At 68.1% G+C, this 412,329-nt stretch carries 329 protein-coding genes, 3 tRNA genes, 2 rRNA genes, 37 pseudogenes, 2 riboswitches and 1 other annotated feature (2 of these 374 running past the window's edge); of the genes and pseudogenes, 148 read left to right on the top strand and 223 right to left on the bottom strand.

What is annotated here, in order from left to right:
* The 3 genes from CK951_RS18245 to CK951_RS18235 form a co-directional block, all read left to right on the top strand.
* Positions 1–1,173 (top strand): 23S ribosomal RNA (locus tag CK951_RS18245) (it extends 1,695 nt beyond the left edge of the window).
* Between the two features lie 99 nt (positions 1,174–1,272).
* Positions 1,273–1,387, top strand: a 5S ribosomal RNA gene (gene rrf, locus CK951_RS18240).
* A 78-nt stretch (positions 1,388–1,465) separates the two neighbouring features.
* Positions 1,466–1,542 (top strand) — tRNA-Met (locus CK951_RS18235).
* On the opposite strand, the gene CK951_RS22015 is transcribed toward CK951_RS18235, so the two are convergent.
* The 4 genes from CK951_RS22015 to CK951_RS18215 form a co-directional block, all read right to left on the bottom strand.
* The gene (locus CK951_RS22015; protein ID WP_096787955.1) at positions 1,499–3,226 is read right to left on the bottom strand and encodes a recombinase family protein; all 1,728 of its coding nucleotides are present in this window, start codon (positions 3,224–3,226) and stop codon (positions 1,499–1,501) included. The two genes, CK951_RS18235 and CK951_RS22015, sit on opposite strands and share 44 nt — an antisense overlap.
* Positions 3,227–3,927: 701 nt before the next feature.
* Positions 3,928–6,273: an AAA family ATPase gene (locus CK951_RS18225; protein ID WP_198402472.1), complete on the bottom strand. Its 2,346-nt coding sequence runs from the start codon at positions 6,271–6,273 to the stop codon at positions 3,928–3,930.
* 100 nt (positions 6,274–6,373) lie between these two features.
* Positions 6,374–7,207, bottom strand: coding sequence for a GIY-YIG nuclease family protein (locus CK951_RS18220; RefSeq protein WP_096787640.1), 834 nt, complete (start codon positions 7,205–7,207; stop codon positions 6,374–6,376).
* A gap of 378 nt (positions 7,208–7,585) precedes the next feature.
* Positions 7,586–8,134, bottom strand: coding sequence for a hypothetical protein (locus CK951_RS18215; RefSeq protein ID WP_096787639.1), 549 nt, complete (start codon positions 8,132–8,134; stop codon positions 7,586–7,588).
* 110 nt (positions 8,135–8,244) lie between these two features.
* Here CK951_RS18215 and CK951_RS18210 point away from each other — a divergent pair, with 110 nt between their 5' ends.
* Entirely contained in the window at positions 8,245–8,427 is a 183-nt protein-coding gene (locus CK951_RS18210; RefSeq protein ID WP_096787638.1) for a ribbon-helix-helix protein, CopG family, read from the top strand.
* Positions 8,428–9,348: 921 nt separating this feature from the next.
* On the opposite strand, the gene CK951_RS18205 is transcribed toward CK951_RS18210, so the two are convergent.
* The 9 genes from CK951_RS18205 to CK951_RS18165 all read right to left on the bottom strand — a co-directional run bounded on the left by CK951_RS18205 (position 9,349) and on the right by CK951_RS18165 (position 26,560).
* Positions 9,349–10,725, bottom strand: coding sequence for a hypothetical protein (locus CK951_RS18205; RefSeq protein WP_096787637.1), 1,377 nt, complete (start codon positions 10,723–10,725; stop codon positions 9,349–9,351).
* A 569-nt stretch (positions 10,726–11,294) separates the two neighbouring features.
* Positions 11,295–15,083: an SIR2 family protein gene (locus CK951_RS18200; protein WP_096787636.1), complete on the bottom strand. Its 3,789-nt coding sequence runs from the start codon at positions 15,081–15,083 to the stop codon at positions 11,295–11,297.
* Between the two features lie 267 nt (positions 15,084–15,350).
* A complete protein-coding gene (locus CK951_RS18195) occupies positions 15,351–18,200 on the bottom strand; it encodes a DUF3427 domain-containing protein (RefSeq protein WP_198402471.1) in 2,850 nt (949 codons plus the stop codon).
* A 214-nt stretch (positions 18,201–18,414) separates the two neighbouring features.
* Complete coding sequence (locus tag CK951_RS18190; RefSeq protein ID WP_096787635.1) at positions 18,415–21,150, bottom strand: relaxase/mobilization nuclease domain-containing protein; 2,736 nt, start codon at positions 21,148–21,150, stop codon at positions 18,415–18,417.
* Complete coding sequence (locus CK951_RS18185) at positions 21,147–21,512, bottom strand: plasmid mobilization protein (protein WP_096787634.1); 366 nt, start codon at positions 21,510–21,512, stop codon at positions 21,147–21,149. Before CK951_RS18185 ends, CK951_RS18190 begins: the two co-directional genes overlap by 4 nt.
* A 1,081-nt stretch (positions 21,513–22,593) precedes the next feature.
* Positions 22,594–23,193, bottom strand: coding sequence for a hypothetical protein (locus tag CK951_RS21205; protein WP_157764667.1), 600 nt, complete (start codon positions 23,191–23,193; stop codon positions 22,594–22,596).
* 262 nt (positions 23,194–23,455) lie between these two features.
* Positions 23,456–24,202: a hypothetical protein gene (locus tag CK951_RS18175; protein WP_096787632.1), complete on the bottom strand. Its 747-nt coding sequence runs from the start codon at positions 24,200–24,202 to the stop codon at positions 23,456–23,458.
* Positions 24,174–24,776 (bottom strand): NUDIX hydrolase, encoded by a 603-nt coding sequence (locus CK951_RS18170; RefSeq protein ID WP_096787631.1) that lies wholly within the window; start codon positions 24,774–24,776, stop codon positions 24,174–24,176. The genes CK951_RS18175 and CK951_RS18170 overlap by 29 nt, the downstream gene beginning before the upstream one ends.
* An 8-nt stretch (positions 24,777–24,784) precedes the next feature.
* Positions 24,785–26,560, bottom strand: coding sequence for an inositol monophosphatase family protein (locus CK951_RS18165; protein WP_096787630.1), 1,776 nt, complete (start codon positions 26,558–26,560; stop codon positions 24,785–24,787).
* Between the two features lie 89 nt (positions 26,561–26,649).
* Here CK951_RS18165 and CK951_RS18160 point away from each other — a divergent pair, with 89 nt between their 5' ends.
* Positions 26,650–27,264 (top strand): recombinase family protein, encoded by a 615-nt coding sequence (locus tag CK951_RS18160; RefSeq protein WP_096787629.1) that lies wholly within the window; start codon positions 26,650–26,652, stop codon positions 27,262–27,264.
* A 557-nt stretch (positions 27,265–27,821) separates the two neighbouring features.
* Here CK951_RS18160 and CK951_RS21200 read toward each other — a convergent pair.
* Genes CK951_RS21200 through CK951_RS18140 form a run of 3 tightly spaced genes read right to left on the bottom strand, consistent with a single transcriptional unit; the run spans position 27,822 to position 32,291 of the window.
* Complete coding sequence (locus tag CK951_RS21200; RefSeq protein WP_157764666.1) at positions 27,822–28,223, bottom strand: hypothetical protein; 402 nt, start codon at positions 28,221–28,223, stop codon at positions 27,822–27,824.
* On the bottom strand, positions 28,224–31,523 hold the full coding sequence (locus tag CK951_RS18145; RefSeq protein ID WP_198402470.1) for a TM0106 family RecB-like putative nuclease: 3,300 nt from the start codon (positions 31,521–31,523) through the stop codon (positions 28,224–28,226).
* A 9-nt stretch (positions 31,524–31,532) separates the two neighbouring features.
* Positions 31,533–32,291 carry a hypothetical protein gene (locus CK951_RS18140; protein ID WP_096787628.1) on the bottom strand — a complete coding sequence of 253 codons (759 nt, stop codon included), beginning with the start codon at positions 32,289–32,291 and terminating at the stop codon, positions 31,533–31,535.
* 240 nt (positions 32,292–32,531) lie between these two features.
* Between CK951_RS18140 and CK951_RS18135 the strand changes: the two genes are divergently transcribed.
* The gene (locus tag CK951_RS18135) at positions 32,532–33,530 is read left to right on the top strand and encodes a YafY family protein (RefSeq protein WP_096787627.1); all 999 of its coding nucleotides are present in this window, start codon (positions 32,532–32,534) and stop codon (positions 33,528–33,530) included.
* 162 nt (positions 33,531–33,692) lie between these two features.
* Here CK951_RS18135 and CK951_RS18130 read toward each other — a convergent pair whose 3' ends face one another.
* Entirely contained in the window at positions 33,693–34,160 is a 468-nt protein-coding gene (locus CK951_RS18130; RefSeq protein ID WP_096787626.1) for a hypothetical protein, read from the bottom strand.
* 202 nt (positions 34,161–34,362) lie between these two features.
* Between CK951_RS18130 and CK951_RS18125 the strand changes: the two genes are divergently transcribed.
* The 7 genes and pseudogenes from CK951_RS18125 to CK951_RS18095 all read left to right on the top strand — a co-directional run.
* Positions 34,363–37,872: a protein NO VEIN domain-containing protein gene (locus tag CK951_RS18125; protein WP_096787625.1), complete on the top strand. Its 3,510-nt coding sequence runs from the start codon at positions 34,363–34,365 to the stop codon at positions 37,870–37,872.
* Between the two features lie 13 nt (positions 37,873–37,885).
* A complete protein-coding gene (locus tag CK951_RS18120; protein WP_096787624.1) occupies positions 37,886–38,518 on the top strand; it encodes a hypothetical protein in 633 nt (210 codons plus the stop codon).
* A gap of 9 nt (positions 38,519–38,527) precedes the next feature.
* The gene (locus CK951_RS18115) at positions 38,528–41,341 is read left to right on the top strand and encodes a DUF1156 domain-containing protein (protein WP_096787623.1); all 2,814 of its coding nucleotides are present in this window, start codon (positions 38,528–38,530) and stop codon (positions 41,339–41,341) included.
* Positions 41,342–41,351: 10 nt separating this feature from the next.
* Positions 41,352–44,654 (top strand): DUF499 domain-containing protein, encoded by a 3,303-nt coding sequence (locus CK951_RS18110; protein ID WP_096787622.1) that lies wholly within the window; start codon positions 41,352–41,354, stop codon positions 44,652–44,654.
* A gap of 26 nt (positions 44,655–44,680) precedes the next feature.
* Positions 44,681–47,995, top strand: coding sequence for an STY4851/ECs_5259 family protein (locus CK951_RS18105; RefSeq protein ID WP_157764665.1), 3,315 nt, complete (start codon positions 44,681–44,683; stop codon positions 47,993–47,995).
* Position 47,996: 1 nt separating this feature from the next.
* Positions 47,997–54,005, top strand: a complete 6,009-nt coding sequence (locus CK951_RS18100) for a DEAD/DEAH box helicase (RefSeq protein WP_096787620.1) — start codon at positions 47,997–47,999, stop codon at positions 54,003–54,005.
* A gap of 525 nt (positions 54,006–54,530) precedes the next feature.
* Positions 54,531–55,561 (top strand): annotated as a pseudogene (locus CK951_RS18095) (IS5 family transposase); the annotation flags it as partial.
* Positions 55,562–55,581: 20 nt separating this feature from the next.
* Here CK951_RS18095 and CK951_RS18090 read toward each other — a convergent pair.
* Both CK951_RS18090 and CK951_RS21935 read right to left on the bottom strand, forming a co-directional pair.
* Positions 55,582–56,927: pseudogene (locus CK951_RS18090) on the bottom strand (IS5 family transposase).
* A gap of 626 nt (positions 56,928–57,553) precedes the next feature.
* Positions 57,554–57,685, bottom strand: a complete 132-nt coding sequence (locus CK951_RS21935) for a hypothetical protein (protein ID WP_269770572.1) — start codon at positions 57,683–57,685, stop codon at positions 57,554–57,556.
* Positions 57,686–58,090: 405 nt separating this feature from the next.
* On the opposite strand from CK951_RS21935, the gene CK951_RS21930 reads away from it, so the two are divergent.
* Complete coding sequence (locus CK951_RS21930) at positions 58,091–58,219, top strand: hypothetical protein (RefSeq protein ID WP_269770571.1); 129 nt, start codon at positions 58,091–58,093, stop codon at positions 58,217–58,219.
* 185 nt (positions 58,220–58,404) lie between these two features.
* Here CK951_RS21930 and CK951_RS18085 read toward each other — a convergent pair whose 3' ends face one another.
* Positions 58,405–59,187, bottom strand: a complete 783-nt coding sequence (locus tag CK951_RS18085; RefSeq protein ID WP_096787619.1) for a class I SAM-dependent methyltransferase — start codon at positions 59,185–59,187, stop codon at positions 58,405–58,407.
* A gap of 46 nt (positions 59,188–59,233) precedes the next feature.
* Between CK951_RS18085 and CK951_RS18080 the strand changes: the two genes are divergently transcribed.
* Together CK951_RS18080 and CK951_RS22150 are read left to right on the top strand one after the other, a co-directional pair.
* Positions 59,234–60,307, top strand: coding sequence for an AraC family transcriptional regulator (locus CK951_RS18080; RefSeq protein ID WP_096787618.1), 1,074 nt, complete (start codon positions 59,234–59,236; stop codon positions 60,305–60,307).
* An 825-nt stretch (positions 60,308–61,132) separates the two neighbouring features.
* Positions 61,133–62,262 (top strand): annotated as a pseudogene (locus CK951_RS22150) (tyrosine-type recombinase/integrase).
* Between the two features lie 15 nt (positions 62,263–62,277).
* On the opposite strand, the gene CK951_RS18070 reads toward CK951_RS22150, so the two are convergent.
* The 7 genes from CK951_RS18070 to CK951_RS18040 form a co-directional block, all read right to left on the bottom strand.
* Positions 62,278–62,354 (bottom strand) — tRNA-Met (locus CK951_RS18070).
* Between the two features lie 50 nt (positions 62,355–62,404).
* A complete protein-coding gene (locus tag CK951_RS18065) occupies positions 62,405–64,396 on the bottom strand; it encodes a hydantoinase/oxoprolinase N-terminal domain-containing protein (RefSeq protein ID WP_157764663.1) in 1,992 nt (663 codons plus the stop codon).
* Positions 64,397–64,487: 91 nt separating this feature from the next.
* On the bottom strand, positions 64,488–65,783 hold the full coding sequence (gene rpoN, locus CK951_RS18060; RefSeq protein WP_096787617.1) for an RNA polymerase factor sigma-54: 1,296 nt from the start codon (positions 65,781–65,783) through the stop codon (positions 64,488–64,490).
* A gap of 54 nt (positions 65,784–65,837) precedes the next feature.
* The gene (selD, locus tag CK951_RS18055) at positions 65,838–68,021 is read right to left on the bottom strand and encodes a selenide, water dikinase SelD (RefSeq protein WP_096787616.1); all 2,184 of its coding nucleotides are present in this window, start codon (positions 68,019–68,021) and stop codon (positions 65,838–65,840) included.
* Complete coding sequence (mnmH, locus tag CK951_RS18050) at positions 68,022–69,074, bottom strand: tRNA 2-selenouridine(34) synthase MnmH (protein ID WP_096787615.1); 1,053 nt, start codon at positions 69,072–69,074, stop codon at positions 68,022–68,024.
* A 378-nt stretch (positions 69,075–69,452) separates the two neighbouring features.
* Positions 69,453–69,770 (bottom strand): hypothetical protein, encoded by a 318-nt coding sequence (locus CK951_RS18045; RefSeq protein WP_096787614.1) that lies wholly within the window; start codon positions 69,768–69,770, stop codon positions 69,453–69,455.
* A 37-nt stretch (positions 69,771–69,807) separates the two neighbouring features.
* Positions 69,808–71,103, bottom strand: coding sequence for a hypothetical protein (locus tag CK951_RS18040; RefSeq protein ID WP_096787613.1), 1,296 nt, complete (start codon positions 71,101–71,103; stop codon positions 69,808–69,810).
* Between the two features lie 250 nt (positions 71,104–71,353).
* Here CK951_RS18040 and CK951_RS18035 point away from each other — a divergent pair, with 250 nt between their 5' ends.
* A complete protein-coding gene (locus tag CK951_RS18035) occupies positions 71,354–72,388 on the top strand; it encodes a hypothetical protein (RefSeq protein WP_157764662.1) in 1,035 nt (344 codons plus the stop codon).
* A gap of 340 nt (positions 72,389–72,728) precedes the next feature.
* Here the strand turns inward: CK951_RS18035 and CK951_RS18030 are convergent, their stop codons facing one another.
* The 3 genes from CK951_RS18030 to CK951_RS18020 form a co-directional block, all read right to left on the bottom strand.
* The gene (locus CK951_RS18030) at positions 72,729–73,022 is read right to left on the bottom strand and encodes a zf-TFIIB domain-containing protein (RefSeq protein WP_096787611.1); all 294 of its coding nucleotides are present in this window, start codon (positions 73,020–73,022) and stop codon (positions 72,729–72,731) included.
* Between the two features lie 537 nt (positions 73,023–73,559).
* On the bottom strand, positions 73,560–75,656 hold the full coding sequence (locus CK951_RS18025; protein ID WP_096787610.1) for an alkyl/aryl-sulfatase: 2,097 nt from the start codon (positions 75,654–75,656) through the stop codon (positions 73,560–73,562).
* Positions 75,657–75,686: 30 nt separating this feature from the next.
* On the bottom strand, positions 75,687–76,424 hold the full coding sequence (locus CK951_RS18020; protein WP_096787952.1) for a hypothetical protein: 738 nt from the start codon (positions 76,422–76,424) through the stop codon (positions 75,687–75,689).
* Between the two features lie 156 nt (positions 76,425–76,580).
* Here CK951_RS18020 and CK951_RS18015 point away from each other — a divergent pair, with 156 nt between their 5' ends.
* The 4 genes from CK951_RS18015 (at position 76,581) to CK951_RS18000 (ending at position 80,666) form a co-directional block, all read left to right on the top strand.
* The gene (locus CK951_RS18015; protein WP_096787609.1) at positions 76,581–77,264 is read left to right on the top strand and encodes a Crp/Fnr family transcriptional regulator; all 684 of its coding nucleotides are present in this window, start codon (positions 76,581–76,583) and stop codon (positions 77,262–77,264) included.
* 352 nt (positions 77,265–77,616) lie between these two features.
* A complete protein-coding gene (locus CK951_RS18010) occupies positions 77,617–77,838 on the top strand; it encodes a hypothetical protein (protein ID WP_096787608.1) in 222 nt (73 codons plus the stop codon).
* A 337-nt stretch (positions 77,839–78,175) separates the two neighbouring features.
* A complete protein-coding gene (locus tag CK951_RS18005; protein WP_096787607.1) occupies positions 78,176–79,828 on the top strand; it encodes a methyl-accepting chemotaxis protein in 1,653 nt (550 codons plus the stop codon).
* 325 nt (positions 79,829–80,153) lie between these two features.
* Complete coding sequence (locus CK951_RS18000) at positions 80,154–80,666, top strand: chemotaxis protein CheW (protein WP_157764660.1); 513 nt, start codon at positions 80,154–80,156, stop codon at positions 80,664–80,666.
* 103 nt (positions 80,667–80,769) lie between these two features.
* Here CK951_RS18000 and CK951_RS17995 read toward each other — a convergent pair whose 3' ends face one another.
* The gene (locus tag CK951_RS17995) at positions 80,770–81,987 is read right to left on the bottom strand and encodes a PAS domain-containing protein (protein ID WP_096787605.1); all 1,218 of its coding nucleotides are present in this window, start codon (positions 81,985–81,987) and stop codon (positions 80,770–80,772) included.
* Positions 81,988–82,293: 306 nt separating this feature from the next.
* Entirely contained in the window at positions 82,294–82,641 is a 348-nt protein-coding gene (locus CK951_RS17990; protein WP_096787604.1) for a helix-turn-helix domain-containing protein, read from the bottom strand.
* A gap of 481 nt (positions 82,642–83,122) precedes the next feature.
* On the opposite strand from CK951_RS17990, the gene CK951_RS17985 reads away from it, so the two are divergent.
* A complete protein-coding gene (locus CK951_RS17985) occupies positions 83,123–84,547 on the top strand; it encodes a cytochrome P450 (RefSeq protein ID WP_157764658.1) in 1,425 nt (474 codons plus the stop codon).
* Between the two features lie 374 nt (positions 84,548–84,921).
* Here the strand turns inward: CK951_RS17985 and CK951_RS17980 are convergent, their stop codons facing one another.
* The 3 genes from CK951_RS17980 to xth form a co-directional block, all read right to left on the bottom strand.
* Positions 84,922–85,788, bottom strand: a complete 867-nt coding sequence (locus CK951_RS17980; RefSeq protein WP_096787602.1) for a DUF2189 domain-containing protein — start codon at positions 85,786–85,788, stop codon at positions 84,922–84,924.
* Positions 85,789–86,042: 254 nt separating this feature from the next.
* On the bottom strand, positions 86,043–88,238 hold the full coding sequence (locus CK951_RS17975; RefSeq protein ID WP_157764648.1) for a bifunctional diguanylate cyclase/phosphodiesterase: 2,196 nt from the start codon (positions 88,236–88,238) through the stop codon (positions 86,043–86,045).
* Positions 88,239–88,565: 327 nt separating this feature from the next.
* Complete coding sequence (xth, locus tag CK951_RS17970; protein WP_096787601.1) at positions 88,566–89,357, bottom strand: exodeoxyribonuclease III; 792 nt, start codon at positions 89,355–89,357, stop codon at positions 88,566–88,568.
* Positions 89,358–89,587: 230 nt separating this feature from the next.
* Between xth and CK951_RS17965 the strand changes: the two genes are divergently transcribed.
* A complete protein-coding gene (locus CK951_RS17965; RefSeq protein ID WP_096787600.1) occupies positions 89,588–89,905 on the top strand; it encodes an H-NS family nucleoid-associated regulatory protein in 318 nt (105 codons plus the stop codon).
* A 193-nt stretch (positions 89,906–90,098) separates the two neighbouring features.
* Here the strand turns inward: CK951_RS17965 and CK951_RS17960 are convergent, their stop codons facing one another.
* The gene (locus CK951_RS17960) at positions 90,099–90,278 is read right to left on the bottom strand and encodes a hypothetical protein (RefSeq protein ID WP_096787599.1); all 180 of its coding nucleotides are present in this window, start codon (positions 90,276–90,278) and stop codon (positions 90,099–90,101) included.
* A 367-nt stretch (positions 90,279–90,645) separates the two neighbouring features.
* On the opposite strand from CK951_RS17960, the gene CK951_RS17955 reads away from it, so the two are divergent.
* The 3 genes from CK951_RS17955 to CK951_RS17945 are packed head-to-tail and all read left to right on the top strand — an operon-like array spanning position 90,646 to position 94,949.
* On the top strand, positions 90,646–91,371 hold the full coding sequence (locus CK951_RS17955; protein WP_096787598.1) for an ABC transporter ATP-binding protein: 726 nt from the start codon (positions 90,646–90,648) through the stop codon (positions 91,369–91,371).
* A complete protein-coding gene (locus CK951_RS17950) occupies positions 91,368–93,731 on the top strand; it encodes an ABC transporter permease (protein ID WP_232520784.1) in 2,364 nt (787 codons plus the stop codon). The genes CK951_RS17955 and CK951_RS17950 overlap by 4 nt, the downstream gene beginning before the upstream one ends.
* Positions 93,732–93,737: 6 nt before the next feature.
* Positions 93,738–94,949, top strand: coding sequence for an efflux RND transporter periplasmic adaptor subunit (locus CK951_RS17945; protein ID WP_096787596.1), 1,212 nt, complete (start codon positions 93,738–93,740; stop codon positions 94,947–94,949).
* A gap of 661 nt (positions 94,950–95,610) precedes the next feature.
* Here CK951_RS17945 and CK951_RS17940 read toward each other — a convergent pair.
* From CK951_RS17940 to CK951_RS17910, 7 genes are all read right to left on the bottom strand, one after another.
* Positions 95,611–96,300, bottom strand: a complete 690-nt coding sequence (locus CK951_RS17940; protein ID WP_096787595.1) for an HAD family phosphatase — start codon at positions 96,298–96,300, stop codon at positions 95,611–95,613.
* A gap of 31 nt (positions 96,301–96,331) precedes the next feature.
* Entirely contained in the window at positions 96,332–97,393 is a 1,062-nt protein-coding gene (locus CK951_RS17935; RefSeq protein ID WP_096787594.1) for an ABC transporter ATP-binding protein, read from the bottom strand.
* Between the two features lie 12 nt (positions 97,394–97,405).
* The gene (locus tag CK951_RS17930; RefSeq protein WP_096787593.1) at positions 97,406–98,458 is read right to left on the bottom strand and encodes an NAD(P)-dependent alcohol dehydrogenase; all 1,053 of its coding nucleotides are present in this window, start codon (positions 98,456–98,458) and stop codon (positions 97,406–97,408) included.
* A gap of 4 nt (positions 98,459–98,462) precedes the next feature.
* On the bottom strand, positions 98,463–98,711 hold the full coding sequence (locus CK951_RS17925) for a DUF2160 family membrane protein (RefSeq protein WP_096787592.1): 249 nt from the start codon (positions 98,709–98,711) through the stop codon (positions 98,463–98,465).
* Positions 98,712–98,714: 3 nt separating this feature from the next.
* Positions 98,715–99,551 carry a carbohydrate ABC transporter permease gene (locus tag CK951_RS17920; protein ID WP_096787591.1) on the bottom strand — a complete coding sequence of 279 codons (837 nt, stop codon included), beginning with the start codon at positions 99,549–99,551 and terminating at the stop codon, positions 98,715–98,717.
* Positions 99,552–99,555: 4 nt separating this feature from the next.
* Complete coding sequence (locus CK951_RS17915) at positions 99,556–100,434, bottom strand: carbohydrate ABC transporter permease (protein WP_096787951.1); 879 nt, start codon at positions 100,432–100,434, stop codon at positions 99,556–99,558.
* A gap of 121 nt (positions 100,435–100,555) precedes the next feature.
* Complete coding sequence (locus CK951_RS17910; RefSeq protein ID WP_096787590.1) at positions 100,556–102,007, bottom strand: extracellular solute-binding protein; 1,452 nt, start codon at positions 102,005–102,007, stop codon at positions 100,556–100,558.
* A gap of 204 nt (positions 102,008–102,211) precedes the next feature.
* On the opposite strand from CK951_RS17910, the gene CK951_RS17905 reads away from it, so the two are divergent.
* The 10 genes from CK951_RS17905 (at position 102,212) to CK951_RS17860 (ending at position 112,845) form a co-directional block, all read left to right on the top strand.
* The gene (locus CK951_RS17905; protein ID WP_096787589.1) at positions 102,212–103,198 is read left to right on the top strand and encodes a sugar-binding transcriptional regulator; all 987 of its coding nucleotides are present in this window, start codon (positions 102,212–102,214) and stop codon (positions 103,196–103,198) included.
* Positions 103,199–103,232: 34 nt separating this feature from the next.
* On the top strand, positions 103,233–104,117 hold the full coding sequence (locus tag CK951_RS17900) for a sugar phosphate isomerase/epimerase (RefSeq protein WP_096787588.1): 885 nt from the start codon (positions 103,233–103,235) through the stop codon (positions 104,115–104,117).
* Between the two features lie 123 nt (positions 104,118–104,240).
* Positions 104,241–105,221, top strand: coding sequence for a sugar kinase (locus CK951_RS17895; RefSeq protein WP_096787587.1), 981 nt, complete (start codon positions 104,241–104,243; stop codon positions 105,219–105,221).
* Complete coding sequence (locus CK951_RS17890; protein WP_096787586.1) at positions 105,218–106,498, top strand: D-tagatose-bisphosphate aldolase, class II, non-catalytic subunit; 1,281 nt, start codon at positions 105,218–105,220, stop codon at positions 106,496–106,498. Before CK951_RS17895 ends, CK951_RS17890 begins: the two co-directional genes overlap by 4 nt.
* Before the next feature lie 4 nt (positions 106,499–106,502).
* Positions 106,503–107,267 carry an SDR family NAD(P)-dependent oxidoreductase gene (locus tag CK951_RS17885; RefSeq protein WP_096787585.1) on the top strand — a complete coding sequence of 255 codons (765 nt, stop codon included), beginning with the start codon at positions 106,503–106,505 and terminating at the stop codon, positions 107,265–107,267.
* 121 nt (positions 107,268–107,388) lie between these two features.
* Positions 107,389–108,117 carry an SDR family oxidoreductase gene (locus tag CK951_RS17880; protein ID WP_096787584.1) on the top strand — a complete coding sequence of 243 codons (729 nt, stop codon included), beginning with the start codon at positions 107,389–107,391 and terminating at the stop codon, positions 108,115–108,117.
* A gap of 35 nt (positions 108,118–108,152) precedes the next feature.
* Positions 108,153–108,884, top strand: a complete 732-nt coding sequence (locus tag CK951_RS17875) for an SDR family oxidoreductase (protein ID WP_096787950.1) — start codon at positions 108,153–108,155, stop codon at positions 108,882–108,884.
* A 432-nt stretch (positions 108,885–109,316) separates the two neighbouring features.
* Positions 109,317–110,369, top strand: coding sequence for a GlxA family transcriptional regulator (locus CK951_RS17870; protein ID WP_096787583.1), 1,053 nt, complete (start codon positions 109,317–109,319; stop codon positions 110,367–110,369).
* Between the two features lie 118 nt (positions 110,370–110,487).
* Complete coding sequence (locus tag CK951_RS17865; protein WP_096787582.1) at positions 110,488–111,804, top strand: cystathionine gamma-synthase family protein; 1,317 nt, start codon at positions 110,488–110,490, stop codon at positions 111,802–111,804.
* Positions 111,805–112,563: 759 nt separating this feature from the next.
* Complete coding sequence (locus CK951_RS17860; RefSeq protein WP_157764646.1) at positions 112,564–112,845, top strand: hypothetical protein; 282 nt, start codon at positions 112,564–112,566, stop codon at positions 112,843–112,845.
* Between the two features lie 8 nt (positions 112,846–112,853).
* Here CK951_RS17860 and CK951_RS17855 read toward each other — a convergent pair whose 3' ends face one another.
* The 4 genes from CK951_RS17855 to acs (CK951_RS17840) form a co-directional block, all read right to left on the bottom strand.
* Positions 112,854–113,252 (bottom strand): response regulator, encoded by a 399-nt coding sequence (locus CK951_RS17855; protein ID WP_096787580.1) that lies wholly within the window; start codon positions 113,250–113,252, stop codon positions 112,854–112,856.
* 118 nt (positions 113,253–113,370) lie between these two features.
* The gene (locus CK951_RS17850) at positions 113,371–115,131 is read right to left on the bottom strand and encodes an MFS transporter (RefSeq protein ID WP_096787949.1); all 1,761 of its coding nucleotides are present in this window, start codon (positions 115,129–115,131) and stop codon (positions 113,371–113,373) included.
* Between the two features lie 215 nt (positions 115,132–115,346).
* On the bottom strand, positions 115,347–116,000 hold the full coding sequence (locus CK951_RS17845; RefSeq protein ID WP_096784843.1) for an adenylate kinase: 654 nt from the start codon (positions 115,998–116,000) through the stop codon (positions 115,347–115,349).
* Between the two features lie 259 nt (positions 116,001–116,259).
* Positions 116,260–118,221: an acetate--CoA ligase gene (gene acs / locus CK951_RS17840; protein WP_096787579.1), complete on the bottom strand. Its 1,962-nt coding sequence runs from the start codon at positions 118,219–118,221 to the stop codon at positions 116,260–116,262.
* Between the two features lie 398 nt (positions 118,222–118,619).
* Between acs (CK951_RS17840) and CK951_RS17835 the strand changes: the two genes are divergently transcribed.
* The 11 genes from CK951_RS17835 (at position 118,620) to CK951_RS17785 (ending at position 131,234) form a co-directional block, all read left to right on the top strand.
* Positions 118,620–119,360: a metallophosphoesterase gene (locus tag CK951_RS17835; protein ID WP_096787578.1), complete on the top strand. Its 741-nt coding sequence runs from the start codon at positions 118,620–118,622 to the stop codon at positions 119,358–119,360.
* A 3-nt stretch (positions 119,361–119,363) separates the two neighbouring features.
* Positions 119,364–120,830 carry a bifunctional serine/threonine-protein kinase/universal stress protein gene (locus CK951_RS17830; RefSeq protein WP_096787577.1) on the top strand — a complete coding sequence of 489 codons (1,467 nt, stop codon included), beginning with the start codon at positions 119,364–119,366 and terminating at the stop codon, positions 120,828–120,830.
* A gap of 304 nt (positions 120,831–121,134) precedes the next feature.
* Positions 121,135–122,172: a polysaccharide biosynthesis protein gene (locus CK951_RS17825; protein WP_096787576.1), complete on the top strand. Its 1,038-nt coding sequence runs from the start codon at positions 121,135–121,137 to the stop codon at positions 122,170–122,172.
* A 90-nt stretch (positions 122,173–122,262) separates the two neighbouring features.
* Positions 122,263–122,682 carry a hypothetical protein gene (locus tag CK951_RS17820; protein WP_096787575.1) on the top strand — a complete coding sequence of 140 codons (420 nt, stop codon included), beginning with the start codon at positions 122,263–122,265 and terminating at the stop codon, positions 122,680–122,682.
* Between the two features lie 3 nt (positions 122,683–122,685).
* Positions 122,686–124,869, top strand: a complete 2,184-nt coding sequence (locus tag CK951_RS17815; protein ID WP_096787574.1) for a NosR/NirI family protein — start codon at positions 122,686–122,688, stop codon at positions 124,867–124,869.
* Positions 124,862–126,799 carry a TAT-dependent nitrous-oxide reductase gene (gene nosZ / locus CK951_RS17810; protein ID WP_096787573.1) on the top strand — a complete coding sequence of 646 codons (1,938 nt, stop codon included), beginning with the start codon at positions 124,862–124,864 and terminating at the stop codon, positions 126,797–126,799. Before CK951_RS17815 ends, nosZ begins: the two co-directional genes overlap by 8 nt.
* A 2-nt stretch (positions 126,800–126,801) precedes the next feature.
* Positions 126,802–128,118: a nitrous oxide reductase family maturation protein NosD gene (locus CK951_RS17805; RefSeq protein WP_096787572.1), complete on the top strand. Its 1,317-nt coding sequence runs from the start codon at positions 126,802–126,804 to the stop codon at positions 128,116–128,118.
* Positions 128,093–128,977, top strand: coding sequence for an ABC transporter ATP-binding protein (locus CK951_RS17800; RefSeq protein WP_096787571.1), 885 nt, complete (start codon positions 128,093–128,095; stop codon positions 128,975–128,977). Before CK951_RS17805 ends, CK951_RS17800 begins: the two co-directional genes overlap by 26 nt.
* Entirely contained in the window at positions 128,974–129,795 is an 822-nt protein-coding gene (locus CK951_RS17795) for an ABC transporter permease (protein WP_096787570.1), read from the top strand. Before CK951_RS17800 ends, CK951_RS17795 begins: the two co-directional genes overlap by 4 nt.
* Positions 129,792–130,334, top strand: coding sequence for a nitrous oxide reductase accessory protein NosL (locus tag CK951_RS17790; protein WP_096787569.1), 543 nt, complete (start codon positions 129,792–129,794; stop codon positions 130,332–130,334). The genes CK951_RS17795 and CK951_RS17790 overlap by 4 nt, the downstream gene beginning before the upstream one ends.
* Before the next feature lie 3 nt (positions 130,335–130,337).
* Positions 130,338–131,234: an FAD:protein FMN transferase gene (locus tag CK951_RS17785; RefSeq protein WP_096787568.1), complete on the top strand. Its 897-nt coding sequence runs from the start codon at positions 130,338–130,340 to the stop codon at positions 131,232–131,234.
* An 85-nt stretch (positions 131,235–131,319) separates the two neighbouring features.
* On the opposite strand, the gene CK951_RS17780 is transcribed toward CK951_RS17785, so the two are convergent.
* The 11 genes from CK951_RS17780 to CK951_RS17730 form a co-directional block, all read right to left on the bottom strand.
* Positions 131,320–131,502 carry a hypothetical protein gene (locus CK951_RS17780; protein WP_096787567.1) on the bottom strand — a complete coding sequence of 61 codons (183 nt, stop codon included), beginning with the start codon at positions 131,500–131,502 and terminating at the stop codon, positions 131,320–131,322.
* A complete protein-coding gene (locus CK951_RS17775; protein ID WP_096787566.1) occupies positions 131,499–131,714 on the bottom strand; it encodes a hypothetical protein in 216 nt (71 codons plus the stop codon). The genes CK951_RS17780 and CK951_RS17775 overlap by 4 nt, the downstream gene beginning before the upstream one ends.
* 10 nt (positions 131,715–131,724) lie before the next feature.
* Positions 131,725–131,976: a hypothetical protein gene (locus tag CK951_RS17770; RefSeq protein ID WP_096787565.1), complete on the bottom strand. Its 252-nt coding sequence runs from the start codon at positions 131,974–131,976 to the stop codon at positions 131,725–131,727.
* Between the two features lie 23 nt (positions 131,977–131,999).
* Entirely contained in the window at positions 132,000–132,158 is a 159-nt protein-coding gene (locus CK951_RS17765; protein WP_157764644.1) for a hypothetical protein, read from the bottom strand.
* Between the two features lie 478 nt (positions 132,159–132,636).
* The gene (locus tag CK951_RS17760) at positions 132,637–133,668 is read right to left on the bottom strand and encodes a siderophore-interacting protein (RefSeq protein ID WP_096787563.1); all 1,032 of its coding nucleotides are present in this window, start codon (positions 133,666–133,668) and stop codon (positions 132,637–132,639) included.
* A gap of 22 nt (positions 133,669–133,690) precedes the next feature.
* Complete coding sequence (locus tag CK951_RS17755) at positions 133,691–134,470, bottom strand: ABC transporter ATP-binding protein (protein WP_096787562.1); 780 nt, start codon at positions 134,468–134,470, stop codon at positions 133,691–133,693.
* Complete coding sequence (locus CK951_RS17750; RefSeq protein ID WP_096787561.1) at positions 134,467–135,435, bottom strand: iron ABC transporter permease; 969 nt, start codon at positions 135,433–135,435, stop codon at positions 134,467–134,469. Before CK951_RS17750 ends, CK951_RS17755 begins: the two co-directional genes overlap by 4 nt.
* Entirely contained in the window at positions 135,432–136,415 is a 984-nt protein-coding gene (locus CK951_RS17745; RefSeq protein ID WP_096787560.1) for an iron ABC transporter permease, read from the bottom strand. Before CK951_RS17745 ends, CK951_RS17750 begins: the two co-directional genes overlap by 4 nt.
* The gene (locus tag CK951_RS17740; protein ID WP_096787559.1) at positions 136,412–137,428 is read right to left on the bottom strand and encodes an ABC transporter substrate-binding protein; all 1,017 of its coding nucleotides are present in this window, start codon (positions 137,426–137,428) and stop codon (positions 136,412–136,414) included. The genes CK951_RS17745 and CK951_RS17740 overlap by 4 nt, the downstream gene beginning before the upstream one ends.
* A 65-nt stretch (positions 137,429–137,493) precedes the next feature.
* On the bottom strand, positions 137,494–139,590 hold the full coding sequence (locus CK951_RS17735; protein ID WP_096787558.1) for a TonB-dependent siderophore receptor: 2,097 nt from the start codon (positions 139,588–139,590) through the stop codon (positions 137,494–137,496).
* A gap of 204 nt (positions 139,591–139,794) precedes the next feature.
* The gene (locus CK951_RS17730; protein WP_096787557.1) at positions 139,795–140,898 is read right to left on the bottom strand and encodes an alpha/beta hydrolase; all 1,104 of its coding nucleotides are present in this window, start codon (positions 140,896–140,898) and stop codon (positions 139,795–139,797) included.
* Between the two features lie 286 nt (positions 140,899–141,184).
* Here CK951_RS17730 and CK951_RS17725 point away from each other — a divergent pair, with 286 nt between their 5' ends.
* The 3 genes from CK951_RS17725 to CK951_RS17715 all read left to right on the top strand — a co-directional run bounded on the left by CK951_RS17725 (position 141,185) and on the right by CK951_RS17715 (position 143,833).
* Positions 141,185–141,967 carry a DeoR/GlpR family DNA-binding transcription regulator gene (locus CK951_RS17725; protein ID WP_096787556.1) on the top strand — a complete coding sequence of 261 codons (783 nt, stop codon included), beginning with the start codon at positions 141,185–141,187 and terminating at the stop codon, positions 141,965–141,967.
* 22 nt (positions 141,968–141,989) lie between these two features.
* Positions 141,990–143,123: an MFS transporter gene (locus tag CK951_RS17720; RefSeq protein ID WP_096787555.1), complete on the top strand. Its 1,134-nt coding sequence runs from the start codon at positions 141,990–141,992 to the stop codon at positions 143,121–143,123.
* Between the two features lie 101 nt (positions 143,124–143,224).
* The gene (locus tag CK951_RS17715) at positions 143,225–143,833 is read left to right on the top strand and encodes an alpha/beta hydrolase (RefSeq protein ID WP_096787554.1); all 609 of its coding nucleotides are present in this window, start codon (positions 143,225–143,227) and stop codon (positions 143,831–143,833) included.
* A gap of 97 nt (positions 143,834–143,930) precedes the next feature.
* On the opposite strand, the gene CK951_RS17710 is transcribed toward CK951_RS17715, so the two are convergent.
* Complete coding sequence (locus CK951_RS17710; protein WP_096787553.1) at positions 143,931–144,482, bottom strand: NADPH-dependent FMN reductase; 552 nt, start codon at positions 144,480–144,482, stop codon at positions 143,931–143,933.
* Positions 144,483–144,681: 199 nt separating this feature from the next.
* Positions 144,682–145,641 carry a LysR family transcriptional regulator gene (locus tag CK951_RS17705; protein WP_096787948.1) on the bottom strand — a complete coding sequence of 320 codons (960 nt, stop codon included), beginning with the start codon at positions 145,639–145,641 and terminating at the stop codon, positions 144,682–144,684.
* Between the two features lie 164 nt (positions 145,642–145,805).
* Between CK951_RS17705 and CK951_RS17700 the strand changes: the two genes are divergently transcribed.
* From CK951_RS17700 to CK951_RS17650, 11 genes and pseudogenes are all read left to right on the top strand, one after another.
* A complete protein-coding gene (locus CK951_RS17700) occupies positions 145,806–147,002 on the top strand; it encodes a muconate/chloromuconate family cycloisomerase (protein ID WP_232520782.1) in 1,197 nt (398 codons plus the stop codon).
* Positions 147,003–147,004: 2 nt separating this feature from the next.
* Positions 147,005–147,295, top strand: a complete 291-nt coding sequence (gene catC / locus CK951_RS17695) for a muconolactone Delta-isomerase (protein ID WP_096787552.1) — start codon at positions 147,005–147,007, stop codon at positions 147,293–147,295.
* Between the two features lie 69 nt (positions 147,296–147,364).
* Positions 147,365–148,303 (top strand): catechol 1,2-dioxygenase, encoded by a 939-nt coding sequence (gene catA / locus CK951_RS17690; RefSeq protein ID WP_096787551.1) that lies wholly within the window; start codon positions 147,365–147,367, stop codon positions 148,301–148,303.
* Positions 148,304–148,415: 112 nt separating this feature from the next.
* Positions 148,416–149,798, top strand: coding sequence for a Rieske 2Fe-2S domain-containing protein (locus CK951_RS17685; protein WP_096787550.1), 1,383 nt, complete (start codon positions 148,416–148,418; stop codon positions 149,796–149,798).
* On the top strand, positions 149,795–150,310 hold the full coding sequence (benB, locus tag CK951_RS17680; RefSeq protein ID WP_269770567.1) for a benzoate 1,2-dioxygenase small subunit: 516 nt from the start codon (positions 149,795–149,797) through the stop codon (positions 150,308–150,310). The genes CK951_RS17685 and benB overlap by 4 nt, the downstream gene beginning before the upstream one ends.
* Before the next feature lie 37 nt (positions 150,311–150,347).
* On the top strand, positions 150,348–151,376 hold the full coding sequence (gene benC, locus CK951_RS17675; protein ID WP_096787549.1) for a benzoate 1,2-dioxygenase electron transfer component BenC: 1,029 nt from the start codon (positions 150,348–150,350) through the stop codon (positions 151,374–151,376).
* On the top strand, positions 151,373–152,158 hold the full coding sequence (benD, locus tag CK951_RS17670) for a benzoate diol dehydrogenase BenD (protein ID WP_096787548.1): 786 nt from the start codon (positions 151,373–151,375) through the stop codon (positions 152,156–152,158). The genes benC and benD overlap by 4 nt, the downstream gene beginning before the upstream one ends.
* Before the next feature lie 40 nt (positions 152,159–152,198).
* Positions 152,199–153,527: an aromatic acid/H+ symport family MFS transporter gene (locus tag CK951_RS17665; protein WP_096787547.1), complete on the top strand. Its 1,329-nt coding sequence runs from the start codon at positions 152,199–152,201 to the stop codon at positions 153,525–153,527.
* A gap of 61 nt (positions 153,528–153,588) precedes the next feature.
* Positions 153,589–154,458 carry a 3-oxoadipate enol-lactonase gene (gene pcaD, locus CK951_RS17660; protein WP_096787546.1) on the top strand — a complete coding sequence of 290 codons (870 nt, stop codon included), beginning with the start codon at positions 153,589–153,591 and terminating at the stop codon, positions 154,456–154,458.
* Positions 154,455–155,282, top strand: coding sequence for a 3-keto-5-aminohexanoate cleavage protein (locus tag CK951_RS17655; RefSeq protein WP_096787545.1), 828 nt, complete (start codon positions 154,455–154,457; stop codon positions 155,280–155,282). Before pcaD ends, CK951_RS17655 begins: the two co-directional genes overlap by 4 nt.
* Positions 155,269–155,445, top strand: a pseudogene (locus CK951_RS17650) (IS5/IS1182 family transposase); the annotation flags it as partial. The gene CK951_RS17655 and the pseudogene CK951_RS17650, both read left to right, overlap by 14 nt.
* Before the next feature lie 95 nt (positions 155,446–155,540).
* Here the strand turns inward: CK951_RS17650 and CK951_RS17645 are convergent.
* Both CK951_RS17645 and CK951_RS17640 read right to left on the bottom strand, forming a co-directional pair.
* The gene (locus CK951_RS17645; protein ID WP_096787544.1) at positions 155,541–156,542 is read right to left on the bottom strand and encodes an NAD(P)H-binding protein; all 1,002 of its coding nucleotides are present in this window, start codon (positions 156,540–156,542) and stop codon (positions 155,541–155,543) included.
* Between the two features lie 181 nt (positions 156,543–156,723).
* Positions 156,724–158,013, bottom strand: a complete 1,290-nt coding sequence (locus tag CK951_RS17640; RefSeq protein ID WP_096787945.1) for a sorbosone dehydrogenase family protein — start codon at positions 158,011–158,013, stop codon at positions 156,724–156,726.
* A 196-nt stretch (positions 158,014–158,209) separates the two neighbouring features.
* Here CK951_RS17640 and CK951_RS17635 point away from each other — a divergent pair, with 196 nt between their 5' ends.
* Positions 158,210–159,271, top strand: a complete 1,062-nt coding sequence (locus CK951_RS17635; RefSeq protein ID WP_096787543.1) for a YeeE/YedE family protein — start codon at positions 158,210–158,212, stop codon at positions 159,269–159,271.
* On the opposite strand, the gene CK951_RS17630 is transcribed toward CK951_RS17635, so the two are convergent.
* The 11 genes and pseudogenes from CK951_RS17630 to CK951_RS17580 form a co-directional block, all read right to left on the bottom strand.
* Entirely contained in the window at positions 159,272–160,174 is a 903-nt protein-coding gene (locus tag CK951_RS17630; protein WP_096787542.1) for an MBL fold metallo-hydrolase, read from the bottom strand.
* A gap of 64 nt (positions 160,175–160,238) precedes the next feature.
* Positions 160,239–161,492 (bottom strand): NAD(P)/FAD-dependent oxidoreductase, encoded by a 1,254-nt coding sequence (locus CK951_RS17625; protein WP_096787541.1) that lies wholly within the window; start codon positions 161,490–161,492, stop codon positions 160,239–160,241.
* A gap of 61 nt (positions 161,493–161,553) precedes the next feature.
* Positions 161,554–162,177 (bottom strand): annotated as a pseudogene (locus tag CK951_RS17620) (c-type cytochrome); the annotation flags it as partial.
* Positions 162,161–163,423 (bottom strand): sulfite dehydrogenase, encoded by a 1,263-nt coding sequence (soxC, locus tag CK951_RS17615; RefSeq protein WP_096787539.1) that lies wholly within the window; start codon positions 163,421–163,423, stop codon positions 162,161–162,163. The pseudogene CK951_RS17620 and the gene soxC, both read right to left, overlap by 17 nt.
* A 15-nt stretch (positions 163,424–163,438) precedes the next feature.
* On the bottom strand, positions 163,439–165,130 hold the full coding sequence (gene soxB, locus CK951_RS17610) for a thiosulfohydrolase SoxB (RefSeq protein ID WP_096787538.1): 1,692 nt from the start codon (positions 165,128–165,130) through the stop codon (positions 163,439–163,441).
* Positions 165,131–165,234: 104 nt separating this feature from the next.
* Positions 165,235–166,092, bottom strand: a complete 858-nt coding sequence (soxA, locus tag CK951_RS17605; protein ID WP_096787537.1) for a sulfur oxidation c-type cytochrome SoxA — start codon at positions 166,090–166,092, stop codon at positions 165,235–165,237.
* Positions 166,093–166,151: 59 nt separating this feature from the next.
* Positions 166,152–166,481: a thiosulfate oxidation carrier complex protein SoxZ gene (gene soxZ, locus CK951_RS17600; protein ID WP_096787536.1), complete on the bottom strand. Its 330-nt coding sequence runs from the start codon at positions 166,479–166,481 to the stop codon at positions 166,152–166,154.
* Between the two features lie 18 nt (positions 166,482–166,499).
* Positions 166,500–166,916 carry a thiosulfate oxidation carrier protein SoxY gene (soxY, locus tag CK951_RS17595; protein ID WP_096787535.1) on the bottom strand — a complete coding sequence of 139 codons (417 nt, stop codon included), beginning with the start codon at positions 166,914–166,916 and terminating at the stop codon, positions 166,500–166,502.
* Positions 166,917–166,944: 28 nt separating this feature from the next.
* Positions 166,945–167,415 (bottom strand): sulfur oxidation c-type cytochrome SoxX, encoded by a 471-nt coding sequence (soxX, locus tag CK951_RS17590; RefSeq protein WP_096787534.1) that lies wholly within the window; start codon positions 167,413–167,415, stop codon positions 166,945–166,947.
* Positions 167,416–167,507: 92 nt separating this feature from the next.
* Positions 167,508–168,062, bottom strand: a complete 555-nt coding sequence (locus CK951_RS17585; RefSeq protein ID WP_096787533.1) for a thioredoxin family protein — start codon at positions 168,060–168,062, stop codon at positions 167,508–167,510.
* A gap of 11 nt (positions 168,063–168,073) precedes the next feature.
* Positions 168,074–168,811 (bottom strand): cytochrome c biogenesis CcdA family protein, encoded by a 738-nt coding sequence (locus tag CK951_RS17580; protein ID WP_096787532.1) that lies wholly within the window; start codon positions 168,809–168,811, stop codon positions 168,074–168,076.
* A 236-nt stretch (positions 168,812–169,047) separates the two neighbouring features.
* On the opposite strand from CK951_RS17580, the gene CK951_RS17575 reads away from it, so the two are divergent.
* The 4 genes from CK951_RS17575 (at position 169,048) to CK951_RS17560 (ending at position 171,670) form a co-directional block, all read left to right on the top strand.
* Positions 169,048–169,398, top strand: coding sequence for a SoxS (locus tag CK951_RS17575; RefSeq protein WP_096787531.1), 351 nt, complete (start codon positions 169,048–169,050; stop codon positions 169,396–169,398).
* 84 nt (positions 169,399–169,482) lie between these two features.
* A complete protein-coding gene (locus CK951_RS17570; protein ID WP_096787530.1) occupies positions 169,483–169,851 on the top strand; it encodes a helix-turn-helix transcriptional regulator in 369 nt (122 codons plus the stop codon).
* Between the two features lie 36 nt (positions 169,852–169,887).
* Entirely contained in the window at positions 169,888–170,934 is a 1,047-nt protein-coding gene (locus tag CK951_RS17565) for a YeeE/YedE family protein (RefSeq protein WP_096787529.1), read from the top strand.
* 52 nt (positions 170,935–170,986) lie between these two features.
* Positions 170,987–171,670, top strand: a complete 684-nt coding sequence (locus CK951_RS17560; protein ID WP_096787528.1) for an NAD-dependent deacylase — start codon at positions 170,987–170,989, stop codon at positions 171,668–171,670.
* A 53-nt stretch (positions 171,671–171,723) separates the two neighbouring features.
* Here the strand turns inward: CK951_RS17560 and CK951_RS17555 are convergent, their stop codons facing one another.
* Positions 171,724–172,269 (bottom strand): hypothetical protein, encoded by a 546-nt coding sequence (locus CK951_RS17555; RefSeq protein WP_096787527.1) that lies wholly within the window; start codon positions 172,267–172,269, stop codon positions 171,724–171,726.
* Between the two features lie 107 nt (positions 172,270–172,376).
* On the opposite strand from CK951_RS17555, the gene CK951_RS17550 reads away from it, so the two are divergent.
* Entirely contained in the window at positions 172,377–173,402 is a 1,026-nt protein-coding gene (locus CK951_RS17550) for a lysine-2,3-aminomutase-like protein (RefSeq protein WP_096787526.1), read from the top strand.
* 138 nt (positions 173,403–173,540) lie between these two features.
* Complete coding sequence (locus tag CK951_RS17545; protein WP_096787525.1) at positions 173,541–173,936, top strand: cupin domain-containing protein; 396 nt, start codon at positions 173,541–173,543, stop codon at positions 173,934–173,936.
* Here the strand turns inward: CK951_RS17545 and CK951_RS17540 are convergent.
* The 7 genes from CK951_RS17540 to CK951_RS17515 form a co-directional block, all read right to left on the bottom strand.
* On the bottom strand, positions 173,933–175,177 hold the full coding sequence (locus tag CK951_RS17540; protein WP_096787524.1) for a lytic murein transglycosylase: 1,245 nt from the start codon (positions 175,175–175,177) through the stop codon (positions 173,933–173,935). The genes CK951_RS17545 and CK951_RS17540 overlap by 4 nt on opposite strands.
* 172 nt (positions 175,178–175,349) lie before the next feature.
* Entirely contained in the window at positions 175,350–175,502 is a 153-nt protein-coding gene (locus CK951_RS21190; protein ID WP_157764642.1) for a hypothetical protein, read from the bottom strand.
* A 49-nt stretch (positions 175,503–175,551) separates the two neighbouring features.
* Positions 175,552–176,640, bottom strand: coding sequence for a calcium/proton exchanger (gene cax, locus CK951_RS17535; protein ID WP_096787523.1), 1,089 nt, complete (start codon positions 176,638–176,640; stop codon positions 175,552–175,554).
* A 200-nt stretch (positions 176,641–176,840) separates the two neighbouring features.
* Positions 176,841–178,535, bottom strand: a complete 1,695-nt coding sequence (aspT, locus tag CK951_RS17530) for an aspartate-alanine antiporter (RefSeq protein WP_096787522.1) — start codon at positions 178,533–178,535, stop codon at positions 176,841–176,843.
* A 127-nt stretch (positions 178,536–178,662) separates the two neighbouring features.
* On the bottom strand, positions 178,663–180,354 hold the full coding sequence (gene aspT, locus CK951_RS17525; protein ID WP_096787521.1) for an aspartate-alanine antiporter: 1,692 nt from the start codon (positions 180,352–180,354) through the stop codon (positions 178,663–178,665).
* 61 nt (positions 180,355–180,415) lie between these two features.
* Complete coding sequence (locus CK951_RS17520) at positions 180,416–183,157, bottom strand: decarboxylase (RefSeq protein ID WP_096787520.1); 2,742 nt, start codon at positions 183,155–183,157, stop codon at positions 180,416–180,418.
* 142 nt (positions 183,158–183,299) lie between these two features.
* Complete coding sequence (locus tag CK951_RS17515; protein ID WP_096787519.1) at positions 183,300–183,560, bottom strand: hypothetical protein; 261 nt, start codon at positions 183,558–183,560, stop codon at positions 183,300–183,302.
* Positions 183,561–183,682: 122 nt separating this feature from the next.
* Between CK951_RS17515 and CK951_RS17510 the strand changes: the two genes are divergently transcribed.
* The 3 genes from CK951_RS17510 to CK951_RS17500 all read left to right on the top strand — a co-directional run bounded on the left by CK951_RS17510 (position 183,683) and on the right by CK951_RS17500 (position 187,762).
* A complete protein-coding gene (locus tag CK951_RS17510; protein WP_096787518.1) occupies positions 183,683–185,290 on the top strand; it encodes a tetratricopeptide repeat protein in 1,608 nt (535 codons plus the stop codon).
* A 238-nt stretch (positions 185,291–185,528) separates the two neighbouring features.
* Positions 185,529–186,635, top strand: coding sequence for a porin (locus CK951_RS17505; protein WP_096787517.1), 1,107 nt, complete (start codon positions 185,529–185,531; stop codon positions 186,633–186,635).
* A gap of 29 nt (positions 186,636–186,664) precedes the next feature.
* Complete coding sequence (locus CK951_RS17500) at positions 186,665–187,762, top strand: AI-2E family transporter (protein ID WP_096787516.1); 1,098 nt, start codon at positions 186,665–186,667, stop codon at positions 187,760–187,762.
* A gap of 253 nt (positions 187,763–188,015) precedes the next feature.
* Here CK951_RS17500 and CK951_RS17495 read toward each other — a convergent pair whose 3' ends face one another.
* The 7 genes from CK951_RS17495 to CK951_RS17465 form a co-directional block, all read right to left on the bottom strand.
* Positions 188,016–188,753, bottom strand: coding sequence for an ABC transporter ATP-binding protein (locus CK951_RS17495; protein ID WP_096787515.1), 738 nt, complete (start codon positions 188,751–188,753; stop codon positions 188,016–188,018).
* Positions 188,750–189,799 (bottom strand): iron ABC transporter permease, encoded by a 1,050-nt coding sequence (locus CK951_RS17490; RefSeq protein ID WP_232520781.1) that lies wholly within the window; start codon positions 189,797–189,799, stop codon positions 188,750–188,752. The genes CK951_RS17495 and CK951_RS17490 overlap by 4 nt, the downstream gene beginning before the upstream one ends.
* Positions 189,796–190,884 (bottom strand): ABC transporter substrate-binding protein, encoded by a 1,089-nt coding sequence (locus CK951_RS17485; protein ID WP_096787513.1) that lies wholly within the window; start codon positions 190,882–190,884, stop codon positions 189,796–189,798. The genes CK951_RS17490 and CK951_RS17485 overlap by 4 nt, the downstream gene beginning before the upstream one ends.
* Positions 190,885–190,930: 46 nt before the next feature.
* Positions 190,931–191,311 carry a hypothetical protein gene (locus CK951_RS17480; RefSeq protein WP_096787512.1) on the bottom strand — a complete coding sequence of 127 codons (381 nt, stop codon included), beginning with the start codon at positions 191,309–191,311 and terminating at the stop codon, positions 190,931–190,933.
* 343 nt (positions 191,312–191,654) lie between these two features.
* Positions 191,655–192,884 (bottom strand): PAS domain-containing protein, encoded by a 1,230-nt coding sequence (locus CK951_RS17475; RefSeq protein WP_232520780.1) that lies wholly within the window; start codon positions 192,882–192,884, stop codon positions 191,655–191,657.
* Between the two features lie 207 nt (positions 192,885–193,091).
* Positions 193,092–194,081 (bottom strand): SH3 domain-containing protein, encoded by a 990-nt coding sequence (locus CK951_RS17470; protein WP_096787510.1) that lies wholly within the window; start codon positions 194,079–194,081, stop codon positions 193,092–193,094.
* 124 nt (positions 194,082–194,205) lie between these two features.
* Positions 194,206–194,742, bottom strand: coding sequence for a hypothetical protein (locus CK951_RS17465; RefSeq protein WP_096787509.1), 537 nt, complete (start codon positions 194,740–194,742; stop codon positions 194,206–194,208).
* A 487-nt stretch (positions 194,743–195,229) separates the two neighbouring features.
* Here CK951_RS17465 and CK951_RS17460 point away from each other — a divergent pair, with 487 nt between their 5' ends.
* Entirely contained in the window at positions 195,230–195,742 is a 513-nt protein-coding gene (locus tag CK951_RS17460; protein WP_096787508.1) for a hypothetical protein, read from the top strand.
* A 132-nt stretch (positions 195,743–195,874) separates the two neighbouring features.
* On the opposite strand, the gene CK951_RS17455 is transcribed toward CK951_RS17460, so the two are convergent.
* The 9 genes from CK951_RS17455 to CK951_RS17415 all read right to left on the bottom strand — a co-directional run bounded on the left by CK951_RS17455 (position 195,875) and on the right by CK951_RS17415 (position 206,261).
* Complete coding sequence (locus CK951_RS17455; protein WP_198402502.1) at positions 195,875–196,660, bottom strand: helix-turn-helix domain-containing protein; 786 nt, start codon at positions 196,658–196,660, stop codon at positions 195,875–195,877.
* Between the two features lie 795 nt (positions 196,661–197,455).
* Positions 197,456–198,490: an IS110 family transposase gene (locus CK951_RS17450; protein ID WP_096786879.1), complete on the bottom strand. Its 1,035-nt coding sequence runs from the start codon at positions 198,488–198,490 to the stop codon at positions 197,456–197,458.
* Between the two features lie 191 nt (positions 198,491–198,681).
* Entirely contained in the window at positions 198,682–200,295 is a 1,614-nt protein-coding gene (locus tag CK951_RS17445) for a methyl-accepting chemotaxis protein (RefSeq protein ID WP_232520779.1), read from the bottom strand.
* A 298-nt stretch (positions 200,296–200,593) separates the two neighbouring features.
* Positions 200,594–201,373, bottom strand: coding sequence for a pyrroline-5-carboxylate reductase (locus CK951_RS17440; protein WP_096787506.1), 780 nt, complete (start codon positions 201,371–201,373; stop codon positions 200,594–200,596).
* Positions 201,374–201,413: 40 nt separating this feature from the next.
* The gene (locus CK951_RS17435) at positions 201,414–201,854 is read right to left on the bottom strand and encodes a cytochrome c (protein ID WP_096787505.1); all 441 of its coding nucleotides are present in this window, start codon (positions 201,852–201,854) and stop codon (positions 201,414–201,416) included.
* 137 nt (positions 201,855–201,991) lie between these two features.
* Positions 201,992–202,651 carry a phosphoribosyltransferase gene (locus tag CK951_RS17430; RefSeq protein ID WP_096787504.1) on the bottom strand — a complete coding sequence of 220 codons (660 nt, stop codon included), beginning with the start codon at positions 202,649–202,651 and terminating at the stop codon, positions 201,992–201,994.
* A 549-nt stretch (positions 202,652–203,200) separates the two neighbouring features.
* Entirely contained in the window at positions 203,201–203,878 is a 678-nt protein-coding gene (locus CK951_RS17425; RefSeq protein ID WP_096787503.1) for a hypothetical protein, read from the bottom strand.
* Positions 203,879–203,881: 3 nt separating this feature from the next.
* A complete protein-coding gene (locus CK951_RS17420) occupies positions 203,882–205,282 on the bottom strand; it encodes a selenium-binding protein SBP56-related protein (RefSeq protein ID WP_096787502.1) in 1,401 nt (466 codons plus the stop codon).
* A 358-nt stretch (positions 205,283–205,640) separates the two neighbouring features.
* On the bottom strand, positions 205,641–206,261 hold the full coding sequence (locus tag CK951_RS17415) for a class I SAM-dependent methyltransferase (RefSeq protein WP_096787501.1): 621 nt from the start codon (positions 206,259–206,261) through the stop codon (positions 205,641–205,643).
* Between the two features lie 351 nt (positions 206,262–206,612).
* On the opposite strand from CK951_RS17415, the gene CK951_RS17410 reads away from it, so the two are divergent.
* A complete protein-coding gene (locus CK951_RS17410) occupies positions 206,613–207,926 on the top strand; it encodes a D-amino acid dehydrogenase (RefSeq protein ID WP_096787500.1) in 1,314 nt (437 codons plus the stop codon).
* A gap of 124 nt (positions 207,927–208,050) precedes the next feature.
* Here the strand turns inward: CK951_RS17410 and CK951_RS17405 are convergent, their stop codons facing one another.
* Positions 208,051–208,332 carry an acyl carrier protein gene (locus CK951_RS17405; RefSeq protein ID WP_096787499.1) on the bottom strand — a complete coding sequence of 94 codons (282 nt, stop codon included), beginning with the start codon at positions 208,330–208,332 and terminating at the stop codon, positions 208,051–208,053.
* 565 nt (positions 208,333–208,897) lie between these two features.
* Here CK951_RS17405 and mgtA point away from each other — a divergent pair.
* Positions 208,898–211,468, top strand: coding sequence for a magnesium-translocating P-type ATPase (gene mgtA, locus CK951_RS17400; RefSeq protein ID WP_096787498.1), 2,571 nt, complete (start codon positions 208,898–208,900; stop codon positions 211,466–211,468).
* A 237-nt stretch (positions 211,469–211,705) separates the two neighbouring features.
* Entirely contained in the window at positions 211,706–213,931 is a 2,226-nt protein-coding gene (locus tag CK951_RS17395) for a heavy metal translocating P-type ATPase (RefSeq protein ID WP_096787497.1), read from the top strand.
* A 34-nt stretch (positions 213,932–213,965) separates the two neighbouring features.
* On the opposite strand, the gene CK951_RS17390 is transcribed toward CK951_RS17395, so the two are convergent.
* From CK951_RS17390 to fabA, 6 genes are all read right to left on the bottom strand, one after another.
* Positions 213,966–214,041: transfer RNA gene (locus CK951_RS17390), tRNA-Gly, on the bottom strand.
* A 172-nt stretch (positions 214,042–214,213) separates the two neighbouring features.
* Complete coding sequence (locus CK951_RS17385) at positions 214,214–214,963, bottom strand: hypothetical protein (protein WP_096787496.1); 750 nt, start codon at positions 214,961–214,963, stop codon at positions 214,214–214,216.
* 70 nt (positions 214,964–215,033) lie between these two features.
* Positions 215,034–215,456 carry a VOC family protein gene (locus CK951_RS17380; protein ID WP_096787495.1) on the bottom strand — a complete coding sequence of 141 codons (423 nt, stop codon included), beginning with the start codon at positions 215,454–215,456 and terminating at the stop codon, positions 215,034–215,036.
* A 68-nt stretch (positions 215,457–215,524) separates the two neighbouring features.
* A complete protein-coding gene (locus CK951_RS17375; protein ID WP_096787494.1) occupies positions 215,525–216,313 on the bottom strand; it encodes an enoyl-ACP reductase in 789 nt (262 codons plus the stop codon).
* A 10-nt stretch (positions 216,314–216,323) separates the two neighbouring features.
* Positions 216,324–217,553, bottom strand: coding sequence for a beta-ketoacyl-ACP synthase I (gene fabB, locus CK951_RS17370; protein WP_096787493.1), 1,230 nt, complete (start codon positions 217,551–217,553; stop codon positions 216,324–216,326).
* 18 nt (positions 217,554–217,571) lie between these two features.
* On the bottom strand, positions 217,572–218,081 hold the full coding sequence (gene fabA / locus CK951_RS17365) for a bifunctional 3-hydroxydecanoyl-ACP dehydratase/trans-2-decenoyl-ACP isomerase (RefSeq protein WP_096787492.1): 510 nt from the start codon (positions 218,079–218,081) through the stop codon (positions 217,572–217,574).
* 158 nt (positions 218,082–218,239) lie between these two features.
* Between fabA and irrA the strand changes: the two genes are divergently transcribed.
* Together irrA and CK951_RS17355 are read left to right on the top strand one after the other, a co-directional pair.
* The gene (irrA, locus tag CK951_RS17360) at positions 218,240–218,671 is read left to right on the top strand and encodes an iron response transcriptional regulator IrrA (protein ID WP_232520778.1); all 432 of its coding nucleotides are present in this window, start codon (positions 218,240–218,242) and stop codon (positions 218,669–218,671) included.
* A 133-nt stretch (positions 218,672–218,804) separates the two neighbouring features.
* Positions 218,805–219,620: a transglutaminase family protein gene (locus CK951_RS17355; RefSeq protein WP_096787491.1), complete on the top strand. Its 816-nt coding sequence runs from the start codon at positions 218,805–218,807 to the stop codon at positions 219,618–219,620.
* Here CK951_RS17355 and CK951_RS17350 read toward each other — a convergent pair.
* The 6 genes from CK951_RS17350 to CK951_RS17325 form a co-directional block, all read right to left on the bottom strand.
* Positions 219,610–220,776, bottom strand: a complete 1,167-nt coding sequence (locus CK951_RS17350; RefSeq protein ID WP_096787490.1) for a CaiB/BaiF CoA-transferase family protein — start codon at positions 220,774–220,776, stop codon at positions 219,610–219,612. The two genes, CK951_RS17355 and CK951_RS17350, sit on opposite strands and share 11 nt — an antisense overlap.
* Positions 220,773–221,909 carry an acyl-CoA dehydrogenase family protein gene (locus CK951_RS17345; RefSeq protein ID WP_096787489.1) on the bottom strand — a complete coding sequence of 379 codons (1,137 nt, stop codon included), beginning with the start codon at positions 221,907–221,909 and terminating at the stop codon, positions 220,773–220,775. Before CK951_RS17345 ends, CK951_RS17350 begins: the two co-directional genes overlap by 4 nt.
* Positions 221,906–222,667, bottom strand: a complete 762-nt coding sequence (locus tag CK951_RS17340; protein ID WP_096787488.1) for an SDR family NAD(P)-dependent oxidoreductase — start codon at positions 222,665–222,667, stop codon at positions 221,906–221,908. The genes CK951_RS17345 and CK951_RS17340 overlap by 4 nt, the downstream gene beginning before the upstream one ends.
* Positions 222,667–223,827, bottom strand: a complete 1,161-nt coding sequence (locus tag CK951_RS17335; RefSeq protein WP_096787487.1) for an acetyl-CoA C-acyltransferase — start codon at positions 223,825–223,827, stop codon at positions 222,667–222,669. The genes CK951_RS17340 and CK951_RS17335 overlap by 1 nt, the downstream gene beginning before the upstream one ends.
* A gap of 207 nt (positions 223,828–224,034) precedes the next feature.
* A complete protein-coding gene (locus tag CK951_RS17330; RefSeq protein ID WP_096787942.1) occupies positions 224,035–225,360 on the bottom strand; it encodes a cobyrinate a,c-diamide synthase in 1,326 nt (441 codons plus the stop codon).
* Between the two features lie 134 nt (positions 225,361–225,494).
* Positions 225,495–226,172 (bottom strand): energy-coupling factor ABC transporter permease, encoded by a 678-nt coding sequence (locus CK951_RS17325; protein ID WP_096787486.1) that lies wholly within the window; start codon positions 226,170–226,172, stop codon positions 225,495–225,497.
* 47 nt (positions 226,173–226,219) lie between these two features.
* Positions 226,220–226,429, bottom strand: a riboswitch (cobalamin riboswitch).
* Positions 226,430–226,691: 262 nt separating this feature from the next.
* On the opposite strand from CK951_RS17325, the gene CK951_RS17320 reads away from it, so the two are divergent.
* From CK951_RS17320 to CK951_RS17310, 3 genes are all read left to right on the top strand, one after another.
* The gene (locus CK951_RS17320; RefSeq protein WP_096787485.1) at positions 226,692–227,042 is read left to right on the top strand and encodes a hypothetical protein; all 351 of its coding nucleotides are present in this window, start codon (positions 226,692–226,694) and stop codon (positions 227,040–227,042) included.
* Between the two features lie 111 nt (positions 227,043–227,153).
* The gene (locus CK951_RS17315) at positions 227,154–227,813 is read left to right on the top strand and encodes a response regulator transcription factor (protein WP_096787484.1); all 660 of its coding nucleotides are present in this window, start codon (positions 227,154–227,156) and stop codon (positions 227,811–227,813) included.
* Entirely contained in the window at positions 227,810–229,126 is a 1,317-nt protein-coding gene (locus tag CK951_RS17310) for a HAMP domain-containing sensor histidine kinase (protein ID WP_096787483.1), read from the top strand. Before CK951_RS17315 ends, CK951_RS17310 begins: the two co-directional genes overlap by 4 nt.
* Here the strand turns inward: CK951_RS17310 and CK951_RS17305 are convergent.
* Both CK951_RS17305 and CK951_RS17300 read right to left on the bottom strand, forming a co-directional pair.
* On the bottom strand, positions 229,108–229,488 hold the full coding sequence (locus tag CK951_RS17305) for a diacylglycerol kinase (RefSeq protein WP_096787482.1): 381 nt from the start codon (positions 229,486–229,488) through the stop codon (positions 229,108–229,110). The genes CK951_RS17310 and CK951_RS17305 overlap by 19 nt on opposite strands.
* Before the next feature lie 10 nt (positions 229,489–229,498).
* Positions 229,499–231,160: a phosphoethanolamine transferase gene (locus tag CK951_RS17300; RefSeq protein WP_096787481.1), complete on the bottom strand. Its 1,662-nt coding sequence runs from the start codon at positions 231,158–231,160 to the stop codon at positions 229,499–229,501.
* A gap of 251 nt (positions 231,161–231,411) precedes the next feature.
* Between CK951_RS17300 and CK951_RS17295 the strand changes: the two genes are divergently transcribed.
* On the top strand, positions 231,412–231,912 hold the full coding sequence (locus CK951_RS17295) for a DUF4405 domain-containing protein (RefSeq protein ID WP_096787480.1): 501 nt from the start codon (positions 231,412–231,414) through the stop codon (positions 231,910–231,912).
* A 153-nt stretch (positions 231,913–232,065) separates the two neighbouring features.
* Here the strand turns inward: CK951_RS17295 and CK951_RS17290 are convergent, their stop codons facing one another.
* Positions 232,066–233,535 carry a glucan biosynthesis protein gene (locus tag CK951_RS17290; protein ID WP_394341574.1) on the bottom strand — a complete coding sequence of 490 codons (1,470 nt, stop codon included), beginning with the start codon at positions 233,533–233,535 and terminating at the stop codon, positions 232,066–232,068.
* A gap of 525 nt (positions 233,536–234,060) precedes the next feature.
* Between CK951_RS17290 and rarD the strand changes: the two genes are divergently transcribed.
* On the top strand, positions 234,061–235,026 hold the full coding sequence (rarD, locus tag CK951_RS17285) for an EamA family transporter RarD (RefSeq protein ID WP_096787478.1): 966 nt from the start codon (positions 234,061–234,063) through the stop codon (positions 235,024–235,026).
* Here the strand turns inward: rarD and CK951_RS17280 are convergent.
* Positions 234,962–235,399: an Rrf2 family transcriptional regulator gene (locus CK951_RS17280; protein ID WP_096787477.1), complete on the bottom strand. Its 438-nt coding sequence runs from the start codon at positions 235,397–235,399 to the stop codon at positions 234,962–234,964. The genes rarD and CK951_RS17280 overlap by 65 nt on opposite strands.
* 264 nt (positions 235,400–235,663) lie before the next feature.
* On the opposite strand from CK951_RS17280, the gene CK951_RS17275 reads away from it, so the two are divergent.
* On the top strand, positions 235,664–237,109 hold the full coding sequence (locus tag CK951_RS17275) for a tryptophanase (RefSeq protein WP_096787476.1): 1,446 nt from the start codon (positions 235,664–235,666) through the stop codon (positions 237,107–237,109).
* 1 nt (position 237,110) lies between these two features.
* Here the strand turns inward: CK951_RS17275 and CK951_RS17270 are convergent, their stop codons facing one another.
* Both CK951_RS17270 and CK951_RS17265 read right to left on the bottom strand, forming a co-directional pair.
* Complete coding sequence (locus CK951_RS17270) at positions 237,111–237,920, bottom strand: GNAT family N-acetyltransferase (protein WP_096787475.1); 810 nt, start codon at positions 237,918–237,920, stop codon at positions 237,111–237,113.
* Entirely contained in the window at positions 237,917–238,612 is a 696-nt protein-coding gene (locus CK951_RS17265) for a GntR family transcriptional regulator (RefSeq protein WP_096787474.1), read from the bottom strand. The genes CK951_RS17270 and CK951_RS17265 overlap by 4 nt, the downstream gene beginning before the upstream one ends.
* 227 nt (positions 238,613–238,839) lie before the next feature.
* Between CK951_RS17265 and CK951_RS17260 the strand changes: the two genes are divergently transcribed.
* The 6 genes from CK951_RS17260 (at position 238,840) to CK951_RS17235 (ending at position 245,040) form a co-directional block, all read left to right on the top strand.
* A complete protein-coding gene (locus CK951_RS17260; protein WP_096787473.1) occupies positions 238,840–239,817 on the top strand; it encodes an ABC transporter ATP-binding protein in 978 nt (325 codons plus the stop codon).
* 25 nt (positions 239,818–239,842) lie between these two features.
* The gene (locus CK951_RS17255; protein ID WP_096787472.1) at positions 239,843–241,108 is read left to right on the top strand and encodes a PotD/PotF family extracellular solute-binding protein; all 1,266 of its coding nucleotides are present in this window, start codon (positions 239,843–239,845) and stop codon (positions 241,106–241,108) included.
* Positions 241,109–241,203: 95 nt separating this feature from the next.
* Positions 241,204–242,067, top strand: coding sequence for an ABC transporter permease (locus tag CK951_RS17250; protein ID WP_096787471.1), 864 nt, complete (start codon positions 241,204–241,206; stop codon positions 242,065–242,067).
* Between the two features lies 1 nt (position 242,068).
* Complete coding sequence (locus CK951_RS17245) at positions 242,069–242,905, top strand: ABC transporter permease (protein WP_096787470.1); 837 nt, start codon at positions 242,069–242,071, stop codon at positions 242,903–242,905.
* Positions 242,906–243,571, top strand: a complete 666-nt coding sequence (locus CK951_RS17240; RefSeq protein WP_096787469.1) for an aspartate/glutamate racemase family protein — start codon at positions 242,906–242,908, stop codon at positions 243,569–243,571.
* 320 nt (positions 243,572–243,891) lie between these two features.
* A complete protein-coding gene (locus CK951_RS17235; protein ID WP_096787468.1) occupies positions 243,892–245,040 on the top strand; it encodes a glycosyltransferase in 1,149 nt (382 codons plus the stop codon).
* A 21-nt stretch (positions 245,041–245,061) separates the two neighbouring features.
* Here the strand turns inward: CK951_RS17235 and CK951_RS17230 are convergent, their stop codons facing one another.
* From CK951_RS17230 to CK951_RS17225, 3 genes are all read right to left on the bottom strand, one after another.
* Entirely contained in the window at positions 245,062–246,840 is a 1,779-nt protein-coding gene (locus CK951_RS17230) for an SLC13 family permease (RefSeq protein WP_096787467.1), read from the bottom strand.
* Positions 246,841–246,908: 68 nt separating this feature from the next.
* Positions 246,909–247,280 carry a hypothetical protein gene (locus tag CK951_RS21185; RefSeq protein WP_157764638.1) on the bottom strand — a complete coding sequence of 124 codons (372 nt, stop codon included), beginning with the start codon at positions 247,278–247,280 and terminating at the stop codon, positions 246,909–246,911.
* A gap of 86 nt (positions 247,281–247,366) precedes the next feature.
* Positions 247,367–248,050: a DUF2306 domain-containing protein gene (locus CK951_RS17225; RefSeq protein ID WP_198402500.1), complete on the bottom strand. Its 684-nt coding sequence runs from the start codon at positions 248,048–248,050 to the stop codon at positions 247,367–247,369.
* A 163-nt stretch (positions 248,051–248,213) separates the two neighbouring features.
* Here CK951_RS17225 and CK951_RS17220 point away from each other — a divergent pair, with 163 nt between their 5' ends.
* The 3 genes from CK951_RS17220 to CK951_RS17210 all read left to right on the top strand — a co-directional run bounded on the left by CK951_RS17220 (position 248,214) and on the right by CK951_RS17210 (position 250,782).
* Positions 248,214–248,387 (top strand): YdcH family protein, encoded by a 174-nt coding sequence (locus CK951_RS17220; RefSeq protein ID WP_096787465.1) that lies wholly within the window; start codon positions 248,214–248,216, stop codon positions 248,385–248,387.
* A 289-nt stretch (positions 248,388–248,676) separates the two neighbouring features.
* Entirely contained in the window at positions 248,677–249,882 is a 1,206-nt protein-coding gene (locus CK951_RS17215; protein WP_332461075.1) for an acyltransferase, read from the top strand.
* Positions 249,883–250,038: 156 nt separating this feature from the next.
* Positions 250,039–250,782, top strand: a complete 744-nt coding sequence (locus CK951_RS17210; protein ID WP_232520777.1) for a rhomboid family intramembrane serine protease — start codon at positions 250,039–250,041, stop codon at positions 250,780–250,782.
* A gap of 3 nt (positions 250,783–250,785) precedes the next feature.
* On the opposite strand, the gene CK951_RS17205 is transcribed toward CK951_RS17210, so the two are convergent.
* The 13 genes from CK951_RS17205 to CK951_RS17145 all read right to left on the bottom strand — a co-directional run bounded on the left by CK951_RS17205 (position 250,786) and on the right by CK951_RS17145 (position 264,431).
* Complete coding sequence (locus CK951_RS17205; RefSeq protein WP_096787463.1) at positions 250,786–252,291, bottom strand: lipopolysaccharide biosynthesis protein; 1,506 nt, start codon at positions 252,289–252,291, stop codon at positions 250,786–250,788.
* Between the two features lie 147 nt (positions 252,292–252,438).
* Entirely contained in the window at positions 252,439–252,921 is a 483-nt protein-coding gene (locus tag CK951_RS17200) for a prepilin peptidase (protein WP_096787462.1), read from the bottom strand.
* Between the two features lie 3 nt (positions 252,922–252,924).
* Complete coding sequence (locus tag CK951_RS17195; protein ID WP_232520776.1) at positions 252,925–253,698, bottom strand: helix-turn-helix transcriptional regulator; 774 nt, start codon at positions 253,696–253,698, stop codon at positions 252,925–252,927.
* A 335-nt stretch (positions 253,699–254,033) separates the two neighbouring features.
* Positions 254,034–255,023, bottom strand: coding sequence for a type II secretion system F family protein (locus tag CK951_RS17190; protein WP_096787460.1), 990 nt, complete (start codon positions 255,021–255,023; stop codon positions 254,034–254,036).
* Between the two features lie 17 nt (positions 255,024–255,040).
* Complete coding sequence (locus CK951_RS17185) at positions 255,041–256,006, bottom strand: type II secretion system F family protein (protein ID WP_096787459.1); 966 nt, start codon at positions 256,004–256,006, stop codon at positions 255,041–255,043.
* Between the two features lies 1 nt (position 256,007).
* Positions 256,008–257,384, bottom strand: coding sequence for a CpaF family protein (locus CK951_RS17180; protein WP_096787458.1), 1,377 nt, complete (start codon positions 257,382–257,384; stop codon positions 256,008–256,010).
* Positions 257,385–258,569 (bottom strand): AAA family ATPase, encoded by a 1,185-nt coding sequence (locus CK951_RS17175; protein ID WP_157764634.1) that lies wholly within the window; start codon positions 258,567–258,569, stop codon positions 257,385–257,387. It lies immediately after the preceding gene.
* Between the two features lie 40 nt (positions 258,570–258,609).
* A complete protein-coding gene (locus CK951_RS17170; RefSeq protein WP_096787456.1) occupies positions 258,610–259,236 on the bottom strand; it encodes a TadE/TadG family type IV pilus assembly protein in 627 nt (208 codons plus the stop codon).
* Positions 259,233–259,736: a TadE/TadG family type IV pilus assembly protein gene (locus CK951_RS17165; protein WP_157764632.1), complete on the bottom strand. Its 504-nt coding sequence runs from the start codon at positions 259,734–259,736 to the stop codon at positions 259,233–259,235. The genes CK951_RS17170 and CK951_RS17165 overlap by 4 nt, the downstream gene beginning before the upstream one ends.
* A 4-nt stretch (positions 259,737–259,740) precedes the next feature.
* A complete protein-coding gene (locus CK951_RS17160) occupies positions 259,741–261,162 on the bottom strand; it encodes a Tad domain-containing protein (RefSeq protein ID WP_096787454.1) in 1,422 nt (473 codons plus the stop codon).
* Between the two features lie 13 nt (positions 261,163–261,175).
* Positions 261,176–262,000, bottom strand: coding sequence for a Flp pilus assembly protein CpaB (cpaB, locus tag CK951_RS17155; protein ID WP_096787453.1), 825 nt, complete (start codon positions 261,998–262,000; stop codon positions 261,176–261,178).
* A gap of 87 nt (positions 262,001–262,087) precedes the next feature.
* Complete coding sequence (locus CK951_RS21430) at positions 262,088–262,288, bottom strand: Flp family type IVb pilin (RefSeq protein ID WP_096787452.1); 201 nt, start codon at positions 262,286–262,288, stop codon at positions 262,088–262,090.
* Between the two features lie 340 nt (positions 262,289–262,628).
* A complete protein-coding gene (locus tag CK951_RS17145; protein WP_096787451.1) occupies positions 262,629–264,431 on the bottom strand; it encodes an NAD(P)/FAD-dependent oxidoreductase in 1,803 nt (600 codons plus the stop codon).
* Positions 264,432–264,667: 236 nt separating this feature from the next.
* On the opposite strand from CK951_RS17145, the gene CK951_RS17140 reads away from it, so the two are divergent.
* Both CK951_RS17140 and CK951_RS22145 read left to right on the top strand, forming a co-directional pair.
* A complete protein-coding gene (locus CK951_RS17140) occupies positions 264,668–266,512 on the top strand; it encodes a sigma-54-dependent Fis family transcriptional regulator (protein WP_096787450.1) in 1,845 nt (614 codons plus the stop codon).
* Positions 266,513–266,709: 197 nt separating this feature from the next.
* Positions 266,710–266,811, top strand: a pseudogene (locus tag CK951_RS22145) (IS481 family transposase); the annotation flags it as partial.
* A gap of 859 nt (positions 266,812–267,670) precedes the next feature.
* On the opposite strand, the gene CK951_RS21745 reads toward CK951_RS22145, so the two are convergent.
* The 3 genes from CK951_RS21745 to CK951_RS17120 are packed head-to-tail and all read right to left on the bottom strand — an operon-like array spanning position 267,671 to position 269,981.
* Positions 267,671–268,336: a YsnF/AvaK domain-containing protein gene (locus CK951_RS21745; protein ID WP_232520775.1), complete on the bottom strand. Its 666-nt coding sequence runs from the start codon at positions 268,334–268,336 to the stop codon at positions 267,671–267,673.
* Between the two features lie 51 nt (positions 268,337–268,387).
* Positions 268,388–268,816 carry a YsnF/AvaK domain-containing protein gene (locus tag CK951_RS17125; protein WP_232520774.1) on the bottom strand — a complete coding sequence of 143 codons (429 nt, stop codon included), beginning with the start codon at positions 268,814–268,816 and terminating at the stop codon, positions 268,388–268,390.
* A gap of 49 nt (positions 268,817–268,865) precedes the next feature.
* Positions 268,866–269,981 (bottom strand): hemerythrin domain-containing protein, encoded by a 1,116-nt coding sequence (locus tag CK951_RS17120; RefSeq protein WP_096787449.1) that lies wholly within the window; start codon positions 269,979–269,981, stop codon positions 268,866–268,868.
* Between the two features lie 856 nt (positions 269,982–270,837).
* On the opposite strand from CK951_RS17120, the gene CK951_RS21175 reads away from it, so the two are divergent.
* On the top strand, positions 270,838–271,197 hold the full coding sequence (locus tag CK951_RS21175) for an ATP-binding protein (protein ID WP_157764630.1): 360 nt from the start codon (positions 270,838–270,840) through the stop codon (positions 271,195–271,197).
* 310 nt (positions 271,198–271,507) lie between these two features.
* Here the strand turns inward: CK951_RS21175 and CK951_RS21740 are convergent.
* Positions 271,508–271,735 (bottom strand): annotated as a pseudogene (locus CK951_RS21740) (N-6 DNA methylase); the annotation flags it as partial.
* On the opposite strand from CK951_RS21740, the gene CK951_RS21735 reads away from it, so the two are divergent.
* The 3 genes from CK951_RS21735 (at position 271,647) to CK951_RS17100 (ending at position 272,867) form a co-directional block, all read left to right on the top strand.
* Positions 271,647–272,018 carry a hypothetical protein gene (locus tag CK951_RS21735; protein WP_232520773.1) on the top strand — a complete coding sequence of 124 codons (372 nt, stop codon included), beginning with the start codon at positions 271,647–271,649 and terminating at the stop codon, positions 272,016–272,018. The pseudogene CK951_RS21740 and the gene CK951_RS21735 overlap by 89 nt on opposite strands.
* 76 nt (positions 272,019–272,094) lie before the next feature.
* The gene (locus tag CK951_RS17105) at positions 272,095–272,259 is read left to right on the top strand and encodes a hypothetical protein (RefSeq protein ID WP_157764629.1); all 165 of its coding nucleotides are present in this window, start codon (positions 272,095–272,097) and stop codon (positions 272,257–272,259) included.
* Positions 272,260–272,573: 314 nt separating this feature from the next.
* The gene (locus tag CK951_RS17100) at positions 272,574–272,867 is read left to right on the top strand and encodes an integrase core domain-containing protein (RefSeq protein ID WP_096787446.1); all 294 of its coding nucleotides are present in this window, start codon (positions 272,574–272,576) and stop codon (positions 272,865–272,867) included.
* 17 nt (positions 272,868–272,884) lie between these two features.
* On the opposite strand, the pseudogene CK951_RS21730 reads toward CK951_RS17100, so the two are convergent.
* Positions 272,885–273,349, bottom strand: a pseudogene (locus tag CK951_RS21730) (DDE-type integrase/transposase/recombinase); the annotation flags it as partial.
* A 68-nt stretch (positions 273,350–273,417) separates the two neighbouring features.
* Here CK951_RS21730 and CK951_RS17095 point away from each other — a divergent pair.
* A pseudogene (locus CK951_RS17095) lies at positions 273,418–274,446 on the top strand (IS110 family transposase).
* Positions 274,447–274,715: 269 nt separating this feature from the next.
* On the opposite strand, the pseudogene CK951_RS17090 reads toward CK951_RS17095, so the two are convergent.
* From CK951_RS17090 to CK951_RS17080, 3 pseudogenes are all read right to left on the bottom strand, one after another.
* Positions 274,716–275,021 (bottom strand): annotated as a pseudogene (locus tag CK951_RS17090) (transposase); the annotation flags it as partial.
* A gap of 396 nt (positions 275,022–275,417) precedes the next feature.
* A pseudogene (locus CK951_RS17085) lies at positions 275,418–276,564 on the bottom strand (IS5 family transposase).
* 408 nt (positions 276,565–276,972) lie between these two features.
* Positions 276,973–278,002, bottom strand: a pseudogene (locus tag CK951_RS17080) (IS110 family transposase).
* 61 nt (positions 278,003–278,063) lie between these two features.
* Between CK951_RS17080 and CK951_RS17075 the strand changes: the two are divergent.
* A pseudogene (locus tag CK951_RS17075) lies at positions 278,064–278,501 on the top strand (IS5 family transposase); the annotation flags it as partial.
* A 316-nt stretch (positions 278,502–278,817) separates the two neighbouring features.
* On the opposite strand, the gene CK951_RS21165 reads toward CK951_RS17075, so the two are convergent.
* The 5 genes from CK951_RS21165 to CK951_RS21155 form a co-directional block, all read right to left on the bottom strand.
* Positions 278,818–279,684, bottom strand: coding sequence for a hypothetical protein (locus CK951_RS21165; RefSeq protein WP_157764625.1), 867 nt, complete (start codon positions 279,682–279,684; stop codon positions 278,818–278,820).
* Positions 279,685–279,698: 14 nt separating this feature from the next.
* Entirely contained in the window at positions 279,699–279,872 is a 174-nt protein-coding gene (locus CK951_RS21160) for a hypothetical protein (RefSeq protein WP_157764623.1), read from the bottom strand.
* Positions 279,873–279,909: 37 nt separating this feature from the next.
* Positions 279,910–280,158: a hypothetical protein gene (locus CK951_RS17070; protein ID WP_096787445.1), complete on the bottom strand. Its 249-nt coding sequence runs from the start codon at positions 280,156–280,158 to the stop codon at positions 279,910–279,912.
* Between the two features lie 153 nt (positions 280,159–280,311).
* Complete coding sequence (locus CK951_RS17065; RefSeq protein ID WP_157764621.1) at positions 280,312–280,776, bottom strand: transposase; 465 nt, start codon at positions 280,774–280,776, stop codon at positions 280,312–280,314.
* Between the two features lie 70 nt (positions 280,777–280,846).
* Entirely contained in the window at positions 280,847–281,251 is a 405-nt protein-coding gene (locus tag CK951_RS21155; RefSeq protein ID WP_157764619.1) for a hypothetical protein, read from the bottom strand.
* A 205-nt stretch (positions 281,252–281,456) separates the two neighbouring features.
* On the opposite strand from CK951_RS21155, the pseudogene CK951_RS17060 reads away from it, so the two are divergent.
* The 3 genes and pseudogenes from CK951_RS17060 to CK951_RS17050 form a co-directional block, all read left to right on the top strand.
* Positions 281,457–282,084, top strand: a pseudogene (locus CK951_RS17060) (transposase); the annotation flags it as partial.
* Positions 281,729–281,880 (top strand) — a sequence feature (AL1L pseudoknot). It overlaps the preceding pseudogene by 152 nt.
* Positions 282,085–282,321: 237 nt before the next feature.
* Entirely contained in the window at positions 282,322–282,975 is a 654-nt protein-coding gene (locus tag CK951_RS17055) for a biliverdin-producing heme oxygenase (protein WP_232520772.1), read from the top strand.
* 85 nt (positions 282,976–283,060) lie between these two features.
* The gene (locus CK951_RS17050; RefSeq protein WP_198402499.1) at positions 283,061–285,886 is read left to right on the top strand and encodes an EAL domain-containing protein; all 2,826 of its coding nucleotides are present in this window, start codon (positions 283,061–283,063) and stop codon (positions 285,884–285,886) included.
* 359 nt (positions 285,887–286,245) lie between these two features.
* Here the strand turns inward: CK951_RS17050 and CK951_RS21150 are convergent, their stop codons facing one another.
* Positions 286,246–286,443, bottom strand: coding sequence for a hypothetical protein (locus CK951_RS21150; protein WP_157764617.1), 198 nt, complete (start codon positions 286,441–286,443; stop codon positions 286,246–286,248).
* Positions 286,444–286,629: 186 nt separating this feature from the next.
* Here CK951_RS21150 and CK951_RS17045 point away from each other — a divergent pair, with 186 nt between their 5' ends.
* Genes CK951_RS17045 through CK951_RS17035 form a run of 3 tightly spaced genes read left to right on the top strand, consistent with a single transcriptional unit; the run spans position 286,630 to position 288,658 of the window.
* Positions 286,630–287,160 (top strand): methanogen output domain 1-containing protein, encoded by a 531-nt coding sequence (locus CK951_RS17045; RefSeq protein ID WP_198402498.1) that lies wholly within the window; start codon positions 286,630–286,632, stop codon positions 287,158–287,160.
* Positions 287,160–288,197, top strand: coding sequence for a sensor histidine kinase (locus CK951_RS17040; RefSeq protein WP_096787440.1), 1,038 nt, complete (start codon positions 287,160–287,162; stop codon positions 288,195–288,197). Before CK951_RS17045 ends, CK951_RS17040 begins: the two co-directional genes overlap by 1 nt.
* Entirely contained in the window at positions 288,194–288,658 is a 465-nt protein-coding gene (locus CK951_RS17035) for a response regulator (RefSeq protein WP_096787439.1), read from the top strand. The genes CK951_RS17040 and CK951_RS17035 overlap by 4 nt, the downstream gene beginning before the upstream one ends.
* A 627-nt stretch (positions 288,659–289,285) precedes the next feature.
* Here the strand turns inward: CK951_RS17035 and CK951_RS17030 are convergent.
* Positions 289,286–289,957 (bottom strand): annotated as a pseudogene (locus CK951_RS17030) (IS5 family transposase); the annotation flags it as partial.
* A gap of 202 nt (positions 289,958–290,159) precedes the next feature.
* On the opposite strand from CK951_RS17030, the pseudogene istA (CK951_RS22140) reads away from it, so the two are divergent.
* A pseudogene (gene istA, locus CK951_RS22140) lies at positions 290,160–291,628 on the top strand (IS21 family transposase).
* Complete coding sequence (gene istB / locus CK951_RS17020) at positions 291,625–292,440, top strand: IS21-like element helper ATPase IstB (protein ID WP_096787438.1); 816 nt, start codon at positions 291,625–291,627, stop codon at positions 292,438–292,440. The pseudogene istA (CK951_RS22140) and the gene istB (CK951_RS17020) overlap by 4 nt, the downstream one beginning before the upstream one ends.
* A 95-nt stretch (positions 292,441–292,535) precedes the next feature.
* Here istB (CK951_RS17020) and CK951_RS17015 read toward each other — a convergent pair.
* Positions 292,536–292,903, bottom strand: a pseudogene (locus tag CK951_RS17015) (transposase); the annotation flags it as partial.
* Positions 292,904–293,430: 527 nt separating this feature from the next.
* Between CK951_RS17015 and CK951_RS17010 the strand changes: the two are divergent.
* Positions 293,431–293,776 (top strand): annotated as a pseudogene (locus CK951_RS17010) (transposase); the annotation flags it as partial.
* Between the two features lie 230 nt (positions 293,777–294,006).
* Here the strand turns inward: CK951_RS17010 and CK951_RS17005 are convergent.
* Positions 294,007–295,036: pseudogene (locus tag CK951_RS17005) on the bottom strand (IS110 family transposase).
* A gap of 61 nt (positions 295,037–295,097) precedes the next feature.
* Here CK951_RS17005 and CK951_RS17000 point away from each other — a divergent pair.
* Positions 295,098–295,388, top strand: a pseudogene (locus tag CK951_RS17000) (transposase); the annotation flags it as partial.
* A 21-nt stretch (positions 295,389–295,409) separates the two neighbouring features.
* On the opposite strand, the pseudogene CK951_RS16995 reads toward CK951_RS17000, so the two are convergent.
* A pseudogene (locus CK951_RS16995) lies at positions 295,410–296,556 on the bottom strand (IS5 family transposase).
* A 67-nt stretch (positions 296,557–296,623) separates the two neighbouring features.
* On the opposite strand from CK951_RS16995, the pseudogene CK951_RS16990 reads away from it, so the two are divergent.
* Positions 296,624–296,812 (top strand): annotated as a pseudogene (locus tag CK951_RS16990) (transposase); the annotation flags it as partial.
* 299 nt (positions 296,813–297,111) lie between these two features.
* On the opposite strand, the pseudogene CK951_RS21725 reads toward CK951_RS16990, so the two are convergent.
* Positions 297,112–297,396, bottom strand: a pseudogene (locus CK951_RS21725) (LPD7 domain-containing protein); the annotation flags it as partial.
* Positions 297,306–298,418: pseudogene (locus tag CK951_RS16985) on the bottom strand (type IV secretory system conjugative DNA transfer family protein); the annotation flags it as partial. The pseudogenes CK951_RS16985 and CK951_RS21725, both read right to left, overlap by 91 nt.
* A 134-nt stretch (positions 298,419–298,552) precedes the next feature.
* On the opposite strand from CK951_RS16985, the gene CK951_RS16980 reads away from it, so the two are divergent.
* Positions 298,553–300,184 carry a calcium-binding protein gene (locus CK951_RS16980; protein ID WP_096787437.1) on the top strand — a complete coding sequence of 544 codons (1,632 nt, stop codon included), beginning with the start codon at positions 298,553–298,555 and terminating at the stop codon, positions 300,182–300,184.
* 132 nt (positions 300,185–300,316) lie between these two features.
* Here CK951_RS16980 and CK951_RS16975 read toward each other — a convergent pair whose 3' ends face one another.
* From CK951_RS16975 to CK951_RS16940, 8 genes and pseudogenes are all read right to left on the bottom strand, one after another.
* The gene (locus CK951_RS16975; RefSeq protein ID WP_096787436.1) at positions 300,317–300,592 is read right to left on the bottom strand and encodes a type II toxin-antitoxin system RelE/ParE family toxin; all 276 of its coding nucleotides are present in this window, start codon (positions 300,590–300,592) and stop codon (positions 300,317–300,319) included.
* Entirely contained in the window at positions 300,592–300,861 is a 270-nt protein-coding gene (locus CK951_RS16970) for a type II toxin-antitoxin system ParD family antitoxin (protein ID WP_096787435.1), read from the bottom strand. Before CK951_RS16970 ends, CK951_RS16975 begins: the two co-directional genes overlap by 1 nt.
* A gap of 118 nt (positions 300,862–300,979) precedes the next feature.
* A pseudogene (locus tag CK951_RS16965) lies at positions 300,980–302,127 on the bottom strand (IS5 family transposase).
* Between the two features lie 302 nt (positions 302,128–302,429).
* Positions 302,430–303,431 (bottom strand): HupE/UreJ family protein, encoded by a 1,002-nt coding sequence (locus tag CK951_RS16960; RefSeq protein ID WP_096787434.1) that lies wholly within the window; start codon positions 303,429–303,431, stop codon positions 302,430–302,432.
* Positions 303,428–304,264: a peptidyl-prolyl cis-trans isomerase gene (locus CK951_RS16955; RefSeq protein WP_157764615.1), complete on the bottom strand. Its 837-nt coding sequence runs from the start codon at positions 304,262–304,264 to the stop codon at positions 303,428–303,430. The genes CK951_RS16960 and CK951_RS16955 overlap by 4 nt, the downstream gene beginning before the upstream one ends.
* A gap of 86 nt (positions 304,265–304,350) precedes the next feature.
* A complete protein-coding gene (locus CK951_RS16950) occupies positions 304,351–306,249 on the bottom strand; it encodes a DUF3604 domain-containing protein (protein WP_096787432.1) in 1,899 nt (632 codons plus the stop codon).
* An 861-nt stretch (positions 306,250–307,110) separates the two neighbouring features.
* Positions 307,111–307,332 (bottom strand): annotated as a pseudogene (locus tag CK951_RS16945) (transposase); the annotation flags it as partial.
* Between the two features lie 124 nt (positions 307,333–307,456).
* Positions 307,457–308,604 (bottom strand): annotated as a pseudogene (locus CK951_RS16940) (IS5 family transposase).
* A 205-nt stretch (positions 308,605–308,809) separates the two neighbouring features.
* On the opposite strand from CK951_RS16940, the gene CK951_RS16935 reads away from it, so the two are divergent.
* Together CK951_RS16935 and CK951_RS16930 are read left to right on the top strand one after the other, a co-directional pair.
* Positions 308,810–309,229: a BLUF domain-containing protein gene (locus CK951_RS16935; RefSeq protein WP_096787431.1), complete on the top strand. Its 420-nt coding sequence runs from the start codon at positions 308,810–308,812 to the stop codon at positions 309,227–309,229.
* A gap of 84 nt (positions 309,230–309,313) precedes the next feature.
* Positions 309,314–310,461, top strand: a pseudogene (locus tag CK951_RS16930) (IS5 family transposase).
* Positions 310,462–310,752: 291 nt separating this feature from the next.
* On the opposite strand, the gene CK951_RS16925 reads toward CK951_RS16930, so the two are convergent.
* From CK951_RS16925 to CK951_RS16915, 3 genes and pseudogenes are all read right to left on the bottom strand, one after another.
* Complete coding sequence (locus tag CK951_RS16925; protein WP_096787430.1) at positions 310,753–313,074, bottom strand: nucleoside hydrolase-like domain-containing protein; 2,322 nt, start codon at positions 313,072–313,074, stop codon at positions 310,753–310,755.
* Positions 313,075–313,608: 534 nt separating this feature from the next.
* Positions 313,609–314,540: pseudogene (locus tag CK951_RS16920) on the bottom strand (IS5 family transposase).
* A gap of 9 nt (positions 314,541–314,549) precedes the next feature.
* Positions 314,550–314,924, bottom strand: a complete 375-nt coding sequence (locus CK951_RS16915) for a hypothetical protein (protein ID WP_096787429.1) — start codon at positions 314,922–314,924, stop codon at positions 314,550–314,552.
* A 153-nt stretch (positions 314,925–315,077) separates the two neighbouring features.
* Here CK951_RS16915 and CK951_RS16910 point away from each other — a divergent pair.
* Positions 315,078–315,422: pseudogene (locus CK951_RS16910) on the top strand (transposase); the annotation flags it as partial.
* A gap of 230 nt (positions 315,423–315,652) precedes the next feature.
* Here the strand turns inward: CK951_RS16910 and CK951_RS16905 are convergent.
* From CK951_RS16905 to istA (CK951_RS16895), 3 genes and pseudogenes are all read right to left on the bottom strand, one after another.
* Positions 315,653–316,682, bottom strand: a pseudogene (locus tag CK951_RS16905) (IS110 family transposase).
* Between the two features lie 102 nt (positions 316,683–316,784).
* Entirely contained in the window at positions 316,785–317,648 is an 864-nt protein-coding gene (gene istB / locus CK951_RS16900; protein WP_096784779.1) for an IS21-like element helper ATPase IstB, read from the bottom strand.
* Entirely contained in the window at positions 317,645–319,111 is a 1,467-nt protein-coding gene (gene istA / locus CK951_RS16895) for an IS21 family transposase (RefSeq protein WP_157764584.1), read from the bottom strand. Before istA (CK951_RS16895) ends, istB (CK951_RS16900) begins: the two co-directional genes overlap by 4 nt.
* A gap of 278 nt (positions 319,112–319,389) precedes the next feature.
* On the opposite strand from istA (CK951_RS16895), the pseudogene CK951_RS16890 reads away from it, so the two are divergent.
* Both CK951_RS16890 and CK951_RS16885 read left to right on the top strand, forming a co-directional pair.
* Positions 319,390–319,815, top strand: a pseudogene (locus CK951_RS16890) (IS5 family transposase); the annotation flags it as partial.
* A 6-nt stretch (positions 319,816–319,821) separates the two neighbouring features.
* Positions 319,822–320,274 (top strand): annotated as a pseudogene (locus tag CK951_RS16885) (hypothetical protein); the annotation flags it as partial.
* Positions 320,275–320,482: 208 nt separating this feature from the next.
* Here the strand turns inward: CK951_RS16885 and CK951_RS16880 are convergent.
* The 8 genes and pseudogenes from CK951_RS16880 to CK951_RS21720 form a co-directional block, all read right to left on the bottom strand.
* Positions 320,483–321,538 carry a 2,3-butanediol dehydrogenase gene (locus CK951_RS16880; protein ID WP_096787938.1) on the bottom strand — a complete coding sequence of 352 codons (1,056 nt, stop codon included), beginning with the start codon at positions 321,536–321,538 and terminating at the stop codon, positions 320,483–320,485.
* A 71-nt stretch (positions 321,539–321,609) separates the two neighbouring features.
* Entirely contained in the window at positions 321,610–323,409 is a 1,800-nt protein-coding gene (locus tag CK951_RS16875; protein WP_096787428.1) for an NAD(P)/FAD-dependent oxidoreductase, read from the bottom strand.
* A 143-nt stretch (positions 323,410–323,552) separates the two neighbouring features.
* Positions 323,553–325,202, bottom strand: a complete 1,650-nt coding sequence (locus CK951_RS16870; RefSeq protein WP_096787427.1) for a sigma-54-dependent Fis family transcriptional regulator — start codon at positions 325,200–325,202, stop codon at positions 323,553–323,555.
* Between the two features lie 79 nt (positions 325,203–325,281).
* Positions 325,282–326,043, bottom strand: a pseudogene (locus CK951_RS16865) (IS5 family transposase).
* A gap of 27 nt (positions 326,044–326,070) precedes the next feature.
* On the bottom strand, positions 326,071–326,694 hold the full coding sequence (locus CK951_RS16860; RefSeq protein ID WP_096787426.1) for a recombinase family protein: 624 nt from the start codon (positions 326,692–326,694) through the stop codon (positions 326,071–326,073).
* A gap of 175 nt (positions 326,695–326,869) precedes the next feature.
* Positions 326,870–329,506, bottom strand: coding sequence for a cation-transporting P-type ATPase (locus tag CK951_RS16855; RefSeq protein WP_096787425.1), 2,637 nt, complete (start codon positions 329,504–329,506; stop codon positions 326,870–326,872).
* Entirely contained in the window at positions 329,503–330,273 is a 771-nt protein-coding gene (locus tag CK951_RS16850) for an SDR family NAD(P)-dependent oxidoreductase (protein ID WP_096787424.1), read from the bottom strand. Before CK951_RS16850 ends, CK951_RS16855 begins: the two co-directional genes overlap by 4 nt.
* 40 nt (positions 330,274–330,313) lie before the next feature.
* On the bottom strand, positions 330,314–330,703 hold the full coding sequence (locus CK951_RS21720; RefSeq protein WP_232520771.1) for a hypothetical protein: 390 nt from the start codon (positions 330,701–330,703) through the stop codon (positions 330,314–330,316).
* 340 nt (positions 330,704–331,043) lie between these two features.
* Here CK951_RS21720 and CK951_RS16840 point away from each other — a divergent pair.
* Together CK951_RS16840 and CK951_RS16835 are read left to right on the top strand one after the other, a co-directional pair.
* Positions 331,044–332,307: pseudogene (locus tag CK951_RS16840) on the top strand (Tn3 family transposase); the annotation flags it as partial.
* A 2-nt stretch (positions 332,308–332,309) separates the two neighbouring features.
* Positions 332,310–332,633 (top strand): annotated as a pseudogene (locus CK951_RS16835) (ABC transporter ATP-binding protein); the annotation flags it as partial.
* A gap of 36 nt (positions 332,634–332,669) precedes the next feature.
* On the opposite strand, the gene CK951_RS16830 reads toward CK951_RS16835, so the two are convergent.
* The 5 genes and pseudogenes from CK951_RS16830 to CK951_RS22130 form a co-directional block, all read right to left on the bottom strand.
* Positions 332,670–333,809: a PLP-dependent aspartate aminotransferase family protein gene (locus CK951_RS16830; RefSeq protein ID WP_096787423.1), complete on the bottom strand. Its 1,140-nt coding sequence runs from the start codon at positions 333,807–333,809 to the stop codon at positions 332,670–332,672.
* Positions 333,802–334,311 carry an OsmC family protein gene (locus tag CK951_RS16825; protein ID WP_096787422.1) on the bottom strand — a complete coding sequence of 170 codons (510 nt, stop codon included), beginning with the start codon at positions 334,309–334,311 and terminating at the stop codon, positions 333,802–333,804. The genes CK951_RS16830 and CK951_RS16825 overlap by 8 nt, the downstream gene beginning before the upstream one ends.
* Positions 334,308–336,257, bottom strand: a pseudogene (gene acs / locus CK951_RS16820) (acetate--CoA ligase). The gene CK951_RS16825 and the pseudogene acs (CK951_RS16820) overlap by 4 nt, the downstream one beginning before the upstream one ends.
* Complete coding sequence (locus CK951_RS22135) at positions 336,254–336,898, bottom strand: methionine ABC transporter ATP-binding protein (RefSeq protein WP_394341573.1); 645 nt, start codon at positions 336,896–336,898, stop codon at positions 336,254–336,256. The pseudogene acs (CK951_RS16820) and the gene CK951_RS22135 overlap by 4 nt, the downstream one beginning before the upstream one ends.
* Positions 336,895–337,227, bottom strand: coding sequence for an ATP-binding cassette domain-containing protein (locus tag CK951_RS22130; RefSeq protein WP_394341572.1), 333 nt, complete (start codon positions 337,225–337,227; stop codon positions 336,895–336,897). Before CK951_RS22130 ends, CK951_RS22135 begins: the two co-directional genes overlap by 4 nt.
* Before the next feature lie 429 nt (positions 337,228–337,656).
* Here CK951_RS22130 and CK951_RS16810 point away from each other — a divergent pair, with 429 nt between their 5' ends.
* Complete coding sequence (locus tag CK951_RS16810) at positions 337,657–338,451, top strand: MetQ/NlpA family ABC transporter substrate-binding protein (protein ID WP_096787421.1); 795 nt, start codon at positions 337,657–337,659, stop codon at positions 338,449–338,451.
* 14 nt (positions 338,452–338,465) lie between these two features.
* Positions 338,466–340,115 carry an AMP-binding protein gene (locus CK951_RS16805; protein WP_096787420.1) on the top strand — a complete coding sequence of 550 codons (1,650 nt, stop codon included), beginning with the start codon at positions 338,466–338,468 and terminating at the stop codon, positions 340,113–340,115.
* A gap of 274 nt (positions 340,116–340,389) precedes the next feature.
* Here CK951_RS16805 and CK951_RS21140 read toward each other — a convergent pair whose 3' ends face one another.
* The 9 genes from CK951_RS21140 to CK951_RS16765 form a co-directional block, all read right to left on the bottom strand.
* Entirely contained in the window at positions 340,390–340,719 is a 330-nt protein-coding gene (locus CK951_RS21140) for a hypothetical protein (RefSeq protein ID WP_157764612.1), read from the bottom strand.
* A 42-nt stretch (positions 340,720–340,761) separates the two neighbouring features.
* Positions 340,762–341,274 carry an Lrp/AsnC family transcriptional regulator gene (locus CK951_RS16800; protein WP_198402496.1) on the bottom strand — a complete coding sequence of 171 codons (513 nt, stop codon included), beginning with the start codon at positions 341,272–341,274 and terminating at the stop codon, positions 340,762–340,764.
* A complete protein-coding gene (locus tag CK951_RS21135) occupies positions 341,271–341,732 on the bottom strand; it encodes a hypothetical protein (protein WP_157764611.1) in 462 nt (153 codons plus the stop codon). The genes CK951_RS16800 and CK951_RS21135 overlap by 4 nt, the downstream gene beginning before the upstream one ends.
* 3 nt (positions 341,733–341,735) lie before the next feature.
* Complete coding sequence (locus CK951_RS16790; RefSeq protein ID WP_198402495.1) at positions 341,736–342,455, bottom strand: sulfate/molybdate ABC transporter ATP-binding protein; 720 nt, start codon at positions 342,453–342,455, stop codon at positions 341,736–341,738.
* A gap of 11 nt (positions 342,456–342,466) precedes the next feature.
* Positions 342,467–343,330 (bottom strand): sulfate ABC transporter permease subunit CysW, encoded by an 864-nt coding sequence (gene cysW / locus CK951_RS16785; RefSeq protein WP_096787417.1) that lies wholly within the window; start codon positions 343,328–343,330, stop codon positions 342,467–342,469.
* Positions 343,327–343,539 (bottom strand): hypothetical protein, encoded by a 213-nt coding sequence (locus tag CK951_RS16780; protein ID WP_096787416.1) that lies wholly within the window; start codon positions 343,537–343,539, stop codon positions 343,327–343,329. Before CK951_RS16780 ends, cysW begins: the two co-directional genes overlap by 4 nt.
* A gap of 11 nt (positions 343,540–343,550) precedes the next feature.
* Positions 343,551–344,390: a sulfate ABC transporter permease subunit CysT gene (gene cysT, locus CK951_RS16775; RefSeq protein WP_096787415.1), complete on the bottom strand. Its 840-nt coding sequence runs from the start codon at positions 344,388–344,390 to the stop codon at positions 343,551–343,553.
* Positions 344,390–345,397, bottom strand: a complete 1,008-nt coding sequence (locus CK951_RS16770; protein ID WP_096787414.1) for a sulfate ABC transporter substrate-binding protein — start codon at positions 345,395–345,397, stop codon at positions 344,390–344,392. Before CK951_RS16770 ends, cysT begins: the two co-directional genes overlap by 1 nt.
* Before the next feature lie 85 nt (positions 345,398–345,482).
* On the bottom strand, positions 345,483–345,746 hold the full coding sequence (locus CK951_RS16765) for a hypothetical protein (RefSeq protein ID WP_096787413.1): 264 nt from the start codon (positions 345,744–345,746) through the stop codon (positions 345,483–345,485).
* Positions 345,747–346,175: 429 nt separating this feature from the next.
* Here CK951_RS16765 and CK951_RS16760 point away from each other — a divergent pair, with 429 nt between their 5' ends.
* Positions 346,176–346,652 carry an Rrf2 family transcriptional regulator gene (locus CK951_RS16760; protein ID WP_096787412.1) on the top strand — a complete coding sequence of 159 codons (477 nt, stop codon included), beginning with the start codon at positions 346,176–346,178 and terminating at the stop codon, positions 346,650–346,652.
* Between the two features lie 337 nt (positions 346,653–346,989).
* Here CK951_RS16760 and CK951_RS16755 read toward each other — a convergent pair whose 3' ends face one another.
* Together CK951_RS16755 and CK951_RS16750 are read right to left on the bottom strand one after the other, a co-directional pair.
* Complete coding sequence (locus CK951_RS16755) at positions 346,990–347,769, bottom strand: SDR family oxidoreductase (protein WP_096787411.1); 780 nt, start codon at positions 347,767–347,769, stop codon at positions 346,990–346,992.
* The gene (locus CK951_RS16750; protein ID WP_096787410.1) at positions 347,769–348,089 is read right to left on the bottom strand and encodes a nuclear transport factor 2 family protein; all 321 of its coding nucleotides are present in this window, start codon (positions 348,087–348,089) and stop codon (positions 347,769–347,771) included. Before CK951_RS16750 ends, CK951_RS16755 begins: the two co-directional genes overlap by 1 nt.
* A 98-nt stretch (positions 348,090–348,187) precedes the next feature.
* Between CK951_RS16750 and CK951_RS16745 the strand changes: the two genes are divergently transcribed.
* Complete coding sequence (locus CK951_RS16745) at positions 348,188–349,078, top strand: LysR substrate-binding domain-containing protein (RefSeq protein ID WP_198402494.1); 891 nt, start codon at positions 348,188–348,190, stop codon at positions 349,076–349,078.
* A gap of 408 nt (positions 349,079–349,486) precedes the next feature.
* Here the strand turns inward: CK951_RS16745 and CK951_RS16740 are convergent, their stop codons facing one another.
* From CK951_RS16740 to rsgA, 4 genes are all read right to left on the bottom strand, one after another.
* Positions 349,487–350,263, bottom strand: coding sequence for a MetQ/NlpA family ABC transporter substrate-binding protein (locus tag CK951_RS16740; RefSeq protein ID WP_096787408.1), 777 nt, complete (start codon positions 350,261–350,263; stop codon positions 349,487–349,489).
* A gap of 23 nt (positions 350,264–350,286) precedes the next feature.
* Positions 350,287–350,961, bottom strand: coding sequence for a methionine ABC transporter permease (locus tag CK951_RS16735; protein WP_096787407.1), 675 nt, complete (start codon positions 350,959–350,961; stop codon positions 350,287–350,289).
* Positions 350,951–352,012: a methionine ABC transporter ATP-binding protein gene (locus tag CK951_RS16730; RefSeq protein ID WP_096787406.1), complete on the bottom strand. Its 1,062-nt coding sequence runs from the start codon at positions 352,010–352,012 to the stop codon at positions 350,951–350,953. The genes CK951_RS16735 and CK951_RS16730 overlap by 11 nt, the downstream gene beginning before the upstream one ends.
* Before the next feature lie 463 nt (positions 352,013–352,475).
* Positions 352,476–353,513, bottom strand: a complete 1,038-nt coding sequence (gene rsgA, locus CK951_RS16720) for a ribosome small subunit-dependent GTPase A (RefSeq protein WP_096787405.1) — start codon at positions 353,511–353,513, stop codon at positions 352,476–352,478.
* Positions 353,514–354,044: 531 nt separating this feature from the next.
* On the opposite strand from rsgA, the gene CK951_RS21130 reads away from it, so the two are divergent.
* The 13 genes from CK951_RS21130 to CK951_RS16660 all read left to right on the top strand — a co-directional run bounded on the left by CK951_RS21130 (position 354,045) and on the right by CK951_RS16660 (position 368,562).
* Positions 354,045–354,188, top strand: coding sequence for a hypothetical protein (locus CK951_RS21130; protein ID WP_157764609.1), 144 nt, complete (start codon positions 354,045–354,047; stop codon positions 354,186–354,188).
* A 58-nt stretch (positions 354,189–354,246) separates the two neighbouring features.
* Positions 354,247–355,197: a hypothetical protein gene (locus CK951_RS16715; RefSeq protein WP_096787404.1), complete on the top strand. Its 951-nt coding sequence runs from the start codon at positions 354,247–354,249 to the stop codon at positions 355,195–355,197.
* Between the two features lies 1 nt (position 355,198).
* Positions 355,199–356,479, top strand: coding sequence for an HlyD family secretion protein (locus CK951_RS16710; protein WP_198402493.1), 1,281 nt, complete (start codon positions 355,199–355,201; stop codon positions 356,477–356,479).
* The gene (locus CK951_RS21715) at positions 356,476–358,824 is read left to right on the top strand and encodes a peptidase domain-containing ABC transporter (RefSeq protein WP_096787402.1); all 2,349 of its coding nucleotides are present in this window, start codon (positions 356,476–356,478) and stop codon (positions 358,822–358,824) included. The genes CK951_RS16710 and CK951_RS21715 overlap by 4 nt, the downstream gene beginning before the upstream one ends.
* Positions 358,751–360,175 carry an ATP-binding protein gene (locus CK951_RS16700; protein ID WP_332461076.1) on the top strand — a complete coding sequence of 475 codons (1,425 nt, stop codon included), beginning with the start codon at positions 358,751–358,753 and terminating at the stop codon, positions 360,173–360,175. The genes CK951_RS21715 and CK951_RS16700 overlap by 74 nt, the downstream gene beginning before the upstream one ends.
* A gap of 8 nt (positions 360,176–360,183) precedes the next feature.
* The gene (locus CK951_RS16695; protein ID WP_096787400.1) at positions 360,184–360,858 is read left to right on the top strand and encodes a response regulator transcription factor; all 675 of its coding nucleotides are present in this window, start codon (positions 360,184–360,186) and stop codon (positions 360,856–360,858) included.
* A 514-nt stretch (positions 360,859–361,372) separates the two neighbouring features.
* On the top strand, positions 361,373–362,971 hold the full coding sequence (locus CK951_RS16690; protein WP_096787399.1) for an ABC transporter substrate-binding protein: 1,599 nt from the start codon (positions 361,373–361,375) through the stop codon (positions 362,969–362,971).
* A gap of 67 nt (positions 362,972–363,038) precedes the next feature.
* Positions 363,039–364,046, top strand: coding sequence for an ABC transporter permease subunit (locus tag CK951_RS16685; protein ID WP_096787398.1), 1,008 nt, complete (start codon positions 363,039–363,041; stop codon positions 364,044–364,046).
* A gap of 7 nt (positions 364,047–364,053) precedes the next feature.
* Positions 364,054–364,947, top strand: a complete 894-nt coding sequence (locus CK951_RS16680; RefSeq protein WP_096787397.1) for an ABC transporter permease subunit — start codon at positions 364,054–364,056, stop codon at positions 364,945–364,947.
* Position 364,948: 1 nt separating this feature from the next.
* Complete coding sequence (locus CK951_RS16675) at positions 364,949–365,797, top strand: ABC transporter ATP-binding protein (protein WP_096787396.1); 849 nt, start codon at positions 364,949–364,951, stop codon at positions 365,795–365,797.
* Positions 365,797–366,645, top strand: coding sequence for an ATP-binding cassette domain-containing protein (locus tag CK951_RS16670; protein WP_096787395.1), 849 nt, complete (start codon positions 365,797–365,799; stop codon positions 366,643–366,645). Before CK951_RS16675 ends, CK951_RS16670 begins: the two co-directional genes overlap by 1 nt.
* An 83-nt stretch (positions 366,646–366,728) precedes the next feature.
* On the top strand, positions 366,729–367,124 hold the full coding sequence (locus tag CK951_RS16665) for a VOC family protein (protein ID WP_096787394.1): 396 nt from the start codon (positions 366,729–366,731) through the stop codon (positions 367,122–367,124).
* Between the two features lie 67 nt (positions 367,125–367,191).
* Positions 367,192–368,562, top strand: a complete 1,371-nt coding sequence (locus CK951_RS16660; protein WP_096787393.1) for a hypothetical protein — start codon at positions 367,192–367,194, stop codon at positions 368,560–368,562.
* On the opposite strand, the gene CK951_RS16655 is transcribed toward CK951_RS16660, so the two are convergent.
* Both CK951_RS16655 and CK951_RS16650 read right to left on the bottom strand, forming a co-directional pair.
* Positions 368,549–369,928, bottom strand: a complete 1,380-nt coding sequence (locus tag CK951_RS16655) for an ATP-binding protein (protein ID WP_096787392.1) — start codon at positions 369,926–369,928, stop codon at positions 368,549–368,551. The two genes, CK951_RS16660 and CK951_RS16655, sit on opposite strands and share 14 nt — an antisense overlap.
* Complete coding sequence (locus tag CK951_RS16650; protein ID WP_096787391.1) at positions 369,925–370,599, bottom strand: response regulator transcription factor; 675 nt, start codon at positions 370,597–370,599, stop codon at positions 369,925–369,927. Before CK951_RS16650 ends, CK951_RS16655 begins: the two co-directional genes overlap by 4 nt.
* Positions 370,600–370,832: 233 nt before the next feature.
* On the opposite strand from CK951_RS16650, the gene CK951_RS16645 reads away from it, so the two are divergent.
* Together CK951_RS16645 and CK951_RS16640 are read left to right on the top strand one after the other, a co-directional pair.
* Positions 370,833–372,281, top strand: coding sequence for a DegQ family serine endoprotease (locus tag CK951_RS16645; RefSeq protein WP_096787390.1), 1,449 nt, complete (start codon positions 370,833–370,835; stop codon positions 372,279–372,281).
* 93 nt (positions 372,282–372,374) lie between these two features.
* Complete coding sequence (locus CK951_RS16640; RefSeq protein WP_096787389.1) at positions 372,375–373,028, top strand: hypothetical protein; 654 nt, start codon at positions 372,375–372,377, stop codon at positions 373,026–373,028.
* A 72-nt stretch (positions 373,029–373,100) separates the two neighbouring features.
* Here the strand turns inward: CK951_RS16640 and cutA are convergent, their stop codons facing one another.
* The 4 genes from cutA to CK951_RS16620 all read right to left on the bottom strand — a co-directional run bounded on the left by cutA (position 373,101) and on the right by CK951_RS16620 (position 376,248).
* Positions 373,101–373,412 carry a divalent-cation tolerance protein CutA gene (gene cutA / locus CK951_RS16635; protein ID WP_096787388.1) on the bottom strand — a complete coding sequence of 104 codons (312 nt, stop codon included), beginning with the start codon at positions 373,410–373,412 and terminating at the stop codon, positions 373,101–373,103.
* A 102-nt stretch (positions 373,413–373,514) separates the two neighbouring features.
* On the bottom strand, positions 373,515–375,086 hold the full coding sequence (locus tag CK951_RS16630) for a GMC family oxidoreductase (protein ID WP_096787387.1): 1,572 nt from the start codon (positions 375,084–375,086) through the stop codon (positions 373,515–373,517).
* A gap of 11 nt (positions 375,087–375,097) precedes the next feature.
* Positions 375,098–375,619: a Twin-arginine translocation pathway signal gene (locus CK951_RS16625; RefSeq protein ID WP_096787386.1), complete on the bottom strand. Its 522-nt coding sequence runs from the start codon at positions 375,617–375,619 to the stop codon at positions 375,098–375,100.
* A 347-nt stretch (positions 375,620–375,966) separates the two neighbouring features.
* On the bottom strand, positions 375,967–376,248 hold the full coding sequence (locus CK951_RS16620) for a ribbon-helix-helix domain-containing protein (protein WP_096787385.1): 282 nt from the start codon (positions 376,246–376,248) through the stop codon (positions 375,967–375,969).
* 412 nt (positions 376,249–376,660) lie between these two features.
* Here CK951_RS16620 and CK951_RS16615 point away from each other — a divergent pair, with 412 nt between their 5' ends.
* Positions 376,661–378,334 carry a methyl-accepting chemotaxis protein gene (locus CK951_RS16615; RefSeq protein ID WP_096787384.1) on the top strand — a complete coding sequence of 558 codons (1,674 nt, stop codon included), beginning with the start codon at positions 376,661–376,663 and terminating at the stop codon, positions 378,332–378,334.
* Between the two features lie 36 nt (positions 378,335–378,370).
* Here the strand turns inward: CK951_RS16615 and CK951_RS16610 are convergent, their stop codons facing one another.
* The 6 genes from CK951_RS16610 to CK951_RS16585 all read right to left on the bottom strand — a co-directional run bounded on the left by CK951_RS16610 (position 378,371) and on the right by CK951_RS16585 (position 384,397).
* Positions 378,371–380,041 carry an FAD-dependent oxidoreductase gene (locus tag CK951_RS16610; RefSeq protein WP_096787383.1) on the bottom strand — a complete coding sequence of 557 codons (1,671 nt, stop codon included), beginning with the start codon at positions 380,039–380,041 and terminating at the stop codon, positions 378,371–378,373.
* Positions 380,042–380,113: 72 nt separating this feature from the next.
* Positions 380,114–381,187 (bottom strand): sulfotransferase, encoded by a 1,074-nt coding sequence (locus CK951_RS16605; protein WP_157764607.1) that lies wholly within the window; start codon positions 381,185–381,187, stop codon positions 380,114–380,116.
* The gene (locus tag CK951_RS16600; RefSeq protein ID WP_157764605.1) at positions 381,180–381,551 is read right to left on the bottom strand and encodes a hypothetical protein; all 372 of its coding nucleotides are present in this window, start codon (positions 381,549–381,551) and stop codon (positions 381,180–381,182) included. Before CK951_RS16600 ends, CK951_RS16605 begins: the two co-directional genes overlap by 8 nt.
* A 15-nt stretch (positions 381,552–381,566) precedes the next feature.
* Complete coding sequence (locus tag CK951_RS16595) at positions 381,567–381,797, bottom strand: hypothetical protein (protein WP_232520770.1); 231 nt, start codon at positions 381,795–381,797, stop codon at positions 381,567–381,569.
* Positions 381,779–383,149, bottom strand: a complete 1,371-nt coding sequence (locus tag CK951_RS16590; protein ID WP_096787379.1) for an arylsulfotransferase family protein — start codon at positions 383,147–383,149, stop codon at positions 381,779–381,781. The genes CK951_RS16595 and CK951_RS16590 overlap by 19 nt, the downstream gene beginning before the upstream one ends.
* A 765-nt stretch (positions 383,150–383,914) precedes the next feature.
* Positions 383,915–384,397, bottom strand: a complete 483-nt coding sequence (locus tag CK951_RS16585) for an Rrf2 family transcriptional regulator (RefSeq protein ID WP_096787378.1) — start codon at positions 384,395–384,397, stop codon at positions 383,915–383,917.
* Positions 384,398–384,558: 161 nt separating this feature from the next.
* On the opposite strand from CK951_RS16585, the gene CK951_RS16580 reads away from it, so the two are divergent.
* Entirely contained in the window at positions 384,559–385,170 is a 612-nt protein-coding gene (locus CK951_RS16580; protein ID WP_096787377.1) for a hypothetical protein, read from the top strand.
* A 60-nt stretch (positions 385,171–385,230) separates the two neighbouring features.
* Here the strand turns inward: CK951_RS16580 and bluB are convergent, their stop codons facing one another.
* Positions 385,231–385,947, bottom strand: a complete 717-nt coding sequence (gene bluB / locus CK951_RS16575; protein WP_096787376.1) for a 5,6-dimethylbenzimidazole synthase — start codon at positions 385,945–385,947, stop codon at positions 385,231–385,233.
* 44 nt (positions 385,948–385,991) lie between these two features.
* Positions 385,992–386,171: riboswitch (cobalamin riboswitch) on the bottom strand.
* 234 nt (positions 386,172–386,405) lie between these two features.
* Here bluB and CK951_RS16570 point away from each other — a divergent pair.
* The gene (locus tag CK951_RS16570) at positions 386,406–386,918 is read left to right on the top strand and encodes a hypothetical protein (RefSeq protein WP_232520769.1); all 513 of its coding nucleotides are present in this window, start codon (positions 386,406–386,408) and stop codon (positions 386,916–386,918) included.
* 16 nt (positions 386,919–386,934) lie between these two features.
* On the opposite strand, the gene CK951_RS16565 is transcribed toward CK951_RS16570, so the two are convergent.
* Genes CK951_RS16565 through CK951_RS16545 form a run of 5 tightly spaced genes read right to left on the bottom strand, consistent with a single transcriptional unit; the run spans position 386,935 to position 392,479 of the window.
* Entirely contained in the window at positions 386,935–388,569 is a 1,635-nt protein-coding gene (locus CK951_RS16565; protein WP_096787374.1) for an FGGY-family carbohydrate kinase, read from the bottom strand.
* Positions 388,570–388,596: 27 nt separating this feature from the next.
* Positions 388,597–389,325, bottom strand: a complete 729-nt coding sequence (locus CK951_RS16560; protein WP_096787373.1) for an SDR family oxidoreductase — start codon at positions 389,323–389,325, stop codon at positions 388,597–388,599.
* A 13-nt stretch (positions 389,326–389,338) separates the two neighbouring features.
* The gene (locus tag CK951_RS16555) at positions 389,339–390,580 is read right to left on the bottom strand and encodes a sugar ABC transporter permease (protein WP_096787372.1); all 1,242 of its coding nucleotides are present in this window, start codon (positions 390,578–390,580) and stop codon (positions 389,339–389,341) included.
* Complete coding sequence (locus tag CK951_RS16550; RefSeq protein ID WP_096787371.1) at positions 390,577–391,377, bottom strand: ATP-binding cassette domain-containing protein; 801 nt, start codon at positions 391,375–391,377, stop codon at positions 390,577–390,579. Before CK951_RS16550 ends, CK951_RS16555 begins: the two co-directional genes overlap by 4 nt.
* Positions 391,378–391,429: 52 nt before the next feature.
* Positions 391,430–392,479 (bottom strand): sugar ABC transporter substrate-binding protein, encoded by a 1,050-nt coding sequence (locus CK951_RS16545; protein WP_096787370.1) that lies wholly within the window; start codon positions 392,477–392,479, stop codon positions 391,430–391,432.
* Between the two features lie 242 nt (positions 392,480–392,721).
* Between CK951_RS16545 and CK951_RS16540 the strand changes: the two genes are divergently transcribed.
* The 3 genes from CK951_RS16540 (at position 392,722) to CK951_RS16530 (ending at position 395,244) form a co-directional block, all read left to right on the top strand.
* A complete protein-coding gene (locus tag CK951_RS16540; RefSeq protein WP_096787369.1) occupies positions 392,722–393,735 on the top strand; it encodes a LacI family DNA-binding transcriptional regulator in 1,014 nt (337 codons plus the stop codon).
* Between the two features lie 353 nt (positions 393,736–394,088).
* On the top strand, positions 394,089–394,697 hold the full coding sequence (locus CK951_RS21125; RefSeq protein WP_157764603.1) for a YceI family protein: 609 nt from the start codon (positions 394,089–394,091) through the stop codon (positions 394,695–394,697).
* 1 nt (position 394,698) lies between these two features.
* Complete coding sequence (locus tag CK951_RS16530; protein WP_096787367.1) at positions 394,699–395,244, top strand: cytochrome b; 546 nt, start codon at positions 394,699–394,701, stop codon at positions 395,242–395,244.
* 126 nt (positions 395,245–395,370) lie between these two features.
* On the opposite strand, the gene CK951_RS16525 is transcribed toward CK951_RS16530, so the two are convergent.
* Positions 395,371–395,904, bottom strand: a complete 534-nt coding sequence (locus CK951_RS16525) for an Hsp20/alpha crystallin family protein (RefSeq protein ID WP_096787366.1) — start codon at positions 395,902–395,904, stop codon at positions 395,371–395,373.
* A gap of 141 nt (positions 395,905–396,045) precedes the next feature.
* Positions 396,046–396,855 carry a Crp/Fnr family transcriptional regulator gene (locus CK951_RS16520; RefSeq protein WP_232520768.1) on the bottom strand — a complete coding sequence of 270 codons (810 nt, stop codon included), beginning with the start codon at positions 396,853–396,855 and terminating at the stop codon, positions 396,046–396,048.
* A 282-nt stretch (positions 396,856–397,137) separates the two neighbouring features.
* On the opposite strand from CK951_RS16520, the gene CK951_RS16515 reads away from it, so the two are divergent.
* Positions 397,138–397,752, top strand: a complete 615-nt coding sequence (locus tag CK951_RS16515) for a Crp/Fnr family transcriptional regulator (protein ID WP_232520767.1) — start codon at positions 397,138–397,140, stop codon at positions 397,750–397,752.
* A gap of 92 nt (positions 397,753–397,844) precedes the next feature.
* The gene (locus CK951_RS16510; protein WP_096787363.1) at positions 397,845–398,294 is read left to right on the top strand and encodes a host attachment protein; all 450 of its coding nucleotides are present in this window, start codon (positions 397,845–397,847) and stop codon (positions 398,292–398,294) included.
* Positions 398,295–398,433: 139 nt separating this feature from the next.
* On the opposite strand, the gene CK951_RS16505 is transcribed toward CK951_RS16510, so the two are convergent.
* The gene (locus CK951_RS16505; RefSeq protein WP_096787362.1) at positions 398,434–399,600 is read right to left on the bottom strand and encodes a PHB depolymerase family esterase; all 1,167 of its coding nucleotides are present in this window, start codon (positions 399,598–399,600) and stop codon (positions 398,434–398,436) included.
* A gap of 31 nt (positions 399,601–399,631) precedes the next feature.
* Entirely contained in the window at positions 399,632–400,042 is a 411-nt protein-coding gene (locus CK951_RS16500) for a CopG family transcriptional regulator (protein WP_096787936.1), read from the bottom strand.
* Positions 400,043–400,789: 747 nt separating this feature from the next.
* On the opposite strand from CK951_RS16500, the gene CK951_RS16495 reads away from it, so the two are divergent.
* A complete protein-coding gene (locus CK951_RS16495) occupies positions 400,790–401,683 on the top strand; it encodes a DMT family transporter (RefSeq protein ID WP_096787361.1) in 894 nt (297 codons plus the stop codon).
* 277 nt (positions 401,684–401,960) lie between these two features.
* Entirely contained in the window at positions 401,961–402,278 is a 318-nt protein-coding gene (locus CK951_RS16490) for a hypothetical protein (protein WP_096787360.1), read from the top strand.
* A 32-nt stretch (positions 402,279–402,310) separates the two neighbouring features.
* Here CK951_RS16490 and CK951_RS16485 read toward each other — a convergent pair whose 3' ends face one another.
* The 7 genes from CK951_RS16485 to CK951_RS16450 all read right to left on the bottom strand — a co-directional run.
* The gene (locus CK951_RS16485; RefSeq protein ID WP_096787359.1) at positions 402,311–402,820 is read right to left on the bottom strand and encodes a lysozyme inhibitor LprI family protein; all 510 of its coding nucleotides are present in this window, start codon (positions 402,818–402,820) and stop codon (positions 402,311–402,313) included.
* Positions 402,821–402,916: 96 nt separating this feature from the next.
* Complete coding sequence (locus CK951_RS16480) at positions 402,917–404,236, bottom strand: AarF/ABC1/UbiB kinase family protein (protein WP_096787358.1); 1,320 nt, start codon at positions 404,234–404,236, stop codon at positions 402,917–402,919.
* A gap of 586 nt (positions 404,237–404,822) precedes the next feature.
* Entirely contained in the window at positions 404,823–406,475 is a 1,653-nt protein-coding gene (locus CK951_RS16470) for a methyl-accepting chemotaxis protein (protein WP_096787356.1), read from the bottom strand.
* A gap of 92 nt (positions 406,476–406,567) precedes the next feature.
* Positions 406,568–406,933 carry a response regulator gene (locus CK951_RS16465; protein ID WP_096787355.1) on the bottom strand — a complete coding sequence of 122 codons (366 nt, stop codon included), beginning with the start codon at positions 406,931–406,933 and terminating at the stop codon, positions 406,568–406,570.
* 279 nt (positions 406,934–407,212) lie between these two features.
* The gene (locus CK951_RS16460) at positions 407,213–409,333 is read right to left on the bottom strand and encodes a M10 family metallopeptidase C-terminal domain-containing protein (protein ID WP_157764600.1); all 2,121 of its coding nucleotides are present in this window, start codon (positions 409,331–409,333) and stop codon (positions 407,213–407,215) included.
* Between the two features lie 490 nt (positions 409,334–409,823).
* A complete protein-coding gene (locus CK951_RS16455) occupies positions 409,824–410,861 on the bottom strand; it encodes a TAXI family TRAP transporter solute-binding subunit (protein ID WP_096787353.1) in 1,038 nt (345 codons plus the stop codon).
* Between the two features lie 26 nt (positions 410,862–410,887).
* On the bottom strand, positions 410,888–412,329 hold the 3' portion of the coding sequence (locus tag CK951_RS16450; protein ID WP_157764598.1) for a hypothetical protein. 310 nt of this gene lie beyond the right edge of the window; the window shows 1,442 of its 1,752 coding nt (coding positions 311–1,752); its start codon lies off the right edge, out of view; it ends in the stop codon at positions 410,888–410,890.

The following is a 412,329-nucleotide window of genomic DNA, read 5'->3' as shown; positions in this document are numbered from 1 at the left end:
AAGTTCGCGAGAAGGAGGCCCCGTCTGTGCGCAAGCATGGGCGGGGGGCACAAACCAGGGGGTGGCGACTGTTTACTTAAAACACAGGGCTCTGCGAAGCCGTAAGGCGACGTATAGGGTCTGACGCCTGCCCGGTGCTGGAAGGTTAAAAGGAGAGGTGCAAGCCTTGAATTGAAGCCCCAGTAAACGGCGGCCGTAACTATAACGGTCCTAAGGTAGCGAAATTCCTTGTCGGGTAAGTTCCGACCTGCACGAATGGCGTAACGATCTCCCCGCTGTCTCTGATGTGGACTCAGCGAAATTGAACTGTGTGTCAAGATGCACACTTCCCGCGGTTAGACGGAAAGACCCCATGAACCTTTACTATAGCTTCGCACTGGCATCAGGAATGTGATGTGCAGGATAGGTGGTAGGCATCGAAGCGGGGACGCCAGTTCCCGTGGAGCCAACCTTGAGATACCACCCTTCGCATTCTTGATGTCTAACCGCGGTCCGTCATCCGGATCCGGGACCCTGCGTGGTGGGTAGTTTGACTGGGGCGGTCGCCTCCCAAACAGTAACGGAGGCGCGCGATGGTGGGCTCAGACCGGTCGGAAATCGGTCGTCGAGTGCAATGGCAGAAGCCCGCCTGACTGCAAGACTGACAAGTCGAGCAGAGACGAAAGTCGGCCATAGTGATCCGGTGGTCCCGAGTGGAAGGGCCATCGCTCAACGGATAAAAGGTACTCTGGGGATAACAGGCTGATGATGCCCAAGAGTCCATATCGACGGCATCGTTTGGCACCTCGATGTCGGCTCATCTCATCCTGGGGCTGGAGCAGGTCCCAAGGGTATGGCTGTTCGCCATTTAAAGAGGTACGTGAGCTGGGTTTAGAACGTCGTGAGACAGTTCGGTCCCTATCTGCCGTGGGTGTAGGAGACTTGAGAAGAGTTGCCCCTAGTACGAGAGGACCGGGGTGAACGAACCACTGGTGGACCAGTTGTCGTGCCAACGGCAGTGCTGGGTAGCTATGTTCGGACAGGATAACCGCTGAAGGCATCTAAGCGGGAAGCCCCCTTCAAAACAAGGTCTCCCTTGAGGGCCGTGGAAGACCACCACGTCGATAGGCCAGAGGTGTAAGCGCGGCAACGCGTTCAGCTGACTGGTACTAATTGCCCGATTGGCTTGATCTGACCCGGTAACAGCAAGGCTCGAAACCTCGCTCTGCCCCAGATCAGAAAGCAGCACGACCTGGAACAAGCATAAGCCTGATGTTGTCGTTTCTTCTCCGGTCTGGTGGCCATAGCACGAGCAAAACACCCGATCCCATCCCGAACTCGGCCGTTAAGTGCCGTCGCGCCAATGGTACTGCGTCTCAAGACGTGGGAGAGTAGGTCGCCGCCAGACCTGAAAAGAAACGAAATCTCCAGAACGATCAAAATCATCCGCGTCAGAAGCAAACAATCGCTCAAGACGCAAAACGGCCGCGGGGTGGAGCAGCCCGGTAGCTCGTCAGGCTCATAACCTGAAGGCCGCAGGTTCAAATCCTGCCCCCGCAACCAACACTAATTTGTCAACAAATTCAACGGCTTCGGAAACACCATCCGAGGCCGTGACGCTATTTGCACCGCCCGCTGCCCGTCGCGGGACATCGGCCATCGGCAGTCCCGTCGCCAGGCGCAGGAGGCTCGCCAGCGCCCCGTGCAGGTCGATCGCCAGTTCCGTCTTGCCGTCAGGCCCCATCACTGGCGTCAGCACGATCTTCTCCACCATGGCCCGGATCGCCTCCTTCGCCTCTTCCATCCCCTCCGGTTCCCGCAGCGCCCGGATCAGCGCCCCGATCCGCTCGCGGTAGGCGCCCGACATCGACGGGTGGAACCGCACCGGGTCCGGCGCGGCCTCCGCCGAGAGCTGACGCTCGAGCTCCTTCCGCCTTGCGTCGAGCGCGTTCATCCGCTCCTTCACCTGCTCGACCGGCACGCCGGCGATGATCGCATCCACCAGCTTGGCGTGGTCGCGCTTCACCTGGGCCAGCTCCTTCTCCAGCCCCTTGCGGTTCGCCGTGGCACCCGCCGCCAGCCGGTTCCGCTCCGCGGCGTATTCCTCGCAGAAGATCCGCACCGCCGCCTCGTCCATCAGGTGATGCTCGAGCGCGTGCAGCACCCGGCCTTCCAGGTCGGCCTGCTTGATGACGGTCCGGTTTGTGCAGACCGCCGCACCCTTGCTCCGCGCCGCCGAGCAGCTGAAGCCGTCCCGCCCTTCCTTCGAGACGCCGGAGCCGCAGCAGCCGCACTTCATCAGCCGCGAAAACAGGAACTTCGGCCGCCGCCGGTCCCAGACGGCCACCTGCGTTCCCTTTGACGTCAGCGCGCCCTGCCGTGCCCGAACCCGCTGCCAGAGGTCGTCGTCGACGATCCGCAGATGCGGGACGTCCGTGGTGACCAGGACGTCGCCGGCGTTCGGCCTCGACATCCGCTTGCCGGTGTCCGGATCCTTCCTGTACTGAAGCCGATTCCAGACCAGCCGTCCGATGTAGAGCTCGTTGTTGAGGATCCCGGTTCTGCGCTCGCGGTTGCCGTGCAGCGTCGAGGCGCCCCAGGCGCGGCCCCGGGGTCCCGGAATGCCTTCCGTGTTCAGCGCCTCGGCGATCCTTCTCGGTGACAGGCCGCGCGCGTAGTCCTCGAAGATCCGGCGCACCACCGCGGCCTTGCCCGGGTTGATCGCGCGCTCACCGCCCTCGGTCCGACCCTTGCCGTCCGCGGGTCCCGCGACGACGTCGTAGCCATAGGAATTGCCGCCCGCGACCTTGCCCTGCCGCACCCGGCCGCGCTGGCCGCGCCGGGTCTTCAGCGCGATGTCGCGCAGCTGCATCGCGTTCATCGTGCCCTTGAGCCCGATCTTCATGTCGTCGACGTCTTCCTCGGTGATGGTCCAGATCCGGACGCCCGCGTGTTCCATGCGCTCGTGGAACCGCGAAATGTCCGAGAGCTTGCGCGACAGTCGGTCCATGCCCTCCGACAGCACGATGTCGAACCGGCCGGCCTTCGCGTCGCGCTGCAGCGCCTCGATCCCGGCGCGGAACATGCTGGCACCGGAGGTCGCGCGGTCGCTATACTCGGCTACGACCTGCCAGCCCTGCCGCAGCGCCGCCTCGCGGCAGGATACCAGCTGGTCCTCGATCGAGGCCTCCCGCTGCAGGTCGGTCGAGAAGCGGGCGTAGATCGCCACGCGATTGCCCTTGCTCATGGCGAGGCTCCTTCGTCTGGATCCGGTTCGCTCTTCGGACCCATGATCATCATTTGCATCTGGTCCGGCAAGCAACGGGTGCGGAGTGTTCGACATCCGCGGATCTTCCCGGCACGGCTCCGACAAGTTCCTGCAGCAGCGCCATGCCTCATCGTTGTCGCTCTTACCGCTTCCCCTCCCCGGCCCCCCCAGCCCGGAGATGATCGGCCCGGGCCGCCTCCCGGGCCAACGCGCGGAGAAAGTCCGTGAAGCGCTCCGACGCGGCTGCCCTGTAGGCCGCCTCCGTCAGGCGTTCCGGTGGCGCATCGGCGGGCGGCGGGGCAGAAACGCTGCCGCCCGTCGCCGGCGCGTCGGCTCCGGCCCTGGATCGGGCATGCGTCTTCCGTGCTCGGGCCATCGGCCGAGATGCTCCGCTTGCGGCGAACGGGCGTCCGTTCGCGGGTCTGAGGGTCTGCTGGGGAGGGGATCGAGGACCCGCTCCCTTGCCTCCAGTTTACCCCAGCCCGCGGTGCCGCGAAGCGGCGATTCCGTCTCGGGATCGCCAAGCCTGTGGAAAACCTCCCCGCCCGCTGCCGGAAATCGTCGGAAAACAATGATTTGCGGCGACCCCTCCCGCGACAGGTTCCGCCGCAGCCTCAGGCGGATCGCTGTGAGGAACGAAGAGTGATGGCTAAACCCCGGGTCGGGCTCCCGCTGCCGTCTCACGCGGATCCCTCAGGAGCCTGATTGCCGATCGAGGCCGGGACACGGAGAACTTCGCCGCCGTCCGGTGGGGCGAGCGGAGGGACGTCGGGCGGGGCGATCCGGCCTCCGACTTCCGGATGGAGCGGAGGGGCGTCGGGTCGGGCCGTCCTGCCGGTGCCGTCCGGCTTGGACGGGCGGATGGCGGGCGAGGCCGTCTCGTCGTCCGGCGCCCGTCGCGCCAGCGGCGTGAGCACCTCGGCGATCCGGCCTGCATCGAGCTCGCGCTCGCGCAGCAGGGCCGCGGCCATCCGCTGCAGGTCGTCGAGGTGGCCTCGGATCAGCCGGGTCGCTTCCGCCTCCGCCGCTCCGAGCCGCGCCTCGACGCGGGCGCGGAGCGTGGGATCGGCGCGGAGGTCCACCCGGTCCGGGTCGTGCCAGGAGAGACCGCCGCTGCGTTCGCCATCGTCCTCCGCGAGCCGCCAGGCGGTCTCCATGTCGAGCGCCAGCCGCGTCGCCTGCGCCAGATCGCTGGCCGGTCCCGCGCCGGCGCCGCTCGAGGGTGCGCCGAGAACCAGCCGCTCGGCGACCCGGCCGGCCATCAGGCAGGCCAGCCGCGCCTTTGCCGTCGGGAGGGTGTAGACCGGCAGGAACGGGCGCTCGACCAGGCCGCCGTGCGGCGTCAGGCGGGCGAGCGTCGCCGGCGGCAGGTCTGTGAGGTGGCCGACCACCAGGTGCCCGGCCTCGTGCAGCGCCGCGCGGCGCTCGAACGCGGGATCGGCGGGCGGGGACAGCCGCTCGGCCGACGCGGCGAGATCGGCGGCGGTGAGGCCCCGGCCAGCGGCGCGCGCCCGGCCAGCCGCATCGCGCACCAGCGCCGCCACGTCGGCGCCGCTGCAACCGACCAGCCGCCGGGCGAGGGCGGTGATCGCCTCGACCGCGATCTCCGGCACGGCGCCGAGCCGGGCCAGTTCCGCCCGCAGCAGGTCTTCCAGGCCCTGCCGGTCCGGCAGGGTCATGGCGACCTTCAGGTCGAGGCGGCCCGAGCGGGTGACCGCCGGGTCGACGATCTCGGGGAAGTTGGTCGCCGCGATGACGATGACCCCTTCGGCCAGCGCCAGCCGCGACAGCTGCTCGAGCAGGCCGTTGACGATGCCCCTCTGGTATTTGCTGGAATGGTCGGTGCCGCCGCGGGTCTCATAGGAATCCACTTCGTCGATGAAGAACACTGACGGCGCCCTGCCGATGGCCTCTTCCACCCGCGCGTTCAGCTCGGCCAGGGCATCGCCCTGGTGGCCCATCTTCTGGCAGGCGCTGTAGCTGGTGGCAATCAGCGGCACGCCGGCCGATCCGGCGAGCGCCTCGGCGGCCATCGTCTTGCCGACGCCCGGCGGGCCGGCCAGCAGCGCCGAGGCCGTCACCTGCGACCAGGGCAGGCTGCCCGCCCGCCAGGCGGCGAGATCGGCCGCCATTCGGCGCAGCACCGTCACCGCCTCCGGCTGGCCCTGGAGGTCGTCGAGCGTCACCCGCGGCACCTCGAGGCCGGCGTGGGCGATCTCGCTCAGCCGGTCCGCCACCTCGGTGGCCTCGGCCAGAGCGAAAGCCGCCGTGATCTGCAGCGCACCGAGCCGCGCCAGCGCCTCGCGGTCGGGCAGGCGCGCCCGGACCTCGGCTTCCTCGAAGCTGCCCCGGTGGGTGCGGCTCAGCACCTCGAGCACGAGGTCGGGCGACAGGCGCGGCAGCTGCAGCGTGAGGTTCGCGAGGGCCGCGAGATCGCCGTCCGGCAGGTCGGGCTCGGCGGTGACCAGGATCAGCGGGTGACCGGCTTCGACGAGGCCCGCGAGCTGCTCGCGAAACCGCCGCTTCTCGGTCGCCGTGTCCCGCGGGCTGGTTCCGCCCTTCGCCGCGAAGCTCCGGAGCTTCGGATCCGGCGCCTCGTCCTCGGGCAGCCCGGCACGGGCGCGAAGGTGGCGCAGCAGCCGCAGCGTCACCGCCTCCTCGAGCGGCTTCTCGAAGCCGGGCGCGGGCGGGCGGAGCAGGGTCAGCGTGCCCGGGCGGAACAGGCGGGCGATGTCGATCTCCGCCAGCGTCGCGGCGAGGCCGGCGAGCATCAGGAGCGTCACCGCCTCGCGGCGCGACACCGCCCGCAGCCCCGCGCCGCTGTCGCGTGGCGCCGCGAGGGCGGCGGTGGGAGGCTCGGGGTCGGACGCCAGCCGGCCAAAGCGCGGCCGGTCCTCCGGGTCCGGTGCGCCGAGTTCGGGCAGCTCCTCGGGAAGCGGCGGATCGAGCGCGAGATGCACGGCGAAGACTTCCGCAATCTGGGGCGAAGGGAAGGGCAGGGTGACGGGCAAGACAGGCTGGGTCATCGGAAAACACCTCGGCAGAAAATCCGGAAAAGGCCGGCCCGACGCGATGCCGGACCGGGAGCGCCGGGACCGCCCGGCGAAAATGCGGAAGTTCGTGAGATCAGGCGCCGCGGCGGCGGGAGCGGCGGCGGCGCAGCCCGGCCTTGACCGCGTCGAGCGCCGCGAGGAGGATCGGCTCGAGCGCCGCGTCATAGATCTCGGTCTTGACGTTGATCACGCCGCGGAAGCGCTCGGCCGGCAGCACCGCCCAGGGGCAGCGGCGCCTCAGGGCGGCGTGCAGCCGCTTCTCGGTCCGGAGCGCTGCGGCACCGCTCGGCATCGGCACCACCTGCAGGATCTCGGCCGGCAGGTCGCGGCGCAGCTGCAGCTGGTCGTGCAGCCGGCTCTCGACGTTGTTGGAATGACCGAGCTTCACCGCGACGCCGCCATCGGCGAGGCCGAAGCGCAGGACATAGAGGTTGTTCGGCGCCGCTGGCCAGGCCAGCCCGCAGCCGCCGCAGGTGAACCGTCCCGAACCCATGTTGACCCGCGCCACGCGCTGCTCGTGGCCGCAGGTGTGGCGGTAGAGCCGGTAGCTCGGGTCACCTTGCAGGTCCGGGCCCACGAGCTGCCAGCCCCGCCGCTCCGCCTCGGCGGCTACCTTCGCCGCGTGGCAGGTCTCGCAGCGGACGCCGGTCTCGCCACGCGCCATCCGCTCGACCAGTTCGCGTTGGCGCCGCACTTCGTGGCCGCAAGGCGCGCGGTAGTAGCCGTAGGCGCGGTTCCCCTTGTCGCGGCGGAGGAAGGTGAGCCCGGCGGCTTCCGCCGGACCGGTCCAGCGCGCCTTCAGGCAGTCGGCGCAGCTTGGCTGATGGCTCGTCAGCACGTTGGTCCGCACCACCGTCCGGCCGCCGCAGATCTTGCATTCGAGCACGACGTGCTGGTGATCGCGCACCCGAGTGATCAGGGTGAAGCCCTTGGCCTCGGCGGCCTCGATCCACTGCGGGTGGAGCGGGCCGGGATGGATGGGTTCCGGAACGCCGGAAATCAGGATTGTTCGGTCGTTGAAGATGTATGTCCTTCTGGCAGGTGAGGGGGCAGGAGAGCGAAGGGCGGCGCGGATGCCGCTCCTCGAGAAAACAGAAACGGGAAAGCGAAATCCGGATATTGCGGACGAGGGACGGCGGCAAACGGTGCCCGGGACTCTGGAAGATTGCGGAATTCAGGATCGTCGCGCTCGCCCGAAATCCGGAGAGCCTCCCGGGCCTGCTGACCAGTGCCCGCCAAGTGGTGCGGGCTCGCGAACCGGTTGGCGGGCGGCGGCTGCGTTCTCTCAGGCTGCGCAGGCGATGACGCCCGCGTCGGACTCATTGCTCGGACCCGTGTCCGGATCGTTCAGCAGCCGGCAGAGCGTGCCCATGTGATCGATCGTGACATGGATGAGATCCTCGGCGGCGCGGCCGATCCGCCCGCGGGTATCCAGCCCGAGAAGGGGAAGGCTCACCGCGAGGCAGGCCTGCAGGCGCTCGCGTTCGGCGAGCTCGTTGGTCGCGAGGATGCAGTGCATGAGCCGAGCCATCAGGACGAGCGGACCGTCGGAGCGAAGCAGGACAGGAGCCTGACCCGCGAGATGCGCCGCATCCATCGCGCGGTCGACGGCTCGGCTCGCGTCATCGGCGAGCGCGGGGCAGGCCGGATCGTGCGAGTGCGGTCCGGCCAGGAACTCCTCGGCGTCGATGGCGTCGACGAGCGCCGTCTTCAGCGCAACGAATGCCAGATGCGCGGGCGATACGCGCGGCAGCGGCGCCGGAGCGGGCGGGGCCGCGTGAGGCCCGGGCGCTTTGACACCGCCGGCGAGCGTGATAGGGCTTTTCTCAGCCATGGTTCCATCTCCTCAGAAGATTGGGCTCTGGTTGGCAGGTGGGAGCTTGCATCTCCTGCCTGCCAGACTAAAATATATAAATAAATAATCCATGTCAAGAGGCGAACTGCATGGCGAAGATCGGGCGCCCGCGAGCAGAGGGTGAGAATATCATGTTGCGCCTCCCGCTCGACATGGCGGCCGCGCTTGATGAAGTTCGTAAACAGGAATCCGACCTTCCGACGCGGCAGGAACTGATCCGGCGAATTGTGGCGAGATATCTTGAGGAAAGAGGCGTTCTCAGCGGCGACTGAGTGGTCGAGGAGCGCCGCCGCCCGGACCATGCGCTTCGCATGGCCGCAGATCCCGTGCCTGTGGGTGCCGACTCCGCTTGGCGTAGCACTGGCACTAGCCAGCATGACAGGCGGAGGACTGTCCGTGCGAGGCGGCGGGCGCCGGCCCATGCCACCGCTAGCGTTCTTCGCCAGCCTGAAATGGCGGCGGTGTCCTGTCGGAGTCTTCCCTCACGGTGCTTGTTTTACCGATGTTCAGCGCCCACCTGCCCGCCGCGTAACTGCTGACCTTTGCGCTGCCCTCTTCCGGAAGCAAGCGACTGCCCTAGCTGATGGCCGCCGGCCTGGTTGCGAGCATCCTGATTGAAGCCGCTCCGTTGTGGGCCTCCTGATCGACGGTCGGCAGAACCCGCTGTGACGCACACCCAGTTGTTCCGAACCGACATCTCCCTACGCGGCCCGCTCCTTTCCTAGTACCAGTACCTGTGTCTGCCGCTAGCGCCACCAACGTCGGCGTCGCGATCGCCAACATCCTGCTCCACCTCGTCCTCGGCTTCATTGCCGCCGACATACACTCGCTTTGGCCGATCTCGAGCACCAGGCTGAACATCGTCTCTGTCCCGGCAGCACACGCATGCTGTGTGTGGAATCTCGTGCTGCATTAAACTTTCCTGCTGGAGGTCTCGATCTACGCCGGAGCTTGCAACGCGGCCGCGGCCGCGGCCGCGGCCCGGAGCGAGGCGCGTATCGGCTTAGGCAGCAAACCGGCCGCGCCTCGCGAGGTTGCGAGAACCAGAACGGCCCTTAACGGACGTTCGTCGGCGCACGAGTTCCGCGGCGCAGCTTCGCTGAAGCGGTCGTTCGCCGCCAGCGCACCCTATAGGGCGCGTGTTCGACACTGACTGGAATTTACGCCGAGTGTAAATGCCTTGGAAACTGAAGTCAGAGTTTGCTGGCAGAAGCACGTCGGGTACCGTCCACAAAAATGACAGGAGATACCTGCTCACCTCGTTCGGCGGCTTCATTCTTAATTTGCAGGAGCCGTGTGTCTTTCTCGCCCATCTGGCCCACATCGACTACGACATAGAAGCCGTGCAACGTTTCTTCTGCAGTCTTGTAGGCCTCCAGCTGCTTCGTATAGCCGCTGACGAGCTTCCCGTTACGGGACAGCTTGATCTCGACCAGCACCCGGCCCGCGTACCCTTTCGACACCTTAAAATCGACCGGGCCATTGCCGGTATCGGCTTCGGGTGTAAGGTCCAGATCGTTGGCCTTGCAGTAGGCATGGGCGGCAGCGAAAAAAAGACGCTGCGCAGCCTTCTCCGGTCGCGGCTCGCCTGCGTGATATAGCTCTTCTGAGAACCGCCGGTCTTCGACTAGGAACCGGAATTGCTCGATGATCTGCTCGACTACACTCACGACCCCGGCGTAATCAAAGCTGGGCGGTTTTTTAATCGTCAGGGGCACCTGATCCGCAAGCGTCGCTGCCAACCTGCGCCAGAACATCTCCCCGAGCGGGTCGCCTGATAGGTCGTAGGGCCGGGGCTTGGCTCCCTTTATCATATCTAGGAAGGTCTCGAATTCCTCTCGGCTGGTTAGCGCCCACCGGCGCAACTTGCCCTTGTCCTTGCGGCTCCGGACTTCCCATAGCTTGGCGATCTGCTCGTTCACTCGGCTTCGTAGCTGTTCGTTTTCCGAGGCTGCGTCGGCAACTTCCGACCAGTCCGTGGCCACGGGGAGATGGCGGAGAACGTCGGCAGGAACTAGAATGACCGGCCCGCCATCAGGCAGGTATGGGTTGACCGGCAACGTGGCCTCGTAGGCCTTACCGTTGCGAAGCCTGAGCTGCATCGGCTTCCCGGGTACGCCTAATTCGGCGAGCACACGCGTATTGAACCGAAGCAGATCGCCTAGGATGACGTTCGTCGTCATATCGCTGATGCGATCTGGGCCGACGCCTTCTTCAAACAGCGCCATCGCAACGAAAAGGTCGGGATCGTCCACGCCCAACGAGACGATTTGCCGAGCCGTCTCGATGAATTGGCCGGTCATGTTTGTGCCCGATCCACTGCCCGACACGGACTCAGCACCGTATCCTAGGCAGGTCCACTTGATCTCGGGGAAGGACAGCAGGCGCTGCGCGCTACGCCAGGCAACATCGGTTGGCCCGGTCGCCTTGCTCAGAAACTTTATAATGGTCGTGAAATGCTGCTCGTATGTTCTCCGCGACCCTTCTGCGATTTCTGGGTGGCTGCTCTTGTCAAGCATTAGAGGGTCGATGAACAGACGCGTATCAACATTCAGCGTCGGATCGAGCACCCCGGCCTTGGCAACCGCTTCCGAAGATACGCCAAAGTGATCGGAGAAGCGCTCCGGATTTCTTCACTTACTCATTGACATTTCACTAAACTTACACCCCGCCGCAATCTGTTTAGCTGGTGACTGCTGAGTCCTTCAGGATTCCTGAACGATCTTGCGGGACTGCAATTGGCATACGCCATAAATTACGGGCCACCGCAATACAGCGCTGCCGGCCCAGTTATCCGCCGCCTCGCGGTTCCATTACGGTCATCTTGCGGCTTGTCTTACCGTGCTTCTCCGTCACACAGTGACCGCTGATCGCGCTGCAATAACTGCCGCCTCCTGGCTTCTTTGCTATTCTCGTAGTCTCCACATGATGTGTGACTGATCCCGCGCATTCATCATATCTATCACGAAAAGGCGCGAAACACAAAGCGAGATCCTTATTCGGTGGCTGAAGGCTGCGTTGACGCTGATCTCTTGCTGACCGTCGGCCAAGATATCAGCAGGCTGAGGCCCGCTTTCGGGGCGTGGCGCATCATTCTTGACCTGCCGCAAGTCCGCTTTCCGCCCTTCTTTTAATAGGCTCACCGGCGCCGTAGTTCTGACAGGCGGGGATCGGCCTTTGTTTCGCCTGCCTCGGCAAGAACGGCGAGAATCTCCTCGGTTTTGTACGGCCAGAGCGTCGGGTCCTCGGCGAGGATTGCCCAGAGGAGGTCCAGAGTGGCGGTGGGATAGATCAACACTGGATGACCCTTGGCATCCGTGCGGCCCACGAAAGCGTGCAGCATTCCGCCCCTGACTGGCACTAACTTTGGCAGGACCACTTGCACAAGCTCTGCAAACAGGTCGCCGCTCGCAAAGACGAGATTGGCGAGCCGGATCGACATTTCCGGCGTCCGTACCGCTCGGTGCCTCGGCCAGACGTCTGTGAGGAACGGGATTAGGCGCGCACGCCACTTGGACTCAGGATCAGCCGACCAGTGCTCTAAATGCTGCAGCACCTGCCCTCGTAGGTCGTCATCGCTCTCGATGAGGATCTCGCGAAGCTCGGCGCTCGTGACGAGCTGTTCGGGCGGTTTGGCGCCAGCGTCATCGCTCCAGCCGCTCAGCAGTAAGCCAGCGATGACATTAGCCTCGGCGCGACGACGCTTTGGCGATTTGGCCCGCGCGAGAAGTCCCGCCTTCAGGCGTGCGTAAAGCGCTCGGCTCGGCACCCTTGCTGCCCAGAGGATGCCATCCCACAGAGCGTCTCCGTCCTCGCCCTCGTCATCCACCACTTTCAGCAAGTTCGCCGTGGTCCAGTCGGGTGCAATGTTGAACAGCCAGTTGATTTGGAAACCGAGCATCACGAGCGCATGGCGGCGCATATCGCCGGGCAGCACAAGCAACTGCTCGTAACGGCGTGTCCACGCCTCGGAGAAGCCTTGGCCAGGATCCCGGCCTTTGCTCGATGGGTCCTTCATCAGAAGGCTGGCGAGCTTGCCGGCGGGAGCGTTCAGCGCGTCGTTCGCCCAACTGCTATCGACGCGGTGCTTGCGGTCGTCGTCCCGCAGAGGAAGTGCAGCCATCAGCGGGTCCCACAAGCGGTCCAGAACACCAGTGAGCTCGCCGAATAGCCGCTCACCCAAGCCTTGCAGCCATTCGGTCACTGGATAGGCGATGGTGCTGAGGCTAGCAGGCGGCAAGGATGCAAGACGGCCGCCGATCGCTCTTACGAGCCGCGCCCTGTCGGTCTTGCGCTTCTCGGCGTAGAGGAAGGCCTTCCAGAAGGAGACCGGGACATCCCCTTGGCGCGCGGCATCGGTGAGCGCCGCGAGCGCGCGGGTGGGCCTATCCTCGGCCAGGCCAGCGAATGGGCGGCGATCGAAACTTTCGAAGACGTCAATGCGGCTAGCTTCTCGAGCGCGCTCAAGGATCTCGCCGATCGGCACATTGTAGAGCACCTGCGGATCCGCTTCCGTTCCAACGCTTCGAACGACCGGCGCATGCGAGTTTGCGGCTTCCTCACCGGAGCGCTCTGACCATCCTTCCGCAATCCGACGAAGCGCAGCCATTTCCGCTTCGACGTCGAATGAGAACGTTAGCCCTTGGCGCGAAAGCCAATGCAAACGATCGAGCCGACGATGAGCCTCGGCCCGCGCCTTTCCGCCGGGCGTGCTCTCGGGCCAAGGGAAGGAGGAGGTTAGGATGCGCTGCTCTACTCGAGATCGATCCTCTGGCGAAAAATCGGGCCATCGGTCGCGGATCGCGTAGAGAAGGTCGCGCTGCTGCTCAGAGCCCCAGAATATACTGTCGGGAAAGCCGAGCAAAATGTCCGCCGCCTCTGTTGCTGAGACGATCCTCTTGCTCGCTGCCCAGATGCGCAGACGGCCGAAGATATAGTGGTCGCCTCCTGACCAAAGGGCGATCTCGCCACGCGCGCGCTCGGGCGCAATTTCCACCAGTCGTTCCATAAGCTGGAGGAACAGCGCGATCAGACCAGTGATGCCAAAACTATCGTAGGCAATCGGAGGGGCGCCGTCGTCCTGCCGTGTCGTCTCCATATAGACATAGTCGTGGCCGGAGATTTCGGCCTCCAAGGAACGGGCCAAGTCGAGGTTCTCGCGAAAGCGCGTTACGGCGTAAGCGAGCTGCTCGTCGGGTATCGGCAGCAGTTCGTACGGATGCGGATAGTCGACATCGTAATAGACTACCGGATTCGGCCGGTCGCTGTCGGTCCAGATGAGAGGATGCTGCGCGTCGAACCTACGAGTGACCTTCAGCCTAGGGAGAAACAGCTGCGCATACTCACGCACTCGCGCTTCTGACCAGCCCTCGCGCGCGACCAGCTGACCGAGCTCGAAATAGCCTTGGTCGGGTTCCGCCCGGCGATCGGACCAATTCTCGATCAGGTAGCGCCAGCCGCGCCAAATGTCGTCGGGCCAGCGGTTTGGTTCCTGGCGGAGCGCGGCGTCGATCACCTCAGATACGCGAGGGTGGAGGGGACCACGCGCCGCGGCCCACCACAGAGCAATCGGCTGATGGGCGACGCGGTGGAACCAGATGCCGAGGTGGCCGAGGCGCGTGCTGAGCGCTCCGCTAGTGTTCGCTTCGCCGCCACAGAAATGGCCGACTCCAGTAGTCGGCGCATCCTCCTGATCGAAACGTGTTGGCGCGAAGGCGCTCCACGAGTCTTCGGGCACTTGGCGCTCTTGAAAGTCATTGTCTCCGTCAACTGGCCGCGGCGGTGTGTCGAAGTCGAGCGATAGGCTTTCATAGGGATCGATCCGCCCGCTGACCTCACCGTAAGGATCGATGGGACCCGGTTTGTCGAAGCGTTGGCGCGGATCGAGCGCGAGCAGCCATGATGCCGGTAGAGGCGTGTCAGCGACGCTCACACGCCGAACGCCCTCTCGGGTCGAGAATACATGGGCGATTTGACCACGGATATGCGGATCGAGTGCGGCGGGTCCCGCAGCCGCGGTTTCGAGTAGCTTGGCATACCAGCCATCGACATTACGCGCGCGCTCCGCCCAAGCCGCAAGGCTATTCCAAAGCGGGTCATAGCCTTGGCTGTTATCGAACGGGATAGCTCGTACGCCGCGGTGCTCCCAAAGCGCGGCATCGTCGGCATTGTTCCCCGGCTGGAATGCGAACAGCCGGCTACGACTACCTGCGTGGAGATTGAGCGCTTCGAGCAGATACTGGACGGGTGGATCGTCGGCGCCGTAGCCGACGAAGACGATCTGGTAGCGCGCAAGCAGCGACTGCATGAAGCGGGCCGCCCAGCCATCGGATAGATAAGCGCGGCCAAAGTCGGCACTGGAGACGATGAACTCCTCGTCGCCCGGACCTGAGTAGTCGGCATTCACGCGGCCGTGGAGATGAACAATCCCGCCGAAGCCGGCGCCACGGGGATCGGGTAGCACCGGCGGTCCGGAGCAGGCTATGTCGGGAGCCGCCAACTCGAACAGCAGGTCGAAATTGGTGGTGATCAAACGGACCGTGCCATCTCGGCCGCGAGACAGGTCTATCAGAATCTGATGCGCGCTGAGGTCTGGATCGTTCGGCGGCTGAATGGCACGCGCTACGGCATTGTAGACATCGCGCTTCTCGAACTCGCGTTCAAGCAGGCTGAAGATGCGATCCGTGGCGATGAGCCCGCCGACGCCGTTAATCGGGTCAAGTCCCTTAATTCGGTGGAACAGCTTGCGGGCGAGGCTTCTTTCGCTGGCTCCAAGGAGATCGATGACATCGCCGCCTAACTTGAGAAAATCCGGAAGGTTTGCGCGGTGGCGGGAAACTCCTGCGCCGCAGAAAAAGATGACGTCGCCCGCGTCGCGCGCGATCAAGAGATCATCTGGAATTGAGGGGCCGTTGGCGAAGAAGCGCATAAGCGACTATTAACTCGGATCCGCTGGTCGTACATCACCGAATCTTGCAAGCCCTCTGGTGTCAGTGCGGTAGACGCCCGTACACGCCGAGATGGGCGCTGAGCTGCTACCCACACCGTGGGTGCGAGTTGCCGGTATCGTTAAATTCTGTGGATGCGATGCGGCAGCGGCGACAGGCCGCTCTCCGCCCTTCTCGTCCGGACACTGGGGGCGCCCCTGGATGGTGGGCGTGTCTGCGAGACATTGGCAGCAATGTGTGAGGGGGCCTCAGTCCGAGGCGATGCCGAGCCCGGGCCACATGTGCGGGGGAACGGGCTCCTTCAGGCGCCAGGTGACGGTAATCGGTTTTTCGCCTTCCCAGCCGAGGAACTTGGGCTGGCCGCAATAGAGAAACGGAGCCGCCTTGCCGTTTCTGAGCTTCCCTGATCGGACAAAGAGGTGGACGCGCGTGCCGGGCTCGGTTCCGGCCAGCATCCTGCCGATCTGGCTGTCACGACGGGTTTGGGTCTGGCTTTGCCACTGCATGCGGTCGGGCGCGAGGAAGCGGTCCTCGTAGTGGTTGCCAGCGGAGAGGCTGCCCTTCTTCAGGGTCGTCAACAGGATTAGGTCGTGTCCCAGCCGTACAATCCCGGCGTTCCAGCTGCCGGTGTTGAAGTTGGCGCCGAAGAGCGGCGGGATCGCCTCGCGCAAGTACTCGCGCCAGAGCTCGGGACCCGCCGTGATGAACGGTGTCGCAGGCTCTTGCAGCACGGGTTCCCGCAGTTGCCCGGCGCGCCACTCGAGCAGTTCGGCGATCATCGCCGCCGCGGTGCCGTCCGGGTCCGGTCGGGTCAGGGTCAGGCGGCTCCCGTCGCGGCGCAGGAGCGGGTTCAGGGCCCAATAGGCCAGCCCTTCCTCCGACGCGCTTCGGCCAGGGCGGAGGGTTTCCAGCGCCGCGATCGCCTGGGGCGTCAGTGCCCGGTCGGTCTCGATCTGCCGCAGCAACCCCGCAACCGTGGTCTGCGCACGCGGATCGACCGGATCGCCCATGTCGCGCACGAAGTCGAACCAGCTGCCATGCCCGGATCGTGCCGGGTCGAAACCCATGCGGGCGATCTCGGCCGCCGTCGGGCGCTGGCCGTGGCGCAGGCGGAAGTCGCGGTATTGCGCCTCGAGGTCCTCCATCCCCGACTTCGGCCGCAGGAGATCGCGCAGGATCTCGATCACCCGCAGATCGTAGGTGACGCTGCATCCCGGCGGCAGCGCCAGCGTGCCGGAAGCCGCCTGCTCCAGCCGCTGGGCCAGAGATCGGTCGCCGGGGCCAGCCACAAGCAGCGCGCGCAGCTTGGTCAGGAAGACGCGGTGGTTGCCGATGTAGTCGATGACGCGCAAGAGCTTGCCCTCGACCCGCCGCAGCCCCCTGCCCAGTTGCTGGAGCCAGAGGATCACGCTTTCGGTCGGGCGCAGCATCATCACCGTGCCGATGCTCGGCACGTCGACGCCCTCGTTGAACATGTCGACCGCGAAGAGGATGTCGATCTCGCCGCGGCCCAGCCGGTCGAGCGAGGTCGCCCGCGGCGCCGATCCGGGGCCGGAATGGACGGCGACGGCCCGCAGGCCGTGCGCCTGGAAGAAGGCCGCCATGAATTCGGCGTGCCGCACCGAGCAGCAGAAGCCGATCGCCGGGCCGTCGCGATGGCGGTGGAACTGGTCGAGGGCGTTGCGAGCGCGGGCTTCGGTCGCCAGTGCCGCCTCCAGCGCCTCGGGGTCGAACTGGTTCGACCGCCACGGGATCTGGGCATAGTCCACCTCGTCCGGCACGCCGAGGTAGCGGAAGGGCGACAGGAGTCCAGCCTCGATCCCTTCGAAGAGATCGCAGTGATAGACGAGGTTGTCCCCACAGAGCGCCAGCAGATCGGCCCCGTCCGACCGATCCGGCGTGGCGGTCAGGCCCAGCAGGAACCGCGGGGTGAAGTGATCCAGCAGGCGGCGATAGCTGGCTGCCGAGGCGTGGTGGAATTCGTCCACCACGATGTAGTCGAAGGTGTCCGGCGCGAAGCGGCGCAGGTGGTTGGCCCGACCCAGGGTCTGGATCGAGGCGAAGAGGATCTCGGCGCCATCGTCCTTCTGGGTGCCGTCGTAACGGCCGAACCGCGCCTCGGGGCGGACGCGGCGAAAGGAGGACATGGCCTGGGTCAGGATCTCCTCGCGATGCGCGACGAAGAGGACCCGGGAGAAGGGCCGGCTGTCGAACGCGGCGAGCCAGGTCTTGCCGAGGCCGGTCGCCAGCACGACGAGACCGGTGCAGTGGCCCGCCCGCCGGGTCGCCGCCAGCGCGGCCAGGGCGGCGCGCTGGATGGGGTGCGGCTCGGGCGGCGGCGCGTGCGGTTCATCCGACACGATGCGCTGCGCGAGATCGGTCAATGGTGTGGCGCGGCGCCGGGCGGCATAGGCGGTGATCCAGTCGGGCGTCAGCGGCCGCGTCTGCGGATGGGCCAGCAGCGCCTCGAAGGCCGTGGCCACAACGTCGGCGGCGCCTTCGGAATGCAGGTTCCATTCGATACCGCTGGTCAGCGCCGTTCGCGACAGGTTGGAGCTGCCGACGATCGCCGACCCCTGCCGGTCGGTGGCGCGGAAGAGCCAGGCCTTCGGATGGAACGACCCGGTGCCGGTTTCGAACACCCGCAGCTGTGCGCCCTCGAGATCGGCCAGCCGACTCAGCGCCGCCGGCTCGGTCACGTCCATGTAGTCGCCGACGACGATCCGCAGCCGACCGCCGCGGCCGAGCAGGTCGCGGAACCAGGGCTCGACGAGCTGGACGCCGGACTCCATGGCGAAGGCCACCGCCAGATCGACGCTGTCGGCGCGGTCGATTCCTTCTGCGATCAGCGGCAGCAGGGGGTCATCGGCGCCGGTGGCGAGGCGGCTGACACTGGCTTGTGTCTCACGCAGGACAAAGTGGCCGTGCTCGGTCGTGACGGCAAAGCCCCTGGCTCCCGCGGCAAGGGCTTCTCCCATTTTTGCCAGCAGCTGGAATTGCTCTGCCGAGGTCAGGTTAGACCAGCTTCCGACATGTCGCGGGGCGGCCAGCGGGCCGGGCGATTGGCAGATCGGGCAATCGGGCGACGGATCGGACAAGGACAAACCTCAAGCACCGGGCCAGGTTAGGGATTTTTGTCAGGGTGTCCAGGAGGAGACGCGGCCGGACCTGCCCGTCCGAGGCCGTGCGAGCAAGGGGAGTCGGACCCCATGGGGATAGCCGGTGAACGGCGGCGGGCAGCGTGGTCCAAGCCCTTGACGGCCCCGAGCGGCAGCCTCGGTGGCGATGCGGGTAGCCTGTCTGAACGCCGCATCAGTCGAAGCCGGGTGACGGACAGCCATCCTGGGGCGGAGCGGGCAGGGGAGCCTGCGACGGGTGCGAGGGGCTGTCGGCTGGTGGGTGTAGAGGGCGGGTCCTCTTCGTTGCGTTCAGCGCCTCAAGCCAATCCTTGCAGATCCGGTTCGATTCAGCGACTTGGCCCGGCGGGGCGAGCCGCCGCGCGCTGGGGACGATGGTCACAAGGCGCGCGTGCAGCGTCTCGCCCGCCAGGTCGGCGTCGAAGGCGCCGAACACGCGGCGGCCCTCGGCCAGTCGGGCCAAAGCCCGTACCGTCTCCGGGCCGAAGCCGCCGCCGGTCGAGACGTAGATCGTGTCGGTGCGGTTCTCGATCTCGGCCACCGCGAGGGCGTCGAGGCCGCCTTCGCAAACCACCATCCGAGTGCTGCCGCGCCGGTCGCCCAGAACGCACAGCGACTTCCGGCCGCCCTTCGCGAACCGCGCCCGGTTCTTCGCGCCGTCCTTCTCCCAGCGCTGCTCGAAGCCCTGGATGTCGCCGCTCTCGAGGTTGCGGTGGGCGAAGAGGATGCCGCCGAACGGGCCGCGGCGCAGCTCGGCCGCGAAACGGCCGAGGGTGCTGCGCGCGATACCACGGACCTCGGCATAGGTCCCGCGCCGCCCGAGCATGCCCGCCTGCTCCCATCGCTGACGGGCCGCGGTGTGGTCGTGATCCTCGGGATCGGCGGGCACTGCAGGAACCGGACGGCCGGCCGGGGCCGGCACCGGGGTCGTTCCGGCCAGCTGGCGCAGAGCGGCGCGGGCGTGGCCGAGGCTCCGGCCCGGGTTGTCGAGGCGCCAGAGGTCGAACACCGATCCGGCCCTGCCGCTCTTGTTCGACGTCCAGAGCCAGTGGCCCGCCTTCGTCAGCGTGCATTTGATCGTGTCACCACCGCGCTGGTAGATGCGGTAGCGCCGACCCTGCCGGTCCGAACTGTCGGGATGCGTGGCCGAGACGTCGGACCAGCCGCCCGCCGCGGCTATCATGCCGATGTCGAGGCGCTTCAATTCGTCGAGTTCCCGTGCATCGTTCTCGCGCAGTTGGCGTTGGATGCGGCGGGCACCAGCGGGATCGGAGTTCGCTGCGTCCGGTGCCGGCTGCGGCTTCGGCGCTTTCCGCGCGTCGGGCAGGCTCGCGAGCAGGCGGTCGCGCACCTCGCGGACCACTCGCCGTTTCTCAGTGGCGGCCGGCTCACGTCCAGGCCCGATGACATCGATCACCGCCTGGGCCTCGGCGCTGACCTCACGTTTCTGGTCGGCGACATGCTTCCGAGCAGCGGCGTTGTCCCGAACGGCCGCCTCCCGGTCGGCCTGGTCCTCCAGATGCGCCTGCCGCGCCGCCTCGGCGTGGTGGTCGATCATCGGCCGGATCGCCTGCCACCGAGCGTAGATCCGGTCCGCCTCGGCCTGCACCTCCGGCGGAACATCCATGACCCGCAGGCCGGCCGCCGCCGCCTCGAGCGACATCTGCCTGATGTAGTCGGCATCCTCGCCGGAGGGGACCACCGTCGTCCAGCCCTTGGCCTTCGCCATGGCGATCATCGTCGCGCGGGCGGCTCGGGTGGAGGCGGAGGTCGTCAGTTCCGGCCCGTGATCGCGCACCGTCGTGCCGTCCCGGAACGCGATCCGCGGCGGCTTCTCGTCGAGCGCGACCAACCGGATGTCGCGGGCAATGCGCGGGTCGACGTGGATGTTGACGTAGAGGCGGCGCAGCAGGGTCACCTTGAACGCCGCCGCCCGGGTTGCCTTCTCGTCCTCCGGCGCCGGTGCGCCTGCAAGACCGATCGGGCTGGCGGGGACGGGGTGATCCAGGTGGGCATCCGCGTCCGGTTCCGGATCGCCGACTGCTGGGACATGGGGTCCGAGGCGCTTTTCCATCCGGGAAAGCGAGAACCACGCCCCGAACGAGCTGGCCTTGGCGTATTCCGTCGAGCCGACCAGGTGGACCCGGGCGCCCGAGCCAAATGGCTCGTAGCACAGCCCGAGCTCGCGCAGCGCCAGATGCAGGGTCGGCCAGTCCGCGGATCCCTCCACCGCCGCTCGCACCTTCGCCTTCAGCGGATCGGGGAGGCTGTGATCGAAGGTCTCGAACCCGGTCCGCTTCTCGGTGCGGATCTCGGCCGAGGTCTTCGGGCGCCGCCCGGCCTCGCGGTCGGCCCTGACCTTGTCCCAGTGCGCGGCGGGCTTCGGCAGCAGCTGGGCGACACGGCGGCCCTCGGTCACGACGACCGTGAGGTCGAAATGGCCCCGGTCGTGGCTCCAGCCCTGGTCCAGCTCGATTTGGCGGCAGGCAAGCTCGGCCTTCTCGTGGTCCTTCGACTTCGACCAGACCTTGCCCGTGACCGGATGCACGGTGTTGATCACCGCATGGATATGGCATCGCGGCGTATCGCGATGGGTGCCGATCACCGCCTGGTGCTCCTCAAGCCCGAGGCTGCGGATCAGCTGGTCCATCGCCGCGACCTGCTGGTCATCGGTCGGCCGCTCATGTTCGTGCCAGGAGAGGACGAGGTGGTAGTAGGGCTTCCTGACCGTCTCGGACAGCTCGGCCGTCAGCCGCATATCCGCCGCCGCGTCCCGCCAGTCGCGGGATGCCAGGTTGCGGAGTTCGACGCGGGAGGCTTTCTGGCAGACATAGTGAACGCCCGGCTCGAACGCGTCCGCTCCGGCACCGGAGCCCGGTTCCCCGGGCACCTTGATGATCTCGCAGATCACCCGAGGCTCCCGCGGATAGCGCGGCCGATCCCCTCGACCGCTTCCCGCAGTTCCTCGAGCACCCGCTGCTCGACGGGACCGAGAACCGCCACACGCCCCGAGTTGATCGCCCGGGCGACCTGGTTCAGGTTCGACCCGATCCTTCCGAGGTGACCCAGAAGCGTGATGGCGTCCTTGCGCCGGATGCGATCATCGGCTTCACCAAGGATCAGCGCGGAGAGATAGTCCTGCGCGGTCTCGAAGCCCGCGATCTCGGCGCGGATCTCGAAGCGGCGCATCTGCTCCTCGGTGATCCGCTTCGTCAGCCGCACTGTCGTTCGACGGGAGTTCGAGCGGGGTTTTCCATCTCCGGGGCGGGCCATGCCTTGTCTCCTTGACCTCAATCGACGGAGTCTAGGCGACGGCTCCGAAAATCCTTTCACGCCCCTTCCCTCTACCGCCCCCTTCCCCTGAGGCGCGGAGGGGCTTGCCCCCGACAAGCCTCGGCCTCATCCGTTCGGCATGTCCATGGAACGGCAGCTCGAGGACCGGAATCCGGATGGGCTCGCCCGGACCGGCGGGTCTCAGCCCACGGTGGGCATGACCTGAAGAAATGGATGCGCTTGAGCTGATCGGGCTGGTCTGCCGTGGCTCCTTGCGCGTGGCCCGTTTCGTCCTCGGGTAAAACCTGTCATGATGCGTTACCCCCACCACGGAAAGGGTTGGCCCTGTCTGAAGCAGGGTATGGGGACGGGTTCCCGTCCCCCGGCTGCACGCAGCCGCCCTGTTCCCGATCATCGGCGCCGCTGAGGCGGCTACTCCATCGGGAAGAGATCAGCCCTTCGGCGCGCATCGTTATGCGCTTCTCGGGTGGGGGAGGGGGCGGTAGGGGAGGGAATGGCGATTGGAGCGGTTCTATCACTGCCAGGTTCCGGCGGGCGCTGGAGTCGGTCCGAGATCGGAAGTACCGCCAACCTTGCCACGCTTGAACACTTGTCCACGGTTGTGACCGAGCACCCGTTAGGTCGGCGGGCACTGTAAGATGACGTTAGCCAAAGACGCTGCGGCATCGGGAATGGTGGGCGTGTCGAAGGATGCCGTCCTCATACTCGGCCGAAGCCGGACCTGGTTTGCCACCTGCGGCTGCTGCCGACTGCTACGGAAGTTTCATGGTTGCGCACCACGCAGGTCGAATCAGGGCACCGACTGCAGGCAAGTGCGCATGAACCTGATCAGCCCTCCGACGACAACTGGAAAGCGACCGACCACGTGCAGCCCCTTGGGACGGACGTGCTCCGCGAGAAGTCATGCACCTTCGGCCCGGCGAGCAACTCGCCGGGGTCGGTGGTTTTCCGCTTGAGAACGCTATGGTGGTCGCGAAGGAGCAAACCCGTCGGTAAGCAGCCCGCTCGCTGGTCGAAGCGAATGCCGACCGTTCCGATGCCTGCTCGTGTCTGATGCCAATCAACGGCCATGCGAAATCGCGACCACCCCGTCGGGCGGCCCCCGCGCCGCATGCCCTGCGCGACAGCGAATGTTGCGTTGCGTCCTGATTACTCGTTCGATCAGCGGTAGCTGAAGTAAGGTCCTCACGCGAAGCAGCTGTGTTGTCGCCGCCGCGCCGCGCTGGCCCGTGACGGCCCTGCCATGGGCCGAAAGCCTGCTGTCCGGTCCGATGCCGGTGCGAAGGTCCGCAAAAGGGATGGGCATTGATCCCGGCGAAGCCGTAATCCCATCATCACCCTCGAGACATTCACCGTCGGCGTCCGGCAGGTCACGCACCTCTGTCGCGGCGCCGAGGGCGGCAAGGCGCCTGGCTGCGCGACAGAGATCCAGGACGTCCTCATGCAATCGCGCGGTCTCGCCCTCACTGTGGCCAGCGCCTTGTTCGAGGTGATCATACCCCGCGTCCTCGCCCGGACAGGTGGAGAAGAGACCTCGGGCCTCGAGCCACCTGGCAACATGGATGTCGTTGAAGAGATCGGAGGTCTCGATGGCTGGTCGGCGGTCGACGTCGAAGTCGTCCTTCCGGTTCGGTTCTGAATTCTGCGAGAGCGGGGACATCTTGCCGGGCACCTTAAGAAACTGCCACGACAGTCTCGGCGCAGGCGACGAAAACGCAAAATGGTGGCAGGGAGTGCTGCGCGGGCGTTGCGCGAGCTTCGATCGGAAGCCCGCAGACATTGGTACGCGATCACTCCTGCCGCAATCCGCCGTGCCGATCCCGGGGATGGCGGCGGTATCATCCGATCCTCAAGATTATCGGCTGCTCGGAGGATTACTGAGGGCAAGGAGCTCGAGTTTCTCCCGAAGTAGCTTTATCGACTCACCCTTCTCCTGCCTCCACCCAACCGAAATCGTCGATCGTTCGGCTGGGATGCAGGAGATCGCTGGTGCCGAGGAATACCGTCACCGCCCGGTCGTGAAGCGCGTTGATTCGGGTCGGCGCGTGGGGGTTCCACGTGGCCGCGGGATCGGCCTCTAAGGCCAGCACCATGTCGCGCACCTTGAGAAATAGCGCCATCAATGCCTCGCAGACCGGATGATCGAGGTCACCGTCGAAGAGCGGCTCGCGCGGGATGGCGAAGCACTGGCAGAGACGCTGGCCCAGAGCCCCCGCGGTATGCCAGCCCGGTATCCGGACATACTGCTCGCCCGAGGCGATTTCCTGGCTCAGGGTCCAGACCGCATCCCAGACGACGGTGAAGCTCATTTCGCGCTTCCCGAAGGCAATCGCGGCCTCGATCACCGTATGCAGCAGGCTTGACACGACCGCGGGCGAGCCGAGGTAGTTCGGCTGCGCCAGTGCCTTGAAGGCTTCGGCAAAACTGTCCAGAGGCCGCTCGTCCGGGCTCAGCACGAAGAGGCCGTCGATCACCTCCAGCACCAGCCGGCGATCGGCCGTGTCGTCGGTTTCGAGGTATTGCGCAGGCTCGCGGTTCACCAGCACCGAGACGGCGCGCAGGCCGTCGCCCTGCGGCGCGAAGCCGACCCGGAAGATGCAGACGCCGGTCCAGCTGCGGTGCAGGTGCAGGACGGAGCCGTCAAACCAGGCGAACCACTTCTGCTCCATCGCCACCGGGAAGAAGCCCTTGCGGATCCGCCAGGCCGCCGCCGCATCGTAGATCTGGTCGAGCGCGAGACTCGTGCCGTTTCGGCAGCGGCTTCGTCTTCCAGTCCTCCCTGCAGCAGGCGGGACGCCGCGCCCAAGGGAGGGCCGCCATCGCCGCCTCTGCCGCACGCAGCACCGCGAGATCGCGCGCGCGGCCGGCCTTGCTGGTGGTCTGGCCGATCAGCCCGGCCGCCTCGTCGAAACCGACCCAGCGGGTCGTGGCAGTCTCTGCGCCGGCTTTGCCCTGCTTGCCGAGCGGTCCCATCAGGAAGAAGGCGGTGGTGGAGGTGTCGCCGGGATAGGCGTCCGGCAGGGCGCCGAGGATCTCGGCACGGTAGCCGGTTTCCTCGAACACCTCGCGCAGTGCCGCCTCGGCCGGGGTTTCGCCCGGATCCGGGCGGCCCTTGGCGAAGGTCCAGGCATAGCCGCCGTAGTGGTTCGTCGGTTCGCGCAGGAGGATCTTGCGGTCGATGCTGATCAGGACGCCGCCATATGCGGTGGCTTCGGGAAGGTGGACCATGGGTGTCTCGGTCATCTCGGGTGTCACTTTTCGGCCGCGAGAAGCGCTTCGGCAAGGGCCAGCGCATCGTCGGGCCAGTAGGTCGCGGGGCGCGGATGCCTCACGCCGGGTGCGCGCACCGGACGGCAGGTGAGGATCGCGTTGCGCCAGCGCAGCGGCACGGCGTCTCGCCCCTGGGCCGCCCCGAGCAGTGCGCCGCAGACAGCGCCATTGGTGTCGGTGTCGCCGCCTGCCGCGACGGTGGCGATCAGCGCGGCCTCCAGGGTGGCGCCGCCAAGCAGCTGGTGGAAGGCGTTCTGCAACGCCGTCAGCACCCAGCCCATCTGGCGCTGGAACTCGGCGGGCGGCGCCGTCTGGGCCGCGGTCAGACGCGCGCGCACGGCCTCTGCCGCGGCGCCGCTGCCGGCGTGATCGAAGGCGGCCTGCGCCATCTCATTCGGTTCAGCCCCGGCAATTCCAGCGGCGATGGCGGCGGCAAAGGCGGCGCTGGCAGACTGGCAGACCGGATGTGGGTGGGTCAACCGCGCGTCCTCGGCGCCGAGCCGCGCCGCCCGGACCGGATCGCCGGCGCAGAGGATGCCGATCGGTGCCACCCGCATCAGCGCGCCGTTCGACTGGCTGTCGGAGCGTGTTGCTCGACCCTCGGCCAGCGCCGCGATCCCGACCGCCGTGGTGGAGCCGATGTCGAACGGCCCGGAGCGGCGCCAGTCGACGTAAGCCTGTCCCACCGCCTCGGGGCGGAAGCCGCCCTCGGCCACCAGCGAGCGCGCCAGCGCCAATGCCATCTCGCTGTCGTCGGTCGGCTGGCCAGCGATCAGGTCCCAAGTGCCGCCGTCGGCAAGATCCCGCACACCGCCGGGATGGCTGCGGGCGATCGCGGCGGCGCTCTGGAATTCCACCGCCGAGCCGAGCGCGTCACCCGCCAGCTGGCCGAGCAGACTGCCCTGGGCGCGAGAGAGCCGCAGGACATTCGGCTCGGGCGCTTTCGGCCGGGCGGGCTGCCGAGAGCGGCGGGGAACGCTCGGGATCGGCTGCGCGGCCAGCTGCGCCACCAGAGCCGGCGCGCCGCCGATCACGCCGTTGAAGTGGTCGCGGGCGTGGTCGATCGGCCGGCCCGCAAGATCGACGAGCAGCCTGCCGGCACCGATCAGCAGCGCGTGGCCGCCGGCGATGTCCCAGGACCTGAGACCGAAGGCATGGCTCAGCGCGGCATCGACCTCGCCGACGGCCGCCAGCGCCAGCCGGTAGGCCGGGCTCGGCAACGCCCGGATGCGCAGGCCGGGAAAGGCCTCGCGGTGGACGGCGGCGCCATCCGCCGAACTGGCGTTCAGCGCGATCACCGGTGCGGCGCCAGCTGCCTGTGGCTGAATTTCTCGACCGTTGCGGGTCAGTGCCGTGCCTTCGGCCCAGGCGATCAGGTCCCCGGCATCATCCGGCGCCACCGGGGCGAAGACCACGCCCAGCACCGGCGCGCCCCGCCTGAGCAGCGCCACCGAGATCGCCGAGCCGCGCCGGCCGACGAGAAAGTCCCGCGTGCCGTCCTGCGGATCGACCACCCAGGCATCGAGGCTGCGGCAATCGACGCCCGCGGTCTCCTCGCCGCGCCAGCCGCAGGGATGCAGCCGCATCAGCCGCGCCTTCAGCAGTTCCTCGACCTCGGAGTCGACCGGCGCGTGGTCAAGGTCGCCGCGCGGGCCGCCCGGGCGGTGGAACTCGGCGCGGATCAGTGCGCCGGCCTCGGTCACGGCGCCAACAACTTCGGGCAACAGCGTCGCGGGTGCGGTTTGGCTCTGGATCATCAGATCCTCCTTTGCTTCGATGCCCGAGGCTTAGCTCGGATGCGGAGCAGCGCGGAAAGCTCGGGATTTTCCGCATTGGGAGGGACGGGATGCGCAACGCGGTCGGCTTCTACTGGACCCTGCCGGTGCCGTGGCAGGGCTTCACCGCCCTGCCGCGCGAGGCCGATGCCGCGGCAAGGCTCAGCACCACCGTGCGCTACCAGGTGCAACTGATCCGGCGGCACGCGAAGACGAACGACCTGAAGCTCGTCCACGAGGAGGTGTTCATGGAGCTCGCCCCTGACCGCGGCACACGGCATGTCGCCGATGGGCTGAAGCGGGTGGTGCCGATCTGCCGCGAACACCGGGCCGTGCTGCTGGTGGTCGATTTCGCGCAAGTCCAGAACTGGCGCGGCCACGCGCCGCTGCATGACGCCTGCGCGAACCTCGGGCTGGAGCTCGAGACGGTCTACCCGGACGAGATCGACCTCGACGGCCAGCGCTTCGAGCCGCAAACGCATTTCGCCCGCTGGCGCGAGCGGCAGCGCGACTGGAGCGACGGAAAAGAAGCGCGCCTCACAGCCGCCGTTGCCCGCGCCGCCGCCCTGCGCGAGGCGGGGCTAAGCCTGTCGAAGACTGCCACGCAGCTGAACGACGAAGGGCTGAAGAGCGCCACCGGCCGGGCCTGGACCGCGGACGGGGTGCGGAAGCTGCTGGCAGAATAAAGGGCTGCGAGACTGTCGCTGGAGGAGAATTGCCTCCACCAGCGAGGTCAGACACGAGGCGCTGCGGCACTGGACGAGAGGCCACGATGCAGAACGCCGCGATCTCGAAACGCTGCGCGCGGCCATCAAGGCTGGGCTCACAGCTGCCCGGTCGACCAGGGATTAGCAGAGGTGCGCGAACTAAGCCAGGAGCTGAGCGTAATTTGCCTGACCATCCTGCCGACGGCGCGCGGGGTCTCATCGAGATCGACAACTTCGTTGCGCTCGACAGCCCGCGCCGCGCCGTCTCGTTCATTGCCGAGATCGAAGCACGACTGCGGAAGGTAGCGGAACGGCCAAGCAATTCTTCCGAGCGCCGCGATCTTTGCAGAGGTTGCGCGCCGCTCGGCATGGGGCTACCTGATCTTCTTCATCGCGGCGACGGAAAGGTTCGTATCGTGCGCGTTCTGCATCGCACACTGCGATCTGCCACAGGTCCTTGCGCCAGGTTTACCGTCCTGAAGAGTGTGCATCCACTGCGCCTTCGACAGCATGGCGGGAAATATTGACGCATTTTCCTAATTCGGGCCCGCGAGTGCCTTCAATAGCGCAGCAAGATCTTGCGAAGTGGTGATCTTCACTTTCAAACAGGCTGCCTGAGGAAAGGACCACGGCCGGTTCAAAGCGGAATGGCGACCGCCATCCTTCACTCCGTCGAGGTAAAGCTTGTCCTCATAAGGAAGCTTCGCCTGATGGACCGCGTCTTTGCATTTCGAGGCTACGAAAAAGTTCACTGCCTGGCCGGTCAGCTCCCAAGCCAGCGTATGCCCTTTCGGGTCGGTCAACCCGACCATTTTTTTCGTTGCTCCACCGTTCGGCACAAGGCCGGACGCGCGGATCGCTGCCATCAACGCGCGACGCCGCGGGTTTCGCCCCTCCGCATCATTCTTGGCGATACATGCTTCAATGTCTTCCCACATTCACTTTCCCTTCCATTTCGGCAAAGCGCACAAAGTATTTACCAGTCGCATCGGTTCCACCGTAGTGCATTTCGCCTCGCGCAAGCGGGGCGCGCCAAAGACCAGCGCGAGACCCTTGGCGCGCGAGACGGCGACGTTGATGCGGTTGAGCGAGAACAGGAACTCCATGCCGCGCGGGGTCTCCTCGACCGAGGAGGCGGTCATCGAGACGAGGCACACCGGCGCCTCCTGCCCCTGGAATTTGTCGACAGTGCCGACGCGGATGGCATCGGGCAGTGCCTGGCGCAGCGCGTTCACCTGCGCGTTGTAGGGTGCGACGACGATGATGTCGGAGGCTCGCATCGGCCGCGAAGTGCCGTTCCTGTCGGACCAGCGGCCCTTCAGCAGATCGCCTGCGGCGGCCGCGATGGCGGCCACCTCTTGCGGCGAGGTCTGGGCGTTGCCCTCGTGCGTGACCGGCAGCCAGAAGGCTCCGGCCTCGGGGAAGGATGTTCCGGTGACGCGCTGGCGGGCGGTGTCGGGGTGGCTTTCGAGCCGGCCTTCATAGACCTGATCCGAAATGAAGCGGCAGACATCGGGGTGCATACGGCGCGACTCCGGCAGGAAGATGCCGCGGTCGGGCGGGATGGTGGCGTGCTCACCGAGCATCCAGTCGAGGCAGGAGAGGTTCGCGGGCTCGGGATGGGCACCCTGGATCACCTGTGGCAATTGGCGCGGGTCGCCGACCAGCACGATGTTGCGCGCCGCCCGCCCCATCGCCACCAGGTTGGCAAGGCCGACCTGCCCCGCCTCGTCGACGAAGAGCCAGTCGAAGCGCTGCTCCATCTCGGGACGGGCAAAGAACCAGGCGGTGCCGCCGACGACATGCGCGCGGGTCAGTGCCGCATCGTCGTTGGACGTGGCGCGGGTGATGCCCTTGAAGCCTTCGGGATAGCCGTTCTCGCCGGTGCTGACCTTGTGAGCCAGTTCGGCGTTCTCCAGCGTGATGTCGGGATCGGCCTCTTCAAGGGCCGAGAGACATCCCATCAGCACGTTGCGGATCGCCTCGTGGCTGTTCGAGGCGACGCCGACACGATGCCCCTGGCGCACCAGCGTAAGGATCGCCCGGGCGGTGACATAGGTCTTGCCGGTGCCGGGCGGGCCCTGGATTGGCAGGACGGTGCCGTCCATCGCGGTCACGGCAGCGATGGTGCCGGCGACCAGATCGGCGCCCGCCAGCAGGTCGGGCCGCGGGCCCGTGGTCAGGCGCGGCACGGCGCGCGACAGAAGATCGTCGACGGCGGTGAAGCGGCGCGGCCCGCATTGGTCGGCGATGACCTCGCGCAGGGCGGCGGCGATCACCTTGGTGTCGAGCGGCCAGTCCGGGTGCAGCGTCAGCCGGTCGGTCAGGAGATGCGCCTTCGCCTGTCCGGTCTTGAGGGTGATCTCGCCCGAGCTGGGGTCCAGCGCCTCGATGGTGACGGTCGCCGGCGGACCATCCTCCACCGGGACCGTCGCACTGCCGCCGCCGCGCAGCTTTGTCTCCTGCGGCGGAAAGCGGTAGCTGCGCGCCACTGATCGCTTGACCGGAACCGCCGGGCCCAAGGCCTCCAGTCCGCCTAGCGCATCCAGATCGTCGAGCAGTTCGTCCTCATCCTTGCCGACGCTGTCGAACACCGCCCATTGCGCGGGTTTGGCCTCGCGCTTGTGAAAGAGGCCGAGGTTGAACAGCATCTCCTGCCGGTCCGGCGGCAGGCCGGAGGCGGCAAGGCTTGCGCGCAGGGCCGCCGCGTCGGCGTCCTCCTCGGCTTCCTTGCTGGCGGCGTCGTCATCGCGCACCGGCCACGGACCTTCCGGCCGGATGCCGACCAGCCAGTCGCGCAATTCCTCGGTGGAGACGCAGTCGACGCGGTTGTAATCCTCGATCTCGTCGAGGATCTGCTGCTCGCCGGTCTCGCGCCAGCGTTCGTAGGCCACGACCGAGCCGCCCGCGGTCTTCACCTCGCCCTCGCGCTTGCGGCCGTAGAACGCCTCCATCGACTTGATCGAGTAGTTCGGCTCCGACCCGATCAGCCCGCCGCGCACCACGGCGAAGAGATCGACGAAGCGGCGCTCGCGCAGCAGCCGGTCGAGGAAAGCTTCGCCGATCCCGTACTTCGTGGTCAGGCGCTTCAGCGCTGTGATCTCGTAGGCGGCGTAGTGGTAGATCCGCGCGGCGGGATGGGTGGCAAGGCGGGCGCGGAAGAAGTCGAGCAGGTCGGAAAGCGCCTGCGCCTCGGCGGCATGGTCATGGCCCCAGAAGGCGTGGAACGCGCCGTCCGTCCAGACACCGTGCAGGTATTCCAGACCGCCCTCGTAATGCGGATCGCCCTCGATGTCATAGAAGAGGTCGCCCAGCTGCGGTTCGGGCAGCAGATCGAAGCCCTTGCCCGGTGCGGGCGGGCGCAGCTCGAACGCGGGCGCGCCGGTCTTGCGGGCGTGCTGCAACCGGGCCTGCGTCACGAGACGCAGGCGGGTGGTCTCCGCCATGCCGCGGATCGGATGGTCGAGATTTGCCAGCCCCTCCATGGTGCCGATCCCGGCGGCCTCCAGCTTTCCAACCTGCAGGCGCGTGATGTTGGCGACCGTGAACAGGCTGTCCTCGGCCTTCCAGCGTTCGGCGCAGTGATCGCCCCAGCGGCAGAGGCCACAGTCGGCGGTCGGTGTGGGACGCGTGGGACCCGGCGCTGCGACGAAGGTTTCCAGACGCGCCCGCGCCTGCCGGGCATAGGCGGCGTAGTCGTCAAGACGCAAGGTCGCCCGTTCGCCGCTGCCGAGTTCGACATGGGCGTGCTCCGGCGCCACGCCCTGAATGCCGGTCAACAAATCCGAGTAGAGCACCAGCTGCAGCACATGCTTCGGCGAGGGCTTGCGCTTCAGCTTGGTGTCGGTGACCTCGTAGCTGAACGGGCCGAGGTCGGAGGGTCGCTCTACACGTTCGAGGAAGTCCGACCAGCCGCCCCAGTTGCCGGCAAAGAGCGCACCCTGGAACACCACCTCGGCGCCCGTGGCCAGGGCCGCCCGCGTCGCCTCGGCGTCACGGACCAGACTGCCGCGGGCGATCTCGATCACGCGCCTCCCTGTCGACTTCAGGCGGCCGAGATGGGCCGCCTCATGCGCATCGCCCTGCTTCTGCAGGAGCTGCGCATCCTCGCTGTCCTCGCGTGGTGCCGGACCCTCGCCCCGGAGATGGGCCAGATCGAGCGCGGTGGCATGAGCGCAGCCCATGAACCGCATGAGGTCGGTGGCGGACAAAAGGATGCCGGTGTCGAGCCTTTTCATCGTCCCGCCTCAGGCCGCCAGCGACAGCCGCGGATCGTCCTGCCAGCGCAGCCAGACGCAGGGCTTCATCTCGTCCGGCTCGAGAAAGGTGCGGACCGAGAAGGTCGGCACCCGCGCCTCCGGTTGCGTCAGCACGCCCCAGTCGGCCTCCGGCAGGGTGAGGTCGAGGCTGCCGGCCCAGACGCCCTCTTCCTTCGCGCGCAGGTAGCTGTCACCGTCATGCTCGATCATGCCGCCGGCAAGGCACCGCTTCAGGAGCGCCGCCGCCTCGCCATCCACCACGCCGAGGAAATCTGACCCCAGAGCGCAGGTGCTGCGCTCGACCAGCCGCTCCAGCGCATGCAGGCTGAATCTCGCCCGGTTGATCCAGCTCTGCATGCGTGCCCTCCCCGGTTCCACCGTCAGCCGGGTGTAGATCAGCGCGTCTTCGGCGAAGACGTCCATCCCCTCCGACCGCGTTTCCATTGCACAACTGTTCCGCAGCACGATCACCAGCCGGTCACCGGCGATGCCGGCCAGGACAAGGCCGGGCAGCCGGCGCAGCCGCAGGACCCCGCGCTCCATCGCCCGCCGGTTGGGGGCCACCTGCCGCAGCAGGGCGAAGACTGCCGCATGATCGGCCTCGGCGGCTTTGCCCTCGCCAGGGCATCGCGGGCAAAGCCGCGCTTCAGCGAGCGGCGCAGCGGGCGGGACGCGTTCGGGTTCGGGAACTGAAGGGTCATCGGCGGGCTCCTCGGCAAGGATAACCAGTTCACCCTGCCGCGGCATCCTGTCAGATCCTGTCATGCTCGCGGAGCGGGCGTTTCCTGGACAGGGACTGCGGCAAACCCGCCACTGCGGCTTCTGCCGGACAGGAGCCGGGCCGCGATGAGGGAATGGTGCGGCCTGCCGACCCCTCGCTGTCGCTGAAGGAGGATCGTGCTGAAATGGTCCCGAGGGAGAATCGTGTCGACAGACCGCAGGGATCCCAATAGTTTGCCTTGGTGTCAGTTCCTGTCATGGTGCAACATGTCCTTCGCCAAGGCAGCCGACCTCCTGCGTCTCGCCGAGATGGCCGCCTCGCGCCACATGGGCGTCGGCCTGCAGGACATCGAGGAGGAGTTCGGCGTCGATCACCGCACCGCGCAGCGCATGACCAGGGCGCTCGAAGAACGCTTTCCGAACGTCGAGACCGTCACCGACGACCAGCGGCGCAAGTTCTGGAAGCTGAAGGCCGGCGATGCGCGGCTGATGCTGGCCCAGGGCATCCGCGACAGCGAACTGGCGGCTCTGGAGATGGGCATCCGCCGCGCCGGCCGCGACGGCGCCACGAACGAGGTGGCCGCGCTGACCTCGCTGCGCGACCGGCTGCTGTCGGTGATGCCCGGACCCCATGCCCGCCGGGCCGAGGCCGATGCCGAGGCGATGCTGGAAGCGAACGGCTTTGCCTCGCGCCCCGGGCCGCGGGTGCGCCGTGACCCTCTGGCGCTCGCCACCATCGCCGAGGCGCTGAAGGGCCCGTATGTGCTGACCATCAGCTACGCCGGCAGCCGCGACAATTCCTCGCGCGAGCGGCTGCTCGAACCCTACGGCCTGCTGCTCGGCACCCGTCGCTACCTCGTCGCCAAGGTTCAGGGCGGCGACGGCCAGTTCCGGCACTTCCGGATGGACCGCATCGCCTCTGCCCGGCTGGAGCCCCACTCCTTCTGCCGCGACCCGGCGTTCAACCTCGAAGACCACGCCGCCCGGGCTTTCGGCTCCTACCACGCCGAGCCCGAATACGGCGAGGTGGTCTGGCGCTTCGCCCCCGCGGCCGCCGACGTCGCCCGCGAGTTCGTCTTCCACCCGCGCCAGCAACTGACCGATGAGCCGGACGGCGCGCTTACCGTCCGCTTCCATGCCAGCGGCTGGCTGGAGATGGCCTGGCACCTCTACCAGTGGGGCGACGCTGTGGAGGTGCTGGCGCCGGAGGAACTGCGCCGGATGAGCGAAGGGTTCCGTCGTGGAGATTTCGCGGCGCTGCCGTAGGCGGGACGTCACCGGATGACCCGCCAGGACCTGACCGGCATGAGGCAAAATGACGCGCCCGCTGCGGTGGTGCTCGTTTTGTAGCTATGACCTCGAAGCGGCCAGTGCTTAGGTTTTCGTTGGCTTGCTTCTGCCTGACAGGCAGCACGAAAGGGTAGTTGGCTAGGCACCCAGTTCTGCCGCGTGGATCAGCACGCGCCTAAACCGCATCCGCTCGTAGGTTTCCGCGAATGAGGTGGCCATCGGTCCCAGCCAACTGCCCAGATGTGAGCCGCGCGCTACCAGATCCCGCGTCCAGAGCAGGCCCAAGATCATGTGGGGCAGAAGAGACATGATCTCATCACGTGCAATCTCTTGACTTTGCAGCCCCGTCAAAGGTTCGTTGCCAGCTCGAAGCTTCAGGCGCCCGCTCCCTTTGCTCCAAGTACCAATCTGGCATCTGCCAAACATCAGGTTTGCGCCAGATGGCGTGTCGATGATCGCGAGCCTCTCGGTCTCACCGTCCATCCAGGTCTGGATGGTGCGGATGCGGTCGGCCTCGCTGCTGGAACTTGTCGGATCGAAGGCCCTTAGCAACTGCTGAGTTTGGTGCATGAGGTTGCCGAAGTCCATCTCTTCCTTGGAGGCCAACGCGGCTTCCTGCCTGTCAGTCAACAATCAGCCTGAGCCGCACGGTGACCAATAGTTGCCGCAGGCGTGCCATTTTGCAGCCTGAGGTTCGCCTTTCACTCTATCACTGGAGTCGCCGGCTCTTTCAGGTCAAGAAGCCGGGAAAGGTCTGCGACAGGCCGAGGTTTGCCCTGATCGCGACGACTGGAAGATGGAGGGAGTCATGACAGTGCTGGAAGACATCAGGAACGGCGCGAGCGTCCGTGGTGTTCTTCCCGGTCAATCGGTTGACGTGGTGTCGGTCGAGTGGATCGGCAACCAAGCGATCAACCTCGTCTACCGTTTGGCTGGCGGGAGCGTCGCCGAAACCACGCTCTACCGTGACGACCAGGCACGGATCGAGATCGACGCTCGCGGGCGGGCTTGGTCGTTCGATGCGGATGGTGCCCTTCTTCGGCTGGTGACGGAAGCGAACCGCATCAAGTTGGCGCATTACTTCGACCCCTACCTCGCCATCCACACCAGCTTGGTGGATCCGCTGCCCCATCAGATTTCGGCTGTCTATGAAGAGATGCTGCCGCGCCAGCCCCTGCGCTTTCTCTTGGCCGACGACCCCGGCGCCGGCAAGACCATCATGGCGGGACTTCTGATCAAGGAGCTGATTGCGCGCAGTGACCTCGAACGCTGCCTGGTCGTAGCGCCGGGCAGCCTGGTCGAGCAGTGGCAGGACGAACTTGGCGAAAAGTTCGGTCTCGAGTTCGACATCCTGACGCGGGACATGATCGAGAACTCACGCTCGGGGAATCCGTTCAGCGACCGCAGTCGGCTGATCGCTCGACTTGACGTCCTAGCGCGTAGCGAAGAGCTACAGGAAAAGCTGGCTCAGGCCGCTGATTGGGATCTGATCATCTGCGACGAAGCCCATCGCATGTCGGCAACCTATTTTGGCGGTGAGGCCAAATATACCAAGCGCTATCGGGTCGGCCAGCGGCTCGGCGAAGCCTGTCGCCACCTGCTTCTAATGTCTGCAACGCCGCACAACGGCCATGAGCAGGACTTCCAGCTGTTCATGGCGCTGCTGGATGGCGATCGCTTCGAAGGCCGGTTCCGCGACGGCGTCCACTACGCGGACACCGCGGACATGATGCGCCGCCTTACCAAGGAAGAGTTGCTGCGCTTTGACGGTAGGCCGCTGTTCCCGGAGCGCCGGGCCTACACCGTGAAATACGACCTGTCGCCCGAAGAGGCGGCGCTCTATTCGGCGGTGACGGAATACGTTCGCACCGAGATGAACCGGGTCCAGCGTTTCGCAGCAGAGGATGGCAAGAAGCGCAACAATGTCGGCTTTGCGCTGCAGATCCTGCAGCGTCGCCTGGCCTCCTCCCCGGCCGCCATCTACCAGTCACTGAAGCGACGGCGGGAACGGCTGGAGGCCGAGCTGGCCGAGGCGCGGCTGGTGGTGCGTGGCGCACGATCCGGCTTTGACCTGCCGGATGTGGCGGAGGATGCGCTTCAGAACCTCGAAGAGTTCGGTCAGGACGAGATCGATGACATCGAAGACCGGATCTCGACAACTGCCACCACGGCTGAAACCGTGGATCAGCTGGCGCTCGAGGTCGAGACGCTGAAGGGACTTGAGCGGATGGCGCTCGGCGTTCTGGGTTCGGGCCATGACACGAAGTGGTGCCAACTGAACCGGATCCTCGACGACGAACTGATGGTCGACACTCATGGCAATCGCCGGAAGCTGATCATCTTCACCGAGCCGAAGGACACGCTCTTCTACCTGCACGAGAAGGTTCGGGCGCGGCTGGGGCGATCGGATGCCGTTGAGGTCATCCACGGGGGTGTGTCGCGCGAGGATCGCCGCAAGATCGTTGAGCGGTTCATGCAGGACCGCGACATGCTGGTGCTGATCGCCAACGACGCGGCGGGCGAAGGTGTCAACCTTCAGCGTGGGCACCTAATGGTCAACTACGACCTGCCGTGGAATCCGAACAAGATCGAGCAGCGCTTCGGTCGGATCCACAGGATCGGGCAAACCGAAGTCTGTCATCTTTGGAACCTGGTGGCCAGTGACACGCGCGAAGGCGAAGTTTATGCCCGGCTGCTGGAAAAGCTGGAGGCCGCTCGCGAGGCGCTCGGCGGCAGGGTCTATGACGTACTTGGCGAACTCTTCGAGGGAACGGCCCTCAAGGATCTGTTGTTTGAGGCGATCCAGTATGGCGAGCAGCCGAGCGTCAAGGCAAAGCTGCTTGAGGCAGTCGACGGCGCGGTCAACCAGCAACACCTTCTTGACCTGCTGGCACGCAGGTCGCTTACCAATGAGACAATGCCTGCTGCCAAGGTTCAGGAAATCCGCCTAGACATGGAGCGCGCCGAAGCGCAGCGCCTGCAGCCCCATCATATCCAGAGCTTCTTTGTGGACGCATTCCGCCGGCTAGGCGGACAGATCAAGGCCCGGGAAGACGGGCGCTGGGAAATTACCCATGTGCCGGTGAGCATCCGCGAACGGGACCGACAGATCGGGACAGGGTCGCCAGTGCAGAAGAAGTACGAACGCATCTGTTTCGAGAAGGCCAAGGTCAATCAGCAGCCGGTGGCCACATTCGTCTGTCCCGGTCATCCACTTCTTGAGGCGCTGATCAGCATCATTCGCGAACAGTACGACCACCTGATGAAGCAAGGCGCCGTCATGGTCGATGAGACCGATCCTGGCCAGAAGATCTCGGCAGTCTTCCTGCTGGAGCACAGTATTCAGGATGCCCGGCCCACCAGCACAGGCAGGCCTCACGTCGTGTCAGAAAAGCTCCAGTTCGCCTTGATCGACAAGTCAGGCGTTGTGTCGAACGCCGGCACCGCGCCGCACCTGAACCTGCGACCGGCAACGGCGAAAGAGATAGAAGAGGTTTCGGACAAGCTTCACGAGGATTGGTTACGAAAAGACCTTGAGAAGGCGGTCGCCCATTTCGCCACTGTGGAGTTGGCCCAGAGTCACGTCGCAGATGTCAGAGCGCGGCGCTTGCCCGAAATCGCCAAGGTCGAACGAGAGGTGAAGGCTCGGCTGAAGAAGGAAATCAACTTCTGGGACAATCGTGCCTTCGAGCTGCGTGAAGACGAGAAGGCGGGCAAGAAGACGCGGCTGAACTGGCAGAATGCGACGCGTCGCGCTGAGGACTTGGCCGATCGCCTGAAGCGGCGGATGGAGTTGCTAGAAAAGGAGCGGTTCATCTCGGCACAGCCACCGCGCGTCCGAGGCGGCATGGTTGTGGTTCCTCAGGGTCTGCTGGACGCGCAGTTCTCTACCCCAGTCACAACCGGTGCAGGCGCGTTCGCCGAAGATCCCGAGGCGCGGAGGGTGAGTGAGTTGATGGCGATGAATGCCGTCATGGCTGCCGAACGCGCGTTGGGGAACGAGCCGCGCGATGTGTCGGCGCAGAAAGTGGGCTATGACATCGCCTCTTACGATCCGCGCACCCAGCATCTGCGCTTCATAGAGGTCAAGGGTCGGATCGATGGCGCCGACACGGTCATGCTGACCCGGCAGGAGATCATCACTTCCCTTCATGAACCCGAAAAGTACATCCTGGCCATCGTCCAGATCGAGAGTGGCTACGCACAGGAACCTCGTTATGTCCGGGGGGCGCTGTCTGACCACGAACCCTCGTTCGAGCACACAGCCATCCAGTTCCACCTGAAGCGCCTGCTTGAGCGGGCGGAAGCGCCTCGATAGGCAGGCAAACGCTATGCATCAGAACACCCGCACGACATACACCGTCCCGGCCCGTGCCTTTATCGAGGAGCCGAAACCCTTTGTCGACGAATACTGGCGACGAGCGTTGCGTCTTTTGCGGATGGTTGGAATCCTCCATGGCAAGGGGTTTCAGGGGCTCCGGGTCTTTCCCTACGAATACCCTCTCGCCTATCGCATCTACCTTTTCCCGGGCGAGTACGCCGACCAGTCTGGTGTGCGGTGCCGACCAGAGTTTGAAGCCGCCGATAACCGACTTCTCGCCCGGCATACTTGCGCCAACGGATCGAAGTACTTCGAATGGGAAGATGCACCCGGCATGTCCGCGCACCAGCTGGCGCTGAAGTTCATCGAGCGTTTCCCGGAAATCGCCCGCGCCGCCTTCCGCCTGGATTACGCCTATGCCGGGTGGTACGCGACACTTCTCGCTGTCTGCGAGTACGGCTATGTCCCTTACCTGTTCAGTGAATTTGAGCCTGAGTACGGCGCGCTGCGCATGCGCAAGGTGACAGACTCTGGCACCCACGAGATGGAATGGTTTCCCTTTCCACCTGCGGCCAACTATGGGTCATACCTGACCCCGCAGCCCGCGCCTCGTTGGCTTGCCGACAACGACGAGAACTTCTGAAAGACCACCATGCCGCAGTCCCAAGCCTACAAGAAGAAGCTGATCGAAGTCGCCATCCCGCTGGAGGCCATCAACGCTGCCTCGGCGCGGGAGAAGTCGATCCGGCATGGGCACCCCAGCACCCTGCATCTGTGGTGGGCGCGGCGGCCGCTCGCGGCGTGCCGGGCGGTGCTGTTTGCTCAGTTGGTGGATGATCCCTCCAGCCATTCCGACCAGTTCCCCACCCATGAGGATCAGGAGCGCGAGCGGCAGCGGCTGTTTGCCATCATCGAAGACCTGGTGAAGTGGGAGAACTCGACCAACGAAGAGGTGCTGGAACGCGCGCGGGCGGAAATCCGGCGCGGTTGCGGCGGGGTGCTGCCGCCGGTCTATGACCCGTTCTCGGGCGGCGGGTCGATCCCGCTCGAGGCGCAGCGGCTGGGCCTGCCTGCCTATGGGTCAGACCTGAACCCGGTGGCGGTGATGATCGGCAAGGCGATGATCGAGATCCCGCCGAAGTTCAAGGATATGCCCCCCATCCACCCCGGCATCAAGGAGCGGTCGTTCTATCGCAACGCCGAAGGGCTGGCCGAGGATGTGAAATACTACGGCGAATGGATGCGCGAAAAGGCGTGGGAGCGCATCGGGCATCTTTACCCGCAGGTAGACCTGCCTAAGGAGTATGGCGGCGGCAAGGCGACGGTGATCGCCTGGATCTGGGCGCGGACGGTGCCTAGCCCGGACCCGGCCTTTGCGGATGTGGAGGTGCCGCTGATCTCCAGCTACACCCTGCGAAACAGCGAAGGACAAGAGGTTTGGTTGCGCCCAGTTATTGATAAGGCAAACAAGGCCTATCATTTCGAAGTTGATTCCGCGCAGAATGATCGCTTCCATGACGATTTTAGCAGCGGTACGAAAACTGGTAGCGCGGCCTTTAAGTGTATTCTCACTGGAACACCTATCCCAGCGAAATACATTGACGATATGGCGTTGAAAGGCAGGATGGGACGTCGGCTAATCGCTGCCATTGCAGAGATTAAATCCGCAAAGGCCTACATTTCTGGCGTCAACGTTGATCTTCTCTATCAGGAACAGAATATCAAGCAACTGCTGTCGAATCCGGACATTGCGGAAAAACTCCCTCAGCAGGTTTGCCGCGGTACCTTTGCGAGTAACGCTCAGGGTCGAAGGTATGGCATTAACGTCTTTTCGGACTACTTCATTCCCAGGCAGCAAGTTGCGATGTCGACACTGGTTGCCTGTATTGCCGAGGTGCATAAGCAGATCAAGGATGACCTGCTTTCTTCCAAATGTGAGGATTCCCGGACTAGCTTTGAGGTGGCGGATCAATACGCATCAGCCATTTGCCTGTATCTTGCCTTTGCCATCGATCGAGTTGCTGACGCTGGCAGTAGTATGGCTACTTGGGCTGCTGATGGGTTCATTCGTTTCACATTCGCTCGTCAAGGTATTGCAATGACTTGGGACTTTGTTGAGGCGAATCCGTTTAGCGAAAGCACCGGAAACTTCTTGGGCGCTGTAACTTGGGTAGGAAAGGCTATCGAAAATTTCGTCCCTGCGAGCACTGGCCAAGTAATTCAGGCTAGTGCAGAGGCAGCGCCGATACCCGAGAATGCTGTGATCTCAACCGATCCGCCCTATTACAGCAATATCAGCTACGCAGACCTTTCAGACTATTTCTATGTATGGATGAAACAAAGCGTCGGACATTTGTTCCCAGACCAGTTTGGGACTCTACTAGTGCCGAAGGCCGAAGAGCTTATCGCGGATCGATATCGACAAGGCTCAGACGCAAGTGCGCGACAGTTCTTCCTCACTGGGATGACGCATGCGCTGACGTCAATCCAGTCCAAAGATCGGAATGATAGTCCTACGGCAATCTACTATGCCTTCAAGAAGAGTGAAATTGGCAAGGAGGGCATGACATCGTCTGGCTGGATCACCTTTCTTCAGGCCGTTCTAGAGGCTCGGTATCAAATTGTCCGAACTTGGCCTGTGCGAACGGAGCGATCTGCTCGCACTGTGGCTATCGGGAATAATGCTCTTGCGAGCTCGATCGTTCTTGTCTGTCGCAAGCGGCCATCTACTGCTGAAACTTGCACTAGGGCTGAATTCATCCGTGCGTTGAAGCGTGAGTTGCCAACTGCCATAAGGGAACTGCAGGAGGCCAACATATCACCTGCAGATATGCCTCAGTGTGCAATAGGACCCGGAATCGGAGTGTTTTCGCGATATCGCGCCGTGTTGGAGTCCGACGATAGTCCAATGTCTGTTGATGTCGCTCTTCAGCTGATTAACCGCGAGCTCGACGAATACCTCGGCGGCATCCAGGGCGAGTTCGACGCCGACACCCGCTTTGCCATCACCTGGTTCGAACAGAACGGGTTGAAGGTGGGCGATTATGGCACGGCGAACAACATCGCCACGGCGCGCGGCATCTCGGTCGAAAGCGTGAAGCATGCCGGGATCGTGGAAAGCGCGGCGGGGAAGGTCCGGATCCTGAAGCGTGACGAGATGGATGCGGAGTGGGAGCCGGATGCCGATGGCCACCTGACCGTCTGGGAATGCTGCCAGCATCTGGTGCGGCTGCACGAGGCGCATGGGCTTGGCTACGAGACCGCCGTCCTGCTCAGGAAGATCGGGGCCAGAGCGGATGAGGTTCGGGACCTTGCCTACGTGCTCTACAACATCTGCGAGAAGCGAGGTGAGGCGAAAGAGGCGACCGCCTACAACGCTCTGATTGCCGACTGGACGGACCTCACCCGAGAGGCCGCCGCCGTGACGCTGTCGAACCGCAGCGGTCAAATGAGATTCGAGATCTAAGGACGCCAGGATGGCCAAAAGCACGCGCCAGCACGTTTTTGAAGGCATGGAGTTCATGCGCGACGGCCTCCATGGCTACGTGATACGATCGCTTGAGACCGGCCTCGGCGCCGGCTGGCCACAGAAGGTGATCGCCGAGTTCCCGACGTGGCGGCCTGAGCAGAACGGCAAGTTCACGCTCGACACCCAGAAGCTCCTGCAGATCATGGAGCGGTTCTGGAACGAGTGCTTCCGCACGACGCTGGAGCGGACTCACCGCTCGATCGTCAACGAACTGGTCGACGTCCGCAACAAGCTCGCCCATGACGGCACCTTCACCTACGACGACGCGGAACGGGCCTTGGACAGCATGCGCCGCCTGTTGGAGGCGGTCAGTTCAAGCGAAGCGGCCGACAAGATCGCAGCCATGCGCGACACCATTCTGCGGACCAAGTTCACCGAGTTGGCGCGGAACGAAGAGCGGAAGAAAAGCCAGAAGTCGGATATCTCCGTCGAAACGGTGGCGGGGCTTTTGCCCTGGCGCGAGGTGGTGGAGCCGCATCAGGACGTGGCCACGGGCGAGTTCCAGCAGGCCGAGTTCGCGGCCGACCTGGCGAAGGTCCACAACGGCAGCGCGCCAGCGGAGTATCGCAACCCGCGGGAGTTCTTTTCGCGCACCTATCTGACCTCGGGCCTGTCGACCCTGCTGATCGGCGCAGCGAAACGGCTGTCGGGCACCGGCGGCGATCCGGTGGTGGAGTTGCAGACGAACTTCGGCGGTGGGAAGACCCACTCGATGCTGGCCCTTTACCACATGGCGGGTGGCACGAAGGTCGAGGATCTGCCGGGGCTGGACCAGCTGTTCTCTCGCGAGGGGCTGAGCGTGCCGGGGAAGGTGAACCGGGCGGTGCTGGTCGGCACCTCCTATGGTCCCTCGGATGCGGCGAAGCGACAGAAGGACTACGGACGGCCGATCCGCACGACTTGGGGAGAACTGGCGTTCCAGCTGGGCGGCGAGGCGGGCTACGCGCTGGTGGCCGAGAACGACGAGAACGGCATCGCGCCGGGCTCGAACCTGCTGGAAGACCTGTTCCGGCAGTGCGCTCCGTCGCTGATCCTGATCGATGAGTGGGTCGCCTACCTGCGCCAGATCTACAAGGTCGAAGGCCTTCCCTCTGGGTCGTTCGACTCGAACCTGTCCTTCGTTCAGTCTCTTACCGAGGCGGTGAAGGCGAGCCCGGGCACGCTGTTGGTGGCATCGCTGCCTGCGTCGCAGATCGAGGTCGGTGGGGAAGGTGGCCAGGAGGCACTGTCGCGCCTGAAGCAGACCTTCAGCCGGGTCGAGACGGGCTGGCGCCCGGCCGACCAGGAGGAAAGCTATGAGATCGTCCGGCGGCGCCTGTTCAAGGATATCCCGGGTGACAAGTTCCACCATCGCGACAACACGCTGAAGCAGTTCGCTAAAATGTATCGGGACAGCCCCAACGAGTTCCCGCAGAACTGCGAGGGCGAGGATTACCGTCGTAAGCTGGAGAAGGCCTATCCTATCCATCCGGAGCTGTTCGACCAGCTTTACACCAGCTGGGGCTCGCTCGAAAAATTCCAGCGCACCCGTGGCGTGCTGCGCCTAATGGCGCAGGTGATCCACGAGCTGTGGATGAACAACGACCCTTCAGTGATCATCATGCCGGGCAGCGTGTCCATCAATTCAGCGCGGGTCGAACCGGAGTTGCTGCATTACCTCGACGTGTCGTGGCAATCAATCATTGCGGGTGATGTTGATGGGCCTAACTCAACTCCGTACCGGATCGACCAGTCAGCACCGAACCTCAATCGCTATTCGGCCACCCGCCGTGTGGCGCGGGCGATCTTCATGGGGACCGCGCCGACCCACGGACAGGACAACAAGGGGCTGGATGACCGACAGATCCACCTTGGCGTCGTGCAACCCGGCGAGCGTCCTGCCATCTTCGGTGACGCCCTCCGACGCCTCGCGAACAACGCGCGGTTCATGCATGGCGACCTTGGCCGTTACTGGTACTCGATGTCGGCGAGCCTCAATCGCCTTGCCGCGGATCGAGCAGGGCAGATCGAGGAAGCGCTCGTCCTGCTGGAGATCGACAAGGCGCTGGCGGCCTACATCAACGGCTTGGGTGACCGGGGGCATTTCGATACGGTTCAGGTCGCACCCAGCAATTCGGCTGATGTTCCGGACGAACCCGGCGGGGTTCGCGCGGTTGTGCTCGGCGTGGCCCATCCCCACTCGGGGCGCGACAACTCCGAGGCGATGACCGAGGCAAAGGACATTCTGCTTCAGCGCGGATCCACCCCGCGGGTCTATCGCAACATGCTCATCTTCCTCGCCGCCGAGTCGCGCCAGCTTGACGGACTGAAAGAGGCAATGCGCGCCTCGCTTGCCTGGACGGGAATCGTCAAGGACACAGATCGCCTGAACCTGACGCAGAGGGACAGTGCGCTGGCCAAGGCGAAAGTCACTGAGGCTGCGGAGACGGTAAAGACGAGGCTGAAGGAGACGTGGTGCTACCTGATCTACCCGATGCAGGATGGTGCGCAGGCGGATCTCGAATGGATCACTTCCAAGGTTCCGGCGCAGGATGGTTTGTTGTCACGCGCCAGCAAGAAGCTGGCCAGCGACGAGGGCCTCCTGCCTGAGCTCGGCCCAGCTCGCCTCGACCGCGAATTGCAGAAGTACATCTGGAACGGCAAGGGCCATCTCTCGCTCAGGGACCTCTGGGAATACCTGAACCGCTATATCTATTTACCGCGTGTCAAGGATCGGAACGTGCTGATCAAGACGGTGCGGTCGTCAGTCAGCGCGATGGTACCTGGACCCTTTGCCTACGCGGAGCGTTGGGATGAAAAGGCAGGCCGCTATGTTGGACTGGTCTCGCAGAGCGGAGCGAGCGCGCCGGTAGTGATCGACGCCGACAGTGTTATCGTAAAACCCGATGTGGCAGAGAAGCAGACTGTCGAAACTGCCGCGGCCGCAGCGGCGACGGCTGAACCGGCACATATACCGACGAAAGCGGCCGCTGAGCAAACTGGCCTTCGACCGACTGGACCTGTCGTTCAGCCGGAGCGGAATCCAACTCGTTTCATTGGCACCGTCATGATTTCGCCGGAACGTCCTGCGCATGAAATGCGGCAAATCATAGAGGCAATTGTAGAGCAGTTGACGATATTGCCCGGCAGCGAGGTGGCTCTGCGCTTGGAAATCGATGCGGAAGTGCCTTCTGGCTTGGACCGCAGCAAGGTTAGGACGCTCCTGGAAAATGCAAACACGCTCGGGTTCATCGATAAGTGCGTGAAGTAGTTCTAGAGGTCATCGCACTTTGATGGGTGGGCCAGTTTCACAGCCATCCGATACCTATTTCTGCCGAAGCAAAACAACTCCGCTTCAGAACCAAAAATGCCGTGGATACTATGACACCAAATTTTCTGAAGCAAGTATTTGAAAGGGCGGAAATAACTGGTCCCGATGGGCGACAGCTTCATGCCTACGGCTTGTCGGACGAGATTTACGACCAAATCGAGGCTACGCTGGCATCCCTGCCGCGCGCGCTCAAGCGCAAGTCCGGCTGGGCTGGGCTCTATGTGCTCTGGGCGGCCGAGCGGATCCGGCGGCACTACGATGGCGCCGGGCTTAGCTGGGAGTTCATCAATGCCCCGATGCCAAGGATCTTCGAGGGCACGTCGGGAGCAGGCGTCGTTCAGCTTGGGCTCGACTATTGGTTCCGCCCCCTGCGGCGTGGTCTGAGCGGGCACCGGCTCTTCATGTATAGCCTGATGGCCGAAGGAGGAATTCCCTTGGCCGTCCTGGAGAAGGCGAAGCTTCACGCTCAGGTGCTGCGTGACATGATCGACGAGATTGGTCGACGCGGGGGGGTGACGACGCTTGGCTACGAGACGGCGCTGGACATCGCCCAGCAGAAGATGCGCTACCTGCCCTATACGCTGAAGGGGCCGGACACGGTCGCGCTCTTCGTCGATCTTGCCCAAGCGATTTATGACCTGCGCGAGGCGCTTCCGAAGGGTCTATCCCAAGACCAGATCGAGGACTGGCTGAACCGCGAAAGGTCAGGCTGGGAACGTGATCTGCCGCTGCGACTGACGCCAGCGATCATCGAGAACATCATTCGCCCAAGCCTTGCCGTCGTCCACAAGGAACGTCCCAAGGCTCCACTGGCCCGGCGCGAGATTCATCTTGGCACCGATGGCCGAGCCATGCCCGTCGCGATTCTGTCAGCCGAGGCGAAACTGCCCCTCGCGGCGCTGCCCGGTTCCGACAAGGCGATGCTGCGCCTTGTGCCCCGCTTCATCTCGCGCAGGCCCCTTGTCTATCGAGTAATGAAGGCCACCGAAGGAGGCACGCGCGATCTTGAACGACTAGGCGCTACGGGACCCGAGGTACTGCCGCTCGACCTTGGCGCGTCGCTGGACTTCGACGTGATGGACGACAACCAGATCCTTGGCCCTTGGACGGCACTATCCGCCCTCCCGCCGCCAGAGGAGGCGCCGAGCTTCTGGGCGGGGCAGGAGACCCTCGGTGATCGGCTTCGCCTGCGCCAGCTCTCGGGCGGCAAGACCCGGGCCGAGAGCATTTGGGTGGCGCTGGCCCCCGATGCTGACGCCGAACTCTCCGAGGGGCTGGTTCCCGGGCGCGAGGTCGAGGTGGTGGGGGCGCGGCTGGTCGAGCTGAACGGTTCTGGCCATGTGCGGCTGGGGGCGCAAACTCTGAGGATCGAGACGGGCGCGGAAAGCGATAGTGAGCCTGCCGCACTCTACTTCCTTGGCAAGCTCCTGTCGGGCTGGCGGCTGGTCAGCGGAGATGCGATCTATCTCGGGCGGCCCACGGTCCACGGCCAGCGGGGAGAGGGGCCGTTGATGCCTCTTGGCCCGGGTCAGGTTCGGCGTGGTACGCGGCCGAACAGCCTGTACGGGGCTGAATTCTGGGAGTGGGTTGCCGATGACGAGCAGCTTGCCGTCGCGCGCACTGTCTCGGTTCCGTCCGACGTAAAGATCCTGGCGACAGAAATCCCGACCGGAGGGCTGAATCTCATCGCCTCGGGCCTGCCGCCGGGCCTCATTCTTGATCTTCGCGCCGGAGATTTGGTAGCGCATGGCCGGACCGGCACTGCCCCCCTCGCGCTGTCCCTGCCGACGCGGGCGCCCGAGACTGCCTTTGTGACCCTGACCTTGACCGAGATCGCCAGCGGCAGGTCGCTGGAGTTGACGGCCCCTTGGCCCGCCACGCAGCCGCATTTCATCCGTGATGGTCGGGTCCTTCCGCCGCGCGACCTTGATCTGTCCTTCGACCAGCTGGCGGGGATCAGCTACCTTGCCCCAGGAACGAAGTGCGGGTTGGCAATCGACCTGGTCAATGGCCGAGGTTTCGACCTGCGTATCTCGGGCATGGCGCCCTTGGTGCGGCAAGAGGACTTGCTGCGGAGGCTTCTCGCACAGGGGACGGCAGACAATTCGGCCAGTGTCTCGCTGCACAACTCGGCCGGGCGCAGCGGCCGGATCAACTTACGCCGCTATCATGGCCAAATGCACCTGCAAGGCGACCTGCTGACACTGGGGCTTGCCGCGGACTTGGCGCGGGGAGCCATGCTGGCACCCGAACAACGTCCCGGCACGGCCGAGCTTCACCTTCTGCAGCTTGAGACCGGGGAGGTTCGCGAGCTTTCTGCCACTATGAAGACCGAAGCGCTGAACCTGCGCGAGGCCAGCGGCATCGAAACCGGGCTCTGGCTGGTCCAAGGTCGGTTTGATGGCCTGCAGCAGCGCCCGGTGGCTTGGACCGCGACCCCGCCCGAGGCGGCGGAACCCACGCCGCGCAGCACGCGGGACGCGCGGATCGAGGCCTATCGCCGCGACTTCGAGGTGCAGGCAGAGGCGGGCAGCGCCGCTACCGGGGCGTGGCGCAAGCTCTTGCAGTTGATCCTTTCAGCGCGAGATGGCGGAGATCCAGCCATGCTGGACCAGTTTCACGCCCTCGCACAGTGCCCGGCAGCGCTTGCGGCTATGCTGGTGACCCTGCGCCCGCCCGAGGTCTCGGCCCTTTTTGCACTCGAAGGGTACTGGAGCGTCTTCTGGCCAGCCTTCCCCCTGCGCGTCTTGGTGGAGGCGGTGACGAGACACCTGCAAGCGACGATATCCGCGTTGATCCTCGCAGGGCAACACGAGCAGGATGCGACTGCCATGACCCGGCAAGCGATAATTGGCCGCTTGGCGCTTTTGCGGGATCTGCGGCCTGATCTGGCGGGTCATGTCGCTGTCGTCCTGATCGAGGCCGGCCTTCTCGCCGATGTCGCTCGCGACCAGCGCTTCGACGGTCTCCTGCTGCCCAATCCGCAAAAAGCGCTGGCCGAGGCGGTGCAGGTGATCGCTCGCTCTGACCCGAGCCTGCCACGCGGGATCAATCCCCTCACGCCCAGGTGCCTCGCGCGACCGGACGCCGACTTCCAACGCACGGTTCAGTTGGTTGTCGGGGCGGCGTTGGCTACGGCCGAAGTGTCCATGGGCCTCGCCCCCTCCTTCGGTCCATCGAGCCGACTCGACGCCGTTCTGGTCGAGGCCGCTGCACCCGATCTTTTTGCGCGCGCCCTTCATCCGGCGCTGTTCCTGGCTATGACCACTTCGAGAACCTGACATGCTGACTTCCAACCTGGGCGCCACGATGGCCCGCATCGCCGATCAATCGGCCGAGGCAATCGGAGACTTTCTGCGTTCGAACAATGGAGCGCTGAACCGGCACATCCGCCGCGCGCTCTCAGCCCCGCCGGGCCGCCCCGGAAGCCTGCTGGCGGATCCGGTCATCGAGGTGGCGCAGGACTGGGCGCCTGCATCCGAGACTTTCGGCGCCATGGCGGGCAAGCTTCTCGACGAACGGCTCGTCCGTGCGCTCGATCAGGCCGCTCGTGAACGGATGCCCGCCAGCCGCAAACCCTACCTACATCAGGTTCGCGCGTGGGAGGCAGCTGGGGCAGGACATTCGGTGCTCGTCTCCTCTGGGACGGGGTCGGGCAAGACCGAATGCTTTATGATTCCAATTCTGAACGACATCCTGCGCGAACCTCATGTGGGCGGCGGGATCCGCGCGATCATCGTCTATCCGCTGAACGCGTTGATCCAGAGCCAGCGTGACAGACTCTCTGCTTGGGCGGAGGGCCTGGGTGGCAAGGTGTCCTATGTTCTCTACAACGGCGACACGCCCGAGAAGAACAGCGGGACGATCGGAGCGCTTGGCGAGGTCCTCGACCGCAAGTCGCTGCGCGAGAAGCCCCCGTCTATCCTCGTGACCAATATCACGATGCTGGAGTACATGCTTCTGCGAGCCGAGGATCAATCGATCCTGAAGAAGTCGCAGGGCCTACTGCGCTGGATCGTGCTTGACGAGGCTCATAGCTATGTCGGCGCCCAAGCTTCTGAAATGGCGATGCTCCTGCGCCGCGTCAGGGCGGCCTTCGGTGTCGAGCCCGAAAATGTGCGGTTGATGGCGACTTCTGCCACGATCGAGGATGACACGGGCACACGCTTGTCGGAATTTATGCAGGGTCTGTCCGGGGCAGGGGCCGACAAGGTGACCGTGATCCAGGGGGAGGCTGTCGAGGCGCCCTTCCCCGAGGCGGCGGCCGACACGCCCCTGGACCTCGGTTCGCTGAAGATGCTTCCCGACGATGCCGCACGCTGGGAGGCTTTGGCCCCGCATCCTCGCATCCAGGCGCTGCGCCCCCGGTTGAAATCCGGCCTGACCCTGGGCGAGATCGCCCTGCACGCCTTTGGTCGGGCGGATGCCCATGACGAGGCCGAGACGCTTCTCGACCTCGTGGCGCAGGCATGCGCTACGCCTGAGAGCCTGCCCCTCTTGCGCTGGCGCGGTCACCTCTTCCTGCGGGCTTTGGGTGGGGCCTGGGCCTGTCTTGACCCGGCCTGTCCCCATGCTGCGGCCGAGCTGCGCGATGGAGAATGGCCATTTGGCCAAGTGCATTTCACTCTGCGCGAGCGCTGCACCTGTGGCGCGCCGTGCATGGAATTGGCGATCTGCAATGATTGCGGCACACCCCATCTGAAGGCGCAGCAAGAGTTCGGTGCCCAGCACCGCCTCGTCCTGCCCCAAGCTTTGGTCGAAGACGACTACGCCACTGACATCGAGGAGGACGGCACGCAAACCGGCCCTGCGCCTCAGACCGACTTTTGGGTCACCAGCGCTGCGACGGTCGGGCGGCTGGTCTATGTCAACGCCGAGACGCTCGAAATCTTCTCGAACCTTGCTGAACTGCCGCCAGGCCACCTTCCGTTGCGCGTCGTCGACGCCGAGCCAGTTTGCCCCTGCTCCGAGACGCGCGACACGAGCTCTTTCAAACACTTGCGCTTCAGCCCGGCCTATCTGATGGGCCAGAACATGCAAACGATGATCGAGGCCTTCAGCCTGCCCGACTCAGAGCCCGCAGCGAAACCCTTGGCCGGCCGTGGCGCGATCAGCTTCACCGACAGCCGTCAGGGCGTGGCGCGGCTCGCTGCCAAGCTGCAAGCCGAAGCAGAGCGAAGCCTGACGCGCTCGTTTCTCTGGCACGAGGTTCAGGCCGCCCAAACCGCCGCCGCTCCTCTTCCGCTCGAAAATATCGCCCGCCTGCGGCAGGGCATCCAGGCGATGCTCGCCATCGGCGATGAGAGCACGGCGGATCTTCTGCAGAGCCAACTCGACGCCGTTATGGCGCAAACAAGTGCCACGTCCGGCGTGAAATGGAACACGGCCGTCTCGGACCTTGCCGGGCATCCAGAGCTGGGCCTTTTCGTGCGCGAGGTCTGGAAGGATCGGGGCGATGAATTCGTCAATCAGAACGAGGCCTTGGCGCAGGTTCTCTTGATGCGGGAAATCATGCGTCGCCCGGTCCGGCAGAACAACGCCGAGACCATGGGCCTGGCCCGGCTTGCCTTTCCGGCCTTGGAACGTGCGGTTCTGGAACAGGAGCTGCCACTCGAACTACAGGGCCGAGGAGTGACCAAGGAGGACTACCTTGGTCTGGTTCTGTCTGCGGTTGATCTTTTCTTCCGCGAAAAGATGGTCGTGGCGCTGCAGCCCGAACATCACATGCGCTGGATCGCGCCGAAATGGGGCCAGCTGCGCAAGGCCTGTTCGAACAACGTTGCCAAGGAGGATCGGCTGGGGTCCGAGGCTTTTCCCACCGCCCTCGTCCCGGAAGCTTCCCGAATGCACCGCGTGGCGTTGAATGCGCTTGCCCTTACCGGCGGTGCGCGCGGCGACCTCGCCGACCTCGAAGATGCGGATGGGGTTCTGCGCAAGGTCTATCAGCTGATCGTGTGGCATGCCTGCAAGCTCTGGACACAGAATGCCGTGGCGCTCGATTTCTCAAAGGCCGAGATCCAGCCCTATCGCAAGGCTTGGCTTTGCCCTCTGTCGCGACGGGTCTTTGCCTATGCGATCAAGGGCTGCAGCCCACTGGATGCGACGCGGCCGATGACCGAACTGCTCTTTCCGACCGCTCCTCTTGCCCGGCGCGGCGGCCTAATGGCAGCCGAGCGTTCCGAGATGGCCGAGTGGCTGGCGAAGGACCTCGACGTCGCACGACTCCGCGAGCAGAAGGTGTGGACTGGGCTGCACAACCGCGCGGTGCTCTACAGCCCCTACATGCGGGCGCAGGAACATTCGGCCCAATTGGCGCGCAGCCAACTGAAGGAATACGAGAAGGCTTTCAACGAAGGCCAGATCAACCTCCTCGCCTGCTCGACCACAATGGAGATGGGCGTCGACCTGTCGAATGTCGGGCTCGTGGTAAACTCGAACGTGCCGCCCTCGGTGTCGAACTATCGCCAGCGAGTCGGCCGAGCGGGGCGGCGACGCGAGCCTTGGGCGTTCGGGGTCACCTGGTGTCGGGACATGCCGTTGGACAATCAGGTTTTCGAAGAGCCCCGACGGTTGCTGCACGGCCGCATGGCCGCGCCGCGGGTTACCTTGAACTCGCCGATCCTGATGGCGAGACACGTGAATGCGGCGGCCTTTGCCGGATGGGTGAGGGGTCAGGGCGGCATGAAGGTCATGGACAAGATCGGCCCATTCTTCGGCATGGATGCCGAGGGCAAGATCCAGCCCGACGCGGCTGTCGACCGATTCCTTGCGGCGCTGAACGGACCCGAGGCAGCGACCCTCTTGCCGGGCGTCGAGACCCTCTTGCGCGGCTCCTGCCTGGAGGGGCGGGCGGTGGTCGAACTTGCCCGACAGGTGGCCGGTGAGATGAAGCGCATCGTTGATCGCTGGCGGGGGGAATACAAGGCGCTCGTCCAGCGCGGCGCGGCCTCGAGCGAGGCCGATGTCAGCCAGGCGCTCAAGGCCCGAGCGGCGAACATGCACGGGGCCTATCTCCTGTCCGAACTGTCGAAGGAGGGATTCACGCCCGCCTATGGCTTCCCATCGGATGTCGTGACCTTTGACCATATCGGCAAGCGGCGCGGGCAAGATACCGGCTGGCGGGATGAGATGCAGGGGCGCGGCGGGGCGAGCCGCACCCTTGATGTGGCGCTTCGGGAATATGCTCCAGGGTCCGACCTGGTAATCAACGGGCTGGTCTACACCAGCGAGGGCATTCGCCCCGCATGGAGCTCGCAGGCCAATGCCAGCCATCTGGAGGACCTTCGCCAGCTTTGCAAGTGCAGCGCCTGTGGCAAACCGCACCTCGCGCGCGACCTGCCCGAGGTTTGCAGCTGCGGTGCGTCCTTGCAGGTAGCTGCCTCTCGCAAGACCCTGCGGCCGGTGGGGTTCGTCGGTCGCTCAGAACCTCACATCGGCTACGAGCTCTTGAAGAGCCCGACATTCAGAATGCCTGAAATTTCAGCCGATGACGCTGCCTGGAGCGATCTTCCCGGCGGCCCTGCCTTCCGCCTGCGAGCGACGGCAAAGGGGCAGGTGATCACCTTGGGCTCAGGCGAGGAGGATGCGGGCTACGCGATCTGCCTCGTCTGCGGCAGGGCAGCCAGCGAACACACCGCCGACGCTTTCGGCAAGGGTCCGCTACCCGCGGCGATGGATGGTCACCGGCCGCTCATCAGTGGGCCGAAGTCTTCGATGGTCTCGGGGCGTTGCATTGGCGGCGAGGGAACGAGCAAGATCCAGCGCCATGTCCACCTCGTGCATGACCGCATGACCGATGTCTTCGAGATGCAAATGCCGCAAGGGACAACCCAAGGGACCGGCCTCGCCTTCGCCGCTGCCTTGCGCGAGGTGCTCTCGTCCTGGCTCGGCGTGGATGCCGAGGAGATCGGCCTGGCCACCGGAATTTCGATGGGGGCGGACCAGTCGCGGCGGGTCTCGGCCTACCTCTTCGACCGGGCGGCTGGCGGTGCGGGTTTGTCGTTGCGTCTCGGCGAAGAGGGACGCGTGGCAGCCCTGATCAGCAAGGTGGTCGATCGGCTGGAGTGCCCGGAAGGCTGCTCGCATGGCTGCCCGGCCTGCATCTTGCGTCCAGACATGAACATGGCGCAGGTGTCCCCTAATCGTCCAGCGGCGGCCGAGTTGGCGGGGCAGCTGCGCAACCTTCTCCGGCTGGATCCACGCAAACAGACCTTCGGGCCGAAAAGCGTTGTCGCCAGTCAGCCGCTAGTCGACCTGATCAACCAGCAGATCAGCCAAGGCACGGCGCTTGCGCTCACGATTTTCGCCCGCGGACGGCCAGATACTTGGTCACTGTCGGAGTGGCCCATCCTGTCGGTCCTTACGGCCTGGCGCCAGTCGCTGCCGGTCCAGGTCGTCTTCCAAACCGAGGCCTTGCAGGATCCAAAGCTAGATGTGGCGACGCGAATGCAGCTTCTCCGCATCGCCGACGACGGCGGTATTCACCACCGCGCGGATCTGCCCCAGCCCCGTCTCATGCCGCTCCTGGCGGCCATACGGACCGCCGAAGGTTTGATTGGCGCGGCGGCGGCCTCTCCGTCCGAGGCGCACCCGGATGCCGAATGGGGGCGCGGCAAAGTCGGCCTCCTTGTGACCGGTCCGATTAAGGATTTGCCAGAGCTGGCCCTGATGCCGGTAACCGAGCTACTGCCCCAGGCAGAGCCCGGGAAATCGGCCTATGCGATCCTCGGAGCCCGAACAAATGTGGCATTGCCAGGTTTCGGCAGGGCTTTCTGGTCAATCGTCGAGGCCGATGCTCCAGCCCTTTACGCAACTCTCGCTAAGGAAGGCGTGGAGGAGTTGCGCTATGACGACCGTTACTTCCGCAAGCCGCTCCACTTCCAGCTCTTGCGCGAGATACTGCTGGCAGCGCCGGGCCGCACGACCAACCTAGTCTTCCGCCTCTACACGTTGGAGATGGATCCCATCGCGCTCCCTGGACAGGTCGACCACAACCTCTCCTGCGATGACGACCGCCAGACACTCTTCGATGAGCTATTCCCGGGTGATCGCCTGGCCATCCTGCCTATGTCCGAGACCGAACATGCCCGTAGCCTGACCCTGAAGACGACGAAGGGCAGCAAGGTCATAATCTATTTTGACCAAGGCATGGATCTATGGCGGCTGACGCAGAGGGTTTCGACGGTCCATGGCCGCGACATGGGCAAGCTTGCAGCCGAGCTTGAGAAGTTGAACGTCACGGTTGCGGCGCGTTCGCCATCCAACCCGACGCTTTTTCTGTGTCGCGTCTGAATCTACAGGGCATACCTGCCCGAACTCTGCATACCGGCTGTCAGCCCTTGCAGCTTTTCGGGCTAAGACGGGTTGGGGGCGCCGCGAGGTTGTCCGCGCGGTATATTTTGAAACAGTGTTCAAATCCTGCCCCCGCAACCAAAAAACAACGTAAGATCAAGACGTTACCGGCCGCCCATTGGGGCGGTTTTTTGCGTTCTAACGCGCGGGTCAACAATAGGTCAACAAACGGACAAATTCCGCGTGCGACTCCAGTGGGATAGTAGCCGCGCAGGACGCGGAGCGCGCGAAAACCGCAGTGGACCGAGGCCAACCGGATAGAGGTTGCATTAGTTCTGCGAGACGATCCGCAGATGCTTACCAACGTAGCCGATCTCAAGTCTCTTGATTGCTGGGGCTTCACGTAGTCCGGCCTGAACAACACGGAAGTGGTTGATACAGCGCGTGAAAGCCGAGGTTTCAGTCGCCATGGCCTGCATGATTTCATAGGATTCCGCCCGTAACCCTGCAATTTTGGCCCGCCGCATGAAGCACCGTCCCCGTCCGCCCGAGCGGAATGACCTCTTCCGGCCGCGCCTCGTCGACATGATCGACCTGCGCCACGAGCTGGTCACGCTGGCGGGGCTGATCGACTGGGAGTTCTTCGAGCGCGAATGGGCGGGCTTCTTCCCGTCCAGCACCGGACGGCCGGCGACCTCGCCGCGGCTGGTCGCGGGGCTGCTCTACCTGCAGCACGCGTTCCGGCTGTCGGACGAGGCTGTGGTCGCGCGCTGGGTCGAGAACCCCTACTTTCAGCATTTCACCGGGGAGACCTTCTTTCAGCACCGCCCGCCGATCGATCCCACCTCGCTCATCCGCTGGCGGAAGCGGATCGGGGAAGAGGGAGTCGAATGGCTGCTGACGAAGACCATCGAGGCCGGGCGGAAATCGGGTGCCGTCGACGATGCCTGCCTCGACGAGGTGGCGGTCGACACGACCGTCATGGAAAAGAACATCGCGCACCCGACGGACTCCCGCCTCTACGAACGCGCGCGGGCGCAGCTGGTGGGTCTGGCCCGGGACGCCGGGATCGAGCTGCGCCAAAGCTACGCCCCCTGGCACCGCGGCTGGCGGCGCAGGTGGGGCGCTACGCCCACGCGAAGCAGTTCCGGCGCATGCGCAAGGCCTTGAGAACGCAGAAAGGCTACACCGGCCGCGTGATGCGGGACATCCGGCGGCAGCTCGACGAGATCCCCGCGGGGCCGCTGCGCGAGCGGATGCTCGACAAGCTCGTGCTGGTCTCGCGGCTGCTCCACCAGAAGCCGAAGGATCCCGGCAAGATCTATTCACTGCATGAGCCGGAGGTCGACTGCATCTCCAAGGGCAAGGCTCGGGTGCGCTACGAGTTCGGCACCAAGGTCAGCATCGCCACCACGCTGACGGGCAGCTTCGTGGTGGGCACGCGCTCGCTGCCGGGGAACCCTTGCGACGGCCACACCCTCGGCGAGGCGCTGGAGCAGGTGGCGATCCTCACCGGCCACCCGCCGAAGCGGGCTGTCGTCGATCGCGGCTACAAGGTTCAGCCTGAACAACGCGGTCAGGCGGCCGCGATGCTGTGGTGCTGAAATCTGTCGTGCCGGATCGCCGTCAGGACGAGGGTGATGATGGCGGCAAGAAGCTTCCTCAGGTGGGCGAGGATCTTGCGGATGTTGTGGCCGCAGCCGCAGAGGACGGCGAAGAGGGCGTCTCCGAGGGTGCCTTTCAGGTAGCAGCGGGCGAGGCGGCCATCGGTCTTCATGTGGCCGATCGCGGGCTCGATGCTGCTGCGCCGTCGGAGCGCCTTCGCCAGCGAGGGCGTCAGGCCGCGGCGGGTGCCGCTGATCAGCACCTGGGTATGTTCGACGCCGTGGCCCTTGTAGCCGCGATCGACGACAGCCCGCTTCGGCGGGTGGCCGGTGAGGATCGCCACCTGCTCCAGCGCCTCGCCGAGGGTGTGGCCGTCGCAAGGGTTCCCCGGCAGCGAGCGCGTGCCCACCACGAAGCTGCCCGTCAGCGTGGTGGCGATGCTGACCTTGGTGCCGAACTCGTAGCGCACCCGAGCCTTGCCCTTGGAGATGCAGTCGACCTCCGGCTCATGCAGTGAATAGATCTTGCCGGGATCCTTCGGCTTCTGGTGGAGCAGCCGCGAGACCAGCACGAGCTTGTCGAGCATCCGCTCGCGCAGCGGCCCCGCGGGGATCTCGTCGAGCTGCCGCCGGATGTCCCGCATCACGCGGCCGGTGTAGCCTTTCTGCGTTCTCAAGGCCTTGCGCATGCGCCGGAACTGCTTCGCGTGGGCGTAGCGCCCCACCTGCGCCGCCAGCCGCGGTGCCAGGGGGCGTAGCTTTGGCGCAGCTCGATCCCGGCGTCCCGGGCCAGACCCACCAGCTGCGCCCGCGCGCGTTCGTAGAGGCGGGAGTCCGTCGGGTGCGCGATGTTCTTTTCCATGACGGTCGTGTCGACCGCCACCTCGTCGAGGCAGGCATCGTCGACGGCACCCGATTTCCGCCCGGCCTCGATGGTCTTCGTCAGCAGCCATTCGACTCCCTCTTCCCCGATCCGCTTCCGCCAGCGGATGAGCGAGGTGGGATCGATCGGCGGGCGGTGCTGAAAGAAGGTCTCCCCGGTGAAATGCTGAAAGTAGGGGTTCTCGACCCAGCGCGCGACCACAGCCTCGTCCGACAGCCGGAACGCGTGCTGCAGGTAGAGCAGCCCCGCGACCAGCCGCGGCGAGGTCGCCGGCCGTCCGGTGCTGGACGGGAAGAAGCCCGCCCATTCGCGCTCGAAGAACTCCCAGTCGATCAGCCCCGCCAGCGTGACCAGCTCGTGGCGCAGGTCGATCATGTCGACGAGGCGCGGCCGGAAGAGGTCATTCCGCTCGGGCGGACGGGGACGGTGCTTCATGCGGCGGGCCAAAATTGCAGGGTTACGGGCGGAATCCTATGAAATCATGCAGGCCATGGCGACTGAAACCTCGGCTTTCACGCGCTGTATCAACCACTTCCGTGTTGTTCAGGCCGGACGACCTACCAACCTCTTTAAGAGTTCGCTGAAGAACGCCAGCCTCGACGCCAGATTCAGGACGTGAGTCACGCTTTTGGGGTAGGACGAGCGAATTGCTGGATGCGTAGAAGAGACGAGACGAGCGGGTCGCTCTTCAGCTATGTGGACCTTAGACCCACGATCGCGGTGCGATCTGATTGGATCGGTGGTCTATTCCGCGGCGCTCTCCTTCGAGGGATGCGCCAGGCGGGCCGGCGCCGAGCCTCATGTTTGGACACCCCCCACGATGCGCAACCCTTCTGGCGCGGCGCGTTCTGGTCTGAGAAGTGCCTGACCAGCCCGCTGGTCCCTGCAGGCCGACAACGGCAGCCCGATGAAGGGCGTCACCATGAAGGTGACGATGGAGCGGCTCGGCGTCATTGCGTCCTTCAGCCGACCCCGCGTCAGCAACGACAATGCCTTCTCCGAGGCGCTGTTCGCACCTGCAAGTACCCGGTCCCGCTGGCCTCGTCGCGGCCACGCGACGATCAACGAGGCACGCGCGGGGTGCAGAACTTCGTGCGCCGGTACAACACCGAGCACCGCCATAGCGCGATCGGCCTCGTGACACCGACCAGCGCCACCGCGGCGCGGACCAGATACTGCTCGTCGAGCGCCATCGCGTCTCCCAACGCGCCCGCAGAGCTCATCCCGAACGCTGGTCAGGAAAGCCGCGCGACCGGCAGCCGATCGGCTCCGTCTGTCCGAACCCCGAGCGACGAGATGCAGGGCATGGAGGTCATGGGGCCGCCGACGCGCTCCGCCATGAAGCTGGCGGCGGCGGAGCCGCGGCCGAGCCCGCAGAACCTGCAGCCTGAAAACAACGGCAGGCGGATTCCTTTGACTCGCAGGCCGATGGCCTGACTCTTCCTTTGAGTGACCACGTGTCCGTTGTTTGATCTGTCGCCATCGGGTTGCCCCGGCGGCGGCGAGTTGTGACCTCATAGGAGCCTGACGGTTGCGTACCTTCACAGGCCTGTCCTCCTCGTTCGGTGTCCGGGCTTCATTCCTGATAGGAGGATCCTATGGAGCGGATCATCATCGGCGTGGACACGCACGAGTCCGAGCACGTTGCTGTCGCGATCACCATCCAAGGCGCCCGGGTGGCCCGTACGGCGGTTCCGGCTACACGCGACGCGTATCGTGGCCTCTAGGCTTGGGCCGCTGCACTGGGCAGCGCAGAGTCCTTCGGCATCGAAGGCATGGAATTCCGGGGGCGAATGTCGATAACCCGGGACGAAGCGGACATCGCGCGTGGGGGCCAGTTACTCCACGATGGGACAGTCTACGCCGGCAAAGATCGGTTGTCAGGGATGGGCGACGGCCGTACCGAGATCGGTTACACGCGCGCGGTGAGGATCAGCGCGGGCATGTCGAACGCAATGCCGTTCTCCGTCTTGAACGGCGCCAGTTCGCGCTCTGCGGCATCCCGCAAGCAGGCGAATTGATCGTCGTCGAGCAGACCGCCAAGCGTCCAGACACAGGCGCGTTCCGTTGCCACGAGATCGGCGATCGAGCCGAAGCGCACTGTGCCGACCCTCTCCGCCACGGAAGCGGCCTTGAGCTCCGCTTCGTCGGCGAGCGCCTCCAGCGCCGCCGCATTGCCGAGCACGAAGGGAGATCGGAAGGCATCGCCGATGTCGCGCCCGAAGAGGCGGTCGAGCAGCCCGACGAGCGCATGGTAGCCTGGTGAGGCCGTCAGCGCGCCACAGACCGCGACAGCCATGCGGCCACCTGGAGAGAGCACCCGCGCCATTTCCTTCAGCGCCGCGACACGGTTTTCGAAGAACATCATGGCGAATTGGCTGATCACCGCGTCCTGGGTCGCGTCCGGGAACGGGAGCGCCTCCGCCCGCCCTTCCACCCACTCGATGCCGGGCTTGCGCCGGGCGACGGCGAGCATCTCCGGGTTGGGATCGAGTCCGATGACCCGGCCATCCGGCGCCGCCCTGCTCGCTGCCGCGATGGTTGCAGCGCCGGTGCCGCAGCCGACATCCAGAACGCGCTTCCCTGGCGCGACCGCCGCAAGCTCCGCCAGAACCGGACCCCACTGCGCAAAAAGGGCCGGCACGAATGCGCGCTCGTAGACCTCGGCAGGTCCGGCTTTCGTAACGGTGTCCATTTCTGATCTCCTTGGATGAGTTCCATCTGAAATGTTACGCTCGGCTATGGCTCAGACCCATGACCTGGCGTCTCGATCATTTGCTCCCGCGTCCGGTGGCACCGCGGCGGACCCCCTTTCGGACGTCCTCCAGACGGTTCGGCTGAATGGAGCGCTGTTCTTTCGGGTCGAGGCCTCCTGCCCTTGGTGCGTCGACGTTCCCGAAGCCGGCGCATTCCAGGAACTCGTCCTGCCGGGTTCGACGGCCGTCGTCTCCTACCATGTGGTAACCGCCGGCATCGGTTGGGTGATGATGGCGGGGGAGAAGCCTGTCCGCTTCGAGGCCGGGGACGTGCTCATCTTCGCGCACGGGGACGCCTACAGCCTCAAGAGCGACCCCGAGGCTCCACCCGAGTACCCGGCGGACGCCACGGTCGCCTTCCTCGGGGAGATGGCGGCCGGACGGCTGCCGTTCGACGTCATGGAAGGGGGCGGCGCGCCGCCCCGAGCCCGCTACGTCTGCGGCTATCTCGGCTGCGACGCTGGTCCGTTCAACCCGGTGCTGGACGCCCTCCCGGCCTTCCTGCGTGTGAAGCGCAGCACCGCCGGGCCCGACCTGCTCGATCATCTGCTCGACTTCGCCCTCGCGCCTGATCGCGGTGGTCCCGGAAGTGCGATCGTGCGCTTGCGTCTCTGCGAACTCGTGTTCATCGAGGCGCTGCGCCGCCATCTGAGCTCACTACCCGCCTCATCCAGCGGCTGGCTCGCCGGACTGCGCGATCCCCTGGTCGGCCGAGCGCTGGCGCTGTTGCACGCGGAGCCGGCGCAACCTTGGACGGTGGCGGACCTCGCCCGGGCAGCCGGAACCTCTCGTGCGGTGCTGGCAGCCCGCTTTGCCGAGCGCGTGGGAATGCCGCCCATCCAGTATCTCGCCAACTGGCGCATGCAATGTGCCGTGCAAAAGCTGGCCGCCCCGGGAGCGCGCGTCGCCTCCATCGCGCATGAGGTCGGCTACGAGTCGGAGGCAGCATTCTGTCGGGCATTCAAGAAGGTCACCGGAGTTCCGCCCGCGCAATGGCAGAAGCGCACGACGCGGCGGCTCCTGCCTTGTGAGGCAACGCCCCGGCCGCACGGAGCCTGACGGCCAGTGGAGCGAGGTCCGCTCTGGGCTCATTGCACACGCCGGCTAGAAGCATACTCGCCACCGCGGGCGTTGCGATGAACGGCCGCTTCGAACGTATGCTGCGAACGCGCCGCCGCGCCTACAAAAGTCGGCTCCCCGCCCTTCCTGATCGGGCATGCGATCATGCTGCGCAGAGCACGTCCGGCAGCTCAGGGGAAGCTCAGCCGCAGCACACCGGCGAGTCTGAAGGGCGGCTGAAGGCCGCGCCGGGGTGTCTGGCCTGCGCGGCATCCCCGGTGCGTGCCGGCCGCTATGGCGCCTCCCTCTGCAGCGAGTAGACGGCCGCCATTTTGGCTCCAAGGGCAGTTGCAGGGCCGCGCGCGGGCCTCTTGTTCACGGCTCCAGCCGGCGCGGCCGGGCTTGCCTGCCGCGTGCGACGGTCCTACGCAGGATGCCGAGGCTCGGGACGTGAGGAGGCAGGCGACGGCGAAACACGGGCATGATCTCGGCGGCATCATCGCCTTCTCTCACCGCGAGGAGGAGTGGGCCGCGCGGCTGGCCGCGGTGGTCGACGAGCACTTCCTGCCCACGCTCGAGGAGTTCGACCTCGACTTCGACGACCTCACCGACATCCTCGGCGAACAGCTGCCCTGGACGCTCTGGGGCTGCGCCTTCGAGGATTTCCTCGCCCGCCGCTGGGAGCCGGACGGCGGGACCATCGTCGACGTCTACCTCAAACGCCGCGGCTGGTCGGAGAAGGTTCTGAACCGCGCCTATATCGAGGGCCTCCGCGACGCCCACGTCAGCCTGCACGAGGTCAGCGACGTGGTCCCCGGCCCGAGCATGGCGCTGCGCGACCTGCTGACCGGCGGCGACCCGGTGACGGTGCGCGAGAAGAGCGCGACGCGGTCGCTCAAGCAATGGGACCGGATCGTGGCCCGGGTGGTGCCCGTCCGCGATCACCACCTCATCTCTGGCGGCGTGCTGCCGTTCTCTAAGGAGGCCGTGGAGATGCTGTTCGACGGGCTGCGCGGCGCGCTCCGGCTGCGCAAGACGGCAGAGCCACGGCTGACCATGGACCAGCTTCGTCACTGCGCGCCGATCTTCGGCGGCGCCTGGTTCTTCACCCGCCTTCCCCGGCTGCTGAACCCGCAGATGCCGATCAAGGCACTTGCGGACCCGCGGGTGCGCGGCGAGTTCCTCGACTGGCGCGATCGGCTCGGGCTGAAGAGCAAGCGCAGCGCCGACTATGCCTTCTCGGTCCTCGCGCTGATCCTCGCCTGGGCCTACGACCGCTGGAAGATCCCGTCGAACCCTTGCGAGAAGCCCGGCCGCCTCTACGCTGGGTCGCGCGCCGACGACATCTGGACCGAGGCGCAGATCGACACCTTCATGAAGAAGGCGCCGAAGCCGGTCCGCCTGCCGTTCCTGCTGGCGATCTCGCCTGCCGTTCCTGCTGGCGATCTGGACCGGGCAGCGCCAGGCCGACATCCTGAAGCTGACCTAGAGCGCCTATGCGGGCAGGTGATCCGGCTGAAGCAGTCGAAGACCGGGCGGCACATGGTGATCCCGGTGGCGCGTCAGCTGCGCGAGGCGCTGGAGGCGGCGAAGGGGCGGCGGAAGACGCTGACGATATGTGAGACCTCACGCGGCCAGCCTTGGACCAGCGACGGCTTCAAGACGAGCTTCGGCAAGGCGCAGGCGGCCGCGGGCATTGAGGCGTGACGTTCCACGATCTGCGCGGCACGGCCGTCACCTTCCTTGCGCTAGCCGGATGCAGCGTGCCGGAGATCGCAGCCTTGACCGGCCACAGCCTGAAGGACGCGGAGGCGATCCTGTCGAAGCACTACCTCGGCCGCGATCGGCGGCTCGGGGAATCGGCCGTGGCGAAGCTGGAAAAGCACGGACTGGGAACGCCGGCTGTAAAACGCCGTGTAAAACGGCCTGCGGTCGAAGCCGGTGATGCTGGCTAAGTGCTTGAATTCCGATGGTGGCGAGGGGGGGACTTGAACCCCCGACCCCACGATTATGAGTCGTGTGCTCTAACCAGCTGAGCTACCTCGCCATCGGTGAGCGCTGCACTATGGGAAGCTCCGCGGGCCGTCAAGCGCAAAATCAGGATCGGGCCATGCGCGGCCGCCCGGCGGCGGTCGCTGTCACCGTGCCTTCCAGAAACATCGACTGGCCCTCCACCGAGACCTCGCGCAGATCGCGCACCACCGTCACGCGCGGCTCGTCGGCGCCCGCTTCCACCGCGCGGCGGGTGACCTCGGCCCGCAGGACGCTCTCGGCAGCTTCAAGGGCGGAGCCCGGGTCGGGGAAGGTCCGGGGGCCGTCGGGCAGGTGGGCGCAATAGCGTCCCTCGCCCGGGCTGGTGACCTGCGCCGTCAGGCGCTGCGATACGAGCCCAACCACCGCCCCGATGGCGTTCGCCACTCCGGCGTGGTCGGGCAGGATCATCTCGCAGCCCAGCCGGGTCCCGACGGAAGGGTAGTAGCTGCGCGCCGAGGCGCCGAGGCCCACCACGGGCAACCGGAGGCCGCAGGACAGCGCCAGCGTTCCCTGCTGCCGCGCGAGGCCCGCACGCAGCAGCGGGTGGCGGACAAGGGCCGCCGGATCCTCGAAGCCGTCCTCCGCCAGGGCAACCTCGAGCAGGCAGTCGATCGTCTGATCGGTCAGTCGGTCCAGGATCGCCTCGGCAAGGGTGCGGGCGTCCGAGGCGGTGCGGTCCCCGCGCGCGTTCCGCCGCCGGGCCATCAGGGCAAGCGCCTTCCCGGCTGCCAGCCCGTCCCAGCTGTCGAGGCGGCCAAGCACATGGCTCGCATCCGAGGGCGTCACGCCGGACAGCATCACCAGCCCCCGTGCCACCAGCCGCTCCAGCGCCGCGAGGTCCAGCCGTGTCCGGATCGCTGTGGCGAGCGGCATCGGCCCCGCGATCCGGTCAAGAAGCTGCGCCTCGCGCGGGGCAAGACCGGTGGGGGCAAGACCGGTCGGCAGCACGAAGCGGCCGTCAAGCTCGGCCGGAGCGTCCGAAAGCAGGCTGCGATCCAGCGCGGCATGCACGCAGGCGGGATGCTCCGCCGCGAGCAGGGCGACGGGGACCAGCCTGCGGGGACCCAGCCGCAGCACGCCCTCCAGCCCTTCCGGCAAATGCACCTCGCTGTCGCCGCCAAGGCCCGTCGTGCGCATGGCGACCGCCTCGACCATGGTCCGGTAGCCGCCGACCCGGGCTCCTTCCGGATCGATCTCGGGCAGGCCGTCGCGCAGCACGGCGACGTCGGTCGTCGTGCCGCCGATGTCGGCGACCAGCGCGTCCGGGACCTGCGTCAGCCAGCGGGCGCCCACGATGCTGGCCGCCGGGCCGGAAAGGATGGTCTCGATCGGCCGCTCGCGCGCGACCGCCGCCGAAATCAGCGCGCCGTCGCCACGCACCACCATCAGCGGCGCGTCTATCCGGATGGCGGCGAGGTGACGCTCGCAGGCAGCCACCAGCCGGTCGATCATCCCGACGAGCCTTGCGTTGAGCACCGCCGTCAGTGCGCGCTTCGGCCCGCCCAGCCGGGCGGACAACTCGTGCGAACAGGTCACCGGGCATCGCGCCACCCGGCGGACGATGTCGCGCGCCGCAATCTCGTGCGCGGGGTTGCGGGTGGCGAAGCTGGCCGCGATCGCGAAGGCCATCACCTCGGGCGCGACGGCCGCCACCTCGGCCTCGAGGCGGGCGAGGTCCAGCGGCGCCACCTCGGCGCCGGAAGGGCCGTGCCCGCCCGCCAGATGGATCACCGGGTCGCCGCCCAGAGCCTCGGCCAGACCGGCGCGGTCCAGATCGGCCCGGTCGAAGCCGATGAAGATCAGCGCGACGCGACTGCCCTGACCCTCCACCAGCGCATTCGTCGCCAGCGTCGTGGAGAGCGAGACCATGCCGATGTCCGTGGCCGCCACCCGGGCCTCGGCCAGCGCCGCGTCGATGGCGCGTCCGATGCCAAGCGACAGGTCCGCCCGCGTCGTCAGCGACTTCGCCGATCCGACCACGCGATCCTGCTCCGGATCAACGATCACGGCATCCGTGTAGGTGCCCCCGGTATCGACCCCGAGAAGTCGTTTCATGCTGCCCTGCTCCGCGACATTTCGCCCCGGTTCTAGCGCACTGCGGCCCGGGCGGCCCGCCCGATGCGACATGGAATGTCGCCGGGACGCCTCAGGCCACGCGCGAGGGGCGGCGGCGGCGGCGGTGGCCGGGCGGGATGTTCAGCATCTCGCGGTATTTCGCGACGGTGCGGCGGGCGAGCACCATCCCCTCGCGCGCCAGCGCCTCGACCAGCGCCCCGTCGGAGAGCGGCGCTGCGGCATCCTCGGCCCCGACCAGCCGGGAAATGGCGGCGCGGATCGCGGCGGCCGAAGGGCCGTCCTCGCCAATCCGGCCGCAGAACAGGCGCCGCAGCCACCACGTGCCGCGCGGCGTGTCCACACAGGTGCCGGCGACCACGCGGCTCACCGTGCTCTCGTGGATGCCGAGCGCCTCGGCCACCTCTGCCATGGTCAGCGAGACCAGCGCCGCCGGGCCTTCGTCCAGCGCCGCCGCCTGCCGCGACAGGATCTCGCGCGCGACGCGCAGAAGGGTGGCGTTGCGGGTTTCGATCATCCGCCCCACCGCCTGCGCCTGCGACCAGGCGGCGCGGGCGGCCGGGGTCGCAGGGCGGGTCTCTGGCCGGCTCACCTGCACCGAGGGCATGGCCGAGCGGTTCAGCGCGACCTCCCAGCCGTTCTCGCCGCGGGTGACCAGCAGGTCCGGCTCGCGCACCGGGGCGGAGCCGGGATCGAACTGCGCGCCCGGCTTGGGGTCGAAGCCGCGGATCAGCCGCAGCCGGGCAAGGATCTGCCCCTCCTCCACCTCGCACATCCGGGCAAGGCGGCCGAAGTTGCCCTGCGCCACGAGATCAAGGTGGTCGAGCATCACAGAAAGCGTCCGGTCGAGAACATCGGCCTCCTGCGCCTGCAGCCGCAGGCATTCGGCAAGGTTCCGCGCGAAGAGGCCCGCAGGCTCGATCCGCTGCAATTGCTCGAGCACGGCCGCGACCTCGTCCGGTGTGGCGCAGGCCTGCGCGGCGACCGCCGCAAGGTCCGATCCCAGCCAGCCGGTCGGCTCCAGCCCCTCGGCCAGCGCCACGGCGATGCGCCGGTCGGGTCCGCCCGGGAACAGCCGGTCGATCTCGGCCATGACATGCGCCATCAGGCTGGGACCGGGCGCCCCGGCCGTCTCGACCGGATGGCTGTCACCGGCCGCAAGCCGGGGCAGAAGCTGCGTCCAGCGCGGCAGCCATTCCGTGGACTGCACCCGCTCCAGCCGGATGTGCGGATTCTCGGCGGCCTGCTCTTCGAGATAGCGGGTGAGGCCGGCGGCATCGGCGCTCAGCATGCGGATCGAGGCGGTCAGCCCGAGGTTCAGCTGCAACCTTTGCGTCTGGGCGATACTGATGCGCTGTCTGGACTTCATGGTCGGAACGAACTCTACCGGCCCCGACCGTCGCGCGCAACCATACGGCGAGCCTCAGGCGGAGACGGAGATCCACGGGCGACCCTCGACCAGCTCTCCGATTCGGGCGGCGGGCTCGCCCGATGCCTGCAATCGGGCAAGAAGCGCCTCGGCGGCCTCGGCCGGGACGGCGGCGAGGAAGCCGCCCGCGGTCTCGGGATCGAAAAGCAGCGCGGCGCGCGGCCCGTCGGGCAGGTCCATCCGCGGGGCCGCGGCCGCTCGGTTGGCGGGGGCAAGGCTCGAGGCGTGGCCGGCGGCGGCCAGCGCCTCGGCCCCCGGCAGCAGCGGCACCGCATCCAGCCGGAGACGCGCCGCGCAGCCCGAGGCCGAGAGCATCTCCAGCAGGTGGCCGGCAAGGCCGAAGCCGGTCACGTCGGTCATGGCCCGCGCGGCAGTGGCGAGAAGCTGCGCAGCCGCACCCCCGGGCCTCTGCATCTGCGCAAGGCAGCCGGCCACGACCTCGCCGAGGAGCAGCCCGGGCACCGGACGCCCGGCCATCTCGGCCGCGAGGATGGTTCCGCTGCCCAGCGGGCGCGTCAGGATCAGCACGTCGCCGGGCCTTGCGCCGCCCTTGCCGATCACCCGCTCTGCAAGGCCTGTCACCGTGAAGCCGATGGTCAGCTCGGCCCCGACGGAACTGTGCCCGCCCACCACGTCGGCCCCCGCGGCCGAGAACACCTCGGCGGCGGAGGCCATGACCTCCGAGAGCATCCCGGCCTGCATCCGGGGCGCCATGCGCGGCAGGATGACCTGGGCGAGCGCCACCTGCGGCGCGGCCCCCATCGCCCAGACATCCCCCAGCGCATGAAGCGCCGCGATGCGGGCCATCAGCCGGGCATCCTGCGTGAAGGCGCGCAGATGATCCGTGGTCAGGACCTGAAGACCGCTGCCCGACCGAAGGACGGCGGCATCATCGCCCGGCCCCGACACCACATCCGGCCGGCGGGGCGCGGGCACCTCGGCAAGGGCCGCCTCCAGCCCCCCGGCCGCGAGTTTCGCGCCGCATCCGCCGCAGAGCGGCTGGCCGGACAGGATCTCGTCAAGACCCTCGGCCATCCGGGAAGGCGGCACGACGGCCATTCCGGGATAGTCCCGGAACTTCTCCATGAAGGCCCGGTCGATCCGGTCCTTCCAGCGCCAGAGCCATGCGCCCTCCAGCCTCAGGCCGAACTTGTCCGCCACGGCCCCCCTGTCACCGCAGGAGATCAGCTTCAGGTAATCGCGCTGGGGCCGGAAGGCGTGCATCCGGCCGCCGGCCAGCGCGGCCTGCAGGTTGTGAAACAGCACCGGCGCCTCGCGCACCGCAAAGACGCCGGCCTTCGGCCGCGGCGCATGGGCGAGATGCGCGCAATCCCCCGCCGCGAAGATTGCAGGGTCCGAGCTACGCAGCGTCGGCCCGACGACGATGAAACCGTCGTGGAGCTGCAGCCCCGTGCCGGCAAGCCAGCCCTGCGGCTGCGCCCCGGCCACCGACAGCACGAAATCGGCCGGAAGCTGGCGGTTGCCGCCAATCACCACGCCATCCGCCTCGATCCGTTCCGCCGTCGTGCCCGTCAGAAGCCGGATCCCCATCCGCTCCAGCCGCCCGAGCAGCGCGCGGCGCGCCCCGTCTCCCAGCCCGGGAAGCGCGGCGGGGCCGCTTTCCAGAACCGTGATCTCGGGCTCGGCTCCCTCGCCGCGCAGACGGTGGGCCGAAGCCATGGCGAGTTCCACGCCCCCGGCGCCGCCGCCCACGACCACGATCCGGGGCCGCGGCAGGCGCCGGGCGACGAAGGCCGCCCAGCGTTCGGCATAGGCGCCCAGCGGCTTGGCCGCCACCGCATGTTCCGCCGCGCCCGGCACGCCCGGCAGGCCCGAGGCGATGCCGATGTCGATCGAGGCCAGATCGTAGGCGATCGGCGGGCGTCCCGCCAGCAGCACCCGACGGGCCTGCCGGTCGATCCCCACCGCCCGGTCGAGGATCACCCGCGCCCCGGCGTGCCGCGCCAGCCGCACGAGGTCGATCATCATCTCCTCGCGCGCATAATGCCCGGCGATGTGGCCGGGGAGCATGCCCGTGTAGGGCGCGACGGGGTTCGTGTCGACCACCGTTACCCGCACCCCGGCGAGGGGCCGCATGCCCCACTGCCGGAGCACGAGGGCATGGGCGTGGCCACCGCCGATCAGCACCAGATCCCTGACCGGCGGCAGGGCCTGCATTCAACCCTCCGCGAGGCGCGCGACCCGCTCGGCCACGCGAGCGGCCAGCGCCGGAAGATCGTCCAGCGAAGCCGTCTCCACCACCTCGCGCGGGGCGCCCGAGCGGTCCCGGTGCCGGGCATAGCGCGGGTCGTAATGCCGTTCCATCAACTCAGCCGCCAAGGTCTCGTGATCGCCCGAGGCCGCCATGAGCAGCCAGCCCTCGATCGTCTTTGCGGGATGCAGCGGGCGCAGCAGGTCGATCACGCGCGCCAGCCGCACGCCGTCCTCGACCAGATCGCGATAGGCGCGCACCAGATAGGCGGCCCGTGCCGCGACCGGGGCCGAGACCTCGATCCGCGGCGCCGCCTGCATCGCCTTCCAGAGGCCGGGCGGCAGGCGCAGGTCGCCCACCTTGCTCGACTCGGCCTCCACCACCACCGGCCGCGCCGGGTCCAGCCGCGACAGCGCCACCGCCAGCGCGCTTTCGAACCCGCGCTGCTGCGGCTGGCCGCCCTCGCGGGCGCCGAACAGCGAGCCGCGATGGTTGGCCATCCCCTCGAGGTCGAGCGTCTGGACCCCCTGCGCCGCCAGATGGGCCAGCAGTTCCGTCTTGGCCGAGCCGGTGTTGCCGTCGATCACCACGACGCGGGGCCGGATCGGGGTCTCGTAAAGCTCGCGCACCACCAGACCGCGCCAGGTCTTGTAGCCGCCTTCCAGCACCTCGACCCGCCAGCCGATCTGGCCGAGGATCATCGCGAAGGAGTTCGACCGCTGCCCGCCGCGCCAGCAGTAGACAAGCGGGCGCCAGCCGCCGGGACGGTCGGCAAGAGTGTCCTCGATATGGCGAGCGGCATTGCGCGCCACCAGCGCCGCGCCGATCTTGCGCGCCGCGAACGGGTTGACCTGCTTGTAGATCGTGCCGACCCGCGCCCGCTCCTCGTTGTCCAGCACGGGCAGGTTGATCGCGCCGGGAATGCGGTCCTCCTGCCATTCGGCGGGCGACCTGACGTCGATCACGTCGTCGAAGCCGTGATCGATGAGCAGGGCAAGGTCGGAGCAACGAAGGGCCATGCCCTCCTCCTAGCGGGATGCGGCATGGTTGGCTAGGGTCAGGACCTGTCAATCTGCTCGAGGCCGAAGGTGCTGCGGGACTCATGCCGCCGCACTGACGAGGGTAATGATGAGCAACCCGTTCCGGCTGACGGGTGCGCAGATGGAGCGTGGCTCCCTCTTCGAGAGCCTGGGGAGTCCGCGTGCCGACAACCGGCCGTGCTGAGCGGCAGGATCTTCATCAACCGAGCTTGCGGTGATGGATGCGTCGTGGGCGGCATGGTCCGCCGACGACCCGCTGCGACCGTGGAAGTGACGTGTCGATATCCCTGGCACTGCGACATGCGGCGGCTCGGTCGGCCGCCGCATGCCCCTGTCACGCCGCCCGGCCCGGCTGGCCTAGCAACTGTACGAGCACGGCACCTGCGCCTGCTGCACGAACTGCACGCAGTGACCCAGTTCGCGCTGGTTCAACTGGGCGATCCAGTTGTTGACCGCCTGAACCTTTGCCGCCGTGCATGTGGCGTGGGCCTCGCAGGTGGCCTTGGTCGTGGGGTAGACGACGGCCGAGAACCGCGTGCCGGCTGCCGGACAGTCTGCCGGAATTCCGTTTCCCTGCACCGCCGCCTCGCCGCGCACCCAGTAGTTCACGGCATGGGCGGGAAGGGTCAGGCACAGGCCCACCCCGACGATCATCATCAAGCGCAGGGGTGACATGACGCCTCCCTCCGCCCGGTTGCGCCGAGGGCCGCCATCAGTCCGACCCGGGAAGCGCAACGGTGACCCCGATGATGAAGGGATAGGTCGCGGTGGACTTGCCCGTGAAGGTGCCGTTCGAGGCCGACTTGTTGATGGTGTTGCTGGCATGGCCGCCGCTGCCGCCGAAGGTGAACGGACCGATGCGCACACCGGTCGCCGCCTCGAACTGCTGCTTGGCCTGGTTGTAGGTGTCCTGGCTCATCGTGATCGTGAAGGACGGCTGATAGGCCGCCACGAGCCCGGTGATCATCACCGGCAGCAGACCGCCCTCGCCGAAGACCGGGGAAGACCCGCCCCGGGCCGTCCAGGGCGGGAAGAAGTTGCCCTGACCGGCGAGCGTTTTCATGTAGCCGCCGTTGTACCATTGCCCCGGCGTCACCTGCACCAGCGTCGCGGTCATGTCGATCTGGGCCGACACCGACTTGTCGGAGTTGTCGATGTCAAGCTTGCTCCAGCTGCCGCTTGCCTCGACCGACCAGAACCATTCGTCGATGCTGAAATGCGCCCCCGCCCAGCTCTTCGTCATGTTGTCGCTGGACTGGCTCTGGCTGACGCTGATCGACAGCTGGTTCCCGCCGCCCTGGGTAAGCAGCGCGACCCAGTCCTGCCCCGAGGTGCCGATGATGAAGTCGGGAACCGGAACGAGGGTGCCGTCGCCCTGGTCCATCGTGGTGAAGCCGCTTTTCAGCGTGTTCTTGTCCGCCGGCATCGCCGAGGCGGCAAGCGCGGCCTTCAGCTCGGGATCCATCTGGCCGGTGATGTTGGCCATGTTCTCCTGCATCTTGCCGATCTGGACGCTGTCGGCGCGAAGCGTGTCCGCCCAACCCGAGTCCTTCTGCCATGTGGCATAATCCGGCGCGGGGACGCCGGGCGGCAGGTTGGTGCTTGCCACGACCCAGGCGCGATACATGGCCGTCTGGTCGTTCTGCCACTTGTTCTGCGCGGCGATCAGCTGGTTGTGGGCATTGGTCCAGGCTTGCAGTTGTGCGGGCGGAATGCTGGGGTCAACATGCTGAAGGACCTGCACGTAGCTTTCGTAAAGCCCCGAGGCCCCGGGCGAGAAGTCGCCGACGGGCGACCATTTCGGAACGCTGTTGGCCAGCTGGTAGGCGCGCGCGGCGATCTGGCCGGTGGGCGCGGTGTCCCACCACCAGTCGATCGTGGGCGACACCAGCTGAAGGTTAGCGCCTGCGCCGAGCAGCTTCTTCTGGATTTGCGAATAGGTCTGGTCGAACAGTGACTGATCGGTCGGGGTCGCGGCAGCAGGCGCATCCATGTCGGTCAACGTCATGTCAGATCCTCCCATTGCGTGCCTCGTGAGCCAAAGCCGCACCAATCCTGTCCCGCGGCAGGAAGCCTGCGGGCCGGAGGAACGAATACTGAACTGGATAAGCGGTGACTCGTGATACACGACATCGCGGCAACATTGCCACTCTGGGTTGATATCACGTCGCCGTGAGTCTTGACACCGATAATTTTTCGGGTTCTGATTTTTCCCTTTTTATTGCGCAGCTAAAGGCATAGCCTCAGCCATGGCTGGAATGCTGAGCAGTTTCGCGCAGGGCCTTGCCGACGGCCTTGCCGGTCCTCCACATCTCGACCCCGACGTGCCCGGGCAGCGTTGGGCACGACCCGTCGGGCATGCCGCGCCCTCCGGACCGCCCGCTGGCCCGGCGCCCCTTGCGGTGGCGATGCAGGTCTGCCTGCCGGCTTCCCTATGGGACTGGCCATCCGACTCCCTGGGCTCGGTTTCGGCCAAGCTCTACGAGTTCGTCTCCTACGTGCCGGAGCGACCGGACGACTGGGGGGCCTATGGCGCCACGACGGATCGCGTAAGCGACGCCTATGGCCTCTTCCTGTCGGCTCTGCAGCCGAACGCGACAGTGCAGGCGGCACAGGCGGCGCTTGCCGAGCCTGCGAACCAGACCCAGGTGCAGTTTCCGAACGGGCCTATGATGATGCCGAACTGGACGGTGACCGAAACCCCCAGCCAGTTCGTGAGCAACGTCGCCGGAAGGCCGGATCTCGCCTCGACCATCGTCGTCGATCTCGCGGGCACAAGCGACGGCGCCACTTCGGGGAAGGCGCTGTTCAGCATCGGTCGGAATGGCTCCGCGGGCACGCCGGTCGGTCTTGGAAAGGGCGATGTGCGGCAGTTAAGGCTTCATGCCGACGCCTGGGGCAACATCCCGGTCCGGCCCGGCGGGTGGTTCAACGGTGCGCTGGTGGGAGTTTTCGCGGATGGCCCCTATCAGGCCGGATTCTCGCGGGACAAGTTCTTCGGCAAGACGGGCGTTCTGCGCGGGATGATCAGCGGGCTGAGGGTCGGGCTGAACGTCTCGGTGGTGGCGACGATGAGCAAGAGTGCAGCATCCCGCATGCAGACTGCGGCCCGCACGGGCACGGCGATCCGTGTCGGCGGTCTGGGTTACGATGCAGCGGCACTGACGGTATCGGAAGCGGATGGACTGAGCGAGGTGCGCCTGCCGGCCACCGCCGGCCTGTCGGAGCTTGGAACACCGATCGGCACGGAAACGCCGGTTCTGGTGGGCGTGGATGTGACCGCGCTTGGCTGACCCGCTGTGCCGGGCGCATCCGATCCGTTCGTCGCGGCCGGCCTGCAAGCAGTCCGCGGCTGACCGGCGCTTTGACGTCACGAGATGGACTTTGCCGCGCAGCCGCCGCTCCCTGTTCCGTCCCGCTCCGGGAAGGACCGGAGCCAGGACCAAGCCCGCGCCGGGGCCGGGGTGCCTCGGGCCGGGAAACGTGACGCCGCGCGAGGTCCGGCCTGCCAGACCGCCGGGACCACATCCGGGTCGCGTTGGAACGCCCTCGACACCGCGGATCGGCGCGCGTGGCCTGCGCCCGGGGCCGGAGCGGAACGAGCCTCGAGCGCTGGTTGCGCAACCGGCCCGGCTAGAAGTCGAACAGATCGCCGAGGAAGCTTTCCTTCCTCTTCCGGTAGCGGCCGTGCTGGTGGTCGTCGTGATGGCCGAATCCGCTCTCGCGCGAATGAACCGGCGCCTCCTGCGGCCGAGAGGGGCGGTGATCCTGACGGGACTCGGGCGCAGGGGCAACCATCGCGCGGTCGATGATCTTTTCAAGTTCTCCCCGGTCGAGCCAGACTCCCCGGCACTTCGGGCAATAGTCGATCTCCACGCCGCTGCGCTCGGTCATCAGCAGTGTTTCGTTGTCGATCGGGCACTTCATGAGTGACTTCTCCCAGCAATGCGAACCACAGGCACCGGGACATCCCCGACGCGGATGCCGCGGGCCATCGCCTGCGCCAGGCGGCCATCCTGCTGGGCAGGTAATGTCTCCGCGCTGCCGATCAAGATGCGGCCGCAGCGCGGGGCTGCCGGTAAAGGGAGCGCCCGCGGGGTGCTGTTGCCGGGGCGAGCCGCATGGCCGCTCCGGGTGGCCCTCGGCACGTTCCTGACGGCCGGTCGCCGGAGGGGCGCTGCCGGCGCAACCTTCGAGGCCCGCACATGGGCCGGGCTCATGTTCGCCCGACCCTGATCATCGCCACCGCGAGGCTGGCAGGCATCGGAATCGTCGGACATCGGCCGGCCCACAGCGCGACGGGCTGCCTGCGCGTCGGGGCAAAGCCGGGGGCAGGCGTGGCGGGGGCGGGCTTCAGCCAGAGCAGGAAGCGGTTGCGGCGCCGGGGCTTCGACCGGGCCACGGCGCAGGGCCCGCAGGAGTCCGGGCCCCCGGCTTCGCGGAGAGCCCGACGCCCCGCAGTCGCTACTCGGAGGCCACGGCTCCGATATCGCCTTCGAAGGGGTGGAACTCCGCAAGGACCGTCCGACCCACCGTGCCGGGCATGATCTCGAAGCGGGGATCGAAGTCGACCATGAGCCCGGCGAGTTTTCCCAGGAGCGCCGGATCCCCCTCCGCCCGGGCCGTGCCATCGGCCAGCAGCGCCTCGAGTTCCACCTCGCCGGCCATCACGCGCTCGAGATCGCTGCGGTTCACCGTCAGCGTCAGGTCGGCGTCTTCCGCATGGAAGCCCTGGATATTGGTCAGGGTCTCGTTCGCCAGCTCGACCACGAAGCGCTCGCCGTTGTCGGGCGTGACGAGGTTCATGACGAAGGCAAGGCCCTCGGCACGGCGCCCGTCCATGCGGATGGCGAGGAAGTTCAGGAAAAGCTCGGTCGTCATCGCGCGGATCACATCCGGGCTCGCGCTGCTCGTCACGGCGCCCTGCGGGATGCCCGAGCGAAGCTCGTAGGCGGCCGCAAGGAAGCTGTTGCGCAGCCCCGGGTTCTCCTGCTGATAGCCGATCTGCTCGAACGCATCGGCCAGCGCGTCCTTTGCCGCGCCGTTGTCCGGCTCGGCCTGGACGAGCTTGTCGAGGATCTCTGTGGCGCGGAGGTAGTCGCCCGCCTCGTGCAGCTCGGCCGCCTTGGCAAGGATCGGGCCGGCGCCGCCCATCATCTCGACGTAGAGCGGGGCCGACTCCGCCGGCGAGAGCGGGATCAGCGTCGTGGGGTTGCAGTCCCAGAATCCGAGGAAGCGCTGCACCACCCCGCGGGCGTTGTGCTCGGGCGAGCCGTGATAGCCGCGACAGTGCCATTTCGCCTGAAGGGTCCGCGGCACCTGATAGACGTTGTGGACCTGGTTGATGGTCACGCCCTGGTTGGCATGGTGCAGCACCTGGTTGTTCATGTGCGCATAAAGGTCACGTTGGTCCCGAAGCACCTCGCGGATGCGCGCATTGCCCCAGCGCGGCCAGTGGTGCGAGGCGAACATCACCTCGGCCTCCTGTCCGAAGCGGTAGAGCGCCTCGTTGATGTATTTCGACCAGTTCAGCGGATCGCGCACCTGCGCGCCGCGCAGGGTGTAGATGTTGTGCAGGGTGGCTGTGACGTTCTCCGCCATCCACAGCGCCTTCATGTCGGGGATGTAGGTGTTCATCTCCCGCGGCGCCTCGGTGTTGGGCGTGTTCTGGAAGATCATGCGCACGCCGTCGACCTCGAACTCCTCGATCGGTTCGCTGACGTAGCGGGTGGGCGCGAACAGGCTTGTGGCCCCCGCCGGCACGCGGTGGCCGAGCCCCTGCGTCACGAAGCCATGCGGGCTTGCCGGCAGAAGCAGGCCATACTGGTAGAACAGCCGCCGGTTCATCGCGTTGCCGGCATAGACGTTCTCGGAAATCGCGAACTGCATGTAGTCGTGCGGCGCGATGATCTCGACCCGGCCCTCGCGTACGTCGGCCTCGGTCAGGACGCCCCGGACGCCGCCGAAGTGGTCGCCGTGGGTGTGCGAGTAGATCACCGCCGAGACCGGCAGGCCCTCGCCCACGTGCTTCTGGAACAGTTGCCATGCGGCGCGGGCGGTCTCGGTCGTGGTCATCACGTCGAAGATGATCCAGCCGGTCTTGCCGCGCACGAAGGTCATGTCGGACAGGTCGAACCCGCGCACCTGGTAGATGCCGGGGATCACCTCGTAGAGCCCGTAGTTGTTGTTCAGCCGGGCGATCCGCACCATCGAGGGGTGGATGCTGTCGAAGTCCCCCTCTGCCTCAAGGAAGTCGTAGTCCGACATGTCGAAGGCCACGTTGCCGGCGTCGGCCATGATCTGCTTGTCCGGCATCCGCGCGATGAGGCCGCGCGCCTGCTCCTCGAGATCGCGGGTATCGTCCAGCGGAAGCGTGTTCCGTGCCTCCGACAGCACCTTCAGCGTGTGGGCCGAGGGTCCCTTGCCCTTGGGGTGGAAATGGCCCGGCAGCGTCGCCGGTTCGGCGCGGGCAGGACTGCCTTCCCACGCGAGACCACCCGCCACGGCGAATGCGGCCCCTGCCGACGGGATGGACGTAATGAACTCGCGTCTCGTCGTCATCGTGCTCTCCCTGTTTCCGTTCGTCGGGGATCAGAACCGGGCCGTCAGGCCCAAAAGGGGGCCGTCCAGCTCCAGATCCACGTCGCGCCCCTCGATCTCCTTCTCGATGGACAGCCGGCGCCAGCCACCCTGCACCGACCAGCGGTCGCTGATCTGGTAGCCGAGGGTGCCGACGGCCTGCCATGTGCGGTCGGACCCGCCGCCCGAGCCGCCGACGTCCGCAAGGACCGCGGCGAACCAGCGATCAGACAGCGCGACCCGGAAGCGGCCCCCGACAACGGGGTCCACCCAGCTTTCCCCAAGGTCGAAGCTGCGGGCGGGCAGCAGGCCCGGATCGAGCCCCACGTCCAGATCCAGACTGATGGAGCGCACCCCCGCCATCACGTCCGCCGCCATCCGGTCGTCTTCCTGAAAGCGATAGGCGACATAGGCGCTGGCGGCGACAAGCTCGGTCTCCACCGTCGCCTGCGAGAACAGCTTGCCGAACGGCGTGTCCCTGCTCTCGGACAGGTCCGAATAGACCAGATCGGCGATCAGGCCCCAGCGGCCGCGCCGCGCCTCGAACAGACCCATCAGGGCGAAGTCCGTGGCCGAAAGCACGTCGTCGATGCCGGCCTCGGCGTCCAGCGTTCCGAAGCGCGTATCGACGGAGGTGGCGGCGCCGGGCGTCCAGATGTAGGGCGACAGCGTGAAGGTCCAGTCGGCCTCCTGGGCCTGTGCCGCTCCGGCCAGGGCCACGACCGGAAGGGCGGTCATCATCCGTTTCATGCGCAGCATCGGCACGGCGGTCTCTCCCCGGAACCCGGCATCATGCGGCCGCGCGGAAACGTGGCCCATTGATGCGTATCAAGGACGTGTCGAGGACGGTGCTCGATCCTCTCGGCGGCAAGGCTATCCCGGCAGCGACGGGGAGAAATGCGACGGATGAAGCAATCCGCCGACAAATCGGTCGAGGACCTGCGCAGCCTTTCCACCCTCGGATGGCTGGCGCGGCAACCTGTCGAGTTCCAGATGAGGCTGGCGGCGGTGGGTCGCTGGGCGACGATCGAGCGTGGCCAGCAACTCTACACCGTCGGCGACCCGCCGAATGCCATCTTCGGGCTGGAGGAGGGGCTTCTGGACGTGTCCATCCCGATCTCCTCCGACGAGGAGGTCACGATCTATCGCGCGAGGCCGGGCTTCTGGGTCGGGGATTCGGCCCTGCTGGCGGGCACGACGCGATCGATCACCGTCTCGGCCGCCACCGAGTGCCGCGTGTTCCGCCTGCCGATCGGGGCGGTGCGGCGCGCCTTGCAGGAGCATCCCGAGGACTGGATCTGCTTCTTCCGGCTCAACCACGAGAACGCGACTCTGGCCGTGCGCATCCTTGCCGAGGTGCTTTCGCTGCCGCCCAGGGTGCGGTTCGCCCGCATGCTGCTGCGGCTTGCCTGTCCCGACGGATCGGTCCGGGCCACGCAGGAGGATCTTGGCCGGATGGCCGGGATGAGCCGTGCCGCGTTCCGCCGTGCCTTCGCGACGCTGATCGACAGCGGAGCGGTGCGCACGGAATATGGTGGCGTGCGGATCACTGATCGGGCCGCGCTCGAACGCGAGGCCGAAACGGGTTGACGCGGCGCCTTGCGGGCCGGCGGCGACGGACGTCTCCCGCACTGCAAGGCGCGCTCGGCTGGGGGCGGTTGGACCGCTGCGGTGGATCCCATGGCCCGGGCGGGACATCCGCAGGCGCTTGCGTCGGCGACAGCGCCTCCGGCCGCTCCGGCAGGAACGTGCGGCGGCGCTGCGACCCCCAGGGACCGCCCGACCCGGCTGACGCAGCCGCATCCCGTAGCCCTGTTTGACGCTCCGCAACGACCCGCACGCGCCCGTCGGGGAAGTGGGCAGAGGGGTGTAATCCCAAGGGTCGCTTCCGTAGCGAAAGAACGGGCCTTACCCGCGTTCGGAGGGGTGTTCTCATGGCCGGATGTGGCGCAAGACGACGGTGTCGGGGCCGCGCAAGCTGCGCCTCGCCCGACTCCGGATCGATCGGAATCGACATGACGACGACGCTGAACGAGCCGCGCGCCGCGACCGGTTGCGCTGGTGGCCAGCTGCCAAGGCAAGCACCGGCGGCGCAAGGGCGGACAGCATCCTCATCGCCCGCGATCCGTCGGTGCACCTGCGTCATGCGCGCTTCGACACGTGAACCGGCCGGCGATGCGCCCGGGGCGCTCCGGGGCCGCGACGGGCGTCGGTGCGGATCCACCGGCGCCCTCGCGCCGCATCCGAACGGGCGGCGCCATGTCCGGTCCTGATCCCATCGGCGAGCGCGCGAGGAACCGCGCTGCGGGCCTTCCCGGGTCGGCACCGGCTCTGCGCGGCGCGCGCCCGCACCTGCAGCCCTGGATGTGCCGCGAGCATGGCCCCGTCTTCTGCGGGCCCGATGCCCGGCACCGCTTTCCACCGATCCGGACACTCTGCCCGCCTGGGGGCGGGTCAATGGCGGCGTCATGCCCGCCCGGTGAACATACAAGGACATCCCGATGAGACTGACGATCAAGACCAAGCTGATCGCGACCTTCCTTCTCGTGCTCGCACTGTCGGGCGCGGCGATCGGATCGGCGATCATCCGCATGGGCGAACTGAACGAACGGCTGGACCAGATCGTGTCCGAGGAAACCCGCAAGGTCATGCTGGCGGGACGCCTGAACGAAGAGCAACTCAGGGTGAAGGGCGCCATGCGCGACATGCTGCTCGCACCGGGCGCCGCCGAGCGAGACGCGGCGATCGAGGAGGTGCAGAACACCCGGCTCCGGCAGGTCGAGGCTTTCGACCAGCTTGCAGCCCTCACCCGCGGCGACGAGCGCGCCGCCCTCCTGCAGAACTACCGCAGGCTCTGGGACGAGGCGCGGGCGACGAACGAGAAGGCGATCAACCTCGTGCTGGGCGGCAATGTCGAGGGCGCGCGTGCCGCCATGACGACGCCGGAACAACTCGCGCGGCAGAAGGAGCGCATCGAACTGATCGGGAAGCTGCGCGACGGTCTGCTCGAGAAGCTCGAGGAGGCCAAGGCATGGGCCGACGCCGACTACAGGGCGGCGATACAGGAACTCGTGCTGATCGTGGCGGCGGCCGCCGCTGCTGGCCTCGGCGCCGCAATCTGGATCGTGCTGTCGATCTCGCGCGGGCTGTCGCGCGCGGTGGAACTCACGCGCAGCGTGGCCGCGGGCGACCTCGACGTGAAGGTCGAACTTCGCGGCCAGGACGAGGTGACCGACCTGCTTCGGGCCGCCAACGAGATGGTGGTTAAGCTGCGAGAGGTGGTGATCGACGTCGGCGGGGCTGCCCGGCAGGTGGCTGAGGGCAGCACGGAGATGGCCGCAACCTCGGAACAGCTGAGCCAGGGCGCGGCCGAGCAGGCGTCGGCCACGGCGGAGGCCTCGGCCTCGGTCGAGCAGATGGCGGCCAGCATCAGCCAGGCGTCGGAGAACGCGATCCAGACCGAGCGGATGGCCTCGAAATCCGCCGCCGATGCCCGCGCCAGCGGCGAGGCCGTGGCCGAGGCCGTGGACCAGATGCAGGCGATTGCCAGCAAGATCCTGATCGTGCAGGAGATCGCCCGGCAGACCGACCTTCTCGCGCTCAATGCCGCGGTCGAGGCGGCCCGGGCGGGCGAGCATGGCCGCGGCTTCGCGGTGGTGGCGGCCGAGGTGCGCAAGCTGGCCGAGCGCAGCCAGACGGCGGCTGCCGAGATCGCGGACCTGTCCGCCAGCACCGTGCGCGCCGCGAATGCCGCCGGCACGATGCTGAACCGGCTGGTGCCCGACATCGAGCAGACCTCGGTGCTGGTCAGCGACATCTCGGTGGCCGCGCGGGAACTCAGCTCCGGCGCCCAGCAGGTCTCTGCAGCCATCGAGCAGCTGGACAAGGTCACGCAGCAGAACTCGGCGGCGTCGGAACAGCTTTCGGCCGGCGCCGTGGAGCTTTCCGCACAGGCCGAGCAGATGGAGACTTCGATGGGCTACTTCCGGTTCGGCGGCGGCGCCGGGACGCATCCGGTGACGCAGGCCCCGCAACCGTCGCCGGGCCGCCCGCGGCCCGTGGTGGCGCATCCCAAGGCCCGCGGAGGCTTTGCGCTGGACATGACCGCCGGGGATCGTCTCGATGCGGACTTCGTGCGCCATGACGCGGCATGATGCCAAAGCGTGGCACGTGACGGTCGCGGCCGGTGCGGCGGGTTGCGAGGGGCCGGCCGGTCGGCGGCCGCAGGTCCTGCACGGCCCGTTGCAGCCGCGCCCGTCCGGCGGTGGCCTCGGCGGACGTCCGGACAATCGCACGGCCGCGCAGGCCCCCCCTGCGGTGGCGTGAGTGCCCGATGCGATGACCGCGCACCTCGACAGCGCCGGCAGTCCCGCGGGCGGGCGGGTGGCCCCTGATCCATCGGCCGAGGGTGGGGCCTGCGGGTCGCAGGGCGCCTCGGCTGCCCGGGCGGGCGGCCCTGCCGCCCCGTGCGACCCGCCCGTGAGGGCGCAATGCGATGTGCGCGATCTGCTTCTGCCGTCCGCCCTGCTGGTCATGGCGGGCGGCAGGCCCTGTGCGATCCCGGCGGGGCGGATCCTCCAGATCTTCTCGCCGGTCGAACTGATGCCGCTTCCGCACGCGCCGGCACATCTGCTGGGCAGGATCGCCGCGCAGGACGACTGCCTGTCGGTCTTCGACCTCGACGTCCTCGTCGGGGGGCAGGCGGTCCGGACCGGCAGTGGCACGCGGCTTGTCGTGGTGCGCGTCCTGCGCCAGGGCTGGGACGGCTGGCATTCGCTCGTGCTTCGGGTGACGGGGGTAGAGGGGCTGGTTGCCTGCAGCGGGACGGTGCCCGGCTCCGGACACGCCGCGGACCCGCTGCAAGCCCGGGCCGCTCATCCCGCAAGCATCCGGCACAGTGACAGGGACATTCCGCTTCTCGATCTGGACTGGCTGCTCGACATCCAGCGGCTGGCTGCCCTTGCCAGCGGGGCGGCCGCAGCCGCAAGGTGATGCGGATCGCAGGGCCTGCGACGCGCCGCGCACCCCCGCATCGGACACCGCCAAAGAGGGGCGAAGCGGCCCGCTCTCTCGCCATTGCCTTCGGAACAGGCGGTCAGGCGGCCGCAGCCCGGACGCCCCGCCCATGCGCGTTGGTGCGGTGGAGACGCTCGCCGATCTCGTCCTGGAAGGCATCGAGCTGGCCCACGATCTCGTCGAGCGCGCCGTCGGTCTTGCGGAGCACTGCGCTTTCGATCCGGCTCAGCATCCGGATCGAGTCGAGCGCGCCCACATGGTGGCGCATCTGTGCAAGGTGCGTCTCGAGGTCGGCCGCGTCGGACCGGGCGCGCCTCTTGCAGTCCTCGGCCCGCGCGCCGTAATGCGCGGCGGCCTCGGCCAGCCGGACGCGCTCCGCTTCCGGATCGCCGACGCCCGCCTCGGCGTCCTGCGTAAAATTGGCCGACATTTCCTCGAGAAGCAGCTTTGCCGCCTGCAGGAACAGGTTCTCGGCAGCCGAGCCCGCGATGCTGCCGTTGCTGCCGCCCGCCCGCTTCTCGATCCACCGGGTCATCTCGTTCGACAGGAGCGCATAGTTGTCGGCGATCGCGCTCAGCGCCCGCCCGTCGCCGCCAAGGCGCGAGGCGACGATGCGAAGGTTCGTGGTGATCATGATCGACTTGCGGAACAGGTGCCGCATGCCGGCAAGCTCGATCTCGATGCGATCCGCCGAGCGTGCAGCCGTCAGGGCGGCGGCCAGCGCGGGCGCCGGCAGACCCACCGCGTCCGCGCGGTTTCCGATCTCGGCCGCAAGGGCCTGCGCCTGAAACGAGTCATAGCTGGGAAAGCCGTCCCGCCGGAGCCGACCGAGCAGGTCCTCTGCCCCTGCCACGGGCGCCGCCCCCTGCGCCTCGGCGGCCTGAAGGTCGGCGTAGATGTCGCGCACGCGGGCGAAGGTCGGGCTGCCGGGCTTGATCCGGACCGACAGGAAGCCGTCCCGGATCGGCACGACGACGGCGAAGACCCAGTAGGCCCGCCCGTCGGTCGAGCGGTTGCAGACATAGACGCCGGTGGGCTTGCCCGCCTTCAGCCGGTCCCAGAGCAGGTGGAACGCGGCCCGGGGCATCAGGGGATGGCGGACGATCCGGTGCGGCGCGCCGATCAGCTGCTCAGCCTCGTAGCCCGAAACCCGCTGGAAGACCGAGTTGCCGGCGCCAATCACTCCGCGGCTGTCGGTGCGCGAGAAGAAGATCTCGTCAAAGCCGAAGGGAACCTCGTCGTCCTGCGGGAACGGGATGATGTCGGAGGCATCTCGGGAGGGTTCGGGCAAGGTCATCGGCAGGCCTCTGGGCTGGCCTCGCGGCACAGCGGTTAATCCGTTACATCCGGCATCGGGGCTTTGAGGCCGCCCTGTCACTGGCTACCGATCCGGCCTTGCGGATCGTTGCGGAAGCGACAGCCTTGCCGGAGGGCCGTCTTCCGAGGGGTTCATACCACCGGACGAAAACTTGACCAAGCAGTTCAAAAGGTTGGGTCGGATGGTCCCGGATCGACGGCCGGTGGTCCCTTGGGGGTCTCGAACGTCGGGGTGAAAGGCGCCGGCGGACGGGGCCACAAGGCGACCGCGTCTGCGGCGCCATCGTCAGGCAGCGCCTTCGCCCAGCACGATCGCGAGGTTCAGCAGGCTGCGGCGCTTTGGCTCGGGGATGGCGAGAAAATGGCGCACGAGGTCGAGCGCACAACTGTCGGGCGCGTCGGGCGAGGCGGGTGTCGCGCGCTCTTGGCCGAAGAAGAAGGCGATCGGCACGTCGAGCGCCTTCGCGATGTCCCAGAGCCGCGAGGCGCTGACGCGATTGGCCCCCGTCTCGTATTTCTGGACCTGCTGGAACCCGATGCCGACCTGCCGGGCGAGTTGCTGCTGCGACATGCCGAGCATCCAGCGACGGTGGCGGATGCGGCGGCCGACTTCGAGGTCGACGGGATGGGCCATGGTCAGTCTTCCGGTCTGGCATGCCGTCTGCACGGGCAGGCGGGCGGGTGTTGTCGTCGGCTGCCTTCTTGCAGCTTCCCGCTGACCCGCCCAGCCGGGCAATCGCAGGCATGCCCTTGGGCATGCCTCGCCGTTCGGCGCCGGGCGAGGCGCGTCCGACAGCGGCCCCTGCATGAGGGGATGCCCCTGCCACCCGTTCAGGTGGTGCCATGCATCCCGATACGGGCAAGGACCGCAGAAAGGCCGGAACACCGCGGCGGAAGCCGGGTCGCAAGCGCTCGGGGCGCATGGTTCCTTCGCGACGCATCAGGTTCGGCCCGGGGCTTTCGGTGATCCGGGCGCCTTGTCCGGCTGAAGTCGATGTCGCTCGTGGCGGATCGCCACCTGCGCCCGTCCGGCCGCGCGCTGAACGCCATCGCAGACGGGATGCGGCCCGATGTGTTAGGGTCATCCTCTATCGTCCATTGCCGAGGAGACCACCGTGCCTGCTCCCGCTCCGGACCTGTCCCACATTCCGGCCGTTCCCGGCCTCCCCTTGCTCGGCAACACGCTGCAGATCCTGCGCGACCCCTATGCCTTTCACACCGGCACCCGCGACCGGCTTGGTCCGCTCTACCGGGTCCGGTTCCTCGGCCATGAGGTCGTGGCCGCCCATGGTATCGATGCGGTCGAGATGGTGTTCCTGAACCGCGACGGCGCCTTTTCCAATGCCCGGGGGTGGGAGATGATCGCGCCGCTGTTCGGGGGCGGGCTGCTCCTGCGCGACGGGGCCGAGCATCGGACGCACCGGCGGATGCTTCAGCCGGCCTTCCGGGCCGAGGTCCTGCGGCGCACGCTCCGCCTCATGTCGAGACGGATCGAGGCCGAGATCGCCCACTGGCCGGTGGACCGCCCGTTCAGGTTCTTCTGGGCGATCCGTCAGCTTACCCGGGGCGTCGCGGCCGAAGCGTTCATGGGGATAACCGACCGGCGGACAAGCGACCGGCTGGGCGATGCATTCCTTGCGGAACTCGATGCCACCGCGGCGCCGATCCGGACGCCGCTGCCCTTCACCCGCATGGCGCGCGGCCTGCGGGCCCGCGCCTTCCTGAAGGACCATTTCGCGAGGCTGATCGAGGAGCGCCGGCAAGGCTCGGGCCATGACATCTTCTCCGAACTCTGCCGGCTCAGGACCGAGGACGGCGAGTGGCTCGACGCCGGGACGTTGACCGACCATTTCAACTTCCTCCTCTTCGCGGCCTTCGACACCTCCACGACCAGCGTGACGGCGATGGCCGAGCAGCTTGCGCTGCATCCCGAATGGCAGGAGGCCATGGCCGAGGAGGTGGCGGCCCTGAAGGGCGACCTCGGCTTCGAGGCGCTGGAGACGATGCAGGCTACCGAGAGGGTCTTCCGGGAGGCGCTGCGGCTGGTGGCGCCAGTGCCCTTCGTGGCACGAGGCGTGCTGCGCGCGGTCGAGATCCACGGGGTCACGATCCCGCCCGGCGCGATCGTCTCTGCCTGCCCGGGGCTGGTGATGATGGACCCCGCGATCTGGACCTCGCCCGAGCGCTTCGACCCCGACCGCTTCGCCGAGCCGCGCACCGAAGACCGCCGGCATCCCTTCGCCTGGGCGCCGTTCGGGGGCGGTGCGCACAAGTGCCTCGGCATGCATTTTGCGATGATGGAGGTGAAGGCGTTCTTCGCCGCGTTCCTGCCGCGTTTCCGGATCGCGGCGCGGGCGCCCGCCGAATGGCGCCGGCTGCCGATCCCGCGGCCGACCGACGGTTTGCGCGTCACCCTGACCCGCGACCGGCCGTTCCAGCGCCGGCCCGGCCGCGATCGCTCGTCCGGTCTCACGGATCATCCCCACCGCAGCGCGACGCGGCCCGCAGGTTCGCAGCAGGCGCCGGTCGGGGGCGATTGATGCCCATCACCATGATGCAGCGGTCGCTGGGCCTCCGCCTCTGATCCTGCATTCCCTCGGCGTGCCGATGGCGCACTGGGACTGGCGCCGATCCACCGCGGCCAATCGGGTGGGGGCCAGGGCTGCGGCTTCGGACATTCATGGGTCCAGCGGTCGCCCGTACCCGCCCGCCTGCCGCCCAGAGCCGGCGCAGCGCATCGCTCGGGTCGCTTCCGCAACGGGTGCATGTCCCTCGTTGACGCATCGTCCGTGTCATGCGGAAGGATGCGGCCGCGTCGGTCCCGCGGCCGGCCGGTGTAGCCGGATCGGGCTGCGCGGCCGGTCGACCGGGACAGGCTGCGCGGCCTTTGCTCGCCCGGCGGCCGCAACGGGCGTCAGCGCACCGCCAGGCGGTAGAGATGCCATGTGGCGTGGCCGAGGATCGGCAGCACGAAGATCAGCCCCAGGAACATCGGTATCGTCCCGACCACGAGCAGGACCACCACCACCACCCCCCAGGCGGCGACGGTCACCGGGTTCTGCCGTGTCAGCCTGAGCGACGTTGCTACCGCCGTGGCCACCCCGACGTGACGGTCGAGAAGCAGCGGGACCGACACGATCGTCATGGCAAGGGTAGCTGCGGCGAGGACGAAGCCCGTCCCGCAGCCGAGGATCAGCATGGTCCAGCCGGGGACCGTCGTGAAGACCTCGCGCAGGAAGGCCGGGACCGAGGCCGGCGCCTCGGGTCCGAGCGTGACGAAGAAAATGAAGTAGGCCGCCAGCATCCAGAGCACGAAGACGCCGACAAGACCCAGGCCCATGGCGAACAGGGCCCCGCTGGCGGGCGATGTCAGCACCCCGAATGCGGCGCCGAGGCCGGCGGGCTCGTCCCGCTCGCGGCGCCGGCTCATCTCGTAGAGGCCCACCGCCGCGATCGGGCCGAGCAGCGCGAATCCCGACATCAGCGGGAAGATCAGCGGCACCAGCTCGCGCTGGAAGGCGAGCGCGGCCAGGCACAGGCCGACGATCGGGTAGAGGATCACCACGAAGATCACGTCGCTGCGCAGTGCCGCGAAATCATCCGCGCCCCGGCGGAGCGCCAGCCCGATGTCGTCCAGATCCAGCCGCCTGAGCTGTGGCGAGGCCGTGATGTCGTCGCCCCGGATGGACTGCGCCGCCGAGCCCAGATAGCGCGACGAGCCGGCCAGCGCCTCCACCGCCCAGGACAGGGGATTACCGATTGTCTTGACCGCTTTGCCCATTGCGAACCTCCTCGCGGGTGTCCAGCGGTGCCTCGACCGGGCAACTCGTCACCGGTCCAGCACCGGCACGTCCGCCGAGACTAGCACGAATGCAAGCGGCGGGCGATCACGATGGCTCGCGCGCGGGTCGAACTTGTGCAGTCGGACCGCAACCGGGTGGCGAGGGGCGCAGGCGGCACCGAGGCAGGATCCGACTGTCGGTCCCGCAACAGGGCGGCGGGCCTTCCGGCGGGCGACCGGCCGGGCGATCCCGATCAGGCGGATCGCTGGTTCGCGCCTCGGGCCAACGCGGCCAGCCGTCCTGCCGCCACCGGCGTGCCCAGCAGATAGCCCTGGAAGACGCGGCAGCCCATGCCGATCAGGATATCGTGCTGACGCTGGGTCTCGACGCCCTCGGCCGTCACCTCGAGTCCCATCGCGCGGCCCAGATCCAGCATGGCGCGCACCACCTCGTCGGTGCCATCACCGTAACCCAGCCGGCTGACGAAGGAGCGGTCGATCTTGATCACGTCGATCTCGTAGTCGCGCACGTATTGCAGCAGCGACTGGCCGGTGGCGAAGTCGTCCAGCGCGATCGTGATGCCGGTCGCGCGCAGGTCGTGCAGGTTCCGCCGGGTGTTCACCCCGGGATCGAGGTGGAAGTGCTCGGTCAGCTCCAGCTCCAGCCGCTGGGGCGGAAGCCCGGTCTTCCCCAGCACCCGCATCACCTCGGCGGCGAAGGATTCGGAGCGCAGTTGCATCGGCGAGACGTTGACCGCGACCTTCGGCAGCCCGGCCTCGACCGCCCCGCGGCAGGCCCGCTCCAGCACCCAGGACCCCAGCGCGTGGATGAGGCCGCATTCCTCGGCAACCCCGATGAAGGCGTCCGGTGTCGTCGCCCCCTCCGGCCCGCCCGGCCAGCGCGCCAGCGCCTCGGCGGCCACGATCTCTCCATCCCCGTTGAAGATCGGCTGGAACGCCACCTCGAGCTGGTCTTCGCTTTCCAGTGCGAGCCGCAGGGCGGTCTCGATCTCGCCGCGCCGTCGCAGGACGTCGTCCATCTCGGGCGTGAACAGCCGGAACCGCGCGCGGCCGTCCCGCTTGGCGCGGTAGAGCGCGGCATCGGCGCAGCGCAGGACCGCCTCCATGTCCCCGCCGATCCGGCTGGCGATGGCCACCCCGACGCTTGCGCCCACATGCGCCTGACCGGCCGCGAGGGTGTAGGGCTTCGAGAGCATATGGACGAGGCCGCCGCAGAAGGAGGAGATCGTCTCCTCGCCGCTCATGCCCAGCAGGATCACGCCGAACTCGTCGCCGCCAAGGCGCGCCACGGTGTCCGAGCTGCGCACCTGCTTGCGAAGCCGCACCGCCACCTGGCGGATCAGCTCGTCGCCGGCCGCATGGCCTAGCGTGTCGTTGATTGCCTTGAACCGGTCGAGATCGATGCTCAGCAGGGTGACCGAAGGCCCGCCGCGACGCTCGAAATCCAGCGCGCCGACAAGTGTCTCCTCGAAATGCATCCGGTTCGGCAGCCCGGCGAGCGGATCGTGGTTGGCCAGATAGCGCGCCTCGGCCTCGCTCCGGTGCAGCTGCTGCGACGCGATCCAGAGCCGGCGAAGCAGCCAGCCCAGCAGGCCCAGCCCGAACAGCACCGAAAGGCCGATGGCCGGGAGCATCTCGTGGACCATGCGCAGCCCGGGGCGGTTGGGCGTCCACTTCAGCCAGGTCAGCGTGTTGCCGGCGGCGTCCTTCACGGGATGGCCGATCGCGTGACTCCCGGTTGGCGGAGTCGGGTCGAAGGACGCCTGAGCAAGGTCGCCGGGCCGCGAGATCCGCCCCGCCATCGTGGCATCGAGGTTCTGCACCGACAGGTGCAGGAGCTCTGTTCCCGGCTTCTGCGGCAGCCGATCCGTCGTGGCCACGACCGGCGAGACCGCGACCAGCACGGGCCGCCCGTCCAGGCGGACCGCCTCGAGGATGCCAAGCTCGCTGACCGCCTCGGTCGAATCATCGAGACCGGCGCTCGCCGTTGCCATTTGGGAGCGCAGCCGCTGTGTGAGAGGTTCCAGATCCTCCGGAAGCCGCTGTCCCGGCGAAAGCGAGACCGTCTTCTCGTCCAGCGCGGCATAGCGGAGCAGTCCATCGGGACCGACGACATAGATCGCGTCATGGCCGTAATAGGTCTGCATCCAGACCCCGATGTTGCGCTCCATCCAGTCGGTGTTGCCGGCGCGGGTCTCGATCAGCGCCTCGTCCCAGATGGTGCAGACCCGCTGCTCCTCGCGGAGGCGGGCGAATTCCTCGGTGATCTTGGCCTTTGCGAAGCGAAGCTCGCGTTCGGCCGCGTCGGCGTCCACCTTCCTGACCGCGGCATAGCCGAGAAAGGCAACCATGATGGTCATGGCGCAGGTCGAGACAAGGATCGTCAGCACGATCTGAGCGGAAAACGACGAGGAGCGGGCCTTCAGCATCAGCAGTCCGTCATGGGGCCGGCGGAACGGCCGGATGGGGCGGCGCCGGTCGCCTTCGCGGACCCGCGGGGCGGCAGCGCCATTCCTGAAGTAGGATTGACCGGTCGGCCCGGGCAACTTCCACCGGGGCCAGACCTGCGGATGAGTTCGGGCACCCATCCTTTCGAGACCTCCACGTGATGCCGCGAAGGTTCGGGGCGGTGCTGCCCTCGCGGGACCAGCGGTTCGCGCGGCCTGCGGCGGCCGTCGGCTCACGCAGGCTGGGGCGTCCATGCAGAAGCCATGCGTGCCAGCCCTCGCGGCGATTCGGCCTCCAACGGGGCGGCGTCACATGCCGCGAGCCTTGCGATCCCTCTTCAGCTCGATCCAGGCGGGAGCATGGTCGCTGGCCCCGTCCCAGCCGCGGACGTGACGATCGACCCCGGCCGCCTTCAGCCGCGGCGCAAGCCGGGGGCTCAGCAGAAGATGGTCGAGCCGCAGGCCGGCATCGCGCTCCCATGCGTGCCGGACATAGTCCCAGAAGGTGTAGATCCGTTCCTCCGGGTGCAGGTGACGGATCGCATCCACCCATCCCTGCGCCAGAAGCCTTTCATACGCGGCCCGCACCTCGGGGCGAAACAGCGCGTCCTTCCGCCAACGCTCCGGCCGGTAGACGTCGAGATCGGTCGGCATCACGTTGAAGTCACCGGCAAGGACGACAGGCACCTCAAGCCGCAGGAGGTCCGCGGCATGATCGAGCAGCCGCGCGAACCAGGCCAGCTTCGCGTCGAACTTCGGCCCGGGCGCCGGATTGCCGTTCGGCAGGTAGAGGCAGCCGACAAGAAGACCCGCCACCGCGGCCTCGACATAGCGGCTCTGCCCGTCCTCCTGTTCGGGCAGGCCGCGGCGGGTGGGCACCGGCTCTGCCCCGCGCGCGAGAATCGCCACGCCGTTCCAGCTCTTCTGCCCATGCCAGACGGCGCCATAGCCCGCCCGGCCGATCGCTTCGGCCGGAAAACGTTCGGTGGCCGCCTTCAACTCCTGCAGGCAAACGATGTCGGGCCGGGCTTCGTCCAGCCAGCGCAGAAGCACCGGAAGGCGGCCGTTGACGCCATTCACGTTGAAAGTCGCGATCTTCATCCGCGGGATGTAGCGCCGGCCTTGCCTTCGTCACCTTGAAATGTTGCAATGCCGGATCATGTCCGCGGCCAATCCGCGCCCGGCACAGGATCAAACCGGCACCGGCTGGCAGGAATCGGCCAAAGCCGTCAGGGTTGAATCCGCGACATGCTCCTGAAAAAACGTCTTCGGATTGATTGCGGCTTTTGTTTGGCCTATGTAGCGTAAAACAGCAGAGGCAGGAGCGTGAAATGGCGGATATCAATCTCGACGACCTTTCCCTGAAGGAGCTGAAAGCGCTCCAGAGCCAGATTGCAAAGGCCATCTCGACGTTCGAGGAGCGCCGGAAGCGGAACGCCCTTTCGGAACTCGAGGATAAGGCCCGTCAATACGGGTTTACCCTTGCGGAATTGACCGGCACGACGGTGCCACGCAAGCGGGCGAGTCCCGGGGCAAAATTCGTCAATCCGGACAATCCTGCGGAAACCTGGTCAGGCCGCGGCCGCAAGCCGCGCTGGTTCGAAAGTGCGCTGGAAGCCGGGAAATCGGTCGATGATCTCCGGGTCTGATTGCCGGAACCGGAGGCGGGGCACCATCGAAAGGCGGATGCAGTTTCCGTCTGAAAGGATCAGTCGCGCAACCGCTCGTATCGCCTTGATCCGGCAATAAGCGGGCAGGTGTTCCTGCAAGGGCAGGGCTATCCGATCAGCCGAATGGATGAGCGGATAGCTCTGGGGTTCATGCCCGGTTGCGGCCCGGCTTTCAACGCCGGCTGGGGCGCCGGACTCCGCGGGCTTCGGCCCGACGGGCCATGATCAACGCCAGCGCCAGTCCGATCAGCAGGACCCAGATCACCGGCGGCGCAATGGTGGCCGCCATGAGGGCAAGAAACAGCGCGGCGGATGCGACAAGCGCAATCATTGCCTCGATCAGGATCAGCATGATGTCGTTCCTTCAAAATGCGACCGGGCCCTGAGCGTCGGACCCGGTCCACTCAAAGCATGCCGATGGCGCGCGGTAAATGTCCAGGATCAATCCGGCGCCTGCGTCGGGGCCTCGTTCTCTTGGCGTGACGCATGGACGAGAGTCTTGCCGGCATGGAATCCGACCAGCCCGGCAAGCGCGAAGAACGCCCGACCCGTCGTCCTGCTCCGCATGCTGTCCGGTCTCTGCCGGTGATGCGCACCGCTTGACCTGCCGCTGTTGACGGGGCGACAACCTTGGGACGCAATGGCTCCTGCACATGGGCCGCCCCGGGAACCCCTGTCGCCATCCAGGCGGCCGCCCGGACCGGTCCGAGGATGACGTCATGTCGCCGAGCATCGGAACGCGGGCGGTCGTGCTCTGCACGCAGGGCATCACCAAGGTCTATCGCACCGGCGCCGTGGAGGTTCACGCGCTGCGCGGCGTGGACGTCGCGCTGCACGAGGGCGAACTGGTGGTTCTGCTTGGCGCCTCGGGTTCGGGAAAGTCCACGCTGCTGAACATCCTCGGCGGGCTCGACACCCCGACCCGCGGCCGCGTGCTGTTCCGCGGCCGCGACATCGCCGGCCTTTCCGAGGCGGCCCTGACCGCCTTCCGCCGCGACCACGTCGGCTTCGTCTTCCAGTTCTACAACCTCGTCCCGTCGCTGACCGCGCGCGAGAACGTGGCGCTGGTCACCGAGATCGCGGTGAACCCGATGCGGCCCGAGGAGGCGCTGGAGCGTGTCGGGCTGAAGCATCGCCTCGACCACTTCCCGGCCGAGATGTCTGGGGGCGAGCAGCAGCGCGTGGCCATCGCCCGCGCCATCGCAAAGCGGCCCGAGATCCTGCTGTGCGACGAGCCGACGGGCGCCCTCGACAGCGCGACCGGCGTCACGGTGCTCGAGGCGCTGGTCGAGGTGAACCGCGACCTCGGCGCGGCCACCGCGATCATCACGCACAACGCGGGCATCCGGAAGATCGCGCACCGGGTGATCTATCTGGCCGATGGCCGCGTGGCCCGCATCGAGGAGAACGCCACGCGCGTCGCCCCCTCGGAGGTGACGTGGTGAGGGCGCTCGACCGCAAGATGTTGCGCGACCTGCGCCGGATCTGGGCACAGGCGCTGGCCATCGCGCTGGTGCTGGCCTGCGGGATCATGGTGCTGGTGCTGTCGAACGGCACGCAGCGGTCGCTGGTCGAGACGCGGGCCGCCTATTACGAGCGTCACCGCTTCGCCGATGTCTTCGCCGGCGCCACCCGTGCGCCCCTCGGCCTGGTCGACCGGATCGCCGCCATCGACGGTGTGGCGCTGGCCGAGCCCCGCATCGGTTTCGACGCCGTGCTTGATCTGGAGGGGATGGCAGAGCCCGCCACCGCACGCATCCTGTCGCTGCCCGCCTCGGGCCTGCCGGTGCTGAACGTGCCGCTTCTGCGGGCCGGCCGCCGGCCCGACCCGCTCGTCGCCGACGAGGTGCTGCTGGCCGAGCCCTTCGCCCTGGCGAACGGCCTGCGTCCCGGCGCCCGCTTCCGCGCGATCCTCGGCGGCCGGCTGCGCGAGCTGACGGTCACGGGGCACGTGCTGTCGCCGGAGTTCATATATACCATCGCGCCGGGCAGCATGATGCCCGACGACCGCCGCTTCGGCCTGATCTGGATGAACGAGGAGGCCGCGGCGGCGGCCGAGGATCTCGACGGCGCGTTCAACGAGGTGGTCCTGAGCCTGACGCGCGGGGCCAGCGAGGCCGCCGTGATCGAGGCGCTCGACCAGATGCTTGCGCCCTATGGCGGCACCGGGGCGCATGGCCGGGACCGGCAGGTGTCACACGCCTTCCTCGACAGCGAGCTGGAGCAGCTGCGCGCCATGGCGGTGATCCTGCCACCGATCTTCCTGATCGTTTCCGCCTTCCTCGTGAACATGGTGCTCGGGCGGCTGATCGCGCTTGAACGGCGGCAGATCGGCCTGCTGAAGGCGGTGGGTTATTCCACCGCCGTGATCGCGCGGCACTACCTGAAGCTGGGGCTGGGTATCGGCATCCTCGGGGTGCTTATCGGCTGGGCCGCCGGCTGGTGGCTGGGTCTTGGCCTGACCCGGCTCTACGCGGATTTCTTCCGCTTTCCCTGGCTGATCCATGTGCCCGGCGCCGGCGCCTTCGTGCTTTCGGGGGCGCTCGGGCTTGCGACGGTCGTGCTGGGTGCGCTGCGGGCGGTGCTGGCCTCCGTTCGGCTGCCGCCGGCGGTGGCGATGGCGCCGCCCGCGCCGCCGTTGTTCCGGCGCGGCTGGGTGGACCGGCTGGGCGGCGCGCTGCGGTTCCGACAGACCACGATGATGATCCTGCGCTCGGTCACCCGCTGGCCGGGGCGGGCAGCGATCACCGTCTTCGGCGTCGTGGCCTCGGTCGCGGTGCTGGTGGCCTCGTTCTTCACCTTCGATGCGATGGACGTGATGATGGACGAGATGTTCGTCCGGTCCAACCGCCAGGAGGTGACGCTGATGCTCGACGCGGCGCGGAATGCGGCGGCGGTGCAGGATGCGGCGAACCTGCCGGGGGTGACGCTGGCCGAGGGCGCCTTCGCCCTTCCGGTGCGGCTGCGGCACGGGCCCCTGTCGCGCCTTGTCGGCCTGCAGGGCCGCGCGCCGGAGGCCGTACTTGCCCGGCTGCTGGACGACCGGGGCAGGGTGGTGGCCCTGCCCGGGACGGGCCTCGTCATGGCCGAGTCGCTTGCGCGCGAGCTGCGCCTTGCGCCCGGCGACCGCGTGACCGTGGATCTGCTGGCGCCGCCGCGCGAGACATGGGAGGTGCCGGTCGTGGCCGTGATCCGCCAGTCGCTGGGGCAGGACGTGCACATGGCCGCGCCCGCCCTGTTCGCCCTGATGCGCCAGACGCCGCAGGTCAACCGGCTGCATCTTTCGGTGGAGGCGCGGGCCATGCCGGCGCTGCTCGACCAGGTCAAGCGCACGCCGGCCGTCGCGGGCCTTGTGATCTGGGCCGAGGTGCGTCGCCAGTTCGAGACGACCATGTCGGAAAACCTCCGCATCATGACGGTGATCTATTCCATCCTGGGCATGCTGATCACCATCGGGGTGATCTACAACGCCGCGCGCATCCAGCTGTCGGAACGTGCGCATGAGCTGGCGAGCCTGCGCGTGCTGGGCTTCACCCGTGCCGAGGTCGGCTATGTGCTGGTGGGCGAGGTGATGCTGCTGGCGGTGCTGGCCGTGCCGCTCGGCTGGCTGGCGGGCTACGGCTTCGCCGCGCTGATGGTGGAGGGGTTCTCGACCGACGTGGTGAGCCTGCCGCTGGCGGTGGCGCGCCGCACCTATGCCATCGCCGCGCTGATCGTGCTGGGCACGGCGCTGGTCTCGGCGCTGGCGGTTCGCCGGCGGCTCGACCATATCGACATCGTGGGCGCCCTGAAGGCGCGGGAGTAGGCGGCCATGGCGGCACGGGGCAGGCTGTTCATCGGGTTCGCGGCGGCGGCGATCCTTGGCGGGCTGGTCCTTGCGCTGCGCCCCGATCCGGTGCCGGTCGATCTGGCCGAGGTGGTTGTCGCGCCGATGGAGGTCACGGTCGAGGCCGAGGGCATGACCCGCGTGCGCGACCCGTTCGAGGTGACCGCCCCGATGACCGGCACGACCACCCGCTCGCCGGTGCAGGTGGGCGACCGGGTGCAGCGCGGCGAGACGGTGGTGGCGGTGATCCAGCCCGCCCTGCCGGGCTTTCTGGACGCGCGCGCCCGGCTGCAGGCCGAGGCCGCGGTGACCGAGGCCGAGGCCGCGCTGCGCGTGGCCGAAGCCAACCTTGCCCGCGCGGACACCGACCTGACCTATGCCGAGACGCAGATGGAGCGGAACCAGACCCTTGCCGGTCGCGGGATCGTCTCGCAGCGCGCGCTGGAGGAGGCCGAACAGCGCCTTGCCACCGCCCGCAGCGCCCATGCCTCGGCGCAGTCGGAACTGGAACTGCATCGCGCGACGCTGGCCCGGATGCAGGCGCAGCTGGTCGGCCCCGAGAGCACGGTCCAGACCGAGCCGACCGGCCCCTGCTGCGTCGAGATCCACGCCCCGCAGAGCGGCACGGTGCTGGAGGTCACGAGCCTCTCGTCGCGCCTCGTGCTGGCCGGCAGCCCCCTGCTTGCGATCGGCGATCTGGAGGATCTCGAGATCGAGGTCGACCTTCTGTCCTCGGACGCGGTGCGGGTGGTGCCGGGCGCGCTGGCCCATGTCGACCGCTGGGGCGGGGACGAGGTGATTTCCGCCCGGGTGCGGCAGGTCGATCCGGCGGCCTTCACTCGCATCTCCGCCCTCGGGATCGAGGAGCAGCGCGTGCGGCTGAGGCTGGACATCCTCACCCCGCCCGAACGGCGGCGGGGCCTTGGCGACCGGTTCCGCGTCTTCGTCCGGCTGGTGGTCTGGTCGGGCGAGAGGGTGCTGCAACTGCCGCAGAGCGCGCTGTTCCGCCACGAAGGCGGCTGGGCGGTGTTCCGCGAGGTCGAGGGTCGCGCGGTGCTGACCCCTGTCGAGGTCGGCCAGCGTCGGCCCGACCGGGTGCAGGTGCTGTCCGGAATCGAGGCCGGGGCGAAGGTCGTGGCCTATCCCGGAAACCGCGTGACCGAGGGCGTGCGGATCGCCGTCCGCACCGCCCGGTGAGTCCTCCGGCCTCCTGACCAAACCGCTCTGCTGGAGGTCCTCCTCGTCGTCGGGATCGTCGATGGCGACGCTGGCGGGATCGGGCGCGATCTCGCCCTCGCGCCCGTCACGGTCCCGGCCGTCGATCCTGCAGGCCGGATTGTCCAGCCGCGGCGTCCGGCCTCGGCATCCAGCCTTAACGCGACCCGAGGTGACGCCGGTCTGACGCGGCGGGTCGGCAGGTCGGACGGTCGAGGGGTCGGGAGGCCGTCGTCTTACCGGGGCCTGACGGCGTCGGTAAGGCAATCCTCAGGACAAGGGGACATGATGATGGGCAAGCGCCGCCGTCGCGCCGGATTCATGGAGGTCGTCATGCACCATCCCGCCCCGCCTGCCCGGGAGGCTTTCGCAGAGGTCAGCGCCGTGCAGGCGCCGGCAGGGTCGTGGCCACGCGAGGCACCCGCGCGTTGCCTGCATCTGGCGACCTCCCTAGCCGAGGGGGCGCCTGGCTGCCCGCTGACATGGTGCGACGCGCCCTGGTCCTCGGGCCGCACGGGTTGTCCCGTCGCGTAAGGTGCGGCATGTCCACGTGGAGGCCCGGCCATCCAGCCCGCGGCCCGTTCGAAGCGGCTGGGTCGGCGCGACCTGCGCGGGGGTCGGCGAAGCTGCGGCGGCCTCCGGCCTAGGGCCCGGTCAGGGCCTCGAAGGCGTCGTCGAGCGTTTCGATGACGGGTCTCGCCCCTGCTGCCGCCAGCACCGCACGATGCGCCTCACGGATCGGGTCGAGGTGTGATCCGCCGACGAAGCCGACCGCCCGCATCCCTGCCTCGCAGGCGCCCGCGACGCCGTGCGGCGAATCCTCCAGCACCGCGCAGCGTACGGGCGTCACGTCCAGTTCGCGTGCCGCCCGCAGGAACAGGTCCGGCGCGGGCTTGCCGCGTGCCACCTGCTCGGCGCTGAAGCCGCGGCCCTCGAAGCGGGGGGCGAGACCGCCGAGCCGCAGCGTCTCGTGCATCCGGCGGAGCGAGCCGCCGGTCGCGATGGCCACGGGCAGGCCCGCCGCCTCCAGCCGATCGAGCAGGCGAAAGGCGCCCTCGATCGGCCTCAGCTTCTCGGCATAGACCTGGAACAGCCGCGTCTCGACCCGGTCCACGAAATCCGCGGGCAGGGCCAAACCGCTCTGCCGGGTGATGTCCTTGCAGATGTCGGTCATCGAGACGCCGAGATAGGCGGCGCGGATGCTATCGGCCGAGACGTTCCTCAGGCCCGCGGCCCGCAGCTCTGCCGAGATCGCCTCGAGCGAATGCGGCTCGCTGTCCACGAGGCATCCGTCCAGATCGAAGATCACGGCAGAGATCGCTGTCCCGGTCACGGCTTGCGAACGCCTCCCTTGTCGTGCGCCGTCAGATGCGCTTTTCGCTCTGCCGGTCGAACAGATGCACCCGCGCCGGATCGATGTGATAGCCGATCTCGTCGCCCGGACGGGCCTGGATGCGGTCCTTCACGATTGCGTCGATCAGCTCGCCCCCCGAGCGGGCGAAGATCTGCGTCTCCGATCCGGTCGGCTCCAGCACGACGACCTTCACGGGGATCCCGCCCGGTCCGACCTGGATGTGTTCGGGGCGGATCCCGTAGGTGACCGCCTGGCCCTCGGCCGCGCGCGTCTCTGGCACGGGCAGTTCCAGCCCGCCCTCGGAGCGGAACACCTTCCGGCCGGCGGACGAGGCGATGCGGCCGTGGATGAAGTTCATCGACGGCGAGCCGATGAAGCCCGCCACGAAGATGTTCTGCGGGTTGTCGTAGAGGTCGAGCGGCGCGCCGACCTGTTCCACCCGACCGTCGCGCATCACGACGATCTTGTCGGCCATGGTCATGGCCTCGATCTGGTCGTGCGTCACATAGACGATGGTGGTCTTGAGCCGCTGGTGAAGCTCCTTGATCTCCAGCCGCATGGTCACGCGCAGCTTGGCGTCGAGGTTGGACAGCGGCTCGTCGAACAGGAACACCTGCGGGTCGCGCACGATGGCGCGGCCCATGGCGACGCGCTGGCGCTGGCCGCCCGACAGCGCCTTGGGATAGCGGTCGAGATACTTGGTCAGGTCGAGGATCTCGGCCGCCTTGCGCACCTTTGCGTCGATCTCGGCCTTCGGGCGGTTCGCCATCTTCAGCGGGAAGCCCATGTTGTCGTAGACCGTCTTGTGCGGGTAGAGCGCGTAGGACTGGAACACCATGGCGATGTCGCGGTCCTTCGGGATCACGTCATTGACCACCCGGCCCCCGATCGAGATGGTCCCGCCGCTGATCTCCTCGAGACCGGCGAGCATGCGGAGCAGGGTGGACTTGCCGCAACCCGAGGGGCCGACAAGGACGACGAACTCGCCATCCTCGATGTCGACGTTCACCCCGTGCATGACCTGGACAGCGCCGTAGCGCTTGACGACGTTGCTGATCTGGACGTTGGCCACGTCTGTTCCCCCTTACTGCGGCAATTCGATCTGCATCTTCACGTCCGCGGGCGGGGCGGAGGCCGCCACCTCGAAGGCGTGGACGCTGTCGTCGAACCCGAAGGTCCGGGTGATGAGCGGTTTGACGTCGATCGCGCCGCTCGCGAGCATCGCCACGCAGCGCGGGAAGACATGGGCGTAGCGGAAGATGTTCTCGACCCGCGCCTCGCGCACCATCGCCGCGCCCGCGTCGTAGGAGATCGGGTCGGGCTGGCCGCCGATCATCACCACGCAGCCGCCGGGGGCGAGGGGCTCGAACACGCTCGCCGCCGCGCGGGGCGAGCCGGTCGCCTCGAACACCACGTCGGCACCCCAGCCGTCGGTGTCGGCCTTGATCCGCTTCACGATGTCGTCGCTGCCCACGTTCACGCCGGTGATGGCGGGGCTCAGGCTTTCGGCGATCTCGAGCTTCTTCGGCGCGAGGTCGGTGACGTACACCCGCGCGCAGCCCCCCGCGAGGGCCGACAGTGCCGTCACGAGGCCGATGGGGCCCGCGCCCATCACGAGGCCGATGTCGCCGGGCCGAATCCGCGCCTTGGTCGCGGCATGGACGCCCACGGCCAGCGGCTCGACCATCGCGGCCTCGGCGAAGCTCACGTTGTCGGGCAGCTTGAAGGTGAAGGCTTCCGGATGCACGCAGGTCGGGCGCAGGATGCCGTGGATCGGCGGCGTGGCCCAGAAGCGCACGGCGGGGTCGATGTTGTACATCCCCAGCCGTGCGGCCTTGGAGTTCGGATCGGGAATGCCCGGCTCCATGCAGACGCGGTCACCGACCTTCAGCGTCGTGACCTGCGGCCCGACCTCGATCACCGTGCCCGAAGCCTCGTGGCCGAGGATCATCGGCTCGTTCACCACGAAGGGGCCGATGCGGCCGTGGGTGTAGTAATGCACGTCGGAGCCGCAGATGCCGACCGTATGCAGCTTGATGCGCACGTCGCGGGGGCCGAGCGTTTCTTCCTGACGGTCGATGTCGGGGAAGTCGCGCAGCGAGAGTTCGTCTTTCCGTTCGAGGACGAGCGATTTCATCCTGTCAGCCTTTCGAGATGATGAAAACGGCCAGCGCAACGGCGATGGCGTTGGAGATCCAGATCGACGGCCCCAGAGGCTCGATGAACCGGAACCAGAACAGCGACAGGGCGACCCAGATCACGACCGAAATGAACAGCCGGTCGAACCAGTTGGTCTCGATCGGCAGGAAGCCTGCCTTGGCGACCGGCGGGGGCGCCTCGTCCTCGAGGATGTCGATCGGGCCGGAGATGTCTTCGAGTTTCTCGCTCATGGCCTATCCTTTCACCGCGCCGAAGGTCAGGCCGGTCACGATGTGCTTCTGCACGAGGCTGAAGATGATCAGCGCCGGGATGAGGGTGAACATCGAGATGGCCGCCATGATGCCCCATTCGGTGCCCGTGGTGGTCACGTATTCCGAAAGGCCCGTGGTCAGCGTGCGGGCGTTGAAGTTCGTGAGCGTCGCGGCCAGCAGGTATTCGTTCCAGGCAAAGACCCAGGTCAGGATCAGCGTCACCGCAAGGCCCGGCCGGCAGAGCGGGAACACGACCTCGGTTATGACCTTCCACGGGCTTGCGCCATCGACATAGGCGGCCTCGTCCAGTTCCTTCGGGATGCCGTCGACGGTCGGTCGCAGGGTCCAGATCGCGAAGGGCAGGTTGAAGGTGCAGTAGACGAGGATCATGCCGATCCGCGTATCAAGCAGGCTGAAGTCGCCGATCCGGTAGACCTGCGTCATCAGCAGGAACAGCGGCAGCAGGAACACCGCGGGCGGGGCCATCCGGTTGGTGATGGTCCAGAAGAAGATCGACTCCTTCCCGCTCATGTTGAAGCGCGACAGCGCATAGCAGGCGAAGAAGCCGAGCGTGGTGCACAGCACCGCGTTGCCGGTCGAGATGATGAGCGAGTTCACCATGTAGCCGCGCAGCGTCCGGTCGTTCAGGACGTCGATGTAGTTCTGCCAGTAGACGTCCTTGAGCAGGATCTCCGGCGTCGAGAACAGCTCGACCGCGGGTTTCACCGAGATCACGAACAGCCAGTAGATCGGGAACAGGGTCAGGAAGCTGCCGAACACCCAGAACAGCATGTAGAGCCAGGGATTGCCCTTCTTCATCGCATCAGCCCTTCTTCGCGTTGCGGGGCGCGAGCATGCTCACGTAGAGCAGCCAGCAGGCCACGATGGTCAGGTAGAGGACGATCACCGACACGGCCGAGCCATAGCCGTAGTTCGTGCGCGGGAAGACCTCCTTGAAGATGTGCACGCCCACGTAGCGCGTGGCCGATCCCGGACCGCCGCCGGTCAGCATCAGCACCTCGTCCACGGTGCGCAGCGCGTCCATCAGGCGGATGAAGATGGTGGCGACCACGGCCGGCGCGATCATCGGCAGCGTGATGTGCCAGAAGATCTGCCGCTTGTTGGCGCCGTCGATCTGAGCCTGCTCGAACGGGTCGGGCGGCAGCGAGACCAGCGCCGCGATCAGGGTCAGGGTGACCAGCGGTGTCCAGTGCCAGACGTCCATCACCACGGTCAGGATGAAGGCGGCGGCGGCCGACTGGCCAATGTTCAGGTCATAGCCGAACCAGCTGTCGAGCAGGTTCGGAATGATGCCGATCGAGGGCGTCGTCATCAGCTTCCAGATCGAGCCTACGATGATCGGCGCCATGATCAGCGGCAGCGTGTGGATCGTGCGGAAGAAGGCCTTGCCCGGAAAGTCCTTCATGAAGGCCTGCGCCAGCGCATAGCCGATCACCAGCTCGGACAGGACCGCGAAGAACACGAAGGCGACCGTCACGCCCAGCGAGGCGAGGAAGCCCGCGTCGAACACCACGCGGCGGAAGTTGTTCGCGCCGCTCCAGACCATCTCGGGGTTCGCGGCGAAGGGGTTCCAGTCATGGAACGAGACGTAGAGCACGTAGATGAACGGCACGACGCCGAACAGGAACAGGATGAGCAGCGTTGGCAACAACAGCAGCCATCCGAGCATTCTGGATTGCATGGACATACCCTCCCGCGTGACGACATGCGGTGAACTCGGCACTCCGCCGCGGCAGCGGAGGGCGGTCTCGGGACAAAAGGAACGGGCCGCCGCCGAGGCGGCGACCCGCGGGAGGATCGGCTTACTTGCGGTAGCCGAGCGAGGTCAGCTCTTCCTCGGCCTTCGCGGCCATCTGGTCGAGACCCGCGTCAGGCTCGATTGAGCCGGTCAGGATCTCGTAGAAGATCGGCGCGGTCGCTTCGCGGACCTGGGCGTGGAACGGATATTCCGGGGCGCCCTTGAACAGCTTGCCCTGGTCCCGGAGCATGCTGAAGAAGCCGCCCAGTTCCTTGTCGAGCGCCTGCACCTTCGGCGTGTCGTAGGTCGAGGTCAGCGTCACGCGCGAGCTGGCAGCTGCCCATTCTTCCTGCACTTCCGGCAGCGCCATGAACTGCAGGAACAGCGTCGCCGCGTCCTGGTTCTTCGAGGTGACCGGCAGGCCGAAGGCGCCGCCGTCATAGTAGCCGATGTAGCCCTCGCCGGCCTCGGCCTGGGCCATCACGCCATCCTCGACCGGCGGCAGCGCCACGCCCACGTTGCCCACGACCTTCGACTTGGCCTCGTCCGAGGCGATCCATGCGGCGTTCTCGCCGTAGATCAGGCCTTGGGCCACGCGCCCGGCGGCGAAGGTGGTCGCGGTCTCGGTCCAGGTCGACTGCACCGACTCCGGCGGCGCGATGTCGCGCATCGACAGCCACCACTTCAGTGCGGTCTTGGCCTCGGGCGAGTTCATGCGGCCGCCGTTCGCGACGCTGGCGGCATAATTGTTGTTCGCGTCGATGCCCCAGTTGTAGACGCCGAAGGTCGGCGCGATCGACTCGAAGTATTCGTACCACGAGGCCGGGTGGCCGGTGTGGGCCTGCGCAGTCGTGCCCCACAGGTCGAGGTCGTGGTCCTGGCCCCATTTGGTGAAGAACTGCGCGATCTCGGCATATTCCTCGTGGGTCTTGGCCGGGGCGAGGTCGCGGCCGGTCTGCTCCTTGAAGGCCGCCTGAACCTCGGGGTCGCTGAAGAGGTCGGTGCGATAGAGGTAGACCTTGATGAAGGCTTCCATCGGCGTGCCGTAAAGCCCGCCGTCCGCGCCCCGGAAGTTCTGCGCGAAGGTGGTGAAGTTGTCTTCCGAGTAGTTGGCGGCCTTCAGTTCCGGCTTCTCCTCGAGCGCCTTGGTCAGGTTCACGAGGAAGTTGCGCGCCATGTAGGCGTAGACGATGTCCTGCTCGATATAGACCATGTCATAGATGCCGGTGCCGGCTTCCATGTCCTTGATCGCCTTGTCGTACATCTGGTCCCACGAGGTGGTCTCGACGTCGACGCGGATGCCGGTCAGCTCCTCGAACTTCGGCGCAAGCACGTCCGAGACGTAGTTCGACGCCGGCGTGGATTCGGTCACGCCGCGCAGCGTGACGCCCTTGAATTGCTCGCCGGCCTTCGTCCACCAGTCGGCGTTTTCGATCTGGAGATCCTGCGCGAAGGCGCTGCCGGCGGCGACGACAAGCGCCAGCACGGATGCGCCGATCTTTCTCGAAAAACCCATGAGTCTCCTCCCTGAAATCCCATCCGGGGCTGCGTTGGCTGCGGACCTTCGCGGTCGGGCAGCACCTCCCCGTCCAACACCTTGCAAATGTATGACGCCCCATGCAAGTGGAAAAATTATCATCTGTATCCCTTGCCAGACATTTGTAAGCTGTGTCACAGTCTGCCCGTTGGCGTGTGCATTTGATCGAGGGTAGCGGCGGACATGGTTCGAGAGGTGCAGGATGAAACCGACGCTTTCGCCGCAGAGGTCTGCTGGCACTACTATGTCAATGGCATGACCCAGGCGGAGATCGCCCAGCAGCTCGATGCGACGCGGCTGCGGGTGAACCAGGCGATCCAGCGGGCCAAGGTGGCCGGCATGGTCAAGGTCCGGATCGAGGCGCCGTTCATCGCGCGGATCGAGTTGCAGGAGGCCGTGCGTCTGCGGCTGGGGCTGCGGCGCGTGCTGGTCGTGCCGGCCCGGCAGGAGCCCTATGACTGCCACTGCGCGGTGGGCGCGGCGCTGGCGAACTACCTGACCGAGAAACTGCGGACGCGGAGCTGGCGCTCGATCGGCGTGTCCTGGGGGATGACGCTGGAGCATGCGATCCGCAAGCTGCCGCAGCAGTCCCACTCCGACCTCGAGATCGTCTCGATGCTGGGCGGCACCATGCAGGGCGCCTCGTTCAACTCGTTCAGCATCGTTTCCGGCTTCGCCGCGGCACTCGGCGCCAACTATTCGCTGCTTGCCGCGCCGATCTTCCTGTCAGAAGGCGTCGAACGCGAGGCCTTCCTTGCGCAGGAAATCTTTGCCGCGCATTTCGCCAAGCTCGAGTCGCTCGACGCGGCCATCCTGACGGCAAGCGACATCTCTCCCCGGTCCTTCCTGATCGCGAACGGCCTGCCGAAGGAGATCTCGCCCGACGACCTGATGCGGGCGGGCGCTATCGGCGACGTGCTGGGGCGGTTCCTCGGGCGGGACGGGACCCGGATCGACCATCCGATCGACCGCCGCACGATCGGCGTCGATCTCGACATCGTGCGGCGCATTCCCGAGAAGGTGCTGGCCGCCGCCGGTCGGCACAAGGTGGACATCATCCGGGCCGCCTCGATGAGCGGCCTCGTGGACACGCTGGTGACCGACGATGTCACGGCGGAACTCATCATCAGCGGCGGGCTCGGCCAGGCGCACGAAGAGGCGGCCGAATGACCGCCGCAGACCCAGCATCCGAAAGGGCAGGACCATGAGACGACTCGGCATTCACTCCTTCGTGTGGACCGGCGGCCAGACCCAGGAGGGGCTGGAGATGGCGCTCGACAAGTCCGCCGAGCATGGCTACCGGATGATCGAATTCGCCTATCTGCGTCCCGAAAGGTTCGATCTGGACCGTCTGGCGAGGAAGGCGCAGGCGCATGACATCCAGATCGTGGTGACGATGGGCCTGCCGCCGCAGGCCGATGTCTCGAGCGAGGACCGCGAGGTCGTAGCGAAGGGCAGGGCGCTTTTGTCCGACGCGGTCAAGGCGGTGCGCGACATCGGCGGCGTGCGGCTGGGCGGCATCCTTTATTCCATGCACGGCAAGTACAACCGCATGCCCTCGGCCGAGGGCTGGAAGAACAGCGTCGATGCCATCGCAGCGACGGCCGAGGTGGCGAAGGACAGCGGCGTCGAGATCGTGCTGGAGGTGGTGAACCGGTTCGAATCGAACCTGCTGAACACCACCGCGCAGGGCCTGAAGTTCCTGCGCGACACCGGGCGCGACGACGTCTTCCTGCATCTCGACTCGTTCCACATGAACATCGAGGAGGCCGATCCCGCGGCGGCGATCCGGCTCGCCGGCGACAAGCTGACCTACTACCACATCGGCGAGAACTACCGCGGCTACCTCGGCACAGGGACGGTGGATTTCGACGCGATCTTCGGCGCGCTGGCCGACATCGGCTATGACCGCGACATCGTCTTCGAAAGTTTCTCGAGCGCGATCGTGGACGAGGGGCTGTCGCTGGCCTGCGGCATCTGGCGCGACACCTGGACCGACAACGATCCGCTCGCCGCCCATGCGAAGCGCTTCATCGAGATGAAGTGGGACGAGGCGCAGCGTCAGCGGGCGATCAACGCGGCCGCCTGACGCGGCCGGCGCGCGCTTCGGCACCTAATCGGTTCCGGCACGTGCGGGCCCGCGTGCCGGTGTCTCCCTGCTGTGAGCGGTAGGGTGCCTTTCTGCGGCCCGACGGAAGGTGAGACAGGACTGATGACATCCGCGCTGGCGCCCGACTCCCTCGGCCCGACGATCTGCGTCGGCGAGATCCTCGTCGAGATCATGGCCACTTCGATCGGCGACGGATTCCGCGAGCCGGTGGAGCTTGTCGGCCCCTATCCCAGCGGCGCCCCCGCCATCTTCATCGACCAGTGCGCCCGGATCGGCGGCAGCGCCGCGATGATCGGCGCGGTCGGCAGTGACGACTTCGGCCGGCTGAACATCGAGCGGCTGGAACGGGACGGTGCGGATGTGTCGGGCATCGCGGTGGACCCGGATTACCCGACCGGCTCGGCCTTCGTGCGCTACCGTGCCGACGGCTCGCGCGACTTCGTCTACAACATCGCGAAGTCCGCGGCGGCGCGCTTCGGCTGGACGGAGCGCGTGGCGGCGCTGGTCCATCGAGCAGGCCACCTGCACGTGATGGGATCTGCCCTTTCGATGCCGGGCGCGGCCGAGGTGATCGAGGCCGCCGCGCAGGTCGTCAAGGCACGTGGCGGGACGATCTCGCTCGACCCGAACCTGCGCAAGGAACTGGTTCTCGGCGGGGATACCGAACGGCGGTTCGCAAACCTTGTGGACATCAGCGACCTTCTGCTGCCCTCGGGCGACGAACTGGAGCGTGCGGCAGGCGTCGACGGCGTCGAGGCGGCGCTGGCCCGCCTGTTCGAGCGCGGCGTGAAGGAGGTTGCGCTGAAGCAGGGCCGTGACGGCGCCACCGTCTTCACGCCCGGCGCCCCGCTGATCCACGCGACCGCCTTCGCGGTGGAGGAGGTCGATCCGACCGGCGCGGGAGACTGCTTCGGCGGCGCCTATGTCGCCTGCCGCAGGCTGGGGATGCCGGTTGCCGAGGCGCTCACCTATGCCAATGCGGCCGGCGCCCGCAACGTCACGCGCCGCGGGCCGATGGAGGGGGCGGGCACACGTGCCGAGCTGGATGCCTTCATCGCCTCGACCCCCAGGGTCATGCCGTGAGGGTGCTGGACGAACTGGCGGCGCTTCGGTGGGCCGGCACGCCCCGGGGCATCACCTCGGTCTGCTCGGCCCACCCGCTCGTGCTGCGGGCGGCCCTGCGGCACGGGGCGGCGGCGGGCTCCACCGTGCTGATCGAGGCGACCTGCAACCAGGTGAACCACCGCGGCGGTTATACCGGGATGATGCCCGGAGACTTCGCAGCGCTCATTCGACGGATCGCCGAGGAGGAGGGCTGCCCCTCCGACCGGCTCGTGCTGGGCGGCGATCACCTCGGCCCCAACCCCTGGCGCGACCAGCCGGCCGAGGCTGCGATGATCGAGGCCGAGGCGATGGTCGCGGCCTATGTCGCGGCGGGCTTCCGCAAGATCCATCTCGATGCCTCGATGGGCTGCGCGGGCGAACCCGAGGCGCTGGACGATGCGACCACCGCCGGGCGGGCGGCGCGACTGGCCCGGGTGGCGGATGCGGCCGCGCGCGAGGCCGGGGGCGAGATGCCGCGGTTCATCCTCGGCACCGAGGTGCCGCCGCCGGGCGGCGCGGACCATGCGCTGGACCACATCGAACCGACCTCGCCGAAGGCCGCGCGCCGCACCATCGCCCTGCACCGCGAAGTCTTCGCGCGCGAGGGGCTCGGCGACGCCTTCGGCCGGGTGCTTGGCTTCGTCGTCCAGCCGGGAGTCGAATTCGGCAACCAGAACGTGATCCGCTACGATCCGGCGCGGGCACAGGCGCTTTCGCAGGTGCTGGACGACGAGCCCGGACTGGTCTTCGAGGCCCACTCGACCGATTACCAGGGCACGGCGCCGCTCGCCCGGCTGGTCCGCGACGGCTTCCCGATCCTCAAGGTCGGCCCCGAACTGACCTTCGTGCTGCGCGAGGCGCTCTATGCGCTCGACCTGATCGCGACCGACCTGCGGCCCGGCTACGGCGACCGCCCGCTGATGCGGGTGATGGAGCAGGTCATGTGTGCCTCGCCCGGCCACTGGCTGCGCCACTATCCCGGCGAGCCGGCCGAGCAGCACGTCCTGCGCCATTATTCGCTGTCGGACCGGATCCGCTACTACTGGCCGGAACCTCCGGCGGCCGAGGCCGTGTCCCGGCTTGTCGCCGCGCTCCGCGGCCAGCGCGTGCCGCTTCCGCTGTTCCGGCAGCATCTGCCTGCGGCACAGGCTTTTGCCGATGCGCCGCTAGATCCGGAGGCGCTGCTGGTCTGGCGCGTGACGCAAAGTCTCGATGCCTACCATGCCGCCTGCAACCCTGAAGCAATGAAAGGATAAGCCCATGTCCCTCGACATGTTCCGCCTCGACGGCAAGATCGCGCTCGTGACGGGCGGCAATCGCGGCATCGGCCTCGCCATCGCGACCCTCTTCGGCGAGGCGGGGGCGCAGGTGATACTGACCGGCCGGACCGAGACGGATGCCGTGCGGTCGCTGGTCGAGGGCCAGCCCGACCGCTTCGCCTGGGTCGCGGGCGACGTGACCGACCCCGCCACGCCGGCGGCGCTGGTGGCCGCGACGCTGGAGCGGTTCGGCCGGCTCGACGTGCTGGTGAACAACGCGGGCGTTGCCGACGGCGGCAACTTCCACGAATTCGACGATGCCCGGCTGGCGCGGATCATGGAGACCAACTTCACCGCCCCCTTCCGCATCGCCCGTGCCGCCATCCCGCCGATGCTGGCGCAGGGGAAAGGGTCGATCGTCAACATCGGCTCGATCTCGGGCTTTGTCGCCAACAAGCCCCAGCTTCAGGTGGCCTACAACGCGTCGAAGGCGGCGATCCACCAGATGACTACGGTGATGGCCTTCGAATATGCCTCGCGCGGCATCCGGGTGAATGCGCTGGCCCCGGGCTATGTCGTCTCGGACATGACGGCGAACGGGATCGCCAATGCCGAGATGAACCGGGTCTGGACCGAGAACACCCCGATGGGCCGGTTCGGCAAGCCCGAGGAGATGGCGACCTGCGCCCTGTTCCTCGCCTCGGACGCGGCGTCCTACGTGACGGGGGCGACGCTGGTCGCGGATGGGGGCTACATCACGCACTGATTCAAACGAAAAAAATCTTTCGCCGGCGGCATGCGCTTTGGCCGGCCGCGGCGGAAGGCGCAGCAGTGGAAAAATTTTCTGGCAAGGCGGTCCTCGGGACCGGACAGGGAGAAGTTGAAGGATGAGCGGAAGATTTGACGGCAAGGTGGCAGTGATCACCGGGGGTGCCTCGGGCATCGGTCTTGCCACCGTGGAGGCGCTGCTGGCCGAAGGCGCCACCGTCGTGGTCGTGGACCGCGACGAGGCGGCGCTGAAGGCGCTTGGCGAAAGGCACGGGGCGAAGTGCATCGCCCAGGTCACGGACCTGCTTGACGCCGCAAGCTGCGACGCGATGGTGCCGGAGATCCTCGCCAAGGCGGGCCAGATCGACATCCTGCACTGCAACGCGGGCACCTATATCGGCGGCGACCTGTCCGAGACCAATCCGGCGGCCATCGACCGGATGCTGAACCTCAACGTCAACGCGGTGATGAAGAACGTCCACGCCGTGATCCCGCACATGTCGGAGCGCGGCACCGGCGACATCATCGTGACCTGCTCGGTCGCCGGCCATTCGGCGATCCCGTGGGAGCCGGTCTATTCCGGGTCGAAATGGGCCATCACCTGCTTTGTGCAGACCATGCGGCGCCAGCTGATGAAGCACGGGATCCGGGTGGGGCAGGTGTCGCCCGGGCCGGTGATCTCGGCGCTGCTGGCCGACTGGCCGGAGGAGAACCTGCGCAAGGCGAAGGAGAACGGCGCGCTGATCGAGCCGGTCGAGGTCGCCGATGCGGTCATGTTCATGCTGAGCCGGCCGCGCAACGTCACGATCCGCGACATGATCGTGCTGCCGTCGAACTTCGACATCTGACCGGGCCCCGCCGCGTCGCCACGAAAGGCTGAATGATGACCGATCTTGCCGGACTGACTGCCCTGATCACCGGTGCCGCCGGCGGGATCGGCACCGCCATGGCCGAAAGCTTCGCGGCGGCCGGCGCGCGCCTTGCGCTGGTCGATGTGGAAGATGCGGCGGCGCTTGCCGAAAGGCTCGGGCCGCAGCACCGCGCGTTCCGGATAGACCTGCAGGATCCCGAGGCGATCCGCACCACCGTGGCGCGGATCGGCGATGAGATGGGCCTCGACATCCTCGTCAACAACGCGGGGCTCGGCATCGTCTTCCCGCTGGAGGAGACCGACGTGGAGGCCTGGGACCGCACCATGCGGATCAACCTCCGCGCGCCCTGGCTGATGGCCGCTGCGGCACTTCCCTATCTGAAGGCGTCGGGGCGCGGCCGGATCATCAACCTGTCGTCGCAGGCCGGGATCGTGGCCATCGCCGATCATGCGGCCTACGGCGCGAGCAAGGCCGGACTGATCAACCTGACCATGATCATGGCCCTGGAATGGGCAAGGTTCGGCATCACCGCCAACGCCATTGCGCCCACGGTCGTGGAGACGCCGATGGCGGTGATCGGCTGGTCGGGCGAGAAGGGCGAGCAGGCGCGGCGCGAGATCCCGGTCGGCCGGTTCGCGAAGCCCGGCGAGATTGCCGCCGGGGCGGTGTTCCTCGCCTCGGCCGGGGCGGCCATGGTGAACGGCACGACACTCGTCATCGACGGCGGCTACACCATCCGTTGACTGCCTCGCCTCGCAGGAGTGCCCGGCCCGAGGCTGCCGCTGATGCGGGTGCTGCAGGTTCACCCCGTGCGGGGAGCACGGGGCCAAGACCAGGGGCCTGCGCGACCGCCGATGAAGGGCGGTCGCTCTGGACGCGCCAAGCCGGACCGATGGGGCGGCACATCTCGCTCCGCGATCTCCCAGTGAAGCACGGCGTCAAGCAGAGCCTTCTGAACCTTCATCCGTTGACGGTATCGCTTCTTTGTCTCGCATGGCCGGTTCGACACGCTGGACGCGGTCCGTTGAACATCTGCTGGCCGCGGTTCGGGCAGGGGATGCCTGGCTCATGCCGTGCGGGTGCGTGGCGATCCTTCCGCTGACAGCCTTCCCGGGCGCCGTCGATCCTCCTATATCGCGGGACGCGACGGGCGCAGCAGACGGGGGCAACGGGCCATGACCGGCGGAGACGCGACGAGTTCCGATCCCCCGACCCTCGTGCCGCCGGGTGCCGCCTACTTCCCCGTGGCAAACCCCGGCGCCACCCGGAAATATGCCTTCATCCTCGTGCCGGGCTTCACGCTGCTCGCCTTCAGCTCGGCGGTCGAGCCGCTGAGGATCGCCAACCAGCTGTCGCAGCGGCCGCTCTACCAGTGGCGGGTGCTGTCCGAACGGGGCGCGCCAGTTGCGAGCTCGTCAGGAATTGCGGTGGCCGCCGATGGCTCGCTCGAGGCGCTGGACCGCGACACGCGGCTTTTTGTCTGCGCGGGCAACCTGCCGTCCGAGGCGGCGGCACCGGCCATCGTGGCCGCGATCTCCCGGCATCACCGCTTCGGGGGTGCGGTGGGCGGCATCTGCACCGGGGCGGTCGCCCTGGCACGGGCGGGCCTGCTGGAGGGGCGCCGCTTCACGCTGCACTGGGAGAACCAGCCAGGCTTCGCCGAAGCCTTTCCCGACCTGACCCCGACCGAGAACCGTTTCGAGATCGAGGGCCGGATGATGACCTGCGGCGGCGGGGCAGCCTCGACGGACATGATGCTGTCGGTGATCGCCCGCGACCACGGCCCCGAGTTCGCCGCCATGGTGTCCGAGATGTGCCTGCGCACCGTCATGGCCGGGGTCGAGCCGGTGCAGCGCAGCTCGCTTGCCGTGCTGATGCGGTCGAGGAACCCCGCCCTGATCGCCGCCGTCAAGCTGATGACCGACCATCTGGAGGACACGCTGTCGCTCGAGGCGCTGGCATCGGCGGCCGGCTGCTCGCGCCGCCACATCGAACGGCTGTTCCGCACCGTGCTGGGCGAGACGCCCGGCGAGTTCTATCGCGGCCTGCGGCTCGACCGGGGGCGCAACCTGCTCAGCACGACGGACCTCACGCTGCTGGAGGTCGCCACGGCCTGCGGCTTCAACTCGGTGTCGCATTTCTCGAAATGCTTCAAGGCGCGCTTCGGCACGGTGCCGACGAAATTCAGCCACCGGAACCGCGGGTCGCATCGGGCGCCCGTCCGGTAGATGCCGGCGGCGGCCCCGGCGCGCTGCCGTGGCGACTCGTCAGCGCGGCCGGTCGATCCAGATAGTCTCGCAGGGGATGCGCCTGCGGGCCGTCCCGCGGTGATTGGAGGACAGCACGATGCCCAGGAACTTCCGGCGGACCCATCTCGACGGCACTCCGCTGCATCCCCAGACGCAGATGACGGCCTATGGCTACGATCCGGCGCTGTCGGAGGGCGCGGTGAAGCCGCCGGTCTTCCTGACCTCGACCTTCGTCTTCGCAAGCGCCGAGCAGGGGGCGGAGTTCTTCGACGTGGTGGCCGGCCGCAAGCCCGCCGGCGAAGGCATGGGTGCCGGGGGCCTCGTCTACTCGCGCTTCAACCACCCGAACCTCGAGATCGTCGAGGACCGGCTGGCGCTTTACGACCATGCCGAGGCCGCGCTGGTGACCTCGTCCGGGATGGCCGCGATCAGCGCGGTGGCGCTGAGCTACCTGCGGCCGGGCGATGCGGTGGTGCATTACACCCCGCTCTATGGCGGGACAGAGACGCTCTTCGGCAAGGTCTTCACGCAATGGGGGATCAAGCCGATCCCCTTCACCGACGGCTCGCACCCCGAGGCGCTGCTCTACGTGCTCGAGAAGGCCGCGCGGCACGGGCCGGTGAAGATGGTCTATCTCGAGACGCCGGCCAATCCGACCAATGCGATGATCGACCTCGCGCTCGTGCGGCGGACGGTGGATGACTGGAGCCGCACCTCCGGCCAGAGCCCCATCCTTGTCTGTGACAACACGATGCTCGGACCGGTCTTCCAGCAGCCGCTCGATTTCGGCGTGGACATCTGCGTCTATTCCCTGACGAAATATGTCGGCGGCCATTCCGACCTGGTGGCCGGGGGCATCACCGGCTCGCGCGAGAAGCTGCGGCCGGTGCGGCAGACCCGTTCCGCCTATGGCTTCCAGCTTGATCCGCATTCCTGCTGGATGCTGTCACGCTCGATGGAAACCCTGTCGTTGCGGATGGAGCGCGCGGCGGAAAGCGGCGCGAAGGTGGCGGCCTGGCTGGCCTCGAACCCGCACATCCCCTGCCGCGTCCTGCATCCGCAGTATTTCGTCGACGAGCGCCAGCGCGAGATCCATGCCCGCCAGTGCTCGGGTCCCGGTTCGACCTTCGCCTTCGTGGTCGAGGATGACCGGGCGCTGGCCTTCCGCATCCTGAACAACCTGCAGATCTTCAAGCTTGCGGTCTCGCTGGGGGGATCGGAATCGCTGGTCTGCCATCCCGCCTCGACCACGCATTCGGGCGTGCCGGCCGACCTGCGCGAGATCACCGGCGTGACAGAGGGGCTGATCCGCCTGTCGGTGGGGCTGGAGCATCCGGACGACCTGATCCTCGATCTGAACCAGGCCTTCCTCCGCGCAGCCCGGGGCGAGCTTCAGGCGGCGCAGGCGGTTTGACCGCCGCCCGAGGCAGCGGGGTTGCGGCCTGTTCAGCCGCTTTAGGTCGCGAGAGGGCGCAGGACCGGCGCCCTGATCTGCCCTGCCGCCGAGGGCGGATCAGGGCGCCCGCAAGGCGGGGGTGCGGCATCCTGTCGCTTGTCCCAGCGGGCGCCGTTGACGAACTTCAATGCGCGCGGCCCGCAACCCGCGATGCTGCCTTACGTGAACGCCCTGTGCGCCTGTTGCCTTCGTTTCCTGTCATGTGCTTGTGTTCGCGCCTGTTTTGGCGTGGGTGGCGTTCTTCCGGAGCGCCCGGCCCCGGAATGACCGTTCGCATCGCCGTGCCTCGATGACCTCCGCCGTGAGGGTCGGGCTGCGGAAGCGACAGGGACGGCCGTTTCGCAAGGCGCTCCGGAACCCCCGCGGGGAAGCCTGGCCGACAGGAGGATGCCTCCGCCGAGAGGTGCCGAAGCGTCGCCCCCCGACTGCGGTGGCGGGTCTTCCGGGCCGACAAGGATCTTGGTCCGCTCCAAGGGCGCAGTAGCGCGAGCCGATCCAGTTGCTGGACGAGAGGGTGATCTGGTCGCTGCATACACAGGTGCAGCGTCCCGGCGGGCCGCAACAGGCCACGCGGGTCACGGCCACGTCGAATTCATCGCAGCCGACGAGCTTGAGGAAGGTGTTGGCCACCGAACTGCCGAGCGCCGGAATTTTCCCGTGGTCGGACGCCGATGCAGGCTGTAAGCCTGCCCGAAGGACAAGGGTGGGGGAGACAGGGTGTTGGATCTTTCGGCACAGGTTCTGGAACAGCTTGCCGATCCGTTCCGGATCGGCCTCGTCGTCGCCCTCGTCGCCACCACGGTGCGGACCGAGTCCGTCACCGGAACGGTGATCCCGCTGCTCCTCGGGGTCCTGTTCATCGCGGTGATCATTCCGCTGACGACGCAGGCGGGGTCTGGGCCCTTGTGGATCGTTGCGGCGACGGGCGCGGTCGCGAACCTGATCATCCTGGCCGCCGTGCTGGCTGTCTGGACGCTGGTGCGCCGCCTGCGGTCGTAAGTTCCCGGTCAGGGGGCGGACCGGCCTCCGGCAAGAAGCCGGCGGACCTCGTGGCGCAGGTCGCCGAGTTCGAAGGGCTTCGACACGAAGCCGTCCGCGCCGAGCGACATCCCGCGCTTGCGCTCGAGCGCCGAGCCGCGCGCGGTCATCATCACGATCTTGATGTTGCGCAGCGCCGGATCGAGCCGCACCTCATGGCAGATCTCGTAGCCCGAAAGCTCGGGCAGCATCACGTCGAGCAGGACCAGATCCGGCCGCGTCTCGCGGATGTGGCGAAGGGCCACCGCGCCGTTGGCAACGCGCTCGTGCCGCAACCCCTCGTGCAGGACAACGTATTCGAGGGCTGCCGCGATGCTGTCGTCGTCCTCGACGACAAGAACGCGCTGGGGGGTGGGAGCCGATGTCATATCTCGCCTTTCGCGGGGACTGGATCGGGCGGCGCGCAGGAAACGGCCGCGGCACCGAAGGTCGCGCCCTGAGGCAGCGGAACGGCGGGCCGGGTTCCCGGGCCCGCCGTGTGCCGGATCACATCCGGTTGGCCGAGTCGTCGGCGAAGATGCTCTTCTTGTGGGTCTTGCCGGGCACGAGGAGCGCACCGACGATCACCGTCATCAGCGCCACGACGATCGCATACCAGAGACCGGCGTAGATGTTGCCGCTCTGCGCCGAGATCGCGAAGGCGGTCGCGGGCAGCAGGCCCCCGAACCAGCCGTTGCCGATGTGATAGGGCAGCGACAGGCCCGAGTAGCGGATGCGGGTCGGGTAGAGTTCGACCAGCATGGCGGCGATCGGGCCGTAGACCATGGTCACCAGGATGATGAGATAGGTGAGCACGGCCACGATGGTCAGCTTCTGCGGCGTGAAGATGTCGAGGAAGTGGTCGGCCTTCGCCGCGGTCGGGTTCTTGTCCGCGACGAGCGGATAGCCCACCGCAAGCAGCGCGTCGGTCACGGATTTCTCGAAGGCGGCCTTCGCGGCCTTCAGCTCGTCCCCCGTCAGCGTCGCGGCGTCATAGGACGGGATGACGGTGTCGCCGATCTTCACCTCGGCGGTCGCGCCGGCCGGGGCATTGGCCGAGGAGTAGTTCACCGAGCTCTTGGCAAGCAGCGCCTTGGCGATGTCGCAGGACGAGGTGAACTTGGCAGTGCCGGTCGGGTTGAACTGGAACGAGCAGCTTTCCGGGTCCGCGGTCACGGTGACCGGGGTCTGGTGCGCGGCATAGAGCGCGGGGTTCGCGGTCTTGGTCAGGTACTGGAACACCGGGAAGTAGGTGATCGCCGCGATCAGGCAGCCGGCGAGGATGATCGGCTTGCGGCCGATCCGGTCCGACAGCGCGCCGAAGATCAGGAAGCCGCCGGTGCCGAGGATCAGCGACCAAGCGACCAGCACGTTGGCGGTGAAGGTGTCGAGCTTGATCACGTTCTGAATGAAGAACAGCGCATAGAACTGGCCCGAGTACCACACGACGGCCTGGCCCGCGGTCAGGCCGAACAGCGCGATCAGCGCGATCCGCGCGTTGCGCCACTGGCCAAAGGCCTCGCGCAGCGGTGCCTTGGACTGCGCACCCTCTTCCTTCATCTTCTTGAAGGCCGGGCTCTCGTTCATCTGCAGCCGGATGTAGAGCGAGATCAGCAGCAGGAAGATCGAGCCGAGGAACGGGATCCGCCAGCCCCAGGCGTTGAAGGCCTTCATCATCGCCGGCGTGCCGTCGGCGTTCATCGTGGCCATGCCGGCCGCGTCGAGCACCGGCTGCTCGGGGTAGTTGCCGTTCACGTAGCCCTGCACCAGCAGGATGACGATCAGCGACAGCAGAAGACCCAGCGTGGCCGTGGTCTGGATGAAGGCGGTGTAGTAGCCGCGGCGGTTCTGCGGCGCGTGCTCGGCCACATAGACCGCGGCGCCGCCGTATTCGCCGCCAAGCGCCAGACCCTGCGCCATGCGCAGGACGATCAGGATGATCGGCGCCGCGACGCCCCAGGACTGGTAGCTGGGCAGCAGGCCCACGAAGAAGGTCGAGAGACCCATGATCAGGATCGTGGCCAGGAAGGTATACTTCCGGCCGATGAGGTCACCCATGGCACCGAACACAAGCGCGCCGAACGGGCGCACGATGAAGCCCGCGGCAAAGGCCAGCAGCGCGAAGACGTTGCGCGTCGCTTCAGGGAATGCCGTGAAGAACTGCGCGCCGATGATCGCTGCAAGCGAGCCGTAGAGATAGAAGTCGTACCATTCGAAGATGGTGCCCGCGGACGAGGCGAGGATGACCTTCCTCTCCTCCCTCGTCATCGGGCGAGATCGGACGCTGGCGTCCTCGACATATGTGTTCGCCATTGGTTTCCTCCTGTTGCCGGCCTCGGGGGCCAGTTGTCCTCATGACCGTGCAAGATCCCGCCCCACCCCAAGGGGTGTGGAGGCCGGCAGTCGCCGGCGCGGGCGCCATTCGGCTCCCGGCTTGTCGGTCATCCTCCCTACCGCCAGCCCCGAGGGGCGGACGGTGTCCCTTAGTCCGAGACGTTTCTGACGATGGTTTCGAGGGTCTCGGCGATCTGGTCGATGTTGCGCATGGCGTCGATGCGGTGCAGGACGCCCTGGGCGTCGTAATGGGCGATCAGCGGCGCGGTCTGGGCGTGGTAGGCCGCCAGCCGCGCGCCCACCGTCTCGGCGTTGTCGTCCGGGCGGCGCTTGAACTCGGTGCCGTTGCAGCGGTCGCAGGTGCCCTCCGCCGCGGGGCGCTTGAAGCGGTCGTGGTAGCCCTCGCCGCAAGCGGCGCAGGTGAAGCGGCCCGAGACGCGCTCGACCATCGCCGCGTCGTCGACCTCGAGGCTGATCGCCGCCGTCACCCGCTGCCCCGCCCCCGCCAGCAGCGCGTCAAGCGCCGCCGCCTGCCCCGCGGTGCGCGGGAAGCCGTCGAGGATGATGCCCGCCGCCACGTCGGGCGCGGCCATCCGGTCGGCGAGGACGCGCAGCACGATCTCGTCCGAGACGAGGCCGCCCGCCTCCATCACCGCCTTCGCCGCCAGCCCCGCGGGCGTGCCCGCCGCCACCGCCGCGCGCAGCAGGTCGCCGGTGGACAGCTGGACGAGGCCGAAGCGCTCCTCCAGCATCCGCGCCTGCGTGCCCTTGCCCGCACCCGGAGGCCCGAGCAGGATCAGCACCGCCGGACGGGCGGCCGCCTCCGTGCCACCCTCCGCCGCCGCGGCGGGCCGGGCGGCGCCGGGGCCGCCCTCTGCCGTTCCGAGAGGTCGGGCGGCGCCGGGGCCGCCCTCCGGCGTTCCGAGAGGTCGGGCGGCTCCAGAGCCGCCCTCTGCCGTTCCGAGAGGTCGGGCGGCTCCAGAGCCGCCCTCTGCCGTTCCGAGAGGCCGGGCGGCTCCAGAGCCGCCCTCCGGCGCCCCTGCGGTTCCCTCCGCCATCGCCTCAGCCCCGGTTCTTGCGGTTGGCGATCAGGTCGTCCACCACCGACGGATCGGCGAGCGTCGTGGTGTCGCCCAAGCTGCCGAAGTCGTTCTCGGCGATCTTGCGCAGGATCCGGCGCATGATCTTGCCCGAGCGGGTCTTCGGCAGCCCCGGCGCCCACTGGATGATGTCGGGCGAGGCGATCGGGCCGATCTCGGTCCGGACCCATTTCACCAGGTCCTTGCGCAACTCCTCGGAGGGCTCCACCCCGTTCATCAGCGTGACATAGGCATAGATGCCCTGGCCCTTGATGTCGTGCGGATAGCCCACCACCGCGGCCTCGGCGACCTGGGCATGGGCCACGAGGGCCGATTCCACCTCGGCCGTGCCCATCCGGTGGCCCGAGACGTTGATCACGTCATCGACCCGGCCGGTCACCCAGTAATAGCCGTCGGCATCGCGGCGGCAGCCGTCGCCGGTGAAGTAATAGCCCTTGTATTGCGAGAAATAAGCCTCCTCGAAGCGCTCGTGGTCGCCCCAGAGCGTGCGCATCTGCCCCGGCCAGCTGTCGGCGATGCAGAGCACGCCCTCGGTCGCCATCTCGGTCAGCTCGTGCCCGTCGGTCGGGTCCAGAACCACCGGCTTCACCCCGAAGAAGGGCTTGGAGGCCGCGCCCGGCTTCACCGGAATGGCGCCCGGCAAGGGCGTGATCATGTGGCCGCCGGTCTCGGTCTGCCAGAAGGTGTCGACGATCGGGCAGCGGCCCTTGCCGACATGGGTGTTGTACCAGCTCCAGGCCTCGGGGTTGATCGGCTCGCCGACCGAGCCCAGCAGCTTCAGCGACGACAGGTCGTACTTGTCCACCCACTCCGGCCCGAGCCCCATCAGCGAGCGGATCGCCGTCGGCGCGGTGTAGAACTGGTTGACCCTGTGCTTCTCGCAGACCGCCCAGAAGCGGCCCGCATCCGGGTAGGTCGGCACGCCCTCGAACATCACCGTGGTGCCGCCGTTGGCGAGCGGGCCGTAGACGATGTAGCTGTGCCCCGTCACCCAGCCCACGTCCGCGGTGCACCAGAACACGTCGCCGTCGTGGTAGTCGAAGGTCAGCTGGTGCGTCATCGCCGCGTAGGTGAGATAACCGCCCGAGGTGTGGACCACGCCCTTCGGCTTGCCGGTGGAGCCCGAGGTGTAGAGGATGAAGAGCGGATCCTCGGCGTTCACTTCCTCGATCGGGCAGTCGGGCGAGGCCTGGGCCATCATCGCCTTCACGTCGACGTCGCGGCCTTCGGTCCAGTGGGTCTGGTCGCCGGTGTGCTTCACCACGAGGCAGCGCACCCGGTCCGAGCAGTGCAGCAGCGCCGCGTCGGTGTTCGACTTCAAGGGCGTGCGCCGCCCGCCGCGCGGTGCGGTGTCGGCGGTGATCACCACCTTGGCCTGGCAGTCGTTGATCCGGTTCGCCAGCGCATCCGGCGAGAAGCCCGCGAAGACGACCGAATGGATCGCGCCGATCCGCGCGCAGGCGAGCATGGCATAGGCGGCCTCGGGGATCATGGGCAGGTACATCACCACCCGGTCGCCCTTGCGCACGCCCTGGCTGACCAGCACGTTCGCCATCCGGCAGACCTGGTCGTGGAGTTCCTGGTAGCTGATGTGCTGGGCGGGCTGGTTCGGATCGTCCGGCTCCCAGATGATCGCGGTCTGGCTGGCGCGGGTCGCGAGGTGGCGGTCGATGCAGTTCCAGGCCACGTTCAGCGTGCCGTCGTGGAACCACTTGATCGAGACCTCGCCGGGCTTGAAGCTCGTCTCCTTCACCTTCGTGTAGGGCCTGATCCAGTCCAGCCGCTTGCCCTGTTCCCCCCAGAACGCCTCCGGGTCCGAAACGGATGCCGCATACATCCGATCGTATCCCGACGCGTCCACATGGGCCTGCGCGATGAAGTCCGAAGAAGCCGTGTAAACGGCCTGCGCCTGAGCGTGATCCACTGGTTCCCCTCCACGAGTCTGGCGCGCCGTCCGGTCCGCTCCCCGGCGCGTTCTTGACGATAACTCTCGGTCAATCCGCGAGTAAACACTTTTGTTATGCGGCGCTTAGGTGTAAACGAATTTACCGGGCCTTGGGAATTGGGTAAATCATTACGCTGGCCGGGGGTGATTTACACGACATGTCAGACGCATGGCCTTGACAGGCCCCTACACGGCCGCAGCACAGCCCGGGCAGTGCGGCGGACGGTGTCCGGCCGACCGAACCGCAGCCCTTGCGCGCTGCCGCGCTTTCGCGCGATGATTCGACGTGGGGGCAGGGCAACGCGACGTGAGGACGCGGCAGATGGGGGACGCGCCGCACGGTCCGATGCCACGTCCCGGGCCTTGGGAGGGGTGCAATGCGGCTGGCGGTACTGAGTGACATCCATGGCAACAGGGAGGCCCTGGAGGCGGTCCTCGACGATCTCGACGCGGAGCGCGTGGACCGGATCGCCGTCCTGGGCGACATCGTGGGCTATGGCCCGGACCCCGAATGGTGCACGATGGCGGTGATGCATCTGGTCCACGGCGGCGCGCTCTGCGTGAAGGGCAACCACGACAGCGCCATCGCCGAGCGGGACGGGGCGATGAACCAGAACGCGAAGACGGTGATCGACTGGACGCGGCCGCGCCTCTCCGAAGCGCAGCGGGAGTTCCTCGACGGGCTGCCGCTGTCGAGGGAGCTGGGCGACCTGCTGCTCGTCCATGCCAGCGCGAACGATCCGGGGGACTGGATCTATGTCACGAGCGAGGCCCGCGCGCGCCCGTCGTTCAAGGTCTCGCGGGCGCGGCTGATCCTGTGCGGGCACGTGCACGTCCCATCGCTGATGTCCTACGACATCGGCGGCACGGTGCGCGAGCAGCGGGTGCGGATCGGCACGCCGGTGCCGCTGATCCAGTCGCGGCGCTGGCTGGCGGTGGTGGGATCGGTCGGGCAGCCGCGCGATGGCGTGCCCGAGGCCGGATGGGCGCTGGTGGACACCGGCCGGAACGAGCTGACCTTCCGGCGCGTGCCCTATGACAACGTGACGACGGCGCGGAAGATGCGCGAGCAGGGCCTGCCCGACTCGCTCGCCTCGCGCCTGATGCGGGGAGCGTGAGCCATGCTGAGACCCCACGCCGGGCTCGAGATCGACGGCTTCCGGCTGACCGAATGCCTGCATCGCGGCGGCTTCGCCACGATCTGGGCCGTGACGCATCCGCTCTATCGCACGCCCATGGTGATGAAGGTGCCGACCATCCTCGACGGCTACGATGCGCCGACCATCGTGGGCTTCGAGGTCGAGCAGATGATCATGCCGCGCCTGACCGGGCCGCATGTGTTGCGGGTGATGGCCGAGGGCGATTTCACGGTGATGCCCTATATCGTCACCGAGATGATCCCCGGGCCGTCGCTGCTGGAGCTGTTCAGCAAGGCGCCCCGCCCGCTGTCCGAAGTCATCGAGATCACAGCCCTGATGACCGAGGCGGTGCACGACCTGCACAAGCAGCACGTCATCCACCTCGACCTCAAGCCGGACAATTTCATGCGGCGCCCGACGGGCGAGATGGTCTGCATCGACTTCGGCCTCTCGCGGCACGACGGGCTGCCCGACCTGCTGGCCGAGGAATTCACCATCCCGATGGGAACCTTCCCCTACATCGCACCCGAGCAGTATCTGGGCCAGCGCAACGACCTGCGCTCGGACGTCTTCGCGCTTGGCGTGATGATCTACGAGTTGACGACGGGAAAGATGCCCTTCGGCAAGCCCGAGCGGCTGCGCGGGGTGCGCCGGCGGCTCTGGTCCGATCCGGTGCCGCCGCGTGCCATCGACCGGATGATCCCGGAATGGCTGCAGGAGATCATCCTGCGCGGCCTCGAGGTCGATCCCAAGGACCGCTACCAGACCGCGGCACAGATGCTGTTCGACCTGCAGAACCCGCAGCTGGTGAAGCTGACCGACCGGGCGCACCGGATGGAGCGCGACGGCTTCTGGACGCGGGTCGGGCGTTGGCGCCGGATGCGGAAGCTGCGCCGGTTCCCCGATCCCCCCAGCCCCTCGGCCCAGATCCAGAAGGCGCCGATCCTGATGGTGGCCGTCGATCTCGCCTCGGGGATGGAGGATCTGGCGCGGCAGATCCTGCACTCGCTCAAGCGGATGCTGGAGCTTCAGCCGGACGCCCGCGTGGCCTGCGTGAACGTGATCCGCTCGAACCGGATCGGGGTCGATCACATCACCGACGAGAAGGGCGAGCACCTGCATGTCGCCCGCCTGATCTCGCTGCGGAAATGGGCGCGCGAACTCGACATGCCCGAGGACCGCCTGACCTTCACCATCCTCGAGCATACCGATCCCGCAAAGGCGATCATCGACTACGCCGCCAAGAATCATGTCAGCCACATCCTGATGGGCGCGCGCAGCCATTCGCTCAGCCGGCGGATCCTCGGATCGGTGTCAAGCCAGGTGGTGGCCGAGGCGCCCTGCAGCGCGACGGTGATCCGCGTGCCGCTCGCCCGCCGGGACGAACCGGCAGGACCGCTGCCCGACACCGCGGGCGCGGCTCCGCTGCGTCCGTCAGTGGCCGAGTAGCAGCCGGCCGGACGCGCCTCCCCCGGCGGCATCCGGCCGCCCGCGCGCAGCCGGGCTCGGGCCTTCAGCCGGCGTCGCGGGCGCCCGTGGCTGCCGTCCACTGGAACCCGCAGAGAGCTTGCCTGTGGCCTGCGCGTCCCAGACGGCCGCCACCCCCTTGCGCCTGCGGGATCCTGCAAGGGGACGTGGGCTGTGAGGGCAGGGCCGCATTTCTCACCGCAACCGTTCCGCATTTCCATTTCCTCAAATCTCCTGTGCGACACCGGGACGAATCCTGATCCATCTCACCGGGGAGGCTGTCATCGTGGAAATCATCCTGCACGTCGGAATGGGAAAGACCGGAACCTCGTCCATCCAGATCGCCCTAGGCCGGAACGCGGCCCGGCTGATCGAGCAGGGCGTGGACTATCTGGGGCTGTGGTTCGATGGGGTGGACGAACGCTTCGCCGGCTTCTCCGGTCAGGGGGCGTTCTTCCGGTCGCCGCCCGACGAGATGCGCCAGCACGCCCGCAGCCTCGTCTCCACGCTGCGCCAGCGGCAGGAAGGCAACGGCTGCTCGCGCTTCATCCTGTCGAACGAAAGCATGTATTCGAAGGCCGCCGCGCTCGAGCCCTTCGTGGACGAGTTGCGGCAGCACGCGACGGTCCGGGTCATTGCCTATGTCCGCAATCCGCGGGAATGGCTTCCCTCGGCCTATACGCAATGGGCGCTTTATCACAAGGCCGGACCGGGGCCGGTCAAGCCCTATCCGACGGTCGCGGCGAAACTCGTTCGCGCCTATGCGGCGATCGAAATCTGGGCGAAGCTGCCGTCCGACGTCCTGACCCTGCGCGAGTTCCACAAGCGGGGCAACGTGGTCGATGATTTCACCGGGCTGCTGGGGATCGGGCTCGACCAGCCGGCCGCACGGATGCTGGAGCGGACGGACATCGGCGAGACGGTGCTGCGCGGGCTCTACAACAACAGGCTGCCGGAAAGCGTGCTGCCGCTGCGGTTCGACCAGGCCTTCTCCGGCATCTCCTTCGCCTCGGTGCCGACGCTGGCAGGCTTCCTTGAAACCGCGCTGTGCTACGACGCGACGGAAGAGCTTGTCGAAAGCCAACGGCACACCTTCGATTTCATCCGCGAGCGGTTCGGCATCGACCTTGTGGCCGCCGAGGCCGCGCCGCCGCGGATCCCTCCGCCGGAGGACATCCGCAACCGGCTGATCGACCACATGCTTCACCTTGTCCTGAACCAGGCCGACCGCATCCGCTCGCTTGAAACGAGCGTTCGACGGCTGCAGGCGGCCCGCCGCCCTGCGGATACTGGTGCGAAGACCGCAGACGCCCGATCCGCCTGAGCCCTGTCCGCGTCACGGCGCCCGACTTGCCGGTCCGGACGTGACGGTTCGCGGGATGTCCCTGCCCGCCGAATAAAAGGGATAGGTTATTTGACCCATATCAACGTTCGGCGCCGGCTTTGCAGCTATTGCATGTCGGCCATGAACCGTTGCCTGCGCCATCGCCTGCTCGGCCTGTTCGTCAGCCTCGCGCTGGCGGCGCTGCATGTCCTGATGGGCGCGGCCGAGGCGAGGACGGTGCCGCACGGTCCGCTTGCCGAGATGGTGATCTGTTCAGGCGGGGGCACGGCCACCATCCTCGTCGATGGCTCGGGCCGCCCCCTGAGCCAGGATCCCGCCCATCCCTGTGCCAAATGCCTGCCATCCTTCGCGGCGCTGCCGCCTGTCGCGGCCGAGGTCACTCCCGCCCCGTCCTTCGGGGCGTCCGACGATGCGGCGGAGGATGCCACCGTCGTGGCGGCGCGCCCCGTGACCGTCCGCGCCCGCGCTCCTCCCATCGCGAAAGCCTGAACGATGCGTTACCTGCTGGTCCTGCTTGCCGGTCTGATCCTTGCCTTGATGGCGCCAACGGGCGCCGTGGCGGCCCCGCCCCATGTCGCGACCTATGCGGCCGAGGTTCCCGCGGCCGACCTGCTGCCCGGCGCGGAAGGCTACGGCCCGCTGCGCGAGGACCTGCCCGTCCTGCCGCTGCAGGTGGCGGGACAGACCGCCGGATATGCCTTCGTCACCTCGGATTTCGTGGGCACCACCGGCTATTCCGGCAAGCCGATCCACGTGATGGTCGGGGTCGACCTCGACGGCCGCGTCACCGGCGTCAAGCTTGTCAAGCATTCCGAGCCGATCGTGCTGGTCGGCATCCCCGACGCGAAGATCAAGGCGCTCGCCGCAAGCTATGTCGGCGTGGATCTTCGCCAGGAGGCCGCCGAGAACGGATCGGCACACGAGCTTCAGATCATCTCCGGCGCCACGGTCACCATCATGGTGATCGACGATTCCATCGTGCGCTCGGGCATCAAGGTCGCGCGGGCGCTCGGCCTCGGCGGGCTGACGCCCGAGGCGGCGGACGTCAGGAGCACCGAGATCGACCCCGAGGCCGCCGCGCCATCCGACTGGCTCGGGCTGACGGGAGACGGCACGCTGCGGCGGCTGTCGCTGGACGTCGGGCAGATCAACGCGGCCTTCGAGGAAAAGGGAGATCCCCGCGCCACCGCCCGCCCGCACCCCGGAGAGCCGGGCGCCACCTTCATCGACATGCACGCGGCCCTCGTCAGCGTGCCGGGCATCGCGCGCAGCCTGCTGGGCGAGCGGGAAGTGGCCGGCCTGTCCGGCTGGCTGGAGCCCGGCGACCACGCCCTGCTGCTCGCCGGGCGGGGGGAATATTCCTACAAGGGCTCGGGCTATGTCCGCGGCGGGATCTTCGACCGGATCGTGCTGGTCCAGGGCGATGTCTCGATCCGCTTCCGGGACCGGATGCACCGCCGGCTGGGCGCCATCGCCGCCTCCGGTGCGCCGGAAATGACCGAGATGGACCTGTTCCGCATCCCGGCCGATACCGGCTTCGACCCGACCGAGCCGTTCCGCATCCAGCTTCTGGTGCAGCGCAGCGTCGGCCCCATCGACAAGGTCTTCACCACCTTCGACCTCGGCTACCAGCTGCCGCCGCGCTACCTCCGCCCCATCGCGGCGCCCGTCGCCGCCGCGCCCGAGCCGGCGGAAGAGGCCGCGCAGGCCGCGCTGTGGCAGCGGATCTGGCAGGACAACCACCTGGAGATCGCGGCGCTCGTGACGATGCTCGGCGTGCTCACCGCCGCCTTCTTCTTCCAGAGCTTCCTGACCGCCTCGGCGCGGCTCACCTTCTGGTTCCGCATCGCGTTCCTGTCGACCACGCTCGTCTTCCTCGGCTGGGTCTCGAACGCGCAGTTGTCGGTGGTGAACCTGATGGCGCTGGTCGCCTCGCTGCGCGACGGCTTCTCGTGGCAGGCGTTCCTGCTGGATCCGCTGACCTTCATCCTGTGGTTCTCGATCGCGGCGGCGTTGCTGTTCTGGGGGCGCGGCGCCTATTGCGGCTGGCTCTGCCCGTTCGGCGCGCTGCAGGAACTGACGAACCGGCTGGCGAAACTGGCCCGCATCCCGCAGGTCACGCTGCCCTGGGGCCTGCACGAGCGGCTCTGGGCGGTGAAATACATCCTGTTCCTCGGCCTCTTCGGGGTCAGCCTGATCTCGGTCGACCAGGCCGAGCACCTGGCCGAGGTGGAGCCGTTCAAGACCGCGATCATCCTGAAGTTCGACCGCGCCTGGCCCTTCGTGCTCTATGCGGTCGTGCTGCTTGGCATCGGCCTTTTCGTCGAACGCTTCTACTGCCGCTATCTCTGCCCGCTCGGCGCGGCGCTGGCGATACCCGCCCGCATCCGCATGTTCGACTGGCTGAAGCGCTACCGCGAATGCGGCAACCCGTGCCAGACCTGCGCCCGCGACTGCATGGTCCAGGCGATCCATCCCACGGGCGAGATCAACCCCAACGAGTGCCTGAACTGCCTCAACTGTCAGGTGCACTACCAGTCGAAGACGACCTGTCCGGTCGTCATCAAGAAACTCAAGCGCCGCGAGACGGTCTCGGCGGGGACCGCCGCCGTCCGCGATGCGCTGGAGCAAGCGATCCAGAACCATCCAAACGTGAAGGGAAGAACCCATGTCTGACAAGGATCAGGGAGGAATCAGCCGGCGGGGCCTGCTGGGGGCAACGGCCGGGGGCGTCGCGTTCGGCGCGCTGGCACCGCGGGCGGCCATGCTTGCGGGCGGGGCGGGGATCGCCACCGTCGCCGCGACCGCGCCGGCCTCGGCCGCAGGCAAGGCCATGCTCGCGCCGGGCGAACTGGACGAATACTACGGCTTCTGGTCCTCGGGCCAGACGGGTGAGCTGCGCATCCTGGGTGTTCCCTCGATGCGCGAGCTGATGCGGGTGCCGGTGTTCAACCGCTGCTCGGCGACGGGCTGGGGCCAGACCAACGAGTCGCTGAAGATCATGACCGAGAAGATGACCGAGAAGACGCGGAAGTATCTCGCGGCGAACGGCAAGAAGGTCCATGACAACGGCGACCTGCACCACGTCCACATGTCCTTCACCGAGGGCAAGTATGACGGCCGCTACCTGTTCATGAACGACAAGGCCAACACGCGCGTGGCCCGCGTGCGCTGCGACGTGATGAAGACCGACGCGATCCTCGAGATCCCGAACGCCAAGGGCATCCACGGCCTGCGTCCGCAGAAGTGGCCGCGCTCGAACTACGTCTTCTGCAATGGCGAGGACGAGGCGCCGATGGTGAACGACGGCAAGGTGCTCGACGATCCGAAGCAGTATGTGAACTTCTTCACCGCCGTCGATGCCGACAAGTGGGACGTGGCGTGGCAGGTGCTGGTGTCGGGCAACCTCGACAACACCGACGCGGACTACGAGGGCAAGTATGCCTTCTCGACCTCCTACAACTCGGAGATGGGCACCAACCTCGGCGAGATGATGGAAGCCGAGATGGACCACGTCGTGGTCTTCAACCTGGCCGAGATCGAGAAGGGCATCGCCGCAGGCGACTATCAGGAACTGAACGGGGTCAAGGTGATCGACGGCCGCAAGGGCCAGAACAAGAACTACACCCGCTACATCCCGATTGCCAACAACCCGCACGGCTGCAACATGGCGCCGGACAAGATCCACCTCTGCATCAACGGCAAGCTCTCGCCGACGGTCAGCGTGATCGACGTCCGCAAGCTTGACGCGGTGTTCTACGAGGGCGCCGAGCCGCGCTCGGTCATCGTGGCCGAGCCGGAACTGGGCCTCGGGCCGCTGCACACCGCCTTCGACGGCCAGGGCAACTGCTACACCTCGCTGTTCCTCGACAGCCAGGTGGTGAAGTGGAACATCGAGAAGGCCATCGCCGCCCACAACGGCGAGCAGGTCGACCCGATCATCCAGAAGCTCGACGTGCACTATCAGCCGGGCCACCTGAAGACCTCGATGGGCGAGACGCTGGAAGCCGACGGCAAGTGGCTCGTGGTGCTGTGCAAGTTCTCGAAGGACCGCTTCCTGAACGTGGGTCCGCTGAAACCCGAGAACGACCAGCTGGTCGATATCTCGGGCGACGAGATGGTGATCGTGCACGACGGCCCGACCTTCGCCGAGCCGCATGACGCCATCGCCGTGCACGCGTCGAAGATGACGAACATCCGCGCCGTCTGGGACCGCAACGACCCGATGTGGGCCGATGCGCGCGCGCAGGCCGAGAAGGATGGCGTCAACCTCGACGAGTTCACCGGCGAGGTGATCCGCGACGGCAACAAGGTCCGCGTCTACCTCTCGGGCGTGGCGCCGAGCTACAGCCTCGAGAAGTTCACCGTCACCGAGGGCGACGAGGTGACGGTGATCGTCACCAACCTCGACGACGTGGACGACCTGACCCACGGCTTCACCATGGGCAACCATGGCGTCGCGATGGAGATCGGGCCGATGGCCACCTCGTCGGTCACCTTCGTCGCGGGCCAGCCGGGCGTCTACTGGTATTACTGCCAGTGGTTCTGCCACGCCCTCCACATGGAGATGCGCGGCCGCATGTTCGTCGAGCCGAAGGCGGCCTGACGATGACGCTGCGCCTCGTCCTCGCGCTGTCCTGCCTGCTCGCCGGCCCGGTCTCTGCGGCCGACCGGCTGGTTGCGGCCGAAGCCGGGGCGCTCAGGGCAGCCATCGCCGCGGCCAGCCCCGGCGATGTGCTCGACCTTGCACCGGGCCGCCATGACGGCCCGGTGCTTCTTGACCGGCCGGTCTCGCTCCTCGGCCGGGCGGGAGCGGTGATCGACGGCCACGGCAAGGGGACCGTCATCACCGTCACCGCGCCCGATGTCACCATCCGCGGACTCGAGATCGTCGGCTCCGGCTCGTCGCACGAGGCGATCGACTCCGGCGTTCGGCTGCTCAAGGGCTCCGAGCGGGCCGTCGTCGAGGGCAACCGCCTGCTGGGAAACCTCGTCGGGGTGGACATCCACGGGGCGCGCGACGCCATCGTGCGCGACAACGTGATCGTCGGCCGCGACGATCCCCACATGAATGCCCGCGGCAACGGTGTCTATGTCTGGAGCGCGCCGGGCCTGCTGGTGGAAGGCAACGACATCAGCCTTGGCCGCGACGGGATCTTCGTGAACGTCTCGGACCGAAACACCTTCCGCAACAACGTGATGCGCGACCTGCGCTTTGCCGTGCACTACATGTACGCCCACCATTCCGAGGTGACCGGCAACGTCTCGGTCGGCAACCACCTCGGCTTCGCGCTGATGTATTCGCATCACGTCAAGGTGCAGGACAACCTCAGCCTCGGCGACCGCGACCACGGCGTGATGCTGAACTACGTCAACAATGCCGAGGTCTCGGGCAACCTTGTCCGCGGGGCGGGCAAGTGCACCTTCATCTACAACGCCCACCGCAACCTGATCCACGCCAACCGCTTCGAGGGCTGCGGGATCGGCATCCACTTCACGGCCGGCTCCGAGCGCAACGCCCTGACCGGCAACGCCTTCCTCGGCAACCGGACGCAGGTGAAATATGTCGGCTCCAGGAATGTCGAATGGAGTTTCGAGGGGCGCGGCAACTTCTGGTCGGATCATCCGGCCTTCGATCTTGACGGCGACGGCACCGCCGACGCGCCGTTCCGCCCGAACGACCTGATGGACCATATACTGTGGTCGCAGCCCGCCGCCGCGCTGCTGGTGGGCTCGCCCGCCGTGCAGCTGATCCGCTGGAGCCAGGCGAGCTTTCCCGCGACTCTGCCCGGCGGCGTGCTCGACAGCCATCCGCTGATGGCGCCGGTCGAGATCGCGGTTCCCGGCCGCTTCGCCGCGATGGAGGCGGCGCTGCCGCCCCGCCCGAAAGGAGACGACGATGCTGACGCTCTCGCAGCTCACTAAGAGTTACGGCGGCACGCCCGCCCTGTCCTCGGTCGGCTTCGGGGTCGCCCCCGGAGAACGGGTCGCCCTGATCGGCCACAACGGCGCGGGGAAATCCACGCTGATGAAGATCGTGCTGGGGCTGATCGAGGCCGATGCCGGGCGGATCTCGGTCGGCGGTCATGCGCCCGGCAGCCGCGCGGCCCGCGCCATCACCGCCTACCTACCCGAGAACGTGGCGTTCCATCCCGCGCTGACCGGTGTGGAGACGCTTGCCTATTACCTGCGCCTGCGTGGCGAGGATCCGCGGCAGGCCGCGGGCCTGCTCGATCGCGTCGGTCTCGGTCCGGCGGCCCGGCGGCGGCTCGGCACCTATTCCAAGGGGATGCGCCAGCGGGTCGGGCTGGCGCAGGCGCTGATCGGGCACCCGAAGCTTCTGGTGCTGGACGAGCCGACCAGCGGCCTCGACCCTGTCTCGCGGCGCGAGTTCTACGAGCTGCTCGACGGTCTGGCCGCCGAGGGCGCGGCGATCCTGCATTCCAGCCACGCGCTGACCGAGGTCGAGGCGCGCACCGACCGCATCGTGATCCTTTCCGGCGGCCGGCTGGTGGCGGATGACACGCTGGCCAACCTGCGCCGGCAGGCGGCGCTGCCGATCCGGCTGCAGGTCGCCGCCCGGCCGGGATCGGCCGATGCGGTGGCCGCGCGGCTGCACGGCGGGCGGCGCAACGGCGTGCTGGTGGATCTGGCCTGCGGGCCCGAGGAGAAGCTGGCGCGCCTGGGCGACATCGCGGCACTGGGTTCGATGATCGACGATGTCGAGATCCTGCCGCCCAGCCTCGAGGATCTCTATACCCATTTCAGCCGGAGGCAGCCATGAGCCGCATCCTCGCATCGGCCTCGGCCGAGTTCCGCATCGCGCTGCGCAACCGCTGGGTGGCAATCGCGATCCTGACCATGGCGCTCTTCGCGCTGGTCCTGTCGGCGGCGGGTTCGGCACCGACGGGCGAGCTTGGCGTGGACCGGCTGTCGGTCACGGTGGCAAGCCTGACCAGCCTTGGCGTCTATCTGGTGCCGCTGGTCGCGCTGCTGATGTCCTTCGACGCGGTGGCGGGCGAGGTGGAGCGCGGGACGCTGCCCCTGGCGCTCAGCTATCCGGTCTCGCGCGGCGAGCTTCTGCTGGGCAAGTTCGTGGCCCATCTCGGCATCCTCGCGCTGGCGGTGGCGGTGGGCTACGGCGTGGCGGCCGGTGCGGCCTTCGCGGTGGACCCCGAGGCCGCGGCGGGCCTGCCGGCGCTGATCCGCCTGTTCTGGTCGTCGCTCCTGCTGGGCGCGGCCTTCCTTGGCGCGGGCTATGCGGTTTCGGCCGTGGCGCGCCGGCCGGGGGCGGCGGCGGGAATGGCCGTCGGGCTCTGGCTAGGGCTGATCGTGCTGTGGGATCTCGCGCTGCTGGCGGCGGTGGTGGCGGACGACGGCGGGCGCTTCACCACGCAGGTCTTTCCCTGGCTGCTGCTCGGCAATCCCGCCGATGCCTTCCGCCTGTTCAACCTTGCCGCCTCGCAGGCCACGGCCGCGGCGGCCGGCGTGGGCGGGGCTGCGGCCGCGGTCTCGCCGCTGCATGCGCTGGTCTCGGTCGTGCTCTGGCCGCTGGCCGCGCTCGGCCTTGCAACCGCGGCCTTCCGGAGGGTCACGCCATGAAACGGATGCTGCTGGCCGTCCTTCTGCTGTCCGCCTGCCGCGAGGAGGCCGTGCTGCCCGACCCGGTGGCGCTGACGCCGGAGGCCGTGGGGCACTACTGCCAGATGAACCTGCTGGAACATCCCGGGCCGAAGGCCCAGGTGCATCTGAAGGGGATCGAGGCCCCGCTGTTCTTCAGTCAGGTGCGCGATGCCATCGCCTACCAGCGGATGCCCGAACAGGCGGCCGAGATTGCCGCCGTCTATGTGAACGACGTCGGCACCGCGCCGAGCTGGGACCGGGCGGGACAGGCGGGCTGGGTCGCCGCCGAAGCCGCCTTCTACGTCGTGGGTTCGGATCGGTCGGGGGGCATGGGCGCGCCCGAGTTCGTTCCCTTTGCCGACCGCAGCGAGGCCGACCGCTTTGCCGCCAAGCATGGCGGCCGCGTCGCCGAGCTTGCGTCGGTGGGCGATGCCGAGGTTCTGGCGCCCGTCGAGGTTGATGCCGGCAGCGAGGCGGATTTCGCCGACAGCCTTCGCCGCTTGTCGCAGAAGGAGTAGCCGATGAACCGCCGCCGTTTCCTCACGATCAGCGCGGCCTTTGCCGCCACGCCGGCCTTCGCCCGCCCGCCGCTGCGCGAGATCCGGGGGCAGGCGATGGGCGCCCGGGTGAGCCTGCTTCTTGCCCACCCTGACGCCGAGGCGGTGGCGGGCCGGGCACTGGCCGAGATCGCGCGCCTCGAAGCGATCTTCAGCCTCTACCGCGACTCGGCGCTGGTGCGGCTGAACCGCGACGGGGTCCTTGGGGCGCCGCCGTTCGAACTCCTTGACTGCCTTGCCCTGTGCAGCCGCGTGCACGCGGCGACGGAGGGCCTGTTCGACCCGACGGTCCAGCCGCTCTGGGCGCTTCATGCCGCGACCCATTCGGCCGGCCGCCCGCCCTCGGCCGCCGAGCTTGCCGCCGCGCGCGACCTGACCGGCTGGCGCGACGTGGTGCTGGACGAGGCGGCGGTGCAACTCGGCCGTCCCGGCATGGCGCTGACGCTGAACGGCATCGCGCAGGGCTACATCGCCGACCGGATCGGCGACCGGCTGCGCGCCGAGGGGATGACCGATGTTCTGGTGGACACGGGCGAGCTGCGGGCGCTGGGAGGCAGGCCCGGGGGCGGCGACTGGCCTGTGACACTGGCCGAGGGGCAGGGGACGCTGTCGCTGCGCGACCGGGCACTGGCCAGTTCCGCGCCGCGCGGGACGGTGTTCGATGTGGAAGGGAAGGCGGGCCACATCCTCGACCCGCGCACGGGGCATCCGGCCGAGGCGCCGTGGCGGCTGGTCAGCGTCACCGGCCCCTCCGCGGCCCTTGCCGACGCCGCCAGCACCGCGTTCTGCCTGATGGATCGGCCGCGGATCGAGGCGGCGCTGGCGCGGATGCCGGAGCTGCGGCTGGCGGCGCTGGCCTGACGCACGGCGCCGGGCCGGGCGGCCGGCGCCGCACCCGTTCCGGAAGTCGCGGCCGCGGCTCAGGTCCGCCGCGGCCGCGGGTCTGTCATCCCTGCAGCGGCCGCAGGTCGAAGATCGTCAGCGCCTCCAGCCGCAGCACGGCACCGAGGCGCCGCTCGAGGTATTCGATGATGTCCGGGGTGTTCAGGGTGATCTCGAAGGCCAGCACGCGGGTATCGACCCGCTCGCGGCCGTGACGCTCGTAGCCGTAGGTGATGCGGTATTTCATGCGACCACCAGCCGGAACTGATCCTCGGGCCGCAGCCGGTATTCCGCGAGCATCATCCAGACGGACCTGCCGCGGCGAAGGTGGCGCATCAGCGCGGCCTCGTCCGGGAACTGGCGGTCATTGGTGGCGAGCAGGGCCGCCAGACGGTTCCGGTCCAGTGGAACCTCGCGCGCGGGGGCGCCGTGCAGGCAGCGGACAATCCTGAGTGTCATCGCAGCCCCCTTAGCGCGCAACCGTGGGCGTCGCGCCGAGGAAGGGCCGGATCCGCATGAGCACCTCGTAGGTGTCCTCGGGGACGCGCACCCAGGCCCACCCGGCCGTCGCGGAATAGGCGCTCCATGCCGCGAAGGCATCGGCCGGCGCCACCTCGAAGTTGCGGATGCGCAGCGCATCCTGAATGTGCCGGACAAAGCCCGTCCGGTCCTGCGGCACGACGGCCGCCTCTCCCGCGAATGCCAGTGCCTTCGTCGCCATCTTCCGCGCCTCCGGTCGCGGCTTCAGGCGGACAGGGCGGGCGGGGTCGCGGGCGCGACCGGGCGTCCGGTAAGGGTCCGGCTGCCGTCCCGGACGGTGACGAGGCCCGACGCGGGATCCACGGCCACGACGGGGCCGCGGGCAGAGATGTAGGGCGAGATCTGGACGGTGGCGAAGTTCATGGTCGGGTGCCTCTGGAGCTCATGGATGAAGTAGACCTGTCGCCGGGGTTTCGACCTGACTGTCCGCACGAGCTAACCTTCCCGACGAGACACGGATCTCATTCCGCCGGTGTCCGCACCTTGATCCACGTCAACCGGAAATTGTGGACTCTTGCCATCGTCGCGGGTGCAGCACGGGTCCTGACCCGTGCCGCTTTTTCGACCCCTGCGTGCGGAGTTGGCCTCCCGGCGCAAGGGCGCCGCACGAGGGGCGGCTCCACGGATGGCCGGGCAAAAGATTTGCGGCAGAGTCAGATATTTAGCGCCCGGCGCGCCGCGACCTGTGGCAGCGACCGAACCAGCTGGTCAGCGGGAGGGGCCGGATCCGCGCCCCGAACCTGGGTCGCCCGGCGCCTGCGGTTCAGGGCACCGACCTGCCGAAATGTCGCACGTCGGCCGAAGGTCCGGTCTGCGCGCCGGGGCATCGGCAGCCGGAGGATCACGCCGCCCAGTATGCCGCGAAGCAGCTTTCCTCCCGCGCTATCCCCAAGGCCCGGAAATGGCGCTTCGCGCGGCGAACCAGCGCCTGTTCCGCGGCGATCCAGACGAATCGGTTCTCGCCCCCGGGGGGCAGCGGCGCGTCGAGGAGCCGTTGCCAGAAGGCGTCGGGCCGATCGCGCAGCACCCAGTCGACGGTGATGCCCGGAGGGGCGGTCAGTGCCGTTCGGTCTTCCGGCCGTCCGATCTCGAGGATGACATGGCCGCGCCGTCCGGCGTCCGAGCGTTCGAGGATATGGCGGATCGCAGGCAGGGCGGTCTCGTCGCCGGCCAGCAGCACCACGTCGCCCGGCGGTGCCTCGCCACCACCCGGGCCCATCAGCGCGACCGTCTCGCCCTTGCGGGCGTGGCGGATCCAGTCGGCCGCCGGGCCGCCGGCGTGGTCGAAGACGTCGAAGACGATGCGGCCGCGGCCGGGGTCCACCTCCACGAAGGTGAAGGCCGCGCGGTGCAGTGCCTCGGCTCCCTCGGCCCAGATCGTGCGGCCCCGGGCATCGATCCGCGGCCAGACCGGCGCGCGTCCACGCGGCGGCAGCAGAAGCGAGAAATGCATGCCGCCCCGCGCGAAGGCCGCGGCGCCCGGACAGGACAGTTCGACCCGCAGGAAGCTTGACCCGAAGCGGTCGACCGACACGATCCCGGCCAGCTGCAGGTTCGGCGGCATGCTCCCTGCGGGGTCCAGATCGCCCGTCCAGGCCAGCGCCGCGGCGGAGCCGGGCAGGACATGCTCGACCAGATGGGCGATCCCTTCGCGGATCTGGTGCAGGTGCAGGGCGTCGCGGGCCGTCACCCGGGCGGTCAGCCCCCGAGGCGCCAGCGCGATGGTGGCCCGGCCATGGGAAAGCTCGGCCAGCAGGGTCCGATCCTCCCAGGCCGGGGCGATGCCATGCTCGGCCATTTCCTCGGCGAGGCGGGCCAGCAGGTCGTCGGGCAGGGCGCCCGGCAGGCATCCTTGCGCTTCCTTCTCCGTCATGTCCTGTTCCTTTGCATGGCGCTCACAGCGGGATGACCAGCGGCGTGCCGCTTACCGGGTCCGGGATTACCTGCGCGCGCAGGCCGAAGGCGCGGGCCAGCCGCTCTGGGGTCAGCACCTCGGCGGGCGTGCCGGTGGCCACCACGCCGCCCGGACCCAGCAGCACCAGATGATCGGAGAACCGCCCGGCGAGGTTCAGGTCATGCAGCACGCTGATGACCGTGGTTCCCGCCTCGCGGTTGCGGCGGCGCAGCAGCGTCAGAAGCTCGATCTGGTGCGGCAGGTCGAGGAAGCTGGTGGGCTCGTCCAGAAGAAGGTGCGGCGTCTCCTGTGCCAGCACCAGCGCGATCCAGGCGCGTTGCCGCTGCCCGCCCGAGAGTTCGGCGAGCGGGCGGTGGGCAAGCTCCGTCAGCCCGACGGCGGCGAGGGCGGAGGCGCAGGCGCGCGCATCCGCCTCGCGCCACGGCGCAAGGAAGCCGCGCCAGGGCGTGCGGCCGCGGCGGACCAGGTCGGCCACGGTGATGCCCTCGGGGGCGATCGGCGACTGCGGAAGGATCGCCAGGCGGCGCGCCAGTGCGCGGGTCGGCAGGGCGTGGATGTCCTCTCCCTCGAGCCGCACCGAGCCGGCCATCGGCGCGATCACCCGCGCCATCGTCCGCAGCAGGGTGGACTTTCCGCAGCCGTTCGGCCCGAGGATCGCGCTCATCCGTCCCAGCGGCAGGGCAAGGTTCAGGCCCCGTATCACCGTCTCGCCAGGATAGCCGAGCGAAAGCGAGACCGCCTGCAGGGTTGTTCCGGTCACAGGTCTCCCCTTTCCATTTCGCGCGCGAGAAGCCACAGCAGGTAGGGCGCGCCCAGAAGCCCCGTGGCGACGCCCACCGGCAGCTGGATGCCGGGCAGGGCCGCGCGGGCGGCCAGATCTGCCAGGACGACGATCCCCGCACCGGTAGTCGCGGCGGCGGCGAGCCGTCCCGCCGCGGTGCGCGCCTGGACCAGCCGCGCGCCCAGCGGCGCGGCCATCAGCGCCACGAAGGGCAGGGGACCGGCGACGGCCACGCCGGCCGCAGCGAGCAGGACAGCGGTGGACGCAAGGGCCGCCCGTGCCCGTCCGGCCCGGATGCCCAGCCCCGCGGCAAGGTCCGGCCCCAGTTCCAGCGCCGCCAGCGGCCGCATCTGCGCCGCGGCCGCAAGCGTCAGCCCGATGCCGATGGCCCAGACCTGCGCCACGTGGTCCCAGCCGCGCGCCGCCAGCGATCCGGTCAGCCAGCGCTGCGCCTCGGCGGCCTCCTGCACCGGCAGGCGCGTCATCAGGAAGGTGCCGAGCGCCGAGGTGGTGAAGCCCACCCCCAGCCCGACCAGAACCAGCGTCAGCGGCGGCGTCGGGCGGTGCCGGTGTCGGCTCAGCGCGGCCACGAGGAGGGCGGCGAGCAGCCCTCCAGCCGCCGAAACGAGCGGCAGCGGCAGCGCAAGCCCGAGGCTGATCGCCGCCACGATGGCCAGCCCCGCGCCCGAGGTGAACCCCATCAGGTCGGGCGCGGCGAGCGGATTGCGGAACAGCATCTGGAACAGGGCGCCCGACAGGCCCAGCACCGCCCCCACGCCAAGGCCCGCGGCGACCCTAGGCCCGCGGATCACGCGTAGGGTCAGCGCCGCCGGACCCTCGCCGGACCACATTCCCCGCCAGAGGAACCCCATCTCCGGCCCCCAGAACAGCGACAGCATGGCGGCGCCCAGCACCGCGGCGAGCAGAACGGCCACCCGGGTCATGCCATGGCTCCGGGCCGGATGCGCCGCGCGATGAGGATGAAGACCGGCCCGCCGATCAGCGCCGTCATCACGCCCGCGCGCACCTCGGCCGGCGCGATCAGCACGCGCCCGGCCGTATCGGCCAGCAGCAGGATCGCCGCCCCCATTGCGGCCGAGACCAGCAGTTCCGCCCGCAGCGCATGGCCCGCGAGGCGACGCGCGAGCGGCGGCACCATCAGCCCCAGAAAGGCGATCGGTCCTGCCACGGTCACGGCGGCACCCGTGGCCAGCGCCACCACGGCCAGCGCCGCCGCCTGCACGCGGCCCGGCCGCACGCCCAGCCCCCGCGCCAGTGCCGCGCCAAGCGACAGCGCCTCGACGGCCGGTGCGACGGCCAGCGCCAGCCCGCCCGCCGCCGCGACGACCAGTGCCATCCCGGCCAGCGGACGCTCTGCCGCCTGCGTCAGCGATCCCGCCACCCAGAAGCGGAAGACATCGAGCGTCTCCTGCCGGATCAGCAGGATGGCCGATACCACCGACAGCAGCAGCGCATTGAGCGCCGCCCCCGCCAGCGTCAGGCGCACCGGCCCCGCGTCGCCGCGCAGCCCGCCTCCCAGCGCGAAGACGGCGACCGAGGCGAGGGCCGCCCCGGGAAAGGCCAGCGCGGCCATCGCCCCCTCGTCCCGCAGGCCCAGCATCAGGCCGCCCGCGACGATGGCGCAGGCCGCGCCCGCGTTCACACCGAGAAGCCCCGGATCGGCAAGCGGATTGCGCGTCAGCGCCTGCATCATCGTGCCGGCGATCCCCAGCGCCGCCCCCGCGACCAGCCCCGCCGCCAGCCGTGGCAGCCTCAGCGCCAGAAGCGTCACGTGGTCGGCGTCCGTCGCATCGAAGGCCGTCAGCGCCTGCCAGACGTTCCCCGGCGACAGGGGGCGCACGCCCACGCCCAGCGACAGCGCCGCAGCCGCCGCCACCAGCGCGAGAAGCGGCAGCGTCCTCATGGTGCGATCCCCGCCGCGACGGACGGGGCCACCGGCGTCCAGGGCCGCCCGTCCAGAGCGGTGGCGATATCGGCCTCCAGCGCCTTCAGCGCGAAGGGTAGCGACAGGACGCTGCCGAACGACAGCGCCCCGGCGATCAACTCGTCCACGAAAAGTTCGCGCCCCTGCGCGAAGGCGCGGAGCGTGCGCCGCATTGCCAGTCCCGCGATGTCGGGCGCGCGGGCCAGCGACGAGATCCAGATCAGCAGATCCGCGTCGATCGGAGAAAGATCCTCGGGCGAGAGTTGCGCGTAGAAGCCGCTGATCAGCGGCAGGCGCCCGAGTGCCTCGGGAGGGCGAAAGCCGAGCGCGGCCAGAAAGCGCGCGCGGGTATCCTCGCCCGCGAAGGCGCCGGTCTGGCCGCCATCCTGATAGGCCGCAACCGCCGTTCGGCCCGCCCAGTCGGGATGACGCGCCCGCGCCGCGGCAAAGGCGGCATGAACGCCCGCGATCCGCTCTTCGGCGAGGTTCTCGCGGCCGATGGCCCGGCCGACGATCCGGGTCTCGACATCCCACGGCGTTCCGTAGGGGGAATGCCGCGGATCGTGCATCAGCACGGGTGCGATCCGCGACAGCACCTCGTATTCCGCCCGCGAGATGCCGGAGCCCGCCGCAAGGATCAGGTCCGGCGCAAGGTCCGCCACCCGTTCGAGCGAGACCTCGCCCGTGATCAGCACTGGTCGGGCATCGCCCAGATAGGGCTGCGCCCAGGGCCAGACCCCGAAGGGATGGTCGCCGTACCAGTAGCGGACAGCGATGGGCGCCAGTCCGAGCGCCAGCAGCATGTCCTGCCCGGTATAGCCCAGCGAGACCACGCGGCGAGCCGGCGCGGGCAGCACCGTCTCGCCATAGGCGTGGGTGAAGCGGAGCCCGCCCTGATGCGCGCGCAGCGCCGGCGCGGCCAGCACCGAGGCCGCCGCCGAGGCCAGGAACGACCGCCGGCACAGGCTGGCCCGTGAGGAGGAACGAGGCATTTCAGGAACCTTCGGGAAAGTGGCGGGTCGGGCGCCCGCCGGATCTCGGCGGGCGCGCCCCGGGATCACCAGCGGTATTTCAGCGTCGCGGTGGCCTTGCGCCCGTCGCCGTAATACTTCGTCCCGTAGTATTCCGAGGCGACGTAGTCCTTGTCGAACAGGTTCGTGACGTTCAGCGCCAGATCGACGTTCGGGGCGATCCCGTAGCTTGCCGCGGCATCGACCAGCGTATGGGCATCGACCTCGGCGGTATTGGCGTCGTCGCCGAAGCTGTCGCCGACATGGCGCAGCCCGAGGCCCAGCGTCATGTCGCCCCGGCGCCCGGTGCCGGGCAGCGTGTAGTCGGCCCAGAGCGAAATGATCTGGTCGGGCACGCGCGAGGGCCGGTTGCCCGCGTTGCCGCCGATCCCGTCCTCGAGGATCTCGGCATCCCAATAGGCATAGGCCGCGGTCAGGTTCAGCCGCTCGTTCATCGCAAGCTTGCCTTCCAGCTCCAGCCCGCGCACGCCCACCTTGCCGATCTGACTCTGCTCGGTGGGGCTGACGTAGCTTTGCACGTTGGTCTGGGTCAGGTCGAAGACCGCCGCGGTAAAGAGCGCATCAAGACCCTCGGGGCGGTATTTCACCCCGATCTCGTATTGCGAGCCCTCCTTGGCGTCCTCCTCGATGTTCCAGAGGTTCGGCTGGAAGGATTCCGAATAGTTGGCATAGACCGACAGGTCAGGATCGATCTTGTAGGTCAGGCCGATGCGCCGGGTGAAGTCGGTGAAGGTCGCCTCGTCCGTGCCGTCGGGCCGGCCGATCTCGACATCGACATGGTCATAGCGCCCGCCCAGCGTCAGGATCCAGCGGTCGTCAAGCGTCAGCTCCTCCTGCAGGTAGATCCCGTGTCCGGTCTGTTCCGGCTCCCAGTCGATATAGGGGCCGAGCGCGATGCAGCCGCGCCCGCAGAACACCGGGTTCCAGATGTCGATCCCGTCCGCGGTGCCGGCCAGTGCCTCCTCGTCCACCTTCAGCCAGCCGAGATCCAGCCCGGCCAGCGTGCGGCTTTCGATGCGCCCGAAGCTCGCGTCATACTGAAGCTGGGTGTCGACGGCGAACTGCTCGCTTTCGCTCATGACGGCAAAGGCCGAGCGCGGGGCGGCCGGATCGGTCGAGGCGCCGTAGACCGTCTCGTAATCCAGGTCCAGTTTCGTGTAGCGCGCGTTCTGGCGCAGCTTCAGCCCGCCGCCGAAGTCATGCTCGAAGATCCAGCCGATGTTCTTCTCGACGGTGTCGAAATGGTTGAAGTCCGGCTCGCCGAGGAAGGTCTCGGGGTCGAGATCCACCCCCACCGGGAAGCCGTAGGCCAGCGAGCTTTCGCGCCTGTTGTAATCGGCCAGCAGCGTGAGCGAGGTCATGTCGCTCGGCCGCCAGGTCAGGGCCGGGGCGACATACAGCCGGTCGTCGTTGGAATACTCGCCCCCGTTGTCGGCATCCTGCCACTTGGCGGTCAGGCGATAGTTCCAGACCCCGGCCTCGTCGAGCGGGCCGCCGAAGTCGGTGCCGGCCTCGGCGTGATCCTCGCCGACCGTCGAATAGACCTCGCCGAAGGCGTAGGAGGTCGGCTGCTTGGTGATCGCGTTGACCAGCCCGCCTGGCGCGTTCAGCCCGAACAGCGCCGAGTTCGCACCCTTCAGCACCTCGACCCGCTCCATCCCGTAGGGCTCTTGCCGGCCGAAGGTCCAGCCCTCGCCGCGCACCGCCAGCCCGTCGCGATAGGTGCCGAGCGCCAGTTCGTCGAAGCCGCGGATCCGGTAATAGTCGTAGCGGTCGTCGCTGCCGAATTCGTCCACCGAGACGCCGGCGGTATAGGACAGCACCTGCTGCAGCGTCCCGGCGCCGCGGGTCTCGATCTCCTTGGCAGTCACGACCGAGACCGAGGCCGGGGTGTCGATCAGGTCGGTGTCGGTCTTGCTGCCGGCAGTGTTGCGCGCCGCGACGATGGAATTCCTGTCGTCATCCGAGCCGTCCACCGTGATCGGCTGAAGCGCGAGCGCGTCCTCCTGCGCGGCGGCGCCGCCGGGGTGCACGGCCGCCGCCGAGCAGAGAAGCAGCGCGACAAGGGTGGGCCGGGGCCGCAGGGATTGGCAGAAGGGTGAGCGGGGGCGCGTGGAAGCCATGGGCGATCTCCGGAACGGGCGATGGGGGGAGATGGCTTTCCGGCGTCCGCGGGGCGGCGTGTCTCGAGTCGAGAGCGGAATGGCTGTCTGTTTTTGTCGGGTATCGCTTCGGGCGACCCTTGTCCAGCCGCCCGGGCGGATTTTTTGCGACTCCGTCGCAGATTGGCGATATCCCCCGTGCCCGTGCCGAAGGGCCGGGAGGGCTCAGGCGCGGGACAGCCGCCAACTGCGTCCGGGCCTCAGGGTCTCGCGTCCGGGCCGGTCGTCCTGCGGGCGGTCGGCAAGGGTGGCATGGATGTCGGCGATGACCTCGTCCCGCAGCCGGTAATACTGGTGCCGGCCATGCAGCGGCTCCGTCTCGCTGACATGGCGGCAGTCGATGGCGAAGACCCGCTCGCCGACCAGATCCAGGTTCTGCGGACCGTCCGATCCCAGCCGGTCGGGCATGCCTTTCGTGCGGTCCGAGATCGTCAGCGCGACATCGTTGGCGGCGTGATAGACGAAGACCCGGTTCGCGAGATCGTCCAGATGGCGCAGCTTCAGCGGCACGTGAAGCGCGTCATTGTCCTCGTCGGCAGCCATGAGGAAGGCACAATCCACCACGCGGGTGATCCGGCCGCCGTTCAACTCGGCGAACTTGCGCAGCGCATGGCGCAGCGCCCAGTTGCCCATCGAATGCGCCATGATGTGCAGGCGGCGCGTGCACTGCTTCAGATCGGACTTCTCGGGAACCTGGCCCTCGCGCCGGGCCGCCAGGACGACCCTGCGGTCCTCGGTCCGCAGTTCTGTCAGGAACTCCACCAGCCGCATCAGCGCCCGCCCCATCGCCAGACCCGAAGCCTCGGCATCCTCGCGATCCGAAAAATAATCCCATGCGGGCTGCACACGGCCGTTCGACGGCCATGAGAAGACGACGACCAGCGCCTGCTGCTCGGCGGAGGAATAGATCTCCTGAAGCGTGGCGGCGCGCAGGACCGTCTCCTCGAAGGTGTTCGCGAAGCCGTGGATGTAGACGATGACGTCCCGGTCATTTTCCTTCAGGGCCACGCGAAGCTCGTCGAATAGCCGCTTCGAGCCCAGCCGGACCCCTTCCGTGCGCCGGCTGTCGAGGCTTTCTGGAAAAAGGCGCGTCTGGCCCAGCTGCCAGTTGCGGTCATCCTTCGGATCGCCCCCGGCAAAGGCGACCTCGGCCTTGCCGACGCGGAAGATCTGCGGCCCGCCGGCGTTGAACCTTTCGCCGAAGATGCGGCCACTGGCCGAGGTTTCGTGCAGGACGTTGCGGTTGCTGGCAAAGTAGATCGTGGACATGGCTCACTCTTGCTCTGACTGCGGGACGGGAAGGGCCGGCACGGCGGGCACCGTGCCGCCACGGGTCCCGGATGGCGCTGACCTCGGCCCGGCCGGGCTTGCGTCCCTTGCACTGGTTCATCCGGATCCGGGCCCACGCTAGCAGAGCGGCGTGGCTCCCTCAAAGTTGTATCCTGAAGTGCACTTCCCGCGACGCGACCATGCGGCTCTCGGCCTCAAGGCGGAAACCCGCGCCCTTTGCAGGAACCGGATCGACCTGCACGGCCATGCATGGTAATGCACGATCATGCATGATTCACCTGATCTTCCCGTCGAAAGGCGGCGCCGGATTGCCGATCGTCTCGCGACGGGACAGGCCGTGGTGGCGGCAACCCTCGCGCAGGAGTTCGGCGTGTCCGAGGATTCCATCCGGCGCGATCTGCGCGGTCTGGCGCAGGACGGGATCTGCCGGCGGGTCTATGGCGGCGCGCTGCCGGTCTCGCCGGCTGCGGCGCCGATGGCGGTGCGCGCGGGCGAGGATCTTGAGCGGAAGCGCGCCCTTGCGCGGGCCGCGCTGGACCTGCTGCGCCCCGGCCAGACAATCTTCCTCGACACCGGCAGCACCAACCTGCAGCTGGCCGCGCTGCTGCCCGAGGGTCTGGGACTGCGCGTCGTCACCAACTCGATCCCGGCGGCCGCCGTGCTGACGGCTCGTCGCGACCTGTCGCTGGTGGTGATCGGCGGCGGCGTGAACCCGCAGGTCGGTGGCTGCGTCGATGCCCGTGCCAGCGCGGAGCTTTCCGGTTGCCGGTTCGATCTCTGCTTTCTCGGGGCCTGTGCGATGTCGCCGGAGCACGGCCTTGCCGGCTTCGAGCTGGACGACGTGGAGTTCAAGCGCCGCCTCGTCGCGGTGAGTGCGGCGACCGTCCTGATGATGACGACGGCGAAGCTCGCCACCTCCGCCCCCTTCGCGATCGCCCGGGTCGCCGACCTGACCCATGTGGTTCTGGAGCATGACGCACCCGCCGGGGTGGTCGAGGCCCTCCGCTCGGCCGGCATCGACCTGCGATCCGCTGCCGCTCCTACCTGATGTTCCCCGCGCGAGCCCTGCCATGACCCCCTCTGCCGATACCGCCGCCACGCGGCTGGCCACCCGCCTTGCCTTCTTCGCGGCGGGGTTTGCCATGTCCTGCTGGGCGCCGCTGGTGCCCTTCGCCAAGGCCAATGTTGGCGCGGGCGACGCGCAGCTCGGCCTGCTGCTGCTGTGCCTCGGGATCGGGTCGCTGCTCGCGATGCCGGTCACCGGCTGGATCAGCGCGCAACTGGGCGCGCGGTCGATGATCCTGACCGGCGGCATCGGCATGGTGTTGTGCCTGCCGGCGCTGGTCGCCGTCGGCGAGGCCTGGCTGCTGGCTGGCGCGCTCCTGCTGTTCGGGGCGTCCCTCGGCACCATCGATGTCGCCATGAACGTGCACGCGGTCGAGGTCGAGAAGGCCGCCGGCCGCCCGTTGATGTCGGGGTTCCATGCGCTGTTCAGCGTCGGTGGCTTTGCGGGGGCGGGCGGCATGACCCTGCTGCTGTCGCAGGAGGTTCCGCCGACGGCGGCCGCGATCTGCGGCAGCGCCGTGGCCCTTGCCGCGGTCCTGCTGGCTGGGCCGCGGTTGCTGAAGGCGCGCGCCGGCGAGCCGCCGGCGTTCGTCCGCCCGCGCGGGCTCGTCCTTCTTCTGGCCGCGCTGACCGCGGTGACCTTCCTTGTCGAGGGCGCGCTGCTTGACTGGAGCGCCCTGCTGATCGTCGGACGCGACCTTCTGGAACCGGCGAAGGGCGGCTTGGGCTACATGCTGTTCTCGATCGCCATGACGCTGGGCCGCCTGACCGGAGACCGGGTGGTGCTGGCGCTTGGCGACCGCAGGGTGCTGGTCCTTGGCGGGATTCTGGCACTGCTGGGCTTCGTGCTCATGCTGCTGGCCGAGTGGACGCCCCTCGCCATGGCCGGCTTCGTGCTGATCGGCCTGGGTGCCGCCAACCTCGTGCCGGTGCTGTTCAGCCTGGCCGGCCGCCAGACCGCCATGCCGGCGGGGCTTGCGGTGGCCGCCGTCACGACGACGGGCTATGCGGGCATCCTGGCGGGGCCGGCGCTGGTCGGCTTCGTGGCGCAGGCGACCAGCCTTTCCGCGGCCTTCTGGATGCTCGCGGCGATGATGGCGCTGCTGCCGATCTTCGCGCGGGTCGTGGCCCGCGGCTGATCGGGCAGCGGTTCCGGGGCCTGTCATCCCGCGCGCACCGCCGGATGGACCGCGCGCGCCGCCCGGACCGACATGCGAGGAAGCGCCAGAGGGAATACGTCATGCCGACCGAAGACTACATCCGCTACTCCGAACCGGGCGAGCCGCAGGCGCCGGTGGTTCTTGCCCTGCATGGGACGGGCGGGGACGAGCACCAGCTTTCCGGCCGCATCCGCGAGGTCCTGCCGCGGGTCGGCCTCGTCGCCCTGCGCGGCGACGTGTCCGAAGAGGGCGCGCTGCGGTTCTTCCGCCGCTCGGGCGAGGACATCTACGACATGGCCGATCTGGCCATCCGGAGGCAGAAGATGGCGCGCTTCGTCGCGCGGCTGCGCGAGGGCCTGCCGGGTCGCAGCCTGTTCGGCCTCGGCTACTCCAACGGCGCGAACATCCTGTCCGCCGTGCTGTTTGCGGCCCCGCGCCTGTTCGACCGGGTGGTGCTGATGCATCCGGTGGTGCCCTACGAGCCGACGCCGAACCCGGCGCTTGAGGGCCTTCCGGTGCTGATCACCGGGGGCCGCCATGATCCGATCTGCCCGCTGTCCCTGACCCTGAAGCTGGAGGACTTCCTGCGCGGCCAGGGCGCGAAGGTCGAGCTTGCCCTGCACGAGGGGGGCCACGAGGTTCCGGAGGCGGAAATGGCCCGGGTCGCGGAGTTCCTTGGCCTGAGCTGACGGCGCCGCGCATAGCCCGCCGTGGCCTGGCGGCTGGCGCCGGGCAGCCTGCCTGCAGGGCCCTTGCGGGCACACGGGGCGCGAAGGGGGCGCCGCCTCAGGGCGAGGGCAGGAAGTCTGCAAAGCCGCGCATGAACTCCGCCAGTCGCTGGCGGGTCTCGTCGTCGACAAGCTTGCCCTCGCCGTCGAACACCTCGCGGGCGCGGGGGACCATCAGCCGGCCCTCGAACCATGGCCGCATGCCCAGCGTGCGGATCACCGGAAGCCAGTGCGCCTGCGCGAGCGTCGTGCCGAAGTTGCCGGGCGAGGCGCCCATCAGCGCGACCGGCTTGCCCCGGAACAGGTCACGCCCGGCAGGCGGGCGGCTCATCCAGTCGATCGTGTTCTTGAAGGCGCCCGGGATGCCGTTGTTGTATTCGGGCGTCACCAGCAGCATCCCATCGGCCGATCGCAGGGCCTCCTGCAGCCGGACGATGGCCTCCGGCAGACCCTCGCGGGCCTCCAGATCGCCGTCATAGATCGGAACACCGCGAATCGTGTGGACCTCCACGACGACATCGTCGGGCGCCTCCTCCACCGCCGCCCGCAGAAGGCTCGCGTTGAACGACTCCGCTCGCAGGCTGCCCGAGATGCCGAAAATGCGCTTCATCCGTGATCCCTTGCCCCGTGGAAGCAGCATGCTGCCGACCAAAAGCCTCGTCGCAACGGGCCGGTTCCGCAAGGACCGAGGAAATCACCAGGCTCGGGACCATTGATTTGGGGCGGTATCGTAAGTCAGGCTTCGCAAGGAGCCCTGACCGACGACAAATCTCTGCTTGCTGGCAGAGGCACGGATGGTCGTCGGCCGGTCAGTCTTCAGCCGTCTCCGCGTCGAGCCCTTTGCTGGTCAGGCAGCCGAAGTTGCTGGCCTCGAGCCAAGCCGGGTTCTCGGCATACATGTCGCCGATCAGGCGCTTGACGAGGTCGAGGTAGCGCGAGACATCGCCTTCGCGATGGCTGAGGATGACCGGAGACACCGCGCGCGGCCCGTCGATCAACCGATAGAGCACGTCCGATCGCATCTGCCGGGCCGAGGCCGGGATGATGCAGATCCCCGAGTCGGCCGCGACCAGCCCGAGCGCCGTCTGGATCTCGCGCACTTCCAGCACCTCGGACGGGCGAACATTCTCGTCCTGCAGCAGGTTCAGGATCTGGTCTGCAAAGCTGGGACGTGGCTCCTTGGGATAGACGATCAGCTTCTGGCCCGACAGCGCGGTCAGCGGCATCGGCCGGCTGTCCCCGGCCAGAGCCGTGCCCTGGGGCAGCGCGGCCACCAGCCGCTCCTCGCGCAGGACGGTGCTCGAGATGTTCGGGTCGCTGTGCTTCAGGCGGCCGAAGCCCAGGTCGATCCGCCCTTCCTTCAGCGCCGGGACCTGCTGGATCGACAGCATCTCGAGCAACTGGATGTCGAGTTCGGGCGCATTCTGGCGCAGCTTCCTGACCAGCGAGGGGAGGCCCCCGTATAGGGTCGAGGCGACGAAGCCGATGGAGAGCACCCGGTTCCGGTTCAGGCCCACCCGACGCGTGGCATCCTTCATCTGATCGACGCGACCCAACACCTGCAGGGCCTGTTCGTGAAAGAGGCGGCCCGCGTCGGTCAGCTTCAGCGGGCGGCTCTTGCGCACGATCAGCGTGACGCCCAGTTCCTCCTCCAGCAACTGGATCTGACGGCTGAGCGGGGGCTGTGCGATGTTCAGGATCTCCGCCGCGCGGGTAAAGTTCCGCTCGCGCGCAACGGCCGCGAAATAGCGCAACTGGCGCAGGTCCATCATAGCCTCCCTTGGCGCAGCAGCATTCATGCCGCCGTCTCCAGTATTATGCAGCGCGGCAAGTCGCTGAACCTCGACTGCTCCAGGATACCATACCCTGAGGGTATCGTATCAAATGCAAACGGTCTTGGACGGCGGACCGGCGGCGCTGGCATGGTTCCGTCATGAACCAGTCATTCGCCCCCCGCATCCACCACCCCGCCGATACCGCCAGCCCCGTCGTCACGCAGGTCGAGACGGTGATCGTCGACCTTCCGACCATCCGGCCGCACAAGCTGTCGGTGGCGACGATGAACGGACAGGTCCTCGTGCTTGTCCGGGTCCATTGCAGCGACGGCATCGTCGGCATCGGCGAAGGCACCACCATCGGCGGCCTGGCCTATGGCGGGGAAAGCCCGGAAAGCATCAAGACCAACATCGACACCTGGGTCGCGCCGGTCATGCTCGGCCAGGATGCGACGCGGGTGCAGGCGCTGATGGCGCGGATCGGCAAGATGGTGAAGGACAACCGCTTTGCCAAGTCCGCGGTGGAAACCGCGCTTCTGGATGCCCACGGCAAGCGCCTCGGCCTGCCGGTCAGCGAGTTGCTGGGCGGCCGGCGCCGGGACCGGCTGCCGGTGGCCTGGACGCTGGCCTCGGGCGACACGGCGCGCGACATCGCCGAGGCGGAACAGATGCTGGATCTGCGCCGCCACAGGGTCTTCAAGCTGAAGATCGGAGCGCGCGCCATCCGCGAGGACATTGCCCATGTGGCCGCGATCAAGGCCGCCCTTGGCGAACGCGCGGCGGTGCGCGTCGATGTGAACATGGCCTGGTCGGAGGGCGATGCCGCCTTCGGCATGGCCGCCCTTGCCGATGCGGGCTGCGAACTGGTCGAACAGCCCGTGGCCTCCACCGCGGCGCTGAGCCGGCTGGTGCGGCGCTTCCCCGTGGCGCTGATGGCCGATGAATCGCTGACCGGCCCGGAAAGTGCCTTCGAGATCGCCCGCACCCACGGCGCGGATGTGTTCGCGGTGAAGCTTGAACAGAGCGGCGGCGCCTTCAACGCGCTGCGCGTGGCGGCCATCGCGGATGCGGCCGGGATCGGCCTTTACGGCGGCACCATGCTGGAAGGCGCGGTGGGCACGGTGATCTCGGCCCATGCCTTTGCGGTCTTCGCCAACCTGCAATGGGGAACCGAACTGTTCGGCCCCCTGCTTCTGACCGAGGAAATCCTGGCCGAGCCGCTGGACTACAGCGACTTCGAACTGACCGTGCCAATGGGGCCCGGCCTTGGCCTGACGCTGGACGAGGATCGCGTGGCCTTCTTCGCCCGCGAGGGCATCCGCAAGACGATCAGCCTGCCGGGCGGAAAGGTGTGACGATGCTCTATCACGTGACCATGGACGTGAAGATCCCGCGCGACCTCTCCGCCGGGGAACGGGCGGATATCGTGGCGCGCGAGAAGCTCTATTCGCAGGACCTGCAGCGCAAGGGCACGTGGCGCCACATCTGGCGGATTGCCGGGCACTACGCAAACGTCAGCATCTTCGACGTGCGCGACAATGCCGAACTGCACGAGATCCTGTCCGGCCTGCCCCTGTTCCCCTTCATGGAGATCAAGGTCACGCCGCTGCTGCGCCACCCCTCGGCCATCGAAGGAGACGACAGCTAGACCAGACGCAGGGGCAGGCTGAGGGGGCCGGCCCGACCCAGTTTGCAAGCAAATCCAGGAGGAGAAGCCATGACTGTCAAGATCTTCGACCAACCCGAGGTGCAGGCGTTCCTGAGGGAACTCAGCGGATTGAACACCAACGAAGGCAGCCCGCGCATGAAGCAGATCGTGCATCGGCTGATGTCGGACCTGTTCAAGGCCATCGACGATCTCGACATCACCCCCGACGAGTACTGGACCGGCGTGGCCTGGCTGAATGACCTGGGCGCGGCCGGGCAGGCGGGTCTGATCTCGCCCGGGCTGGGGATCGATCACTTCATCGACGAGCGTCTGGACGCCATCGACGCCGCGCTGGGGATCGAGAACCCCACGCCCCGCACCATCGAAGGGCCGCTTTATGTCGCCGGGGCGCCGGAGGCGGTGGGCTTCGCGCGGCTGGACGACGGCACCGACGCCGACGGCCATACGCTGATCATGCGCGGCGTGGTGCATGGGTCCGACGGCAAGCCGCTGGCCGGCGCGAAGGTCGAGGTCTGGCACTGCGACACCCGCGGCTTCTACTCGCACTTCGACCCGACCGGCAAACAGGCGCCCTTCAACATGCGCCGCACCATCATCACCGACGCCGAGGGCCGCTACCGGCTCCAGAGCATCCTGCCCTCGGGCTATGGCGTGCCGCCGGGGAGCCCGACGGAAAAGCTGCTGACTGCGCTTGGCCGCCACGGCCAGCGTCCGGCGCATATCCACTTCTTCGTCAGCGGCGAGGGCCACCGCAAGCTGACCACCCAGATCAACATCGAGGGCGATCCGCTGATCGACGACGACTTCGCCTATGCCACCCGCGAGGGCCTCGTGCCGCACGTCATCGAGCGGACGGACGAGGAGAGCATCCACGCCAACGGCCTCAACGGCCCCTTCGCCGAAATCAGCTTCGACATCCACCTGACCGCGCTGGTTGATGGCGTCGACAACCAGATCAACGAACAGCGCCGCCGCGCGGCGGCCTGACCGAGAGGGACAACAGCGGCCGAAACGGGCGCCTCCACCCGAACCCACCCTTTTCATCACCGACATCTGGCAGGGGCCGGCGCCAACGGCGCATCCCCTGAAAGGAGAACTCATGTCCGCGATCATCGAGAAGGCACGCGATCTGGATCACCTTCTGGCCGTTGCCGTTCAGGACGACGCCGAAGCCGGTCTCTACCGCTGCCGCCGCGACATCTTCACGAACGAGGATCTGTTCGAACTGGAGATGAAGCACATCTTTGAAGGCAACTGGGTCTATCTGGCGCATGAAAGCCAGATCCCCGAGGTCAACGATTACTACACCACCTGGATCGGCCGGCAGCCAATCGTCATCACCCGCGACAAGGCCGGGTCGCTGAACGCCGTCATCAACGCCTGCGCCCACAAGGGCGCCATGCTCTGCCGCCGCAAGCAGGGCAACAAGGGCAGCTTCACCTGCCCCTTCCACGGCTGGACCTTTTCCAACACCGGCAAGCTGCTGAAGGTCAAGGACGCGAAGACCACGCAATATCCCGACCAGTTCAACAAGGACGGCTCGCACGACCTGACGCGCGTGGCCCGGTTCGAAAGCTATCGCGGGTTCCTCTTCGGCAGCCTGAACCCCGACGTGGCGCCGCTGGAGGACTTCCTGGGCGAGACGAAGGTCATCATCGACCAGATCGTCGATCAGGCGCCCGAGGGGCTCGAGGTTCTACGCGGCAATTCCTCCTACATCTACGACGGCAACTGGAAGCTGCAGATGGAGAACGGCTGCGACGGCTACCACGTCAGCTCGGTCCACTGGAACTATGCCACCACCATGGAACGGCGCAGCGAAACCGGCACCAAGGCCGTCGATGCGAACAGCTGGAGCAAGTCGGTTGCGGGCGTCTACGGCTTCGAGAACGGCCACATCCTGCTCTGGACCAACACCAGGAACCCCGAGGTGCGTCCTGTCTGGAACCGGCGTGAAGAGCTTGTCTCGCGTCTGGGCGAGGAGAAGGCAGGTTTCATCATCAACCAGACGCGCAATCTGGGGATCTATCCGAACGTGTTCCTGATGGACCAGTTCAGCACCCAGATCCGCGTCGTCCGCCCCTTTTCGGTAGACAGGACCGAGGTGACGATCTTCTGCTTCGCACCCCGCGGGGAAAGTGCGGCCGACCGTGCCACCCGCATCCGCCAGTACGAGGATTTCTTCAACGTCTCGGGCATGGGCACGTCCGACGACCTCGAGGAATTCCGGGCGTGCCAGACAGCCTATGCCGGCTCCACTCCGCTTTACAACGACATGTCGCGCGGAGCGCCGTTGTGGATCGCGGGCCCGGACGACAACGCCCGCCGCATGGGGCTGAACCCGCGCCTGTCGGGCGAACGCAGCGAGGACGAGGGCCTGTTCGTCTGCCAGCACGACTACTGGGCCAAGGCGATGCGCAACGCGCTGGCGGCCGAGAAGGCCGGCGGGCGGGTGACCGCGAAGGCAGGAGATGCAGCATGAGCCTCGACATGAACACCGCCGGCACGGGTCTCGACTACGGCACGATCTGCGCATTCCTCTACCGCGAGGCGCGCCTTCTGGACGATCGGCAGTGGGACGAATGGCTGGGCTGCTATGCCCCCGACGCGACCTACTGGATGCCGGCCTGGGACGACGACGACCAGACGACCGAGGACCCGCAGTCCGAGATCTCGCTGATGTACTATCCCAACCGCGAGGGGCTCGAGGACCGGGTGTTCCGCATCAAGACGGAACGGTCGGGCGCATCCACGCCGGAACCCCGCACCAGCCACACGGTCTCGAACGTCGAGGTGGTCGCGGATCGCGGCTCCGAAGTGGATGTCCGCTACAACTTCCACACGCTCAACCACCGCTATCAGGTCACGGACCAGTTCTTCGGAACCATGTTCGTCACCCTGCGCCGGGACGGCGCCGGCCTGCTGATCGCGGCCAAGAAGATCGTCCTGAAGAACGACTACATCCGCCAGGTCATCGACGTCTATCACGTCTGACCTCCCCCCTCGGCACAACCGCAAGGAGGAAGCGACCATGTGCTATCGGATCGCACTGAATTTCGAGGACGGGGTGACCCGCTTCGTCGATTGCAAGCCGGGCGAGAAGGTTCTCGACGCCGCCTTCCGCAACAGGATCAACCTGCCGATGGACTGCTCCGACGGCGTCTGCGGCACCTGCAAGTGCCGCGCGGAAAGCGGCGCCTATGACCTGGGCGAGGATTACATCGACGACGCCCTGACCGGGGACGAGGCGGCCGAGGGGCTGGTGCTGACCTGCCAGATGGTGCCGTCCTCCGACTGCGTGCTGTCGGTCCCGACCACGTCGCTCGCCTGCAAGACCGGCCAGCAGTCCTTCGCGGCCACCGTCTCCCGGATCGAGCCGCACCACGACGCGGCGGTGGTGCTGGAACTCGCGACCGATGAAGGGGCAGAGGCACCGGCCTTCCTGCCGGGGCAGTATGTCGGCATCGACGTGCCGGGCAGCGGCGCGTGCCGGTCCTATTCCTTCAGCACGGGGCCGGGCGAGCGCACGCTGGGCTTCCTGATCAAGAAGATCCCCGGCGGGGTGATGGGGAACTGGCTCGCGCGGGCGAAGCCGGGCGACCGGCTGACCCTGACCGGGCCGATGGGCAGCTTCTACCTGCGCGACGGCGACGGCCCGCTCCTGTTCCTTGCCGGCGGCACCGGGCTTGCGCCCTTCCTGTCCATGCTGGAGGTCCTCGCCCGGGCCGGCTCGCGCCGCCAGATCCACCTGATCTATGGCGTGACGCGCGATCTGGACCTGATTCTGGTGGACCGGATCGCGGCTTACACCCGCCGCCTGCCGAACTTTACCTTTGCCACCGTGGTGGCCGAGGAAACCTCGGACCACCCGCGCAAGGGCTGGGTGACGCAGCACATGCCCGGGGACATGCTGGCCACCGGAGAGGCGGACATCTATCTCTGCGGTCCCCCGCCAATGGTCGATGCCGTCCGCCGCTATCTGGACGAGACCGGCGTCAAGGCAGCGAGCTTCCACTACGAGAAGTTCACCCCCAACGCGCCCCTGAAGGCCATCGCATGACCGGCGCCGTCTTCACCGGGCGCTTTGCCGGCAAGGTGCTTGTCGTGACCGGGGCCGCGCAGGGCATCGGCCGCGCCGTGGCCCTGCGGGCGGCGGCCGAGGGCGGCAAGGTCCTTTTCGTGGACCGGGCCGATTTCGTGGCCGAGGTCGCGGCGGAAGCCGGGCAGAATGCCGCCGCCTGCAACGCCGATCTCGAAACATGGGACGGCGCCGATGCCGCCATGCGTCAGGCCGTCGAGACCTTCGGCGGCATCGACATCCTGATCAACAACGTCGGCGGCGCGATCCGGATGCGGCCCTTCGCCGAGTTCGAGCCGGCCCAGATCGACGCCGAGATCCGCCGCTCGCTGATGCCGACGCTCTACTGTTGCCACGCCGTCCTGCCGCATCTGCGGGCGCGCGGCGGTGGCACCATCGTCAACGTGTCCTCGAACGCCACGCGCGGCATTCACCGCGTGCCCTATTCGGCAGCCAAGGGGGGCGTCAACGCCATCACGCAGTCGCTGGCGATGGAGATGGCGCCCCACAACATCCGCGTCGTGGCCACCGCGCCCGGTGGCACGGAAGCGCCGCCCCGCCGCGTTCCGCGCAATGCCAGCGGCGACAGTGACGCCGAACGGCAATGGATGGCCGAGGTGGTCGAGCAGGTGAAGCAGTCGGCCTTGATGAAACGCTACGGCACCATCGAGGAACAGGCGGCGCCGATCCTTTTCCTGGCCTCGGACGAGGCCTCCTACATCACCGCAACCGTTCTGCCCGTCGCGGGAGGCGACACGGGCTGACCGGGCTTCACGCAATCATCACAACCGGGAGGAGACAGGAATGCGCACGATCGACGTGAGCGAGGCGATGGAACATGGCCCGTTCGGGCGGTTTCAATGGATGGTGGTGGGTCTCTGCGGCACGCTGCTGGTGGTCGATGGCTATGACGTGTTCGTGGCCGGAACCGTGCTGCCGACGCTGATCTCGGAGTGGGGCCTGACCAAGCCGCAGGCGGGCGCGCTGCAGGCCTGGGCGCTCTTCGGGATGATGTTCGGGGCGCTGATCCTCGGGCCGCTGGCCGACCGGATCGGCCGCAAGAAGGGCGTGGCGATCAGCTTCGTGCTGTTCACCACCGCGACCCTGCTGACGGGCTTCGCCACCTCGCCCGAGCAGTTCAAGATCTTCCGCTTCATCGCCGGGCTGGGCTGCGGCGGGCTGATGCCGAATGCCGTGGCGCTGATGAACGAATATGCGCCGAAGCGCCTGCGCGGCACGATGGTTGCGCTGATGTTCTCGGGCTATTCGATAGGCGGCATGGTCGCGGCCGGTCTGGGCATCGGCATCATCCCCGGCTTCGGCTGGCAGCCGATGTTCTTCATCGCGGCCATCCCGCTGGTCCTGCTGCCGCTGATCCTGTGGAAACTGCCGGAATCGCTGGGCTTCCTGATCCGGCAGGGCAAGCAGGACGAGGCGAAGCGTGTCTTCGCCCGGATCAGCGACATGCCGCTGGCGGCCGATGACCGGCTGGTCTTTCCCGAGGCCCGCGGCACCTCGGCCTCCGTCGCGGAGTTGTTCCGCCACGGCCGCACGCTGCGCACGCTGATGCTGTGGCTGTCGTTCTTCTGCTGCCTGCTTCTGGTCTACCTGCTGTCCTCGTGGCTGCCCAAGGTGCTGCAAGAGGCCGGCTATGCCGAGCGGGCGAGCCTTCTGTCGCTCTTTTCGCTGAACTTCGGCGGCATGGCGGGGGCGATCCTCGGCGGCCGGCTGGGAGACCGGTTCGGGCTGCCCAGGATCGTCGTCGGCTTCTTCGCGGCGGCCGCGGTAGCCATCGCGCTGATCGGGGCAAACCCGGCGCCGGGGCTGCTGTTCGCGCTGGTCTTCATCGCCGGCGCCACCACGATCGGCACGCAGATCCTGCTCTATGCGAGCGTCGCACAACTCTACGACCTGTCGGTGCGCTCGACCGGGCTGGGATGGGCCTCGGGCGTGGGGCGGATCGGCGCGATCGTCGGGCCGACGCTGGGGGGAGTCTTGCTGGCTCAGGAGCTTCCGCTGGGCCAGAACTTCCTGATCTTCGCCCTTCCGGCGGTCATCTCGACCCTCGCGATGCTGGTCTTCGCGCTGAGCAACAGCCGCCCTCGCGTCGCCGTGCAGCTTGCCGCCACCTGATCAAGACCTTTCGGGCGGCGCGCGGCCTTGCCGCCCGCCGCTCCCCTGCGGAGAGCCCGTGATGCCCGATCTGCACATTCCGACCCACCACCTTCACTACCGCATCGACGGGGCCGCCGCGGCCAGGCCCTGGCTGGTATTCTGCAATTCGCTCGGCACCGACCTGCACATGTGGGACGCGCAGGTCGCGGATCTCTCGGAGGATTTCCGCATCCTTCGCTATGACCGCCGCGGGCATGGCAAGTCCGGCACGCCGACGCCCCCCTACAGCCTGGCCGATCTTGGCAGAGACGTGATCGCGCTGATGGACGCGCTTGGCATTGCGCGGGCGCATATCTGTGGCCTGTCCATCGGCGGACTGACCGCGCAATGGCTGGCCATCCACGCCGGGGATCGGTTTGACCGGGTCGTTGCATGCGCCACGGCGGCCCGGATCGGAACTGCCGAAAGCTGGAACGCCCGCAGGGCCGAAGTGGAAGCGAACGGCCTGAGAGGCCTCGTTGCCGCGACGGGCGAGCGCTGGTTCACTCCGGCTTTTCGTGCGGCCCGCCCCGCCGCCGTGGGTGCGATCCTGGACGGTTTCGCCGCGACGCCGGTCGCTGGCTATGCCGGGTGCTGCGCGGCTCTTGCCGGGGCGGATCTGCGGGAGCGGCTGGCCGAGATAGCGGCTCCGCTTCTTGCGATCTCCGGCGCAGACGATCCGGTCTGTCCCCCCGCCGATCTGGAGGCGATCGCCCGCGCCGTGCAGGACGGACACCATGCCGCGCTGCCGGGCCGACATCTCCTGAACCTCGAATCCGCGGCGGCGTTCAACGCCGTTCTGCGGGATTTCCTCAAGGCCTCCGGCCGTGCCGACCCTGCACCGCACCGCATGGGCCCCGACAGCCCACCACCCGCAAACCACAGCACAAAATCCGAGGGTAAGCCATGAAACCGTGCATCATCTGTGTGGCCATCACCGGGTCGCTTCCGACCAGGGCCAACAACCCGGCCGTTCCGATCACGATCTCCGAGCAGATCGAGTCGACACAGGAAGCCTTCGAGGCGGGGGCCGCCATCGCCCATTGTCATGTGCGAGACGACAAGGGCAGGCCGACCAGCGATCCCGAAAGGTTCGCGCGATTGAAGGAAGGGATCGAGCGGCATTGTCCCGGCATGATCGTGCAGCTTTCCACGGGCGGGCGGTCCGGCGCCGGTCGCGAGCGTGGCGCCATGCTGCCGCTCGGCCCCGACATGGCGTCGCTCTCGGTCGGGTCGAACAATTTCCCGACCCGCGTCTACGAGAACCCGCCCGATCTGGTCGACTGGCTGGCCGCCGAAATGATCAGGTATGACGTGAAGCCCGAGATCGAGGCGTTCGACCTCAGCCATATCTTTCAGGCGGCACGGATGCACGGCGACGGCCGGATCCGGGCAACGCCCTACGTGCAGTTCGTGATGGGCGTGAGGAACGCGATGCCGGTCGACCGCGAGGTCTTCGAGTTCTACGTCCACACGGTCCACCGGCTCTTCGGTCCCGATGCGCCATGGTGTGCGGCCGGTATCGGCGCCCACCAGATCGTCGTCAACGAATGGGCAGTCGCTTCGGGCGGTCATGCCCGCACCGGCCTCGAGGACAACGTGCGCCTCGACAAGGACCGGCTCGCGCCGTCCAATGCGGCGCTGGTCCGCCGTGTGGTGGAGCTTTGCGGGAAGCACGAACGCCCCGTCGCAACCTGGCAGCAGGCACGTGACATCCTCCGGTTGGCGGCCTGACGACCTACGAGACGCATTGGAAGACAGGGGTGAAGGGCTCCCCGGCCGGAAGTCCCGCAGGATAGCCGTGAAATACGACCGGCGGCGCAACCGCATCGAGATCATGTTCGGCCGCCCCAAGGACTGGCGGCGCGTCGCCGCCCGATACGACAGGTGCCCCTAGATCTTCTTCCCGGCCATGGCGCTCGCCGAAGACCGTCCTCTTCCGGCTGTGAAATCCGGGAGTCCGGTGTCTGGGCCAAGGCTCAGGCCTGCGGATCAGAACACCGCGTGCTCCCCGAGATCCACCGAGGCCTCGCCTCGGATCAGGCGGGCGTAGAACTCGTGCAGCGTCTCGCTTCCGGCCGAGGGTGTCGCGTCGGCATCGTAGCGCCCTGTCGCGGGGTCGAGGACCAGCATGGATTCCGTCGCGTAGTAGCGGCCGATCCGCGCCAGCTCCGCCTTGTCCCGCAGCTTCGGCACCACCCGCCCCAGGGTGTCGAGCACCGCGATGATGGTGTCGAGCAGCGCGACCGGCACCTGCCGGAACTTCGGATCGCGGCCGAGGAGACGGAACAGGTCCTCGCCCTGCTGGCGGGGGGTGATCGCTGCGCCCGGACCGCCGATCGGCAGGATCCGGTTCCGGCGGCCCGGAGCGTCGAGGCACTCGGCGATGTATCGGCCAAGGTCGCCGTCGCTGATCGGCTTGCAGGCGGTCAGGGTGCCATCGCCGAACAGAAGGAACGGCTTGCCCTGCCGGACACGCTCCACCTGGCCCGAGAGCGACTTGAAGAAGGCCGTGGGCCGCACGATGGAATACGTGAGGCCCGACTCGATCAGCTCCTTCTCGAAGGCGAGCTTGGCCTGCTGGAAGGCGAGAAGCGGCTTCTGGACGCAGATCGCCGAAAGCAGCACCACCTCGGTGACGCCGGCCCTGCGGGCCGCGGCGAGGGCGTCGCTGTGTGCCCGGTGATCGATCGCCCAGGCGTCGCGCGGCACGCCCGTGCGCGAGGCAAGGCAGGACACCAGCACATCGAAGCGCTCGCCCCGGAAGCCGTCGCGGTCGAGCGAGAGCGGATCGGTCACGTCGCCGTAGCGCAGGATGGCGCCGTCGGGCAGGTTGCTGCGGCTGCCGGCGTTGCGGGGCCGCAGGAAGCAGACGACCTCGTGCCCCTTCCCGAGCAGGGCCGCCACGGTGGCCCGGCCGATCGTGCCGGTCGCCCCCAGCATGAAGACGCGCCGGGGGCGGGGGGAGAGGTCGGAAATGGCCACGTCGCTCATCTGCAGGTTCCTTGCCGGTCTCGACCGCAGCCACGACGCCGGCGCCCTGGGATCATGGCGTCGGCTCCGCGGCGTGCCGAGCTTGTCCGGCGCATCCTACGACGGCGCGGAGCCTGCGCTGAACGGGACGTAGGGTCGCGTCCCGCAACCGCGAAAGGGCAGGCGGGCGCTCACGGCTCCGTCAGGCTGCGGTGACGCGCCAGATCACGTCGCCCACGTCATCGGCCACCAGAAGGGACCTGCGGTCCGGGCCGATGGCGACGCCCACCGGACGACCGAATGCGGTCCTTTCGTCCGTGGACAGGAAGCCCCACAGGATGTCTCGCGGCGGGCCGGCGGGACGCCCGGCCTCGAAGGGCACGAAGATCACCCTGTATCCGCTGAGGATGGAGCGGTTCCACGAGCCGTGCTGTCCGATCACCATCCCGTCCGGGAAGCCCGGCAGCGTGCCCGCAGGCATCCAGCACAGCCCGAGCGAGGCGGTATGCCCGCCAAGCGCATAGTCCGGCGTGATCGCCTGCGCCACGAGGTCGGGATCCTGCCGCACCCGGTCGTCCACGATCCGGTTCCAGTAGCAATAGGGCCAGCCGTAGAAGCCGCCCTCGCGTACCGAGGTCAGGTAGTCGGGCGGGGTCTCATCCCCCAGCCCGTCGCGCTCGTTCACGACGGTCCAGAGGGTCCCGGTCCCGGGCTCCCACGCCATGCCGACGGGATTGCGCAGGCCCGAGGCGAAGATCCTTGCCTTGCCTGTCTCAAGGTCCAGCTCCCAGATCGCCGCGCGGCCTTCCTCGGCCGCCATGCCCTCGTCGCCGATGTTGCTGAGCGAACCCACGCCGGCATAGAGCCTCCTGCGGTCGGGCGACAGCAGCAGGCTGCGTGTCCAGTGCCCGCCGGGCTTGAACTCCACCAGCCTTCGCCCCGGTCCCACCGGCCGCACGGCAGTGGCGTCGAAGTCGAAGGCCACGATGCCGTCAGTGTTGCCGACGTAGAAGGTGCCGTCCGCCAGCACCATTCCGAACGGCTGGTTCTGGCCTTCGAGAAAGACCTCGCGCACCTCTGCCGCGCCGTCGCCGTCGCGGTCGCGCAGCAGGGTGATGCGGTTGGGGCTGGTCCCCAGCGCCTTCGCCCGCCGCATCGTGGCCTGCGTGACGCGGTCGAGCAGGTTCTTCGGCGGCGTCGCCTGCTGCAGCGCCTCGGCCACCAGCACATCGCCGCCCGGCAGGACCTCGATCCAGCGCGGATGGTTCAGGCCCGTGGCGAAGGGCGCAACCCGGAGGCCGGCCGCCGCGCGCGGGACCTGACCCGGCGCCCAGCCCTGCGCCGTCGGCATCTTCAGCGTCATGATGCCCTGCTTTTTCGCGGCCGGGATCTGCGGCGCTTCGCCGACCGCCTGTGTCCCCGGCGCGCCGGTTCTTCTCAGCAGCACCATCGCCCCGCCGACGAGGGCCGTCGCGCGTGCCAGTATGTCCATGATCCGCCTCGCCTCGTGGTCCGGACGAAAGCTTAGCGCGGGGCCGCGGATGGTCAAACCGGGAAGAAGCGGAAGCCCGCTTCCCGGTCCGCCGCAGGCCCGGGCCGCGGATCCGCCAAGCGGGCCCGTGATGCAGATCAACCCCTTGCCCCGCGGACCGGTATAGCCTTGCGCGGATGGCAGGCGGAGGGTGCCCATGGATGTCGTCCCGTTCGTGGATCTCGTGGGAGAGGCGCGCGCCTCGGCCCTGTTCGGACTGCTGACCGGCCTTGTCTTCGGCATCGCCGCGCAGCGCTCGGCCTTCTGCCTGCGCGCCGCCACGGTGGAGTTCGCGCGTGGGGAATTCGGGCAGCGCATGGCGGTGTGGCTTCTGACCTTCTCGACCGCCATGGTCTGGGTGCAGGCCGCGCAGATGCTCGGCTTCTTCCGCGAGGAGGAGGCGCGCATGATGGCGGTGACCGGCTCGTGGTCGGGTGCGATCATCGGCGGCCTGCTGTTCGGCGTGGGCATGGTTCTGGCGCGCGGCTGCTCGGGGCGGCTGCTGGTGCTGGCGGCGACGGGGAACCTGCGCTCGGTGGTGGCGGGGCTCATCTTCGCGGTGGTGGCGCAGATGTCGCTGCATGGCTGGCTGTCGCCGCTGCGCGACCGGCTGGCGCGGCTCTGGGTGACGCCGGACGGCCGCAATGTCGATCTGCTGGAGGCGCTGGGAGTGCCGCAGCAGGCCGGGCTGGTCCTCGGGCTGGGGCTTGCGGCCTTCGCGCTGTGGCTGGCGCGCAGGAACCGGATCGGCGCCTCGACGCTGGTCTTCGCCTCGGGCGTGGGATTTGCGGCGGCACTGGGCTGGGTGCTGACCTACAGCCTCGCGCAGGTCAGCTTCGAGCCGGTGTCGGTCACATCGGCGACCTTCAGCGGGCCTTCGGCCAACACGCTGATGTTCTTCCTCGTGCCGCAGCCCGAGTTCGGCTTCGACATCGGGCTGGTGCCGGGGGTGTTCCTCGGGGCGTTCCTCGCGGCGGCGGCGGCGCGCGAGCTGCAGTTCCAGGGCTTCGACGGTGCACCCGCGATGCGGCGGGCGATGATCGGCGCCGTGCTCATGGGGTTCGGCGCGATGCTGGCGGGGGGCTGCGCCATCGGGGCCGGGGTGTCCGGCACCTCGATCTTCGTCGCCACGGCGTGGCTTGCGCTTCTGTGCATGTGGATCGGGGCGGTCCTGACAGACCTCGTGGTCGATCAGGCGCGGCGTCCGGCGGTGGCGTGATCAGGCAGTCAGGAACCGGTAGCCTCCGGCATGCCGCTCGGTTCGCCCGATGCCGCCCTCGGGCAGGTGGAAGCCGATCAGCACCATCCGGTCGGCCGTGATCTGGTCGAGGAGACCCGCCCGCGTCCTTGCCCCCAGCTCGGGGTCCTGATCGGACGGCACGGGCCAGTCCGGCCGCTCGAACCCGACATGGGCGTTGCCGATCGCATCGCCCGCCAGCATCACCGGATCCGGCGCGTCGATGACGAAGGCCATGTGACCGGGCGTGTGTCCCGCGGTGAGGCGCGCGGTGACGCCGGGCAGCACCGCTGCCCCGTCCTCGAACAGGGCGATGCGGTCGGCCATGGCCTCCAGCCGCCGCTTCGCCCCGGCGGCGAAGCTCTGTCTGGCCTCGCCGATGGTGGATGCGGTGTCCGGGTCCGTCCAGTAGTCGAACTCTGCCCGGCCCATCATGTGCTGCGCCCCGGAGAAGACCGGCTCGTCGAACTCGTCGAGCAGCCCCCAGAGGTGATCGGGATGGCCGTGGGTGAAGACGACGTGGGTGACGTCCTCGGGCGCGACCTCGAGCGCCGAGAGCGCCTCGGACAGCCGGCCGGCGGTCGGCATGAAGTCGGGCCCCGAGCCCACGTCGAACAGGACCGTATGCGTCCCGTCCCGCAGAAGGGTGACGTTGCAGGGCACCTGCTGCGACGGTCCCGAGATGGCGTGGCGCGCGAGGATGGGGCGAAGCTCCTCCTCCGGCAGGCCGCCAAACAGGAAGCTCGACGGCAGCACCAGATGGCCGTCGGACAGCGTGTCGAGCCTGAACGTGCCGGATTCCAGCCGCATCGCGGACCACAGCCGCTGCGGCATCGCAAGGCCCGCGGCAGCCGCGGCAAGGAAGGTTCTGCGGGTAAGGATCATCGCGTCGTTTCCTTTCCGATCCGGGGCGCGGCGGAAGGCGCGGGGGCCTTCGCCGCGGGCGGGGTCAGCCGAACATGTCGGCCGTGATGCCGGCATACCAGCCGAGGCTCTGCTGCCAGGTGGCAAGTCGCGTGGCCCGGTTCTCGCCGGTCTGGCTGACGAACCTGTCCACGCTGGTGATCTTCTCCGGCCGAGGCTCGTAGCTGCCGCCGACCTTCACGCCATCCTCCGGCGCGATCAGCGACCAGCAGGTGTTCGCGTAGCGGACCGGCTCCACGGGCGCGCCGGCCAATTGGCCAAGGAGGATCATCGCCACCACCTTCGCCTGGCTGTTCGCCGAAGAGGCCGACTTCGGCATGTCGCCCTGCGCCGCCGCATCGCCCAGCACGAACACGGCGGGATCGGCAAGCGACGCCATGGACGCCGGGTCGATCGGCACCCAGCCGGTGTCGTCCACCAGCCCCGCCGCGGCCGCGATCCTGCCCGCGACCTGCGCGGGGATCACGTTGCAGACATCCACCGCCTCGGCCTCGCCGTCGATGACGACCTCCATCCGGTCGGGCCGGACCTCGACGGCGCCGCCGCCCATTTCCGGGCCGAGGCGCTCGATCATGTTCGGGTAATGCGCCTGCCAGCCTTCCTCGAACAGCGCCTGCTTGGAATAGCTCTCCTTCGGGTCGAGCAGCAGGATCTTCGCAGTGGGGTTCACCTGCGAAAGCCGGTGCGCGATCATCGAGGCGCGCTCGTAGGGTCCGGGCGGGCAGCGATAGGGGTTGGGCGGGGCCACGATGCAGACGGTTCCGCCCTCGCGCATGGCATCGACCTGCGCCCGCAGCCGTTGCGTCTGCAGCCCCGCCTTGTAGGCATGCGGCATGCGCTCGGCCTCGGCCAGCGTCCAGCCCGGGACGCTGCCCTCGACGAAGTCGATGCCGGGCGACAGGACCAGCCGGTCCCACGACAGGCGCTCGCCGCCGGCAAGCGCAAGGCGACGCTGCGCCCGGTCGACGGCGACCGCGCTGTCTGCCACCACGGTCACCCCGGCGGCCTTCAGCCGGTCGTATCGGTGCGCGAGGCTCTCGAAGGGGCGCAGGCCCCCCAGGTGAAGGTTCGAGAAGAAGCAGGTGTGATAGACCGGGTTCGGCTCGATCAGGGTCACGTCGAGCGTGCCGGCCCCGCCGGCCGCCAGATGACGCGCAACGGTCGCCCCGCCGGCGCCGCCACCCACTACCGCCACGCGCGCCCGCCCCCGCCCGAGCACGGCCGGAGCGGCAAGCGCGGACAGTGCACCAGACAGCAGGACGCGCCGGCTCAGCCGCATGGCCGGCGCTCCTTCCGCAGGGAGCCGAGGGATGCGCGATCGGCCCGCATCAGTCGGTCGCGTCGTCGGGTGTCACGTCCAGCACGGTCGCGTGCATGGTGATCTTCACGTCGGTCTTGCAGTCCGTCATGCAGGGCGGCTTGCTGAAGGCCGGGATCTCGGAAGTGGCCCGGTCGTCGAGGAAGAAGCCGTCGGCATTCGGCATCTGCACCGACAGGAAGTTCTCCCGCGACAGGATGAAGTCCTCGTCCACGAGATCGTTGTTGTAAAGGAGATAGGCCACGATGGCATAGGTTTCGTCCACGGTCAGGCTGCGCGCGTTGCCGAAGGGCATGGCGCGGTGGACATAGTCCCACGCCGTCGACAGGTAGGGCCAGTAGCTGCCGATGGTCTTCTGCGGATCGGCCTGGTCCAGCGTGCCCTGGCCGCCGGCGAGTTTCGGCCAGTTGTCCACCCCTTCGCCGAACTCGCCGTGGCAGACGGCACAGCGTTCCGAGAACAACTCCTCGCCGGTGGCCACGTCGCCCGACCCTTCGGGCAGCCCGAGCCCGTCGGGCCGTATGTCGAGATCCCAGGCGGCCACCTCCTCGGGCAGGGCGAGCCGGCCGAGGCCCGTGCCCTCGGCCGCCGCGACCGGGCCGGCCGCCAGCAGGGCGGCAATCAGAAGCTCAGGAAATCTCGACATTTTCGGCTTCTCCGTTCGGCTTCACCCACCAGGTGTGGATGCCGTTGTTGTGATAGACCGAGTTGACCCCGCGGACGGCACGCAGCTGGTCCTTCGTTGGCTGGACATAGCCCGTGCTGTCCACCGCGCGGGACTGCAGCAGAAGCTCCGATCCGTCCCAGTCGAACTCGTGATAGAAGCGGTGCAGCGCCTTGTCGTGCGAGGCGCCCGACAGGCGCGCCTGCTGCCAGTTCTTCCCGCCATCGAGCGAGACATGCACCTCGCGGATCGAGCCGCGTCCCGACCAGGCGAGGCCCGAGATCACCGTGGGGCCGGGGCCATGGGTGATCGGCGCCTGCGGGCTGGGGCTCGTGATGATCGACTTCGCGTCCATCTCCCAGGTCCAGCGGCGCGAGCGGCCGTTGGCCATCGTGTCGGTGTATTTCGAGGTCTCCTCGCGGTGCTCCCAGGGCTGGTCGCCCACCTCGACGCGGCGCAGCCACTTGACCCACATGTTGCCCTCCCAGCCCGGCACCACCAGCCGGACGGGATAGCCGTGTTCCTTGCGCAGCGCCTCGCCATTGGCCTTGAAGGCCACCAGCACGTCATCGAGCGCCTTCTCGATCGGGATCGACCGGCTCATCGACGAGGCGTCCGCACCCTCCACCAGCACCCATTTGCCTTCCGGCTTCACCCCGGCTTCGGCCAGCAGGGTGCGCAGCGGCACCCCGGTATATTCCATGTTGTGGATCATGCCGTGCGTGAACTGGCAGCCGTTCAGCTGCGCGCCCGCCCATTCCATCCCGCTGTTCGCTGCGCATTCGAGGAAATAGGTGTGGTTCTCGCGCGGGAAGCGGATCAGGTCATCGTAGGTGAAAACGAACGGTCGTTCGACAAGCCCGTGGATCATCAGCCGCCAATCGGGCTTGGCCAGTTCGATGGCGCCCGCGTGGTGGCGCTCGAAGGCGCAGCCCTGCGGAGTGATCGTGCCGTCAAGCTCGTGGATCGGGGTGAAGTTGACCGAGCTGATCGTGTCGGCGGTCAGCCATTCCACGTTGCGCCGCACGACATGGGATTCGAAGTGGATCGGCATCCCGTAGGGCGTGGCATCCACCCCGTCGCCCAGCGACTGCGCCCAGGGCTGCACTTCGGTGATCAGCGGGTCGGGTTCGCCCGCGCGGGCGGCGGTGGCGGCCAGCGCGCCTCCGGCGGCGGCCCCGGCCAGAAAGCCGCGGCGGGTCGTGCCCTTCTTCATCTTGTCGGTCATGGCGGTCCTCTCGTCTCAGGCGCCGGTGATGGTGACGGAGCTGTTCGGCTCCAGCCGCACCGTGCCGATCTTCTTCAGGTGGCTTTCGACCACGTCCCAGATCTGCGGCCCCTCGGTCCCCTCGTTGACCGAGGCCCAGCCGGCGACCGTGTAGCTGCGGGCAGGATCGATCGCCTCGCCGGTGCGCAGCAGCGTCATCTCTGAGATCCGGCTGCCGATCGGCTGCGAGATGTCGATGCGGTAGCCGAGGCCTCCGACGCGAACCATGTCGCCGCCCTGCTGGTAATAGGGATCGGGGTTGAAGATGTTGTCGGCTACGTCCTCGAGCACGGTCTTGAGGAATTCACCCGTCATCTGGTTGCGGTAACAGGCGCCGTAGGTCATCGAGGTGGCCGACATAAGGTCCTCGCGCCGGATCGGCTCGCCGGGCATGACGCTGGGACCCCAGCGGACGCCCGGCGACATGGCGATCTCGGCATCGCGCTCGGAGAGCATCGCCTGGCAGATGAGGTCGTCCCAGGTGCCGTTGAAGTTGCCCCGGCGGTAGAGGAGGCTTTCGGTGCGGGCCAGTTCCTCGGAAAGCTGCGCCTCGAAGGGTGCGCGCTCGCCATCGACAAGGGCCGCCATCTCGGCATCGGGCGCGATCACGTCCGAGAAGATCGGGATCAGCTTGTGACGGAAGCCCATCATCTGCCCGTCGCGCACGTCGAGATCGACCCGGCTCACGAATTTCCCGTGCGAGCCCGAGGCGATCAGGATCGTCTCGCCCACCAGAACGGGCTCGGGCAGCGCGTCGTGGGTGTGCCCGGACAGGATGACGTCGATCCCCTTGACCCGCGAGGCCATCTTGCGGTCCACGTCGAAGCCGTTGTGCGACAGGCAGACGACGAGATCCACGCCCTTCTCGCGCACCTCGTCCACCATCTCCTGCATCCGCTCCTCGCGGACGCCGAACGAATATTCGGGAAACATCCAGCCGGGGTTGGCAATCGGCATGTAGGGGAAGGCCTGCCCGATCACGGCCACCTGCAAACCACCGCGTTCGAAGATCTCGTAGGGCGGGAAGGCGGGCTCGTCCCATTCCTTGTCGAAGATGTTGGCGCCGAGGAAGGGGAAGGGCAGGGCGTCGACGATCTCCTTCACCCGCTCGGTGCCCAGCGTCCATTCCCAGTGCGAGGTCATGGCATCGACCTTGAGCGCGTTCATCGCGTTGACCATGTCCTGCCCCCTGGTGAGCAGCGAGGTCATCGAGCCGTGCCAGGTGTCTCCGCCATCGAGCAGCAGAGCCTCGGGCCGCGCGGCGCGGATCGCCTTCACGACGGTCGCGATCCGGTCCATCCCGCCCATGCGGCCGTAGGTCTTGCCCAGAGCCTCGAAATCCAGATGGGTCAGCGCATAGGCCTCGGGGCTGCCGGGCTTCAGGCCGTAGAGCTTCAGGAAATCCGCCCCCGTGACGTGCGGCGGCCGGCCCTTGGCCTCGCCCACGCCAAGGTTGATCTCGGGTTCGCGGAACCAGATGGGCTTCAGCTGGGCATGGATGTCGGTGATATGGATCAGCGTCAGGTTGCCGAAATCCTCGAACTGCAGCAGCTGGTCCTGGGTCAGCGCCTGCTGCGCGGCCAGGCGCGACCAGCGGCTGATGCCCGAGGCGCCCCAGATCACCGAGGCGGCCATGCTGGCCTGAAGGAACTCGCGGCGCGAAATCATCGTCGGATCGTCCTTTGCGGGCAGCCGCCTTCGGTCGCGTCAGGCGACGCGCCGGGGATCGGCCGGAAGGGGATGGGCGCGCGGGGGCCGCGCGCCGGAAGGACTTACTGGCGGACCGCCAGACCCTCGACGGGCAGCGTCATGCCGCGCGAGGCGACGTAAAGCTCCAATGCGCGGAACTCGGGCGAGCCTGCCTCGAACGGCTCGCCGCGGGTGTCGCGGATGCAGCCCGAGAAGCGCTGGTGGATCGAGACGATCCCGGCATCGGCGAGACGGTAGGTCGGGAAGCCGTTGATCTGGCCCTGGCTCAGGTGGTCGGCGCGGATCATCTTGCCCATGTTCAACTCGTGGCACGAGGCGCAGGCGAGTTCGAGCTGGCCGTAGCGGGTGTAGTAGATCTCCTTGCCCTGCTCCCAGTAGGGCTCCGCGGGTCCGTCGATCTTCACCGAGATCGGCATTCCGCGCGATTGCAGCGAGATGGCCGAGGTCATCTGCTTCATCTCGGACGAGTTCCATTTCCAGGCCTCGGCGCCCATTCGCTCGGTCCGGCAGGTGTTGATGAAGTTCTCGACCGACCACAGGTCATTGCCGGCGGGGTTGACCTTCGGCATCGAGGCGCGCACGCCCTTCATGCTCTCGATCCCCTCGTGGCACGAGGCGCAGGACTTGCCCTCGCTGCCGTCCACGGCGTTCCAGAGATCCACCCCCATGTCGGCGAAGACCATCGCGGGGTTGTCGAAATCGTCCATTTCCAGCGCGCGGGTCTCGTCGGTGCGGAACAGCCAGCCGGAATAGACTGTGTCGAACACCTCCTTCAGGTGGTCGGGCGCCGGGGCGCGGGTCGCAAGCTCGATCTCGCCGTTGATGACAAGCTCGGCGTCGGGGTGCGGGTCCGCCAGCGCCGGCCCGGTGGTGAGGGCAAGGATGGCGGCAAGAAGCGGGCTGCGCAGGCGCAGACTCATGTGGCGGTTCCTCCCTGAGTGGGGCCGCCCGCCTCCCCGCGGACGACCGGGCCTTGGTGTCAGGCGACCTCGATCGGTTTCGTGTCCTCGTAGACCGAGCCGTCGTCGTCGTACCATGTGAACTTGAACTCGCCCGAGGCATCCACCTTCGCGTCGAATTCGAAGTAGGGGTTGGTCGAGACGGCGGGCTCGATCTTCACATCGATCACGTTCACCCCGTTGAAATCGCAGGTGAAGCGGTTGATGATCGAGCGCGGGATCAGGTTGCCGTCGGGGTCCTTGCGCTGGCCGCTCTCCATCTGGTGGCTGATGAGCGTCTTGAGCGTGACGACCTCGCCGGGGCTGGCGGTCTTGGGCACCTTCACGCGGGGTTTTGCATCCTTGGCCATGTCTCTCGTCTCCCTGTCTCAGCCGCCGCAGCCGCCGATGGTGACCTTCACCGTTGCGCTCGTCTGAACGAAGCTGCCGTCGGGCATCCTCGCCACGGCGACCACGTCCTGCGTCTTGGCGAGGCGGATCCGGGTGGCGGCCATCTGCGAGCCGGCGGCCGGCCCGAAGGTGAAGGTCGCGACCGCCGGTTCCGGGTTGCCGGTCGCGACCAGCATGATCGCCGCCGCTCCGGGCGCATCGACCGTGACCGGGACGGTGTTGCCGTTCTCGGCGATCTCGGGCGCGGTCAGCGTGATGCCGCCGGTGCCGATCGTGGCACCGCCGGTGAAGGCGGCAATGGCATCGTCGGCCGCCGCCAATGCCGGCATCGGCAGGGCCATGGCGGCAAGGCCGCCCAGTCCCAGCGCCAGGGTCTCTCGTCTGGAAAGCCTCATGTCCTTTTCCTCCCTCAAGCCTCTCCGGTCACTCTTTCAGCGTCAGGAGATAGGCGACGACATCCTCGATCTGTTGCGCGGTCAGGATCGGCGGCAGCTCCGCGGGGGCGGGCTTGGACGTGTAGCCGTCGCCCGGCCGGATGTAGCCCGCGTTCTTGTAGAAGGCCGGCATGACCGACCCTTCGAAGGTCATCTTGGCGTTCGCCACGATCCCGCGCAGCTGCGCCTCGGTGTAGCGGCTGGCGACCCCGGCAAGCGAGGGGCCGACATCGCCGTGGAACTGCACGTCGACCATGGGCGGGATCTGGTGGCAGGCCACGCAGTTGCCCTGCGGACGGGTGGCCATCACCTTGGCGCCCACCGCCGGGTCACCCGGCGCGCCCGTCAGCGACACGGGCAGCGCGCCGTGCTCGAACGTCACCTCGCCGGGGCCGATCTCGGCCAGCGCCGGCACCGCCAGGCATGCCGTCACAATCCCCAGCAGATACTGGTGCCTCATGCTGTCCTCCCTGAGCTCCTCCGACTCGAACGATACGTCGGGATGTCACGTCGTGCAATAAAGATATTACAATTCTTGCATAGATTTGCGAGTCAGTTGGACGGGTTCATCCGCGAGGCCACGAATTTCTGGAAGTGCTCGCCGCTCTCGTAGCCGTGGTCCCGCACCCACGTAAGCAGCGCCGAGGTCGTGCCGGTGCCGAAGGCGCCCGGCATGGCGGCCACGGCGGCCTTCGCGGCATCCGTGCCTTCGGGAACCGTCTCGGGGAAGAACATCAGCGTGGGGGTGAACATGATGCCCCATTTCCGCGCCGCCTCCTTCTCGGTCAGGGTCGCGCCGTCGAAGTCGGTCACCGCGGTGTCGCCGAACAGGTTCATCTGGACGACGAAGTAATGTGCGCGGATCAGCGCGTCGACCTCCGGGTCGGGAAAGACCTCCTCGTGCATCTTCGTGCAGTAGATGCAGCCGCGCTGCTCGAAGATGACCATGAGGCGCCGGCCCTCGGCATTGGCCTCGGCCAGATCCTCGCGCAGGTCCTTGAAGGTGTCTCGCAGCCAGTCGGGCTTGTGCAGCCCGTCGTCGCCCAGCCCCGCCGCATGGGCGGGCAGGGCCAGCGCAAGCGCCGCGGCCAGTGTCAGGTGTCGCATCTTTCCCTCCCTCAGGTGAGCGTTCGGCTGAAGTCGAAGTGGCGGATCATGAAGTCGGCGATCCGGTTCACGGAGTTGGTGGCGATCAGCACGGCGAAGACGATCAGCATGGCGCCCATCGCCTTTTCCACATGGCCGAGGTGGCGCCGGTGCCGGCCGACCCAGGCGAGGAACGGCCGGGCGAACAGGGCGGCGACCACGAAGGGCAGCGTCATGGCGAGGCCGTAGGTCAAGAGCAGCGACGCCCCGCGCCACAGCTCGCCCATCCCGCCGGCGATCATCAGGATCGCCGCCAGCGCCGGCCCGACGCAGGGCGTCCAGCCGAAACCGAAGGCGAGGCCCATGACATAGGCGCCGATCAGGCTCGATGGCTCGGCCGATGCCTCGAGCCGCGCCTCGCGATACAGGAACGGGATGCGCAGGATGCCCAGGAAGTGCAGCCCGAACATCAGCAGCACCGCCGCGGCGAGCCAGGAGAGCTGTTCGCGCCACTGCACGAAGGCCTGGCCGAGCGCGGTGGCGCCAAGTCCGAGCAGCACGAAGATGGTGGTGACGCCAAGCGCGAAAGCCATGGCAGAGATCACCAGCCGCCGCTGCGCGCCTGGCGCGATCCCGTCCGTTCCGCGCAGCTCGTGCATCGAGATGCCGGCCATGTAGCAGAGATAGAACGGCACCATCGGCAGGATGCAGGGCGACAGGAAGGACAGAAGCCCCGCAAGGGCCGCAGCGCCGTAGCTCATCTCGAACATGCCGTCCCTCCGCTTGTGGCGCACGGTTCCGCATCCGGCCACCCGATGGCATGTGCCACCGGTGGTCGGGCAGGGCGCCTTTCCCGTTCCTGTCGCATCAGGCGATGCGCCGCCTCCCCGCGGGCGCACCGCTTCCCTCCTCCGGGCAGCCGTTTCCGGTGCCTTGGCGCACACCGGCCTTGCAGGGCGCGCCAGATAGATTAGGATATTTCGATATTTCATGTCGGACGTCAATCATGCTGTTTCGCGCCATCCTCCTTCCGGCCGCCCTTGCCGCTTCGCCCGCGGCGGCCGACCTCAGGCTGCACATGTTCGAGCAGCCCGGCTGCATCTGGTGCGAGGCGTGGGACCGCGAGGTCGGCCCGATCTACCCGCGCACCCAGGAAGGGCGCACGGCGCCGCTGGCCCGCCATCCCCTGCACGAGCCCCTGCCCGAGGGGCTGAGGCTCGCGCGTCCGGCGGGCTTCACGCCCACCTTCGTGCTGGCCGAGGACGGGACGGAGGTGGGCCGGATCGAAGGCTATCCGGGTGAGAGCTTCTTCTGGGCTCTGCTGGGCGGCATGATCGCCGCGCGCGTGCCGGAGTGACACGGATGCCGCCCCGTCCGATTGGTGCTGGAAGGCGGGGCGGAAATCGTGGCATCTCTCGACCGGATTGGTGAGGCAGGACAAATGGCGCGGCAGCAGGCAGAGCGGAGGGCGGCGGAGGAGGCGGCAGGGGCCGACCGGCCGGGCGCCGCCGCGCTGATCGACGAGGCCGATGCCGCGACGGGATTTCTCAAGGCGCTCGGCCACGAAGGGCGGCTGACCATCCTGTGCCACCTGATCTCCGGGCCCAAGAGCGTGATGGAACTTGAAACGCTTCTGTCTTCGCGTCAGGCTGCCGTCAGCCAGCAGCTGGCGCGGCTGCGCCTCGAGGGTCTGGTGACCGCCCGGCGGGAGGGCCAGGCGATCTTCTACTCGATCCTCGATCCGAAGGTGGAACGCGTGGTGGGCCTGCTTGCCGAGCTGTTCTGCCGTCAGGACGGAGGCGCGCAGTAGCGGCGCCGGCCGGCGTGCGTCTGGGGAGGAACGCGGATGGAGGAGCTACCGTTTGGCGCGCTGGCCGCGCTGATCGGCCTCGTGGGGGGGATCGTGCTGGGTCTCGCGGCCCGGCTGGGGGACTTCTGCACGCTGGGGGCGCTCGAATCCGCCCTTTATGGCGCGGACCAGCGGCGGCTGCGGCTGTGGGGCGTCGTGCTTGCCACGGCGATGCTCGGAACGCATGTGCTGGCCGCGGCGGGGCTGATCGACATCGGCGGCACGATCTATCATCAGATGGTCTGGAACCCCTGGGGCAGCGTGGTCGGCGGGTTGCTCTTCGGCTATGGCATGGCGCTGGCGGGCAACTGCGGCTTCGGCGCCCTCGTCCGCTTCGGCGGAGGTGACCTGCGGTCGATGGTGATCGTCGTCGTGATGGGTATCTTCGCCTTCGTCGCCCTGTCCGGGCCGCTCGCGCCGCTGCGGATCGTGCTGTTCCCGCAGGTCGAGGCCACCGGACCACAGGGCATTGCAGAGACCGCCCGGACGCTGGCGGGGCTCGGCCCGACCCTGACCGCGGCGCTGGTCGCGGGGGCGCTGCTCTTCTGGTCGCTCCTGCACGCGCCGCTCCGCCGGAGCCGGCACATGATCGGCTGGGGGGTTGCGGCGGGACTTGCCGTCGTCTGGTGCCTTGCGGCGATGACATGGCTGAACGAGGCGAGCCTTGGCGCCGTGGCGATCGAGGGCCCGTCCTATACCGCCCCCATCGGGCGGACGCTGATCTTCCTCATGACCTCGACGGCGGGCGGGATCACCTTCTCGGTCGGCTCGATTGCCGGGGTGGCGCTGGGGGCGCTTGCAGGCTCGATGAGCCGCGGCCTGTTCCGCTGGGAAGCCTGCGAGGATCCGCGCGAACTGGGCCGGCAGGTCTCGGGCGCGGCGATGATGGGCGTGGGCGGGGTGGTGGCGATGGGCTGCTCGATCGGGCAGGGCGTTACCGGCTTCGCGCTGCTCGCCTGGTCGGGTCCGGTCACTCTGGCGGCGATCGCGGTCGGCGCGGCCATCGGCCTGCGACAGCTGATCCGCGGCTTCCAGCCCGAATAGGTCGGCGGCGGCCCTCTGGCGCGGGGTCCGGCCCGCTGCTAGCCTCGCCGCCATGGACTCGATCTTCATCCTGACCGGCGCCGGGATCTCGGCGGAAAGCGGGCTCGGCACCTTTCGCGACAAGGACGGGCTCTGGACGAGCCATGACCTTCGGCGGGTGGCGACGCCCGAGGGCTTCCGGCGCGATCCGGCACTGGTGCATGACTTCTACAACATGCGCCGCCGGAATTGCCTCGACGCGGTGCCCAATGCGGCCCATGTCGCGCTGGCGAGGCTGCAGGGCCGGCATCGCGGCAAGGTGACGCTGGTCACGCAGAACGTGGACGACCTGCACGAGCGGGCGGGCTCGCCCGAGGTGATCCACATGCATGGCGAGCTTCTCGGTGCGCTCTGCGCCTCCTGCGGACACCGCTGGCCGGCGCCCGATCGCATGGCCGCATCCGACGCCTGTCCGGCCTGCGCGCGGACGGCGGTGCGGCCCGACATCGTCTGGTTCGGCGAGATCCCCTACCGCATGGACGAGATCCTCGGGCGGCTGGCGCGGGCCACGCTGTTCGTGGTGATCGGCAGTTCGGGCGAGGTCTATCCGGCGGCGGGCTTCGTCGAGGCCGCGGCCGAGGCCGGGATCGCCACGCTGGAGATCAATCTGGAGCCGAGCGGCCGTATCTTCGACCGCCGGCTGATCGGGCCGGCGACCGAGGCGGTGCCGCGCTGGGTGGACGAGATCGTGGGTTGAACGGCGGCACCTGCGGACGGCGGGACGCGCTTACCGCCGCAAGCTGGCAAGCCCTATGGCCCGGTGTGATACCACGCGCGGACACGACCCCGCCCTCCCGAAGGGTCCGGTCCCGCCTCGTCCCGGTTCGGGTCCGTCGGAACGTCCCCTGCATCTTCATCGGCATGTCCCGGGCCGGTATGCGGGTTGGTCCAGGCCACGTCCTTGGTGGTGCCGCGCACTGCGGCGGGAACAGGGCCCTCGCCCTCCGCACCCCAAAGCGCGCGACGCTCGTCGATGTCGACCGCGCCTTCCTCTTCCAGGGCCGCGACCGCACTGTCGTGCAGTTCGCGCGGCACGTTCCGCGCGACCACCAGACGGCCGCCGCGGGACAGGCCCTCGGCATAGCCGTGACGGTCGCTCTCGGGCAGGAAATAGTCCAGTGCGGCATCGGAAAGGCTCGGGCCACCCGGCTCCGGCCCGCTGGCGGTCTCGCGCCCGGCCATCACGGTTACCCGGCCGCGGGGCAGGCCAAGGGCCACCAGCCGGTCGGAGGCGCGGTCGGCGTCCTCGCGCCGGTCGAAGAAGGCGGTGAGGGTCAGGATGTCTGTCTCGGTCATGGCTGTTCTCCCAAGGCATCGAAACCGCCGCGCGATGGTTTCGTTCCCGTCTTGCACCCGCCGCCGCGCCGAAGGATAACGCGCGTTTCTGCCACAGGAGCCCCGCCTTGACCGACCGTGCGCTGCAGAGCCTCGATGACCTCGCCGCTGCGGGGCTTGCCGATCCGGCCGAGCCGCGGCTGGCCGAGGTCGAGCGCGCCTTCCGCATCCGCGTCACGCCCGAGATGGTGGCGGCGGCGGCCCATCCCGCCGTCGCCCGCCAGTTCGTGCCCGCGGTCGAGGAACTGTCGATCGGCGCGGGGGAGCTGTCGGACCCGATCGGCGACGTCGCGCGCAGCCCGGTGACGGGGGTGACCCATCGCTATCGCGACCGGGTGATCCTGCACGTGACGCGCACCTGCGACGTCTATTGCCGCTTCTGCTTCCGGCGCGAGGTGGTGGGCGGCGAGGGGATGCTGTCGGACGCCGATCTCGCGGCGGGGCTCGACTACATCGAGCGGACCGAGGCCGTGCGCGAGGTGATCCTGACCGGCGGCGATCCGCTGGTGCTGTCGCCCCGGCGGCTTCAGGCGATCGTCGGCCGCCTCGGGCAGATCGCCCATCTCGACCAACTCCGCATCCACAGCCGGGTGCCGGTGGTCACGCCCCAGCGGGTGGACGAGGCGATGATCCGTGCGCTTCGGGTGCCGGTCCCGGTCTGGCTTGTCGTCCATGTCAACCACGAGGCCGAGCTTGGCCTTGACTCGCGCGCGGCGCTGGGGCGGCTGGCCGATGCGGGCATTCCGCTGCTGTCGCAGTCCGTGCTGCTTCGGGGGGTGAACGATAGCGCGGACGCGCTGGAGGCGCTGTTCCGGGCGCTGTTGCGGCTGCGCGTGAAGCCCTACTACCTGCACCACTGCGATCTGGCGCGGGGTGCGGGCCATTTCCGCACCACCATTGCCCTTGGCCGGCAGATCATGGCCGAACTTCGCCGCCGGCTGACCGGGATCGGCCTGCCGACCTACGTACTCGACATCCCCGGCGGGTTCGGCAAGGTGCCTGTGACGGGCGGTCATCTGGTCGAGGACGGTCCCGGGCGCTGGCTCGTGCGCGATCCTGACGGCCGGATGCATCCCTATGCGGATCCGGCCTGACGGGCAGTCCGGCAGGGCGGCATCGCTCGGGGCCCTTTCCAGCCGGCGTTTCGTCCCGCCGCGAGGCTGCACGCCTTCCGGGTGACCGACCGGCCCGACCTGTGCTAGCCTCGGGTCCTGCAACCGGAGGGGGGCGCCATGGCCGAGTGCCGCAAGCTTCGCCCGACCGGCCTTTACGATGGCCGGCAGGGCTTCACCTACAACGAAGGGGTCTCGGCGCAGTCGGTGGGCGCCACGGGCATCTGCATGCACCTGCTGACCATCCCTCCCGGTGGCCGGGCCAGGGCGCACAAGCACGCCAGCCACGAGACGGCGATCTATGTCCTGCAGGGCGAGACGGTGATGTGGTGGGGCGAGCGGCTGGAGAACCGGATGGAGGTCTCGGAGGGCGAGATCCTCTACATCCCCGCCGACATGCCGCATCTGCCGATGAACCTCTCGGACCGGCCCGCCGTCGCGGTGATCGCGCGCACCGACCCGAACGAGCAGGAGAGCGTGACCCTTCTGCCCGAACTCGAGGCGCTGGTGCCCTAGCCGCCCAGCCGGCGCAGCAGTGCGACCGAGGGCTGGCCGGTGACGGGCAGCCCGTTCGCCTGTTCATAGGCCGAAATCGCGGCCTCGGTCTTGCCGCCGATCACCCCGTCGGTCCCGCCGGTATCGAAGCCCGCCGCGGTCAGCCGGCGCTGCAGCTCCTGCCGGTCGGCCATGGTCATGCCGCGCGCATCGGGCGGGAAGCTGCCCCGGATCGGCGGGCCGCCCCGCAGCCGGTCGGACAGGTGGCCGACGCCGATCACGTAGTTCTCGGCGTTGTTGTAGCGGGTGATGACGGTGAAGTTGCGAAAGACCATGAAGGCGGGGCCGGAAAGACCCATCGGGATCAGGATCGACGCGGCTCCATGGTCCGGCACGATGCGCCCGTCCATGTCGCGCACGCCCATCGCCGCCCAGTCCGAGGGGCTGCGCGTGGTGCCGCGCCCCGCAAGGCCCGGGCTGAAGCCCGCCGGCAAGCGCACCTCGACGCCCCACGGCTGGCCTCGCCGCCAGCCCGACCGCGCGAGATAGGCCGCGGCCGAGGCCAGCGCATCCGTCGGGTCCTCCGACCAGATGTCGCGCCGGCCGTCGCCGGTGAAGTCCACCGCATAGGCGAGGTAGGAGGTGGGGATGAACTGGGTGTGACCCATGGCGCCGGCCCAGCTTCCGGTCATGCCCTCGGGGTTCACGTCGCCGTTCTGCAGGATCTTCAGCGCGGCGATCAGCTGGCTTTCGAAGAAGGCGCCGCGGCGGCCGTCATAGGCAAGGGTGGACAGGGCCGAGACGATCGGCACGTTGCCGCGCCGTTCGCCATAGCGGCTCTCGACGCCCCAGATCGCCGCCACGACCTCGGCCTCGACGCCGAAGCGCGCCTCGATCTGCGACAGGACCCCGCCGTATTGCGATAGCGCCGCCCGGCCCTTCGACACCCTCTCGTCCGAGGCGGCGATGGCCAGGTAATCCTCGAGCGTGCGGGTGAACTCGGTCTGGTTGCGGTCGCGCTCGATGACATCGGGCAGGTAGCCCGCCGAGCGGAAGGCCCGGTCGAAGGTCTCGGGTGCGACGCCCGCGCCGACCGCCCGCGGCCGGAAGCCCGCCACCCAGGCATCCCACGCCGGGTTCGGGACCGCGCGCATCACGGGTTCGGCCGCGGCCGGGGCGGAGGAGATCGGCATGCCCCCCGCGCAGCCCGCGAGGCCCGCCGCCATCAGTCCCAGCATGACCGTCCGTCGTGTCGCCTGCATCCTGCCCCTCCCGTGTCTCGTGCCGGTTCGTCCGAAGCCTACCGGAAAAGCGCCGCCCGGCAAGCCGGCTTGGCGGCGGCTTGCCGAAACCCGCCTTGCGGGAACCTGTCCCGGCCGGACCGGTCGTCTTGCAGCAGCGGGCGGGTGCGGGGCCTCACGATCGCCCCGTCGATCAGCCCTCGGCGATGCTGGAGCCCACCGCGGCGATCAGCATGAGCCGCACGTCCTCGCGCCCCGCTTCGGCAGCGTTGAACGTGGCCGTGAAGGTCAGGACCATGATCAGCCAGAAGAGTGCCTCGGTGGTGCGCGACACCGGGTCGAGCAAGGCTGCCCGTCGGGCCGCCGGCGCGGTTGCGCCCGGTGCCGCGGGGTGGTCATTGCTGGGGTGGCAGGACGTAAAGGGTCATCGCGAAGATCGCATAGACCATGAGGACGAGGACACCGAGGAACCAGGCCGAATGGCCGCCCGCCGTCAGAAGCGTCGCGGAAAGTGCCGCGATCAGCATCATCACGACCGCCCCCGGCCAGAAGTCGAGGCCCATGGGCGCAGGTCCCACCACATGGCTCAGAAGCACGAGCAGAGGCCCGACGAACAGGGCGATCTGCGCGGCGCTGCCAAGGGCGATGCTGACGCTCAGGTCCAGCCGGTCCTTCCGGGCAGCCGAGAAGGCGCTTGCGAATTCGGCCGCGCCACCCACCAGCGCGACGACGATGAAGCCGACGAAGGCGGGCGTCAGGCCCATCGCCGCGCCCGCGACCTCGACGGACGCGACGAAGACATGGCTGACGAGCGCCACGAGCACGGTCGTGCCGGCCAGCGTGACGAGTGCCACGCCGATCGGCAGCGTCTCGCCATGGCCCTCGTGTTCCGCGCTGGCGAACTCCTGCCGGTGGGTGCCAAGCGAGAAGACGAGGCCGAGCACATAGCCACCGATCAGCAGGACCGCCAGCATGGTGCTGAGCGTCTGAAGCGCCGCCGGATCGGTGACCTGATCGGCCGAGGCGATGGCCGAGGGCACGAGCAGTGCGACCGTCGCGATGAAGAGAAGGCTCGCCTGCAGCCGTGCGCCGGCGAGGTTGAAGGTCTGCGTGTGGTGCTTGAGGCCGCCGAGAAGGAAGCAGGCGCCCAGCATGAAGAGCGTGTTGGTGACGATGGCCCCGGCAATCGAGGCCTTCACGAGCGCATACTGCCCCGCCGCAAGCGCGGTCAGCGCGATGACGAGTTCGGTGAGGTTCCCGAGCGTCGCGTTGATGAGCCCGCCCGCCGCGTCCCCGGTGCGCTCGGCGACCGACTCGGTTGCGAGGCTGAGAAGCGCAGCAAGCGGCACGATCGCGAGGACGGACAGCAGGAAGAGAAGCGTGTGCGCCCCGCTGTTCACCACCTCGACGACGAGGACGGCCGGGACGAAGACGAGAAGCCAGAGGAGCGGCGTTTCGGCGATCTTGCGGACCAGAGGGGTCATGTGCGCTGCCTGCCTATGCGGGTGAGGATGACGAGAAGCCCGCCAATGGCGTCAGGAGGATCATCCCCGCGGACACCAAGGGGGATCGGAACGCAGGACCGGCGGGCGCTCGGCCGCCGCCACCATGGCGGGCAGGGCGACGGCACGGGAGGCTGGAAATGCGAGACATCGATGTTTCCTTCTGTTCCGGCCGTCCCGCCTCAGCCGGCGGTCAGGATGACGATCACGGTTCCCCACAGTGTCAGCAGGATGTTCGAGATCGGATAGGCCGGAGTATAGCCCAGCACGGCCACGGGGCTTCCCGAGCGCTGCTGCACAGCCCCCATCGCCGCGGTCATGGTCAGCGAGCCGGCAAGCGCGCCAAGGAGAAGCACCGACTTCATCCCGAGGACGAAGCGGCCGAAGGCAAGGCCGATCAGGAGCGGGACCATCGTCACCGCGATGCCGCCGAGGAACAGGCCGATGCCGACCTCGCGGATGGCGTCGATGAACACGGGTCCCGCATGAAGTCCCGTCATCGCCACGAAGGAGGCAAGGCCAAGCGCGGTCATCAGCGATACCGCCCCGTCCGGGATGCGGCCGAAGAGCGGATGCCGGGTGCGAAGGTGCCCGACGACCAGCCCCGCGATCAGGGCGCCGACACTCGTTCCGAGCGCGATGACCGCGCCGCCGATCGTGATGCGGGCGAGGACGCCCACCAGGCCGCCCACGAAGATGGCGAGCCCAAGCACCACGAAATCGGTCGATGTGGTGGGCGCGATGACAGGGCCGAACCTCGGGGCAGCCGCATTGATCACGTCCTCGGGGCCGACGAGCGTGAGCACGTCGCCACGGGAAAGTTTCACCCCTCGGGCAATCGGCAGTTCCTGGGTGCCGCGTCGCAGGGTTCGTAGATAGATACCCCGCGTCCAGTCCTGCTGTGCGATCTTGCCGACGGTGACGCCGTCCATGTCGCGCTCGGACAACAGGACATCGACGGCCTTCACGGGCATGTCGAGAAGGTCGTCGTCGTCCACTTCCTCCGCGTGCCGCTCACTGAACTTCTCGACCAGCGCCTTGCGGCGCCCGCTGATTGCGATGACATCGCCCGCCTCGAGCACGAGGTCGAGCGCGGCCGGCATGATGGCCTTCCCGCGCCGGATCCGCTGGATGTAGAAGCGATCCGTCGCGTGGAGAAGCTCGGCCTCTCCCACGGTCAGACCGATGATCGCGGCCCCCGGCGGAACGAGGAAGGCGCGAAGCTCGAACGTATGGTAGCCCGACAGGACGCCCTGGCTGCCCTGATCGAGACCCAGTTCCGCCTCGATCGCCTTCGCATCCGCAACGATATCCGCCCCGAGGAGCTTGGGCGCGCCGACGCTGCAGAACCAGATCGCGCCGACGATACCGAAGATGTAGCAGACCGCGTCCGCCACGGCGATGTGGGCGACATAAAGCGCCCGCTGCTCCTCGGCGATGGCGAGGCGGTTCACGGCTTCCGTCGCCGTGCCCATCGCGGCGCTCTGGGTCAGCCCTCCCGACAGCAGGCCCGCGGAATAGCCGGGGTCGAGCCCGAGGAACCGGGACACGACATAGGCGCTGGCCAGTCCGGTTGTCGTGCAGACGAGCGCAAGGAGCAGCGACCTCAGCCCGTCGCGCTGCAAGGCCTGAAGGAACTGCGGCCCGACCGAATAGCCGATTCCGAAGAGGAAGAGGAGGAACAGGAAAGACTTCGCCATCCCCGAGATCGGCACCTCGGCGAACTGGCCGATGGCGAGGCCCGCAAGCAGCGAGCCCGTGACCGGGCCGAAGGCGAATCCGGCGATCCTGATGTCGCCCAGGATGTAGCCCACCCCGACGGCGAGGAAGACGGCCAGCTCCGGATAGGATTCAAGGAAATGCGTGAGCCAGCCCATGTCCGATCCGTCTCCCCTCTGCCGCCGGTCTCGTGATCCGGGGCGCCCCTGCCGCGGCGCCGGCGCCCGCCTGCGTCGCCGACACCGCCTTTTTCGGGCCGCCGGGGCGGCCCCTCGCGCCCCCGGATCACACCAGGAGCAGCACGATCACCAGCCCCCACAGCGTCAGGAGCGTGTTGCCCACCGCATAGGGCACCGTATAGCCCAGCATCGGCACGTCGCTTTTCGCGACCTCTCCCACCATCGCGACGGACGCGGTCGAGGTCCGCGCGCCGCCGCAGCAGCCGAGGTTGATCGCGTCGTCGAAGCGGAACAGGTACTTGCCGATCAGCGGCGCGAGGATCATCGGCATCCCGGTCGCGAAGAGACCCCAGAAGAAGATCCCGAAGCCCGCCTGCTGAAGACCGGCGACGAAGGTCGGGCCCGAGCTGATGCCTACGACCGCGATGAAGACGTTGAGGCCGACCGAGTTCATGAACCACAGCGTCGGTTGCGGCACGTTGCCGATCCACGGCTTCACGGTGCGCAGCCAGCCCACGAAGATCCCCGCGATCAGCGCGCCGCCCGAGGTGGAGAGCGTGATCGGAACGCCGCCGATGGGCAGGACGTAGGCGCCGATCAGGCCGCCGATCAGGATCGCGAGGCCCACGAGCACCATGTCGGTGATCGTCTGCGGCCGGTCGGCGAAGCCCGCCCGTTCCACGAAGCGCTGCACCTGCGCCTTGGCTCCCACGACGCGCAGGATGTCGCCCCGGTTGAGTTTCGTCCCGGGCAACAGCGGGATGTTCACCGACATCGCGCCCCGGCGGATCGAGTTGAGATAGAGGCCCCGGCTCATCGGATCGGTCGCGAGGGTTCCCAGTTCGACCCCGTCGAGTTCCTTCGCCGTGATGAGCACGTCCACCGCCTCGACCGGCACGTCGAGAAGCTCGCGGTCCTCGACCTCCTCCCCTTGGCCAAGCAGGTTCACCAGCACCTCGCGCCGCCCGGCGACGGCCACCACGTCACCGGCCATCAGCATGGTGTCCGGCGTGGTCTGGACCAGTTCGCCCCCGCGACGCAGGCGCTCGACGAAGATGCGTTCCCCCTTCGCCATCGCCTCGGCGGCGGCGATCTTCTTGCCGACAGCCGCGCCGCCCTCGCGGATCCGGTAGGCGCGCATCTCGCGCGCCCGCCAGGCGCTGGTGAAGTTGCTGTCCTTCTTCGCGCCGCCCAGAACCTCGCGCTCGTAGCGGGCGCAGGCCGCGGCGATGTCGGTGCGCAGGAGCTTCGGCCCGAGGAAGGCAAGGATCCAGCCCGTGCCGATGGTGCCGAAGAGGTAGGTGACGGCATAGGCCACGGGGATCAGGTCAAGCTGCGCCTTCGCCTCTTCGGGTGTCAGGCCCGAGGTGTTGATCGCATCCGTGGCAAGCCCGATCGAGGCCGAGATCGTCTGCGACCCGGCGATGAGCCCGGCGGCAAGGCCGGGGCCATAGCCCGAGACGATCGCGGCGATATAGACGCCCAGCAGGCAGAGCGCACAGATCACGACCGCGAACAGCGCCTGCGGTGCCCCGTCCGTCGCGATTCCGCGGACGAACTGCGGACCGACGCCGAAGCCCACCGCAAAGAGGAACATGATGAAGAAGATCGACTTGACCTGCGCCGAGATGTCGATGCCGATCTGCCCGATGATCACGCCCGCCAGCAGCGTGCCGGTGACGGCGCCGAGGCTGAAGCTGCCCAGCTTGCGCGTGCCGATCCAGTAACCCACCGCAAGCGTGAAGAAGATCGCAAGCGCGGGGTTCGCGCGCAGCGTCTCGGTAATGTAGTCCCACATGGTCCTGTCCTCGCTCGCCGGTCCGCCCGTCCTGACCGGCAGGGTTCCCTGTTGCGCCCGCCTATTTCCGGATGTGGTCCTTGGCGTGATCGGGGCGGATGAGCTTCAGCCCCTTGGCCCGTTCGAAGCCGTGGATCTCCTTCACGTCGAGCTTGCGCATGAAGTCGATCGTCTCCTTCGTGATGACCTGCCCCGGCACCATGATGGGAAAGCCCGGCGGATAGGGGATCACGAAATTGGCCGAGATCATCTCGGGGCCCTTCTCCAGCCGCGCATCCACGTCCGGGCTGTCGAGCGGAAGGTATTCGCAGCCCTCGGCGTAATAGGCGCTGTAGAAGGCCGAGCGCATGTCGCCTTCCCAGGTCGTCTTGCCCGCATCCCAGCGGAAGGCCTCGTGGAAGTGGCTGAAGTTCGGCAGGTCCGGCACGTCCTCCATCAGCGACTTCACCCGCGCCGCGAGGGCCTTCCTCGCATTCTCGCCTCCGCTGGCAAGGCCGCGGTCGATCTGGCCGCAGATCTCCAGCAGCACGCGGATCAGATGCGCCACGTCGCTGCGGGTGTTGTTGATGTTCGACTGCAGAAGCACCGAGTTCCGCGAGGTCTTGTTGAACTGGATGTCGTAGGCGTCGGCCATCAGCTTCTTGAACTGGGTTCCGTCGAAGCCCGCCGTGCCGCAGACCAGCGTCATGCGCGTGGGATCGAGGCAGAACTCGTCCTCGTGCATCGAGCGCACCTGCGTCTCCCAGTTGGTGCCCGGGGTGAAGAAGTCGGTGAAGCCGCTCTCGCGGTATTCGGCCGGGACCATGTCGTCGGCGCCCAGCACGCGGAAGTATTTCGAGATGACGGGGTGGGAGTTGACCTCGCGCCGGATGTCGAGCGCGATCTGGATCGCATTCGCGACAAGCCCGTAGCCTTCCAGCTCCATCTGTCGGCGCGCCACGTCGAGGCTCGCGATGATCTGCTGGTTGGGGCTCGTCGAGGCATGGGTGAACACCGCCTCGTGGAACTGTGCCTCGACCGACGCGAAGTCGATGTCCTTGACCAGAAGCATCGACCCCTGCCGCAGCGCCGACATCGACTTGTGGGTCGAATTCGTCTGGTAGACGCGCAGCCGGATCTTGCGCGGATCAGGGATGAGCCGCGTCTGCAGCAGCGCCTCGGCGGACGGGTCCGCCCCAAGCTCCTTCTGCTGCCGCTCGTAGGCCTCGACCGAGGCCGGATCGTTCATCCATGCCTCGATCGCCTCGGCCGCTCCCATCGCGGTGCGCGGCCGCAGGAAGGGCGACCAGCGGGCGAAGCCAAACCATGCCTCGTCCCAGAGGAAGATCAGGTCCGGCTTGATGGCCAGGCATTCCTCCATCACCCGCCGGGTGTTGTAGATGTGCCCGTCGAAGGTGCAGTTGGTCAGGTCCACCATCTTCGCCCGGTCGAGCCGCCCCTCGGCCTTCAGGTCGAGAAGCGCCTTCTTGATCGAGGCAAGCGGCACCGCGCCATACATGGAATAGGCGGTCATCGGATAGGCTTCGATATAGAGCGGCTGGCCGCCCGCCAGCACCAGCCCGTAGTGGTGCGACTTGTGGCAGTTGCGGTCGAGCAGCACGATGTCGCCCGGCGCGATCAGCGCCTGATGCACCATCTTGTTCGAGGTCGAGGTGCCGTTGGTCACGAAGAACACATGGTCCGCCCCGAAGGCGCGGGCGGCCATGTCCTGCGCCTCCTTGATGTTGCCCGTGGGCTCCAGAAGGCTGTCGAGGCCGCCGGTGGTGGCCGAGGATTCGGCCAGGAAGATGTTCAGCCCGTAGAATTCGCCCATGTCGCGGATCCAGTCGGACTTGAAGACCGACTTGCCCCGCGCGATCGGCAGCGCGTGGAAGGTGCTGATCGGCCGCATCGCGTATTTCTTCAGGTTGTCGAAGAACGGCGTGCGGAAGCGGTCGGCCACCCCCTCGAGCACGCAGAGGTGCAGTTCCAGCAGTTCCTCGACCGAATAGAGCACGCGGCGCACGTTCGCCGCCCGCGGGTCGCCCGCGACATGCTCGACCTGCCGGTCGGACAGAAGGTAGATGTCCAGTTCGGGCCGGATGCGCTTGATCGCATTGGCAAGCGACAAGGGCAGGTCGTCGCCCGCGATCTGAGCGGCGTCGAGCCCGGCCGAGGCCAGGAAGCTGCGCAGGATGGGCACGTCCTTGGCGGTGCGGTGGTCGAACCCTTCATAGAGGGTAACGGCGGCAATGGCCGGGTTCAGGACGACGGCGAGGATCGCATCCTCGAAGCTCGGGACCGGGACGCCCTCGTAGACCATCGCATCCTCGGGCCGCCTGAGCGCGCGAAGGCCGGCGATCATGTGCTCGGCCCGCGTTGCGGCGCCCGGGGCCACCACGAGCATCTCGAAGTAGGGGCGACGCGCGCGGCCGGGCGTCATCGTGGTGGAGCCGAGGTCCGGAGGCGCGTCGGCGGCCGCCTCGTCGGTTTCCCAGTCGTTCGCCTCCTCCTTGTAGGACCGGGTCAGGATGGCTTCCGAGATCCGCTGCGCGAGCGACGCGACCCCCGCCGCGTCCCCGCTTCCGATGCGCTTGGTCAGCGCCGCGAGGAGTGTCCGGCCGGGATAGGCGAAGAAGTCCTCGACCGAGGTCAGCAAGGCGAAGGCCTCGCGCACGGCCTCGGCGTCACCCGACCCCCGCGCCCAGTCCCGTGCCAGCGAATGGAGCCTGCGCCAGTTGTCGGCGCGCGCGCCGGGAATGGAGAAGAAGTGATCCGCGCTGGGTCCGGCCGCAGGTTGCGACGCCTGGTGGCGCTTGTTCATGGTGACCTCCCTGATGAACCGCCGACCGTCGGCCGGGGGTTCGGCTGATGTTCCTCGCAGAGAGCCTATGGCCCGGCACGGGGGCCGCTCCATTGCAGGCATGTATCTTACAGTTACGGCCGCCCCCGGGCCGGCCGCGGCCTCAGCAACCGGAGCTGCGCGCGTCGGACCGCGCGTTCAGGTAGGCCAGAAGCTCGATCTCGAGCTCGTCGCGCAGGGCGCGAAGCTCGCGCGCGGCATCGCTTCTGCCCGCATCCTCCGGCAAGCCGGAGCCGATGCGGGACCTGTACGCCAGACCAAGGTCCTCGCAGATCGACCGGAAATGGGTATCCTTGAGGCAAAGGCGGCGTATGTCGTTCGCCCGCTCGGGGAAGCGGGCCAGAACGTCATCCAGATCAAACATGGCATCGCCCGAACGCTATGCTGCCATAGATCAATAGCTCACGGTGACTCGTCAGGGCCAGTATGTTACCGTTACCGCCACGGGAACGGACAAGTTGCACGAGTGACCAGAGCGAGGGCGACATGGACGATGATGCAGCGGTGCCGCCGGACATGGTTCTCGCAGAACTCGACCGCATCCTCCGGTCGCCGAGTTTCCAGACCACGGACAGGAACCGCCGCTTCCTGAGATATGTGGTCGAGGAAACGCTGGCCGGGCGGGGCGAGCGCATCAAGGCCTACAGCATCGGGACAAGCGTGTTCGGGCGCGGCGACGGCTTCGATCCCCAGCAGGATCCGATCGTGCGCATCGAGGCGGGACGCCTCCGGCGCTCGCTCCAGTATCACTACCTCACCCACGGCACCGAAACCGGACTCCGCATCACGATCCCGAAGGGCAGCTACATGCCGTCGTTCGAGCTCGACCAGCCGAGCCGACCGGGCACGCAGCCGCCCGACCTGCATTCCCGCGCGCCGCATGTCATGGTCCGCTCGTTCGAGCAGCAGTGCTGGTCCGCGGACTGGCCCGATCTGGCGCGGACCCTCACGCTGCAGGTGATCTCGGCGCTTACCCGCTTCACCGAGCTTTTCGTCTACGGCTTCGGGACGAGCACCGCGCTGTCGGAAGCGGACAGGGAAGCGCGGGTCGAGATCGACTACGAGCTGACGGGCAACCTGACGATCACGCAGTCGGCCATTCGGGCGGAGTTCCTGCTGCAGAACGCGCACGAGGGCCGCTACATCTGGTCCCACAGCATCGAGCGCGTGATCGGGCCGTCGCTGGATCCTGCGGAACTCGTGTCGGTCTGCGCGGGGATCGCGGGCGAGGTGGCATCGCTCATCGCGCAGCGCGACGGGATCATGGACAGCCAGGCGCGGGAGATGGCGGGCCGGATGCCGGCACAGTTCGCCGCCTACCAGAAGCTGGTCGATTTCCAGGACTACTGGCGCACGGTGGACTTCACCCGGTTCGAGCCCCTGCGTCAGGACCTCGAACGCGTGATCGCCGAGGACCCCCAGTTCGCCACGGGACATGCCTGCCTCGCCCTGCTCTACAGCGACGCGGCGCGCTACGGACTGGACTGCGGGCCCGATCATCCGCGGCCGATCGAGCGGGCGCTCGCCCTTGCGAAACGGGCCGTCCAGCTCGCGCCGAGGTCGGGGCGCGCGCATCATGCGCTTGGTGTGGCGGAATGGTTCTCGGGCTACCCCGAGAAGGCCATCGAGACGCTGAAGGTCGCCTGCGCGCTCAACCCGAACGACAGCGAGCTGAACGCCGAACTGGGATTTCGCAGCGCGGCCCGCATGGACTGGGACGTCGCCGTTCCCTTGCTCACAGCCTCGTTCCAGCGCAACCCGCTGCAAAGCGAGCAGTATCGCATGGGCCTCTTTCTCTACCATTTTGCCCAAGGCAATTACGAGCAGGCATTGACCGAGGCGCGATCCATCAATGCGCCGTCGGTTGCCCAGACACATATCGCCTGTGCGGTGTCGCTGATCCCGCTCGGGCGCCATGACGAGGCCATGGCTTGTCTCGAGGAAGCGGAACGGATCTCGCCCGGCCTGCTGGGCCGCCTCCGCGAGGATCTGGCGTTTCGCCAGATCCACCCGGACCTGATTTCCATGATCGTCGATACCATCGGACCGCTGCGGGGCCGGACCGCGGCCATCGCACAGTCGGGCGTGCGTTAACGGTAACTTACTGCCGCACCCTTAGAAGGTGGAAGCCGCCCCCCTAGACTGGCGAAGCCGAGCGTTCCGGGAGAGGATCATGGAGGCCGCCGAGGAAGCCGAGACCCTGCACGCGCAGCGTCCACCGGGGGCCGCGGCCTTTGCCATCCGCGTGATGATGAGCCTGCCCATGCCTCCATTCGGACCGACGGCACCCTGATTGCCGGACCGCGACCCTTCAGGCGGGGAGATACCTACGATGCGACTGAAATGCGCGCTGATCACCCTACCGCTGATGGCCGTGCTGACCCTGCCGGCCCATGCCGCGGATCTGACCTTCTCGAACGCCGCGGGGACGACCGTCACCTTCTACGGGCAGGTCAACCTGACCTATCAGGGTGTCGACGACGGCAGGGACACCTACGACAGCTTCGTCGACAACTCGAACTCGACGAGCCGCGTCGGCTTCTGGATCGACGGCAAGCTCTTCGACAACCGCTTCCGCTTCAACCTCGAGACCGGTCTTGGCATCAAGAACACAGCCGAAACCAGCCAGACCGAGGACGCCAACTGGATCGACTGGCAGCGGACCGACATCCGCAAGCTCGAGGTGGTCTCCTCGGGCAACTTCGGCGCGATCTGGCTTGGTCAGGGCAGCATGGCGACGGACGGCGCGGCCGAGGTCGACAACTCCGGCACGAGCCTCGCGGGATACTCGAACCTTGCCGACACGGCCGGCGGCTTCTTCTTCCGCGACGGAGAGGCCCTGTCGGACGTCACGATCGGCGGCGTCTTCAGGAACCTCGACGGGTCGCGCAGATTCCGCCTGCGCTACGACACGCCCGAGTTTTCCGGCTTCACGATCTCGGCCGCCGCCGGAACCGACGTGCTGAGCGAGGACGACGACGCGACCTACTACGACGCCGCCCTGCGCTACGGCCATGAGAACGACACCTTCGCCCTCGATGCGGCGATGGGCTATTCCTGGAAGGACGACGACGGCGAGATGACCGAGCAGGCGCTGGCCTCCGCCTCGGCCACGCATCTGCCCTCGGGCCTCAACCTGACGCTCGCGATGGGCGAGCAGATGTCGGACGAGGGTCAGTATCTCTATGCCAAGCTCGGGTGGCGCGGGGATCTCGTCCCGGTCGGCGAGACGGCGATCGCTGCGGATATCTACGACGGCAGCGACTTCGGCACGGTCGGATCGGAGTCCGGGTCCTGGGGCGTCACGGCCGTCCAGCAGTTCGCCGACATCGGGCTTGAGGCCTTCCTCGGCTACCGCGTCTATGACCATGATGATGTCCCGGGGGCTGATTACGAGGATATCAGCACGGTCCTCGTCGGCGCGCGCTGGAAGTTCTGACGCGTGTCGCTACGCAAGAGGGGGGCGCCGTGACCGACAAGCCGCCGGTGTGGGGGGAGGAGGTCGAGGGCCGGATCGCCGACCTTGCCATTCGCCTCGTCGTCCTGGGTTTCTTCGTCCACTGGTCGCTGGTGCTTGTCCGGCCCTTCGCGTCCATCTTCATCTGGGCCGCCATCCTCGCCGTGACGCTGGCGCCCCTGCACCTCATGCTGGCGCGGCGCTTCGGCGGCCGGCCGAGGCTTGCGGCGGCGCTGGTCTGCATCGGCCTGCTTGCCCTTCTGATCGGACCCGTGGCCGCCCTTGTCGACAACTTCATCGGCTCGGTGATGGCGCTCGCCTCCCGCGCGCAGGGCGGGACGCTTTCGTTGCCGCCGCCGCCCGCTCGCCTCGCCGACGTGCCGCTTGTCGGCGACAGGCTGAGCGAGGCGTGGCACCTCGCCGCGACGAACCTCGACGAGGCCCTTCTGCGCTATCGCGACATGCTCGCGCCCATCGGGATGAAGGCGCTGGGGGTTCTTTCCTCGCTCAGTTTCGACCTCGTCAAGTTCATGGCCGCAATCGTCATCGCGGGGTTCCTTCTGGTGAAGGGGCGCACGATGGTCGAGGGCGGCCGGCTTCTTGCGCGCCGACTGATCCCACCGCGCGGCGGCCATTTCGTCGACCTTGCCGGCGCGACGGTGCGCAACGTCTCGCGCGGAGTGGTGGGCGTGGCGCTCCTCCAGGCCATCCTGATCGGCCTCGCCTTCGAGGTGGCGGGGGTGCCGGCCGCAGGCCTGCTCGCCTTCGCCGTCCTCATCCTCTGCATCGTGCAGATCGGCCCCGGGATCGTCGTGCTTCCGGTGATCGTCTGGGCGTGGCTCACCTTCGACACCGTCCCTGCCGCCGCGCTGACGGCGATCCTCCTGGCGCTCACGCTCATGGACAATGTGCTGAAGCCCATCCTCATGGGCCGGGGTTCATCGACCCCGACACTTGTCATCTTCCTCGGGGTGGTGGGCGGGACGCTGTCCTACGGGCTCATCGGGCTGTTCCTCGGCCCGATCGTCCTTGGCGTGTTCTATGACCTGCTCGTCGCGTGGGTCGCCCCGCGCGAGCCCGCCACGGATGGCGGACAGGATGGGCCCTGAGGCGCCACCGCGCGAGAAGGTCGGGGGCCGCGTGGTTCGAAGCCGGCCCCCATCCTCATCGCCCGCCTGTGCGGCGACGGCACGACCGTGCAGGGCGCCCTGACGCCGGAGCCCCGCCCCGGGGTTACGCTGCCGGACGGCGACAGGTGCACCGTCGCCCTTCCGAGGTCCATCGGACGCCCTGAGGCTTCGGGTGCCGCGACCGCGGGGCGAACGCCGGCATCGGGATCGGGCCATGCGACCCCGGCGGGCATCAGTGCGGCACGATCACGGGACGGCCCTCGCGCGAGGCGAGGATCTCGACGCCGATCCGCCAGGTGCGGCTGACGCGCGGCTCGTCCAGGACCTCGGCCGGAGGCCCCTCGGCCACCAGCTCTCCCGCCTCCACCAGAAGCAGGCGGTCGCAGAAGCGTGCCGCCATCGTCAGGTCGTGCAGTGCCGCCAGAACCACGCCGCCGGTTTCCCCGGCATGCGCCCGGACATGGCGAAGCACCTGCAACTGGTGGTGCAGGTCAAGCGCGCTCGTCGGCTCATCGAGGACCAGCAGGACCGGCCGGCGCAGCAGCCGCTGTGCCAGCAACACCAGCTGCTGCTGGCCGCCCGAGAGCGCCTCCATCGGCCGGTCGGAGAGCGCAGACAGGCCAAATCGCGCCAGCATCCGCTCGGCCGCCGCCACCTGGTCGGGAAGGACGCGCCAGCCGAGGCTTTCGCGCTGCCCCAGCAGCAGGCATTCGAGCACCGTCAGCCGCGAGCGCACCGCAAAGCTCTGCGGGAGGAAACCGACCTCCCGCGTGCTCAGCGGACGGCCCTGCCAGCGCACCCGCCCGGCCGCGGGCAGAAGCCCCGCCACCGCGGCGAGCAGGCTGGACTTGCCGGCGCCGTTCGGCCCCACCACGCCGGCCACGCAGCCGGGCGGCAGGGAAAAGTCCGCCGGCGCCAGCACCTCGCGCCGGCCCCGGCGGACGGACAGGTCCTCGACGTGGAGGCTCATGATCTTCCCCCTTCCTTCAGGATCACCGCCAGCAACATGGGGATGCCGGCGATGGCGGTGATGATGCCCACCGGGATCACGGCTCCGGGCGAGATCAGCTTGCCCGCGACCGAAGCCGCCACCAGCAGCACCGCGCCCATCAGGGCGGCCGCGGGCAGGGCGAAGCGATGATCCTCGCCCACCATGCGCCGGGCGACGTGGGGCGCGATCAGGCCGATGAAGCCGATGGTGCCGGTGAAGCTGACGGCGCCCGCCGTCAGCAGCGCCACCAGCACGAAGCATCGCCGCCGCAGCCGCTCGATGTCGAGGCCGAGGCTTGATGCATTTGCCTCGCCCAGCCGCAGCGCGGTCAGGTTCCAGACGTCGCGTGCGAGGATCGGCACCGCGATGCACAGGATCAGCAGGATCGCCTGAACCGAAGTCCAGCTCGATTTCAGCAGGCTTCCGAACAGCCAGAACACGATCTGCTGCAGCACCTCGGGTGCGGCAAGGAACTGGAGAAGCGACTGCAGCGACTGGAAGAAGAACAGCGTCGCGATGCCGGCCAGCACCAGCACCTCTGGCGAGGCGCCGCGGAAACGCGCGACCAGATAGACGAGGCCGCAGGCCAGCAACGTCATCGCGAAGGCTGCGCCGGGGACGACGATCCACACCGCGAGCGGCAGCAGCCCGCCGAACATGATGCCAAGTGCCGCGCCGAACCCCGCCGCGGCCGAGAAGCCCAGCGTGTAGGGGCTGGCCAGCGGGTTGGCGAGGATGGTCTGCATCACGAGGCCCGCGATCCCGAGGCTCGCGCCCACCAGCGTGCCGGTGAGGGTCTGCGGCATCCGGAGCTGCCAGAGGATCGTGGCCGCGCCGCGGTCGGCGCCGTCGGGGCCGGCGGCAAGCGCCTCCAGCACCTTGCCCAGCGGCATCCCGGACGGGCCGGTGACGAGATCGGCCAGCGCCAGCGCAAGAAGCGCCAGCGTGGCGGCGCCAAGCACCGCCAGCCGGCCCGCGCTCTCGCGGCGGATGGCCCCGCCTTCCATCGAGAGCGCGACAGTCATTTCGCCTGCACCACGAAGGGGCCGTTCGGCTCGACCGGCAGCCAGTCCGCATAGAACTCAGCCAGTTCCGCCGCGGGATCGACGTCGGCGAAGGCGGCGGGATGCAGCGCCTTGGCGATGGCGCGGGCGTAGACGTAGTCCGACAGGGTGCGCGCGCCGCCGTGGTAGATGGCGTAGACGCGACCCTCGCGCACCGCCGGCAAGTCTGCCCAGCCGGGGCGCCGCAGATAGGCCGCGATCCGATCCTGCGCCAGCGCCTCGTCCTGCCCGAAGCCGAGCAGCACGGCCTCGGGCTTGTTCTTCCACTCCGATCCGGCCAGCAGGATCACCTCGGGCTGGCGGGCCAGCACGTATTCCGGCGACAGCGGGCCCCAGTTCTCGATCTGGCCCGTCGCGATGTTCTCGCCGCCGACGCCTTCGATCACGCCGGCCCACATGCCCTTGCCGTAGGAATTGCCGACCTCGCCCGGCCCCTTCTGGGCCAGCTCCACATAGACCGTGTGGCGCGGCGCATCAGATGCGGCCACGCGTGCGGCGGTATCCTGCATCTTCCGTTCATAGAGCGCGGCCAGCTTCTCCGCGCGCTCCGGCTCGCCCATCACCGCGCCGAGCAGGCGGGTGGAGGCGACGTGTGCCGCCACGGTCTGCGCGTTGTAGTCGATCGCCACGACCGGGATGCCGGCCGCCTCGAGCTGTGCCACTCCCTCGCCGAGCGTGTCGAACTGCCAGCCCGCGAGGATGGCGAGGTCCGGCCGGGCGGCAATGGCGGCCTCGACCGAGAAAGTGCCTGTCTCGGTGTCGCCCACGTCGGGCAGGGTTGCGAGCGCGGGCAGCGCCGCGGTGTAGGCCGCCCACTGCCCGGGCCGCCAGTCCGCCCAGGGCGTCCTGGACAGGGCGGCGATCCTTTCCGCACCGCGGGGGCCGGTGACGGCCAGGAAATCCTCGTAGTTGAAGCCCAGAAGCACGTGCCGGGCGGGTTGTTCCAGCGTGACGGTGCGGCCGCGCAGGTCGGTGACGTTGATGTCGGCAAGCGCGGGAAGGGCGAGCGCGCAGAGGGCGCCCCCCAGAAGAAGGGTGGTCTTCATTGGTCCGATCCGGTTCGGGGGCGCGCAGCGGCGCCGGTTCCATCGTTCAGGCGGAAGGGAAGCCCGAAACCGGAGGGCCGCGCGCCTGTGCGGGTCGAAGCGAGCGGAGGTCGGCAAAGGTGGCTGCCAGCGGCGGGGCGAGCCTTGTGTAGCGGATCGCGACGAAGCCATGCGCCGCCGGCGCGGTCTCGGGCGAGGCGCCCGCGATCAGGTGGCAGAGGACGCAGCCGCCCTCGTCGCCCGCGACGGGCTGGCTGCCCCCGTCGTGGCAGATCTCCATCCCCGCCACGGCCGAGGCGAACAGCTCGGCCTGCGTCAGTGGCAGGGCGCCCGGCCGGAAGGCGAGCAGGGCCAAGGCTGCCAGCAGCGTCAGAAGAAGGACCCGCGCCGCGCCGCTTCGGAACGGAAGGCGGAGCGCGCGCACCATCAGGCGGCCTCGCCGGGGGAAGGGCGGACGGCTGCCGCCGGCGTCCCGGCCGCGCCACGCCCCCCTTGCGGAGCGGCATGCGCGGAGAGGCGTCCGAAGATGCGCAGGTGCCTGTTCATGGCACCTTTCTAGCATCCTTCGGGCCCTTGAGGTTGCGCCCGATCAAACTTTTTCGGCCACCCGGATCGGCGCGCGGGCTCGTCCCCCCGTCAGGTCCGACGGTGAAGGACGGGCTTGCGACGGAAGGACCGGCTGCGGAGCGGGAAGGAGGACGCGCCACGCCGCCGGTTCACGGCGCCTCCGATGCACAGGCCCATCCCTGCCGCGACGGAGCGGGGACCGCTCAGGGCGTGGTCGCCAGGATGCGGACCTCGCGGCCCAGCGACATCGTCCGGCTCAGGCACAGCGCCAGCTCCTGCTGGAACCGGTCGAGCTGGCTCACGATCTGGTCGAGCGTCCCGTCGGTCCGGCCCTGCCGGTTGCTTTCGACCCGGCACAGCATGCGGATCGCGTCGAGGCCGGTCACGTGGTGGCGCATCTCGAGCAGGTGGGACTCCAGGGTGACGGCGTCCCGCGCGGCGCGCATCCTGCACGCCCCGGCCCTTGCCCGGTAGTCGGCCGCCACCCCGGCGAGCTGCGCGCGCTCGGCCTCGGGATCGCCAAGGCCGGTCTCGCTGTCGCCGGCGAAGGTGTCCGACATCTCGTCCAGAAGGGCGGTGGCATTCGTCAGGAAAAGGCTCGCGCTCGCCGATCGCACGAGATCGTTGAAATCCGCCGTCTCGGCCATCCGATGATCGATCCAGACCGCCATGGTGTTGCAGAGCAGCGCGTAATTGTCCGCGATGGCGCTGAGGGCTCGGCCGAGGTGGCCGAGTTGCGAGGCGTGGATGCGCAGGTTCAGCGCGATCCGCACCGCCTCGCGGAAGATGCGCCGCATGCTGGCGAGTTCCGACTCGATCCCGTCGGCGGCGAGCGCGGCCCTGATGGCGGGCGCGTGATCGGGCTGGGGCCGGCCGATCGAGCCGGCGCGGTGCGCGACCTCGGCGGCCAGCGCCTGCGCCTGGAAGGACTCGTAGCTGGGAAAGCCCGCCCTCGCGAGGCGTCGGCGCAACTCGGCCGCGCCTTCGGATGGCGCGAGCCCGCGCGCCTCGGCATCCAGCAGGTCGGCATAGAGCAGCCGCGCCTGTGCGAAGCTTTCGGCCCCGGGCTTGATCCGGACCGACAGGTAGCCGTCGTGGATCGGGACGACGATGGCGAACACCCAGTAGGCCTGCCCGTCGCTTGCCCGGTTGCAGACATAGGCTCCGGTGGCGCGCCCGTCCTTCAGCCGGTCCCAGAGCAGCTGGAACACCGCCTTGGGCATGGCCGGATGCCGGACGATCCGGTGCGGGGCGCCGATCAGCTGTGCCGGCTCATAGCCGGAGACGCGGCGGAAGACGGAATTGCCGGCCCGGATGATTCCGCGTCCGTCGGTGCGCGAGAAGAAGATCTCGTCGAAGCCGAACGGAACCTCACCCTCCCTCGCGGGCGGAACGGCGGCAGCATCGGATGATTTTGCAGCGATCAGGGGCAACCGTGGCATCCTTGCGGTCCGGACGGCGGCCTTCCTGTCGCCGTCCCGGGAACAGCGTCACATGACGCGATCCGCACCATAGCGGCGGCGGCGTTAAGAAAGGACGAAGCCCGGCCCGGTGCCGCGCAGTGTGGCGTCCGCGCCCGCCTTCAGGGGCCGCGGAAAGCCGGGACATGGCCTCGCTGGCGCCTGTGCCGGGGCCTCGCGTCAGCCGCCGTTGACCGCGGCCTCCGGGATCTCGTAGCGCTCGTCCCCCACGCCTACCGTGAAAAGGTCCTCCGTCTTCGAGAAGGTCAGCGGGGCATCGGCATCCGCCGAGACAGGCCTGTTCCCCTCGAACAGGATCTGCCGCTCGCGCCCCTCGCCGGTCGCGATCCAGATCCCGGCATTGCCGGGCCCGCTGCGGATCACGCCGAACAGGCATTGCCGCATCGGCGCGCCGGCCGCCGTGGCGCAGGGGATCGAGCCGGTGGCGTCGAAGGGGAAGCCGTTGCCTTTCGGTCCTCCCTCGGGCATGGCGGCGGGTTGCGGCGGCGCGGCCTCCGCCAGGAACCGCCCCGCGACCCAGCCCTGCACCCCGGAGCCTTGCACCCGGATGCTGCACCAGCGATCCGCGCCCGACATCCGGCAACCGCGGTTCTGCATCGTCTCGCCGGTCCGGACCTTGCCGATCACGCCATAGCGCATCCCCGGGCCGGACCGGATGTTCAGGACCGCGTCGGCCTCGAGCCCCCTCACCTGCCACCAGTCGGGGCCGCCCGCGAGCCCGTCGGCGAAATCCGGGCCGCCAACCCCGAGACCGATCGAATAGCTGACCCGCTCGTTCCGCCGCGCGGCGCTGCGCATCAGCTGGAGATCGACGGCATATCCGCCCTCCGCCGGGGCCGTGACATCCGCCACATTCCCCGAGACGGAGCCGTCGAAGAGCGCCTCGTTCCCGCCGAGGGGCAGGATGGTGAAGAAGAGCGCGCCGTTGGAGGCGGCGAGATCGACCGACAGGATCTGCCCGGCGGCGGCATGAAGGATGTAGCGGATGCTCTCGCTGCCGCGCAGGCTGCCCTCGGTGACGGTCCCTGCGGAAGCGGCGGCCGCCGCAATCTCGACCGTGCGCGTGGCCTCTGCTTGGCCAGCCCCTGCCGGCAGCAGGAAAAGGCCCGCGCCCAGCAGGGCGACTAGTCTCAGCTTCGGATCGGGCATTGTTCCTCTCCCTGCTTCGATGGGCTCGGCCGGGTGGCCCCCGGTGGTTCGGTGTGCCGCCCGTCCCGGGCCGGAGGTGCCGCGCGCCGGATCTGCGGACAGGCCCGGCGCCTGCACCCGCATCTCACATCCGGCCGCCGCGCAGGTCGAGCACCTCGCCCGTATCGCGCATCTTGCAGACCATGTGCTGGTGACCGACGGCCGTCTCGATCTGCCACTCGTGCTTGCGCGGCGACTGCGAGCGGAGGATGTGAACGTCCCGCACCGGCACCGCAAAGTTCTGGGCGACCCGCCGGGCGCAGCCCTGGATCGCCATCGGCGGAGCCTTCGCGTGCGCCGGCTGGCGGCGATGCGCCATGCTGTTCTCGCGCTCCCGGCTTCCGGCGCTGTATCCTTGCTCGTAGCCGCGCGTCCCGTTGTCCGGCCGGTAGGCATAGCCATGCAGGCCGTCGCGGTAGCCGCGCTCGAACTCCGCGGTCTCCTCGCCGCTCTCGGGGCGGTAGCCGTCGCTGTAATGGTGTTCGCTGTGGGCGAGCGCCGCAATCCCGAGGATCGCCAGCGCGGCGGCGAGCTTCTCGCCGTCCGACGTTTCTGCGGACAGCGGCTGTGCCGCCAGTCCGATGGCAAGAGTTGCGACAAGGCACAATGCGGTCTTCGTCATGAGGGAGCCGCCTCCATGGCACTGCAAGGGGTGTCGGGTAACCTCCCCGGGATCGTCGGCCGGCGCGCACTGTCCTTTCAGCCCCCGGTCAGGCATGCCGAGGCTAGACCTCGGGCCATCCGCGCTCTATCCGGAAAGCGAAAGACGCGGGTCCGCGTCGGCAGCGAGGCGGCCCACTGCGTGGCGATGCAGGCGCCAACAGGTTCGGCGGGCCACTCCGGCTCCTCCCGCCGGCCTTGCCCCCATCCCGCCGAAGGCGACCGCAGCGCTCCATGGGTGCGGCGGCAGTCTCTTCCCGCGGCGAAGCCAGACGTCGCAATCGTCAGGCTTTCCGCGCAGCGCGACGGGTGCCCGTCCGGGCATCGCATGCCCACTTGCCGCCAAGTCTGCGGTTCGCAAAGCGGATAGCGGCGGCGCGGCGGATCGTGCCACCAAGACCGGCACAGAACCGGCCGCAGGTCGCGGCCTGACGGGGAGAGATGCCACGATGTCCAGTCGCACCGGAATCCGCGCCGCCCTTCTTGCAGTCATCGCCCTCTTCGGCCCCTCCGCGCCGTCCGAGGCCAGGATCGTCTCGGCCGACGATCTCTCCCGCTACTGCGCCGAAGAGGCCATGGTGCGCCTCGATGCCAGCCGCAGCGAGTTGATCATCCTTCCGGTCGAGCAGAACCGCGGCCAGTTCACCGTCAACGTCCAGCTGGACGGCCGGCCGGGGATGGTCGAATGCAGGTTTGACCGCAACCGGAAGTTGCTGGGTGTCGCGGTTTCCGGTGCGGGCAAGACCAAGGTGGCCCACAAGGCCGGCCCCGCCGCACCGAAGGCTGCATTGAACAAATGTCTCTACACCTTCGGGCAGGAGGCGACGGTCGAGAAGGTGAGCCCGCTTCGGCCCGGCTACAGCGAGATCATCCTGCGCGCGGACAATGGCAGCCGCCGGGTCGCCTGCACCGTTCCGGACGACGGGCACGAGATCTCGGACTGGGTCGAGATGAAGCCCTGACATCCGCAGGAGGGAGGATCCTCCGTCGCCGCTGCGGGGCCGGCCGCCGCTCTCCGAGGCCGATGCGGCAGTGGCCTGCCCTCCGCCGCTGCGCGGCAGCCCGCCCTGGTCGCGCCGACATTGCAGGCCATGTCAGGGGCGGCGGGCGCGCCGCAGCGTGTCGACCGGGCGTTCTCCGAAGGCGTCCCGGTAAGCCTCCGAGAACCGGCCGAGGTGGGTGAAGCCGCTGTCGAGCGCGATTCGCGTCACATTGGCCGTCGCATCGGCGACCATGAGGCGGTGCCGTGCATTCTTCAGCCGGATGCCGGTCAGCACCTCGCGCGGCCCGGTGCCCCGCACCTTCCGGAACGCAATCTGCAGGCTGCGCATCCCCAGATCCAGTTCGCGCGCAAGATCCGCAATCGACAGCGGCTCGTCGGCGCGCAGGCGCATCAGCTCTTCTGCCCGCCGAACCCGAAGGCTGGCCAGAACGCGCTGCGGCCCGATCGCGTCGTGCAGGAGGTCGAGCAGCCGAGACGGCACCGCGCACGGGTCCTGATGGCGGAGCAGGCTGGCCGACGGGCCGAGCACGCCCTCGACGGTGGACACGAGGGCCTCCCGCAGCCGCGCCGCGCACCCGGGGTCGAGAACGGTCACCTGCCCCGAGGGCAGGCAGCAGCCCCGGTCCGCGTGCGGCATCCCGTCCCCGAAGCCGGGCACCGGCAGTGTCATGAGGTAGATGAGGTGCGGCCGATCGGCGCCTGACAGCAGCAGCCTGACGTTCGGCCCGGACTGCGCCACCATCACCGCGTCGGCCGGGACGTCATAGGCAGCCCCGCCAAGGCGGACCTGCAGGCGGCCCGCGACGGGGGCCAGAAGGGTGAGGTCGTGCTCTCCGGCTGGTCCGATCCCGCGGCCTGTGGAGAACCCCTGGCCCATGGAGTCGACCCGGCACACGCGGATCCCCGTGCCCGGGATCTCCCTGAGGTCGAAGCGGGGCCGGGCTGCGCCTGCGGCGAGGCGGGCAGGATCTGCGCGGGCGTCGGAATGCGCATCGCCGCGATGCGCCGGGGGGGGCCGGACGGGACTTGTCTGGCCCCGACCGGTCATGCCGGACACGGCCGCGCCAGTGGCGCAGGCACTTGACGTCTCGCGCGGATGAAACTGGAAATCAGGCTCATGAAGCAACTGGCACCGGATCTGCGTTGGCGTAGATGGGAGGCCACGTGCCCCCTGCGTGTCAATCGCCGATTGCGCGCTGTTCCGCGGAAACCGCCCGGCTCAACCGCCGGGCCTCTGTGGTGAAGCCTCCGACGGCCGGGGTTCCGACGCCGCAGCCATCCGCTTCGCGAAAGAGGGTGACAGTCGCCCCGGGGCGAGGTCAAAGGCAGCCCGGCCTGCCCCCCACCGGAGATGAGGTCTGCCCGCGCCGCCGCCGGGGGCCGGTAGTGGAGGGATGGTGACTGTCGGCACGTCACATCATGTGTGGGTAGCCCCGGTTTTAGCGGGCTGTCGCCTCGGCTAGCATGATACGATCGAATGCGTCCATGTGTCAGGCCTTTCGTCGGAGCGCTTTGCTCCATGGCCGGTATGGGATGCGCGGGTTGTGGTCAAAACATCAAAACGAGCTCGAAGCTCTCCATGTGACACTGGTTTCCCCAACCCCGATCTGTCCGATCGATTTCATACAAGCTTCAGCTTCTCCCGCATTTCGAGGCGGTGCTGCTGACCTCGTCAGTTCGCCATCAGCGGTCCCCCTCGAAACTCTTCGTTCTTTGTGATCATGGCCCAAAGCATGCGGGCCATCTTGTTCGCCAATGCGATGGCGGCCAGCATCCGTGGCTTGCGTGCCAGCATCCGCCCCAGCCACGAGCTTTCTGCGGGTGGCCGGATCTTGGTCCCGGAGATTACGGCCATCGCGCCAATGATCAGCAAGCGCCGGATGTCGCGCTGGCCGGACTTGCTCGTGCGGCCGAGCCTCTGCTTGCCGCCGCTGGAATGCTGTCGCGGCACGAGGCCCAGCCAAGCCGAGAAATCCCTTCCCTGACGGAAGCTCTCCATCGGTGGCGCGAAAGCCGCCAATGCCATCGCGGTAATAGGGCCTATGCCGGGCATCTTTTGCAGTCGGGCTGAGAACCGCGAACGTTTGCTGGCCGCCGCGATCTGCGTATCAAGCTCGGTGATCCTCTGCGACAGATCGTCGATCTGATCAAAGCAAAGCTGTGCCATGTGGCGGACCACAGCAGGAAGATCGTCTGACCCTGCGCCCGGCTCCAGAACGGTCCGCAGCTTGTCCACGTTCTCCCGCCCCTTCCCGGCGACAAGCCCGAACTCGGCGAGATGGCCGCGCAAGGCATTGATCATCTGCGTCCGCTGCCCTACCAGCAGATCCCGCAGCCTGAAGATCATGCCGAGGCCCTGCTGCTCCGGCGTCTTCACCTCGACGAAACGCATGGTCGGCCGACTGCCCGCTTCCGCGATCGCCTCGGCATCCGCCATGTCGTTTTTCTGGCTCTTCACATACGGCTTGACGAATTTCGGGGCGATCAGGCGCACTTCATGCCCGATGGCCGACAAGGTCCGGGCCCAATGATGAGCGGTGGCACAGGCCTCCATCGCAATGATGCACCCGGACTGCGACTGCATGAACGTGAGAAACTGCTTGCGCGACAGCTTCTTGCGAAACACGACCTCGCCTTCTGCTGTCGCTCCGTGCAGTTGAAAAACCTGTTTCGCCAGGTCAACGCCGATGATCGAGACGTCCTTCATAGCGGGTTCCTCCTGATCCTGTCTGGATCACTGTGGCACATAAGTGCCGTCAGGAGGGGCTACCCAACCCATCATCAAAGCCAGTCTGGCCCGCCCCGCTGAGATGGGGACTGCCCGCCGCCGCCGGTCACGCGCTCCGGGCGGCCCCAGCCGAAGGCATCCCGGACTGGCCCTGCCCGGGACGGAGGGTGTCAGGCCCGCATCCTCACCGCGTGATACCGGACCTCGGAAGCATGCGGATCCTCCTCCGGCTCGCCCTCGTCTTCCCCGACGCCGGGGCTCACTGTGCCCTCCGGCGGGGGTGTGTCGCCGGTTCCCTCGAGCCGGAAATAGGCCACGGTGTCCTGCAGGCGCTCGGCCTGCGCGGAAAGGCGCGAGGCGCCCTGTGCGAGTTCCGCCGAAGCCGCCCCGTTCTGCTGGGTCACCCGGTCCAGCTGCTGTATGGCGAGGGTCACCTGTTCGGCGCCCGCGGCCAGTTCCCGCGAGGCAACGGAGATGTCGGTGACGAGGCGCGACGTGTTCTCGATGTCGGGAACGAGCGAGTTCAGCATGTCGATCGCGCCGCCCGCCGCCCGCTCCGTCCCCGTGGAGAGCGAGGAGATCTCGGTTGCGGCGATCCGGCTGCGGTCGGCCAGTTTGCGCACCTCGGCCGCGACCACCGCAAAGCCGCGGCCATGCTCGCCCGCGCGCGCGGCCTCCACCGCCGCGTTGAGCGCGAGAAGGTCGGTCTGGCGCGCGATCTCCTGCACGACGAGGATGCGTCCGGCAATTCCGCGCATCGCCTCGGCGGCCTCGTCCACCGCCAGACGCGAGGCGCGGGCCTTCTCGGCCGCCTCGCGCGCCATTTGCTCGGTCAGCGCGGCGTTTTCGGCCGCCTGCCGGATGTTGGCCGCCATCTGCTCGACCGAAGCCGAAGCCTCCTCGGCCGAGGCGGCCTGCTCGCTGGCGCCCTGCGACAGCGCCTCGGAGGTGGCGGCCATCTCTGCGCTGCCCGACCGCACCTGCCGGGTCACCGTGATGGTCCCGCCGACCACTTCGCGCAGCTTCAGCGTCATGGCGTTGTTCGTCCGAAGCAGGCGGGCGATCTCGTCCCGGCCCTCGGCCTCGGCCGTGGCGCTCAGGTCGCCCCCCGCCACCCGTTCCGAGAGGCTCAACGCACGGTCGAGCCCGTTGCCGATCGAGTAGATGATCCAGGCGGCTGCGGCGGTGCCCGTGAAGCCTGCCAGCAGGATCAGCATGATCAGGAGGCCCTTGGCGTCGCGCGCCTTCACGAAGGTATCCAGCCGGATCTCCTTCAGCTGGTCGAACTGGCGTGCGATGAACTTGTCCACCAGCCCGTCCGCATCCGCCTGCATCTGCACGAAGGCCGGGTCGAACAGACGGCTGCGCGCGGCATAGAAATGTTTCTCGCGCGAGGCCTGGAGCGATTCGGCGGTGATCGCGGCGATGCGGTCGCGGATGGCGATGTATCCGTCGAGCAGTTCGAGGTCGCCGGCATCGAGCGCCGCCGCCTTCAGGCGGGTCTGGGCGTCGGCATGATCCTTCTCGGCGGTCGCCAGCACGGCCTCGAGCCGCTGCATCGCCTCGGGGTCCTTGCTGAGCACGTGTTCGGCGATGGCCTTGCTGACCCGCACGCCCGAGGACTTGAGGATCTGGGCGTTCAGCACGTGCTGCACCTCGCCGTCGATCACCGCGTTCATGTTCGCCTGTAGGCCCTTGAAGCCCTGCAGCGCAAAGGCGGCTGCCAGCCCCGACAGGAGCAGGACGACGAGGAAACCGCTGGCCAGCCTTATCTTGATCGTCATCAGGACCTCGCGATGGTGGATCGAGGCCGCAAGCTTTTCCCGATGTGCCGCACGAAGGCGACCTATCCTTGGGATGCAAGGCGACCACGGAAGGACTCTGCAAGGTCCATACCGGGTTCGACGTTATCCTCCGAGAGTTGACGAACCCTGAAGGTCGGAGAGCCGGATCGCGCCGGCAAGGAAACCGCGCGCCGGCCCGCGTGTCGCAGGACGCAAAGCCCTCGCGGGCCGGGCGAGGCGGTGATGGCCGGCGCTGGCCGCGACCCTGCGCAGCGGTCGCCACACCCTGAACCGGCGGCTAGCGGGGCTCCGACATCTCCTTCGCCCTAGCGGTCGCCGCCGCCAGCCCGGCCTGCAGCGCGGTGCCGAAGCCCGCCCGCCCGGCCGTCTGCAGGCCGGCGGCGGTGGTTCCGGCATAGTCGATGAAGGTGCGCACGAGGTCCGGCGCGGTCTCGATCCTGCCCGCCAGCAGCTGTGCCGCGGCACAGACGGTCGCTTCGGCAGCACGACGGGCGATGCCCTCCGCCACGCCGCGCTCGCGCAGGAATTCCATCATCGCCAGCGCCATCAACGCGGGATAGGCGGGACCGGAACCGGACACTGCCGTCATCAGGTCGATCTGGTCCTCCGATGCCAACTCGTCCGAGGTTCCGATGGCCGAGAGGATCAGCGACACGTCCTGCCGGTCCGCCTCGGTGACATCGGCGGCCGGCAGCCACGGGCTGTAGGAGGCGCCAATTTCTGCTGCGGCGTTGGGCATCGCCCGCACGGCGCGGCCGCCGGTCGCGGAAAGCGCCGCAAGCGGCACGCCGGCCATGAACGAGATCAGAAGGCGCCCCTCCGCCCGCAGGCCGAGCGCGGGCCACTGCTCGGGACGGACCGAGACCACGACGATGTCGCTTTGCCCGACCAGATCGGCCACGTCCCGCGCCCAGGCCACGGGATGCTCGAAATGGCCGGGCTGCGGCCCGCTGCGGTTCAGGATCACGAGATCGGCGGGCGCCGTCCCCGCCCGAAGCAGCCCCCGCGCCAGCGCCGATCCCAGCCAGCCGGTGCCTCCGATGATGCCGATTCTCATCCTTGCCTCCGTTTTCGCCCCCTGGATGAAGGGGCCAGCCTCATTCGCCCGAGACCTGCCTCTGATACTCGGCCGCCCGGTCAGGCCAGGTGCTCTTGATGAAGGCGAGGACGGCCCGCATCTCCGCCTCGGTCAGCTTGCCCGCAAAGCCCGGCATGTCGCTCTGGTAGCCGTTGCCGACCAGCGCCGCCGTGCCGTCGCGGATGATGGCCAGCAGCTGGGCATCGGGATGATGCCAGGTATGTCCCGAGACGTCATGCGGTGGCGCAGGAAGCCGGCCGTTCGGCCCCGGCTCGCGCCAGTTCGTCTGTCCCTCGAGGTTCACGCCGTGGCACGAGGCGCATTGGGCGGCGTAGACCTGCCGGCCGAGGGCGATCTCGGGGCTGGGATTCGCCGTGGTCGCGACAGGGATGATGGCTGAAATCGCGCAGGCGAGGATCGGCAGCGCAGGACGGAGCGGGAAGGGGACAATCCGGATCATGATGAGATCTTAGCGGGGCCGTGGGCCCTCCGGAAGGGGGCCTTGGGCAGCCGTCGCATCGGCGATCGGCCCGCGCAGCGCGGACGGCGTTGCAGTCCGCAAAGGAGACGGCGGGGCGCGATCCCGATCCGGGCGCATCAGTGCGGCCGGTGCCCTCGCTTCCGCCAGTCCGTCAGCAACTCTCCGACCGTCTCATCCGGAACCTGGGGAAACTGGTCGTAATGCGCCCCCACCGCCACGAAGGGTTCGGGTTCGGCGAGGCACTCGATCCGGTCCACCAGCGGCCTGACGAGTGCGAGAGCCGAAGTCGCAGCCACCGGCAGCGCAACCACGATGCGGGCCGGCTTCAATGCCCTCAGCGACTGCAGCGCGGCCAGCATCGTCGTGCCGGTCGCCATACCGTCGTCGACGAGGATCACCGTCCGTCCGCTGACCGGAACCTCCGCCCCAAGCTGCCACAGCCTGCGCCGGCGGGCGAGTTCCGCGCGCTCCTTCTCGGCCAGTGCGTCGATCTCGTGCAGGGACAGGCCGACGGCCGTCAGCAGTGCCTCGTTGACCACCAGATCCTGACCCTCCGGTCCCGATACGGCGGCAATTGCCAGTTCCGGATAGCCGGGAAGGCCGACCTTGCGGACCAGCAGCAGGTCGAGCGGACAGTCCAGCGCGCGGGCGATCTCGACGGCGACCGGAACGCCGCCGCGCGGCAGGGCAAGGACGAGGGCATCCGCCACCCGCAGGTCGGAAAGCCGTTCCGCAAGCCTCTGTCCCGCTTCCGTCCGGTCCGTGAGGAGGGGCATTCCACTCTCCCTGTCTGTCGGGCCGGCGGGGAAAAGCCCCCGCGGCCCGCGGGTGACGTTGCATCCACGCCTCGCCACGCAGGGAGCAGGCGCGGCCGGATGTGCAGGCGTCTCGTCCCGGACTTCGCGCCTTGTCCCCTCGTCCGGCGCTTCGGGCATCTTGCCGACCCAGGGGCCGAGGACACAGGCTCCACGGCGCGCCGTGCCCGGCGCAGCTCCCCGCCGTGCCGGCCAATCCTTCCGATCAGGGGCAGGGCGGCGTAAGATCCGACGCGTCGAGCGAACGAACCGCATCACCCGGACCGCAGGGCGCACCGGTTATCGGATAGGTAGTCTGCGGCTCCTCGCAGGCCGCCATGCTCAGGGCGACCGGCAACAGCAGCAGGACCAGGCCACGGCGACAGGCTTTCCCACGCATCCCCATTCTCCTGGCTGATCGGACTTCGACGGTATGTCCGAATCCCGATCGAGCACATTGAAGACGGTCAACGGATGGTGCGGCGGCTCCAAGGCGGGGGCAGCGGTGCGGGCCACCTGCCCGGGCGCCCTCTACATCGGCCCGAGCAGCGCGTGGACGGCGCCGAAGCCTCCGACGACGATCAGGCTCACGGCCCATGCCGCGTCGAGGTTGAACCATGCCCGCGAGAGGACCCCCAGCCCGAGCCAGGCATGGACGGCGATCGCCAGCGCGCCGCCGGCACCGATCATCGCGGTGGTATGGAGGAGGGCCACGAGAAGCGCGATGCCGAGGTTTCCGGCCATCAGCGCGCCTGCCGCGCGCTCTCCCTCGTCCAGCGCCCCGGCATCGCCGCAGAGCCCGAGATAGATCGGCACCAGCATCAACCCGGCGCCGTGAACAATCGCCGCGAGAAACGACCAGAGGGCGAGCCTCGTCGGCGGCACGCGCGCAAGAAAGCGGGGATGCCGGCAGCTCGCGAGCAGGTAGAGGCCCATGGCGACGACCGCGAGCCCGCCCGCGATGCGCACCTCGCGCTGCCAAAGCACGACCGCGGCCATCAGCGAGAACGGCAGCAGGATCGCCGCCATGGCAAGCAAATGGCCGGCGGCCAGCGCCGCCAGCGCCCTTGGCATCACCTGGCGGCTGCTGCGGTCCATCAGCGCGGCCGAGACCGCCAGCGGCCAGCCCATCCCCGGATTCAGCCCGTGGTAGAGGCCGGAGACGATGACGGCCCACCACAGGGCCACGGCCGCGCCCGCATCGCCCAAGGCTCAGACGTTCGGATAGCAGAAACTGTCGGTCGAGCAGTCGCCGCCCTCGAGCCGGATCTGGTGGCTGCGATAGCCCTCCGGGAAGTCGACCCAGAAATCCTCGCGCAGCGTCAGCCCGCCATTCTCTCCAGCCGTCGCGCAGACCATCGCGGCGCCGCGGTCGCCGGGATAGAACTGGTCGTCCCAGGTCGAATAGAGCGAGTTGGTCCAGTAGACGCGCCGGCCGTCGCGGCTGACCTCGACCATCTGCGGGCCATAGCCGAAGTCGCGGCCGTTCGGGTGCTTCGCCCGGGCGACGATCCCGCCGATCTGCACCTTGCCGGTCAGTTTCGGCTGCAGCGGGTCCGAGACGTCATACTGGTGCATCTCGCCGAGGCCCCAGCAGGAAACGTAGAGGAACCGGTCGTCGAGGCTCAGGTCGATGTCGGTCACAAGCGGCGGAACCGCTCCGAAGCCCTTCAGCATGTCGGGAAGGTCCGCGGGGTCGGCGGGAACGGGATCGATCGTGAGGACCTTTCTCGCCTCGAACGTGCCATCCGCCTTCCGCCACCAGGTGAAGACCGAGCCCTGCAGGTTGGTCGTGTCCACCACCACGCCGCAGAACCCGTGCTGCCGGGCGGGATCGTGGGCCGGGCGGATCTCGAGCGCCATTTGGTGATGGGCTCCAAGGTCGATCGACTGCACGCACCGGCGCGCCCGCAGGTCCCAGAAGTGGATCGTGTGGCCGTAGCGGTTGCCCAGCAGGTCCTCGGGGACAAGGCCGTTCTCGAACTGCGGCGGCAGGGCCCATTCCGAGCTGACCATGTAGTCGCGCGGCAGGTTCCACCAGAAATCGTAGTGCTTGTCCTGGCTGCCGCGGTCCATCTCGTAGCGGCCGAGCACCTCGAAGGTCTGGCAGTCCATGATGAAGATGCCGGGGGGACCGTCCGTGCCATCCTTGCCGCCGCCGCCGAGGGTCGAGACATAGATGCCCTCGGGCCCGCAATGGATGGTGTGGGGGCGGGAATAGCCGGTCTTCGCGAACACCTCCTCGGGTTCGATGATCTTGTGGATCGTGGCCTTCAGCGGTTCCTTGACGTCGATCACGTAGATGCGGCTCGACCGTATCCCCGGGATGATCAGGTAGCGGCGCTCGAGGAAGGCATGGCCGGACAGGGGCGACAGCGCCGAGGAGCAGGCGTTCCAGCCGAAATGGTGGAACTCGTCACCCTTGTTCGGCATGAAAAGGCTGTGCAGGATGCGGCCGTAGCTCTGCGATCCGGGGTCGACATCCACGACGGCCAGCCCGTCGGGCCGGCTTGCATCGGGGCTGAGCAGCAGGACGAAGGCCAGCGTCTCGGCCGGCGCCTCCATCGCGGTGCGGGGGGTCGGGTGGAAGGTGGGATCGGGTCTGAGGTTCATGGTCGTGATCTCCGGGAACGGACGACGAACTCTGCAGGATGATCTCTCTCCGACACGAACCGTGTTGCGCCGGTTGCGGGTCGGGGAGCGGTGATCCGGGCACGAGGCAAGGCTATCACAGAATCCCCGCCGCTGCATGGACGATGCGAGAGGTCCCTTTTCGGGCAGGTTAGCGTGCAACCTGTTTCCGGGCGCCCGGTGCGTTGAGGTGCAGCGGCGCGGCTCGCGTCAGGCACGGGTGCGACCTGAAGCGGCTGGGCGCGGCGGCGCGCTGCCTGCGGCCGTCAGGTTCTTGCTGCCGGACTCATCGTCAGGACCGGTCCGGCTTCTGCACCGTCAGCCAGGCATGCGCCGCTGCTCAGACCGGCCTGCGGGCGACGATGTAGGGCGCGTGGCGGCTGCGCCCGAAGGTGCGGTCGGCCTCGATGGTGAAGCCGGCCGCGCGGATCGCCCCCCGCAGGTCGTCGGCGCTCAGCGCGCGCGCCGGCGGGAACAGCCCGAGGCGCCGCAGGACGGGGATCAGCATCCGCATGCGCCAGCCCATGTCGGCAAAGCACCAGGTCTTGCTGACGAGCAGGCCACCCGGCCGCAGACTGGAGCGGATCAGCGCAAGCGTCGCGGCGGTATCCGGCACGAGATGGAGGATATGGAAGGCGCAGACCGCGTCGAACGGTGCATCGTCGAACTCGCGGTCGGCCTCTGCGACCGCGAAGCTCACGCTGGCGGGGGCCGGCTTCGCCTGCGCGATCCGGATCATTTCCGGCGAGAGGTCGGTGGCCCGCCACTCGCGGACATGGCCGCCCAGCCGGATCGCGGTGCTGCCGGTGCCGCAGCCGATCTCCAGCACCCGGTCCGAGGGTGACAGACGTCCGGCAACGTCACGAAGGGTCTCCTCGTAGGCGGCCGGATCCCTGACCGGCCGCGCCGCGTAGCGCTCTGCCATCCGGTTCCAGAATGCCATGCTCTTGCTGTCTGCCATCGGCTTCCTTCCTTCGCCGTGCCGGAGCTTCGCCGATGCCACGCCTTCCTGCCAGAGTGCACGTTGTCCCGCATGCCATCTGTTTCCGCCAGCAGCGAGGGTGCTGCCAGCCGACCGCGGAAAAGACGAGACGGATTGCCGCGGCGGCCCCGCCCCGTCCGGCCCAAGCTGGGGGCTGTGAATCACGATATCCGATATGGGAAGTTATCGGCGCAGGAATTCCTGCAGAAGTGCGGAACATTCGAAGAAACTTCTGCCATCGGGCGCAGGGCCGCCGGATTTCCCCAGGAAATCCTGCGGCAATTCGTCCTATTCTGGGGCCATCCCAGCATGGTCGGAAGGAGAGCTTGCATGAAGGTCGTGATCCTCGGAGCCGGTGTCATCGGTGTCACCTCGGCATGGCAACTGGCCAGGGCGGGGCACGAGGTCACGGTGATCGACCGCCAGCCCGGCCCGGCGCTCGAGACGTCGTTCGCCAATGCGGGCGAGATCAGCCCCGGCTATTCCTCGCCCTGGGCGGCACCCGGCATCCCGATGAAGGCGCTCAAGTGGCTGTTCATGGCGCATGCGCCGCTGGTGATCCAGCCGCGGCCGGACCCCGAGAAGATCCGCTGGCTCCTGCGGATGCTGGGCAACTGCACGGCCGACGCCTATGCCGTGAACAAGTCCCGCATGGTCCGCCTTGCGGAATACTCGCGCGACTGCCTGACGGACCTGCGGGCCGAGACCGGCCTTGCCTTCGACGAGCGGCAGAAGGGCACGCTGCAGCTGTTCCGCACGCAGAAGCAGGTCGATGCCGCCGCCAAGGATATCGAGGTGCTGCGCGCAGGCGGCGTCCCGTTCGAGTTGCTCGATGCCGAAGGCTGCCTTGCGGCCGAGCCCGGACTGGCAGCGGCGCAGGACCGCATCGCCGGCGGCCTGCGGCTGCCGAAGGACGAGACCGGCGACTGTTTCAAGTTCACGCAGGGCCTTGCCGCGCTGGCGGCGACGCGGGGCGTGCGCTTCCGCTACGGAACCGGGGTGGAGCGGATCGTGGTGGCGGGCGGGCGCGTCACCTCGGTCGTGACGTCCCAGGGCGAGGTGGCGGCGGACGCGGTTGTCGTGGCGCTGGGAAGCTATTCGCCGGCGCTTGTCCGGCCGCTCGGCCTCGACCTGCCGGTCTATCCGTTCAAGGGCTACTCGATCACCCTGCCGATCGTGGACGAGGCCCGCGCCCCGGTTTCGACGGTTATGGACGAAAGCTACAAGGTCGCGATCACCCGGCTCGGCGATCGCATCCGCGTGGGGGGCATGGCCGAGATCGCCGGCTTCGACCTGTCGTTGAACCCGAAGCGCAAGGCGACGCTGCTGCGCTCGGTCGAGGATCTGTTCGGAGGGGCGGGCGACCGCGCACGGGCCACCTTCTGGACCGGCCTTCGGCCGATGACGCCGGACGGGACGCCGGTGATCGGCCGGACGCCGGTCGAGGGGCTGTTCCTCAACACCGGCCACGGGACGCTGGGCTGGACGATGGCGGCGGGTTCGGCACGGGTTCTGGCCGACCTCGTCACCGACCGCGCGCCCGAGGTCGAGACGGCGGATCTGGGTCTGGCGCGCTACGGGGTGCATCGCCCGACGCGTCGCGCAGCCCCGCGCCGGCGCCCGGCAGCCGAGCCGGCCGCCTGAGCGGCCAAGCGACGGGGCCGGCGCCGAGGCACTGGCCCCGCCACGGCGACCGTGGTTCTGTTCATGGCTTGCCCCACAGGGCCGGGCGGTTGGCGGATACCATCCGCTTCCCGTGTGGCCGACCTCACGCAGCCGAGCGTTCCGGTCCTTCCGGCAACGGTGGTCCCTGCTCGGCCAGAAGCGACCGCACGTAATCCACGGCCTGCCCGAAGGTGACCAGACCCACGGCGTCGGAGTCGGCGATCTCGATCTCGAACGCCTCCTCATAGGCCATCTGAAGCTCCACGCTGTCCAGGCTGTCGATGCCCAGCCCTTCGGCGAAACTCGCCTCCCGCGAGATCCGGTCGGTCTCGACGCTCAGGATCCTCGCGGTAAGGCTGCGAAGAGTGTGTTCAACCTCAGGCACGCCGCAGCCTCCCGTCGCCGGTCGCCCCGCGAGCCGAAGGCTCCGCCTGCCTGCCGGCTGCGCCCTGCGCCCCGGCCCGATGTATCGATTGTGCCACGTTCCCCCCTCCGTCCAGCCAGGCAAAAGAACGCGCCGAGCGGGAGTCCGGTTCCGTCGGCGCCGGAAATTTATGGCAGGGATGCATGAATGTCTCGTGACGCGGCGAACGGCCGAGGGCGCGGGGCAGGGTGACGTTACGCCGGTTCTCGTTCCGGGGCCGGGCGATGCAGGATCCGCGAGCAAGGCCCGTCGGAGCCGTCCGCCTCAGCGGCGCGCGTTCGCCAGCTGTTCGGACGGCACGGGCAGCCAATGTGGCGACCCGCCAGGACGTCGGCGGCCCCAGCCTGCGCCGGTTCCGGGGATGCCGACGATGGATTGCCCGGGCGGTGCGGACGGTCGTAGGATCGCCCCGTCGTCAGATCCTCATCGAGGCGCCCCACCTTGTCCTGCACATTGCCCCATCCGGTTGCCCGCCCGTGGTCCCGTGACGGAGCCCGCGTCGCGCCCCATCCGGGCGGCGCACTCCATGGGCAAGGCTGACGCCGGCACACCCTACTGGAGCATGGCCGAGGCCGAACTGGCCGCCGGCCTCGGGTCCGGCCCGGACGGCCTGACTTCGCCCCGCGCGAGGGAGCTGCTGGCCGGCATCGGTCCGAACTCGGTCGAGGAGGAGAGCCGCCTTGGCGCGCTGCGGCTTTTCCTGCGGCAGTTTGAAAGCCCGCTCGTCCTGATCCTGGTCGTGGCGGCCGTGATTTCGCTGGCGCTGGCGCAGTGGGTGGATGCGGCGATCATCCTGGCGATCGTGCTGGGCAGTTCGCTTCTCGGCTTCCTTCAGGAACACCGGGCCTCTGCGGCGGTGGCCGCACTCAAGCGGCGCCTGGCCCTGACCTGCCGGGTGCTGCGCGACGGAGCCGTCGCGGAGGTGCCCGTTGCGACGGTGGTTCCCGGCGACCTGATCCTTCTGTCGGCGGGCGACCTGATCCCGGCCGACGGGCGGGTGATCGAGGCACAGGATTTCCTGGTCAACGAGGCGAGCATGACCGGCGAATCCTTCCCGGTGGAGAAGCGGCCGGGCCTTGTCCGGCCAGATGCCCCGGTGGCCGCGCGGACGAACGGCGTCTTCCTCGGCTCGTCGGTGCGCAGCGGCACGGCGAAGGTGCTGGTGGTGCGCACCGGCAGGCGCACCGAATTCGGCGCCATCGCCGCCCGGCTGCTGGCCCGCCCGCCCGAAAGCGACTTCGCCGCGGGCGTGCGCCGGTTCGGCTACCTGCTGATCCGGGTGATGCTGGTCATCGTGCTGTTCGTGCTGACGGTCAACCTGCTGCTCGGCCGGCCGGTCATCGAATCGCTGCTGTTTGCCGTCGCGCTGGCGGTGGGCCTTTCGCCGGAACTGTTGCCGGCGATCACCAGCGTCACCCTGTCCTCGGGCGCACGCGCGATGAGCCGGCGCGGCGTGATCGTGCGCCGGCTGGACGCCATCGAGACCCTTGGCAGCATGGACGTGCTTTGCACCGACAAGACCGGCACCCTGACTGAAGGCGCGATCGTCCTGAACGGGGCGCTCGATGCCGACAGCCGCCCCTCGGACGAGGTGCTCCGGCTGGCGTTCCTGAACGCGGCGCTGGAGACCGGGATCGGGAACCCGCTGGACGCCGCCATCGTGGCGGCCGGCACCTCGGCGGGCCTCGGCACGTCCGGCATCGTCAAGATCGACGAGATCCCCTACGACTTCCAGCGCCGCCGGCTGACCATCGTCGTCGCGGATCCGGCAGGCGCCGGCGGGCATCTGATCATCAGCAAGGGCGCCTTTGCCGAGATCCTCGAGATCTGCTCGGCCGTCGTCACGGGCGATGGGGTCGGGGTGCCGCTGGACGCCGCCACGCGTGCGGTGCTGACCCGTGCCTTCGAGGCCAAGGGAGCGCAGGGCTTCCGTGTGCTGGCGCTCGCCACCCGCCGCATGGCGCCACGCCCGGACTATACGCGCGAGGACGAGCGCGACATGGTCTTCCGCGGCTTCCTCGTCTTTCTCGACCCGCCGAAACCCGAGGCGAGGGCGACCATTCGCGATCTGGCGCGGCTTGGCATCACGATCAAGGTGATCAGCGGCGACAACCGGTTCGTCACGGCGCACATGGCCGCGGCGATCGGGCTGGACGCGGCTTCCATGCTGACCGGCGAGCAGATCGCCGCCCTGCGCGACGAGGCGCTGTGGAACCTCGCGCCGAAGACCGATCTTTTCGTCGAGATCGACCCGCAGCAGAAGGAGCGCATCGTGCGCGCCCTGCAGCGCTCGGGCCATTCGGTGGGCTACCTCGGCGACGGCATCAACGACGCACCCGCGCTGAACGCCGCGGACGTGGGGATCTCGGTCGCTGGGGCAGTGGATGTCGCCCGCGAGAGCGCCGACATCATCCTGCTCAGCCGCGATCTGGACGTGCTGCGGGCCGGGGTCGAGGATGGCCGGCGCACCTTTGCCAACACGCTGAAATACATTGCCATCACCACGAGCGCGAACTTCGGAAACATGGTCAGCATGGCTCTGGCCACGCCGGTCCTGCCGTTCCTGCCGCTGGCTGCCACGCAGATCCTGCTCAACAACTTCCTCTCTGACCTGCCCTCCGTCGCCATTGCCAGCGACAATGTCGATGCCGAGACCGTGGCACGCCCGCAGCGCTGGGATGTCCGCGAGATCCAGCGGTTCATGATCGTCTTCGGACTGGTCAGTTCGGTCTTCGACCTGCTGACCTTCGCTGTCCTGCGATGGGTGTTCGAGGCCGGCGAGGCGACGTTCCAGACCTGCTGGTTCATGATCTCGCTTCTGACGGAGTTGGTGGTGGTGCTGGTCCTGCGCAGCCACCGGCCCGCATGGCGCAGCCGCCCCGGCCGCCTCCTGCTGTGGTCGACCTGCCTCGTGGTGGCGGCCACCTTCGGCATCCCCTTCCTGGGTGCCACCAGCGCGGTCTTCGGCTTCGTGACCCTGACGCCCGGCCAGCTTGCCGCGGTCGTGGCCATCGTCCTGGGCTACATCGTGGCGAGCGAACTTGCCAAGGCGCTCTACTTCCGCAGCGGCCAGCCCCTGCCCCTGCGAGGCGGGTGAGAAAGGCGGCCGCGCGCCGCCCCGGATCGGGCGGCCGGCCCGGCGGCCTCCGCGGTGCGGGACGAAGTGGCCCCAAGCCCATCGCCGTGCGACCCCGGAGGTTGCGCGGACTCCTCGGGGCATCCGGCATCCCAGCCCGCGCGGGCCGACTATCTCTGGTGAATCGGGCCTTGACACTCTAGCTGTTGGTGCAGTGACCGGCGCTATGGCCCGGCCGCGGGCGGGAACGGGGTGAAGATGGCGGACGACGGGGCAACGGACTGCTGCGAATGGACGGTCACCGGGATGGACTGCGGGTCCTGCGCGGGGAAGGTGCGGGATGCGGTCGCCCGGCTCCCCGGGGTCAGCGACCTGACCGTCACGCTGATGAGCGAGAAGCTGAAGCTTCGCCTTGACGAGACGCAGACCACCCGGGGTGAGATCGAGACGGTCGTCCGCAGTCTCGGGTTCGGCATCGCGACCCGCGGCGCGCCGCGACCTGCAGGCCGACGGACCTTCGTGCTTCCGGACATGCCGATGCCGGCAGGGGACGCGGTCGAGGCTGGCTCCCCGTTGGAGTTGCCCGATGAACCATCCGATCCGGCCGAAGACGCCGCCCCCTGGCACGCGACCGGGAAGGGCCGGCTCGTCCTGCTCACGGGGACGCTGCTGGCTGTCGCCTGGGGCCTCGACCGCCTCACCTCCGGCAGTGCCGGGTCCTGGGCCTTCGCCCTTGCCTGCGTGATCGGCCTCGTGCCCATCGCCCGGCGCGCGGTCGCGGCGTTGCGCTTCGGCAAGCCCTTCACCATCGAAAGCCTGATGACCCTCGCCGCGGGAGGCGCCCTGGTGATCGGCGCGGCGGAAGAGGCGGCGCTGGTCATCTTCCTCTTCGCCGTGGGCGAGGTGCTGGAGCGCGTCGCGGCCGGCCGTGCCCGCAGCGGCATCCGCGCGCTCGGGCAGCTGGTGCCGAAGACGGCGCTGGTCGAGGAGAAGGGCGCGCTGCGCGAGGTCCGCGCCGCGGCGCTTCGCATCGGCCAGCGGGTGCTGGTCCGGCCGGGCGACCGCATTCCCGCGGACGGCGAGGTCATCGAGGGCGCAGGCGGCGTCGACGAAAGCCCGGTGACGGGGGAAAGCGTGCCCCAACTGCGCGGACCAGGCGATGCGGTCTTCGCGGGCGCCATCAACACCGAGGCCGCGCTGCGCATCCGCGTCACTCGCGCGGCCGAGGACAACACCATCGCGCGCATCATCCGCCTCGTCGAGGAGGCGGAAGAGGCGCGGGCCCCGACCGAACGGTTCATCGACCGCTTCAGCCGCTGGTACATGCCCGCCATCGTGGCCGTCTCGGCGCTGGTGATGGTGCTGCCGCCGCTCGTGTTCGGCCAGCCGTGGGAGACGTGGACCTACCGGGGTCTCGCGCTCCTCTTGATCGGCTGCCCTTGCGCGCTGGTGATCTCGGTTCCCGCCGCCATCGCCGCGGCGCTGTCCTCGGGGGCGCGACGGGGCCTGCTGATGAAGGGCGGCGCGGTCATCGAGGCGGCGGCGAGTGTGCGGGCCGTCGCCTTCGACAAGACCGGGACGCTGACGCAGGGCCGGCCCGAGGTCAACGAGGTGGTCCCGCTCGCCGCTGCGGACGAGGCCGAGGTCCTGGCCCTCGCCGCCGCGGTCGAGACGGGGTCCAGCCATCCGGTGGCGCAGGCGATCCTGCGGCGGGCCGGGGGACTTGCGCGCCCCGAGGCGCGGGCGGCCCGGGTGCAGCCGGGCCGGGGGGCCGAGGCCGAGGTGGGCGGGCGCCTGCTGACCGTGGCGAACCCGCGCCATGCGGCGGAACGCGGCGCGCTGGCGGAGGAGGACCTGCGCCGGATCGCGCGGCTCGAGGACGAGGGCCGCACGGTGGTCGTCCTCTTTGCCGAGCGGCAGGCGCTTGGCCTGATCGCGCTGCGCGACGAGCCGCGCCCCGATGCGGCCGAAGCGATGCGCCAGTTGCGCGCGCTCGGCCTCGAATCCACGATCCTGACCGGCGACAACGCCCGGACGGCGGCCGCCATCGCGCGGGATCTCGGCGCCGGTTTCACGGCCGGCATGCTGCCCGAGGACAAGCTGGCGGCCATCCGGACGATGACGGCCGCCGGAGGCGTGATGATGGTCGGCGACGGCATCAACGACGCGCCGGCGCTGAAGCAGGCGACGGTGGGCATCGCGATGGGATCGGGCACCGACGTGGCGCTCGAGACCGCGGACGGCGCCATCCTGCGTGACCGGGTGACCGACGTGCCGGCAACGATCCGCCTCGCGCGGGCGACCATGGGCAACATCCGCCAGAACGTGGCGATCGCGCTGGGGCTGAAGGGCGCGTTTCTGGTGACCACGGTGGTGGGCCTGACCGGTCTCTGGCCCGCGATTCTCGCCGATACCGGCGCGACCGTGCTCGTCACGCTGAATGCGCTGCGGTTGCTGGCCTTCGATCCCGAACGGACGGCGTGAGGCGAGCCGTGCAGGCGAAGGCGCGTGATGGAAATGGAGCGGACGACGAGGTTCGAACTCGCGACATCCTGCTTGGAAGGCAGGTGCTCTACCAGCTGAGCTACGTCCGCGCATTGACCGGGCTGCCGCAAGAACGGATGGCCCTTGGCGATGTCCCTATCCTACAGGGCCGCGCGGTGCAAGGGCCTGCACCGGCGCTGCCATCCGGACAGGCCCCGGCACGCCCGAACGGCGGAACGCCAAGGTCCGTCCCATCCCGGAGCGCCGGCGCCTTCCGGACGTTCACTCGGCGGGCGTTCCGGTGAACCTGCTCCGGGCCAGTCCGACCCCGGAGGCGTGAAGGTCCATGTCGACACGGTCGAGGCCCGTCTGGCGGCCGTAGCGGACCAGCGTGTACAGGAAGAGAATCGCTCCCGCCACCTCAAGCGCCTCCTCGATATTGACCAGAAGCCGGTAGCCGATGCCGTGCAGGGACGCCGCGCTCTCGCTCACAAGCTTGCCGGCGATCAGTTCCATGCCGATCGCACCCAGCACGAAGGTTGCCCCCGCGGCCACCATCAGCGCGGCGATGCGGCCGGGCAGGTGCACCAGGAAGCGCAGATAGGCGACCGCGAAGGCCAGCGTGGCAAGGCCGACCGGGACGACCCAGCGGAAATGCAGCCAGCCATCCACCTTCTCCCGCGCCGACAGCGCGGCCGAGAGCTGCTCGTGCAGCGACAGCGTCTCGTCCATCGAAAGGAGCGCGAACAGCAGCGCGATGCCCAGCCAGTGATAGCGCCACGGCGACCGGGCAGCGAACTCTCGGGTGGCCAGGACCAGCGCGGCAAGGGCCACGAGGATCAGCAGCGTTCCCGAATACCAGGTATAAAGGCTTCCTTCGAAATCCACGTCGAAGCGCCAGACCTTGAAGTCGCTGCCGCTTGCCCAGCCCGCGATGTCCTGCACGATGCTGGCCGACAGAAGGACGAGCCACAGGACGATGAGGAAACGCAGCGCACTGGTAACGGAAACAGCTGCCGATCTTCGCATCATCCGGCTCCTTTTCATCAAAATGACACAAAAGGGTCACATTGATGACCAGAGATGTCAACCGGCGGTTGCGCTAACTTTTAAGCTTACGCGCTGCAAGAGCGGCCTCGGCATCCATCCAGAAGGATTCGAACACGTGGCCGTCCGGGTCCATGAAGGTCCGCATGTACATCCAGCCGTGATCGTCGGCCGGTTTCGGCTCTTTAGCGCCGTTTTCAAGCGCCGCGCGCAGCATGTCGTCCACCCCTTCACGGCTGTCGCGCGACAGGGCGATCAGGACGCCGGTGGTGCTTGTGGTGTCGGCCCGCGGCAGGACCGAGAAGCCCTCGAACCGCTCGTGCGTCAGGATCATCAGGTGGATCGCTTCCGAGATCACGACGCAGGCCGCGGTCTCGTCCGTGAAGTTCTCGTCGACCGAAAATCCCAGCGCCTCGTGGAAGGCCCGGGACCGCGCAAGATCCGCGACGGGCAGGTTGACGAAGATCGATTGGGGCATGCCGTTCCCTCCGTTGACGGGCCGCGGACGGCCCACCGGAAGCAACGGTCAAACTCCGCGCCGCGTTCCTAGAGGTTCTCTGGCTGCGGCATGCCGAGCACGTGATAGCCGCCATCGACGCGGACGATCTCGCCCGTGGTGCAGGCGCCATAGTCCGACGCGAGCCAGACGGCCGTGCCGCCCACGGCTTCCAGGGTCGCATTGGCGCGCAGCGGCGCGTTGGCCTCGGTATGTCGATAGGTCGCCCGTGCCCCCGCAATCGCGGCGCCGGCCAGCGTCTTCATCGGGCCCGGCGAGATCGCGTTCACGCGGATCTTCTGCGGCCCGAGGTCGTTCGCAAGATAGCGGACCGCGGCCTCCAGCGCCGATTTCGCCACGCCCATGACGTTGTAATAGGGCGTCACGCGGTTGGACCCCTGGTAGGTCAGCGTCAGGAGCGTGCCGCCCTCGGGCATCAGCTCGGACGCCCGACGGGCGATGTCGATGAACGAATAGCACGAGATGGTGAGCGAGGTCTTGAAGTTCTCGCGGCTCGTGTTGATGAAGCGGCCGGCCAGTTCCGACTTGTCCGAGAAGGCGATGGCATGGACCACGAAGTCGATCGTGCCCCAGCGATCCTTCAGCGCGGCAAAGCAGGCGTCGAGCGAGGCATCGTCCGTCACGTCGACGTCGACGAGGAAGTCCGACCCGACCGAGGCCGCCAGCGGCTCCACCCGCTTGCCGAAGGCCTCGCCCTGGTAGGAGAACGCGAGTTCCGCGCCCTCGTCGGCAAGGGCCTTCGCGATGCCCCAGGCGATCGAGCGCTCGTTCGCGACGCCCATCACGAGGCCGCGTTTACCCTTCATCAGCTCCGCCATGTCGGGGCCCTCAGTTCTTGTATTTGCTCATGACGAGGGTGGCGTTCGTGCCGCCAAACCCGAAGCTGTTCGACAGGATCGAGTCGATCTCGACGCCCTCGCGCAGAGTCGTCGCGATCTCGTCGGGCCGGATCTCGGGATCGAGCTGGGTGACGTTGGCCGAGGCGGTGATGAAGTTGCCGTTCATCATCAAGAGCGAATAGATCGCCTCGTGCACGCCGGTCGCGCCGAGCGAGTGGCCGGTGAGCGACTTGGTGGAAGAGATCGGCGGCACCTTGCCTTCGCCGAAGATCCGGCGGATCGCCTTGACCTCGGTGACGTCACCCGCCGGCGTCGAGGTGCCATGCGCGTTGATGTAATCGATCCGCCGGCCTTCGGGCAGGGTCGAGAGCGCCAGCCGCATCGACCGCTCGCCGCCTTCGCCCGAGGGCGCCACCATGTCGGCCCCGTCCGAGGTCGCGCCGTAGCCCGTCACCTCGGCATAGATCTTCGCGCCGCGCGCCAGCGCATGCTCCAGTTCCTCGAGCACCACCACGCCGCCACCGCCCGCGATCACGAAGCCGTCGCGCGTCGCATCGAAGGCGCGCGATGCAGTCGTCGGCGCGTCGTTGTACTTCGAGGACATCGCCCCCATCGCGTCGAAGAGGCAGGACAGCGTCCAGTCCAGTTCCTCGCCGCCGCCGGCGAAAACCACGTCCTGCTTGCCCATCTGGATCAGCTCGGTGCCGTTGCCGATGCAATGCGCCGAGGTCGAGCAGGCCGAGGTGATCGAGTAGTTCACGCCCTTGATCTTGAAGGGCGTCGCAAGGCAGGCCGAGTTGGTCGAGGACATGCAGCGTGTGACCATGAACGGCCCCATCCGCTTGGGCGAGCCCTTCTCGATGACGATCTTGTGCGCCTGGAAGAAGTTCGAGGTCGACGGCCCGCCCGAGCCCATCACGAGGCCGGTCCGCGGGTTCGAGACATCCGCCTCCTCCAGCCCCGAGTCCCTGATCGCCTGCTCCATCGCGATGAAGTTGTAGGCGGCCCCGGCGCCCATGAAGCGCAGGTCGCGCTTGTCGATGTGGTCTTCCAGCACGATCTGCGGCATGCCGTGGATCTGGCTGCGGAAGCCGTGCTCGGCGTATTCGGGAGAGAAGACGATGCCCGAGCGGCCCGCGCGCAGGCTGGCCTCGACCTCGGATGCATTGTTCCCGATCGGCGAGACGATGCCGATCCCGGTGATGACGACGCGGCGCATGGGTTTCCCTCCCCCTGATCAGGCCGCAGCGGCCAGACCGACTTTCATGTCCTTGACAATGTAGATCTCTTCGCCATCGGCGAACACGCGCCCGTCCGCCACACCCATCTTGAGCCGGCGGTCGATGACGCGGGTGAAATCCACGTGGTAGGTGACGAGCTTGCGGTCGGGGCGGACCATCCCGGTCAGCTTCACCTCGCCCACGCCGAGCGCGAAGCCCTGGCCCTGCCAGCCGCGCCAGCCGAGGTTGAAGCCGGTGAGCTGCCACAGCCCGTCAAGCCCGAGGCAGCCGGGCATGACCGGGTTGCCCGGGAAGTGGCAGGCGAAGAACCACAGGTCGGGGTGGATGTCGAACTCGGCCACCACATGGCCCTTGCCATGCAGGCCGCCATCGGCGCTGATCTCGGTGATGCGGTCCATCATCAGCATGGGCGGCAACGGCAACTGGGCATTGCCCGGGCCGAAGAGCTCGCCGCGCGCGCAGGCCAGCAGCGCTTCCTTGTCGAAGCTCGTCGGATAGTCCGCCATCTCTCTCCCGTCCGTCCCAAGGGTCAACCGCTCCCCCTTAGCACCCGCATCCGAGCACTGGCAAGGGCGGGTGGCTGCGGCACCGGGACCGCGGGCGTCCGGAAAACATGGGTCTTTCCGTTTGAATTTCTGGCGGGGAATGCGATATGATATTCATCATGGCAGATGGTACGATCGCACGGACGGCAATCGAGCGCGGCACCGAGTGGCTGGCGAAGGGTGGGCTTCGCCCGACGCGGCAGCGCGTCGCGCTGGCATCCCTTCTGGTGGGCGACGGGCGCGACCGACACGTGACGGCGGAAAGCCTGTTCGCGGCGGCGGGCCAGTCCAGCGACAAGGTCAGCCTCGCCACCGTCTACAACACACTGCGCGCCTTCTGCGAGGCCGGCCTGATGCAGGAGGTCGTGGTCGACGGCGCGCGCAGCTATTTCGACACGCGCGTGGACAACCATCCGCATTTCTTCTGGGAGGACACGGCGGAGCTTTTCGATGCGCCGGCCGACCAGCTCGAGATCACGCGTCTTCCCGACCTCCCCGAGGGGGCGGAGTTGACGCGCGTCGATGTCGTGATCCGGCTCCGGCGAACCTGACTCTGCCTTGATCCGTGCCGCCGTGCCGCTGCGCTGCCGTTTCGGCAGGCACTCGGCCTGCGGGATGCGGCGCTGCGGAACCGTGCCGGAGCCGGGGTGTTGCAGAGCGTGAACCAGACCGTGGAGCCAGGCCATGCTGATACGTTTCGGATACGAGATCTCGGTGAATTGCGCGGTCGAGACGCCGATGATCTCGCTGCTCGAGATCCGGGACGAGCGACGCTCGGATCTTCGCGCGCCGGAGGTCATCACCACCACGCCGCAGGTGCCGATGGTGCTCTATCACGACATGTTCGGCAACACCTGCCGCCGGTTCGTCGCGCCGGCCGGCGACCTCACCATCTCGGGCGACGGCATCATCGCGGATTCGGGGCTGCCCGATCCCGAGGACTGGGACGCGCAGGAGACACCCATCGCCCAGCTGCCCGATGACGCGCTGGTCTACCTGCTGGGCTCGCGCTACTGCGAGACCGACCGCATCAGCCAGATCGCCTGGGACATGTTCGGCGGGCTCGCCCCGGGCTGGGGCCGGGTTCAGGCGATCTCGGACTTCGTGCACGGCCACATCCGCTTCGACTACCAGAACGCCCGCTCCACCCGCACGGCCTACGAGGCGTGGGAGGAGGGCACCGGGGTCTGCCGCGACTTCACCCATCTGGGCATTGCGTTCTGCCGGGCGCTGAACATTCCGGCCCGCTACGTCAACGGCTACCTGGGCGACATCGGCGTGCCGATCGGCGGGCCGATGGACTTCTCGGCCTGGATGGAGGTCTTTGTAGGCGGCCGCTGGCATGCCTTCGACCCCCGGAACAACCAGCGCCGGATCGGCCGCATCGTCGTGGCCCGCGGCCGCGACGCGGCGGACGTGCCGCTGCTGCACTCGTTCGGCCCGCATGTCCTGACCGGCTTCACCGTGCGCTGCGACGAGGTGGAGGAGATCACGGCCTGAGACGGATCGCCCCGGCCTCCGCCGCCGGCGCGCCATCCACACCCCACCGTTCGAGGATCGCGGCGGTCTCCGCTCCCGGCCGGGAGGGCGGCGAGGGAACGGCCGCGGGAGTTGCCGAGAACCGCGGGGCAGGGGCGGGCTGTGTCACCCCGGCCAGTGTCAGGAAGCTGCCGCGCGCCGCGTGATGGGGATGCCCCGGCGTTTCGACGAAGGAAAGAACCGGCGCCACGCAGGCATCCGTGTCCTCGAACAGGGCGACCCATTCGTCCCGCGGCCGACGGCGGAGCACGGTCGCCAGACGCTCGCGCTGCGCGGGCCAGTCCGCCTGCGGACCCTGCCGCAATCCCTCGGCCTCCTCTCCGAGCCGGTCCAGGAACGTCCGGGCGAACTTGCCCTCGATCGGGGCCACGGCAAGGAAGCGCCCGTCGGCGCATTCATAGGTGCCGTAGAACCATGCCCCGCCGTCGAGCAGGTTTGCCTGCCGCTCGTCCGACCACGCGCCTCCGGCGCGGAACCCCCAGATCATCGCCGCCAGCAGGGCCGCGCCCTCGGTCATGGCCGCATCGACTACCTGCCCTGCGCCGGTCGTCCGGGCGTGCAGCAGTGCCGCCAGCATGCCGAAGGCCAGCAGCATGCCGCCGCCGCCGAAGTCGCCGATCAGGTTCAGCGGCACCGCGGGCGGCCGGTCCGCGGGCCCGATGGCGCCCAGAACGCCCGACAGCGCTACATAGGTCAGGTCGTGCCCCGCCGCCTGTGCCAGCGGCCCGTCCTGTCCCCAGCCGGTCATGCGGCCATAGACCAGCCGCGGGTTGCGCCGAAGGCAGACCTCCGGGCCAAGGCCCAGCCGCTCCATCACGCCGGGGCGGAAGCCCTCGAGCATCCCGTCGGCGCGCTCGGCCAGATCAAGGAGCAGCGCTACCCCCTCGGGTCGCTTCAGATCCACCGCGATCGACGGCCGCCCGCGGGCCAGCACGTCGAATTCGGTATTCATCAGCGGGATCTCGGAGCGGGCGTCGAGCGGATGGATCCGGATCACCTCGGCCCCGGCATCCGAGAGCATCATCGCCGCGAAGGGCGCGGGGCCGAGACCCACCATCTCGATCAGGCGCAGGCCGGCGAGCGGGCCGGCCGCACCACCGGCTGCCGCGCCTGTCATGCCATTCCCCGAAGGATCAGCATCTTCTGGATGTCGGACGTCCCCTCGTAGATCTGGCAGACCCGGACGTCGCGATAGATCCGCTCCACCGGGAAGTCGCGGGTATAGCCATAGCCGCCGAAGGTCTGGATCGCATCCGAGACGATGCGCTCGGCCGCCTCGGAGGCGAACAGCTTGGCCATCGCCGCCTCGGTCAGGCAGGGCTCGCCCGCATCCTTCAGCCGGGCGGCGTGAAGCACCATCTGCCGGGCGGCCTCCAGCCGCGTCCGGGCCTCGGCCAGCCGGAACCCCACTGCCTGATGCTCGATCAGCGGCCGGCCGAACGAGGTCCGCTCGCGGGCATAGGCCAGTGCCGCCTCCAGCGCCGCCTGCGCCATTCCGACCGACTGCGCCGCGATGCCGATGCGCCCCGTCTCGAGGCTGGAGAGCGCGATACGGTAGCCCTCGCCCTCGGCGCCGATGCGCATGTCTTCGGGCACTTCCAGACCTTCGAAACGCAGCGCACAGGTGTCGGAGGCTTCCTGTCCCAGCTTCTGCTCGACCTTGGCGACGTGGTAGCCCGGCGCGGAAGTGGGCGTAAGGAAACAGGTGATGCCCTCCTTGCCGCTGCTGCCCTCGATCCGGGCAAAGAGGATCACCCAGCCCGCGATCTGCCCCGAGGTGATGAACACCTTCTCGCCGTCGATCAGATAGCCCGTTGCGCTCCGCCGCGCCCGGCTGCGCAGCGCCGAGGCGTCCGAGCCCGCGTGGCCCTCCGTCAGCGCGAAGGCGCCGATGAAGGCGCCCTGCGCCGCCGGCCGCAGCACGCGCTCGCGTTGCGCCTCGGTGCCGAACCGCTGGAGGATCGCGTTGAAGGGCGCGTTGTGCACGCTCATCACCGTCGAGACCGCGCCGTCGCCGGCGGCGATCTCGATCAGCGCCAGCGCGTAGCTGAGGTAATCCGCGCCGACGCCCCCCATCTCCTCGGGCACCGTCATGCCGAGAAAGCCCAGCTCTCCCAGCTGCGCCAGCACCTCGGGTTCTATCGCCTTGGCCTGCGCCCGCGCGGCCGCGCCCGGGGCCAGCACCTCGCGGGCGAACTCCCGCGCCGTCGCTTGGATCAGCCGCTGTTCCTCGGTCAGCAAGGCGCTCATTTCGGCCCCATCCGCAGCGCGCCGTCGAGGCGGATCGCCTCGCCGTTCAGCATCGGGTTGCCGATGATGTGCAGCGCGAGGGCCGCGAACTCCGCCGGCCGTCCCAGCCGCGACGGGAAGGGAACGGCGGCGCCAAGGCTGTCCTGCGCCGCCTGCGGCAGGCCCTTCAGCATCGCCGTCTCGAAGATGCCCGGGGCGATGGCGCAGACCCGGATGCCGAGCGGCGCCAGTTCGCGCGCCGCGGGCAGGGTGAGGCCGACGATCCCGCCCTTGGAGGCGGCATAGGCGGTCTGGCCGATCTGGCCCTCCCACGCCGCAATCGAGGCCGTGTTGATCGCGACGCCCCGTTCGCCGGTCTCGAGCGGCTCCAGATCGGCCGCGGCCGCCGCGAACAGCCGCAAGAGGTTGAAGCTTCCGATCAGGTTCACCTCGACCGTGCGGCGGAACTCGTCCAGCGGCATGACGCCCGCCTTGCCGAGGATCTTCCGGGCCGGCGCGACGCCCGCGCAGTTCACGAGGATCCGCGCCGGCCCGTGACGGTCCGCCGCCTCGTAGACCGCCGCCTCGGCGCTCTCGGCCGAAGCGACATCGCATTTCACTGCAAACCCGCCGATCCCGGCCGCCACCGCCTGCGCCGCGTCGAAGTTGAAATCCAGCAGCGTTACCCGCGCGCCTTCGGCCGCCAGCGCCCGCGCCGTCGCCTCGCCCAGCCCCGAGCCTGCCCCGGTGACCAGCGCCGCCTGTCCCTCGATCCGCATCAGAGAAGCTCCACCGCGACCGCCGTCGCCTCGCCCCCGCCGATGCAGAGCGAGGCCACGCCGCGCTTCAGCCCGCGGTCGCGCAGCGCCGAGATCAGGGTGACGATGATCCGCGCGCCCGAGCAGCCGATCGGATGGCCAAGCGCGCAGGCGCCGCCGTTCACGTTCACCCGGTCGTGCGGCAGGTCCAGATCGCGCATCGCGGCCATGGCGACCACGGCGAAGGCCTCGTTGATCTCGTAAAGGTCCACGTCGCCGGCCTGCCAGCCCAACCGGTCCAGAAGCTTGCGGATCGCGAAGATCGGCGCTGTGGTGAAGAGGCTGGGCGCCTGCGCGTGGCTCGCATGCCCCCGGATCACCGCGAGCGGCGCGAGGCCGCGCGCCTCGGCCACCCCCATCCGTGTGACGACCAGCGCCGCCGCCCCGTCCGAGATCGAGGAGCTGTTGGCCGCCGTTACCGTGCCGCCCTCGCGGAAGGCGGGCTTCAGCTGGGGGATCTTCTCGGGCCGCGCGCGACCCGGTGCCTCGTCATGCGCCACGCCGGCGAGCGCCACGACCTCGGCGGCGAAACGGCCCTCGGCGATGGCCGACTGCGCTCGCGAGAGCGATTCCAGCGCATAGGCATCCTGCGCCTCGCGGGTGAACTGGTAGGCCTCGGCGCAATCCTCGGCGAAGGTGCCCATCGCGCGGCCCTTGTCATAGGCGTCCTCCAGCCCGTCGAGGAACATGTGGTCGAGCACCCGCCCGTGGCCGATGCGGTAGCCGCCGCGCGCCTTGTCGAGCAGGTAGGGCGCGTTCGACATGCTCTCCATGCCGCCCGCGACCACGATGTCGACGCTGCCGGCGCGGATCGCGTCATGGGCCAGCATCGTGGCCTTCATCCCGGAGCCGCAGACCTTGTTCAGCGTCGAGCAGGGCACGGCCTCGGGCAGGCCCGCGCCGATGGCCGCCTGCCGTGCCGGGGCCTGACCAAGGCCCGCGGGCAGCACGCAGCCCATCACCACCTCGTCCACCGCCTGCGGCACAAGGCCCGCACGGGTAAGCGCGGCCGAAATGGCGGCCGCGCCAAGATCCACCGCGCTCATCCCCTTCAGCGCCCCCTGGAACGCGCCCATCGGCGTCCGCGCCGCGCCCGCGATCACGATCGGTTCCGTTGTCATCAAGCCCTCCCCTTCCTGCTGACCGGGCGGAAGCCTAATGCAGCCGCGTGCCGCGACGAAACCGGAAAGGCGGCCCGCCGCCGCCGCGTGCCGTAACGTCCAGGCCGGTGCGAAGGGCCGCGGCATGCCGGAGCGCCGGCCTCCCGCGCTGTGGCCCGCATCCGGCGGGCGGGGCAGGGCCGCGATTCCCCGGCGTCGGCGGAAGACCTAGGCCGCCGGTTCCGGCGCGATCAGGTGAAAGAAGCTGCCGGTCACCGTGCCGCGGCGCGAGCCGGTTTCGGGCACCGTCTCGCCTTCCGCGTTGGTCACCCGGGCCAGCGGCTCGTCCGGCTGGGCGAGGATTGACGAATAGTGGAACTCGTGGCCGCGCAGTCGCGCGCCGGCGGCATGGCCCGGCACCGGAGCCAGCAGCTCGGCACAGCGGTAGCCGAGATGCAGCCGCCGCCGCTCGAAGCTGGTGACGAGGCCGAGCAGCCCGGTCATCGAATGCCGGACGCCGGCCGCATCCACCAGCGCCTCGCCCAGCACCATGTAGCCGCCGCATTCGCCGTGAACGGGCCCGGTTTCCGCGTGACGCCGAAGGCCCGCGCGGAACCGTGCCGCCGTGGCAAGCCGGCCGGCGTGCAGTTCGGGATAGCCGCCCGGCAGCCAGACCAGATCGGCCTCCGGCGGCGCCTCGTCGGCCAGCGGCGAGAAGGGCAGGATCTCGGCCCCGGCGCGGCGCCAGCCTTCCAGCAGATGCGGATAGGTGAAGGAAAAGGCCGCATCCGAGGCCAGGGCGATGCGCTGCGCGGGCGGCCCCGGCAGCGGTCCCGGCGCCGTCGTTGTCGTGGAGCGGGCCGCGGCACGGATCGCCGCAAGATCGGCGTGATCGCGCAGGAGCGCGGCAAAGCGCAGGATGGCGCCCTCGAGGTCGGGATGTTCGCCCGCCTGGACCAGTCCCAGGTGACGCTCGGGCAGCGCGAGGTCACGGCGGCGGGGCAGGGCGCCCAGCACCGGCAGGCCGAGCCGCTCCATCTCGCGCCGGATCATCACCTCGTGCCGCGCCGAGGCGATGTTGTTGAGGATCACGCCCGCGAAGGGCGGCGCGTCGGGATGGCGCGCGAAGCCGAGCGCGGTCGCCGCGGCCGATTGCGCCTGACCGGCCGCATCCAGCACCAGCACCACCGGCCAGCCGAAGCGGGCCGCGATCTCGGCCGCCGCGCCGCGCCCGGTGACACCCGGCGCCGAAGTGCCGTCATAAAGGCCCATCGAGCCCTCGGCGAGGGCCAGATCCGCGCCTGCCGCCTCGGCGGCCAGGCCCGCCAGAAGCGCCGGCGACATCGCCCAGCCGTCGAGGTTGAACGAGGGGCGTCCCGCCGCCACGCGATGGAAGGCGGGGTCGATGTAGTCGGGTCCGTTCTTGAAGGGCTGCACGCCCAGGCCTTCGTCTCGGAAGGCGCGCAGAAGCCCCAGCGTCACCGTAGTCTTGCCCGAGCCCGAGCCCGGAGCGCCGATCATCAGCCCCGGCGGCAGGGAGTGAGCTTCCAGCATCATGAAGTCTCCGTGCCGGGCCGAGGCAGGCGGGCCATCCGGTCGGTTGCGAGAAGGAGCGGCGGGGGTGGCGCGGGTCAATCCCCTGCGGGGAAGGGCGGGCGCGGCCCGGCGGCCGCGCCCGCGCCCCGGCGTCAGGCCGCCTGATGCAGGCGGGGCGTGAACAGGCCCGCCGGCATACGGCCGCGCGCAGCCTTGGCCGCCGCCAGCACCGCAAGGTCGGTCAGCGGCTCGATCAGGACGACCAGCATGTAGGCGCTGCCGAAGGTTGCGACCGAAGCCACGCTCGCGGCGCCGAAGCCCTGGCCGAGGAAGGCCCAGAAGGCGACCCAGGCCACCACGCCGCCCTGATAGGCGGTGGAAAGCGCCAGCGCCTGCCCGTAGTCGAGGTCCACATAGGGCCGGTGCGCCGGGATGATCCGGTCGGCCAGCGCCTTGACCGCGAAGAGCGGAACCAGAAGCGTCGTGATGTTCATGCCGAATTGCGGCAGGTCGAAGGGCGCGAAGAACAGCCCCTGCACGAGCAGGCCGGCGGTCAGGCCGAAGGCGGCCGGCGCCGCCCCGAGGATCAGGAACAGCGTCGAGCCGAGGATGAAGTGCACCTCGGACACGCCCACCGGGTAATGCGGCAGGATCTGGAAGAAGGTGAAGACGCAGGCCGCGGCGATGAGGCTGCGCACCGCGAGCGAGGCCAGGCCCTTCTCGCGGATGGTCTCGGCGGCAAGCTTCAGCGTGTAGCCTCCGGCCGTCACCGCGGTGGCATAGCCTACGGCGAGTTTTGCTCCGGTCACGAGACCGGGTTCGATATGCATGTGGTCCTCCTAGCCGTCATCCCCGACGGCGCATGGGGTGGGTCCGGTTGCCCGGCGAAAGCGACGGCAGGTCTCCTGACTCGCGGGTCACAGCCCTCCCCGAACCTTCCCGGCCATCGGCCAGTGGCGTCTTCGGAGGCGGCTCGCCGCTCACAGTTGCGGGGGCAGTCGCGGATTCGGGCTGTCACCCCCTCACCGCGTTCCCTTTTCATCCCTTGGCCTTGCGGCGGTCGGGAACCGTCAGGGCAGGGCGTGACAGATCGCGGCACCCGCGTCAACTTTCTGCATGTCGCGCGGCCGGAACCTGCCCCTCCTGTTGCGCAAGCACCCGCCCGGCGGGCGTTGCGCCGCGCGTCTGTCGCCGCCGCGCTTGCGCGGAGCGGTGGTGCGCCATCATCCCGCCTGCTGCATAGCGGGACTGCAGCCGCGCGCATGGACAGTGCTGCGCCGCAGCATTAGGTCCTTGCCGACACATGATCCGGCCGATCCGGCCGCCTCCCGTTCTGGACAGGTCCCGATATGAAAACGATTCTCTCCCTATCCCTCGCCGCGCTGACACTGGCCGCCGCCGCCTCGGCCGAAGAGGTCACGCTGACCGCGCCGCTGCAGGCGGGCAGCCTGCACACCGGCGCGCTCGACATGGCGGCCTATCGCACCGATCTGGCCGATGGCGGGATCGAGGTGACCGCGGCCTTCCGCGCCCGCTCGCCCTCGGCCGAGCCGCAGGTGGTGAAGATGCGGCTCGAGGATCGGGACTCCGTCCACTTCTCGCTGCCGTTCGAACAGCGCACCATCTACACCTTCGCCCGCACGGGCGGGACGGTGCGGATCTCGGCCGAGGCGCTGCCGATCACGCTGGCCTCGAAGTGAAAGCCGGCGCCCGGGCGCCCACGGGTCCCGGGCCGCGCGCCCCGCGCTTGACGCCTGCCCCCGCCGCACCGCATGGAAGATGCGGGCAGGGCAAGGGCCGGCGGAGATCCGATGCGCATCCTACTGGTAGAGGACGACGCGGGGCTGGGCGGGGCGATCCGCGACCAGCTTGCGGCCGAGGGCCATGCGGCCGATCTCGTGGCCTCGGTCGAGGATGCGCTTGCCTCGGTCGAGACGGCCAGCTTCGATCTCGTGCTGCTTGACCTGACCCTGCCCGACGGCAGCGGCATCGACTTCCTGCGCCGGCTCCGGGCGCGCGGGCTGGGGATGCCGGTGATCATCCTGACCGCGCGCGACCGCATTACCGAGCGGATCGAGGGCCTGAACGCCGGCGCCGACGACTACATGGTCAAGCCGTTCGACCTGTCCGAACTGTCGGCGCGCATCGGTGCCGTGGCTCGGCGCTATGCCGGCAACCCCAATCCGAGGCTGATGATCGGCCCGCTCGAGGTCGATGTCGCCGGGCGCAGCATCGAGGGACCCGATGGCCCGGTCGTCCTCAGCCATCGGGAATGGGCGATCCTGGACGCCCTGCTGCACCGGCCGAACTCGATCGTGTCCAAGGCGCAGCTCGAGGAGACGCTCTACAACTTCGATGCCGAGGTCGAGAGCAACACGATCGAGGTCTATGTCAGCCGGCTGCGCAAGAAGCTGGGCCGCGACCGGATCGAGACGCAGCGCGGGCTGGGCTACCGGCTGGTGCGGCGATGAGGCGGGCGCGCAGCCTGCGCCGCGACCTCGCGCTCAGCCTTTCGGCCGGCATCGTGCTGCTCTGGACGGCGGCGACGCTGCTGGCGATCCACTACATGCGCGAGGAACTGGACGAGCTGTTCGACAGTGCGCTGCAGGAGACGGCCGAGCGGCTGCTGCCGCTGGCGGTGGCCGGCGACCGTCTGGCCAGCGCGGTGGAGCCCGAGCCGGTCGCGCGCGCGGGTGATCACGAGGAAGGCCTGACCTTCGTCATCCGCGACGCCTCCGGCACCACGGTGCTCTGGTCGCAGGGGGCCTCGGCCGTTACCTTCGCGGACCCCTTGCCGCCGGGGTTCCGGACCGGACCGGACCACCGGATCTATTCGGCCCAGGATGCCAGCGGCCAGTGGACGATCGAGATTGCGGAGCCGCTGGAGAACCGCCGCGAGGCGGTGGAGGAGACGCTGATCGCCTTCGTGGTGCCGCTCCTGCTGATCCTGCCCATCACCCTTGCGCTGGTGGCCTGGCGCACCCGCGTGGGTCTGGCCCGGTTGCGCGACCTCTCGCGCGAGGTGCAGGGGCGGGACGAGACCGACCTGCGCCCGCTCGGCACAAGGTCGCTCCAGGTCGAGTTGCTGCCGATCCGGGACGCCGTGGATCGCCTGATGGCGCGCCTTGGCCGCGCCCTCGATGCCGAACGCAGCTTCACCGCCAATGCGGCGCACGAGTTGCGCACGCCCGTCGCAGCCGCCCTTGCCCAGACCCAGCGGCTGGTGGCCGAGGCGCCCGAGTCGCTTCGGCCCCGGGCCGAGGGGCTGGAGGCCGAACTTAAGCGTCTGGCGCGGCTTTCCGAAAAGCTGCTGCAGCTCTCCCGCGCCGAGGGGGCGGGGGTGCTGGCGCCCGAGGCGAGGGATCTTGCCCCCCTGCTCCACATGGTGGTCGAGGACTTCCGCCACGCACCCGAGGGGTGGCGGATCCGCCTCGAGGCAGGCCCGCTCGTCTCGCATCTCGATCCGGACGCCTTCGCGATCCTCGCGCGCAACCTGATCGAGAATGCTCTGGCCCATGGCGACGGGCCGGTGGAGGTGACGCTGGGTCCCGACGGCCTTGCCGTCACCAACGACTGCCGCCCGATCCCGGCCGGGATTCTGTCACGGCTGGCGACCCGGTTCGAGCGCGGCCGGACCCACGGCAAGGGGTCCGGGCTGGGCCTTGCCATCGCCAGCGGCATCGTGAACGGCGCGGGCTGGCAGCTGCGCCTTGCCTCGCCCGTTCCGGGGCGCGACGGGGGATTTCAGGCGCGGGCCGTTCCGCCTCAGGACAGCACGGCATAGCCGAGGAAGACCAGGTTCGCCGCGATCAGGCAGAGCACGGCCAGCGAGCCCAGGTCCTTGGCATCCCGCGCGAATTCGGCCCAGCCGGGCGACAGATGATCGACGATCACCTCGATCGCGGTGTTCAGCGCCTCGACCGCGACGAGCATCAGGAAGAGGAGCACGGCCACGACGATCTCGCCCGGCCCGGCGCGGGTGCCGAGCAGCAGGGCCAGCCCGGCAGCCCCGGCGAGACCCTCGTGGCGGAAAGCGGTTTCGTGCGACAGCCGGCGCAGCCCGCCGAACGAGTGGCTGGCCGCCGCCAGCAGATGCGCGGGGCCGTCGACCCGGCCCGGCCGGGGAATGTCGATGCGATCGGTCATGGCAACTCCTTCAGGCGGCCGGGTGGTGGCAGGCCGAGACGCGGTCGAGACCGGCATCGCGGACGCGGGTGTCGACGTCCATCAGGCCCAGCAGGGTATGGAACAGGTTGTCATGGCTCGCCGGCGCCTCGGCCGCGGCGCGCAGGCAGGCTTCGTCCAGCTGCATGGTGCGGCGGAACGCGTCTGACAGCCACATCGCCATGGGAACCCGCGTCTGGGTGTCCGGCGCCATGAACCACGGCGCGCCGTGCAGGTAGAGCCCGTTCTCGCCCAGCGACTCGCCATGGTCCGAGACATAGACGAGCGCTGGGATCACCCGCTGCTGCGCGGCAAGCATGTCGATCATTCCCGCAAGCACATGGTCGGTGAAGGCCACGGTGTTGTCATAGGCGTTGCGGATCTCCTCGTCGGTGCAATCCGAGAATTCGGCGCTGTGGCAGGCGGGCTGGAACCGCTCGAAGGCGCGCGGGTAGCGTAGGTGATAGGCCGGGCCGTGGCTGCCGATCTGGTGAAGCACCAGCACCGTGTCGCGGTCGATGCCGGCGATCTTCCGCTTCAGCAGGTCGAGAAAGACCGCATCGGTGCATTCCCCCTCGCCGCAGGCGGCCGGATCGGCGGGGACCCTCGCCGAGGTCACCCGTGCCGCGATGTCCTTGTCGCCGGTGTTGTTGTCGTGCCACTCGACGGCCACGCCGGCATGGGACAGCACGTCGAGCAGGTTCTCGGTGGCAAGGCCCTTTTCCTGGCTGTAGTCGCGGCGCGGCAGGACCGAGAACATGCAGGGCATGGAAACCGCCGTGGCGGTGCCGCAGCTTTCGACCTGCGGGAAGTTCACGACGCCCCGGGCGCGCAACTCCGGCGTGGTGTCCCGCGCATAGCCGTTCAGGCCCCAGTTCTGCGCGCGCACGGTTTCACCCACCACGAGGACCGTCAGGACCGGCTTCTCGGCTGCGGCGAGGCGCGCACCCTTGTGCGCGTCGAGGCCAAGGGGCGCCGCCGTGACCTCGCGCGTGCGCAGCACGAGCCTGGCATAGCGCACTGCCGCGCCCAGCGGCGCGGCCGGCTGCCAGGCGGCGACCAGTTCCTTCCGTTCGCGAAGAACGGCCGAGAAGTCCTTGAAGTTGATGGCAAGCAGCCCCGCTCCCAATGCAACGCACAGGACCGGGGCCGCGACCCACCGCGACAGGGCCTGCCAGCGCGGCAGGCGGCGGACCGGCATGCGCCACACCAGCGCCGCCGGCAGCAGTCCGAACAGCAGCAGGTGCAGAAGGAAGCCACGGGTGACGAGGTGGCGCCCCTCGGTGACGGTGGTCGTCATCGCGTTCTGGATCATGTCGCGGTCGATCGTGATGCCGAGCCGGTCGGTGAACCACGAGGCCGTGGCCGCGATCAGCAGCAGCGCCACCAGCACCGGCTTTCGCAGCGGCCCCGCGGCCAGAAGCGTCGTGAGGCCCAGCGTCAGGGCGAAGACCGCCGCCCCGAACAGCGCGAGCCGGGGGCTTGCACCGAAGATCTCGAGGCCCCGCAGCCAGAAGGTCGTGTTATCGGCCGCCAGCATGAAGCCCACGACGGCGAGGCTCACCTGAAAGGCGGATGCGCTTCGCCATAGGCCGGGCGCGACGGAGGGTTGCGCCGGGGCGCTTCCGGGGGTGCAGATCGGGGGGAAGGACATTCGGAACGGTTCCTGTGCTCGATCCGCGCCTTGTCGGGCCTCTACCTGACGCCGGGCTGAACCGGGCGCGACCGGCCCGAGCCGGAGCGATTGTCCGGGTCTGCGCGGCGGGATGTCGCAGAGGACCCTGCGGGGGCGGACGGCCGACGGAAGCCGCGGCGCGGGGCGTAGGACAGCATGAACCGCCGCCGGCCGGACGGGTGCGACCGGCGGCCGATCCGCCCCTTCGGGGGCCCTGTCAGGAGCCAGTCATGCCCAGCATTCTGGGGCGCTACGCCACCCCCTTCATCACCGGCCTTTTCATCGTCTCGCTGATCTCCGGGATCGCGCTGTTCTTCCACATCGGCCCCAGCGGCTTCCACGGCATGCACGAATGGCTGAGCATGGTGCTCATCGTGCCCTTCGCGCTACACCTCTGGAAGAACTGGCGCTCGTTCCTGAACTACTTCAGGCGCCTGCCCATGGGGATCGCCCTCGGCGCCTCGATGCTGGTGGCCCTGCCGTTCCTCATGCCAATGGGCACGGGCGAGGCCGGCGGCCCGCCGCCCTTCGCCTTCACGCGCGCGATCCTTGCAAATCCCGCCCAGGATGTCGCGCCCATGCTCGGCATGACCTCCGATGAACTCTGCGCGCGTCTTGGCGCGGCGGGGATCGTCGTGGCCGATCCGGCCCGCCCGGTCAGCGAGGCCATCGCCGCCTCGGGCAAGCCCGAGATGCAGGCCATCGCCGCGCTGGTGCGGCCCGCCGGCTGATGCAGGAAGGCAAGCCCGGCCGCTTCCCGCGTCAGGCGGGCCTGTCGCCTGCGCACCGAACGCAAGACGGCGCCGGGAGTGTCCCGGCGCCGCCCCGCATCGAAAGGTCTGCCGCCCCGGTCCTGTCGGCACGGGCGGCGTCACGCCCGCGGCTCAGCGCAGGCGGTTGATCTGGCCCAGGTGGAATTGACCCAGCCAGGTCTCGGTCAGCGGCGCGCCGTTCCGCGCGAGGTAGGCCCGCAGGTCCACCGTGTCGGTCCCGGCCGGCGCCTTCAGGTCGAAGGTCAGCCGCCATTGGTCGGTGCCGACGACGCGCACGGCGAAGGGATTGACGACCTCGACCCCCGCCGGCGCCGAGACCTCGGGCTTGACGCCGTCCTGGGTGGCCAGCCCCTCAAGCGGCTTGCCCTCGAAGTCCACCACCACCTTGATCACGTCCTTCGGCCGCGGCTGGCCCGGCACGCCGCCATTGCCCACCCGGGTGGCTACGGTGCGGGCCAACTCCAGATCCACCGGCGGCACGTCGGACCAGTGCAGGCGGTAGTCGAAGCGCATTTCCTCGCCGGCCTGCGGGCGCTTCTCGGGGTTCCAGAAGGTCACGATGTTGTCGAAGATCTCGTCTTCCGTCGGGATCTCGACCAATTGGACCGCGCCCGGACCCCAGGCCGAGGTCGGCTCGATCCAGACCGCCGGGCGCTTGTCGTAGAACACGCCGTCGTCGAGGTAGTTGTTGAAGTCGCGGTCGCGCTGAACGAGGCCGAAGCCCTTGATGTCGCGGTCGAAGTAGCTGGAGGTCACGACCCGGTCCGGGTTGTTGAGCGGCCGCCAGATATGCTCGCCCGCGCCGGTGTGGATCATCAGGCCGTCGGTGTCATGCACCTCGGGCCGCCAGTCCGAGGACTGGAAGCGGTTGCTTTCCGAATACCAGAACATCGAGGTCAGCGGCGCGATGCCCAGCCGCTCGACCGGCGCGCGGAAGTAGAGCCGGCTCGAGATGTCCATCACCTGCCCCTTGCCGGTCTCGTCGCGCATCACCATCCGGTAGGCGCCGGTCATGCTGGGACCGTCGAGCAGGGCGTTGACGATGGTGCGGCCGTCCGGCGCGGTCTCGAGGTAGAACTCGGTGAAGCGGGGGAATTCCTCGGGGATCGAGAGCCCGGTGTTCAGCGCGACGCCGCGCGCCGACAGGCCGAACTGGCGCAGCGCGCCATCGCTGCGGAAGTAGGCCGCGCCAAGGAACGAGATCCAGTCGCTCTTCATGTCCGGCCGCATGAGGCGGAAGCCGGCGAAGCCCGCATTGGCGCCAAGCGCGCGGGCCGGGCTGTCGGTCGGCATGTCGAAATAGGACGGGCTGTAGACCACCTCGCGCGCCGAGGCGCCCTCGACGACGAAGACCTTCACCGGCTGGCGGAAATAGGTGCCGAGGTGGAAGAACTGCGCCGGGGTGTCGCCCAGCATCACGGTCGCCTCGGGGCGGAAGCGGATGCGCCAGTGCGCGTCGTAGTCGATCTTCTCCAGCACCTCGGGCTGGGCGACCGGCGCGGGCACATGCGGCCGCCGGGCCAGCGCCGCGGCGCGCGCGGCCAGCAGATCGAAGCTGAACTCGGTCGGGGCAGCGAGCATGGGTCCGGCCACCGCAGCCGGTGTGGCGGCTGGCTGGTCGGCGGCGGCAGGCAACGCCATCGCAAGGGCGGTCAGGAGGCTGAGGGCAGTCAGTCGGATAGGCGGCAAGGACAAGGTGGGCTCCATGGGTTCCCGAAAGCGGGCGCTTCGACCGACCGCATGTGAGCGAATCGCTCCCATTTCAAGGCAAAGTTGAAGCTCGGCCGCGGCTTGCGCGGGGCTGCGCCTAAAGAGCGCAGTCGGTCCGGCAAGACACTGCATTCTCGTCCCAACCGGGGGTTGATCCGGGCAGCCGCGATCCGGCCCGCGCCGCCGGCGTTCTGGCAGCACGGCCGGCCAGCTGCGACCGACTGACTCCCATCCGCCGCGGGTGCCTGCCGTCGCCGCTCCTGCGGGCGGGGCGGCGTCCGCTGCCGCGCCGGACAGGCCGCATCCATCACCGTTCGCGATGCCCGCCCGCACAAGATCGGATTGGCCCCCGTCCCGCGCCTCCTGTAAAGCTTTGCATTCCCGTAGGAGCCCCGGATGAGCGACGCGACCCTTCCCCGCAACGAGGACAGCCTGCGCGGCATGGGCTTTGCGTTGTCGGCCTATCTGCTGTGGGGTGTCCTGCCGATCTACATGAAGGCGCTGGCTCATGTGCCCCCCCATGAGGTCGTTGCCCATCGGGTGATCTGGTCGGTGCCGGTGGCGCTTGGGGTGCTGGTGGCGCTCGGCCGGACGTCGGAGCTGCGGGTTGCGCTGCAGTCGCCGCGGCTTCTGCTCATGGCCTCGGTCACCGCCGCGCTGATCTCGGTGAACTGGGGGATCTACGTCTGGGCCATCGGGGCAGGGCAGACGCTGGACACCGCGCTCGGCTATTACATCAACCCGCTGTTCAGCGTGTTCCTCGGCGCGGTGCTGCTGGGGGAACGGCTTGGCCGGCTGCAACTGGCCGCCATCGCGCTCGCCGTCGCGGCTGTCGTGGTGCTGACGGTCGAGGCCGGGCGCCTGCCCTTCGTGGCGATCAGCCTGACCTTCACCTGGGGCGGATACGCCTACCTCAAGAAGTCGCTGCCCCTCGGCCCCAACCAGGGGTTCCTGCTCGAGGTGCTGATCCTGCTGCTGCCCGCGCTGGCCATCGCGATCTGGCTGGAGGTGCAGGGCACCGGGCATTTCCTGGGCGGAAGCCTGTCGGATCGCGCGCTGCTGCTGGGCACCGGGATCATCACCGCGACGCCGCTGATGCTCTATGCCAATGGCGCGAAGCTCCTGCGTCTCTCGACCATCGGCTTCCTGCAGTATGTCTCGCCGACCCTGATCTTCCTGACCGCGGTCTTCGTCTTCAACGAGCCCTTCGGCCGGGCCGAGGCCATCGCCTTCCCGATGATCTGGGCGGCACTTGCGATCTACACCGTGGGGCTGATCCGCGGCGCCCGGGGCCAGGTCAGGCCACCGCAGGCTCCTCGAGGCCGAACTGCTCCGGAGACATCATCACATCCGCGATCGTGAACTCGTCGAGCGTGGCGAGGAACGACCGCACCGCCTTGTCGATGATCGGCGGCAGGCGGCAGGGGCGGGCGATGCAGCAGGCATTGCCCTGCTGGAAGCACTCGACCAGCGCGAAATCGGTTTCGGTGGCGCGGAGCACCTCGCCCAGCCGGATCTGGTTCGCGGGCCGCGCGAGCCGGAAGCCGCCGGTGCGCCCGCGTGTCCCCTGCAGGAAGCCCGCGTGGATCAGGTTCATCACCACCTTCTTCAGGTGCCCCTGCGAGATGCCATAGACCGACGCGGTCTCGCCGATGGTGACGAGCCGTCCGTCCTCGATGCTGGCCGCATAGAGCAGGACACGCAGGGCGTAATCACTGAACTTCGTCAATCGCATGGCGCACTCCGGGGAACCTTGGTTGTCCCTTTTGCAATGGGAGCGTGAAATGTCATTGATCGCAATCAAAAAGCGGAATGCTTCAGCAATCGGGCGCAAGTGCCGCAGGGGCAATGCGGATCGGGAAGCGGCGGCGTCCGGTCCGGCGGCATCCGGGGATTTTCAGCGTGATCTTGTGACGCAGCAGAGCCGTGTTGATCAGCGGCCCGCCGCGGCGCTCAATCCCGTGGTGTACTGGTTGGGGGCTGCGGCCCGGGGGGAAAGATGACGGTGAAGTTTTTCGGCGGTGAATCAGTGCCGCTCGAGATGCACAAGGTCCGCGTGGTGCAGAAGCTGAACCTGCAGCCGATCGAGGACCGCCTTCAGGCGATCGCCGGCGCGGGGAACAACACCTTCCTGCTGCAAAACCGCGACGTGTTCATGGACATGCTGACCGACAGCGGCGTGAACGCGATGAGCGACCGGCAGATGGCCGCGATGATGGTCGCCGACGACAGCTATGCCGGGTCCGCCACCTACGAGCGGTTCGAGGCGAAGCTGCGCGACCTGTTCGGCATGCACTGGATCCTGCCGACCCACCAGGGCCGGGCCTGCGAGAACATCCTGAGCCAGGTGCTGGTGAAGCCGGGCACCATCGTCCCGATGAACTATCACTTCACCACCACCAAGGCCCATATCGTCCTCAATGGCGGCGCGGTCGAGGAAATCTGCTACGACCGCGGTCTCGAGGTGACGAGCAGCCATCCCTTCAAGGGCGACATGGACATCGCCAAGCTCGAGGGCCTCGTGACGACGCATGGCCCCGACAAGATCGCCTTCGTGCGCATGGAGGCGGGCACCAACCTGATCGGCGGCCAGCCGATCTCGCTCGCGAACCTCGCCGAGATCCGCGAGGTCTGCGACGCGAACGGGCTGACCCTCGTCCTGGACGCGAGCCTGCTGGCCGACAACCTCTGGTTCAACAAGACCCGCGAGGAATGCTGCCGCGACCTCTCGATCCCCGAGATCACCCGCAAGATCGCCGACCTCTGCGACGTGATCTACTTCTCGGCGCGCAAGCTCGGCTGCGCGCGCGGCGGCGCGATCTGCATCCGCGACGAAGAGCTTTACCGGAAAATGCGTGTTCTGGTTCCGCTTTACGAGGGGTTCCTCACCTACGGTGGCATGTCCGTTCGCGAGATCGAGGCGCTGACCGTGGGCCTCGACGAGACGATGGACGAGGACATGATCAGCCAGGGCCCGCTGTTCATCGCCTTCATGGTCGAGGAGCTGGTGAAGCGCGGCGTGCCGGTCATCACGCCCCCGGGCGGCCTCGGCTGCCACATCGACGTGATGCGCTTCCTGCCGCACGTCCCGCAGTCCGAGTATCCGGCCGGAGCGCTCGCCTCGGCCCTCTTCATCGCCAGCGGCATCCGCGGGATGGAGCGCGGCTCGCTCTCCGAGCAGCGCAACCCGGACGGCACCGAGGTCTATTCCAACATGGAGCTGCTGCGCCTCGCCATGCCGCGGCGGGTGTTCACGCTGAGCCAGGTGAAATACGCCATCGACCGGATCGACTGGCTCTACCAGAACCGCGACCTGATCGGCGGCCTGAAGTTCGTCGAGGAGCCCGAGATCCTGCGCTTCTTCTACGGCCGGCTCGACCCGGTGGGCGACTGGCAGCAGAAGCTTGCCGCCAAGTTCCGCGCGGACTTCGGCGACAGCCTGTAAGTCAGCCGAGTTCCAGCGTGCCCGTCGCCTGCAGCGTCGGGCCCGCCTGCGGCGCCGGTCCGCGGTACATCCGGGCGGTGCGGAAGGTTTCGGCGAAGCCTTCCGCCTGCAGCGCGCCGATCAAGGCCGGGTTGGCGTCGGGAACGTCCACGATGGCCTCGTCAGCCCCGACCGAGGCCACCGCGCCGCGGATGAGCAGCAAGGCCGCGGCGGTATCGGCCGCCACCACGGGGCCGATCTTGCATCCCTTGCGGCAGAGCCTTGCGGTGGCGAAGCCGGTGCCGTCCTCCAGCATTACCGTCCGTCGCGTGGCGGTGGGCAGGAGCCACTCGGCCAGGAAGGCCGGCCTGCCGTAGCCATTCGCGGCCTCATCGAGCGCGATCAACTGCTCCATCTGCTCCGGTCTTGCCTCGGGCAGGGCGGCGCCTGCCAGCCGGCCCTCCATCCGCAGCGTCGCCCCGGCAAGGCGGAAGCCGGATCGCGCATAGTTCGCCTGCTGTGCGGCCACGCCGTCGAGGCCTACGGTGCGATCCCCTGCGTGCCGCAGCGCCTCGGTCCAGAGCTTCAGGCCGATCCCGCGGCCGCGGAAGTCGGGCCGGCAGATGTAGAGGCCGAGGAAGGCCATCGACGGGTCGTGGTTCACCACCGAGATCGCCGCCACGGGCGCACGATCCTCCTCCCAAAGGAAGAAGCCCCCGGGGTCGGCGGCGTGGAACGGCACCGCGTCGTCGAGGCCGGGGTTCCAGCCTTCCTCCGCCGCCCAGTCGAGGGTGGTTTCGACGTCGGCAAGGGTCATGCAGCGGATGGTCATGCGCGGGCCAGAGCCTCCTTCAGCGAGCGCGCCGGCGGCGCGGGATTGCGCAGGTCGAGCGAGGAGACGAGATCGAGCAGGTGGCCCTTCATCATCTCCTCGGCGGCCGTGCCGTCGCCCTCGGCCAGCGCGCGCAGCAGGGCGTGGTGGGCGTGGCTTTCGCACAGCGCCGCCCGCCGCTGCCAGTAGAGCGCGATGATCAGCGACGAGCGCGCGACCAGCTGCGTGATGAACTCGCGGATCGTGTCCTGATCGGCGATCCGGGCGATCTCGACGTGAAAGAGGCCGGAAAGGCGCAGGGCGCGCCCCGGATCGCCCGCGTCCAGCGCGGCATGTTCCTCGTCGATATGGCGCTGCAGGCGCGCGACATCCGCCGGCGTCATGCGCTCGGCGGCCGAGCGGGCGGTGCGCGGCTCGAGCAGGGCGCGCGCCTCGAAGACCTCGCGCGCCTCGCGCATCGAGGGCTGGGCGACGAAGGCGCCACGGTTGCGCTTCAGGGTCACCAGCCGGTCATGTGCCAGCCGCTGCAGCGCCGCCCGCACGAGGGTTCGGCTGACGCCGAAGATCTCGCCCACCTCGTCCTCGGACAGCTTGGTGCCGGGCTGGATGCGATGCTCGTGGATCGCCAGCGCCAGCCGGTCGGCGACCATCGCGCTGCTTTCGGGAAGGGGATGTGCGCTGTCGCTGCCCATGCTGTCCTCGGCTCTTGCTCGATTCCTTGCCCTGTCGCCGCCGCAGGGCAAGCGTCCTGCACCCGCGGACAAAATTGTATACGATCCTGCATCGGATCGCGTTCCTGCTCGCATACGATTGCACAATTTTCGGGCAGAGAAAGAATTCGGGGCCGTCCCGGCCGCGGCAGGATTGCACAACCCCACCCTGCCGCGTCAGCCTTGGGCATGACAGCGGCGGGGGTGCAATGCGGACCGGACACGACCTTGAACTCGTCCACGTGACGAAGCGTTACGGCGGTTCGGCCGTGGCGGTGGCCGATGTCAGCCATCTCTTCCATGGCGGAACCTATGTCTGCCTGCTGGGGCCGTCGGGCTGCGGCAAATCCTCGACCCTGAGGATGATCGCGGGGCACGAAAGCGTGACCGAGGGCTCGATCCTGCTTTCGGGCAAGGACGTGACGTCCCTGCCTCCCGCGCGGCGCGGCACGGCGATGATGTTCCAGAGCTATGCGCTCTTCCCGCATCTGTCGGTGACCGACAACGTGGCCTTCAGTCTCAAGATGAAAGGGATGGCCGCGAAGGAGCGGCGCGCGAAGGCGGCGGAGATGCTGGAACTCGTCCACATGGACAGCTACGCCGACCGATTGCCGAGCCAGCTGTCCGGCGGCCAGCAGCAGCGCGTCGCGCTGGCGCGGGCGCTGATCACCGGGCCGCAGGTGCTCTTGCTGGACGAGCCGCTGTCGGCGCTCGATCCGTTCCTGCGCATCCGGATGCGCGGGGAGTTGAAGCGCCTGCAGCGCGAACTCGGCATATCGTTCATCCACGTCACCCACGGGCAGGACGAGGCGCTGGCGCTGGCCGACGAGGTCGTGGTGATGAACAACGCGAGGATCGAGCAGGCCGGCCCCGCGCGCCATGTCTTCAACGCGCCGCAGACCGAATTCGTCGCCCGCTTCATGGGTGGGCACAACGTGCTTTCGCTGCCGGGCGGGCGGTTCGCCATCCGCTGCGACGAGATCCGGCTCGACCCCGCAGGGCAGGAGGCGGTGGTCCAGGCGGTGGAGTATCAGGGCGCGCATGTCGCGCTGACCGTGCGGGCGGCGGGGGATCAGGAGATCGTCGCGCTGATCCCCGAGGCGATCTTCTTCGAACGACCGAGAAACCCGGGCGAGGCGGTTCGCCTTGCCTGGGACGAAGGGCGGCTGCACCGCCTTCACGCTTGACCCAAGTCCAACAGAGGGATTTTCCATGAAGAAGAACCACTACAGCCGGCGCACGCTGCTCAAGGGCGCCGCCGCAGCGGGCATCGCCTCGGCCTTTCCGGCGCCGATGATCTGGGCGCAGGACATCAAGGACATCACCCTGCGCCAGTTCGGCACGGGCGTGTCGAACCTCAACGAGGTCGCGCAGAAGGTGAAGGAGGATCTGGGCTTCACGCTCCAGATGACCGCGCTCGACAGCGACGCCGTGACCCAGCGCGCGGCGACCCAACCCGACAGCTTCGACATTGCCGACATCGAATACTGGATCTGCAAGAAGGTCTGGCCGACCGGCAACCTGCAGGCGATGGATACCTCGAAGATCAAGAACTACGACAAGATCGTGGGGATCTTCCGCTCGGGCAAGCTGACGCCGGAATCGACGATCGCGCAGGGCACCGCGCCGCACACCGTTGGCTTCACCTCGGGCCCCGGCGGCACCGACTTCGTGGCCGAGGAATCGGGCTGGATGACGCTGATCCCGACGATCTACAATGCCGACACCCTGGGCATCCGCCCCGACCTGATCGGCCGCCCGATCGAAAGCTGGACCGAGCTTCTGAACCCCGAGTTCAAGGGCAAGGCCTCGATCCTCGACATCTCCTCGATCGGCATCATGGACGCCGCGATGGTCTGCGAGGCGATGGGCGAGATCAAGTACGGCGACAAGGGCAACATGACCCGGGAAGAGATCGACAAGACCATGGCGATCTTCACCGAGGCGAAGAAGTCGGGCCAGTTCCGCGCCTTCTGGAAGACCTTCGACGAGAGCGTGAACCTGATGGCCTCGGGCGAGGTCGTCATCCAGTCGATGTGGTCGCCCGCCATCACCGCGGTCAAATCGCGCGGCATCCCGTGCGTCTACCAGCCGCTGAAGGAAGGCTACCGCTCGTGGGGCGGCGGCATCGGCCTGTCGAAGAACCTTGAGGGCGTGGCGCTGGAAGCGGCCTACGAATACATCAACTGGTATCTCTCTGGCTGGGTCGGCGGCTTCCTGATGCGCCAGGGCTACTACTCGGCCGTGCCGGAGACCTCGAAGGAGTTCATGTCGGCCGACGAATGGGGCTACTGGTTCGAGGGCAAGGAAGCCCAGGGCGACATCACCAACCCGTTCGGCGAGAAGCTGGCGGGCGCGGGCGACAAGCGCGACGGCGGCTCGTTCTACGACCGCATGGGTGCCGTCGCCTGCTGGAACTCGGTCATGGACGAGAACCAGTACATGGTCCGCAAGTGGAACGAATTCATCGCGGCCTGACGTGACCCCGGGCGGCCCTCTCGGCCGCCCCTTGCGCCCGCTCCGGCGCAAGCCCCTTCCCGCCGGGGAGGGGCTTCAATCCCTGCGGAGGACCGATGGACCGGCTTCTGAAATCGCCGAACGTGACGGGGTGGCTTCTGGCCTCGCCGCTGGCCCTGGTGCTGGCGGCCTTCCTCGTCCTGCCGATCGTGATGATCGTGATCGTGAGCTTCTGGACCGCGACGGAGTTCTCGATCGTCCCGGCCTTCTCCTTCGAGAACTACGACTTCCTGCTCGGCTCGCCCGTCACCTACAGCGTGTTCCTGAACACCTTCAAATACGCGGCGATCACCTGGGCGGTGACGCTGGTGCTGGGTTTTACCGTGGCCTACTTCCTGGCCTTCCACGTCCGCAGCCAGGCCTGGCAGACCGCGCTGTTCCTGCTTTGCACCATTCCGTTCTGGACCTCGAACATCATCCGGATGATCTCGTGGATCCCGTTCCTCGGGCGGAACGGCATCGCCAATTCCACCCTCATCTCGTGGGGGGTGATCGACCAGCCGCTGGAGTGGCTGCTGTTTTCCGATTTCTCGGTGATCCTCGCCTTCGTGCACCTCTACACGCTCTTCATGGTGGTGCCGATCTTCAACACCATGATGCGGATCGACCGCAGCCTGCTGGAGGCCGCGAGCGACGCGGGCGCAAGCGGCTTCCAGACCCTCTGGAACGTGATCCTGCCGCTGACGAAGCCCGGCATCATGATCGGCTCGATCTTCGTCATCACGCTGGTGATGGGCGACTTCATCACGGTGCGCTTCATGTCGGGCTCGCAGGCGGCGAACGTCGGGCGGCTGATCTCGAACGACATCGCGCTGCTGCAATATCCCTCGGCCGCGGCAACGGCGGTGGTTCTGCTGATCACCGTCCTCATCACCATCAGCGCGCTCCTGCGCCTCGTCGACATCCGGAAGGAGCTCTGAGATGGAGCCGCGCCCGCGTTCCTTCTACATCCTTGCCGCGATCTTCGGCCTGTTCCTGCTGTTCCTTTACGGCCCGACCATCACCATCGCGATCCTCAGCTTTCAGGGGCCGACGGGGGGCCTGACCTTTCCGATGCGGGGCGTCTCGCTGCACTGGTTCCGCGATCTCTTCCAGCAGCAGGCGGTGGGCGACATCTGGGGCGCCTTCGGGCGGTCCACTGCGCTCGGCCTGATGGTGATGGTGACGACGGTGGTCGTCTCGGTGATGGGCGGCCTTGCGTTCCGCAAGAAGTTCGCAGGCTCGGGCGTGCTTTTCCAGCTGGTGGTGGCGAGCCTCGTGATCCCGTCGATCCTCGTCTCGCTGGGGGTGGGGCTGATCTTCTCGCAGGCCGGGCTGCCGGTGCACTGGGCGAGTTCCGGCTTCGGTGCGCAGCTGACCTGGACGCTGCCCTTCGGCCTGCTGATCATGTTCGCGGTGTTCAACCGCTTCAACCCGGCCTACGAGGAGGCCGCCCGCGACCAGGGCGCCACCGCCTGGCAGACGATCCGCCATGTCGTGCTGCCGATCATCGCGCCCTCGCTGATCGGCGTCGCGCTGTTCGGCTTCACGCTGAGCTATGACGAGTTCGCGCGGACGCTGTTGACAGCCGGCAGCCACAACACGCTGCCGCTCGAGATCTACGGCATGACGACCAACGTCACGACGCCGGTGATCTTCGCGCTTGGCACCCTGACCACCGCCTTCTCGCTGGTGGTGATCGCGGTGTTCCTTGTCACCGTCTGGGTCCTCGGCCGGCGCCGCGCCCGGGCGGGGTCGGATGCGGGCAGGGGTGTCTGAATGCGCCTGCTCTACATCAACCCGAACTCGACCGTCTCCATGACCGAGGCCGTGGTCGAGGTGGCCCGCGCGAGCGCACCGGGGCTGGACGTGCTCGGCTGGACGAACCACGACGGGCCGCCCGCGATCCAGGGCCCCGAGGACGGAGCGGCGGCGGTGGCCGGCATCCTGAAGCTGCTGCCGAGGGCCCGGGCCGAGGCCGTGGAGTGCATCGTGCTTGCCTGTTTCGACGATACTGGTCTGGCCGAGGTCCGCGCGGCCGCCCATTGCCCGGTGATCGGCATCGGGCAGGCGGCCTTTCACCTTGCGGCGCTGCTGGGGCATCGGTTCTCGGTCGTGACCACGCTGCCGGTCTCGGTCCCGGTGATCGAGGAGAACGTGGCGACCTATGGCTTTGCCGGCCACTGCGCGCGCGTTCGGGCCTCGGGTCTGGCCGTGCTCGAGGTCGAGGCCGCCGCACCGGCCACGCTGGCCCGTCTGGCCGGCGAACTGGCCGCCGCCGAGGCTGAGGACGGGGTGACGGCCGCGGTTCTCGGCTGCGCCGGCATGGCCGCGCTTGCGCCCCGGCTGTCACAGGGGTCGGGCCTGATGCTGGTGGACGGGGTGGCCGCGGCCGCGCACTTGGCGCCCGGGCTGGTGGGGGCCGCACGCGCGATGCGGGGGTGACGCGACCAGAGAGATCGGCGCCCGCCGTGCCGGGGCGGGCGACCTGCCGCCCGAGCGCGCCCCCACGTCAGGCGCCGTGGCTGCGAGGCGATGGCTGGGCGGAGAACAGGCAACCGCCTATGGTGTGGCCCTGAGGCCGCGTGTCTGGGCCTGCACCACTTCACGGCATGGCGAGCCGCGAGTTTTTGCTTGCATCGCAAGCGCCGATTGGCAGAGTTGTTCCCATTTTGACGCGCGCGCCGGGATCCTGCCGCAGGGGACGATCCTGACCCGACCACCTTTGAACAGCGCCTCCGAGGCGCAGGCAGGGAATTTCTTTGATGTCGTCTCGAAGCACGCTGATTGTCTCGACCTACAACATGGACGCCCGACCCTGGAGCGGATCGATCTGGGAATGGTGCAATGTCGTCTCGCAGATCGAATCCGCCACCGTGGTTGCCCCGTTTGACCGGCTCTATCGCCCCGGCGCCGGCCCGCGGAAGCTGTCGCTGGGAACCCGGGCCGAGCTGAAGATGCGCGCCCTTCGCGGGCAATACGTTCCGCGGATGGAGCCTGCGACGCTGGAGCAGGATTACGACCTCACGCTCTACACCTGCCAGTTCGTCTACGAGATCGAGGAACTCGACCAGATTCGCCGCTGGCGGGAACGCTCGGGGGTCGCCGCGATCTACCTGATGGAAAGCTGGTCCTCGACCTTCGAGGCCAACAAGGACAGGCTGAGACTGCTCGACCGGTTCGATCATGTCTTCGTGCTGAACGGCTCCAGCCGCGAGCAGCTGGCCCGCTATACCAGCGCTCCGATCACGCAGCTTTCCTCGGCGACGGACACGCTGCTGACCGCGCCGGTGCCGCGCCAGCCGCCGCGCGGCGTCGATGTCTGCTGCCTCGGTCGCCGCGACGAGGAGGTGCACCGCCGGCTGCTCGAGCTTCTGGACCCGCGCGGCCTGCTTTACATCTACGATGTCTGGAAGGCGCAGGAGGTGCGGGACGGCGGATGGGCGTCGGTGCGTCGCTTCAATGCCGACCTGATCCGGCGCAGCCGCTATTACCTTGCGTGGGATCCGGGCGATCCCTCGGCCGTCCGCGAACTGGCAGGCGGCGACCGGGTGCTGTCCACGCGCTATTTCGAAGGTGCTGCCGGTGGTGCGGTGGTGCTCGGATCGGCACCGGACTGCCCGGAGTATCACTCGGCCTTCGACTGGCCCGATGCGCTCATCCCGCTCGATCGCGACATCGGCGACATCATCGCCGAGCTGGATGCCGACCCGGCCCGGGTGGAGCGGATCCGGCGGGCCAACGTCACCAATTCGCTGCGCAGGCACGACTGGGCGCACCGCTGGAAGCGCGTGCTGGACACGCTGGGCCTGCCCGCGACGCCGGCGCATGAGCAGCGCCTGCAGCGCCTTGCCGCGCTCGCCGCGCAGGTGGAGCGTCCGGCCGCGCCCTTCGATCTCGTGGGCGAGGCCTGAGGGGCGTCCGGCCGCCCCGGGTCAGAGACCGTAGACGAGCGGAATGACGATCGCCGCCGCGATCCCCATCAGGACGTTCAGCGGCACGCCGATCTTCAGGAAGTCGCCGAAGGTGTAGCCGCCGGGACCGTAGACCAGCAGGTTGCACTGGTAGCCGATGGGGGTGGCGAAGCCGAACGAGGCCCCCATCATCACCGCGACCAGAAGCGGTCGCGGATCGATCCCCAGACGTTGCGCCAGCTCGATGGCGAGCGGCGTCACCACCACCGCGACGGCGTTGTTCGACAGAAGCTCGGTCAGGAACGAGGTCAGCGCGAAGACGCAGAAGATCAGCAGCCACGGCGCCATGCCGGCAAGCCAGGGCTCGGCCCAGCCCACGATCAGTTCCACCGCACCGGAGTGGTCCAGCCCGGCCCCCACGGCGATCATGCCGAACAGCATCGCCATCAGGCGGCCGTCGATCGACGAGAAGGCTTCCTCCGAATCGATGCAGCGGGTGACAAGCACGATTGCCACGCCGATGAAGGCAAGGATCTCGATCGGCGCCACGTCGAAGGACGACAGGAGGATGATGGCCGTCAGGACCGCTGCCGCGATGGGCGCGCGCTTGCGGCGGAAGGGCCGCTCCTGCGGGTGCGACAGGTCGGTCAGGTCCATGTCCTGCGCCAGCCGGCCGATGTCCTCGGCCGAGCCCTCAAGCAGCAGCGTGTCGCCCACCGCCACCACCACGTCGTCCATCTGCCGGCCGAGGTTCCTGTTCCGCCGGTGCACGGCCAGCGGATAGACGCCATACCGCCGCCGCAGCCGCAGCTCGCCCAGCGAGCGGCCGATCATGCGGCAGCCCGGCGTGATCAGCACCTCGACGGTCTGGGTCTGGACGGAGGCGAGCCGGTCCACCAGATGCAGATCCCTCGCCCCTTGCAGGTTCAGAATCTCGCCCATCGGCGAGCGCAGCACCACGCGGTCGCCGACCTGAAGCTCCACTCCCTGCAGCGCACGGCGCAGCGAGGCATCGCCGCGCAGCACGTCGATCACCTGGACGTCGCTGCGCCGGAAGATGTCGACCTGGTCGAGCGGCTTGCCGATCAGGGGCGACCCCTCGGGCACGGCCACCTCGGTGAAGAACTTCATCTTCCGGCGGCCGGTCAGCATGCCGGCCATCGAGCTGCGCTCGGGCAGGAGCCTGTTGCCGAGGAACCCGAGGTAGAGCATCCCGACGATGGCAAGCGGCAGCCCGACCGGCGTGATCTCGAAGATCCCGAAGGGATCCAGTCCGGCGGACCGCGCCACGCCGTCCACCACCAGGTTCGTCGAGGTGCCGATCAGCGTCACCGTGCCGCCCATGATCGACAGATAGCTGAGGGGGATCAGGAGCTTCGAGGGCGCTGTCCGCATCTCTGCCGCAAGCTGGATGAAGACCGGCAGGAAGACCACCACGACGGGCGTGTTGTTCACCACGGCCGAAAGCGCCACGATGCCCACGCCGAGGACGGCCACCGTCGTCCTGGGGCGCAGGCCGACGTGGGCGGTCGCGATGCGGGTTACCCAGTCGAGCGCGCCGGTGCGCACAAGGGAGCCCACGATGACGAACATCGCGGCAATCGTCCAGGGCGCGGCGTTCGACAGCACGTCCAGCACCTCGTCCTGCGGCAGCAGTCCGAGCAGCACCATCACGGTCGCTCCGACGATGGCCGTGACCTCGACCGGAAGGGTCTCGAGCACGAAGAGGACGAGCATCCCCAGCACGACCGCGATGGCGGCCCAGGGAGCGATGGCGGGATCGAGGTGAAGCGAGAGCATGAAAGCCTCAGGGTCGGGCAGGGACGGCAGCGGGTGCGGACCCGCGACAGGGGTTCGGCAGGAAGGGCTCAGCCCGCGCCGGGCGGCGCGCGGGCGGCGCCCGGAGGAGGTCCGTCAACCGCTCTACTGTGCGCCTGCCGGACCTGCGGTGCCGGTGCAGGCTGCGACGCGGCCGATGCCTTGCGGGCCGGGCGACTCGTCACCGCCCGGTGTGCAGCCGTCACGTCCGGCAGCAGGGCGTCCGTCCTTTGCGCGGCCGGGTCGGTCGGCAGCTCGGCCAGGAGGAGAGGGCCCGACACGCCGCGCCACGCCGCCGTGGCAGCAAGGGCCGGGGTCCGCGCCATGGGTGCGGCCAGCATCATCGCGATCAGCACAAGCTGCGCAAGACCGGGCAGGAGCCCGCCGAAGGTGGTGCCGGAAGGGGCTCGTCCCTGTCGCATCCGGGACAAATCCCCGTTCCCGACGTGCAACGCAACAGGAATCTGCGTCGAATGACCGGGTTGCGCCCACGGCGGCCGGGGTGTCGCTAGCTCGTCGCCCGGGCAGCCCGCCCGCGCAGCCGGAGCAGGGCCGGAAGGCGCAGGGCCAGTTCCAGCACCATCAGGTAGGGCAGGTAGAAGGCAAAGACCTGGATCCGGTCGAAGGTCCCGCCAAAGTCGTCCTGCGTGCCCGCTCCGCCGGTGAAGGCATGCCAGAGACCGTAGTGCATGCGGTAGATCCACGAACCGAGGGCCAGGATCACGAGCCGCGCCGCCCAGGCCCGATGCGCCGGGTGGCGCCGGCGGGCGAGCAGGACCGTCTGGGTCGCGGCCCCGATCAGGAGGAGCCCGTAGAGCCCGAAACCCGCGCTCATCCACGCCCCCCCGATGGTGCCGTGCGCGGCGATGTAGACAAGCCCCCCGATGCCGGTGGCCAGCGCCAGCCCTGCCACCGTGTAGCCCAAGACATGGTGCAGGCGCGGCAGCCGACGACGGACCGGCCCCAGCAGCTGCAGCGGCGCCAGCAGGGTCAGCAGGCCGCCGACCACCATGTGGCCATAGATCGCCAGCGTCGACAGGGGGGCCTCGGCGCGATACAGGCGCGAGGCTGCGATCTCGTCGGGATCCGCCAGCCGCAGGCCACGGCCGACCGCGTGCTCGACGAACCACCAGACCGAGAGCACCAGAAGCCCGATCAGACAAACCCCAAGAAACGATGTCACGCGGCGCACGGGACCCTCCGACCTCACGCCGCAGGAGATAGCGGCCGGGAACCCCGCGGCCAGTCCCGGGGTGCGACAGGTTGTGCCGAAAAGATGCGGCTCCCACCCCTTGCTGTTCGCCGCGGCAGGGCCCACGTCAGGGGAAAAGGTCCGCTTCAAGGAGGAGCTCCAGATGACCGTCGAATCCCACATTTCCGTCCTGCGTCGCCGTCACGACGAACTGGACGAGCAGATAGCCGCCGCGCTGCAGCACCGCGGTATCGACGATCTGGAGATTCAGGCGATGAAGAAGGAAAAGCTCCAGTTGAAGGACGAGATCACCCGACTGGAAGCCGCGGTCGATTGACCACCGACCTTCGGCTTGATGGCCCCGGCCGGCAAATGCCGCGCCGGGGCTTTCCATTTTGGGGGCATGCGATGCAGACCCGGGTGCAGGGCCGGCCCCGCCTCACTTGTGATTGCCCCGCCACATCGCGGCACGATCTTCCGGCGCGACATTGCAGGCAGTTGATCAGGTCCGTCAGGCCGTATTCAGCAATGCAAGGCCATAGCATGACGAGGCTCGGCGAAATCGGGTTCAGCAGATCGCAGCCGGCGGCCTTTCGGAGCAGGCCGACGGGCGGGCGCTGTCGGATTTGATCGGCGCCAGCGTCCGCCGCCTGTTTACGAGGATTCCGTCTTTGTCAGCATCCGATTGTCCAGAGCCTTCACCGGGCCCCTTTGAAAGTTACCGTTCCCGAAGCCGTTTCGGCAGTCTGGACGGCCTTCGCTTCCTTTGCATCTCGGCGGTCCTCTGGCATCATCTGCCCTACCGCGAGCAGATGGCCGATGTTGCGCGAATTCTCACGCGAGGATTTGCCGGCGTGGACTTCTTCTTCGTCCTCAGCGGCTTCCTGATCACCACCCTTCTCATGCGGGAAGCTTCCGCAAACGGCCGCTTTTCCCTGTCGGGCTTTTACAAGCGACGGGCACTCAGGATCCTGCCCGTCTATTTCCTGCTGATCTCGACAGTGGGAGCCTACTACATCTGGATCAAGGGGCAGGCCATCTACATCGACTACATGCCCTTCTACTACCTGTTCATGGCGAATTTCCTGATAGACGACCTCCCGCTTCTAGGGCCAACATGGTCGCTGTCGGTGGAAGAGCAGTATTACCTGCTCTGGCCGTTGATCCTGATGCTGCTTCCCCGGCCTGCGCTCGTGCCCGCGCTTGGCCTGTCGGTGATCCTCTGCACCATTGCCGGCACGGAGGCCTTCGGGATCTTCGGGATCCATGGCATCGACCTGGGACTCATCCGCCTTTCAATGCCACCCTATTCACCGATCCTGATCGGCTCCGCACTTGCGGTCATTCTGCATGACAGGCGATCGTTTGCGATGATCTGGCCTGTTCTGGGGCACAGGCTTGCCGCACCGGTTTCCTTCGCCACGCTGGTCGTCCTCTGGCAGGTTCTTCCGGAGAATCTGCTGGGCTGGCCGAACCTTGTCATGCATCTGACGATGGCTGCCTGTCTCGCCTCGATTGCCATGCGCGAGGATCATCCCATGGCTGGCCTTCTGAGGTTCGGCCCGGTCGCGCGGATCGGGATGGTGAGCTATGGCATCTACCTCTACCATCTCATTGCGCTTCATTTCGCGAACATGCTCGGCGGTGATGGGGGATGGCCGAGATCAGCTTCCGCTTCTACGAGAGCCGCTTCCTCGCCCTGGCGCACGGACGCGCCCATGGCAGTCATTGGCGCCGTTTCACGCGTTTCCTGTGGCCTGATCGCCGGACAGGAGGGTGAGGGAAAACTTTCCGCTCGGATGCCGCGGCTTCAGGGTGCCCCTGAACGGTGAGCGCTCTCTGTGCTCGCTCCGCGGCACACCGCGGGGGCCGAGCTGTCGGCGTTCGTGGCGCCATCCTCGGCCCGGCGCGAGGTCCGCCGCGCCACGACGACGACCGCCGGCGTCGGCCCGATTCGGCCTGGCCGACGCCGGGGGGCTGGCGGCGGGATGCTCGCGGCGAGAGGGGCGCCGGGGCTTGGCGGCGCCGGCCCGGCGGCCTATCTGGGCCTCATGTCAGACCTGTCCCACCGCCGCGCCAGCCCGCGCCCCGCTCCGTCCTCCGCCGGCGCCCCCGCCTTCGTCTGGGTGCTCGTCGGCCTGCTGGCCGCCATCGAGATCATCCTTTCGGCCGCGGATGCCGGGCTGATCGGCGCTCCGCGCTGGCGGTCGCTGGCGATCTTCCTTGGCGCGTTCTGGCCGCCGATCCTGGCCGAGGGGGCTGGCGGGCTGTTTCCCGGCCAGCGCGAGGCGATGTTCCTCACGCATGCCTTCCTTCACGCCAACATGCTGCACATGGTGATGAACGCCGTGATCCTGCTCGCGCTCGGGAAGGCCATCGGAGAGCGGGCGGGCGCCTGGCGGACGCTGCTGCTCTTCGCCCTATCGGCCGTGGCGGGCGGTCTGGCCTTCTGGCTGATCTCTGTCAGCGACGGGCCGATGATCGGAGCGTCGGGCGCGGCCTTCGGCTTCTTCGGCCTGTGGAACGCCTGGGACCTTCTCCGCCGCCGGCAGCGCGGCGCGAGCCTTCGGCCGGTGCTGGGAACGATCGTCGGACTCATCGTGGTGAACGTGGTCCTGTTCGTGTTCCTCGAGGGCGGCCTTGCATGGGAGGCGCATCTGGGCGGCTACCTGATGGGCTGGCTGGCTGCGTTCACCTTCTGCCGTCTGCGCGACCCCGTGCGGCAGGTCTGACGATCAGGCCCCGCTGGCCGCGCGCCGGCGGAGCGGCAGCCGCTCCGCCGCGAAGCGCCACGCCTCGCGCAACGTCTCGCGACCGGACGGGCTGACGGCGATCATCGCGGCAGTCAGCAGGTAGGACAGAAGACCGCCGATCGCCAGCGCCAGCAGCCCCGGCTCGGGCAGGGTCGGCTTGATGACCCACAGCAGCCCCAGCACCAGATGCGCCGCCACGATCATCGGCCCCACGCCGCGCAGCATGTCCCGGATGCCCACCGGCCCGCTGCGACAGGTGAGCAGCCAGATCGCCGGCACCTTCAGGTATTCCGCCGCGGCGACCGCCACGACGACGCCGATCAGCCCGAACGGCAGCCCGGCCAGCACCGCGGCCGCCACGAAGGCGGCATGGATCAGGCCGGAGTGGAAGAAGTCCCTCGAGCGTCCCTGGCTGATGAACAGCCAACCCGCGACGTTGTTCAGCGGTTGCACCAGCCCCGCAATGCCGAGCGCGGTGAAGATCGCGACGCTGCCCTCCCAGTTCCCGCCGAAGGCGAGGGGGATCACGATGTCCGCAAAGGCCGCCGCGCAGGCCATCATCGGCAGGATCAGGAGCAGCACGAGCCCCACGACGCGCAGATAGGCGCTGCGGTAGCGGCCGGGCTCGTCCTGAAGCCGTGACAGCGCCGGGACCATGACGCGGGCCAGCGGGTTGAAGATCGAGTTGGCCGGCATCAGAACCAGCTTGAACGCCCGGTCGTAATAGCCGAGCGCCTCGCCCCCAAAGGCGCGGCCGATCACGACCTTGTCGAGGTTCATCGAGAAGAAGTTGGCGAAGTTGAAGCCGGTGATGCCCGCGCCGAAGCCCATGAGCGGCCTCCAGCCCTCGATCAGGCGCGGCAGCCCCGGGCGCCAGCGCGACCCGAGCCACATGCCGGCCGTCGGCACCAGCGTCCCGACCAGCGCGCCGCCAAAGAGCGCCCAGGGGCTGGGGTCGATCCAGCCCCAGATTGCGGCGGCCGCAAGAGCCGAGACGGCACCGGCCACCTGGATGAAGCCGAGCCGCACATACTGCATCCGCCGGATCAGCAGCGCCCCGTGCTGCGCGCCCAGGCCGTTCAGCGCGATGGTCACCGACAGCGCCGCGATCAGCGGCGCGACCCGCGGTTCCTGGTAGAACATGGCGACCAGCGGCGCGGCCAGCAGCAGAAGCACCGTCAGCGACAGGCTGAGCGCCACGTTGACCCAGAACAGGAAGTTCACCTCCTCGTTCCGCAACCCCTGCTTCTGCACGGTCGCCGCCAGCAGGCCGAACTCCTGCAGCATCATCAAGAGCGCGATCACCGGCGAGCACATCGCGACAAGACCGAAGTCCTCGGGCGACAGCAGTCGCGACAGGATCACGACCGAGCCGATCTGCGTCAGCATCAGGGCAGCCTGCGATGCCACGGTCGCCACGGCGCCGCGGCTGGCGGTGGCACGAAGGGCGCCTTCCGGTGGATCGAAGGCGCTGGATTCGGATGTCACTTTAAGGGTCTCCGTCGGATGGTGCGGGAGGCGGGGCGATGGGCCGCCCGGACAGGAGACAGGTGCCGTTGCGCCGCCGCAAGCCCTTTTCTCGCACGGCGCGGCCGTCGGGGGCAACTGCCCGGAGGTTCGGCATGGCGGGGCGCCTCAGATCGATCCGGTGGCGAGCGGCGCGAGGAAGGGGTGTGCAAGCCCCGCAAGCGCGATCGAGATGCCCATGGGAAAGCGCCGCGTCCGCTGCATCGATGGCCAGGAACTGCGCCGCGCCGCCGGCAGCAGCCGCACCAGCAGGATGACCGCGATTCCCACCAGCAGCGCAGCGGCGAAGATGTTGGCGAAGACCGGCATCTGCGAGACCGGCACGAAGAGCAGCAGCGCCGCGAGGATCTTCACGTCGCCGCCGCCGATCAGGCGCAGGCAGAAGGCGGCGAAGCCGATCACGAAGACACCCCCCGCCACGACCAGTCGCATCGGCAGGTCATCGGGCGGGAACCACGGCAGCGAGATCACGAACAGGGCGACGGCCGCGAGGCTCAGGGCATTCGGGATGCGCATGTGGCGCAGGTCGCTGGCCGCCACGGCGACCAGCACCGGCGCAAGCAGCATCAGTGGAACGAGCGAGGCGGCCATGGCTCAGGCCGTCCGCAGCGTCGGCCGCGGCTCCGCCTCGCGCGAGTCCAGCAGGCGGAACACCAGCTCTGCCAGCGAGGTGACGCCGGTCTTGGCGTAGATGCTGCGCAGGTGCGACCGCACCGTGGACTTCGCCAGCCCAAGCTCGGCCGAGACGCCCTCGACCGACAGGCCGCGGCTCAGCAGCAGGCAGACGCGGAACTCGGCCCGGCTCAGCTGGTGGGGATTGGCCTCGCCCAGCACCGGACGGTTCGCAAGGGCGTCGGCGCGGGTGCGGTGGCAGGTGATGGTCCGCGTGACCACGCCGACCTGGCGCTTGGCCCAGCTTCTCGCCATCGTCGGCAGAACCGCGGCGATCGCGGCCTGCACCTCGGCCGACAGCTGGTGGCGGAAATGCAGCTCGATATGGTCGCGGATCGACGGGCCGGCGGCCAGCACCAGGACGGCGAACTCTTCCAGGCGGCGCGCGGCCTGCCACTCGGCCAGCGCCGGATGGGGATCGTGGCCCGGTTCGGCGGCCTCGACGGAGCGGAGCCACAGGCTTGCCGGGCGCGGGCGCTGCAGATGGCGCCCGAACTGACCGTCGGCATAGCTTGCGACCAGCGGGCGGACGGGATCGGCGCGGCGCTCGTCATGCGCGGCCACGCGCTGCGGGTGCATCTCGTTCGTGTGGGTCCGCACGATCATGCCGCATTCGGCGCCCACGCTGCGGATGAAACGGGCCAGCGCCTCGGTCAGGCTCTGCCGGCCCTGGAGCGCCTCGCAGAACTCGGCCATGGCATCGACAACGGCAACGTGAACCAGAGCGGGCCTCCGATCCGCGGAGGCACCGACTTCCCAATGTCTCGTCATTAAAAAATGCCCCTCCAGGAACGCACCGGCGCAAATCCACCGCCGGCGGGAAGACCAATACCAAAGGCTGTGTCGGATAATTCCTAATAGCCCATCGCCCCACCTGTATGAGAGCTTTCCTTGCCTATCCCTTTATTGTCAATGTCAGACTGCTCTACGCCCTATGGATGAATGAGAAATACATCTGCGGGTAGAGGATCCGCGGCGCCGCACACAACCTGCGTCGGAAGATCCGGCCCCGGCCGGGGCGCCCCGTGGAATCAGCCGGAGAAGTACCGGACGTAGCGGATCACCACCGGGCCCAGCGTCAGCAGGAGCAGCGCCGGCAGCAGCAGCGAGGCGAGGGCGATCGACATCTTCACCGGAAGGCGGTTGGCGGCTTCCTGCGCGCGCAGCTCGCGCGACAGGCGCATTTCCCGGGCATAGACGGTCAGCGCGTCGGACATGCTGGTGCCGAACTGCATCGCCTGCAGCACCACGTTCGCGAACGAGGACACCTCGTCCACCCCGGTCCGCGCCGCCATGTCGAGCAGCGCGCGGTCGCGGCTGCGGCCGGCCTGGATCTCCCGCTGCGCGGCGAGGAACTCCTCGGAAAGCTCCGGCGCGGTGGAGGCCAGTTCGTTGCCCACCCGGATCATCGCCGCATCGAAGCCCATGCCGGCCTCGACCGAGATCTGGATCAGGTCGAGCGCATTGGGGAAGGCGTCCTCGATGGCGCGGTGGCGGCCGCCGGCCCGGGCCTTGAGCCAGTAGGCGGGGCCGAAGAAGCCCACCGCCACCATCGCGGCCATGATCTGCGTCAGCATCAGCTGCGACAGGCCGCCGACCGCGATCTCGATCCGGGCGGGCAACGGCAGGTAGCCCGCGCGCGATGCCCAGATCGCGGCCATCACGGCGGCCGGCAGCAGGAAGCCCAGCACGATGCGCGTCAGGTAGTAGTTCCGCATCGCATGCTCGCCCGTCAGGCCAGCGAGCGCCAGCTGGCGCTGGACCTGCATCCGCTCGGCCTTGTCCGTGGGCACCAGCGCCTTCATCATCCCCGAGGGCGTGCGGTCGTTGCCCGGGCGCAGCAGGCCCGCATCGGCAATGACCTCGCGCCGGGGCACCTGCCGCGCCATGCGCCGCAGCGCCGGGTCGGGCTTCAGCATCGACGCGACGCCCATCACGGCGATCAGCGCGCCCACACCGACCGCAGCCGCGGCAAGCGTGGGAAGGTTCGACTGCGCCGTCTGCATCAGGCTTTCGAGCATCGACTTCTCCTGTCGGGTCAGATCCGGAAATTCACCATCCGCCGCATCACCACGAAATTGACGGAGATCAGCACGAAGACGGCAATGGCGAAGGGGCGGAACAGCGGGTCGTCCTTCACGTCGAAGTAATAGGTCGGCGAGGTGATCGAGGTCGCGACCAGGATGAACAGCGGCAGCGACGACAGGAAGATCGAGGTCAGCCGCCCCTCGGCCGAAAGCGCCTTGACGCGCTTGCGCATCGAGATCCGGTCGCGGATCACCCGGCCCAGCGTCGAGAGCACGCGGGCGAGGTCGCCGCCCGTGCCGTGCTGGATCGCGACGCTGACCGACAGGTAGCGGACGTCCTCGAGGCCCGTACGCTCGGCGAAATCGGCGAAGGCATCCACCAGATCGTCGCCAAAGGCCACCTGGTCCACCATCACCCCGAATTCCGAGGCGATGGGGTCCGCCATGTCGCGCGCGACCGAGGCCATGGTGGCGTTCAGCGGATGACCGACCATCAGGCCCCGTGCCATCAGGTCGAGCGCGTCGGGCATCTGCGCCACCAGCGCATCCATGCGCCGGGCCTGCATCTGCCGCACCACCAGAAGCGGCAGGCCGATGCACAGGGCGCCCGCGATGCCCGCCGCGGCCGCAGGCGGGATCAGCGCCGAGCCCACCACCGCAAGGCAGGCCGCGCCGAGCAGGCAGAGCGAGACGAAGCTCTGCGGCCGGGTCGACAGGCCGGCCTGCCGCAGCACCTTCGGCAACGGGCCGATCAGCGGGATGCGCGACAGGGCCCAGTCCTCCTGCCGGGGCTTGAGGATCTGCAGCACGTCCGCGGTGGTGGCGCCGCGCCGGATAAGCTTCATCCGGCGGTTCCGGACCTCGTTCAGCGTCTCGCCGCGGCCGAGGATCTGGCGCAGCCCTTCGAAGGCCAGGAGCACCCCGAGGAAGATCCCGGCATAGCCCAGGGCCTCGATTTCCGTTCCCTGAAGATCCATCTCAGGAGCCCTCCGCCAGGAAGCTCATCTCGCGCAGGTCGATGCCCGCGGCCTGCAGCTGCGGCAGGCAGCGGGGGCGGATGCCGGTGGCGCGGAACTCGCCGAGCACCGTCCCGCCCGGCGAGACGCCCGTGCGGCGGAAGACGTAGATGTCCTGCATCGTGATGATGTCGCCCTCCATCCCGGTGATCTCGGAGATGCTCATGACGCGCCGGCTGCCGTCGCTGAGGCGGTTCAACTGCACCACGACATGCAGCCCCGAAGCCATCTGCGCGCGGATCGCCGAGACCGGGAAGTCGAGGCCGATCATCGTGACCATCTGCTCGATCCGGCCGAGCGCGTCGCGCGCGGTATTGGCGTGAACCGTGGTCATCGAGCCGTCGTGGCCGGTGTTCATCGCCTGCAGCATGTCGAAGGTTTCGGCGCCGCGCACCTCGCCCACGATGATCCGGTCCGGCCGCATCCGCAGCGCGTTGCGGACGAGATCCCGCTGGGTCACCGCTCCGGTGCCCGAGGGCCCCGGCGGGCGGGTCTCCAGCCGCACCACATGGTCCTGCTGCAGTTGCAGTTCGGCCGCATCCTCGATGGTCACGATCCGCTCGCGCCGCCCGATATAGGAGGACATGGCGTTCAGCATCGTGGTCTTGCCCGAGCCCGTGCCGCCCGAGATCAGCACGTTCAGCCGCGCCTCGACCACGCCGCGCAGGAAGGCGGCGGCGGCGGGCGGCATGGCGCCGATCTCGACCAGACGGTCCATGGTCAGGGGATTGCGGGCGAACTTCCGGATCGACATGGACGGCCCGTCGATCGCGCAGGGCCGGATGATCGCGTTCACCCGGCTGCCATCCTCGAGGCGCGCATCCACCCAGGGGTTCGACTCGTCCACCCGGCGGCCGACGCGCGAGACGATCTTGTCGATGATGCGCAGCAGGTGGCGCTCGTCGCGGAAGCGGACGCGGGTCTTCTCGAGCACGCCGGCGCGCTCGACATAGACGTTCCTGTGGGTGTTCACGAGGATGTCGTTGACGGTCGGGTCGGCCAGCAGCGGCTCGAGCGGGCCGAAGCCCAGCACCTCGTCCAGAAGTTCGTCGATCAGCTGCTTGAACTCCTCGGCGCGCATCGGCTTGCCGCGGTCCGACAGCACCTGCGACACCAGCGACGCCACCTCGCGGCGCAGCTCGTCCGGCTGCACCTTGTCCAGCACCGAGAGGTTCAGCCGCTCCAGAAGAACGTCGTGCAGCTCGCTTTTCAGTTCGAGCCGCGCGACCAGCTCGGATTCCTGCGGCGACAGCGGCAGGGGATCGGCGGCCGCCGGCTTCGGAAGCTCTATGACAGTCCCGTTCGCGGGCTTCTGGGACCGGGTGAACTGGGTAAACACCTAGAGGGCCTCCTTTGTCTGGACGGCTGCGGGGAAACGCGCGTGGATGCTGGCGGCCAGGCGGCCCACCGCGCGCGACAGCGACGACCGCGGCGCCACCTGGGACAGCGGACGACCGCGGTCGGCGGCATTGTGGGCGGCCTTCGCGTCATGCGGCAGCCAGTGATCGAGCGGCCGTTCCAGCACCTTCGCCGCCTCGCGGTGAAGCGCCGAGGGAAACAGCGGGCGCGACTCGTTGTTGATCACCACCTGCACCGGCAGGGCGATGTTGTCGGCGGTGAAGAAGTCGATCAGGCGGCGGCAATGGCGGATCGAGGAGACCGCGATGTCGCTGACCAGGATCAGCTGGTCGGCGCGCCGCACCACCGGCTCGATCCACTGTGCGAGCGCCCGGGGCAGGTCCACCACGACATAGTCGTTCGTGGACAGCAGCGAATCGAGGATCGCCGTCACCTGCTCGTTCCGCAGCGCCTCGAGCGGGACGAACCGGGTCGGTGCCGCGAGGACGGACAGGCCGCCCGGCAGGACCGGCATGGACTGGCGCAGGAAGTTGGCGTCGGGGATCGTCCCGTCGGCCGCGATCTGCATCAGCATCTCCTGCTCGGGCAGGTCGAGGTAGGAGCCCACGGTCCCGAACTGGAGGTCGAGATCGACCAGCGCGACCCGCGCGGTCTGCTTCGCCCGCCGCCGGTCTGCCGGGGAAAGCAGCCGGTCGGCAAGGTTGACCGCCACCGTGGTCGCGCCGACGCCGCCGCGCGCCTGACTGACCGCGATCAGCCGTCCCATGCGCTCGGGGCGGTGGCTGCGATCGCGCTGCAGCCGCTCGATCTGCTCGGGCAGTTCCTCGGCTAGGATCGAGATCGGCAGAACCGCGTCGATCCCGGCCCGGGTCAGCGCATGCGCCTCGGTGATCGACAGCCCGGCATCCGCCATCGCAACAAGGACCGTGTCGCCCGACCTCCCCTTCGCAAGATCCGTCGCGGCGCGGATCTCGGCCGGATCGCCGCCGGCGGCGCGGAACAGGATCATGTCGTAGCCGCCGGACATCTGCACGGCATGGCCGTTCATCTCGGCCAGCGTGGTGGCCTGCCAGTCGAGCCGCACGCCGGGCGCGGCGGCCAGAACCTGCTCCACGCCTTGAAGCACCTCCCGCTCCGGGGAGATCACGAGGATCGATCGGTTCACGGTCTCCGCTCCCTTTCCATATGCGACCAGCGCCGCGGTTTCATCCGTTCTCGCCAAGCGCGAGGTCCTCGCCCGGCAGCGACACGCTCATCCTGGGCATCGGCAAAGTCATCGGCAGGGTCGAGTTTCCCGCCCCCGCCAGCGCCGCCAGCGCGGCCAGCGGCGTGACGAAGCGGAAGGTGACGCCCTCCAGCTCGACGGTGACGACCGGCACATAGGGGCCGCCGAGGAACCCCAGCGCCTCGTCCTGGTCGTAGGTGAAGCTCAGGTTGGCGATGGTCGCGTCCGGGGGCAGGATCGGGCCGATCAGGCCCCAGATCTCGGCCGCGGTGGCATTGCCGGCCTCGCCCGGGCAGGTGATCCGGCCCACCGGGGCGCAGAGGTCGGCGGCCGCATCGCACATCGTCCCGAAGGGCAGCAGGCTTGGCGATCCGCCCCGCAGGTTGGTGGTGGGCACGCCGGGGCAGGCGGGCGGGCGCACCGCGGCGATCCGCGAGGCGCGCTCCATCGCCTTCTGCGCCATGGCGTGATCGGCGCCGAGCCGTCCGAAATCGATCAGCGCCAGGAAGATCAGCAGGAAGATCGGAAGCACGATGGCCATCTCGACCAGCGTCGTGCCGTCCTCGTCGCGACCGAAGCGGGCGATGCGGTGGTGCGGGCGGATCATGTGCCGTAGATCCTTGCGCTGTCGGCCACCGTCGTCGTCACCGAGGGCGCGTCGCCGCCCACCAGCGTGAAGATGCCCGAGAAGGGAAAGTCGATCGTCAGCTGCGCCGAGACCGTGGCCACCGCCGGGATCCCGCCGCGGAAGGTGTCGGCCCCGGTGCAGTCGTAGCTCACGGCCACCGTGCCGAGCGTCACCGCGCCGGGCAGCACGCCGCCGCCGGTCTGGCTGGAGCCGACGATGCTGCGCAGCCGGTCCGAATAGTCCGGCGGCTGGGTGCCGGTCAGCTCGCACATGTCCGCCGGCGCCACCCGGGCGACGTAGCGCACCGCATCCCGCACGCCCGAGATCGCGGCCTGGTAGGCCACCAGCATCCGGGCCCCCTCGACGATGACCGCGAAGACCACCAGCATCATCGGCAGCGCGAGCGCGAATTCGACGAGGGCGGCGCCGCGGTCGTCGGCGTGGAAGCGGCGGAGGAAGCTGGGGCGGGACGCTCTCATGATGTCACCGGTAGAGCTGCACGACATCGTGGAAGTATCCGCCCGAGCCCGAGCTGCGCGCCTCGGCCGAGCCCACGATCTCGGCCCACATGTCCACAGTGGGCGGCGACGTGCCATCATCGCCGACCGGCTCGGTCAGGAACATGCGGAAGAACTCGACCACCGGCACGTCTTCCATGCTGCCCCTGACCGGCGTGGTGGTGCAGTCGATGCCGGCCACGGTGATCACCCGGCGCTCGGGATCGGTTGACGGATATTTCGAGCAGATCGGGCGCCCGGTCTCGCTGCGTCCGGTCAGGATATTGCCGCCGGCGGCCGCCGCGATCTCGGCCAGGTAGTATTCATAGCGGGTGCGCGCGCCGGGATGCGGATCGGTGCCGCCGTAATTCTTCGCGACATAGGCCGTCCGCCCGGCCGCCCAGTTGCCGTCGCCATAGCGCGAGCACGCGCGGGTGGCAAAGCAGGTGTCGCGCGGCAGGGCCATCGAATCCGGCGAGCCCGGCGAGTTGTCGCAGGACTTGCCCTTCGTCCTCGACACGTAGCCCTTGATGACATTCGGCGCCGCGGGATATTTCGGGTCATTCGCCGCGTGCTGCATGCTCTTTTCATAGATGTCGAAGCGCACGTTGAAGACGGGGGCGGCGATCCCCTCTCGCTGACCCGGCTGCATGTCCACGCCGCGCTGGCTGACGCACTGGGTCAGCGCCCCCACGGCCCCGATCAGGCACTGGTCGCGCTTGACGCCGTTCTCCTTGCTGCAGGTGCCGCTGTCATCCGCGAAATCGTCGGGATCGATGAAGCCGAAGTCGCCCGGTCCCCAGGCGGCGTTCTGACCGCCCGAGCGCAGCAGCACCATCTCGCCGATGTGCTCGTCGGCGCGGAAGTCGGGGTGGGGCAGGCAGAACATCATCGGGGTGATGTCGCAGGCATATTGCGTATAGCCCGCCACGGCGGAGGCCGCGACCCGGTTCCCGGTCTCCTGCCGCCCGGTCAGGGCGAAGAAGGCCGCGGCGAAGGTGAAGGGCACCGCGCGCGGCGCGACGGTCGCGCGGACATGGATCGCCTCGTGCGGATCGGTCGTCACGTCCGCCATCGCGGCCCTGTCGTCGGCCGGAAGCGAGGCGAGGAAGGTCAGCGTGAAATCGTCGGCGTCCAGATCCTGCGCGCCCGCGCCGAAGGTCTGGCGGTCCGAGATCAGCTCTGCCGCCGCATCGCGGGCCCGGTCGATGGAATCCGCGCGCCCGTCCAGCTCGCCGGCGGCAGCCAGCGCGACCTGGTCGGCGAAGGCCTGCAGTTCGGATTGCGTGGCCGCCATGCGGCCCATGTCGAACGAGAGGGCGACCATTCCAAGCATGACGGCCAGCGCCACCGCCCAGAAAACGAGGATCGCTCCCTCCTCGTCCTCGCGGAGGGGTCTGCGGGTCATCTCTGCCTCGGGTTCAGTTGACTTCGACGGTCTCGACCTCGCCCGCGCGGCGGACCTTGATCCTGGTCCTGACCGGTTCGGGGGCCGGTGCGTCGACGGCCGGGGGCGGCGGGGCGTTCAGGATGTCCTCGAGGGCGACGGAGTCGAGCTGCCGGTTCGGTTCGGCGTCGAGCGTGCGCAATGTCAGGCTAAGCGTGCCGGCCTTCTGCGCCAGCGCCAGGGCCTGGCCCTGTTCGGGCGTCACCTCGACGGTGACGGTTCGGGCGACCGCGGATTGTTCAGTGCGCTCGTCGGTCTGCTGGTCTACACCCACAATGCGGATGTTCTGAAGGATCGTTGTTGCGCTCAGCCCACCACTCTGGCTCTGAGTCAGCACGATGTCCACCCGGTCGCCAGGGGTCACAAGTCCGCCGACGGCGGTCACGGCATCCACCTTGATCGCCATAGCGCGAGTATTGGGGGCAAGATTCTGCACCAACGTCACCTTCTGGCCGTAGCCCGAGACCTTTGAGGTCAGGACGATCTCGCCTTGCGAAATGCTCTTGAGGGCGCGGCGCGGCTGCTGGCCCTCTGCAGGCAGCAGCATCTTGGCGTCCGTAACAGCGGCAGGAGGCAGGGCTTCCTTTGGCCAAGCGATGACCTTCAACATCGACGGCTGGATCTCCATCCCGAACGGGATGTCACGATTCGCGACGATCACCTGCACCATGTCTAGTGAAGTGCCCGGTTCGCCGGCCGACATTGCCGGCGTCGCCACAAGGTAATGACGCGCGCCGATGGCAGAGCCTCCAGCAATGGCCACGCCGAGCATTGCGACAAGAACGGACCTCATGGCCATGGAAGGATCTCCTCGAAGTGATCGACGCGCGTCATAAACAGGCAAGCCGAGACACGGTTGCCATGCCTCGGCCTTTGGCTTCTGCGGTCAATCGCCAGCGGGCGCTTCACGCGAAATCATCACGTCATGCGCATCAGTGAGGTTATCCTCAATGTCACCGGCCAGCGTGAGAAGCGCCGTGGTGCCGACGATGATCGCGAGCACGACGGCGATGCCGTATTCGACCAGGGTCACGCCCTCTTCGTCGCGGCGGAAGGATTTCCATTTGGTGTTGAGGAACTTGAACATAATGACATCCTTTGAACGTGCCGGCGGGGACCGGCGGGTGGTCTTCCGAACCGGCGGTGGCTGCCCGGCTCGCCCACCAATTTCGGCAAAATTGCGGCGTTCCGCATCGTCAGGGACGATGAGATTCACCGCTGGCGGTTGAATTAGCGGCCGTCCATAAAGCTTTCGTCAAGGAAACAGGGCCCCGGCTCCCGCATGCGCCACGCATGGCTCCGCCCGATTCCCGTTAGATTCGTGCCCCGGGAATGACATCGCCCCGCTCGCGCGGCGGCGCGGGCGGGGCGAGCGGACGAAGGCGGCGGCGACCCGGGAGCATGGCGCCGGCCCGCTCCTCCGGCCGTCAGCGCAGGTGATGCGGCGGCTCGAGGCCCCACACGGGCGTGTCGATGCCCGCCTGCCGCGCCTTCAGCTGCAGCGACAGGTAGCGGGAGTAGTGCCGCGACTGGTGCAGGTTGCCGCCGTGGAACCAGAGCCCCTCCTGCATGGTGGGCTTCCACATGTTGCGCTGCTCGCCCTCCCACGGGCCGGGATCCTTCGTCGTGTCGGACCCCAGACCCCAGCACTTGCCGACCTTGTCGGCCACCTCGGGACTTATCAGGTCCGCGGCCCAGCCGTTCATCGAGCCGTAGCCCGTGGCATAGACCACCAGATCCGCCGGAAGCTCTGTCCCGTCCTTCAGCACCACCGAGCTTTCGGTCAGATGGCTGACGTCCGAACCCGACTTCAGCTTGATCGAGCCGTCGATCACCAGATCGCAGGCGCCCACGTCGATGTAATAGCCCGAGCCGCGGCGCAGGTATTTCATGAACAGCCCCGAGCCGTCGTCGCCGAAGTCGAGCATGAAGCCCGCCTTCTCCAACGCCGCATAGAAGTCGGCGTCGCGGCGCTGGATCTCCTCGTATTGCGGGACGTGGAAGTCGGCCATGATCCGGTAGGGGACCGAGGCGAAGATCATGTCGGCCTTCTCGTGGTCGATGCCGTTCGCCACCGCCTGCTCGGAATAGAGGCCGGACAGGCAGACCTCCATCAGGCTGTCCGACTTCACGATATGGGTCGAGGAGCGCTGGACCATCGTCACATCCGCGCCGCCTTCCCAGAGCGCTGCGCAGATGTCATGCGCCGAGTTGTTCGAGCCGATCACCACGACCTTCTTGCCGCGGTAGGCGTCCGGGCCGGGGTGCTGGCTGGAATGCTGCTGCTCGCCCTTGAAGATGTCCTGACCGGGGATCACCGGCACGTTGGCCTTGCCCGACATGCCGGTGGCGAGCACGAGCTGCTTCGGGCGCAGCACCACCTCCTCGCCGTTGCGGTCCACCACCACGGTCCACTCCTTCGCCGCCTCGTCGTAGCGCGCGGATTTCGCCGTGGTCGAGGACCAGTAGTTCAGCTCCATCACCCTGGTGTACATCTCCAGCCAGTCGCCGATCTTGTCCTTCGGCGCGAAGACCGGCCAGTTGTCCGGGAAGGGGATGTAGGGCAGGTGGTCATACCAGACCGGGTCATGCAGGCAGAGCGACTTGTAGCGCCGCCGCCAGCTGTCGCCGGGCCGTTCGTTCTTCTCGACGATGATCGTGGGCACGCCCAGCTGCCGCAGCCGTGCGCCAAGCGCGATGCCGCCCTGACCGCCACCGATGATCAGCACATAGGGCTGCTCCTCGTAGCCCAGCCGCTTGGCCTCTTCCTCGCGCTTCTCCTTCCAGGTCTTGCGGTTCGGGTCGTGGCCATGCTCGGCGCCCATCGGGCGGCGGATGCGGCGCGGCTCCTCGTGGCCCTTCAGCTCGTGCAGCGCGGTCAGCAGCGTCCAGACCTTGCCGTCCTTCATCCGGATGTGCCCGGTGCCGCGCCCCGTCGCGGTCTCGAAGGTCAGCCAGCCCTCGGTCACCCCGTCCGCCGCCGTCACCATCTCGCCCGGGTCCAGCGCCAGCGCCTGCGGCGCGATGGCGGAGAGCTGCGCGGCCGCCATGTCGCGGATCTGGCCTTTGCCCTCGCAGGTCTTGATGTTCCAGGTGAAGGCGGCCAGATCGCGCCAGAAGCCGGTTTCGAGGAAGCATTCGGCCACCCCCTCGGCATCCTGCGCGACCAGTGCACGCTCCAGTTCCGCGACCAGCGCCGCAAGCGCCAGGTTTTCGCTTTGGTCGAGCATTCGGTTCCTCCCTTGTGTTCGATGGCAAGATCATGCGGCGGCAGCGGCAGGGACCAAACGCGAATTCGTGGATGCGTGTTTTCAACCACTTGGGCGGCGGGGGTGTTGCACGCGATGCAACACCTGTTGCAGCGGCCGGGGCGCGACCCCGCCTAAAGCCTCGGTTCGCGCGAGGGGCCGGCGCTGCTAGCATCCTCCCGTCGGGCCTTGGGAGGGGCCCGCGGAGGGAGGACATCATGGATGCTCACCTGAGCCATGTGCGCGAGATCGAGGCCGTGGCCGAGGGCCGGCCGCCGGCGCGGGATGCGGTGGTGGTGGAAAGCTGGCTGCGCTGCCTGACGAAGCACCGGCTGGACCCGACCGCGCGGTCCGAGGCCTTCATCCTGCCCGAGACGGCGCTGCGCGAGCACCGCCAGCGCTCGGAGGAACTGATCGCCATCGCCCGGACCGGGATCGAGAACCTCTATTCGCTGGTGGCGGGGCAGAACTACGTGCTGCTGCTGGCCGACCGGGCGGGAGTGACGGTCGAATATCTGGGCGACGAGGCGCAGAAGCAGGAGCTGCGCCGCAGCGGTCTCTACATGGGGGCGGAATGGTCCGAGGCGCGGGCCGGCACCTGCGCACTCGGCGCCTGCATCGAGACCGGCGAGCCGCTGATCATCCACCAGACCGACCATTTCGACGCCACGCACACGGGACTTTCGTGCACGGCGGCGCCGATCTACGACACGGCGGGGCGGCTCTCGGCGGTGCTGGACATCTCGCTGCTGTCCTCGCCCCGGGCGAAGGCGAGCCAGTCGCTGGCGCTGAACCTGGTGCGCGCCTCGGCGCGGCGGATCGAGATGGCGAACCTGATGGCCGAGAACCGGCGCGAATGGGTGCTGCGGCTGTCCGGCTCGCCGGATTTCCTCGATGTCGATCCCGAGGCCGCGCTGTCGCTGGACGGGGCGGGCTGCGTGCTGGGGCTGACCAATGGCGCGGCCCGCATCCTGGCCCGCGCCGCGGGCCTGGACTGGCGCGCGGCCGACCGGCTGATCGGACGCCCGGTGTCCGAGTTCCTGAACGTCCGCGTGGACCGGCTGGACGAGCTGATGCGCCAGCGCCCGGCGGCCGAGCGGTTCATCGAGACCCGCGACGGCCACCGCCTGTTCGCCCATGCGATCGAGCCGCGCCGCGCCCCGCCGCGGATGCCGCCCGCAAGCCCCGCGCTGCCGCTTGCGCTGCGCGGGCTGGCGGGGGACGATCCCGCCATGGCGGCGCTGCTGCGGACCGCCGCGGCGCTGGCGCCGCAGCGCCTGCCGATCCTCATCGAGGGCGAGACCGGCACGGGCAAGATGGTGCTGGCGCGCGCGATCCACGAGGCCGGCCGCGGCGGGCCCTTCGTGGTCGCGCCCTGCGCCGAGGTGGCCGAGGAGGAGGCGCTGCTCTTCGGGCGCGTCTCGGGCCGGCGCATCGAGGAGGGGCTGATCGCCGCCGCCCATCGCGGGACGCTGGTGCTCGACAAGGTCGAGGAGCTTCCGCCGCGGATGCAGGCGCGGCTGATGCGGCTCGCGGCCGAGGGAAGGTATCTTCCGGTGGGCGCGGTGCGGCCGCTGCAGGTGGACGTGCGGCTCATCTCGACCACGCTGGCCGATCTGGACGGCGACGGGGCGGCGCTGCGGCCGGATCTGCTGCACCGGCTCGCCGGGGCGCGGCTGCGGTTGCCCGCGCTGCGCGACCGGCAGGACAGGCTCTGGCTGGCCGAGCGGATGCTGGCCGGGTCCGACCGGCCCCTGACGCTCGCGCCCGAGGCGCTGGCGGCGCTTGCCGCGCATGGCTGGCCGGGCAACCTGCGTGAACTGGCCCATCTCGTCACGGGCCTGCGGGCGATGGCCGGCAACGGTCGGGTGGATCTGGAGGATCTGCCGGAGCGCATCCGCACCGCGGTCCGCGGCGCACCGACGCAGCGCCTCGCGACGGGGACGGTGCTGGCGCAGGTGCTGCGCCAGACCGGGGGCAATGTCTCGGAGGCCGCGCGCCGGCTGGGCGTGAACCGCTCGACCATTCATCGCCAGATCCGCCGGATGGGCGTGACACGCTGACCGCGGGTAGGGGACAGTAAGAGTTGCACGAACCCGGAAGCCCGCGGGTGAAGCCGGAAGATGCTGGATCAGCGTGTGATTTCTGAGGGTTACACGCAGGTCGCGGGGCGCTGCACCAAGATCCTGATGTCTTGCGCCAGGTGTTTGACCCCACGGTTTGATGATACAATCGTTTCTCGGGCATGGAAGGAAGCCCTATGGGACAGGTTCGTGACGTGAGCGCCATGAGCACGCACGCTGTCCGAGTTGCAATACAGCGATCGGAAGCGTCGCTCGCGCAATCGACCCGCGAGTTGGGCACTCGCGGACTGCGTTCTTGTTGAAGCCCAGAAGCCAGGCTACGGTGCGGTAGCCGAAGGAAGGCTCCTTTTCGATCGTGGCCTTGATCGGGTCCGCGAAGCGATGCCGACCCGGTCAAGCACGCCCAATGAGGTGGGCACATCGGAACTGCATTGAACCAGCATTATGTTGGCGGCCGCAGCGCCGACCACGGACCGAAGCATGAACCCAGGGTGATCTCACGCGAAGGAGCGAACAGCATGGCGGCGGAGAAAAGGAGCGAAGCCGCATCCAAGCGGGCGCCAGCTTGTGGGCAAAACGGCTTGACCGAGGCTGCCCCGTTACCGAAGTCCTGACCCTGGTCGATGAGTTTCTGATCTTTCTCTCGCCCGGAGCGGCGAAAACCTTCGTCCCGAAAGCTGACATTCTGCGCATTCTCCTTCCCGCTGCCGTCCCATCTCTGGCAGTCGGCTGGCGTCCCTCCGCTCTCAGGCTTCAGATCCGGAAGCATCCTTTCGCGGCCCTTAGATCGCCGAGCTTCCCGGGCGACGCTATGAGAGGCATTCTGCTCGGGGGCGTCGTCGCAGAGTTCGGACGGCGGAGGATCCCCATTGAAATCGATGGGATCGGATTGCGGCAAGACGGCGCGCAGATAGCACTCGCGGCCCCCCACCGTCAGCGTTCTGGGACCTGTGCGGAACCCCGCCGCGGAAGAGCCGCTTGTCGGTCCAGCGGCTCTCCTCGGGAGGCGGCGGTGCCGGCGCCTGAGGACGCAGTGCCGCGGCCCCGCAGGCACAAGGCGGAACACGGCGGCGCCCTCAGGCCTCCCGGGCAAACCCCGCTCCGTCAGGAACGGGGCGCAGACCCGGGATGCGGCCCTTACTTCCTTGCGGTGCCAGCGCCGATCTGCTCGACCTCGACGTGGGTCTTGCGGACCGTGTCCTTGACCGTCGTCCGGCGCTCCGTAGTCTCCTTGCTGAGTTCCACCTCGCCGACCACCCGGGCCTCCTTGTGGACCTCGGCTTCTTCGCGAGTGCCCATCATCTCGACCGTCTTCTCCTTGAAGGCCGCCTCGGCCTCGTCGCCTTGCAGCAGGCGATCGGCGGTGCGGCGCTCCGCACCCACGGTCTCGGTCCGGAGAGTGACGGTCGCCTCGACCGGCGTCTCGCTGACGCTGGAGGTCACCCGCACACCGCCGTTCGTGGTCTTTGCCTTGCCGACCGAGAACTCTTCCTCGACGATCGGCATGACCTCGCCGCCTTCCCGGCCCTTGTCCGAGGTAGCGCGGTCCATGATCGACTGCGCCTGATCGGACTGGTCCTCTGACACATGCGCCACGACCACGGCCTTGCCGTCGCCGGCCGCCTCGGCATAGGCGCGCGCGTCGACCTCGTCGAAGCCGTAGTCGGAGATCTCGCTGACAAGCTTGGCCTTAGCTCCGCTCAGGATGTGGACCTGATTTTCCCCGAAGCCTTCGTCGCGAAGCGCGGCGATGGCCCGGTCGGCGATCTTCTTGTCGTTGTAGGCGATGATGAGGGTAGCCATTCTGGTTTTTCCAATATGTTCAGGTGGGTCAGGGCAGACGGGCGAGACCCGTCAGCCCGCGTCGCTTTCAGGGTCGCCGAGGGCGGCCAGCCGTTCGATTACGGCCTCTTCCCGTCGGAGCGTAACGGCGTGGGAACTGGTCTCGATGTCCCGGTGCCGGGTGATGCGGACCTCTGCCGTAGCGCGGAGGCGCGTTTCGACGACCGCCACTTCCTCGACCAAGGTGACGATCGTGGTGTCGCCCTCCTGCCGGACCGGGACTGGCCCGTCGACCCACTGGCCGAGGGGGACACGCTCGACCTCGATGGTCTCGCGTGTGACGGGCGTGTCGATCATGGCTTCCTGCTCATGCACGACCGTCCGGACGCGCACGCCCTCGGTGGGCGTCGTGCGCTTGAGGATGACGGCCTGCTCCTCGACGATCGGGATCATCCGGCGGGAGGGAACGGCGTCTGGCGCGGATCTGGATGGCTTGGGCATCGGGGAGTCCTTCCGGAGATGGCGTCACGGCCAGAGGCCGGGCGCGCATTCAGCGACGTTGGTTCGGGAACATACGAAGGCCTATGCCGTCGCGGACGAAGGCGAGATAGCGCGCGTTGAGCTGGGTCATCCGCTCGAGGCTGCCGTTCATGAAGTCGCTTTGAATCCTGGCGACATCGACCAGCGATCGGGCACTGCCGACCGCCACGGTCGCCTGCATCGCATGCCGCGCCTGCTCGCTCAGCAGCTCCATCATCGACGGCTCGGCGAGAGTAGTCTCGGCCTTGGGTTGGGCCTCCTGCGACTGGCTCGTGGTGCCGCGAAGGGCCTTGCCCAGATCGCGGGCACCTTCGGCGCTCGCCGTCATGACGGTGCGGGCGACGTTGACGCCAGCGTCCACCATGTCCATCGCCGAGGCTTCCGCTTCGGCCGCACCACGCTCTTCGCGCTGGCTGGCAGCCTGCTGTGGCTGGGCGCCGTCATCGCCTTTGCGCGCGACAGAGCTGGTTCCGGTCTGCGCCGCAGCCGCTTCCTTTCGGTTGCGCTCGGCGTCGGCCCTCGCCTTGCCCTTTGCTGCGTCGGCCGCCTCGGCCTGCTCGCGCTTTGCCTGGGCGCGGTCGGCCTGCTCGCGCTCGGCTTGCTCGCGCTTTTCCTGCTCCCGTTCGGCCTGCTCGCGCTCGCGCTTTGCCTGGGCGCGGCGCTCGTCGGCCTCGGCACGCTGGGCGGCCTCGAGCTGGGCCTTCCCGTCCTCGATCTTCTCGACGACGGCGCTGGCCTCCTCGTCCGTCAGCGCCTTGGCGACCACGGGCAGGAATTCCTTCTTGTCGTCGCGGACGTGCTGCTGGAAGACCTTCTGCAGCTCGGACACCTTTGCTCCGAACGCCTCGCTGTCCTTGGGCGTGCGCTCAAGCTCGGCCAGAAGCTCGCGCGTCTCCCGGTTGTCGTTCAGCGCCTCGGCGACGAGCCCCTTGGTTTCCTTGTGCTTCTTCAGCGCCGGAAGAAGGTGCTGCTCCTCGAGCCTGGCCTGAAGCTCAAGCTCGTCCTTCAGCTCGGAGAACAGCCGGTCGCGTGTCTTGACGGCAGTATCGGAGGTGTCGACGAGCCGGGCAAACAGCTCGTTGGCCCGCTTCGGGCTCGACTCTATCAGTTGTCGGATGGTTGTCATGGTATGTCCTTTCAGCCGGTGCGCAGCTGAGGGTCCGCAGGATTTCCTTGCGGGACAGCCGGGCACGACTTGAATGCGTTGGAGTTACGGTCGCAGCGGAACCATTCCTCTCCACGCAGGGCTTCCCGACGCGGAAGCTGCGCATGCATCATGAGATGCTGCACTGCATCAATGAACCTGACGCAGATAAGTTCCAGGCGAATGCGCCTCGGTGGCGGGCAAATGAAAATCGGCTGGAGTTTCTTTTCGTCCGCTGGCCACGAACCGGTCTGCCATCGCTGGATGCAGCCGATCTGCACCGGTAGCCTTACGCCGCTACTGCAGCGCACATCCTTTCACCCAGCACGCCCGCGCGCTCGGGGGGCGGGAGGGCAAGCCTGAAGGACACGGTGCGAAGCACTGGCAGAGGGCACGCGGGGAGAGCGAGGCAGGGATGCGGCGGCGGTGTTCCGGACGCTGCGGCGGACGGTCAGGCCGGCAACCGCAGCAGGAAGCGGCCGCGCAATAGTTGCGGCGAACCCGCGGTTTCTAGACGTAATCCTGCGCGGGTGTCCTCCTGTTGCACCCGCGCGGTCCCGGCGATCGCGCGGCGTCCGCCGACAACGGCGAGGGATGCAGGGGGCTGATGGACACCTCCAACCGGCGGCCAACAGGAAGGATGCGGCCGATCCCGACAAGGCTATCGCGTACCGCCGCGGAAGACCGGGGCGGCCGTTCGGCCGCCTTCACCGCGCGATGCCGCGTCCCCTCGCCAGATGGAACGGTGCCTGAAGGAGATCTCGGCCGCCAAGGTCCAGAATCGTTCCCTCGATCTGTGCGCCCGCCTGGCGGAGGTGACGCTATGAGCCTCCCGCGGGTGAAGCTCGACATCGACAGGACGCGGGAGAAGCTGGCCCCACTCGGCCTTGGCGACGCCCTCGATGCGCTTGAAGGTTCTCTGTCCGAGGCAGTGCAGACCGAGATGCAGGCCCGGTTCTTTCTGGACCGACTGCTCGACGCCGGACGCTCCGGCCGTGAGAAACCGCGCGTGCGCACGATGCTGAAGACCGCAACGGTCTCGACCGGCGCGACTCTGGAAAACTTCGACTTTGCGTTCCAGCCGACCATCGAACGATTACGCATCGAGACGCTCGCCGCCGGCGCCTGGATCCGCAACTCCCAGGTCGTGCTGATGCAGGGCCCGCCCGGGGTGGGGCGCACCTGCCATGCGGGTTAGGCATCCGGGCGATCCAGTTCCGGTTCTCGGTGCACTCCTTTCGTTTCGAGAGGTGCTGACCGCCCTGCGCGCCGAGGACCCCCTGCCGCCGAACCGGCCCAAGAAGCGCAAGTGCATGTTCAGTACGCTGCTCCTGATGGACGAGATGGGCGACGACTCCATGAGCCGCGAAGTTGCGAGCCTGTTCTTCCGCCTCGCCAACTACCGATGGCCTTGTCGCCATGATCATCGCCACGAACAAGAGGATCCGCCACTGGATCGAGTTGCTCGCCAGGGACGAGGTGCTGGTTACCGCGATCCTCGATCGCCTGCCGGTGCCGTAGAGAAGGTTGTCGGGCAGACCAGCGATGCCCTTGATGTAACCGCGCCTCAGAAGCTTCTCGCGTAGCCGGGCCTCGGCGTTGCCACGGAAGAGGACGCCATGCGGCAGGATCACCGCGCTCGAGCCGGTGGCCATCATCAAGGCAAGGATGTGCAGCAGGAAGGCGAAATTGCCGGTCTTGGCCGGCGGGTCGCCGTCGATGAAGCGGCCGATTTCGCCTCCGCGGTCAAGCAGCGGACCAGGCCCTGGCCGACAAGGGCAGGTTGCGCAGGCCGCACGCGTTCCACCTCTGCTGCGTCGCGAGCTTGCGGCGCTCCTGCGCCTTCTCGCTCTCGACGAGGTGGACGATCCGGACGGTGATGCCGCCGGGTACTTCGCCGCGATCAATCCTGCGGATCCGAGGGTGCACGAGAACTGCAGGCTCACCGAGGCCTTCCGCGAGGTGGTCGACTCCTTCGACGATCTTCAGGACGCGGCTCCCCGGAGGGCCGCCGCATGACCTCCGCCGGCGCTGTTCGGGGCCGGCGCTTGACCCCCGGTGCTTCCACACGAAGACAATGGAGGAGGTCATGCCGATGGAAGAGACACTCGGGACGCGAACCGAACGTGCCGTGGCGCAAGGCTGCGCCGTGGCGGCGGCGCTGCGCGCGCGTCATCTTCAACGTTCCGCTTCCCGCGGCGGGTTGCCGGAGGTCTGCCTGCGGCGGCTGGGCCTGGGCCGCGTGTTCGACCGCCCATGATGGCACCCGCGCCGGCACGCCCCGGAACCGCGTGTGCCGGGCTGGCACTTCGACCCAGTCATCACCAATCTTCACGCGGATCCCCCCCCCGGGACCTCGACGTCGATCGCGCCTCCGACGGTGAAGTGGCGCGCGAGCCGCAGGCTGTTGTACGGAACCCCGAGGATGACGACCCTGCTTCGTGAGCCGATAGACGCTGGGAAGCCCCAAGGCGATCCCCTGCCGCTCGAGCCACTCCAACGCCTTCAGCGGCCAGTTGCCGGCCTTCATGTCCGCGTCCCACTGTTCGAGCAGGGTGCGATCCGCCAAACCCCATGCAGAACGACTACGCAGCCGCGTTCAACGGCCGGATGCGCGGTGAATTCCTCAACGAGATCCTGTTCTTCGGCATCGCCCACGCCAGCGAGGCCGTCGCCGACTGGGTCCTGACCTATTACACCGAGCGCGCCCACTCGGCCCGGGGCTACCAGACACCGAAGGCTTTCGCCGCCCAACACACCGCAATGGGCGATCGGCTCCGCGCACCTGAACCGCTGCGCCGATTGCCCATTGCTCCATCGGCACAACCACGCATTTCTCGACCACCGGCTCTGGCGTCCGCTGGATGAATGTTGGGGGTCACGGCAGCGAGGCTGTCGAAGGTCTCGCCGTCCAGCAGTTCGTCGCGGAGCTTGGAATTGAAGCTCTCGCAATAGCCCTGCCTCGGGATAACGGTCCCCCGGACCGTTCTCTGGCCCTCTGCAGTCCCAGGGGCCGCCCGGGCTCGATGAAGACCGTCCTGGTGCCGACCGCGGCGATCCAAGTCTGCGCTGCAGTGGCTATGAACTGGGGGCCGATGTCGGACCTGTGTGGCCGGGAACGCCGTGACAGATGAACAACTCGGAGAGGCCATCGAGGAAGTTGGTCGAGTTGAGCTTGCGGGCGACGCGGATGGTCTGGCACTCGCGGGTGAACTCGTCGACGACGTTGAGCATGCGGAACTGCCTCCCGTCGTGGGTTCGGCTTTCGACGAAGTCGCAAGACCAGACATGTTCGTGTGCTCGCGCCGCAGGCGGACGCAGGACCCGTGATTGAGCCACAGGCCCCCCTTTATGGATGGCCCGCCCCTCCCGCCGCCCTCTGCAGGATGGCGGTGTTGAATGAAGGAAGGAGTGAGCCATGAGCATTGTGATCCTGGGGATCGATCTGGGCAAGAACAGCTGCAGCGTGGTTGGACTGGATGCCAACGGCAAGGTCGTCGTGAGACGGCGGATGCGCCGTGATGGGGTGATCACCTTCGCCTCACGGTTGACACCTTGCATTATGGCGATGGAAGCGTGCTGCGGGGCGCACCACATGGGTCGTGCGCTGGCCGCGCTGGGGCACGAGATCCGGTTGATGTCGCCGGAATATGTTCGCCCCTACGTCAAGGCACAGAAGAACGATGACCGGGACGCCGAGGCGATTGCGGAAGCGGCCACCCGTCCGACCATGCGCTTTGTCGAACTCAAGAGCGAGAAGCAGCTTGACGTTCAGACGCTGCACCGGGTGCGCGATCGTCTGGTCGGGGAGCGAACCTCCCTGACCAACCAGATCCGCAGCCTGCTGCTGGAGCGCGGGCACGTCGTGGCGCAGGGTCACGGGCGGATGCGGCTCTTGCTGCGCGATCTTCCGGATGATGGCGCCGACGCCTGAGCCCACGCATGGCGTTCCTGCTTGGAGACATGCGCGCGCGTCGGGAAGAACTGGGACCGTCGCATCGCCGCCTTCGACGCCGAGTTTGTAGCCATGGTCCGAAGTGATGACAGGGCACGACGGCTGACGAGCATTCCGGGCATTGGAGTGCTCAATGCGACCGCGCTGGCGGCCGCGGTTGGCAACGCTGCCACCTTCGGCAAGGGCCGAGATCTAGCGGCCTGGCTGGGTCTCGTGCCTCGTCAGGCCACGACCGGCGGCAGGCCAAGGCTCCTCGGGATCACGAAGCGGGGCAGTCGCTATCTCCGCAAGATGCTGATCCAGGGCGCGCGTTCCGCCATGCCGACACTGGCGAGGACAAACACCGCCGTGGGTGTCTGGTTGCGCGGGCTGCTGTCACGTTCTCATCCCAATGTCGCCGTCGTCGCGCTTGCGGCCAAGATGGCCCGAACTGTCTGGGCGCTCCTGCGCCACGAACGGATCTACGACCCTGTGCCGTTGGCGGCGGGCTGACGAAACACGCGTCCGAGTCCTCGGACGGACACGACAAGCTGCGAGTGGTGAGAGGAAGATGGCCTGACAGTTGAACGGCGTCTCGAAAGCCTCCGGTCAAAAATGGTCTCCGAGACCGGCCCCTTTATGAGGATCGGGACGCGCGGATCTCCATCTTGGCAGCGGCTCTGGCGCCGACATGCCGTACGTTTGTGCAGACTGATCACGCTGTCACCCAATCGGCGCTTGCACCGGGGCGGGCCATACGTTGGAGCGGCAGGCTGGAGGCCCGTGCGATGCGCCTTCAGGCAGGTCGCGTCGATCATGATCGTCTTGTGCTCGGCTCTCTCGGCCGCCAGGCCCATCATGATCCGGGCGAAGACTCCGTTCTCGCTCCAACGCTTCCAGCGATTGTAGAGGGTCTTCGCCGGCCCATACTCCCTGGGCGCGTCGCACCACCGCAAGCCATTGCGATTGATGAAGATCATGCCGCTCAACACACGCCGGTCGTCGACACGGGGCTTGCCATGGCTCCTGGGAAGGAACGGCTTCAGGCGCTCCATTTGCGCCTCGGACAGCCAGTAGAGGTTGCTCATCGGTCAGGTCTCCTTGCGAGGCCTGAATCACGCGATCCGCCCAAAGCAAATGGGTCTGGAGCCTAGGTTTCGGCCCAGAACCCTGCAATTTCGGCCCGCCGCATGAAGCACCGTCCCCGCCCGCCCGAGCAGAACGACCTCTTCCGACCCCGCCTCGTCGACATGATCGACCTGCGCCACGGGTGACGTCCCTTCAAATGGTGTAGCTCGCCGGTAGCACCGCCGCCCGCTCGCGCGCTCACATCAAGCGCCGTAGCGGGCGGGCGGCGGTGCGGTGGTCATCGGGTTTTTCGGATGGGTCGGGTTGCTGAGCCAACCTGAACCGAGGAATGTCCCCGATGGGCGTTGTTGCAGAAAGCCGCCTTGAGGCGTGACTTCCCCTTTCCCCCCGGGACGTCAGGCGACGCGGACGATCTCGGCGGTGTCGAGGGCGTTGAAGCGGTTCATGAGAGCGACGCGGATGTGGATCTCGGCGGTCTGACGGTCGGGGGTGAGCCATTGGAACGCCATTGGTCCGAGAGACAGTGGCGAACGCCATGATGCGTTCACCTAAGGCCTTGAGCCGAGCCGGTGAGCGCCACCGGTTCGAGCGAACCGGCGAGGGCATCTTCGCCTCGATCCGGCTGCGGGCGTGGTAGCCCGTCCATCGCTTCCAGAACGCCCGGCCATAGTGACGGGTGGCGCGCAGGGTCTCGTTTCCGGCCCGGGCGGCGGGGCCATCTTCCTTCCATGGTCGGCCGTTCCTGCGGATCGGTATGACGGCTGTGGCGCGGCGCTCGACGATGGCCGTGTGGCAGCGTCGCGTGTCATAGGCGCCGTCGCCGGTCACGGTGCCGATCTCCTCATCCTCGGGGATCTGGTCCAGCAGCTCGGGCAGGACAGGGCTGTCGCCGTCGCGGCTGGGGGTGAATTCGACGGCGCGGATGTCGGACGTGGTCCCATCCATGGCCAGATGCACCTTGCGCCATTGGCGCCGGCCCTGCGCCCCATGCTTGCGGACCTGCCATTCCCGTTCGGCAGGCTTACGCATTCGGGGCTGGAACGATCCACTGGATCGTTCCCGATTGCCCCTCATCACTGGCGCCACGGTCCTGCCTCACCCAAGGAACTTGATCCCGGTGCTGTCGACCAGCAGGTTCAGCGGGCCGGCGGCGCAGCGGTACGGGATGTGGACAGCCAAGGACGTCTGCCGCCGGCAGAGGGTGGAATAGTCCGGAACCGGCCAATCCAGCCCGGCCAGGCGCAGGAGGCTGGCCACCATCCCGGCGGTCTGCCTCAGCGGCAGCCGGAACCAGGGCTCCGCCCGTTCAGGGCTGAAAACGGTCCTCAGGACCGTTTTCCGGGCGCCCTTCACCCTTGATCGACAGGCAGAACTGGATCGCCGCATCCGAGAACAGCGGCGGCCGCCCAGGCCTGCCCTCAGGTGGCGCGAGCCAGGCCATCTCCCTGTCCAGCCAGATCAGCAGCGACCCGCGCCTCCGGAGCGCCTGGTTGTAGGTGGCCAGTTCGTCGTGCGATGGCGGGGGCGTGCAGGCTTCGTCATGCTTCCCGTCTAACGCCATGGAGCCGTGACGTGAATCCTTCCGGGCGGAAGTTCTGCAACAATGGCGAGCGGATCTGGCGACCAGACGGAGGGGGATCAGGAAAGGGGCCCAGTGGGGCGCTTCCCCGACGACGTTCAAGGTCCCCTCGAGGCAGCCAAAACGTATGGCCCGCCCCGGTGCAAGCGCCGATTGGGTGACAGCGTGATCAGTCTGCACAAACGTACGGCATGTCGGCGCCAGAGCCGCTGCCAAGATGGAGATCCGCGCGTCCCGATCCTCATAAAGGGGCCGGTCTCGGAGACCATTTTTGACCGGAGGCTTTCGAGACGCCGTTCAACTGTCAGGCCATCTTCCTCTCACCACTCGCAGCTTGTCGTGTCCGTCCGAGGACTCGGACGCGTGTTTCGTCAGCCCGCCGCCAACGGCACAGGGTCGTAGATCCGTTCGTGGCGCAGGAGCGCCCAGACAGTTCGGGCCATCTTGGCCGCAAGCGCGACGACGGCGACATTGGGATGAGAACGTGACAGCAGCCCGCGCAACCAGACACCCACGGCGGTGTTTGTCCTCGCCAGTGTCGGCATGGCGGAACGCGCGCCCTGGATCAGCATCTTGCGGAGATAGCGACTGCCCCGCTTCGTGATCCCGAGGAGCCTTGGCCTGCCGCCGGTCGTGGCCTGACGAGGCACGAGACCCAGCCAGGCCGCTAGATCTCGGCCCTTGCCGAAGGTGGCAGCGTTGCCAACCGCGGCCGCCAGCGCGGTCGCATTGAGCACTCCAATGCCCGGAATGCTCGTCAGCCGTCGTGCCCTGTCATCACTTCGGACCATGGCTACAAACTCGGCGTCGAAGGCGGCGATGCGACGGTCCCAGTTCTTCCCGACGCGCGCGCATGTCTCCAAGCAGGAACGCCATGCGTGGGCTCAGGGCGTCGGCGCCATCATCCAGAAGATCGCGCAGCAAGAGCCGCAACCGCCCGTGACCCTGCGCCACGACGTGCCCGCGCTCCAGCAGCAGGCTGCGGATCTGGTTGGTCAGGGAGGTTCGCTCCCCGACCAGACGATCGCGCACCCGGTGCAGCGTCTGAACGTCAAGCTGCTTCTCGCTCTTGAGTTCGACAAAGCGCATGGTCGGACGGGTGGCCGCTTCCGCAATCGCCTCGGCGTCCCGGTCATCGTTCTTCTGTGCCTTGACGTAGGGGCGAACATATTCCGGCGACATCAACCGGATCTCGTGCCCCAGCGCGGCCAGCGCACGACCCATGTGGTGCGCCCCGCAGCACGCTTCCATCGCCATAATGCAAGGTGTCAACCGTGAGGCGAAGGTGATCACCCCATCACGGCGCATCCGCCGTCTCACGACGACCTTGCCGTTGGCATCCAGTCCAACCACGCTGCAGCTGTTCTTGCCCAGATCGATCCCCAGGATCACAATGCTCATGGCTCACTCCTTCCTTCATTCAACACCGCCATCCTGCAGAGGGCGGCGGGAGGGGCGGGCCATCCATAAAGGGGGGCGCGCACGTCAGATCGGGCGCACCAAGGGGAGCATGAACACCAAGTTGCACGCCGTCGCCGATGCGAAGGGGCGGCCGATCGGGTTCTTCATGTCCGCTGGACAGGTCAGCGACTACACCGGCGCGGCAGCGCTGCCGGGCAGCCTGCCGAAGGCGGACTGGTTGCTGGCAGACAGGGGCTACGATGCGGACTGGCTGCGAGAAGCGTTGAAAGACAAAGGGATGAAGGTCTGCATCCCGGGCCGGAAATCGCGCAAGAAGGCGGTGAAATACGACAAGAGGCGTTACAAGCGCCGCAACCGCATCGAGATCATGTTCGGCCGCCTCAAGGACTGGCGACGGGTTGCTAGCCGATACGACCGATGCCCGGACACCTTCTTCTCCGCTATCGCACTCGCAGCCATCGTCCTGTTCTGGCTCTGACAATCAATGAGTCGGGAGCCTATGAAAACCTGCAGACAATGGCGACAGAAAACGCGGGTTCACACAGTAAATCAAACACTTTCCCGTTGTTCAGGCCGGACTACATGGCCCTTATGCGCCACGACTGCGGGACTGAGCGGGTCAGCTCTGGTGCCGGGTGTCGGTGGCCGACGCCCCGCATGACCGGCAATGTCTCTGCCGAATACCTTCCCAAGCGCAGACCGCTGGCGGGAGCTGCCCCGCACATTGAAGAAGAGTATGAGGGTCGTGTCGGGGAGTGCTAATTTTGGCTCCCGGACAAATCCGGGGCGGTGCCTCAGTCGCTGTAATCGCACGTGAATGCTCCCGGTTCGCCGTCTTGTACGTAAGCCCAGCCGCTGTCGCCATAGAGTGCCTGGCGGTTCTTCTCCTCATTCGCCAAAGCTGCACCAAACTTGGCTTTAATCTCTGACCGGGAAGCATCGAAAAGGAAGGTTTCGCTCGAGTAATTGTATGAGAGTCCAAATTCGAAAATCATTCTGGAGAGCGGGACACCGTAATAGGTTGCCCTGACCGGAATCCCGATGCGAAGAATGTCGTCATTCTTGCGGGCAGTTGCGGTGCCGACCGGATAGCTTCCTCCGAAAGGCCAAAAAACATCCGAATCGAGCTTTTTGCTGAGGTATCCATTCGAAGCGGATGCGTCTACGGCATACGCCTGATACAAAGTCTGCAGGAAGGCGCCATAGCTTTCCGGGCCTGCACAGGATTCAATTCCGCGCAAGTCATTGTCATAGCTTGGCACGCTCTCCCGTTGCCCGGAGAAAAAGCGGAGGGTTTCACCTGAGCGCGAGGCGACAGTGACATATCCGTTAGGTTCAACGACGAGAAATTGTGCCGGGATGCCGTTAACTTCCGATCTGCAACCTGCGTTTTGATCTCCCCGGCGCACATCGAGAGTCTTGCCTGTCGGCAAGTGGACCTCGTACGTGTCGAAATTGCACCGGTCTTCATTTGCGATTCTGGCGAGCCCTGATCGAGCAACAGTACAGATGCCGTCGAATATTACGCTGCCAGAATGGTCTGACATAATGCAGGGCCCGACAGCCTGGGCGTTGCCGTCCGCGCCCGCGGGACCGCAGCTGATCATAAGCCGGATCGCAAGAAATGCGACCAGTATCCGGTCCGGGAGACTGTACAGCACGGCGGTACCCTGCGCTAGAGCTGCGTCTTGACGCGCGCGCACTGATACGTGCCGGCATCCCGTTCTTCCAGCTTCAGATTGCCTTTCGCCGAAAGCCGATCCACCACGAAGGACCAAGACTCCGTGTACCAGTCTCCCATCCAACCACCGGAGAAATAGATCTCCGTGTTGGTCAGCCAGTGATGCACCACCCCTTCGGAATGGTCGCCGTAATCCTGCCAGCGATCAACAACCCTGCTGATGCTCGCGCGTCCCGTTGGATAGGATAGAGACCACCACCCGTTGGGCGCACACGGTGTCAATGTCAGCGACGAACTCGCCCTCGATACAGGCCAGTTGGTGGCCGTCGAAGTTTCCTCCATTCAATTTTATCCGGATCACCGGCTTGCCTTCACGCGTGCATTCGATCAGATCCGCGGCGGCAGCCGCGGCTGGCAGAAACGTGATGACAAGGGCTGCGGCGGGAAGATGCATGGCTCTTTCTCCTCGTGACGAACGGCAAGGACGGTGCAGGGCAGGCTTTAACAAGTCGTCAAGAGCGCTGATCCAGAAAGCACATCATTGCTTCCAAGGCCTTTCAATTGCTGTCGAGGGACTGAACCGCGCCGGGTTTGCCGGCAACTGTATTCAGGTTGGCTGAGTCTCCCGAAAGCAGGTTCCGCCCAAGATCATGCTGTTGAGCTCGCTGAGCAGCTTCCTGGCCGTCGCAGTCAAAGCGGTTTTCACCGGTTTTCCTGCATCCTGCAGCTTCTTTCGGAACGCTTTGAACGTCGCCGAATGACGTGACGCGTGCAGTGCAGCGAGATAGAGGGCGGTCCTGACGGTGGCCCTTCCGCCACCGATGACACGTTTCCCGTTGCGTTGGCCGCTATCCCGGGCAATCGGCGCAAGGCCGGCGAGAGCTGCGATCCTTCGGCGATCTGTTGTGCCGATCTCAGGCAACTCGGCCAGAAGAGTGGCCGCGACGATCGTGCCGACACCGGGCACCGACTGCAGCGGGCGATCGGTTTCGGCCAGTTCGGGCGAAGACTGAATGATCTCCGCGATCCTTGTCTCGACCTTTTCGATCCGCCGCTCGAGGAGCAGGATCAAGCTCCTGATGTCGGACCGGGCCTCGCAGTCTGTCGTCTGCTGAAGTCTGGTCACCTCCTGCTTTCGCATCTCAACCAATTGACGGCGCCGGGTAATCTGCGCCAGAAGTGCCTGCCGCGTCGGTGAGCCGGGCGGGGTCTGCGGTGGCTGCAACCTTTGACCAAAGGTCGCGAGCATCCGGGCATCGACACGGTCGGTCTTGCCGATCACCCCCATGGCTCACGCAAAATCGCGGGCCTGACGGGGGTTGACGCAGGCTGAAGCTGGCCTGGGCAGCCTCAAGGCCGTCGCGCAGCACCCGGTCATAGCCGCCGCTGGCCTCGAAGATCACCCAGACACCCTCGCGCGCCGCGGCCCGGGCGAAGCTGCGGACACTGGGCAGTGTGTTTTCTATGCGCTTGGCACCACGAGCCGGATGGTAGATGTCGAGCCACGCCTTGGCGACATCGACGCCGATGTAGTTCTGGTCCATCATGTCTCCTGTTCCTGTTCTGCGGGGTCTGCGCCAACAGCCCCAATCAACTGTTCAGGATGAATGCGAAGAAACGGGCGGCTCCCTTGCCGGCAAACGGGCTTCGTCGATGGCCCCGGAGGCTCGCGGGATGCCGCCCGCACCATCCTTCATCATAGCGGATTCTGCAAAGACAGGAGGCTCCAACTCCTGAGTAAGGTGGAGCATCATGGGCAAGACCACGAACAAGTTTTCCCCCGAAGTGCGCGAACGTGCCGTGCGGCTGGTTCTTGAGAACGAGGGCCAGCATGGCTCGCGCTGGCAGGCGATCGCGGCGAGGATCGGCTGTTCGGCCCATACCCTGAACGAGTGGGTGAAGAAGGCCGAGGTGGACAGCGGCCGGCGCCCGGGCATCCCGACCGATATGGCCGAGAAGATGAAGGCGCTCGAGCGGGAGAACCGCGAGTTGCACCAGGCGAGCGAGGTCCTCAGGAAGGCGTCGGCGTATTTTGCGATGATCGACGGCAGTGCGGCACTGCTTCAGCGCTGCCTGAGATGCTCGACCACCGGTCGAAGTGATGGTGGGTTTCATTGACGCGCATCGGGATGCGCACGGGGTCGATCCGATCTGCAGCATGCTGCCGATTGCGCCGTCCACCTACTATGAACATCTGGCCAAGCGGGGCGATCCGTGCCGGCTGTCAGACCGCGCCCGCCGCCGCGAGGGGCTGGATGTCGCCCGCTGCACGGTGGCAAGGCTGATGAGGGACATGGCTATTCAAGGCATTATCCGCGGCAAGCCGCACCGCCAGTTCCGGGTGCCCGCACCGAACATGCTCTGGGTGAGCGATTTCACCTAAGTCGCGACCTGGAGAGGCTTCGTCTATGTCGCCTTCGTCATCGATGCCTAGGGGAGCGCACTCTCGAAAGTCAGCGACCATACGAAAGCGCACGCGCCCGGGACCTCTCGCAGTGCTAAACGCGATGGTCCTCAAGAGATACTCATGAACATGTCGTCCACGACGCAGCCTCAGGACCGGACGCATCCTCTTCGCAGGAAGCCTGGCAAGGTTGAAGCTGCCGGCGAGCCAGCGATGTGCCCGCTTGGCCGGGACCCGGAAACCGGGCGGCGGTCGGACCTGTCCGAGGCGCCCTTGCCCCTTGCGCAGGATCTCCGCCAGAAGACGGCCGCGCTTCACGAACGGGTTGAAGTGCTCCTCGGCCTGCCCGACAGCATCGTGGACCGGGCCAATTACATCGCCTGGCTCGGGCATTATCTTGCGCTTTACGAACCGCTCGAAAGCCGGATGGCCGCCTTCGACGGCTGGACGGAACTGGGGCCTTTCAACCCGGACCCAGGCCATTCGCGGCGTCTGATCCAGGATCTCGACGCCTTCTGCATCGACGCGCGGACCGTTGAGCGCGCGCCCGCCGCGAGTTGCCCGGCGCTGACCAGCTTTGCCCAAGCGCTCGGCGCGCGCTATGTGCTCGAAGGGTCGGCGCTTGGCGGCAAGGTCATCCTGCGCCACCTTCGGGCGCGCCTCGGCGACGAGATCGGGGAAGCAACCGCCTTCTTCGGCGGCCCCTACCATGCCGAGGCGACGCTCTGGCGAACCTTCAAGGGCGCGCTCGAGCGGTTTGGCGCGGAGCATCCCGACGAGAGGGCGGATGTGCTGGCCGGAGCCGTGGCCACCTTCACGGCGCTGCTCGAGTGGTTCACTCCCTTCATGGCAGAGCGGCGGGCGTGACCGCCCCGCGCCGACTGAAGGATCTTTGCAATGCTCGTCCGAAAGGGATAGGCACCGATTTCCGCGAGCGGAAGGACGCATCATCATGACGACGCCGGCGGCCGCATTCGACACTTCGATCTGCGAGATGGAACCCATCGCAACGCCCGGCGCGATCCAGCCGCATGGCGCCCTCGTCACGGCGCGGGCCGACAGCGGCCTCGTCGCCCATGCCAGCGCAAACCTGGACGAGATCCTCGGCTTGCCTGCGGCCTCGGTCCTCGGGCTGCCCATCGGCGCAGTGATCGGGCGCGTCAACGAGATCCTGCTGCGCGAGGCCCGCCGTCGCGGCTCCGAGACGCTGGAGGCGATCGGGTCCCTGCGCAGGGCGGACGGGCGGCTGCTGCATCTCCATGCCTTCCAGTCCGGCAACTACATGTGCCTCGACATCGAGCCGGAGCGCGACGAGGCCTGCCCGCTGCCCCCCGGGGCCACCCATTCGGTAATCGAGACTTTCTCGGGCGCGACGACACAGGTGGAATTGTGCGAGCTTGCGGTGCATGGGCTGCGGCAGGTGACGGGCTACGATCGGGTGATGGCCTATCGCTTCGGCCCGGACGGCCACGGCGAGGTCATCGCCGAGCAGCGCAGGCAGGATCTCGAGCCCTACCTCGGCCTGCGCTACCCCGCGTCGGACATACCGCAGATCGCGCGCGCGCTCTACCTGCGCCAGAGGGTGGGCTCGATCGCGGATTCGCGCTACCAGCCGGTGCCACTGCTTGGCCATCCCGAGCTTGACGGTCGCACACCCCTCGACCTGACGCACAGCTCGCTTCGCAGCGTTTCGCCGATCCACCGCGAATACATGCAGAACACGCACACGGCCGCCAGCCTGACCATCGGGCTGGCCGACGGAGAGAGGCTGTGGGGCATGCTGGTCTGCCACAACATGACCCCCCGGATCGCCGGCCCCGAGCGGCGAACGGCGGCGGGCATGATCGGGCAGGTGGTCTCGCTGCTGCTGAGCCGGCTGGGCGAGGTCGAGAATGCCGCCGAGAAGCTGGCCCGGCAGGCGACGCTCTCGACGCTGGTCGAGCGGCTTTCCGTCGGCGAGACACTGGCCGCGGCGATCGTCGCGGCAGATCCGCTGCTCCTCGACCTGGTCGGGGCCAGCGGGGCGGTCGTTCGGCTGGCAGGGCAGGAGCTGCGGTTCGGCCAGACGCCACCCGCCGACGCGGTGCAGAAGGCCCTGGACATCCTGGGCCACACCCTGCCGCCAGAGGTGCTGCCCATCGACGATGTCACCCTGCGCTATCCCGAGCTGTCGGAACTGGCCGCGGCGGGAAGCGGCATCCTGCTGCTCCCGCTGTCCTCGGGCGGCGGAGACCTCATCGCCTGGTTCCGTCCCGAGCACCTGCAGACCATCACCTGGGGCGGCAACCCGGCCGAACATGGGACCTGGAACCCGCTAACCCAGCGGATGAGCCCGCGCGCCTCGTTCGACGCCTGGAAGGAGACGGTCACGGGCCGCTCGCTTCCCTGGACCTCGATCGAACTGGGCTGCGCACATGAACTGGGCGAGGCGATCACCGCCGAGATGGCGCAGCGCACCCGGGCGGAACTCGCCCGCCTGCGCCACTACGACCCGCTGACCGGCCTCGCGAACCGCAGCTTTCTCCAGGAGCGTCTGGCCGACGCGGCGCTGACCGGCGGGCCGGATGTGGCCCTGCTCTTCATCGACCTCGACCGGTTCAAGGCGGTGAACGATTCCATGGGCCACGGTGTTGGCGACGGGCTGCTGATCGAAGTGGCGCACAGCCTTGTGGCGAGTGTGCGTCCGGAGGATCTGGTGGTCCGGCTCGGTGGCGACGAGTTCGTGGTGCTGTGCCACGGGCTGGACAGAGGCGGGGTGATGAAGCTGGCCGAGCGGCTGCGGCAGGTGCTTGAGCAGCCCTTCGAAGTCGCCGGCTGCAAGTGCCACATCTCGGCCAGTATCGGGATTGCCACTGCCGACAGTATCGGCGACCTCGATCTGGTGCGCGCGGCCGACATTGCGATGTATGCGGCCAAGAAGAACGGCGGCAACCGGGGCGAGTTGTTCCGGTCCTCGCTCTACGAAGAGACAACGCAGCTCGTCGAGCTTGACAACGACTTGCGCGACGCGCTCGAGAGCGACCAGTTTCACCTTGCCTACCAGCCGATCTTCGCACTGGCCCCCGAGAAGGAGAGGCTTGTGGGTTTCGAGGCGCTGCTGCGCTGGGAACATCCGCGCTACGGTGCGCTTCAGCCCGGCATCTTCATTCCGATGGCCGAAAAGCTGGGCCATATCCATGTGCTTGGCGACTGGGTGCTGCGCAGTGCCATCCGGCAGGTGATCGCGTTCCGGTCTGCCGGCCGCGGGCTTGATCTGAAGGTCAATGTGAATGTGTCGCCCAGGCAGCTGGCGAAACCGGAATTCCCGGCGCGTCTGGCCGACATCCTCGGGCAGATGCCGGACCTGCCGCCCCAGGCGCTTTGCCTCGAGATCACCGAGACATCCCTGAGCGACGAGGCCGTCTCCGAGGCTCTGGTCTCGATCCGGGCGCTTGGGGTCCGGATCGCCATTGACGACTTTGGCACGGGCTTCTCGTCGCTGGCCTGCCTGCGCCGCCTGCCGGTGGATGTCGTGAAACTCGATCGTGCCTTCCTGAACAATTCCTGCCCCGAGCCGGAGGACGGCAGGTTCTTCGCAGCGGTCAACGGTCTCATCCATGCGGCGGACCTGACGGTGGTGCAGGAAGGGGTCGAGACGCCCGCCCAGCTTGCCTTCATTCGCGCAGCCGGCGCCGATTTTGCCCAGGGCTTCCGCCTCGCACGCCCTCTTTCCATCCGTGGCGCGCTCGATTTGATCTCGATATCACAGCAGGACCTGCCGTCCTTGCCTGCTCCATGATCGCGACGTGAACTTATTGGCCATTTCATGGCCGCCGGCTGCAGAAGGCTCCAGGGGACCGTTGTGCTTCGGCCAAGTGGACAATGCCTGACCCTCCGACGGCTACCCGTGCGGGGAAGTCGAGTGAGGATGACCCTGCGGCCGTGGCGCGAAGAATTGAACTTGCGCGGTGACGCCGATCCGTGCTGTGCGCCGCAGGAAGGCCGGACAGTGGACTGCCGCGGCTTCGTGCGCAGCGGCGACTGAGACAGGCGTCTCGGGCGGGCTCGTCCGGATAAGCCCCCGCTTCCGCATCTCAGGTGTGTTGTGCCGCCTCTACGTGGCGATCATTGCGCTTGGCTGGGCCGACAGCCCAATCCCTATCCTTTAGGCGGCACCATCGGGGAAACCAGACGACCTCTCAAGAACCCCATCAGAGCCATCGACGTGATGACCGCGCCTTTCGTGCCGCTGTTGCCGAGATCGCGCGCGGTATGGAATTTCGGTCGGTGGCGGAGAGAGTGGAGGCCGTAGTTCAGCGCCGCATCCTCGCCGAGCTTGAAGTCAACGCCGGTCACGGGGGAACATCACGCCGATCTTCAACACGGGCCGTGCATCACCATGGCCAAGGCCATGCAGCAGGAACGCCGTAGCCCCTGTCAGGCGCTTCGCCTGCCCCATCGGCAACACCCCGCTGGCAAGTTCTTCCCGGTGGTATCATATTGATTCAGGGTTGAGGCCTGCAGCAGACCCGGAGGGTTTCCATGGACGCAAGGACCGACAGCATCCGCGATCTGGCCGTACCGCTCGAATCTGAGGTCTTCCTGCGTTCGCTGCTTCGGGAACTGGCCGGAACGCTTGAGAAGGTCGTCGGCCTCGACGAGGCCTCGGGCTACATCAGCATCGTCGGCAGCGCGATGGGCGAGAATATCGATGGCGCCTACCGCCGGGCGCTGCAGGTCGAGACGCTGAGCCGAGATCAGGTCGGCGAGGTGCTGGTGGATCTGAAGCGGCGCATCGAGGGCGATTTCTACATCCTCGAGGAGCGCGAAGACCGCATCGTATTCGGCAACCGGCGCTGCCCCTTCCGCGAGCATGTACTGGGCCGACCGTCCCTCTGCATGATGACCTCGAACGTCTTCGGCTCGATTGCAGCCGAGAACCTCGGCTATGCGCGGGTCGATATCGAGCAGTCGATCGCAGCGGGCGACGCCGGCTGCCGCGTGGTGGTCTATTTCACTCCGAAGGAGACACCCGAACCTGACGCGCGGGAGTATTTCCGGCGGGAGGAGTGATGCCGGCAGGGATCGAGCAGTCGCTTCTGGATTTCCTCCAGGAGCCGGTCTTCCTTCTGACACCGCAGGGCCGGATCATGCGCGCCAATGCTGCCGCCCTGCGCCTCGTCGGCGGCGACCGGACCGGCGAGGATCTGGGCTCCTCTCTTGAGACGCCGTCCGACGAGCTTCGGGCATGGCTGAGGTGCTGCTCGGGAACATCGAGCCCGGTGGCAGGCCAGCTGCTGTTCCGCCAGCCCGAGGGGAGGCCCCGGCGCCTGCGGGTGCAGGGGGCGCGGCTGCGGGAGGCCGGCGGGCAGGTTCTGATAGCGGTACGATGCACGGTCCCCGAGACCGACCGCTTCTCGCTGCTGAAGAAGGAGGTGGCTCAGCTGAATGCGGAGGCGCATGCGCGCCGCCAGCGCCAGTCGCTTCTGGAAGAGGCGCTGCACCGCAACACGATCATGCTGCGCGAACTCAACCATCGGGTGAAGAACAACATCCAGCTCATGGTCGGGCTCTTTTCGGCCGCCATCCGCGAGACCGGATCCGAGGAGGTGAAGGAAGTGCTTCAGGCGGCTAACCAGCGCCTCCTTGCGGTCGGTGCGGCTCAGGCGCTGATGTACGAGACGCAGCAAGTTTCCATGGTCTCGTCCGCCGCCTTCCTGGAGGCTCTGGCACGCACCCTGTCGGACACCCTCGGCCCGGAGGTGCGCCTCGAGGTTTCGGCGACGGAGGGCCGGCTGACCAGTGACGCCACCTTCCCGCTGGCGCTGATCCTGAACGAACTGGTGACGAACGCGGTCAAGCACGGGCTTCGCGGTCGGGCAGGGGAGGTTCGCATCGTGCTGGATATAAAGGGCGACGAGTTCACGCTGATCGTGCAGGATGACGGCCCCGGTATCGCCCCCGGCGCCGGGTCGGGGCGCCGCTCCTCGGGGCTGGGACTCGTGAGGGGCCTATGTCGCCAGCTTGGCGCCGAGCTGCGAGTTGAGAACCAAAATGGGGCGCGCATGATCGTGCGATTTACCGATAGCGGCAACGAGGCTCGTCCATGACCCTCTACAGCTTCGCCCCGCCTTCGGCTCCGGAAGACGCCAGCAAAGCGGCGACGACGGCGGAAGACGTGGCCGCTGGCCGGAAGCCGCCCGCCCGCATCCTCGTGGTCGAGGACGAGTGGCTGGTCGCTTGCGAGATCGAGGCCGCGCTCGAAGACGAGGGGTTGGAAGTCGTCGGCATCGCCGCCAGCGCAGACGAGGCGGTCCATATGGCCGAGGTTCACAGACCCGATCTGGTCCTGATGGACATCCGGATCCGAGGCAACCGCGACGGCATCCATGCGGCCGTCGAGATCAGCCGTCGTTTCGGCCTACGGTCCCTCTTCATGTCCGCCAATCACGACCCCGGAACCCGCGAGCGCGCTCAGGCGGCTCGTCCGCTAGGCTGGGTGCCGAAGCCCTTTTCGACACTGCAGCTCGTTTCGGCCGTCGACGAGGCGCTGCGGGGCCTTCGACCCTGACGGGCCTCACCGTCCGATGCAGTGCTGGTTAGCAGCGCGAGCTTCCGCAGATAGCTGCGGTCAGGCTCCCTTGACTTCGTTCGCAGCCGTTTTTTGGTCCCACGGCAACTGGAGGGGCTTGAGGTCCCGACTCGGCAGGTGGCGCGCGCGGATGAGACCATCCGGGACTGATGACGGTGCCGGGGATGCGTATTCCGACGGATCCGGTCGACGCATCCGACAACATCCGGCCAGTCATTCGGAGCATCCGGTCAGCTGAGGATCGTTGCCGCATCGGCATGATTTCTGATGTCATGCAGACCCCTATCCACGCAAGATGCCGCGGCACCGGCGGATGGTCGGATCGGGCGGGGAGCAGAGCGGGAGGTGCAGCGGCACCTCCCGCTCTGCAAAGGAGTCTCGCAGCTTCAGGCCGTGCCTCTGCCGCGTTGGCGAAGCCGCTGTTCGCGCTCACGCGCAACCGTCGGGCACCGCTATCAATAGGGTCCCGCGGCGCGGAACGGGTAGACGACGGCGGAGTTCAGGCGACCGTCGAGGCAGTCCGCGAAAATGCTTGGTGTTGAGAGTGCCGCCAGGGCGGTCCGGTCGGCAGCCGACCACGGAGCCAGGCGCCCCGTGGAGCCATGGTCACACCGGGTTTGGGTGCAACCGCCGCAGCTGGCCGAGGCGTCGCATGTTGTAGGCGAGGTTCTTCAAGCCGATCTTCACCTTCGCCCACGCCAGCCCGATGGTGCGCACCAGTACGCCGCCCATGTCGTTGGCCTGCGCGCCGAAGATGTGCTCGACCCGGACGCGGATGCTGGATTTCGTCCGGTTGCCCTGCTTGCCGCGCTCGTTCAGCGGGCGGTTGCGATGGCCTTTGCGGTGGATCCGGCTCCGCAGGCCGGCAGTCTGCAACTTTCCCTCGATCTCGGCCGAGCGGTAGGCGGCATCGGCCCAGACGTCCTTCGCCGTGTTGGCCCTTGTCAGAAGCGCATCCACGGCCTGACTGTCATGCACGGCGGCGTCGGTCACGTGCCAGCGGCGGACGAACTTGTGCTTGCGGTCGGCTTTGACGTGGTTCTTGTAGCCGAAGTGGCTCTTGCCGTTTTTCTGCGTCCAGCGGGCGTCCACGTCCTTCTGCGCCATCTTCGCCAGCTTGTCCTTCCAGCCGTCCGGAAGCTCGCCAGCCTTGATCGCCTCGTTCTCCTCCCGGCGGTTATGGTTGCGCGGCACCGGCACGATGGACGCATCAAGGATTTGCCCGCCCCGCGCCATATGGCCCTGCCGAACCAGGTGGCCGTCGAACAGGGCAAACACCTCTTTGTTGAGCGACAGCCACCTTGGCCGGTGGGGCTGAACGGAAGACGGGCATGCCGGTCTGGAGGGCAGCCCCACCGGCCTGAGTGATTTCGGGGAAGGTGCTGGTCGCTGCGGGTTGGTAAGCCGGGTTCCTCTGCCGTCAAACGGAGGATCCGGGTTGGCCTACAAACCCATCACCGACCAGCAATTGAGATTATACATGTCCGACCTCCAGAAGCACAGTCAGCGCACGTCGGCCGCCCGCGCCGGGTTCAGCGAGCGCACAGCGCGACGGTTCAAGGCCGATCCGACGCTGCCCTCGAACCGCAAGATCGTTCACGGCCGCACGGTGACCGATCCTCTCGAAGGTTATTGGGAGGGCGACATCCTTCCCTTGCTGGAGAGGGACAGCGCCTTGCAGGCTATCACCCTGCTGCGCCACCTCCAGGGCCTGCACCCGCTGGCCTTCCCCGATGATAGGATCCGGCGCATCCTGGAGCGGCGGGTGCGACAGTGGCGGGCGCTGAACGGACCCGAGCGCGACATCATCTTCCGCCAGACGCCGGAACCTGGCCGCATGGCCCAGTCCGACTTCACACATGCCGAGGAACTGGAGGTGACGATCGCGGGCCAGCCGTTCCCCCATCTGCTCTACCACTTCGTCATGGTCTACAGCCGCTGGGAGCATGTCGCCGTGGTTCTCGGCGGGGAGAGCTTCACCGCTCTGGCCGAGAACCTGCGAGCCGGGCACTCTGGTCGCTCGGCGGGGCGCCGAAGGAGCACCGCACCGACAGCCTCTCGGCCGCTTTCCGCAACCTGACCGCCGACCAGCGCGAGGACATCACCAAGCGCTACGATGCCTTCGTCGGCCATTACGGCATGGACGCCAGCCGCAACAACCGCGGCGAGGCTCACGAGAACGGCTCGGTGGAATCTCAGAACCGGCATCTGAAGAAGGCCATCGAACAGGCGCTGATCCTGCGCGGCAGCCGCGACTTCGCCTGCATCGAGGACTACCGGCGCTTCATCGACATGTCGGTGGCACGGCGCAACCGGCAGCGGGCGGCCGCCATTCAGGCGGAACAGGCGCATCTGAAGCCCCTGCCGCCCCGGCGCACCACTGACTTCACCGAGACCGTGGTTCCGGTCACCCGCACCAGCGGCTTCCTGGTCAAGAGCATCTTCTACAGCGCGCCGTCGCAGCTGATCGGACAGCGTTTGCGGGTCCACCTCTACGACGATCGCCTCGAGGCCTTTCTCGGCAGCTCCCTGGTCGTCAGCCACACAAGGGCGCGTGGCCGCGGCGACGGCCATCGCGTGCATGTCATCAACTACCACCACGTCATCCATGCCCTGCGGCGCAAACCGCAAGCCCTGTGGAACTCGATCTACCGCGACAGCCTGTTCCCGCGGACCGAATACGCCGCAGCCTGGAAGGTGCTGCAGCGCGATCTGCCCCGTCGCGACGCCTGCCGCCGGATGGTCGACCTGCTGTTCATCGCCCACGACCAGACCTGCGAGGCGGAGCTGGCGCATCTCCTGGCAGACGATCTTGCCGCCGGCCGGGTGCCGGATCCTGACCCGCTGAGGCTCCGCCTGAGTCCGAAGCAAACGGCGCTGCCGAGGGATGTTGCCGTCGCCCATCCCTCGCTCGACAGCTTCGATGCCCTTCTGGGAGCCTGCGCATGACCTCCCGCGAGATCGACATCCACACGCTGCCAGGCATGCTGACCACGCTGCGCCTGCCGAGCTTCCACAAACTCTGGGCCGAGACCGCCACCCGCGCCGATACCGAAGGCTGGCCGGCGGCCCGCTTTCTGGCCGTCCTCGCGGAATACGAGCTGGCCGAGCGCGACATGCGCCGCATCCGGCGTCACCTGAACGAGGCACAGCTTCCAGCCGGCAAGACGCTGGCGACCTTTGACTTCAAGGCGCTGCCGACCCTGCCGCGCGCCCGGGTCGAGGCTCTCGCGGCCGGCGACTGGCTGGAGGGCGGCGGCAACCTGATCGCCATCGGCAATTCCGGCACGGGCAAGACGCACGTCCTCTGCGCGATCGGCCATGCCCTGATCGAGACGGGACACCGCGTCTTCTACACCCGCACCAGCGATCTGGTGCAGCGACTTCAAGCCGCCCGCCGCGATCTGGTCCTCGAAGCCGCGCTGGCCAAGCTCGACAAGTTCGACCTGATCATTCTCGACCACATCACCTACGCTCACAAGGATCAAGCCGAGACAGGTGCCCTCTTCGAGCTGATCGCCCGGCGCTACGAATACCGCAGCATCGCCATCGCCGCCAACCAGCCCTTCAGCGGCTGGGACCAGATCTTCCCAGATAAAGCCATGACGGTCGCCGCCATCGACCGCCTCGTCCACCACGGGGCCATCCTGGAGATGAACGCCGAAAGCTTCCGCCAGCGCGCAGCCGCCTCCACTAAGGAGACCCTAAGCAGACCGCCAGCGACAACCCTCACCGACAACCAAAGCAATGGAGAAAGCTGAGCGAAAAACAATTCCAGATACGCCGGCCCGGCGGCCTCAAAACCGGCCAAGGTGGTTGACGGTCACGGACATGCTGGTTGACGCGCTACAACCTCTTCGACCTTGCCCGCCTTCCCCAACCCCTCGCGGTAGAGCCAGACCGTCTTCGCATCCGGAACCCGGTCCTCGAGCCGCAATCCGAGAAAGCGCATGAAGGACAGCCGGTCGCGGATCTGGAACTCGATCTGGTCGTCCGAGAGGTTGTAGAGCGCGCTCAGCACCAGCGTCTTGAACATGGTCACGACGTCCCAGGCCTTGCGGCCGGCCCGGGACTTCCGGTCCCCCGGCGGCTTGCGCCAGACCGACGTCAGCAGGGGCCGGAACTCCTCCCACGGCATGAGCGCGTCGATCTCGAGCAGCGGATCCCGTTTCGCATCGAGGCTTGCATACCGATCCGACGATCGAAGAACCCCATCTGCGCCATGCCCCTCCCCCACCAGAAATCGCGCGACCGGTATGCCACCCGGCAGGGTCAGTCGCAATTTTTCGAGGTGCCCCGTCAACGTTCATGGGGCAGATGTGCAAATGCTGAACCAGCAAGGATTAGGTCGGCCAGAGTCTCGTCATGCTACAGACCGAAATCCAGGGGGACGCCCGTCGCCATTGTTCGCCGAATATAGTCCGTCCCGCGCTCTAGGGACGTCGTTCCAGCCGACACTCAATAGCTCCCCGGTCGCAGAGTATATGGCTGCGCCTACCTTCCGTGATAAGCACGCGGATTTGCTCGCAGCTGACACCGCGGCATACATACCCGCTTCATCAGTGATCGGCGTGTGGACCGAGATGGTGAAAATCAATTTCAAGAACCTATCGACAACGCCTCTCAGGCGCACATCGTTCTGTCCATCGTTCCTGATAATGAAGTCGGAAAGGTAGGCGGTCTTGCTAGGCTCCAGACCCATTTGCTTTGGGCGGATCGCGTGATTCAGGCCTCGCAAGGAGACCTGACCGATGAGCAACCTCTACTGGCTGTCCGAGGCGCAAATGGAGCGCCTGAAGCCGTTCCTTCCCAGGAGCCATGGCAAGCCCCGTGTCGACGACCGGCGTGTGTTGAGCGGCATGATCTTCATCAATCGCAATGGCTTGCGGTGGTGCGACGCGCCCAGGGAGTATGGGCCGGCGAAGACCCTCTACAATCGCTGGAAGCGTTGGAGCGAGAACGGAGTCTTCGCCCGGATCATGATGGGCCTGGCGGCCGAGAGAGCCGAGCACAAGGACGATCATGATCGACGCGACCTGCCTGAAGGCGCATCGCACGGCCTCCAGCCTGCCGCTGCCAACGTATGGCCCGCCCCGGTGCAAGCGCCGATTGGGTGACAGCGTGATCAGTCTGCACAAACGTACGGCATGTCGGCGCCAGAGCCGCTGCCAAGATGGAGATCCGCGCGTCCCGATCCTCATAAAGGGGCCGGTCTCGGAGACCATTTTTGACCGGAGGCTTTCGAGACGCCGTTCAACTGTCAGGCCATCTTCCTCTCACCACTCGCAGCTTGTCGTGTCCGTCCGAGGACTCGGACGCGTGTTTCGTCAGCCCGCCGCCAACGGCACAGGGTCGTAGATCCGTTCGTGGCGCAGGAGCGCCCAGACAGTTCGGGCCATCTTGGCCGCAAGCGCGACGACGGCGACATTGGGATGAGAACGTGACAGCAGCCCGCGCAACCAGACACCCACGGCGGTGTTTGTCCTCGCCAGTGTCGGCATGGCGGAACGCGCGCCCTGGATCAGCATCTTGCGGAGATAGCGACTGCCCCGCTTCGTGATCCCGAGGAGCCTTGGCCTGCCGCCGGTCGTGGCCTGACGAGGCACGAGACCCAGCCAGGCCGCTAGATCTCGGCCCTTGCCGAAGGTGGCAGCGTTGCCAACCGCGGCCGCCAGCGCGGTCGCATTGAGCACTCCAATGCCCGGAATGCTCGTCAGCCGTCGTGCCCTGTCATCACTTCGGACCATGGCTACAAACTCGGCGTCGAAGGCGGCGATGCGACGGTCCCAGTTCTTCCCGACGCGCGCGCATGTCTCCAAGCAGGAACGCCATGCGTGGGCTCAGGGCGTCGGCGCCATCATCCAGAAGATCGCGCAGCAAGAGCCGCAACCGCCCGTGACCCTGCGCCACGACGTGCCCGCGCTCCAGCAGCAGGCTGCGGATCTGGTTGGTCAGGGAGGTTCGCTCCCCGACCAGACGATCGCGCACCCGGTGCAGCGTCTGAACGTCAAGCTGCTTCTCGCTCTTGAGTTCGACAAAGCGCATGGTCGGACGGGTGGCCGCTTCCGCAATCGCCTCGGCGTCCCGGTCATCGTTCTTCTGTGCCTTGACGTAGGGGCGAACATATTCCGGCGACATCAACCGGATCTCGTGCCCCAGCGCGGCCAGCGCACGACCCATGTGGTGCGCCCCGCAGCACGCTTCCATCGCCATAATGCAAGGTGTCAACCGTGAGGCGAAGGTGATCACCCCATCACGGCGCATCCGCCGTCTCACGACGACCTTGCCGTTGGCATCCAGTCCAACCACGCTGCAGCTGTTCTTGCCCAGATCGATCCCCAGGATCACAATGCTCATGGCTCACTCCTTCCTTCATTCAACACCGCCATCCTGCAGAGGGCGGCGGGAGGGGCGGGCCATCCATAAAGGGGGGCGCGCACGTCAGATCGGGCGCACCAAGGGGAGCATGAACACCAAGTTGCACGCCGTCGCCAATGCGAAGGGGCGGCCGATCGGGTTCTTCATGTCCGCTGGACAGGTCAGCGACTACACCGGCGCGGCAGCGCTGCCGGGCAGCCTGCCGAAGGCGGACTGGTTGCTGGCAGACAGGGGCTACGATGCGGACTGGCTGCGAGAAGCGTTGAAAGACAAAGGGATGAAGGTCTGCATCCCGGGGGCGTTGTTGCAGAAAGCCGCCTTGAGGCGTGACTTCCCCTTTCCCCCCGGGACGTCAGGCGACGCGGACGATCTCGGCGGTGTCGAGGGCGTTGAAGCGGTTCATGAGAGCGACGCGGATGTGGATCTCGGCGGTCTGACGGTCGGGGGTGAGCCATTGGAACGCCATTGGTCCGAGAGACAGTGGCGAACGCCATGATGCGTTCACCTAAGGCCTTGAGCCGAGCCGGTGAGCGCCACCGGTTCGAGCGAACCGGCGAGGGCATCTTCGCCTCGATCCGGCTGCGGGCGTGGTAGCCCGTCCATCGCTTCCAGAACGCCCGGCCATAGTGACGGGTGGCGCGCAGGGTCTCGTTTCCGGCCCGGGCGGCGGGGCCATCTTCCTTCCATGGTCGGCCGTTCCTGCGGATCGGTATGACGGCTGTGGCGCGGCGCTCGACGATGGCCGTGTGGCAGCGTCGCGTGTCATAGGCGCCGTCGCCGGTCACGGTGCCGATCTCCTCATCCTCGGGGATCTGGTCCAGCAGCTCGGGCAGGACAGGGCTGTCGCCGTCGCGGCTGGGGGTGAATTCGACGGCGCGGATGTCGGACGTGGTCCCATCCATGGCCAGATGCACCTTGCGCCATTGGCGCCGGCCCTGCGCCCCATGCTTGCGGACCTGCCATTCCCGTTCGGCAGGCTTACGCATTCGGGGCTGGAACGATCCACTGGATCGTTCCCGATTGCCCCTCATCACTGGCGCCACGGTCCTGCCTCACCCAAGGAACTTGATCCCGGTGCTGTCGACCAGCAGGTTCAGCGGGCCGGCGGCGCAGCGGTACGGGATGTGGACAGCCAAGGACGTCTGCCGCCGGCAGAGGGTGGAATAGTCCGGAACCGGCCAATCCAGCCCGGCCAGGCGCAGGAGGCTGGCCACCATCCCGGCGGTCTGCCTCAGCGGCAGCCGGAACCAGGGCTCCGCCCGTTCAGGGCTGAAAACGGTCCTCAGGACCGTTTTCCGGGCGCCCTTCACCCTTGATCGACAGGCAGAACTGGATCGCCGCATCCGAGAACAGCGGCGGCCGCCCAGGCCTGCCCTCAGGTGGCGCGAGCCAGGCCATCTCCCTGTCCAGCCAGATCAGCAGCGACCCGCGCCTCCGGAGCGCCTGGTTGTAGGTGGCCAGTTCGTCGTGCGATGGCGGGGGCGTGCAGGCTTCGTCATGCTTCCCGTCTAACGCCATGGAGTCGTGACGTGAATCCTTCCGGGCGGAAGTTCTGCAACAATGCCCCTTCCGGGCCGGAAATCGCGCAAGACCGATGTGAGATACGACAAGAGGCGTTACAAGCGGCGCAACCGCATCGAGATCATGTTCGGGCGACTCAAGGACTGGCGACGGATCGCTACCCGATACGACCGCTGCCCGGACACCTTCTTCTCCGCTATCGCACTCGCAGCCATCGTCCTGTTCTGGCTCTGATAATCAATGAGTCTGGAGCCTAGACTGCTCTCGCTGATCTGCGCCTTTGAATGGCCCTCCGCCCTCAGCCGCCCGATTTCGGCCTGCAGCGCTCGCGAAAGCTCGGCCTCCGGCATGTCCTGGTCCGCGGCCCGGTCGCGTCCCTCCACCGGGCCGCGCACGCCGCGCGGACCGGGGAAACCGGTGCCGGTGCGTTCGGCGATGATTTCGGTGCGCCGCCACGCTTCTTCGCTGTCGCTGTCGCGGTCGGCGGGGCGGTAGCCTTCGGTTCGGATGCCGCGGGCGCTGGCCTCGATCCACATCTCGCGGCGGAAGTCCTCGGGGCCCTTCACCCGCAGGCTCTGCCAGCCGCGATGTGCGGCAAGGTCGATCATGTCTATAGCCGTGGCGCGGTCGGCGGCTCGTGTCACCAGCCGGTTGCTGGTGTCGACGATGGCGGGCAGGCCGGCGTCGTGGCTGCGGTAGAGCTCCTGCCGGTCCTTTGCCTTCGTGATCAGGAAGCGGTCGGCGAAGGAGGCGGGGGCGGCGAAGCGGTCCGGGCTCTCGCGGGGCGGCGCATCGAGCGGTTCGGCGATGCCGGGCACGCCGTCGGCGCGGGACTTCTCGACTGGGGCAGGGGGCCGGCGGTCGGGGATCTCAGCCATGTCGCACCTTCTCCTTCTTCCTCCTTCTTCGGCGCCCGCTTCGGCTTTGCCGAGTTCTGCTCCTCGGACACCGCCACGCCCATCTCGCCGAGGATCGCGGCCACCCCTTCCTTCGTGCCGATGGTGCCGGCGGCAGCGAGGCTCCGGATCTTCGCCCGCACGTCGTCGCCGGCGAGCGCCAGGCGGTCGAAGGAGATGGTCGAAGGTTCAGCGATTTCCTCGTCGGTCATCGGCACCTCGGCCGGCTGGCCGGCGGCCACGTTTTCGGCCTGCGCCAGCTTCAGCGCTGCGATCCGGCGCACCTCGGCCTCGAGCGCGGAGAGGTCCTCGCGCATCCGTCGGTTCTCGTCGCGCAAGCTTCGGACGTCGTCGGCGGTGGCGTCAGCGCGCAGGGGAGGGAGCCCGGGCGGAGGAATGCGGCTCCGATCGAGGAAGGCTTCCTCCGCGTAGAAGCGGATCTTCTTCGCCCGGATCGGCGGGTGACCGGCGGCAAGGCTGATCGCCTTGGCCTGGTCGAGTTGCAGCAGTGCGTGCGGCATCATCAGCGAGCGCTTCTACTCGCTCGTGCTGATCGTCGGCGGGTTGCGGCTGGTCAGCAGCTTCGAGCGCGAGGTCGAGACAGCCTCGGCACCAAAGGTGCCAAAGCGCTCAGAGAGGTTCCGCGCCTCCTTCAGCCCCTTCGGCGTGAAGACCACCGTGATCCCAGCATTGTCCATATAGGCGTCGGCGCCGTCCGACCCGTAGATATCGGCCAGTTGCGCCGGGGTCTGGACGATGGTCAGCACCTTCAGCCCGTAGCCTGCGAAATACCCGATGTCGCGCTTGAAGGCGGGCAACTCGCCGACGGCGGCGAACTCGTCCATGCAAAGGAGAACCCGGAGCTTCAGCGCCGGATTGTGCTCAGGCAGCTCCTGCAAGTTCGCGTCGACGCAGGACTGGAAGAAGAGGTTCAGGAGCGGGCCGAGACGGCTAAGGCCCTTCTACTCTCGACGAAGCATCGGAGAAATTCCCCCCATCCGGCTGATCCTGCCGAACGTTGAGTTGGGTCTTGCACGGGATCATACTGCAGTCATTTCCAAGGTTCTGTGAGGTTGCCATGATTTCGTTCCTGTCTCGGCTCCCGTTGTTCATGTCCGGATCCGGCCCTGGCAACCGCTTGCACTCCCCCCTCGAGATTGTCCCGCCCCTGCCCGGACGAGTGTCCGTCTCGACCATCGTCGAGGGCACTTCAGACAACGATACCCTGACCGGCACCACCTCCGACGACGGGATGTACGGCCGCGACGGGAACGACCTGCTCGACGGCCTCGAGGGTGCCGACTGGCTGTCTGGAGGTGCAGGCGACGACACGATCCTTGGCGGGACAGGCGCCGACACGCTGTCCGGTGGTGACGGCGAGGACTGGTTGCGGGTCGACAGCGTGCAAGACCGCGGACGGGGCGGCGCCGGGACCGATCGGCTCAGCCTGGTGCTCGCAGAAGAGACGAGAAGCTTGCAGGTGGTGGCCGAGGAAGGCCGCGTCTGGGTCGATGGGGTTCTGATCGCCGACAGTGTCGAGCGTGTCGAAGCGACCCTTGGCGCAGGCGACGACACGTTCGCCGCCAAGCAGCTCGCCTGGAACAGCTACCCGGATTTCGGCACCCTGGACGGCGGCGCCGGCACGGACCGGCTGATCCTCGACTTCTCCGGGCCGAGGGCGGGCGCGACCGCGAGCTTCGGCCTCTACATCGACCTCCTCGCGACGTGGACCTACAACAGCATCCCTCTTCCGGACGGAACGATGGCCTCGTTCCGGATCATCGGCTTCGAGTCGGCCGCCATTGTCGGGACCGATGCCGGCGACACCATCGGCGGGACGAACGGCAATGACTTGCTCCGGGGAGGCAAGGGCAGCGACTCGCTGGATGGACGCGGCGGCGACGACAGGCTCGAAGGTGGCGCGGGAAACGATGGCCTCTCCCTCGGCGGCACCGGCTCGGCCTGGGGCGGATCGGGCGACGACACCCTCATCTGCAGTTCGGGCGTTGCCTACGGGGGAAGCGGCCGCGACACGCTGCAAGGCAGAGGCGGGGCCACGCTGGCCGGTGGAGCGGACGATGACCTCTACAATGTCAACGCCTTCGACGGACCGCCCCGGATCGTGGAGCGCCACGACGGCGGCATCGACACGGTCAGTTCCTTCGGCGGCTGGACCCTGGCCGCCAACGTCGAGAACCTGAACGTCGTCTACAAGTTCAACGGCGGCGCGAGCGCCATCGGCAACGCCTGCGACAACCGCATCACGACGATTGGTAGCCCCGACCTGCTGAACGGGCGTGAAGGGGCGGACACGCTGGAAGCCGGCGACGGCAACGACACGCTTTCTGGCGGCAAGGGCAACGACGTGCTCCTGGGCGGCAGCGGTAACGACACCTTCGTCTTCGGCGCTGCGCCTGGGCTGCGCCATGCCGACTACATCCAGGGCTTCGAAGGCGGCATCGACGTGATCGAGCTTGACGGCGCCCTCTTCACGGGGCTTCCCGCGGGAACGCTGGATGCGCATGCCTTCGCCGCCAATACCACGGGACGTGCCGCCGATGCGGACGACCGCATCATCCACGAGACGGACAGCGGTGTGCTCTGGTTCGATCCGGATGGCAGCGGATCATGCGGCCGGCTGCAGGTTGCGCTGCTGGTTCCGTCCGCAGGAGCACCGACGCTGTCGGCGACGGACATCTTCATTGTCTAGCCCTAATCTTGCAGCAAGGTGAGCGCCCATCGCTTCGCGCGCCACGGCAACCGAGCGGGCTGGGAGCCTTTCACGAATTCGGGTCGTTTGTGCAATTCTGGTTAACCCTCAGCCCGAGTTCTTCTCGGAACCTCAGCCAATCAGGTCCTGCCACTGGCGCGCGCCGTGCAGCACGCGGACGATCTCGGCGTCGCCATCGACTGCCCAGTAAAGCACCAGATAACGCCCCACCGGAAGCAGCCGGAGGTCGGGGCGCTGAACCCCCGTGCCCGGCATGTCGCCGAGGAGTTCGAAACGCTCCTCCAGTCCGTCGAGCCATCGAAGAGCCGCCTGCGGACTGTCGAGGGCAATGAAGTCGGCGATTTCCTGCAGATCCGCCGCGGCGGCGGGCAGGATGCGATAGCCCATCAGCCGGGATCGCGCGTCGCCAGCCGGGTCCGAATGGTCTCGAGGGTCGCCGGACCATCCAGAGCGTCACCGCTGGAAAGCCCGTAATCCCACTGGCGGCGCAACTCCTCGATGGCTGCGCTGCGCTGAAGCCGGCGTTGCCGCCAGTCGCGCAGTGCTTCCCGCATCACTTCGCTGACGGACGCATATTCCCCGGTTTCCACCGCACCCCGCAGGGCCGCCGCCAGTTCCGGCGTAAGGGCAACGCTGAGCTTCTCGACGTTCGGCATGGGCTCCTCCACGCGCATGATGGAATGGTAGGCATTCTTACCACCACGATCAAGGCTTCGGTCGGCGTTGTTGCAGAAAGCCGCCTTGAGGCGTGACTTCCCCTTTCCCCCCGGGACGTCAGTCGACGCGGACGATCTCGGCGGTGCCGAGGGCGTTGAAGCGGTTCATGAGAGCGACGCGGATGTGGATCTCGGCGGTCTGACGGTCGGGGGTGAGCCATTGGAACGCCATTGGTCCGAGAGACAGTGGCGAACGCCATGATGCGTTCACCTAAGGCCTTGAGCCGAGCCGGTGAGCGCCACCGGTTCGAGCGAACCGGCGAGGGCATCTTCGCCTCGATCCGGCTGCGGGCGTGGTAGCCCGTCCATCGCTTCCAGAACGCCCGGCCATAGTGACGGGTGGCGCGCAGGGTCTCGTTTCCGGCCCGGGCGGCGGGGCCATCTTCCTTCCATGGTCGGCCGTTCCTGCGGATCGGTATGACGGCTGTGGCGCGGCGCTCGACGATGGCCGTGTGGCAGCGTCGCGTGTCATAGGCGCCGTCGCCGGTCACGGTGCCGATCTCCTCATCCTCGGGGATCTGGTCCAGCAGCTCGGGCAGGACAGGGCTGTCGCCGTCGCGGCTGGGGGTGAATTCGACGGCGCGGATGTCGGACGTGGTCCCATCCATGGCCAGATGCACCTTGCGCCATTGGCGCCGGCCCTGCGCCCCATGCTTGCGGACCTGCCATTCCCGTTCGGCAGGCTTACGCATTCGGGGCTGGAACGATCCACTGGATCGTTCCCGATTGCCCCTCATCACTGGCGCCACGGTCCTGCCTCACCCAAGGAACTTGATCCCGGTGCTGTCGACCAGCAGGTTCAGCGGGCCGGCGGCGCAGCGGTACGGGATGTGGACAGCCAAGGACGTCTGCCGCCGGCAGAGGGTGGAATAGTCCGGAACCGGCCAATCCAGCCCGGCCAGGCGCAGGAGGCTGGCCACCATCCCGGCGGTCTGCCTCAGCGGCAGCCGGAACCAGGGCTCCGCCCGTTCAGGGCTGAAAACGGTCCTCAGGACCGTTTTCCGGGCGCCCTTCACCCTTGATCGACAGGCAGAACTGGATCGCCGCATCCGAGAACAGCGGCGGCCGCCCAGGCCTGCCCTCAGGTGGCGCGAGCCAGGCCATCTCCCTGTCCAGCCAGATCAGCAGCGACCCGCGCCTCCGGAGCGCCTGGTTGTAGGTGGACCAGTTCGTCGTGCGATGGCGGGGGCGTGCAGGCTTCGTCATGCTTCCCGTCTAACGCCATGGAGTCGTGACGTGAATCCTTCCGGGCGGAAGTTCTGCAACAATGCCCGAGGAACGAGGAGCGAGTCATTCCGCGATCCCAATGAGTATCAACTCGGAGTTCGCACAGGCATTTTCAGCACAGGGCCGAGGACTGTCTTAAACAAGCGGATTTCGGCTGAGCGGCTTGCAGGTGCAGCATCGTTCAGGACGCGCCACGCCAACCGATGCTGTCACAAGCGGTTTCAAATTAACGAGGCCGCGGAGAGGACGTCCCCGCGGATACCCCCGGCTTTCCGGCGTGGTCAGGGGAGTTCGAAAGCCGCCACCCGCTCGATGAACCAGAAGGTCGCCACGGTTCCGATACCATAGGACGCCGCATCAAGAAGCGGCAGGGCGTCGAGTCTCCGGAGCTTCCTGCCGATCCAGACCAGCGACATGACCATTCCCACGAACAGCAGTTGCCCTGCTTCGACGCCCAGGTTGAAGGCCAGAAGCGCAAGGGGCACATCGGTCTGCGGCAGGCCGGTTTCCTTCAGCGCACCGGCAAATCCGAAGCCGTGAAGCAGGCCGAACGAAAACGCGACGAGCCAGGGGTACGCCGCGGACAGCCGCTGCTCGCCGGGCCGCGTCTTGAGCAGCTCGCGGGCGACGAAGGCGATGCTGAGGGCGATTGCCGCCTCGACCGGAGCCTGCGGCAGGCTGAACCAGCCGAGCGTCGAGCCCGCCAGTGTCAGGCTGTGCGCGACGGTGAAGGCGGTGATGGTCTTGATCAGCATCCGGATGCCCCGGATCAGCAGGACCAGGGCCAGTACGAACAGCAGGTGGTCGATGCCCGCAAGGATATGCTCGACCCCGAGCCCGAAGTAGGTCGCGGCGACCCTGAGCGGGGTCTGCCCGCCCGCGATGCGGAAGGCGGGCGCATCGGGCTTCAGGTGGGCGACCTCGGTCGTCCCGTCGGCATGCGCGATCCGCACCAGGGCGTCGGTCAGCGTCGCCTCGAGGCCGTCGATCGAGACGAGACCGCCCTTCAGGCCGCCGACGCAGTCCGCCGACCAGCGTTCGACATGGGCGCTTCCGACGATCTCCCGCGTCGGCTCAGCGTCCGCGATGCAGGCTTCGGGAAGTCTCGCCTGGATGGCCAGACGAAGTTCGCCCCGCGCCGGGACCTTCCACATCACGTCGACCCTGCCCGGCACGACCTCGCGCAGGTCGAGGTAGGCGGGACGGGTCTCATGCGCCAGCGCCGGAGCCGACCAGAGCGCCTGCGCGATCGCGATGACGGCAACGGCCCCAGGACGCCTCATGGCGGAGCCGCCGGTTGCGGAAGGTCGATGACGACGTCGTGCCGGGCAAGGAGGTCGCCCAGATGCTCCTGCAGGGCGTTCCGGGTCCGTTCGTTCGTCCATTCCCGCGCGACGATGGCGTGGATTTCGTCCAGCCGGGGCCGCCGGGCATCCTGCCGTTCCGTGACGCGCACGAGATGCTTCCCGTAGGCCGACGTCAGCGGCCCGACCCAAGCGCCGGGTTCCGCCCCTGCCATCGCAGCCGCAAAGCCCGGACCGAAGGTGCCGTCGATCCCGGCGGCGTCCGAGGGCGGCAGTAATGCAGGCAGCAGCGTGGGATCGCCAAACCCCGCGGGGTCGGCAGCCGGATCGGCCTGCAACGCCGCGAGCATCACCTGCGCATCCGCTTCGATTCGGTCGCCGTGAGCCTGTGGGCTGAGAAAGACCTGCTCGAATCCGACCATCGCGCCGGTGTCGAAGGCGTCGGGATGCGCGTCGAGGTAGGCCTGCAACTCGGTATCCGTGGGAGCCTGCGCCTCCACCTCGGCAGCGATCAGGAATTCCATCTTCTGCCTCAGGCGGCGGCGGATCACCGTGTCGTCCTGATCGAGGCCGAGCGTCACCGCCTCCCGCACGAAGAGTTCCTCCGCGACGTGATCGTCGATCAACAGCTTCAGCTCCTCCGCCGTCGGCGGGCGCATCCGGGTCCGGGTAAAGATCGCTTCCATCTGCTCGATCTTGTGGGCGGAGACGACGATCCTCCCCCCCACGTCCTCGGCAGGGGACGCAACCAGGCGGTGGAATGCGAACACCGCCAGCGCCAGCACCAGGAAATGCAGCAGCGGCTCCCGCATCAGCCGCTTCGGCAGGGCCGCGTCGCCCCATGTCTGAAGCGTCCGCGAACCGGGCGGATGCCTCGCTGGCGAACCTTCGCCCATGCTCAGGGCGTGTACCAGATCGGCGAAGTGTAAGCGCGTTCGGTCACGGTCATCTCCGATCCGTCCAGAGGCTTTGTGGCGAACCGCTTCGCGTCATAGGCGGTCCAGCGCGGCGTGGGGATCTCGATCACCCGGCCGTAGTAGAAGGCGCGCTGGTCGGGATCGAAATCCGGATCCTTCCACACGGCAATCAGTTCGGGCGCGCCGATGGTGTTCGTCCAGGTCGCGTTCGCGACATCCACGGTACTGCCGACCGGGGGCAACTTGCCATCGGCACCGGGCGTCCGGTCGTCGCTCCAGGCCACGTCATGCACCTGTTCGTGCGTCTGGCCCTGATCGTCGAGCCAGCCCTTCACGATCTGGTAGCGGTCGAGGTTGCCGCCGAGAGGGTCCTTGAGCGCCGCCACGAGGAAGGTCGGAACCTTGCCGTCGGGCGCCGCCGTCAGGTCGCCGCCCATCGGAACGCCCTTGGAATAACCGATGGCGCCCGGGTTGCGGCTGGTGGCGTCCGCCGGATCGAAATCCCAGCCGCCGAAGAACCGCACGGCCATGCGCGACCCGGTCGTCCCATAGGTTTCCTTGCGCTGCATCGCGTCCCAGATCGCCTCGCGGGTGTTCTCGGTCGCCCAGACGGCGGCATAGCCCGAGGCGCTCACCTGCCAGTCCATCACCTTGATCCGGGTTTGCGGGTTGTCGACGAAGGTTGCACTCAGGCGATGCGGGCTCGGCTCCTGCGGGGTGGTCTTGCCAAAGAAGTTGTCCTCTTCCACGGCGGCCAGCCCGGTATGGGCATCGGTGCTGCCGATCATCCCGAACTTGTAGGGGTTCGTGCCCAGGTCGGCCTCGAGCTTCAGCCCGTTGCGCAAGGCCGAACGCGCGTACTCGAACTCCAGCATGTCGGGCGTCTTGCGTACCGAGGCGTCGAGGTTGCCGAAATCCCACCGCTCGAAGTTCGCGAACTCGTCGTTCGGGGACAGAAGCGGATGTGTCTCGCCGTCTCCCTTGGTCTGGGTCGCCTCGTAGAGCCGCTCCCACCTCGCGCGCGTCTCGACGTACTCCTGATCGACCGGGCGGCCCGTGAAGGACTCGATCAGCGGAAACATCCGCCCGTTCGACAGGTTGCCGTTGTGCGCGATGGCCAGGACGTCGCCGCCCGTCTTGTCCTCGTAGGCCTGCATCCACGTCCAGAGATCGCGCGGATTGTCGCTGCCGAGCGGCGCCATCGTGGTATAGGGCACGACCTGACCCGCCTTGTCGCCGCCATCGCGGAAGATCACGTTGCGGTGCAGGTTGTTGCCGCCCGTGTTCGAGGTCCATTCATAGCCGATGAAGGCCGTGAAGCGGCCAGGGTCGTTGTATTCCTCGGAAGCGGCGATCGTATCCTGCCAGGCCAGCTTGTAGGGGCGCGTGTCGGGTCCGTAGATCATCGACTTTGGAAGGGCCCCCGCGCCAAAGGCCTTGATGATCTCCAGCGCAGCGGTGCCGCCCTGTCCTGCCATGATCATGTCGTACCAGGTACGTGCCTGCGGGTCGGCAAGGACTTCCGGCTTTCCCGCGTAGAGGTCTGGGAACATGCCCATGTTGTCGGAATGGTCAGCCACCACCAGGAAGTCGAGCGGTCGCGAGAGCTTCACCGGCTGACCGCTGGACGAGGTGATCTCCTCGCCCCGCGCCAGCCGGTAGGCGTACCTCGGAGTGATCCGGGCGCCGAAGGTTCCGGCATCGAAGGACGCCGCCGTGTGCAGATGCGTGTCGCCGAAGAGCGGCCGCATCGGAAAGGCGCGCCCCGCATAGGGGGAATAGGCGGGCTCGGCCTTGAAGGAGCGCTCGGCCTTCTCAGGCGTCAGCGTTCCCACGTCATCGTCGGCACGTGCCGCCAGACCGAGACACAACGCAGCCATCGGGACAACAGCAAGAATGAAGACACGGCCTCGCGGCAACGACCAATCGCTCGATCTCATGTTGGCACCATCAATCACCCGGTGGCAGATTGAACATCAAACGGCCCTCAAAAACAATCCGCGCGCCCTTGCATTTTATCATCCCGGTTTGTTTCGATGGGTGGAGCGGCTTGGTCGACTGGACGAGAGCAGTTTCGATTGAGCGAACTGGCTTGATCCGTTGGGAGGCTGGTTCAGACAAATGTACGCCAACATGCAGTGCCCGCATTGTGGAACTGCCATCGTCACCGGCTTCCGCGTGTGCCGGGGACGCGGGGCCGAGGCGCGGCGGCCAGCGGGCGGGTTGCTCTTCGGCGTGTTCGGACTGGCCTGGATTGCCCGATCGCCTTCTACAGCTCGACCGGCGGCGGATGCTGACGGCGGTGGCCGTCCCGGGCCTGATGTGGTGGTCAGCGGGGATCCGCTGGTATCGGTGAGCGCTCCCTCGCCTCGCGTCCGGCAGCGGGGGCTGTCTGCCCCCGATCGGCCGACGGCCCATCTCCCCCAAGGATGCTTCGGGAAGGTGAGCTTAGGCGGGTTTGAGGGCCGGCCCGCGGTTCAGGCCGCGGGGCGCCTTGGCGAATTGTCTCCCGCACGGACAGCGAGGGCGGCCGGAGGGGGACGCTGCGCCATGCTCATCGCCCGCGCTGACGCTGGATGAAGATCACTCGGTTGACCTTAAGCTCGAACCACCGGGGCCGCCCGGGGCATGGAACGGCCATCTGGCTTGCGTCAACCCGCAGTGGATGGCGCCCTGACCTGCGAGGCACGGTCACGTCCGTCAAGCTGGTGCAATTTTTTCCGGATGGCCTGAGGGCATGATCAGGCGGCTTTCGTGGTTATGCTGAGAATGGGGTCAATCTCCTCGGTGTCGATCCGGGCGAAGGCCTCGACCATCATGTAGCGGCTCGAGGTCTGCCATTCGTCGTTCTGCTCGAAGAGCACAGCGCCGATCAGGCGCATGATGGATGCCTCGTTCGGGAAGATCCCGACCACGTCGGCGCGCCGCTTCACCTCCTTGTTCAGGCGTTCGATCGGGTTCGTAACCGGTATGAGAGGATCGGGGCCCTTGTTCCGGCTGTCGGCCTTCCCTGCGGGCGGCGTATGCTGCGAGGCGTTGTTGCAGAAAGCCGCCTTGAGGCGTGACTTCCCCTTTCCCCCCGGGACGTCAGTCGACGCGGACGATCTCGGCGGTGCCGAGGGCGTTGAAGCGGTTCATGAGAGCGACGCGGATGTGGATCTCGGCGGTCTGACGGTCGGGGGTGAGCCATTGGAACGCCATTGGTCCGAGAGACAGTGGCGAACGCCATGATGCGTTCACCTAAGGCCTTGAGCCGAGCCGGTGAGCGCCACCGGTTCGAGCGAACCGGCGAGGGCATCTTCGCCTCGATCCGGCTGCGGGCGTGGTAGCCCGTCCATCGCTTCCAGAACGCCCGGCCATAGTGACGGGTGGCGCGCAGGGTCTCGTTTCCGGCCCGGGCGGCGGGGCCATCTTCCTTCCATGGTCGGCCGTTCCTGCGGATCGGTATGACGGCTGTGGCGCGGCGCTCGACGATGGCCGTGTGGCAGCGTCGCGTGTCATAGGCGCCGTCGCCGGTCACGGTGCCGATCTCCTCATCCTCGGGGATCTGGTCCAGCAGCTCGGGCAGGACAGGGCTGTCGCCGTCGCGGCTGGGGGTGAATTCGACGGCGCGGATGTCGGACGTGGTCCCATCCATGGCCAGATGCACCTTGCGCCATTGGCGCCGGCCCTGCGCCCCATGCTTGCGGACCTGCCATTCCCGTTCGGCAGGCTTACGCATTCGGGGCTGGAACGATCCACTGGATCGTTCCCGATTGCCCCTCATCACTGGCGCCACGGTCCTGCCTCACCCAAGGAACTTGATCCCGGTGCTGTCGACCAGCAGGTTCAGCGGGCCGGCGGCGCAGCGGTACGGGATGTGGACAGCCAAGGACGTCTGCCGCCGGCAGAGGGTGGAATAGTCCGGAACCGGCCAATCCAGCCCGGCCAGGCGCAGGAGGCTGGCCACCATCCCGGCGGTCTGCCTCAGCGGCAGCCGGAACCAGGGCTCCGCCCGTTCAGGGCTGAAAACGGTCCTCAGGACCGTTTTCCGGGCGCCCTTCACCCTTGATCGACAGGCAGAACTGGATCGCCGCATCCGAGAACAGCGGCGGCCGCCCAGGCCTGCCCTCAGGTGGCGCGAGCCAGGCCATCTCCCTGTCCAGCCAGATCAGCAGCGACCCGCGCCTCCGGAGCGCCTGGTTGTAGGTGGACCAGTTCGTCGTGCGATGGCGGGGGCGTGCAGGCTTCGTCATGCTACCCGTCTAACGCCATGGAGCCGTGACGTGAATCCTTCCGGGCGGAAGTTCTGCAACAATGCCATGCTGAACAGGGTCCGTCCGGTCGTGCATCGTGGCGGTCAGGCATTCGTCTGCCGACGAGAGCTATCCTGCATTTGCTCCACGACCCTACTCGAAATAGACGCTTGCCGCAGCACAGTACTGGGTGGAGCATGAGCTTATGATCAGCGACCTGGTATCATTGACCTACAGAAGCCGCCTCGGCCTCGCCGATCCGGCGGCAGGCATCCTCCGCATCTTGCAGGCGAGCCGGGTGCGAAACCCGCGGCTCGGCATCACGGGGATCCTGCTCTACAACGGCTTTCACTTCGTCCAGACGATCGAGGGGCCGCGAGCCACCTGCAACGAACTGTTCGCGCAGATCTCGAAGGATCCGCGGCATTCGCAGATCGTTGCCTTTGGGCTGACAAAGCTCGAACAAAGGCTGTTTCCAGATTGGTCCATGCGCCTGATCTCGCGGACCGAACTGCGTGAAACCATGCCCGAACTGAAGCTGCTTGACCTGAAGGAGCCCGAGGACATCGAGCGGCTTCACGGCCGGATCCTCGCCAGCCTCTCAGCGCCGGGCGAGAGCGAATAGCTGTTCTTGACCGGAAGGGGCATTGTTGCAGAACTTCCGCCCGGAAGGATTCACGTCACGGCTCCATGGCGTTAGACGGGTAGCATGACGAAGCCTGCACGCCCCCGCCATCGCACGACGAACTGGTCCACCTACAACCAGGCGCTCCGGAGGCGCGGGTCGCTGCTGATCTGGCTGGACAGGGAGATGGCCTGGCTCGCGCCACCTGAGGGCAGGCCTGGGCGGCCGCCGCTGTTCTCGGATGCGGCGATCCAGTTCTGCCTGTCGATCAAGGGTGAAGGGCGCCCGGAAAACGGTCCTGAGGACCGTTTTCAGCCCTGAACGGGCGGAGCCCTGGTTCCGGCTGCCGCTGAGGCAGACCGCCGGGATGGTGGCCAGCCTCCTGCGCCTGGCCGGGCTGGATTGGCCGGTTCCGGACTATTCCACCCTCTGCCGGCGGCAGACGTCCTTGGCTGTCCACATCCCGTACCGCTGCGCCGCCGGCCCGCTGAACCTGCTGGTCGACAGCACCGGGATCAAGTTCCTTGGGTGAGGCAGGACCGTGGCGCCAGTGATGAGGGGCAATCGGGAACGATCCAGTGGATCGTTCCAGCCCCGAATGCGTAAGCCTGCCGAACGGGAATGGCAGGTCCGCAAGCATGGGGCGCAGGGCCGGCGCCAATGGCGCAAGGTGCATCTGGCCATGGATGGGACCACGTCCGACATCCGCGCCGTCGAATTCACCCCCAGCCGCGACGGCGACAGCCCTGTCCTGCCCGAGCTGCTGGACCAGATCCCCGAGGATGAGGAGATCGGCACCGTGACCGGCGACGGCGCCTATGACACGCGACGCTGCCACACGGCCATCGTCGAGCGCCGCGCCACAGCCGTCATACCGATCCGCAGGAACGGCCGACCATGGAAGGAAGATGGCCCCGCCGCCCGGGCCGGAAACGAGACCCTGCGCGCCACCCGTCACTATGGCCGGGCGTTCTGGAAGCGATGGACGGGCTACCACGCCCGCAGCCGGATCGAGGCGAAGATGCCCTCGCCGGTTCGCTCGAACCGGTGGCGCTCACCGGCTCGGCTCAAGGCCTTAGGTGAACGCATCATGGCGTTCGCCACTGTCTCTCGGACCAATGGCGTTCCAATGGCTCACCCCCGACCGTCAGACCGCCGAGATCCACATCCGCGTCGCTCTCATGAACCGCTTCAACGCCCTCGGCACCGCCGAGATCGTCCGCGTCGACTGACGTCCCGGGGGGAAAGGGGAAGTCACGCCTCAAGGCGGCTTTCTGCAACAACGCCCGTCTGGGTCGCCGGTGCTCAACCCGCGAATTTAGGAAGACGACGGTCATGCGCTGGACAAACTTCGCAGCCATTGAGGCGGCCTGGCGGGCCTGACGGGTGCGCTGACCGGATGAGGGTCCGCTAACTGCGGAACCTTGTGCGACGGTCCTTGAATCTGCCCGATCCGACCCAGGGAGAGGGCCTGCACCGGGCCGCCGGCCCCCCCCCCCGGACTGTCGCCCGTGCCCGGCCCGTCAGAAATCCCAGGTCTCGGTCCCAGCCTGGAAGAACGTCCTGTCCGCGCCGTTGGCCTCGCCGTTCAGCCTGACCTCGTCCACGTACAGGTTGCGGTCGCGGCCGGGCCCGGCGTAACGGTCCTCGAGGAACCTGACGCCGACCTGGTCGCTGCCGTCGAGGTCCCAGTCGCCCGTGAAGGTGAGCGTCTGCCACTCCCCCGCCGCGTGGTCCGCCGTGACGATCGTGGACGGGGCGACCGTCACGCCGTTGACGAGGAGCGCGAACGCGGGGTCGCCCTCCCACGCGTCGCCGCTCACCCGGACCGACACGGTGTCGGGGGCCGTGCCGCCCGTCGGGGCTCCGGACCGGACGAGCACGAAGTTGTCCACGAGGGCGCCCAGGCCGTCGCCGCCCTGGGAGGCCACCTCGCGGATGATGAGCCGGTCCGTGCCGGCCGCGCCGGTGACGGTGGTCGTGAACGTGCCCCAGTCCGTCCCGGGCGTGGCCGTGGCCACGACCCGGTCGTTCCACACCACCTCGACGCCCTGGCTCGAGGCGGGCGCGCCGGGGCGCGCGCGCAGGTCGAAGCTCAGCGTGTGGGCCTGGCCCGTGGCGGCGTCGACGTCCTGAAAGAAGCCGTCGCGCGCGCCCTGGACGTCGAGCTCGACGAACTGCGAGCCGTTCGTGGCGGTCACGCCGCGGTGGGCGTCCCACACCTCCATGCGCCCGCCCGCGATGGCCGTCCAGCCGGCGGTCGAGCCGAGCTCGGCCCACTGCCCGGTCGCGACGGAAGGCCCCTCGAAGGACGCGTCCCTCAGGAGGTTGCCGGCTGCCGGCGGGGGGGGCGTGGGCGCGGGCGCGTCGCCCATGTCGGGCGCCTTGCCGCCCGTCGGGGCTCCGGACCGGACGAGCACGAAGTCGTCCAGGAGGGCGCCCAGGCCGTCGCCGCCCTGGGAGGCCACCTCGCGGATGATGAGCCGGTCCGTGCCGGCCGCGCCGGTGACGGTGGTCGTGAACGTGCCCCAGTCCGTCCCGGGCGTGGCCGTGGCCACGACCCGGTCGTTCCACACCACCTCGACGCCCTGGCTCGAGACGGGCGCGCCGGGGCGCGCGCGCAGGTCGAAACTCAGCGTGTAGGCCTCGCCCGTGGCGGCGTCGACGTCCTGAAAGAAGCCGTCGTGCGCGCTATGGAAGTCGAGCTCGACGAACTGCGAGCCGTTCGTGGCGGTCACGCCGCCGTGGGCGTCCCACACCTCCATGCGCCCGCCCGCGATGGCCGTCCAGCCGGCGGTCGAGCCGAGCTCGGCCCACTGCCCGGTCGCGACGGAGGGCCCCTCGAAGGACGCGTCCCTCAGGAGGTTGCCGGCTACCGGCGCGGAGGGCGTGGGCGCGGGCGCGTCGCCCTTCAGCCAGTCCAGGCGCGTGGCGAAGTCCGCCAACCAGGCCGAGCGGTCCTCGTAGACCGTCATGGCGCCGTCGGTGTCGGGCCGGTCGAAGTCGAGCGCGTCGTCGGGGTTGTCGGTGTAGTAGCGCCCCGGGCCGCCCGACGGCCGCTGGACGAACTCGCCGCCCCAGCTTTCCTTTGTGGGGTCGTTCTGATCGCCGCTGAGGAAGCGGAACACCGTGGGGCTGTCGCCCATCTTCACGCCCGAGACGTTGAAGATGTCGCCCGAAAGCTGCGCGAAGAGGTCCCCGAGCGCGCCATGGCCGCGCGCGTTCGCCTCGTGCCAGCCCTTGATGATGTCCTGCGTCCAGTCGCCCCCGGCCGGGCTGGCGTAGGTGCCCCTGAAGGTTGACAGGTTGTCGACCCACATGTCGAAGGCGCCCTTGAAGTTCGCCTTGATGTAGGCGTAGGCGGCCTCGTCCTGGTCGTCGATGCTGAAGAAGCGGATGTGCGGCGCGATGGACGGGTCGTCGTGGAGGGCCTGCGCGAGGTCGGTCTCGCCGCCCCAGGTCAGCACGTTGAGCACCTCCCCTGCGGCCGCGGCCTTCTTGGTCTCGGCGATAATGGCGCGGGAGGAGTCGGTGGGGCTCGACCAGCCCTGGCCCGGCGCGGTGTCGAGCGCGCCTTGCCAGCTGACGGCCTTCAGCTGCTCGACGGTCTTGAAGTCGCCGCTGCGCGCGGCGAGCTTGGCGTGGTCGAGGCCATAGGTGTCGATGATGCGGTCGATGTCGCCCACGAGGCCGTCCTGGGCGTTCCACTTGGACGGGGTGGCGGCGATGCCGACGATGTTCATCTTGTCTTGGTAGAGCAGCGCATGGATGAGCGACTGGGAGTCGTCCTTCTCCTCGGCGGCGAGCCTGAGGTCGGTCGATATGAAGACTCTGGGCAGTGGCATGGCGGGTGGTATCTCCGTTGTCGTTGCCTAAATCAGACTTGGCTTTGCAAGGCGCATGCCTCTCCGATGATCGCGCCTGGATTTTAAGCAAAAGTTTATCTGGGGTTGTATTCGTCACCACTGGTCGCGCCAAGGTTGCACGGTCTCCGGCGTGGTTTATCCTTTTGAGTTAGGGCAGTAGAATGGCGGCATCAGACAACATGCGCCACCCGCCCATGTGCCTTGGCGGCAACAATCCGCCTAAATTGCGCATGCAATAGCACCGTGGCGCGACTCGGAACGGGGCAGAGGCGATCCGACCGGAGTATCTCTCCAAGGATGAAGGAAGGGTCGGCCGCGACGTCGCATGGTGCGAGGAAGGTGCCGCAGGCACGAGTCTGACCGGACCGAGCCGGAGCGATGTTCAACAGTCTGAGTGAACCCGGATGGCCGAAGCGACCGTCCGGTGGTCTGCCCCTTAGAAAGTGGTTCTCCCGGATGGGCGTTGTTGCAGAAAGGCGGCCTGAGGCTCGACTACGCCTTTCCCCTCAAGGTTCAGGCGACGCGGACGATCTCGGCTGTGCCGAGGGCGGTGAAGCGGTTCATGAGGGCGACGCCGATGTGGATTTCGGCGGACTGGCGGTCGGGGTCTCTCGCGGCGATGCGCTCGCCGAAGGACTTGAGGCAGCGCATCCTGGCTTCGGCGCGGCTGCGGGCGTGGTATCCAGTCCGTCGTTTCCAGAACGCCCGGCCGTAGTGACGCGTAGCGCGCAGCGTTTCGTTGCGGGCCCGGGCGGCCGGGCAGTCCTCCTTCCACGGTCGACCGTTCTTGCGGATCGGGATGATCGCGGTGGCGCCCCGTGCGATGATGGCGCTGTGGCAGCGCCGCGTGTCGTAGGCGCCGTCCGCGGTCACGGCGCTGATGTCTTCGTCTTCGGGGATCTGATCCAGCAGGTCCGGCAGGACGGGGCTGTCGCCTTCCCGGCTGGGAGTGAACTCGACGGCGCGTATGTCGGACGTCTCGGTGTCCATCGTGAGATGCACCTTGCGCCATTGGCGACGCCCTGCACCCCGTGCTTGCGGGCCTGCCATTCGCCGTCGCCGAGAAACTTGATGCCGGTGCTGTCCACCAGCAGGTTCGACGGCCCGTCGGCACGGCGATAGGGGATCTGCACCTGCAGGGTCTTCTGCCTGCGGCACAACGTGGAATAGTCCGGAACAGACCAGTCCGGCCCGGCCAGCCGCAGGAGGCTGGCGACCATCCCGGCGGTCTGCCTGAGCGGCAGCTTGAACAGCACCTTGATCGACAGGCAGAACTGGATCGCCGCATCCGAGAACACCGGCGGGCGGCCCGGGCGGCCCTCACGCGGAGCGTGCCAGGCCATCCCCTTGTCCAGCCAGATCAGCAACGACCCGCGCTTCCGAAGCGCATCGTTGTAGGCGGACCAGTTCGTCGTGCGGTAGCGGGCGGGCTGGGGCTTGCTCATGCCGCCCGTCTAACCGCATGGTTTCGCGTTGTGAATCCTTCGGGGCCAGAGTTCTGCAACAATGCCCTCTTGCGCCAGAACTTCCGTTGCAAACAAATCGACACCGACGACGAGGCTCTCGAAGAGCGCCGTCATTCCCCGATGTTCAAGCGGTCCGCCGGCGAAAATCGCCGCCAGGCGGCGCTGCGCGCGGTCAAGTATGCTCTGGAAATTGCCGCGCGCCAGATCGCGGATGTCCTCGGCCAGGATAGTGCAGACATAGTCCTGCTCTACAACTTCCGGTCTGATGAACCGCGCGGCTTCGTGGGCGTCCGCATATTGCTCGGCGACCAAGAATAGCACCGCCGCCGCGATCGCCGGATGGATGCGATCGCGATCCATCATGGCGACTGAGCCGGCAGCGTCTGTCTGCGCGAGGTCCTGTGCCAGAATTTGATGCGCCGTACCGGCAACGAATGCCGCTGCCCTGCGGTAGGCTCCAGACCCATTGATTTTGGGCGGATCGCGTGATTCAGGCCTCGCAAGGAGACCTGACCGATGAGCAACCTCTACTGGCTGTCCGAGGCGCAAATGGAGCGCCTGAAGCCGTTCCTTCCCAGGAGCCATGGCAAGCCCCGTGTCGACGACCGGCGTGTGTTGAGCGGCATGATCTTCATCAATCGCAATGGCTTGCGGTGGTGCGACGCGCCCAGGGAGTATGGGCCGGCGAAGACCCTCTACAATCGCTGGAAGCGTTGGAGCGAGAACGGAGTCTTCGCCCGGATCATGATGGGCCTGGCGGCCGAGAGAGCCGAGCACAAGACGATCATGATCGACGCGACCTGCCTGAAGGCGCATCGCACGGCCTCCAGCCTGCCGCTGCCAACGTATGGCCCGCCCCGGTGCAAGCGCCGATTGGGTGACAGCGTGATCAGTCTGCACAAACGTACGGCATGTCGGCGCCAGAGCCGCTGCCAAGATGGAGATCCGCGCGTCCCGATCCTCATAAAGGGGCCGGTCTCGGAGACCATTTTTGACCGGAGGCTTTCGAGACGCCGTTCAACTGTCAGGCCATCTTCCTCTCACCACTCGCAGCTTGTCGTGTCCGTCCGAGGACTCGGACGCGTGTTTCGTCAGCCCGCCGCCAACGGCACAGGGTCGTAGATCCGTTCGTGGCGCAGGAGCGCCCAGACAGTTCGGGCCATCTTGGCCGCAAGCGCGACGACGGCGACATTGGGATGAGAACGTGACAGCAGCCCGCGCAACCAGACACCCACGGCGGTGTTTGTCCTCGCCAGTGTCGGCATGGCGGAACGCGCGCCCTGGATCAGCATCTTGCGGAGATAGCGACTGCCCCGCTTCGTGATCCCGAGGAGCCTTGGCCTGCCGCCGGTCGTGGCCTGACGAGGCACGAGACCCAGCCAGGCCGCTAGATCTCGGCCCTTGCCGAAGGTGGCAGCGTTGCCAACCGCGGCCGCCAGCGCGGTCGCATTGAGCACTCCAATGCCCGGAATGCTCGTCAGCCGTCGTGCCCTGTCATCACTTCGGACCATGGCTACAAACTCGGCGTCGAAGGCGGCGATGCGACGGTCCCAGTTCTTCCCGACGCGCGCGCATGTCTCCAAGCAGGAACGCCATGCGTGGGCTCAGGGCGTCGGCGCCATCATCCAGAAGATCGCGCAGCAAGAGCCGCAACCGCCCGTGACCCTGCGCCACGACGTGCCCGCGCTCCAGCAGCAGGCTGCGGATCTGGTTGGTCAGGGAGGTTCGCTCCCCGACCAGACGATCGCGCACCCGGTGCAGCGTCTGAACGTCAAGCTGCTTCTCGCTCTTGAGTTCGACAAAGCGCATGGTCGGACGGGTGGCCGCTTCCGCAATCGCCTCGGCGTCCCGGTCATCGTTCTTCTGTGCCTTGACGTAGGGGCGAACATATTCCGGCGACATCAACCGGATCTCGTGCCCCAGCGCGGCCAGCGCACGACCCATGTGGTGCGCCCCGCAGCACGCTTCCATCGCCATAATGCAAGGTGTCAACCGTGAGGCGAAGGTGATCACCCCATCACGGCGCATCCGCCGTCTCACGACGACCTTGCCGTTGGCATCCAGTCCAACCACGCTGCAGCTGTTCTTGCCCAGATCGATCCCCAGGATCACAATGCTCATGGCTCACTCCTTCCTTCATTCAACACCGCCTGTAGAGCGTCAACCTCCTTGGCCGTGACCGACAACCAGGATGGCCGGTTTTGACCGCTGCGGTCGTTGGTGTTAGTCGGCGCTGATCTCCCTCTGCTTGTCGTTGATGTTGTCGGTGGCTTCGACGCCGATGTTGTCGCTGGAGGTTGTCGGCGCAGCGACAGGCTCCGTGGATCGGCGTCGTGCGGCGGCGCGTCGGCGGAAGCTCTCGCCGTTCATCTCGAGGATGGTCGCGTGGTGAACCAGCCGGTCGATGGCGGCGACGGTCATGGCCTGATCGGGGAAGACGCGGTTCCAGGCGCTGAAGGGCTGGTTGGCGGCGATGGCGAGGCTTCTGGTCTCGTAGCGCCGGGCGATGAGCTCGAAGAGCACCGAGCTCTCGGCCTGGTCCTTCTGGGCGTAGGTGATGTCGTCGAGGATAATCAGGTCGAATTTGTCGAGCTTCGCGAGGGCGGCCTCAAGGACGAGGTCGCGGCGCGCGGCCTGCAGCCTCTGCACGATGTCGGTGGTGGGGGTGTAGAGGACGCGCTTGCCGGCCTCGACGAGGGCATGGCCGATGGCACAGAGAACGTGGCTCTTGCCGGCGCCCGAGTTGCCGATGGCGATGAGATTGGCGCCGGTCTCAACCCAATCCCCGGCGGCCAACGCCTCGATGCGGGCCCGGGTCACGCCGGACAGCGCCTTGAAGTCAAGCGTTGCCAGCGTCTTGCCGCCGGGAAGTTCGGACTGCTGCAGATGGCGCTGGATGCGGCGGGCATCGCGATCGGCGAGCTCGACCTCGGCCAGGGCTGCGAGGAAGCGCGAGGCGGGCCAGCCCTCGGCGTCGGCACGCTCGGCGAGCATCGGCCAGTGGCGCTGGATGCTGGGCAGGCGCAGAGCCGTGAGCATGGCGGGCAACGCATGCACATCGACGGGGTGCGGGGCAGCGGCGGTCATGCGCGCGCCTCCAGCAGCTCGTCGAAGCGGGCCAGATCGGTGAGGTTGACGGGCGTGTCGTCGGGCAGCTCGCGCCGACGCGGCTCCAGCTTGCTCCTTAGCGCATGGGCTTCGGGCAATTCGCCATGACCGAGGGTGTGGGCAATCAGCGCGGCCAGTTCAGCCTCGCAGCCCTCCGCATGGGCAAGCCACAGCAGATCGACCATGCGACGGCAGGCGTCGCGGCGCGGCAAGGCGGCGGACAACGCAACCCAGGCCTCGGCGTATTCCGATCGCGGGAACAGGCCGTCGCGGTAAACGGAACCGGCCAGCGCCTGCGGCTTGCGGCGCAGGGCGTGGATGACAGGGCGATAGTTGACGCAGTGGACGCGGGCGCCGTCATCGCGGCCGCGACGGCGGGGGTGCGTGACGACAGGGGTCGCTCCGAGAAAGGCCTCGATCCGGTCGTCGTAGACATGGACCCGCAGGCGCTTGCCGATCAGCTGCGAGGGTGCCGAGTAGAAGACCTGGTGGACCAGAAAGCCCCCGGTCTTCGTGACCCGCGCGACCACTTCGGTGAAGTCTGTGGTGCGCCGGGCCGGCAGCGGCCTGAGCGCCGCCATCTCGATGCGCACCGCGGACTCGCGCCGGCGGTTGCGTCGGGCGACCAGTTCATCGACGAAGCGGCGCCAGCTGGCGAGATCGGCGAAGTCGCGGGAGCCACGCAGGATCAGGGCCTGGTCGAGGGCGACCTTCAGGTGGTTGTTGTGGGCCTCGACCGATCCGTTCTCGTGCGCCTCGCCCGGGTTGTTGCGGCTGGCGAGCATGCCGTAGTGGGCGCAGAACGCCTGATAGCGGCTGGTGACATCGGCCGCCGCTTCGGTGTCGAGGTTCCGGTAAGCTGCGGACAGGCTGTCGGTTCGGTGCTCGTGCGGGACGCCGCCAAGGGTCCAGAGTGCGTTCTGGAGGTTCTCGGCCAGCGCCGGGAAGCTCTCGCCGCCCAGCACCACGGCGGCATGTTCCCAGCCGCTGTAGGCCAGGACGAAGTGGTAGAGGCGCTGCTCCAGCGGCTGCCCCGCGATCGTCACGCAGAGTTCGTTCGCATCGGTGAAGTCCGACAGGGCCATCCGGCCGGGCTCGGGCGTCTGACGGAAGATCACGTCGCGCTCGGGGCCGTTCAGGGCACGCCAGTCGCGGACGCGCCGCTCGAGCGTCCGGCGCACGCGGTCGTCCGGGAAAGCCTCCGGGTCGCTCATCTGAAGGTGCCGCAGCAGGGTCACGGCCTGAACGGCCGGATCACGCGCGAGGATCGGCAGCAGCACCGGCTCCCACACCGCCTCGAGCGGGTCGGGCACGGTGCGGCCCCGGGGGGCCGGACGTTGCGAGGGAAGGCGCGGATCGGCATCGATGCGGCGGGCGGTGCGCTCGCTGAAGCCGGCGCGGGCGGCGGCGACACGCTGGCTGTGCTGGAGACGGTCGGTCATGTAGACTCTCAATTGCTGGTCGGTGACGGGTTTGCCCGGCACGGTCGGATCTCCGTTTGGACGCAGAGATCCCGATCCTACCGGCCCGCAGCGGCCAGCACCCACCCTTCTCCCCCGAAACGAGGGCCAGCCGCTGGGTTCAGCCTCCGGGACGGGCTACGCCCGTCCTCCGGCTCAACCCAGCGGCCAACTTGCCTGACGGTGTCGGACAACTTGGTTGTCGCTCATCAACCGCCATCCTGCAGAGGGCGGCGGGAGGGGCGGGCCATCCATAAAGGGGGCGCGCACGTCAGATCGGGCGCACCAAGGGGAGCATGAACACCAAGTTGCACGCCGTCGCCGATGCGAAGGGGCGGCCGATCGGGTTCTTCATGTCCGCTGGACAGGTCAGCGACTACACCGGCGCGGCAGCGCTGCCGGGCAGCCTGCCGAAGGCGGACTGGTTGCTGGCAGACAGGGGCTACGATGCGGACTGGCTGCGAGAAGCGTTGAAAGACAAAGGGATGAAGGTCTGCATCCCGGGCCGGAAATCGCGCAAGAAGGCGGTGAAATACGACAAGAGGCGTTACAAGCGCCGCAACCGCATCGAGATCATGTTCGGCCGCCTCAAGGACTGGCGACGGGTTGCTAGCCGATACGACCGATGCCCGGACACCTTCTTCTCTGCTATCGCACTCGCAGCCATCGTCCTGCTCTGGCTCTGACAATCAATGAGTCTGGAGCCTAGGAAGGCAACACCGTTCCCCAAGTCGAAACCGTTTCCCGTGCCCGCCGATCCCGCGCCACCCTCCGGCGCCGAGGGCGAGGTTCTCGCCGGTCTCGTCGAGCGCGTGACCTTCCACAGCCCGGAGAGCGGCTTCTGCGTCCCGCGCGTCAAGGCCCGCGGGCACCGCGACCTCGTCACCGTCGTGGGCCACGCGCCCGTCGTCTCGGCCGGCGAGTGGATCACCGCCGCCGGGACCTGGATCAACGACCGCACCCACGGGCTGCAGCTGAAGGCGCGCTTCCTGAAGACCGCGGCGCCGTCCTCGCTCGCGGGCATCGAGCGCTACCTCGGCTCGGGCATGATCCGCGGCATCCGCCCGGTCTATGCCAAGCGCCTCGTCCAGGCCTTCGGCAACGCGGTCTTCGACATCATCGAGGCCGCGCCCGATCGCCTGCGCGGGTCGTTTGCGGCGGATTGGCATGTCAGGCGCTGACCGGTAGTTTTGCGGATGCGTCCGTGGTGCCGAGACCATAGCCTGAAGCGACCAGCAGGATAGAGGCGACCGTTTCCGGCCAGGCGAGTTCGCGGCCGCCTTTTCTTCCCAGCCCGGTGCTTGGCCGGCCATCCCGCACCCGGGAAGACCGGCCAGCCGATCGCTTGGCCGCTCATCCCGGGGGAGTGACCATGATCTTGACCTGCGACTTGTCGGCCAGCAGCTTCTCGAAGCCCTTTGCGACCACGTCGTCGAGCGCGATTCGGTCGGTCACCAGATCCTCGGCGCGGAAATAGCCGCGCTGCATCAGGGCCATGACGGCCGGGTAGACATGGCGATAGGCGATGATCCCGCGCATCGTGCGTTCCTTGATCACCAGCGTGTTGGGCTGGAACGAGGCGGTGCTCTCCCAGATGCTGACGATGACGATCTCGCCGCCGGGGTGGGTCGCCGCGATGCACTGCGACAGGACCGAGGGCACGCCCGTCACCTCGAAGGCCACGTCGACCCCGCCCCCCGAGGTCGCGGCGATCGCCTCGACCACGTCGCCGTCGGCGGGATCGTGGGCGGCCGCGCCCAGAGATTCCGCCTTGCCCCGGCGCACGGCCGAGGTTTCGACTGCGTGGATGGCGGCCGCGCCCGCGGCCTTCAGCGCCTCGATCACCATGAGGCCGATCGGGCCTGTTCCGAAGACGGCGGCCGTGTCGCCCGCCTTCAGCCCGCTCTGGCGCACCGCATGAAGCGCCACGGCGGCCGGCTCGACCAGCGCGCCCTGCTCCCACGACAGGTCGTCGGGCATCCGGTGCAGCATGTGCTCGCCCACCACGGTGAACTGCGAGAACCCGCCGCCGCCGCCCGACAGGCCGTGAAAGCCCAGCAGCGGGCTGAGGTTGTAGCGCTCCATCAGGTAGGCGCCCTCGCGGTTGGGCGACAGGATCGGCTCGATCGCAACGCGGTCGCCAGGCTTGACGCGGGTGACCTTGGGGCCGACCTCGACCACCTCTCCGGCAAATTCGTGCCCCATCACGATGGGCGCGCGGTCGCCGCTGATCGGGTGCGGGGCCTCGACCGGAATGAAGATCGGGCCGGCGGCATATTCGTGCAGGTCGCTGCCGCAGATGCCGCAGGCGGCGACCTTCACCCGCACGTCATGCGGGTCGCGCAGCTCGGGAACCGGCACGTCCTCGACGCGAAGATCGCGGGCCTTGTGCCAGACGGCTGCGCGCATGGTGCTGTCACTCATCTCTGTCTCCTCGTGGATGCGGGAACCCGGGCCGGCATGGCCCGGGCGCAGTAGTGTCAGCCGAGGTGATGCACCTTCTGCAGCCCGTAGACCGAGACGGGCAGCCCCTCCATCCGGGCCTTCAGCTGCAGCGCGAGGAACTGCGAGTAGTGCCGCGACTGGTGCAGGTTGCCGCCGTGGAACCACAGCCCCTCCTGTTGCGTCGGCTTCCACATGTTGCGCTGCTCGCCCTCCCACGGGCCGGGGTCCTTGGGCGTGTTCGAGCCGAGGCCCCAGCACTTGCCCACCTTGTCGGCCACGTCCTGCCCGATCAGATCCGCCGCCCAGCCGTTCATCGAGCCGTAGCCGGTGGCATAGACGATCAGGTCGGCCTCGAGCTTCGTGCCGTCCTCGAGGATCAGCCCGTCCTCGACCACCTCGCGCACCTGGCCGTGCGCCAGCTTGATCTCGCCGTCGATGATCAGCTGGCTCGCCCCGATGTCGATGTAATAGCCCGACCCGCGGCGCAGGTACTTCATGAACAGGCCCGAGCCGTCGGCGCCCCAGTCGAGCCAGAAGCCGGCGCGCTCCAGCCCCTCGTAGAACTCCTTGTCGCGCTCCTTCATCTGCTCGTAGAGCGGGATCTGGAACTCGTGCAGGATGGCATAGGGAACGGAGGCGAAGATCAGGTCGGCCTTCTCGGTCGTCATGCCCGCCTGCACCGCCTGCTCGGAGTAGAGCCCGCCGAGGCCGATCTCCATCAGCGTGTCCGACCGCACGATATGCGTCGAGGTGCGCTGAACCATCGTCACGTCGGCCCCATGCTCCCACAGCGCGGCGGCGATGTCGTGGGCCGAGTTGTTGGAGCCCACGATCACGCACTTCTTCCCTGCATAGGCATCCGGGCCTGGATGCTTCGAGGAATGGTGCTGATCGCCCCGGAATTTCTCCATTCCCGGGAAGGCGGGCAGGTTCGGCTTGCCCGACATGCCGGTTGCCAGCACCAGCTGCTTCGGCTTCAGCGTGATCTCTTCGCCGTCGCGGTCCACCACGACGGTCCATTCCTTCGTGGCTTCGTCATAGCTGGCCTTCTTGCAGGTGGTGCGCGTCCAGTAGTTCAGCTCCATCACCCGCGTGTACATCTCGAGCCAGTCGCCGATCTTGTCCTTGGGGCTGAAGACGGGCCAGTTGTCGGGGAACTTGATGTAGGGCAGGTGGTCGTACCAGACCGGGTCATGCAGGCAGAGCGACTTGTAGCGGTTGCGCCAGCTGTCGCCGGGGCGGTCGTTCTTCTCGACGATGATCGTGGGCACGCCCAGCTGGCGCAGGCGCGCACCGAGCGCGATGCCGCCCTGTCCACCGCCGACGATCAGCACATAGGGCTGCTTCGTGTAGCCCAGCTCCCGCTCCTCGGCCTCGCGCTCCTCCTTCCAGGTGGTGCGGTTGCGGCCGGCGCCGTGCTTGGCGCCTAGCGGGCGGGCAAAGCCCTTCGGTTCCTCATGGCCCTTCAGCTCGGCCATCGTGGTCAAGAGCGTCCAGATCTTGCCGTCCTTCAGCCGCATCAGGCCATAGCCGCGCGCGAGATCGGTCTCGAAGGTAATCCAGGCGGTGGTGACGCCCCCCTCGTCGGTCGGGATCTCGTGCTCGGCCAGATCCCAGCCGCGCGGCTTCGTCGTCGCAAGCTGGTGGCGCAGCATGTCGGCCACCTGCTCGCGGCCCTCGACGGTCTTGATGTTCCAGGTGAAGGTCACGAGGTCGCGCCAGTAGCATTCTTCGGCGAACATCGCGACGGCACGCTCGATGTCGCCCTGTTCCAGTGCCTCGCCGAAGGCCGACAGGACCCCGCGCGTGAGATCGGCAGCGGTTGTATCCAGCATCTTTCCCTCCCGTTGATGAATCTCCCGATCATGAGGCTGCCGCAGGACGGGGCAGGGCAGCCAGCAAAATCGCGACAGTCTGACGCATCCGGTTTCGGAAAGGGGCGCCGGCGTTGCGCGCGCAACGGCCCGCAACGCGCCGCCTAGTCCGGCAGCGTCAGCCCCAGCCGCCGCATCCGCCGCATCACCGTCGAGCGGTTGACGCCCAGCCGCCGGGCCGCGCGCGCCATGTTCCAGTCGCAGGCCGCAAGAACAGCGTGCAGGTCGTCGTCGGGATCGGATGGCGCGGCGGGCGACAGGGCGGGCGGCGGAAGCTCGCACAGGTCGATGACGCGCCCCTCGGCCAGCGCCACCGCGACATCCAGCGCATGTTCCAATTCGCGGATGTTGCCCGGCCAGGGGCGCGCCTTCAGTTCCGCGCGGGCCGCTGGCGAAAGCTGCCAGTCGCCCGCGTTCCGGCGGGCCAGCAGGCGAACCAGCAGCCAGTCGAAATCCCGTCGGTGGCGCAGTGGAGGCAGGCGCAGCGTCACCCCGGCCAGCCGGAAGAACAGATCGCCGCGAAAACCGCCCTGCTGGCACGCCGCGGAAAGATCGCCACGGCTGGCCGAGATCACGCGCAGCTCCCCCGGTCCCGACAGCGCCGACAGCAGGGCCGCCTGCGCCTCGGGGCCCAGATCCTCGGGGCCGTCGAGGAACAGGGTAGCGGGATCGGCCAGCCCCGAAAGCGTGTCGGCCAGCCGCGCCGCATCGAGCCCCGCGCAGACGACATGCCGGAACGGCCGCTCGCCCGCCGCGCAGACATGGATCGCACGGACCAGCCGTTCCTTGCCGGTGCCGGTCTCGCCCGCGATGAGCAGCGGCACCCGCGTCGGCGCCAGCCGTGCGGCCTCGGCCAGCAGGCGTTGCAGCGCCGGGTCCGGCCCGGCAAAGCTGGACAGGGCGCCGGGCAGATCGTGCGCGGTCCGGCGGGTGAGGTTGTGTGCGGCCTGCGGCGCGATCGCATGGCCGAACAGCCCCCGCCCGTCCTTCAGCCGCAGCACCCGTTCCTCGGTCGGGCGGCCGCGCATCAGGTCGGGCAGGTCGTCGACCGACAGATCCATCAGCGCGTCGATTCGCTGCCCGATCAGCGGCAGGCCGGACCCTTCCGGCGCTAGGAACCCGCGCGCCGCGCCCGTCACCCCGATGATCCGCCCCGACCCGTCCAGCGCCACCGCCGCCTCGGGATCGACCTCGAGGAACTCGGGCGTCGACGAGAACCGCAGCACCCAGTCGCGCCGCGTCATCGCCATCAGGTTCGCCATCTCGACGCGCCGTGCCGAGGCGCGGACAAGGTTCATCGCAAGGTTCTGGCTGGCCTTGGGCGCGGGAGAGCGCAGCAGGGAAATGTCGAGCACCGCCGCCAGCGACCCGCAGGTGTCGTAGATTGGCGCGGCCGTGCAGGACAGCGGCGTGTGCGAAAGCCCGAAGTGATCCGTCTGATGGATGGTCACCGCCTCGCCGGTCACGATGCAGGCGCCCACGCCGCAGGTTCCGGCGAGGTTCTCGGACCAGTGCGAGCCGAGATAGAGCCCCGCGGCGCGCAGCTCGACCTGGAACCGCGGATCGCCGAAGAAATGGACGGTGACGCCCTTGGCGTCGGCCAGAAGCAGCACGTAGTTCTGCCCCGCCACCTGCCGGAACAGCGCCTGAAGCCCCGAGCGCGCGATGGCGATCAGCCGCTCGGCCTCTTCGCGGTGTTCGCGCAGTTCGGCCGCCGTGACGATATGGGCGGGCTCGGCCCGGGTCGGGTCCATGCCGTAGGACTCAACGCAACGGCGCCACGACTCGGCTACTAGACCGTCGCGGCCTGTCGCTAGGACCCAGACTCACTGATTATCGGAGCCAGAACAGGACGATGGCTGTGAGTGCGATAGCGGAGAAGAACGTTTCCGGGCAGCGGTCGTATCGGGTAGCGACCCGTCGCCAGTCCTTGAGTCGCCCGAACATGATCTCGATGCGGTTGCGCCGCTTGTAACGCCTCTTGTCGTATTTCACCGCCTTCTTGCGCGATTTCCGGCCCGGGATGCAGACCTTCATCCCCTTGTCTTTCAACGCTTCTCGCAGCCAGTCCGCATCGTAGCCCCTGTCTGCCAGCAACCAGTCCGCCTTCGGCAGGCTGCCCGGCAGCGCCGCCGCGCCGGTGTAGTCGCTGACCTGTCCAGCGGACATGAAGAACCCGATCGGCCGCCCCTTCGCATTGGCGACGGCGTGCAACTTGGTGTTCATGCTCCCCTTGGTGCGCCCGATCTGACGTGCGCGCCCCCTTTTTTCACCCGCAGGCTGGAGGCCGTGCGATGCGCCTTCAGGCAGGTCGCGTCGATCATGATCGTCTTGTGCCCGGCTCTCTCGGCCGCCAGGCCCATCATGATCCGGGCGAAGACTCCGTTCTCGCTCCAACGCTTCCAGCGATTGTAGAGGGTCTTCGCCGGCCCATACTCCCTAGGCGCGTCGCGCCACCGCAAGCCATTGCGATTGATGAAGATCATGCCCCTCAACACACGCCGGTCGTCGACACGGGGCTTGCCATGGCTCCTGGGAAGGGAACCGCTTCAGACGCTCCATTTGCGCCTCGGACAGCCAGTAGAGGTTGCTCATCGGTCAGGTCTCCTTGCGAGGCCTGAATCACGCGATCCGCCCAAAGCAAATGGGTCTGGAGCCTAAGGTCCGACTGGTCGGCTGACGCGGTTCCAGGGTTCGGTAGACGGTCGGCCTGGAGACGGAGAAGAGTTCGGCCAGGTCGCTGATCGAGTACTCGCCTGAGCCATGCATGCGCCTCAGATCTTTCTGCTGCCTTTCCGACAGCTTGGGCTGCTTGCCGCGCAGCTTGCCCCGCGCTCTGGCGATCGCCATTCCCTCGCGTGTCCGCGCGCGGATGAGGTCGGCCTCGAACTCCGCGAAGGTGGCGAGGACATTGAAGAACATCTTGCCCATCGGATCCGGGGGATGGTGAACCACCGCACCCAGCGCAAGCCGCACGCCCTTGGCGGCGAACTGGTCGGCGATGGCGCGGGCATCGGGAACCGACCGCGCCAGGCGGTCGAGCTTGGAGACCACGAGCGTGTCGCTCTCCCGGACGGCGGCGAGCGCCTGATCGAGACCTGGCCGGGCGCGACTCGTCCCGGTCATGCCGTGGTCGGTGTAGATGCGATCTTCGGCAACACCCAGGGCCGCCAGCGCCTGCTTCTGCGCTTCGAGATCCTGCTTGTCGGTCGAGCAGCGGGCATAGCCGATGAGGGTCCGGGTCATGCAGCCGAGCGTACGGATAGGGACCCGCTTGCGCAAATTGTTCCGTACCAGTCATATGAGACGACTTTGCCGAGCATCTTCCAGAAGCCGAAGGGTTCGGCCACAGCGTCCGCAGAGGGTTCCTCTTGCGGACGGCTGCGGCAGGTGGTGCCTGGGTGAACCTGTCCTGGGAATCTCACCCGTTCGTCCATCCTCCGGTTCGCGTGAGACCCAGCCGGATCTGCTTCTCGATCTCGATGATGACGAAAAAGATCGCACCGACTGTAACGACAAGCAGACCGTCCGCCACCGAAACTGCCTGAGTACCGAGAATGCGCTGCAGGAAGGGCACATAGGTGACGGCGAACTGCGCCGAGGTGATGGCGATCACCACGATCCAGACCACCTTCGTTCCCCGGGCGGCCGCCCAGGTCAGCGAGGTTCCGTGAATGTTGCGGATGAAGAAGAGGTGGAAGATCTCCAGCACCACCAGCGTGTTCAACGCGATGGTCTGGGCGAGCGGAAGCGGATAGCCCCTGTCCAGCGCGTAGGTGAACATGCCGAAGACTGCGGCAAGAAACAGGCTGCCCACCAGCACCACATGCCACACCAGTTCGCCCGAGAGGATCGGCGCGTCGCGACGGCGCGGCGGGCGGGCCATGGTGCCAGTCTCTGTCGGCTCGAACGCAAGGGCGAGGCCTAGGGTGATGCCGGTGATCAGGTTGACCCAGAGGATCTGCACCGCCGTCAGGGGCAGGGCCATGCCCGCGATGAGCGCCGTGATTACCACCAGCGCCTCACCCGCATTCGTGGGAAGGGTCCAGCTGATGACCTTCTTGAGGTTGTCGTAGACGGTGCGCCCCTCGCGCACGGCTGCCGCGATGGTGGCGAAGTTGTCGTCGGCCAGCACCAGGTCGGCGGCCTCCTTCGCCGCCTCGGATCCCTTGAGCCCCATGGAGATGCCGGCGTCCGCGCGTTTCAGCGCGGGCGCGTCGTTCACCCCGTCGCCGGTCATCGCCACCGAAAGGCCGACCGCCTGCAACGCGGTGACGAGGCGCAGCTTGTCCTCGGGGCTGGTCCGGGCGAAGACGTCGACGCCCTGCACCTCCAGCGCCAGTTGCGCATCGTCCAGGCGGTCGAGGTCTGTCCCCGTCAGCACGCGATGCGGGTTCTCCAGTCCGATCTGTGCGGCGATGGCGGCGGCGGTCCCCGCATGGTCGCCGGTGATCATCTTGACGCGGATGCCGGCGGCGAGGCACTCGGCAACGGCGGCCACGGCCTCGGGGCGCGGCGGGTCGATCAGGCCGACGAGGCCGAGGAAGGAAAGCCCGCCTTCCAGCGCGGCCGCGTCCATGCGGGAACCGTCCCCGGTCCGTTCGGCCAGCGCCAGAACACGCAGGCCGCGCCGCGCCATCGCCTCGGCCCGGCCGTGCCAGTGGGCATAGTCGACATCGGCGCACATCCTCAGGACGCGTTCCGGTGCGCCCTTCACATGGATCAGCCGACGTTCGGGGCCTTCGGTCAGCACCGCCATGAAGCGGTGGCGGCTGTCGAAGGGGATGGCGTCGAGGCGGATCGCCTCAACGTCGCTCGCGACCTTGCCTGCGAAGGCCAGAAGCGCGCCCTCCATCGGATCGCCCTCGACCGACCAGACGCCGCTCCGGTCGTGCAGGGCCGCGTCATTGCACAGGGCTGCCGCGCGGGCCAGCCGCGTCAGGTCGCCTTCGGGTGTAATCGCGCCGGACGGAGCATAGCCCTCTCCGGCGACCTGGAAAGCGCCATCGGGCGTTTCCGCGGCGACCACCATCATCTCGTTGCGCGTCAGCGTGCCGGTCTTGTCCGTGCAGATGACCGAGACCGAGCCGATGGATTCGATTGCCGGCAGGCGGCGCACGATGGCGTTCCGCCGCGCCATGGCCTGCACGCCGATCGCCAGCGTGATCGTCATCACCGCCGGAAGACCCTCGGGGATGGCAGAGACGGCGATGGCGACGACGATCATGAACAGGTCGGCAAATACCATGTGGCCGACGAAATAGCCCCAGAGCAGGAGCAGCGCCGCGACGAGCAGGATCAGGAAGGACAGCCAGCGCGCGAAATGGTCCATCTGGGCCACCAGCGGAGTCGTCAGCTGCTCCACCCCCGCCAGCAGGCTGCCGATGCGCCCGATCTCGGTGGCGGGACCCGTGGCCGTCACAACCCCCCGCGCGGCCCCCTGCGTCACCAGCGTGCCCGACCACAGCATCGAGGTGCGGTCGCCCAAGGGGGCATCGGCCGCGACCGGGGACGTCGTCTTCTCGACCGGGACGGATTCGCCCGTCAGGATGGCCTCCTGCGCCGCGAGGCCGCGCGCCTCGATCAGGCGCAGGTCGGCCGGAACCCTGTCGCCCGCCTCCAGCAGGACGATGTCGCCCGGCACGAGATGGGCGCCATCGACCGCGACGCGCCGTCCGTCGCGCAGGACGGCGGCGCGGGGGGCCAGCATCCCGCGGATCGCCGCCATGGCGGATTCCGCCTTGCCCTCCTGGACAAAACCGATGACGGCATTGGCAAGCACCACCGCAAGGATCACGCCGGTGTCCACCCAGTGCTGCAGCACGCCCGTCACCAGCGCGGCCACGAGCAGCACATAGATCAGCACATTGTTGAACTGCGCGAGGAAGCGCCGGACCGGGCCGCGCGTGCGTGCCTCGGGCAGGCGGTTCGGCCCGTGGCGGGCCAGTCGGGCGGCGGCCTCGGCGTCGGTCAGGCCTTCGGGGCGGGCGTCGAGGGCCTCGAGGCAGGCTTCGGTCCGGCGGCTGTGCGGGTCCACGAGGAGCATCGGCGCGCTCATCGGGCGGTGTAGCCTCCATCCACGACCAACTCGGCACCGGTCACGAACTTCGCCTCGTCCGAAGCCAGGTAGATCGCGGCCCAGGCGATGTCGTCGGGCTCGCCCATGTGGCCGAGCGGATGGGCCGCCCCCGCCGCGGCCTTCGCGGCCTCCAGATTGGTCGCGATGGCGCCCAGGTGCTTCTCGACCATCGGCGTCCAGATGTAGCCAGGGTGGATCGAGTTCACGCGGATCTTCTCGGACGCATAGGTGATCGCGTCGTTCTTGGTCATCAGCCGCACCGCGCCCTTCGAGGCGTGGTACGCGGCGATCCCACCCACGCCGACCAGCCCCGCGATCGAGGACAGGTTGATGATCGACCCGCCCCCCGCCGCGCGCAGGTGGGGGATCGCGTGCTTGGTGCCGAAGAAGACGCCCTTGACGTTGACCGCCTGCACGCGATCCCATTCCTCTTCGCTCACCGCGTCGGTCGGTTTGGGCGAGCCCGAGATGCCCGCGTTGTTCACCATCACATGCACCCCGCCGAAGCGGGCGGCGGCGGCGTCGATGGCGGTCTTGAGCGCGGCCTCATCGGCCACGTCGACCTGCCAGAAGGCCGCGCTGCAGCCTCTCTCCGTCAATTCGTCGGCCAGTGCTCGTCCCTCGGGCTCCAGCAGGTCGAAGATGGCGACCCTCGCGCCCTCGCCGGCCATGCGCTCGACACAGGCGCGGCCGATACCGACGGCGCCTCCGGTCACGATGACGGTCTTTCCGTTCAGGCGGTCCATGATTGTACTCCTTGACGGTTGAACAGTCGGGTCCGCCCGGTCAGGGCGCCAGATGGCCCTCCGTGGCTATTTCGGGGATCTGGGTGCGTTCGGCGGCGGCTCCGCCAAGTATCTCGACGGCACGGTCGGCCGCGTCCCGGAACGGCTCGAGCACGGTATCGGCGCTGGCGCCGAACAGCGCCTCGGTCTCGCCTACTCCGTGCGAGGCGACGGCCAGCCATCCGCCGAAGCCTGCGGCGCGGGTCAACTGGATCAGCGGCGTCCGCGTGTCCTCGTGGCTGAGGCCGGTGGGATGGCGCGGCACGGTCAGGACGATCCAATCCAGTCCGCACCCCGAAGCGGCAGTTCCGCCACAGTTGCGCACCGTAGCCTCGGCGACCTTCAGCCGGTCGGCGACTTCGCGGACGGTCTGGTACTGCACCTGCGGCACGACAGTGTCACCTCGGCCCAGTTGGTTTGGCGAAGTATGGCGATGTTTGCCGTGGTTCAACCTGAGATGGATCAAGTCCGGCAGGTCCGTTCCATGCTGGAAGGTCCGGGCCGAAGGGGTATCACGCATGCGCACGATCCTGCTTGGCGGGGCGGCTTCTTGCCCCGGGCAAGGTCATCCCCGAAGCAATCTCACGTTTCCTCGGGCGCAACTCGGCCTGAGCCCCGATGCCCTGATCGGTTATGTCATCCGGGCAGAGACAAGGCGCGAGGATCTTGGCGGGTTGCGCGCGATCTACGGCTACCGGGTGCTCTCGGGGCCGCGGCGCGCGGGATCTGTGATCGAGCGTCTGACTGCGGCTGTCCTGCCCGAGGCGGACGATCTGGTGCTCGACCTCTACCGGCGTCTGCCCGAGGTGCGGATCACCGACCTCCTGCTCGAGGTGCATGCGGCGACGGCTTCACCGACGCCTTCACCCATCTTCGGACGGGTGCGCCCTGCGCTGACCGGATCGGATTGCTGAACGTGCTGCTCGCCGAAGGCCTGAACCTCGGCCTGAGCAAGATGGCCGAGGCCACCGACAGCCATGACTACTTCCAGCTCTTGCGCCTGTCGCGCTGGCATGTCGAAAGCGCCGCGATGAACCGGGCGCTCGCCACGGTGATCGAGGCGCAGGCTGCGCTGCCGATGGCGCGGTTCTGGGGTGCCGGCTTCACCGCCTCCAGCGACGGCCAGTTCTTCCCGGCCGCCCGGCAGGGCGAGGCGATGAACCTCGTGAACGCGAAATACGGCAATGAACCGGGGGTGAAGGCCTACACCCATGTCTCGGACCAGTTCGGCCCCTTCGCCACCCAGACCATCCCGGCGACGGTGAACGAGGCGCCTTACATTCTCGACGGCCTGCTGATGAACGAGCAGGGCCTTCGGGTCCGCGAAAACTTTGCCGATACGGGCGGCTTCACCGATCAAGTCTTTGCCATCACGGCGGCTTTGGGCTTCCGGTTCGTGCCGCGGATCCGCGACCTGCCGTCGAAGCGGCTTTACGTCTTCGACCCGGCGAGCGTCCCGAACGAGCTGAGGGGCCTCGTCGGCGGCAAGGTCCGCGAGGGCACCATCACCAGCAACTGGCCCGACATCCTTCGTAGCGCGGCCACCATGGTGGCGGGCATCCTGCCGCCGAGCCAGCTCTTGCGGAAGTTCGCCGCCTACCCGCGCCAGCACGACCTTGCCGTGGCGCTGCGGGAAATCGGACGGGTCGAGCGGACGCTCTTCATCATCGACTGGCTGCTGGATGCCGACCTCCAGCGGCGCGCGCAGATCGGGCTCAACAAGGGCGAGGCACACCACGCCCTGAAGAGCGCCCTGCGCATCGGCCGCCAGGGCGAGATCCGCGATCGGACGCCGAAGGCCAGCACTACCGGATGGCCGGCCTCAACCTGCTGGCCGCGATCATCATCTACTGGAACACGGCACACCTCGGCCGCGCCGTCGCCGAGCGCCAGACCGCCGGGCTAGTCTGCCCGCCCGAATTCCTGGCCCACACTTCGCCCCTTGGCTGGGCGCACATCCTGCTGACCGGCGAGTACAGGTGGACGAAACAGTAGCTCTCGCTCTCCCCGAGGTGTTGCTGCTGGACGAGCCGTTCTCGGCGCTTGATGCCTTCACCCGGATCGACCTTCAGGACCATCTGCTGCATGTGTGGCAACGGACCGACCCGCGGACGACGCTGATCGTGGTGACCCATGACGTCGACGAGGCCATCGTGCTGGCCGACCGCATCGTGATCCTGCGGCCCCACCCGGGGCGGGTTCAGGCCGAGATCCCGGTCAGGCTCGACCGTTCGCGCGGCCGCAGCGCCCATGCATTCGAGGATCTGCGGCGGCAGGTCATGGCCGTTCTCGATCAGTCGCTGATCCACCGGCAGGACTGAACGGGCCGGACCCTCTCTCGCGGGTCCGGCCGTCCCTCATCCCAGCGCGGCGGAGAGATCCGTCCACAGGTCTTCGGTCGACTCAAGCCCGACCGAAAGGCGCAGAAGATCATCAGGCACCGGCGAGGTCGGCCCCTCGATGCTGGCGCGATGCTCGATCAGGCTTTCCACCCCGCCGAGCGAGGTTGCCCGCGTCCAGACCCGCACTCGCGCCGCGGTTGCGATGGCGGCCTCGCGCCCGCCGGCAACCCGGATCGACAGCATCCCGCCGAAGCCGCCGTGCATCTGGCGCCGCGCCACATCGTGGCCCGGGTGACCGGGCAGGCCCGGATAAAGCACCGCCACCACCCGGGGATGCGCGGCCAGCCGGTCCGCCAGCAGCGAAGCCGACTCGCATTGCCAGCGCAGCCGCGCAAACAGCGTGCGCAGCCCGCGCTGCAGCAGCCAGGCCTCGAACGGGCCGAGGATCGCGCCGTTCTGGCGCTGGATCGCCTCGATCCGCGACCAGACCTCGTCTCGCCGCGCGGTGGTCAGGGTGCCGGCGACCACGTCGCTGTGGCCGTTGAGGTATTTCGTGGCCGAATGCATGACGATATCGGCGCCCAGCTCCAGCGGCCGGGTCAGGACCGGCGTGGCCACGGTGGAATCCACCGCCAGCCGCGCCCCCGCCGCACGGGCGATTTCAACGATGGCGGCGATGTCGGCCACCTCCCATGTCGGGTTGGCGGGCGTTTCCAGCCAGATCAGCCGGGTCTGACCCGGCCGCACCGCCGCCGCCACCGCATCGAGGTCCGACGTGTCCACCAGATCGACCCGCAGCCCCCAGCGGGTGGCGAAATCCAGAAGCCACCCGCGCAGCGCCCAGTACATCACCCGCGGCGCCACCACGTGATCGCCGGGGGCAAGGGCCAGGAACACCGCCGTCGCCGCGGCCATGCCGGAAGAGAAGAGCAGCGTCGCCTCGCCGCCCTCGAGCCGGGTCAGCGTCTCGGAGGCCGTGTCGAAAGTCGGATTGTCGGCGCGGGCATAGACGCGGCCGCGGGAATAGCCGGTGTCGGCGTCGCGCTCGTAGGTGGTCGAGGGGTGGATCGGCGGGATCAGCGCCCCGGTCGCGCCGTCGATATGCCCCAGCGCCTGCGCGGCCAGCGTCTCGGGGGCAAGCGGGCGGTCAGTCATGCGCGGCAACCTGCAGCGCGATGGCCGGCGGCACCATCAGCGTCTGAAGCACGACGCAGTAACGCTCGGCCAGTTTCGTCAGCGTGTCGATGCGCTCCTGCGGTTCGGGCGTGTCGAGGTCGAAGCGAAGGCGGATCGCCGAGAACCCCACCGGCGCCTCGCGATCCACGCCCAGCGTGCCGCGGAAATCCAGATCGCCCTCGGCGGTGACGGTGCCGCCGCGCAGTTCGAACCCGATGGCCGTGGCCACCGCGTTCAGCGTGACGCCCGCGCAGGCCACCAGCGCCTGAAGCAGCATGTCGCCCGAGCAGGCCTGCGTGCCGCTGCCGCCGGTGGCTGGATGCAGACCGGCCTCGACCAGCGCCCGGCCGGTTTCCAGTCGACATGAGAGGCCCTCGCCCAGCGTGCCACTGGCCCGAAGCGTGACTCGCGCCGCCTCGGGATCGGCCTTGTAGCTTTCCTTCAGCGGCGCCTGTAGGGCGCGCAGGTCTTCGGCGTTCATGTCGGCTCCTTCTGGCTGGCCCGGTGGCGGCGGATGATCTCGTCGACCGCTTCGGGATCGGCGAGTGTCGTCGTGTCGCCCAGATCGTGGTAGTCTCCGGAGGCGATCCTCGCAAGGACGCGGCGCAGGATCTTGCCGGCGCGGTTCTTCGGCAGCGCCGGTGCCCAGAGCAGCGCCTCGGGCGTGGCAATGGCACCGATCCGTTCGCGCACCAGCGCCATGATCGCGGCCTTCAGGACCTCGTTTTCCGGCTGGTCGGCCTTCAGCGTGACGAAGGCGAAGATCGCCTGTCCCTTGACCGGATGGGGGACGCCCACCACTGCCGCCTCGGCCACGGCGGGGTGGCTCGCGATGGCGCCTTCCAGCTCGACCGTGCCCAGCCGGTGGCCCGAGACGTTCAGCACGTCGTCGATCCGCCCGGTGATGCGGTAATAGCCCTGGCCATCGCGCTCGACCCCGTCGCCGGTAAAGAAGTGGCCGGGGAACGGCGAGAAATAGGTGCGCAGGAAGCGGTCGTGGTCGTGCAGGATCGTCCGCGCCTGCGCGGGCCACGAGCCTGCGAAGCACAGGCTGCCGCGCCCCGCGCCGGCCACGGGGCGGCCGGCGGTGTCCATCACCACGGGCCGGATACCGAAATAGGGCTTGCCGGCGGCGCCGGGCTTGTTCGCCACCGCCCCCGGGATCGGCACCAGCAGCACCGAGCCGGTTTCGGTCTGCCAGTAGGTGTCCACGATCGGGCAGCGCCCGCCGCCCACCGTGTGATGCAACCATCGCCAGGCGTCGGGATTGATCGGCTCGCCGACCGAGCCCAGCACGCGCAGCGAGGACAGGTCGTGGCGGCGCACGGGCGCCTCGCCCTCGCGCATCAGCGACCGAACCGCGGTGGGGGCGGTGTAGAAGATCGCCACACGGTGCTTTTCAATGATCGACCACCAGCGCGAGGGATCGGGGAAGGTCGGCACCCCCTCGAACAGGACCGAGGTGGCGCCGTTCAGCAGCGGCCCGTAGATCTTGTAGCTGTGGGCGGTCACCCAGCCCACATCGGCCGTACACCAGAACACGTCGCCCTCGTGCCAGTCGAAGATGGTGCGCCAGCTTGTGCCCACCTGCACCAGATAGCCGCCCGTGGTGTGAAGCAGCCCCTTCGGTCGCCCGGTCGAGCCGGAGGTATAGAGCACGAACAGCGGATCTTCCGCCCCGACCTCGACGGGCGGGCACCAGGGATCGGCCGCGGCCAAGGCCACAGCCCAAGGGATGTCGCGCCCCGGGGTCATTGGCACGGGGGCCCCTGTGCGGTCGGCCACGATCAGGTGCGCGACGCCTCCGGCCGCGGCCGCCGCGCGGTCGGCATTCCGCTTGAGCGGCACCACGCGGCCACCGCGCAGCCCCTCGTCCGCGGTGATGACCACGCGCGCGCCGGCATGGCGGATGCGGTCCGCCAGCGCCTCGGCCGAGAAGCCGCTGAACATCACCGAATGGACCGCGCCGATGCGGACGCAGGCCATCATCGCGACGATCGCCTCGGGGATGACGGGCATGTAGATCGTGACCACATCGCCCTTGGCCACTTTCAGCCCCCGCAGCACGTTGGCGAGGCGGTTAGACCTGATCGGCCAGTTCGGCCCGTGTGACGGTGCGGCTTTCCCCCGGCCGGTCGCCCTCCCACAGCAGTGCGGGCTGATCGGCCTTGGCCGGCAGGTGCCGGTCGATGCAGTTGACCGAGGCGTTCAGCGTGCCATCGGCGAACCAGCGGATGCGCAGGTCGGCCGGGTCGAAGTTCGTATCCGAAACCTCGCGGAACGGGCGGATCCAGTCGAGAAAGGCGGCCTCGGCAGCCCAGAAGTCGTCGGGCGTCCGCAACGACTCGGCATAGCGGCGGCGGTAGGTCGGCAGATCGACATGGGCGCGCGCCGCAAGATCCTGTGGAACAGGGCAAGTTCGGTCATCGGGTATCGGGCCGAGACGATCTCGACGCCGGGGCCATGGCTCCGAGGCGGGCCAGTGCTGCGCCGGTGTGCCCGGCCAGCATGATGCGGACAAGGCTGCGCGCACCTGCCTGCCCGGGGCCGACCTTGCGCGCCTCCCATTCGGGCGGCAGGTCCACGCCGGTCGCGGCGACCGCGAAACGTGCCGCGATGGGTGTGGCGGGGCGGGTGAAGACGTCGAACACGGGGCCGCTTTCGACGATCCGCCCGGCCTCGAGCACCGCCACCCGGTCGCAGATCTCCTTGATCATCGGGATCTCGTGGGTGATCAGCAGGATCGTCACGCCAAGGTCCCGGTTCACCTGCCGCAGCAGCCGCAGGATCAACAGTGTGGCTTCAGGGTCGAGCGCCGAAGTCGCCTCGTCGCACAGCAGGATGCGGGGATCGTTGGCCAGCGCCCGGGCGATGCCGACACGCTGCTTCTGCCCGCCCGACAGTTCGGCCGGGTAGCAGTCGCGCTTTTCGGCGATGCCCACCAGATCCAGGAGCCGCTCGACCCGTGGCCGGATCCGCGCGGCCGGAACCCCGGCAATGACCAGCGGCAGGGCCACGTTCTGGAACACCGTGCGCGAGGAAAGCAGGTTGAAATGCTGGAAGATCATGCCGATCGAACGCCGCTCGCGCCGCCAGTCGGCTTCGTCAGGGCGCCAACCTCGCGGCCGAACAGGCACACCCTGCCCGAGGTGGCATGCTCGAGCCCGTTGACCAGCCGGATCAGCGTCGACTTTCCGGCGCCCGACGGGCCGATGACGCCGGTGATCGACCCCGGATCGACGCTCAGGCTGACATCTTGCAGCGCCGGAACCGGGGCCTGGCCCCGACGAGCGGAATAATCTTTCGACACATGCTCGAATGCCACGGCGGGGAGCGTTCCGGCGGCAGCTTCGGCCAGGGTGGACGGCAGGGCGGACAGGGGGCGCAGCAGGCTCATGTCTTCTTCCCGCGCTGGGTCGGGATGTCGGCACTTGGCAGGGCATGGTGGGCAACCTTCTGTTCTGACGAAACCTTTTCTCAGGGAATTGATAAGGGCCGGGCGCCGCGCGGGCCAATCCAAAGACCGGCGGAATACGATGCGTCCCGTCTCCCCGCGGGCCGTTCGGGAGAAGACCATTCCCCGCCCGTGGCGGGCTGGCCGACCGCATCCGGTGCCCGGGCATCCGTCGATGCAGAGATAGACGGGCAGCTCAGGAACAACTCTCCCCGGCTGCGCAGATTAGGAGGATTAATCTCTACCAGACAGGTCGTCTTTGGAATTCGGCGTGGAACGTCCCACGCCTACAGTCGGTGCCGGTCGACATCCGACACCGGCCGTGGGGCGATTCCCGCCGGCTGCCAGACAAGAAACACGAGAGGACGACAGATGAAGACGACTCGCCGCCACCTGATCGCGGCCCTTGGCCTTGGCGCCACGTTGGGCCTTGCGCTTCCCGCCTGGGCCGCCGACCCGCTCAAGATCGGCGTCTCCGCCGGCCCCTATGGCGACATCCTTCGCCACACGGCCGAACTGGCGGCGGCGCAGGGCATCGAGGCCGAGATCATCGAGTTCACCGACTGGCCGCTGATCAACGAGGCGCTGGCGCATGGCGACCTTGATGCCAACAACTTCCAGCACATCCCCTATCTTCAGAACCAGATCACCGCGCGCGGTTTCGATCTTGTGCCGGGGCCGGCCTCGATCGTGGTGCCGACCGGGGTCTATTCGGCGCGGTTCACCTCGCTCGCCGACCTGCCCGAAGGCGGAACCATTGCCATTCCGAATGATCCCAGCAACGCGGCGCGCGCGCTGTTCCTGCTGGAGAAGGCCGGCGTGATCCGGCTGAAGGAAGGCGCGGGGATCACGGCGACAGTGCTCGATCTGGCCGGGAACCCGCGCAACCTGCGCTTTGTGGAACTGGACGCGGCGCAGCTTCCCACCTCGTTGCCCGATGTGGATGCCGCGGTCATCACGCTGAACTACGCCGTGCTGGCGGGGCTCGACCCGAAGACGGCGCTGATCCTGGAAGACGAGCACAGCCGCTGGCATCTGGTCTGGGCCACCCGCCGCGACAATGCCGAGGATGCGCGGCTAAAGACCTTCATCGACCTCTACCGCTCGCCCGAGGTGAAGGAGTTCATCCTGACGCGCTTCGACGGCACCATCCTGCCCACCTGGTGAAAGGGATTTTCACTATGCCTTTTCCGCAAAACCGATGGGCCGGCCTGACCCCCTCGCCGGCAACTAATGTGCCGCTGTCGCCCCTCACCTTCCTGCGCCGGACGGCGCGGGTCTGGCCGGAGCAGGTCGCCGTGATCGACGGCGACCGGCGCTTTACCTGGGCCGACTACGCCGAGCGTTGCCGCAGGCTCGCCGGGGCGCTGGCCGCGCTTTCGGTCGAGGCGGGCGACGTGGTGGCGGTGCTGGCGCCGAACGTGCCGCTGATCCTCGAGGCGCATTTCGGGGTGCCGCTGGCCGGGGCGGTGCTGAACCCGCTGAACACCCGGCTGGACGGGGCGGGGCTGGCCTTCATCCTTGCGCACAGCGAGGCGAAGGTGCTGCTGGTCGACGCGAGCCTTGCGACGCTTGCGGCCGAGGCCCTGGCGGGCCTTGACCATCCGCCTGTGGTGCTGGTGGCGGGTGATGGCCCGCTGCCCGCCGGGCTTTCGGGCGCCACTGACTACGAGGCCGCTCTGGCCGCGGCGGTGCCCGCGCCGTGGCGGCTGCCCGACTCGGAATGGGATCCGATCGCTGTCAACTACACCAGCGGCACCACGGGCAACCCGAAGGGCGTGGTGCTGCACCACCGCGGGGCCTATCTTGCCGCGCTTTCAAACATGGCGGTGCTGGGCCTGCGCAGTGACAGCCGCTATCTTTGGACGCTGCCCGCCTTTCACTGCAACGGCTGGAGCGGCATCTGGGCCGCCGCCGCGGCGGGAACCACGCAGGTCTGCCTGCCGCGGGTCGATCCCGTGGCGATCCTGAACCGGATCGAAGAGGCGGCGATCACCCATCTCTGCGCCGCCCCGGTTGTGCTGACGATGATCCTGAACGTCCGTGACGGCGTGCCCGAGCGCGGCTCCGGCAGCCGCCCGGTCATCATCGGCACAGGCGGTGCGGCGCCGACCTCGGCCGTGCTGGCCGCCGCGGCGGCGCGCGGCTTCGATGTGATCCATATGTATGGCATGACCGAAAGCTATGGCCCGACGACAGTTTGCGCGCCGCAGGCCACGTGGGCCGACCTCGCCCCGGCCGATCTGGCCGCGGTCCGCGCGCGGCAGGGGGTGCCGCTGGTGGCGGTCGAGGATGTGACAGTGCTTGATCCGGAGGGCCGGCCGGTTCCGGCCGACGGCCGGACGCTGGGCGAGATCGCCTTTCGCGGCAACACGGTGATGCTCGGCTATCTGAAGAACCCGGCGGCCACGGCCGAGACGCTGGCGGATGGCTGGCTGCGCACCGGCGATCTGGGCGTCCTGCATCCCGACGGCTATCTTGAGGTCAAGGACCGCGCCAAGGACATCATCATCTCGGGCGGCGAGAACATCAGCTCGCTCGAGGTCGAGGAAGTGCTGTCGCGCCATGCCGCCGTGCTCGAGGCGGCGGTGGTGGCCGAGCCTCACCCGTTCTGGGGCGAGTCCCCGGCCGCCTTCGTCACGCTGCGCACCGAAGGCCCCGCGCCGTCCGGTGCCGACCCCGTCGCCTGGGTGCGCGATCACCTTGCCCATTTCAAGGCGCCGCGTCGTGTGGTGTTCCGCGACCTGCCGAAGACCGCCACCGGCAAGATCCAGAAGTCAGTCCTGCGGGAAGAGGCCCGGCTGATTGCCGCGGCGCAACCGGCGCCCTGAGTTGGTACCGTGGCGCGAACTCGCGGAAGGCGCCCGCTCCTGCGGGCGCCGGTCCGTGACATCCTGCGAAGGAAGGGCAGCCCTTCAGTCTCGCCGGTCCGCGGATGCTGATGCGGCAGGGACGGATTGCGCTTCCCGAGACGGAAGACGAGTGACGAGCGCGTGAGCCCGCCCGAGCAGACAAAGCAGAGACGGCCGATGGGCCGCGGGCCCAGGCTCCGGCAAGGGGACCAGCAAACGGGCAAGCTCAGGGTCGGGTCCGCAGTACATCACTTCACCGGATGCCCGTCGCTGAGCCGCCGGGGGAACTCAGGCTTCCCGACGGCGGCAGAATGGCCCCCACCATCGCCGGATAGGCCAGCAGGACCACCGCAAGCGCGATCGGGCAGGTGAGCCTTGCCGACAGGATGCGCGCCTGTGACATTCCCATCCCGCGGGCACTGGTCCGGGTCCCCGGACCTGACTTGATGTCGACACTCCCGAAGCTCGTCTGCCTTGCATGCATCGGTCCCTCCACTCCCCCTTCATCCTGGTGGTTGAACCTCTCCGTTCCCCTCTCCAGGTCGATGCCTTCCGTCGGCGCGGCATGGCCGAGCATTTTCAATCCAGCCCCCCGCCCGTGCCGGCTCGCCGACCGGATCACCGCCTATGGGTCGGTCGTGTTGACGGGATGGACCGTGGTGTCCTTCATGCGCTCCATGGCGAATTTCGAGGTAACGTTGCGGGGGGCGGTGGCCTCTGTCAGTCGCTGGTAGAAGCGGTCGAAGCTGGGCATGTCCGGCATCACGACCTTCAGCAGGTAGTCGACGTCGCCGGCCATGCGCCAGACGCCCACGACCTCGGGCAGGGCGGTCACCGTCTCGACGAAGCGCGCCCGCCAGGCGGGGCTGTGGTCGGGGGCCTCGATCTCGACGAACACCGTCAGGCCCAGCCCGATCCGCCCGGGATCGACCAGCGCCACCCGGCCGGTGATCACACCCGCGTGTTCCAGCCGCTGGATGCGCTTCCAGCACGGGGTCTGCGACAGGCCCACCCGGTCGGCGAGCTGCGCGATCGAGATCGAGCAGTCGCGCTGCAGCTCGTGGATGATCTTGCGGTCGATCCGGTCCATGGCCGGTGCGCGGGGCGGAGAGTCCGTGTGTGTGTCGAGCATCGTCATCCATCCATCCTCACGGGGGGTGTCCACGCGCGGGAGCGCGGCGGAAGGGGGCCGAGGGGACGGCCGGGGCCGAGCCACTCGGGTGCGAGCGAAGCCCGCAGCCGCTCGGCCACCTGGCCGAGCGCGACCGGATCGGCCGGGGAGAGCCCCGGCAGAAGCGGTTGCAGCCGGTGGCGCAGCAGAGCGTTCCATTCCGGCAGCGCCAGCCGGGCGCGCCGGTCGGGCAGCACCACCGCCCGCAGCCGGTGCTGAAGCTCCGGTTCCGCCAGCCAGACCGCATGGTTGCGCGGTCCGGCGCGGCGCAGCCGCCATCCCTTCACCGCCAGCACCCGGATCGCGTCCAGCAGATCGGGCGGCAGCCGCGGATCTGGGCGGAACGGGGCGGTGGTCGCCCATAGCGCGAGGCGCGCGGCCAGCAGGGCTGCAGGCGCGCCGCCGGGACTTCGGTCCGGATCCATCTTTCAGGCCGAGATGAACTGTCGGACGAACTCGGTCCTGGGGCGGGCGCGGATCTCGGCAGGCTTTCCGATCTGCTCGATGCGACCCATCGACATCACCACCACCAGGTCGGCGAGCTCCATGGCCTCGTCCTGGTCATGGGTGACGAAGACCGTCGTGAGGCCGGTCTCGTCGTGGATGTCGCGCAGGCCCTGGCGCAGTTCCTTGCGCACCCGGGCGTCGAGCGCGCCGAAGGGCTCGTCCAGAAGCAGCATCCGCGGCTCGATGGCCAGCGCCCGGGCGAGGGCGACCCGCTGGCGCTGGCCGCCCGACAGCTGCGCCGGATACCGCGCGCCGATGTCGGGCAACTGGATCAGGTCGAGCAGCTTGTGGACCCTCCGGTCGATCTCGGCCGAGGTCGGCCGGCTGCGGCGCGGGCGGGCGCGCAGCCCGTAGGCGATGTTCTCGAACACCGTCATGTGCCGGAACAGCGCATAGCTCTGGAACACGAAGCCCGCGCGCCGCTCCTGCACGGTGAGGCCGGTCGCGTCCTGCCCGTCGAAGAGCACGCGCCCCGAGGTCGGGAACTCCAGCCCGCCCAGGATGCGCAGAAGCGTGGTCTTGCCCGAGCCCGAGGGCCCCAGCAGCGCGATCAGCGCTCCCGACGGGATGGAGAGGCTCACGGGGTGCAGCGCCGCGGTGGGGCCGAAGCTTTTCGCGATCTCGTCGATCTCGATATGCATGGGCGGTCTCCCTAGTGCCGGTGGGTGGCGGCAAGCTGGTCGGCGTAGCGCCATTCCAGCGCCGACTTCAGTGTCAGCGTGACAAGGGCCAGCGCCGCGAGCAGCGCCGCCATCGAGAAGGCCGCGACCGAGAGATACTCGTTGTAGAGCATCTCGATCATGATCGGCATGGTGGAGGTCTTGCCGCGGATCTTGCCCGAGACCACCGCCACGGCGCCGAACTCGCCCATCGCGCGGGCGTTGCAGAGCAGGACGCCGTAAAGCAGCGCCCAGCGGATGTTGGGCAGCGTCACGGTCAGGAACATCCGCAAGCCCGAGGCGCCGAGCGTCAGCGCGGCCTCCTCTTCGGCCCGGCCCTGTTCGGTCATCACCGGGATCAGCTCGCGCGCGACGAAGGGGAAGGTGATGAACATCGTGGCCAGCGCGATGCCCGGGATCGCGAAGACGATCGGGTAGCCGTTCGCGACCAGCCAGCCGCCGATGGCCGAGTTCGCGCCGAAGAGCAGCACGAAGCAGAGGCCCGCAACGACTGGCGAGACCGAGAACGGCAGGTCGATCAGCGTGATGAGGAAGGCCTTGCCGCGCCAGTCGAACTTGGTGATCGCCCAGGCCGCCGCGATGCCGAAGGCCGCGTTCAGCGGCACCGCGACCGCCGCTACCGTCAGCGTGAGGCGGATCGCCGACAGCGCGTCGGGATTGCCGAGCGAGGCCAGCGCAAGCGCCGCCCCGTCGGCCAGCGCCTCGGCGAAGACGGTGGCGAGCGGCGCGAAGACCAGCACCGAGAGCACGGCCAGCACGAGTAGGATCAGGCTGCGGCGCAGCCAGACCGGCTCGGCGGTGGCCGGCAGCGGGGTGTGGATCGAGATGGCGGTCATCGCAGGCCTCCCGCATGAAGCACCAGTGCCGGCACCGCGGCCGCGGAGGCGGCAAGCAGCAGCCCGGCCGGGCCGCTCAGCGCGAAGAGGACGAAGGCGGTCGCCAGCCGGAGCTTGCCCTGCCGGAGGGCCGTGCCGGCGGCGGCGAGCGCAACAGGCCCGCTGATGACGAGGGCCAGCGAGGGCGCGGGACGGGGTTTCGGTTGCATGGTCGTTCTCCTCACACCGCGCCCATCCGGCGCCGGCTCCAGATCTGGACGAGGTTGATGGCAAGCAGCAGAGCGAAGGAGATCCCGAGCATGGCCAGCGCGATGGCCACCGCGCCGTCATAGTCGAACTCCTCGAGCCGGATGACGATGAGGAGCGGGGCGATCTCGGTCGCCATCGGCAGGTTCCCGGCGATGAAGATCACCGAGCCGTATTCGCCCACCGCCCGCGCGAGCGAGAGCGCGAAGCCGGTGAGCAGCGCGGGCGTCAGCATGGGCAGGATCACCCGGCGGAATGTCATCAGCCGCGAGGCGCCGAGCGTGGCCGAGGCTTCCTCGACCTCGCGGTCGATCTCCTCGATCACCGGCTGCACCGAGCGCACGACGAAGGGCAACCCCACGAAGATCAGCGCGACCCAGATCCCGGCCTCGGTATAGGCGATGCGGATCCCCAGCGGCTCGAGCAGGCGGCCGAAGGCGCCGTTCGGGGCGTAGAGCGCGGTCAGCGCGATGCCCGCGACGGCCGTGGGCAGCGCGAAGGGCAGGTCGACCGCCGCATCGATGATGCGGCGACCGGGGAAGTGGTAGCGCGCCAGCACCCAGGCGAGCGCGAGGCCGAAGACGAGGTTGAAGGCCGCGGCGACCAGTGCCGCGCGGAACGACAGCAGAAGCGCCGCCTGCACCCGCTCGCGTCCCAGCAGCGCGAGGATCTCCGCCGGCCCGACCAGCGCGCCGCGAAAGAGCAGCGCCCCGATCGGCAGCAGCACGACGAGCGACAGCGCCGTCAGCGTGACGCCCATGGCAAGGCCCAGGCCAGGCAGCGGCGAGGGGGTGGCGAGTGCAGGCGACCGCATCACTTGGCCTCGTAGATCTGGTCGAAGATGCCGCCGTCGCCGAAATGCTCGGGCTGCGCCTTGGCCCAGCCGCCGAAGTGGCCGATGTCGACCAGTTCCACATCGGGGAAGCGCTTCACGTCGGCGGGATCGGCTTTTGATGCATCCCAGGCGCGGTAGTAGTGCTTGAAGGCCAGCGCCTGCCCCTCGGGCGTGTAGAGGAAGTCGAGGTAGGCATTGGCAAGCTCGCGCTGCGCGTCCGAGGCGATGTTGCCCTCGACCACCGTGACCGGCGGCTCGGCCAGCACCGAGACGGAGGGCACGACGATGTCGAACCTGTCCTCGCCCAGTTCCTCGAGCGCGAGCCAGGCCTCGTTCTCCCAGGCGAGCAGCACGTCGCCCAAGCCACGCTGCGCGAAGGTCGTGGTCGCGCCGCGCGCGCCAGTATCCAGCACCGGCACGTTGCCGAAGAGGTCATGCAGGAAGGCCTTCGGATCCTGGCCGTTCTTCTCGGCCCAGGCCCAGGCGGCAAGGTAGTTCCAGCGCGCCCCGCCCGAGGTCTTGGGGTTCGGGGTGATGACCTGCACGCCGTCCTTCACCAGGTCGCCCCAGTCCGAGATCGCCTTCGGGTTGCCCTCGCGCACCAGGAAGACGATGGTCGAGGTGTAGGGCGAGGAATTGTGCGGCCGCTTCCCCTGCCAGTCGGCCGGGATCTTGCCCGACTTCGTGGCGATCGCATCAATGTCGGAGGCGAGCGCCAGCGTCACCACCTGCGCGTTCAGCCCGTCGATCACCGCGCGGGCCTGCGCGCCCGAGCCGCCGTGGCTGGTCTCGATGTCGGGTGCCTCGTGCCCCGCCGCTTCCCACGCCTTCGCAAAGGCCTGGTTCACATCGCGGTAAAGCTCGCGCGTCGGGTCATAGCTCACGTTCAGCAGCGTCTCGGCCCCGGCCGGCGCGCCAAGCGCCGCAACCAGCGCAAGGCCCGCAACGGCCAGCGCCCGCGGGAAACTCTGGAAGGTCTGCGTCATCGGTCTCTCACTTTTCCTGTCGGTCGTCGCGTTGGTGTCGGTCGTCGGACCGGACCGCTCGTGCGGTCCGGCGTTTTCCTGCCGGTCAGATCCTGGCGCGCGGGTCCGGAACCCGGCTCACCTCGGCCCGCCAGAGTCGCGGATCCCGGTCCTCGAGCAGGCTGGCCAGCCCCTCGGTCGCGTCGCGCGTGTAGATCACCAGCGGCATCCCGTTCACCCGCATCACGGCGCCGGTTTCGCGATGCACCAGATGCAGGCTCCAAACCGGGCCCGCCCGGTCCGCGTCTCGGTCGCGGCACATGCGCCGGAAGCCCTGCGGCTGACGGCTGTCGAACGCTCTCGCTTCCATGGTCGTCTCCCTGGCTTCCGACGGCTCCTTGCCGCCCCGATTAATACGACAGATGAAATCGTGATTGGCAAGGAAAGAGATCGGGCGATCTTCGGCAGTGCGGGAGAAGGATTTTCTCCGACCCGTGCGGTCACGGGAGGAGATCGGGTGGAAACCTGCCCGGGCCGCCCCTCGTCGCCGCGGAAGGGGGTTGCGGCAAACGGGCATCCGCAGCCCGCAAGGGTCTTCCCGTCCGGTGCGCTGCCTGATTTTCGGGCAAGGTCCGCGGGTTTCGGCAGATGCGGGGGGCATGGTGCCTTGGATTACGGGCGACACTGCGAATCACCGCGGCCCGCGGCCCGATCCCGGCCCTCGCCATGTGCCGGAAATACACGACCGAGTTTGCCGATTTGGCTTGTCGCGCGGAAGGCGGGGCCATAGGCTTTTGCGATGATCACGCAAAAGATGAAATACGCGCTGAAGGCCCTGATCGTGCTGGCCGAGGAGCGCGCGGGCGAGCGTCGGGCGCTGCGCATCGAGGATATCGCCGCGCGGTCCGGCACGCCGAAGCGGTTTCTCGAGCATATCCTGCTCGACATCCGCAACGCGGGCTACATCGCCAGCCTGCGCGGCCGGTCGGGCGGCTACCAACTGATCAAGGAGCCGTCGCAGATCCCGCTGAGCGAGCTTCTGCGCCAGATCGACGGCCCCATTGCGCCACTGCCTTGTCTCTCGCGCCGATCCTACCAGCCCTGCGAGGACTGCACCGACGAGGCCTCGTGCCGCATCCGCAAGGTCTTTGCCGAGATCTTCTGGTCCTATCTGCTGCTGATCGAGTCCCTCACCCTCGCCGATCTGCTGGGAACCTCCGTCGCCGCAGAACAGATCATGTCCGCCCCGACCGCTCCAGCTACCAGGCACGATTGACCGCAGCTCGGTGCCGGGCACCCCCGGGATCCGCGACGCCGACCGCCATGCAGCAACCGGCAAGTTCGGTAGGTCATGTTGCGGGAATGAGATGGGGCACGGGTTCGATCCCCCGGGTATGGAGGTTGGCCGCAGCCTCGATGACCACCTCGGGCGGCTGGTCGGGGAGGTCGCCGAGGATACGCGGGGGATGCCTCGATCACCGTTGCCCGTGGCTCCCCATCGGGGGTGTGACGACGTGCAGCGTCACCGAACTGGCCGCTTCCGCCTTCGGCTGCGACATCAGACGGCCAATGTCGTCGAAGCGGGCAAACACGTGGCCGTGCGGCCGTGGCTCTCACGCCGTGGGCACCGTTCCCCCGTCGATCACATATTCCGTCCCGGTGATGCTCCCCGCGCGGTCCGATGCGAGGAAGGCGATGAGGCTGGCGATCTCGGCGGGGGTCGAGGGGCGGCCGAGAGGGATGCCGCCGAGCGATGCCATGATCATGCGCTTGCCGCCTTCGAGATCGGTGCCCGCCTCGGTGGCCAGACGCTCGGCCAGCCGGAGCGAGGCATCCGTCGCGATCCAGCCTGGGGCGACGCGCACCACGCGCACGCCCTTCGGCGCCACTTCCTTCGACAGGCTCTTGCTGTAGGCCGAAAGCGCGGCTTTGGCGGCGGCATAGCCCGTGGTCGCCTCGGGCAGCGGCAGGAGGCGCTGGATCGAGGTCACATGCACGATGACGCCCGACCCCTGCGTCACCATGCCGGGCAGCAGTGCGCGGTCGAGGCGGACGGCGGACATCAGGTTCAGGTTCAGCTCCGCCTGCCATTCCGCCTCGCCCAGGGCAGCGAACCCCCCGCCCGGCGCTGAGGATCCGCCGAGCATGTGGACCACGATGTCCACTCCGCCCAGCCGGTCGCGCACCGCTGCGGCTACCGTTTCGCAGCCCTCGAGCGTCGTCAGGTCGGCGGCGACGAACATCTCCTCGGGCAGGACCCCGGGGCGGTTGCGGGCCGAGGTCAGGACCTGCGCCCCCAGTTCGCGGAAGAGCGCGAGCGTGGCTGCGCCCGCGCCTTGCGTGCCGCCGGTGATCAGGGCGCGCTTGCCCTGCAGCGTCAGGAACCCGGTCATCAGCCGATCCTCAGATCGCGGATGCAGTTGCCCAAGAGGCCAAAGGTGAAGGTCAGCACCGCCGGGCTGCCCGGGAAATCGCCGCTGACCCGGGCGCGGACCACGGTCTTGCCGCGAACCTCGGCCAGGTCCAGCGGTTCGGCCCGATGGCGGTACTTCGCCTTGGCGGCCTGCCACCAGGCCTCGATCTCGGCGGGGCCGTGATGGATCTGCCCTTCGTCGTGGACGATGGCATCCGGGGCGAAGGCCGCGGCAAAGATCGCGCCATCCTGCGGGGCTTCGGCGGAGAAATGGGTCCGGATCGGGGCGGGAAGGGTCATGGGATGCTCCTGTCTGGTCTGATCCGACAATACGCCTCGACGGACCACACGATAATCGGGATAGATCGGCATCTGGTGATGACAGAAACGGGACAATCATGGAAACCGGGTTGAAGGGGCTGGAGGCGGTGCTGGCCATCGCGCGGAAGGGCTCGTTCCGGGCGGCGGCACTGGATCTGGGCCTGTCCACCACCGCGCTCTCGCATACGATCGGGCGGCTGGAGGCCAGCCTCGGTGTGCGGCTCTTCCACCGCACCACCCGCAGCGTGGCTCTGACCGAGGCCGGGCGCGATTTCGTCGCCCGCATCGCCCCGGCGCTGACCGAGATCCGCGCCGCGATGGACACGGTCCGGTCGCAGCGCGAGAAGCCCTCGGGGATGCTGCGGATCAACGCCTCGGTGCAGGCCGGGCGGGCGGTGGCGCCGCTGGTCCTGGCCTTTCTGCGCCGCTATCCCGAGATGCAGGTCGATCTGGTGACCGAGGGGCGGCTGGTCGATATCGTGGCGGAAGGCTTCGATCTCGGCATCCGCCCGGCCGATCTGGTGCCGCGCGACATGATCGCGCTGCCGCTGGGCCGCCCTGAGCGCCATGCCGTCGTGGCCTCTCCCGCCTGGCTGGCCCGGCATCCGGAGCCGCACTCGCCCGCCGATCTGGACCCCGAACAGTGCATCCGAGTTCGGTTGCCGAACGGCGCGCTGCTGCGCTGGCCCTTCGAGAAGGACGGGGTGCCGCTGCCCTTCGAGGCCAGGGGACGCCTGACGGTGGACGAACCCGCCATCGCCCGCGCCGCCGTGCTGGACGGCGCCGGGATCGGGTATTTCATCGAAGCGGACGTGGCCGAAGACATCGCCGCCGGCCGCATGATCCGCCTGCTGGAGGAGTGGACGCCGAACCGGCCCGGCTTCAGCCTCTATTACTCCGGCCGCCGCAACCCCTCGGCCGGGTTCACGGCCTTCCTCGCCATGGTGCGTGCGAGGGAGGGGGCATGACGCGGGAAGCGGCAACGGATGCACGTTGTCGGTGAAACCCCGGCCCCATACCGCCCGCTCGGCCCGTGGAGCCCGGCCGCGTGAAGTCGCCGCTTGAATATGTCCCAGCGAGAGGCCTGTCCGGCCTTCTGCGTCCTCCCAAGCCGCACAGCCCGGTTCCAAGAAGGGGGTCACTCACTCACGTCACAGCGTGGTGACTGTGCAGCCCTTCTCGCGCATTCAAGGCCCGTGCCGCGCGAAGGTGCGTGCAGGTGCAAACGGAGGTGTGGTGCGTCCGGCCGCCATCGCCGGACCCTTCGGAGGTGATGCAGGCGGTCTTCTCCTCCTGCGCTTTGAGTGAACGCCGGTGCTGCGCGCTGCACGATCGGGGACCATGCAGCTGCCTGCGCGCAGCCCGGCCTGCAGCCGTCACCAGGAGGTGATGACCGAGCCTTCATACTTCTCGTCGATGAAGGTCTTCAGCTCGGGCGACTGATAGGCATCGACCAGCGCCTTGACCCACGGCTTGTCCTGATCGCCGTTCCGCACCACGATGATGTTGACATAGGGGCTGTCGGCCTTCTCGCTCGCGATCGCGTCGGTCTTCGGGTTCAGCCCCGAGGCCAGGGCGTAGTTGGTGTTGATCAGCGCCGCGTCCAGATCGGCGAGCGAGCGCGGCAACTGGGCGGCATCCAGCTCCTGGAACCGGATCCCCTTCGGGTTGCCGGTGACGTCAAGGACCGTCGGCGTCAGGCCCGTGCCCTCGGCCAGCGTGATCTGCCCCAGATCCTGCAGCACAAGGAGCGCCCGCCCGCCGTTTGTGGGATCGTTGGGGATGCCGACCAGGGCGCCCTCGGTCAGGTCGTCGAGGCTCGCGATCTTCGAGGAATAGACCCCCATCGGCGTGGTGATCGTGGTCGCGACCGGCACGAGATCGAAGCCGCGGTCCTTCACCTGGTTGTCGAGATAGGGCTTGTGCTGGAACGAGTTGGCCTGGATGTCGCCATCGGCCAGCGCCTGGTTCGGCACGACGTAGTCGGAGAATTCGATCACGTCGATGTCGAGCCCCTTCGGCGCGGCGATCCGGGCAACCTCCTCCATGATCTCGGCGTGCTCGCCCGGCGAGACGCCGACCTTGATCTCTTCGGCAAGTGCGCCACCGGCGAGCAGGGCGAGGAGGGAGGCGAGGGTGGTCATGCGCAGCATGGAAAGGTCCTTCCGGGATGAAATCAACTGCCGCGATTGCGCGGCGCGCGCCGGTCAACCGCGCGGGCGATGCCTTCGCCGACCGATTGCACGAGCTGGACGAGAACGACGAGGATGACCACCACCGCGGCCATGACCTCGGGCATGAAGCGCTGATAGCCGTAGCGGATGCCGAGATCGCCGAGCCCCTCGCCGCCGACCGCGCCGACCATCGCTGAATAGCCGATGAGGCTGACAAGCGCGAGCGTGAGGCCCAGCGTGATGCCGGGGAGCGCCTCGGGGATCAGCACCTTGCGGATGATCTGGAGCGGTGTGGCGCCCATCGCGCGGGCGGCCTCGATCAGGCCGCTGTCGACCTCGCGGATGGCGTTCTCGACCAGCCGGGCGATGAAGGGAATGGCTGCCACCGTCAGCGGCACGATCGCGGCGGTGGTGCCGATCGAGGTGCCGGCCAGCGCACGCGTGAAGGGGATGATCGCCACGACGAGGATGATGAAGGGCACCGAGCGGGTGGCGTTCACCACCAGCCCCAGCACCTTGTTCACCAGCGGCGCCGACAGCAGCTCGCCGCGCTGCGAGGTGGCGAGGAAAACGCCGAGCGGCAGGCCGAACGCCGTGCCGAGCCCGCCCGCCACCGCCACCATGTAAAGCGTCTGCAGCGTCGCCTCGACGAGGAGGGGGATCAGGTTAGCCCACATAGCCCAGCACCTCCGTCAGCAGCTGGTGGCGTTCGAGATAGGCCCGCGCCTCGGCCCCGCGCGCCGTCTCGACCGAGACGAGGAGATTGCCGAACGGATGCGGGCCGATCTCCTCGATCGCGCCCGCGAGGATGTTGACGGCGATCCCCAGCTCGCCCGTCAGCCGCGCCAGCATCGGGTCGGTCGCGTGGCGGCCGGCAAAGGTGATGCGGATCACCTCTTGCGAGGGGCCCTCGGGCGGGGCGGGATGCAGGCGGTTGGCCACGAAGGCGGGCAGGGTGACGCCGGTCACGCCCGACAGGAACGACCGCGTGGTGGGATGCGAGGGGCGCACGAAGACGTCATAGGTCGGCCCCGCCTCGACGATGCGGCCGCCGTCGATCACCGCCATGTGGCTCGCGATGTCGCGCAGCACGCCCATCTCGTGGGTGATGAGCAGGATCGTCAGCCCCAGCTCGCGGTTGATGTCGGCCAGCAGGCGCAGCACCGTGCGGGTGGTCTCGGGATCGAGCGCCGAGGTGGCTTCGTCCGACAGCAGCACCTTCGGCCCGGTGGCGAGCGCGCGCGCAATGCCGACGCGCTGCTTCTGCCCCCCCGACAGTTCGGCCGGATAGCGGTCGGCCAGCGCCTCCAACCCCACGCGGGCGATCAGATCCTCGACCCGCGGCCGGATCTCGGACTTCGGCCGGCCGGCGATCTCCAGCGGCAGCGCCACGTTGCCGAAGACCGTGCGCGAGGCGAGCAGGTTGAAGTGCTGGAAGATCATGCCGACCTCGCGGCGGATCTCGCGCAGCTCGGCGCCCCGCGCCGCGCCCACGTCGCGCCCGCCCACGAGCACCCGGCCCCCGGTGGGGCGTTCCAGCCCGTTGACCATGCGCAAGAGCGTGGACTTGCCCGCGCCCGAGCGGCCGATGATGCCGGTGATCGTGCCGGGCTCGACCGTCAGCGAGCAGTCCGCCAGAGCCATGACCGGCGCGCCGCCCTTCTGCGCGAAGGACTTCTCCACCCTGTCGAAGGTGATCGCCGCACCCTTTGCCTGTTCGTCGCGCATCCGGGCTCCTTGCTGCCCATGGTTTGGCCTCCCTGAATCCGCGATAGACCGGATCGGCGCACGGGGTGCAAGCCCCGGTACCCACCCGAGCACCGGTCCGGGCGGGACTTTCGCGCCGCCCGCGCCTTGTCCGGACTGGGCGGCGTTCCGGCAATGCGGCCTCCCGCGCGCCGTCGGTCCGCCACAGCCGGCTGCGATGGGAGAGCGTTCTTATTCTCGGCCTGGGACAAAATCCGAGGATGGCGAAGCGGGTGCCCGGCTTGCTGACCTGCGCTTGTTCGCGTGCGAGGGCCTCCGCGATTGCGGCGGCGTGGTGCCCCGTTGGTTCGGCGGCAAGCACCTCGGCGGCGACCGCTTCCGTCAGGTGCAGGATTCGCCGCGACCGCCGGGGCGAGCCTTGGGCGCGAGTCCTCAGGGAGAACTTGTGGAGGTGCGGGCGGGGTTGCCCGCCCGCACCCCTTGGTCAGCGGTCGCGGCGGCGGGTCTTGTCGCGCAGCACCTCGCGGACCATTCGGCCGAAGGCGCGGTCGCGGGCGTGCGCCTCGGCCAGCGTCTCGGAGTTGTGCCGGTCCTCGCGCCGGAGCTTTCCCCATCGGGCGAGGCGGCCGGGGTCAAGGCGACCCTCCGCCAGGGCCGCCTGAACGGCGCAGCCGGGCTCGGTTCTGTGGCTGCAGTCGGTGAAGCGGCAGGCGCGAGCCAGCGCGTCGATGTCGTCGAAGACCGCCGCGATGCCGCCCTCGGCATCGGTCAGGCGCAACTCGCGCATGCCGGGCGTGTCGATCAGCCACCCCCCGCCCGCGATGGGGTGCAGGTGACGGCCCGTCGTGGTGTGCCGCCCCTTGGCGTCGTCCTCGCGGATTGGCGCCGTCGCCTCCCCCGCGCCGGTGAGCGCGTTGGCGAGCGTGGTCTTTCCCACGCCCGACGAGCCCGCCAGCGCCACGGTCTGGCCTGGACGGCACCAGTCGGCGAGCGTGGTGCTTGCTTCGGGCGCGGTGGCGTCGACCAGCCGCACCGCGACCCGCCGGTCGACCGCCTCTGCCCGCTCGCGCCAGGTCTCGCGATCGGACACGAGGTCGGCCCTGGTCAGCAGGATCACCGGCTCGACCCCGGCCGAGCGGGCCAGTGCCAGGTAGCGCTCCAGCCGCGCCGGGTTGAAGTCGGCGTTGCAGGAGGTGACGATGAAAAGCGTGTCGACGTTCGCGGCGATCAGCTGCCGCGCCGCCCCGGTGCCCGCCGCGCGGCGGGAGAGGCAACTGCGCCGCTCAAGGAGCCGCAGCAGCCGCGCGCCATCGGCGAGCGCCCAGTCACCCACGGCGATCTCGCCGGTGGAAAGGCCGGGCGGCAAGATCAGCGACAGGGGACCGGCGGCCGAGAGCGCCTCGAGGCGGCTGCGGTGAACGGCTGCAATGCGGCAGGGGGTGGCGGCCAGTTCCTGAAGGTCGAGCTGGCGCAGGAAGTCGGAAGCCCAGCCGAGGTCGGCGAGCGTGAAGGATCGGGTCAAGGAGAAGCCCTCGCATGGACACTGAACGACAGGCGCCGGGGGCGCCGGTGAAGATCAGGGTCAGGGCGCGGCGGCGGGTGTCCCGCTCAGACGGCCCCGGCCCGGAGGGATGCAAGCTCTGACATGTCCTCTCCTCGGGCTGCGGTTGCGAAGGTCCTGCACGGAACGGTAAACCATCGCGGGCACCGTTCCAAGGCGGCGCGGGCGCGCGGCTGGCCGAGGGGGGCGGCCTGCGCCCGGAGGGCAACACCGCTCCCCGGGTCGGGAGCGCGCCCCGTGCCCCGGGATCCCGCGCCACCCCCTCAGGCCGCGCCGGCAGCCTTCCGCCGGCATCCGGCCTTCGCCTCCTCGGGCAGGAGCGCAGGGAACGTCGCGGCTTCGCAGCCGCCTGATGAGCCTGCGCTAAGAGCAACATTAGAATTCGCGAAGAATCCCGGACGTTCCGGATGTCGCCATTGGCGTGGCCGCAGGCGGCTGCTTCCCTGAGGCGGCAAGGCGTGCATGCCTGCAGCAACCGGATGGAGCACGACGATGCGTGACCTGAACGAACTGGAACTCGAGCAAGTCTACGGGGCCGGCGGCAACGGCCGCAAGCGGGCGAGGAAGAGGAAGCCGCGCCGCCGCAGCGGCAGCAACAGCGGTGCCTCCCGAAGCAACGGCAACAGCAACAGCTGATGAGGCACGTCTCCCTGGGGCCGGCTGCGGCTCCGGGGACCTGCTCAGGCGAGGTTTCATGCCCTTTGAATGCGCAGCATCCCCCTCGATCGATCCATCAGCCGCCCATGTGCGGGAAGAGCTCTGGCTGCTGGGGCAACCGCCGCTGACCGACTATCTGGAGGTCGTGGGGCGCGTTGCCGAGGGTGACATGCAGCGCCGCGCGGAGATCATCGACGGGTGGCGCCGGGCCAACGACCATCTCGCCGTCCTCGAAAGGACGGAGGCCGGGCTCGCCGACCGCATCCGCTGCCGCAGGCTGCCCAAGGAGATGCGGGCGCTGGCCTCGGACCTGCAGCAGCAAGCCTTCTATCGCCGCACCTTCGACAAGGTGCCGACGAGCATCGAGATGGTCGAACTGGACCGGATCGTCGTCAGCCAGCGCAGCGTCACCTTGCCCTTCGTGCAGGATCTGGCCGCGGGACTGGACCCCGGGCCGACGGACCCCGACCTGTTCCGCTTCTGTCAGCCGCTCGAGCGGCGCGACGCGGCCGTCGACTGCCGGCGTCTGGGACGCGGCCGCTTTGCGTTCCTGTCCGAGTCGACCGACCTGCGCCTGCACGAGACGATGCTCCTGCGTCCCGACCAGGTCGGCGACCTGGGAAGCCGTGGCCCGGTTGCGGGTGTGGTGGGGGTCGTGGTGGGGCACGGCTCGAACTTTCTCAGCGCGATCCGCTGGGGCAGGCGTCTCGTGCTGCACAACGGCTATCACCGCGCGACGGCATTGCGGATGGCGGGCATCACCCATGCGCCGGTCGTCATCCAGACGGTCAGCCGACGCGACGAGCTGGAGGTGGCGGCCGCCGCCCCGGTGGCCGAGGATCCCGCCTTCTACTTCCGTGCAAGCCGGCCGCCGATGCTGAAGGACTTCTTCGATCCCCGGACCAGCATCGTCCTGCCGGTGCGCCGCAAGCGCAGGATGATCGAGGTCAGCGTGACCGTCACCGAGGTCGATGTGGAAGACCTGTAGCGTGAGCCGCGCGCCGTCCCCCCTGTTCCGCCCCGAGGCGCTGGCCGAGCGGCAGCACGGCTGGCTTGGCACGGTCCTGCTCGTGCCGCGCCTGTCGCACAGTGTCCTGACGGCCTTCGCCGCGCTGATCGTCGGCGGCGTCATCGCCGTGATCGCCTTCGGCGAGTTCACGCGCAAGGTTCGGCTGCCGGGTTGGCTGGCGCCGCAGCAGGGCTTGCTGCAGGTGGTCACGCCACAGGCGGGCGTTCTGGTCCGCGTGGCGGTCGAGGAGGGGCAGGAGGTTGCGGCTGGCGACGTGCTGGCTGTCCTCTCCGGCGAGCGGCGCAGCGGCCTGGGCGAAACCCGGCAGGAGGTGCTGCGCTTCCTTCGGGAACACCGCGACATCCTTGTGGCAGAGCGTGACGACCAGCGCGCCCTGTTCGCGCGGCAGGCCGGTTCCCAGCAGGCGCGGCTGGCCGTGATCGACGCCGAGGCCCGGAGCCTCGAGGTGGAATTCGCGCTGCAGCGCAGGCGTCTCGCCCTGGCGGAGGCAACCGCGCTGCGGCTTCGCGACCTGCGCGGGCGGGGACTGTCAACCGAAGAAGGCGTGCAGAGAGCCGAGGATGCCGCCTTCGATCAGGCGCTCGCCCTGCAGGCGCTGGAACGCACCCGTGCTGGCGTCAATCGCGTCCGCGTCGAACTGGCCGCCGAGATCGCCGAGCTTCCGCTGCGCGAGCGGCTGCAACTGGCCGAGACCGGGCGCGCGATCGCGCAACTGGATCAGGACCTGGCCGAGGCCGAAGCGGCGCGCGAGACTCTGGTGACTGCGCCCCGGGCCGGCACCGTCACCGCGCTGCGGGCTGCCGCAGGTGATGCCGTCGACGGCTCGGCCGCGCTGATGACGCTCATCCCTGCCGGCACGGCGCTTCAGGCGCGTCTCTACGGACCCAGCCGCGACATCGGCTTCGTCGAGCCGGGGCAGCGCGTGCTGATCCGCTATGACGCCTTTCCGCACCAGACGTTCGGGCAATATGAAGGCCTTGTCCGGAACGTGTCGCGGGCGACCGTGGGGGCGGGCGAACTGGCCGAGGCGGCGGGGCCACTGGTCGAGCTCGGGGCTGCGGGCCAGCCGGTCTATCGCATCACCGTGGACCTTCAGGCGCAAGGCGCCTCGGCCTATGGCCGGATGGCGACGCTGCAGCCGGGAATGACGCTGCAGGCGGACATCCAGATCGAGACGCGGCGGCTGTGGCAGTGGATCGTCGATCCGCTTCGAACCCTGCGCGACGGGGATCGCGCATGAGCGTGACCGAGGGCCTGCAGTTCGGATGGAGGCGGAGGCTGCCGCTCATCCTCCAGACCGAGGCGGCGGAATGCGGGCTGGCATCGCTCGCGATGGTGGCAGGCTACTACCGGCGCTCGACCGACCCGGCCGAGCTGCGCCGCCGGTTCGGCTTTTCCCTGAAGGGCGCGACGCTGCGGGATGTGATCGCGGTCGCAGACCGCATCGGGCTGGCCTCGCGGCCGCTGCGGCTGGAGATGGACGAGCTGCACCTGCTGCGCACGCCCGCCGTCCTTCACTGGGACCTCAACCATTTCGTGGTTTTGAAGGCGGTCGGGCGCGGCGGCATCACCATCCACGATCCTGCCGACGGCATCCGCCGCCTGCCGATGGCCGAGGTATCGCGGCACTTCACCGGCGTCGCGCTGGAGCTTGTGCCCACCGGCGGTTTCGAGCCCGCCGCGGCGCCGCCCCGCATCCGCATCCGCGCGCTGCTGGGCCAGATCACCGGCCTCAGGCGGGCGCTCGGCCATCTGCTGCTTCTTGCGCTGGCCATCGAGATCTTCGCGCTGATCGCGCCGCTGTTCCTGAGCCTGACGATCGACAACGCCATTGTCTCGGCCGACCGCAGCCTGCTGACCACTCTGGCGCTGGCCTTCGGCCTTCTGCTGCTGTTGCAGACCGGGGTGACGGCGCTGCGGAGCTGGATGATGATCACGCTGGGCGCCTCGCTGAAGGTGCAGGCGCGCGCCAACCTGTTCAGCCACCTGCTCGACCTGCCGGCCAGCTATTTCGAGACGCGCCACGTCGCCGACGTGATGTCGCGCTTCGAGTCGCAGGACACGATATTGCAGGCGCTGACACGGGATCTGGTCGTGGCGATCCTCGACGGGCTGATGTGCGTCCTGACGCTGGTCCTGATGTTCGTGCTGGCGCCCGTGCTGGCGGCGGTCGCTTTGGCGGGGGCCGGGCTTTACGGTGCGCTGCGGTGGGCCGCCTATGCGCCCCTGCGGCAGGCCTCGGCCGAGGCGATTGCCTGGGAAGCCCGGCGCGACAGCCACTTCCTGGAAAGCCTGCGCGGCATGAAGACCGTCAAGCTGATGGGCGGGCAGGCCGACCGCCGCGCGCGCTGGCTGAACCTGCTGGTCGAGACGGTGAACCGGCAGCTGGTCACGCAGCGGCTCGACCTGCTGTTCAGGACGGCGAACCTGCTGCTGCTGGGCCTGCTGGGCATCGGCATCGTCTATCTCGCGGCGCGGATGATCCTTGCCAACAGCTTCTCGGTCGGGCTGCTGGTGGCCTTCCTTGCCTACAAGGACCTGTTCCTGCGCAGGATCAGCGGGTTGATCGACACGGTGGTGGATCTGCGGATGCTGGGCCTGCATGCCGAGCGGCTGGCCGACATCGCGTTGACGCCTCCCGAGCCGAGGGGCGATCCGCACCCGGTCGGCCCGGCAAGGCCGGTCGCGATCGAGCTTTGCAGCGTCTCGTTCCGCTACAGTCCGGGCGATCCCTTCGTGCTGCGCGACGTCAGCCTGCGCGTGGCGCCGGGCGAGTGGGTGTCGCTGGCCGGCCCGTCCGGCTGTGGCAAGACCACGCTTCTGAAGCTGATGGCGGGGCTGCTGGAGCCGACCGAAGGCACGATCCTGATCGACGGCACGCCGATGGCGCGGCTGGGCCTCGACCGCTGGCGCGGCATGATCGGCGTGGTGATGCAGGACGACACGCTGTTCGCCGGGTCGATTGCCGACAACATCGCCTTCTTCGTCCCGAACCCGGATCGGGACCGCATCGAGGACTGCGCGCGGCTTGCGGCGGTGCATGACGACATCCTGGCGATGCCGATGGGCTACGGCACGCTGATCGGGGACATGGGCACCGTGCTTTCCGGCGGACAGAAGCAGCGCATCCTGCTCGCCCGCGCGATCTATCGGGCGCCGGGCCTTCTGCTGCTGGACGAGGCGACGAGCCACCTGGACGTGGCGCGGGAAAGCGCGGTCAATGCGGCCCTTGCCCGGCTGGCCCCGACCCGTATCGTGGTCGCGCACCGCCCCGAGACGATCCGCGCTGCGCGCCGCGTCATCACCTTCGCCAACGGACGCATCCAGTCGGATCGGCCGCAGGAGACGCCCCAGACCCATGACGATCCGCCTGAAGATCATCAGCTTCCAGATCCTGGTCACGACCATGCTGCTCAGCGTGGCGGCGGTCACATGGTATTACGTCCACAGGATCGACTACTACTTCGACCGGAACCGGCTGGCCGGGGCGCAGCTGGACAGCGTGATCCGCATGTCGGCGGCGATGAACCGCTATTCCGAGAACGTGGCGGAACTGCTGCTGCTGGGGCGGACCGAACTGGATGACTTCAACGACGCGCGCAACAGCCTGGAAGGCAGCCTTGACCGGCTGGAACTGCTGATCCGCGACGAGATCGCCCTTCTGTCGGTTCCCGAGGACCGGGCGGCCGAAGAGGTCGAACTGGCCCGCGTCGCCGAGATGCGCTCGCTTTACGAAGACATCGACCGGCGCACCCAGCGGCTGCTTCTGCTGCGCGAGGAGCAGCGTCAGGACGAGGCGATCCGGATCTTCCGCGACGAGATCGAGGACAGTCTGGACACCACGCTCGAGGTGCACATCGGCGCCGCCATCGCCGACGAGGAAGCGGAGCTGCGGCGCTACGAGAGCCGGACCAACCGGCTGGAACGCGACCTGGAATGGATCATCAGCCTCGTGACCGCGGCGGCCTTTGCCGTGTCGGCCATCGGGGCCTTCCTGCTGGCGCGGTCGCTGAAACGCCCCATCGCGGCCCTGGAATCGGCCACCCGCGAGATCGGCGAGGGCAACCTCGCCTACCGGCTCGACTATCGCGGCCGCGACGAGTTCGCCAGCCTCGCCGCGCAGATCGACAATGCGGCCTCGCGGCTGGAAGCGCAGCGCGCCGCGCTGCTGGAGGTGCAGGCCGGGCTCGAGCACGAGGTGACGCGGCGGACGGGGCAGCTGGAAGAGGCCAACGCCCGTCTGCAGCAGCTCGACCACATGCGGATGCTGTTCCTGGCCGACATCGGCCACGAGTTGCGCACACCCCTGACCGTGCTGCGCGGCGAGGCCGAGATCGCGCTGCGGGGCGCGAGCCGCACCGTCGAGGAACATCGCGACACGCTGGGCAGGATCGTGCAGCTTTGCCAGCAGATGACCCGTCTGGTCGAGGACCTGCTGTTTCTGGCCCGCGCCGAGGTGGATGCGATCCGCTTCGACATGCAGCCGCTCGACCTCGACGACGTGCTGCAGATCGTGCTGTCGGAGGCGGGCGTTCTGGCCGGGGAAGCCGACGTGCGGATCGTGGCCGACCGCTCCCCGGGCGGCTGCCGGGCCAGGGGCGATGCCGGCCGTCTGTCGCAGGCCATGATGATCGCGCTGGACAACGCGATCAAGTATGCCGACCCGGGCGCGACGGTGCGGGTGTCGCTGTCCTGCACCGAGCGCGGCGCGGTTTTCGTGGTCAGCAACCCCGGCCCCGAGATCCCCGCGGCCGAACTGCCCTTCGTGTTCAGCCGGTTCTACCGCGCACGCCAGGCGGCAGGCCATGGCCGGTCGGGGACGGGGCTGGGGCTTTCGATCGCGAAATGGATCGTCGAGGGGCACGGCGGCCGCATCGAGATCGCCAGCGCCGATCACCAGACCGAATTGCGCATCCACCTTCCCCTGCTGTCCTGAGGCACCCGATGGCCAAGATCCTGCTCGTCGAAGACGATCCGCGCATCGCCAACTTCGTCACGCGCGGCCTGAAGGCGGAAGGGCACGCGCTCGACGTCGCCGCGACCGGCCAGGGCGCGATGACCATGATGCGCACGGCAGGCTATGCGCTGGTCATCCTGGACCGCATGCTGCCCGACTTCGACGGGGTGACGATCTGCCGTCAGATGCGCAGCGAGAACATCGGCTCCCGCGTGCTGATGCTGACCGCCCGCGACGCGCTGGGAGACAAGATCGAAGGGCTGAACGCCGGAGCCGACGATTACCTGACGAAGCCCTTCGCCTTCGACGAGCTGGTGGCCCGGATCGAGGCTCTGCTTCGTCGGGCGCCGGTGACCCGGTTCGATCCGGTGCTGCAGGTGGCCGATCTGGTGCTGGATCCGACCACGCGGCAGGTGACCCGCGGCGGGCGCGCGATCGCGTTGACGCCCAAGGAATTCGGCCTGCTGCGCTACCTGATGGAGCACAGCGGCGCGGTGCTCAGCCGCACGCAGATCCTGAACAACAACTGGGGCTACGGTTTCGATCCGAACTCCAATGTGGTCGAGGTCTACGTCCGCTACCTGCGCACCAAGATCGACGGCGTGGACGAGAAACCCCTGATCCACACCGTCCGCGGGGCCGGCTACCGCCTCGGGACCTGAATTGGCGGCGGAAGCGCCGGCCACCACGACCCTCCGCGGGATCGGGAGGTCAGGCCGGCGCGGCAGGGCGGGACAGGCGAGGCACCGTCCGCGGCAGAAGGCCGTGCGCCCCGCCTGCCGTCCCGAGCGCCATCGCAGGGGCAGGTCTCGCCCCGGCGGCATGCGATTGCCACGGCAACACTCTGCCTTCCGCTGGTTCCCGGGTTGTCGGCCGCGCCGGCATGGTCGGGGGAAGGAGGCATGACACCCGCGCCGCGCGGGCGTCACGGATCGCCCGATTCAGCCCCTTGCCCGGGCGGTCCCTCGCCCGGTCGGCGGCCTGCGGCGCAGGGTCGCGCCGGCCCCGGGTCACGCCGCACCGAAGAAGTCAAGAAACGTTCCCCTTTTCGACCCGACGCCGCAGCGTCAAGCTTGAGAATCTTCCTTGCAAACGGTTTCACAACGGCATTTGATCCGCCCGAGGTGCCGCTCATTCGCAAGAAGGCGGCTCTTCCAACATGATGGAGGTTCACCCATGAAATTCGCGCATCTTGTGGCCGCTTCGTCGCTGGCCCTGATCGCCGCTGCCGGGGCCAATGCAAAGACGCTGGTCTATTGCTCGGAAGGCTCGCCCGAGGGCTTCGACCCCGCGCCCTACACCGCCGGCACCACCTTCGACGCCGCCTCGCAGGCGGTCTACAACCAGCTCGTCGAGTTCAAGCCCGGCACGACCGAGATCGCCCCCGCGCTGGCCGAGCGCTACGAGATCTCCGAGGACGGTCTGGAATACACCTTCCACCTGCGTCCGGGCGTGAAGTTCCACACGACCGAGTTCTTCACGCCGACGCGTGACATGAACGCCGACGACGTGATCTTCTCGTTCATGCGCCAGGGCGACACCGCGAGCCCGTGGCACCAGTATGTGGCCGGGATCACCTACGAATACTATAGCGGCATGGAAATGCCCACGGTGATCAAGGAAATCCAGAAGGTCGACGACCTGACGGTGAAGTTCGTGCTGACCCGCCCCGAGGCGCCGTTCCTGGCCAACCTCGCGATGGACTTCGCGTCGATCCTGTCGAAGGAATATGCCGACAAGCTCGAGGCCGAGAACCGCAAGGAAGACCTGAACAATGCCCCCGTCGGCACCGGCCCGTTCCGGTTCGTGGCCTACCAGAAGGACGCGGTGATCCGCTATCAGGCCAATGACGACTACTGGGGCGGCCGCGAGAAGATCGACGACCTGATCTTCGCGATCACCCCCGACCCGGCCGTGCGGATGCAGAAGCTGCAGGCTGGCGAATGCCACATCATGCCCTATCCGGCGCCTGCCGACATCGAGGCGCTGAAGGCCGATCCGAACCTGCAGGTGATGGAACAGCCGGGCCTGAACGTGGCCTATCTCGCCTACAACACCACCGTGGCGCCCTTCGACAACCCGGACGTGCGCAAGGCGCTGAACATGGCGATGAACAAGGAGGCCATCCTCGAGGCGGTCTTCCAGGGCACGGGGCAGGTGGCCAAGAACCCGATCCCGCCGACCATGTGGAGCTACAACGACGCGGTCGAGGATACCGCCTATGATCCCGAAGCCGCGAAGAAGCTGCTCGAGGAAGCGGGCGTGAAGGATCTCACCATGGAGATCTGGGCGATGCCGGTGCAGCGCCCCTACATGCCGAACGCCCGCCGCACCGCGGAACTGATGCAGGAAGACTTCGCCAAGATCGGCGTCAACGTCGAGATCGTTTCCTACGAGTGGGGCGAGTATCTGAAGAAGTCCACCGACCCGTCGCGCAAGGGCGCGGTGATCCTCGGCTGGACCGGCGACAACGGCGACCCGGACAACTTCATGGGCGTGCTTCTGGGCTGCTCGGCCACCGGCGACGGCGGCGCGAACCGCGCCCAGTGGTGCAACAAGGAGTTCGACGACCTGATCCAGAAGGCGAAGGTCACCGCCGACCAGGCCGAGCGCGCGAAGCTCTACGAAGAGGCGCAGCTGGTCTTCAAGCGCGAGAACCCCTGGGCCACCATCGCCCATTCGACGGTCTTCATGCCGATGTCGAAGAAGGTCTCGGGCTACGTGATGAACCCGCTGGGCAAGCACAGCTTCGCGGGCGTCGATATCGCCGAGTAAAACGGCTAGAGTAACGGGCAGGCGCGTCGGGAGCATCCCGGCGCGCCTCTCATCATTCAGGTTCAAGATGATCAGATTCCTTCTCGGCAAGCTTGCCTATCTGGTTCCGACCTTCATCGGCATCACCATCGTGGCCTTCGGCTTCGTCAGGCTTCTGCCGGGCGATCCGGTGCTGCTTCTGGCAGGCGAGCGCGGCATCACGCCCGAGCGCCATGCCGAGCTGTCGCACCAGCTGGGCTTCGACCGGCCGATCTGGGTCCAGTATTTCGAGTTCGTGGGCAACCTGTTCCAGGGCGACTTCGGCCTGTCGCTGACCACGAAGAAGCCGGTGCTGACCGAGTTCCTGACGCTTTTCCCGGCGACGGTGGAGCTTGGCCTCGTCGCGGTGACGCTCGCGACGGTGATCGGCATTCCGCTCGGCGTCTTCGCGGCGATCAAGCGGGGCAGCTGGTTCGACCAGGTCTCTATGGGGGCTGCGCTTGTCGGCTACTCGATGCCGATCTTCTGGTGGGGGCTTCTGCTCATCATCCTGTTCTCGGGAATCCTGAAGTGGACGCCGGTCTCGGGGCGGATCGACCTGCTGTATTTCTTCCCGAACGGCACCGGGTTCATGCTCTATGACTCGCTGGTCTCGGGGCAGAAGGGAGCGTTCCTGTCCGCGGTGCGCCACCTGATCCTGCCCGCCATCGTGCTGGCCACGATCCCGATGGCGGTGATCGCGCGGCAGTCACGATCGGCCATGCTCGAGGTGCTGGGCGAGGATTACGTCCGCACCGCCCGCGCCAAGGGGATGAGCCCGTTCCGCGTCGTCAGCGTGCACGCGCTGCGCAACGCGCTGATCCCGGTGGTCACGACCATCGGCCTGCAGGTCGGCGTGGTGATGGCGGGCGCGATCCTGACCGAGACGATCTTTTCCTGGCCCGGCATCGGCAAGTGGATGATCGATTCCATCTCGCGCCGCGATTACCCGTCGGTGCAGGGCGGGCTTCTGCTGATGGCCGCCGTGGTCATGGTGGTGAACCTGATCGTCGATCTGCTTTACGGGGTGATCAATCCCCGCATCCGTCATGCGTGAGGGTTCCATGACCGTCGCAACCCCGAAGACCTCGGAAACCAGCCGCATCCTGCGCGAGTTCTGGTTCTACTTCTCGGAAAACCGCGGCGCGGTGATTGGCCTCGCCGTCTTCCTCGCGCTGGTGCTCATCGCGACCTTCGCGCCGCTGATCGCGCCCCACGGACCCACGCTGCAGAACCGCGAGGCGCTGCTGATGCCGCCGTTCTGGCAGGAGGGCGGCAGCACGACCTACCTTCTCGGCACCGATGCGGTCGGGCGGGACATCCTCTCTCGGCTGATCTTCGGCGCGCGACAGTCGCTGTTCATCGGCTGCGTCGTGGTCTCCATCGCCTTGACCGGGGGGATCATCCTCGGCCTCGTCGCGGGCTTCTTCGGCGGCTGGGTGGATGCCGTCATCATGCGGGTGATGGACGTGATCCTCGCCTTTCCGTCGCTGCTGCTGGCGCTGGTGATGGTGGCGATCCTTGGGCCGGGGCTGACCAATGCGATGATCGCCATCGCCATCGTGCTGCAGCCCCACTTCGCCCGGCTCACGCGCGCGGCGGTCATGTCCGAGAAGAACCGCGAATACGTCATGGCCGCGCGGGTGGCCGGGGCAGGGCGGCTGCGGCTGATGTTCCGCACCATCCTGCCGAACTGCCTCGCTCCGCTGATCGTGCAGGGCACGCTTTCGTTCTCGAACGCGGTGCTCGACGCGGCGGCGCTCGGCTTCCTCGGCATGGGGGCGCAGCCGCCGACGCCGGAATGGGGCACCATGCTCGCCGAGGCGCGCGAATTCATCCTGCGGGCCTGGTGGGTGGTGACCTTCCCGGGCCTCGCCATCCTGATCACGGTGCTGGCGATCAACCTCGTCGGCGACGGTCTGCGCGACGCGCTCGACCCCAAGCTGAAGCGGAGCTGACATGGCGCTTCTCGAAATCCGCAACCTCTCGGTCAGTTTCGCCACCTCGACCGGCCGCTTCTATGCGGTCAGGGGGATCGACCTCCACGTGCATCCGCGCGAGGTTCTGGCCATCGTCGGCGAAAGCGGCTCGGGCAAGTCGGTAGCGATGCTCGCCGCAATGGGCCTCCTGCCGAAGACCGCCACCATTGAGGCCGACGTGATGCGCTTCGACGGGCAGGACCTGCTGACCATGTCCGACGCCGCCCGGCGCGAGATCATCGGGCGCGACATCTCGATGATCTTCCAGGAGCCGATCGCCTCGCTGAACCCCTGCTTCACGGTGGGCTTCCAGATCGAGGAAGTGCTGCGCTTCCACCTGAACCTCGGCGCCCGCGAACGTCGCGCCCGGGCAGTCGAGCTGTTCCGCGCGGTCGGCATCCCCGACCCCGAGGCTCGGCTGGAAAGCTACCCGCACCAGATGTCGGGTGGGCAGTGCCAGCGGGTGATGATCGCCATGGCGATCGCCTGCAAGCCGAAGCTGCTGATCGCGGACGAGCCGACCACCGCGCTCGACGTGACGATCCAGAAGCAGATCCTCGACCTGCTGATGAAGCTGCAGGAAGAGACCGGCATGGGGATGATCATGATCACCCACGACATGGGCGTGGTGGCCGAGACCGCCGACCGCGTGGTGGTGATGTACAAGGGCTGCAAGATGGAGGAGGCCGGCGTGTGCGACATCTTCGAGGCGCCTTCGCATCCCTACACGCGAGCTCTGCTCTCCGCGCTGCCCGAGCTCGCGACCGGTGACCGGCTGCCGACCGTCGCGGATTACGTCGATGCCGAAGCCACTGCAGGAGGCGCATGATGGCTCCCGTTCTCGAGGCCAGGAACATCGTCCGTGACTATGCCGGCTCTGGCGGGATGTTCCGGCGCACGCAGCCGATGCGGGCGCTCAAGGGCGTCAGCTTCTCGGTCGAGCAGGGCCGGACGCTCGCGGTGGTGGGCGAAAGCGGCTGCGGCAAGTCCACGCTGGCGCGGATCATCACGCTGATCGATCCCGCGACCGAGGGCGAACTGCTCATCGACGGCGAGGCCATCGACATCGCGAAGCAGGGCCTGCCGCCGGGCCTGCGCCGCAAGGTGCAGATCGTGTTCCAGAACCCCTACGGCTCGCTCAACCCCCGCCAGAAGGTCGGCGACATGCTGATGGAGCCGCTGATCCTGAACACGAAGGACAGCGCCGAGGAGCGCCGCGAGAAGGCGATGGCGATGCTGGTGAAGGTGGGCCTGGCGCCCGAGCACTTCCACCGCTACCCGCACATGTTCTCGGGCGGGCAGCGCCAGCGCCTGGCCATCGCGCGGGCGCTGATGGTGAACCCGCGGCTTCTGGTGCTGGATGAGCCGGTTTCGGCGCTCGACCTCTCGGTGCAGGCGCAGGTGCTGAACCTGCTCGCCGACCTGCAGGAGGAGTTCGACCTGACCTATGTCTTCATCAGCCACGACCTGTCGGTCGTGCGCTACATCGCCGACGAGGTGATGGTGATGTGGAAGGGCGAGGTGGTGGAATACGGCACGCGCGACGCGGTGTTCGGCGCGCCGCAGCACGACTACACGCGGACGCTGTTCGCCGCGACGCCGGTGACCGATGTCGCGGCGATCCGCGCCCGCGTGGCGCGGCGGCGCGCGGCGGGCATCGGCGCCCCGGCCGCCTGACCTTCGGCCGGGGGTGGTATCCGACTACTACCCCCGGGCCCCGGCAGGGCGGCACACTTTCCGGCACCGGCACAGGAGGAACCATGGCCAAGGCGATCCACAGCATGATCCGCGTCCTCGACGAGGCGCGCTCGCTCGCGTTCTACCGCGAGGCCTTCGGCCTTGAGGTGGCCGAGCGGCTGGATTTCGACAGCTTCACCCTCGCCTACCTCTCGAACCCCGAAAGCGAGTTTGAGCTGGAGCTGACCATCAACAAGGGCCGGACCGACCCCTATGCCCTGGGCGATGGCTATGGCCATCTTGCGGTTTCGGTCGCCGATGTCGCAGCCGAACATGCCCGGATGACGGATGCCGGGCTCAACCCGCGGAAAATCGTGGACTTCGCCCCGGCCGGCGAGGTGATCGCCCGGTTCTTTTTCATCGCGGATCCCGACGGATACCAGATAGAAGTGTTGGAGCGCGGGGGCCGCTACAAGTAAGGTTCCCCCGGCACCGGGCCTGGACCTCACAAGGGACTCGGGCCGATGAAACTGACAAGGGGGTATCATGCGAGATCGCATGGGAGTGGCCGTGCCGGCGGCGCTGGCGGTGGTCGCGGCAGGGGGCGTGGGCTTCGGCGCCTACATGCTGAACGAGCGGAACTCGGCGCTGGACCAGCTCGGCCATCAGGCCGAACTGACCGGCTCGATCGCCACGCTGGAAACCGAGGTTGCGGGACTGACCGCCCGGTCGAAGGAGGCCGAGGAGGCGCTGGCGGCGCTGCAGTCGCAGATCGACGCGGCCGAGGCCGAGCTGCTGGCGGTCCGGACCGAGCATGACCGGCTGGCGGCGGAAGTCGGCCCGATGCGCGAGGAGATCTCGACCTTCGACACCCGCCGTGCCGATGCCGAGAAGGGGGCCGCCGAGGCGACCGCCGGATTCGACGCTGCCACGGCCCGGCTGAAGGAACTGACGGCACGCGAGGATACGCTGCGCGCCACGGTCACGGAGCTTGCCGCGCGGGTTCAGGATCTCGACAAGCGGATGGAGGGCCTGCGCGCCGAGAGCGGACAGCTCGTCGCCGCGGCGCAATCGGCCGAGAAGCAGCGCACCGACCTGCAGGGCATGGTGGAACTGCTGGCCCAGGTGCTCGCCTCGCGCAGCAAGGAGCTGCTCGAGCTTGAGCAGAGGATTGGCGCGCAGAAGCTGACCGCCCCGACCGAGGGACCGGAGCCGGCCCCGGCGGCCGAGGCCGAGGCGCCGCAGGCCGGGGTTGCCGGCGCGGGCTCCGCCCAGCCGGCGGCCGAGGCGGAATCTGCCGCACCGGAAACCGCCGCCGCCGCGCCGGAGACGCCGGCCGAGGCGGAAGCCGTCGCGGCGGAAGAACCGCAGGCGGAGGATGCTGACCAGCCGGCAGCCGCAGCCGAGGGCGAAGCCGCCGCCGAAGAGCCGGCCACGCCGCCGCAACCGGAAGGCACGGGCAGCGAGCCTGCTGCTGCGGAACCGGAAGCGCCGGCCGCCGATGGCGAAGCCGCCGCCGAAGAACCGGCCGCGCCGCCGCAACCGGAAGGAACGGGCAGCGAGCCTGCCGCCGAGCCCGCCGCGCAGGAGTCCCCGCCGGCCGCGACCGAAGCGCCAGCAGCCCCCGCAGCGGCAGCCGCAGCCATTGAACCCGGCGCCTATTCCATCGGTCCGCTCGAGGTGACCTTCGCCGCCAACGGTCGCTTCACCATGCGCAACACCGAGCTTGGCACCGACGTGCGCGGCCGCTGGAGGATCGAGGATGACCAGCTGACCCTGCGGGAACCGAAGGGCGTCAGCACCTCCACCAGCTTCCCGATGGTCTGCCGCATCGCCTCCGGCGACGCCGGGACCACGCTCGAGAAGGCGGAAAAGGGTGCCTGTCCGATCGCGGGCCTGACCGTCACCCGGCGCTGACCGGCAGATGCAGCGTGACGCGGAGCCCCGGTTCCGCGTCCGCAAGCTCCACCCGGCCGCCGTGCAGGCGCAGCACGGCCGCGACGAGGCTGAGGCCGAGGCCGCTGCCCTCGGTGTTGCGGCTGCGCTCCAGCCGGTAGAAGCGGCGGAACACGGCGGCCCGCTCGGCTTCGGGGATGCCGGGGCCGTTGTCGGTCACCGTCAGCACCGCCTCGGCGCCTTCCCGGCGGACGGCCAGCGCGATCCGCGCCGGCGGCGGGCAGTGGCGGAAGGCGTTCTCGACAAGGTTCGCGATCGCCTGCGCCAGCAGGTCGCGGTCGCCCTGCACCGTCACCGGCCCGGCCTCGACGGCAAGGTGATGGCCCAGTTCCTCGGCCACCGGCTCCAGCATCTCGTGCAGGTCTGACGCGAGCTGGCCGAGGTCGAGGCTGGCAAAGCGGGGACGTGCGCCGCCGCCCTCGATCTGGGCGATCCGCAGCACGGCGTTGAAGATCCGCACGATCCGGTCGGCCTGCGCCACCGCCGAGCCGATCTGCCCCAGTGCGTCCTCGGGCAGATCCTCGCGCAGCATCAGCGGCTCAAGGCTGGTGCGCAGCCGCGTGATCGGGGTGCGCAGGTCGTGTGCCACGTCCGAGGAGACCTGGCGCAGGCTCTCGACCGTCAGTTCCAGCTGGTCGAGCGTCGCGTTGACCGCCTCGGCGATGCGGCCGATGTCGTCCGTGCCGCCATCGCGCACGCGCTGGGACAGATCGCCCCCCGCGGCCCGTGTCAGCACGTCCGACAGCCGCGCGATCCGCCTCTCGGCCCGAAGCGCGAGGAACCCCGCCACGCCCACGGCCAGCAGGATCGCCAGCGCCAGCCCCGACGCCACGGAGCGCCGCACGATGGCCTGCACCTCGTCCAGCGCCGAGGTCTGCCGCGCCGTGATGACGAAGCCCGCGGGGATGCGCAGGCCATAGGCCGAGAAGCCCAGCCCCTCGGGCGCATTGCGCCCCGGCAGGATCATGTCGCGCCCCGACACGAGTTCGCGCGGGCCCGTGAAGGGGCGCGGCACGTTGAAGTTGCCGAAGACGATCCGGCCCGAATTGTCGATGAACAGGTAGAGGTTGGCGAAGTCTCGGGTGGTGGCGATGTTGGTCGCGATCTGGGCATGCAGGTCCACGAGGCCCGCCACCTGCCACGTGGCCGCCAGCGACTCGGCCATCTGCCGGGCGTCGGCGCGCAGCCGCTCCTTCAGCGCGCCGGTCAGCAGCGGCACCGAGACCAGCCCGGCGAGCAGCGTCGCGACGATGAAGATCAGCGCCAGCCGCGCCGCCAGCCGCAGCGACGACGACCGCAGAACCCGCGTGGCCAGCGCCTCCGTCATGCCTTCAGCATGTAGCCCGCGCCGCGCACGGTGTGCAGCAGCGGCTTGTCGAACGGGCGGTCGATCTTGGCGCGCAGCCGGCTGATGTGGGTCTCGACGACGCTGGTGCCGGGATCGAAGTGGAAATCCCACACCGCCTCGAGCAGCATGGTCCGGGTCTGGACCCGGCCGGCGGCGCGCATCAGATGCTCGAGCAGCCGGAACTCGCGCGGCTGCAGGTCGATCTCGGTCCCGCCGCGGGTTACCGTCCGGCGCACCGTGTCGAGCGTCAGGTCGCCCACCCGCAGCAGGTCACGCGCGCCCTCGTGCAACGCCGGGCGCCGCGCCAGCGCGCTCAGCCGTGCCGAGAGTTCCGAGAAGGCGAAGGGCTTCACGAGGTAGTCGTCCGCGCCGGCCTGAAGCCCTTCGACCCGGTCGGTCACGCCGCCCATCGCCGTCAGTATCAGGATCGGCGCCTTGACCTGTGCGCTGCGCAGCGCCTTGACCAGCGACAGCCCGTCGAGCCCGGGCATCATCCGGTCGATCACCATCAGGTCATAGGGCTGCAGCGTCGCCTGCACCAGCGCCTCGCGCCCGTCGGGAACGTGATCGACGCTGTAGCCCTCGGCCGTCAGGCCCTGGCGCAGGTAATCCGCGGTCTGGCGATCGTCTTCGGCAAGCAGGATCTTCATGGCACCTCCCCGGTGCAGCCTCGCAGGCGCGCCTTGCCGCAACCTTTCCGCAACCTCACGGTTCGGTAAGGTGCGCCCGGCGCGGCTCCCGCATCACGACCGCGCGAGATTACCGAATGGTAATGCAGCGGTAAGCGGCCCTGCAAGCTTGCCACCCATCTTGGCGCCAAGGCTCCGGCGCCACCGATGCGCCCGGGACCGCATCCATGTCGCGAACCTACAGGAGATGTTCCATGCCCATGCCTACCCTGCGGACCTCGCTGAGGTCCGTCCTGCTCGCCACCACGCTTCTGGCCGCGGGCGTCGCGGGCACCACCCTGCCGCCGGCTCCCGCCCATGCCGAGGTTCCAATGCAGGGCTATGCGGACCTCGTCGCCCGGATCTCGCCCGCCGTCGTCTTCATCGAGGTTACCTCGCAGTCGAAGGAGGCCTCGGGGCCCGCCGGCGGCCCGATGGAGGAGTTCCTGCGCCGCTTCGGCGAGATGAACCCGCAGTTCCGCATTCCGGACGGGCCGCAGGAAGAGCGCGTGATGCACGGGCTGGGCTCGGGGTTCCTGATCTCGGAGGACGGGATCGTGGTGACCAACAACCACGTGGTCGAGAACGCCACCGAGATGAACGTGAAGCTTCAGGACGGCCGCGAATTCAGGGCCGAGATCGTCGGCACGGACCCGATGACCGACATCGCGGTGATCCGGCTGAAGGACGCGCGCGACCTGCCCTTCGTGGAGTTCGGCGACAGCGAGAAGCTGCGCGTCGGCGATGCGGTGGTGGCGGTCGGCAACCCCTTCGGGCTGGGTGGCACCGTCACCTCGGGGATCGTCTCGGCCATGGGCCGCAACATCAACTCCGGCCCCTATGACGACTACATCCAGACCGATGCCGCGATCAACCAGGGCAACTCGGGCGGGCCGCTGTTCGACACCTCGGGCAAGGTCGTCGGCATGAACACGGCGATCTTCTCGCCCTCGGGCGGCTCGGTCGGCATCGGCTTCTCGATCCCCGCCGATACCGTGCGCGAGGTGGTGGCGCAGCTGCAGGAGAAGGGGACTGTCTCCCGCGGCTGGCTGGGCGTGACGATCCAGCCGATGACGCCGGACATTGCCCGCGCGCTCGGGATCGAGGGGCGCGAGGGGGCGCTGGTGGCCGAGGTCCAGCAGGACAGCCCCGCGGCCGAGGCCGGCATCCGGAGTGGCGACGTCATCTCCGCCGTGAACGGGCGCGAGGTGGGCCGGCACGACTCGCTGCCGCGGCTGATCGCGGCCATCCCCAATGGCGAGCGGGCCGAATTGACGATCGAGCGCGACGGCCGCGAGCGCGAGGTGACCGTGACGATCGGCGAGCTTTCGCCCGATCGCATGCAGATGGCGGCAGCCACGCCCGAGGGTCTGGGCGCGCCGCTCGGCGTCGGGATCGAGCCGCTGGCACCGGCGCTGGCGCGGCAGCTCGGGCTGTCTCCGGATCTCGAGGGCGTGGTCATCACCTCCGTCGATCCGTCGGGTCCGAATGCCGACCGGCTGATGCCCGGCGACGTGATCGAGGAGGCCGCGGGGCGGCCCGTCGCCTCGCCGCGCGATCTTGCCGCCGCGGTCTCTGAGTCGCGCGGCAAGGGGGTGCTGCTGCTGAAGGTCCTGCGTCAGGGCAGCCCGGTCTATGTCGGGGCCGAACTCGCCTCGTCCTGAGACGGCGGGGCCGCGCCGAGGGGTGCGGCCCCGGCCGGAACATGAGGTCTTCCCGGCGGTTCAAGAGCCTTGCCAACCAAGGAGGAGGACCCCATGAAACGCCTGATGATGACGACCTGCGCGATCGTGCTGATCGGGGCGACGGCTGCAAGTGCCGATTGCGCCAGCGAGCTTGCCGCCCTGAGCGCCGAGGACGGAAGTTCGACGACGGGCGCGGTGCCCAGCCTGACCCCCGAGGGGGCGGCTTCGGCGGAAGCGTCGGGCGCTGCCGGGGGCGGGGAGGCCATCGCCAAGGACGGCTCGCTGGCGCCGCTTGAACAGCCGGCAAGCGGCAGTGCCGCGGGCACTGGCGGCGAGGCGGCAGCGGCCGGCAGCGGAACGGCGGCAAGCGGGGCGGGATCGGCGGCCGGCGGTGCCACGACGACTGGAACGGAGACGGCGGGTAACGCAGGCGACGCCAGTGCCGCAGGCGCGGCGGGTGGATCCGGCGAAGCCGTGGCCAAGGATGGGACGCTTGCGCCGCTGGAGCAACCGTCCGGCGAGGGCGGCGATGCCTCGGCCCGGGCGATGTCCGGCGCCGACGCCGCTGCACAGCAGGCCGGCGAGCCGACGGCCGCAGAGCAGGCAGAGGGTGCAGGCGGCAGCCCCGCAACGCGGGAAGAGGCGCTGCAGCAGGCCCGTGCCGCCCTTGCCGCCGGCGACGAGGCCGCCTGCATGGATGCCCTTGCGCAGGCGAGGGGGATGTAGCGCATCCGGACGCGAAGGCCGCCTTTCAGGCGGGCGGCCCTCGCAGGGGGCCGGCGGGCGGCGACGGGCCGCTCACCCGCCGGCTTCGCTCTCGATCCAGGCGGCATAGGCGGGATCGACCGCGTCGAAGCGGACCGTCCAGATCGCCGGCGTCTCGTAACCGTGGCTTCCGGCGATCAGCGCTTCCAGCGCCGCGCGGCGGCTCTCGATGGTCTTGAACAGGATCCGCACCTCGCGATCCTCGCAAAGCTCGCCTTTCCAGCGATAGAGGCTCTCGATCGGTTCGAGATGCACGCAGGCGCACAGGCGCCGGTCCAGCGCCGCGCGCGCCAACGCCCGGGCATCCTCGTCGCTGGCAACGGTGGTGTAGATGCCGATGGCCATGCCGCGCTCCCTCCGCCTGCCTGCCGCAGGCTGGAACGGCGCGCGGGTCCCGGTCAAGCGGCTTGCCGGGCGGCGGGGGGAGGCCGCCGCCCGGCAGGGGCGTCAGAGGACGCCCTTCGCGATCTCGCTGGCGATATGGTCGGCCTGGCGGATCGCAAGTGCCACGATGGTCAGGGTCGGGTTCTCGGCCGCGCCCGTGGTGAACTGGCTGCCGTCCGAGATGAACAGGTTCTCGATGTCGTGGCTCTGTCCCCAGCGGTTCACGACGCCCAGCCGGGGATCCTCGGACATGCGGTTGGTGCCGAGGTTGTGCGTCGAGGGATAGGGCGGGGTGGGCAGGGTTCGCGTGGCGCCCATCGCCTCGTAGATCGCGGTGCCCTGCCGGTAGGCATGCCTCCGCATGGCGATGTCGTTCGGGTGGTCGGAGAAATGGACATCCGGCGCCGGCTGCCCGAACTTGTCCCTGACGCCCGGGTTCAGCGTGATCCGGTTCGTCTCCTGCGGCATGTCCTCGCCCACGATCCACAGGCCCGCCATGTTCTCGTAGGCATCGAGCGCCGTGGTGAACTCGCGCCCCCATGCCCCGGGGTCGAGGAAGGCCGCCATGAACGGCAGGCCGAGCGACAGCGTCTCGAGCTCGTAGCCGCCCACGAAGCCGCGCGAGGGGTCGTGCCGGGCCTCGTCCTGCATGATGCCTGCCATCGTCGTGCCGCGCCACATCTTCACCGGCTTGTCGAAGATGCCGTAGACCGATCCGGTGACGTGGCGCATGTAGTTGCGCCCGACTTGACCCGAGGAGTTCGCAAGACCCTGCGGATAGGCGTCCGAGGCCGAATTGAGCAGGAGCCGCGGGCTTTCGATCGAGTTGCCCGCCACGCAGACGATGCGGGCCTTCTGTGTCCTGCTGTTGCCCTCGCGGTCGATGTAGGTGACCCCGGTCACGCGGCCGCCAGCGTCATGCTCGATCTTCAGGGCGTGGGAGTGGTCGCGCACCTCCAGCAGGCCGGTCGCCTCGCCGCGCGGGATGTCCGTATAGGCCGCCGACCATTTCGCGCCCCACTTGCAGCCCTGGAAGCAGAAGCCGGTCTGCATGCACTGGTGGCGCCCGTCGCCTTCGGCGCTGTTGATCGCCATCCGGCCGGTGTGCACCTCCGAATAGCCGATCTTGCGGGCGCCGGCCTCGAACACCTTGAAGTTGTTGTTGCCCGGCAATCCCGCGCGGTCGCCGGTGCGGGTCACGCCCAGCTTGGCCTCGGCCTTGTCATACCAGGGTTCCAACTCGGCCAGGTCGATGGGCCAGTCGAGCAGGTTCGCCCCCGCCACCGGACCGTAGGTCGAGAGCGCCTTGAACTCGTGCTCCTGGAAGCGCAGCGAGGCCCCCGCCCAGTGGATCGAGGTGCCGCCTACCGCCTTCACGATCCAGGCGGGCAGGCCGGAAAAATCCTTCGCCACCCGCCAGTCGCCCGAGGTGGTGCGCGGATCGACCCAGGCCAGCTGGCCGAAGCTCTCCCATTCGTCGTTGATGTAGTCTTCCGGCAGGTAGCGGCCGCCGGCTTCCAGCGAGACGACACTGACGCCGCGCTGCGCCAGCTCGTTGGCAAGCACGCCACCGCCCGAGCCGGTGCCGATGATGACGACCACCGTGTCGTCGTTCAGATCGTAGGGTGCAGGCATCGTCGTCTCCCTCAGATCCAGCTGATGTCGTTGAAGCCGCGCTCGATGTAGCCGCCGTGGCTGAAGCTTTCGCCCTCGTAGCCGAACAGGGGCCAGATGGCCTTCTGGTTGTAGAGGCCGGTCACGAGGCCGCCGCGGATCGTCTGGAAGAACTCTCCGTCCTGCATGCCGCGCAGCAGGTCGACGCGGTCACGCTCCCATCCGGTCTCGAGATAGCTGGGAAAGCCCCTGCCGCGCGCGGCGGCGTCAAGGCCGGCGATGCCTTCCTCGATCATGGGCGCGCTCTCGGGCACGTCATAGCCCTTCACGGCCACGGCGTAGAACTCGTCGGCCAGGCGGTCGTGGGGATAGATGTCCCGCGCCATCTGGATCAGCGTGGCCATGGTGCCGGGCTTCAGCTGGTTCACCTCCAGTGCCCAGGCCGCATCGCGCGCTGCCACGAAGCCCGTGCCGATCGCGAAGGTCGCGCCCGCCGCCATGCTGCGGGACAGCAGCTCACGCCGGGTGAGCGTGCTGCGGTTCGTCAATGTCATTCTGGTCTCCTCCCTTCGTCAGTGCCGCCGCCGCGGATGATCCGCGGTCGGGGCGGGGGCCCGCGCGATCGTGCCGCGCAGGAACGGCCGGTGAGGGTGAGTCGCAGTTGTCCGCGATCTTCCGACCCTTCCGGCAAGGGCGCTTGCGGCCCCGCCACGGCAGCCTCCTCCTGCTGCGGTCGCAAGGCTCTGGCGCGCACGCCCGGGCGTTCGGGAAGATGGCCGGAACCAGTCGCCGGGCGCCATGCCCCCGGACGGGATCCCTGCGGCCCGCCTCCCCTCGCGCCACCATCTCAGGTTCGCAGAGGGCGGCGGGGGCGGGGTAGTAATTCTCTACTACCGGCGCATCATTCCGCAGCGAAGGCGCTGCGCTGGCGATGAAGTTCGATCAGGCAGGTGCAGCGCAGCAGCGAGGTGAAGTTGTGCGCCTCGCCTGCGGCGATCAGCACTTCCGAATGCAGCTTCGAGACGAAGGCCGGCGTCGAAAGCCCTTCGGATCGTGCGATGCCGTCGAGGATCTCCCAGAACAGACGCTCGAGGCGGATGCTCGTGCTCTGTCCGTTGAGCCTCAGGCGGCGGGTGATGGGGCGATATCCTGCTGGATCCTGGCGGGCGAAGATCTGGCACATTGGTCTGGTCTCCGAACGGTCATGAAGGACAATCTGACGCGGCTTTGCGATTTCGCAAACTGCCAATTAGGATCAGGCGCCATTACCTGATCCCGCACCGGCAGGCGGAGCCGCGCGAGGGCAGGGGTTCCCGTCGCGCCGCGCGCCGCGATGCGGCGTGGAGAGCGGGACCGTCCGGCCCTCTCCCGCGCGGCATGAGGACCGTGGCGGTGGAAAATGCTTTCGCCTCTCCCCGGGAAAGGCTCCCGTCCGTCCGTATGGGTCAGACGCTCGAAGGGATGTGCGTGGATCCGGCGGACAGAGCCGTGTGCCACCTGCGTCCTGCGACCATACCACAGGCCAGTCGACTGAAGCGCCATCGATTTGCCATTTCCTGAGGTGATCATTTTTGCATCCGCTTCAGAGGTTCCGCATGTCCATCAAGCTAAAGCTCGCCTGCGCCTTCCTTGCTGTCCTTCTCCTGTCCGGGATCGCGGCCGTATCGGCGATCCGCGGCTTCGGCATCGTGAACCGGCATATGACGGAGATTGTCGAGGGCGAGGTGCGGCAGGTGATCAACGCCGAAAGGCTGCAGGCGGCGCAGCTGAAGCTGAAGGCGGCAATCCGCGATCACGTGATCAACGTCGATGCGCAGGCGATGCTGCGCATCGAGGACGAGATGGGGGATGCCCGCCGCGAGCAGAAGGAGGCGCTTGACCTGCTGTTCGCGGGCGCGCTCGATGCCGAGGATCGCCGCATCCTCGACGCCTATGTCGCGCTGCGCGAGAAGATCTCGGCCATCAACGATCAGGCGATCGAAAACTCGCGGAAGAACGATCTCGACGGCGTCCGCCGGTTGCTCCTCGCACCGGACTATCTGGCCATGCAGAAGGAGCGCGAGGGTCTCGTCGGCACCTTCGTCACCCGCCAGCTGGGCCATCTCGACATGCTGAAGTCGCAGGCCGTCGCGGACGCGCGCAAGGCGGTCACGATCCTCGTGGTCACGTTCCTGCTCGCGGGCGTCGTGGGCGCGGTGGCGGCGATCTGGATCACCGTGACCATCGGCCGGGGCCTTCGCCGCGCGCTCGAACTGTCGCAGCGGGTGGCGCAGGGCGACCTGTCGGGCACCGCCGACGCCCGCGGCCGGGACGAGATCGCGGCCCTTCTCGCCTCGAACAATGCGATGGTGCTGAAGCTGCGCGAGATCGTGGGCGGGGTGACCACCGTGGCGCGTCAGGTCGCCTCGGGCAGCGCCGAGATGGCCGCCACCTCCGAGCAGCTGTCGCAGGGCGCCAACGAGCAGGCCTCGGCGACCGAGGAAGCCTCGGCCTCGGTCGAGCAGATGGCGGCCAACATCAAGCAGGCCGCCGACAACGCGGCCCAGACCGAGCAGATGGCGACCCGGGCCGCGCATGACGCCCGCGCCTCGGGGCAGGCGGTGGGCGAGGCGGTCGACGCCATGCGCGCCATCGCCGACCGCATCATGGTCGTGCAGGAGATCGCGCGGCAGACCGACCTTCTGGCGCTGAACGCGGCGGTCGAGGCCGCGCGGGCGGGCGAGCATGGCCGCGGCTTCGCGGTCGTGGCCTCGGAGGTGCGCAAGCTTGCCGAGCGCAGCCAGACGGCCGCCGCCGAGATCTCGTCGCTCTCTGCCGGCACGATGCGCGCCGCGATGGGCGCGGGCGAGATGCTGGGCAACCTCGTGCCGACCATCGAGAAGACGTCGCAGCTGGTGACGGACATCTCGGTCGCCTCGCGGGAACTGGCGGCGGGTGCGCAGCAGGTGGCCACGGCCATCCAGCAGCTCGACAAGGTCACCCAGCAGAACAGCTCCGCCTCGCAGGAGCTTGCGGACGGCGCCACCGATCTTTCGACCCACGCCGGGCAGCTGGAAAGCACCGTCGCCTTCTTCCGCATCGACGACCGCCCGGCCGCGACCGTGGCCGCCACGCCGAATCTGCAGGTCGTGCGGGCCAGCCGGCCCGTGACGGTGGCGACGGAGGCACCGCGCAAGCCTGCCGGCGGAGGGTTCGAATTCAGCCTCGACGGCGCCGAGGACGATCTGGACCGCGCGTTCCAGCGCAACCTGAGCCAGTGGCAGAAATGACGGCGGGCGCCCGACCGCGGAACGGCGGTCGGGCGCTCATCTGCCGCCGGCAGGATCGTCGGTCCCGGCCTCCGGCGGCCAGCTGACCCCATGCCGCGCCATGTAGGGCGCGAAATAGTCCCGGAAGGCCGAGAAGCTTTCGGCGAGCTTTAGGAACTCCTCGCGGTCCATCACCAGCACCTTGGTATCCTCGACGGCGCGGACCGCGGTCTTGCGGCGCGTCGCGCCAAGGATCATCCGCTCGCCGAAATGATCGCCCGGGCCGATGATCCGGGTCTGGGTCTGGCCGGTCTCGGGGTCGGTCCGCGTCATCTCGACCGCGCCGGTCACCACGGTATAGAAGCCGTCCGAGCGGTTGCCGACCTCGTAGATCACGTCCCCCGCGCGATAGCGCAGGTAACGCAGCGCCGGCGGCGCCTGCGTGCGAAGCTGCACGACGCTGCGGGGGCTGATCCCGTCCATGAACCAGTTGATCAGCACGAAGATCCGCGTCGTCAGGCCGGGCAGGAAGGCGAGGTAGTAGAACCGCCACAGCAGCCATGCCGGAAAGCCCTTCAGCTCCAGCCCCATCACCTGCGCCACGCCCTTGCGTGCGCCAAGCGAGGCAAGCGCCCCCTTCGAGCGGTAGTCGAAGGGCTTGGGGGCGCGACCTTCCACCGTGGCGGCGATGTTCTCGGCCAGCAGCTGCGCTTCGCGCACCGCGAACTGCGCTGTGGGCGGGGCAAAATCGCGCGGCCCCTCCGGCGCATCCTTCAGCGCGATCAGCGCGCAGTCGCCAAGTGCCCAGACATTCGCGTGGCCCTTCACCGCGAGTGTCCGCTCGACCGCGATCCGCCCACGGTCGAAGGGCAGCCCCATGCGCCGCACCACCGGGGAAGGTGCATTGCCGATGGTGGCGACGATGGTGCGGGTGTCGATGATCTCGCCCGTGGTGGTGACGAGCTGCGTTCCCGTAGCACTGGCGACGCCCGTCCCGAGCTTCACCTCGATCCCCCGGTCGCGCAGGACCCGCGTGGCATAGTCGGCAAGGTTCTCCGACATCTCGCCCAGGATGCGCTGTGCGAACTCGATCACCATCACCCGCACCTCGGAGGGGTCGATGTCGGGATAGAACTTCAGCGAGCGGTCGATGAGGTCCTTCATCTCGCCCACCGTCTCGATCCCCGAGAAGCCGCCGCCCACCACGCAGAAGGTCAGGGCGCCGCGCTTGACCTCGGGCAGGCGGGTGATCTGGGCATGTTCCAGCTGCTCGATCACATGGGCGCGCAGGCGGCGGGCATCTTCCAGCGTGCGCATGGTCAGCGCATGCTCGACGAGGCCCGGCATGCGCGACAGGTCCACCGTCTGCCCCAGCGCGATCACCAGATGGTCATAGGGCACCTCGGTCGGGCGGCGCTGGATGCCCTGAAAGACGGTGACGGTCTTGCGCTCCAGATCGACGCTGTCCACCACCGCCTTGCGCACGAAGACGTCGCGCAGAAGGAAGCGAAGCGGCGAGACCGCATGGGCGGGCGTGATCGATCCGGCGCCAACCTCGGGCAGCAGCGGCTGGAAGACGAAGTAGTTCTCGGCATTGACCAGCTCGATCTCGGCCCTGCTTCCCAGCCGGCGCTTCAGCGCCCGCGCGGCATACATCCCGCCGAAACCCCCGCCCAGAACCACGATCCGTGCACTCACGACGATTCTCCCGCTTGATGCGGGCAGCATAGGCGATCGGCCGGAAGCCGCCAGTGCCCGGGATGCGGATGCCGGTGCCCGGTTTCGCCGCGAAACGGGGGCCTAGATCGCGCTGCGGGAGGCGTCACGGACCGGGGGCAGGGCGCGGGCCGCGCGGTCCGCCAGCCGATCGTAAAGCGCACGGGCCTCGGCCAGAAGGTCGGGCGGGGCGGTATCGTCAGGTTCGAGCTTCGACGGCGAGAACGGCTCTTCGGTCGTGGGTCCCGGATCAATGGCACAGAGCGCGGCCAGCCCTGCCCAGACCGCCGGATCGCGGCAGAGGCTCTCGTAGCAGACGAAGACCGCATCGGCGGGCGCCGTCCGCTCCAGCCAGCCATAGGTCTGGCGCCAGATCTCGAGCCAGTAGCCGATCCCGTCGGGGCGGTGCGGCGCGAGGCGGGTGGCGCCCTCGGCGTCGAAGCGGAAAGGGCGGTGGTCGCGGCCGAACTCGTGGTGGCCCAGCCACCTCATGTAGGCGCGCACGAACCTGTCGCTGTCCTGCCGGGCGAGGAAATTGCCATGCTGCCTCTGCAACGAGGCGGCATGCGTCAGCGGGTCCCGGAAGGGCACGAGGATCACCGCCTTCGGGAAGGCGCGCCGCAGCGCAGGCAGCCGCAGGATGGCGTTGTTGTTCTTCGACAGGTAACGCTGCCGCCTGCCCGAGGCGAGGATCGCGGCGACATAGCGGACATAGCGGTCAAGCGTCGCGTCATCGGGATCGTGCGGCGAGAGATGATCGGAGGCGATGTAGCTTCCGTCGAAGATGCGCCAGAACACCTCGTCCAGGCTTTCCGGGCTGTCGGCATCGACGCGGATGCGGTCGCCATGCGCGCGCTCCTTCGCCTCGCCGGGGGCGGAGGACCCGCCCGCCAGCCGGCCCCAGAGGTTCGGGGCCAGCACGAAGGGCATGTCGCGATAGGTCAGCGAGCGGAACTGGCCGCTCGCATGGATCCGGCGCATCAGGATCGTCGTCCCGGCACGGGCGAGGCCCGAGACGAAGACGTGTCGGCCCTGCGCCACCCCGTCGGGGGCGATGCGGGCCGACCTCTGGTCGAGGTCGAAGCTCAGTTCGGCGATCGGGCCGACCTGCAGCGCCGCGCGGTGCAGCAGCCGGTCGAGCAGGCGGTAGTCACCCATGGACGACCCTCCGCCGCAGCAGGACATAGGCCGTCGCGGCGATCAGGCTGAAGGCCAGGCCGACCGGTCCGATCAGGAAGTCGCCGAACCCCGCGGACAGCCGGTCGAGCGCCAGCACCAGCCCGGCCGCCAGCCCGAAGACGAGGGCGAGCAGCAGGCCGATCTTGGCCGACGACAGGAAGGTGCGGCGCGCATGGATCGCCATCGCCTTCTCCTTCCAGTGATCCGACACATGCCGCGCCCGGACGATCCCCAGCGCGCGGCTGGAGGATCGCTGCAACCGGCGCAGCGGGGGCAGGAAGGGCAGCCGAAGCGCCACCTCGACCAGAACGATGCAGAGCACCGCGGTAAGCAGCCAGTTCACCGGCAGCACCGCGCGTCAGAGCCGCCGCGCATCCTGAGACGTGACGGTCCGCTGGCTGGCCTTGCGCTTTCGCACCACGCGCTTGACCGGATACCAGAGCAGGGCAAGGAAGGCCATCACGACCGAAGCGAGGATGCCGAGCACGACCGCGACGGTTCCCGCCCCGACGCCGGGACCGATATAGGCATGGGCAGGCAGCACCGAGGCGGTAAGAAGGACGGCGGCGGTCATTGCGAGACGGTGCATGGCATCAATTCCTCTGTGAAGTAATCGGAGGGCAGCCACCTCATTTCGGAGATGACGTAGAACAGGCTCTCGTCGCCGGGCTTGTGGTTGAGAACCTCGAGGACGGGGTGGCCTTCGGCATCCGTTTCAAAGGCGCGGCCCTGCTGGGTGCTCGAGACGACGGTGCCGCCGTTCTCCAGCGTCTGGTGCTTCCCCCGGATGCGGGTGAAGAAGTTCATCTTCTGCCCGTCCAGCTTGACGGTCGCGTCATAGGTCACGGGGTCGATGCGCTTGATGGCGCTGGCATCGCGGCTCATGCGGTTGTCCAGCACGCTGATCGTGCCATCCGGCAGCCAGTCGGGATCGTGCTGGCGCTGCGTCGCGCCCACCCGCCACCACTTGATCTGCAGCGTGTCGGGGTCGAGCACGAAGACCAGGTTGAGCGATCGGGCGCTGATGAGCAGGTCGCCGGCCTCGAAGCCCGGGAAGGCCGCGGCCAGTGCGGCCGGCAGCGGCTCGGCATCGTTGAAGTGAAACGGATCGTAAAGCCACTCGCCCGTGACGTTCCGCTGGTTCTGATCCGGATCGTTCTCGTCGTAGATCCGAAGCCCGAGGATGTCGATCATCGGGTTGCGTGCGATGATGTCCTCGACCGCGATCTGGCGCAGCACGCGGCCGTCCTCGACCGAGACCTCGGCCAGCACGGTCCAGTCGCTGAAGGTCCAGACGGTGCCCGCCTCCTCGTGCTGCGCGACCGAATGGTGGAAGTTCCCCGGCGTCGTCCAGAGCCGTCCGCCGCAGGCGTCGAAGCGCTGCAGCGAGATGCTGCCGTCGAAGGTGAAGATCAGCGAGCCGTCGCGCAGGATCTCGACCCCGTGGACGAACTTGCGCGCGGTCTCGCGCGGCTCCTGTCCGCCCACGGCGATCTCGTCCAGCATCCAGCTGCGCTCGACCTTCAGGTCGGGCGAGAGCAGGAGCGCCGCGTTGCGGATCTCGCCGTTGATCTCGAAGGCGCCCGCGATCAGCCGCCGGCCGGGCACCATCCGGTCGTGGTCGGCGCGGACCAGTAGGCCGGGGATGTCGAGATCGGGGCCGGAGTCGATGGGCACGAAACCGGTGGTGTCGATGCCCGGATCGCGCGGCAGGCCGAGCGCCTCGTCCTCATATTCGCCCCGCGCCTGGCTGGCGAGTTGGAGCAGCACATCCTTGGTCGTCGTCGGAAACGAGGCGATGGCGACGGCGGCCCGCCCCGCCGCACCCGCGCTGTCGCTGCCGTAGACGGTGGCCTTCACCGCCCAGCCGAATGCCACCGTGAGAAGAAGCCACACGAGAACCAGAAACAGCACAAGCCAAAGCGGTACGGTTCGATCCATTGCTCAAATCCTGTCCCGAGGCGAAAGCGGCTCGGCCTCGCCCCAAGTGGCACGTGTGAGAAGAATTATTTCGTCCAAGCTAAACAAAACCTCCGGTTGCTGTCAAACAACCAGAGATAGCTTTAGGGGATGGCGGGGTGATTTTCCTGAAACGGGAAGGCATTGCCCTCGGCATCTTCTCGCTGTGAGAGTTCGCGTGGCAATACGCAGGCTGGGGCTGGGTGAATTCGCCCCGGCCCTGTCCGCTCGTGCCGGCGGCGGTGGTCCCGTGCCAGCCGTTTCGCGGGCACCGCTGGGCAACAGCGTCCGGCGGCCGGGAGTTCCCCGGCCGCCGCGATTTTTTCCCATCCGCGGCTCAGCCTTGCCCGGTCAGGCGTTCATGCGCCGATCATGAGGTGATGAACTTTCGGACGAACTCGGTTCTGGGGCGGGCGCGGATCTCGGCGGGCTTTCCGAACTGCAGCGCGGTCGGCGCAATGCCCGCGGCGGCTGTAATCGGTGCAAGCAACGGAGAAGGTCTACGTCGGGCCCTTGGTCAGGAGAAGCGGATCACACAACGGCAGAAGAAGCGGGGTGGACCCCATGTTAATGATGGCGATACAGCCTGTTGCCGACCGTTCTTCAGGTTCCATGGGAACCGGAAGCGGGGAGGAGCATCCCGCTCATGCCAGTTCCGCCCGGTGTCGCAGGGCTGGGACTGGCCATCGACGGCGCGCCGACTGAGCCGGCAAGCAGACGGCGCTTAGCGTGAGCGGCAGCCTGCGCTCACTCGGGGCTGGCGCTGGAAGCGGCGGAAGTGGGGGCCGAGAGCAACTGCTCCGCCGCAGCCGGTGTGCCGACCAGATCCGCAAGCGTCAGCGAGTCGATCAGCACGAGGTAGGACCAGAACACCTCGGCGAAAAGCTTGCGGATCCGGCACGAAGCCTCGTCCTTGCAATCGTCGCAGGGCTGGTAGGACCGGCGCGAGAGGCAGGGCAACGGGGCGATCGGTCCGTCGATCATGCGCAGCAGATCGCTCAGCGGAATTCTGGCAGGATCCTTGATCAGCATGTAGCCGCCCGCCCGGCCCCGCATGCTGGCGATGAAGCCCGCATTGCGGATGTCGAGCAGGATGTGCTCGAGAAAGCGCTTGGGCGTGCCGGATCTTGCAGCGATATCCTCGATCCGCAGGGGGCGGCGCTCGCCGGCTCGCTCCTCGGCCAGCACCATCAGCGCCTTCAGCGCGTATTTCATCTTTTGCGTGATCATCGGACCAGCCTAGAGACGCATCCCCCTCAAGGCAAGCGGCACGACCTGAACGCCGTGCAGGCATTGGCTTTTCGCGCGAACCACCACGCGGCTCCGGCGCCGGGTCTTGATCGCCCGGGGCCGCTGCGGTTGACTGGCGAGGGCGGGATGCGGAGGGCGGCATGCATCGGCAGAACCGGGTCGATCCCTTCGGCGGGCTGCAGGCGGTGGCCGCTCGCGGCAGCCTCATGGGGAACCGCGGCATCCTGCACGACCCGACCGGAGGCATCCGGCGCACCCACGCCCACCGGAGCTGGGTGACCTGCCGCCTCGACTTCCGCGGCCGCAAGCAACAGGTCATGGCGCCCGGGGCCTACACACAGCTGTTCTTTCTCGACGAGGCCACGGCATTTGCCGCTGGCCACCGTCCCTGCGGCGAGTGCCGGCGCGACCGCTACCGGGACTTCTGCGCGGCCTGGTGTGCCGTTCATGGCGACGCCGAACCGGGCCGGTCGCTGCCGCAGACCATCGACCGCCAACTCCATCAGGCACGGATCGGCCGGAACGGGGTCAAGATCACCTTCGCGGCCCGGCCGGGGGAGCTTCCCGAGGGCACGATCTTCGCAGCCGCAGGCAGGCCGGTGCTCGTCTGGAACGACAGCCTGTTCGACTGGTCCTTCGACGGCTACACGCGCCGCAGGTCGCCCGTGCCGCCGGAGGTCGATGTTCTCACGCCCGCCCCGATCGTCGCGCTGCTCCGCCGCGGCTGGTTGCCCGGGGCCGCGCCGGAGTGACCGGGAGGAAGCGCGCAGCCAACCGGAGCGGGCGGCGCCCGCCCGCTCCGGTCGCGGCCGTCAGCCGAGGCTGCCGGCCTTCGCGTCGTCCCAGCCTTCGTCCATCAGCAGCGCGTCCAGATCGAGCCGCTGGCGCCACCCCTTCAGCGCAAGCTCGGGCGCGGTGTAGAAGCGGTCCACATGGCCGATGCAGAGATAGGCCACGATGCGCACCCGCTCGGGGATGTTCAGCAGGCTGCGCAACTCCTCCTCGCGGTAGATGCTGACCCAGCCGACGCCGAGGCCTTCGGCGCGGGCGGCCAGCCACAGGTTCTGCACCGCGCAGACCGTGGAATAGAGATCCATCTCGGCGTTGTGCGTCCGGCCCAGCACCACCGGGCCGCAGCGGTCGCGGTCGCAGGTGACGACGATGTTCAGCGGCGCCTTGCGGATCCCCTCCAGCTTCAGCGACCGGTAGGTGTCGCGCTTTTCGGTGGGGAAAAGTTCCGCGGCCTCGGCATTGGCGCGCAGGAAGGCCGCGTGCACGGCCGCGCGACGCTCGGCATCGCGGATCAGGATGAAGTTCCAGGGCTGCATGAAGCCGACCGAGGGCGCGAGATGCGCGGCCTCGAGCACCCGGCGCAACATCGCAGGATCGATCGGATCGGGCAGGAACTCGTCGCGCACGTCGCGGCGCTCGGCGATGATGTCGTAGAGCGCCTGCCGCTCGGCATCGCCGAAGCGGCGGGCGGGAAGGGGTTGAACCCCGGCGGTGGGGTCGGAAGAAGAGGGCGGCATGATGTCCGGGCCTTTCGCATGACGATCCCGCCGCCGTCCACGCGGCAGGAACTTCTTCGCCGGGCCGGTCTTCTGGCTTCGGTTCACCTGCCCACAAGCGCCTTCCCGGTTGCCCGGTGGCATGGTGCCTGCGGCATCCCCGTCACAGCGGCGGGCCCGCGCCGGAATTACACCGGCTTCCCGATTCTCCGCCTCTCGGCGGCACCCGGCGGAAGAAAGGCAGATCAGATCGGACCGGCGAAGGCAATCCGCTGACGTTGCGCGGCTGACCGCGGCTTGGCCGGTCGCGCGGACCGGGCGCCGAATTGATGGGCAAAGCCTGCCGCCTTCCTGCATCGCCTGCGGCGAAATGCCCGAAGATCTTGGCGCCACCCCCTGCAACAGCGATCTCTGAGGGGCTATAGTCCGGGCGGGCGATCCCGCCATGCGCCCGGCTGCCAGAGTGACGAGGGTTCGTGATGCAGAGTGAGGCCGTGACAGACCTGCACCCCCGGCCCGGGATGCCCGGAGGTGGGAGGCCGCAGCCCCCGCATCCGATGGTGCCCCCGCCGCCCGCGCATTGGCTGACCGAGGATGAGGTGCCACCGGCCCAGACCGTGGCCCTCCGGCTGGCCGCCTATCTGGCCGAGGGCCTGGCCCGCTACCGCGCGCAGGTCTGTCTGGCCGCCGATGCGCCCGCGACGCTGCCGATGGACCGGATGACGATCACCATCGCGCCCACGGCCGAGCGCGAACTGCATCTCGTGCTGTTCCTGCCCGGGCAGGATTCGCTGCGACTGGACCTGATCGACCTCGGCATCTACCGCCTGCTCGGATCGGGTCTGCCGATGCCCGAGGGCGGCCTGCGCCTGATCCCGATTCCCGCCTTCTCGCGGGTGCAGGCGGCGGGGCCGTTCCTGCGCAAGGACGTGGTCTACCGGATCGCGCCGCTCGACGGTCCCTGGCCCGAAGGCGAGGCGATGGGCGGCTGAGGCGCCGCCCGCGAGCCTAGTCCCGGGCCGCCCGCGCCGCGGCCTGAAGCGCCAGAAAGGCCGCATGCCGGCGGTCGTGCAGGGCCGCAAGCTCGCCGCCGACCGGCTCGTAGACCTGAGCCGTCCGCGACATGCGCTGCATGGCGACCCTCATGTCGGGTGCCAGCCCGGCGGCCACCGCACCAAGGATCGCCGAGCCGAGCAGCACCGGTTCGGCCTCGGCGCTCGCGACCACTGGCTTTCCGGTCACGTCGGCGATCAGCTGGCGCACAACGTCAAGCTGTCCCGCCCCGCCGCTGATCGCGATGCGCTCGATGCCGGCGCCTGCCTTCTCCTGCGTCTCGAGGATCTGGCGCAGGCCATGTGCGATGCCGCAGATCCCCGCCACGTAGAGCGCGACGAGGCTTTCCAGGTCCCGCTCCATCCCGAGGCCCGCGATCACGGCGCGGGCGTGGGGATCCGCGAAGGGCGCGCGGTTGCCGAGGAACTCGGGCACGACGTGCAGCCCTGCTGCGCGGGTGACGACATGCGAGAGCGACTCGAGCCCCTCCGCCGCCTGCGTCGCGAGGAAGACCGGCAACGGCTGGCCGGCCGCCCTTGCCGCCCGCGCAGCCTCTGCCGCGGCGGGATGGAACGACAGCAGTTGCTCGATAGCGGCGCCCGCGGCGGACTGGCCGCCCTCGTTCAGCCACATGCCGGGGACCATGGCCGACTGGTAGGGGCCCCAGACGCCGGGAACGAACACCGGCTCGCGCGTCGTGGTCATCGTGCAGGAGGAGGTGCCGAAGACATAGGCGAGGTCGCGCTCGGGCGTGCCCTCGGCGCCCACCGTTCCGATGCCGCCGGCATGGGCGTCGATCAGCCCCGCGCCGACCGGCGTGCCGGTGACAAGACCCAGGTCCGCCGCGGCCTGCGGCGTGAGCCCGGTGCCGAGCGGCGTTCCCGGCTCCACCACACGCGCTCCGATGCGCGAGAACTCCTCGTCGGCCAGCACGCCCAGACCCACCTGCCGGAAATAGTCCGGATCCCAGCGGCGTTCATGCGCAAGATACGTCCACTTGCAGGTAACGGTGCAGGTCGAGCGCGCCAGATCCCCCGTCGCCCGCCAGCCAAGGTAATCGGCCAGGTCGAAGAATTGCCATGCCGCATCGAAGATTGCAGGCCGATGTTCACGCAACCACAGAAGTTTCGGCGTCTCCATCTCGGGCGAGATGCGCCCGCCGACATAGCGCAGCACCGGATGGCCCATCGCATTGATCCGCTCGGCCTGATCGACGGCGCGGTGATCCATCCAGACGATGATGTTGCGCTCGGCGTCCTCGCTGGGACCGACGGGCAGGGGCGCCCCGCCTTCACCCACGACCACCAGCGAGCAGGTGGCGTCGAAGCCGACGCCTGCCACCGCCTCGGGCGCAAGGCCGGCCTCGGCCAGCGCGGCGCGGGTGGCGGTGCAGACGGCGCGCCAGATCTCGTTGCCGGACTGCTCGACGATGTGGCCGGCCTCGCGCCAAAGGCCGATGTCGCATTTCGCCGAGGCGACCATCCGGCCCGTGAGGTCGAAGAGGCCCGCGCGCGCACTGCCCGTGCCGACGTCGATGCCGAGGAGAACCCGGTCCGCTGCGGCGGCCGGTCGGGAAGTCTCAGGGGTCATGGAATACCTCCGCGAAAGGGCGGCGCGTCAAAGATCGACGCTGTTGGGCAGGATGACGAGGTCGCGGACCACCACGCCGCGCGGGCGCGACAGCATGAAGAGCACCGCCTCGGCCACCTCCTTCGGCTGCATGAGCGAGCCGTTGGCCAGCGCCTCCTCCATCTTGGCCTTCGGCCAGTCGTCGAGGAGCGCGGTCACCACCGGGCCGGGCAGGACCGAGCCGACGCGCACCCCGTGCGGCGCGACCTGCCGGCGGGTCGAGTGGACGAAGGCCTGAACCGCGAACTTCGAGGCTGTGTAGATCGGCTCCCACACCACCGGGACGACACCGGCGACCGAGCTGGTGAACAGGATGTCGCCGGTCTTGCGCTCGATCATGTAGGGCAGGACGGCGTGGACCGAGCGGAAGGCCGCGTTGATGTTCAGGTTCAGCATCCGGTCCCAGGCATCCGGGTCGCCCTCGGCCACCGGCCCGCCGATATAGGCGCCGGCATTGGCGTGGAAGATGTCGAGCGAGCCCGCCAGCTCAAGGATCCGCGGCAGCATCCCCGAGACCTGCGGCCCGTCGAGCAGATCGACCACCAGCGGAAGGGCGCGCGGGCCGATCTCGGCGCAGAGCGCGCGCAGCCGCTCCTCGGCGCGGTCGATCAGCACCACCGTCGCGCCTTCCGCCACCAGTGTCCGCGCGCACTCCAGCCCGATGCCGGAGGCCGCGCCGGTGATGGCGGCGACCTTTCCGTCCATGATGTTTCCCATGTTGGTCCTTCCTTCAGGCGCGTCCGTGGCTGACCCGGCTCTGGCGGGCAAGCGAGTCAACGATGACGGCGATGGCGAGCACTCCGCCGGTGATCATGTAGCGCAGCGACGACGAGAGATTGAGCAGCGTCAGCCCGTTCGAGATCGCCTGAATCACGAGGATGCCGAGCAGCGCCGAGAATGCGCTGCCACGGCCGCCGAAGAGGCTGGTGCCGCCGATCACCGCCGCGGCGATGGCGTTGAGGTTCACGTCGCCGGTGCCGGCCTGCTGGCTCGACGTCGCGAGCCTGGCCGAGGCGAGCACCCCGCCGAGCGCGGCGAGCGTCGAGCAGAGCACGAAGGCCGAGACATTCACCCGGCGCACGTCAATGCCCGACCGGCGCGCGGCCTCGGAGTTTCCGCCCACGGCGAACATCGACCGGCCCCACTGCGTGCGGGTCAGCGCGTAGTTCATCGCGAGAACCAGCGCCACGAACAGGCCGAACATCCACGGAATGCCGCGGCCGAGGTTGAGGTAATAGACCGCGAAGAGCAGCGCCGCGGTCAGCGCCACCGCCTTGACCAGCAGCACACTCAGACCGGGCGTCGAGAGGTTGGCGGCCTTCCGACGCGCCATCGTCCTCAGGCCCAGCACCACGAGCGTCACCCCCGGCAGCAGCGCCAGCATGTAGGACAGCCAGTCCGGCATGACGTAGATCTGCCCGAAGCGCACCAGCACCGAGGCATAGGGCAGGTTGATCGAGCCGGTCGGCCCCAGGATGTAGAGCTGCACCCCCAGAAGCGCCAGAAGCCCCGAGAGGGTCGAGACGAAGCTGGGCATCCCGAAGCGGTTGAGCAGCACGCCGTAGATCAGCCCGACCAGCGCCCCCACGCCAAGCGCCGAGGCGATGGCGGCGGGCAGGGGCCAGCCCATGTTCACCCACAGCACCCCGATCAGTGCCGAGGCGAGCCCGCTCATCGAACCGACGGACAGGTCGATCTGGCCCAGCATCAGCACGCAGACGATACCCAGCGAGATGAAGCCGACGGTCGCCGCGTCGAACAGCAGGTTCACCAGGTTGTTCGGCGCAAGGAACACCGGGTTCAGCGTCGAGAACACGGTCGAGATCACCACAAGGCCCACGACCACCGGCAGCATCCCCAGATCGCCCGAGCGCACCCGGTCGAAGAACGAGCGCAGGGCGCCAACAAGCCCCTCGTCGCGCCGGAGCCGGGTGTCGCCGCGGTCGAGCGCTTCGGTTTTCGGATCGGTCATTCCCGGACCTCCTGCTTGCGCGCATGACGGCGCGAGACGGCGTTCTCGGTGGCGCCGGTGATGGCGGCGACCAGCTCGTGGTTCGAGGTATCGGCGGTGAAGATGCCGTTGTTGCGCCCCAGCCGCAGGACGACGATGCGGTCGGCGACCGCGCGCACGTCCTCCATATTGTGGCTGATGATGATGACGCCGAGGCCGCGATCGCGGACACGCTCGATCAGGTTCAGCACCTCGGCGGTCTGCGCCACGCCGAGCGCGGCCGTGGGTTCGTCCAGCATGATGATCCTGGGGTCGAGGAGCAGCGAGCGCGCGATGGCCACCGTCTGGCGCTGCCCGCCCGACAGCGAGGCGATCGGCTCGCGCACCGACGGGATGCGGGCGGCGAGTTCGCGCAGCAGCGTCCAGGCGCGGACCTCCATCGCCACCTCGTCCAGCCGCCAGGGCGACATCTCGTGGCCGAGAAACAGGTTGGCCACCACATCGAGGTTCTCGCAGAGCGCGAGGTCCTGGAACACCGTCGCGATGCCGAGGCTGAGCGCCGCGCTGGGGCTGTCCAGCGTCACCGGCTGGCCGTTGAACTCGATGGTGCCGGCAGTCGGCTGGTGGACGCCGGCCAGCACCTTCACCAGCGTGGACTTGCCCGCGCCGTTGTCGCCGACCAGCGCCACGACCTCGCCTGCATGCACGTCAAGTTCGATGTCGCTCAGCGCCGAAACGGCGCCGAACTGCTTGGAGATCCCGCGCAGCCGCAGGATGGGCTGGCCGCGCCCGGGGGCCTCGCCGGAGATCAGGGTCATCTCGCTCTGCCTCTGCTGGAGGAGGGCGCCCGCCGCAGCGGGCGCCTTCAGGTCACTGGATGCCGAGCTTCGCGCAGCCCTCGGCATATTCGCCGGTGCAGATCTCGGCCGCGGTCTGGATGCCCTTGTCGAAGATCTCGGCCTTGATGTTCTCGGCCGTGACCACCGCGGGCACGAAAAGCTCGGCCGGGGTGTCGTAGAGCGTCGTCTTCGCTTCCGGCGTCTCGCCCTTCAGGAAGGCGACCGCCACCTTGGCCGCGGCCTCGGCCACGATCTCGGACGGTTTCGAGATGGTGTTGTACTGGTCGCCGGAGATGATCAGCTGCAACGCCGCAATGGTCGCGTCGTTGCCGGTCACCGGCGGTACCGGGTCCACGCCCGCCGCCTTGAAGGCCGCGATGGCGCCGCCGCCGGTGCCGTCGTTCGCGGCGACCACGCCCTTGATCTCGTCGCCGAAGCGGGTGATCTGCCCGGCCGCCCATTCCTGCGCCTTGGGCGGCGCCCAGTCCGGCGTGTCATACTCGGCCAGCGTCTTGTAGCCCGAGGCGTCCAGCGCCGCGTCGATGCCGTCGCGGATCAGACCGGCCGCCGCGTCGGTGGGCGAGCCGTTGATCTGCAGGACGCCCGCGCCTTCCGGCACGCCGGTCGCCTTCAGGTGATCGACCAGCGACTGCGCGATGGCCTGCCCGATGCCCTTGTTGTCGAAGGAGACATAGTAGTCGGCCGGCGTCGAGGGGATCGGCCGGTCATAGGCGATCACCTTCACGTCCTGCGAATGGGCGATCTCGACCATCGAGGCGGCGGCGGCCGAGTCAACCGGGTCGAGCACGACAATCTTCGCGCCCTGCGCCACCACAGAGTTGAACTGCTGCTGCTGAAGCGCCACGTCCCCGTTGGCGTTCTGGTAGATCACCGTGCAGTCGGGGCAGAGTTCGCCCATCGACTTCTGGAAGCCGGGGAAGTCGTGCTCCTCGTAGCGGGTCGAGGCCTGGTCGGGCATCAGGAAGGCCACGGTCGCGGCCTCCTGCGCGAAGGCGGCGGTGCCGAGCAGCGCTGCCACGAGGCCCGGGGCCGCAGCCAGGGCGAAAGGTCTGATGGTCATGTCTCTCCTCCACAGGTCAGGCGCCTCCGGGCCGACCGGGATGGAGATAGAACGCGCCGCGATCCGGACCATCGTCCGGAGCGGATGAGGCCGCATGGAACCCGCGGCACCTGTTCTTCTCCTCCCTCCGCCGCCGGACTGGCTGGCGCTATCGATTGCGCAAGGCTGCGCAATCGATGTAGCATGATTGTAACGACGTCCCCCGGATGTCAAGATGCTCTGAAGGGGAAGGGAAGGAACCCGTGAGCGAGAAGAATGCGCCCGGTCCAGCGTCGCGGAATGCGGCCCGCAGGACAACGATTTACGATCTTGCCGCGCTGGCGGGCACCTCGGCCAGCGCCGTCAGCGCGGTGCTGAACGGCACCTGGAAGAAGCGCCGGATCAGCGAGCGCCTGGCCGAGCGCGTGATGCGAGTCGCCGAGGAGCAGGGCTATTCGGTCAACCTGCAGGCCAGCGTCCTGCGGCGCGACAAGTCCAACATCATCGGCATGATCATGCCGAAATACGACAACCGCTACTTCGGCGCGATCGCCGAGCAGTTCGAGGCGCGCGCGCGGGCGAGGGGTCTCTTCCCCGTCATCACCTGCACGCAGCGCGACCCCGAACTGGAATTCGAGGCCGCGCGCGAGATGGTCTCGTATCAGGTCGAATGCCTGATCGCCACGGGCGCCACTGATCCCGACCGGATCAGCGACTTCTGCGCCTCGGCGGGGGTGACCTCGATCAACCTCGACCTGCCGGGAAGCCGGGCGCCCTCGGTCGTGTCGGACAACTTCGGCGGCGCGCGGGATCTCACGCACCTGCTGCTCGATCGGCTGCCGTCGCATCCGCTGCTTTTCATCGGCGGCCGGCCCTCGGACCACAACACGGCCGAGCGCATCCGCGGCTTTCGCGCCGCCCATGCCGACCGCGGCATCGCCCTGCCGGCCGAGGCGATCCTTGCCTGCGGCTACGCCGCCGAGAAGGCCGAGGCCGCCCTGTCCGCGCGTGGCACGCCCTTGCCGCGCGGCCTGTTCGTGAATTCCACCATCACGCTCGAAGGCGTCGTGCGCTGGCTCAGGCGCCAGTCGCCGGCGCCCGACGTGCAGATCGGCGCCTTCGACTGGGACCCGTTCGCCGCGCTCCTGTCCGACTGCGTGGGAATGGTCGAGCAGGACGTGGCGCGCATGCTGGAAGAGGTGTTCCGCCTGATCGGCACCCGGGCCGATCCGCAACTGCGGATCGAGGTGCCGACCCTGTTGCGGCGGCACATCTGACCGCCCGGCCCTGCATGCGGGGAAGTGGTGGTTGCGCCCGGATCGCGAGGGCGGCGCGCTCCGGGTGCGGACGGTGCCCCGCCCCGGGAGCGGCACGCGGGCGGCGCCTTGAGCCCGCTCCGCGCGCGGACGGTGCCGCGGCTGTGTATGGCCTGCCCCTGCCGACGGGGTCGCCGGTCGCGGGGCGGCGAGGGTCGGGAGGCGCCGCTGGCCTCCACGTCGGGGCGGCCGATCACATTGTCGCGATCGCCGACAACGGGCGGGTGTTTGCGGCCTCTCCGGTGTCACCTTGTCGATGGACGGGCTGGTCTTCCGGCCCCGGTGCAACATCTCGACTCGGGGAGGTGATCGCCATGCCGCTTCGCAGTCTTCTTGACAGGGCTCACGGATGGCGACGCGCGCTGACCTGCGCCGCCCTCATCATGCTGGGTGCGACCGCGGCTGCCGCTGCGCCCAGCACCTACTCGATCGATCCCGAGGGGTCGCAGGTGCAGTTCTTCGTGGACTTCGGAGAGGACGAGATCAGCGGCAACATGCGGCTGGTCCGGGCGGATCTCCAGCTCGACCTGCGCAATCCGGCGCGCTCGCGCGTCGACGTGGCGGTCGACGCGAGCCACGCAACGGCCGGGTTTCCCTTCGCGACCCAGGCCATGCGCGGCCCGCGCATCCTCGACAGCGCGAACCATCCGCTCATCACCTTCGCCAGCAAGCGCGTGGTGGCGCTCGGCGCGTCCAATGCCCGAATCGACGGCGACATCACGATCCGGGCCGTGACCCGCCCGATCAGCCTCGCTGCGAAGATCTACCGGGCAAGGGACTCGCAGCCCGGCGACCTGTCGAAACTGACCATCGTGCTGACGGGAAAGGTGCCCAGGTCGCAGTTCGGCGCCACCGGATGGGACGATCTGGTGGGCGACGAGGTGCGCCTTCGCATCCTTGCCCGCATCCACCGGGTGGACTGAGATGGGCGCGCGCAACACCGCCCGGGACTTCGGCTGGGTCACGCGGCTGATCCACTGGCTGACGGCGCTCGGCGTCATCCTGATGCTCGCGCTCGGCACCTACATTGCGAGCATCCGGCCAAGCCTCGGGAACCTATGGCTTTTCGGCCTGCACAAGTCGCTGGGGCTGTCGCTTTTCGCGCTGACGCTCGCGCGTCTCTCGTGGCACCTGCTGAGCCCGCCGCCCGCGCCGCTGTCCGAAGGCGTGCCGCGATGGCAGGTCACCGTCGCACGTGCAGTGCACTGGATGCTCTATGCGCTTCTGCTGGCCATCCCGCTGTCGGGCTGGATCGCGAGCGCGGCAACCGGGATCGACGTGGTGCTGTTCGGCCGCTTAACCCTGCCGCCGATCGTTCCGCCATCCGAGACACTCGACCGGCTGTTCTTCCGCGTGCATGGCGTGCTGACGAGCCTGCTGGCCGTGCTGATCCTGTTGCATGCGGGCGCGGCGGTGCATCACCACCTGCTCCGGCGTGACCGGACGTTGCGGCGGATGATCGAAGGCTGAACACGGACCCGGCTGAGGGGGGCCTTTTCCCACCCTCGCGCGGCCACATGTGGCGCACCCTCGTGGTGGGACGGCAGGAGCCGCGATCGGCGGCGCGACCCCTGCCGATGAGGCCGACAGGGACAGTTAGGCGGCCTTCACCTCGATGCGGCGTTCCTTCTCCATCGACTCGGCGGTCTTGGGCAGGGTGATGCTCAGGACGCCCTTGTCGTAGCGGGCCTCGACCTTGTCCGTGGCGATGCCGCCGGGCAGGCGGAACAGCCGCTGGTAGTTGCCGCGGCTGCGCTCGCGCAGATGATAGCCGCCGACGTCCTCCTCGTGTTCCGAACTGCGTTCCGCACGGATGGACATGGTATTGTCCGAAATGCGGACCTCGATGGCGGCGGGGTCGAAGCCGGGAAGCTCGGCCTGAACCTCGAAGCGGTCGGGCCGCTCGATCAGGTCGACGGCCGGCACCCCCATTCCGAAAGTCGGCCATGCCGCCGAGGCTTCGACACCACGTTGCCCGCGGTGGAACGGCAGGCGGAAGTCGGGCCAGTCGATATCGCGGCGCAGCCGGTCGAACTGCTGCATCACATAGGCGAGCGGCTCCCACTCGCGCGGCGGCGCCGAAGGAGATGAAGTCTCGTGTCGGACGTCGACATTCGTCTCGTTTGTCATCGCATCTCTCCCGGTGATCGGTCTGTCGGGTCTGACCCGGACGGCCCGCCTAGACCGGGTGCTGCCACGGGATTGTCCCGACTTGCGGCCGCACCCGATCCACGCCGGCAAGATGATTCATGCGCCCGGGCCGGGCCGGGCTCATTGACGACGGTCATGATGTCCGGCCGGATGCAGTTCGGGCTCCGGCTCGGGAAGGCAGTCGCCGACATCGGCCCCGCCGAGTGCCGCCGTGCCGAAATCCGCATCCACGCCGCCCTTCTTCAGCAGCGGCCCCGCGTCCCAGATGCGGAAGCGCGCCGGATCGAGGATCCGGAGGATGCCGTCGTCCTGCAGGCGGTGCAGGATCCGGCTGATCGATTCGACCGTGATGCCCAGAAGGTCGGACAGGTCTTGCCGTGACAGAGGGACCGCCACGATCTCGGAGCCGTCGGGCTGGGGCTGGCGCCCCAGGATCCGGCCGCCGCCAATCGACAGGAAGGCGCAGAGCCGCTCCTCTGGCTTCAGCGCGCCGAGGATCCAGGTCAGCCAGCGCATGCGCTCGAGATGGACCATCCGGCCCAGCAGGCAGGCCCGGCGCAGTTCGGCGCTGGCCTCCATCGCGGCCCGGAAGTCGGTGAGACGCATCTGCGACAGCGTCGCCTCCGTGCAGGTCTCGATGCTCAGGCCGCGGCGTCCCTGGAACTCGTCGCCGACAAGATCGCCCGGAAGCAGCAGCGCAAGGATCTGGCGCTTGCCGTCGACGCCCATGCGCTGGACCCGAAGGATCCCGCTGCGGACCAGCCAGACATGGTGCGGCGACTCGCCTTCCCGGCAGAGCGTCGCGTCCCGGCCCAGGCTGATCACCCGCCCGACGAGGGCGGGCCGTGCAGGCTCCTTGTCCGGAATGGGCGGCGCCTCGTACCGGCGCCTCGGCTTTCTCGCGTTCGTGCTGCTGCAGACCTCTTCCACATGCCCCTCCCCGGCGCCCCTCCCGACGCACTCTCTCCCATCCTGAGAAAGATTCGCCGGGGTGCAGCCTCGCACCGGCAGGTTCACCTGCATTAATTTGCATCAATGCAGGTGAATCTTATCCCGCCCAGAGTGGCGCTGACGAAGGCGGCAGGACGGATGATGGAAGAGAAAGCAGCACCCGGTTCGCGAGAGGGCAGAGCAGCCTCCGCGGCAGGGGCAAGTGCGTACCAGACCCTGCTTGGCAAGGCGTCGGAAGATTGCCGCGCGGCGCTGACTGCCATGGCCGTGGCACGCGAGGTCCGCGCCGGCACGGTTCTGGCCGAGGACGGTCAGCCGCTGGCCGAGGTGGGCTATGTGCTCGAGGGCACGCTGGGGATGGTGAAGCTTCTGCCCGACGGACGGCAACACATCATCGGGCTTCTGGTTCCCAACGACCTGTTCGGACGGGTATTCGACGGCCCGCCGAACTTCCGGATCGTCGCGCTGTCGGACGCCCGGCTTCTGACCTTTCCGGTTCCGGCCTTCCAGGCGCTGCTCGAACGCGAGCCGGAGTTGGAGCGGCTGTTCCTGATCCATGTGCTGGACGAACTCGATGCCGCGCGCGAGTGGCTTCTGCTGATGAACGGGCTGAAGGTGATCCAGAGGGTGGCGTCCTTCCTGATCATCCTGTCGCGCCGCTCGCCCGCCGCAGGGGTGGTGGAGGTCGTCATGCCGCTGAGCCGGAAGGATCTGGCGCATTACCTCGGCGCGCGACCCGAATCGCTCAGCCGGGCCTTCGGCGCGCTGGCCCGGATGCGGGTGATCGAGGCGGTGGATGCGGGAACGGGGCGCTACCGCATCCTTGATCCGAAGCGCCTCGTCCAGATCTCGGGGCAGGACCTCGTGCTGGGTTGAGGTCGCGTCAGGCGTCACGTGACGAGCCTCAATGCCGATGCCCGGGCAAACGGGCATCCTCCGGCGGCCGGCTGGTGCACGGAGGCGTGAGGATGAGCGTCAGGTCCGATGATGTCTGGGTACTGGTGATTGATGCCACGCGCGCCCGCATCCTGAGGGGCATCGGAGAAACCGGCCAGCCCCTGATGCCGGAACTCGTGCTGAAGGCCGAGTCGCGGCATCTTCGTGACATCATGTCGGACAGCGGAAAGCGGAATGCAAGACGCGGAGAGCCCCGGAAGGAAGAGGCGACCGATCCGCTTCTGGAGGACGAGCGGCAGTTCCTGCGCGGCGTGGTGGCGGTGCTGGAAAGCCATCGCATGGCGAACGAGATCCACCGGCTTGCCGTCTTCGGCGACCTGAGGTCGCTGGCCATGCTGCATGCGATCCTTCCGTCGACCCTCGGCAGGCTGCTGCTTGCCGAGATGCCGCTGGACCTCGTGAATGTCTCGCCGCAGGACCTGCCGCATGTGGTGCGGGACCATCTCGCCTCGCGGACCTGATCGACCTGCGACGGGGGCAGGGCTCCGCCGCCGTGCCGTCCGCGGCGGGCGACCCGACAGCCGGTGCCTCGCCAGAAGCCGCAAGGTGCCCGTCGCCCCAACGGAGCCGGCCACCTTGCGAGGCTGCTCCACTTCCCGCTCAGGGACGCTCCAGGAAGAAGCGGACCAGTTCCGCCGAGGCATCCGGGCCGGCGGGATCGGTATAGGAGCCCGCCCGATTCCCGCCCGCCCAGGCGTGGCCCGCCCCGTCGACGCGCCAGACCTCGGTCAGCACCCGCCCGGTGGAGGAGGAAACCGTCTCCCGCGTGTAGGACCGGCCGGCCGGCGTCCGACCGGAGTCGAGGTTGCGGCTGCCCTCGGCCCGTGTCGCCGCGAGGATCGCATCGGCATTCGACGGATGGACCGTCCCATCGGCCAGGCCGTGGAAGACGATGGTGCGCACGGGGATGGCCGCGGGCCGGCGCCCCGCCGTCTCACCCCGCATCGCGGCAAAGGCCGAGACGACATCCTGCGCGGCACGCGGAGGCAGGCCCGAATGGATGCCCACCGCCGCGAAGACATCGGGGTGGGCGGCGCCCAGCGTCGCCGCCATCGCGCCTCCCGCCGAGAGCCCCGCGACAAAGACCCGCTCGGTCCCGATCGAGAATTCAGCCGCGACCTCGCGCGCCAGCCCCGACAGCAGGGCAGGCTCGCCCTGTCCAGCCTCCTGGTCGCCCGGTCGGAACCAGTTCCAGCAGCCCTGCGCGTTGTGGTTTCGCGTCTGGTGCGGATAGGCCACGATCAGCCCGTGGCGCTCGGCGTGCGCGTTCATGTTGGTGCCGGCCGCGAAATCGTCCGGGTCCTGCGTGCAGCCGTGCAGCATCACGACAAGGCCCTGCGGCCCCTCGGGCAGGGCCGAGGGCACATAGAGCATGTAGTCCCGCGCCCCGTGCCGGCAGGAGAACGAGCGCCGCTCGTAGCGGCTGCCCTCGACCGTCGCGGGGCGCTGCGCCGGACCCCTAGGCTGCCGCGGCGATGCAGGCTTCAGCCGGCTCAACGCATCGACGACCTCACGCAGGCCGCGGCGGGGGACGGCGGGGCGAGGGGCCGGTGCGGGGCGCGGATGCGGGCGATCCTCGAGGATCTCGGCATCCTCGACCTGCCTGTCGCTTGCGGTCGGGGCGGCATGCCGGGCTGCGGGCCGTTCCGGCGCGGCATCGGCGCGCGGCGCGAGCGCCGACTGGATGGTCCGGGTGGCCTCGCCGGGCTGGCCGGCACGAATCTGCTCAAGCGCCCGGCCCATGGCCGTCGCAAAATCGATCTTCATCGGTGTTTCCTTCCGGAACTGCGCGTCTGCGCTAGCGAATGCGGTCCCTCAGGGCCGCCTTGATCTCGGGGGACGCCTGCAGCGCGCCGAGAATGGTGATGGAGCCGATGGTTGCCCGTGCCAGCTCGACCGGAACATCCGGCGCGATCCGGGCGAGCCCCACGATCCTGATGTGCAGGACCTCGCCGGCGGCAAGCGCGGCTTCGAGATCCTGTCTGGTGACGTCGCGCAGGCCAAGCTCCAGCGTGTGCCGCGCGATCGAGCGGCTCAGCGCATCTGCCTCCGAGGTGAGCTGGTTCCGGATCGCCGTCCTGATGAAGTCGCTGCGATTGGAGTAGAAGCCTTCCTGCACGAGCAGGTCGATACGCCCCAGATCCACCGGACCAAGGTTGATCGTGATCTTCTCGCTTTCCGCCGATCGTTGGGGAGGCGCTTCAGCCATGCCGTTCTCCATCCATGTGGATGGTATATAGATGGCCGTTGGCTTCTGGCAAGGTCGGAGATGCAAGGCTGCGGCTTTCGTCGGATCAGGCGAAGCGCGAAAGCCTTCGGCGCTGATCCTGGCGGCCAATGAGCCGGCAAGGTTCCGCATCCAGCCATGCCGAAGGGGTGCGGCGTCAGTCCTTCGATGCCGAGCCTGGCTTTCGCTGAGCAGCCCCATGGCGCATTTCGGCCCCCCTCGCGACGTGATCCGGGGCAGGGCATCAGTCTGCGGGCTTCCCCAGCATCTCGATCTCGACGGCTGGTTCCTGCAGTCGCTTCATCAGGGAAGCACACCACCTTTGCCCGTGGCGGGATTCGGATAAGCAATGTTATGTAATTATGCTGGTGAGACTTGAGACTGCCTTGAAGCTGCGACCTGCAGTTGAAGGTGGATCGAGGCGACCAGCCCGCGGCCGATAGAAATCCGCAAAGTCCGGCACCGGTCAGGCCCGCGCCTCCTGTCACCATGGCGCGGTTCAGCAGCCTCGGCAATGGTCCGGCGGTTCGCCATGGCTTGCGGCACGCGTTTATGGCAGGAAGTCGCCACGCGACCCGAGGGAAGACATGACCGCCGCTTTGCATGACCGCAGCCTTTCGCGCGCAGCCGATCCTTCGGCGCGTCTGCCGGCTTGTACGACACGAGGCGTTGCGGGCGGAGCTCCCACTCCTTCCGCTGCCTGACGGCTTGACCCTACAAGTGCGTGCCATGTCCGCCTCCGCCCGAAGCCTTGGCCTGACCGCCGTGATCCTCGCCGCAATCCTCTGGGGAACGGCCGGCACGATCCAGACGCTGCTTCCCCCCGAACGCGAGCCGCTGGTCGTGGCGGCGATCCGGCTGTCCGTCGGCGCACTGACCCTCGGGCTGATGGCGGTCACGGTGGCGGAAAGCCGGCGAGCATTCAGACGCCTGCCGCTGCGCCCCGTCATCGCCGCGGGCGCAGCCATCGGCCTCTACAACCTGCTGTTTTTCGTGGCCGTGACGATGGCGGGCGTCGGCGTCGGCACCGCGATCGCCATCGGCAGCGCGCCGATCTGGGTCACCCTTTACGAGGCCGTCGTGCTGCGACGGCTGCCCACCCCGCTCAGGGCCTTCGGCCAGGCGCTCTCGATCCTCGGCGCCGTGCTGCTGGTGGTGGACAGGCCGACGGGCTCCGCGGCGCTGTCCGGCATTGCGCTGGCGGCCATTGCGGGCGCGGCCTATGCGGCCTATTCGCTGGCCACCGGCCGGATCGGCGGGACTGTCCCGCCGGGCACCCTCGCCGCGGCCACCTTCGGCACGGCCGCGCTCGTGACGGTGCCGGTTCTCTTCATCCTGCCGGTCGGCTGGGCCGCCGATCCTGACGCATGGCCCGCGCTGCTGTTTCTGGGGATGGTCACCACCGGCGTGGCCTATGCGTTTTTCACGCGGGGCCTCGCCCGGCTGACGACCTCCACGGCGGTGACGCTGTCGCTGGTCGAGCCGCTGACGGCGTGGCTGCTCGCTGTCTTCGTGGTGGGCGAGACCATGACCGGCGCGGGTCTTCTGGGCGCGGTGCTGGTCTTCGCCGGCCTCAGCGTCGTCACGCTGTCACCGGCGCGGCCGCTGCCCGCCACCGGCTGAGGGCGCCCTCTACGACCTTGGTCTGAGTCGTTTTTGGCTGCAAAGAGCCGCCCCGGGTGAAGCGAATCAATTTTTCCACAAGAATTCGTCGGCTTGACGCCGCGGCACGGCATCGCGCCGCAGGCTCGCAAGATCAGTCCCTTGCAGGGAATTATTCAACAATGGCACGGGATTGGGCTGCAGTTGCAGCGCAGATCGTGATTGACTTCCCGCCGGCTTGGCAGAGACTTGCCGCGTCGCCTTGGCGACAGTGGTGCAGGAGGAGGAGGACTGCCCCATGACAGATGAAGCGAGCGTCCGGCGCGCCGGGGTTTTTCACAGCCGAAGGCACCGGGCACATGAGGACCTGCGCAGCCCCACACCGCATGCGGCCGACCGGCTGGCATGCTTCCGCAAGGCGGCCGGGCTTTGCACGGGCGAGCAGGAAATTGACGCACACGGGCGCATCGTCTGCGCCTGCGCCGAGGTGCTGATGGCGCCTTCGCCCGGTCGGGTGATCGACACCTTCACGGATCTCGGCCTGACGGACGAACAGATCGGCCGCTACTTCCACATTCCGACCCGCTGCATCACGGCGCTGCGCCAGTCTGCCTGAGCGGACCGGCGCGGGCGCCGGCCCGCCTGACGTCAGGGCTTGCGGCCCGCCGCTGCCTCGAGCAGCAGTGCCTGCTCTGCCGTCCGCCGCATCAGGCATTCCGAGGCGACGACCATCCGGTCGGGCTTGCCGCGGCGGCGCATCGCCTCGAAGAAGCAGCGCTTCTCGCTCCAGTCCTTCCAGGCGGCCTGCATGAGTTCCAGATCGTCCGTCATCCGCGACCCGCCTTGCGAGATGGACTTCGCGAACTCGACATCCCGCAGGGCGGCCTCCTTCATGGCGGCGTCATAGGCCTTCGACATGCGGTCGCGCCACCAGTTCGCCTCGGCCGCCATGCAGGCCGCCTCCTCGACCTCGGTCGCGCCCCGCGTCTCGCGGCGGCAGAGGTCGGCGGCAAGGCCGATGCAGGCGGCAGCCCCACCGGGGACGGCCCGCTCGTCAAGGCATTCCTCGGTCTTTTCCGGGTAGAACGGGATCGGCTGCGCGGCGAGACCGGCAGGCGATGCCAGCATCAGAAGCGTGAGGGCAATGCGGGGCGACATGGGCGACTCTTCCTGACCAAGCGACGCGGCGGCGCCGCGACGGCGGCACCTTACGGCCTCGGCCGCCCCGCGCCCTGTGACAAGGTCACGCGGCGGCTAGAGATGCGGCTCGATCAGCTCGCGGATTGCCACCCTTGCACGCAGCCGGCTGGCCAGCAGATACATGCCGCCGAACTTGCGCTGGATGTAGAAGGTCTCGACCGGCGGCAGGTGGTGAATCTCGCGCCGCTCGCCGATCGCCATGCCCAGGTCGCGCAGCCGCATCGCCACGTCGGTGCCGCCGAAGTCGAACCAGCGCGCGCGGAGCGGCTCCATCGAGATCTCGAGCATCTCCAGCATCAGGGACCGGATGTCCTCCGGCACCGCATCCGAGATGAAGCCCATGTCGAACACCGCCCGTCGCGTGGCCGCGGCATCGCCCGCCAGACCGGCCCGCAACAGGCCGCGATAGCCTTCGGACAGGTCGGCCGACACTTCCCGCGTGGCGCCGAAATCCAGCAGCACCACCTGCCCCGTCTCCGCATCGTGGCGGTAGTTGGCAAAGTTCGGATCGGTCTGCATCAGGCGGAACTCGAACAGCTCGCGGAACATCAGCCCGATCAGCAGGGCCGTGACACGGTCCCGCTCGGCCTGCGGGGCCGACGCCAGATCCTCGACCGGGCCGCCGCCGACATGGCCCATCGCCAGCACGTCGCGCGTCGTGAACCGCACGTGCAGGTCCGGCACGCGGAACCGGGCATCGCCGCCCAGCAGCGCCGCAAAGCGCGACAGGCAGCGGCCCTCGCGTTCGTAATCGGCCTCCTCGTGCAGCTGGCGCTTCGCCTCGTCCAGCATCGCGCCAAGATCGAGTCCCTTCGGCACAAGGCCCGAGAGGCGCATCAGCGCGGCGACATTGTCCACGTCGCTGTCGATCGAGCGCCGGACGCCGGGATACTGGACCTTGACCGCAAGATCCTCGCCCTCCCGCGTGACGGCTCGGTGGACCTGACCGATCGACGCCGCCGCGATGGGCCGGACGTTGAAGGTGCGGAAGCGCCGGTGCCAGTCGGCCCCCCATGCCGCGGTCAGCACCGAGCGCAGCTGCGGCGGCGGCATGTAATGCGCCTCGGCGCGCAGCCGGCCGAGGATGTCGGCCAGTTCCGGCGGCAGCATCTCGCCCGCGTCCATCGACAGCAGTTGGCCCACCTTCATCGCGGCGCCGCGCATCTGCGCCAGTTGCTCGGCCAGCCGGGCGACGTTGGCGGGCGTCAGGATCAGGTCGCTCATCACGGGCCGCCGTCCCTGCGCGATCTGCCGCGCGCCGTTCAGCGCCACGTTGCCGGCGATGCCCGAGGCAAGGCCGCCGAAGCGGGCAAGGCGGGACAGGCGGCCGCTCGGGACGGCCAGGGGACGGGGTTCGGGACGGGATGCTGTCACAGGCGACACTCTTGCGAAGGGGGCTGCCAAGGATAGGTCGCCGGGCGGCCGGCGCAACGGGAACGCCCCCCGGATGGCCGAAAAAATTCCCACCTGTCTGTGACTTGATCACCAGCCGAGGATATCGCTTGATTGTGTCAACTTGACACACTATCCCCGAACGAGAGAGTTCACTACAGCCTTTAGTTGTGCCTGCTGCGCAAGAGCGGATCTGTTCAAGACCATGCAACCCGACGAGCTACAGCCTCCCTGCAACGGAAGTCCTGACAGCGGCCCAACCGCCGGGACGAGTGCCAGATCCCGTGCCATTACCTTGCCGGAGGCATCGGAGATGCAGGTTCGGCGGCCGATCCGGCCGCTCGCGAGCTTTCGTCGCGACGCCTGGCGACCGGGTCCGCCCTTCTGGGGACCGGCCGCAGGCCCGGCCGACGACGGGGCGGAGCCCGAGCATGTGCTGCTGAACCTCGCCGTCCCGATGTATATCGCGGCTTCGGTATTCATCAGCATGCTTTTCATTCTGGCATAGAATGCAAAAGGCGCGGGTCCTGTCGGACACCGCGCCCCGGCCCTTTTTCGAGGGGATGGGTCAGGCGACCTGCGACCTCTGGAAACCCTCGTCTTCGTCGTCCGCGTCGCGGAGCTGGAAGTCGAAGCCACCGTTGCGCAGCTTCGGCGCGGCTTTCGCCACCGGCGCGGGCGCCCGCGACGCCACCACCTTCAGCGCCGGTTGCGCGACCGCTTCCTCGGCCGCGCGCAGTCGGAAATAGGCCACGGCCATCCGCAGATCCTCGGCCCGGTCGGACAGGTCAGCCGCACTCGCGGACAGCTGCCCGGCCGCGGTGTTGTTCTGCTGGGTCACCACGTCGAGCTGCTGGATGGCAAGGCTCACCTGCGTCGCCCCGGCGGTCAGCTCCATCGAGGCGTTGGAGATTTCGGCCACCAGCCCCGCGGTCAGCTCGATGTCGGGCACCAGTTCGTGGATCCGGCCGGCCGCCGCGACCGCCGACCGTGAGGTGGTGGACGACAGGGCCGAGATCTCGGCCGCGGCGGCCTGGCTGCGCTCGGCCAGCTTGCGCACCTCGGCCGCCACAACCGCGAAGCCGCGGCCATGTTCGCCCGCCCGTGCGGCCTCGACCGCGGCGTTCAGCGCAAGAAGGTCGGTCTGGCGCGCGATCTCCTGCACGATGCCGATCTTCTCGGCGATGGACTGCATCGCGCTCACCGCGTCCGAGACCGCCTGCCCGCTCTCGCGCGCGGCCCCTGCCGACTGCCGCGCCATCTGCTCGGTGCGCGAGGCGTTGTCGGCGCCCTGCCGGATGCTCGCGGCCATCTGTTCGACCGAAGCCGAAGCCTGAATGGTGGCCGAGGCCTGCTCGTTCGCACCCTGCGACAGCTGTTCGGACGTGGCCGCCACCTCGGCGCTGCCCGTCGAGACCTGCCCCACGGTCGAGGTCACGCGCGACACGACCTCGCGCAGGCGCATCACCATGGCATTCGAGGCCGACAGGAGATCGGTGATCTCGTCATTGCCCTTCAGGTCCGCGGTCTCGGTCAGATCGCCGTCGGCCACGCGCCGCGTCAAGGCCAGCGCCCGCGCAAGGCCGCGCCCAATCGACAGCATCAGCCAGCCGGCCGCGGCGAAGGCCAGAATGGTGGCGAGGGTGATCGTCGCCACCATCACCTGCATGACGAACAGGCGGGCCGCCTCGGCCGCGGCGCGCGTCTCGTTCAGCGCGACGATGTTGCGGTCGCGCAGCGTCTCCACGATCTCCATCCGGCCGTTCTGAAGCTGGGTGAAGTAGTTTGCCCACAGCAGCTTGCGCGCGTCTTCCAGCCGCCCCTGACCCGACAGCAGCAGGGCCCTGTCGTTCACCTCGATCGACCGCTTCCACAGGTCCTCGTATTCCGCGAGCTTCTCGCGATCCCCGGCGTCCGAGACCTTCACCAGCCCGTCGAAGGCCGCGCGCATGCCGGCCCGGGCCTCGTTCACGCCTTCGAGCATGGCGGCCTTCTCGCCCGCGGGCGACAGCATGTGATCGCGCACCGCACCCTTCATGCGCAGCTGTTCGGCGTTCAACCGCTCGGCGAGTCGCACCCGCTCGAAGTCGCGCTGGACCAGCGTCGAGATGTCGTCGCTCAGCCGGTCGATGGTGTAAAGTGCGTAGAGGTTCGTGCCGCCGGCCATGGTGAAGATGGCGAGGAAGGTGGCCCCCAGCTTGCTGCGGATGGTGAGACGCATGTCGGACTTTCCTGGATGGCCCGGGACGGGGCGCCGGGCGAGATAAACCGGGGCCTCGTGAACACCGCCCCACTGATGACGTCCACGCGGGGCTAGCCGAGAACCTTCTTCATCACGGCAAGCAGCTGGGCCTGGGTGAAGGGCTTGACCATCCAGCCGAGCGCCCCTGCCTCGCGGGCCTCGGCCTTCAGCCGGTCGGCGGATTCGGTGGAGAGGAAGACGATCGGCGTGCCGCGCCCCTCCGGATGGCTGCGATAGGCGCGGATGAAGCCCAGACCGTCCAGACGCGGCATGTTCTGATCGGTCAGGATCGCGTCGACGCGACGCGACAGCGCCATCTCCAGCGCCTGCTGCCCGTCCGCGGCCTCGATCACCTCGTATCCCGCCTCGCGCAGCGTCAGCGCCACCATGCAGCGGATGGAGGGTGAGTCGTCGACCGCAAGCACCGTGCGTGTCATGCCTTCCCCTCTTCCGGTCCGATCCGGCCGCCCGCTGCCGATTGCATAGTTCCGTCCATGCTGGTGCCTCTTGCTGCGCGCACGGATGTCGCGCTCAACTCACGGCTGATCAACGGCCGTCCGGTGCAGGATTTGAGTCCGCTGGCGGGTATTTCTTCGCGCCTTCCGGCGGTGCGGCCAGAGCGGCGGCCACGGGGCAGCGGCGCGACGGTTCTCGGCCCTTGCGGCCGCCGATGTGGCGGGTGAGACCCCGGGCGCAGCGGTGGCCGGCCCGCCCGATCAGAGCAGGAAGTCGCCCGCGCCGACGGTGACCGGATCTTCCAGGAAGATCTGGAATTCCGCGACGCCGTCGCCATCGACGTCGCCCTCGATCAGCCGGCCGCCGTTCCGCGCCACACAGCGAAGCTCTCCCGCCTCGGCCGAGAAGGAGCCGCTGCCGATGAAGCGGAAGGCCTGATCGCCCGCAAGCCGGATGTTGGCGTCAATCCCCGAAAGCTGGATCGTGTCAATCCCGGGGACGAAGTCGGTGATCGTGTCGCGGACCGTGCCGGGACGGCTGTCCTCGGTCGAGCCGAAGACGAAGGTGTCCACCCCTGCCCCACCGGTCAGGTAGTCGCCGCCCGTGTTGCCGATCAGCCGGTCGCTGCCGGCATCGCCCCGGAGATAGTCGATGCCGCGGCCCCCGCGCAGGATGTCCGCGCCGATGCCGCCGCTGACCACGTCATTGCCGTCTTCCCCTTCGAGCACATCGGATCCGACACCGCCGAACAGGCGGTCCACGCCCGCGCCGCCGCGGATCGAGTCGGCGCCGGCGCTGCCGTCGATCCGGTCGTTGCCGCTGCCGCCCGTGATGGCATCGCCTGCGCCCGAGCCCGACAGCGTGTCGTCGAGGCTGCGGCCGTTGATCCGCACCCCCGACCGGTCCAGCGTGAACTCGATGCAGAGCGTCTCGTAGGCATCGAGCGAGACCGACAGCAGGTTGCCGCTCATCAGGTCGACGGCAGCAAGGAACCCGATCCGCGCCACGGCGTCGGCCGCCAGCGGATCGCCCGACGCCGCCCCGAGGCTGCTCGCCCAGACATGCTGGTAGCCCGCCGCGATGTCGGATACGTCGAACTCTCCGGTCATCGTCTGGCCGGTCATGTTGGAGATGAACAGCACGGTCTTCGAGGTGCTGCCGAACGCCTCGACCATCATGGTTTCGGGCATGGCGCGCAGGTTCAGCGACTGGAGCCCGACCAGCTGCTCGTTCATGATCCGCAGCGTCTCGCCCGCGATGGTCAGGCCGCGGTAGGTTTCCCCGGCCAGCCCGGTGGTGGTGGACAGCCGCGTGGCGTTGTTCTGCTGGACGCTCCAGACATTGGCGTGGTCGACGCCGGCCTGGACCGCCTCGGCGAACATGGCGACGAGCCAGGGCGCCATCTTCAGGCCCGAGATGTCGTCGTTGCGCGCCGAGACGTTCCACTCGGACACATAGCGGGACAGGTCGCCGAAGTTCGCGTTGCCATCCGCCATCCGGTCCCAGGCTGCAAAGGGGTTGTAGGCCCAGCCATCGACCGAGGTCCCGGTGAGGTAGCGATGGGTGAGAAGACCGTCCACCGCCCGCTGTTCCGCCGCGAGGTTGAATTCAGCGAAGATCAGCTGCGTCGCGCTGACCGTGGGTCCGGTGTAGCCCTCGGGCACGGGCTCGCCGTTCGGCAGCACCTGTTCGGCCCGGCCGCCGGGGCCGACCTGCACCAGGATCTCGGGTTCGACCCAGTCCCGAGGCAGGTCGTTCGTGGCCCGGAAATCATCGATCGCGCCCTGGATGACCATTGCCAGACGGCTGGCGATGCGGCCGTATTCCACCGCGCTCAGGTTCTCGCCGAAGACATCGGAATTGTCGGCCCACCATTCGTTGCCCAGCTCGATGGCGGGAATGTCCACGCCCGCCGCGAGGGCGCGGGCCAGGAACTCCTGGGTGAAGGCGCGGACGAGATCGGCATCCACCGCCTCGTACCGGTTGCCGGCCGCGTCGCGGGAGGTCCCGGCGAAGCGGATGGTGGGCATGACGAAGCTGAGCGACAGGCCCGCGGCGCCCGCCGCCGAAAGCGCGCTCCACAGCCCGAGGGTCGAGCCCTGCAGCGGGCCACCGCCGTCCGGGTCGAACATCCGCGTCCGGTCGCCGTAGGCATGGTTCTGAAGCGTGCCGTCGGGATCGGAGAGATCGAACATCCGCTCGGCGATCGTCCCGCCCGGATAGCGGATCGTCGAGATCCCGAGGTCGTTGACCGCGCGCAGGTAGGAATCGCCGGCATCCAGCCGGTCGCGGTCGAAGAGGAAGTTCACCCCGAAGTGGTGGTCGCCAATCACCGATCCGATCCTGTCGTCGCCGCTGGTCGCCGTTGCGATGCGATACATGATGTGAACCTCGGTCTTCGGAGACAGCATCTGGCGGCCGGCACCGAAGCGGCAGCCGGGGTTCGCCCGATGAGCATTGGAAATTGCGGAGTGCGACCGATGTGATCCACCACACGGTGGGCCGGACGGCCGCGGCAGGCTCAGGTCGTGGTGCTATCGGGTCCGGTCATCGAAACCTCGCGCTTCAGGGCGATCCTGCATTCGGGTTTTATGGCATGATCGGGTCCGCGCAATCATTGCTTGTCCGCAATTTTGCCTAACTTGATCATGTCCAGCCTTCCCTGCCTGCCCCGAAGGTATCGCATGGTGGCGTCAAGGATGATGCATGAAGGGGAATGTGGAACGCCTCTTTCGCAGGGGTGACCCCTGCGAAGGAATGGGATGTTCCGGGACGTGGATCAGCGCCGGCCGGGCGCTGACCGGAAGCCATGGTGCGTTGGCCTGCGCGGCCGGCCCCCGTTGACGAACCGAGGGCCGGCGATGGGTGGGCTCAGCAACCCACGACTGCGCAGATCTGCCGGCGGTAGGCGCGGTTCGCCTCGCTCTCGACGGTTGGCGCGGCCTCTGGCGCCGGCGCCGGGTCGCACGGCAGCCGATAGGCGCTGTCAAGCCCGGCGTTGACGCATTCGCCGATGTCCCAGCCGGGCGGAATATCGGTCAGGTCGACCTGCTTCCACTTCGGATGCCCCTTCTCCTGCAGGCTCTGGAACCGCGTGCTGATCACATGCGAGATGTCCGACACAGCCTTGCAGCTTTCGCGGTGATAGGCGTTGCGGCGCGGGTCGTAGCCGTAGGTCATCAGCACCGCCTTCACGGCGATGGCCTCGACCGGCTCGGACTGGAACGGATAGGCGTTGGCGGGGATCGTGGTCGGCTTGTAGACCTCGCGCAGCACCGGGTCCGAGATCGGCACCAGATGGAAGCGCGCCGCATCGATCTGCGGCGAGGCGAAGATCTTCGCCGGCGCGCCGGCCACATAGAAGAAGGCGTCGATCCGGTCCTCCATCAGCGCGGCAAGCGAGTCGTCCTGATTCATCAGCACCAGCTCGCCGGGCGCGACCTGTGCAAGATCCAGCACCAGCGACGCGGTCAGGAACGTGCCGGAGTTCTCGACGCCGATCGAGACGCGCTTGCCGGCGAGGCTCTTGAGATCCGCGATCTCCTTCTTCGCCAGAACGTGCACCTCCTCGTCATAGAGCGGGAAGGCGATGCGCACGCCGAAGATCGCGCGGCCGACCTCGGGATCGTCGGCAGCGAAGGTCTTGAGGTATTCCAGCACGTCCGATTGCACGATGCCGAACTGGGTCGCCCGGCGCTGGCGCACGCCGAGGAAATTCTCAAGCGATCCGGCGCTTTCATGGACCGTCATCGAGATGCCGCATTCGCCGGCGGCGGCCGCAATGTCGCGGCCGATCTGGATATAGGTGCCGGTCGGTCCGCCGGTGAGGATATTGGTCTCCACCGCCGCGGAGGGCTTCGGCAGGGCGGCGAGCATCAGGGCAATCGCTATCAGTCTGAGAACGGGCAAGGGTTCCTCCTGCTCTGCGGGACGGCTCAGCAGCCGCCCAGGGTTCTTACGAGGGAGACAAGGGTCTGGCGGTTCACCGTGCCGAGCGCCTCGCGCAGTGCATCGACCGGGCAGGCCCCCGCCACCAGCAGCCTCTCCAGCCGCTGGCGTTCCGCGGAGCCGGGCGCGGGCAGGCCGGGGGCAAGCAGCAGGGCACCGGCCACCGCCTCCGCCTCGCGCGGGATGGCTCCCTCGGGCACCGCGATCTCGGGCACCACGACCGCGGCGGGAACGGAAGGCGCCGGTTCCTTCGGCCGGGCAAGAGCCTCGCGCTTCCGCGCAAGCTCCGCCTCGGCCTCGGCGATCCGGGCGAGAGCCTCCTGCTCGGCTTGAGACAGCGCTGCAAGACGCGCCTCCAGATCGCTGGCGGCCTTGGCGTTCCGGGCCAGCGCCTCTTCGCTGTCGCGCTGGCTGCGCGTCGTGCCGGCGACCGCCTCTTCGCGTTCCTGCGCCTCGCGTTCGGCAGCCTCGACGCGCGCCCGCGCCTCCGCCTCCGCCACCTCCAGATCCTTCATCCGTTCTGCGGCGGAAAATGCTTCGGCCTGCGCGGAATTCTGTACATCCACAAGGTTTTGCTCGGCCTTCTTCACGTCCTGAGTGATCCGGGCAAGGGCTTCCTCCTGCGCCTTGATCTGATCCAGCAGCGTGGCGCCGCGTGCTTCGGCCTCGTCCTCGCTGTCGCGCAAGGCGCGGGTGCGCTGCTCGGCAGCCGAGGCCTGTTCCCGCTCTGCCGCCTGCAGCAGCGCCATGCGCGCCTCCGCCTCGGCCAGCCGCGATTCTTCTGCGGACTTGCGGTCCTCCAGCGCGGCGATCGCCGTGTCGAGTTCCGCCCGTCGCGCCTCGATCTTGCCGATCTCGGCCTGTCGCCGCTTGAGGTCGTCTTCCGCCGTCGACTGCTGGGCCTTGAGATCGCGCAGCCGCTCCTCGCCCGCGGTCACGGCCTTCGTCAACTCCGCCTGCCGGGTTTCGAGCGCGGCGACGGCCGCCTGCCGCTCGCCAAGCGTCTTTTCCAGCGCCTTGCGTCGATCCTCCAGTGTGCGCAGCTCGCCCTCCTGGGTGGTGACGGCACCGGAAAGTTGGGCATGACGACTATCGAGCGTCTTAAGCTCCCCTTCGCGAACCTCCACCGCCTTCCCCAGGCTGCCATGCCGGCTCTCGAGGGTGCGAATCGCGGCGTCGCGGTCGGTAACGGCGGCATTCAGCGTCTTCAGCCGCGACTCGGCGCCCTCGACCTGCCGTTCAAGCCGCGAGACCAGATCCGTCAGACGCACCCGCTCGGCCTCGGCCCTGGCAATCGACGTGTCCAGTTCGGCCTTGCGCGCGTCCCGCGGCGCTTCGGCCATCTGCACCTGCACGGCGCCCGCCGGCGCCGCCGCGGCCGAAAGCGTCTGGGGCGAGCCGGCGCGGACCGGCCCCTCGAGCCCCGATT

Source organism: Rhodobacter sp. CZR27 (assembly GCF_002407205.1).
Classification (GTDB): domain Bacteria; phylum Pseudomonadota; class Alphaproteobacteria; order Rhodobacterales; family Rhodobacteraceae; genus Cereibacter_A.
This window is presented reverse-complemented; position numbering and strand designations above follow the sequence as displayed.

Coding starts and splice junctions, on each gene's coding strand:
- CK951_RS22015 (WP_096787955.1), bottom strand. CDS start 3,226: ATGAGCAAGGGCAATCGCGTGGCGATCTACGCCCGCTTCTCGACCGAC.
- CK951_RS18225 (WP_198402472.1), bottom strand. CDS start 6,273: ATGACCCAGCCTGTCTTGCCCGTCACCCTGCCCTTCCCTTCGCCCCAG.
- CK951_RS18215 (WP_096787639.1), bottom strand. CDS start 8,134: ATGGCTGAGAAAAGCCCTATCACGCTCGCCGGCGGTGTCAAAGCGCCC.
- CK951_RS18210 (WP_096787638.1), top strand. CDS start 8,245: ATGGCGAAGATCGGGCGCCCGCGAGCAGAGGGTGAGAATATCATGTTG.
- CK951_RS18200 (WP_096787636.1), bottom strand. CDS start 15,083: ATGCGCTTCTTCGCCAACGGCCCCTCAATTCCAGATGATCTCTTGATC.
- CK951_RS18185 (WP_096787634.1), bottom strand. CDS start 21,512: ATGGCCCGCCCCGGAGATGGAAAACCCCGCTCGAACTCCCGTCGAACG.
- CK951_RS21205 (WP_157764667.1), bottom strand. CDS start 23,193: ATGTCCCCGCTCTCGCAGAATTCAGAACCGAACCGGAAGGACGACTTC.
- CK951_RS18175 (WP_096787632.1), bottom strand. CDS start 24,202: ATGGAGCAGAAGTGGTTCGCCTGGTTTGACGGCTCCGTCCTGCACCTG.
- CK951_RS18170 (WP_096787631.1), bottom strand. CDS start 24,776: ATGACCGAGACACCCATGGTCCACCTTCCCGAAGCCACCGCATATGGC.
- CK951_RS18165 (WP_096787630.1), bottom strand. CDS start 26,560: ATGATCCAGAGCCAAACCGCACCCGCGACGCTGTTGCCCGAAGTTGTT.
- CK951_RS18160 (WP_096787629.1), top strand. CDS start 26,650: ATGCGCAACGCGGTCGGCTTCTACTGGACCCTGCCGGTGCCGTGGCAG.
- CK951_RS21200 (WP_157764666.1), bottom strand. CDS start 28,223: ATGTGGGAAGACATTGAAGCATGTATCGCCAAGAATGATGCGGAGGGG.
- CK951_RS18145 (WP_198402470.1), bottom strand. CDS start 31,523: ATGAAAAGGCTCGACACCGGCATCCTTTTGTCCGCCACCGACCTCATG.
- CK951_RS18140 (WP_096787628.1), bottom strand. CDS start 32,291: ATGCCGCGGCAGGGTGAACTGGTTATCCTTGCCGAGGAGCCCGCCGAT.
- CK951_RS18135 (WP_096787627.1), top strand. CDS start 32,532: ATGTCCTTCGCCAAGGCAGCCGACCTCCTGCGTCTCGCCGAGATGGCC.
- CK951_RS18125 (WP_096787625.1), top strand. CDS start 34,363: ATGACAGTGCTGGAAGACATCAGGAACGGCGCGAGCGTCCGTGGTGTT.
- CK951_RS18120 (WP_096787624.1), top strand. CDS start 37,886: ATGCATCAGAACACCCGCACGACATACACCGTCCCGGCCCGTGCCTTT.
- CK951_RS18115 (WP_096787623.1), top strand. CDS start 38,528: ATGCCGCAGTCCCAAGCCTACAAGAAGAAGCTGATCGAAGTCGCCATC.
- CK951_RS18110 (WP_096787622.1), top strand. CDS start 41,352: ATGGCCAAAAGCACGCGCCAGCACGTTTTTGAAGGCATGGAGTTCATG.
- CK951_RS18100 (WP_096787620.1), top strand. CDS start 47,997: ATGCTGACTTCCAACCTGGGCGCCACGATGGCCCGCATCGCCGATCAA.
- CK951_RS21935 (WP_269770572.1), bottom strand. CDS start 57,685: ATGGCGCTCGACGAGCAGTATCTGGTCCGCGCCGCGGTGGCGCTGGTC.
- CK951_RS21930 (WP_269770571.1), top strand. CDS start 58,091: ATGGAGCGGATCATCATCGGCGTGGACACGCACGAGTCCGAGCACGTT.
- CK951_RS18085 (WP_096787619.1), bottom strand. CDS start 59,187: ATGGACACCGTTACGAAAGCCGGACCTGCCGAGGTCTACGAGCGCGCA.
- CK951_RS18080 (WP_096787618.1), top strand. CDS start 59,234: ATGGCTCAGACCCATGACCTGGCGTCTCGATCATTTGCTCCCGCGTCC.
- CK951_RS18065 (WP_157764663.1), bottom strand. CDS start 64,396: ATGAAACGACTTCTCGGGGTCGATACCGGGGGCACCTACACGGATGCC.
- rpoN (WP_096787617.1), bottom strand. CDS start 65,783: ATGAAGTCCAGACAGCGCATCAGTATCGCCCAGACGCAAAGGTTGCAG.
- selD (WP_096787616.1), bottom strand. CDS start 68,021: ATGCAGGCCCTGCCGCCGGTCAGGGATCTGGTGCTGATCGGCGGTGGC.
- mnmH (WP_096787615.1), bottom strand. CDS start 69,074: ATGGCCCTTCGTTGCTCCGACCTTGCCCTGCTCATCGATCACGGCTTC.
- CK951_RS18045 (WP_096787614.1), bottom strand. CDS start 69,770: ATGTCACCCCTGCGCTTGATGATGATCGTCGGGGTGGGCCTGTGCCTG.
- CK951_RS18040 (WP_096787613.1), bottom strand. CDS start 71,103: ATGACGTTGACCGACATGGATGCGCCTGCTGCCGCGACCCCGACCGAT.
- CK951_RS18035 (WP_157764662.1), top strand. CDS start 71,354: ATGCTGAGCAGTTTCGCGCAGGGCCTTGCCGACGGCCTTGCCGGTCCT.
- CK951_RS18030 (WP_096787611.1), bottom strand. CDS start 73,022: ATGAAGTGCCCGATCGACAACGAAACACTGCTGATGACCGAGCGCAGC.
- CK951_RS18025 (WP_096787610.1), bottom strand. CDS start 75,656: ATGACGACGAGACGCGAGTTCATTACGTCCATCCCGTCGGCAGGGGCC.
- CK951_RS18020 (WP_096787952.1), bottom strand. CDS start 76,424: ATGAAACGGATGATGACCGCCCTTCCGGTCGTGGCCCTGGCCGGAGCG.
- CK951_RS18015 (WP_096787609.1), top strand. CDS start 76,581: ATGAAGCAATCCGCCGACAAATCGGTCGAGGACCTGCGCAGCCTTTCC.
- CK951_RS18010 (WP_096787608.1), top strand. CDS start 77,617: ATGTGGCGCAAGACGACGGTGTCGGGGCCGCGCAAGCTGCGCCTCGCC.
- CK951_RS18005 (WP_096787607.1), top strand. CDS start 78,176: ATGAGACTGACGATCAAGACCAAGCTGATCGCGACCTTCCTTCTCGTG.
- CK951_RS17995 (WP_096787605.1), bottom strand. CDS start 81,987: ATGACCTTGCCCGAACCCTCCCGAGATGCCTCCGACATCATCCCGTTC.
- CK951_RS17990 (WP_096787604.1), bottom strand. CDS start 82,641: ATGGCCCATCCCGTCGACCTCGAAGTCGGCCGCCGCATCCGCCACCGT.
- CK951_RS17980 (WP_096787602.1), bottom strand. CDS start 85,788: ATGGGCAAAGCGGTCAAGACAATCGGTAATCCCCTGTCCTGGGCGGTG.
- CK951_RS17975 (WP_157764648.1), bottom strand. CDS start 88,238: ATGCTGAAGGCCCGCTCCTCGTCGTTTTCCGCTCAGATCGTGCTGACG.
- xth (WP_096787601.1), bottom strand. CDS start 89,357: ATGAAGATCGCGACTTTCAACGTGAATGGCGTCAACGGCCGCCTTCCG.
- CK951_RS17965 (WP_096787600.1), top strand. CDS start 89,588: ATGGCGGATATCAATCTCGACGACCTTTCCCTGAAGGAGCTGAAAGCG.
- CK951_RS17960 (WP_096787599.1), bottom strand. CDS start 90,278: ATGCTGATCCTGATCGAGGCAATGATTGCGCTTGTCGCATCCGCCGCG.
- CK951_RS17955 (WP_096787598.1), top strand. CDS start 90,646: ATGTCGCCGAGCATCGGAACGCGGGCGGTCGTGCTCTGCACGCAGGGC.
- CK951_RS17945 (WP_096787596.1), top strand. CDS start 93,738: ATGGCGGCACGGGGCAGGCTGTTCATCGGGTTCGCGGCGGCGGCGATC.
- CK951_RS17930 (WP_096787593.1), bottom strand. CDS start 98,458: ATGAAATCGCTCGTCCTCGAACGGAAAGACGAACTCTCGCTGCGCGAC.
- CK951_RS17925 (WP_096787592.1), bottom strand. CDS start 98,711: ATGAGCGAGAAACTCGAAGACATCTCCGGCCCGATCGACATCCTCGAG.
- CK951_RS17920 (WP_096787591.1), bottom strand. CDS start 99,551: ATGAAGAAGGGCAATCCCTGGCTCTACATGCTGTTCTGGGTGTTCGGC.
- CK951_RS17915 (WP_096787951.1), bottom strand. CDS start 100,434: ATGCAATCCAGAATGCTCGGATGGCTGCTGTTGTTGCCAACGCTGCTC.
- CK951_RS17910 (WP_096787590.1), bottom strand. CDS start 102,007: ATGGGTTTTTCGAGAAAGATCGGCGCATCCGTGCTGGCGCTTGTCGTC.
- CK951_RS17905 (WP_096787589.1), top strand. CDS start 102,212: ATGGTTCGAGAGGTGCAGGATGAAACCGACGCTTTCGCCGCAGAGGTC.
- CK951_RS17900 (WP_096787588.1), top strand. CDS start 103,233: ATGAGACGACTCGGCATTCACTCCTTCGTGTGGACCGGCGGCCAGACC.
- CK951_RS17895 (WP_096787587.1), top strand. CDS start 104,241: ATGACATCCGCGCTGGCGCCCGACTCCCTCGGCCCGACGATCTGCGTC.
- CK951_RS17885 (WP_096787585.1), top strand. CDS start 106,503: ATGTCCCTCGACATGTTCCGCCTCGACGGCAAGATCGCGCTCGTGACG.
- CK951_RS17880 (WP_096787584.1), top strand. CDS start 107,389: ATGAGCGGAAGATTTGACGGCAAGGTGGCAGTGATCACCGGGGGTGCC.
- CK951_RS17875 (WP_096787950.1), top strand. CDS start 108,153: ATGACCGATCTTGCCGGACTGACTGCCCTGATCACCGGTGCCGCCGGC.
- CK951_RS17870 (WP_096787583.1), top strand. CDS start 109,317: ATGACCGGCGGAGACGCGACGAGTTCCGATCCCCCGACCCTCGTGCCG.
- CK951_RS17865 (WP_096787582.1), top strand. CDS start 110,488: ATGCCCAGGAACTTCCGGCGGACCCATCTCGACGGCACTCCGCTGCAT.
- CK951_RS17855 (WP_096787580.1), bottom strand. CDS start 113,252: ATGACATCGGCTCCCACCCCCCAGCGCGTTCTTGTCGTCGAGGACGAC.
- CK951_RS17850 (WP_096787949.1), bottom strand. CDS start 115,131: ATGACGAGGGAGGAGAGGAAGGTCATCCTCGCCTCGTCCGCGGGCACC.
- CK951_RS17835 (WP_096787578.1), top strand. CDS start 118,620: ATGCGGCTGGCGGTACTGAGTGACATCCATGGCAACAGGGAGGCCCTG.
- CK951_RS17830 (WP_096787577.1), top strand. CDS start 119,364: ATGCTGAGACCCCACGCCGGGCTCGAGATCGACGGCTTCCGGCTGACC.
- CK951_RS17815 (WP_096787574.1), top strand. CDS start 122,686: ATGCGTTACCTGCTGGTCCTGCTTGCCGGTCTGATCCTTGCCTTGATG.
- nosZ (WP_096787573.1), top strand. CDS start 124,862: ATGTCTGACAAGGATCAGGGAGGAATCAGCCGGCGGGGCCTGCTGGGG.
- CK951_RS17805 (WP_096787572.1), top strand. CDS start 126,802: ATGACGCTGCGCCTCGTCCTCGCGCTGTCCTGCCTGCTCGCCGGCCCG.
- CK951_RS17800 (WP_096787571.1), top strand. CDS start 128,093: ATGCTGACGCTCTCGCAGCTCACTAAGAGTTACGGCGGCACGCCCGCC.
- CK951_RS17795 (WP_096787570.1), top strand. CDS start 128,974: ATGAGCCGCATCCTCGCATCGGCCTCGGCCGAGTTCCGCATCGCGCTG.
- CK951_RS17790 (WP_096787569.1), top strand. CDS start 129,792: ATGAAACGGATGCTGCTGGCCGTCCTTCTGCTGTCCGCCTGCCGCGAG.
- CK951_RS17785 (WP_096787568.1), top strand. CDS start 130,338: ATGAACCGCCGCCGTTTCCTCACGATCAGCGCGGCCTTTGCCGCCACG.
- CK951_RS17780 (WP_096787567.1), bottom strand. CDS start 131,502: ATGAAATACCGCATCACCTACGGCTACGAGCGTCACGGCCGCGAGCGG.
- CK951_RS17775 (WP_096787566.1), bottom strand. CDS start 131,714: ATGACACTCAGGATTGTCCGCTGCCTGCACGGCGCCCCCGCGCGCGAG.
- CK951_RS17770 (WP_096787565.1), bottom strand. CDS start 131,976: ATGGCGACGAAGGCACTGGCATTCGCGGGAGAGGCGGCCGTCGTGCCG.
- CK951_RS17765 (WP_157764644.1), bottom strand. CDS start 132,158: ATGAACTTCGCCACCGTCCAGATCTCGCCCTACATCTCTGCCCGCGGC.
- CK951_RS17760 (WP_096787563.1), bottom strand. CDS start 133,668: ATGACGGAGAAGGAAGCGCAAGGATGCCTGCCGGGCGCCCTGCCCGAC.
- CK951_RS17750 (WP_096787561.1), bottom strand. CDS start 135,435: ATGACCCGGGTGGCCGTTCTGCTCGCCGCGGTGCTGGGCGCCGCCATG.
- CK951_RS17745 (WP_096787560.1), bottom strand. CDS start 136,415: ATGAGGACGCTGCCGCTTCTCGCGCTGGTGGCGGCGGCTGCGGCGCTG.
- CK951_RS17740 (WP_096787559.1), bottom strand. CDS start 137,428: ATGCCTCGTTCCTCCTCACGGGCCAGCCTGTGCCGGCGGTCGTTCCTG.
- CK951_RS17735 (WP_096787558.1), bottom strand. CDS start 139,590: ATGGCTTCCACGCGCCCCCGCTCACCCTTCTGCCAATCCCTGCGGCCC.
- CK951_RS17730 (WP_096787557.1), bottom strand. CDS start 140,898: ATGTCCACGATCTACTTTGCCAGCAACCGCAACGTCCTGCACGAAACC.
- CK951_RS17725 (WP_096787556.1), top strand. CDS start 141,185: ATGCATGATTCACCTGATCTTCCCGTCGAAAGGCGGCGCCGGATTGCC.
- CK951_RS17720 (WP_096787555.1), top strand. CDS start 141,990: ATGACCCCCTCTGCCGATACCGCCGCCACGCGGCTGGCCACCCGCCTT.
- CK951_RS17715 (WP_096787554.1), top strand. CDS start 143,225: ATGCCGACCGAAGACTACATCCGCTACTCCGAACCGGGCGAGCCGCAG.
- CK951_RS17710 (WP_096787553.1), bottom strand. CDS start 144,482: ATGAAGCGCATTTTCGGCATCTCGGGCAGCCTGCGAGCGGAGTCGTTC.
- CK951_RS17705 (WP_096787948.1), bottom strand. CDS start 145,641: ATGGACCTGCGCCAGTTGCGCTATTTCGCGGCCGTTGCGCGCGAGCGG.
- CK951_RS17700 (WP_232520782.1), top strand. CDS start 145,806: ATGAACCAGTCATTCGCCCCCCGCATCCACCACCCCGCCGATACCGCC.
- catC (WP_096787552.1), top strand. CDS start 147,005: ATGCTCTATCACGTGACCATGGACGTGAAGATCCCGCGCGACCTCTCC.
- catA (WP_096787551.1), top strand. CDS start 147,365: ATGACTGTCAAGATCTTCGACCAACCCGAGGTGCAGGCGTTCCTGAGG.
- CK951_RS17685 (WP_096787550.1), top strand. CDS start 148,416: ATGTCCGCGATCATCGAGAAGGCACGCGATCTGGATCACCTTCTGGCC.
- benB (WP_269770567.1), top strand. CDS start 149,795: ATGAGCCTCGACATGAACACCGCCGGCACGGGTCTCGACTACGGCACG.
- benC (WP_096787549.1), top strand. CDS start 150,348: ATGTGCTATCGGATCGCACTGAATTTCGAGGACGGGGTGACCCGCTTC.
- benD (WP_096787548.1), top strand. CDS start 151,373: ATGACCGGCGCCGTCTTCACCGGGCGCTTTGCCGGCAAGGTGCTTGTC.
- CK951_RS17665 (WP_096787547.1), top strand. CDS start 152,199: ATGCGCACGATCGACGTGAGCGAGGCGATGGAACATGGCCCGTTCGGG.
- pcaD (WP_096787546.1), top strand. CDS start 153,589: ATGCCCGATCTGCACATTCCGACCCACCACCTTCACTACCGCATCGAC.
- CK951_RS17655 (WP_096787545.1), top strand. CDS start 154,455: ATGAAACCGTGCATCATCTGTGTGGCCATCACCGGGTCGCTTCCGACC.
- CK951_RS17645 (WP_096787544.1), bottom strand. CDS start 156,542: ATGAGCGACGTGGCCATTTCCGACCTCTCCCCCCGCCCCCGGCGCGTC.
- CK951_RS17640 (WP_096787945.1), bottom strand. CDS start 158,013: ATGGACATACTGGCACGCGCGACGGCCCTCGTCGGCGGGGCGATGGTG.
- CK951_RS17635 (WP_096787543.1), top strand. CDS start 158,210: ATGGATGTCGTCCCGTTCGTGGATCTCGTGGGAGAGGCGCGCGCCTCG.
- CK951_RS17630 (WP_096787542.1), bottom strand. CDS start 160,174: ATGATCCTTACCCGCAGAACCTTCCTTGCCGCGGCTGCCGCGGGCCTT.
- CK951_RS17625 (WP_096787541.1), bottom strand. CDS start 161,492: ATGCGGCTGAGCCGGCGCGTCCTGCTGTCTGGTGCACTGTCCGCGCTT.
- soxC (WP_096787539.1), bottom strand. CDS start 163,423: ATGACCGACAAGATGAAGAAGGGCACGACCCGCCGCGGCTTTCTGGCC.
- soxB (WP_096787538.1), bottom strand. CDS start 165,130: ATGATTTCGCGCCGCGAGTTCCTTCAGGCCAGCATGGCCGCCTCGGTG.
- soxA (WP_096787537.1), bottom strand. CDS start 166,092: ATGAGTCTGCGCCTGCGCAGCCCGCTTCTTGCCGCCATCCTTGCCCTC.
- soxZ (WP_096787536.1), bottom strand. CDS start 166,481: ATGGCCAAGGATGCAAAACCCCGCGTGAAGGTGCCCAAGACCGCCAGC.
- soxY (WP_096787535.1), bottom strand. CDS start 166,916: ATGAGGCTTTCCAGACGAGAGACCCTGGCGCTGGGACTGGGCGGCCTT.
- soxX (WP_096787534.1), bottom strand. CDS start 167,415: ATGAGGCACCAGTATCTGCTGGGGATTGTGACGGCATGCCTGGCGGTG.
- CK951_RS17585 (WP_096787533.1), bottom strand. CDS start 168,062: ATGCGACACCTGACACTGGCCGCGGCGCTTGCGCTGGCCCTGCCCGCC.
- CK951_RS17580 (WP_096787532.1), bottom strand. CDS start 168,811: ATGTTCGAGATGAGCTACGGCGCTGCGGCCCTTGCGGGGCTTCTGTCC.
- CK951_RS17575 (WP_096787531.1), top strand. CDS start 169,048: ATGCTGTTTCGCGCCATCCTCCTTCCGGCCGCCCTTGCCGCTTCGCCC.
- CK951_RS17570 (WP_096787530.1), top strand. CDS start 169,483: ATGGCGCGGCAGCAGGCAGAGCGGAGGGCGGCGGAGGAGGCGGCAGGG.
- CK951_RS17565 (WP_096787529.1), top strand. CDS start 169,888: ATGGAGGAGCTACCGTTTGGCGCGCTGGCCGCGCTGATCGGCCTCGTG.
- CK951_RS17560 (WP_096787528.1), top strand. CDS start 170,987: ATGGACTCGATCTTCATCCTGACCGGCGCCGGGATCTCGGCGGAAAGC.
- CK951_RS17555 (WP_096787527.1), bottom strand. CDS start 172,269: ATGACCGAGACAGACATCCTGACCCTCACCGCCTTCTTCGACCGGCGC.
- CK951_RS17545 (WP_096787525.1), top strand. CDS start 173,541: ATGGCCGAGTGCCGCAAGCTTCGCCCGACCGGCCTTTACGATGGCCGG.
- CK951_RS17540 (WP_096787524.1), bottom strand. CDS start 175,177: ATGCAGGCGACACGACGGACGGTCATGCTGGGACTGATGGCGGCGGGC.
- cax (WP_096787523.1), bottom strand. CDS start 176,640: ATGACCCCTCTGGTCCGCAAGATCGCCGAAACGCCGCTCCTCTGGCTT.
- aspT (WP_096787522.1), bottom strand. CDS start 178,535: ATGGGCTGGCTCACGCATTTCCTTGAATCCTATCCGGAGCTGGCCGTC.
- aspT (WP_096787521.1), bottom strand. CDS start 180,354: ATGTGGGACTACATTACCGAGACGCTGCGCGCGAACCCCGCGCTTGCG.
- CK951_RS17520 (WP_096787520.1), bottom strand. CDS start 183,157: ATGAACAAGCGCCACCAGGCGTCGCAACCTGCGGCCGGACCCAGCGCG.
- CK951_RS17515 (WP_096787519.1), bottom strand. CDS start 183,560: ATGTTTGATCTGGATGACGTTCTGGCCCGCTTCCCCGAGCGGGCGAAC.
- CK951_RS17510 (WP_096787518.1), top strand. CDS start 183,683: ATGGACGATGATGCAGCGGTGCCGCCGGACATGGTTCTCGCAGAACTC.
- CK951_RS17505 (WP_096787517.1), top strand. CDS start 185,529: ATGCGACTGAAATGCGCGCTGATCACCCTACCGCTGATGGCCGTGCTG.
- CK951_RS17495 (WP_096787515.1), bottom strand. CDS start 188,753: ATGAGCCTCCACGTCGAGGACCTGTCCGTCCGCCGGGGCCGGCGCGAG.
- CK951_RS17490 (WP_232520781.1), bottom strand. CDS start 189,799: ATGACTGTCGCGCTCTCGATGGAAGGCGGGGCCATCCGCCGCGAGAGC.
- CK951_RS17485 (WP_096787513.1), bottom strand. CDS start 190,884: ATGAAGACCACCCTTCTTCTGGGGGGCGCCCTCTGCGCGCTCGCCCTT.
- CK951_RS17480 (WP_096787512.1), bottom strand. CDS start 191,311: ATGGTGCGCGCGCTCCGCCTTCCGTTCCGAAGCGGCGCGGCGCGGGTC.
- CK951_RS17470 (WP_096787510.1), bottom strand. CDS start 194,081: ATGCCCGATCCGAAGCTGAGACTAGTCGCCCTGCTGGGCGCGGGCCTT.
- CK951_RS17465 (WP_096787509.1), bottom strand. CDS start 194,742: ATGACGAAGACCGCATTGTGCCTTGTCGCAACTCTTGCCATCGGACTG.
- CK951_RS17460 (WP_096787508.1), top strand. CDS start 195,230: ATGTCCAGTCGCACCGGAATCCGCGCCGCCCTTCTTGCAGTCATCGCC.
- CK951_RS17455 (WP_198402502.1), bottom strand. CDS start 196,660: ATGGGCCAGGGGTTCTCCACAGGCCGCGGGATCGGACCAGCCGGAGAG.
- CK951_RS17450 (WP_096786879.1), bottom strand. CDS start 198,490: ATGAAGGACGTCTCGATCATCGGCGTTGACCTGGCGAAACAGGTTTTT.
- CK951_RS17445 (WP_232520779.1), bottom strand. CDS start 200,295: ATGACGATCAAGATAAGGCTGGCCAGCGGTTTCCTCGTCGTCCTGCTC.
- CK951_RS17440 (WP_096787506.1), bottom strand. CDS start 201,373: ATGAGAATCGGCATCATCGGAGGCACCGGCTGGCTGGGATCGGCGCTG.
- CK951_RS17435 (WP_096787505.1), bottom strand. CDS start 201,854: ATGATCCGGATTGTCCCCTTCCCGCTCCGTCCTGCGCTGCCGATCCTC.
- CK951_RS17430 (WP_096787504.1), bottom strand. CDS start 202,651: ATGCCCCTCCTCACGGACCGGACGGAAGCGGGACAGAGGCTTGCGGAA.
- CK951_RS17420 (WP_096787502.1), bottom strand. CDS start 205,282: ATGAACCTCAGACCCGATCCCACCTTCCACCCGACCCCCCGCACCGCG.
- CK951_RS17415 (WP_096787501.1), bottom strand. CDS start 206,261: ATGGCAGACAGCAAGAGCATGGCATTCTGGAACCGGATGGCAGAGCGC.
- CK951_RS17410 (WP_096787500.1), top strand. CDS start 206,613: ATGAAGGTCGTGATCCTCGGAGCCGGTGTCATCGGTGTCACCTCGGCA.
- mgtA (WP_096787498.1), top strand. CDS start 208,898: ATGGGCAAGGCTGACGCCGGCACACCCTACTGGAGCATGGCCGAGGCC.
- CK951_RS17395 (WP_096787497.1), top strand. CDS start 211,706: ATGGCGGACGACGGGGCAACGGACTGCTGCGAATGGACGGTCACCGGG.
- CK951_RS17385 (WP_096787496.1), bottom strand. CDS start 214,963: ATGATGCGAAGATCGGCAGCTGTTTCCGTTACCAGTGCGCTGCGTTTC.
- CK951_RS17380 (WP_096787495.1), bottom strand. CDS start 215,456: ATGCCCCAATCGATCTTCGTCAACCTGCCCGTCGCGGATCTTGCGCGG.
- CK951_RS17375 (WP_096787494.1), bottom strand. CDS start 216,313: ATGGCGGAGCTGATGAAGGGTAAACGCGGCCTCGTGATGGGCGTCGCG.
- fabB (WP_096787493.1), bottom strand. CDS start 217,553: ATGCGCCGCGTCGTCATCACCGGGATCGGCATCGTCTCGCCGATCGGG.
- fabA (WP_096787492.1), bottom strand. CDS start 218,081: ATGGCGGACTATCCGACGAGCTTCGACAAGGAAGCGCTGCTGGCCTGC.
- irrA (WP_232520778.1), top strand. CDS start 218,240: ATGGCAGATGGTACGATCGCACGGACGGCAATCGAGCGCGGCACCGAG.
- CK951_RS17355 (WP_096787491.1), top strand. CDS start 218,805: ATGCTGATACGTTTCGGATACGAGATCTCGGTGAATTGCGCGGTCGAG.
- CK951_RS17350 (WP_096787490.1), bottom strand. CDS start 220,776: ATGACAGGCGCGGCAGCCGGTGGTGCGGCCGGCCCGCTCGCCGGCCTG.
- CK951_RS17345 (WP_096787489.1), bottom strand. CDS start 221,909: ATGAGCGCCTTGCTGACCGAGGAACAGCGGCTGATCCAAGCGACGGCG.
- CK951_RS17340 (WP_096787488.1), bottom strand. CDS start 222,667: ATGCGGATCGAGGGACAGGCGGCGCTGGTCACCGGGGCAGGCTCGGGG.
- CK951_RS17335 (WP_096787487.1), bottom strand. CDS start 223,827: ATGACAACGGAACCGATCGTGATCGCGGGCGCGGCGCGGACGCCGATG.
- CK951_RS17330 (WP_096787942.1), bottom strand. CDS start 225,360: ATGCTGGAAGCTCACTCCCTGCCGCCGGGGCTGATGATCGGCGCTCCG.
- CK951_RS17325 (WP_096787486.1), bottom strand. CDS start 226,172: ATGCATATCGAACCCGGTCTCGTGACCGGAGCAAAACTCGCCGTAGGC.
- CK951_RS17320 (WP_096787485.1), top strand. CDS start 226,692: ATGAAAACGATTCTCTCCCTATCCCTCGCCGCGCTGACACTGGCCGCC.
- CK951_RS17315 (WP_096787484.1), top strand. CDS start 227,154: ATGCGCATCCTACTGGTAGAGGACGACGCGGGGCTGGGCGGGGCGATC.
- CK951_RS17310 (WP_096787483.1), top strand. CDS start 227,810: ATGAGGCGGGCGCGCAGCCTGCGCCGCGACCTCGCGCTCAGCCTTTCG.
- CK951_RS17305 (WP_096787482.1), bottom strand. CDS start 229,488: ATGACCGATCGCATCGACATTCCCCGGCCGGGCCGGGTCGACGGCCCC.
- CK951_RS17300 (WP_096787481.1), bottom strand. CDS start 231,160: ATGTCCTTCCCCCCGATCTGCACCCCCGGAAGCGCCCCGGCGCAACCC.
- CK951_RS17295 (WP_096787480.1), top strand. CDS start 231,412: ATGCCCAGCATTCTGGGGCGCTACGCCACCCCCTTCATCACCGGCCTT.
- CK951_RS17290 (WP_394341574.1), bottom strand. CDS start 233,535: ATGCTCGCTGCCCCGACCGAGTTCAGCTTCGATCTGCTGGCCGCGCGC.
- rarD (WP_096787478.1), top strand. CDS start 234,061: ATGAGCGACGCGACCCTTCCCCGCAACGAGGACAGCCTGCGCGGCATG.
- CK951_RS17280 (WP_096787477.1), bottom strand. CDS start 235,399: ATGCGATTGACGAAGTTCAGTGATTACGCCCTGCGTGTCCTGCTCTAT.
- CK951_RS17275 (WP_096787476.1), top strand. CDS start 235,664: ATGACGGTGAAGTTTTTCGGCGGTGAATCAGTGCCGCTCGAGATGCAC.
- CK951_RS17270 (WP_096787475.1), bottom strand. CDS start 237,920: ATGACCATCCGCTGCATGACCCTTGCCGACGTCGAAACCACCCTCGAC.
- CK951_RS17265 (WP_096787474.1), bottom strand. CDS start 238,612: ATGGGCAGCGACAGCGCACATCCCCTTCCCGAAAGCAGCGCGATGGTC.
- CK951_RS17260 (WP_096787473.1), top strand. CDS start 238,840: ATGCGGACCGGACACGACCTTGAACTCGTCCACGTGACGAAGCGTTAC.
- CK951_RS17255 (WP_096787472.1), top strand. CDS start 239,843: ATGAAGAAGAACCACTACAGCCGGCGCACGCTGCTCAAGGGCGCCGCC.
- CK951_RS17250 (WP_096787471.1), top strand. CDS start 241,204: ATGGACCGGCTTCTGAAATCGCCGAACGTGACGGGGTGGCTTCTGGCC.
- CK951_RS17245 (WP_096787470.1), top strand. CDS start 242,069: ATGGAGCCGCGCCCGCGTTCCTTCTACATCCTTGCCGCGATCTTCGGC.
- CK951_RS17240 (WP_096787469.1), top strand. CDS start 242,906: ATGCGCCTGCTCTACATCAACCCGAACTCGACCGTCTCCATGACCGAG.
- CK951_RS17235 (WP_096787468.1), top strand. CDS start 243,892: ATGTCGTCTCGAAGCACGCTGATTGTCTCGACCTACAACATGGACGCC.
- CK951_RS17230 (WP_096787467.1), bottom strand. CDS start 246,840: ATGCTCTCGCTTCACCTCGATCCCGCCATCGCTCCCTGGGCCGCCATC.
- CK951_RS21185 (WP_157764638.1), bottom strand. CDS start 247,280: ATGCGACAGGGACGAGCCCCTTCCGGCACCACCTTCGGCGGGCTCCTG.
- CK951_RS17220 (WP_096787465.1), top strand. CDS start 248,214: ATGACCGTCGAATCCCACATTTCCGTCCTGCGTCGCCGTCACGACGAA.
- CK951_RS17210 (WP_232520777.1), top strand. CDS start 250,039: ATGCTCGCGGCGAGAGGGGCGCCGGGGCTTGGCGGCGCCGGCCCGGCG.
- CK951_RS17200 (WP_096787462.1), bottom strand. CDS start 252,921: ATGGCCGCCTCGCTCGTTCCACTGATGCTGCTTGCGCCGGTGCTGGTC.
- CK951_RS17195 (WP_232520776.1), bottom strand. CDS start 253,698: ATGGCCGAGTTCTGCGAGGCGCTCCAGGGCCGGCAGAGCCTGACCGAG.
- CK951_RS17190 (WP_096787460.1), bottom strand. CDS start 255,023: ATGCTCGAAAGCCTGATGCAGACGGCGCAGTCGAACCTTCCCACGCTT.
- CK951_RS17185 (WP_096787459.1), bottom strand. CDS start 256,006: ATGGATCTTCAGGGAACGGAAATCGAGGCCCTGGGCTATGCCGGGATC.
- CK951_RS17170 (WP_096787456.1), bottom strand. CDS start 259,236: ATGATCCGCCCGCACCACCGCATCGCCCGCTTCGGTCGCGACGAGGAC.
- CK951_RS17165 (WP_157764632.1), bottom strand. CDS start 259,736: ATGAGAGCGTCCCGCCCCAGCTTCCTCCGCCGCTTCCACGCCGACGAC.
- CK951_RS17160 (WP_096787454.1), bottom strand. CDS start 261,162: ATGACCCGCAGACCCCTCCGCGAGGACGAGGAGGGAGCGATCCTCGTT.
- cpaB (WP_096787453.1), bottom strand. CDS start 262,000: ATGGCCATGAGGTCCGTTCTTGTCGCAATGCTCGGCGTGGCCATTGCT.
- CK951_RS21430 (WP_096787452.1), bottom strand. CDS start 262,288: ATGTTCAAGTTCCTCAACACCAAATGGAAATCCTTCCGCCGCGACGAA.
- CK951_RS17145 (WP_096787451.1), bottom strand. CDS start 264,431: ATGCTCGACCAAAGCGAAAACCTGGCGCTTGCGGCGCTGGTCGCGGAA.
- CK951_RS17140 (WP_096787450.1), top strand. CDS start 264,668: ATGGATGCTCACCTGAGCCATGTGCGCGAGATCGAGGCCGTGGCCGAG.
- CK951_RS21745 (WP_232520775.1), bottom strand. CDS start 268,336: ATGGCTACCCTCATCATCGCCTACAACGACAAGAAGATCGCCGACCGG.
- CK951_RS17125 (WP_232520774.1), bottom strand. CDS start 268,816: ATGCCCAAGCCATCCAGATCCGCGCCAGACGCCGTTCCCTCCCGCCGG.
- CK951_RS17120 (WP_096787449.1), bottom strand. CDS start 269,981: ATGACAACCATCCGACAACTGATAGAGTCGAGCCCGAAGCGGGCCAAC.
- CK951_RS17105 (WP_157764629.1), top strand. CDS start 272,095: ATGGAAGAGACACTCGGGACGCGAACCGAACGTGCCGTGGCGCAAGGC.
- CK951_RS17100 (WP_096787446.1), top strand. CDS start 272,574: ATGCAGAACGACTACGCAGCCGCGTTCAACGGCCGGATGCGCGGTGAA.
- CK951_RS17070 (WP_096787445.1), bottom strand. CDS start 280,158: ATGCATCTTCCCGCCGCAGCCCTTGTCATCACGTTTCTGCCAGCCGCG.
- CK951_RS21155 (WP_157764619.1), bottom strand. CDS start 281,251: ATGATGGACCAGAACTACATCGGCGTCGATGTCGCCAAGGCGTGGCTC.
- CK951_RS17055 (WP_232520772.1), top strand. CDS start 282,322: ATGTGCCCGCTTGGCCGGGACCCGGAAACCGGGCGGCGGTCGGACCTG.
- CK951_RS17050 (WP_198402499.1), top strand. CDS start 283,061: ATGACGACGCCGGCGGCCGCATTCGACACTTCGATCTGCGAGATGGAA.
- CK951_RS17045 (WP_198402498.1), top strand. CDS start 286,630: ATGGACGCAAGGACCGACAGCATCCGCGATCTGGCCGTACCGCTCGAA.
- CK951_RS17040 (WP_096787440.1), top strand. CDS start 287,160: ATGCCGGCAGGGATCGAGCAGTCGCTTCTGGATTTCCTCCAGGAGCCG.
- CK951_RS17035 (WP_096787439.1), top strand. CDS start 288,194: ATGACCCTCTACAGCTTCGCCCCGCCTTCGGCTCCGGAAGACGCCAGC.
- istB (WP_096787438.1), top strand. CDS start 291,625: ATGACCTCCCGCGAGATCGACATCCACACGCTGCCAGGCATGCTGACC.
- CK951_RS16980 (WP_096787437.1), top strand. CDS start 298,553: ATGATTTCGTTCCTGTCTCGGCTCCCGTTGTTCATGTCCGGATCCGGC.
- CK951_RS16975 (WP_096787436.1), bottom strand. CDS start 300,592: ATGGGCTATCGCATCCTGCCCGCCGCCGCGGCGGATCTGCAGGAAATC.
- CK951_RS16970 (WP_096787435.1), bottom strand. CDS start 300,861: ATGCCGAACGTCGAGAAGCTCAGCGTTGCCCTTACGCCGGAACTGGCG.
- CK951_RS16960 (WP_096787434.1), bottom strand. CDS start 303,431: ATGAGGCGTCCTGGGGCCGTTGCCGTCATCGCGATCGCGCAGGCGCTC.
- CK951_RS16955 (WP_157764615.1), bottom strand. CDS start 304,264: ATGCGGGAGCCGCTGCTGCATTTCCTGGTGCTGGCGCTGGCGGTGTTC.
- CK951_RS16950 (WP_096787432.1), bottom strand. CDS start 306,249: ATGGCTGCGTTGTGTCTCGGTCTGGCGGCACGTGCCGACGATGACGTG.
- CK951_RS16935 (WP_096787431.1), top strand. CDS start 308,810: ATGATCAGCGACCTGGTATCATTGACCTACAGAAGCCGCCTCGGCCTC.
- CK951_RS16925 (WP_096787430.1), bottom strand. CDS start 313,074: ATGCCACTGCCCAGAGTCTTCATATCGACCGACCTCAGGCTCGCCGCC.
- CK951_RS16915 (WP_096787429.1), bottom strand. CDS start 314,924: ATGATGGATCGCGATCGCATCCATCCGGCGATCGCGGCGGCGGTGCTA.
- istB (WP_096784779.1), bottom strand. CDS start 317,648: ATGACCGCCGCTGCCCCGCACCCCGTCGATGTGCATGCGTTGCCCGCC.
- istA (WP_157764584.1), bottom strand. CDS start 319,111: ATGACCGACCGTCTCCAGCACAGCCAGCGTGTCGCCGCCGCCCGCGCC.
- CK951_RS16880 (WP_096787938.1), bottom strand. CDS start 321,538: ATGCGCGCAGCCGTCTGGCACAAGGCCCGCGATCTTCGCGTCGAGGAC.
- CK951_RS16875 (WP_096787428.1), bottom strand. CDS start 323,409: ATGCTGGATACAACCGCTGCCGATCTCACGCGCGGGGTCCTGTCGGCC.
- CK951_RS16870 (WP_096787427.1), bottom strand. CDS start 325,202: ATGGACCCGACCCGGGCCGAGCCCGCCCATATCGTCACGGCGGCCGAA.
- CK951_RS16860 (WP_096787426.1), bottom strand. CDS start 326,694: ATGACCCGGACCCTCATCGGCTATGCCCGCTGCTCGACCGACAAGCAG.
- CK951_RS16855 (WP_096787425.1), bottom strand. CDS start 329,506: ATGAGCGCGCCGATGCTCCTCGTGGACCCGCACAGCCGCCGGACCGAA.
- CK951_RS16850 (WP_096787424.1), bottom strand. CDS start 330,273: ATGGACCGCCTGAACGGAAAGACCGTCATCGTGACCGGAGGCGCCGTC.
- CK951_RS16830 (WP_096787423.1), bottom strand. CDS start 333,809: ATGACTGACCGCCCGCTTGCCCCCGAGACGCTGGCCGCGCAGGCGCTG.
- CK951_RS16825 (WP_096787422.1), bottom strand. CDS start 334,311: ATGAACGCCGAAGACCTGCGCGCCCTACAGGCGCCGCTGAAGGAAAGC.
- CK951_RS22135 (WP_394341573.1), bottom strand. CDS start 336,898: ATGATCTTCCAGCATTTCAACCTGCTTTCCTCGCGCACGGTGTTCCAG.
- CK951_RS22130 (WP_394341572.1), bottom strand. CDS start 337,227: ATGAGCCTGCTGCGCCCCCTGTCCGCCCTGCCGTCCACCCTGGCCGAA.
- CK951_RS16810 (WP_096787421.1), top strand. CDS start 337,657: ATGAAGACGACTCGCCGCCACCTGATCGCGGCCCTTGGCCTTGGCGCC.
- CK951_RS16805 (WP_096787420.1), top strand. CDS start 338,466: ATGCCTTTTCCGCAAAACCGATGGGCCGGCCTGACCCCCTCGCCGGCA.
- CK951_RS16800 (WP_198402496.1), bottom strand. CDS start 341,274: ATGACGATGCTCGACACACACACGGACTCTCCGCCCCGCGCACCGGCC.
- CK951_RS21135 (WP_157764611.1), bottom strand. CDS start 341,732: ATGGATCCGGACCGAAGTCCCGGCGGCGCGCCTGCAGCCCTGCTGGCC.
- CK951_RS16790 (WP_198402495.1), bottom strand. CDS start 342,455: ATGCATATCGAGATCGACGAGATCGCGAAAAGCTTCGGCCCCACCGCG.
- cysW (WP_096787417.1), bottom strand. CDS start 343,330: ATGACCGCCATCTCGATCCACACCCCGCTGCCGGCCACCGCCGAGCCG.
- CK951_RS16780 (WP_096787416.1), bottom strand. CDS start 343,539: ATGCAACCGAAACCCCGTCCCGCGCCCTCGCTGGCCCTCGTCATCAGC.
- cysT (WP_096787415.1), bottom strand. CDS start 344,390: ATGCGGTCGCCTGCACTCGCCACCCCCTCGCCGCTGCCTGGCCTGGGC.
- CK951_RS16770 (WP_096787414.1), bottom strand. CDS start 345,397: ATGACGCAGACCTTCCAGAGTTTCCCGCGGGCGCTGGCCGTTGCGGGC.
- CK951_RS16765 (WP_096787413.1), bottom strand. CDS start 345,746: ATGGAAGCGAGAGCGTTCGACAGCCGTCAGCCGCAGGGCTTCCGGCGC.
- CK951_RS16760 (WP_096787412.1), top strand. CDS start 346,176: ATGATCACGCAAAAGATGAAATACGCGCTGAAGGCCCTGATCGTGCTG.
- CK951_RS16755 (WP_096787411.1), bottom strand. CDS start 347,769: ATGACCGGGTTCCTGACGCTGCAGGGCAAGCGCGCCCTGATCACCGGC.
- CK951_RS16750 (WP_096787410.1), bottom strand. CDS start 348,089: ATGACCCTTCCCGCCCCGATCCGGACCCATTTCTCCGCCGAAGCCCCG.
- CK951_RS16745 (WP_198402494.1), top strand. CDS start 348,188: ATGGAAACCGGGTTGAAGGGGCTGGAGGCGGTGCTGGCCATCGCGCGG.
- CK951_RS16740 (WP_096787408.1), bottom strand. CDS start 350,263: ATGCTGCGCATGACCACCCTCGCCTCCCTCCTCGCCCTGCTCGCCGGT.
- CK951_RS16735 (WP_096787407.1), bottom strand. CDS start 350,961: ATGTGGGCTAACCTGATCCCCCTCCTCGTCGAGGCGACGCTGCAGACG.
- CK951_RS16730 (WP_096787406.1), bottom strand. CDS start 352,012: ATGCGCGACGAACAGGCAAAGGGTGCGGCGATCACCTTCGACAGGGTG.
- CK951_RS21130 (WP_157764609.1), top strand. CDS start 354,045: ATGCGTGACCTGAACGAACTGGAACTCGAGCAAGTCTACGGGGCCGGC.
- CK951_RS16715 (WP_096787404.1), top strand. CDS start 354,247: ATGCCCTTTGAATGCGCAGCATCCCCCTCGATCGATCCATCAGCCGCC.
- CK951_RS21715 (WP_096787402.1), top strand. CDS start 356,476: ATGAGCGTGACCGAGGGCCTGCAGTTCGGATGGAGGCGGAGGCTGCCG.
- CK951_RS16700 (WP_332461076.1), top strand. CDS start 358,751: ATGTCGGCGGCGATGAACCGCTATTCCGAGAACGTGGCGGAACTGCTG.
- CK951_RS16695 (WP_096787400.1), top strand. CDS start 360,184: ATGGCCAAGATCCTGCTCGTCGAAGACGATCCGCGCATCGCCAACTTC.
- CK951_RS16690 (WP_096787399.1), top strand. CDS start 361,373: ATGAAATTCGCGCATCTTGTGGCCGCTTCGTCGCTGGCCCTGATCGCC.
- CK951_RS16685 (WP_096787398.1), top strand. CDS start 363,039: ATGATCAGATTCCTTCTCGGCAAGCTTGCCTATCTGGTTCCGACCTTC.
- CK951_RS16680 (WP_096787397.1), top strand. CDS start 364,054: ATGACCGTCGCAACCCCGAAGACCTCGGAAACCAGCCGCATCCTGCGC.
- CK951_RS16675 (WP_096787396.1), top strand. CDS start 364,949: ATGGCGCTTCTCGAAATCCGCAACCTCTCGGTCAGTTTCGCCACCTCG.
- CK951_RS16670 (WP_096787395.1), top strand. CDS start 365,797: ATGGCTCCCGTTCTCGAGGCCAGGAACATCGTCCGTGACTATGCCGGC.
- CK951_RS16665 (WP_096787394.1), top strand. CDS start 366,729: ATGGCCAAGGCGATCCACAGCATGATCCGCGTCCTCGACGAGGCGCGC.
- CK951_RS16660 (WP_096787393.1), top strand. CDS start 367,192: ATGCGAGATCGCATGGGAGTGGCCGTGCCGGCGGCGCTGGCGGTGGTC.
- CK951_RS16655 (WP_096787392.1), bottom strand. CDS start 369,928: ATGACGGAGGCGCTGGCCACGCGGGTTCTGCGGTCGTCGTCGCTGCGG.
- CK951_RS16650 (WP_096787391.1), bottom strand. CDS start 370,599: ATGAAGATCCTGCTTGCCGAAGACGATCGCCAGACCGCGGATTACCTG.
- CK951_RS16645 (WP_096787390.1), top strand. CDS start 370,833: ATGCCCATGCCTACCCTGCGGACCTCGCTGAGGTCCGTCCTGCTCGCC.
- CK951_RS16640 (WP_096787389.1), top strand. CDS start 372,375: ATGAAACGCCTGATGATGACGACCTGCGCGATCGTGCTGATCGGGGCG.
- cutA (WP_096787388.1), bottom strand. CDS start 373,412: ATGGCCATCGGCATCTACACCACCGTTGCCAGCGACGAGGATGCCCGG.
- CK951_RS16630 (WP_096787387.1), bottom strand. CDS start 375,086: ATGCCTGCACCCTACGATCTGAACGACGACACGGTGGTCGTCATCATC.
- CK951_RS16625 (WP_096787386.1), bottom strand. CDS start 375,619: ATGACATTGACGAACCGCAGCACGCTCACCCGGCGTGAGCTGCTGTCC.
- CK951_RS16620 (WP_096787385.1), bottom strand. CDS start 376,248: ATGTGCCAGATCTTCGCCCGCCAGGATCCAGCAGGATATCGCCCCATC.
- CK951_RS16615 (WP_096787384.1), top strand. CDS start 376,661: ATGTCCATCAAGCTAAAGCTCGCCTGCGCCTTCCTTGCTGTCCTTCTC.
- CK951_RS16610 (WP_096787383.1), bottom strand. CDS start 380,041: ATGCTGCCCGCATCAAGCGGGAGAATCGTCGTGAGTGCACGGATCGTG.
- CK951_RS16605 (WP_157764607.1), bottom strand. CDS start 381,187: ATGGGTGACTACCGCCTGCTCGACCGGCTGCTGCACCGCGCGGCGCTG.
- CK951_RS16595 (WP_232520770.1), bottom strand. CDS start 381,797: ATGCACCGTCTCGCAATGACCGCCGCCGTCCTTCTTACCGCCTCGGTG.
- CK951_RS16590 (WP_096787379.1), bottom strand. CDS start 383,149: ATGGATCGAACCGTACCGCTTTGGCTTGTGCTGTTTCTGGTTCTCGTG.
- CK951_RS16585 (WP_096787378.1), bottom strand. CDS start 384,397: ATGATCACGCAAAAGATGAAATACGCGCTGAAGGCGCTGATGGTGCTG.
- CK951_RS16580 (WP_096787377.1), top strand. CDS start 384,559: ATGCATCGGCAGAACCGGGTCGATCCCTTCGGCGGGCTGCAGGCGGTG.
- bluB (WP_096787376.1), bottom strand. CDS start 385,947: ATGCCGCCCTCTTCTTCCGACCCCACCGCCGGGGTTCAACCCCTTCCC.
- CK951_RS16570 (WP_232520769.1), top strand. CDS start 386,406: ATGCAGAGTGAGGCCGTGACAGACCTGCACCCCCGGCCCGGGATGCCC.
- CK951_RS16565 (WP_096787374.1), bottom strand. CDS start 388,569: ATGACCCCTGAGACTTCCCGACCGGCCGCCGCAGCGGACCGGGTTCTC.
- CK951_RS16560 (WP_096787373.1), bottom strand. CDS start 389,325: ATGGGAAACATCATGGACGGAAAGGTCGCCGCCATCACCGGCGCGGCC.
- CK951_RS16555 (WP_096787372.1), bottom strand. CDS start 390,580: ATGACCGATCCGAAAACCGAAGCGCTCGACCGCGGCGACACCCGGCTC.
- CK951_RS16550 (WP_096787371.1), bottom strand. CDS start 391,377: ATGACCCTGATCTCCGGCGAGGCCCCCGGGCGCGGCCAGCCCATCCTG.
- CK951_RS16545 (WP_096787370.1), bottom strand. CDS start 392,479: ATGACCATCAGACCTTTCGCCCTGGCTGCGGCCCCGGGCCTCGTGGCA.
- CK951_RS21125 (WP_157764603.1), top strand. CDS start 394,089: ATGCCGCTTCGCAGTCTTCTTGACAGGGCTCACGGATGGCGACGCGCG.
- CK951_RS16530 (WP_096787367.1), top strand. CDS start 394,699: ATGGGCGCGCGCAACACCGCCCGGGACTTCGGCTGGGTCACGCGGCTG.
- CK951_RS16525 (WP_096787366.1), bottom strand. CDS start 395,904: ATGACAAACGAGACGAATGTCGACGTCCGACACGAGACTTCATCTCCT.
- CK951_RS16515 (WP_232520767.1), top strand. CDS start 397,138: ATGGCCGTGGCACGCGAGGTCCGCGCCGGCACGGTTCTGGCCGAGGAC.
- CK951_RS16510 (WP_096787363.1), top strand. CDS start 397,845: ATGAGCGTCAGGTCCGATGATGTCTGGGTACTGGTGATTGATGCCACG.
- CK951_RS16505 (WP_096787362.1), bottom strand. CDS start 399,600: ATGAAGATCGATTTTGCGACGGCCATGGGCCGGGCGCTTGAGCAGATT.
- CK951_RS16500 (WP_096787936.1), bottom strand. CDS start 400,042: ATGGCTGAAGCGCCTCCCCAACGATCGGCGGAAAGCGAGAAGATCACG.
- CK951_RS16495 (WP_096787361.1), top strand. CDS start 400,790: ATGTCCGCCTCCGCCCGAAGCCTTGGCCTGACCGCCGTGATCCTCGCC.
- CK951_RS16490 (WP_096787360.1), top strand. CDS start 401,961: ATGACAGATGAAGCGAGCGTCCGGCGCGCCGGGGTTTTTCACAGCCGA.
- CK951_RS16485 (WP_096787359.1), bottom strand. CDS start 402,820: ATGTCGCCCCGCATTGCCCTCACGCTTCTGATGCTGGCATCGCCTGCC.
- CK951_RS16470 (WP_096787356.1), bottom strand. CDS start 406,475: ATGCGTCTCACCATCCGCAGCAAGCTGGGGGCCACCTTCCTCGCCATC.
- CK951_RS16465 (WP_096787355.1), bottom strand. CDS start 406,933: ATGACACGCACGGTGCTTGCGGTCGACGACTCACCCTCCATCCGCTGC.
- CK951_RS16460 (WP_157764600.1), bottom strand. CDS start 409,333: ATGTATCGCATCGCAACGGCGACCAGCGGCGACGACAGGATCGGATCG.